Source organism: Mucisphaera sp. (assembly GCF_965279675.1).
Lineage (GTDB): Bacteria > Planctomycetota > Phycisphaerae > Phycisphaerales > Phycisphaeraceae > Mucisphaera.
Map to the genome: position 1 here is coordinate 1,256,820 of NZ_CBDIIJ010000002.1, position 461,373 is coordinate 1,718,192.

Annotated in this window: 370 protein-coding genes, 4 tRNA genes and 2 rRNA genes (2 of these 376 running past the window's edge); 196 read left to right on the forward strand and 180 right to left on the reverse strand. The window is 63.3% G+C overall.

Annotated elements, in window-relative coordinates; translation table 11 throughout:
* The 5 genes from ACQZAB_RS05515 to ACQZAB_RS05535 form a co-directional block, all read left to right on the forward strand.
* On the forward strand, window positions 1–355 hold the final stretch of the coding sequence (locus ACQZAB_RS05515; protein ID WP_428387817.1) for an efflux RND transporter permease subunit. The gene continues 2,834 nt to the left of window position 1, outside the view; 355 of the gene's 3,189 nt are visible here — the last part of the coding sequence; its start codon lies off the left edge, out of view; its stop codon occupies window positions 353–355.
* A gap of 120 nt (window positions 356–475) precedes the next feature.
* Window positions 476–1,294 carry a M55 family metallopeptidase gene (locus ACQZAB_RS05520; protein WP_428387819.1) on the forward strand — a complete coding sequence of 273 codons (819 nt, stop codon included), beginning with the start codon at window positions 476–478 and terminating at the stop codon, window positions 1,292–1,294.
* Between the two features lie 53 nt (window positions 1,295–1,347).
* Window positions 1,348–2,568 carry a C39 family peptidase gene (locus ACQZAB_RS05525; RefSeq protein WP_428387820.1) on the forward strand — a complete coding sequence of 407 codons (1,221 nt, stop codon included), beginning with the start codon at window positions 1,348–1,350 and terminating at the stop codon, window positions 2,566–2,568.
* Window positions 2,569–2,675: 107 nt separating this feature from the next.
* Window positions 2,676–3,725, forward strand: a complete 1,050-nt coding sequence (locus ACQZAB_RS05530) for a 3-deoxy-7-phosphoheptulonate synthase (protein ID WP_428387823.1) — start codon at window positions 2,676–2,678, stop codon at window positions 3,723–3,725.
* A 30-nt stretch (window positions 3,726–3,755) separates the two neighbouring features.
* Entirely contained in the window at window positions 3,756–4,247 is a 492-nt protein-coding gene (locus tag ACQZAB_RS05535) for a DUF1569 domain-containing protein (RefSeq protein ID WP_428387825.1), read from the forward strand.
* Here the strand turns inward: ACQZAB_RS05535 and ACQZAB_RS05540 are convergent, their stop codons facing one another.
* The gene (locus ACQZAB_RS05540) at window positions 4,248–5,189 is read right to left on the reverse strand and encodes a hypothetical protein (protein WP_428387826.1); all 942 of its coding nucleotides are present in this window, start codon (window positions 5,187–5,189) and stop codon (window positions 4,248–4,250) included.
* A gap of 44 nt (window positions 5,190–5,233) precedes the next feature.
* A complete protein-coding gene (locus tag ACQZAB_RS05545) occupies window positions 5,234–5,833 on the reverse strand; it encodes a hypothetical protein (RefSeq protein ID WP_428387828.1) in 600 nt (199 codons plus the stop codon).
* Between the two features lie 107 nt (window positions 5,834–5,940).
* On the opposite strand from ACQZAB_RS05545, the gene ACQZAB_RS05550 reads away from it, so the two are divergent.
* From ACQZAB_RS05550 to neuC, 4 genes are read left to right on the forward strand one after another with little or no spacing between them, the layout of a single operon-like run.
* Window positions 5,941–7,860: a motility associated factor glycosyltransferase family protein gene (locus ACQZAB_RS05550; RefSeq protein WP_428387830.1), complete on the forward strand. Its 1,920-nt coding sequence runs from the start codon at window positions 5,941–5,943 to the stop codon at window positions 7,858–7,860.
* A gap of 21 nt (window positions 7,861–7,881) precedes the next feature.
* Window positions 7,882–9,555 carry a radical SAM/SPASM domain-containing protein gene (locus ACQZAB_RS05555; protein WP_428387832.1) on the forward strand — a complete coding sequence of 558 codons (1,674 nt, stop codon included), beginning with the start codon at window positions 7,882–7,884 and terminating at the stop codon, window positions 9,553–9,555.
* Window positions 9,552–10,295: a cytidylyltransferase domain-containing protein gene (locus ACQZAB_RS05560; protein ID WP_428387834.1), complete on the forward strand. Its 744-nt coding sequence runs from the start codon at window positions 9,552–9,554 to the stop codon at window positions 10,293–10,295. The genes ACQZAB_RS05555 and ACQZAB_RS05560 overlap by 4 nt, the downstream gene beginning before the upstream one ends.
* Window positions 10,295–11,386, forward strand: a complete 1,092-nt coding sequence (neuC, locus tag ACQZAB_RS05565; protein ID WP_428387836.1) for a UDP-N-acetylglucosamine 2-epimerase — start codon at window positions 10,295–10,297, stop codon at window positions 11,384–11,386. The genes ACQZAB_RS05560 and neuC overlap by 1 nt, the downstream gene beginning before the upstream one ends.
* A gap of 8 nt (window positions 11,387–11,394) precedes the next feature.
* Here the strand turns inward: neuC and ACQZAB_RS05570 are convergent, their stop codons facing one another.
* Both ACQZAB_RS05570 and ACQZAB_RS05575 read right to left on the reverse strand, forming a co-directional pair.
* A complete protein-coding gene (locus ACQZAB_RS05570; protein ID WP_428387837.1) occupies window positions 11,395–12,597 on the reverse strand; it encodes an HD-GYP domain-containing protein in 1,203 nt (400 codons plus the stop codon).
* A 149-nt stretch (window positions 12,598–12,746) separates the two neighbouring features.
* Window positions 12,747–13,295, reverse strand: a complete 549-nt coding sequence (locus tag ACQZAB_RS05575; protein WP_428387839.1) for a peptide chain release factor family protein — start codon at window positions 13,293–13,295, stop codon at window positions 12,747–12,749.
* A 106-nt stretch (window positions 13,296–13,401) separates the two neighbouring features.
* Between ACQZAB_RS05575 and ACQZAB_RS05580 the strand changes: the two genes are divergently transcribed.
* The gene (locus tag ACQZAB_RS05580; RefSeq protein ID WP_428387841.1) at window positions 13,402–14,403 is read left to right on the forward strand and encodes a CPBP family glutamic-type intramembrane protease; all 1,002 of its coding nucleotides are present in this window, start codon (window positions 13,402–13,404) and stop codon (window positions 14,401–14,403) included.
* Between the two features lie 21 nt (window positions 14,404–14,424).
* Here the strand turns inward: ACQZAB_RS05580 and clpB are convergent, their stop codons facing one another.
* From clpB to ACQZAB_RS05605, 5 genes are all read right to left on the reverse strand, one after another.
* The gene (clpB, locus tag ACQZAB_RS05585; protein WP_428387843.1) at window positions 14,425–17,061 is read right to left on the reverse strand and encodes an ATP-dependent chaperone ClpB; all 2,637 of its coding nucleotides are present in this window, start codon (window positions 17,059–17,061) and stop codon (window positions 14,425–14,427) included.
* Between the two features lie 225 nt (window positions 17,062–17,286).
* Window positions 17,287–18,204 carry a DnaJ C-terminal domain-containing protein gene (locus ACQZAB_RS05590; protein ID WP_428387845.1) on the reverse strand — a complete coding sequence of 306 codons (918 nt, stop codon included), beginning with the start codon at window positions 18,202–18,204 and terminating at the stop codon, window positions 17,287–17,289.
* Window positions 18,205–18,269: 65 nt separating this feature from the next.
* Window positions 18,270–19,679: a D-alanyl-D-alanine carboxypeptidase/D-alanyl-D-alanine endopeptidase gene (dacB, locus tag ACQZAB_RS05595; RefSeq protein ID WP_428387847.1), complete on the reverse strand. Its 1,410-nt coding sequence runs from the start codon at window positions 19,677–19,679 to the stop codon at window positions 18,270–18,272.
* A 104-nt stretch (window positions 19,680–19,783) separates the two neighbouring features.
* Complete coding sequence (locus tag ACQZAB_RS05600; protein ID WP_428387849.1) at window positions 19,784–20,662, reverse strand: hypothetical protein; 879 nt, start codon at window positions 20,660–20,662, stop codon at window positions 19,784–19,786.
* Window positions 20,663–20,686: 24 nt separating this feature from the next.
* Complete coding sequence (locus ACQZAB_RS05605; protein WP_428387850.1) at window positions 20,687–21,853, reverse strand: glycosyltransferase; 1,167 nt, start codon at window positions 21,851–21,853, stop codon at window positions 20,687–20,689.
* 161 nt (window positions 21,854–22,014) lie between these two features.
* Between ACQZAB_RS05605 and ACQZAB_RS05610 the strand changes: the two genes are divergently transcribed.
* Genes ACQZAB_RS05610 through ACQZAB_RS05620 form a run of 3 tightly spaced genes read left to right on the forward strand, consistent with a single transcriptional unit; the run spans window position 22,015 to window position 29,114 of the window.
* Window positions 22,015–22,941: a LysR family transcriptional regulator gene (locus ACQZAB_RS05610; protein ID WP_428387852.1), complete on the forward strand. Its 927-nt coding sequence runs from the start codon at window positions 22,015–22,017 to the stop codon at window positions 22,939–22,941.
* Window positions 22,938–27,527 carry a glutamate synthase large subunit gene (gene gltB, locus ACQZAB_RS05615; RefSeq protein ID WP_428387853.1) on the forward strand — a complete coding sequence of 1,530 codons (4,590 nt, stop codon included), beginning with the start codon at window positions 22,938–22,940 and terminating at the stop codon, window positions 27,525–27,527. The genes ACQZAB_RS05610 and gltB overlap by 4 nt, the downstream gene beginning before the upstream one ends.
* 42 nt (window positions 27,528–27,569) lie before the next feature.
* On the forward strand, window positions 27,570–29,114 hold the full coding sequence (locus tag ACQZAB_RS05620; protein ID WP_428387854.1) for a glutamate synthase subunit beta: 1,545 nt from the start codon (window positions 27,570–27,572) through the stop codon (window positions 29,112–29,114).
* Window positions 29,115–29,140: 26 nt separating this feature from the next.
* On the opposite strand, the gene ACQZAB_RS05625 is transcribed toward ACQZAB_RS05620, so the two are convergent.
* On the reverse strand, window positions 29,141–29,596 hold the full coding sequence (locus ACQZAB_RS05625) for an NAD-binding protein (RefSeq protein WP_428387855.1): 456 nt from the start codon (window positions 29,594–29,596) through the stop codon (window positions 29,141–29,143).
* A gap of 32 nt (window positions 29,597–29,628) precedes the next feature.
* Here ACQZAB_RS05625 and ACQZAB_RS05630 point away from each other — a divergent pair, with 32 nt between their 5' ends.
* Window positions 29,629–30,498 carry a PhzF family phenazine biosynthesis protein gene (locus ACQZAB_RS05630; protein WP_428387857.1) on the forward strand — a complete coding sequence of 290 codons (870 nt, stop codon included), beginning with the start codon at window positions 29,629–29,631 and terminating at the stop codon, window positions 30,496–30,498.
* A 10-nt stretch (window positions 30,499–30,508) separates the two neighbouring features.
* On the opposite strand, the gene ACQZAB_RS05635 is transcribed toward ACQZAB_RS05630, so the two are convergent.
* Both ACQZAB_RS05635 and ACQZAB_RS05640 read right to left on the reverse strand, forming a co-directional pair.
* Window positions 30,509–31,438 (reverse strand): histone deacetylase family protein, encoded by a 930-nt coding sequence (locus tag ACQZAB_RS05635; RefSeq protein ID WP_428387858.1) that lies wholly within the window; start codon window positions 31,436–31,438, stop codon window positions 30,509–30,511.
* 43 nt (window positions 31,439–31,481) lie between these two features.
* Window positions 31,482–32,252 (reverse strand): glucose 1-dehydrogenase, encoded by a 771-nt coding sequence (locus tag ACQZAB_RS05640; protein WP_428387859.1) that lies wholly within the window; start codon window positions 32,250–32,252, stop codon window positions 31,482–31,484.
* Window positions 32,253–32,889: 637 nt separating this feature from the next.
* On the opposite strand from ACQZAB_RS05640, the gene ACQZAB_RS05645 reads away from it, so the two are divergent.
* Window positions 32,890–33,639 carry a helix-turn-helix transcriptional regulator gene (locus tag ACQZAB_RS05645; RefSeq protein WP_428387860.1) on the forward strand — a complete coding sequence of 250 codons (750 nt, stop codon included), beginning with the start codon at window positions 32,890–32,892 and terminating at the stop codon, window positions 33,637–33,639.
* Window positions 33,640–33,645: 6 nt separating this feature from the next.
* Here the strand turns inward: ACQZAB_RS05645 and thrS are convergent, their stop codons facing one another.
* A complete protein-coding gene (thrS, locus tag ACQZAB_RS05650; RefSeq protein ID WP_428387862.1) occupies window positions 33,646–35,874 on the reverse strand; it encodes a threonine--tRNA ligase in 2,229 nt (742 codons plus the stop codon).
* Window positions 35,875–36,131: 257 nt separating this feature from the next.
* Here thrS and ACQZAB_RS05655 point away from each other — a divergent pair, with 257 nt between their 5' ends.
* Window positions 36,132–38,300 (forward strand): sodium-translocating pyrophosphatase, encoded by a 2,169-nt coding sequence (locus ACQZAB_RS05655; protein ID WP_428387864.1) that lies wholly within the window; start codon window positions 36,132–36,134, stop codon window positions 38,298–38,300.
* Window positions 38,301–38,411: 111 nt separating this feature from the next.
* Complete coding sequence (locus ACQZAB_RS05660; RefSeq protein WP_428387865.1) at window positions 38,412–39,728, forward strand: PLP-dependent aminotransferase family protein; 1,317 nt, start codon at window positions 38,412–38,414, stop codon at window positions 39,726–39,728.
* Between the two features lie 6 nt (window positions 39,729–39,734).
* Here the strand turns inward: ACQZAB_RS05660 and ACQZAB_RS05665 are convergent, their stop codons facing one another.
* Complete coding sequence (locus tag ACQZAB_RS05665) at window positions 39,735–40,730, reverse strand: helix-turn-helix domain-containing protein (protein WP_428387867.1); 996 nt, start codon at window positions 40,728–40,730, stop codon at window positions 39,735–39,737.
* 232 nt (window positions 40,731–40,962) lie between these two features.
* Between ACQZAB_RS05665 and trmB the strand changes: the two genes are divergently transcribed.
* Complete coding sequence (trmB, locus tag ACQZAB_RS05670; protein WP_428387869.1) at window positions 40,963–41,667, forward strand: tRNA (guanine(46)-N(7))-methyltransferase TrmB; 705 nt, start codon at window positions 40,963–40,965, stop codon at window positions 41,665–41,667.
* Between the two features lie 93 nt (window positions 41,668–41,760).
* A complete protein-coding gene (locus tag ACQZAB_RS05675) occupies window positions 41,761–42,267 on the forward strand; it encodes a protease complex subunit PrcB family protein (protein ID WP_428387870.1) in 507 nt (168 codons plus the stop codon).
* A gap of 77 nt (window positions 42,268–42,344) precedes the next feature.
* Here ACQZAB_RS05675 and ACQZAB_RS05680 read toward each other — a convergent pair whose 3' ends face one another.
* The 5 genes from ACQZAB_RS05680 to ACQZAB_RS05700 form a co-directional block, all read right to left on the reverse strand.
* The gene (locus ACQZAB_RS05680) at window positions 42,345–43,541 is read right to left on the reverse strand and encodes a hypothetical protein (RefSeq protein ID WP_428387872.1); all 1,197 of its coding nucleotides are present in this window, start codon (window positions 43,539–43,541) and stop codon (window positions 42,345–42,347) included.
* Window positions 43,531–44,055 (reverse strand): RNA polymerase sigma factor, encoded by a 525-nt coding sequence (locus tag ACQZAB_RS05685; protein ID WP_428387874.1) that lies wholly within the window; start codon window positions 44,053–44,055, stop codon window positions 43,531–43,533. Before ACQZAB_RS05685 ends, ACQZAB_RS05680 begins: the two co-directional genes overlap by 11 nt.
* A 106-nt stretch (window positions 44,056–44,161) precedes the next feature.
* Window positions 44,162–44,389 (reverse strand): helix-turn-helix transcriptional regulator, encoded by a 228-nt coding sequence (locus ACQZAB_RS05690; protein WP_428387876.1) that lies wholly within the window; start codon window positions 44,387–44,389, stop codon window positions 44,162–44,164.
* A gap of 2 nt (window positions 44,390–44,391) precedes the next feature.
* Window positions 44,392–44,811 (reverse strand): hypothetical protein, encoded by a 420-nt coding sequence (locus ACQZAB_RS05695; protein ID WP_428387878.1) that lies wholly within the window; start codon window positions 44,809–44,811, stop codon window positions 44,392–44,394.
* A gap of 163 nt (window positions 44,812–44,974) precedes the next feature.
* Window positions 44,975–45,916, reverse strand: coding sequence for a DUF3473 domain-containing protein (locus ACQZAB_RS05700; RefSeq protein ID WP_428387880.1), 942 nt, complete (start codon window positions 45,914–45,916; stop codon window positions 44,975–44,977).
* A 159-nt stretch (window positions 45,917–46,075) separates the two neighbouring features.
* Here ACQZAB_RS05700 and pyk point away from each other — a divergent pair, with 159 nt between their 5' ends.
* The 3 genes from pyk to ACQZAB_RS05715 are packed head-to-tail and all read left to right on the forward strand — an operon-like array spanning window position 46,076 to window position 49,275.
* Window positions 46,076–47,611 carry a pyruvate kinase gene (pyk, locus tag ACQZAB_RS05705; RefSeq protein WP_428387882.1) on the forward strand — a complete coding sequence of 512 codons (1,536 nt, stop codon included), beginning with the start codon at window positions 46,076–46,078 and terminating at the stop codon, window positions 47,609–47,611.
* A gap of 24 nt (window positions 47,612–47,635) precedes the next feature.
* The gene (gene purE / locus ACQZAB_RS05710) at window positions 47,636–48,139 is read left to right on the forward strand and encodes a 5-(carboxyamino)imidazole ribonucleotide mutase (RefSeq protein ID WP_428387884.1); all 504 of its coding nucleotides are present in this window, start codon (window positions 47,636–47,638) and stop codon (window positions 48,137–48,139) included.
* Window positions 48,136–49,275 (forward strand): 5-(carboxyamino)imidazole ribonucleotide synthase, encoded by a 1,140-nt coding sequence (locus ACQZAB_RS05715; RefSeq protein WP_428387886.1) that lies wholly within the window; start codon window positions 48,136–48,138, stop codon window positions 49,273–49,275. The genes purE and ACQZAB_RS05715 overlap by 4 nt, the downstream gene beginning before the upstream one ends.
* Here the strand turns inward: ACQZAB_RS05715 and ACQZAB_RS05720 are convergent.
* A complete protein-coding gene (locus tag ACQZAB_RS05720; RefSeq protein WP_428387887.1) occupies window positions 49,241–50,188 on the reverse strand; it encodes a LysR family transcriptional regulator in 948 nt (315 codons plus the stop codon). The two genes, ACQZAB_RS05715 and ACQZAB_RS05720, sit on opposite strands and share 35 nt — an antisense overlap.
* 312 nt (window positions 50,189–50,500) lie before the next feature.
* Between ACQZAB_RS05720 and ACQZAB_RS05725 the strand changes: the two genes are divergently transcribed.
* Together ACQZAB_RS05725 and ACQZAB_RS05730 are read left to right on the forward strand one after the other, a co-directional pair.
* Window positions 50,501–51,850 (forward strand): efflux RND transporter periplasmic adaptor subunit, encoded by a 1,350-nt coding sequence (locus tag ACQZAB_RS05725; RefSeq protein ID WP_428387888.1) that lies wholly within the window; start codon window positions 50,501–50,503, stop codon window positions 51,848–51,850.
* Window positions 51,847–55,176 (forward strand): efflux RND transporter permease subunit, encoded by a 3,330-nt coding sequence (locus ACQZAB_RS05730; protein WP_428387889.1) that lies wholly within the window; start codon window positions 51,847–51,849, stop codon window positions 55,174–55,176. Before ACQZAB_RS05725 ends, ACQZAB_RS05730 begins: the two co-directional genes overlap by 4 nt.
* A gap of 116 nt (window positions 55,177–55,292) precedes the next feature.
* Here ACQZAB_RS05730 and ACQZAB_RS05735 read toward each other — a convergent pair whose 3' ends face one another.
* The 7 genes from ACQZAB_RS05735 to ACQZAB_RS05765 form a co-directional block, all read right to left on the reverse strand.
* Window positions 55,293–55,520 (reverse strand): hypothetical protein, encoded by a 228-nt coding sequence (locus ACQZAB_RS05735; protein ID WP_428387891.1) that lies wholly within the window; start codon window positions 55,518–55,520, stop codon window positions 55,293–55,295.
* A gap of 84 nt (window positions 55,521–55,604) precedes the next feature.
* Window positions 55,605–55,943: a hypothetical protein gene (locus tag ACQZAB_RS05740; protein WP_428387892.1), complete on the reverse strand. Its 339-nt coding sequence runs from the start codon at window positions 55,941–55,943 to the stop codon at window positions 55,605–55,607.
* A 187-nt stretch (window positions 55,944–56,130) separates the two neighbouring features.
* Window positions 56,131–56,631, reverse strand: a complete 501-nt coding sequence (locus ACQZAB_RS05745) for a GNAT family N-acetyltransferase (protein WP_428387894.1) — start codon at window positions 56,629–56,631, stop codon at window positions 56,131–56,133.
* A gap of 16 nt (window positions 56,632–56,647) precedes the next feature.
* Window positions 56,648–58,189 carry a D-alanyl-D-alanine carboxypeptidase/D-alanyl-D-alanine endopeptidase gene (gene dacB, locus ACQZAB_RS05750; RefSeq protein WP_428387896.1) on the reverse strand — a complete coding sequence of 514 codons (1,542 nt, stop codon included), beginning with the start codon at window positions 58,187–58,189 and terminating at the stop codon, window positions 56,648–56,650.
* A 5-nt stretch (window positions 58,190–58,194) separates the two neighbouring features.
* A complete protein-coding gene (locus ACQZAB_RS05755; RefSeq protein WP_428387897.1) occupies window positions 58,195–58,548 on the reverse strand; it encodes a DUF3467 domain-containing protein in 354 nt (117 codons plus the stop codon).
* A gap of 40 nt (window positions 58,549–58,588) precedes the next feature.
* Window positions 58,589–60,841, reverse strand: coding sequence for an efflux RND transporter periplasmic adaptor subunit (locus tag ACQZAB_RS05760; RefSeq protein ID WP_428387899.1), 2,253 nt, complete (start codon window positions 60,839–60,841; stop codon window positions 58,589–58,591).
* Window positions 60,842–60,857: 16 nt separating this feature from the next.
* Window positions 60,858–62,786, reverse strand: coding sequence for an efflux RND transporter periplasmic adaptor subunit (locus ACQZAB_RS05765; protein WP_428387901.1), 1,929 nt, complete (start codon window positions 62,784–62,786; stop codon window positions 60,858–60,860).
* 422 nt (window positions 62,787–63,208) lie between these two features.
* Here ACQZAB_RS05765 and ACQZAB_RS05770 point away from each other — a divergent pair, with 422 nt between their 5' ends.
* The 4 genes from ACQZAB_RS05770 to ACQZAB_RS05785 all read left to right on the forward strand — a co-directional run bounded on the left by ACQZAB_RS05770 (window position 63,209) and on the right by ACQZAB_RS05785 (window position 88,557).
* The gene (locus ACQZAB_RS05770; RefSeq protein WP_428387903.1) at window positions 63,209–84,367 is read left to right on the forward strand and encodes a beta strand repeat-containing protein; all 21,159 of its coding nucleotides are present in this window, start codon (window positions 63,209–63,211) and stop codon (window positions 84,365–84,367) included.
* 127 nt (window positions 84,368–84,494) lie between these two features.
* Window positions 84,495–86,399, forward strand: coding sequence for a cytochrome c biogenesis protein CcdA (locus tag ACQZAB_RS05775; RefSeq protein ID WP_428387905.1), 1,905 nt, complete (start codon window positions 84,495–84,497; stop codon window positions 86,397–86,399).
* 117 nt (window positions 86,400–86,516) lie between these two features.
* Window positions 86,517–87,383 (forward strand): carbon-nitrogen hydrolase, encoded by an 867-nt coding sequence (locus ACQZAB_RS05780; RefSeq protein ID WP_428390144.1) that lies wholly within the window; start codon window positions 86,517–86,519, stop codon window positions 87,381–87,383.
* Window positions 87,384–87,465: 82 nt separating this feature from the next.
* On the forward strand, window positions 87,466–88,557 hold the full coding sequence (locus ACQZAB_RS05785; RefSeq protein WP_428387907.1) for an agmatine deiminase family protein: 1,092 nt from the start codon (window positions 87,466–87,468) through the stop codon (window positions 88,555–88,557).
* On the opposite strand, the gene ACQZAB_RS05790 is transcribed toward ACQZAB_RS05785, so the two are convergent.
* Genes ACQZAB_RS05790 through ACQZAB_RS05800 form a run of 3 tightly spaced genes read right to left on the reverse strand, consistent with a single transcriptional unit; the run spans window position 88,558 to window position 91,757 of the window.
* The gene (locus tag ACQZAB_RS05790) at window positions 88,558–89,232 is read right to left on the reverse strand and encodes a GNAT family N-acetyltransferase (RefSeq protein ID WP_428387908.1); all 675 of its coding nucleotides are present in this window, start codon (window positions 89,230–89,232) and stop codon (window positions 88,558–88,560) included.
* A 6-nt stretch (window positions 89,233–89,238) separates the two neighbouring features.
* Window positions 89,239–90,612, reverse strand: coding sequence for a 4-aminobutyrate--2-oxoglutarate transaminase (gene gabT, locus ACQZAB_RS05795; protein WP_428387910.1), 1,374 nt, complete (start codon window positions 90,610–90,612; stop codon window positions 89,239–89,241).
* Window positions 90,609–91,757: a C45 family autoproteolytic acyltransferase/hydolase gene (locus tag ACQZAB_RS05800; protein WP_428387912.1), complete on the reverse strand. Its 1,149-nt coding sequence runs from the start codon at window positions 91,755–91,757 to the stop codon at window positions 90,609–90,611. The genes gabT and ACQZAB_RS05800 overlap by 4 nt, the downstream gene beginning before the upstream one ends.
* Window positions 91,758–91,879: 122 nt before the next feature.
* Here ACQZAB_RS05800 and ACQZAB_RS05805 point away from each other — a divergent pair, with 122 nt between their 5' ends.
* From ACQZAB_RS05805 to ACQZAB_RS05815, 3 genes are all read left to right on the forward strand, one after another.
* A complete protein-coding gene (locus ACQZAB_RS05805) occupies window positions 91,880–92,626 on the forward strand; it encodes a YebC/PmpR family DNA-binding transcriptional regulator (protein ID WP_428387914.1) in 747 nt (248 codons plus the stop codon).
* Window positions 92,627–92,694: 68 nt separating this feature from the next.
* Entirely contained in the window at window positions 92,695–94,032 is a 1,338-nt protein-coding gene (locus ACQZAB_RS05810; protein WP_428387915.1) for a S41 family peptidase, read from the forward strand.
* Between the two features lie 4 nt (window positions 94,033–94,036).
* Window positions 94,037–94,315, forward strand: a complete 279-nt coding sequence (locus ACQZAB_RS05815; protein ID WP_428387916.1) for an acylphosphatase — start codon at window positions 94,037–94,039, stop codon at window positions 94,313–94,315.
* Here the strand turns inward: ACQZAB_RS05815 and ACQZAB_RS05820 are convergent, their stop codons facing one another.
* From ACQZAB_RS05820 to ACQZAB_RS05850, 7 genes are all read right to left on the reverse strand, one after another.
* Window positions 94,316–96,028, reverse strand: coding sequence for a SpoIIE family protein phosphatase (locus tag ACQZAB_RS05820; protein ID WP_428387918.1), 1,713 nt, complete (start codon window positions 96,026–96,028; stop codon window positions 94,316–94,318).
* Between the two features lie 48 nt (window positions 96,029–96,076).
* Window positions 96,077–97,861, reverse strand: a complete 1,785-nt coding sequence (locus tag ACQZAB_RS05825) for a hypothetical protein (RefSeq protein WP_428387919.1) — start codon at window positions 97,859–97,861, stop codon at window positions 96,077–96,079.
* 34 nt (window positions 97,862–97,895) lie between these two features.
* Window positions 97,896–98,360: a transcription elongation factor GreA gene (gene greA / locus ACQZAB_RS05830; RefSeq protein ID WP_428387921.1), complete on the reverse strand. Its 465-nt coding sequence runs from the start codon at window positions 98,358–98,360 to the stop codon at window positions 97,896–97,898.
* 87 nt (window positions 98,361–98,447) lie between these two features.
* Window positions 98,448–99,113 carry a hypothetical protein gene (locus ACQZAB_RS05835; protein WP_428387922.1) on the reverse strand — a complete coding sequence of 222 codons (666 nt, stop codon included), beginning with the start codon at window positions 99,111–99,113 and terminating at the stop codon, window positions 98,448–98,450.
* Window positions 99,114–99,174: 61 nt separating this feature from the next.
* Complete coding sequence (locus tag ACQZAB_RS05840; protein WP_428387923.1) at window positions 99,175–100,077, reverse strand: cell division protein FtsQ/DivIB; 903 nt, start codon at window positions 100,075–100,077, stop codon at window positions 99,175–99,177.
* A 48-nt stretch (window positions 100,078–100,125) separates the two neighbouring features.
* Window positions 100,126–101,124 (reverse strand): D-alanine--D-alanine ligase family protein, encoded by a 999-nt coding sequence (locus tag ACQZAB_RS05845; RefSeq protein ID WP_428387925.1) that lies wholly within the window; start codon window positions 101,122–101,124, stop codon window positions 100,126–100,128.
* A gap of 7 nt (window positions 101,125–101,131) precedes the next feature.
* Window positions 101,132–101,887 carry a hypothetical protein gene (locus tag ACQZAB_RS05850; protein WP_428387926.1) on the reverse strand — a complete coding sequence of 252 codons (756 nt, stop codon included), beginning with the start codon at window positions 101,885–101,887 and terminating at the stop codon, window positions 101,132–101,134.
* 136 nt (window positions 101,888–102,023) lie between these two features.
* On the opposite strand from ACQZAB_RS05850, the gene ACQZAB_RS05855 reads away from it, so the two are divergent.
* The 8 genes from ACQZAB_RS05855 (at window position 102,024) to arsM (ending at window position 108,276) form a co-directional block, all read left to right on the forward strand.
* The gene (locus ACQZAB_RS05855) at window positions 102,024–103,406 is read left to right on the forward strand and encodes a hypothetical protein (RefSeq protein ID WP_428387927.1); all 1,383 of its coding nucleotides are present in this window, start codon (window positions 102,024–102,026) and stop codon (window positions 103,404–103,406) included.
* A 132-nt stretch (window positions 103,407–103,538) separates the two neighbouring features.
* A complete protein-coding gene (locus ACQZAB_RS05860; RefSeq protein ID WP_428387929.1) occupies window positions 103,539–104,234 on the forward strand; it encodes a PEP-CTERM sorting domain-containing protein in 696 nt (231 codons plus the stop codon).
* A gap of 140 nt (window positions 104,235–104,374) precedes the next feature.
* Window positions 104,375–104,737: a DMT family transporter gene (locus tag ACQZAB_RS05865; protein WP_428387931.1), complete on the forward strand. Its 363-nt coding sequence runs from the start codon at window positions 104,375–104,377 to the stop codon at window positions 104,735–104,737.
* 28 nt (window positions 104,738–104,765) lie between these two features.
* Complete coding sequence (locus ACQZAB_RS05870; RefSeq protein ID WP_428387932.1) at window positions 104,766–105,317, forward strand: GNAT family N-acetyltransferase; 552 nt, start codon at window positions 104,766–104,768, stop codon at window positions 105,315–105,317.
* 48 nt (window positions 105,318–105,365) lie between these two features.
* Window positions 105,366–105,764, forward strand: a complete 399-nt coding sequence (locus ACQZAB_RS05875) for an ArsR/SmtB family transcription factor (protein WP_428387934.1) — start codon at window positions 105,366–105,368, stop codon at window positions 105,762–105,764.
* Between the two features lie 35 nt (window positions 105,765–105,799).
* Entirely contained in the window at window positions 105,800–106,252 is a 453-nt protein-coding gene (locus tag ACQZAB_RS05880) for an arsenate reductase ArsC (RefSeq protein ID WP_428387936.1), read from the forward strand.
* Window positions 106,249–107,358 carry an ACR3 family arsenite efflux transporter gene (arsB, locus tag ACQZAB_RS05885; RefSeq protein WP_428387938.1) on the forward strand — a complete coding sequence of 370 codons (1,110 nt, stop codon included), beginning with the start codon at window positions 106,249–106,251 and terminating at the stop codon, window positions 107,356–107,358. The genes ACQZAB_RS05880 and arsB overlap by 4 nt, the downstream gene beginning before the upstream one ends.
* A gap of 15 nt (window positions 107,359–107,373) precedes the next feature.
* Entirely contained in the window at window positions 107,374–108,276 is a 903-nt protein-coding gene (gene arsM, locus ACQZAB_RS05890; protein WP_428387939.1) for an arsenite methyltransferase, read from the forward strand.
* A 42-nt stretch (window positions 108,277–108,318) separates the two neighbouring features.
* On the opposite strand, the gene ACQZAB_RS05895 is transcribed toward arsM, so the two are convergent.
* Window positions 108,319–108,825 carry a DinB family protein gene (locus ACQZAB_RS05895; protein ID WP_428387941.1) on the reverse strand — a complete coding sequence of 169 codons (507 nt, stop codon included), beginning with the start codon at window positions 108,823–108,825 and terminating at the stop codon, window positions 108,319–108,321.
* A gap of 109 nt (window positions 108,826–108,934) precedes the next feature.
* On the reverse strand, window positions 108,935–109,324 hold the full coding sequence (locus ACQZAB_RS05900; protein WP_428387943.1) for a VOC family protein: 390 nt from the start codon (window positions 109,322–109,324) through the stop codon (window positions 108,935–108,937).
* 157 nt (window positions 109,325–109,481) lie between these two features.
* Here ACQZAB_RS05900 and ACQZAB_RS05905 point away from each other — a divergent pair, with 157 nt between their 5' ends.
* Entirely contained in the window at window positions 109,482–110,054 is a 573-nt protein-coding gene (locus tag ACQZAB_RS05905; protein ID WP_428387945.1) for a TetR/AcrR family transcriptional regulator, read from the forward strand.
* On the opposite strand, the gene ACQZAB_RS05910 is transcribed toward ACQZAB_RS05905, so the two are convergent.
* The 8 genes from ACQZAB_RS05910 to ACQZAB_RS05945 all read right to left on the reverse strand — a co-directional run bounded on the left by ACQZAB_RS05910 (window position 110,047) and on the right by ACQZAB_RS05945 (window position 116,127).
* The gene (locus ACQZAB_RS05910; protein ID WP_428387947.1) at window positions 110,047–110,322 is read right to left on the reverse strand and encodes a GIY-YIG nuclease family protein; all 276 of its coding nucleotides are present in this window, start codon (window positions 110,320–110,322) and stop codon (window positions 110,047–110,049) included. The genes ACQZAB_RS05905 and ACQZAB_RS05910 overlap by 8 nt on opposite strands.
* Before the next feature lie 3 nt (window positions 110,323–110,325).
* Window positions 110,326–110,398, reverse strand: a tRNA-Asn gene (locus tag ACQZAB_RS05915).
* A 94-nt stretch (window positions 110,399–110,492) separates the two neighbouring features.
* Window positions 110,493–111,242 carry a TVP38/TMEM64 family protein gene (locus ACQZAB_RS05920; protein ID WP_428387949.1) on the reverse strand — a complete coding sequence of 250 codons (750 nt, stop codon included), beginning with the start codon at window positions 111,240–111,242 and terminating at the stop codon, window positions 110,493–110,495.
* Between the two features lie 26 nt (window positions 111,243–111,268).
* Window positions 111,269–112,987, reverse strand: a complete 1,719-nt coding sequence (locus ACQZAB_RS05925; RefSeq protein ID WP_428387951.1) for an ArnT family glycosyltransferase — start codon at window positions 112,985–112,987, stop codon at window positions 111,269–111,271.
* Window positions 112,988–113,001: 14 nt separating this feature from the next.
* Window positions 113,002–113,778, reverse strand: a complete 777-nt coding sequence (locus ACQZAB_RS05930; protein WP_428387952.1) for a glycosyltransferase family 2 protein — start codon at window positions 113,776–113,778, stop codon at window positions 113,002–113,004.
* Window positions 113,779–113,835: 57 nt separating this feature from the next.
* Entirely contained in the window at window positions 113,836–114,279 is a 444-nt protein-coding gene (locus ACQZAB_RS05935; RefSeq protein ID WP_428387954.1) for a hypothetical protein, read from the reverse strand.
* Window positions 114,280–114,448: 169 nt separating this feature from the next.
* Window positions 114,449–115,348, reverse strand: coding sequence for a DoxX family membrane protein (locus ACQZAB_RS05940; RefSeq protein ID WP_428387956.1), 900 nt, complete (start codon window positions 115,346–115,348; stop codon window positions 114,449–114,451).
* A gap of 392 nt (window positions 115,349–115,740) precedes the next feature.
* Window positions 115,741–116,127: a 6-pyruvoyl trahydropterin synthase family protein gene (locus ACQZAB_RS05945; RefSeq protein WP_428387957.1), complete on the reverse strand. Its 387-nt coding sequence runs from the start codon at window positions 116,125–116,127 to the stop codon at window positions 115,741–115,743.
* Window positions 116,128–116,223: 96 nt separating this feature from the next.
* Here ACQZAB_RS05945 and ACQZAB_RS05950 point away from each other — a divergent pair, with 96 nt between their 5' ends.
* Both ACQZAB_RS05950 and pgeF read left to right on the forward strand, forming a co-directional pair.
* Window positions 116,224–118,221: an Hsp70 family protein gene (locus ACQZAB_RS05950; RefSeq protein WP_428387959.1), complete on the forward strand. Its 1,998-nt coding sequence runs from the start codon at window positions 116,224–116,226 to the stop codon at window positions 118,219–118,221.
* Entirely contained in the window at window positions 118,214–119,023 is an 810-nt protein-coding gene (gene pgeF / locus ACQZAB_RS05955; protein ID WP_428387960.1) for a peptidoglycan editing factor PgeF, read from the forward strand. The genes ACQZAB_RS05950 and pgeF overlap by 8 nt, the downstream gene beginning before the upstream one ends.
* Here pgeF and ACQZAB_RS05960 read toward each other — a convergent pair.
* Genes ACQZAB_RS05960 through bioA form a run of 3 tightly spaced genes read right to left on the reverse strand, consistent with a single transcriptional unit; the run spans window position 119,020 to window position 122,289 of the window.
* Complete coding sequence (locus tag ACQZAB_RS05960) at window positions 119,020–119,892, reverse strand: sulfotransferase family protein (protein WP_428387961.1); 873 nt, start codon at window positions 119,890–119,892, stop codon at window positions 119,020–119,022. The two genes, pgeF and ACQZAB_RS05960, sit on opposite strands and share 4 nt — an antisense overlap.
* The gene (locus ACQZAB_RS05965; protein ID WP_428387963.1) at window positions 119,889–120,938 is read right to left on the reverse strand and encodes a glycosyltransferase family 2 protein; all 1,050 of its coding nucleotides are present in this window, start codon (window positions 120,936–120,938) and stop codon (window positions 119,889–119,891) included. Before ACQZAB_RS05965 ends, ACQZAB_RS05960 begins: the two co-directional genes overlap by 4 nt.
* 46 nt (window positions 120,939–120,984) lie before the next feature.
* Complete coding sequence (gene bioA, locus ACQZAB_RS05970; protein WP_428387965.1) at window positions 120,985–122,289, reverse strand: adenosylmethionine--8-amino-7-oxononanoate transaminase; 1,305 nt, start codon at window positions 122,287–122,289, stop codon at window positions 120,985–120,987.
* 482 nt (window positions 122,290–122,771) lie between these two features.
* Between bioA and ACQZAB_RS05975 the strand changes: the two genes are divergently transcribed.
* From ACQZAB_RS05975 to ACQZAB_RS06090, 24 genes are all read left to right on the forward strand, one after another.
* Window positions 122,772–123,869 (forward strand): TIGR02597 family protein, encoded by a 1,098-nt coding sequence (locus tag ACQZAB_RS05975; protein ID WP_428387967.1) that lies wholly within the window; start codon window positions 122,772–122,774, stop codon window positions 123,867–123,869.
* Window positions 123,870–123,931: 62 nt separating this feature from the next.
* The gene (locus ACQZAB_RS05980) at window positions 123,932–124,885 is read left to right on the forward strand and encodes a PEP-CTERM sorting domain-containing protein (RefSeq protein WP_428387969.1); all 954 of its coding nucleotides are present in this window, start codon (window positions 123,932–123,934) and stop codon (window positions 124,883–124,885) included.
* A gap of 81 nt (window positions 124,886–124,966) precedes the next feature.
* On the forward strand, window positions 124,967–126,958 hold the full coding sequence (locus ACQZAB_RS05985; protein WP_428387970.1) for a hypothetical protein: 1,992 nt from the start codon (window positions 124,967–124,969) through the stop codon (window positions 126,956–126,958).
* Between the two features lie 170 nt (window positions 126,959–127,128).
* Complete coding sequence (locus ACQZAB_RS05990) at window positions 127,129–128,370, forward strand: hypothetical protein (RefSeq protein ID WP_428387971.1); 1,242 nt, start codon at window positions 127,129–127,131, stop codon at window positions 128,368–128,370.
* A complete protein-coding gene (locus ACQZAB_RS05995) occupies window positions 128,367–131,612 on the forward strand; it encodes a TonB-dependent receptor domain-containing protein (RefSeq protein ID WP_428387973.1) in 3,246 nt (1,081 codons plus the stop codon). Before ACQZAB_RS05990 ends, ACQZAB_RS05995 begins: the two co-directional genes overlap by 4 nt.
* 18 nt (window positions 131,613–131,630) lie before the next feature.
* The gene (locus ACQZAB_RS06000) at window positions 131,631–132,419 is read left to right on the forward strand and encodes a DUF3450 family protein (protein WP_428387975.1); all 789 of its coding nucleotides are present in this window, start codon (window positions 131,631–131,633) and stop codon (window positions 132,417–132,419) included.
* Window positions 132,420–132,444: 25 nt separating this feature from the next.
* Window positions 132,445–134,082: a MotA/TolQ/ExbB proton channel family protein gene (locus ACQZAB_RS06005; protein ID WP_428387976.1), complete on the forward strand. Its 1,638-nt coding sequence runs from the start codon at window positions 132,445–132,447 to the stop codon at window positions 134,080–134,082.
* Window positions 134,083–134,097: 15 nt separating this feature from the next.
* A complete protein-coding gene (locus ACQZAB_RS06010) occupies window positions 134,098–134,763 on the forward strand; it encodes a MotA/TolQ/ExbB proton channel family protein (protein ID WP_428387978.1) in 666 nt (221 codons plus the stop codon).
* Between the two features lie 21 nt (window positions 134,764–134,784).
* Window positions 134,785–135,192, forward strand: a complete 408-nt coding sequence (locus tag ACQZAB_RS06015; RefSeq protein ID WP_428387980.1) for an ExbD/TolR family protein — start codon at window positions 134,785–134,787, stop codon at window positions 135,190–135,192.
* Window positions 135,193–135,233: 41 nt separating this feature from the next.
* Window positions 135,234–135,650, forward strand: coding sequence for an ExbD/TolR family protein (locus ACQZAB_RS06020; protein WP_428387982.1), 417 nt, complete (start codon window positions 135,234–135,236; stop codon window positions 135,648–135,650).
* Window positions 135,651–135,655: 5 nt separating this feature from the next.
* On the forward strand, window positions 135,656–136,312 hold the full coding sequence (locus ACQZAB_RS06025; RefSeq protein WP_428387985.1) for an energy transducer TonB: 657 nt from the start codon (window positions 135,656–135,658) through the stop codon (window positions 136,310–136,312).
* Between the two features lie 7 nt (window positions 136,313–136,319).
* Entirely contained in the window at window positions 136,320–137,849 is a 1,530-nt protein-coding gene (locus ACQZAB_RS06030; RefSeq protein WP_428387987.1) for a tetratricopeptide repeat protein, read from the forward strand.
* A gap of 24 nt (window positions 137,850–137,873) precedes the next feature.
* Entirely contained in the window at window positions 137,874–140,126 is a 2,253-nt protein-coding gene (locus tag ACQZAB_RS06035; RefSeq protein ID WP_428387989.1) for a secretin N-terminal domain-containing protein, read from the forward strand.
* A 5-nt stretch (window positions 140,127–140,131) separates the two neighbouring features.
* Entirely contained in the window at window positions 140,132–141,733 is a 1,602-nt protein-coding gene (gene gspE / locus ACQZAB_RS06040) for a type II secretion system ATPase GspE (protein ID WP_428387991.1), read from the forward strand.
* A 1-nt stretch (window position 141,734) separates the two neighbouring features.
* Window positions 141,735–142,955 carry a type II secretion system F family protein gene (locus ACQZAB_RS06045; protein WP_428387993.1) on the forward strand — a complete coding sequence of 407 codons (1,221 nt, stop codon included), beginning with the start codon at window positions 141,735–141,737 and terminating at the stop codon, window positions 142,953–142,955.
* Window positions 142,956–142,982: 27 nt separating this feature from the next.
* Window positions 142,983–143,384 (forward strand): type II secretion system protein GspG, encoded by a 402-nt coding sequence (locus ACQZAB_RS06050; protein WP_428387995.1) that lies wholly within the window; start codon window positions 142,983–142,985, stop codon window positions 143,382–143,384.
* Entirely contained in the window at window positions 143,326–143,913 is a 588-nt protein-coding gene (locus ACQZAB_RS06055; protein ID WP_428387997.1) for a pilus assembly FimT family protein, read from the forward strand. The genes ACQZAB_RS06050 and ACQZAB_RS06055 overlap by 59 nt, the downstream gene beginning before the upstream one ends.
* Window positions 143,864–144,277, forward strand: a complete 414-nt coding sequence (locus ACQZAB_RS06060; RefSeq protein ID WP_428387999.1) for a type II secretion system protein — start codon at window positions 143,864–143,866, stop codon at window positions 144,275–144,277. The genes ACQZAB_RS06055 and ACQZAB_RS06060 overlap by 50 nt, the downstream gene beginning before the upstream one ends.
* Window positions 144,274–144,915 (forward strand): prepilin-type N-terminal cleavage/methylation domain-containing protein, encoded by a 642-nt coding sequence (locus ACQZAB_RS06065; protein ID WP_428388001.1) that lies wholly within the window; start codon window positions 144,274–144,276, stop codon window positions 144,913–144,915. The genes ACQZAB_RS06060 and ACQZAB_RS06065 overlap by 4 nt, the downstream gene beginning before the upstream one ends.
* Window positions 144,882–145,856, forward strand: a complete 975-nt coding sequence (locus tag ACQZAB_RS06070; protein WP_428388003.1) for a hypothetical protein — start codon at window positions 144,882–144,884, stop codon at window positions 145,854–145,856. Before ACQZAB_RS06065 ends, ACQZAB_RS06070 begins: the two co-directional genes overlap by 34 nt.
* Window positions 145,856–146,368 carry a hypothetical protein gene (locus ACQZAB_RS06075; RefSeq protein ID WP_428388005.1) on the forward strand — a complete coding sequence of 171 codons (513 nt, stop codon included), beginning with the start codon at window positions 145,856–145,858 and terminating at the stop codon, window positions 146,366–146,368. Before ACQZAB_RS06070 ends, ACQZAB_RS06075 begins: the two co-directional genes overlap by 1 nt.
* Window positions 146,361–147,668 (forward strand): hypothetical protein, encoded by a 1,308-nt coding sequence (locus ACQZAB_RS06080; protein WP_428388007.1) that lies wholly within the window; start codon window positions 146,361–146,363, stop codon window positions 147,666–147,668. The genes ACQZAB_RS06075 and ACQZAB_RS06080 overlap by 8 nt, the downstream gene beginning before the upstream one ends.
* Complete coding sequence (locus tag ACQZAB_RS06085) at window positions 147,668–148,192, forward strand: hypothetical protein (protein ID WP_428388009.1); 525 nt, start codon at window positions 147,668–147,670, stop codon at window positions 148,190–148,192. The genes ACQZAB_RS06080 and ACQZAB_RS06085 overlap by 1 nt, the downstream gene beginning before the upstream one ends.
* 2 nt (window positions 148,193–148,194) lie before the next feature.
* Complete coding sequence (locus ACQZAB_RS06090; RefSeq protein ID WP_428388011.1) at window positions 148,195–148,818, forward strand: tetratricopeptide repeat protein; 624 nt, start codon at window positions 148,195–148,197, stop codon at window positions 148,816–148,818.
* Here ACQZAB_RS06090 and ACQZAB_RS06095 read toward each other — a convergent pair.
* From ACQZAB_RS06095 to ACQZAB_RS06135, 9 genes are all read right to left on the reverse strand, one after another.
* A complete protein-coding gene (locus ACQZAB_RS06095) occupies window positions 148,801–149,685 on the reverse strand; it encodes an ROK family protein (RefSeq protein ID WP_428388013.1) in 885 nt (294 codons plus the stop codon). The two genes, ACQZAB_RS06090 and ACQZAB_RS06095, sit on opposite strands and share 18 nt — an antisense overlap.
* A gap of 3 nt (window positions 149,686–149,688) precedes the next feature.
* A complete protein-coding gene (locus tag ACQZAB_RS06100) occupies window positions 149,689–150,351 on the reverse strand; it encodes a M15 family metallopeptidase (protein WP_428388015.1) in 663 nt (220 codons plus the stop codon).
* A 2-nt stretch (window positions 150,352–150,353) separates the two neighbouring features.
* Window positions 150,354–152,177 carry a sodium:solute symporter family transporter gene (locus ACQZAB_RS06105; RefSeq protein ID WP_428388017.1) on the reverse strand — a complete coding sequence of 608 codons (1,824 nt, stop codon included), beginning with the start codon at window positions 152,175–152,177 and terminating at the stop codon, window positions 150,354–150,356.
* 119 nt (window positions 152,178–152,296) lie between these two features.
* Window positions 152,297–153,223, reverse strand: a complete 927-nt coding sequence (locus tag ACQZAB_RS06110) for a type II secretion system protein (protein WP_428388018.1) — start codon at window positions 153,221–153,223, stop codon at window positions 152,297–152,299.
* A 113-nt stretch (window positions 153,224–153,336) separates the two neighbouring features.
* Window positions 153,337–154,941, reverse strand: a complete 1,605-nt coding sequence (locus tag ACQZAB_RS06115; protein WP_428388020.1) for a hypothetical protein — start codon at window positions 154,939–154,941, stop codon at window positions 153,337–153,339.
* A 353-nt stretch (window positions 154,942–155,294) separates the two neighbouring features.
* A complete protein-coding gene (locus ACQZAB_RS06120) occupies window positions 155,295–156,383 on the reverse strand; it encodes a substrate-binding domain-containing protein (RefSeq protein WP_428388021.1) in 1,089 nt (362 codons plus the stop codon).
* On the reverse strand, window positions 156,380–157,360 hold the full coding sequence (locus ACQZAB_RS06125; RefSeq protein ID WP_428388023.1) for a phosphodiester glycosidase family protein: 981 nt from the start codon (window positions 157,358–157,360) through the stop codon (window positions 156,380–156,382). The genes ACQZAB_RS06120 and ACQZAB_RS06125 overlap by 4 nt, the downstream gene beginning before the upstream one ends.
* A gap of 98 nt (window positions 157,361–157,458) precedes the next feature.
* A complete protein-coding gene (locus ACQZAB_RS06130) occupies window positions 157,459–158,442 on the reverse strand; it encodes a serine hydrolase (RefSeq protein ID WP_428388025.1) in 984 nt (327 codons plus the stop codon).
* A 5-nt stretch (window positions 158,443–158,447) separates the two neighbouring features.
* Entirely contained in the window at window positions 158,448–159,731 is a 1,284-nt protein-coding gene (locus tag ACQZAB_RS06135; protein WP_428388027.1) for an N-acetylmuramoyl-L-alanine amidase family protein, read from the reverse strand.
* A 106-nt stretch (window positions 159,732–159,837) separates the two neighbouring features.
* Between ACQZAB_RS06135 and ACQZAB_RS06140 the strand changes: the two genes are divergently transcribed.
* A complete protein-coding gene (locus ACQZAB_RS06140) occupies window positions 159,838–161,223 on the forward strand; it encodes a glycoside hydrolase family 10 protein (RefSeq protein ID WP_428388029.1) in 1,386 nt (461 codons plus the stop codon).
* 207 nt (window positions 161,224–161,430) lie between these two features.
* Here ACQZAB_RS06140 and ACQZAB_RS06145 read toward each other — a convergent pair whose 3' ends face one another.
* Complete coding sequence (locus ACQZAB_RS06145) at window positions 161,431–161,925, reverse strand: GNAT family N-acetyltransferase (RefSeq protein WP_428388030.1); 495 nt, start codon at window positions 161,923–161,925, stop codon at window positions 161,431–161,433.
* Window positions 161,926–161,996: 71 nt separating this feature from the next.
* Window positions 161,997–163,562: a glycoside hydrolase family 10 protein gene (locus ACQZAB_RS06150; protein WP_428388032.1), complete on the reverse strand. Its 1,566-nt coding sequence runs from the start codon at window positions 163,560–163,562 to the stop codon at window positions 161,997–161,999.
* 117 nt (window positions 163,563–163,679) lie between these two features.
* On the opposite strand from ACQZAB_RS06150, the gene ACQZAB_RS06155 reads away from it, so the two are divergent.
* Window positions 163,680–165,062: an MFS transporter gene (locus ACQZAB_RS06155; RefSeq protein WP_428388033.1), complete on the forward strand. Its 1,383-nt coding sequence runs from the start codon at window positions 163,680–163,682 to the stop codon at window positions 165,060–165,062.
* Window positions 165,063–165,079: 17 nt separating this feature from the next.
* On the opposite strand, the gene ACQZAB_RS06160 is transcribed toward ACQZAB_RS06155, so the two are convergent.
* Together ACQZAB_RS06160 and ACQZAB_RS06165 are read right to left on the reverse strand one after the other, a co-directional pair.
* Window positions 165,080–166,333 carry a magnesium transporter gene (locus ACQZAB_RS06160; protein WP_428388035.1) on the reverse strand — a complete coding sequence of 418 codons (1,254 nt, stop codon included), beginning with the start codon at window positions 166,331–166,333 and terminating at the stop codon, window positions 165,080–165,082.
* A gap of 85 nt (window positions 166,334–166,418) precedes the next feature.
* Window positions 166,419–167,039, reverse strand: a complete 621-nt coding sequence (locus ACQZAB_RS06165; protein ID WP_428388037.1) for an SAM-dependent methyltransferase — start codon at window positions 167,037–167,039, stop codon at window positions 166,419–166,421.
* 18 nt (window positions 167,040–167,057) lie between these two features.
* Between ACQZAB_RS06165 and ACQZAB_RS06170 the strand changes: the two genes are divergently transcribed.
* Window positions 167,058–167,582, forward strand: coding sequence for a topology modulation protein (locus ACQZAB_RS06170; protein WP_428388039.1), 525 nt, complete (start codon window positions 167,058–167,060; stop codon window positions 167,580–167,582).
* A gap of 567 nt (window positions 167,583–168,149) precedes the next feature.
* Here the strand turns inward: ACQZAB_RS06170 and erpA are convergent.
* The 4 genes from erpA to ACQZAB_RS06190 form a co-directional block, all read right to left on the reverse strand.
* A complete protein-coding gene (gene erpA, locus ACQZAB_RS06175; RefSeq protein ID WP_428388041.1) occupies window positions 168,150–168,482 on the reverse strand; it encodes an iron-sulfur cluster insertion protein ErpA in 333 nt (110 codons plus the stop codon).
* A gap of 144 nt (window positions 168,483–168,626) precedes the next feature.
* The gene (gene iscU, locus ACQZAB_RS06180; RefSeq protein WP_428388043.1) at window positions 168,627–169,064 is read right to left on the reverse strand and encodes a Fe-S cluster assembly scaffold IscU; all 438 of its coding nucleotides are present in this window, start codon (window positions 169,062–169,064) and stop codon (window positions 168,627–168,629) included.
* An 80-nt stretch (window positions 169,065–169,144) separates the two neighbouring features.
* Complete coding sequence (locus ACQZAB_RS06185; protein WP_428388045.1) at window positions 169,145–170,365, reverse strand: IscS subfamily cysteine desulfurase; 1,221 nt, start codon at window positions 170,363–170,365, stop codon at window positions 169,145–169,147.
* Between the two features lie 75 nt (window positions 170,366–170,440).
* On the reverse strand, window positions 170,441–170,941 hold the full coding sequence (locus tag ACQZAB_RS06190; RefSeq protein ID WP_428388047.1) for an RrF2 family transcriptional regulator: 501 nt from the start codon (window positions 170,939–170,941) through the stop codon (window positions 170,441–170,443).
* A gap of 210 nt (window positions 170,942–171,151) precedes the next feature.
* Between ACQZAB_RS06190 and ACQZAB_RS06195 the strand changes: the two genes are divergently transcribed.
* A complete protein-coding gene (locus tag ACQZAB_RS06195) occupies window positions 171,152–171,766 on the forward strand; it encodes an adenylate kinase family protein (protein ID WP_428388049.1) in 615 nt (204 codons plus the stop codon).
* A gap of 6 nt (window positions 171,767–171,772) precedes the next feature.
* Here ACQZAB_RS06195 and ACQZAB_RS06200 read toward each other — a convergent pair whose 3' ends face one another.
* From ACQZAB_RS06200 to ACQZAB_RS06210, 3 genes are all read right to left on the reverse strand, one after another.
* Window positions 171,773–172,594, reverse strand: coding sequence for a Bax inhibitor-1/YccA family protein (locus tag ACQZAB_RS06200; RefSeq protein ID WP_428388051.1), 822 nt, complete (start codon window positions 172,592–172,594; stop codon window positions 171,773–171,775).
* 107 nt (window positions 172,595–172,701) lie between these two features.
* The gene (locus tag ACQZAB_RS06205; RefSeq protein ID WP_428388053.1) at window positions 172,702–173,580 is read right to left on the reverse strand and encodes a response regulator transcription factor; all 879 of its coding nucleotides are present in this window, start codon (window positions 173,578–173,580) and stop codon (window positions 172,702–172,704) included.
* Between the two features lie 232 nt (window positions 173,581–173,812).
* A complete protein-coding gene (locus tag ACQZAB_RS06210; protein WP_428388055.1) occupies window positions 173,813–174,517 on the reverse strand; it encodes a uracil-DNA glycosylase in 705 nt (234 codons plus the stop codon).
* 166 nt (window positions 174,518–174,683) lie between these two features.
* Between ACQZAB_RS06210 and ACQZAB_RS06215 the strand changes: the two genes are divergently transcribed.
* The 3 genes from ACQZAB_RS06215 to ACQZAB_RS06225 all read left to right on the forward strand — a co-directional run bounded on the left by ACQZAB_RS06215 (window position 174,684) and on the right by ACQZAB_RS06225 (window position 177,443).
* Window positions 174,684–175,934 carry a M16 family metallopeptidase gene (locus tag ACQZAB_RS06215; protein ID WP_428388057.1) on the forward strand — a complete coding sequence of 417 codons (1,251 nt, stop codon included), beginning with the start codon at window positions 174,684–174,686 and terminating at the stop codon, window positions 175,932–175,934.
* A 7-nt stretch (window positions 175,935–175,941) separates the two neighbouring features.
* Complete coding sequence (locus ACQZAB_RS06220; RefSeq protein ID WP_428388059.1) at window positions 175,942–176,577, forward strand: phosphopantothenoylcysteine decarboxylase; 636 nt, start codon at window positions 175,942–175,944, stop codon at window positions 176,575–176,577.
* 185 nt (window positions 176,578–176,762) lie between these two features.
* Entirely contained in the window at window positions 176,763–177,443 is a 681-nt protein-coding gene (locus ACQZAB_RS06225) for a hypothetical protein (protein ID WP_428388060.1), read from the forward strand.
* Between the two features lie 18 nt (window positions 177,444–177,461).
* On the opposite strand, the gene der is transcribed toward ACQZAB_RS06225, so the two are convergent.
* The 5 genes from der to ACQZAB_RS06250 all read right to left on the reverse strand — a co-directional run bounded on the left by der (window position 177,462) and on the right by ACQZAB_RS06250 (window position 181,521).
* The gene (gene der, locus ACQZAB_RS06230) at window positions 177,462–178,883 is read right to left on the reverse strand and encodes a ribosome biogenesis GTPase Der (RefSeq protein WP_428388062.1); all 1,422 of its coding nucleotides are present in this window, start codon (window positions 178,881–178,883) and stop codon (window positions 177,462–177,464) included.
* Window positions 178,884–178,997: 114 nt separating this feature from the next.
* The gene (gene tsaB, locus ACQZAB_RS06235; RefSeq protein WP_428388064.1) at window positions 178,998–179,720 is read right to left on the reverse strand and encodes a tRNA (adenosine(37)-N6)-threonylcarbamoyltransferase complex dimerization subunit type 1 TsaB; all 723 of its coding nucleotides are present in this window, start codon (window positions 179,718–179,720) and stop codon (window positions 178,998–179,000) included.
* Window positions 179,720–180,763 carry an anthranilate phosphoribosyltransferase gene (gene trpD / locus ACQZAB_RS06240; RefSeq protein WP_428388066.1) on the reverse strand — a complete coding sequence of 348 codons (1,044 nt, stop codon included), beginning with the start codon at window positions 180,761–180,763 and terminating at the stop codon, window positions 179,720–179,722. Before trpD ends, tsaB begins: the two co-directional genes overlap by 1 nt.
* 19 nt (window positions 180,764–180,782) lie before the next feature.
* Window positions 180,783–181,034: a hypothetical protein gene (locus ACQZAB_RS06245; RefSeq protein WP_428388067.1), complete on the reverse strand. Its 252-nt coding sequence runs from the start codon at window positions 181,032–181,034 to the stop codon at window positions 180,783–180,785.
* A complete protein-coding gene (locus ACQZAB_RS06250) occupies window positions 181,027–181,521 on the reverse strand; it encodes a DUF6677 family protein (protein ID WP_428388069.1) in 495 nt (164 codons plus the stop codon). The genes ACQZAB_RS06245 and ACQZAB_RS06250 overlap by 8 nt, the downstream gene beginning before the upstream one ends.
* Before the next feature lie 178 nt (window positions 181,522–181,699).
* Here ACQZAB_RS06250 and ACQZAB_RS06255 point away from each other — a divergent pair, with 178 nt between their 5' ends.
* The 6 genes from ACQZAB_RS06255 to ACQZAB_RS06280 all read left to right on the forward strand — a co-directional run bounded on the left by ACQZAB_RS06255 (window position 181,700) and on the right by ACQZAB_RS06280 (window position 185,767).
* Window positions 181,700–181,966 (forward strand): hypothetical protein, encoded by a 267-nt coding sequence (locus ACQZAB_RS06255; RefSeq protein ID WP_428388071.1) that lies wholly within the window; start codon window positions 181,700–181,702, stop codon window positions 181,964–181,966.
* A 37-nt stretch (window positions 181,967–182,003) separates the two neighbouring features.
* Window positions 182,004–182,402, forward strand: coding sequence for a hypothetical protein (locus tag ACQZAB_RS06260; protein ID WP_428388073.1), 399 nt, complete (start codon window positions 182,004–182,006; stop codon window positions 182,400–182,402).
* Window positions 182,403–182,449: 47 nt separating this feature from the next.
* Window positions 182,450–182,977, forward strand: a complete 528-nt coding sequence (locus ACQZAB_RS06265) for an NUDIX hydrolase (RefSeq protein WP_428388075.1) — start codon at window positions 182,450–182,452, stop codon at window positions 182,975–182,977.
* Between the two features lie 236 nt (window positions 182,978–183,213).
* Window positions 183,214–184,299, forward strand: coding sequence for a helix-turn-helix transcriptional regulator (locus tag ACQZAB_RS06270; protein ID WP_428388077.1), 1,086 nt, complete (start codon window positions 183,214–183,216; stop codon window positions 184,297–184,299).
* A 199-nt stretch (window positions 184,300–184,498) separates the two neighbouring features.
* On the forward strand, window positions 184,499–185,134 hold the full coding sequence (locus ACQZAB_RS06275) for a hypothetical protein (protein WP_428388079.1): 636 nt from the start codon (window positions 184,499–184,501) through the stop codon (window positions 185,132–185,134).
* Window positions 185,135–185,155: 21 nt separating this feature from the next.
* Window positions 185,156–185,767 (forward strand): hypothetical protein, encoded by a 612-nt coding sequence (locus ACQZAB_RS06280; RefSeq protein WP_428388081.1) that lies wholly within the window; start codon window positions 185,156–185,158, stop codon window positions 185,765–185,767.
* Here ACQZAB_RS06280 and panC read toward each other — a convergent pair whose 3' ends face one another.
* Both panC and ACQZAB_RS06290 read right to left on the reverse strand, forming a co-directional pair.
* Window positions 185,768–186,610, reverse strand: a complete 843-nt coding sequence (panC, locus tag ACQZAB_RS06285; RefSeq protein ID WP_428388082.1) for a pantoate--beta-alanine ligase — start codon at window positions 186,608–186,610, stop codon at window positions 185,768–185,770.
* The gene (locus ACQZAB_RS06290; protein ID WP_428388083.1) at window positions 186,607–187,692 is read right to left on the reverse strand and encodes a glycosyltransferase; all 1,086 of its coding nucleotides are present in this window, start codon (window positions 187,690–187,692) and stop codon (window positions 186,607–186,609) included. The genes panC and ACQZAB_RS06290 overlap by 4 nt, the downstream gene beginning before the upstream one ends.
* A gap of 43 nt (window positions 187,693–187,735) precedes the next feature.
* On the opposite strand from ACQZAB_RS06290, the gene prmC reads away from it, so the two are divergent.
* Window positions 187,736–188,671, forward strand: a complete 936-nt coding sequence (gene prmC / locus ACQZAB_RS06295; RefSeq protein ID WP_428388085.1) for a peptide chain release factor N(5)-glutamine methyltransferase — start codon at window positions 187,736–187,738, stop codon at window positions 188,669–188,671.
* Here prmC and ACQZAB_RS06300 read toward each other — a convergent pair.
* Complete coding sequence (locus ACQZAB_RS06300) at window positions 188,668–189,318, reverse strand: hypothetical protein (protein WP_428388087.1); 651 nt, start codon at window positions 189,316–189,318, stop codon at window positions 188,668–188,670. The genes prmC and ACQZAB_RS06300 overlap by 4 nt on opposite strands.
* 204 nt (window positions 189,319–189,522) lie before the next feature.
* On the opposite strand from ACQZAB_RS06300, the gene ACQZAB_RS06305 reads away from it, so the two are divergent.
* Both ACQZAB_RS06305 and dnaA read left to right on the forward strand, forming a co-directional pair.
* Window positions 189,523–190,395, forward strand: a complete 873-nt coding sequence (locus tag ACQZAB_RS06305) for a GNAT family N-acetyltransferase (RefSeq protein WP_428388089.1) — start codon at window positions 189,523–189,525, stop codon at window positions 190,393–190,395.
* A gap of 439 nt (window positions 190,396–190,834) precedes the next feature.
* A complete protein-coding gene (gene dnaA / locus ACQZAB_RS06310; RefSeq protein WP_428388091.1) occupies window positions 190,835–192,361 on the forward strand; it encodes a chromosomal replication initiator protein DnaA in 1,527 nt (508 codons plus the stop codon).
* Here dnaA and ACQZAB_RS06315 read toward each other — a convergent pair.
* Window positions 192,350–192,432 (reverse strand) — tRNA-Tyr (locus tag ACQZAB_RS06315). The genes dnaA and ACQZAB_RS06315 overlap by 12 nt on opposite strands.
* Before the next feature lie 197 nt (window positions 192,433–192,629).
* On the opposite strand from ACQZAB_RS06315, the gene ACQZAB_RS06320 reads away from it, so the two are divergent.
* Complete coding sequence (locus tag ACQZAB_RS06320; RefSeq protein WP_428388093.1) at window positions 192,630–193,256, forward strand: HNH endonuclease; 627 nt, start codon at window positions 192,630–192,632, stop codon at window positions 193,254–193,256.
* A 3-nt stretch (window positions 193,257–193,259) separates the two neighbouring features.
* On the opposite strand, the gene ACQZAB_RS06325 is transcribed toward ACQZAB_RS06320, so the two are convergent.
* Window positions 193,260–193,964 carry a hypothetical protein gene (locus tag ACQZAB_RS06325; protein ID WP_428388095.1) on the reverse strand — a complete coding sequence of 235 codons (705 nt, stop codon included), beginning with the start codon at window positions 193,962–193,964 and terminating at the stop codon, window positions 193,260–193,262.
* 138 nt (window positions 193,965–194,102) lie between these two features.
* Window positions 194,103–194,249, reverse strand: a complete 147-nt coding sequence (locus ACQZAB_RS06330) for a hypothetical protein (RefSeq protein WP_428388097.1) — start codon at window positions 194,247–194,249, stop codon at window positions 194,103–194,105.
* Window positions 194,250–194,368: 119 nt separating this feature from the next.
* On the opposite strand from ACQZAB_RS06330, the gene ACQZAB_RS06335 reads away from it, so the two are divergent.
* The 7 genes from ACQZAB_RS06335 (at window position 194,369) to ACQZAB_RS06365 (ending at window position 204,788) form a co-directional block, all read left to right on the forward strand.
* Window positions 194,369–194,989: a response regulator gene (locus tag ACQZAB_RS06335; RefSeq protein WP_428388099.1), complete on the forward strand. Its 621-nt coding sequence runs from the start codon at window positions 194,369–194,371 to the stop codon at window positions 194,987–194,989.
* Window positions 194,990–195,018: 29 nt separating this feature from the next.
* Window positions 195,019–197,289 carry an HDOD domain-containing protein gene (locus tag ACQZAB_RS06340; protein WP_428388100.1) on the forward strand — a complete coding sequence of 757 codons (2,271 nt, stop codon included), beginning with the start codon at window positions 195,019–195,021 and terminating at the stop codon, window positions 197,287–197,289.
* Window positions 197,290–197,353: 64 nt separating this feature from the next.
* A complete protein-coding gene (locus ACQZAB_RS06345) occupies window positions 197,354–198,475 on the forward strand; it encodes a response regulator (RefSeq protein WP_428388102.1) in 1,122 nt (373 codons plus the stop codon).
* A 145-nt stretch (window positions 198,476–198,620) separates the two neighbouring features.
* Window positions 198,621–200,090 (forward strand): argininosuccinate lyase, encoded by a 1,470-nt coding sequence (locus ACQZAB_RS06350; RefSeq protein WP_428388103.1) that lies wholly within the window; start codon window positions 198,621–198,623, stop codon window positions 200,088–200,090.
* Between the two features lie 12 nt (window positions 200,091–200,102).
* A complete protein-coding gene (locus ACQZAB_RS06355) occupies window positions 200,103–201,809 on the forward strand; it encodes an ATP-binding protein (RefSeq protein ID WP_428388105.1) in 1,707 nt (568 codons plus the stop codon).
* A gap of 143 nt (window positions 201,810–201,952) precedes the next feature.
* A complete protein-coding gene (locus tag ACQZAB_RS06360) occupies window positions 201,953–203,431 on the forward strand; it encodes a DUF1800 domain-containing protein (RefSeq protein WP_428388107.1) in 1,479 nt (492 codons plus the stop codon).
* 31 nt (window positions 203,432–203,462) lie between these two features.
* Window positions 203,463–204,788 (forward strand): DUF1501 domain-containing protein, encoded by a 1,326-nt coding sequence (locus ACQZAB_RS06365; protein ID WP_428388108.1) that lies wholly within the window; start codon window positions 203,463–203,465, stop codon window positions 204,786–204,788.
* A 6-nt stretch (window positions 204,789–204,794) separates the two neighbouring features.
* Here the strand turns inward: ACQZAB_RS06365 and ACQZAB_RS06370 are convergent, their stop codons facing one another.
* On the reverse strand, window positions 204,795–205,679 hold the full coding sequence (locus ACQZAB_RS06370; protein WP_428388110.1) for a class I SAM-dependent methyltransferase: 885 nt from the start codon (window positions 205,677–205,679) through the stop codon (window positions 204,795–204,797).
* Window positions 205,680–205,753: 74 nt separating this feature from the next.
* Here ACQZAB_RS06370 and ACQZAB_RS06375 point away from each other — a divergent pair, with 74 nt between their 5' ends.
* Window positions 205,754–206,494, forward strand: a complete 741-nt coding sequence (locus ACQZAB_RS06375) for an O-methyltransferase (RefSeq protein WP_428388112.1) — start codon at window positions 205,754–205,756, stop codon at window positions 206,492–206,494.
* Between the two features lie 3 nt (window positions 206,495–206,497).
* Entirely contained in the window at window positions 206,498–207,292 is a 795-nt protein-coding gene (locus tag ACQZAB_RS06380; RefSeq protein WP_428388114.1) for a sulfotransferase domain-containing protein, read from the forward strand.
* Here the strand turns inward: ACQZAB_RS06380 and ACQZAB_RS06385 are convergent.
* The gene (locus tag ACQZAB_RS06385; protein ID WP_428388115.1) at window positions 207,274–208,299 is read right to left on the reverse strand and encodes a hypothetical protein; all 1,026 of its coding nucleotides are present in this window, start codon (window positions 208,297–208,299) and stop codon (window positions 207,274–207,276) included. The two genes, ACQZAB_RS06380 and ACQZAB_RS06385, sit on opposite strands and share 19 nt — an antisense overlap.
* A gap of 42 nt (window positions 208,300–208,341) precedes the next feature.
* On the opposite strand from ACQZAB_RS06385, the gene ACQZAB_RS06390 reads away from it, so the two are divergent.
* The 16 genes from ACQZAB_RS06390 (at window position 208,342) to ACQZAB_RS06465 (ending at window position 223,945) form a co-directional block, all read left to right on the forward strand.
* Window positions 208,342–209,013: a lipopolysaccharide kinase InaA family protein gene (locus ACQZAB_RS06390; RefSeq protein WP_428388117.1), complete on the forward strand. Its 672-nt coding sequence runs from the start codon at window positions 208,342–208,344 to the stop codon at window positions 209,011–209,013.
* Window positions 209,014–209,017: 4 nt separating this feature from the next.
* A complete protein-coding gene (locus ACQZAB_RS06395) occupies window positions 209,018–209,734 on the forward strand; it encodes an FkbM family methyltransferase (protein WP_428388119.1) in 717 nt (238 codons plus the stop codon).
* A 67-nt stretch (window positions 209,735–209,801) separates the two neighbouring features.
* Entirely contained in the window at window positions 209,802–211,592 is a 1,791-nt protein-coding gene (gene lepA / locus ACQZAB_RS06400; RefSeq protein WP_428388121.1) for a translation elongation factor 4, read from the forward strand.
* A gap of 18 nt (window positions 211,593–211,610) precedes the next feature.
* Window positions 211,611–212,072: a bis(5'-nucleosyl)-tetraphosphatase gene (locus ACQZAB_RS06405; protein ID WP_428388123.1), complete on the forward strand. Its 462-nt coding sequence runs from the start codon at window positions 211,611–211,613 to the stop codon at window positions 212,070–212,072.
* A gap of 187 nt (window positions 212,073–212,259) precedes the next feature.
* The gene (locus tag ACQZAB_RS06410) at window positions 212,260–212,748 is read left to right on the forward strand and encodes a type II secretion system protein (protein ID WP_428388125.1); all 489 of its coding nucleotides are present in this window, start codon (window positions 212,260–212,262) and stop codon (window positions 212,746–212,748) included.
* A 119-nt stretch (window positions 212,749–212,867) separates the two neighbouring features.
* Window positions 212,868–213,176, forward strand: coding sequence for a hypothetical protein (locus tag ACQZAB_RS06415; protein ID WP_428388127.1), 309 nt, complete (start codon window positions 212,868–212,870; stop codon window positions 213,174–213,176).
* Window positions 213,160–214,224, forward strand: coding sequence for a hypothetical protein (locus ACQZAB_RS06420; RefSeq protein ID WP_428388128.1), 1,065 nt, complete (start codon window positions 213,160–213,162; stop codon window positions 214,222–214,224). Before ACQZAB_RS06415 ends, ACQZAB_RS06420 begins: the two co-directional genes overlap by 17 nt.
* Window positions 214,221–214,859, forward strand: coding sequence for a hypothetical protein (locus tag ACQZAB_RS06425; RefSeq protein ID WP_428388130.1), 639 nt, complete (start codon window positions 214,221–214,223; stop codon window positions 214,857–214,859). The genes ACQZAB_RS06420 and ACQZAB_RS06425 overlap by 4 nt, the downstream gene beginning before the upstream one ends.
* Window positions 214,856–215,422 carry a type 4a pilus biogenesis protein PilO gene (pilO, locus tag ACQZAB_RS06430; protein ID WP_428388132.1) on the forward strand — a complete coding sequence of 189 codons (567 nt, stop codon included), beginning with the start codon at window positions 214,856–214,858 and terminating at the stop codon, window positions 215,420–215,422. The genes ACQZAB_RS06425 and pilO overlap by 4 nt, the downstream gene beginning before the upstream one ends.
* Window positions 215,419–215,961 (forward strand): hypothetical protein, encoded by a 543-nt coding sequence (locus ACQZAB_RS06435; protein WP_428388134.1) that lies wholly within the window; start codon window positions 215,419–215,421, stop codon window positions 215,959–215,961. Before pilO ends, ACQZAB_RS06435 begins: the two co-directional genes overlap by 4 nt.
* 19 nt (window positions 215,962–215,980) lie before the next feature.
* On the forward strand, window positions 215,981–218,131 hold the full coding sequence (locus ACQZAB_RS06440) for a type II secretion system protein GspD (RefSeq protein ID WP_428388137.1): 2,151 nt from the start codon (window positions 215,981–215,983) through the stop codon (window positions 218,129–218,131).
* Window positions 218,128–219,375: a tetratricopeptide repeat protein gene (locus tag ACQZAB_RS06445; RefSeq protein WP_428388139.1), complete on the forward strand. Its 1,248-nt coding sequence runs from the start codon at window positions 218,128–218,130 to the stop codon at window positions 219,373–219,375. The genes ACQZAB_RS06440 and ACQZAB_RS06445 overlap by 4 nt, the downstream gene beginning before the upstream one ends.
* Window positions 219,376–219,398: 23 nt before the next feature.
* Entirely contained in the window at window positions 219,399–220,589 is a 1,191-nt protein-coding gene (locus ACQZAB_RS06450) for an HD domain-containing phosphohydrolase (RefSeq protein ID WP_428388141.1), read from the forward strand.
* 9 nt (window positions 220,590–220,598) lie between these two features.
* Entirely contained in the window at window positions 220,599–220,946 is a 348-nt protein-coding gene (locus ACQZAB_RS06455) for an STAS domain-containing protein (protein ID WP_428388143.1), read from the forward strand.
* Window positions 220,943–222,682 carry a GspE/PulE family protein gene (locus tag ACQZAB_RS06460; protein ID WP_428388145.1) on the forward strand — a complete coding sequence of 580 codons (1,740 nt, stop codon included), beginning with the start codon at window positions 220,943–220,945 and terminating at the stop codon, window positions 222,680–222,682. Before ACQZAB_RS06455 ends, ACQZAB_RS06460 begins: the two co-directional genes overlap by 4 nt.
* A gap of 24 nt (window positions 222,683–222,706) precedes the next feature.
* Entirely contained in the window at window positions 222,707–223,945 is a 1,239-nt protein-coding gene (locus ACQZAB_RS06465; protein WP_428388147.1) for a type II secretion system F family protein, read from the forward strand.
* Window positions 223,946–224,356: 411 nt separating this feature from the next.
* On the opposite strand, the gene ACQZAB_RS06470 is transcribed toward ACQZAB_RS06465, so the two are convergent.
* The 3 genes from ACQZAB_RS06470 to ACQZAB_RS06480 all read right to left on the reverse strand — a co-directional run bounded on the left by ACQZAB_RS06470 (window position 224,357) and on the right by ACQZAB_RS06480 (window position 229,356).
* The gene (locus ACQZAB_RS06470) at window positions 224,357–226,327 is read right to left on the reverse strand and encodes a DNA gyrase/topoisomerase IV subunit B (RefSeq protein WP_428388148.1); all 1,971 of its coding nucleotides are present in this window, start codon (window positions 226,325–226,327) and stop codon (window positions 224,357–224,359) included.
* A gap of 141 nt (window positions 226,328–226,468) precedes the next feature.
* Window positions 226,469–226,867 carry a hypothetical protein gene (locus ACQZAB_RS06475; RefSeq protein ID WP_428388149.1) on the reverse strand — a complete coding sequence of 133 codons (399 nt, stop codon included), beginning with the start codon at window positions 226,865–226,867 and terminating at the stop codon, window positions 226,469–226,471.
* A gap of 71 nt (window positions 226,868–226,938) precedes the next feature.
* Window positions 226,939–229,356, reverse strand: a complete 2,418-nt coding sequence (locus ACQZAB_RS06480) for a DNA gyrase/topoisomerase IV subunit A (protein WP_428388151.1) — start codon at window positions 229,354–229,356, stop codon at window positions 226,939–226,941.
* An 83-nt stretch (window positions 229,357–229,439) separates the two neighbouring features.
* Here ACQZAB_RS06480 and ruvC point away from each other — a divergent pair, with 83 nt between their 5' ends.
* Window positions 229,440–229,952 carry a crossover junction endodeoxyribonuclease RuvC gene (gene ruvC / locus ACQZAB_RS06485; RefSeq protein ID WP_428388152.1) on the forward strand — a complete coding sequence of 171 codons (513 nt, stop codon included), beginning with the start codon at window positions 229,440–229,442 and terminating at the stop codon, window positions 229,950–229,952.
* A 198-nt stretch (window positions 229,953–230,150) separates the two neighbouring features.
* On the opposite strand, the gene ACQZAB_RS06490 is transcribed toward ruvC, so the two are convergent.
* Window positions 230,151–233,612 carry a valine--tRNA ligase gene (locus ACQZAB_RS06490; RefSeq protein ID WP_428388154.1) on the reverse strand — a complete coding sequence of 1,154 codons (3,462 nt, stop codon included), beginning with the start codon at window positions 233,610–233,612 and terminating at the stop codon, window positions 230,151–230,153.
* Window positions 233,613–233,728: 116 nt separating this feature from the next.
* On the opposite strand from ACQZAB_RS06490, the gene malQ reads away from it, so the two are divergent.
* Window positions 233,729–235,255 carry a 4-alpha-glucanotransferase gene (malQ, locus tag ACQZAB_RS06495; RefSeq protein WP_428388156.1) on the forward strand — a complete coding sequence of 509 codons (1,527 nt, stop codon included), beginning with the start codon at window positions 233,729–233,731 and terminating at the stop codon, window positions 235,253–235,255.
* A gap of 36 nt (window positions 235,256–235,291) precedes the next feature.
* Window positions 235,292–235,525, forward strand: coding sequence for a hypothetical protein (locus ACQZAB_RS06500; RefSeq protein WP_428388158.1), 234 nt, complete (start codon window positions 235,292–235,294; stop codon window positions 235,523–235,525).
* 73 nt (window positions 235,526–235,598) lie between these two features.
* Here the strand turns inward: ACQZAB_RS06500 and ACQZAB_RS06505 are convergent, their stop codons facing one another.
* The 6 genes from ACQZAB_RS06505 to ACQZAB_RS06530 form a co-directional block, all read right to left on the reverse strand.
* Entirely contained in the window at window positions 235,599–236,582 is a 984-nt protein-coding gene (locus tag ACQZAB_RS06505) for an aldo/keto reductase (RefSeq protein WP_428388160.1), read from the reverse strand.
* A gap of 9 nt (window positions 236,583–236,591) precedes the next feature.
* The gene (locus ACQZAB_RS06510) at window positions 236,592–236,879 is read right to left on the reverse strand and encodes a 4a-hydroxytetrahydrobiopterin dehydratase (protein ID WP_428388161.1); all 288 of its coding nucleotides are present in this window, start codon (window positions 236,877–236,879) and stop codon (window positions 236,592–236,594) included.
* A gap of 98 nt (window positions 236,880–236,977) precedes the next feature.
* Window positions 236,978–237,421: a hypothetical protein gene (locus ACQZAB_RS06515; RefSeq protein WP_428388163.1), complete on the reverse strand. Its 444-nt coding sequence runs from the start codon at window positions 237,419–237,421 to the stop codon at window positions 236,978–236,980.
* Between the two features lie 3 nt (window positions 237,422–237,424).
* Window positions 237,425–238,243 carry an SDR family NAD(P)-dependent oxidoreductase gene (locus ACQZAB_RS06520; RefSeq protein ID WP_428388165.1) on the reverse strand — a complete coding sequence of 273 codons (819 nt, stop codon included), beginning with the start codon at window positions 238,241–238,243 and terminating at the stop codon, window positions 237,425–237,427.
* Between the two features lie 78 nt (window positions 238,244–238,321).
* Entirely contained in the window at window positions 238,322–239,314 is a 993-nt protein-coding gene (locus tag ACQZAB_RS06525; RefSeq protein WP_428388167.1) for a UDP-glucuronic acid decarboxylase family protein, read from the reverse strand.
* A complete protein-coding gene (locus tag ACQZAB_RS06530) occupies window positions 239,311–239,745 on the reverse strand; it encodes a hypothetical protein (RefSeq protein WP_428388169.1) in 435 nt (144 codons plus the stop codon). Before ACQZAB_RS06530 ends, ACQZAB_RS06525 begins: the two co-directional genes overlap by 4 nt.
* A gap of 145 nt (window positions 239,746–239,890) precedes the next feature.
* Here ACQZAB_RS06530 and ACQZAB_RS06535 point away from each other — a divergent pair, with 145 nt between their 5' ends.
* Entirely contained in the window at window positions 239,891–240,415 is a 525-nt protein-coding gene (locus ACQZAB_RS06535) for a hypothetical protein (RefSeq protein WP_428388171.1), read from the forward strand.
* Window positions 240,412–240,969: a DUF501 domain-containing protein gene (locus tag ACQZAB_RS06540; RefSeq protein ID WP_428388173.1), complete on the forward strand. Its 558-nt coding sequence runs from the start codon at window positions 240,412–240,414 to the stop codon at window positions 240,967–240,969. The genes ACQZAB_RS06535 and ACQZAB_RS06540 overlap by 4 nt, the downstream gene beginning before the upstream one ends.
* A 3-nt stretch (window positions 240,970–240,972) precedes the next feature.
* On the opposite strand, the gene recO is transcribed toward ACQZAB_RS06540, so the two are convergent.
* Together recO and ACQZAB_RS06550 are read right to left on the reverse strand one after the other, a co-directional pair.
* Entirely contained in the window at window positions 240,973–241,716 is a 744-nt protein-coding gene (gene recO, locus ACQZAB_RS06545) for a DNA repair protein RecO (protein WP_428388175.1), read from the reverse strand.
* A gap of 24 nt (window positions 241,717–241,740) precedes the next feature.
* The gene (locus tag ACQZAB_RS06550; RefSeq protein WP_428388177.1) at window positions 241,741–242,736 is read right to left on the reverse strand and encodes a hypothetical protein; all 996 of its coding nucleotides are present in this window, start codon (window positions 242,734–242,736) and stop codon (window positions 241,741–241,743) included.
* An 82-nt stretch (window positions 242,737–242,818) separates the two neighbouring features.
* On the opposite strand from ACQZAB_RS06550, the gene ffh reads away from it, so the two are divergent.
* The 4 genes from ffh to ACQZAB_RS06570 all read left to right on the forward strand — a co-directional run bounded on the left by ffh (window position 242,819) and on the right by ACQZAB_RS06570 (window position 248,859).
* Window positions 242,819–244,357: a signal recognition particle protein gene (gene ffh / locus ACQZAB_RS06555; protein WP_428388179.1), complete on the forward strand. Its 1,539-nt coding sequence runs from the start codon at window positions 242,819–242,821 to the stop codon at window positions 244,355–244,357.
* 178 nt (window positions 244,358–244,535) lie between these two features.
* A complete protein-coding gene (gene serB, locus ACQZAB_RS06560; protein ID WP_428388181.1) occupies window positions 244,536–245,759 on the forward strand; it encodes a phosphoserine phosphatase SerB in 1,224 nt (407 codons plus the stop codon).
* A 3-nt stretch (window positions 245,760–245,762) separates the two neighbouring features.
* A complete protein-coding gene (locus tag ACQZAB_RS06565; protein WP_428388183.1) occupies window positions 245,763–247,553 on the forward strand; it encodes an ArnT family glycosyltransferase in 1,791 nt (596 codons plus the stop codon).
* 40 nt (window positions 247,554–247,593) lie between these two features.
* Window positions 247,594–248,859 carry a serine/threonine-protein kinase gene (locus ACQZAB_RS06570; protein WP_428388185.1) on the forward strand — a complete coding sequence of 422 codons (1,266 nt, stop codon included), beginning with the start codon at window positions 247,594–247,596 and terminating at the stop codon, window positions 248,857–248,859.
* Window positions 248,860–248,952: 93 nt separating this feature from the next.
* Here the strand turns inward: ACQZAB_RS06570 and ACQZAB_RS06575 are convergent, their stop codons facing one another.
* From ACQZAB_RS06575 to ACQZAB_RS06620, 10 genes are all read right to left on the reverse strand, one after another.
* Window positions 248,953–249,528 carry a hypothetical protein gene (locus tag ACQZAB_RS06575; RefSeq protein WP_428388187.1) on the reverse strand — a complete coding sequence of 192 codons (576 nt, stop codon included), beginning with the start codon at window positions 249,526–249,528 and terminating at the stop codon, window positions 248,953–248,955.
* A gap of 36 nt (window positions 249,529–249,564) precedes the next feature.
* Window positions 249,565–251,805: a pentapeptide repeat-containing protein gene (locus ACQZAB_RS06580; protein WP_428388189.1), complete on the reverse strand. Its 2,241-nt coding sequence runs from the start codon at window positions 251,803–251,805 to the stop codon at window positions 249,565–249,567.
* A 144-nt stretch (window positions 251,806–251,949) separates the two neighbouring features.
* Window positions 251,950–252,984 carry a WD40/YVTN/BNR-like repeat-containing protein gene (locus ACQZAB_RS06585; protein WP_428388191.1) on the reverse strand — a complete coding sequence of 345 codons (1,035 nt, stop codon included), beginning with the start codon at window positions 252,982–252,984 and terminating at the stop codon, window positions 251,950–251,952.
* A gap of 63 nt (window positions 252,985–253,047) precedes the next feature.
* On the reverse strand, window positions 253,048–254,709 hold the full coding sequence (locus ACQZAB_RS06590) for a DUF7453 family protein (protein WP_428388193.1): 1,662 nt from the start codon (window positions 254,707–254,709) through the stop codon (window positions 253,048–253,050).
* A 61-nt stretch (window positions 254,710–254,770) separates the two neighbouring features.
* Complete coding sequence (locus ACQZAB_RS06595) at window positions 254,771–256,756, reverse strand: vanadium-dependent haloperoxidase (protein ID WP_428388194.1); 1,986 nt, start codon at window positions 256,754–256,756, stop codon at window positions 254,771–254,773.
* 439 nt (window positions 256,757–257,195) lie between these two features.
* Complete coding sequence (locus ACQZAB_RS06600; RefSeq protein WP_428388196.1) at window positions 257,196–257,465, reverse strand: phosphopantetheine-binding protein; 270 nt, start codon at window positions 257,463–257,465, stop codon at window positions 257,196–257,198.
* A gap of 45 nt (window positions 257,466–257,510) precedes the next feature.
* Window positions 257,511–258,953: a sigma-54-dependent transcriptional regulator gene (locus tag ACQZAB_RS06605; protein WP_428388198.1), complete on the reverse strand. Its 1,443-nt coding sequence runs from the start codon at window positions 258,951–258,953 to the stop codon at window positions 257,511–257,513.
* Between the two features lie 4 nt (window positions 258,954–258,957).
* Window positions 258,958–259,509, reverse strand: a complete 552-nt coding sequence (locus tag ACQZAB_RS06610) for a hypothetical protein (RefSeq protein ID WP_428388200.1) — start codon at window positions 259,507–259,509, stop codon at window positions 258,958–258,960.
* A 95-nt stretch (window positions 259,510–259,604) separates the two neighbouring features.
* On the reverse strand, window positions 259,605–262,436 hold the full coding sequence (ileS, locus tag ACQZAB_RS06615; RefSeq protein WP_428388202.1) for an isoleucine--tRNA ligase: 2,832 nt from the start codon (window positions 262,434–262,436) through the stop codon (window positions 259,605–259,607).
* Window positions 262,437–262,645: 209 nt separating this feature from the next.
* Window positions 262,646–263,185: an HYExAFE family protein gene (locus tag ACQZAB_RS06620; RefSeq protein ID WP_428388204.1), complete on the reverse strand. Its 540-nt coding sequence runs from the start codon at window positions 263,183–263,185 to the stop codon at window positions 262,646–262,648.
* Between the two features lie 117 nt (window positions 263,186–263,302).
* On the opposite strand from ACQZAB_RS06620, the gene ACQZAB_RS06625 reads away from it, so the two are divergent.
* Window positions 263,303–263,653 (forward strand): hypothetical protein, encoded by a 351-nt coding sequence (locus ACQZAB_RS06625; RefSeq protein ID WP_428388206.1) that lies wholly within the window; start codon window positions 263,303–263,305, stop codon window positions 263,651–263,653.
* Window positions 263,654–263,914: 261 nt separating this feature from the next.
* Here the strand turns inward: ACQZAB_RS06625 and ACQZAB_RS06630 are convergent, their stop codons facing one another.
* Window positions 263,915–265,423 carry a hypothetical protein gene (locus ACQZAB_RS06630; protein WP_428388208.1) on the reverse strand — a complete coding sequence of 503 codons (1,509 nt, stop codon included), beginning with the start codon at window positions 265,421–265,423 and terminating at the stop codon, window positions 263,915–263,917.
* 11 nt (window positions 265,424–265,434) lie between these two features.
* Window positions 265,435–266,730: an AAA family ATPase gene (locus ACQZAB_RS06635; protein WP_428388210.1), complete on the reverse strand. Its 1,296-nt coding sequence runs from the start codon at window positions 266,728–266,730 to the stop codon at window positions 265,435–265,437.
* A 197-nt stretch (window positions 266,731–266,927) separates the two neighbouring features.
* On the opposite strand from ACQZAB_RS06635, the gene ACQZAB_RS06640 reads away from it, so the two are divergent.
* Genes ACQZAB_RS06640 through rfaE2 form a run of 3 tightly spaced genes read left to right on the forward strand, consistent with a single transcriptional unit; the run spans window position 266,928 to window position 270,150 of the window.
* Window positions 266,928–267,566, forward strand: a complete 639-nt coding sequence (locus ACQZAB_RS06640; RefSeq protein WP_428388213.1) for a Maf family protein — start codon at window positions 266,928–266,930, stop codon at window positions 267,564–267,566.
* A complete protein-coding gene (gene lpxK / locus ACQZAB_RS06645; RefSeq protein ID WP_428388216.1) occupies window positions 267,563–268,669 on the forward strand; it encodes a tetraacyldisaccharide 4'-kinase in 1,107 nt (368 codons plus the stop codon). The genes ACQZAB_RS06640 and lpxK overlap by 4 nt, the downstream gene beginning before the upstream one ends.
* Window positions 268,666–270,150 carry a D-glycero-beta-D-manno-heptose 1-phosphate adenylyltransferase gene (gene rfaE2 / locus ACQZAB_RS06650; RefSeq protein WP_428388218.1) on the forward strand — a complete coding sequence of 495 codons (1,485 nt, stop codon included), beginning with the start codon at window positions 268,666–268,668 and terminating at the stop codon, window positions 270,148–270,150. Before lpxK ends, rfaE2 begins: the two co-directional genes overlap by 4 nt.
* On the opposite strand, the gene ACQZAB_RS06655 is transcribed toward rfaE2, so the two are convergent.
* Window positions 270,147–270,965 carry a TrmH family RNA methyltransferase gene (locus tag ACQZAB_RS06655; RefSeq protein ID WP_428388220.1) on the reverse strand — a complete coding sequence of 273 codons (819 nt, stop codon included), beginning with the start codon at window positions 270,963–270,965 and terminating at the stop codon, window positions 270,147–270,149. The two genes, rfaE2 and ACQZAB_RS06655, sit on opposite strands and share 4 nt — an antisense overlap.
* Before the next feature lie 19 nt (window positions 270,966–270,984).
* On the opposite strand from ACQZAB_RS06655, the gene ACQZAB_RS06660 reads away from it, so the two are divergent.
* Window positions 270,985–271,449, forward strand: coding sequence for a hypothetical protein (locus tag ACQZAB_RS06660; RefSeq protein ID WP_428388222.1), 465 nt, complete (start codon window positions 270,985–270,987; stop codon window positions 271,447–271,449).
* 218 nt (window positions 271,450–271,667) lie between these two features.
* On the opposite strand, the gene ACQZAB_RS06665 is transcribed toward ACQZAB_RS06660, so the two are convergent.
* A complete protein-coding gene (locus ACQZAB_RS06665) occupies window positions 271,668–272,168 on the reverse strand; it encodes a hypothetical protein (RefSeq protein ID WP_428388223.1) in 501 nt (166 codons plus the stop codon).
* A gap of 166 nt (window positions 272,169–272,334) precedes the next feature.
* Complete coding sequence (locus ACQZAB_RS06670) at window positions 272,335–273,132, reverse strand: hypothetical protein (RefSeq protein WP_428388224.1); 798 nt, start codon at window positions 273,130–273,132, stop codon at window positions 272,335–272,337.
* Between the two features lie 158 nt (window positions 273,133–273,290).
* Between ACQZAB_RS06670 and ACQZAB_RS06675 the strand changes: the two genes are divergently transcribed.
* Entirely contained in the window at window positions 273,291–275,408 is a 2,118-nt protein-coding gene (locus tag ACQZAB_RS06675) for a hypothetical protein (protein ID WP_428388225.1), read from the forward strand.
* Between the two features lie 6 nt (window positions 275,409–275,414).
* On the opposite strand, the gene ACQZAB_RS06680 is transcribed toward ACQZAB_RS06675, so the two are convergent.
* The 8 genes from ACQZAB_RS06680 to ACQZAB_RS06715 form a co-directional block, all read right to left on the reverse strand.
* A complete protein-coding gene (locus ACQZAB_RS06680; protein ID WP_428388227.1) occupies window positions 275,415–276,674 on the reverse strand; it encodes a C40 family peptidase in 1,260 nt (419 codons plus the stop codon).
* 59 nt (window positions 276,675–276,733) lie between these two features.
* Complete coding sequence (locus ACQZAB_RS06685) at window positions 276,734–277,432, reverse strand: class I SAM-dependent methyltransferase (protein WP_428388229.1); 699 nt, start codon at window positions 277,430–277,432, stop codon at window positions 276,734–276,736.
* Window positions 277,433–277,437: 5 nt separating this feature from the next.
* Window positions 277,438–278,697: a DUF3419 family protein gene (locus ACQZAB_RS06690; RefSeq protein WP_428388230.1), complete on the reverse strand. Its 1,260-nt coding sequence runs from the start codon at window positions 278,695–278,697 to the stop codon at window positions 277,438–277,440.
* 144 nt (window positions 278,698–278,841) lie between these two features.
* The gene (locus tag ACQZAB_RS06695; protein ID WP_428388232.1) at window positions 278,842–279,417 is read right to left on the reverse strand and encodes a DUF2179 domain-containing protein; all 576 of its coding nucleotides are present in this window, start codon (window positions 279,415–279,417) and stop codon (window positions 278,842–278,844) included.
* A gap of 66 nt (window positions 279,418–279,483) precedes the next feature.
* Complete coding sequence (locus ACQZAB_RS06700; RefSeq protein ID WP_428388234.1) at window positions 279,484–280,422, reverse strand: metal ABC transporter permease; 939 nt, start codon at window positions 280,420–280,422, stop codon at window positions 279,484–279,486.
* The gene (locus tag ACQZAB_RS06705) at window positions 280,419–281,846 is read right to left on the reverse strand and encodes an iron chelate uptake ABC transporter family permease subunit (RefSeq protein WP_428388236.1); all 1,428 of its coding nucleotides are present in this window, start codon (window positions 281,844–281,846) and stop codon (window positions 280,419–280,421) included. Before ACQZAB_RS06705 ends, ACQZAB_RS06700 begins: the two co-directional genes overlap by 4 nt.
* Before the next feature lie 9 nt (window positions 281,847–281,855).
* Window positions 281,856–282,671: a metal ABC transporter ATP-binding protein gene (locus ACQZAB_RS06710; protein ID WP_428388238.1), complete on the reverse strand. Its 816-nt coding sequence runs from the start codon at window positions 282,669–282,671 to the stop codon at window positions 281,856–281,858.
* Window positions 282,668–283,654, reverse strand: a complete 987-nt coding sequence (locus ACQZAB_RS06715) for a metal ABC transporter solute-binding protein, Zn/Mn family (protein WP_428388240.1) — start codon at window positions 283,652–283,654, stop codon at window positions 282,668–282,670. Before ACQZAB_RS06715 ends, ACQZAB_RS06710 begins: the two co-directional genes overlap by 4 nt.
* 141 nt (window positions 283,655–283,795) lie before the next feature.
* Here ACQZAB_RS06715 and ACQZAB_RS06720 point away from each other — a divergent pair, with 141 nt between their 5' ends.
* The 3 genes from ACQZAB_RS06720 to ACQZAB_RS06730 are packed head-to-tail and all read left to right on the forward strand — an operon-like array spanning window position 283,796 to window position 285,090.
* Complete coding sequence (locus ACQZAB_RS06720) at window positions 283,796–284,461, forward strand: metal-dependent transcriptional regulator (protein WP_428388242.1); 666 nt, start codon at window positions 283,796–283,798, stop codon at window positions 284,459–284,461.
* A gap of 22 nt (window positions 284,462–284,483) precedes the next feature.
* Window positions 284,484–284,801 carry a hypothetical protein gene (locus tag ACQZAB_RS06725; RefSeq protein ID WP_428388244.1) on the forward strand — a complete coding sequence of 106 codons (318 nt, stop codon included), beginning with the start codon at window positions 284,484–284,486 and terminating at the stop codon, window positions 284,799–284,801.
* Entirely contained in the window at window positions 284,785–285,090 is a 306-nt protein-coding gene (locus tag ACQZAB_RS06730) for a hypothetical protein (RefSeq protein ID WP_428388245.1), read from the forward strand. The genes ACQZAB_RS06725 and ACQZAB_RS06730 overlap by 17 nt, the downstream gene beginning before the upstream one ends.
* 19 nt (window positions 285,091–285,109) lie before the next feature.
* Here ACQZAB_RS06730 and ACQZAB_RS06735 read toward each other — a convergent pair whose 3' ends face one another.
* Complete coding sequence (locus ACQZAB_RS06735) at window positions 285,110–286,639, reverse strand: SDR family oxidoreductase (RefSeq protein WP_428390145.1); 1,530 nt, start codon at window positions 286,637–286,639, stop codon at window positions 285,110–285,112.
* A 216-nt stretch (window positions 286,640–286,855) separates the two neighbouring features.
* The gene (locus tag ACQZAB_RS06740) at window positions 286,856–287,059 is read right to left on the reverse strand and encodes a hypothetical protein (RefSeq protein WP_428388247.1); all 204 of its coding nucleotides are present in this window, start codon (window positions 287,057–287,059) and stop codon (window positions 286,856–286,858) included.
* A gap of 124 nt (window positions 287,060–287,183) precedes the next feature.
* Here ACQZAB_RS06740 and ACQZAB_RS06745 point away from each other — a divergent pair, with 124 nt between their 5' ends.
* Both ACQZAB_RS06745 and ACQZAB_RS06750 read left to right on the forward strand, forming a co-directional pair.
* Complete coding sequence (locus ACQZAB_RS06745) at window positions 287,184–288,752, forward strand: deoxyribodipyrimidine photo-lyase/cryptochrome family protein (RefSeq protein WP_428390146.1); 1,569 nt, start codon at window positions 287,184–287,186, stop codon at window positions 288,750–288,752.
* A complete protein-coding gene (locus ACQZAB_RS06750) occupies window positions 288,749–289,102 on the forward strand; it encodes a hypothetical protein (RefSeq protein ID WP_428388249.1) in 354 nt (117 codons plus the stop codon). The genes ACQZAB_RS06745 and ACQZAB_RS06750 overlap by 4 nt, the downstream gene beginning before the upstream one ends.
* Here the strand turns inward: ACQZAB_RS06750 and ACQZAB_RS06755 are convergent.
* Window positions 289,099–289,524: a hypothetical protein gene (locus tag ACQZAB_RS06755; RefSeq protein WP_428388251.1), complete on the reverse strand. Its 426-nt coding sequence runs from the start codon at window positions 289,522–289,524 to the stop codon at window positions 289,099–289,101. The two genes, ACQZAB_RS06750 and ACQZAB_RS06755, sit on opposite strands and share 4 nt — an antisense overlap.
* On the reverse strand, window positions 289,521–290,318 hold the full coding sequence (locus ACQZAB_RS06760; RefSeq protein WP_428388253.1) for an FAD-binding domain-containing protein: 798 nt from the start codon (window positions 290,316–290,318) through the stop codon (window positions 289,521–289,523). Before ACQZAB_RS06760 ends, ACQZAB_RS06755 begins: the two co-directional genes overlap by 4 nt.
* 219 nt (window positions 290,319–290,537) lie before the next feature.
* Between ACQZAB_RS06760 and ACQZAB_RS06765 the strand changes: the two genes are divergently transcribed.
* Both ACQZAB_RS06765 and ACQZAB_RS06770 read left to right on the forward strand, forming a co-directional pair.
* The gene (locus tag ACQZAB_RS06765; RefSeq protein ID WP_428388255.1) at window positions 290,538–290,936 is read left to right on the forward strand and encodes a response regulator; all 399 of its coding nucleotides are present in this window, start codon (window positions 290,538–290,540) and stop codon (window positions 290,934–290,936) included.
* A 21-nt stretch (window positions 290,937–290,957) separates the two neighbouring features.
* Entirely contained in the window at window positions 290,958–292,499 is a 1,542-nt protein-coding gene (locus ACQZAB_RS06770) for an HD-GYP domain-containing protein (RefSeq protein ID WP_428388257.1), read from the forward strand.
* Between the two features lie 15 nt (window positions 292,500–292,514).
* Here ACQZAB_RS06770 and ACQZAB_RS06775 read toward each other — a convergent pair whose 3' ends face one another.
* The 5 genes from ACQZAB_RS06775 to ACQZAB_RS06795 form a co-directional block, all read right to left on the reverse strand.
* Entirely contained in the window at window positions 292,515–293,762 is a 1,248-nt protein-coding gene (locus tag ACQZAB_RS06775; protein WP_428388259.1) for a hypothetical protein, read from the reverse strand.
* 71 nt (window positions 293,763–293,833) lie between these two features.
* On the reverse strand, window positions 293,834–294,982 hold the full coding sequence (locus ACQZAB_RS06780) for a type II secretion system protein (protein ID WP_428388261.1): 1,149 nt from the start codon (window positions 294,980–294,982) through the stop codon (window positions 293,834–293,836).
* Window positions 294,979–296,043 (reverse strand): PulJ/GspJ family protein, encoded by a 1,065-nt coding sequence (locus tag ACQZAB_RS06785; protein ID WP_428388262.1) that lies wholly within the window; start codon window positions 296,041–296,043, stop codon window positions 294,979–294,981. Before ACQZAB_RS06785 ends, ACQZAB_RS06780 begins: the two co-directional genes overlap by 4 nt.
* Window positions 296,040–296,525 (reverse strand): GspH/FimT family pseudopilin, encoded by a 486-nt coding sequence (locus tag ACQZAB_RS06790; RefSeq protein WP_428388264.1) that lies wholly within the window; start codon window positions 296,523–296,525, stop codon window positions 296,040–296,042. Before ACQZAB_RS06790 ends, ACQZAB_RS06785 begins: the two co-directional genes overlap by 4 nt.
* A gap of 38 nt (window positions 296,526–296,563) precedes the next feature.
* Window positions 296,564–297,007 carry a prepilin-type N-terminal cleavage/methylation domain-containing protein gene (locus tag ACQZAB_RS06795; protein ID WP_428388265.1) on the reverse strand — a complete coding sequence of 148 codons (444 nt, stop codon included), beginning with the start codon at window positions 297,005–297,007 and terminating at the stop codon, window positions 296,564–296,566.
* Between the two features lie 349 nt (window positions 297,008–297,356).
* Here ACQZAB_RS06795 and ACQZAB_RS06800 point away from each other — a divergent pair, with 349 nt between their 5' ends.
* From ACQZAB_RS06800 to ACQZAB_RS06875, 16 genes are all read left to right on the forward strand, one after another.
* A complete protein-coding gene (locus tag ACQZAB_RS06800; RefSeq protein ID WP_428388267.1) occupies window positions 297,357–299,111 on the forward strand; it encodes a sensor histidine kinase in 1,755 nt (584 codons plus the stop codon).
* A gap of 12 nt (window positions 299,112–299,123) precedes the next feature.
* Window positions 299,124–299,459: an STAS domain-containing protein gene (locus ACQZAB_RS06805; protein WP_428388268.1), complete on the forward strand. Its 336-nt coding sequence runs from the start codon at window positions 299,124–299,126 to the stop codon at window positions 299,457–299,459.
* Complete coding sequence (locus ACQZAB_RS06810) at window positions 299,456–301,207, forward strand: GspE/PulE family protein (RefSeq protein ID WP_428388269.1); 1,752 nt, start codon at window positions 299,456–299,458, stop codon at window positions 301,205–301,207. The genes ACQZAB_RS06805 and ACQZAB_RS06810 overlap by 4 nt, the downstream gene beginning before the upstream one ends.
* Window positions 301,204–302,451, forward strand: a complete 1,248-nt coding sequence (locus ACQZAB_RS06815; RefSeq protein ID WP_428388271.1) for a type II secretion system F family protein — start codon at window positions 301,204–301,206, stop codon at window positions 302,449–302,451. The genes ACQZAB_RS06810 and ACQZAB_RS06815 overlap by 4 nt, the downstream gene beginning before the upstream one ends.
* Window positions 302,448–303,488 (forward strand): hypothetical protein, encoded by a 1,041-nt coding sequence (locus ACQZAB_RS06820; protein WP_428388273.1) that lies wholly within the window; start codon window positions 302,448–302,450, stop codon window positions 303,486–303,488. Before ACQZAB_RS06815 ends, ACQZAB_RS06820 begins: the two co-directional genes overlap by 4 nt.
* 29 nt (window positions 303,489–303,517) lie before the next feature.
* Window positions 303,518–304,066 carry a hypothetical protein gene (locus ACQZAB_RS06825; RefSeq protein WP_428388274.1) on the forward strand — a complete coding sequence of 183 codons (549 nt, stop codon included), beginning with the start codon at window positions 303,518–303,520 and terminating at the stop codon, window positions 304,064–304,066.
* Window positions 304,063–304,644 (forward strand): hypothetical protein, encoded by a 582-nt coding sequence (locus ACQZAB_RS06830; protein ID WP_428388276.1) that lies wholly within the window; start codon window positions 304,063–304,065, stop codon window positions 304,642–304,644. Before ACQZAB_RS06825 ends, ACQZAB_RS06830 begins: the two co-directional genes overlap by 4 nt.
* Window positions 304,641–305,165, forward strand: a complete 525-nt coding sequence (locus tag ACQZAB_RS06835; protein WP_428388278.1) for a hypothetical protein — start codon at window positions 304,641–304,643, stop codon at window positions 305,163–305,165. The genes ACQZAB_RS06830 and ACQZAB_RS06835 overlap by 4 nt, the downstream gene beginning before the upstream one ends.
* 160 nt (window positions 305,166–305,325) lie before the next feature.
* Window positions 305,326–306,333, forward strand: coding sequence for a LacI family DNA-binding transcriptional regulator (locus ACQZAB_RS06840; RefSeq protein ID WP_428388279.1), 1,008 nt, complete (start codon window positions 305,326–305,328; stop codon window positions 306,331–306,333).
* Window positions 306,334–306,510: 177 nt separating this feature from the next.
* On the forward strand, window positions 306,511–307,809 hold the full coding sequence (locus ACQZAB_RS06845) for a glucoamylase family protein (RefSeq protein WP_428388281.1): 1,299 nt from the start codon (window positions 306,511–306,513) through the stop codon (window positions 307,807–307,809).
* A gap of 15 nt (window positions 307,810–307,824) precedes the next feature.
* The gene (locus ACQZAB_RS06850; protein WP_428388282.1) at window positions 307,825–311,232 is read left to right on the forward strand and encodes a GH36-type glycosyl hydrolase domain-containing protein; all 3,408 of its coding nucleotides are present in this window, start codon (window positions 307,825–307,827) and stop codon (window positions 311,230–311,232) included.
* A gap of 315 nt (window positions 311,233–311,547) precedes the next feature.
* Window positions 311,548–312,705, forward strand: coding sequence for a PEP-CTERM sorting domain-containing protein (locus ACQZAB_RS06855; RefSeq protein ID WP_428388284.1), 1,158 nt, complete (start codon window positions 311,548–311,550; stop codon window positions 312,703–312,705).
* 146 nt (window positions 312,706–312,851) lie between these two features.
* The gene (locus ACQZAB_RS06860; protein WP_428388286.1) at window positions 312,852–313,637 is read left to right on the forward strand and encodes a PEP-CTERM sorting domain-containing protein; all 786 of its coding nucleotides are present in this window, start codon (window positions 312,852–312,854) and stop codon (window positions 313,635–313,637) included.
* A gap of 119 nt (window positions 313,638–313,756) precedes the next feature.
* Entirely contained in the window at window positions 313,757–314,569 is an 813-nt protein-coding gene (locus tag ACQZAB_RS06865) for a type II secretion system protein (protein WP_428388288.1), read from the forward strand.
* Window positions 314,570–314,611: 42 nt separating this feature from the next.
* Window positions 314,612–316,909, forward strand: coding sequence for a hypothetical protein (locus ACQZAB_RS06870; RefSeq protein ID WP_428388290.1), 2,298 nt, complete (start codon window positions 314,612–314,614; stop codon window positions 316,907–316,909).
* A gap of 49 nt (window positions 316,910–316,958) precedes the next feature.
* Window positions 316,959–320,114 (forward strand): discoidin domain-containing protein, encoded by a 3,156-nt coding sequence (locus ACQZAB_RS06875; protein ID WP_428388292.1) that lies wholly within the window; start codon window positions 316,959–316,961, stop codon window positions 320,112–320,114.
* Between the two features lie 10 nt (window positions 320,115–320,124).
* Here ACQZAB_RS06875 and ACQZAB_RS06880 read toward each other — a convergent pair whose 3' ends face one another.
* On the reverse strand, window positions 320,125–321,123 hold the full coding sequence (locus ACQZAB_RS06880; RefSeq protein ID WP_428388294.1) for a formylglycine-generating enzyme family protein: 999 nt from the start codon (window positions 321,121–321,123) through the stop codon (window positions 320,125–320,127).
* 97 nt (window positions 321,124–321,220) lie between these two features.
* Here ACQZAB_RS06880 and ACQZAB_RS06885 point away from each other — a divergent pair, with 97 nt between their 5' ends.
* Window positions 321,221–322,924, forward strand: a complete 1,704-nt coding sequence (locus ACQZAB_RS06885) for an FAD-dependent oxidoreductase (RefSeq protein WP_428388296.1) — start codon at window positions 321,221–321,223, stop codon at window positions 322,922–322,924.
* An 81-nt stretch (window positions 322,925–323,005) separates the two neighbouring features.
* Here ACQZAB_RS06885 and ACQZAB_RS06890 read toward each other — a convergent pair.
* A tRNA-Pro gene (locus ACQZAB_RS06890) sits at window positions 323,006–323,079 on the reverse strand.
* A 91-nt stretch (window positions 323,080–323,170) separates the two neighbouring features.
* Window positions 323,171–324,184, reverse strand: coding sequence for a phosphoribosylaminoimidazolesuccinocarboxamide synthase (locus tag ACQZAB_RS06895; RefSeq protein WP_428388297.1), 1,014 nt, complete (start codon window positions 324,182–324,184; stop codon window positions 323,171–323,173).
* 98 nt (window positions 324,185–324,282) lie between these two features.
* Here ACQZAB_RS06895 and ACQZAB_RS06900 point away from each other — a divergent pair, with 98 nt between their 5' ends.
* On the forward strand, window positions 324,283–324,753 hold the full coding sequence (locus ACQZAB_RS06900; RefSeq protein ID WP_428388299.1) for a MarR family winged helix-turn-helix transcriptional regulator: 471 nt from the start codon (window positions 324,283–324,285) through the stop codon (window positions 324,751–324,753).
* A 41-nt stretch (window positions 324,754–324,794) separates the two neighbouring features.
* Here the strand turns inward: ACQZAB_RS06900 and mtnA are convergent, their stop codons facing one another.
* Entirely contained in the window at window positions 324,795–325,808 is a 1,014-nt protein-coding gene (gene mtnA / locus ACQZAB_RS06905) for an S-methyl-5-thioribose-1-phosphate isomerase (RefSeq protein WP_428388301.1), read from the reverse strand.
* Between the two features lie 20 nt (window positions 325,809–325,828).
* Complete coding sequence (locus ACQZAB_RS06910; protein WP_428388303.1) at window positions 325,829–326,671, reverse strand: lysostaphin resistance A-like protein; 843 nt, start codon at window positions 326,669–326,671, stop codon at window positions 325,829–325,831.
* A gap of 119 nt (window positions 326,672–326,790) precedes the next feature.
* Here ACQZAB_RS06910 and ACQZAB_RS06915 point away from each other — a divergent pair, with 119 nt between their 5' ends.
* Window positions 326,791–330,351, forward strand: coding sequence for an SNF2-related protein (locus ACQZAB_RS06915; protein ID WP_428388305.1), 3,561 nt, complete (start codon window positions 326,791–326,793; stop codon window positions 330,349–330,351).
* A 156-nt stretch (window positions 330,352–330,507) separates the two neighbouring features.
* Window positions 330,508–330,969: an RNA recognition motif domain-containing protein gene (locus tag ACQZAB_RS06920; RefSeq protein WP_428388308.1), complete on the forward strand. Its 462-nt coding sequence runs from the start codon at window positions 330,508–330,510 to the stop codon at window positions 330,967–330,969.
* On the opposite strand, the gene ribB is transcribed toward ACQZAB_RS06920, so the two are convergent.
* From ribB to trxA, 3 genes are all read right to left on the reverse strand, one after another.
* Window positions 330,966–332,156 (reverse strand): 3,4-dihydroxy-2-butanone-4-phosphate synthase, encoded by a 1,191-nt coding sequence (ribB, locus tag ACQZAB_RS06925; RefSeq protein WP_428388310.1) that lies wholly within the window; start codon window positions 332,154–332,156, stop codon window positions 330,966–330,968. The two genes, ACQZAB_RS06920 and ribB, sit on opposite strands and share 4 nt — an antisense overlap.
* Before the next feature lie 9 nt (window positions 332,157–332,165).
* Window positions 332,166–333,398 carry a M16 family metallopeptidase gene (locus tag ACQZAB_RS06930; protein ID WP_428388312.1) on the reverse strand — a complete coding sequence of 411 codons (1,233 nt, stop codon included), beginning with the start codon at window positions 333,396–333,398 and terminating at the stop codon, window positions 332,166–332,168.
* A 138-nt stretch (window positions 333,399–333,536) separates the two neighbouring features.
* Window positions 333,537–333,869 carry a thioredoxin gene (gene trxA, locus ACQZAB_RS06935; protein WP_428388313.1) on the reverse strand — a complete coding sequence of 111 codons (333 nt, stop codon included), beginning with the start codon at window positions 333,867–333,869 and terminating at the stop codon, window positions 333,537–333,539.
* 192 nt (window positions 333,870–334,061) lie between these two features.
* On the opposite strand from trxA, the gene ACQZAB_RS06940 reads away from it, so the two are divergent.
* From ACQZAB_RS06940 to ACQZAB_RS06960, 5 genes are all read left to right on the forward strand, one after another.
* The gene (locus tag ACQZAB_RS06940) at window positions 334,062–335,375 is read left to right on the forward strand and encodes a nucleotide sugar dehydrogenase (protein WP_428388314.1); all 1,314 of its coding nucleotides are present in this window, start codon (window positions 334,062–334,064) and stop codon (window positions 335,373–335,375) included.
* A gap of 166 nt (window positions 335,376–335,541) precedes the next feature.
* Entirely contained in the window at window positions 335,542–337,356 is a 1,815-nt protein-coding gene (locus ACQZAB_RS06945; protein WP_428388316.1) for a dockerin type I domain-containing protein, read from the forward strand.
* A 311-nt stretch (window positions 337,357–337,667) separates the two neighbouring features.
* Window positions 337,668–339,437 (forward strand): ABC transporter ATP-binding protein, encoded by a 1,770-nt coding sequence (locus ACQZAB_RS06950; protein ID WP_428388318.1) that lies wholly within the window; start codon window positions 337,668–337,670, stop codon window positions 339,435–339,437.
* Window positions 339,430–341,265, forward strand: a complete 1,836-nt coding sequence (locus ACQZAB_RS06955; RefSeq protein ID WP_428388320.1) for an ABC transporter ATP-binding protein — start codon at window positions 339,430–339,432, stop codon at window positions 341,263–341,265. Before ACQZAB_RS06950 ends, ACQZAB_RS06955 begins: the two co-directional genes overlap by 8 nt.
* A 31-nt stretch (window positions 341,266–341,296) precedes the next feature.
* The gene (locus ACQZAB_RS06960) at window positions 341,297–343,921 is read left to right on the forward strand and encodes a hypothetical protein (protein ID WP_428388322.1); all 2,625 of its coding nucleotides are present in this window, start codon (window positions 341,297–341,299) and stop codon (window positions 343,919–343,921) included.
* 7 nt (window positions 343,922–343,928) lie between these two features.
* Here the strand turns inward: ACQZAB_RS06960 and ACQZAB_RS06965 are convergent, their stop codons facing one another.
* The 3 genes from ACQZAB_RS06965 to ACQZAB_RS06975 are packed head-to-tail and all read right to left on the reverse strand — an operon-like array spanning window position 343,929 to window position 347,535.
* Window positions 343,929–345,506 (reverse strand): RuBisCO large subunit C-terminal-like domain-containing protein, encoded by a 1,578-nt coding sequence (locus ACQZAB_RS06965; RefSeq protein WP_428388323.1) that lies wholly within the window; start codon window positions 345,504–345,506, stop codon window positions 343,929–343,931.
* Window positions 345,507–345,538: 32 nt separating this feature from the next.
* The gene (locus ACQZAB_RS06970) at window positions 345,539–346,750 is read right to left on the reverse strand and encodes a ribonuclease D (RefSeq protein WP_428388325.1); all 1,212 of its coding nucleotides are present in this window, start codon (window positions 346,748–346,750) and stop codon (window positions 345,539–345,541) included.
* A gap of 53 nt (window positions 346,751–346,803) precedes the next feature.
* Window positions 346,804–347,535 carry a type 1 glutamine amidotransferase gene (locus ACQZAB_RS06975; protein ID WP_428388326.1) on the reverse strand — a complete coding sequence of 244 codons (732 nt, stop codon included), beginning with the start codon at window positions 347,533–347,535 and terminating at the stop codon, window positions 346,804–346,806.
* A gap of 132 nt (window positions 347,536–347,667) precedes the next feature.
* Between ACQZAB_RS06975 and ACQZAB_RS06980 the strand changes: the two genes are divergently transcribed.
* Window positions 347,668–348,321, forward strand: a complete 654-nt coding sequence (locus tag ACQZAB_RS06980; protein WP_428388328.1) for a 7-cyano-7-deazaguanine synthase — start codon at window positions 347,668–347,670, stop codon at window positions 348,319–348,321.
* Window positions 348,322–348,358: 37 nt separating this feature from the next.
* On the opposite strand, the gene ACQZAB_RS06985 is transcribed toward ACQZAB_RS06980, so the two are convergent.
* Genes ACQZAB_RS06985 through ACQZAB_RS06995 form a run of 3 tightly spaced genes read right to left on the reverse strand, consistent with a single transcriptional unit; the run spans window position 348,359 to window position 350,284 of the window.
* A complete protein-coding gene (locus tag ACQZAB_RS06985) occupies window positions 348,359–349,072 on the reverse strand; it encodes a hypothetical protein (protein ID WP_428388330.1) in 714 nt (237 codons plus the stop codon).
* Window positions 349,073–349,109: 37 nt separating this feature from the next.
* On the reverse strand, window positions 349,110–349,643 hold the full coding sequence (locus ACQZAB_RS06990) for a hypothetical protein (RefSeq protein WP_428388332.1): 534 nt from the start codon (window positions 349,641–349,643) through the stop codon (window positions 349,110–349,112).
* Window positions 349,640–350,284: an RNA polymerase sigma factor gene (locus ACQZAB_RS06995; RefSeq protein WP_428388334.1), complete on the reverse strand. Its 645-nt coding sequence runs from the start codon at window positions 350,282–350,284 to the stop codon at window positions 349,640–349,642. Before ACQZAB_RS06995 ends, ACQZAB_RS06990 begins: the two co-directional genes overlap by 4 nt.
* A gap of 120 nt (window positions 350,285–350,404) precedes the next feature.
* On the opposite strand from ACQZAB_RS06995, the gene ACQZAB_RS07000 reads away from it, so the two are divergent.
* The 3 genes from ACQZAB_RS07000 to ACQZAB_RS07010 all read left to right on the forward strand — a co-directional run bounded on the left by ACQZAB_RS07000 (window position 350,405) and on the right by ACQZAB_RS07010 (window position 352,961).
* Window positions 350,405–351,319 (forward strand): hypothetical protein, encoded by a 915-nt coding sequence (locus ACQZAB_RS07000; protein ID WP_428388336.1) that lies wholly within the window; start codon window positions 350,405–350,407, stop codon window positions 351,317–351,319.
* A 78-nt stretch (window positions 351,320–351,397) separates the two neighbouring features.
* Window positions 351,398–352,159, forward strand: a complete 762-nt coding sequence (locus tag ACQZAB_RS07005) for a superoxide dismutase (protein ID WP_428388338.1) — start codon at window positions 351,398–351,400, stop codon at window positions 352,157–352,159.
* A gap of 40 nt (window positions 352,160–352,199) precedes the next feature.
* The gene (locus ACQZAB_RS07010; RefSeq protein ID WP_428388340.1) at window positions 352,200–352,961 is read left to right on the forward strand and encodes a hypothetical protein; all 762 of its coding nucleotides are present in this window, start codon (window positions 352,200–352,202) and stop codon (window positions 352,959–352,961) included.
* On the opposite strand, the gene ACQZAB_RS07015 is transcribed toward ACQZAB_RS07010, so the two are convergent.
* The 3 genes from ACQZAB_RS07015 to pheS form a co-directional block, all read right to left on the reverse strand.
* A complete protein-coding gene (locus tag ACQZAB_RS07015; RefSeq protein WP_428388342.1) occupies window positions 352,948–354,045 on the reverse strand; it encodes a S1C family serine protease in 1,098 nt (365 codons plus the stop codon). The genes ACQZAB_RS07010 and ACQZAB_RS07015 overlap by 14 nt on opposite strands.
* Window positions 354,046–354,054: 9 nt before the next feature.
* Complete coding sequence (locus tag ACQZAB_RS07020; protein ID WP_428388344.1) at window positions 354,055–355,377, reverse strand: exo-beta-N-acetylmuramidase NamZ family protein; 1,323 nt, start codon at window positions 355,375–355,377, stop codon at window positions 354,055–354,057.
* Window positions 355,378–355,445: 68 nt separating this feature from the next.
* Entirely contained in the window at window positions 355,446–356,465 is a 1,020-nt protein-coding gene (pheS, locus tag ACQZAB_RS07025; protein ID WP_428388346.1) for a phenylalanine--tRNA ligase subunit alpha, read from the reverse strand.
* Window positions 356,466–356,843: 378 nt separating this feature from the next.
* On the opposite strand from pheS, the gene ACQZAB_RS07030 reads away from it, so the two are divergent.
* The 6 genes from ACQZAB_RS07030 (at window position 356,844) to ACQZAB_RS07055 (ending at window position 363,491) form a co-directional block, all read left to right on the forward strand.
* On the forward strand, window positions 356,844–357,581 hold the full coding sequence (locus tag ACQZAB_RS07030) for a TIGR02206 family membrane protein (protein WP_428388348.1): 738 nt from the start codon (window positions 356,844–356,846) through the stop codon (window positions 357,579–357,581).
* The gene (locus ACQZAB_RS07035; RefSeq protein ID WP_428388350.1) at window positions 357,578–358,582 is read left to right on the forward strand and encodes a Gfo/Idh/MocA family protein; all 1,005 of its coding nucleotides are present in this window, start codon (window positions 357,578–357,580) and stop codon (window positions 358,580–358,582) included. The genes ACQZAB_RS07030 and ACQZAB_RS07035 overlap by 4 nt, the downstream gene beginning before the upstream one ends.
* A gap of 267 nt (window positions 358,583–358,849) precedes the next feature.
* A complete protein-coding gene (locus tag ACQZAB_RS07040; protein ID WP_428388352.1) occupies window positions 358,850–359,923 on the forward strand; it encodes a LacI family DNA-binding transcriptional regulator in 1,074 nt (357 codons plus the stop codon).
* 237 nt (window positions 359,924–360,160) lie between these two features.
* Complete coding sequence (locus tag ACQZAB_RS07045; RefSeq protein WP_428388354.1) at window positions 360,161–360,880, forward strand: PEP-CTERM sorting domain-containing protein; 720 nt, start codon at window positions 360,161–360,163, stop codon at window positions 360,878–360,880.
* A 100-nt stretch (window positions 360,881–360,980) separates the two neighbouring features.
* On the forward strand, window positions 360,981–361,874 hold the full coding sequence (locus ACQZAB_RS07050; protein WP_428388356.1) for a hypothetical protein: 894 nt from the start codon (window positions 360,981–360,983) through the stop codon (window positions 361,872–361,874).
* Window positions 361,875–361,973: 99 nt separating this feature from the next.
* A complete protein-coding gene (locus tag ACQZAB_RS07055) occupies window positions 361,974–363,491 on the forward strand; it encodes a sulfatase family protein (protein WP_428388358.1) in 1,518 nt (505 codons plus the stop codon).
* A gap of 24 nt (window positions 363,492–363,515) precedes the next feature.
* Here the strand turns inward: ACQZAB_RS07055 and ACQZAB_RS07060 are convergent, their stop codons facing one another.
* Entirely contained in the window at window positions 363,516–366,020 is a 2,505-nt protein-coding gene (locus tag ACQZAB_RS07060; protein ID WP_428388360.1) for a sulfatase-like hydrolase/transferase, read from the reverse strand.
* Between the two features lie 180 nt (window positions 366,021–366,200).
* Window positions 366,201–366,288 (reverse strand) — tRNA-Ser (locus ACQZAB_RS07065).
* A 519-nt stretch (window positions 366,289–366,807) separates the two neighbouring features.
* Here ACQZAB_RS07065 and ACQZAB_RS07070 point away from each other — a divergent pair.
* The 3 genes from ACQZAB_RS07070 (at window position 366,808) to ACQZAB_RS07080 (ending at window position 370,773) form a co-directional block, all read left to right on the forward strand.
* Window positions 366,808–369,567, forward strand: a 23S ribosomal RNA gene (locus tag ACQZAB_RS07070).
* Window positions 369,568–369,787: 220 nt separating this feature from the next.
* A 5S ribosomal RNA gene (rrf, locus tag ACQZAB_RS07075) occupies window positions 369,788–369,895 on the forward strand.
* Between the two features lie 41 nt (window positions 369,896–369,936).
* The gene (locus ACQZAB_RS07080) at window positions 369,937–370,773 is read left to right on the forward strand and encodes a DUF429 domain-containing protein (protein ID WP_428388362.1); all 837 of its coding nucleotides are present in this window, start codon (window positions 369,937–369,939) and stop codon (window positions 370,771–370,773) included.
* Here ACQZAB_RS07080 and ACQZAB_RS07085 read toward each other — a convergent pair.
* From ACQZAB_RS07085 to guaA, 4 genes are all read right to left on the reverse strand, one after another.
* Window positions 370,743–371,720: an aspartyl protease family protein gene (locus ACQZAB_RS07085; RefSeq protein WP_428388364.1), complete on the reverse strand. Its 978-nt coding sequence runs from the start codon at window positions 371,718–371,720 to the stop codon at window positions 370,743–370,745. The two genes, ACQZAB_RS07080 and ACQZAB_RS07085, sit on opposite strands and share 31 nt — an antisense overlap.
* Before the next feature lie 179 nt (window positions 371,721–371,899).
* Window positions 371,900–373,525: an ATP-binding cassette domain-containing protein gene (locus ACQZAB_RS07090; protein ID WP_428388365.1), complete on the reverse strand. Its 1,626-nt coding sequence runs from the start codon at window positions 373,523–373,525 to the stop codon at window positions 371,900–371,902.
* A complete protein-coding gene (gene phnD / locus ACQZAB_RS07095) occupies window positions 373,522–374,496 on the reverse strand; it encodes a phosphate/phosphite/phosphonate ABC transporter substrate-binding protein (RefSeq protein WP_428388367.1) in 975 nt (324 codons plus the stop codon). Before phnD ends, ACQZAB_RS07090 begins: the two co-directional genes overlap by 4 nt.
* Before the next feature lie 56 nt (window positions 374,497–374,552).
* Window positions 374,553–376,157, reverse strand: a complete 1,605-nt coding sequence (gene guaA / locus ACQZAB_RS07100; RefSeq protein ID WP_428388369.1) for a glutamine-hydrolyzing GMP synthase — start codon at window positions 376,155–376,157, stop codon at window positions 374,553–374,555.
* 111 nt (window positions 376,158–376,268) lie between these two features.
* On the opposite strand from guaA, the gene ACQZAB_RS07105 reads away from it, so the two are divergent.
* From ACQZAB_RS07105 to ACQZAB_RS07120, 4 genes are read left to right on the forward strand one after another with little or no spacing between them, the layout of a single operon-like run.
* Window positions 376,269–376,673 carry a virulence factor gene (locus tag ACQZAB_RS07105; RefSeq protein ID WP_428388371.1) on the forward strand — a complete coding sequence of 135 codons (405 nt, stop codon included), beginning with the start codon at window positions 376,269–376,271 and terminating at the stop codon, window positions 376,671–376,673.
* A 34-nt stretch (window positions 376,674–376,707) separates the two neighbouring features.
* The gene (aroB, locus tag ACQZAB_RS07110) at window positions 376,708–377,814 is read left to right on the forward strand and encodes a 3-dehydroquinate synthase (RefSeq protein ID WP_428388373.1); all 1,107 of its coding nucleotides are present in this window, start codon (window positions 376,708–376,710) and stop codon (window positions 377,812–377,814) included.
* 52 nt (window positions 377,815–377,866) lie between these two features.
* On the forward strand, window positions 377,867–378,301 hold the full coding sequence (locus ACQZAB_RS07115) for an ExbD/TolR family protein (protein ID WP_428388375.1): 435 nt from the start codon (window positions 377,867–377,869) through the stop codon (window positions 378,299–378,301).
* Window positions 378,302–378,312: 11 nt separating this feature from the next.
* Window positions 378,313–379,257 (forward strand): hypothetical protein, encoded by a 945-nt coding sequence (locus ACQZAB_RS07120; RefSeq protein ID WP_428388377.1) that lies wholly within the window; start codon window positions 378,313–378,315, stop codon window positions 379,255–379,257.
* Window positions 379,258–379,275: 18 nt separating this feature from the next.
* Here ACQZAB_RS07120 and ACQZAB_RS07125 read toward each other — a convergent pair whose 3' ends face one another.
* The 4 genes from ACQZAB_RS07125 to ACQZAB_RS07140 form a co-directional block, all read right to left on the reverse strand.
* Window positions 379,276–380,139 (reverse strand): tetratricopeptide repeat protein, encoded by an 864-nt coding sequence (locus ACQZAB_RS07125; protein ID WP_428388378.1) that lies wholly within the window; start codon window positions 380,137–380,139, stop codon window positions 379,276–379,278.
* Window positions 380,139–380,894, reverse strand: a complete 756-nt coding sequence (locus tag ACQZAB_RS07130; protein WP_428388380.1) for a tetratricopeptide repeat protein — start codon at window positions 380,892–380,894, stop codon at window positions 380,139–380,141. Before ACQZAB_RS07130 ends, ACQZAB_RS07125 begins: the two co-directional genes overlap by 1 nt.
* A gap of 150 nt (window positions 380,895–381,044) precedes the next feature.
* On the reverse strand, window positions 381,045–382,187 hold the full coding sequence (proB, locus tag ACQZAB_RS07135) for a glutamate 5-kinase (protein ID WP_428388382.1): 1,143 nt from the start codon (window positions 382,185–382,187) through the stop codon (window positions 381,045–381,047).
* A gap of 8 nt (window positions 382,188–382,195) precedes the next feature.
* Entirely contained in the window at window positions 382,196–383,524 is a 1,329-nt protein-coding gene (locus ACQZAB_RS07140) for a 3-deoxy-D-manno-octulosonic acid transferase (RefSeq protein WP_428388384.1), read from the reverse strand.
* A gap of 56 nt (window positions 383,525–383,580) precedes the next feature.
* Between ACQZAB_RS07140 and metG (ACQZAB_RS07145) the strand changes: the two genes are divergently transcribed.
* The 3 genes from metG (ACQZAB_RS07145) to ACQZAB_RS07155 all read left to right on the forward strand — a co-directional run bounded on the left by metG (ACQZAB_RS07145) (window position 383,581) and on the right by ACQZAB_RS07155 (window position 386,818).
* Window positions 383,581–385,140, forward strand: a complete 1,560-nt coding sequence (gene metG, locus ACQZAB_RS07145; protein ID WP_428388386.1) for a methionine--tRNA ligase — start codon at window positions 383,581–383,583, stop codon at window positions 385,138–385,140.
* A gap of 78 nt (window positions 385,141–385,218) precedes the next feature.
* Window positions 385,219–385,851, forward strand: a complete 633-nt coding sequence (locus ACQZAB_RS07150) for a hypothetical protein (RefSeq protein WP_428388388.1) — start codon at window positions 385,219–385,221, stop codon at window positions 385,849–385,851.
* Window positions 385,852–386,158: 307 nt separating this feature from the next.
* Window positions 386,159–386,818, forward strand: coding sequence for a hypothetical protein (locus ACQZAB_RS07155; protein ID WP_428388389.1), 660 nt, complete (start codon window positions 386,159–386,161; stop codon window positions 386,816–386,818).
* Between the two features lie 174 nt (window positions 386,819–386,992).
* Here the strand turns inward: ACQZAB_RS07155 and topA are convergent, their stop codons facing one another.
* On the reverse strand, window positions 386,993–389,677 hold the full coding sequence (topA, locus tag ACQZAB_RS07160) for a type I DNA topoisomerase (RefSeq protein ID WP_428388391.1): 2,685 nt from the start codon (window positions 389,675–389,677) through the stop codon (window positions 386,993–386,995).
* A 192-nt stretch (window positions 389,678–389,869) separates the two neighbouring features.
* A complete protein-coding gene (gene miaA, locus ACQZAB_RS07165; RefSeq protein WP_428388392.1) occupies window positions 389,870–390,946 on the reverse strand; it encodes a tRNA (adenosine(37)-N6)-dimethylallyltransferase MiaA in 1,077 nt (358 codons plus the stop codon).
* A 355-nt stretch (window positions 390,947–391,301) separates the two neighbouring features.
* Here miaA and ACQZAB_RS07170 point away from each other — a divergent pair, with 355 nt between their 5' ends.
* The 4 genes from ACQZAB_RS07170 to ACQZAB_RS07185 all read left to right on the forward strand — a co-directional run bounded on the left by ACQZAB_RS07170 (window position 391,302) and on the right by ACQZAB_RS07185 (window position 397,915).
* Window positions 391,302–393,479: a methyl-accepting chemotaxis protein gene (locus ACQZAB_RS07170; protein WP_428388394.1), complete on the forward strand. Its 2,178-nt coding sequence runs from the start codon at window positions 391,302–391,304 to the stop codon at window positions 393,477–393,479.
* 106 nt (window positions 393,480–393,585) lie between these two features.
* A complete protein-coding gene (locus tag ACQZAB_RS07175) occupies window positions 393,586–394,518 on the forward strand; it encodes an FkbM family methyltransferase (protein WP_428388396.1) in 933 nt (310 codons plus the stop codon).
* 109 nt (window positions 394,519–394,627) lie between these two features.
* Window positions 394,628–397,414, forward strand: a complete 2,787-nt coding sequence (acnA, locus tag ACQZAB_RS07180; RefSeq protein ID WP_428388398.1) for an aconitate hydratase AcnA — start codon at window positions 394,628–394,630, stop codon at window positions 397,412–397,414.
* A 324-nt stretch (window positions 397,415–397,738) separates the two neighbouring features.
* Window positions 397,739–397,915, forward strand: a complete 177-nt coding sequence (locus ACQZAB_RS07185) for a hypothetical protein (protein WP_428388400.1) — start codon at window positions 397,739–397,741, stop codon at window positions 397,913–397,915.
* Between the two features lie 90 nt (window positions 397,916–398,005).
* Here ACQZAB_RS07185 and ACQZAB_RS07190 read toward each other — a convergent pair whose 3' ends face one another.
* Window positions 398,006–398,320, reverse strand: a complete 315-nt coding sequence (locus ACQZAB_RS07190; RefSeq protein WP_428388402.1) for a hypothetical protein — start codon at window positions 398,318–398,320, stop codon at window positions 398,006–398,008.
* Window positions 398,321–398,430: 110 nt separating this feature from the next.
* Here ACQZAB_RS07190 and ACQZAB_RS07195 point away from each other — a divergent pair, with 110 nt between their 5' ends.
* From ACQZAB_RS07195 to bioD, 5 genes are read left to right on the forward strand one after another with little or no spacing between them, the layout of a single operon-like run.
* The gene (locus ACQZAB_RS07195) at window positions 398,431–398,661 is read left to right on the forward strand and encodes a hypothetical protein (RefSeq protein WP_428388404.1); all 231 of its coding nucleotides are present in this window, start codon (window positions 398,431–398,433) and stop codon (window positions 398,659–398,661) included.
* Between the two features lie 2 nt (window positions 398,662–398,663).
* Entirely contained in the window at window positions 398,664–398,897 is a 234-nt protein-coding gene (locus ACQZAB_RS07200) for a hypothetical protein (RefSeq protein WP_428388406.1), read from the forward strand.
* Between the two features lie 26 nt (window positions 398,898–398,923).
* A complete protein-coding gene (locus ACQZAB_RS07205; protein ID WP_428388408.1) occupies window positions 398,924–399,160 on the forward strand; it encodes a hypothetical protein in 237 nt (78 codons plus the stop codon).
* Window positions 399,161–399,187: 27 nt separating this feature from the next.
* On the forward strand, window positions 399,188–399,418 hold the full coding sequence (locus ACQZAB_RS07210; RefSeq protein WP_428388410.1) for a hypothetical protein: 231 nt from the start codon (window positions 399,188–399,190) through the stop codon (window positions 399,416–399,418).
* A 25-nt stretch (window positions 399,419–399,443) separates the two neighbouring features.
* Window positions 399,444–400,217, forward strand: a complete 774-nt coding sequence (gene bioD / locus ACQZAB_RS07215) for a dethiobiotin synthase (RefSeq protein ID WP_428388412.1) — start codon at window positions 399,444–399,446, stop codon at window positions 400,215–400,217.
* A 20-nt stretch (window positions 400,218–400,237) separates the two neighbouring features.
* Here bioD and ACQZAB_RS07220 read toward each other — a convergent pair whose 3' ends face one another.
* Complete coding sequence (locus ACQZAB_RS07220) at window positions 400,238–404,011, reverse strand: DUF3971 domain-containing protein (RefSeq protein WP_428388414.1); 3,774 nt, start codon at window positions 404,009–404,011, stop codon at window positions 400,238–400,240.
* 110 nt (window positions 404,012–404,121) lie between these two features.
* Between ACQZAB_RS07220 and metG (ACQZAB_RS07225) the strand changes: the two genes are divergently transcribed.
* On the forward strand, window positions 404,122–404,472 hold the full coding sequence (gene metG / locus ACQZAB_RS07225) for a methionine--tRNA ligase subunit beta (protein ID WP_428388416.1): 351 nt from the start codon (window positions 404,122–404,124) through the stop codon (window positions 404,470–404,472).
* Between the two features lie 239 nt (window positions 404,473–404,711).
* Window positions 404,712–405,698 carry an EAL domain-containing protein gene (locus tag ACQZAB_RS07230; protein WP_428388418.1) on the forward strand — a complete coding sequence of 329 codons (987 nt, stop codon included), beginning with the start codon at window positions 404,712–404,714 and terminating at the stop codon, window positions 405,696–405,698.
* Here ACQZAB_RS07230 and ACQZAB_RS07235 read toward each other — a convergent pair.
* From ACQZAB_RS07235 to ACQZAB_RS07280, 10 genes are all read right to left on the reverse strand, one after another.
* On the reverse strand, window positions 405,695–406,045 hold the full coding sequence (locus ACQZAB_RS07235) for a DUF2103 domain-containing protein (RefSeq protein WP_428388420.1): 351 nt from the start codon (window positions 406,043–406,045) through the stop codon (window positions 405,695–405,697). The genes ACQZAB_RS07230 and ACQZAB_RS07235 overlap by 4 nt on opposite strands.
* Window positions 406,046–406,081: 36 nt before the next feature.
* A complete protein-coding gene (locus tag ACQZAB_RS07240; protein ID WP_428388421.1) occupies window positions 406,082–407,374 on the reverse strand; it encodes a lactate racemase domain-containing protein in 1,293 nt (430 codons plus the stop codon).
* Entirely contained in the window at window positions 407,374–407,901 is a 528-nt protein-coding gene (locus ACQZAB_RS07245; RefSeq protein WP_428388423.1) for a gluconokinase, read from the reverse strand. Before ACQZAB_RS07245 ends, ACQZAB_RS07240 begins: the two co-directional genes overlap by 1 nt.
* A 61-nt stretch (window positions 407,902–407,962) precedes the next feature.
* On the reverse strand, window positions 407,963–409,834 hold the full coding sequence (locus ACQZAB_RS07250) for a glycoside hydrolase family 30 beta sandwich domain-containing protein (RefSeq protein WP_428388425.1): 1,872 nt from the start codon (window positions 409,832–409,834) through the stop codon (window positions 407,963–407,965).
* Window positions 409,835–409,849: 15 nt separating this feature from the next.
* The gene (locus tag ACQZAB_RS07255; RefSeq protein ID WP_428388427.1) at window positions 409,850–411,307 is read right to left on the reverse strand and encodes a hypothetical protein; all 1,458 of its coding nucleotides are present in this window, start codon (window positions 411,305–411,307) and stop codon (window positions 409,850–409,852) included.
* A 63-nt stretch (window positions 411,308–411,370) separates the two neighbouring features.
* Entirely contained in the window at window positions 411,371–411,970 is a 600-nt protein-coding gene (locus ACQZAB_RS07260; RefSeq protein WP_428388429.1) for a hypothetical protein, read from the reverse strand.
* Window positions 411,971–412,044: 74 nt separating this feature from the next.
* Window positions 412,045–414,303 (reverse strand): glycoside hydrolase family 5 protein, encoded by a 2,259-nt coding sequence (locus ACQZAB_RS07265; RefSeq protein ID WP_428388431.1) that lies wholly within the window; start codon window positions 414,301–414,303, stop codon window positions 412,045–412,047.
* A 97-nt stretch (window positions 414,304–414,400) separates the two neighbouring features.
* Window positions 414,401–415,144: a type II secretion system protein gene (locus ACQZAB_RS07270; RefSeq protein WP_428388433.1), complete on the reverse strand. Its 744-nt coding sequence runs from the start codon at window positions 415,142–415,144 to the stop codon at window positions 414,401–414,403.
* Window positions 415,145–415,188: 44 nt separating this feature from the next.
* Window positions 415,189–416,253, reverse strand: a complete 1,065-nt coding sequence (locus ACQZAB_RS07275) for a LacI family DNA-binding transcriptional regulator (RefSeq protein WP_428388435.1) — start codon at window positions 416,251–416,253, stop codon at window positions 415,189–415,191.
* Between the two features lie 130 nt (window positions 416,254–416,383).
* Window positions 416,384–417,757: a glycoside hydrolase family 30 protein gene (locus ACQZAB_RS07280; RefSeq protein WP_428388437.1), complete on the reverse strand. Its 1,374-nt coding sequence runs from the start codon at window positions 417,755–417,757 to the stop codon at window positions 416,384–416,386.
* Between the two features lie 120 nt (window positions 417,758–417,877).
* Between ACQZAB_RS07280 and ACQZAB_RS07285 the strand changes: the two genes are divergently transcribed.
* The 5 genes from ACQZAB_RS07285 (at window position 417,878) to ACQZAB_RS07305 (ending at window position 421,944) form a co-directional block, all read left to right on the forward strand.
* Complete coding sequence (locus ACQZAB_RS07285) at window positions 417,878–418,855, forward strand: aldo/keto reductase (RefSeq protein WP_428388439.1); 978 nt, start codon at window positions 417,878–417,880, stop codon at window positions 418,853–418,855.
* Window positions 418,856–419,003: 148 nt separating this feature from the next.
* Entirely contained in the window at window positions 419,004–419,618 is a 615-nt protein-coding gene (locus ACQZAB_RS07290; protein WP_428388440.1) for a mechanosensitive ion channel domain-containing protein, read from the forward strand.
* 30 nt (window positions 419,619–419,648) lie between these two features.
* Window positions 419,649–420,650 (forward strand): NAD(P)/FAD-dependent oxidoreductase, encoded by a 1,002-nt coding sequence (locus ACQZAB_RS07295; RefSeq protein WP_428388442.1) that lies wholly within the window; start codon window positions 419,649–419,651, stop codon window positions 420,648–420,650.
* A complete protein-coding gene (locus ACQZAB_RS07300) occupies window positions 420,647–421,039 on the forward strand; it encodes a DUF6992 family protein (protein ID WP_428388444.1) in 393 nt (130 codons plus the stop codon). Before ACQZAB_RS07295 ends, ACQZAB_RS07300 begins: the two co-directional genes overlap by 4 nt.
* Window positions 421,036–421,944, forward strand: a complete 909-nt coding sequence (locus tag ACQZAB_RS07305; protein WP_428388446.1) for a hypothetical protein — start codon at window positions 421,036–421,038, stop codon at window positions 421,942–421,944. The genes ACQZAB_RS07300 and ACQZAB_RS07305 overlap by 4 nt, the downstream gene beginning before the upstream one ends.
* Here the strand turns inward: ACQZAB_RS07305 and ACQZAB_RS07310 are convergent.
* The 4 genes from ACQZAB_RS07310 to ACQZAB_RS07325 form a co-directional block, all read right to left on the reverse strand.
* Entirely contained in the window at window positions 421,913–422,407 is a 495-nt protein-coding gene (locus ACQZAB_RS07310) for a DUF427 domain-containing protein (protein WP_428388449.1), read from the reverse strand. The genes ACQZAB_RS07305 and ACQZAB_RS07310 overlap by 32 nt on opposite strands.
* Before the next feature lie 30 nt (window positions 422,408–422,437).
* Entirely contained in the window at window positions 422,438–423,928 is a 1,491-nt protein-coding gene (locus tag ACQZAB_RS07315) for an endonuclease/exonuclease/phosphatase family protein (RefSeq protein ID WP_428388451.1), read from the reverse strand.
* Between the two features lie 61 nt (window positions 423,929–423,989).
* Window positions 423,990–424,913, reverse strand: coding sequence for a type II secretion system protein (locus ACQZAB_RS07320; protein WP_428388453.1), 924 nt, complete (start codon window positions 424,911–424,913; stop codon window positions 423,990–423,992).
* Window positions 424,914–425,085: 172 nt separating this feature from the next.
* Complete coding sequence (locus tag ACQZAB_RS07325; RefSeq protein WP_428388455.1) at window positions 425,086–427,983, reverse strand: PEP-CTERM sorting domain-containing protein; 2,898 nt, start codon at window positions 427,981–427,983, stop codon at window positions 425,086–425,088.
* A gap of 379 nt (window positions 427,984–428,362) precedes the next feature.
* Here ACQZAB_RS07325 and ACQZAB_RS07330 point away from each other — a divergent pair, with 379 nt between their 5' ends.
* Window positions 428,363–429,439 carry an alkaline phosphatase D family protein gene (locus ACQZAB_RS07330; RefSeq protein WP_428388456.1) on the forward strand — a complete coding sequence of 359 codons (1,077 nt, stop codon included), beginning with the start codon at window positions 428,363–428,365 and terminating at the stop codon, window positions 429,437–429,439.
* 29 nt (window positions 429,440–429,468) lie between these two features.
* On the opposite strand, the gene xylB is transcribed toward ACQZAB_RS07330, so the two are convergent.
* Together xylB and xylA are read right to left on the reverse strand one after the other, a co-directional pair.
* On the reverse strand, window positions 429,469–430,929 hold the full coding sequence (gene xylB, locus ACQZAB_RS07335; protein WP_428388458.1) for a xylulokinase: 1,461 nt from the start codon (window positions 430,927–430,929) through the stop codon (window positions 429,469–429,471).
* Between the two features lie 26 nt (window positions 430,930–430,955).
* Window positions 430,956–432,266: a xylose isomerase gene (gene xylA / locus ACQZAB_RS07340; protein ID WP_428388460.1), complete on the reverse strand. Its 1,311-nt coding sequence runs from the start codon at window positions 432,264–432,266 to the stop codon at window positions 430,956–430,958.
* Window positions 432,267–432,529: 263 nt separating this feature from the next.
* Between xylA and ACQZAB_RS07345 the strand changes: the two genes are divergently transcribed.
* Window positions 432,530–434,521, forward strand: coding sequence for a hypothetical protein (locus tag ACQZAB_RS07345; protein ID WP_428388462.1), 1,992 nt, complete (start codon window positions 432,530–432,532; stop codon window positions 434,519–434,521).
* Window positions 434,522–434,557: 36 nt separating this feature from the next.
* On the forward strand, window positions 434,558–435,067 hold the full coding sequence (locus tag ACQZAB_RS07350) for a hypothetical protein (RefSeq protein WP_428388464.1): 510 nt from the start codon (window positions 434,558–434,560) through the stop codon (window positions 435,065–435,067).
* 46 nt (window positions 435,068–435,113) lie between these two features.
* On the opposite strand, the gene ACQZAB_RS07355 is transcribed toward ACQZAB_RS07350, so the two are convergent.
* Window positions 435,114–436,715 (reverse strand): hypothetical protein, encoded by a 1,602-nt coding sequence (locus ACQZAB_RS07355; protein ID WP_428388466.1) that lies wholly within the window; start codon window positions 436,713–436,715, stop codon window positions 435,114–435,116.
* A gap of 229 nt (window positions 436,716–436,944) precedes the next feature.
* A complete protein-coding gene (locus ACQZAB_RS07360) occupies window positions 436,945–437,661 on the reverse strand; it encodes a hypothetical protein (protein WP_428388468.1) in 717 nt (238 codons plus the stop codon).
* Between the two features lie 1,281 nt (window positions 437,662–438,942).
* Here ACQZAB_RS07360 and ACQZAB_RS07365 point away from each other — a divergent pair.
* Both ACQZAB_RS07365 and ACQZAB_RS07370 read left to right on the forward strand, forming a co-directional pair.
* A complete protein-coding gene (locus ACQZAB_RS07365; protein ID WP_428388470.1) occupies window positions 438,943–451,764 on the forward strand; it encodes a Calx-beta domain-containing protein in 12,822 nt (4,273 codons plus the stop codon).
* On the forward strand, window positions 451,761–453,029 hold the full coding sequence (locus ACQZAB_RS07370; protein WP_428388471.1) for a hypothetical protein: 1,269 nt from the start codon (window positions 451,761–451,763) through the stop codon (window positions 453,027–453,029). The genes ACQZAB_RS07365 and ACQZAB_RS07370 overlap by 4 nt, the downstream gene beginning before the upstream one ends.
* 190 nt (window positions 453,030–453,219) lie before the next feature.
* Here the strand turns inward: ACQZAB_RS07370 and ACQZAB_RS07375 are convergent, their stop codons facing one another.
* The 4 genes from ACQZAB_RS07375 to ACQZAB_RS07390 form a co-directional block, all read right to left on the reverse strand.
* Entirely contained in the window at window positions 453,220–455,115 is a 1,896-nt protein-coding gene (locus tag ACQZAB_RS07375; RefSeq protein ID WP_428388473.1) for a hypothetical protein, read from the reverse strand.
* A 702-nt stretch (window positions 455,116–455,817) separates the two neighbouring features.
* On the reverse strand, window positions 455,818–458,607 hold the full coding sequence (locus tag ACQZAB_RS07380) for a glycoside hydrolase family 66 protein (RefSeq protein ID WP_428388475.1): 2,790 nt from the start codon (window positions 458,605–458,607) through the stop codon (window positions 455,818–455,820).
* Between the two features lie 169 nt (window positions 458,608–458,776).
* A complete protein-coding gene (locus ACQZAB_RS07385) occupies window positions 458,777–459,556 on the reverse strand; it encodes a hypothetical protein (protein WP_428388477.1) in 780 nt (259 codons plus the stop codon).
* Between the two features lie 79 nt (window positions 459,557–459,635).
* Window positions 459,636–461,373 carry the 3' portion of a hypothetical protein gene (locus ACQZAB_RS07390; RefSeq protein ID WP_428388479.1) on the reverse strand. The gene runs 248 nt beyond the window's last position, so the window shows 1,738 of its 1,986 coding nt (coding positions 249–1,986); its start codon lies beyond the right edge, outside the window — the gene reads right to left on this strand; the stop codon is at window positions 459,636–459,638.

The window sequence follows — 461,373 nt, forward strand, 5'->3', positions numbered from 1 at the left end:
TGTCGCGATCAACGATTCGATCGTGGTGCTCGCGGCTCTCAAAGAAAAAGCCGCCGTTCGTACAGGCGATCCCGATGCCGCCGTCGAAGTGGTCACCGAAGCGACCCGGCACGTGCTCTCGACCACCCTGACCACCGTGGCCGGTTTCATGCCGCTGCTGTTGTCGGGCGGGGGCTTCTGGCCGCCGCTGGCCGTGGCGATTGCCGGCGGGGTGGTCGGGGCGTCGCTCCTAGCACTCACGTTTGTGCCCTGCCTCTACCTTCTGATGCTCAAATTCTCACGCCGGGCTGTCCCCGCAGGCATCGACACAGAAGACCCATCGATCCGACCATCACCCCATCCTTCGCTGGCCTGAGAGCCGGCGCCCATCGTCTGGCTTGTTTGGGATAGCAGAAGGCAGGGCGGGTTTCATCAGTTATTATGAAACTTGCCAGCTGTCGCCATTGACTTCTTAAACCCCGGCCGTGGACCGCCCATGCGTGTTCTCATCATGAGTGATATGGAAGGCGTCGCGGGTATCTGCACCTGGGACATGGTCGACCACGACGGCGCTCGGTACGAAGAAGGCCGTGTGCTCTACACCGAAGAGATCAACGCCGCCGTGCGCGGGGCCGCCGATGCGGGCGCCACGGAGATCGTGGTGGTCGACTGCCACGGAGCCGGGCAGGATTGCTCTTTCAACTCCCTGCTGGCCGAACGGCTGGACCCCCGCTGCGAGTACGTCGCGCACCATCCCTGGGGACGCTACACCGACATGTTCCACACCGGCTGCGATGCAGCGCTCATGGTCGGGATGCATGCCAAGGCAGGCACGCCCGATGGGGTGATGTGTCACACCATCTCGACCACCACCTGGGACGATGTGCGGTTCAATGGCATCTCCGTCGGTGAGTTCGGCATCAACACCGCCCTCTGCGGGCATCACGATGTCCCGGTCGTGCTGATTACCGGCGACGACGCCACCTGCCTCGAAGGCCGCCAATTGCTTGGCGATGGCCTCGAAGCCGTCTCCGTCAAGAAGGGGCTCTCCAGATACTCCGCTCGTCACAAGGCGCCCAGCGTCGCCCGCGATCTGATCGAGATCGGGGCCAAGCGCTCTCTGGAGAACCTTCCTAAGAACCTCGTGCAACCCTGGCTGCCCGATGGGCCCTGCACGATCACCGTCGATCTCTCGACCGTTGACACCGCCCGCCGATTCATGGGCCGTGCCGGCGTTGAACTCGTTGGCCCGCTGCAGGTCGAGAGCAAGGCCACTGACTGGATGACCGCATGGAACCAGATCTGGGATTACTGACCAGCATCCGGTGATGAAAAGACCCGCGTCTGTTCCCCGACACGGAGATGAAGATGACGAAAGCCAACTCCCTTCGCTCAGCCCTTACCCTGTTGCTGGTTTTGGTTCTGACGCCGCTCGGCCAGGCGTCTACCCCGCCCACGGCCGAGGAAGTCGTGCGCCCCAACACAGGCATCGAAGACTGGCCCGCTGAGCGCTGGCTCAGCAATCCTTACCGATACGCCGACCGCCAGGTCACCTACGACACGGCCTCCGACTGGTCATCGGGCACCATGGAAGGCCTCCAGCTCGTCGGCACCGGCAGCCTCAGGCTGGCCCCAGAGGGCGAGCGCTACCCGCGCGTCGGCACCTGGATAAGCCCCGAGATCCAGACCGAGTTTCCGTTTACCGAGGTGCTCCCGTCCTGGAACCTGCACACCCCGGACCGCACCGGGGTTTCCTTCTTTGTCCGAAGCAAGGACGCCGAGACCGGCGAGTGGTCGCCCTGGCTCTACCTCGGGCAGTGGGGCGAGCGCGAGGCGGCGCTGGAGATCGAAACCGAGTTCGAACACGGCAAGGTCCTGGTGGACTACCTCGTCCTCGATCGGCCTGCCGTCGCCTATCAACTCAAGGCCCGATTTGAGAGCGCGAGCCTGGATCCCGACGCCACGCCAACCCTTCGGCGGTTCGTCACGATCTACTCCGGGCGTGTCGGTCAAGGCGTCCAGCCCGAGCAGGTGCAGGCTACGACGGAGCCGGCCAACGGCTGGGCTCGTGATCTCACCGTTCCCTTCCGTGCCCAGGGCATCGAGCACGCCTCCATCCGCAGCCGTATCTGCTCGCCCACCTCGACGAGCATGGTGATGGCCTACTTCGGGGTCGACCTGCCGACGGTCCAGAACGCCCTCGCGATCTACGACCCCGAGTCGCGGCTGTTCGGCAACTGGCACCGCGCCGTCGCCTACGCCAGCCACCACGGCCTCGAAGGCGAGCTGGTCCGAGTCCGTGACTGGAATCAGGTCAAGCGGTACATCGCCGACGGGCAGCCGCTGATCTGCTCGATACGATTCCGTGAGGGCGAGTTCCCCTCGAATGTCATGAAGTTCACCGGCGGCCACCTCATCACCATCCGCGGGCTGACCCCCGAGGGCGACGCCATCGTCAACGACTCGGCCAGCAAAGACCAGGGCTACGGCGTCGTCTACAAGGCCGACGAGCTGGCTCGGGCCTGGATCGGTCGTGGCGGGGTGACCTACGTTATCCGCCGAGGCGATCCCGACGATCACGGAATGTGAACATCGATCCGGCCGATACACTATTCGACCCCGCTCGGGCGCCCGGGCGGGGTTGGTCATCGTTATAGGAATGGAGACGCCCGGCGAACGCACCGGGCCTGACCGGCATGGACCTCACACCCACCCAGAACGTCCACATCTCGGGGATCACCCCGCTCATCGCCCCTCGCGACCTCGAACAGGAATTACCGCTCAGCGACGCCAGCCGCAGGACCGTCATCGAGAGCCGCAACACCATCAAGAACATCCTCAAGGGGGATGACCACCGGCTGCTCGTTGTCATCGGCCCCTGCTCGATCCACGACCCGGCTGCGGCGATGGATTACGCCGAGCGACTGCTGGAACTCAGGGCCGCCTACACCGACCGCATGGTCATCGTTATGCGCACCTATTTCGAGAAGCCCCGAACGACCGTCGGCTGGAAGGGTCTGATCAACGACCCGCACCTCGACGGCAGCTTCAACATGACGCACGGCCTTCGGGTCGCACGCAAGCTGCTGCTCGACATCACCGCGATGGGCCTGCCCACCGCCACCGAGTTTCTCGACCCCTTCACGCCCCAGTACCTCGACGACATGGTCTCCTGGGCCGCCATCGGTGCCCGCACCACCGAGAGCCAGACCCACCGGCAGATGGCGTCCGGCCTCTCCATGCCGGTCGGTTACAAGAACGGCACCGACGGCAACCTCCAGGTCGCGATCGACGCCATGAAGTCGGCCCGAGCCAGCCATCACTTCCTCGGGATCGATGACGACGGCCGCTGCTGTGTGGTCGCCACCACCGGCAACAACTGGGGCCACGTGATTCTACGAGGCGGGGCCGAGCGCCCGAACTACGACCCCGAGAACGTCGCCGAAGCCTCCGAGAAGCTGCGCAGCGCCGGCTTGCCCGCAGGCCTCATGGTCGATTGCTCCCACGCCAACTCCTACAAGAAGCACGAGCAGCAGCAGGCGGTCTGGGACTCGATCCTCGATCAGCGGCAGAAAGACGACTGCCCGATCACCGGCGTTATGATCGAAAGCAACCTCGAACCCGGCCGGCAGAACATCCCCGATGACCTCGCACAGCTCACTTACGGCGTCTCCGTCACCGATGAGTGCATCGGTTGGGACAAAACCGCGGAATTGTTGGAACAAGGCTTCAAGCGATTGGGTTAGTCTGCCATCACTGCCTGATGGAGCCCGTACATGCCCGATCTGCCGAAGCGACGCGACCTGCTGAATAAGTTCAGCGGGCCAGCTGACATCCTCGAAGAGTGTGAACGCCTCGCTGCTTGTGAGCGCGAAGGCCGACTCGTGATGGTTGGCGGCTGGACGCTGGCTCAGAACATCAATCACCTCGCCCAGTTGATGCACCGGACGGTCGATGGCTTCGAGCCGGACCTCCGCGTCAACCCCCTCCTTGCCTGGACGATGCGCACGTTCATGAAGAAACGCCTTCTGACGAAACTGCCCCCCACGGGTCTGAAGCTCAGCCCGGCCTTCCAGCGCGTCTTTATCGCCGAACCATCTCTCGAAACCGAAGCCGCGCTCGACAACATGCGCAAAGGTGTCGAGAAGTCCAAGGCCAGCAACACCCGGCACCCCTCTCCCATCCTCGGCCAACTCACGATCGACGAGTGGAACGCCTTTCAGTCACGCCACGCCGAGCATCATCTGAGTTTCGCTGTCCCGCAGTGATCAGGGCGCTTGACGCTCGACCATCAGCAGTTGGCTCTGCACGCGCTCGGCTCGCTGAACGTTGATTGCGCCATTCGGCGACATCACACGCAGGCTGTAACCCGTCTCCTGTGTGCTGTTACGCGCCGTCAGCAGCCCGGCATCCATATCGAAAAAAAGATCCGAGGTGTATCGCCCGGCTTCCGGCTGGAAGGCTGGCCGTTGCCCGTCCGGTCCGGCGGGCAGGTCTGGCGGGGTGAGCTTTGGCGTCGCGCTGGCCTTCACAATCGCTACCGGAACGCCTTCGATGTCCCTCACCGCTTCGAGCTCGTAGTCCACCGTCGATTCGGTCTCGATGCCCTCGAAGGCATAACCTTCCACCGACTGCCGCCAGCGACCACCCGGAGCCAGCGACATCGGTATCTCGCCGGGCTGCTGCCCACCAGCCAGGCCGTTGTAGCCCTCGCGGTCCACCCGCTCACGCCCGAACGCTTCGATCCGCAGCCGGAGTCGATCGAGTCCTTCAATCTCCTCCACGCTGCCGTCCGCCGCGATCGTGTAGGTGAGCGGGTTCTCAACGAGTTCCTCGATGGCTTCGTACAGCGCTTCGGGTTCGCCACGGCCCCGCCGGGTATCGACCTCCAGCGTCTGGCTCTGACCACCCACACGTGTGGTCATCGTGTAGTCCAGCCAGCGCGTCGTGACCCGGACTTCTGCGGCACCATCACGGCGCACCCGAAGCACTTCCCAGAAGACCTCGAGTTCAACCTCCACCTCTTCCTCCCGAAGATTGTTGCCGCCCGGGTATCGCACATCGGTGGTCGTCACCACATGCACCCACTCCTCGTAAACCCGGGTTTCCCCTTCAACAAAGACCGGCCTGAGACTGACGGATTCGGCCACCGCCTCACCGGCAGACACCACGCAGAGCCACAAGAGACCGACACAGAAACATCTAAGCATGCCCCCAGTCTACACCTCAGCCACGCCTCTCCGGTATCAAAGAACTAAATGGTTCCCGGTGCCGGCACCCCTTCAGCCGAACGCATCCAGCGCATCTCGATCACCTGCCATCCCCGTGCGCCTCTCTGCTCCCAGTGGATCTCCCACCAGGTCCGCGCGGGCACCCCCATCACATCCACATATGTACGTATCTCGGCCTCGGTGACGGCCCTCGAATCGGAAATGAACCTCGTTTGCTGCGACCACACCCGATGCTCTCGCAGCCCGAAGCGATCGATGATCTCCTCCAGCCATTCATCCAGGGCCGGCCGCTGCCGGATCAACCGGCCCTGTCCGCCCTGACCGGCCACTGTCAGCCGCAGATTGTCCGCCGCGATCGCATTCAGCATCTCCACGTCATACGGGCTGGCAGCGCTCATGAGCCCGCGTAGCCGATCCCGAACCTGCTCATGATCCGTTGTCACCACCAGCGAGAGCACCACCCCGAGCAGGGCGGTCGCCACCAGCAGGCCCGACGCCACTAGCCCGAAGGCAGGCTTACCAAGGGCCTTGCAGATCAGCAGAGCCGCCGCCGACAGCGCGACCGCCCCCACCACCAGCGGCCAGGGCTCCTCCAGAAACAGGCTTCGCAGGGCATCCATCATCCGTGCATCCTCTCAGGCTGGCCGAACGCGACAACCATCATCTCTACGGCCCGGATCCGTCCAAGTTCACGCCAGGTCGCCGCCCGTGCCGATGTTCCGATAAACCGATGTCGTCTACCCCGTCCATTCTGAGCAGGAACCTCACGGCACTGAGTCTCCGTAATCCCGATCTGGCCAACCAGATCGCCTCCGCCGAGCCGGCTCGACTGGACTGGGTGGCTTCGAAGAAGGGACTTCTCTCGGCCCAGCTTCTCAACGAGGATGGTTCCGCTGCAGGCTGGCTGGCCAGTCGCTTCGATCCGGCCGCGGAGGCCGGCAAACTCGCCGACAAGCTCGACCGTGAGAGTGCCGCCTGTGCCGTTGTCCTCGGGTTTGGCATCGGCTACCACGTCGAGCAGATCGCCGAACGGATCGGCCCGAAGTCGATCCTCGTCGTCTTTGAGCCCGACCTCGGCTTGCTGCGCGCCGTCTTCGAGAAGATCGATCACGCCCGCTGGATCGCCGCGGGCTGCGTCCTGTTCTTTGACAAAGCCGACGACGGCTCCGACCTGACCGGCCGGATGGAAGGCCTTGGCGGGGTCATCACCCAGGGCACCCAGATCCTGACGCACCCTGGATCGCGCGCACGCCAGGCCGAGGCCTTCAGCACCTTCTCCAAGACCTTCACGCAGGCCCTTGCCTTCTTCCGCACAACGGTCGCGACCGCACTGGTCAACTCGGCCCGCACCTGCCGAAACCTTGTCAACAACCTCGGGCACTATGTTGCCGGCTCGACCATCGCTGAGCTTCACAACGCTGCCGCCGGTTACCCCGCCGTCTGTGTCGCCGCTGGGCCCAGCCTCGTTCGTAATGTTGACCTGCTCCGCGATCCCGATGTCCGCTCGCGCCTGGTTGTGATCGCCGCGCAGACCGCCCTCCGACCCCTGCTCGATCGCGGGATCCGCCCCGATTTTGTCACGGCTCTCGACTACTCGCCGATCTGCACGCGTTTCTACGAAGACCTCCCCGACCTGCCCGATGTCACGCTGGTCGCCGAGCCCAAAGCCCACCCGCGCATCCTCGAGGTCTACCCCGGGCCCATCCGCATCATCGGCTCCGAGTTCAACGACAAGCTCATCGGCGACCTCAAGCGGACGATCCCGCCCATGAGCGCCGCCGGCTCGACAGTCGCCCACCTCTCGTTCTATCTCGCGCAATACCTCGGCTGCGACCCGATCATGCTCATGGGTCAGGACCTCGGCTTCTCCGACGGTCTCTACTACGCACCCGGCACCGCCGTCCACCGCGTCTGGTCTTCCGAGCTCTCCCAGTTCAACACCATCGAGATGATGGAGTGGCAACGCATCGTGCGCATGCGTGGCAACCTCAGCCGCGTCGAAGACATCCACGGTCGTCCGATGTTCTCCGATGAACAGATGATCACCTACCTCCGACAATTTGAACGCGACTTCGCCAAAGCCCCGCAACGCATCATCGATACGACCGAAGGCGGGCAACCCAAGCAGCACACCGAGACCGCGACCCTCGCAGAGGCCATCGCCGAACTCACCTCCGACAGCCTGCCCGACCTGCCGCTGCCCGATCGCCAGCTTGATCCCGACCGCCTGCAGCGTGTCCACGGCCTGCTGACCCACCGACTCGATGAACTCGAAGAACTCCGAAGCGTCTCGAGGAGCACCGTCGCCATTCTGGAGAAGATGCAAAAGAGCCAAAAGGACAAGCAGAAGATGCTCCGTCTGTTCGAGAAGCTGAAGATCAACGACGGGAAGGTCCACGGGCCGCTCAAGGCCACCTTCGACGCCGTCAACTCGCTCAACACCATCGGCGTCTTCCGCAGGCAGGCCGCTGACCGAAAGATCAGCCACATCACCGACGACTTCCAGGCGCGTCAGGCCGGACAGCTCAAGCGCGATATCGAGAACATCGACTGGCTCCTCCAGGCCTGTGACGAGGCCGAATCCATCTTCACCGAAGCCCTCGAGCGCACCCGCAGGCTCATGCCCGAGCCCGCCTCGGTCGCCGCCTGATAGAACCGTTCGGAGATACGCTTGGCCGGCCTCATCGCCCTCATCCCAACCGACCTACATCAGGGCAGACTCGGTCATCGCCGATCGCTGGCCGACCCGCTTGCTGGCCGCTCGGTGCTCGAACACACGGTCCGCCGAGCCTGCTCTATCGAAACACTCAAGGCCGTGGTGCTGGTCCATCCCGCCGATCAGGACCCGCTCGCCCTGCTGCCCGGCAAGCTCCCCAAACCCGTCTACGGCTTCGCCGACGAGCACAACCTCTGCGACCCGCAGACAGCAAGGCTTGTCTCCGCCCGCAAGTGGGCGCTCGATGCCTGGCGAGGCGGCCTCGGCTTCATGACCGGCTTCGACGAACTCCTGCCACCCGGCCCGCTGCTCCGCGCCGCGCAGCAGCACCAGGCCGAGTCGGTCCTGCTCATCCGCGCCGATTGGCCGTTGTTCGACACCGACTACGCCCGCGAACTTATCGAGATGCATCGCGTCAGCCCCGAGCAGATGAAGCTCACCATGACGCAGGCTCCGCCAGGCCTCGGCCCGCTCGTCCTGGCTCGGTCCGTGCTCGCTGACATGACCGAACACAAGGGCAACTTTGGCCAGGTGCTTGGCTACAACCCTGCCGCCCCCGCCATCGACCCGATCGGCCGCGAGATCACCCTCCCGATCCCCGCCGAAGTCCGTGACAGCAAACACCGCTACATCTACGACACGCCCCGCGCCATCCAGCGGCTCAAGCAGATCGCCGAACGCCTGGGCGACCAACTCCACACCGCCAGTGCGCAGCGCATCACCGAAACGCAGCGATCCATCGATGAGGATCACTCGGAATCAGCCCCCGACCTCCTACCTCAACAGATCAATCTGGAACTCACGCCACGTCGAACCGCCACCGGGCCGATCATCCCTCAGGCACACGTCGACTTCACCCGACCCGATCTCGACACTGACCTCGCCAGGCGCATCATCGATCAACTCGCGGACCAGGAAGGCCCCGCGGATATCTCCCTCTTGCTGGGCGGCCTGGGCGACCCGCTGTTTCACCCGGACTGGCAGGCCATCGTCCAGCACGCGCACGATACCGGCGTCTTCGGCGTCGGCATCGAGACCGACCTCCTCGCCGAACAGCAGGACCTCGAAGCCCTGCTCGACCTGCCGATCGACCTCGTCATTGTCCGGATGAACGCCGACACCGCAGAGACCTACGAAACCGTCATGGGTCAGCCCTTCAAGACGGTCGTCAACAACATCCAGTTCCTCATCAACGAGCGTAACCGTCGTCGCTCGCTCGACGGCCGTGGCGACGCCACACCCTGGATCGTCCCCCGTCTCATCAAGACACCCGACACACTGAGAGACATGGAGAGCTTCTTCGAGCGCTGGGTCCGCGCCACCGGCTACGCCATGATCCAGCCGGCCTGCTCAGGCTGCGGGCTCATGCCCGAGCAGTCACCCGTGTCGATGGAACCTCCCAAACGCTCCGCCTGCCGCCAGCTGGGCGAGCGCATGTCGATCCTTTCTGACGGCACCGTCGCCCTTTGCGATCAGGATTGGCTCGGGAGAGACCCGCTCGGTGACGTAAAGATCGACACCCTCCAGAACATCTGGCAACGCGTCGCTGAACGACAGGAGAAACACCGGGCCGGCCGCTACCACGAACTCACCCTCTGCGGGTCCTGTAAGGAATGGCATCGGCCGTGACGAAAGCACCCCCCAAGCATCAGGAAACCCTCGCCCTGATCCTCGCCCGTGCAGGCAGCAAGGGCCTGCCCGGCAAGAATGAGCTGGTCATCGCCGGCCGCCCCATGCTCGCCTGGACCGCCGATCACGCCCGCGCCGCAGGACTGACGCACATCGCCCTGACCACCGATGGCGACCGACTCGCCGCCATGGGCCAGTCGCTCAACCTCGAAGTCATTCACCGCCCCGCAGACCTCGCGTCCGACACCGCCACCGTCGATGCCGCCGCACGTCATGCCGTCGAAGTGCTCGAAGCCCAACGCGGCAAGCCCTTCCAGTCCATCGTGCTGCTCTATGCCAACGTGCCCGTCCGCCCGACTGGCCTGATCAACCGAGCCCTCACGACGTTGCACGAGACCGGATGTGATTCCGTCCAATCCGTCTGCCCTGTTGGCAAGAACCATCCCTGGTGGATGAAAACCATCGACGGCGAGGGACGCATCCAGCCCTATGTCGACAACACCGCCTATCGACGCCAGGACCTTCCCCCCGTCTACATGCTCGATGGCGGGCTCATCGCCCTGAAACGAGAGGCCCTCTTCATCACCGACCCCGGCGAGCCCCACGCCTTCCTTGGCAGCGACCGCAGGTCCGTCATCACCCAGCCTGGCGAGGTCATCGATATCGACACCGCCGCCGACCTCGCCGTCGCAGAAGCCACGCTCATGGCCCAGAGGCACGCCAGCCCTCGAGTCGCCTGATGCCATCAAGCAGACCTAAACGACGAATCGCTATCGTCACCGGCACCCGCGCCGAGTTCGGGTTGTTACGCACCGTCATCGACCACTGTTTGCACAACAGAAAGCTCACGACCCAGCTCTACGTCACCGGCACCCACCTCACGCTCGGCACCGACAAAGATATCTGCGCCGCGCGTTACCCGATCACCGCGCGCATCCCGATGCAGAAGAAGACCGAACTAGGCCGCAGCGCCGATGCTCAGGCCCTCGGCCGCGGCGTCACCGGTTTCACCAAAGCCTTCGCCAAACATAAACCCGATGTGATCATGGTCCTCGGCGATCGCATCGAGGCCTTCGCCGCCGCTTCCGCCGCCAGCATCGCCGGCATCCGCGTGGCCCACATCCATGGCGGCGATCGCGCCGAAGGCGTCGCCGATGAAGCCATCCGACACGCCATCACCAAACTTGCGCACCTCCACTTCCCCGCCACCGCCACCAGCCGACGACGACTCATCCGCCTGGGCGAGCACTCATCCACGATCCACCAGGTCGGCTCACCCGCGATCGACGGCCTCGACCAGATCGTCTCCGACCCCCACGCCCCCAGGGCCATCGTGCTCCATCATCCCATCGGCGACGACCCCGCCACCGAAGCCCGTCGGATGCACCACATCCTCAAGGCCACCGCGCACCTCAAGCCTCTCGTGCTCTCGCCGAACGCCGACCCCGGAGCCGACGGCATCCTTCGCGCCATTCAACAAACCAAACCGAATCACCTCACGCACCTAAAGCGCGAAGACTTCTTGTCGTTGCTCGCTGGAACCGAACTGCTCATCGGCAACAGCTCCACAGGCCTCATCGAAGCCGCCGCACTCGGAACGCCCGCGATCAACATCGGCCCCCGCCAGGCCGGCCGCGAGCGTCCGGCCTCCGTCATCGATTGCGCCGACAGCCAGACAGCCATCCGCCGTGCTATTCGTTACGCCATCAACCAGCCGCCCAAGCGGCGCAAGCATCCCTACGGCAACGGCACCGCGGGACAGCAGATCGCATGCCTGCTCGCCAGCTTCAGCGAGCAAAGCGTGCCCCTCAGAAAACAGAACAGCTACTAACAGTTGGGTCAGACCGAGACCAGCGCACCCTCGCGTGCCGAGGGCAGCAGCTTCGGCGAGAAGTTCAGCTTGCTCACGTCCAGCCCGTCGCTTTCGGCCACGTAGATCGAGTCCGGCAGATCACTCAGCGCCACAATCTCACCCGAACCGTTCTTGGGGTTGTTCAGGTTCTCGGCGTCTTCAAGAATCTGGACCTTCGGACGGCAGGGGTCGTGACGACACGTATCGATCACCACCGCCGAACGATCGTCACTCAGCGTCACGATAGAACCGGGCGGATAGGGCGGCACCACATCCACCAGCGTTTCGAGCACGTTGGGATCGAACTTCTTAGCCAACGCATCACTGAGCATAGCCCGCAAGGCCCAGACCGTTGGTCGCTCTTCACCATTGGGCGGCCTTCTGATTAGATCGAACACGTCCGCCACCGCAGCGATCCGGGCAAACACGTGAATCCGCTTGCCCTGAAGCACCGGGAACTCGCCGCCCGCAAAGCCCGTCCCGTCCCATCGCTGATGATGATTGAGCACCACCGTCGCCGCCGACGGCTCCAGCTTCCCGCGCACCATCTGATACCCCTCGGCCGTGTGCTGCTGATAAGCCGGGTCCCCCTCATTCAAAGTCTGGTAGTAGGCTTCACGAACGCTCTCATCGAGGGTCGTCATCCCGATGTCATGCAGCATCGCACCGATACCGAGATTGATGACTTCCTTCGCCCGCGACGGGTCCACATGCTTACGCTCGTGAACCACGTACCCCTCAAGCCTCAACCCCATCAGCAACGACAGATACATGACCGACGAGGCATGCCGGACCATCTTGTCATCCGCATCGGCCAGATCCCCCAGAAACACCGCCGAACGCGGGTTGCTGATCAACTGGTCAATCAGCTTGCTGATCGAACGCTCGTACTGGTCGTAAGCCAGACGCGCCGCCGACTTGGTCTGCAACTCCTCAAACGCCGACACCACGTCCTCGACCACTTCGGTCCGAACCTGTGCCCCCTCCGCATTCAGGAAACCCTCGATCGACTTCAGCGCCGGGTACTTCACCCACACAAACCGCACCTGCAGGTCACGCAGCTTCGTGATGATCTTCTGCGTCAGCTCAAAACCGATCTTAAGCAGCACCTTCGACGGGCTCTTCGGATTCATCACCGGTAGAGCCAGTGCCATCCCCTCTTTGGCCCGTCGCAAGTCCACTCGAAGCATACGCACACCTCCCTGAACACCATCACGCTTGCCCCCCGGCGATATCCCTGAATATCGGGCCCGGAACCCGGGGCATACCCCTAGTTTTTACGCAGCAGCAGGAAACGCCGGCCGGCCGCCTCCCTACAACCCATCCAAACGTTGCACCCCTACCGAACCGCAGGACGCCCCCGCTGCTGACGCTCTTGATTCAGCCGCCCCAGAGCCGCAGGACTGTGCCGGATCAGCTTGACCAGTTGGGTCCGACTCACCCCCTGCAACACCGCAGCCCGACGCAGGTCGTACCCACAGGCATGGATCACATCGAGGGCCTCGGCCAGCAGCGCCGGATAGTCCGCGTGCCCCGGATTGATCGCCAGCGTCCGGTCCTTCCGCGTCCTTCCTTTCCAAAGCAGGCTCGGAGCTTCCCGCAGGTCTACCTCTACACGATGCTCGATGGCCAGCACCGTTCGAAGCCGACGCATCGCCGCCCGCTGATTATCGGCCGGACTTCGCCGCTCGCCCGAACCGGCCCGGAGCCCCGTCGGCCGATGCAGGAGTTCGACGTGCGTCTCTACCTTGTTCCGCCGCTGACCGCCCGGCCCACCACGCTTCGCTCGCAGGAGATCGCAGTCCCGCATCAGCAGCTCGGTATCAATCGCAGCCGGATGTGTCATCACCCGCGGATCGGGATCGAAGACATCGAAAAAATCAGACAAGACACAGACTCCACAATCCCCTAACTTACCCGCTCCACGATTCAAGCTCACACACTGGAACGCCGAAGCCAATTACACACACGCATATACGCTGGGGCCCCCTCGATTGTCCGACTCCCCGCCCGCAAAACCCGACTCGCTCTGGGCCCGGCTCGATGCCTGGGTTGAATCCAACCCCTGGCATCCCCGCGTCCTGCCCTTCTTCGTCTACATCCTCGCCCTGATGATCATCGGCCTCGGCTCAACGGTCGAGTCCATTCCCGGCCTCCAAGCCGTCGGCCAGGCCTGGCAGTCCGCGCCGGTCCAGGTCGTCCTCTACACCGCCCAGTGCCTGCTCGTCCTCTACCTGCTATGGCGCTACCGCCGGTTGACCCCCGAGCTCAACCTCAAGTTCCACTGGCTCGCCATCCCTACCGGCGTCTTCCTCGTCATCGCCTGGGTCGGCCTCGGCTGGCTCATGGCCGGTGAGTTCCAGCCCCGCTACCAGGCCATGGTCGACGGCCAGCCCATCGGAGCGATCGACTACCTCAACACCGATGCCGAGCCCGGCGTCTTCGCCACCACCGACGACCACCCCATCCGCGAGATGACCCACGACGACGGGGCCGAACAAACCTTCGGCTACCTCCTGCTCTTCCTCCGTCTCCTGGGCATGTCCATCGTCGTCCCGCTCTTCGAAGAACTCTTCATCCGTTCCGCCATGGTCCGCGGCCTCCAGAAACCCGGCCCGACGATCCGAGGCGTCGGCCAGATCCTCTGCGACATGCCGGTCATCGGCGACATGCTGATGAACACCCGCTTCGGCGAACGCGTCTCCCGCGAAGAACCCATCCTCACCCGACAACTCGTCCTCACACCCGTCGGAGCCATGACGCTCTGGGCTGTCTTCGCCTCCACACTGGTTTTCAGCCTCAGCCACGTCCTCCGCGACTGGCCCGGCTGCTTCGCCTGTGGCATCGTCTGGTGCTGGCTCGTCTGGTACACCAACCGACCCAGCCTCCCCGAACACAAACGCCTGGGCATCGGACCCATCGCCTGGTCACACGGCATCACCAACGCCCTGCTCTGGGCCTACACCGTCTACACCGACGACTGGCAGTTCCTTTAAGACAGGCACCAGGGACGGCTGTTAAGCCGCCGCCGCCTTCGCTGTCACCTGCAGTTCCTCATCAACAACATCCACACTCACCCGCGAGCCCTCCGCCACCTCGCCAGCGATCATCTTCCGAGCCACCAGCGTCTCCAGCTCGCGCTGTATTGTGCGCTTCAGGGGACGAGCGCCGTACACCGGATCAAACCCCTTCTCGGCCAGGTGCTTCTTCGCCGCATCACTCAGCGTCAGCGTGATCCGCTTGTCCGACAAACGCTCGTTCACGTCCGCCACCAGCAACTCCACGATCGAACCCAGCTGCCCAAGCGTCAGCGGCGCAAACAGCACCGTCTCATCGATCCGGTTCAACAGCTCCGGCCGGAAGTGCGCTCGCACCTCCTGCATCACGTGCTGCCGTGCCTGTGTCGACACCTCTCCGCCACCCATCACCGCATCGTCGAGCAGATGCGACGACCCAAGATTCGACGTCATGATCACCACGGTGTTCTTGAAGCTCACCGTCCGCCCATGACCATCCGTGATCCGGCCATCGTCCAATAGCTGCAGCAGGATCGATAGCGCTTCCGGATGCGCCTTCTCCACTTCATCGAACAGCACCACCGAGTAAGGCCGCCTGCGCACCGCCTCGGTCAGCTGCCCGCCCTCCTCAAACCCGACATACCCGGGCGGTGCACCAATCATCCGCGACACCGCGTGCTTCTCCATGTACTCCGACATGTCGATGCGCACCATGTTGTCTTCGCTGTCGAACAGCGCCTCCGCCAGCGCACGTGCCAGCTCCGTCTTACCCACACCCGTCGGCCCGAGGAATAGAAACGAACCGATCGGCCGACGCGGGTCCGCAATCCCCGCCCGCGACCGGAGGATCGCATCACTCACCAGCGACACCGCCTCCTCCTGACCAATCACCCGCTCGTGCAGCACCTCATCCAGCCGCAGCAGCTTCTCTCGCTCTCCTTCGAGCAGCCGTGCTACCGGAATCCCCGTCCACCGTGCGACGATGCCCGTGATCTCATCCTCTGTCACACGCTCTCGCAGCAGCCGCTGCCCCTCATCCGCCCGCACCTCAGCGTCTGCCGCCTCCTCGGCACGCTCGCGCTCCGCAAGCTGCTTCTCCAGCGCGGGCAGCCGTCCATACTTCAGCTCCGCCGCCTGCTCCAGGTTGTACGCCCGCTCCGCCTCCTCCATCTCACGCTTCACCTGATCGATCTGCTCGCGCAGCTGCTGCGTCGTCCCGATCGAGGCCTTCTCCGATTCCCACTGCGCCCGCATCGCATCCGCGCGGCTCCGTGCATCGGCCAACTCAGCACGCAAGTCCTCCAGCCGCCGCACACTGGCCCGGTCTTTCTCCGCCTGCAGCGCCTTCTCCTCGATCTCCAGCTGCATCACTCGCCGCACAGCAGCGTCCAGCTCAGCCGGCATCGAGTCCATCTCCGTCCGAATGAGCGCGCACGCCTCGTCCACCAGATCGATCGCCTTGTCGGGCAGGAACCGATCCGCGATGTACCGCTGCGACAACCGTGCCGCCGCCACCAGCGCGCCATCCTGAATCTGCACGCCGTGATGTACCTCGAATCGCTCCCGCAGGCCACGCAGGATCGAGACCGTGTCCTCCACCGTCGGCTGGTCCACCAGCACCGTCTGGAAACGCCGCTCCAGCGCCGCATCCTTCTCGATGTGCTGCCGATACTCGTCCAGCGTCGTTGCCCCGATGCAGTGCAACTCACCCCTTGCCAGCATCGGCTTGAGCATGTTGCCCGCATCCATCGCCCCCTCGGTCTTGCCCGCACCGACAATCGTGTGCAGCTCATCAATAAACAGCAGGATCCGACCCTCCGCCGCCTTCACCTCGCCAAGGACGGCCTTCAGTCGCTCCTCAAACTCACCCCGGAACTTAGCGCCCGCGATCAGCGAGCCCAGGTCCAGCGCGAATACCGACTTGTCCTTCAGGCCCTCCGGCACATCGCCGCGAACAATCCGCTGCGCCAACCCCTCCACAATCGCCGTCTTGCCCACGCCCGGCTCACCGATCAGCACCGGGTTGTTCTTGGTCTTGCGCGAGAGAATCCGAATCGTCCGCCGGATCTCCTCGTCCCGACCGATCACCGGGTCCAGCTTGCCCGCCCTCGCTTCTGCCACCAGCTCACGCCCGTACTTCTCGAGCGCCTCATAGGTCGACTCCGGCCGATCGCTCGTCACCTTCTGATGACCCCGCACCCGTGCCAGCGTCGCACGAAACACATCCTCATCCAGGTTGTGCTCGCCAAGAATCCGCGCCGCCGCCGAAGCCTTCACCGGCTCCTTGAACATCGCCAGCACCAGGTGCTCGACCGACAGGTAGTCATCCCCCATCTCCCGTGCTGCTTCCTGCGCAGCCGCCAGCATCGCCGCCAGCCGCTGCGACCCACCCACCTGCTGCGCCCCGCTACCCGACACCGAGGGACGACGCTCCAGCTCCGCCTCCAGCGCCGCCGCCACCTGCTTGCCCGACGAACCGACACGCTCCAGCAGCCGCGGGATCAGGCCCTCCGGCTGCGTCGCCAACGCCAGCAGCACGTGCTCGGGATCCACCTGCTGGTGTCCCCGCTTGCCCGTATCCACCTGCGCCTGCTGCATCGCCTGCCGGGTCATTTCGGTCGTCTTACTTAAATCCATGGCTCAACCTTTCCGCGTGACCAATCGGACACACCATGCCTCCCGCTGCATACGGCGCGCCAAAAATCACCGGTTTATAAGAACAATAAATACATGTAGATAGGTCTCATGATCGACGCCACAGACTGCCATAAAGGCAGCCCGGCGCTCGCAGGCACCACGAATCCGTAAAAACAGCAGACGCTGAAACCCTTCGCTGCCCACCTCGCCCAGCAACGCGACGAATCAATCCCCCCGAGCCAGCGAACGCAGCCGCTCGTAGGCGTCCCGCTCCTCGTCGCTGAGCTCCTTCGGCACGTCCACCATCACCCGCACGTACAGGTGCCCCGCTTCACCCTTCGCATTCGGCAGCCCCTTGCCCTTCACCCGCAACCGCTGACCCGACGACGTCCCCGCAGGGATCCCGATCTCCAGCGAACCGTCCAGCGTCTTCACGCCCACCTTCGCACCCAACGCAGCCTGCCAGGGCGACACCCGCACCGTCGTCGTCAAGTCGCGCCCCGACAGTTCAAAATCTGGGTGCCTCGCCACCTTCACCTTCAGGATCAGGTTGTCCGCCTTCAGCCGGATCTTGTTCCCATCCGCCGTCCCCGCCGGAATCTTCAACGCCAACGTCTTCTTCCCGCTAGGCCCATCCAGCGTCAGCGACCGCGTTGATCCCGCATACGCCTCATACAAACCGATCTCCAGCTCGTGCTCCTGAGCCCGTGGCGCCTGCCCACGAGACTGGCCAACCCCTCCCTGACCGAACAGGTCCTCGAACCCTCCACCGCCCCGAGCCCCCCGAGATCCGCCCGCTTGCTGCTGAAAAAACGCCTCGAAGAAATCGTGAAACCCCCCCTGAAACTGCCCCGACCCCGCGCGCCGTCCACGACCAAACCCCTCAAACCCGGGCGGCGGCTCAAACGCCTGCCCCTGCTTCCAGTTCTGGCCCAACGCGTCATATTTCTTCCGCTTCGCCGGATCCTTCAGGACCTCGTAAGCCTCCGAGATCTTCGAGAACTTCTCCGACGCACCAGGCTCCTTGTTCACGTCCGGGTGATACTTCCGCGCCAGCGCACGATAGGCCTTCTGGATCTCTTCCCCACTGGCCGTCCGCGACACCCCCAGCTGCTTGTAGTAATCCTCAAACTTCAGCGACATGCGCAACCCTAAACAAAACTCATGCCATCCTCCCCAACCCCACGGCTGACCTTCTAAAGCGAACTTCAATCATAACTCGCCGCCACCGCTGCAAGAATCTGATCCTGCACCCGCTTCAGCCGACTGTTGGTAACCGGCCGCCGAAACTCGTTGAACAGCAGGCTGAACACCACCACCCGCTCACCACCACGAACCTCGGGCAGCAACAGGTAGCCCGACAAGCCCGATACCCCGTTCAGATAGCCGCTCTTGGCCAGCACCCGTGCCCCCTCCAGACTTGCCATCCGATCGTCCAGCGTCCCCGACTCCCCACCCACCGCCAGACTCTCCAGATACAGATCACGCACCGCTTCATCCTCATACACCGACGACAACAGCTCCACCAGCAGCCGCGCCGTCACCCGGTTGTCCCGGCTCAGGCCCGACCCATCGGCAATCTGAAACGCCGCCGCCCGCGGCCCCAATCGCTCGCGCAAAGCCAAACGTACCGCCGCCGCCCCGTTCTCCCACGAGCCCGGCTGCCCTGTCGTCTGCCAGCCCACCGCCTTGAACAATCCTTCGGATGACAGATTGTCCGAATCCCGGTTCGCCTGCTCCATCACAATGCCCAATGCCGTCTCCACCCGATGTAGCGCCGTGTAATCCTCAGGCCGAAACATCCCGTCCGCCCGCTCAACCGGCCCGACAGCCACACCGGTTGCCTCGATCGCCTGCTTCACGTGCTCGCCGAGATAAAGACCCGGATCGCGCACCGCCACGCGGACCCCGCTCGACCGCCGATGCCGCACCGTCCCCCGAAACACCAGTTGATCGTCCGTCATCGACCGACTCACCCAGAATGAATCATTCCGCCCCGTCGTCGCCCGGTTTGTCGTCTCCATGAAACCGGCAGGGGGGAACAGTCGAACCGAAGGCGACGCCCCCGCCATATCCGCCGGCTGAGGGATCACCTCGATGCAGTTGCCATAGAAGTTCAGCCCGCCCACGCCCGCACACCAGTGATTACTCAACTGATCCGCCGGCCAACTCGGATGGGTAAACACCCGATCAAACACCCGATCGTCCACGATCACCCCACGCCAATCCCCGGCATGAGCGCTCCGCACCGCCGACACCCACTTGTCCAGCAGCTGATCCACCTCAATCCCGTGCGCCGCCAGAACATCCGGCGACCCGAACGTCGGATCCCCGTTCCCGATCACCCACAACGCGGGCGGCCCCCCCTCAAGAGGCAACATCCGCAGCTCCGTGAAAAACGAAAACCCCGGGCCCAGCACATCCGCCGCCACCGCCGTGGTCACGAGCTTCATGTTGCTCGCCGGAATCATCAGCTCATCTGCATCCAGCGCCACCAGCGTCTGATGATCACGCAGGTCGTAAATCAGAATCGAAACCTCAGTTCCCCCAAGATTCGCCGCACTCAGCAGCTCCTGGACCCGACCCTCCAGAGAGGCCCGCGCCGGCAAGCTACCCAAGCACAGAATCAAGACAGCCAATACCCGGATCAGCAACCGACACCTACCCTTCATGAACCCAGCGTAACCCCCCAAAGCCAACCCTGCACAAGACCTATAAAAACCTACCAGTAGGATCCACGCTCCAGCCCCTTCAAATCCAGCGACAAACCCCACGGCCCGCGATGTTTCACCAGCACGTGCAGCCCAACCCCGTCCGCCACGTACGTGCCTTCCGCCGCAAACCAGTAGTCATATGTCCGGCTGCCACCCACCGCTTCGGCCAGCGTCACCTCCAGCCGATGCGCAAGCACCTCGCCAACCGGCAGAGCCAGCACCTCCGTCCCCGCCTCCCGAACCACTACTTCCAACGGCTCAGCAGGCGTCAGCCGCGTATCCATCTGGGGCGGAATCGCCTCCAGCCGAATCTCCTCGCCCGATCCAAAAGGAAAACTCCGCAGCACCAGCGTCAGCGAATCGAAAAACACCGTCTCGTCGTCATCGATCCGCTCCGAGTCCTGCCGCAGACCCTCACCCGGAAAATATGACGACTGCAAAAACCTCATCCGACGACCATCCACCACGTACTGCTTGAACGTCGCCCCGCAATCCTCCTGCGACGACATCTCCAGCTTCACCGGCTCCAGCGACCGCGTGTCCACATAGGCCATCGTCGAGAAGTGATACAGGTAGTTAGGCGTCGGTACATCGTCACGCCGGTGATGCTTAAACACCTCGCGTCCCTCCGACCCTCCCGCCTTGGTCGTCGTCGCCGAGCTATACCGCTCCTTGTTCGTGAAGATCCGCGCTGTATACGATCGCGGCTGACCATAGATCGCCCGCGAAGCCTCATACTTCGCGATCTCCGCGAGCCCGTCATACCAGACCGCGTCCACACGCCAGCCCGTCGAAAGCTCGTCCAGGTCCGCCCGCGTCGGCGACCACAGAACCAGCGACAACACAACCGCCACAAACGCCGCCAACGTCAACACACGTGAAGCCATCGGTATCACTCCTGATGCCAGAACTCATCCCGCGAGTCGCAGCCCGCGGGTCCCACCCGACAGTTCATCGTAGAGCCCCAGATAAGCCCGGTGCATCCGCTCCCGATCAAACTTCGCCGCCACCCGCTCACGCCCCGCCGCCCCAAAGCGCGCCCGCATCCCCTCATCACCCAGCAACCGGCTGATCCCTTCCGCCAGCCCCTCCGCATGACCCCGCCCGGACAACCAACCGGTCTCGCCCTGCTCCACCACCTCCGGGTTTCCCCCCACCGCCGTCGCCACCACAGGCAGCCCCGCCGCCATCGCCTCTAGAAGCGTCAGCGAGATCCCCTCCGAAACCGACGTCAGCAGGAACACATCCGCCGCCAACAACAGATCAGCCACATCCGATCGCACCCCAGCCAGGCAGACAGCGCCCTCCAGCCCATGCTCCGCGACCGCCAGCTCAATCGACGCCCGCTCATCGCCATCCCCCACCAGCAGCAGCACCGCATCCGGATGCCGCTGCCTCACCCCCGCCATCGCCCGGATGGCCGTCAGATGATCTTTGACCGGATGAAAACGCGCCACCTGCACAATCAGCGGGGCTTCCCGATCAATCCCCAGCGATGCCTCCAGCGACCGCCGCACATCCGCACGACCCCGCTCCGGCTTTGCGAAACCCGCTACATCAATCCCGTTGTGAACCACCGTCACCCGCGACCCTGCCAGCCCCTCGTTCTTCACCAGCGCCCTACGCACAAACTCGCCCACTGCGGTCACCCGATCGTCCGCCCCAAGCAGCAACCGATTCGCCACCACCCGCTTTAGCTTGCGCCGGTCCGGGTAATGCCGCCCATGCTCGGTAAATAGAATCCGCGGCCCACGCCCCAGCACCCCGACCCTGGCAGCCGAGGCGTAAAAGAAAGGCGTGTACTGATGCGTGTGCACCACCGCAGGCTGCAGCCGCCGATAAACCCGCGCCATCTGCTGAACCACACCGAAGTCCAGCCCCGGCCGCCGATCCAGACAGATCACCTCAAACCCCTCCGCCCGCAGCTCCTCCCCGAGCGGGCCCACCTCATCCAGACAAACCAGCACCACCCGGTACCGCTCCGCCGCCCGATGAGCCAGATCCGCCACCAGCAACTCTGCCCCGGCCCGATAGAGCCGATGCACCACATGAACCAGGATCGGCCGAGTATCCGACACGTGCGCACTCCATCCGCCAACCCGCACCTCCACCACTATCGGCCCAATGGTCAAAACCGCCTTCAGAGCCCCTGAAGCCGTCCCCCAGCGTTATATAATTAGAAAAATTAATAAGAACACCACTCGTCCATAAAGCTCCTTAATGCTAACATGGACCGACTATGCAGAGCCTGCGCCTATTCCACGACGTGGCCCGTTGCCACAGCTTCTCAAGAGCCGCCGAGCTCCACGGACTCACCCAGTCCGCGGTCAGCCAGCGCATCGGCCAGCTCGAAAAACGCCTCGGCACCACCCTCCTCGACCGCTCCGTCCGACCCCTCGGACTCACCGCAGCAGGCGAGATCTATCTCACCGGCGTCGAAGACGTCCTCGCCCGCTACGACGCCCTCGAACGACGCATCGCCCAGCTCCACGACGAAGACAAGGCCTCCTTACGCATCGGAGCCATCTACTCCTCGGGCATCGACTGGCTCGGCCGCCTCCGCGAAAACTACCTCGCCGAGCACCCCAAAGCCGCCGTCCACATCACCTACGACCGCCCCGACGAGATCGCACGCCGAGTCCTCGATCACCAACTCGACTTCGGCATCGTCGCCTACCCCGAAACCTGGAAACGCACCACCGCCATCCCACTCCGCCGCGAGCCCATGGCCGTCGTCGCCTCGCCAGCGCACCCCCTCGCCAACCGCACCAGCCTGACCCCGGCCGATCTCTCCAACGTCCCCCTCCTCGCCTTCGACAACCGGCTCCCCGTCGCCCGCAAGATCCGCGCCCACCTCCGCGAGCACGGCGCCCACGTCGTCATCGAGCAGACCTTCGACAACCTCGACACCCTCCGCTCCGCCGTCACACGATCAACCGACATCGCCATCCTCCCCGCCCCCGCCGTCACCCGCGAGGCCGACGCCGGACTCCTCCGCGTCATCCCCCTCACCCCCGTCCTCACCCGTCCGGTCGGCATCATCCATCGACAATCAACCCGACCCGGCACCGGACTCTCACCCGCCGCCAGAACCTTCGCCGACTACCTGCGTCAGCACGCCGAAAGCCCACAGGCCCAACCCGTGCTCGGAGCCCAGCAACCATGACCGCCTGCCAACCCAACCACAACCTCAGGCCCGGACCCACCGGCCTCTATCACCCCGATTACGAGCACGATGCCTGTGGCGTCGGCTTCATCGCCAACATCAAGGGTCGCAAGTCCCACAGCATCGTCGACGACGCCCTCACCATGCTCACCCGCATGGACCACCGGGGTGCCTGCGGCTGCGAGACCAACACAGGCGACGGCGCCGGCATCATGACCGCGCTGCCCGTTCACCTCTTCCGCGCCGCCTCCGGCCTCGACCTGCCCGACACCCTCTTCGCCGCCGGCAACGTCTTCCTCCCCCAGGACGCCGAGGCCCGCGACGCCTGTAAAAAAGCCTTCGAAGCCATCCTCGATGAACGCCAACTCAAGCTCATCGGCTGGCGCGATCTCCCCACCGACCCCGAAGCCGCCGACATCGGTCCCTCCGCCCGTGCCACCGAACCCGCCTGCGAACAGGTCTTCGTTGCCCCCGCCGACGACCACGACGAGCACCGCTTCGAACAGGAACTCTTCCTCGCCCGCAAAAAAGCCGCCGCCACCATCCGCGGCGCAAGGGCCGTCAAGCAGGCCGAGATGTTCTATGTCTGCTCCCTCTCTAGCCGCATCATCGTCTACAAGGGCCAGCTCACCGCGCCACAGGTCCCGCTCTATTACCCCGACCTCCGCGACCAACGCTACGTCTCCCACCTCGCGATGGTCCACTCACGCTTCTCCACCAACACCTTCCCCTCCTGGGACCGAGCCCAGCCCTGCCGCTGGATGAGCCACAACGGCGAGATCAACACCCTCCGAGGCAACGCCAACTGGCTCCGCGCTCGCGCCGGAGCCATGAGCGCCGACAACGGCTCCGTCGTCCAGGACCTCCTCGATCAGGCCATCCCCCTCATCGACGAAGACCTCTCCGACTCCGGTACCTTCGACACCGCGCTCGAACTCCTCCTCATGGCCGGCCGCTCCCTCCCCGAAGCCATGATGATGATGATCCCCGAGGCATGGGAAAACCACGAGTCCATGCCCATCCAGAAGCGCGCCTTCTACGAGTTCCACGCCAACCTCATGGAACCCTGGGACGGCCCCGCCTCCATCTCCTTCACCGACGGCCGCTACATCGGCGCCGTCCTCGACCGCAACGGCCTCCGACCCTCCCGCTACTACATCACCAACGACGACCGCGTCATCATGGCGTCCGAAGTCGGCGTGGTGGACCTTGGCGAAGACGAAGTCCGCTCCAAGGGCCGACTCGAACCCGGCCGCATGTTCCTCGTCGACTTCGATCGTGGACAGATCATCGACGACGCCGAACTCAAAAGCCAGATCGCCGCCAAACGACCCTACGGCCGCTGGCTTCAGAACCAGCAGATCGACATCTCCGACCTCCCCGTCCCCCCCGAGGACCAACGCCAACGCGTGCCTCACGACCAGCTCATCCCCACGCTTCGCGCCTTCGGCTACACCACCGAACACCTCAGCATGATCCTCGGACCCATGGTCCAGAAAGCCGCCGAACCCATCGGCTCCATGGGCAACGACGCCGCCCTCGCCGTCCTCTCCGACAAGCCCCGACTCATCTACGACTACTTCAAGCAGCTCTTCGCCCAGGTCACCAACCCGCCCATCGACCCGATCCGCGAAGAGATCATCATGTCGCTCGACGGCTTCATCGGCCCCGAAGGCAACCTCCTCGACACCAACGAGCGCCAGGCCCACCGCCTCCACCTCGCCCAGCCCATCCTCCGTAACAGCCAGATGGCCGCCATCAAGGACCTCAACTACCGCGGCTGGTCCTCCCGAATCGTCGACATCACCTACGACGCCAACGCCGGCCGCGACGGCATGGTCGAAGCCCTCGACCGCGTCTGCGCAGAAGCCAGCCAGGCCGTCGCCGACGAGATCCCCCTCCTCGTCCTCTCCGACCGCGCCGCCGGCCCCGGCCGCATCCCCCTCAGCGCCCTGCTCGCCACCGGCGCCGTCCACCAGCACCTGGTCAGGCACAAGGAGCGCACCCGCATCGGCCTCATCGTCGAGTCCGCCGAACCCCGCGAAGTCCACCACTTCTGCGTGCTCATCGGCTACGGCGCCGACGCCATCAACCCCTACCTCGCCATCGCCGCCCTCCGCTGGATGAACCGCCAGGGCCTGCTCGACCTCGACGCCGGTATCGACGACCTCGTCGCCCAGTACATCAAAGCCGCCGGCAAGGGCATCCTCAAAGTCATGTCCAAGATGGGCATCTCCACCCTCGCCAGCTACAAGGGCGCGCAGATCTTCGAGTGCCTCGGCCTCCGCGACGAAGTCATCGACCGCTGCTTCACCGGCACCGCCAGCCGACTCCAGGGAGCCGGTTTCGACATCCTCGCCGAAGAAGCCGCCCGTCGACACAAGCTCGGCTTCCCCAACACAGAAGACCCCTCAACCTCCGAAGAACTCCCCAACCCGGGCGACTACCACTGGCGTCCCCAAGGCGAGCGCCACGCCCTCCCGCCCTCGTCCATTATGGACATCCAGCGGGCAGCCCGCGACAACAGCCGCGAGGCCTACGAGAACTTCGCCCGAACCGCCAACGACGACGCACGCAGCCGCTGCACCCTCCGCGGACTCATCAAGGTCCGTGACTTCCCCGACCGCGCTATCCCCATCGAGGAGATCGAGCCCGCCGCCGAAATCGTCAAACGCTTCCGCACCGGAGCCATGTCCCTCGGCGCGCTCTCCAAAGAAGCCCACGAAACCCTCGCCGTCGCCATGAACCGCATCGGCGGGATGTCCAACTCAGGCGAAGGCGGCGAAGACCCCGCACGCTTCAACATCCTCAACAACGGCGACTCCAAACGATCCGCCATCAAGCAGATCGCCTCCGGCCGCTTCGGCGTCACCAGCTACTACCTCACCAACGCCGACACCCTCCAGATCAAAATCGCCCAGGGCGCTAAGCCAGGCGAAGGCGGGCAACTCCCCGGCTTCAAGGTCAACGACTACATCGCCAAGATCCGATACTCCACCCCAGGCGTCGGACTCATCTCCCCGCCACCCCACCACGATATCTACTCCATCGAAGACCTCGCCCAACTCATCTTCGACCTCAAAAACGCCAACCCCGCCGCTGATGTCTCCGTCAAGCTCGTCGCCGAAGTCGGCGTCGGCACCGTCGCAGCCGGCGTCGCCAAGGCCCACGCCGACCACATCCTCGTCTCCGGAGCAGATGGCGGAACCGGTGCCTCACCCCTCACCTCGATCAAACACGCAGGACTGCCCTGGGAACTTGGCGTCGCCGAAACCCATCAGACCCTCGTCCTCAACGACCTCCGCTCCAGAGTCCGACTCGAAACCGATGGCGGCATGAAAACCGGACGCGACATCATCATCGCCGCCTGCCTCGGCGCCGAAGAGTATGGCTTCAGCACCACGCCCCTCATCGCCGTCGGCTGCATCATGATGCGCAAGTGCCACCTCAACACCTGCCCCGTCGGCGTCTGCACCCAGGACCCGCTCCTACGCAAGAAATTCTCCGGCCAACCCGAACACGTCATCAACTACCTCTTCCTCGTCGCCGAAGAAGCTCGACGCTACATGGCCGCCGCCGGTGTACGCACCTTCGACGAACTCATCGGCCGCACCGACCTCCTCGACGCCCACGACGCCATCGCCCACTGGAAGGCCGATGGCATCAACCTCAAACCCATCCTCCAGCCCGCCACGCCCCCGGCCCACCGCCAGAATGTCGGCGTCCGCAAGCTCATGCAGCAGGACCACGCCCTCGAGCAGGTCCTCGACCAATCTCTCATCAAACAGGCACAGCCCGCCCTCACCAACCGCGAGCCGGTCGAGTTCCACATGCCCATCCGCAACACCGACCGCGCGACCGGCACCATGCTCAGCCACGAAGTCTCCAAAGCCCATGGCGAACCCGGCCTCCCCGAAGACACCATCCGCATCCACTTCCGCGGACACGCCGGACAATCCTTCGGAGCGTTCCTCGCCACAGGCATCACCCTCCGACTCGAAGGCGACGCCAACGACTACGTCGGCAAAGGCCTCTCAGGCGGCAAGGTCATCGTCACCCCACCACCCACCGCACGCTTCGAACCCGAAACCAACATCATCGCCGGCAATGTCTGCCTCTACGGCGCAACAGGCGGCCACGCCTTCCTCCGAGGCATCGTCGCCGAACGCTTCGCCGTCCGTAACTCCGGAGCCCACGCCGTGGTCGAAGGCGTCGGCGATCACGGCTGCGAATACATGACCGACGGCCGCGTCGTCATCCTCGGTCGCACCGGCCGCAACTTCGCCGCCGGCATGTCAGGCGGCATCGCCTACGTCTGGGACCGCGACGGCGACTTCCTCCAGCACTGCAACCTCGGCATGGTCGAACTCGAAAAACTCGAGGAACCCGAAGACATCGCCGAGGTCAAACACCTGGTCAACCAGCACCTCGAGCACACCGGCTCCACCGTCGCCGCCCGTGTCCTCGCCGACTTCGACAAACTCCGTCCCCAGTTCATCAAAGTCATGCCCATCGACTACCGCAAAGTCCTCATCGCCCGCAAGGCCGAGGAACGCGACCGACAAAGAGCCTCAGAACTCGGCTAAACCACAAACGCACACATCAGCAAGAGCTTCAGGAAGAAACCAATGGGTAAGCCCACCGGATTCATGGAATACGACCGCATCGCCATGCCCTCGCGCAACCCCGATGTGCGCCTCGGCGACTTCTACGAAATCTACGAACGCGCCGACGACCACATCCTCAAAGAACAGGGCGCCCGCTGCATGGACTGCGGTGTCCCCTTCTGCCAGGCCGACACCGGCTGCCCGATCGATAACCTCATCCCCGAGTGGAACGACCTCGTCTACCACGGCCGCTGGAAAGATGCCTACGAACGACTCCGCAAGACCAACAACTTCCCCGAGTTCACCGGTCGCATCTGCCCCGCACCCTGCGAGGAGAGCTGCGTCCTCGGCATCAACGAGCCGCCCGTTGCCATCAAGTCCATCGAGTGCGCCATCATCGACCGCGCCTTCGAAGAAGGCTGGGTCGTCCCCCGACCACCCGCCAAGCGCACCGGCAAGAAGGTGGCCATCGTCGGCTCAGGACCCGCGGGCCTCACCGCCGCCGATCAGCTCAACCAGGCCGGACACGAAGTCACCGTCTACGAACGCGACGACCGCATCGGCGGGCTCCTCATGTACGGCGTCCCCAACATGAAGCTCGACAAAGGCATCGTCCAGCGACGCATCGACCTCCTCCAGGCCGAAGGCATCCGCTTCGTCACCAACGCCAACGTCGGCGGCGACCCCGCCCACCACGGCAGCGCCCACCGCGCCATCACCGTCGATCCCAAAAACCTCCTCGATCAGTACGACGCCATCCTCCTCGCCTGCGGCGCACTCCAGGGACGCGATCTCGACAATCTCCCCGGCCGCCAACTCAATGGCGTCCACATGGCCATGGAGTACCTCTGGAAATCCACCCAGTCACTCCTTGACTCCGAACTCAAAGACGGCAACTACATCTCCGCCGCTGGCAAAGACGTCATCGTCATAGGCGGTGGCGACACCGGTACCGACTGCATCGGCACCGCTCTCCGACACGGCTGCCAAAGCCTCACCAACATCACCCGACGAGCCAAAGAGCCCGACGAACGCGACGACCAACACCCCTGGCCCGGACCCTCCGGCACCTTCTACATCGACTACGGACACGCCGAAGCCGCCGCCCGCTACGACAAAGACCCCCGTGCCTACGGCATCCTCCCCAAGGCCTTCCTCGACGACGGCAAGGGCAGCGTCCGCGCCATGCTCGTCAGCGACCTCGACTGGCAAACCGATCCCAGCACCGGAAGACTCAAATCAACCGAAGTCCCCGGCTCCGAACGCGAACTCCCCGCCCAACTCGTCCTCCTCGCCATCGGCTTCACCGGCCACGACACCCCCGGCCTCGTCCAGCAGTTCGGCCTCACCACCGACCGGGGAACCGTCCCCGCCGACTACGGCAAGTTCGCCACCCAGCACGAAAAAGTCTTCGTCGCCGGCGACATGCGCCGCGGGGCCTCCCTCATCGTCTGGGCCATCGCCGAAGGCCGCGGCGCCGCCCACGCCATCGACACCCAACTCATGGGCACCTCCAGCCTCCCCGCCCCCGGCATGGAAACCGGCTTGCTCTCCAGCGCCGGTTAGACAAACAAAGGCAAGCAACCGCCCCTCTAAATCACCACCCCCTCCTCACCCAACCCCCGCACCACCGCGTCACGCATCGCCTCCGCCGTCACCACCTCCTCCACCACCACCTCGTCCGCGCCCGCCTCGTGTGCCAGCAATCCCTGGCTCACAAAGTTCGTCCGCGCCGTGATTCTTATCTTTGGGTTCAGCCCCCGCGCCACCCGACACGCCTCCACCACCTGCGTCTCATCGGGAAGCGTCAACGCCAACGCGTCCGCCTCCCCCACCCCCGCCTTCTGCAACACCTCCGGGTCCGTCGCGCACCCATACACCACCTTCCGATCAAGCCCTAGCTGCCGCTCGACGGTCTGCAGATTCAATTCCACGATCACCACCTCAAAGCCCACCCGCTCCAGCTGCTCCGCCACCAGCCGGCCCACCGGCCCATACCCCGCCACCACCGCACACCGCCTCCGAATACCATCAGCCCTCGTTTCCATCCCCCAATCCTACACCCATAACCATCCCCACCATGAGTACCCCGAAGCATCCCGGCCACGCCCACCTCATCCACGCCTTCACCAACCCCAACAGCCCCGACACTTCCGGCAACCCCGCCGCCGTCCTCCTCCTTGATAGCCACGACTGGCCCGACATCTCCTGGATGCAGCAACTCGCCGCTCACTACAACCTCTCCGAAACCGCCTTCGTCCTCCCCACCGATCAGCCCAACACCTTCGGCATCCGCTGGTTCACCCCCGCCGCCGAAGTCGAACTCTGCGGACACGCCACCCTCGCCGCCGCCCATGCCCTCTGGCACAACAACCACGCCCACGCCGACCAGCCCATCAACTTCCACACCCAGCAACGCGGCCAACTCACCTGCACCCCAACCAACGACCACCTCATCGCCATGGACTTCCCCACCGAGCCCATCGAACCCATCGATCTCCAAACCATCACCCCCGACATCCCCGCCGCCCTCCGCTGCCCCCAACCCATCGCCGCCGTCCGCACGCCCTACGACCTCATCCTCGAACTCCCCACCGCCGCCGACGTCCAAGCCGCCGCGCCCGACTGGCCAACCCTCATCCAGCTCAGCCTCCCCCACTTCGCCGAAAACTGGCGCGGCCTCTGCCTCACCGCCCGCGCCGACCACCCCGACCACGACATCACCTCTCGCTTCTTCGCCCCCAATCTCCGCATCAACGAAGACCCCGTCACCGGCTCCCTCCACTGCGCCCTCAACCCCTACTGGTCCGAGCGCCTCGGCAAAACCACCCTCCGCTGCCACCAGGCCTCCGAACGCTCCGGCCTCCTCATCACCACCCTCCACCCGCCCCGCGTCCAGCTCGCCGGCCACGCCGCCACCATCCAAACCCTTCCTGTCCCCAAGCTCTAATCCCGCCCCTTCACCCCGACACCCGCTCCGCCGCCCACACCTCACTCGCCGCCCGATGCAGCAGGCTGTGCCGCCGCGCCAGCAGCCGATGATCCCGGTCATATCCCCCGCCAATCACGCACGCCGTCGGAATCCCCGCCTCCCGGCACCACGAGATCACCCGCCGATCACGCTCCCGCACCCCCTCATCACTCAGCTCCAGCTTCCCCAGCCGATCGTCCCGATGCACGTCCACCCCCGCGTCATACAACACCAGCTCCGGCCGCACCCGCTCCAACACCTCCGGCACCACCCGATCCACCACCGCCAGATACCCCCCATCTTCCAGCCCCGGCTCCACCTCCACATCCAGATCACTCACCTGCTTCCGAAGCGGGAAGTTCGCCGCGCAATGCACCGACAACGTGAACGCCCGCGGCTCCCCGCACAACGCAAACGCCGTCCCGTCCCCCTGATGCACATCCAGATCCACAATCAGCACACGCTCCACCCAGCCCCGCTCCAGAGCGACCCGCGCCGCCACCGCTAGGTCATTCAGGATGCAAAACCCCGACCCATGACCCGGAAACGCGTGATGCGTCCCACCCGCCGTGTTGCACGCCAGCCCATGCTCCAGCGCCAGCTCCACCGTCCGGATTGTCCCGCCCACCGCCGTGATCGTCCGATGCACCAGCCGCTCCGTCCACGGCAGCCCAATCTTCCGCACCGCCGCCGCACCCAGACGCCCCTCGATAAACGCATCCAGATACCCCGGCTCGTGCACCAGCTCCAGGTCCTCACGAAGCGCCGGCTCCGGCCGCACAAACTGCTCCGCCTTCGCCACCCCCTCCGCCTCCAGCAGCTCCCGCAACAGGAGGAACTTCGACATCGGAAACCGATGCCCCTCAGGCAGTGGCGCGTCGTAATCCTCCGAGTGAACCAGCGGCAAACCCTCAAGCATCCCCAACCATAGGCCGCTCTACAACCGCCGCCTCCACCAACCCTCAGATCGCCGTATACCCCCCATCCACCATCATCGCCTGCCCCAGCATGAAGCTCGCGTCCTTGCTGCACAGCCACGCCACCGCCGCCGCCACTTCCTCCGGCCGCCCCAACCTCCCAATCGGATGCGCCGCCGTCATCGCCTCACGAGCCGCCGCCCGCGCCGCGTCCGAATCCCCCGAAAACCGCTCGAGCATCGGCGTCTCGATCGCCGCCGGGCACACCGCGTTCACACGCACACCCTTGGCTCCCACCTCGATCGCCGCACTCTTCGTCAAACCCAGCACCGCGTGCTTCGACGCCACATACAACCCGTGATCCGGCACCCCCACCACCCCACCCACCGACGCATTGTTGACGATCGACCCGCCCCCATGCGTCAGCATCACCCGCATCTGATGCTTCATGCTCCACCACAATCCCCGCACGTTGATATCGAAAATCTGCTGATAATCCTCATTCGTCGCCTCCGCCAGCGACGCCGTCTCCCCCTCCACCCCCGCGTTGTTAAACGCCGCATGCAGCCCGCCAAACGTCGCCACCGCATGATCCACCAGCGCCGCCACCTCCGCCTCGATCGCGACATCGGTTCTCAGAAACGAACCATCTCCGCCCGCCGCCCGCGCAAGCTCCAGCGTCTCCGCCCCAGCCGCCTCATTCCGATTCCCCAACACCACGTACGCCCCCTCCGCCGCAAACCGCACCGCCGCCGCCCGACCAATCCCACTCCCAGCGCCAGTAATCACAACAACCTTACCCTGAAATCTCGCCACAGAACGGCTCCTGAAGACAAAAAGACCTGTTAATAAAGAAGTTGTGGCCGGAATCGTCCACAATCAACCTGCAATAGGTTAACCGTCAGATTGCTATTTATGGACTAAAAACTCGATATCGCAGTCTGAAAGGACGAAATTGATTCCGAAAGGCTAGCATCCAAAACGTTCACCCTCAGGGACCAGTTCATCCCAAGGGGGCAATAGAATTGCTTGGCGGTCAGGTTTAACTGGCCGCACCCGATCATGATGGCCGTAACGGCGAAATCAATCCGGAACACACAATGATGACAAATCAATTTACATTTAATTTTCACAGAACCACCCCAGCTTCTACCGCTCGATCATGCACACCAAAATCAACGACGAGTAGGTGAAAACCCATATATCTAGTTCCTACACCTTCGATTAAGATCAAATACTGTTACATAAGATCAAAAATTGGCATACATGCTTAAACCAATGCACCCAGGACCCAAAAAAAGACATCAAAAACCCTTAATCAAAAATTCAACAAATAAAATCAAAGTCATGCCGCACAGTAAACCCATAACACATCATCACGCCCGTTAGCAGGATGAGCCTGACAATCGAATAACACGCAACCAATGAGTAAGAGTAGGGACAAGGCGAGGACATGCTGAACCACAAAGCCTGGAACCGGGGCCTGCCACAAGCAGCCTACCTGACACACGCCCTAGAAACCGCGCGACAACGACTCGAAGCCGACATCGCCTTCGCCGCAGTCCGCGAAGAAGGAAAGTGGCTCCCCACACCCCTCACCCAGCACACCGGACTGGCCCCCGACCTCGTCCGCATCATGGACCTCCACCACTGGACCGCCGACCCCGGCTCCGTTCTGGACTACCTCGCTGGTCCCGCACCCACCAACCGGGCCCTCCGCCCCATCGAAGCCGTCGGCGCCTCCGCCGTCGCACGCAGCGCCCTCTTCCGACGCATCGAACGCTACCGAGCCGTTTCCGATGCCCTTGGCGTCGCCCTCACCATCAACAACCGCAAACTCATCTACGTCTTCATCCGCTGGGCCAACCGAGCCCGCTTCACCCCCAGCGACGAGAACAAGCTCAATCTCGCGCTCGAACAACTCAACATCTGGAACACGGAATCCGACAAGGTCAACGGCCACGAACCGCAAACCGCCCCTGCCACAGAAACCTGCGCCCAGATGCTCGAACGCCTCAGCCGAACCGAACGGCTGGTCCTCAACCACCTCACCGAGTCACTCACCGAAAAGCAGATCGCTGAAGAACTCGACCGCTCCCCCCACACCGTCCACGTCCACATCAAGAGCATCTACCTCAAGCTGGGCGTCTCCTCCCGACGTGAACCCCTCAAACGCATCGCACCCCTCGCGCAGGCAAGCTGACGCCCACTAACCCAGCACCCGCGACACCTTCTCCGCCACCGCCTTCTCCACAAACGCCTCCAACGGCATCGCGCCCACATCCCCCTCGGTCCGATGCCGAACCGACACGGTCCCCGCCTCCTCATCGCGACCACCCGCCACCAGCATGTAGGGCACCTTCTCCTCCTGCGCCACCTTGATCTTCGCGTTCAGCCGATCATTGCCCTCATCAACCGTCGCCCGCAAGCCCGCCTCCTTCAGTGCCGCCAATATCTTCCGCCCATAACCCGCGAACTTGTCGCTGATAGGCAGCACCCGAACCTGCTCAGGCGCCAGCCACAACGGGAAAGCCGCCCCGAAGTGCTCGATCAGCACCCCCACAAACCGCTCCATCGATCCGAATGGCGCCCGGTGAATCATCACCGGCCGATGAGGCGCGTTGTCCGCCCCCGTGTACTCAAGCTCAAACCGCACCGGCAGCTGATAATCCACCTGCACCGTCCCGAGCTGCCACTCCCGACCAATCACGTCCCGAACCACGAAGTCGATCTTCGGCCCATAAAACGCCGCCTCCCCCGGCTCCGACGAAAACGACACGCCCAGCGACTCCGCCGCCGCCAGACACGCAGCCTCCGCCCGATCCCACTGCGACGGCTCACCCACATACTTCGACGAGTCCGGATCCCGCAGACCCACCCGCACCCGGAAATCCTCCATCCCCAGCGTCTTGAACACCACCTTCACCAGCTCCAGACAACCCGCCACCTCACCCCCCAGCTGCTCCTCCATCACAAACAGGTGAGCATCGTCCTGCGTGAACCCCCGCACCCGCGTCATCCCTCCAAGCTCACCCGACTGTTCCCAACGATAAACCGTCCCGAACTCAGCCAGCCGAATCGGAAGATCCCGGTACGACCGCTTCTCACTCGCATAAATCCGGATGTGATGCGGGCAGTTCATCGGCTTCAGCAGATAGCCATCCAACTCACCCGACCCCAGCTTCGCCGACAACTCCGCGCAGCTGCACCCCTCATCACTCAGCGCCTTCATCTGCTCGTGATCAATCAGCGCCGGAAACTGCGACTCCCGGTAGTAAGGAAAGTGCCCCGAGGTCTTGTAGAGCCCCAACCGCCCAATATGAGGCGTAAACACCTGGCTGTACCCCTGCCGCTCCAGATGGCTCGCAATAAAGTCCTGCAGCTCCTGCCGAACGATCGCACCCTTCGGCTTCCACAGCACCAGCCCCTGCCCCACCTTCTCATCGATCTCAAACAGCCCGTGCTGACGCCCAAGCACCCGGTGATCCCGCGCCTTCGCCTGCTCCAGCGCCTCCAGATGCGCCGCCAGATCCGCCTCCGTAAAGAAAGCCGTCCCGTACACCCGCTGAAAACGATCCGACGACACATCCCCATGCCAATGCGACGACGCAATCGACATCACCTTCACCGCCCCGATCCGACCCGTCCGATCCACGTGAGGACCCATGCAAAGGTCCTCCCAATCCGCTTCGCCCACCCGATCCTCCGCCGAGGACACCCCCACATCCGTGATGTTCAGCCGCTGCTCGTAATCAATCACCCCCGGCTGCGACTCGTCCACCGGCACGCAGTCCACCTCCCCCATCAGCCAGAACTTCGACCCATCCATCTCCACCACCGGCAAGCCGCCCGTCACGTACCAGCTCAGCGTCGATGACCCCTTCTCCACCGCCCGCTTCGCGTTGTCCACCTTGTACTTGTTGTCCTCCGCCTCCAGTTTCTCAAACCCCTCTGCCGCCGGCATCTCATACCGCCGAAAACGACGATCCTCCGCCACGATCTTCGCCATCTCCGCCTCGATCCGCTCGAAATCATTCGACGAAATGGGCGTCTCTAGCGACAGGTCGTAATAAAACCCGTTGTCCAGAGGCGGGCCATAAGCCAGCAGCGTCTCCGGCCAGATCCGCTGGATCGCCTCCGCCATCACGTGCGCCGCCGAATGACGAAGCAGATACAACGCATCCTTCTCGTGCGCCTCATCCCGCCACTTGCTCCGACCCTTCTTGTCCACACGCGGAGCCGTCACTATCGCCAGCGTCCCGTCACCTGGCAGCGGCCGATCCGCATCCACCAGCACGCTCTCGTCACCCCCGGCCGCCGTAAACCTCGCCCCGATCGCAGCCTCCGCCAGCTTCTCACCAATCCGAGCCGCCACCTGACGCGGGCTCGCCGGCTCCTCAAACGCCTGCGTGCTGCCATCGGGCAAAGTAATGATCATCGCCTGCCTGCCAATCCAAAAGTGATCTCAAAACCCGTCAGCCAGCCTCCGGCCAACAAGTAGCCCCGCATCTTAGCGACACCACACCAGCCATCACCCCAGCCCCGCCAACCACCTTTTGAACCTTCTCAGCCCGATTCTGCCGATCGAGGCTAGACCCCGAGTCTTTTACGGGTTATAGAATCCCCCGCTTCGGGAATTCTGAATCAAAACCAACCGGCCGCCAACGGCCTTCGCTTCTTCGGAGACGCTCCCCCATGTACGACTACCTGCCCCACCTCGTCCCCATCCTTGGCGTCATCGGACTCGCCTGCGCCGGACTCGTCCTTATGCTCGTCCTCAAAGAGGACGGCGGCGAGGGCAAAGTCGCCAAAATCGCCGACACCATCCACCGCGCCGCCATGGTCTTCATGCGACGCGAGATCTCCCTCCTCGCCATCTTCACCCTCGTCCTCGGCGGGCTCGTCGCCTGGGCACTAAACGTCAACACCGCCATCGCCTTCTTTGTCGGAGCCGCCTGTGCCTCCATCGCCGGCTTCATCGGCATGTACACCGCCACCAAGGCCAACGTCCGCACCACCGTCGCCGCACACAACTCCGGCATGCCCAAGGCACTCTCCATCGCTTTCCTCGGCGGGTCCGTCATGGGACTCACCGTCGCCTCCATGGGCCTCATCGGCATCGGCACCCTCTTCTTCTTCTTCGTCCTCGGAGCCGACGCCAAGGAAGGAGCCCTCTCCATCGAAGGCTTCGCTATGGGAGCCTCTCTCGTCGCCCTCTTCTACCGCGTCGGTGGTGGCATCTTCACCAAGGCTGCCGACGTCGGAGCCGACCTCGTCGGCAAGGTCGAAGCCGGCATCCCCGAAGACGACCCACGCAACCCTGGCGTCATCGCAGACAACGTCGGCGACAACGTCGGCGACGTTGCCGGCATGGGCTCCGACATCTTCGAGTCCTACTGCGGAGCCCAGATCGCCACCATCGCCATCGCCGCCGCACTCTCAGCCACCATCGCCATCGGCCTCGTGCCCAGCGCCGAAACCGAAGAGTCCGCCAAAGCCACCCTCATGCTCCTCCCCCTGATCATGACCAGCGTCGGCCTCATCGCCTCCCTACTCGGCATCTTCATGGTCAAGGCCGCCTCCTCCATGAACCCCTCCTCCGCCCTACGCGTCGGAACCCTCGGCTCCGCCGTCCTCTTCATCATCGCCGCCTTCTTCGTCTGCAACCTCCTCGGCATCTCTGTCAACGTCTGGTGGTCACTCGTCGCCGGAGCCGTCGGCGGGGTAATCATCGGAACCGTCACCGAGTACTACACCGCCGCCAAACCCGTCCGCGATATCGCCGATTCATCACAGACAGGCGTCGCCACCGTCATGATCTCCGGCCTCGCCGTCGGACTCGAATCCGTCGTCGTCCCGCTCCTCACCCTCGCCGGCATCATCCTCGCCGCCAACTCACTCGTCGGCCTATACGGCATCGGCATCGCCGCCGTCGGCATGCTCGCCACCGTCGGCATCACCATGGCCATCGACGCCTACGGACCCGTCGCCGACAACGCCGGCGGCATCGCGGAAATGTCCGGCATGGGACCCGAAACCCGAAAAATCACCGACTCCCTCGACGCCGTCGGCAACACCACCGCCGCCATCGGCAAGGGCTTCGCCATCGGCGCAGCCGGCCTCGCCGCCCTCACCATGATCGCCGCCTTCATCGAAACCGTCTCCGGACACCTCACCGGAACCATCGGACTCGAACTCGATATCAACAACCCCATGGTCCTCCTCGGCGTCTTCCTCGGCGGCGTCGGACCCTTCCTCAACGGCTCCATCACCATGAAGGCCGTCGGCGACGCCGCCTACGAAATGATCGAGGAAATCAGAAGACAATTCCACGAAATCCCCGGACTCCTCGAAGGCAAGGCCGAGCCCGATGCCGAACGCTGTGTCGACATCGCCACCGCTGCCGCCCTCCGACGCATGATCCTCCCCGCCTCCCTCGCCGTCCTCATCCCCTGCGGTGTCGGCTTTATCCTCGGCGCCGAAGCCCTCGCCGGCCTCCTCGTCGGCTCACTCCTCACCTGCGTCCTCCTCGCACTCATGATGTCCAATGCCGGCGGCGCCTGGGACAACGCCAAGAAGTACATCGAAGAAGGTCACTTCGGCGGCAAGGGCTCCGAGTCCCACAAGGCCACCGTCGTCGGCGACACCGTCGGCGACCCCCTCAAAGACACCTCCGGCCCCTCGATGAACATCCTCATCAACGTCATGGCCATCGTCTCACTCGTCATCGCACCCCTCCTCATGCCAGGACCCATCTGGACCGACCGGGGCGTCCTCAACCTCAACGACCAGGGAACCCAAACCGAGTTGATCGATAACCTCGAATCAACCGATCCAACGGCCAACCTCATCGACGCCGAGTAACCACCCTCACCCGATCCAAACCACCCCTTTTAACGGGGCCCGCGCACAAGCGGGCCCCGTTTTTTTATGCCCGCACAACCCGCCACCCAAGCAACCGTTACGATCCAACCCATGAACCGCATCCGATCACACGCCCCCGACCAGGCCGGCTTCGGCTTCTCCCAGGCCGCCCGACACACCCGCGACCAGCCCATCGGCCAGCTCATCGAGATGGCCCTCACCAACCCCAACCTCATCTCACTCGCACCCGGACTCGTCGACCACGACTCACTCCCCCACGAAGAATCCCTCAAACTCCTCGAGCCCATCCTCGCCGACCCCAAAACCGGCCGCGCCGCCCTCCAGTACGGACCCACCCGAGGCGACGAACAACTCCGCCATCTCGTCTACAACCACATGGCCCGACTCGACGGCCACAAACCCGAAACCTACCCAGGCGCCGCCGATCAGGTCGTCATCACCACCGGATCCCAACAGGGCCAGCACCTCCTCGCCGAGATCCTCCTCGACCCAGGCGACATCGTCGTCACCGGATGGCCCAGCTACTTCGTCCTCACCGGCGCACTCACCGCTTGGCGATCCGAAATCCGCGCCGTCGAGATGGACGAACACGGCATCCTCCCCGAAAAACTCGACGACCTCCTCGCAGGACTCGCCGCCATCAACCAGCTCCGACGCGTCAAAGTCGTCTACGTCCAGAGCTACCACCAGAACCCCACCGGCCGAACCCTCGCCGACAACCGCCGGGCACAAATCCTCGAAATCGTCCGAAAGCATTCCACCCACCACCGCATCCTCCTCATGGAAGACGCCGCCTACCGAGAACTCACCTACACCGGCGATGCCCCCAAAACCATCCTCACCCGCGACCCCGACATGGACCACACGGTCCTCATGATGACCTTCAGCAAACCCTTCTCGCCCGGACTCCGAACCGGCTACATGCTCCTCCCCAAAGACCTCGTCAACCCCGTCCTCCGCGCCAAGGACGGCCGCGACTTCGGCTCCAACCACCTCGCCCAGAAACTCATCGCCGCCGCCATGCAACAAGGCGTCTACGACAAACACGTCAAAACACTCTGCCAGACCTACGCCCGCAAAGCCGAAGGCATGAACGACGGACTCGCCAGACTCAGCCGCGCCTCCGGACTCGATATCAAAACCACCCCCGTCCGAGGCGGGCTCTACGCCTGGATCGAACTACCCCCGTCCATCCGCGCCGACGCCGACAGCGAACTCTTCGAAACCGCCATCGAACAAGGCGTCCTCTACGTCCCCGGCAGCTACTGCTATCCCATCGATCCCACCCGAACCAAACCCCTCAACACCATCCGCCTCAGCTTCGGCTACGCCAGCCCAGCCGACATCACCGAAGGCATGAACCGACTCACCAACGCCCTCGCCACCATCAGCAACAAAACCAGCTAAGACCGATCAACGCTTGTCGTTGGCCGAATGCCCGTTGACCGAGTGGCCATTCAGCGCGTGACCATTCATCGCGGCTTGCTTCGCAGGCGCCATTGGCTTGGTCTGAACCTCAACCTTCGGCTCACGCTGAGCCAGCAAACCACGGGCAAACGCCGACAGCTCGCTCATCGAGTGATGCATGAAGATGTTCGGCAGCAGCGGCCTGAACGCCTCCTCCGCGCCAAGACCACCCAGCACCAGACACCCACCCGTCTTCACGGCCTGACTGGAAATCCGCTCAAGCTCACTCGTCTTAGGCAGATTCCCCGGATGCGGGCAAGTCAGATAGACCAACAACGGCGAATACTCACCAATCGCCTCGCAAAGAGCATCAACCGGCGTATCGCCGCCCAGGTTCACCGCCTCATACCCCGCCTCCGCCAGCGTCCCCGCCACCATCACCGAGGCCAAAGCCCCGTGATCCCCCATCGGACAGCCACCCACCGCCTTCGGACGCTCAGGCAGATCCATATCCATGCCCGGCTCAAGCAGCATCCGAAGCTGATTCATGATCTGCGTCGCCATCTCGGTCGCACGGTGCTCCGAAAAAACGCCGTCGGGCGCATCCTTCACCCAAAGTTCCCCAATCTCACACATCGCATGCGACAGCGGGCCATCACAAATCCACGCCACGCTATGACCCGACAGGTACAGGTTCAGCACCAACGCCTGCGACCGCGGCAGGTCACCCTCACGCAACAAACGCGCCAGCGTCCCCGCCGCACCCGACACATCACGCGTCAGCTCATCCCCATTGAGATCAGGCAGCCCCAGAATCTCAGGACGCACCAACGGCAGACTCGACTCTCGGATAAACCGAATCGCCTCCTGCACGTTGATTCGACGATGACCCCCAACCGTCCGTGAGGCTTTCACCCGCCCGGAATCCGTCCACCGCTTCAGCGACGACTCGCTAACCCCAATCGCCTGCGCCAACTCCTTGGGGGACAGACTCTGCTTCATGGCTTGGATCCTGACCTTCTGAACCTATTATCGTGCAAACAACATCATAGTGACTCAAATAGGCCAGAGTCCAGCCTGAATGCACTACGGCTTTACCTGAACGGGTTTAATGCCTGCGACAACCGCGGCCGACGAACCACCCCACACCAACTCTGTCGGATATTTCTCCATCCACCGACCGGCTAGCCTCATGACCCCGTTTCTCGGACGCAAGCTCAGCTAAACTCATCTCATGCCCCAATCCGTCCACCAGGTATCCCGCTTAGACCCCGGCTCATGGGGCATCGACGCCGAGCAGCTCCCCGCCATCGACGACGGCCCCATCCACCCCCAAACCTGGTTCCAAACACCCGATCAGCCGGCCCAAACCCCCGATAGCACCCCCATCGAGCTCGAAATCGGCTCCGGCAAAGGCACCTTCCTCGTCCAGCAGGCCCTCGCCGAACCCAGCGTCCGATATGTCGGCCTCGAATACGCCCGAGCCTTCTACCGCTACGCCGCCGACCGCCTCCGCCGACGAAACCTCCCCAACGCCCGCGCCGTCCACGCCGAAGCCGCCGTCTTTATCCAGTTTCTCATGCCCACCGCCGTCTTCCGCCAGGTCCACCTCTACTTCCCCGACCCCTGGCCCAAAAAACGCCACCACAAGCGACGCTTCTTCTGCCTCCAGAACCTCCAGCAGGTCCACCGCATCCTCGTCGACCCCCACCCCGACGACCCCGAATCCGGACAGTTCCGCATCGCCACCGACCACGCCGACTACTTCGCCTGGATGGAAGACCACGCCTCCCAGGCACAGCACCTCTTCGATCGCCTCCCCTACCGACCACCCGCCTCAGCCGGCGAGGCCGAAGTCGTCGGCAGCAATTTCGAAAGAAAATACCGCGACGAAGGCCGATCCTTCCACGGCATGATCCTCCGCAAACGACCCCAATAACCCCCCATCCTGACCCGGCCGACACTCGCCGACGCCACGAGATCACCTTATAGTGATCCGTTCACGATCCGCGGTTTTTCTGGAGCCTCAAAGATGCATCGAGTCACCTCAGGTCTGATCCTCGCGCTGAGCCTCACCGCCGCCACCGGCTGTGCCCTGTTCAACAAAGACCAAACCACGCAAGCCTCAGCCGCCGAAGCCGCCATCGACCTCGCCAAGCCACTCGGTATTCTCGAAACCGTCCGAGGCGACAGCGAGGAATTCCCCGACCCAGGCCTCTTCGTCATCAACGACCCCGCCGACCTCAACGGCTACGACAACTCACCCCTCGCCGACCTCGCCGTCGACTTCAACAGCCAGTCCATCATCGTCCTCGCCCTCGGCCAGCAACCCACAGGCGGCTACTGGGCCTCGATCGACGCCATCCAACGCGAAGGCACCGAAGTCGTCGTCCAGGGCAAAGCCAACCGACCCGCCGCCGACCAGATGGTCTCGCAGGTCATCTCCCACCCCTTCGCCGCCGCCGTCGTCCCAAAAATCCAGAGCGTCACCATCCGCTCCGACATCGAAGGCCTCATGGGCGCCCCCCGACCCGAATAACACAGCCGCCACCAACCAACCCACAAAAAACCCCGGACCACCATCCGGGGTTTTTACTTGGCCCAAAGACAGCACATTCACTCCGCTTCCGGCTCAATAACCTCCTCGACGCCAGCCCCACCCTCCTCCGCCGCCCGCCGAGCCCGCCAGATCGCCTGGCGATTCGCCTCCGTCATCACCACAACCACCGACACAAAATCGCCCCCCTCCACCGACACCATCCCCAGCCGCACCGACGCACCCGGCGCATGCCCCATCTTCGACATCACCTCCACCAGGTCCTCATCAATACGCTTCTGCCACCGATCCCCGAACGTCTCCCGGCTGAACGCCACCAGATCATCGATTGGCACCGCATCGATCGACCCCAGGAAATACCACACCCCATCCACCTTCACCGTTGGAATCACGTCCTCCTCCTCCTCGCCCCAAATAATCGCCTCAAAAGGCGACAGCCGCGGATAACCCTCCCCCTCCGTCCGCAACAACGAATCCATCGTCAGGTCCTCATCCGCGATCGCTGTCCGCACCAGCTCTGTCGCCGCCAAACCCACAGGCAGCACAAGCGCCGAAATCAGGCACGCCGCCAGAACCATGAACAGATACCCGCCAAAACCAAACCGCCGATCTCGCTTCAGCATCACAGCATCCTCGCCATCATCTGTGCCTTCAAGACTTGCTAGCAACGCCAACAACTCCTTACGCCGCGGCTCCAACTCATGACGCACCGCAGACTGATTCACCCGGTAAACAAACACATCCAACCCAACAAGAAAAACCACAAGAATGGCCGTCATCACCACCGATTCCAACACCCCATCCGACGACAAGGCCCAACCCAGGTGCAACGTCCAAACCAGCATCGGAATCAGCAAAGGCAGCAGATACCACCACCACACGTGCCGCAGCAGCCACACCTGATCGTCAATCTGACGCACCGATTCCCTCACGCTTTCGATGAGCGAATCCTCAGGCCCGCTCCGCAACTTCCCATACCGAAACCGGAAAACCAGCATGAACACCACCAGCCAGATAAAACCCGGAACCGCCAGATACCAGGTCCACAAGGGCTCCTCCAGCCAAAGCGTCAACGCAAACCACACCGGGATCAGCAGCAGACCCACCCTCACCTCCCCATAGTCCCGTGCCCGCAGCACCGCATCCAGATAACGCTGATTCCGCCGCAGCTCGCGCAACAACACCTCGGTGTCCGCCGCCACCCGTATCTCCTCCCCATGCACCCGCCACGCCTCCTGCAAAGGATCAGTCACCATCGCGGTTCACCTCCATCAGCTCTCGCAAAGCCTTCTTCGCCCGGTTCAGCTTCACCCCCACATGACTCTCCGAAATCCCCAGCACCTCCGACATCTCCCGGTAACTCAGCTCCTCCAGATACAACAGCACCAACGCCTTATCCCCCTTGGGCAGCCGCTGAATCGCCCCGTACAAACGCTCCACCACCTCCCGCCGCTCCGCCCGCTCCGACGCCTCTTCCCCCTCAGCTTCCACCACCGCCACATCAAATAGCGGCTTCTGCGCCAGCCGCCGCCGCTCATCCTTCCGCTTCCAGTTCATCGCCGTGTTCAGCGCCACCCGGTAAAACCACGTCGACGCCGCCGACCGACCCTCAAACCGCTCCACCGACCGCCACGCCTGCAACAGAATCTCCTGAGCCAGATCCTGCCGCTCCTCCTCCGACACCGCATAAGCCCGCGACACCTTCACCACCGCCGGCCCATACCGACCCAGCCAATCCAGAAACACCGAGCTGGCATCACGCTCAACCAAAACAACCTCGCTTCGGAAGAGATGAGTACCCGCAACGCGCTGGTTCTTACAGGAGTTGAGCGATTCAAGAAGGGCAGTCAGTCAATGAAGCCACCTATCTTGCCAATCAACTGCCCAGATCATCACGCCAGAAAACGTCATCCACAGAACACCCAAACACCGCCGCGATCTGAAACGCCACCTCTAACGACGGCGAATACTTGGCCGCCTCGATCGCGTTGACCGTCTGACGACTCACACCCACGCGGTTCGCCAAGTCCTGTTGCGTCATCTCATCAGCCTGAAAACGCAGCGCCCGAATACGGTTTTTGATCACCAGCTTCGACTTTCCCACGATCAAGCACCCATTCGATAAGCAACAAGACGAAGCCCCATATCCACCACATGGCTAAACCCCAGCGAAACAATCAACACATGTGTCGCAATCACAGGCTCGAGGCCCTGAACCAGACAGAGCACCGCCACCATCGCACCCAGCGACCCCACCCAGGACGACCGGTAGGCAGCCTTCCAGGCGATCATCCGATCACGCTCGTCCCGATCCTCCGCACCACCAATCGCCGCCACCAACGCATGAGCCACCGCCAGCAGCACCACCAGCCCAATCACCGCGCCAATCATCAGCGGCACGTAGGCACCCATGTCATACACCGCGTTGTTGTAAATACGCAGCGCCGCCGTCGCATACAGACCCAGCCCGCCAAGCATCACCACCAACTGAACCCAGACACTCTTCTCGGTAAAAGAACCACTCATCACAGTCATCTCCTGGTTAAGAGCCTTCAATTCGATGTCGCGTCCCATTGACGCAGAGTCAAGTATAATTGACATCAAATGCGTGTCAAGTGATCTTGATACTAAGTCCAAAAATTCAGACAGATACCCGCCAAAAGCCCCCTCAGACACTCGAAAAAGGCCCCTAAGCCACCCGCCTGGACGCCTCCCCATCCCCCAAAACCACCACCCCACCCCTACCCGCCATCCCCGACAACACCCCCAGCCGCTCACGCATCGGCACCCAGCCCTCAAACCGCCGCACCACCTTCTCCAGCCGCCCCAGCGCCGAAGACACCCCCGCATACATCCGCACCCGGCTCAGCCAGCCCAGCCCCAGCCGCGGCTGCGCCCCATCAAACTCCCACGGATGCACATACACCACCGCCGGTCGCCCCTCACGACCCGCCTGCGCAATCCCCTGCTCCATCAGCCACGACGGCAGCAACCGGAAATACCCCCCACCCGCCACCGGCAGCTTCCGTCTCCCCACCCGCCACATCAGAGGCGGGACCTCCAACAGCTCCCGACCCCCAGCCCAGCCCTTCAGCCGAAACGGCCCCAACGGCGCCTCCGGCACCCCGTAGCTCGGATGCACCGTCGGAAAGACCGAAGCGTCATAAACAAACCCAGCCTCCGCCAGCACATCCACCGCCCACGCCGTCCGCCGCGTCACCGACCACGTCGGCGCCCGATACCCCACCACCGCCTCACCCACGAGGTCCTCCAGCGTCTTCCGCGACCGCTCCACATCCGCCCGCATCGACACCGCATCCAGCCGACTCAGATGGTCATGCTGATCCCCATGACAAGCGATCTCATGCCCCCCCCTCGCGATCTCCTTCACCAACCCCGGATGCCGCCTCGCCACACACCCCAGAAAGAAGAACGTCCCCCTCACCCCACAACCCGCCATCATCTCCGCCACCGCCCGCGTCCCGATCTCCACCCGGGCCTCACGCTCATCCCACGACGACCGATCCACCACCGCCCGAGCCACCTCCGTCTGCCACACCTCCTCCACATCCACCGTGAGGAATCGAAGAGGCTCGCCCACACACCCCGGATCGGCCGATAACTTATCCACGCACGCTTGCATACACCGCTAGTCGGCCGTCCGACCGGCCACGCGTGAGTCCCGCCGCCGCAACCCGATGAAAAGGGGGGTGGACGGGCCTTCCCGCAGGTTACCGGCCCGAAAGCCCCAACACACCGGCCAAACACGCCCGTGCTCGGAGACCAAAACGTGATCGACCCCAGCCGGGCCATCCTCACCAAAATCCTCGCCACCATCGGACCCGCCTCCATCGCCGAAGAGACCGTCACCCGGCTCATCGAGGAAGGCGTCCGTGCCTTCCGCATCAACTTCTCCCACGGCGACTTCGAGGCCTTCGACGCCTCACTCTCCGTCATCCGACTCGTCTCCGAACGACTCAACATCCCCATCGGCGTCCTCGGCGACCTCTGCGGACCCAAAATCCGACTCGGCAAACTCGACGCCGGCGGCTTCGACCTACACGTCGGCGACCGCGTCGAATTCACCACCGAATCACAGGTCGGACACCGAGACTCACAGACCGACCTCACCCTCCTCAGCACCAACTACCCCGCCTTCGTCGAAGAAGTCGAAGCCGGCCAACGCGTCCTCATTGACGACGGCGCCGTCCGACTCCTCGCCATCGACCGCATCGAAGCCGAAGAAGGAGCACGACTCCACTGCCGCGTCACCGAAGGCGGACGCATCTCCAACGCCAAAGGCGTCAACCTCCCCGACTCCGACATATCCGCACCCTCCGTCACCGACTACGACAAAAAATGCCTCGACTGGGCCATCCAGCGAGGACTCGACTACATCGCCCTCAGCTTCGTCCGCAAAGCCGCCGACGTCACCGAACTCCTCGACCTCATGCGCGACCGCGGCCGCGACAACGCCACACGATTCAGCACCAGCCGACTCCCCGTCATCGCCAAAATCGAAACGCCCCAGGCCATCGACGCCCTCGGCGACATCGTCGAAGCAGCCGACGGCATCATGGTCGCGCGAGGCGACCTCGGCGTCGAGATGGACCTCGCCCGCGTACCCGTCATCCAGAAGGGCATCATCGAAACCTGCCACCGACTCGGAAAACCCGTCATCGTCGCCACCCAGATGCTCCAGAGCATGATCGAACAGGCCACCCCCACACGAGCCGAAATCTCCGACGTCGCCAACGCCATCTGCGACGGGGCCGACGCCATCATGCTCTCAGGCGAAACCGCCGTCGGACGATTCCCCGTCCAGGCCGTCTACATGATGAAACACACCGCCGAGGTCACCGAACGCTTCGTCGCCGAACAGCCCGATGCCTACGGACTCCGCGACACCAACCTCCGCGGCTCCAAATACCGAACCGCAGCCCTCGCGCGAGCCGTCAAGTCCATCGTCGAAGACATCCACCCCAGAGCCGTCGTCATGTGGTCCGAGCTCGGCGGCGGCGCACGCTACCTCGCCCAGAACCGACTCCCCGTCCCCATCTACGCCATCAGCTCAAGCACCCAGGCACTCCGACAGATGACGCTCCTCCACGGCGTCATCCCCCTCCACATGGACCGACCCCCCGGCACCTCCGAATTCATCGACGCCGTCGATCAGCTCTTCGTCACCAACCACTGGGGCGACCCAGGCGACCCCATCGTCATCGTCAAAGGCCAGCCCATCGGCGTCCCGGGCGTCACCAACCAGGTCCAGGTCCACTACCTCGGCGACCGCTGCCGCCTGCCAGATAGCGCCGGACAGGAATAGGTCGCTTTGGAGTAGGATCCAAACATGACCGATCCCGCCGCCAACCCACCCGTCCACGTCGGCGTCATCATGGGCAGCCAGTCCGACTGGCCCACCATGAGCCTCGCCGCCGAACTCCTCCAACACTTCCAGATCCCCCACGAAACCCGCGTCGTCTCCGCCCACAGAACCCCCGACGACATGGCCGACTACGCCAAAGCCGCACGCGACCGAGGACTCAAAGTCATCATCGCCGGAGCCGGCGGAGCCGCCCACCTCCCCGGCATGGTCGCCGCCCACACCACCCTCCCCGTCCTCGGCGTGCCCGTCCAGTCCAAAGCCCTCTCCGGCATGGACTCCCTCCTCTCAATCGTCCAGATGCCAGCCGGCGTCCCCGTCGCCACCCTCTCCATCGGAACCTCCGGAGCCAAAAACGCAGCCCTCCTCGCCGCACGCATCCTCGCCACCAACAACCCCCAACTCGCCCAAGCCCTCGCCGACTACGCCGACCAGCAGGCCAAAGACAGCCGGAGCCAGAAGCTCCAATGACCCACACCCTCCTCCCAGGTGCCGCACTCGGCGTCCTCGGCGGAGGACAGCTCGGACGCATGCTCGCACAGGCCGCCAAACGCATGGGCTATCGCGTCCTCGTCTACGACCCCGCCGAAAACCCGCCCGCCGCCCAGGTCACCGACGAGCACATCCGCGCCGATTGGAACGACACCCAAGCCCTCACCGACTTCGCCAACCGCTCCGACCGCGTCACCCTCGAATGGGAAAACATCCCCCTCGACACCATCCGCACCGTCGAAGCCCACCAGACCGTCCACCCCTCCTCACACATCCTCGCCATCGCCCAGGACCGCGCCCGCGAAAAAGCCTTCCTCGCCGCCGTCGGCTGCCCCCTCCCCGACATCCGCGTTGTCCAAACCCCCGACGATATCAACGCCGAACCCGACTGGTGGAACCACCGCCGCGTCCTCAAAACCGCCGCCGCCGGCTACGACGGCAAAGGCCAGATCGTCACCACCACCTCCGCCGAAGCCCTCGCCGCCTTCAGCGACCTCGGCAACGTCCCCTGCGTCGGCGAAGCCTGGGTCCCCTACGAACGCGAAGTCTCCGTCATCATCGCCCGCACCCACGACGGACAGACCGCCCTCTACGGACCCATCCACAACCAGCACGCCAACCACATCCTCGACATCAGCACCTACCCCGCAGGACTCAACGAAGTCACCCAGACCCACGCCCTCGAGCTCGCCACCAGCATCGCCAACGAGCTCCAACTCGTAGGCGTCCTCTGCGTCGAACTCTTCGTCCTCGAAGACGGCCAGCTCATGGTCAACGAACTCGCCCCCCGACCCCACAACTCCGGCCACCTCACCATCGAAGCCTGCGCTACCAGCCAGTTCGAACAACAGGTCCGTACCATCTGCGGCCTACCCCTCGGCGACCCCACCTTCCGATCCCCCGCCGCCATGGCCAACCTCCTCGGCGACCTCTGGTCAGACCGGCCACCCAACTGGCCCGCCGCCGCCGCACAACCCGGCATCGCCCTCCACATCTACGGCAAAGCCGCCGCCCGACCCGGACGAAAAATGGGACACCTCACCACCCTCTGCCCAACCCCCGATGCCGCCGCTCAGGCCGTCACCCAAGCCCGTTCGGCGTTGCTTCAAGACTAAGCGACTGCGTCTGCTCAAATAGATCGTCGCGGGCATGCGTTGTCAGCTCGATCACCGCCGGATGCTTCAGCTTCCGCTCCGGACTGATCACGTAAAAACTCTCCTGACAATCCTCGCTCACGCCAATCGATTCAAGATTGAACTGCTTCGCCGTCGCCTCGCTGACCACCTGCGGCACCGCAATGATCCCCGCCCCATCCGCCGCAAAAAACTTACTCAGCGCCGTGTCCTCAAACTCACCCACAATCCGAGGCAAAATCCCCAGCTTGTGGAACCACTGATCCAGCAGACGCCGCAGCGCATTACGCTCCGTCGGAACCAGAAGCGGCGCCTCATTCAGACTCTGCGGAAAAGAGTCCCGATAACGCGCCGCCAACTCACCTACCCCAAGAAACGCAACCCCCGTGTTACCCAGACTGTGGTTGAACACCTTCACCGAACTCGCCGCCGGCGCCGGCTCATCAGAAATCACAAGATCCAGCCGGTAAGAAGCCAGATCCAGCAGCAACTGCTCCAGCGAACCCTCACGACACACAATCCGTGGCGGCTGCTCATGATCCAGAATCGGCTTGATGATCTCCCGCGCAATCAGCTTGTGCATCGACTCCGTGATCCCGATCGCAATCCGCTGACCCTTCCGCGAAATACCCCCGCTCTGAACCGAACGCACCAACTCATTGCCCAGCGAGAAAATCTCATCCGCATACTCAAACACACTCTGACCCGTCTCGGTCAACTCCATCCGCCGCGACCGACGATGAAAAAGCGGCTCCTCCAAAGCCACCTCAAGGGCCTTGATCTGAGTACTGATGGTCGGCGGGGAAACCCCTAGACGCTCAGAAGCGCGAGCAATGCTCCCCTCACTCGCGACCGCCCAGAAGTGATATAGATGATGAAAATTAAGCTGACTCACCGCTAAAACCTATTCATTAGTTTCTATGAAAGAATAGCTCATAGTAGCCCGCCAGCACCAGCAGTCATCACAAAAATAAGGCTAAACTCAACTTAGAGAATGTCTTACACACGATTCCAAGAAACGCGAAAGCGCCTCCGCCCACAAAACAGATAAAGTGCTCGCCTGCTGCCGCGACGGCAGCACCCCCGCACCCACCCAGAGCACCGATAACCCAACCGCTTCAACGCCGTCCGAGAGCCAAACCGCACCACGGTTTTGCGCCATACCAGCGGCTAAACTCCGACCTTAGTTCTCAAGGACGAACGCCCTATGACATCGAGCAAGGAAAAGCTCAAAATCCCAATCTCGACGATCACACGCGTCGTCGTCGCCGCCCTCGTCCTCGCCGCAGGCCTCGGCATCATGAGCCTCCTCATCGCCGCGCGCACCGAAGCCGCACGCGTCGACCCCAACCGCGACCGACTCAACGTCCCCGCCTTCCACCTCCAGCCCGTCACCGTCCGACGACCCTGGCAGGGCTATGGCCGCGCCGTCGCCGTCTCCCGAGCCAACATCCCCGCCCGCGTCGTTAGCGCCGTCGCCGAGATCCCCGAAGGCATCGACGCCGGCACCCCCGTCTCCAGAAACCAGACCATCATCCGACTCGACGCCCGAGACTTCCTGCAGCAGGTCGACGCCGAGCAACGCGAAATCGAACGGCTCAGCGCCGAAATCGACCGACTCGCCGTCGAAGAACGCCGACTCACCGAAAGACTCGAACTCCTCGACGAAGACCTCGCCATCGCCATCCGACAGGAAGACCGACTCCGCGACCTCTCCGAACGCAGAGCCGCCAACGTCGCCGATGTCGAACGCGCCGAAAGAGAAACCCTCCTCCTCCGAAGAGAACACCTCACCGCCGCCGAATCCCTCGAAGGCCTGCCCGCCCGACGAGCCGCCCTCCAGGCCAGCGCCGCCGCCGCCCGGGCACGCCTCGCCCTCCTCAACCTCAGCGTCGAACGCAGCAACGTCGTCAGCCCCATCGATGGCGTCCTCGCCACCTTCGACCTTGACGTCGGCGAAAGCGTCACCGCCGGACAGACCCTGGCCGAGGTCGTCGACCTCACCCGCATCGAAGTCCCCATCCAACTCCCCGCCTCCGCCCGCGGCCGCTTCGCCGTAGGCGACCAGGCACGCATCGTCTCCGCCTCCGATCCCTCGCGCTCATGGATCGGACGCATCGACCGCATCAACCCCACCGACGACCCGCAAACCAGAACCCTCACCGCCTACGCCCTCGTCGAACAACCCGACGCCCAGCCGGGCGACGCCGACACCCTCTCCCCCGGACTCTTCGTCGCCGTCGAAGTCCTCGGCAGCCCAACCCCCAACGTCCTCGCCGTCCCCCGACGAGCCGTCCGCGCCGGCCGTCTCTACGTCATCAACGACGGACAACTAGAAAGCCGAGCCGTCACCGTCCGCTACACCCTCCAGCAACCCCCGATCGACCTCGGCATCCCCGAATGGGTCGTCCTCGACCACGCTTCCAACCTCCAGGCCGATGACCTCATCGTCGCCGAAGCCACCACCCTCCTGCGCGACGGCCTCGCCGTCGAACCCAGAACCCTCCAGACCACAACCGCCGCCGCCATTGATGATGAGGTGGGGGGCACCCCTTGAACCTCATCCGTTTCGGCGTCGAAAAACCCGTCCCCGTCAACCTCCTGATGGCCGCTATCCTCCTCGCCGGCCTCTTCTACGGGCTCTCCCTCCGCAAAGAGTTCTTCCCCGAGCAGGACCCCACCGAAGCCGCCGTCAGCCTCCCCTACCCCGGCGCGACCCCCGAGGAAGTCGAAGAAACCCTCGCCATCAAAGTCGAAGACGCACTCGTCGAACTCGACGAAGTCGACGAGCTCCGAACCACCCTCTCCGAAGGCGGCGGCTCCATCATCGTCGTCTTCCGCGAAGGCATCGACGTCGATGAAGCCGTCGATGAAGTCGAACGAACCATCGACTCCCTCCAGGACCTGCCCGAAGAAGCAGAAGAACTCCGCGTCGATCTCTTCGAGCCCGAACTACCCGTCATCCGTGTCACCATCTTTGGCGACTACGAAGAACCCGTCCTCAAAGAAGCCATCCGAGGCGTGCAGGACGACCTCCGAACCCTCGAAGGTATGGGCGACCCTCGCATCGAAGGCGTCCGCGGCTACGAACTCCGCGTCGACGTCCAGGCCGAAGCCCTCGTCGAACACGGCCTCAGCCTCCCCGCCGTCGCCGACCGTGTCCGCTCATGGATGCTCGAAGTGCCAGGCGGCACCGTCCGAGGCGATTCCGGCAACATCCGCGTGCGCACCATGGGCGTCCTCGAGTCCGCCGACACCATGCGCCGAATCCCCGTCCTCACCCGAGAAGACGGACGCGTCATCCGACTCGAAGACATCGCCACCATCAGCGACGGCTTTGTCGATACCCAGATCCGCGTCCGCTACAACGGCAGACCCTCCGCCAGCCTCACCGTCTACAAGGTCGGACGACAGGACATCGTCCGCATGGCCGAAATGGTCCGCGCCTACGTCGCCGCACGCACCGGAGAAGACTTCGTCTCTGCCTCCATCGCCGACCGACTCGCCGTCGCTGGCATCATCCCCGAAACCGACCGCCTCAAGGCCTGGCGACTCGGCATGGACGCCGCCACCGCGCTGCCCACCCACGCCCAGATCCAGACCAACTCCGACCTCGCACGCTTCGTCGAAGGCCGACTCGACCTCCTGCTCCGCAACGCCTACGCCGGGGCCGCCCTCGTCTTCCTCACCGTCCTTGTCTTCCTCAACTGGCGCGTCGCCCTCTGGGTCGGCGTCGGCCTTCTCACCGCCCTCGCCGGCACCATCGTCCTCATGGCATGGGCCGACATCACCCTCAACCTCCTCACCATGTTCGGCCTAATCGTCGTCCTGGGACTCCTCGTCGACGACGCCATCGTCGTCTCCGAGAACATCCAGGCCCGGCACGACCGCGGCGAACCCGCGCTCCTCGCCGCCGTCCGAGGCGGACGCCAGGTTGCATGGCCCGTCGTCGCCACCGTCCTCACCAGCATCGTCGCCTTCCTCCCACTCACCTTCATCGAAGGCCGCATCGGCGACCTCCTCGGCGCCCTCCCAGCCGTCGTCGCCTGCGCCCTCTTCATGAGCCTTATCGAGTCCCTGCTCATCCTCCCCAGCCACCTCGGCCACAGCCTCAAAAAACGCGATGAACGACTCGCCCGCCTCAAAGACCAAAAACCCTCCCTCTCCGACCGCTTCGAGAAGTGGCGCGACACCCTCATCCACGACCGACTCATCCCCGCCTACGCGCACGTCCTCGAAATCGCCCTCTGCCGACGCTACCTCAGCCTCGCTATCGCCGTCGCCGTGCTCGCCGTCTCCTTCGGCATGGTCCAGGGCAACCACGTCCCCTTCGTATTCCTCCCCAAGAACGACGCCGAAACCATCCTCGTCAATCTCCGCATGCCCATCGGCACCTCCCTCACCGCCACCGAACGCGCCGTTCGCGACATCGAAGCCGCCGTCAACAACCAGGCCGAGGTCAAGTCCACCACCTCCGTCCTCGGCGAAACCGCCAACCTCGACACCGGCGAAACCAGCGACGCCCCCCACATCGCCCAGATGTTCGTCGAACTCGTCGCCGTCGAAGACCGCGACATCCCCTCCACCGAAGTCGTCGCCCGCATCCGCGCCGAACTCGCCGACAAGAACCTCGGCGCCGAACGTCTGACCTTCGAAGAACTCTCAGGCGGGCCAGGCGGACCCTCCATCACCATCCGCGCCTCCGGCAAGGACCAGACACAGATCGAGGCCGCCGTCATCGACGTCAAACAGGCCCTCGCCGGCTTCGATGGCGTCTTCGACATCTTCGACGACCAGAACCTCGGGCAGGTCGAACTCCGCTTCACCGTCACGCCCTCCGGTGCCGCCCTCGGCTTCGACGCCGTCAACGTCGCCCAGCAGGTCCGCGCCGCGCTCTTCGGCATCGACGCCCACGTCTTCTCCGCCCGCCAGGAAGACATCGATGTCCGCGTCCGCCTCGACGAACTCACCCGACGAGACCTCGGCGCCCTCGAACGCATGTGGGTCATCAGCCCCGACGGACGCGCCGTCCCCCTCTCCGAGATCGCCATCGTCGAAGAAGCCCTCACCTACGCCTCCATCACCCGCGTCGATCGCGAACGCGCCGTCACCGTCACCGCCGAAACCATCCCCGGCCTCTCACCCGAACTCGTCACCGGCGACCTCACCACCCCCGACCCCGAAACCGGCCTCTCCGACTGGCAGCACCTCCAGCAGCAGCACCCCGGCGTAGAACTCACCTTCGCAGGACGCCAGGAACAACAGTCCGACGCCTTCGCCTCCCTCCCCTACGGCTTCCTCGCCGCCATGGTGATGATCTACGTCATCCTCGCCTGGCTCTTCTCCAGCTACATCCAGCCCCTGCTCGTCCTCACCGGCGTGCCCTTCGCCATCATCGGCGTCGTCTGGGGACACTGGTTCCTCAACTACGAAATCACCTTCCTCAGCCTCATCGGCTTCATCGCCCTCTCCGGCATCGTCGTCAACGACTCCCTCATCTACGTCAAGTTCGTCAACCAGATGCTCGAACGCGGCGCCGAACTCCGCGAAGCCCTCGTCGAAGCCGGCCGCGCACGCCTCCGACCCATCGCCCTCACCACCATCACCACCGTCCTCGGCCTCACCCCGCTCCTGCTCGAAACCTCCTTCCAGGCCCGCTTCCTCATCCCCATGGCGATCTCCATCGCCGCCGGCCTGCTCTCAGCCACCTTCCTCATCCTCCTCCTGCTGCCCTGTCTCCTGCTGATCTTCGAAGACTTGGCCAACCTTGCCTACTACCTCTGGCACGGCCGCCCTCGACCCCGCCCCGACCATCGGCCCATCGAAATCCCCCAGGTCGAAGAAGAAGGCTATGTCGCCGAAGAAAACCTCGTCCACACCTGAGCTTCAGCCGCCAATCAGCCCCGCTCGTTCGAGCCGCGGTGTGTCACCGCGGCTGTGCTTCACAGATCCAACAGACCCCCCGATGTCCGTAGGTCTCAGGCGGCGGGGGGGGGGGGCTAAATCGGCGTCTGAAACCCCATCGCCCGCACGGCGCACCAGCCGTTGACGCCCTCGAAGATCATGAACGCCCCCGCCGCGAAGATCACCCCCGCCGCAACCCACCACCAGGCCGAAACCAGCACACCCGTCAGCATCAATACCGCGAGCACGATCGCCGCGACGACGTGGAGCGACCCCAGCGTGGTTCTTAGTCTCTGGCCGCGACGATCAATGTTGCACTTCATACAGGATGTTAGAGCGAGCACGCCCCCGTGTCTCGGCCCCGGCTGACCCTGAAGCGGATGCCGCTGTGCCACGCGCTGGAGAACTCAGGCCGCCGGCTCGGAAAGCCGCAGCGAAAGACCCTCGAACGCGCGGGCCAGGTGCTCGTCCTGCTGGGTCCGAGCGTTGTGCTCGAGCCAGATGCTCCGATGTGACAGCTCCTGAAGGCCGTCCTCCAGCAGCGGGGTCTCGCCATCGACCTCGTCGTGACCCCGGTTGGCCGGTGACGGCGCAAAGGCGTCACGCAGCTCGTGGACACGGCCCAGCAGCTGGGCCAGATCGTCCATGTACCGGTGGGCGTGAGAGTCCTCTGCGACGGTGAGAACGGTGTCCTCGATCGCGTGGGTCATGGTTTCGAGTCGGTGGGTGTTGTCTGCCCTGATCATGGTGGGGCTCACAGTTGAACGGTTTAGGCGGTTTGTGGCTTGGGCCGCAAATCTCGTGCCATCGCATCAGGATATGCCCTAGGCCCATCCCAATGCATGGATACTAGGCATGGCGCGAGCATGGGGGGTTAGCAATGCGCAAGAAATGGGCAACTAACCGGGGGGAATCGGGTCGATTTTTGCTTGTTTATGGCTCGTTCCGGCACCATTTGGTCCAGAAATGCTCGTTCGCGTCACCCGGTCCGAAGCCGGCTCGGCGGTAAAGTCGCTGGGCCGGGTTGTCCTCGCGGACCTCCAGCGTCAGCTTGCAGCAGCCCGATTGGCAGGCCCGCTCGTGCAGGTAATCAAGGATGGCGCGGCCCACCCCCCGGCCGCGATGGCCCGAAAGCACGGCCAGGTCGTGGATGTTGAGGACCGAGGCGGCCTTGAACGTCGAGAAGCTCAGCAGCGTGATGGCATAGCCGACGGGCTCGGGTCCGAGCCGGCAGAGGTGGGCTTCGGTCGCCGGGTGCGCACGCAGGCGGTCGATCAGGACGGCCCGGACGCCGCGATCGAGCGCACGGCCCAAGCCGATCGGTTCACGGGCGTAGGCCTCGATCAGTTCGAGCAGCGCCTGGGCCTCCGCGGGGTCGTCGAGGTTGGCGGGGGCGATCCGGAGGTGGCTGTCTGGTTGGGTCACGGCGGCCATCGGGATAGGAAGTGAACTACTCGGCGGCGGGTGCGGGGGCATCGGCTTCGAGCCGGGCGAGGTCGAGCATGAATGCCTTGAAAGCCTCGGTGATCGGTCCGGAGGAGCCGGGGAAGCGGTTGGCCATGATGCAGAAGGCGAGCTTGCGGCCGGAGGCATCGGTGACGTAGCCGGCGTAGGCGCGGGTGTGGCCGATGAAGCCGGACTTGGCCCGGAGGTTGTTGGCGGCGGGGGTGTCCAGGCCGGTGCGGGCGAGCCCGCCGGGGTCGTCAGCGACGCCGGCGATGGGCAACGACGCCTCGAAAGCGGCGAAGGAGGGGTGACCGGTCATGCGTTCGAGGACGTGCACAACCTGCCGGGCGGAGACGGCGTTACGTCTGGCGAGGCCGCTGCCATCGGCGAGGATCATCCCGATGGTATTGACGCCGAGGTTGTTGAGGATCTCGAGGGTCGCGGCGGTGCCTTCGGTGGTCTTGCCCGGGCGGCCGGTTTCGACGGCCATCGTCAGGGTGAGGGCTTCGGCGTAGAGGTTGACGCTCTGCTTGTTGACCCAGTAGGCGATGCGTTCGAGGGAGGGAGACTGATAGCTCCAGATGGTCTGGCGTTCGCCCTCGGCGAGGCGGGGGCTCTGGAAGGTGCCGGTGGCCTGGCCGGTGACCTCGATGCCGGCGCGCTGGAGGGCGGCGAGGAGTTCGCGGGCGGCGAAGAGGGGCGGGTCCTGGATGGCGCCACGGATGGACATCTTGCCGGCGTCGCTGCCGAGGGTGCCACGGACGACGGCGAGGTTGGAGTAGGGGGCGGAATAGATGTAGGAGCGGTCGCCGGTGCCGGCTTCACCGGCGGTGACCTTGTTGTGGAAGGCGACGCCTGTCTGCGGCGGGCGGACGGCCTTGATGCGTGTGGGCAGGCCGACACGTCTGGGGACCTCGAAATCGAGGTGGTAGAGGTTTTCGTGGAGGTTGACGCCCGCGACGCCGGCCGCGTAGTAGTTGCCGATGTCGTCCCAGTTCCAGTCGTCGGGGATGAGCTGGTCGTCGATGAGGCTGGCGTCGGCGAGGACATCGCCCTGGATCTCGGTGATGCCGGCGGCCTTGACGGCGGCGGCGGCTTGATCGGCCCACTCGGTGTAGCCGGGGAAACCTTCGGACTTGAATCGCCAGGAACCGAGCGTGGGGTCGCCAGAGCCTTTGATGATGAGGGTGCCCTGAAGGACGCCTTGCTCGTTGAGGAGGCCGGCGGTCTGGATCTCGGTGGTGTAGGTGTAGTCGGGCCCGAGCTGGGCGAGGGCGGCGGCGGAGGTGATGACCTTCATCACCGAGGCTGGTGCGAAGACGCGGTGGGCCTGTCGTGCGAGGAGGACTTCGCGGGTGGCGATGTCGACGACGCAGACGGAGACCTGTCCGCGTCCCATCTCGGGCATGTGCTCGATCCGGGCGATGCGTTCGCGGAGGTCGTCGGCGGTGACGGCGTTTGCCTGTGGGGTCCCGGCGGCGAGCGCAGCGAAAGCCAGGCAGGTGGTGGCTGCCAGGCCGAGGGGATTTGGCTGTTTAAGTTGCACGGGGTTTAGCCGTTCTTCCCGCCGCCCTGGAGGCGTTTGCGGGGGTCGATTTCGAGCTGGCCGTAGGCCTGCTCGTAGCGGGTGACGGCCTGACCGAGTGCCATGGCGAGGCGCTTGGCGGCCCAGGGGCTGAGGATGACGCGGGCGTCGATTTTCATGGTGGCCTGTCCCTGGCCGGAGCCGGGCTGGAGGCCGCGGGAGAGATCGACGACGATCTCCTCGGCGGTGCCGGAGACGCGCGCGGTGGAGGCGTAGTAGGAGGGTGCCTCGGCGTCGTCGATCTTGAGCTGGAGCTGCTGGCCCTGCTGCTCGGGTGCTGCGACTTCTTCGTTCTTTTCCGGGGTGCTGCTCTTGGCCATGGGGGTTTCCTGGGTTTGGGTTGTTGGTTTCAAAAGGGGCTCAGATCCACCAGTCGAGGGTGAGGGCCTGTCGGATTTTTCGCCACTGCTGGGGTCCGAGCCTGGTCTGTCCGGTCTCGATCCGTCCGCGGCCGATCATACCGTCGGCCCACCACATGCCGAGTTGGGGGTCGTGTGTGTCGAGTTCGATCCAGGCGAGTACGGACGGCCTGGAAGGGGTGTTGTTATACGAGTCGCCCGGTGCGGTGTCTACCTCTCCGCCATGGGCGACGGCGAGGCCGGGGTGGGGCAGTTGGGAGATGCCTGCGCGTTCGACGGCGACGACGGTTCCGGCGATTTCCCGCCAGGGGGCGGCCCAGAGTCGTGCGTAGGCGGTGCGTCCGGGCTGGACGAGGGCTGCGTCGTCCTGGGGGACGACCAGGGCGAGTCGGGGTGTTTCTTCGGCGACGAGGATGCCGAGGGCCTGTCCCTGGGTGACCTGGACGCCAAGGAGGCCCTGGAGGGGTGCTTTGGCGTGGAGTCGGCCGGTGAAGGGGGCGCGGATGGTGAGTTTGTCGATGAGCCGCTGGCCGTGGGTGATCTGCTCGTGGATACGGTCGATCTGGACCTGGTAGCTGGCGACGAGGGCCTGGCGGCCGTCGCGTCGGGCGGTGTCTCGCTGGACTTCGAGGATGCGTGCCTGGACCCGGAGTTCGGCGACGCTGTCGATGAGTCGGCTGTTGGCGAGTCTGGCGATGGGTTGTCCGGCTTCGACGTGCTCGCCGATCTCGACGTAGAGGGTGTCGAGTTCGCCGGCGACCTCGGTGAAGATGGGCTGCCGCTGCTCGGCGAGGATGATGCCGGGATGGCGGACGGTTTCGGTGACGGGGATGGACCAGAGGCCGAGGAAGGCGAGGGCGGCGATGGCGAGGGCGGCGAAGGTCCAGGCGGTGCGTGCGTTGGATTGCCGCTGAACGTGGTAGATGTGCTTGAGACCCTTCCAGATGGGCAGGAGGATCATGGTGGTGAGGGCGAACATGCCGAGCAGGGCGCCGATGGCCTGGAGGCCGAAGCGGTCGAGCAGGTGCCAGGCGATGAGGACGATGCTGAGCAGGACGATGATGCGGTAGAGTCCGGCGAGGGTGGCGTAGCCGACGAAGAAGCGTGGCATGCGCGCGGCTTCGGCGGGCTCGGGTTCTTTGGGGGTGATGCGGAGGACGCGGCGGTCGAAGATCTGGCCGAGGTACTTGAGGGACTTGGCCTGGAGGTTGGGCACCTCGACCCAGTCCATGAGGAAGTAGTAGCCGTCGTAGCGGAGCAGGGGGTTGGCGTTGAAGAGGAGGGAGGTGATGCTGGCGGCGAGCATGATGTTGAAGGCGAGCTGGTTGACCCAGCCGGGGTCGGTGGCGATCCAGATCCAGACGGCGGCGGCGGCGAGGAGCATCTCGATGAAGATGCCGCCTGCGGTGATCCAGAGTCGGTCGCGTTTGTCGGGGAGGGTCCAGGCGTCGGAGGTGTCGACGTAGAAGAGGGGGATGAAGACCATGAACATGGCCCCGGTCTCGTGGACTTCGAGGCCGTGGTGTTTGGCGGCGAGGCCGTGGCCGATTTCGTGGATGACCTTGATGCCCAGGAAGACGGCGCCGAAGAGCAGGGCGTTGGTCCAGCTGAGGACGGGGAAGGCGAGGTTGCCGACGTCCTGGAGGTTGGCCAGGGCGACGATGGCTGAGGCGAGCATGAAGAGCAGGGCGGCGAGCATGAACGGTCGGGTCATGAGCCGGCCGACCCAGCGGTGGAGGTGGGTGAGGAAGCGGTCGGGGTCGTAGAGGGGGACCTTGATAAAGAGGAAGCTCTTGAGCTTGGCCTTGCGCATCTTCGAGCGTCTGGCGTCGCGGATGCCGCGGATGCGTTTGGCGGCGCCGGCGTCGGCGGGCAGGAGCAGGCCGGCCCCCATGAGCTGGTGTACGAAGGCTTTGACTTCCTCGGGGCTGAGGGTGTGGTCGGGGAACTTGTGGGCGGTGAGTTTGGCGACCTCTTCGGCGTTGTTGTGGCCGTTGAGTTGTCGGAGGACGTAGTACTCGGCGGGTCGGAGTCGGTAGTAGGTGAGTCCGACGGGGTCTTTGACGACGTAGACGCTTTCGCCGTGGTAGAGCTGCGGGGAGATGATGAGGTCGGCGCGGGCGGCGGGGAGGGGTGGTTCGGGGCCCTGGGGTTGTCCGCTGGCGAGGGACTGCGCGAGGGAGGCGATCTTCTGGGCGTCGGCCGGCTGGCTGGCTGGGCTGGGCTGGTTGCGTCGGGGCTTGTAGGGATTCATGGTTGTGGATCCCTGACTAGAAAAGGGTCATGCGTGAGAAGTGCCAGGCTTTGCGGAAGAGTCGCCAGCCGAGCGGGGCGTAGCCGAGGTCGAGGCGTGCGCGGCCGGTGGGGTTGGCGAGGGCGAGGTGGGGCTCGAGGCCTTCGAGCTGGATGGTGGTGCGTAGCTGGTAGCGGCTGACCCGGGTCATGGGGTCGGGTTCGCTGGTGGGCGAGAGTTCGAGGAGAGAGTTGAAGGCGGCGGTCTGTTCGAGGTCGGGCCAGGGTCGGCTGAGGAAGGTGGCGGGGATCTCGTGTCCTTCGAGGAGTCGTGTCTGGACGAGTCCGACTTCCTGCTCGGGGATATCGACGACGAGGTTGAATCCGGAGAGGTCGCCGATTTGGAGCAGGACCTGGGCTTCGTCGACGGTGTTGCCGACGAGCTCGTGGGGCCGGGTGGTGAGGAGGACGCCATCGATGGGGCTCTTGATCTGGGCCTTGTCGATGCGTCGGAGCAGGGCGGCCTGCTGGATCTGGAGTTTCTCGATTTCGAGCTCGGCCATGCGGAGTTCGGCGGGCTGGGCGTTCATGCGGGCTTCGCGTCGTGCGAGCTGTTGTTCCTCGATGGACTTGAGGACGAGGGTGAGTTCCTGCTGGAGCTCGGTGTCGTCGAGTCGGAGGATGGTTTGTCCGGCCTGGACGGTGTCACCTGTGTTGACGAGGACTTCGCGGATGGTGCCGACGAAGGGGGTGGTGAGGCTGTGCTGGCGTGTGGGTTCGAGTTTGGCGTCGAGCCTGACGGCCATGGGGAAGGGCATGAGGAGGATGAGCAGCAGAAGCAGGAGGGTGCCTGAGATGGCGAGCGCCTGCCAGGTGCTGCGTTTGGGGTGGGTTTTGGCGTGTGCCAGGGCGACGCCGACTCTGCGGAGCGGTCGGGCGTCGAGCTCGATGGCTCGGGCCAGGAAGGGTGCGGCGCACTGGGCGAGTTCGACCTCGGCGGGCGCGAGCTTGCTGGCGTCGACGGCGGTTTCGTGCTCGACGATGAGGACGGCATCGATGCGGTCTTCATCGACGATGGGTGTGACGCAGACGGCCTGGGCCCCGCCTAGCTCGAAGAGCTGGTCGACGAAGGGTTGGAGCTCGTTGTCCTGGCCTTCGATGGCGTGCCCTTTTTGGAACGCCATGGGCTGTTTGGTTTCGCGTGCGGCGTCGGCGATGGTGCGGACGGCGTGGGCGAGGGTGGCTTTGGGGTTGGGGTCGATGGCGTCGGAGAACCAGGCTTTGGGTTTTCTGGGCCAGAAGCCGACGACGGCGGCTCGCTGGGCCTTGAAGAGCTGGCGGGCGCCCTGGGCGAGTTCGTGGGCGAAGGCGTCGGGCTTCTCGATGCGGCCGAGGTTCTTGAGGAGTTCGAGGAGGGCTTTGTAGTGGGTGGCGGAGCGTTCGACGAGTTCGGATTGTCGGTGTCCGAGGTGTTTGCCGATGGTTTCGGCGGCGGTCTGGCAGAAGCCGACGTAGTCGCGATAGACCTTGGGGTCGAGCTCGTCGGGGTAGATGATCTGGAGGACGCCGAGGCGTTTTTTGCCGGCGGAGATGCCGAGGTAGAACTGAACCGTGTTCCCCAGTCCACAGGCCTGGAACCCGAGTTCGCCTGGGGGGACGATGACGGCCTGTGCGGGGTCGGTCCAGGATTTTCGGAGGGCGGTGGCGACATCGCCGATGGGCTGGTTTTTCTCGTCGAGGATTTTTCGGGCGGGGTCGCCTTGGGCGGCGACGGCGCGGTAATCACGGCCTTTGGGGTCGGCTCCGAGCCAGACGACGCCCGCTGCGGCTTCGGTGGATTCGAGGATGAGTTTGAGGGCGTGTCTGGCGACGTCGGTGGGGGTGGTATCGGTGGCGCGGGACAGCTGCTGGAACTGGTCAAGCGCCTGCTGAACGGCGAGCCTGGCTTGATCGGTCGTTTTCTGCATGGAGGGGGGCTCGCGCCGGAGCATGAATGTTGTTCGCGCTCGGAGTGCTGCGAGGGTTATTGAACCTCAGGGTGCTACGGATGTCAACGACTGTGGTTCATGTTTTTTGTGGGTGGGGGTTTAGGGGTTTGGCGGGGGTGTTTGTGGCGCGTTGGTGGAGAACGGTGTTTCTTGACACTGGTGGTTGGGCATGTTTAGCTTTAGTGAGACCTCAATCGTGTCCGCGAAGGCCGGTCGAGTTTTTTTTAAGGGGCGTGATTTGTTGTGTATCGCCCTCCTGCCTGGCAACTACCGCCCGAGCCATCCTTCTCCGCGCTCAACGTGCCTTCGCGGGTCGAGCCTCAGCCGGTCTTTGGAGACGGATGGATTTCTGAACTGCATCGTTCAATTCGTGGCCTGGTAGCAGACTGAAAGGTGTGCCCGTGTTCTCACGTCAAAAACGTCGTTCGGCGCTGAAGAGACGGTCGGAAAAACGGAAGCAGAAGTCTTTGGCGGCGAAGGGCGGCAACGACGCTCTGGCTGCGCCTGCTGCTGCGCGCCTGCAGCTGGAGGCTCTGGAGCCTCGGGTGTTGCTGACGACGCTGGTGGGCGGGGATGTGTTTGTCTATCAGGACACGAACGACAACACGGTTGAGGTTCAGCTTGATGGCGACATCATCGTCGAGCTGATCGCGGCTCAGTACAACACGGCGACGGGTCAGATCGAGCTTGGCAGCATGCCGGGTGTGATCGAGAGCAACGACCTGATTCCGGGGCGTAACTCGTCGAACATCAGCATTTTTAATGACGACGGGGCGGACGTCAGCGGCAACTTTGGCGTGCTCAATGGTTCGTTGAACGGTGGTATTGGCTCGACGGTTCAGAACTCGACGGCGGTTATCGGGAACGATGCGGGCGTGGCGAACTTTGCGTCGCCGGACCCGGATGAGACGGATCTGCAGGCGCTGGCGACGCTTGACGTGGGGCTTGCGCAGACGCCGGCGACGGCGACAAACACGATCCTTTCGGCGTTGACGGGGACGACGGGTGCGCTGCCTGGGCGGGGCGCGACGTTTGCGTTTATCAGCGGTGAGGTTGAGGTTCCTCCCCTCACTCCGGACGCCGATCCGACCACCGAGAACGCGGTGTTCCTGGTGCAGATTGATACCGCGCAGGGAGCAGCGAACCACCAGGTGGTGGCTCGGATTGATGGGGCGATCAGCGCGGAATACGGGATTGCACCGGAGGAGTTTGGCGAGGTGGTGGTTCGTGCGGCGGACTTCAACCCGCTGGACGGCAAGCTGTACTTCGTGACGGAGGCGACGGACGCTGACGAGGTGGAGCGGGACCATCTGTTTGCTATCAACTTCCAGGCGGATGCGGCGAACGCGGTTGAGAGCGTGTTGAATCTGGAGCTGCCTGGGGGCTCGGACCCGCCGAGTTTGATTGACGGCGTTGGCGGGACGTTTGTGTCGTCGCTGGCGTTTGACCGGACGGCCGACGGCGCGCGGCTGGTGATGTGGGTGACGGATGATGATGGGGATGCGGGTGGTTATCTCACGGAGCTGTTTGTTGATCCTGCGACAGGGGGCGTCGGGCTGGTGGACCCTGCGGGTACGGCGACGGTGCCGCCTATTCTTGCGCGTCTGGTGGACCCTGCGTCGGTGGGGGATGGTGATCCTGAGTTCCTGTCGTCGATCACGGGCATCGAGTTCTTCCGCGACGATGCGTTGGCGGCAGAGCAGTTTATTTATCTGGTGGATGGGGATGCGGGGCTGCTTTATGAATTAGATATTCTGGCAGCCGAGGCTGCGCCTGGTGAGGCTGCGCCCGCTGACACGTTCCGGCTGATGGGTGTGACGACGGATGGCGACCCGGATGAGCCATCGGGTGAGAGCATTGGGGGCATGTCGTTCGATCCGACGACCATCAACCCGTTCACGGGCGATCCTGGTGTGTTCTTCGCGACGGACACGGAGACGGACAACCTGATCATTCTGGATCAGCGGTTCCGTCCGACGACGGATGCGAGCACGGGTGCGCAGCTGTTCATGATCTACATCGCGAAGGGCGATGCGGAGGAGGGGCGGATCCGTTTCGCGGTTCGTGAAGACAACATCATCGACACCACCGACGATCGGACGGTGAATCCGTACAGCGGCGATGGCGGTTACAGCTGGGAGATTGTTGCGAACGAGCCGGGCGTGGAGACGATCGATCAGCAGGGTGCGGGCGGGGTGTTTGTGGGGACGTTGCTGCTGCCTGAGGACGACGATCCGGTCAACATTCTGGCGACGCCTGGGCTGCTGCCGAATCCGTTCGATGGGGAGGTTCCGGACTTTACGCTGCTGCCTGAGTTTTATGGCGGGCCGCGTTATGACATCGATGGTGATGGTTCGCTGACGGCGGCGGATCACGTGCTGATTCCGGGTGCGCAGATCACCGAGAGTCTGTGGGAGTTTATTGATGGGAGCCTGGTGGGCTCTCTGATCGGTAACAACCTGGACATCATCGGCGAGGCGTCGATCAGCAGCGATGGTCGTTTCCTGGCGGTGGTGGACGTGGATGGTTTGGACCAGAACGCCAACGCGGTGGGGGATCAGCTGGCGATCATCGACTTGCAGACCAATACGGTGGTGCAGGGTCCGGTGAATGTGGTGGATGCGGCGTCGGGTCAGACGCTGCGTGGGATTCAGGGTCTGGACTTCGGGGACCGTGATGGCGACGGGGTGGATGAGCTTTACGCGATCTACGACACGTCATCGACGGGTGGTGGTTCGGCGGTGCTGGGCACGTTCAACGTGGACGCCAATGGTGTGTTCACGGGTGTGTTCACGGGCAGCTCGACGATCACGCGTGAGGCAAGCACGCCGCCTTCGACGGCGCAGACGGCGGCGGACGATGTCACTATCACGTTGCGGAACGGTGACACGATCAGCGTGGATCTGGACAGCATCGATCTGGTGTCGGGCAGCGTGCAGTCGCTGTTGGATCTGTTCAATAACGACGCGGAGAATGCGTCCGGCTTCCTTGAGGTTCGGGGCGGGAACGCGAATCTCGGGCAGCTGAGCAACCTGGATTTCTCGCGGCTTGAGTTCATTGATCGGAGCACGCCGCTGACGGTGACGGACACGGGGACGTCGACGCTGGGGCTGGCCTTGGGACTGGTGGACCCGAACCTGACGCCTCTGAGGGGCGAGGACGGGCGTGACCTTGGTAGTCAGGGCGAGTTGCCCGATGGCCAGATTTCGTCGGGTGTTGATTTCGGTGACCTGGCGGTGCGGATGGTTTTGGGGACGCCGCTGGGTGATCTCGACAATGGCAGCGGCGAGGCTTTGTTCACGGCGACGGGTGTGAACGCGGCGTTGACGAATGGTGCGGGGACGGTGGACTTCACCATCAGCACGCGTGACGGCAGTTCGTTCGAGGTGGATCTGGACGGGGCTGCTTTCGCGGCGTTGACGGATGCGAGCACGGTTGACGATCTGATCACGGCGTTGAATGGTCTGGCCGACACGGCGTCTTCGACGACGCTTGGCGCTGAGACGGACATCACGATTGATGCTCAGGGTCGGCTGGTGATCGCGGACACGAGCACGTTTGACGGGACGAGCGAGTTCAGCGTGACGCTGGGCACCAATGCGGGTGGTGTGGCGGACGCGAATGTGGCGGCGAGTGTTCTGGGTCTGACGACGACGACGGCGACTGAGTCGACCGGGACGGTGGCGCGGATCGATGGGGCGGCGATCGACAGCGTGAACGGCAACCTGCAGGTGAGTGATGACACGCCTGTGGCTGCGCTGCTGGTGAATCAGGGTGGGAATCTGGTGCCGGTCACGTTCAACACGGGCGCGGACCTGCAGATCACGGGTCAGGATGGGGTGGCGCGTGACATCACTGTGAACGAGGCGGGGACGCTGAATGATCTGGCGACGCTGGGTGCCATCACGGCGAACTTCACGCTGGATCTGTCTGCAGGCAACGAGGTGGCTCTGACCGACGATACGGCGGCGGGCACGGCGTTCACGATCGATGACCTGGCTGGTTCGGACTTTGTGAACGTGCTGTTCGGCGTGACGGGCGGGACGGTCACGGACAACGGCGCGGGTGACGATGTCACGACGGACGTGGGCGGGATTGTGACGACGATCCCGGTTGACGTGGCGGGTCAGACGTTTACCTCGGCGTCGCCTCTGAGTGCTTTGTTCAGCGGCGGCTCGAATGTTGCGGGGGTGCAGGCCTTTGCGATCGATGCGTCGACGGGCAGCGGTTTTGTGATCGACAACGGTTCGTCGGTGGGGGTGACGCTGGTCGAGTTTGATCTGTCGTCGGGCGAGGTGATTCGTGCGGGCCAGATGCCGACGCTGTTCGGTGGCATCACCCTGCAGAACGCGATCGGCTCGATGGACTTTGGTGGCGACGGCGTTCTGCGGCTGCACGAGACGTTGAACGGTCGGATGCTGGACGTGGATGTCAGCAACTTTCGGAGCGATGACCTGACGGCGTTGGGTGTGACGGTGACGGGCGTGCAGCGGATCGCGATCGATCTGCAGGACGGCACGACCGATCTGATTGTTGATCTGACGGGTGTGACGACGCTTCAGGGCGTGGTTGACCAGATCAACTTTGTGACGGGCGGGGACGTGACGGCGTCGGTGGGTCCGACGAGTTCGCTGACACTGATCGACAACACGGCGGGCGGCGGGACGTTTGCCATCCGTGATGACATTGGCGGTCTGGCGGGGGCGCTGAACTTTGCGATCACGGACGGTGATCTCAACGATGGCAGCGCGACGACCGGTGTGATTCAGGGTGGGGCGAACTTCACGCAGATTCAGGTGGGCACGCGGGTGCAGACCTCGGACGGAAGCCTGGCCCCGAGCATCGGTGCGATCACCTTCAATCCTCAGACGGGTGAGTACCTGGGGCTGGACAACGCGGTCTCGATCCAGCGGCTGAGCGACGGTAATGAGGCGACGTCGAACGAATCGGCGGCGCTGATTCGTCTGCTGGGCGATGAGAATGGTGATGAGCAGGGTCAGAGCCTGCGTGATTTCTGGGTGGGCGGGACGGTGACCGGGGTGGTGGACATTTCGGGGTCGGTGGAGTCGCTTTACATCGGCTGGCTGGTGACGGGTGATGGCGGGGGGCTGCCGAGCCAGGCGGGTGCGAACCTGTTCACGGACAACTTCAACGTGGCGGGTGACATCCGTGAGCTGGTGACGTCGGCTTCGGTGGGTGGTTCGATCGCGCTTGAGTCGCAATTCAACCTGTTGCCGGTGTTTAATCCGGGCACCGAGATCACGGTGGGCGGGAAGCTGGGTCGTGTGGTGGTGGGTCTGCCTGACGCGGGCTTCTACGGGACGCTGGATGTCGTAAATCCTGTGAGCTTTGATAACGGTCTGAACGCGAGCGATCTGCCGTTCTCTGAGATCGAGGGCAACCAGGACACCTCGACCAACCCGGTGACCAATGCCTGGACGCTGGGCGGGGCGTTGACGCCTAACGCGACGTTCTTTGCCGGTGATGGCCGTTTCTCGAATGATTCCTTTGAAGCAGCGGAGCCGTTGGGTGGCCTGCGTTTTGGCGGGGTCGATGGATCGGATTCGATTCAGGTTCTGGGGCAGTTGCTTTCGAGTACGGATAACAACGACTTTGTTGACTACTACAGCCTTGGGCTGCTCGCGGGCCAGACGATTTCGATCCAGCTGACTGGCGGGCTGGCGGTGGGCGTGTTTGACCCCGACAACCGCCTGGTGGCCACGAATTACAACGAGATTGAGTTGGTCAGGAAGTTTGATCAGCTCTTCCAGTACACGCCGACGACGGCAGGCGAGTACCGGATTGCGGTGGCCGATCCGACAGACAACCCGGAAGCTTTGTTCACAGATGATGGCGATCTCGTTGATGCCGAGTATGAGTTGCTGGTCTTCGGTGTGGGTGATCTTGGCTTGGGTGGTGTTGTAGCTGGGAACGTCGTGGGTCAGCAGGGTGGTTCGGTGGTCGGCGCGGCTCCGCCAACGATCCAGACGCTTCGGGGGGACATTGGTGCCATTCGTTCGGACACGAATCAGACTGCGGCGTCGTACTTCTCGGCGGCGGGCAACCTGAGGTCGATTGACTCGGCGGATGACATCGGGCGTCGTGTCGGCACGCTGATCGATGGGGCGGGGATTTCGATTTTTGCTGGTGGTGATCTGGGGCTGGTTCGATCTCTGCTTCCGGGCGGTCACTTGCAGATCGTGGACTCGTTCGTGGGCGGCGATATTCAGGTTGTTGATGCGGCTGGTCTGTTCACGGGACGGCTCGTTGCCAACGGGGGGCTTGGTGTTCTGCGAGCCGATGCGATCAATGGTGCTGGTGCCGATGGCGAGGAACCGGATCGTTTCCCGACCGCGATTCGTGTGAATGCTGACGATTCGCGCGACGGCGATGGTGTCATTGATCTGATTGATGTGGCCGGCAACCTCGGCAACATTGATTCGGGTGGCCCGCAGATCGATACGGGTTTTGGCGGGAACGTCCGCTACATGCGTGTGGGTGGCGAGATTTTCCAGGACGCCTTCTACGCACCGGGTCAGTTTGGCGAGTTCCGGCTGGTTGATGGCCAGGCCGTGACCATTGTGGACGACAGTGGTTCGGAGATCCGTGTGACGCCTGTTGACACGGATGAAGACCTCCCGATCGATGACGAAGAGAACGAGGCGTTTCTGACGTATCGCACTTTTGGTATTCGGTCGGGTGGTGCGGTGCTGGTGGATGTGAAGAGCACGGGCGGGATTTCGATCACCGGTAACAGTGGCGGGACGGGGGCTTCGGCGGAGGTCGGTTCGATCATCGCAAACGGGCTTGGCCGTCCTGTGCTCTTCAATAATGAAGAGGGTGGCGGGAACGCGGTGCTGGTGGAGTCGACGGGCGATCCGGTCAGCGGCGCTGTGTCTTCGGATGACTTGCGTGACCTGCTGGTGACGATTGGTGGTGGCATCAACAACCCGGTGGACGTGTTCTATATCGGCTTTGATGACGATCAGAACGGCAGCGAGGGTGAGCGTGGCCGGTTCACGACCATCAGCAACAACACCGGCGGCGAGATAGTCAACATTGAGGCGACGTCGATTGGTTTGTTGAGCAGCCGTGGGAACATCGGATTTGGCACCAGTCAGGGTTCGGCGGCGGCGGTTGAGGGCTTTGTGCTGGGTGATGAGCTGGTCAGCCCTGAGGTTTTCCAGGTTGTCAACGACCCGCGTAATGGTGTGGTGAGTGGTTCGATCGTGACCGTTCGGTCAGAGCAGGCGCTGGGCAACTTCTTTGTCACGGGCATCGTTAACAGTGTGACGGCGAATGCGGGACGGGTGGACAATCCCGATGTGTTTGAGGGTCTACAGGGCGCGTTCATTGTTGCTGACGATCAGCAAAGTGAGATTTTCAACGGGAACATCTTCCGGATCGATGTGGGCGAGGGCATTCTTGACTCGGGCAGCGGTGACTTCGCCAGGGCGGGCCTGTTTGCCTTGCCGCGTGTTGATGGTGGCACCATCATTATCGGTAGCGGCGCGATCGGTGAGATCGTTGGCCGCGATGCAGCGATCTACGGCGACATCTACGCGACCATTGCGATTGGTAGCATCACCCTGACGGGTGACAGTGTGATCTCGGGGGCGGACATTCTGGCGGGCGTGCCATCGCCGTTTACCACGCTCGAGTTCATCGACAACACCCGCTCGATTAACATTGGTTTCGCGGACGGGGAGTCGGTGTTTCTTGACAGGGATCTCAGCTCGGTTTCGCTTGGTGAGCGGTTGCAGCCCGGGCTGAATCGTCTGACGATCAACGGCACGGGTGGAATCATCGGTTCTTACATTGGCTCCGGCCTGATGGGTCGGATCGATGTGAACAACGGCTTCGGTATTTTCAACAGCATCATTGCTTCGCCGGGGATTGAAGGTTCGATCGAGCGGGTGGAGGTGGATGGTTATGGGTTGCGCGGGACGCTGGTGTCGGCGACCGGTGACATCCGGAACGTGATCGCGACGGGTCGGGGTGAGCAGCTGGCTGTGACGGAATTCAGCACGATCGTGCGTGAGAGCGAGGTCGTGGTGGCCGACTCGGCGACGGGTCTGCAGTTCAACCCGTTCAGTGGTGATCTGGTGGATCGTTACAACGATCTGCACCGTTATCTGGGCACGAGTCCGTTGACGCCAGGCGTGACGGATCTGGATACGGCGGGTGTGATTGACTCGTCGATCATCCAGACGGGTGCGGACGTGACGGGTGAGATCCGTGCGTGGCAGGTTCTTTCGACGCTGGACGGCAGCGATTTCTTCCCGTTCCTGCCTGTGATTGTGCTTGATGAGTTTGAGGGGATTCTGGCTTCTTACAGCTACATCAACGTGGCGGGTCGGCTGAACAGCCTGGACATCACGAGCAATGCGGCGAAGCTGACGTCGGTGCATGACGTATCGCGGGCGGCGGGTCTGGACCTCGGGACGACGCTGAGCGACGTATCGATTGCGGGGTTGTCGGTGACGGCGGGTGAGCTGGGTCGGTTTACGCCTGGCGCGGACGTGGTGGGTCTGAACCTGAGTGTGTCGGGTGAGATCCGTACGCTTCGGTTTGAGAACAACGTGCTGTCGCTGCCGAACGTGTCGCCGGTGCTGGTGTCGTCGATCGAGGCTCGTGGCAACTCGGGTCAGATCGGGACGCTGATTGTGGGTGGGGATCTGCAGGCGGACGTGACGTCGCGGAATGACATCAGGAAGGTCGACATCGGTGGCGACCTGACGGGCACGATCTCGGTGCTGTCGCCTGATATCCGCGGCCGAGGTCTAGGGACGTTCCTGCTGGACGGCTCGCTGATTGACGGTGGTCTGGACATCAATGGTGATGTGGGCCGGATCGTGATCGATGGTGCGGTGGGTCAGGAGCGCACGACGATCAGCCCGGTTCCGGATCAGCTGCTGATCCGCGGCGACCTTGGCTCGTTTACTTCCGGCAAGCGGGTGGATGGTGCGAACATGGCCCTGGACCTGGTGGTTCTGGGTGATCTGCGGACATTTGATGTGTCGGGTCGGTTCACCGGCGATGTGTTTGTGAGCGGCGATCTGTCGCGGTTCACGGTTCGCGGCGACTCGGTGACTTCGGGTGGCACGATCATCGGGACGAGCATCGGCGATGTTGGTGTGACGGTGGGTGGAACCCTTGGCAGCGTGACCGTGACTGGCGGTGATGTGGGTGATGGCCAGTCGGACGGCAACTCGGACACCGAGACGGATCGTGTGCGGTTTGTGGCGGGTGAGGGCGTGGGCCGGTTCACGGTGACGAACGGCAGCGTGCTAGAGGACGTGACGGTTTCGTCGTCGCTAGGCGATATCGCTGCGATCGTGGTTCGGAATGGTGATTACCTCGGTCATGCGATTGCGAACGCTGGAGCGATCCGGTCGTTCACGATCAGCGGGTCTGACTTTGGTGGTCTTTTGACGGCGCGTGAGCTGGGTCGCTTCTCGATCGCCGGGTCGGTGCTGACGGGCGCCGAGATTGACATGGAAGAGGCCGGCTCGGTGACGGTTGGCGGGGATGTGCAGACCGGCTCGCGGGTTGCGTTTGAGCGTGCGAGTTCGCTGCGTGTCGGTGATGATCTGAGTGGTGTGGTGCTGGTCGAGGATGGCGGCGGCCGGTTCTCGCTGGACGTCGGTCGTGACCTGACCGGTCAGGTGTTTATCGGCGGTGATGCGAGCGTATCGGTGCGTGGCGATTTCACGTCGGATGTTTCGCTTCCGCTTAGCACGCCTTTGACGGATCTTGGGATTGAGCCTTCGGTCGGATCGACGATCGAGATTCAGCTGCGTGACGGTTCGCCTGCGGTGCAGGTGAATCTGGCGGGCGTGAACACGCTGGCGCAGTTGATCGAGCGGATCGAGACGACGGTTCCGTTTGTGAGTGTTGCTATTGATTCGGACCAGGAGGGGCTGGTCCTGACGGACGCTTCGCCGAACAACGGTGCGACGTTCTCGGTCAGTGATGTTGGCAGCGGCGAGGTGGCGTTGTCGCTGGGGATCCGTACGGCGGATGGTGGTGCGGGCGACCGTGACAACAGCGCGAACGGCGTGATTGATGGCGGGACGATTGGTTTCGGTCTGGTTGAGAGCACGACGCTTACGAGCCTTGGGGCTCAGGTGGCGACGGCAACGGACGTGCGTGTGACGCTTAGCAACGGCGCTGCGCTGGACATCTCGCTGGCCGGTGCGACGACGCTTGACGAGGTCATCAACCTGCTTGATAGCGCGAGTGCTCAGCTGTCGGCGGCGCTGGATGCGACGGGTACGGCGATCGAGCTGACCGACCTGACGGCGGGTGGCACGACGTTCTCGGTGCAGAACGCGGTGGGCTCGTCGATGGCGACGCGCCTGGGTCTGGTGGCCGCGGATGGCGGTGCAGGCGACCTTGACGGTGCGGATAACAACGTGATTCTCGGGGCTCGTCTGACCGAGGCGCTGGTGTTCGTGGATGGCGATGTGAGCCGGGCGACGTTCGGCGGTGTGCTTAACGGCAATCTGTTTGCTTCGGGTGAGCTGGGTCGTCTGACGGCTGATGCGATTGACGCTGGCGTGGTCACGGCGGGCCAGGACATCGGGACGATCGTTGTGCGGGGCGATGTCGATAATGCGTTGGTCCAGTCCGGCATCCTGCCTTCGGTTGATATTGACCGTGTGGCGATTGAGCTGGGCTCTTTGATTCCAGCGCAGTCGATTGTTCTCTTTGATCCGGCTTCGGGCACGGATGCGTCGCGTGGCGAGTTGTCGAGTTTCTCGGCGGCGAACGTGAGCTCTTCGGTGCTGGCGGCTGGTGGTGAGTTCGGGACGCTGCGTGTCTCGGGTGCGTTCACGGACAGCTCGGCCTCTTCGGGCATCGTGTTTGGTGTTGAGAGTGTTCGGTCGGCTTCGGATGATGCGACGCCTCTGAACTCGGCGGCGGAGCAGAACGCGGCTCGCGGTGCGGGCGGCGATCGTGTGTTGACGCATGGCGATTTCCGTTCGGCGACGATTGGCGGGGCGATCACCAACAGTTCTGTCACGGCGGGTGTGGACCCGGGTGATGATGGCGCGTTCGACGCGACGACGCCTGTGCTGGCGGGTGCTCCTGCTGCGAATGACAGCAACGTGCACACGTCGACCACGGGCGGGCAGAGCGAGCTCGGCTCGCTGCGTGTGGGCAGCTTCGACGGGGCGAGCCTGGCGCTGGCGGATACGTCGATCGGCAATACGAACCTGCCGGGTGGCCAGCAGTCGCTGTTCACCTTCACGGTGGCGGGTATCGATGGCGAGGCAGGCAGCCCGATCGCGGCGCTTCCGGGGACGCTGATTGGTACGGCGACCAGCGGTTCGCCTGTGGTGGTGACGGGTGCGAGCGGGACGGTGATCGTGCGTGCGAGCAACGGCGCGACGGTAGAGGTTTACGACGACAGCGCGGCCGATGATGTGATCGATGCGCTGGTCATCACCGGTGGCGCGTCGAACGCATCGGTGACGGTGGTGGATGGCACCTCGGACGCGGCGATCTGGGACATCGAGCGTATTCTCAGCGACGATGATGTGAGCCTGAACAGCTTCGAGTTCGAGGGCGAGGTGGTTGGTGATGACGCGGCTGCGGGCGTGGATGTCTGGTTCGACAGCGGCCTGCGCACGCTTGAGCTTGGCGGTTATGCGGGCGTGATGGCGGGCACGCTGAACGGGCAGATCGGCGGCGATGTCTCGACGCTGGCTTTCGGCAGTCTGGGCAGCGGCAACCTGACGATTGGCGGGGAGGTCCGGCGGTTCGATCTGGATGCCAGTTCTGACTCGCCGATCTTCGGGACGTCCGAGGTGGCGCCTTCGGGCAACGTGACGGCGCTGAACTTCTCGCCGGGCGGCGTGCTTTACACCTTCGACGGCACGACGGGTCTGCTGCAGACGACGACTGGCGGGACGACGTCGGTGCGTGTTGATGTGACGGACACGCTTGGCGCGGGCATCGACATTGATCCGGGTGAGACCGTGACGGTGTCGCTGCGTGACGGCGATCCCGATATCACGATCAACCTGTCGGGCGTCTACGACGTGCAGGACCTGATCGATGCGTTCAACGAGCAGTCGTTCCGGCTGGTGCTGGATGGCTCCGGCAACCCGGTGCGTGATGCGAGCGGTCAGGTTCAGATCGATACGTCGATCGGCGATAGCGGCCAGCTGGTTCGTGCGTCACTGAATGCCGACGGCAATGCTCTGGTGTTTGAGGACCTGAGCACGAACAACGCGAATCCGTTCCGGATCCGGGTCGATGACCCGACGTCTGATCTAGCGACGGTGCTGGGTCTGGATGTGACGGATGGCGGTGTGGGCGAGGGCGCTGCGGACGGCGATACGATTCTGGGTCGCGAGCTGGTGCCGGGTGGTCTTTCGACCAGCCTGTCGGCGTTGCTGGGACAGACTTTCAGTGGCACGCAGCGTGTGGTGATCGACCTGCAGGATGGCAGCAGCGGCCTGCTGGTTGACCTGACGGGTCAGACCACTGTCGAGGGTGTGGCTCGGGCCATCGAAGATCAGACCGATCAGCGTGTGAAGGTGTTGCTGTCGAGCGGTTCGCGTCTGGTGCTGATCGATCAGACGACCGGTGCCGGTACCTTTGCGGTGGCCGATGCGGTGGGCGGCCTGGCCACGGCGTTGGGTATCGAGGCGGTCGATGGCGGTGGTGCGGACAACGACGCGATAGCCGGTCGGATTACGGGCACGGGTGTGATCAGCACGGCGACGACGCTGGCCGCGTTGGACGTGAATCTGTCGGGCAATGAGATCCTGTCGTTCGATCTGGGCGATGGTCAGACCGGTTTGCAGATCAACCTGACGAACTTCACGGTGAACACGATCGGTGATCTTCAGGACGTGATCGCCAACACGGCCGGCGCGAATGGTCTGGCCCTTGAGGTGCAGACGGGTGCGGATGGCGAGCGGTTCCTGCGGCTGGTCGATAACGGCGGCGGCGCGGGCGTGCTGCGGGCCAGCGATCTGGTGGGCACGCTGCTGACGGATCTGGGTCTGGCTGGCTTTGATGGCGGGCCGACGGATGCGGACGCTGCGGCCGACGACGCGATTTCGGGCAGCCCGCTGCTCGGCAAGAACGCTTCGCTGGTGGACACGGGTCTGCTGTTTACCGGTGATCAGACGCTTGACGTCGATCTGACGGATGGCAGCACGGTGGGCGTGACGCTGACCGGCGTGACCACGCTCAAGGGTGTCATCAACGCCTTTGAGACGGCGGGTGTGGGCGGGATCACGGCTGGCTTCGATGTGGATGGCCGTCTGGTGCTGCTCGACAACTTGGGTGGCGGCAACCCGTTTGCTGTCACGGAGACGGCGGGCGATGCGGGCGTGGCTCTGGGGCTGCTGCCGCCTGGCGGTCCTGGCGCGGCGGATGGCCTGATCACAACGCTTCCGATCACAGAGGTGGTGACTTCGGGCACACGGCTGGCCGATCTGGGTATCGGCACGGCGGACCAGGTATCGATCACGCTGAATCTGCGTAACGGCAACCAGCAGGTGGTTGATCTGGCGGATGCGACCACGGTTGAAGAAGTGATCGTGGCGATTAACAGCCAGACGAACAATCTGGTGTCGGCTCAGCTCGCGGGCGGCGGACGGTTGGCGCTGATCGACAACAGCACGGGCGCGAACGCGTTCACGGTGTCTGACAACGTCGGCATCCTGGCCGTGCAGATGGGCATCAACGCGACCGACGGTATCGCGAACGACACGGATGGTCGGATCGACGGTGTGATCGTCGGGCAGACGATGCTCGAATCGTCAACGCGGCTCTCGACGCTGGGCATCGACCCGGCGGGCGGGGCGGTGGACATCGATTTCCGTGATGGCACGACGCTGACCAACATCGATCTGTCCGGTGCAACGACGCTGGTCGAGGTGCGTGATGCTCTGGCGGCGGCGACGTCGAACCGGGTGAGCTTCACGATCACGGCTGATGGTCGTCTGCTGATGACCGATAGCAGCTCGGGTGGTGGCGGGACGTTCAGCATCAGCGACAACGGTGCGAGCACGATCGCGCGTGACCTGGGTATCGCCAGGACGGCCGACAGTCCCGCGGATGGCGACATCCTGGGCGGGCAGCTGCTGATTGGCGGGGCGCTTCCTGCTGACGTGCTGACGAGCCTGAGCGGTGCGCATGGGTTTGATATCAACGTGCGGTCCGGCGGCACGATCAGCGTGGCCTTTACGGATGCCAACACGTTTGGCGAGGTGATCGACGCGATCAACACGGCGGCGAGTGACTCGGCGGTGCGTGCGGCGGACGGCGGTAACGCGGTGGTTGCCCGTATCACGGCGGATGGCCGGGTTGTGCTGACGGATCGGACCACGGGCCCGAACGCGTTCGGGCTGGTTGACGGGGCCGGTACGCCGGTGGCCGACCTGGGTCTGACGTCTGACAACTCGCTCGCGGCGAATGTGATTCTCGGTGACAGCCTGTTTGAGATCGATGCGGATCAGGTGAACCTGGCCGACTTTGGTATCTCGATCGAGGCCGGCGATTCATTCACGATCACGCAGACGGACGGTGACGATCTGGTGGTGACCTTCGGCGTGGCTCCGGTGACGCTGCAGGACCTGATTGATGAGGTGGACACCGATACGTCGAGCGAGACGGTTGTGTCGCTGGGTGCCGAAGGGCGTCTGGTCTTCACGGATGCGTTGAACGCGGGTGTTGAGTCGTATCGTGTCTTCACGGCGACGACGGATACCGGCAATGTGCTTGAGCAGCTCGGCATCGAGGCCAGCGACGGTGGCTTTGGTGACACCGATGGCGGCAGCGACGATGTGATTCAGGGCACGTCGGTGTTCCTGTCGAGTTCGCGGTTGTCTGAGGTGGGTGTTGCTGGCAGCGGTGCCGAGGAGATAGCGATTGGGCTGGCCGACGGCAGCCGTTACATCGTGGATCTTTCGGACGCGGTGACGGTTGGCGATGTGATTACGGCGATCGAGTCGCAGACGAATGATGATGTGTCGGTGGTGATCTCCGGTAGCGATCGTTTGCTGCTGACTGATGAGACAGCGGGTGCCGAGGCGTTCACGGTGGCCAACCTCAGCGGTTCGCCGGCGAGCGATCTGGGCATTCTTGTGGCGGGCGGGACGACGGGTGCTCTGGTCGAGGTGGCTGACGACCTGGGTCTGGCGATCGCGGATGGCGACCCCGGTGATGGGTCGGCGGCTGGTGACGGTGTGATCCTCGGCCCGGCGGTGTTTGGTGGCGGCTTCACGCTGTCGTCGCTGGGCATCGATCCGTCGGGTGGTGAGGTGCTCGTGACCTTCCAGGACGGTTCGACGGCGACGATCGATCTGTCCTCGGCGACGTCGATCGCTGACGTGGCGACGCTTCTTGATGCCGGTTCGGGCAGCAACCTGACGGTGACGGTCTCGAATGATGGTCGCCTGGTCATCACGGATGGCACGGCTGGCGGGACGACGTTCTCGATCGCCGATACGGCCGGCAGCACGATCGCGGCTGACCTTGGTATTGCGGTGGTGGACGGCAGTGCGGATGACACGCCGGCGGTGGCTGACGGTGTGATCGGCGGCGATGACATTCTGGCATCGGCGTTGACGCTGGCTTCGGTGGGCATTGATCCTGCGGGTGCCAACCTGGATGTGACGCTGCGGGACGGCACGACGCCTTCGATCGATATCTCTGGGGCGCTAACGGTTGAGGCTCTGGCGACGGCGCTGGGTGGCAGCGGTATCACGCTGACGGTGACTGTTAACGGCGAGCTCCAGCTGGTTGATGGTTCGGCCGGTGGTTCGACGTTCGCGATTGCGGACACGGCCGATGCGATCCTGGGTCGGGAGCTGGTGTCCAAGCTCGATCTGACCGATCCGCTGAGCTTCCCGGACGTGGGTGCTCAGATCGATGCGGGCGTGGATCTGCGGATCCAGCTGCGTGACGGTGGTCCGGCGTTGAACATCAGCCTGACCGATCTGCGAGGCGACGCGACGCTGTCTGATCTGGTGGATCAGATCAACAGCCAGGCCGTGCGTTACAGCACCGACATCAATGGCGTGCGTACGGTGGTGGCGTCGGGTCTGGTGACGGCTTCGATCGATGCTTCGGGTCGTCTGGTGCTAACGGATAACACGACCGGCTTCGGCGCCTTTGAGGTGCGGAGGACGTCTGCCACCGGTGGGCTGCTGGTTTCCAACGCGATGGCCGATCTCGGTTTGACCGAGGGCGTGTCGGTGATCGATGGCGGCGTGGATGACAATGACGGCTCGTTCAACGGCGTGATCGTTGGTGATGCGATCCCGGGTGCTTCGTCGGCGGATGTTCTGCTGTCGGCGATCCGCAGCCAGGTGGTGGGGCTGGATAACGATGGCGGCACGCTCTATGCCCTGATGGAGGGGCTGGACACGAACCCGTCTGAGATCATCGGCAGCCTGTTCACGACGACGGGTGCTGGTAGTGGCGGGTTGCCGCAGTCGCTGGATGTGGCTGCGATGGCGGCCAACAGTCAGGGTGAGATCTACGCGGTGGTTCGTGTCAACGGTGGTAGTGACACGCTGGTGCGTGTGAATGCCACGACGGGCCAGGCGGTGACGCTGGGCCTGATCGAGAACAACAACGGGACGCTCTATGAGGGTCACGTGGAGGCGTTGGCCTTTACGCCTGACGGTCAGCTGCTGACGGTGGTCAGCGATGCCGATGGTGTGGGCTCGCTGTTCAACGAACTGCAGGGTCAGGCGATTGGTGTCATGGACCTGTCGGACACCGATGGCGACGGGCGTGTGACGCTGCGTCGTCTGGATGTGGATGTGACGGGTGCGATCGATCCGATTGGTTTGCCGCTTCAGAATGTCGGCGGGATCCTGGCGAACCAGCTGGGTCTGGCGACGACGGACAACAACGCGCTGCGTGACGGCAGTGCGACGATCGGCACGATTCTGGGTCGGGACCTGCGTCAGTCGCTGACGGGTCTGGAAGACATCGAGGCTGATCTGGGCGTGACGCTTGGCGGTGGTGCGGACCTGACGATCACGATCGCGGATTCGACGCTGGGTTCGGGTGGCACGGGCATCTTCAACGTCGATCTGAACGATGCGTTGCTTGATGTGAACAACGACGGCATCCGGACGCTGAATGAGGCTTTGTCGTTCATCACTGAGTTTGTGAATGACGATGCCGGGCAGACGGTCATCGGTGCGTCGCTGAGCAGTGATGGCCGGGGCATCATTATTCAGGACTTCTCTCTTGAGGACGATCTGGCAGCGCCGTCCCCGCTGACGCTGGCGGACGCGGGTGCTTCGGATGTGGCGACGCTTCTGGGCGTGGCGTTCACCGAGGGCACGGGTTCTGACCGCGACGGCGTGGCGAATCAGATTCTTCAGGGTCGTGACATTCGGCTGGCGGCGACGGATGCGTCGTTGTTGACGGACCTTGGCATCACGTCGGACTTCAACCGCCTGATGAGCTACACGCTGCGTTCGGGTGCCTCGGGTGTGATTGACCTGACGGCGGCGACGACGCTGGGCGACGTGCGTCTGGCGATTGATGGTGTGGCGGGTCTGACGGCGACGATTGAGTCGCCCACGCAGACGGTGGCCGGTCTGAACGAGCGGATCACGAGTGCGCTGCAGGTCGTGGACGGTTCGGTGGCGGCTCCGGGCAACACGTTCACGCTGGGTGCCGGTCCGGTGGATGTGGCGGGGATTGCGGTGAACTCGCAGGGCGAGATCTTCGCGGTGCTGTCGGACAACCTGGCGGACACGGATCGTCTGGTGACGATCGATCCTTCGGACCGGAGCGTGCGGGATGCGGGTCTTGGCGACTCGCTGATCAAGGTGGATCCGAGCGGTGCGAACACGGACACGGACATCGCGGGCATCGGTTTTGATGCGAGCGATCAGCTGTTCGCCTTTGACTTTGAGACCAAGCAGGTGCTGCTGCTGGACACGGATGTCACAACGGTCGCTGAGGCCGTGGTGGTGGATGAGAACATCGGTCCGGATCCGGATGGCGACATCGAGGGCTTCTTTGTGGATGCCTCTGGCGGTCGCCACGGGACGCTGTTCTACGCCTTCGACCTGGTTGATGGCGACAACAACCTGGTCAACGAGAACGCCAACCTGCTCGTGTCGGGCGGCTTCGGGCCGATCTTCGGCACGGTGGATCCGACCAATGGCGAGTTTACGCGTGCGGCCTCGGTCGATGGCGGAGCGCGGGCGTTGGCCTTCGATTCGATCGGTGCAACGGCTGAGACCGATGCCTTCATCGTCACGGGTGAGGGCCGGTTGGTGCAGGTCAATGCCGATCCGCTTGACGATGAATATGGCGGCTTGATTGCTGACCTGGGTCGTGTCCGCGATGCGATCACGAACCAGTTGCTGACGATCACGGCGATTGATTTTGATGAGACCTCCAACCTGCTGGTGGGTCTGGATGCGACGCGTGGCCGGCTGGTGAGCATCGAGCTTGTCGACAGCAATGGCGACGGGGCGCTGGATGCTGCGTTGGCGAGCGGTCTGCTTCAGAACGGGGCGCTCAACGCGGCGTCGTTCACGTCGCTGGGCTACAACCCCGACCCGACGGTGCTGGGCATCGAGGCGGCCGGGACCAATGGCGAGATCGTTCCGATCGTGGCGGCGGGTGCGAGCGGGACGGACCGGCTGCTGGCCGATTCGTTCAGCCGGGTGACCATCGACGGCGATTTCAGCGGCCGGGTGCAGTCGACCGGGAACACGGTTGGCAGTGTTCGCGTGGATGGTGACTTTGGCGGTCTGTTCGAGTCGAACACTGAGATCAGGAACTTCACGCAGACCAGCGGCGACTTCTCGGGTGTGCTCTCGGCCGGCGATGAGATCGGCCGGGTGAACCTGCGGAACGCGATGACGTCCGGCTCGATCGTGGCCGACGAGGCGATCAAGAATCTCACGATCGGCGGCGACTTTGCTGGTGAGGTGATCACCGGCGAACTCGGGACGATGCGTGTCAGCGGTGCGGCGGCCAGCGGCTCGGTGATCCTGGCCGACGAGCTGCGGAGTGTGAACTTCCGTGGCGTCTTCGACGGCAGCCTGACGGTGGGTGATGCCCGGTCGCTTCGTTTCGACGGCTTGGGCGCTAATGCCGAGATCCTGGTGGGCATGGATGTCACGAGTTTCAGGACCGGTGATACGGCCGACGGCAGCAGCGTGGTCATCGAAGGTGCCGCATCGACGGTGCGTGTCGATGGCACCCATGCGGGTCAGATCGCGACACAGGGCGAGGTTCGCTCGGCGAGCTTCCGCGGTCTGGATGGCGGTCTGTTCCTGGCGGGCACCGACCTTGGCCGGGTGACGGTCAGCGGTGACGTCTCGGGCAGCCTGATTTCCGCGGGGGTCTGGTTGGGTGCCGACGGCGTCTACAACACGGCTGACGACCAGATTTATGGCGGTGTGATTGATCGGGTCATGATCCGCGGCGATTACATCAACAGTGCGATCGTGGCGGGTGTCCTGCCGAGCGAGCAGTTCGGCCCGGGCATCCCGACCGATCTGCAGGCCTACACCGGCCAGCAGGATCGCTTCCTCCTGCTGGTTGATGACCTGGCGCCGGTCGATTCGGCCGAAGCCGGCGGTCTGCTGGAGAGTGGCATCGGCATGGTCAGCTTCGGGCAGGTGCTCGGCGCGGGTGCCGGATCGCAGCAGGCCTCGGTGGTGGCGGCGGCGGGCACGATCGGCGACCTGCGTGGCACGGGCGTGAACCTGCTGATCACCCGCGAGTACATCGATCGGATGAATGCTCCGACGGTGGTATCCAGCGGCTTCTTCGCACCGACGGACTCGCCGTTGGGTCTGCTCAACACAACGGCCTTCGTGCAGTTCAGCGAGCAGGTGCTTTCGTCGAGCCTGGTGCTGTCGCAGGACACCAACAACGACGGCGACCTGCTGGACGTGGACGATGTCCGCGGCAGCGTGGTGGTCTTCGATCCTGCGGACGGCAACCGGATTCTCGACTCGGATGATGGTCTGCAGCTCGCGCTCGATGTGATCGAGGATACGCGTGGCAACCTGCAGACGGTTCTTTACATCGTCGGCTTTGATGGCTTTAGCGGGACGGTCGAGGTTTCGCTGTCCGGCAGCCAGTCGGATCAGATTGTGCTTGACCGTTCGGGTCTGCGTTCGCTGCAACGCGATGCGGACAACAACGGTATTGCTGAGGTTGGCGAGGATGCCGCGGGCACGATCTTCGATGGCGATAGCGACGGCGTCGAGGGCGGTGGCTCCTCGATCCTGGCTCTGCAGACGATCGATGTGGCGAACGACTTTGGTCCGGGCGTGACCTTTGGCGGGTTCACGCAGGGCGTGGGTCTCAACCAGCCCGCGTCGACGGTGACCAGTGTGCTGGAGACGGCGGACGACATCGACATCTTCAGCTTCGATGCGAATGCCTTTGAGTTTGTGTCGGTTGAGCTGGATGTGCTTTCTACGCCATCTACGAGTGTCGGACTGTTCTACCGGGACACACAGGGCACTGACTCGCAGGCGGATGACACCTACGAGCTGGTGACCGAGTGGACCTTCACGCCGGCGGGCAGTGTCCAATTCGGCGCGGAGTTGACCGAGAGCGGGGAGTACTTTGTGGCGGTGGCCGGCTTCAGCGGCGCGTCCGAGTACAACCTGAGCGTGGCGCGGAGTACGACGGACACGGGTCTGCTGACGGCGATGCCGGGTCTGACGGTTCAGGACATCGCGTACACGAGCAACACGCTGGGCGAGAACGGCAACCAGCTCGGCTTCAACTCGCCGAAGCAGCTGGTTTACCTCAACTTCGATGGTGGCGTGGCTGAGTCGTTCGACGGTCAGGACGTGAGCTTCGCGGCGTTCGATGCCCGGCAGCTTGAGGACGGCCTGGCCGGCTTTACGCAGAGCATCATTGACCAGGCCGTCGATGCGGTTCTAAGCATCTATCAGAATATCCCGACCGGGACGACGCAGTACGACGGCAATGTGACGCCGACGCTGAACGTCGCCAACATCGGTGCCAATCTCTCGACCTTCGGTAGTGCGACGTCGGGTCTGTTTTTCACGACCTTTGATCCTGATCTCGTTGGGTTCTCTGGTGATTACACCGAGCTATTCATCGGTGAGGCTTTCTTTGGCGGCCCAGGTCTCCTCGGCATTGCTGAGAGTATCGATGGTCTGAACATGACCAAAGACGATAGGGCTCTGGTCTTTACTCAGAACTTCGCTGGGTTTGCTTCAGCTGTGGGTGCCAGTGACCGTGCTGAACAGTACGCCCGGGCGATTGGGAATGTGACGGCTCACGAGTTGGGTCACATTCTGGGTTTCAATCACTCCATGCGACAGCTTTTGGGCTTTGATTCCCAAGCCGGTCGACTCGATGACCCAGATAACGATCCATCGACCCTCGATAACTCGAACAGCACGACAGCACATCTGATGTCCGCTGGACCTAATCTCACACTCACGGACTTCACAGGTGGTTTGCTTTCCCTCGGCACGTCCGATCTTGAGCCATCAGAGTTCCCCGTGGGTGACATCGATACGGTGGACATGGTGCTCCGGGCTTTGGCCTGATTTACCATGGATTGGGTTTGAGATGACCTTGAGCAGGCGGGAATCAATTCTGGTTCCCGCCTGTTTTATGGATGCCGCGAAGGAAGTGACCGGCGACCGGTTTGTCTGATTGGAGCTGAGGTAGCTGATGCATTGGACGCGTGCTGGCTGGTGGGTGGGTCTGGTTTTGGTTGCCTGGCTCGGAGTTTTGGGGCCCGGGGCGGGGCAGGCTTATGGTCAGTTTGGGTTTGATGGGGAGATCGTGACGGCTCGGGCGGTGTGGCAGGATGGTCGGGCGCTGCCTGGGGACCAGCGGGCGTTGGCGATTGCGCTGGAGATCGCGGAGGGGTTTCACACGAATCCGAATGCCGAGGCGATGCCTGCGGACACGCCTTACATCCCGACGGTGGTGACGATCGAAGCCGGGGAGGGTTTGCTGGTGGGGGCGGTGGCTTATCCCGAGCCGGAGATGATCGAGGTGCAGTATTCGGCTGAGCCCCTGGCGTCGTTCAAGGGGCAGGTGGTTCTGCACGTGCCGGTGGTGGTGGCAGACGATGCGGCGGCGGGTGTGCGGGAGGTATCGGTTTCGATCTTCTATCAGGCGTGTAACGATCAGGTTTGTTTTGCGCCGGCGACGCTAGTGGTGGAGGCGCCTTTGGAGGTGCTGGAGCGGGGGGCGGATCTGGAGCCGATGCCCGGTGAGGCGGGGCTGTTCGCGGGGTTTGATCCTTCGACGTTTGCGTCGGTCTATGAGGGTGGGGAGGCGGCGGTGGCGCGATCGGGGGAGTCGCTGCTGCGGAATGACCTGTTGGGCTTGGAGTTCACGATCGACACGGGCGGATTGGTGGGTGTGGTGTTGGTGTTGGCGGTGGCGTTCGGGGCGGGGGTGCTTTTGAACGTGACGCCTTGTGTGTTGCCGGTGATTCCGATCAAGGTGATGAGTCTGCACAAGGCGGCGGGTGATCGGAAGCGGGCGTTGTTTCTGGGGCTGGTCTATTCGCTGGGGATCGTGCTGGCGTTCTTCGTGTTGGGCTTGCTGGTGGCGGGGTTGATTTCGGGTTTGGACGCGTTGGAGTGGGGTCAGATTTTCAGTTACCCGCCTGTCTCAGCGGGGCTGGGTGTGATCATCGTCGTGATGGGGTTGGGAATGATGGGGCTGTTTAGTTTCCGGCTGCCGTCGTCGGTGTATGCGTTGAATCCATCTTCGGATACGGCGATGGGGAATCTGTTGCTGGGTGTGTTGACGGCGGTGTTGTCGACGCCTTGCACGGGCCCGATGCTCGGGGCGACGATCGCGTGGGCGGTGAAGCAGCCGGCGGCTTTGTCGCTGGGGACGTTTGTGGCGGTGGGGATGGGGATGGCCGCGCCGTACTTGTTGCTGTCGGCGTTTCCGGGGTTGGTGGATCGGCTGCCGAGGTCGGGTCCGGGGAGTGAGCTGGTGAAGCGGGTGATGGGCGGATTGCTGATCGCGGTGGCGGTGTTCTTCTTTGGCCCGCTGATTCCCGGTCGGTTGGAATGGTGGGTGATCGCGGGGCTCATTGGCGCGACGATGCTTTACATGGTTTGGGTGGGGTGGGGTTTGAGTCGGCGGTGGGTGACGAGGGTTGCGACCGTGGCGGTGGCGGTGGTGGTGACGGGGTCGGGGTATCTGATGGCGAGTGTGCTGGCCGGCAGCAGCCCGGTGCCGTGGCAGACATACACGGTGGCTGCGTTTGAGCAGGCGCGGGCGGATGGCAAGCATGTGCTGCTGAAGTTCACGGCGGACTGGTGCGGGAATTGTCATTACCTGGAGGGCACGCTTTACCGTCGGTCGGAGGTGGTGGGGTACTTCGATGACCCGGACTACGTGGCGTTCAAGGTGGACCTGACGGCGTCGGATGCGGAGGGTTGGCCGCTTCAGCGGGAGCTTGGGGGTGGGGGCGGGATTCCGTTGGCGGCGGTGTATCACCCGGGTCAGGCCGAGCCGGATCGGGTGTTGCAGGGGTTGTATACGCTGGATCAGTTGCTGGCGGAACTCGAGCCTGAGACGTCGGTTACGGCTGCTGGGCCGTGAGTTGTGGGGGGTGTGCGGGGTGCCGGATGATAGGGGATCGAGTAGGATTCAGGCTCTACTACAGGGCGGTTGTCGCCCGGGAGTGTTCTGATCGTGGGCTCGCCAGTGTCGTTCAAATTGGGTCTCGTGCAGCACGCGTGCCCGGTGGATGCGAGCCCGGACCAGAATCTGGCCCACGCGTTTGAGATGATTCGGGAGGCAGCGGGTCGTGGGGCCGATCTGGTGGCGACGCAGGAGTTGTTCACGGGGCACTACTTCCCGCAGGTAGAAGACCCTGAGCACTTTGGGCTGGCGGAGACGATCCCGGGTCCGACGACGGGGGTGCTGTGTGAGTTGGCGAAGGAGCTGCGGATCGAGATCTCGGCGTCCTTGTTCGAGCGGCGGGCGCCGGGGCTGTTTCACAACACGTCGGTGATGATCTCGCCTGGTGGTGAGATCGTCGGCACGTATCGGAAGATGCACATCCCGGACGATCCTCGGTTTTACGAGAAGTACTACTTCACGCCCGGGGATGCGCCGGACGGGTTCCGGGTGCAGTCGACACGTTTTGTGAAGACGGGGATGCTGGTGTGCTGGGATCAGTGGTATCCCGAGGCGGCGCGGCTGACGGCGCTTCGGGGTGCGGAGATTCTTTTCTATCCGACGGCGATTGGCTGGCACAAGGAAGAAGATGACGGTGAAAATCAGCGGCAGCGCGAGAGCTGGCAGATCATGCAGCGGTCGCACGCGATCGCGAACGGGGTGTATGTGGCGGCGATCAACCGGACGGGGGTGGAGGGCGACCTGACGTTCTGGGGCAGCTCGTTCATTGCGGACCCGGGTGGTGCGGTGATCGCGGAGGCGCCGGTTGATCAGGAAGCGGTGCTGGTCGCGGAGTGCGATCTGACGAAGATTCAGGAGTCGCGGATTGGCTGGCCGTTTTTGCGTGATCGTCGGGTGGATGCGTACGGCGATCTGATTCGTCGGATGCTGGACGGGACCTGAGTCAGACCGAGCGTGCCTCGCGGAAGAGGCATCGTTGGGTTTTTTCAGTAGAACCGTTCCTCCATTTTGAAGCGACGAGGTCATGCCTCCCTATTACGAAGTCACGCGCGACGGCGAATCGGCTGTGATGAAGCAGGGTCCGACGCCTGCTGAGCTTGGGTATCGGATGCCGGCGGAGTGGGAGCCGCAGCAGCGGGTGTGGGTGACGACGCCTACCAACCCGGACACGTTTCCCGGGTGTCTGCAGGAGGCTCAGGAGCAGCACGCGGCGTGGTGCGGGGAGATGTCGAAGGTGGTGCCGGTGACGACGACGCAGTCCGTGGGGATTGCGCCGGAGGACGCCTGGGTGCGGGACTACGGCCCGATTTTCCTGGTGGATGACAAGGGCGGGCTGGCGTTCAACAACTACCGGTTCAACGCGTGGGGCGGGAAGTACCCGCCTTGGGACAAGATGGACGCGGTGCCGGACATCATCGCGGCGTTTCTGGAGACGGAGACGGGTCGTGTGATCCCGCACTGGAAGCACGACATGGTGCTGGAGGGCGGAGCGTTCGAGGTGAACGGCAAGGGCTCGTTGTTAACGACGGAGGCTTGTCTGCTTCATCCGAACCGGAACCCGACATTGAGCAAGCAGCAGATCGAGGCGAATCTGGCGGGGACGCTGGGCGTGGACAACATCATCTGGATGCCGAAGGGTTTGAAGGGCGACGACACGGACGGGCATCAGGACGACCTCGCGCGGTGGATCACGGCCGACACGATCGTGGCGGTGCGAGCGCCGGAGGGTCATCCGGATCACGAGGCACTGGAGGCCAACTGGCAGGCGCTGCAGGAGGCTCGGGATCAAGATGGGCAGAAGCTGAATCTGATCGAGCTGCCAGAGGTGGACCCGCCGGTGACGTACGAGATGCCGGACGACTACGAGGCCGAGCGGAATGCGAATGGCGAGACAACGGGTGGTGGGCATCTGCCGGCGTCGTACACGAACTACCTGATCTCGAACGGGCATCTGTTTCTGCCGGTGTTCGGCCGGCGGACGGATGACGCGGCGATCCGGCTGTACGAGCAGGCGGCCCCGCACCTGACGGTGGTGCCGATTCGTTCGGAGTGGCTGATCGTGGGGCGCGGGTCGCTGCATTGTTTGAGTCAGCAGCAGCCGGCGGTTGAAAGCTGATTAAGTAGACGCTGGGTTTCGCCACTCGATCAGCGTGGCCCAGTTGTTGCTGGCTTCGTCGATGAGGTAGTCCTGTAGGATGCCGCGGACTTTGAAGCCGTTGCGGAGTTGGAAGGTGAGGGTGCTGTCGGTGAGTTCGCCGGCGACGACTTTGTTGACGTAGTCGCTGGGTGAGAGTTTGTGTTTGTGGTGGGCGTAGTCGGGGATGAGCCCGCCGGCGACGATGCCTTCTTTGTGGTGGCGGATCACGAGGTCCTTGCGGGCCTGGTAGAGGGCTTTGCCGATGCCTCGGCCGCGGGCGCAGGGGTGCGTGGAGATATCGGCGCCGTAGTAGTAGTCGCCTTGTGGGTTGTGGTTGCGGAAGAAGTTGTTGTCGACGATTTCAAGGAAGGTGTGTCCGGGGTCGTCGAAGTTGAAGTCGATGAAGAAGCCGGAGCCCTGGCCGACGACACGGCCTTGCGGGCAGCACGGGGCCGCTGAGAGTTCGGGGCTGTCGGGGAGGATGGCGACGATCTGGCCTTCGGGGAAGACCTTGTGTTGGCTTTCGAATTGCGGGACGCGCATCAGCTCGCGGGGGTCGAGCGTGGGGTAGCAGTCGATCTGCAGCTGCTCGAGCGCGGCGAAGTGCTCGGGCTCGATGGTCACCAGCTGGAGGTCGTCGGTGTTGGCGGCCATGTCGGCTTAGCGGGGTGTCTTCCACTTCTCGTAGGCGGCGTGGACGGCGGCTTCGAGCGCGGTCATGGCTTCTTCGAGCTGCTCATCGGTGATGACCAGAGGACAGAGGATGCGGAGGCAGCTGGTGTAGAGGCCGGCGCGGATCATGATGAGTCCGCGTTGGAAGGCTTCCTGCACGATGTCGACCGGGGCTTGCTTGTTGGGCTCTTTGGTTTTGGGGTCCATGACGAACTCCATGGCACACATCGCGCCGAGTCCGCGGACGTCGCCGATGAACTCGTACTTGGCCTGCCACTGCCGGAAGCGGTCCATGATGACCTTGCCGACCTCGTTGGCGCGGTCGGCGAGTTTGTGTTTCTCCATGTGGTCGATGGTGGCGAGGGCGGAGGCACAGGCGACGGGATTGCCGCCATAGGTGGAGCCGAGCCCGCCGGGGTGGGGAGCGTCCATGATGTCGGCTTTGCCGGTGACGGCGGAGATGGGCAGGCCGGCGCCGATGCTCTTGGCGGTGATGAGCATGTCGGGTTCGACGCCGGCGTGCTCGATGGCGAACATCTTGCCGGTTCGGCAGAAGCCGGTCTGGACTTCGTCGGAGGCGAGGAGGATGCCGTGGTCGTCGCAGATGCGGCGGAGGGCCTGGAGGTATTCGGGGGGTGCGGGGATGAACCCGCCTTCGCCTAAGACAGGTTCGATGATGACGGCGGCGACGGATTCGGGTGAGACCTGCGCGGTGAAGGCTTTGTGGAGTTCATCGATGCAGGAGCCGACGCAGGTGGACCCACCGCAGTTGGTCCGGCTGCATCGGAAGGGGTAGGGGTAGGGGATGCGGTAGACGTCGGAGCAGAAGGGGCCGAAGCCGCGTTTGAAGAGGTCGTACTTGCTGGTCATTGTCATGCCGAGGAGCGAGCGGCCATGGAAGGCGCCTTCGAAGACGATGATGGCGTGTCGTTTAGTGGCGTAGCGAGCGATCTTGACGGCGTTCTCGCCGGCTTCGACGCCTGAGTTGAGGAGGATGGTTTTCAGCGGGCCGGAGATGGGCGCGAGCTCGTTGAGTTTTTCGCTGAGCGCGACCATGGGTTCGTAGGTGCCGACGATGGAGCAGAGGTGCCAGAGCTTGTCGACCTGTTCGTGGACAGCCTCTTTAATGCCCGGCATGACGTGGCCGACATTCATCGCGCCGATGCCGCCTGCCATATCGATGAAGGTGTTGCCATCGACATCGGTGACCATCGCACCTTCGGCGCGTTCGGCGACTAGCGGTGTGGCGCGGGCGTTGCCGCGGACGACAGCAGCTTCGCGGCGGTCGAGGATGGCCTGGGCCTTGGGGCCGGGCAGGGGGGTGTTGATCTGGATCAGGCTGTCTTTAAGGGCGGTGGTCATCGTGAGGCTTCTTTCTCGGCGGCGGGTGTGAATCCGTGATCGGTGGCCCGGAAGGTTTCCCAGGGTTGGGTATCGGGGCGTCCCCAGCAGGCCCAGAGGGTTCGGGCTTTGGGGTCCATGACGACGGCCCCTGAGGTTTCGACGTTGTAACCGTCGAGAGGGTCGTGGCAGATGCCCATGCCATCGGCACGACGGGTGGCCAGGAAGGCTTTGAGCTTGCCGGGGTCGAGCTGGTGTTGTTGATCGATGAGGTCGGCGGCTTCGGCGAGGCGTGTTCGTGTGCAGGCTTTGGCGGTGGGGTGCTTGTCGCGTTGGACGGCCTCGGTGCTGGGATCGAGGCAGTGGTTGGTGTGGAGGAGCAGATCCTTAAGCGGGGTGACGGCCCGGTGGGATGGGGTGGCCTCGATGTTGTAGCCGGCCCAGCCGCCGGCTTCGGTCGGGCCGAGCAAGAGGTAGTTGTGGGCACCGGCGAGTTTGGCGCGGTCGAGTTCGGCGCGGGCGGCTTCGACGGTTCGCTGGCGGAGCATGGCTCGGACCACAAAAACCCAGGTGACGCCGACCTGCCCGTCGGTCACGAGGATGTTGTTGATGCCGACGCAGACGCCGGCGTCGTTCATGCCGATCATGCCGACACAGCCGGCAAGGGTAAAGGTGATGACGGAGGGCTCGCCCGGACGGTCGATGGAGATCATCCGGACGTGCGGCGTGGCGGTGGGGTGCATGTCCCAGGTCTGGGCGAAGTAGGGACGGTCGGCTCCGGCGCGCTTACCGCTGACGATGGCGGCGGTGCATCCGCCTGCCTCGTCGCCGGCGGGCTCGCTGCCGCGGTGGGCGTAGACGGTGTCGACGAAGTCGGTGAAGCCGTTCATGATGAGTGCTTCGACCGGGTCGATGCCAGCGCCCTCGGCGATGCCGTGGAGTTCTTCGGAGAGGGAGGGGTCGTAATCGTCCTGCTCGGCGAGGCATTGTTCGCCGAGGGCTCGGATGGTGGCGGCGGGGGCGCCGCCCTGGGTCCAGTGGGGGTCGGAGAGGAGTTCCATGCGTTCGGCGGTGATGGCCCGGATCTCAGGGGCCCAGGCCTGGCCGTGCTTGAAGCCGGCGTCGTAGGGGGAGCCTTCGAGTCGGAGCCACTGGATAGATGCCATGGGTTCTCGCTTGGGGCGTGGTTGCGTCGAGCGGAGATTATAGAAGGCTGGGCCGATCGGCTGCAGCGGGTCAGGGGCTGATTACAATTGTGCTTTCGGAAGAACAGGATGGAGACAGCTTTATGGCTGGACACAGCAAGTGGGCCAATATCAAGCACCGGAAGGGCCGTCAGGACGCCCGGCGGTCGAAGATCTGGAGCAAGTGCTCGCGGGCGATCATCGTGGCGGCGCGGAATGGCGGGGGCGATCCGGCGATGAACCTGGCGCTGAGGTATGCCATCGACGATGCCAAATCCGAGAACATGCCCAAGGACACGATCGCGAACGCCATCAAAAAGGGGGCGGGCAACGCGGATGGCGAGAGCTACGAGGCGGTGGTTTACGAGGGGTATGGCCCGAACGGGGTGGCGGTGATGCTGGATTGCCTGACCGACAACAAGAACCGGACGGTGCCCGAGCTGCGGAAGATTTTTGAGAAGTGCGGCGGCAATCTGGGGGCTTCGGGCTGTGTGGCCTACAACTTCCAGAGTAAGGGGCAGGTCTACATCAGCAAGGAGGCGATCTCCGAGGAGGCGCTGATGGAGCTGGTGCTGGAAGCGGGTGCGGAGGACGTGACGGATGAGGGGGAGAGTTTCAGGGTGCTGACCCAGCCCGCGGACCTGATTCCGGTGCGAGAGGCCATCGAGGCAGCCGGCCTGGAGGTGGAATCGGCGCAGCTGGCCATGATCCCGGAGACGACCGTGACCTGCACGGGCAAGGATGCGAAGAAGGTGCTGGACCTGATGGAGACGCTGGAGGATCACGACGACGTCCAGAAGGTGCACGCGAACTTTGATATTCCGGATGAGGAGATGGCGGGTCTGGATTAGGTACTGTCTGGTCTTATGACGTTGTCTGCGGTAGTCTGAGGTGTATCCAACTGATTCCGGAGCGTGCCATGACCCTCTCTTTGCTGCGTTCGATCTCTGTGTTTTTGCTGCTGGGGACTGTGGTCTGGGCGGCTCCGCATGTGGTAAGCACGACGCCGGAGCATATGGCGATGGGCGTCGACCCGAAGCTCCGTCAGGTGGTGGTGACCTTCGATCAGCCGATGAATCGCTCCGGGATGTCGGTGGTGGGGGACGAGCGCACGATGCCGCGGATCGGTCGGACGCGCTGGGCGAATCAGCGGACCTTTGTGTTGCCGGTGCTCCTCGAGCCGGACCGGATGTACCGGATCGGTTTCAACGACGATCGCTATCAGAACTTCAAGAGTGAGCAGGGCGAGTCGGCCGAGCCCTTCGTGCTGGAGTTTCGGACGGGTGCCAAGCGGGAGCGGAACACCCGTGAAGCGGCGGTCTACACGGCTGAGCAGCAGCAGACGGCGGTGGAGTTGATGCGTGAGGCGATGGCCGTGCGTTACTCGCACTACGAGCGCTTCATGATCGACTGGCCCGGGGAGATCGATGCGATGTCCGGGGCGTTGGTGCGGGAGCGCACGCCTCAGCGCTTCGCCATGCTGGCAGCGCAAATCCTCAAGCAGGCTCAGGACAAGCACCTGTTCCTCGAGGTCGAGGGCGAGCGGATCTCGACGCATGTCGCGCCCGTGAATCCGAACATCGACGAGTCCTGGATCCGCGCGGCGGCCAGGGACTGGCAAGAACCGAATCCCTACCTTGCCTTTGCCACACTCCGTGGCGGGGTGCCTTATGCACTGGTCAGGACCTGGGGGGCGCAGACCGAGGATGCTTACGAGCCGTTGTTTGCGTTTGTCGGTCGGCACGTCGATGAGCCGGGTCTGATTATCGACGTGCGGCTGAATGGCGGGGGGTCGGAGAAGATCGCCAGGCAGTTTGCAGGCTGCTTTGTGGATGAGCAGATGCTCTACGCCAAGCACGTCTACCGGGACGAAGGGTTGCCGCTGGGCTTCACCGATCCGATCGAGAGGCGGGTTGAGCCCAACTTCGCGAGGCCGCGGTATCGCGGGCATGTGGCGGTGTTGTCCGGGCCGGCGGTGATGAGTTCCGCCGAGGCGTTCCTGCTGATGATGCGTCAGGCGCCGCGGGCCACGATCTTTGGGGAGACCTCGCAGGGCAGTTCCGGCAACCCGGTGCCCTACGACCTCGGCAACGACGTGATGCTGTACGTTCCGAGCTGGAAGGCGATGACGCCTTTTGGTGATGAGTTCGAGGGCTACGGGATCGACCCGGATGTGGAGGTTCCCTGGGAAGCGCCGGGCTTGCTGACGCCCGACCCGGTCCTGGAAGCAGCGATCAGGCACATCGAGGATTTGTAGAGGTATGGATTCGATTCGCGTTCGGGCCCGGTATGTGGGGCGTGTTCAGGGTGTCGGGTTTCGGATGACAGCCGTTGAGTTGGCCGGACCGTATGCGATCACCGGTTTTGCCCGCAACCTCCCGGACGGCTCGGTTCGCGTGGAGGCCCAGGGGCCGACCGGCGATGTCGAAGCCTTCTTCGATCGGCTGGAGAAGGTGATGGAGCGGCACATCACCGGCGTCGATCGGCAGGTCGTGGCCTGCCTGCCGGCGGAGACCGAGTTCGCGTTCGGGGTGGGTTAGTCAGCGCTTGTCATCGACGCGCACGACGACCAGGGTGGTGTCGTCGTTGGCTCGGCGGATGCCGGTGAACCGGCGCACCTGCCAGAGCAGGTGGTTCATGATCTTCTCGGCGTTGCCCTCGGCTTCGAGCAGGGCGGCGTACAGTCTTTCTCGTCCGAATTGCTCGCCGTCGAAAGACTGCGCTTCGGTGACGCCATCGGTCACGAGGACGAGGAGGTCGCCGGGTTCAAGGTCCCAGAGGCCTTTGTCGTAGGGCACCTCGCGTTCGACGCCGACGACCAGCCCACCGGCTTCGAGCTTGTGGAGTCTGCCATTGCGACGGAGCAGGGGGGGTTCGTGGCCGGCGTTGCAGTAGGTCAGCCGGAGTGTTCTGGGATCGATGACGCCGTAGAACAGCGTCGCGAACTCGCTGTCGAGGGTATCGCGGGTGAGGGCCCGGTTGACGCGTGACATGATCTCGTCGATGTCGTAGAGGTCCTGTGCGTAAGCGCGGAGCGAGGCACGGACGGAGGCCATGAGCAGGCTGGCCGCGACCCCCTTGCCGACGACGTCGCCGATGACGATGCCGAGGTTATCCTCCAGGCGGAGGAAGTCGTAGAAGTCGCCAGCGAGCTCGTAGCTGGGAATGTAGCGGGCGGCGATGTCCAGACCGGGGAAGTCGGGTTTTCTCTGCGGGAGCATTCGCCGCTGCACGCTGCCGGCGAGGTGCAGCTGGTGGACCAGCTTCTCTTTCTCACGACGTTCTTCATCGAGTCTGGCGTTCTCGATAGCGGCCCCGAGGATCTGCGCCAGCGCGACGATCAGATCGCTCTCGAATTCGGTGAACCGCCGTTTCTTGCCGGTAAAGACCTGCACGGTGCCGATGGCCTTGCCCTGGTAGGCGATGCCGACGCAGAGCATCGAGACCAGGCCCTCGGCGCGGGCTTCTTCGGGGTAGAGCACGCGCGGGTCGGTGCCCATGTCGGCGACGTAGACGGGCTCTCCGGCGAGTGCCTTGGTGAAGATGGGGCTGTGTTCGACGTCGAGCGCGCCCTTCTCCAGATAGGCCGGGGAGAGGCGATAGCTGGCGCGGGTGTCTAGTGCCTGCCGTTCCTCATCCAGCAGACGGATGCTGACCGCGCGGGCGTCCATCACTTCCCCCACCGACCGTGCGGCGAGGTCGAGGACGAGCCTGAGGTCGCGTTGTCCCGAGAGGATCGTGCTGATCCGATAGAGCACGGCGAGTTCTTCGACGCGTTGGCGCGACTGGATCTCCTGCTCGCAGAGCCGGGTGAGGCTGTTGGCGATCAGGTGCAGCAGCTCGATGCCGACGGCGAGCTTGCGTGCATCCGGTTTCTCACAGGTAGCCTTCCCATCGATGTCGAAGGCCTGTTCGGCCTGGAGCTCAATGGTTCCCAGCCGGACGTTGCCGGCGCTGATGGTGGCCCGGAAGATCCCATCGTCCTCGCCATCACCGGTCAGCAGCTCGCCGAGCAGCGCATCCGACTGCGCACGCTTGGCTGGATCGGTGGCTTCGGTGAGCGCGCGGCCGGCGGTGTCGGCGAAGCGGGCGTGCAGGCCGATGGCAGCGGTCAGGCTGTCCTGGAGTTGTTGGAGCGTGTTCCGGTCGAAGTAGGCGAGCAGGGTATCGGTGCGCGACACCCGGTCCTGGCGCATCAGTTCCGGGACGGTCTGGGTTGGCGGGATGGATAGGCTGTCGCCGGTCGGGCCCAATCGGGGGCTCCTGTGCGCTGACTCGAAGCGGGGTCGGGTGGGTGGAGCTTACTCGATGCCGATGGTCGGTCCGGATGAGGCGTCCTCTGGCAGCCAGAGCCGCTCGAGCAGCGGGATGAGCGGGTCGGTGCCGGAGGCGGCCCCGGCGACCGCGAGGCCGTATCGGACGAGCTGCCGCGATTCGAGCTGATAGCCGAGATAGGCCAGGAGTAATCCGGGTTGACTCTGGTCGGAGCTCGCGGCGATGGCCCGCTGGAGCTCGGTCTGGATCCAGTTGATCCGGTCGGCGGGCGGGAGCACGGACTCGCCATAGCGGACCGTGAGCACTTCGGGGTGATCGTTGAACAGGCCTCGGAGATTGGCCGAAGCCGAGCGGATCATGCCGGCGGCCATCTGCGCGTGGATCAGGCCGGCCCGGGCCATGGGGTGCCCGGGGCTCTGGATCAGCGCCTGCTGGTAGGTGCGTTCGGCGGCGAAGAAGGCGTTGTCGGCCAGTTGGCCTTCGGCCTGCTTCATGAGTTCGGCGAAGCGGTTCTCGCGCTCGCCGACGAGGGTGTCGAGTCGGTCGGTCGGTAGCGCGATCCGGCGGACGAGCTGTTCGAGGGCATCAACGGCTTCGGGATCGGCCTGAGGCTCATCGGTTTCGATGTCGCTGGGCGTGGACTCGGTATCGGTACCCTCGTCGAGGAAGAGGTCGTCCTGAAACAGTCCGCGCGCCATGTTGCGGGCGTTCTCAGCGGCCTGGACCCGATCTTCAGCGGGTTCATCGATCGACGCACGCAGCTCGTCCGACAGCGACGAGCCGTCCGGGTAGAGCATCTGGTTGCCGGGGAGGGTCTCGGTGGTGCCGTCGCTGCTGGCGAGGTTGCCTTGCACCCGTTCGCGGATGAGGTCGGCGTAGACATCGTCGCCCGGGTCGAACTGCCGGAGGGTTGCCTGGTTGAAGATCGAGGCTTCGAGCACGGCGACGAGCTCATTAAGCGGCTGGGCATCAATACCCACCCGCTGGGAACCGGGCGCAGCGGCCTGAAGCTGGTTGCCGAGGATCAGCGAGGCACCGCCGATCCGGCGATCCCCCAGGGCCTGGGAAGCAGATCTCGGCGCGGCGGCAGCGTCGGTACCGGGGGCCGCGTTGAAGCTGCGGAGCAGGCTGGGCGGTCTGGAAAAGGGTGAAGCGTCCGCGGGTTCCTGCGGGTCGGCCTGCGGGGCCGGTCGCTGCGATTCACCGGTCAGGCTACGGACGCCGGTCAGCGGCGAAACCCGGATCTCCAGAGCACGGCCCTGTTGATCCTGGAAGCGTGCGATCGCCGAACCATCGGTTTCGAAAGCCGCGTCATTGAGTCTGACACCGGCTCCGGGCGCGTTGGTCACGCCATAAACCCGGTAGTCGGCCCCCTCGGGGACGAGTTTGTTGGTGCGGTTGCCGACGCCGGGAATCCCCTGGTTGGGGACCAGCGGAGCGAAGGTCCGCGCGACCGAAGGGGTTTCGCCTGGGATCTGAGGCGGCACCAGAGAGGTGTTCACGTTGCCGACACCCGAGCCGAAGCTGTCGGCCCGGAAGCGGAACAGGTTGTTGCTGCCGAGCGTGTCGGTGAACTCGCCCGCGGCGGAGTAGTTGATGACGCCCCGGAACTGCGAGAAGTCGGTGACGTTGCCTGTGATCCGGTTGTTACGGGCGGCGTAATCGACCTGGCCTTCGAGCCGGTTGACACCCCCCGATCCGACCTGCTGATTGGCATCGAGGGCGCGGCCGCCACTGTCAACGCGCTGCTGGGCCAGAGCGGGGCTGGCGGCGAGGGTCAGGGCTGCTGCAAGCAGGATGGCACGGTTCATGGCTGGGCTCCTGGCCGGTCAAAACCGGGGTCGGTCAGAGGATCTCGAGGATCTCGAAGCGCTTGGTGCCCCTAGGCAGATCGACGCGGACGGTCTCGCCGACGCGGGCTCGAAGCAGCGAATCCCCCATCGGGCTGGAGGCCGTGACCTCGATGGCGTCGCCGTCGAACGAGCCGCTGGACTCACCGACGAGCTTATAGAGATCGTCGGTTTCGTCGTCGAGGTCTTTCAGCCGCACCGTGGCTCCGAGGAAAACCATGTCCTCCGGGATCTCTACGTCCTCAGCGACCTGCGCGGTTCGGAGTCGTTCTTCAAGCCGCTTGATCTCTGCCTCCTCCATACCTTGCTCGTCACGCGCGGCGTGGTACTCGGCGTTCTCCTTGAGGTCGCCTTGGGCACGAGCTTCGGCGATACGCTCAGTGAGGATCACCCGGCGCTCTTTGAGCTCGTGGAGCCGGGCTTCGATCTTGGCTTTGTCTTCGGCGGTGATGAAATCCATCGATGGTCCTTGGTCGTCATGATGCCCCCTCTCCGGGGCGTGACTTGGCAAACACGTGATTTTAGCAGAACCCTGACAGTTTGAAGCCTATTTCTTGGGATTCGGCCCGACTGTGCCTACCGCCCGATCCTGCCTGATCGCTCGTGAACGCGGAATCGTGAGCAACGCGAAGATCACCAGCACCCACGCGGCCGCTGCCGCTCCAAAGGCGACCGAGATGCTGTTGGACGGCACCTGGACGAGCTGGCTCCGCGTCAGCTCCCAGGACAACAACAGCGGTGACGCGCCCAACAGCCCCGGCAGAGGAACCCGGTCAGAGAGAGCCAGGAGTGGGAGCAGAAAGAAGACCAGGCAGAGGCCGGCGGCGATCATCGTGCGCACGAGGCTTCCACGGAGAAGTCCGAGTCGGACCCAGGCCGCGGCGAAGAGCATCCAGCCGAGAAGAATGACCGACAACCAGAGATTGGCTTCGAGTGGCCAGCGGCCAAGAATGCTCAGCGGCCAGAGCACAAACTGGGCCAGGATAAGCACAACCAGGGCTTCGGCAACGGGCCGACAGTGGGCGGTACTCCCCGGCGCGGGCCTGGGGGTGTCGAGCCAGCTGAGTCTTCCGATCGGCCAGAGCAGCAGCAGGGCGGTCGTGACCAGCAAGACCATGACCCGGGCGCCGGTGCCCATCCAGCCGAGCGTCAGGCCGACCACGCCCCAGCAACCGAGCAGCCAGAGTGATGACCAGAAAAGGACCCAACGCATGGCACAGTCTTTCGTCGATGGGTCTCAGAAGGGAAGTGTCGGTTTCAGATCACGAGGCGATTCAGGGCATCCGGCTGACCTGAATCGCCGGGGTGTACACATCGACCACAGCGCCGCCAGCGTCGATGGTGCCGCGCTCGCTGGCGACCTCGCGCAGCCAGCTGAGCTTCACATCGGCGGGGTGTTCGATCGCGCGCTCTTCACCCGGCGGCAGGCCCCAGCGAACCTGGCCTTCCGACGTGTGCATGACCAGGTGAACCCGGCCCTGACGATCGCGTTTGCTGATATCGAAGGCAACGACCTGATCGGCGAAGGGTTCCCGCTCAACCAGCAGGGCGAGCTTGAGCCCGGCGGGGATGGCGTCGTCACGCCAGGTCGAGCCGGCGACCGGGGTCGCGGCCCGGACGCCCGTGATCAGCGGCAGGCCGAGCTGGCTGGCCTGCGCCTGGCTGTAGACGCCGGGCAGCCGGATACCGGCTTCGTCAACAATGAAGTAGCCGTCGCGGCCTTCGAGCACGGCGACGGGCTCGCGGTAGCTGGCGATGACCTCGGCCCCGCCATCCGACAGCCGGCGAACCCGGTGCACCTCTTCAACCCAGGGGTTGGCGGCAAGCGCCTGAGCGGCGATCGACAGGCCTTCCTGATCCAGGCGGTCTTCGGTGAGTCGCTCGGCGACATCGCGCCGGAGTTCCTCAGCGACGACCGGGCTCATCCAGCTTGGCTGATCGACCAATTCGACGGCTTCCTGCGCGGTGGTCAGCGGGACGCGGTCCACGAGGTAATCGCGTAGAGCGTCCTCAGCCGGATGCCAGCCGAAGACGATCCCAAGGCACAAAAGCATCACCGCGGCGATGGCCAGCCCGCGTTGGGTGCGCTCGCTGTCCCAGGCCGACGAAGCGGCTGTCTTCGATCGGCTGCCGGCTTTGGACCGGGTCTTCTTGGTCTTTGAACGAAAGGGCCACATCTGAGGGGCGTTCTCCGCGTCTGGGGCGTCTTGGGTAGGTATGTCTCGCTAACCAGTGCGATCGGCGGGGAGGGCGTCCCGGCCACACTGAATGATATTCAATGGCTCCTGCGGGTTACCCATCGCCATGCCCACCAGCCTTGTCACAAGGTCTACGGCCTCCAGCCCGGCCCGGTTCGCGGCCATGGGCAGCAGAGAGTGGGATGTAAACCCAGGCAGCGTATTGATTTCCAGAATCTGGAGCTCGTTCTCGTCGCTGAGGATGAGATCAACCCGGCTCAGATGACGGGTACCTATGAGCCGGTGGGTCTGCTCCGCGAGGGACTGGATCCGCTGATAGAGGTCATCGGGCAGGCCGAGGTCGAAGAGGTACTGGGTGTCCTCGCTCTCGTACTTGGCCTGGTAGTCGTAGAAGCTCGCCGCCGAGCGGATCTCGATGATCGGCAGGGCGGTGACCGGCTGATCTGGCTCCGGCCCACCCAGGACCGAGACCGTCAGCTCCCGGCCCGGAATGAAGCGCTCAGCGAGCAGCGTGCCGAAGTCCGGGTGCAGCCGATCGCGGGCCGGTTCGAGGTCGTCAAGGCTCCGGCAGATCGCCATGCCCAGGCTCGAGCCCTCAGCGACCGGCTTGAGGACGACCGGTGTCGGCAGATCAAGCGGGTCACCCGGGCCCAGCAACTGGTGCTCGGGCGTCGGCAGACCGGCTTCGAGCAGCCGCTGCTTGGTCGCGTGCTTGTTCATCGCCAGCTTGGCGGCTTTGGAGCCCGAGCCGACGAAACACAGACCCCCTTTCTCCAGTTCCTCCTGAAGCGGCCCGCCTTCGCCCCACGGCCCGTGCAGCGCGGGGAAGACCACACGCCGCTCAGCGGCAGCGACATCCAGCGCCGAGAGGTCATCGGGCAAGACGTCCCGCACCTGCGTGTCGTAGCCGGCTTGCTCCAGGGCCTCGGCGATCAGCGCACCCGACATCAGGCTCACCGGGCGTTCCCGATCGGGGCCGCCGGCGAGCACCATCACCTTCCGTGGCGGGGCGTCGTCCGTGCTCATGAAGAAGTCAGTGTCCTGCGGACCTTGCCGAGATCTGCCTGGCGATCGGCATCAGCATGTCGGGCACGAGGTGATCCGTGGCCAGTTCCTCGCACTTGGTCATCAGCTCGGTCTGGATCCCGGGCAGGTCTTCCAGCCGGTCGATCGGTCCGTACTGCCGAAGCGTCAGGAACAGGCTGATCGGCTCGCCCCGGTACGCCTTGGTCGAGCCCCTCCGGGAACGCGGCCGGCTCTTGGCCTCGAAGTAGGCCTGCAGGTCGCCACGCTCGTTCAGCGACATCCCGAGCACCGGCTGCACGTCCAGCGTCTTGGCACCGGGCAGCTTGAGCAGCCCGCCCAGCCGGGATTCGGCGAACAGCGCCTCGTAGATGATGTCGTCGTGGTTGTCCTTGCACTCGAGATCGAAACCGAACATGAGCTCGATGTAATCGATGTCGATAGGGCTGAGGCTCAGGTGGTAGGGCAGCAACTCCTGGATCATCCCGTGGAAGCTGGCCGCCTCACCGAGCGACCGCGGGTTCACGTGCCCGGTCCGGATCGAGTTCCGCCGCAGCGCCAGCCAGGTGTACTCGCTGTCGCGCTTGGACGACTCGAGCGCAAGCTCGCCCTCGTACCTGCGGAACCGGTTCATCGACGGCTGGGCCTTGCGCACCCGGTCGAAGAAGTGCAGCACCGTGTCGCGCTCACTGGGCAGGTCCATCTTGAGCGCGAGCTTGTGATTAACGTAGAAGTCGGTCGAGAGAGCCCCGAAGCTCGTCACCATGCGTGATCTCCTAGGCTCAGCGGCCCAGAAACAGGCCGCGAATCCCTAAGTATACACGCCAGAAGCCCGAATCGGGTTCGGTGTTAGGGTGGGTAAGATGGGGTAACAACGAGCGGGTCTTTCAGGAGATCTTGTGATGAACCGGTGGATGCTGACGGGTCTGGTGCTTCTTCTTGCGGGTTTCTCTTATGCACCAACCTCCGCCGAGACCGTGCGGCCCGAGACACCGGAGATCCGCGGGGCCGACCGGGTCTACCGCTTGAATCCGGGGAAGACCATCATCGATCGTGCCGCCTTGTCGCCGGATGGCCGCTACGCCGCGGTGATCGATACCGCCTACTTCGTAGACCCCTCTGTGGAACAACATCCGTCCGCGTTGGTGTGGCCAGACCCCCTGCCAGCGGACAACGGCCTGATCGTGACCTCTTTTCGCTGGTTCGATCTCGCCACGGGCAAAACCCTTGGATATCTCCCATTCCCGCCCGAGATCAATCCTCCCCACGGTGGCTCACGTTTAGGGGGTTGGGCTGGCCACGTAGACGTCTACAGCTCTAACGACAACCAATCAGTGATCCTCGAGTACCAGTCATCCAAGTATCAGAGAGCGCTGGCGTCGTACTCGCTGAACACCTGCACCATCACGGGAAAGTGGTTCGCTGACGAGAACGACCGCAACAACATCACAGGGTTCACGAGGGTACGCCGGTACACCCACGGTAAGTACCTCGATGTCATCTATCACGAAGACAAAGCAAGCCGAATCGCTCGCCTGTCATTCGCAGACCTGAGTGAGTTGGCCTCGATCAGGCTTGAACACGTATCGCTCGACGCTGAGTTTCGACAGCGACTTCTCAGGCTTGGGCCGTACGAGCCCGTCTGGAGGCATCTACTGAATCGTCGTTTTGGTGGGTACGCTTATCTATGGGATCACGAGAGCGACCGACTCAAGGTTGCGTCAAATCTGTTCGCCGATGCATATGAACAAGCCACGCCATCCAATCTTCCGCGGCCACAACTTGTCGCCACCTTGAAAGCCAGCAACGCTGAGTTGATCGACGTTGATCTGATCTATCTCAGTGAAGATGGTTACCCATCTCCGATATTGACCGAGGATGGGCTCTATGCCACGTCGAGCAAGAACGCTTCTCTGTCGCCAATGCAGCCCTCTGACCTTGAGTGGGGTCTGATAGTCTTCAGGATGCAGGATGGCCGATTGCATTGGGCGAGCGATCGGTTTGATTCAGATTTCAGCTATACACCCGTGGATGGCGGGGTCATGCTTCTCGAAGCACCCCCTCGCGAATCGTTGAGTCGCCTGAGAAGACTATGCCTGATCGAGTTAGAGATGTCCGAGTACCGCTCGGTGCATCACACACCTCCTGTCTGGTCTGGATGGGGCCCGTTTCCGACGCGTGATCGGGCTTTCCTCCGTTACTCGCGGGATGGCTCACGCGCCGTCAACTTCGTCGACGGCGAGATCCGGGTTTATGATTTCGAAGTGGCCGATGCACCCGAGTGATTAAGGGAGAGTCGAGAGGCGGGGCAATCTGGGGGTCTTGGCAACCAATCGTCCGATGACCCACTGACAGCCGCAGCCGACTTCGCTAATCTATGGGCAGTGAATAGCTTTCATCGGAGAGAGAGGAACACCGTGCGAACACGTCTGGCTGCCGCGCTGACCATCGGGATGACCGCCATGTCTGCTTCCGGGCTTGAGATCTCCTACGACGGGTCCCAGTCGCCCAACTCTCTCACGCCGGACCCGTTCAGCTTCATCGTCTTTGGCGGGACATCCTGGTCGACCGATGGCGAGGCACTGACGCTGACGACCGCCCCAATCCGCGGCATCTGGTTCGGCAACGCCAACCACACCGGTTCCAGCGTGCCCTGGCAGATCGGCTCGCCCGAAGAGGGCAACTACCTCCGCGTCCGCGCCAAGCTGAGCGAGGGCGCTGACGAGTGGAGCATCTACCTCTACGACACCGAGTTCCTCGCCGCCTTCGGCCTGTTCGCCGACGAGTTGAGTTACAGCAATCAGGCTGGGGGTACGGTGCTGGACTGGGACCCGACCGAGTTCAACACCTACGAGTTCCTGCTCCGCGACGGCATGGTGACCTACCGCCTGAACGAGTCTCAAGTTCTTTACCACGGGCCGGCCAACGCCTCGGTCGTCAGCACCGGTTTGATGGTCATCGGCGACGGCAGTGGCTCCACACCCACCGGCACCGGCAGCATGATCATCGACGACGTGCTCTACATCAGCGGCCCCGATTTCGAGATCGTCCCCGAGCCGGGGAGCCTCGTCCTGCTCGGTCTAGCGTCGCTGGCTCTGGTTCGGCGTCGGTAGTGCCTTGGATCATTAGAATCGAGAGTCAATTCTTACACTGTCGAGCCCAGCGTTCAGACAGCGTACTGACGATTCGTTAAAGTTCAGAATTGAAACAAAAACTCGTTGTCGAGAACCCCCTGGGGTTCCTGGGAGTCTGTATGCCCTGGCTCTACCTCACCCTCGCCGCCATCTTCGAAGTGATCTTCGCCCTGGCGATGAAGCAGTCCGAAGGCTTCACACGCCTCTGGCCGACGGTCGTCACCATCATCGGCGTCATCGGCGGGATCTCGCTGCTGACGCTCGCCCTCAAGACCCTCCCGGTCAGCGTCGCCTACCCGATCTGGGTCGCCGTCGGCACCCTCGGTACCGTGGTCTTTGGTGTGGTCCTCTTTGGCGAAAATCTGTCCGCCGTGAAGGTACTCGGCGTCGTGCTCATCATCGGCGGGGTCGCCTGTCTCAAGGCATCCACGCTCGCCGACCCAGAACACGAGCCCGCGCCCCAGGCTGCGCTGGCAGACTAAGGAGTGACGCCGCCAGAAAGGTCCAACCATGCGGACAACGATTCGTGACGCGACCCCCGCCGACGCTCCGGCGTTAGGTGAACTCTCACTCGCCGCCTTCGCCGACGAGGGCCAGGAGATCGCCGGCCTGATCGAGGACCTGCTGGCAGACCCCACCTCTGAGCCAAAACTCTCACTCATCGCAGCGGACGAGGCAGATCGTGTCCTCGGCCACGTCCTGTTCACAAGGGTGGCTCTCGACCCGCCCGCGGAGGTCCAGGCGTCGATCCTCGCCCCACTGGCCGTCCACCCCGACCACCAGCGGCAGGGCATCGGCGGCCGGCTGATCGCAGAAGGCCTCAAGAGACTCGCCAAGGCAGGTATCGACCTGGTCTTCGTCCTCGGCCCCCCCGACTACTACCAGCGGCACGGCTTTCAACCCGCGGGCGCAAGGGGGTTCGACGCCCCCTACCCCATCAAGCCCGAGCATGCCGACGCCTGGATGGTCCAGGCCCTACGGCCCGGCGTGATCGACCAGCACGACGGGGTCGTCCGATGCGCCGACTCTCTGGACCAACAGAAATACTGGGTGGAGGGCTGAGCAGCCGTCCGGGCGTGCAAAGTTCCATCCTGCCCATATACTTGCATCATGGCGTCACTTATTCAACATAAGCAACCCTCACCCAGGCAGGCCGTTCGCCGGCGGTCGCGGTTCGATCGCCTGCTCGACACCGAACTGCTCAAGGCCCTCGCCGAACCGACCCGCGCCCGCCTGCTCTCCTGTCTGCTCAAGTGCGGCCGTCCCTGCTCGGTCACCGAGGTCGCCGAGTGCTGCGAGATCGACTTCTCGATGGTCGCCAGGCACCTCTCGCTGATGGCCCGCGCCGGCCTGCTCACCAGCCAGAAAAAGGGCCGCACGGTCTGGTACACCGCCAACGCCAACACCCTCGAACAGCACTTCCGCGACCTCGCCGATGCCCTGGCCAACAGCCAGCCCGACACGAGTTACTGCAACACCGACGGATGCTGTTCTAACGCAAGCAAGTAAGGGCCCGCTTGAACAACACAAACCGACCGCGTGTGATGTTCCTCTGTACCGGCAACGCCTGCAGGAGTCAGATGGCCGAAGGCTGGGCCAGGCACCTGCACGGCGACCGTATCGACGTGTGCAGCGCCGGTATTAACCCGCACGGCCTGAACCCAACCGCGGTCCGCGCGATGAGCGAGGCCGGCGTGGACATCTCCGCCCACACCAGCAAGACCGTCGAGTCTTGCTCGCCCGAAACGCTCGACCTCGTGGTCACGGTCTGCGGCCACGCGCACGAGAACTGCCCCGTGTTCGTCTCGCAGAACCCGCGGACACGCGTCATCCACCACGGCTTCGACGACCCGCCTGTACTCGCCGCCGATGCTTTGAATGAAGACGATGCCATGCGCCACTACAGACGCGTGCGCGATGAAATCCGCTTGTTTATCGAGACACTGCCAGCCCTGCTCGAGCAGCCAGCCGCGAGCATCGAAGGGGTCAACCGATGAGCCACGCTGCCAGTCCGACTCCCTCAGAAGCCGCCTGCGCAATAACCCGTCCCAAACGACTCAGTTTTCTCGACCGCTTTCTGACGCTTTGGATCTTCCTCGCGATGGTGCTCGGCGTGCTCATCGGGAGCTTCTTCCCAAGCGTCACCGAGGCGATCGACCGCGTTTCCGTTGGCACCACCAATATCCCGATCGCTATCGGCCTTGTCCTGATGATGTACCCGCCCCTCGCGAAGGTACGCTACGAAAAACTGCCCGAGGTCTTCCGCGACTGGAAGGTCCTCGTGCTCTCACTGGTACAAAACTGGCTCGTCGGGCCGATGCTGATGTTTGCACTCGCCGTCCTCTTCCTTCATGACCAGCCCGATTACATGGTCGGACTCATCCTGGTTGGCCTTGCCCGCTGCATCGCTATGGTCCTAGTCTGGAACGACCTCGCTCGTGGCAGCAGCGACTACGCAGCGGGATTGGTCGCATTCAACAGCATCTTTCAGGTTCTCTTCTTCGGGGTCTATGCCTGGGTCTTCATCACCTGGCTCCCGCCGCTACTCGGGCTGGAAGGTGCGGCCGTCGATATCTCGATGGGCGAGGTCTTCCAGAGCGTCATGATCTACCTGGGGCTGCCGTTCTTCACAGGCATGCTTACAGGCTTCATCCTCCGGCCGATCAAAGGCGACGCCTGGTACTCAGAAAAGTTCATCCCCACCATCGCACCGATGACGCTGGTTGCCCTCCTCTTTACCATCCTCGTCATGTTCAGCCTCAAGGGCGACCGCATCATCGCCCTGCCGCTCGACATCGTCCGAATCGCCATCCCGCTGGCGATCTACTTCGTGGTCATGTTCCTCGTCAGCTTTCTCATGGCCAAGCGAGTGGGCGCTGACTACCAGCGAGCTGCCACCCTCGCGTTCACGGCTTCAGGCAATAACTTCGAACTGGCGATCGCTGTGGCCATTGCCGTCTTTGGTATCGGCTCGGGCGTCGCCTTCGCCACCGTGGTCGGCCCTCTGGTCGAAGTGCCAGTGCTGATCGGATTGGTCAGCGTGTCGCTCTGGCTTGGACGGCGTCTGTATGGCAACCACAGCCAGCACATCAGCACGCGTTAACAAAAGGACCCCGCCATGAAACAACCCAACAACCCCGACACCCTTCGCGACACCGTCCGCGAGGGCTACGCCCAGATCGCCCGCTCCGGCCAGTGGTCGGGTGTCCGCCCCGCTTCCGCTTCACTCACCATCGCCGAGCAGACAGAGGAAGACGCATGTTGCTCAGGCGGCGGCTGCTGCGGACCCACCACCCTCACCCCCGAGCAGGTCGCCCTCGCCGTCGGTTACGACGACAGCGCCCTCAACGCACTGCCCGAAGGCGCCAACATGGGCCTGTCCTGCGGCAACCCCACCGCGATCGTCTCCCTCAAGCCCGGCGAGATCGTGCTCGACCTCGGCTCAGGCGGCGGCTTCGACTGCTTCATCGCCGGACCCAAAGTCGGCGCCGAAGGCCGAGTCATCGGCATCGACATGACCCCCGAGATGCTCGCCAAGGCCCGCCAGAATATCGACGGCTACCGACAACAGTCAGGCCTCGACAACGTCGAGTTCCGCCTGGGTGAGATCGAACACCTCCCCGTCGCCGACGGCACCGTCGACGTCGTGATCTCCAACTGCGTGATCAACCTCTCACCCGACAAACCTCAGGTCTGGCGAGAGATCGCCCGCGTCCTCAAGCCCGGCGGCCGCGTCGCCGTCTCCGACCTCGCCCTCCTCAAACCACTCCCCCAACCGGTCCGCGAAGACCTCGAAGCCCTGGTCGGCTGCGTCGCCGGAGCCGAACTCGTCGAGGACATCCGCGCCGCCGTACAAGCCGCGGGCCTTACCGACCTCCAACTGACCCCCAAACCCGAGTACATCGAAGCCATGACCAACTGGCAGGACCCCCTCTACCAGAAAGTCGCCGCGTCCCTACCCGAGGGCGCGAAGGTGAGTGATTATGTGGTGAGCCTGGATGTGACGGGCCGGCGAGAGTAAGGACGACGGGCCGACCACGCTCACGCCAGAGCAGGCCACGTGTCAGAACGCGCCTTCGGGCGGGCCGAACCCCGTAGCCATCCGCCACTGAGTGAGTTGACCCAGATGGTACCCCTCGTGGTGCCCCAGCATGTACGCGATCGCGACCCCGTTGGTCGGGAAGAAGTCTCGCCACTCCGGTACGACGAACTCAGCGGCGAGCTCTTTCTCGGTCATCGTCTCGACCAGGCCAGCCAGCGTCCCATGCACGGCCTCAAGCGTCGTGAGCAAGTCAGCCTTGCTCGGGAAGAGCGAGCGATCGCCGCTCACCGGGCCGCCTGGCTGCCCGAGCTCGGACCACGAGGCGGGCACGCCGGCGAAATCCTTCGGATCGCCAAGCAAGCACCCAGCGAGCATTCCGCTGCCGACCGCGAGATGCGCGAGCACCCAGGCCGGGTGTTTCGCGTTGAGGTAGGGCAGCTCTGCAAAGCGCTCGTCGGGTACGTCAGCGACGAGCTTCTTTGCTTCAGACAGAGTATGGGCGTACAAGCCAAGGATCTGGGTCTTCATAACACAACTCCAGGTGGTGTCGTCGTAAAGTCGATAACTAGGGCAAAAGGAAGGATGCTGGCAAGCTAGTTCTGCGTGACATGCCGGCACGCAGAACCTGAGCGTTCGGTCATGGTCGCACGCCGTGCTCCGGGGACGCACCCTTGGCGTCCGTACCATCGACAAACATCGATCGGAAGGGCTCCATGGGCTCGATTTCCTCGATGACATCTACCAGCACGCCGCCGGGCGCCTGAACGATGAAGTGGCGCTGACCGAACACCTCGTCTCGCAGCGGTTGGACGATCTCGAGGCCGTCGCGCTTGGCTTGCTCGAAGGCCGATGATGCGTCATCGATCTCGAAGTTGACCAGCACGCCACGCGCCTCTGCCCCATAGGACGCTGGAATGGTTTCGTGCTCCGCATGCAAGACCGCCAAACAACACGTGGGTCGCTCGGCGTGCACCAGGTGCACATACCAGTCAGATTTGAATGCCGCCTGGAAAGAGAAGTGTTTCATTAACAGGACGACAGACCAGCGACATCGCGTGTCATCAGGACGGGATAGACCAGACGCATCAACGGGGCTCCGTAACAAGGGGAAAAGAAAAGCCACTACAAGATACATACCATCGGTTGGTATGTCAATTCCAGGGCGACCTGCTAGCATCACATGTATGGTGCCAACTACCAACGCCCAACGATCAGACAGAACACGATCGATCCTCCTCACGCAGGCGACGCTGCTCTTCGCTGACCAGGGATGGGCTGAAACCTCGACACAAGCCGTCATCGACGCATGCAACCTCACCAAGGGGGCCCTCTACCACCACTTCTCCGATAAAACCGATCTTTTTCGCGCGGTCTTCGAGCAGGTCAACAAGGATCTGCTTGAGCACATCATCCGTGAGGCTCATCAACACGCCGACCCCACCGAGGCACTCGTTGCCGGATGCCGTGCCTACCTGGCGGCCGCAGCCGAACCAGCGGTGGCCAGGATCTATCTTCTTGACGGCCCCGCAGTACTCGGCTGGGCTCGCTGGCGTGAGATCGACGCGCGGTTCTGCCTCGGATCACTCCGTGAAGGGGTCGCTGCTGCACTCGGCCACAGCGACGAACCACTCACCCTCGCGCTCTCCGGTGCCATGAATGAACTAGCTCTCGCCTGTGCCGAGGGCCAGGTAAGCACAGCCAACGCGCAACACGCCATTGAGTCGCTGGTACGTGCAAGCATCGCGGCACTCAAATAAAACCCCGGCTTCGTAATCCCTCGATCGCCACCTGCAGCACCAGCTGCGCGGCACGCGGTAGCTCCCGGAGCATCGCCTCCGACCTCGTCGGCAACACCCCCCGATAGACGAGCCGCCAGGGCCCCTTGTTCCTGGAGGTGAACTTCCGCAGGTTGTGTGTCGACGAGTTGTGCTCGGCCAGCCGCCGCTCAAGATCATCGGCCTGCCCGATGTAACACTTCCCGGTGGCCTGACTCTCGTGCACGTAGACGAAGAAACCGTCCGCCATGAACTCCCCCGGCTGGACTCGAACCAGCAACCTAGCGGTTAACAGCCGCTCGCTCTACCAATTGAGCTACAGGGGATCTGAGTCACGTAAGGGTACCCACGGCACCTGCCCCGTCAAGCCTGCAAATCACCGCCATGTGGATACCCAGCGGATTACAACGCCTGTCGCGATCAGGCATGCTGGGGCACATTCGGGTCAGCGGGCAGGCGGCAGGCCCGCCAGGCCAGCCAGCTCAACCCGATCAGCCCGATCAAGGCCGAAGCGACCGCCTGCACCAGCATCTCTGTCGAGGTCGTGCCCGCGTCCCAGGCCGCCAGCTGACTCCCCAGATACACAACCAACGCCACCCGGGGCAGCATCCCGACCGCGGTGCCGATCAGAAAAGGCACCAGCCGAAGGCTCAGCATCGCCGCGAGCACGTTCGCAAACGCAAAGGGCACCTGAGGCGGCAGCCTGGCCAGCGTGAACACCAGGATCGCCCGGCCGGTCTCCGCATCGATCAGGTTCGCAGCCAGCCGCTGACCCGTCGGATGCCGGTCGATCCAGCCCCGAAGCTGCCGATTAGAGAGACGCCCGGCCAGCGCATACCCAAGACCCGAAGCCGCCAGAACCGCCACCATCGCCGCAGGCAGGCCGAGCGCAAGCCCGTAGACATATCCCGCCGCAAGACTCACCGCATGCGTCGGCAAAATCGCTACCCCCGCCAGCAGAGCCGCCGCCAGCACGAACAAGGGCATCGTCCAGCCGGCCTGCTCGTGCAGCACATCCGCAGCACCCCGGATAGGTCCCGCCAGACCCAGAGCTCCCAACGCGGGCAGGAGCACAGCCACCCCCAGCAGGCCGATCGTCGGCAGCCACGCACGCCAGCCACGGGTCGGCGTGTCGAGGGTCTCAACAGTGGTTGTGGGCTGCTGCGTCACTCCGGATGGTAGCGCCCCAGCCGGAGTCAGGGGCCGATCCGCTTGACCAGCATCACCTCGGTGTGATGCGTCCCCGAGGAGTAGTCCAGGATGCGTTTGCCAAAAGTCTTCTCGACGGGCAGATCGCCAAACCGTGCCTCGATCGCCGCCAGCTCGCCGTCACCAATGATCAGCAGCCCGGCCTCGTCCGGGGCCGTCCTCGCAAACGCCCCGCGTCCCAGAGCCCAATCGGCCACATCCGCCCGATGCAGGTGCACGATCGGGTGCCCGCTCGGCCGGTCCATGTAGAAGAACAGGCTGGGCTCGTCGTAATCCCGCATGAAAAGGGGGGTAGTCGGCTCGGCCTGCTCACGAAACGCCGCGGCCAGATCCGCCGAAGGCTTGAGCTCGTCCTCCACGCCCGGCAGCACCAGGAAAACCATCGCGATGACGATCGCAGGGACGAGGCAAACCAGCCCCTTCGCAGCGGTCAGGTAACGACCCGCCAAATGATGATTCGCCACCCACGCCGTCGCCGCCACCAGCACCAGCACCACCGGAATCTCGCCAAGGAAAAGCGACGGCTGCGCAAGCACAAACGGGGCCGCCAGAGCACCAAGAATCCCAACGATCGCCACCGGCAGCGCCAGCCAGACACCGATGGTCATCCAGAATCGATCGCGCCCGTGGGCTTCTCCCCGATGGTGCAGAGCAATCGTCGCCGCCGAGGCGATCGCCAGCGCCGGGATGATCGGCATCAGGTAATGCGGCAGCTTCGTGCTCGCCAGACTCAGAAACACAAACCACGGCAGGATCCAGGCCCACAGCACCGCCCGGTCGCGGCCCGTCCCCAGCCGCCGGCCAAGCATTGCGCTCCACGCCCCCTGCAGATACAGAATCCAGGGAAAGAACACGATCACGATCAGCGGCAGATAGAGCGGCAACTGCACGACATACTCCAGCGTGCTCCCGCTGCCGTGCTCAAGACCCGACGTCACCCGCTGCACCACGTGCTGCTCGAAACCGATCGCCCAGAGCTGACCACCGGTCGCGCGATCCACCGGGATCGCCCAGGCGATCAGCGGCACAAACGAAAACAACGCCAGCAACACAAAACCGATCCACCACCGGGCAGACAGCCGAAGCTCGCGCCGCAGCAGCCAACCCGCCACGAGAATCGTCACCACCGGGATCGGCCAGACCAGCGGGCCCTTCAGCAGCACGGTCGAGCACAACCCGACGGCCATCACCGGCCAGTGCCACCACGCCTGCTTCCGGTAGATCGCATCGATGAAGGCATAAATCGTCAGCGTCGTGAAAAACACCAGCGCCGCATCGATGATCGACGCCGAGCCGACATAGATCGCCAGCATGCTCGTCCCAAAAATCGCCATCGCCCCGATGCCGACCTGCGGCCCGAACATCCGCCGCCCGCACAACCAGGTCATCAGCGCCGCCCCGACCATGCTCAGAACCGACACCATCCGCGCCGCCAGCTCCGTCGGACCCATCAGCCCGACAAACGGCGCCATCATCCAGTAGATCATCGGCGGCTTACGCAGCCGAGGCTCGTCGTTGAGAGACGGCACCAGCCAGTCACCGGTTTCCCACATCTCAACAGCCGCGCGGGCATAACGCGGCTCGTCGCGATCCCATAGGTCCGTCCCCGCTGCCATGGCGACATAAGCCACCAGCAAACCCAACGCGATCAGCACCACGTACCGCCACTCATACCTGGCCCAGCGGTCGGCCTTCGTCGCAGCCATCGGTTCATGTTCGGTCATAGCGATCCGGCCCGTGAGACCGGTTCCTCCTGCGTCCGTATCTGCTGCCAGCGACTCTTCATCCACCGCACCCCAATCAGATCGATCAGACCCGGTAGCGCCCGGTTCCAGACACCGAACTTCGCCTTGCCGGCCACCCGCGGCCGATGGTTCACCGGCACCTGAATCACAGCGTAGCCCATCATCCGAGCCACATACGCCGTGAACCGCTGCATCCCACGCATCTCAAACGGCAGCGCCAACGCCATCTCCCGCCTCATCACCCGAATGGCACAGGCAGAGTCCCGGATGTCGTCGCCCAGGATCGCCCGCCGAAACCCACGCCCGACAGCGCTCGACACCCGCCTGACAAACGTATCCCGACGATTGGCCGACCGATCACCCTGCACCAGATCGATGTCCTGCTCGCGCAAAGCATGGACCATCACCGGCAGGTCGTTCGGGTCGTTCTGACGATCAGCATCAATGATGGCAATCAGCTCGCCACGTGCTTTGAGGATGCCCGCCCGGTACCCCGCCGCCGGCCCGAGCCCCCGGCCAGCCGGCGTCACGAGACGGTGAACCGACAACCAGTCACACCCAGCAGCCATCCGCTGCCGAACGCGTTCGACGGTCGCATCGGTCGACCCGTCATCGATCAGGATCAACTCGAAACGCAGACCCGTCGGCCGCAGCGCCGCCGCCACCTCATCCACCAGACCATCAACGTTGTCCTGCTCGTTGTGAGCCGGAGCCACAATACTCAGGTCGATCGCCGCGTCAGGGTCCTGCATGAACGCAGCGTACCGGACACAAGCCTCCCGCGGCGGCCCGAACCTCAAGCCGGCACATCAATCAAACGTACGCCGGTTCTTCCGCACCACGCCATCCTCCGTGATCTCAACATCACGCAGCTGCCCGTTCACGCGGATTTCGAACCAGTAATAGCCGTCCCCGGCGTCAGACCCGTGCTCAATGACCCGGCCCTCCGGGAAAAGCTCGGCCAACCTCTTGGCCACCACCTCGGGCGTCGACGCCGGCAGCCCCCGAAGACGCGCTGCCGCATCCGCGGTCTCCACATCAGTCCCTGCCGGCTGCTGGGCCACCCCACTCGCGGTCAAGGCCGCCACCTGATGCTCCAGCTGGGACACCCTGGCCTCCAGCCCACGCAAACGGTTCTCCAACGCATCCGAGCCGTGATCCTGAGCGGACAGAGAAGCCAACGGCAAAACAGTGGCCAGCAGAACGAAAGCGACCAGACTCAGCAGCAGCGTAGGGCGATGTATCACATTCATACGAGGGCTCTCAATAATCAGGTCTTGGCAAAGGTGTCTCGGATCAGACTGTGCGCCTGTCAAGGACCCCGAATAGTCGCCTCTCACCAGAATGCTCGCAGCCGCTATTCGCACAGCTGGCACAGAGACGACCTTTATTCCTATTTCCTCACTAAGCCGGAGGCCAGAGCTATTCGCGCTCCACCTGGTCGAGCCGGTACGAGAAAGTGCCAGCGTCGATTTCAAGCCGATAACGGCCGGCCTCGGGGAGATACCCGACGATGTTCTCGCCATTGACCTCGCCCTGACCCCTCAGCGGGAACCCCCGGCCATCCTGGTCGTTATCACCCACATTGCGTTCCCAAGAGCCATTGGCAGCAAACTTGAAAGCGATCGGCGTCGGACCACTCACGACCAGCTCCGCCGACCATGTGTCACCCCCACCCAGACGCTCCATCTCAAGGGCGGTCAGATCCCATTCGTTGAAATCACCCGGTATGGAGATGCTACGAATGCCCTCATCTGCGGCGGGTACAGGCACTTCCACGATCGGCTGAATCGATCGATAGATCCCGAACCCGTTGGCGACCGCAAACAGAAGAACGGTCAGCATCACAACAGGGCCCCAAGGTTTTGTGCGAGTACCCGGCTGTTTCGTCAGCAAGGCATCCATCGAGAGCCTGCCGCCGCCAAGTGCCAGGAAGCAGACAAAGAGCCAGAACAGCAACTGAGCTACGTGGATCCCGCCAAGGATTGGGATCTGGTCCTGATACCCAAACGCCGCCACGGCCATCGTGAACCCCAGCAGCAGGGCCATTGGCCTGGTCAACAACCCAACAGTCAGCAGCAGTCCACCCACGGCTTCGGTGTAACAGGCCACCCAGGCAAAAAAGCCCGGCAGCGGGAAGCCAACCTCACTCACTTGATCCACCATCCAATCAGGTACCGGCAGCTTGTCAAAACCCGCCATACCAATGGTGATGCCTGCGTAGAGACGTGCCCCGAGTAGACACAGGTCTCCGAGAAAACCGGGTTGAGAAGGTGGGGCCCAAAGCAAATGACTGATGAGCGGGGTTGCTGAAGTCGCCATGGTTGTACTCCGGCGTAAAGAAGAAGCCTAATAAGACCAAAAAGATCGATTATTAGATCGGTGAACCGTCGTGAAATCGAGCCACGAATCAGCAGATATTTCTGTCAGAAATATGAGCTTAACTGAAACAAAATCTTCGAGGAAATCTCTGGCCCGAGGCTTGCATGCCCCGATCCATACGTTAATATTCTGTCAGAGCGAGAGTTTTACATCGTCGCTCGTCAATTCTGCCCCCGGAAGGGCTCGGCTTGGCTTCATGCCTTGCCGGGCCTTTTTTTTTAGTTAAACCCGACGGCGTGAACCCATCACAGACAGTACTAGACGGTTCAACTCTTTCTCACTTCGGATGTATCAAACGACGCCCCGGGTCAGACCAGCCCCCCGCCCGGCCTTCACGGGCGATAGATCGCCGTACAGTTCGGTGCCTCTCCCACACACACCGACGCCAGCGACACACCCTCCGGCAGCGAGGCCATCACCTCCCTGGAAATCCACCACGCCACCCGCTCCGCCGTCGGATTGATCTCCCCCGCCGCAAACGGTGCCACGTCGTTGAGATGCCGGTTCTGCCACGGCTGAAGCACGCCAGACAGAATCGCCTCCAGATCGTGAAAGTCCATCACCGCCTGCATCCGATCCAGCTCACCCGCCGACACCGTGACCACCGTCTCCCAGTTGTGCCCGTGGATAGGCTCGGTCTCGCCATTCGCCAGCCGCAACGCATGCGACGCCGCAAACACCGTTCGCACCGAGATCTCGTAGCTGCCGCCTTCGTCCATGCCAGCACTCCAATCTTAATCAGACGCAAAAGCACCGAACGATCGATGCAGGCCCAGCTCCAGCGTCCACATCGTGACGCGCTACACTGTCAGACTATGACCGAATCCGACCAAAAGGAAGCCGCCAGGCCAACCGACCCCATCATCGGCATCGACCTCGGAACCAGTAACTCACTGGTCGCCTGGTGCGATGAAGCCGGCCCCCGCGTCCTCGCCACCGAGGCACGAGGACCCGTCGTCCCTAGCGTCGTCCGCTTCGATGACCAGGGCCAGGTCGCCGCCGTCGGCCAGGAGGCCCGAGCCCACGCCGTCGAGTTCCCCGAGCAGACCGTCGCCTCCATCAAACGGCTCATGGGCCGCGGCTTCGACGACATCCAGCACGAGCAGAACAACCTTAGCTACCCCGTCGCGCCCGCCGAACACGGGATGATCGCCGTCGAGCAGGGACCACGACACCTCAGCCCGCAGGAAATCTCTGCCATCATCCTCCGCGAACTCAAAGCCATCGCCGAGGCCGACCTCGGCCAGCCAGTCCGCCGGGCCGTTGTCACCGTCCCCGCCTACTTCGACGACGCCCAACGCCAGGCCACCAGAGACGCCGGCCGCATCGCCGGACTCGAAGTCGTCCGCATCCTCAACGAACCCACCGCCGCCGCCCTGGCCTACAACATCGGCGTCGGCCAGCAACCCACCGACGACCAACCCGAACTCGCCAGCCGAAACCCGTCCGGCACCGTCTCGCTCAGCACCAAAATCAACCCTGAGGCCTGCAGTTCAGAGCCTTCGGACACACAAACACACACTAACGCCAAACCCGCCTCCGAAACCGTCGTCGTCTACGACTTCGGCGGCGGAACGTTCGACGTCTCCATCCTCCGCATCCAGCAAACCCCCAACGGCATGGTCGATCAGGTCCTAGCCACCGCCGGCGACACCCACCTCGGCGGCGACGACATCGACCACGCCCTCATCGAAACCATCCAGGCAGACATCACCGAACGCTTCGGCGTCAACGGCTTCCCACCCGCCACCCGACAGGCCTTCAAGAAGTTCGCAGAAGCCGCCAAGATACGACTCTCCTCCGAACACCAGGCCTCCTTCGAGATCGACCTCGGTGACAACCGCCAGTACGACAAAACCATCACCCGCGCCGAGTTCGAATCGCTCATCGAACCCCTCATCAAACGCACGCTCGATGCCTGCCACGAAGCGCTCGCCGCCGCCAAACTCACCCGCGATCAGATCGATCGCGTCATCCTCGTCGGCGGGTCCACCCGCATCCCCCTCGTCCGCCAACAGGTCGCCGACGCCTTCGGCAAAGAGCCCTACACCGCCCTCGATCCCGATCGCGTCGTCGCCCTCGGAGCCTCCGTCCAGGCCGCCATCCTCGCCGGTCTCCGCCGAGACGCCCTCCTGCTCGACGTCGTCCCGCTCTCACTCGGCATCGAAACCATGGGCGGCGCCGTCTCCAAACTCATCGTCGCCAACACCACCATCCCCGCCCGTGCCACCGAGTTCTTCTCCACCTACGCCGACAACCAGACCGCCGTCCAGATCAACGTCTACCAGGGCGAACGCGAGCTCGTACAGGACTGTCGGCTCCTCGGCCGCTTCGAACTCCGCGGCATCCCCGCCATGCCCGCCGGCCTGCCCAAGGTCGAGGTCACATTTCTCGTCGACGCCAACGGCATCCTCTCGGTCGAAGCCGTCGAAAAACGCTCCGAACGCCGAGCCTCCATCCAGATCGTCCCCAACCACGGACTCACCCGCGAACAGGTCCTCACGATGGAAGCCGAAGCCCTCGGCCACGCCGTCGAAGACATGACCGCCCACCGACTCATCGACCTCCGCAACCAGGCCCGGCTCGACCTCCGCGCGATCGGCAAACAACTGGAGAAAGCCGGCGACCAGCTCTCCGAAGAAGAGCAGGCCACGATGAAAGCCAACATGGCCGCCGTCCAGCGCTTCGTCGACGACCCCAACCCCGACGCCGACGCCTTCGCCCAGGCACTCGACAAGATGGACAAGGCCTCCATCCCACTCGCCGAAAAAGCCATCGCCGTCACCCTCCGCCAGGACGCCCCGGGTGCTTGAACGCATCACCCACGACAACCAGGTCGTCACCTACCAGTCGCCGCTGCTCCGATCGGCCGGAGCCGTCCACGCCTTCACCACGCGCCTTGGCGGGGTCTCTAAGGGCAGCTACGCCTCCCTCAACCTCGGTCCGCTACGCAAAGGCGAAGGCGACCCCAACATGCACGTCGCCGAGAACTACCGCCGTCTCCGCAAAGCACTCCACATCGAGCGACGCATGCGCCTCGAAGCCCGCCAGGTCCACGGCAGCAACGTCCACCTCGACAACGACGACCGCGTCCCCGTGCCCGATCAGGCCCCGCAGGCCGACGCCCTCATCACCCGCGACCCCCGCAAGATCATCGTCATCCGCACCGCCGACTGTGTCCCCATCCTCATCACCACACCGGACGCCAGCCTCGTCGCCGGCATCCACGCCGGCTGGCGCGGGTTCGTCGCCGAACCCCAGGGCATCATCCGCGCCTGTGTCACTCGATTCCTCGAACAAACCGACACCTCCGCCAGCAGCCTCCTCGCCGCCATCGGCCCCTGCATCAGCCTCCTGCACTTCGAAGTCGGCACCGAAGTCGCCGAAGCCTTCAAGGCCCACGGCTACGACAGATTCATCAGCACAGACCACGGCCCCAAGCCCCACATCGACCTCCCCGCCGCAGCCCACGCCACCCTCCTCGACGCCGGACTCCAACCCGACCACATCGACACCACCGACCGCTGCACCTTCGAACACGAAACCGAGTTCTTCTCCTACCGAAGAGACCGCGGCCTCAACGGACAGATGGCCTCCGTCATCGGCTGCGCTTAATCAGCCCAGTTCGGCGCACGCCCACCGAGCACCACATCCTTGTAGGTCGCGCACGTCAGCTTAAGCCCGAGCCAGTCACCCAACGTCGCCAGGTCCCGGTCGAGGTCCGCCGCCAACTCGGCCTCCGTCTCCGCGCTCAGCTCCGGACGCCGCTTCATCTGCCACAACGACTTGATCCGATCCCGTACACCCTGCGGTACCAGATGCCGCCTCAGCCACGCCAGCACCGGCTGATCCGTCAACGCATCCCGCCACGCCGACACCCGCAGCCGCTCAGCCGAAACATTCTGCTCACCCAGATCCGTCCGCCACCGCACCTCCCCGCCATACCCCAGAAAACGCGCCACCCGCGTCAGCTCCTCCTGCGGATCGCGATGCATCCGCTCCAGAAACACCGGCAGCACCCGATCCGTGCCATACGCCTCAAAGTAAGGCGTCAGCTGCATCGCATAACGGCTGTAATCCACGATCCTCGGCAGCCGCCTCACCGCCACATCGATCGGGTCCGAGGTCGCCCCCTCCGTCCACTCATGGATGTACTGCGACACCAGCCGACTAATCGGATGACGCATCACATACACCAGCCGCACGTCCGGCAGGCGCTCTTTCAGCCGCGCGACCGTCGCCGGGTAGGTCGGCAGCTTCGTGTAATGCGTGCTCGATTCCCCCACCAGCGCGTCCGCCCCCGCGCCCGCAAACAAACCTCGATACCAGTCAAAACCCCGCTCGTAGTTCGTGTCATCGCTGAAGAAGTTCGGTTCCTTCGGGTCCGACATGAAAAAGCCCGGCTGTGCCGCCAGCTGCTCGTGCAGCGAACTCGTCCCGCACTTCATCGCGCCAATAATCACAAAGTCAGGCAGTCGACTCATCCGGCCCTCTTCCTCTTCATCTCAAACGGCCTCATCGGCCGCAGCGCACTCGTCCAGATATCCCGCCACTCGCTCGCGCAGGCCACCCGCTCCCGACGCCCAAGCCGCTCCCGCGTCCAGCTCACGCACCGACCGACATGCCACAACACGTTCGCCAGCCATAGCCCCGCCACGCCGTAGTACTTCGCGTAATAACGACTCCGCGCCGCATAGAAATAAGCCGGCCGCCGACGACCCTGCTGCTGCGCCTCCTTCACCGGCGAACTCTGACCGCGAAGGTGCACCACCCGCGCCTCAGGCCAGTAAAGCACCTCGAACCCCGCTCGCCGAACCCGCCGCGCATAGTCGATGTCCTCGAAGTACATGAAAAAGCCCTCGTCCATCGGCCCCACCGCCCCAAGCGCTCGAGCCGAAACCAGCACCGCCGCAAAACTCACCCAACCCGAAGCCTCCGCCGCCTCCGGCAGCCCCGGCGCAATCACATGTCTCGCAAACAACCGGCTCACGAACCCCGTCGCCGCCGCATGAACCAGTTCCGTCACAGGCGTCGGCACCTGGAAGCTGCTGATCTGAGGCGTCCCGTCCCGCCAGGTCAGCCTCGGACCGATCAGCCCTGCACCCGGATGGGCCTCAGCCCCGCGAAGCAGCGCCCGCACCGCCCCCTCACCCACCAGCGTGTCGCTGTTCAACAGCAGGTAGTACTCCGCCTCCCCCGAAAACAGTCCGCCATTGTTCCCCGCCGAGAACCCCCGGTTGTCACCCATCCGATGCACCCGCGCCCAGGCGCCCCAGCCCCGCTCGTCGATCGTCCGCTCGATCGCCTCCGCCGACCCATCCCCCGAATCGTTATCCACCACCACCACCGACAGACCAGGACAACCCGCCACCTCCGACACCAGCGACCCAAGACAATCAACCACCAGATCAGGCGTGCGATAATTCAGCACCACCGCCAGCACCCGAACCCCGACCGATCCCTCCACCTCAACAGACCCCGCCCCCTCACTGGCCGCAGACACAGACGGATCGGAGGAGGCTTCGGCCATAAATCCTTTATCGGCAGATGACCAGCCGCTCTCCCCACCACCCGAGTCAGGCAAACCAGCCCTCAAACACATCCAGAATCCGCGACAGCGACTCATCGTCCATCACGTAAGCCGGCATCGTGTACGCATACCGCCCAAACGGCCTCAGCCACACCCCCCGCGCCGCCGCATAAGCCTGCAACCCCTCCAGATCCTCAACCCGATGCGTCTCCACCACCCCCGTCGCCCCGATCACCCGCGTATCCCGAACCCGCGAGCCGCCAAGCCCCAGCAGTCGCTCCTGCAGCATCTCTTCCATCCGCGCGATCCGCCCCAGATAGTCATCCCGCTCAAACACCTCCAGCCCCGCCAGCGCAATCGCACACGCCGTCGGGTTGCCCATAAACGTCGGCCCATGCATCAACGCGTGTTCCGGATCATCCGAATAAAAAGCCTCGAACACCCCCGGCCGGGTCACCACCGCCGCATGACCCGTGTAACCCGCCGTCAACGCCTTGCCCAGCACCATGATGTCAGGCGTCACACCTGCGTGATCCGCCGCAAAACGCCGACCCGTCCGCCCCAGACCCGTCGCCACCTCATCAAAGATCAACAACACCCCATACCGATCACAAAGCTCACGCGCCCCCTTCAGATAAGCCGGGCTGTAGATGTTGAAACCACCCGCCGCCTGCAAAATCGGCTCGCAGATCATCCCCGCGATCTCCCGATGATGCTCGGACAGCAACGCCTCCAGACCCCCCAGCGCCTCCGCCACCTCCGACGCATCCGCATCAAACCCGCCCCGCGGCTGCGGCGCGAAGTGATGCTGGATCAGAATCGGCGAAAACAGATGGTGCATCGAATCCTCCGGGTCCGACACCGCCATCGCCCCGGTCGTATCCCCGTGATACCCGCCCCGCACCGCGACCATCTTGTGACGCCCGGGACGCCCAAGGTTCCGCTGATACTGCGTCGCCATCTTCAACGCCACCTCCACCCCGACCGACCCCGAATCCGCAAAAAACACATGCCGCAGATCGCCAGGCGTCACCCCCGCCAGCGCCTCTGCCAGCCGCTGAGCCGGCTCATGAACCAGCCCTCCCAGCATCGCGTGCGGCAGGCGATCCAGCTGCGCCTGCGCCGCTGTCAGAATCTCCGGGTGGTCATACCCATGCACCACCGCCCACCACGAAGACACCGCATCAATCAACTCGCTCCCATCCTTCAACCTCAGCGACACCCCCGACGCACTCACCACCTCATAAGGCGGACGCATCCGCTTCATCTGCGCATACGGAAACCACAGGCAAGCCTCCTGCCGAACCCGATCCATCTCCCCGGACGCACGCCCTGCCACCGAAAAATCCATCCCACCATCATGGCCTCTGACAACTAGTTCATCAATCGCAAGCGACCTCTCAAACAACCCTCTGAATCCAACTCATCCAGTCCCCCGCCACCCCAAAACCGACACTTCGCGCACGCGAACCAATCACTTATTTACGTTAAGAATCCGTCAATGCACCCCCGCCAGCAGCGCCCTTCAGTGACCGTCCCAGCCTCTTCGAGCTTCCAAAGTACGTTCTCCTAAAGACATAAAAACCCAAGCGTCCAGAGTGATGCTTGTTCACTCGCCCGCCCCCAAACGCATTTCCAGCAAGTCACCAAGCGCAAACATCCCGCTAACCGCAATCTCACACACGACATCTACCTTCCCGCCCATCAACACGCCGTGCGTGTGATGTGTCAGGCAGCCAAACGCTCTTACTGACAACCGCAACCCGGCCTGCCTGCCGCTGCCAATCGAAGAACGCTTGTCCTAACTCCACGCCGCTAACAGGAGAAACGAGAATGGGCCTAAAAGAGAAGGTCTTCCCCGCCATCGCCGCCCTGGCAATCGCCGGATCGGCCCACGCCCAGGAGGCGCAGGTCGGCTACGCAGCCGTCACCGTCCCCGCCGGCACCGACACCCGCGTATCCATCCCCTTCCAGGAAAACAGCCTCGGTGAGTTCACCATCGCCGCCATCAACGGCGACACGCTCACCGTCAACGATCCCGAAGGGCTTCTCAACACCACCCTCGGCACCAACGCCCAGGGCCGCCCCCTCTACTACGCCCGCTTCGCCGACGGCCCTCTCGCCGGCCGCTGGTTCAACATCGTCAGCCAGTCCGGCACCCAACTCCAGCTGGTCGTCGAGGGCTCCGATGCCTCCGCCGCCACCCTCCTGCAGTCGGCCGGTCTCAACCAGACCATCGCCGTCCTGCCCCACTGGACCATCGAAGCCATCTTCCCCGATGGCGCCGAAGGACTGACCTTCGCCGCCTCGCCCAACCCCTTCCAGCCCACCTTCCGCATCCTGGTCCCCCAGGAAACCGACGGTGTCGGCGTCAACATCCCCGCCCTCACCGGCATCTTCTATCTCAACGGCGACTGGCGCACCCGCACAGGCGGCTTCGCCAACGACTTCGTCCTTGAGCCCCAGGGAACCCTCATCCTCCGCAACCCCGCCCCCCTCAGCACCGGCGAGGCCGATGACCCCCAGACCCTCATCGACGAGTCCTCCGGCAACCTCAGCTTCTTCGGCGTCGGGCAGAGCCTCGGCTTCAACATCGTCGAGAGCATCGCCATCGAGAACGTCCAGAACGACACCATCCTCGGCACCGGCGTCACCGAGCCCACCACGCTCGCCGCCAGCGGACTCAGCCAGGTCGTCGACAACTCCCCCAGCACCCTGAGCCCGGGCGACCAGGTCCTCATCTTCGATGCCCCTGCCGCCGAGTCCGGCTTCGACCCCGCCGCCGCGACCACCGTCATCAAGGTCAACGACAGCTTCGTCACCCTTGCCGGTGACCCCGCCAACGACCTCGTCATCGACCCCGCACAGGTCATCGTCGTCCGCAAGAACCCCGGTGTCCCCGGCGAGGTCACCTGGGAAGTCAACCCGTAAACCAACCTGCGGGCAGCTTCCCAGCCGCCTCACCCAGGTAAGAGAAAGAACCGGAGTTCACCATGAAGAAAACAGCACTGCTACTGACCGCCTTCGCGGGCCTGGCCGTCTCGGCCCCGGCCGCACAGGCCGCCTTCAGCCTCGATATCTCCGCCGGCGTCCTCAAAAACGCCGACGGCTCACTGGCACTCACCGGCGGCTCGCTCGCCATCATCGCCGACCTCGGCACGCCCGGCATCGCCAACCCCACCAGCGATTCCTGGGGCGGCTCAGGCGACGACGTCGTCCTCGATGTCCTCGAAATCGGCTCAGCCTTCGGGATCGATGGCGTCGTCTCTGGCCTCTTCGGCCCCTACGACGCCCCCGCCAATACCGAGCTCTTCTTCGTCTTCTTCGATAACGATTTCGACACCCTGGTCTCCGGCCTCGCACCGGCAACCAGCCTCATCGACGCCGGCCCCGGCGCCGATGTCGACTTCGGCATCATCGATGGCGATTTCATCATCACCAACCCCAACGCCAACGGCTTCCCCGCTCAGGCACTCACCACCGAGGCCTTCGGGGCGCTCGCGCCCGTCGAGCTCTGGGCCAACGACGGCACCACCGCCGCCACCTCCGGCAACACCGGCGACTTCAACGGCGACACCGTCATCGATCAGGTCGACATCGACCTGCTCGTCAGCAACCTCGGCGACCCCGGCTTCGACCTCACCAACGACGGCGTCAGCGACAGCGACGACCTCGAAGAGCTCATCCTCAATGTCATCGGCACCTCGTTTGGCGACGCCAACCTCGACGGCAACGTCGACCTCATCGACCTCTCGGCACTCGCCACCAACTTCAACGGCACGACCGGCTGGGCTGGCGGCAACTTCAACACCGACAGCGTCGTCGACCTGATCGACCTCTCCGTCCTCGCCACCAACTTCGGTGCCTCCAACCCCATCCCCGAGCCCGTCTCCGCCGCCCTGCTGGGCCTCGGCGGGATCGCCATCCTCGGTCGTCGTTCCAAGTAATCCACTGTTACTCAAACATCCAACCCAAAAAAACCCCGGGACGCACCGCACGTCCCAACCAACCCAAAAGGAAGATGAAAGATGAAGTCAACCATGAAGCTAATGTGTGCCGCTCTCGTCGCCGGTCTTGGCGTCGTCGGCACCGCGCAGGCCGCCATCAACACCACCAACGAAGTGATCTTCGGTGACTCCGGCACCGTCGGTCCCTTCACCGATGCCTCGCCCGCCGGCGACGGCCTCTTCCTCATCGCCCAGTCCGGCACCCTCACCGCCGACCAGTGGTACAACCTCCAGGCACGCGTCGTCGTCCTCCCCGGTGCCACCCTCGTCATCGAGCCCGGCGTCGTCTTCGCCTCCGGCAACGCCCCGGGTGGTGAGGCCGGCACCCTCGTCGTCGCCCGCGGCGCACAGATCATCGCCGAAGGCACCGTCGACAACCCCATCATCTTCACCAGCCGTACCGACCTCGCCAACTGGGCCGATGACGCTTCCCATCCCACCGGCAAGAACCCCCGCGAACGTGGTGTCTGGCGTCAGGGTGCCGCCGAATGGGGCAGCCTCGCCGTCCTCGGCAACGCACGCATCTCTGACACCCGTCAGAACCCCTCCAACGGCACCGCCTTCGACGTCTCCAAGGAAGCACCCATCGAAGGCCTGCCCACCCTCGCCGGCGGCGTGAACCTCTACGGCGGCCTCGCCGATAACGACGACTCCGGCGTCCTCAGCTACATCTCGCTCAGCTACGGCGGCGACGACTTCAACCCCGCCAGCAACTCCGAGCTCAACGGCGCATCCTTCGGCGGCGTCGGCCGCGGAACCGATGTCTCGCACATCGAGATCTTCAACAACATCGACGACGGCCTCGAGATCTTCGGCGGCTCCGTCAACGTCAAGAACCTCGCCGTCTGGAACATCGGCGACGACTCGCTCGACATCGACCAGGGCTACCGCGGCAAGCTCCAGTTCGTCTTCATCGTCCAGGGTGCCGCCGGTTCCCTGAACCAGGGCTCCGGCTACGGCGACAACGCCGTCGAAGCCGACGGCGCCGACGGCGACTCGACCGCTCAGCCCGTCACCGCCATCTCCCTCTGGAACGCCACCGTCATCGGCGCCCCCGAAGTCCCCGCCGCCTTCCCCGGCCAGGACCCGGACTCCTCCGACCACCTCGTCGCACTCCGTGACAACGCCAACGTCCAGTTCTGGAACTCCATCTTCATGACCGGCGGCGGCAACGTCATCAACAACGATGGCGACGACGGCGACGGCTCCACCGGTTACGGGGCCGCAGGCAGCCTCAGCTTCTCCGACCGCTGGTCCACCCCCGCCAGCTACTACCTCGATCCCGCCAACGGCTTCGCCAACGCAGGCAGCGCCATTGCCGCCGACTTCGCCGCCGCATACACCGCTCAGGACCCCGCCGCCAACCTCCTCCAGGTCGCCGGCAGCCTCTTCTTCGGCAACGAGTCCGGAGCCTACGGCACCGCCATCGCCGAAGGCGTTGTCCCCGCTGAAACCGTCGGCAGCGAGAACGTCACCCTCGGCAACAAGGTCGTCGGCGACCTGCCCATCGTCGCCATCACCCGGGCGACCGTTCCAGGCGACTTCCCCTTCTACGTGCCCTCCTCCGACTTCGGCGACGGCACCATCGGCAACGTGATGTCCATCGACCCACGGGCCGCCGAAGAAGCCCTCGCCGTCAACCGCGAGCTCGCCTTCCAGCCCCCGGCCGACGGCTTCTACACCACACCGACCAACTTCGTCGGTGCCGTCAGCCCCTCCTCCGACTGGCTCCAGGGCTGGACCGGCATCTCCGCCATCGACAACAACAGCGCCCAGAAGATCCTCGCTAGCCCCGCACGGCTCGACGATCCCTCAGGCGTCGCCCTGCAACTCGCTCCTTCCGTCACCTTCGACACCATGGCCGGCGTCCTCTACGAAGTCGTCGCCGTCGATGCCGACAACAACGAGCGCGTCGTCAGCGCCATCGTCGGTACCGGAGCCCCCGTCACCGTCGCCGACAACGGCCCGCTCGACGCCTCCGCGAAGTACATCGTCCGGATCGCCACCCACTGATCCAGACGATCACATTTTGTTAAACTGCTGACCCCCGAACGGGCTCAGCGACAACCCGAAAATCCGGCGATGACGGGGTCGAAAGACCCTGTCATCGCTTTCTTCCAGAAGGAAGACAAGGACTCTCTGTGACCCACGCCAGACGACCAAAGAAGGGCTATCTTCTCGCCGTGTCGCTGACGCTATGCGCAATCGCAGGCTGCCAGGCGCCAGCCCACACGCCCGCACCCCAGCCGCAGCAAAGCCCGCACGCCGCTGCCCAACCGCCAGGCACCGGACACCCACCCGACGCCCCCATCGCCGACTGGCAGACCGAACTGCTCGACCTCTCCTTCGAGGCCGCCAGCCGTATGCCCATCGTCATCCACCTCAAGAACCGCTCCCGCGCCCAGTACCGCGTCATCCAGGCCGCCCTCCAACTCGACCAGCCCTCACGGGCACTCACCTACAGCCAGGGCATCGACAACTGGCAACGCGGCGCCGCCGCCGCCGACTACGCCCTCTACGCTGCCACCCAAGGCCACGCAGATCCCATCGACCAGCAACTGCTCATCGCCGAGGCCACCGCCAAACTCGCCACCCAGGACTGGCAACGGCAGTACATCGACATGATCGCCGCCAGAACCCAACTCGTCCTCGGCCAGCAGCAGGCCGCTCGCGAGTTCCGAAACCAGCCCATCGACAACCTCTACGAAGGCGCCCTCGACATCACCGAGGCAAGCCTCAGCACCAACGACGCCTTCGATCAGATCGTCGCCCGGCTCGACACCCTCCTGGCCAGCCAGCGCTACGAAGCCATCATCAACGGCGCCCAGGCCTACGCCGAACTCTTCGGAAAACACTATAAAAACACCGAGCGCAGAGCCCTTATCGAAGACAAACTCCGCGCCGCCTACCAGCACATGCCCGGCCCCGAAACCATCGATCTGCTCCTCTCACTCAGCCGGGTCGCCATCGATCACAACGACCACGACACCGCCTCACGCCTCCTCGACGACGCCCAGCAGATCACCGAGCAGGCAGCCTGGCCCACCGGCACCCAGTACCGCTACCAGTTCGTCTCGCGCATCGCACAGGCCCGACACGACATCCATCAGACCAGCACCGCACACCAGCTGCTCCAGCAGCTCATCGACCAGTACAACCAGGACGAAGAACAGATCGTCAACATCACCCGCGCCGATGCCATAAGAGCCATCGCCGAGGGATACGCCAGGCTCGGGGAGAAAGACCAGGCCCGGAACCTCTACCTCCGGGCCCTCGAACAGGGCTTTGTCAACCCCAACAGCCGACCGCGGGCCGATGACCTCATCGACACCTGCCTCTCGATGGCTGCCGCCAACGTCGAACCCAACGACGAGATCTGGCAGCGAGTCCGAGACCAGCACGCCCGCCTGGGACCCCCATGGTGATCCACCCATCCCGCAGCCTCTACCTCGCCAGCGCCGTCGTGCTCGCGACCGCGAGCGCTGCCTACGCGCAGGAAGTCGGAGCCATTCGAGGCACCGTCTTCGACGCCGACTTCGACGCGCCACTACGTGACGCCACCGTCACCATCACCGAAACAGGACAGCAGACCACCACCGGACTCGACGGCGGCTACACCTTCGGCGAAGTCCCTCCCGGCCAGTACACCCTCGTCTTCGCCAGAGACGGCTTCCTCCAGCAGGTCGAGGCCGGTGTGCTGGTCACAGAAGGCCAACTCACCGACCTCAACGCCACCCTCGCCGGCGACTTCGCCGAGATGGACGAGTTCATCGTCCAGGACATCCAACTCGGCGGCGACACCGACATCGGACTCCTCGAACTACGCATCGAAAGCCCCGCGCTCATCGACGCCGTCGGGGCCGACCTCCTCTCACAGGCCGGCGCAGGCGACGCCGAAGCCGGTCTCAAACTCGTCGCCGGATCCACCACCACCGCCGACGGCTTCGCCGCCGTCCGCGGACTCCCGCCACGCTTCATCAGCACCCAGCTCAACGGCGTCGTCCTCCCCAGCGCCGACCCCGACACCCGCGCCGTCCAGCTCGATCTCTTCCCCTCCGACATCATCGAGTCCATCCAGGTCAGCAAAACCTTCACACCCGACCAGCAGGGACAAGCCTCAGGCGGCGCCGTCAACATCGTCACCAAGTCCATCCCCGACCAGAACTTCCTCAAAATCTCCACCGGCACCGAATACAACACCAACCGACCCGGCAACGGCGAGTTCCTCGTCGACTCCCGAGGAGGGCCCAACTTCTTCGGCATCGATGGCGACCGCGCCCTCCCCGGATCCCTCGCAGGACTCACCGGCAACCCCCCCGAACTGCCCAACAACTTCTTCGGCAACCCCGGACCCAACAACGGCAACCCGCCCATCGAATACGACTGGTCCGTCGCCACGGGCGTCCAGCACGAATTCGACACCGGCGTCCGCGTCGGCGGCCTGTTCACCTACTTCTACGAACAGGACATGACCCACCGCGAAAACGTCGTCAACCACGACAAGGTCATCAGCACCAACAACCCCAACGCCGGACTCATCCCCAACACCAGCGGCAGCAACCAGAACGGATTCCTCCAGACCACCAACCTCGGCGAAGACCAGATCCTCACCAGCCTCTTCAACGAAACCGAGTCCTCACACCAGGTCGTCTGGGGCAGCCTCGCCACCCTCGGCATCGAATCCGACCTCCACGAAATCAGCTTCACCTACATGTTCACCCAGAACACCGCCGCCACCGCCACCGTCGGTGAAGACACCCTCGGCAAAAACCTCAAGTTCCCCGGCCACGACCCGCTCCAGATCGTCACCCCAGGCGGCGCCCAGGACCCCACCAACGGCAACGAAAACACCTCCGACTTCGCACCCTACCGAAGGCTCGAAACCCAGGAATACCTCGAACGCACCGTCGAAACCTTCCAGCTAAGCGGCCAACACACCCTCGCTTCCGAAGAACGCGCCGCCGACACCTGGAACGTCGGACCCTTCGAGTTCATGCCCCCCGTCTTCGACTGGAACGTCGCACGCAGCACCTCACAACGCGAGGAACCCGGCACCCTCATCTTCGACACCAAGTACTTCTCGGCATCACCGGGTAGACCCGACGGCTCGCAGGAGCCCGTCACCTTCGAAGGAGCCAGCGGTGCCCTCGGTGCCTTCAACATCGTCTTCCAGGACATCCAGGAAGACTCCACCCAATACGGCCTCAACCTCCGATTCCCCTTCCGCCAGTGGAACAACGAAGAGGGCTACCTCAAGATCGGCTACTTCAACGATCAGGTCACCCGAGACTTCCGACAAGACACCTTCACCATCCCCGAAATCATCGACGGGCAGATCAACGAAAACGTCCTGCTCCTCAGCCCCTTCGGCGGGGTCACGCTCTCCGAAGCCATCGCCAACCCCGGCCTCTATGGCGACCTCTTCTTCGACCCGCTGCCCGGCGTCCCCATCAACCTCCGACCCCCCATCCCCTTCTTCCAGCCCGCCAACGACCCCGGCGCCATCATCGCAACCCCCATCGACTTCCAGTACACCGGCGAGCAGGACGTCCAGGCCCTCTACTGGATGGTCGACCTCCCCATCACCCCCTACCTCAAGGTCATAGGCGGGCTCCGATTCGAAAGCACCAACATCGGCACCAACATCGTCCCCGATACCCCCACCACCGAAGTCTTCCTCGACGCACCCGTTCTCATCGATAACGGCGGAACCCTCGGAACACCCATCGACGTCAACGCCCTACCCGCCGGAACACTCGACGCCACCATCGACCAGGACGACATCCTCCCCGCCATCGCCTTCATCCTCGAACCCATCGACAACGTCATGATCCGCGCCGGCTACAGCGAAACCATCGCGCGACCCACTTTCCGAGAGCTCACCCCCGTCTCCCAGTCCCTCTTCTTCGGACAGACACCCTTCGTCGGCAACCCCTTCCTCGAAATGAGCTCCATCAAGAACTACGACCTCCGCATCGACTACCGACCCTTCCCCGACACCCTCTTCTCCGCGTCCTACTTCTACAAAGACCTCACCAACCCCATCCAGGTCGTCCGCCAGGCACAGGGCATCAACAGCATCGTCGTCCCCGTCAACTTCCCCTCTGGACAGATCGAAGGCTACGAAGTCGAAGTCCGACAGTCCGTCGGCAGATGGTTCGAGCCCCTCCAGGGCATGACCATCGGCGGCAACGCCACCCTCCTCAACACCGAAGTCGAACTCAGACCCTTCGAACGCGATCAGCTCAACCGCTCCGGCATCCGCGGCAACACCATCGAGATGATCAACGCCCCAGAACACCTCTACAACCTCTACGTCAACTACAACCAGCAGGACCTCGGCACCTCCATCTCCCTCTTCTACACCGTCCGAGGCGACACCCTCGTCACCCCCGCAGGTGTCAAGGACGATGGCGGCGTCGGCTCCGGAGCACCCGCCGCCTTCGTCCTCCCCGCCGTCTACGAAGAAGAGTTCGGCACCCTCAACCTCACCATCGTCCAACGCCTCACCGACTACCTCAGCCTCAAGTTCTCCGCCAAAAACCTCCTCGACCCCGATATACAAACCGTCTACAAGGGAGCCGGCGTCCGCGGAAACAACCTCCGCACCTCCTACAACGCAGGCATCGACCTCTCGCTAGGCATCACCTTCAACTACGAGTTCTAAGCACCAGGGAAAACAACCATGAAACCAAACACCCTGACACTCATCCTCGCAGCCCTCTGGCTCGCCGCACCCGCCGCCGCCCAGCCGCAGGACAACACCAGCGAGCCCGCCATCGACGTCACCCGCGACCGACTCGAACGATGGGTCGAAACCCGTCGCGTCATCTCCCAGGAAAAGCGAGACCTCGAAGTCTCCCGCGAAATCCTGAGCGACCGCATCGACGTCCTCCAGGCCGAGATCGACGACCTCCGCCAACGCATCGCCGAGGCCCAGGACAACCTCAGCAAAACCGACGACCAGTTCAATGAGCTCACCGAACAGAACGACATGCTCAAACAGGCCGCCGACACCCTCCAGGCCAGCGTCATCGCGATGGAAACCCAGGTCGTCGACCTCCTCGACCGCGCCCCCGCACCCATCGTCGACCGCCTCAAGGTCCTCAGCCAGCAGATCCCCCAGGACCCCCAGCAGACCGATCTCCCCCTCGCCAACCGCTACCAGAACGTGATCGGCATCCTCAACGAAATCAACAAGTTCAACGGCGAGATCACCGTCACCAGCGAAAAACGAGACCTCCCCAACGGACAGGCCGCCGAAGTCACCGTCATGTACCTCGGCATCTCCAAGGCCTACTACACCAGCAACAACGCAGCGATCGCCGGCACCGGCACCCCCGCCCCCGAAGGACAGTCCGGCTGGGTCTGGACACCCGACAACAACACCGGCCCCGAAATCCTCCGCGCCATCAACATCTACCGAAACACCGAGGTCGCCGACTTCGTCGATCTCCCCCTCGACATCCAGTGACCAGGTAACGCCAGAAAGAAACACCATGAACACCAAGCACCTCCTGCTCACACTCGCCCTCGCCCTCGCGACCGCCATCCCCGCCTGGGCCCAGGACGCCGACACGACCGAGCCCACCCAGCCGATCCAGGTCGATGCCGCGCAGACCGACACGGCCCAAGCCAGCGACCCGGCCGAAGCCGACACCGTGCCAGCCCCCGATCAGCAGGCCGCCGACGAGCCCGCGCCCCAGCTGGACCAGACACAGGCCCAGCCGGCAGAGCCCCGAACCCCCACCTTCGCCGAGGTCTCGCAAACCGTCGAAGCCCAGCTCAACGCCGCCGTCGAAGAACTCGACACCCTCCGCGAGCAGATCGCCGCCGAGAAGATCCCCCTCAACCGCACCATCAGCCAGCTCGAATCCCAGATCGTCGACCTCCGCCAGGAACTCCAGGCCGCCAGCCGCCAGCTCGACAGCCGCAACCTCGCCCTCGCCAACCTCCGCACCACCATCGCCGCCCGCCAGGACGAAGCCCGCTACCTCGGCAACCTCCTCGCCGAGTACCTCCGCAACCTCGAACCCCGACTCCACATCGCCGAACTCCAGCGATACGCCGACAGCCTCGAACAGGCACGACTCGCCCCCGAAAACAGCAACCTCACCGAACTCCAGCGGTTCCAGACCCAGCTCGCCGCCATCGGCCAGTCCGTCGAAAGACTCTTCGGCCTCCTGGGCGGAATCACCTTCAACGGCACCGCCGCCGACGCCGAAGGCAACATCAAACCCGGCGACTTCCTCGTCGTCGGACCCGAAGTCCTCTTCCTCTCCGAAGACGGCAGCCTCGTCGGCACCGCCGACCAGCGACTCGGATCACTCGAACCCACCATCACACCCTTCGAGAACCCGGAAGCCGCCAACGCCGCCGCCAGCCTCGTCGCCAAGGGCACCGGCACCATGCCCTTCGACCCCACCCTCGGCAACGCCCACGCCATCGCCCAGGCCCAGGACACCTTCCTCGAACACGTCTGGAAGGGCGGGCCCGTGATGATCCCCATCACCCTCCTCGCCGCCGTCGCCCTCCTCATCGCCCTCTACAAATGGCGCGTCCTCGCCATGACCCCCAACCCCTCACGCAAGAAGCTCGACCCCCTCCTCCGCGCCGTCGCCGCCAAAGACAAAACCCTCGCCGCCACCGAGGCCAAAAAGATCAGGGGACCCATCGGCGAGATGCTCCAGGCCGGCGCCGACCACCTCGGCGAGCCCCGCGAACTCATCGAGGAGATCATGTACGAGAAGGTGCTCTCCAACACCGTCCAACTCCAACGGCTGCTCCCCTTCATCTCCATCTGCGCCGCCGCCGCACCCCTCCTCGGGCTCCTCGGCACCGTCACCGGCATCATCAACACCTTCGAGATGATCACCATCTTCGGCACCGGCGACCCAGAAGCCCTCTCAGGCGGCATCTCCGAAGCACTCATCACCACCAAGTTCGGGCTCATCGTCGCCATCCCCGCGCTCCTGCTCTACGCCTACCTCTCACGCATGGCCAGAGGCATCATCGACAGCATGACCCAGGCCGGCGTCGTCTTCATGAACCAGATCGCCAAGTCGCAAACCACCCAGACACCGCCCCCCACCGAGAAAACCAAAACCGAAGACAAACCGCAGAAGGAGGCGGCCTGATCGGCCAAACCCACCGTGCTGACCCTCGCCCAGACACAACCCGACCCCTCCTTCTGGGATGCCACCATCGAGATATGGCTCAGCGGCGGCTGGGCCATGGTCGCTATCGCCATCGTCGCCATGGTCATGTTCGCCGTTGGCATGCACATCTACCTCGGACTCCCCGGCAAGGAACTCCGCGCCGTCCCCGAGTCCACCTGGCGCAAATGGATCGATCACCCCAGACAACGCGAAGGCCTCATCGGCGAGCTGCTCGACTTCGTCTCAGGCATCAACCAGTTCGACGAACTCGGCAAAGCCTTCGAAGAACTCCGAACCACCGAGATCACACCCTTCCGAAGAGACCTACGCGTCATGCGCATCTGCGTCTCCGCCGCACCCCTCCTCGGACTCCTCGGAACCGTCACCGGCATGCTCAACACCTTCGACGCACTCGCCGGCGGCACAGGCGGAGAACCCACCATCGACCTCGTCGCCTCCGGCATCTCCGAAGCACTCATCACCACCGAGACTGGCCTCATCATCGCCATCCCCGGGCTCTTCTTCCAATACCACCTCGCCCATAAAATCGAGCAGTACCACGCCTTCCTCGCCCACATGGAAACCGCCTGCATGCAGCGCCTCTACCGCAAACAGACAAACAACCCCACTCCAACCCCGGAACAACAGAAAGCCGCCTAAACCCAACCCACGGACCAAGCCATGGCCAGATTTCAGGACATCCAGAACACAGACGACAGCGACGCGAAGGTCGACATCTCGCCGCTCATCGACTGCGTCTTCATCCTCCTGATCTTCTTCATCGTCACCACCAGCTTCGTCCAGGAAGTCGGGCTCGGCGTCGACAAACCCGAACCCAGCAACCAGCCCAATCTCAACGAGTCCACCACCATCATCCTCCAACTCGATGACACCGGCAGAGTCTTCTACGAAGGCAGAAGCATCGGCCTCGCCGGCGTCCAGTCCGAAGTCCGACGCGTCCTCCAGGCCGAAGACGCGCCCGTCATCGTCCAGGCCTCCTTCGAAACACCCGTCGCCACCCTCATCCGCGTCATGGACGAAGCCCGAAGCGCCGGCGCCGCACAGGTCAGCCTCGCACAAGCCCAGTAACCAGGAACCCTCCAACCCCAAACCCAGCCACGAAGAAAACCATGAGCCGCTTTAAGAACATGAAATCCGACGAAGGCAACTACGGCGACATCGATATGTCGCCCATGATCGACTGCGTCTTCATCATGCTCATCTTCTTCATTGTCGCCACCACCTTCGTCGAAGTCCCCGACGTCACCATCGACCAGCCCATCGCCACCACCCAGGAAACCCTCGAAAAAGAAAGCATCTACATCGCCCTCACACCCGAAGGCGAGGTCGTCTACGCAGCCCGCCAAATAGGCGTCACCGGCGTCCAGCCGCTCGTCCGACGCATGCTCGAAGATGAACCCGAAAGACCCGTCATCATCCAGACCGACGGCAACGCCGAGTCCGGAACCCTCATCCGCATCATCGACGAAGCCAAACGGGCCGGTGCCCTCAAAGTCAGCCTCGCCACCCAGATCAACCAGAACTAAGAGCCATGGCCAAGAAAGGACGAAAAACCCGAGCCACCCTGACACACCGCCTGACGGTGCTCGTCGCCGCAGCGCTCATGACCCTCGCCTTCTTCATGGTCCTGCCCCTCATGCAGACCATCGGCGCCCCCGACGGACCCGACACCCGCGTCCAGGAAATCGGCTTCGCCGACGTGCCCCCACCCCCGCCGCCCCCCGAAGAAGAACCCCCCGAACCCGAACCCGAGGAAGAGCCACCCCAGCTCACCGAAGCGCCCCCGCTCGACCTCTCCCAACTCGAGATCGCCCTCAACCCCGCCGGCTCCGGACTGGGCCTAAGCGGCAACTTCGCCCCCCAGATCAACACCCGCGACCTCATGGGTGGCGTCGAAGACATGCTCGCCGGCCTCGGCGACCTCGACCAGGAACCCCGCGTCGTCTACCAGCCCGGACCCATGCTCGACGACCGGCTCCGACGCCTCGCGCCCGCCACCGTCTACGTCATCTTCATCGTCAACGAGCAGGGACGCATCGACGAAGCCCGCGTCCAGAACCCCCTCCACCCCGCCCTCAACCGCGCCGCCCTCAACGCCGTCAGGCAGTGGCGCTTCGAGCCCGGCATGAAAGCCGGACAACCCGTCAGCTTCCGCATGAGAGTCCCCATCACCTTCCCCGAAGGTTAAAACGACCATGAACAAAGCCCTCCCCACCGCCATCCTCGCAGCCCTCGTCCTCGCCGGCTGCACCATTACGCCCACCGAGCAAACCGCCGACGAAGCCGCCACCCGCAGCCTCGCCAACCCCAACGACACCCGAGGCCGCGAACTCGAGATCTGGTCCGACCCCCGCTTCACCCAGCAGTTCTCCGAAACCTACATCTCCGCCAGCGAGATCGAGCCACGCATCACCAGCATCGAACGCGAGGTCATGCTCGAAGTCATCGAAACCCTCCGCGAAGCCGCCGACCTCGAAGCCGAAGCCCGCACCGCCAAACAACAGGAAGCCATCGACCGACTCAACGACGAGAACTCGTCCGCCGCCACCGCCGTCTACGACTTCACCATCGGCAACATCTACTTCGAACAGGAACAGACCGAGCTCGCCGAAGCAGCCTATCGCGAAGCCGTCGCCAAACACCGCAAGTTCCGCCGTGCCTGGCAGGCACTCGGCATGCTCTACGTCCGCGAAAGCCAGTGGGACCTCGCCATCAACGCCATGACCCGCGTCATCGAACTGGGCGGCGGCAACGGCATCACCTACGGACTCATGGGCTTCGCCTACGCCTCCACCGACAACCCCCTCGCCGCCGAGTCCGCCTACCGACAGGCCATCCTCCTCGAACCCGACCGCCTCGACTGGAAGATGGGACTCGCCCGCAGCTTCTTCCGCCAGCAACGCTTCGCCGACGCCATCGCCCTCACCGGCGAAATGCTCAAACAAGACCCCTCCAAAACCGACCTCTGGCTCCTCCAGGCCAACGCCTACCTCCAACTCGGCGACAATCTCAACGCCGCCGAAAACTACCTCGTCGTCGACCAGCTAGGCGGCGCCAACGCCGACATCCTCAACAACCTCGGCGACATCTACATCAACGAGAACCTTTACGACCTCGCCGTCGAAAACTACATCCGAGCCCTCGAAACCCAGCCCGACGCCAACCTCGCACGAAGCATCCAGGCCGCCAAAGTGCTCACCGCCCGAGCCGAACTCGACAACACCGCCTCACTCATCGAAGCCATCGAAACCCACCGCGCCCAGGACCTCGACGACCAGCAGCAGATCGACCTACTCCGCATGAAGGCACGCATCGCCGTCGCCAACGGCGCCTCCGATCAGGAAGCCGACATCCTCCGCGAGATCGTCGAACTCGACCCGCTCGACGGCGAAGCACTCATCCTCCTCGGACAGCACGAGTCCTCTAAGGTCGGACCCGCACAGGCCGAGATCGAAGCCGCACGCCTGGCAGACAATTCAGACCAACTCGGTAACGCCCAGGCCCAACTCGCCGAGCACACAGCCCAGGCCACCTTCTACTTCGAACGCGCCGCCGCACTCGAAGACTTCGAGGCCGACGCCTACGTCAGACTCGCCCAGCTCTTCGTCAAACTCGGCAACTACGAACAGGCCCTGCCGCTGCTGAGAAGAGCTCAGCAGATCAAGCCCCGCGAAAACGTCCAGCAGTACCTCCAGCAGGTCGAGCGCATCGCACGCTCCGGCTGACCCCCAAACCCCAGCGAGCCCGCCATGGCCCCCATCTCCTCACAAGCCGCCACCTGCCTCCTCGCACTCACCCTGCTGGCTGCAGGCGCACTCGCTCAAACGCCACCACAGACCACCGCCGCCGAGCCACAGGACGGCATGGTCACCCTCAACTTCCCCGAGAACATCGATCTCAAGGTCCTCATCGACTACGTCGGTCGACGCAACGGCATCAACTTCATCTACGACCAGAACGTCGTCAGCCGACGCGTCACCATCAACGCCCCCGAAGCCATCCCCACCAGCTCGCTTATCACCCTGCTCGAAAGCACCCTCCGAGCCAACAACCTCGTCCTCGTCGAAACCGAAATCCCCAACACCATCCGCATCGAGGCCGCCAATCGACCACTACCCACCATCTCCGTCCTCCCAGGCGAACAAGAGGCACGACTCACCCAGGCCGTGACCCGCGTCTTCACCTTCCAGCACATCGCACCCGCCGAAGCCGGCGCCATCCTCACGCCCTTCCTCTCCTCGCCCCAGGCCAGAATCACTCCCGTTCAGGGAACACGACTCCTCATCATCACCGAGTTCGGCAGCAACATGCAACGGCTCGAAAACCTCAGCCGACTCATCGACCAGCCCGAAGCCGACCTGAAAATCGAATCCGTCACCGTCACCCACACCAAGGCCGCCGACCTCGCCACCCGCGTCACCCAACTCCTCGGCATCGCCGCCCGCCCAACCTCACCCACCGACCTCCGCATCCAGGCCGACACCCGCACCAACCAGATCGACCTCATCGGCGAAGCCCAGGACATCGAACGCGCCGCACAACTCATCGCCAACCTCGACCGACCCGCCAACACCACCACCAGGGTCTACACCTTCAACACCATCAGCCCGGCACGCATCGACACCCTCGTCTCCGAACTCCTCGACGAAGTCGCCGCCCAGAACTACCGCTCCGTCGCCGACCCCGAAGCCAACGCCCTCATCGTCACCGCGCCCTCAGACGTCCACGCGACCATCGCCGAACTCGCCGCCCGACTCGATATCCCCAGACCCGAACAGCGAAGCCCCATCCGCTTCTACACCCTCCAGAACGCCCGCGCCGACGAGATCCTCAAAACCCTCGAAGGCATCGCCAACGACGCCAGCCTCGAAACCATCTCCATCGACGGCGCCAACGCCGCCCCCCAGCCGCCCCTGTTCCCAACCCCACGTGAAGACTTCAGCCGCATCGACGGACCCACCGAATCCGAGGTCAACACCCGCGCCGCCAACCGGCAGATCGAGATCACCCCGCAACGCTCAGGCGTCGCCATCGACGACCCCGAACTCGGCCTCGACAAAGCACGCATCATCGCCCACGAAGCATCCAACACCCTCATCGTCATCGCCCGACCCGCCATGCACGAGGTCTACGAACGCCTCATCAAACGACTCGATGTCCGACAGCCGCAGGTCCTGCTCGAAGCCACCGTCGTCTCGCTCGACACCACCGACGGCTTCCAGCTAGGCGTCGAGATCCTCGTCGATGCCGACATCGACGAAACCACACGCTCACTCACCTTCAGCAACTTCGGCCTCTCCGACGAAGTCGATCCCGGCAACCCCGGGCTCGTGCTCGAGCCAGGCGTCGGATTCAACGGCGCTATCATCAGCTCCAACATCGCCGACCTCGTCGTCCGCGCCCTCCAGTCAGACAACCGCGTCAAGGTCGTCTCACGACCCGAAATCCTCGTCAACAACAACGCCGTCGGCACCCTCGTCAGCGAACGCGAAGAACCCTTCTCCTCCGTCAACGCCTCCTCCACCGTCTCCACCACCTCCTTTGGCGGGTTCGCCGCCGCCGGCACCACCATCGTCGTCACGCCCCAGATCAGCGAAGGCGACTTCATCAAACTCGAATACGAAATCAGCCTCTCCAGCTTCTCCGAAGCCGCCGAGTCCAACGACCCCGACGACGTCCTCCCACCCGCCCGACAGACCAACTCCCTCATCTCCGAAGCCGTCCTCCCCGATGGCTACACCATGATCGTCGGCGGACTCACAAGAGACACCCAAAGCGAGGTCATCAACGCCATCCCCCTCCTCGGCGAAATCCCCTTCATCGAAAACTTCTTCTCCAACCGCGTCATCACCAACCAGCAGACCACCCTCTTCGTCTTCATCAAGGCCGTCATCCTCCGCGACGACAAGTTCGAGTACCTCAGGTTCGTCTCCTCCGAAGCCGCCGCCAGCACCGGCATCTCACTCGGACTCCCAGAAAGCCAACCCCTCCTGATCCACTGACACGCATGGGCACCGACCACCCCACCAGCGCGACCCACGACCCCGCCGCCGGCCTCAGGCTCGTCGACAACCCATCTGCAGACAAACTGACCAACCTCAGCGACCGCCAGCCCTCCGCTCACTTCCTCAAGCACGTCCCCATCGCCTTCGCCAGAAACGCGCACGCCCTGGGACTCGCCACCGAAGACGAAAACGTCATCGACCTCGCGATGACCAACCCCGACGACCAGCAAACCCTCGACATCCTCCGCCGCTGGCTCCGCGCCACGCTCCGCCCGCAGCCCGCCGAAGAACACGCCCTCGCCTCCGCCATCAACCAGGCCTACGGCCAGCAGACCGGCGCCGCCCAAGCCTTCGTCGAAAAACTCGACCGCGACACCGTCATCAGCGAGGTCAACGAACTCTCGCAACGAGAAGACCTTCTCAACGTCTCCGACCGCGCACCTGTCATCAAGCTCGTCAACCTCCTGCTCTTCGAAGCCGTCCAGCAGCAGGCCTCCGACATCCACATCCAGCCCTACGAAGACCGGCTCATCATCCGACTCCGCATCGATGGCGTCCTCTTCGATACCTTCGACCTCCCCGCCGCCATCCAGGACGAAGTCCTCAGCCGCATCAAGGTCATGGCGCGCATGAACATCGCCGAAAAACGACTGCCCCAGGACGGCCGCTCCACCGTCCAGGTCGGCGACCGGATGATCGACCTCCGCGTCTCATCCGTCCCCGCCAGCCACGGCGAACGCATCGTCATCCGACTCCTCGACAAGAGCATCCGACGCTACACCCTCGGCGAACTCGGCATGACCACCGAAGCCCTCGCCACCTTCCGCAAACTCATCGGCGTCGAACACGGACTCATCCTCGTCACCGGACCCACCGGCTCCGGCAAGAGCACCACGCTCTACGCAGCCCTCGGCGAGATCAACTCCACCGCCCGCAACATCATGACCCTCGAAGACCCCATCGAGTACCAGCTCGAAGGCATCAGCCAGATGCAGATCTCCGACAAGAAGGGCATGACCTTCGCCAGCGGGCTCCGCTCCGTCCTCCGCCAGGACCCCGACATCGTCATGATCGGCGAGATCCGCGACCGCGAGACCGCCGTCATGGCCATCCAGGCCTCCCTCACCGGACACCTCGTCTTCAGCACCCTCCACACCAACGACGCCGCCTCCGCCGTCACACGGCTCCTCGACCTCGGCATCGAGCCCTACCTCGTCAGCAGCTCGCTCGTCGGCGTCCTCGCTCAGCGACTCATCCGCCACGTCTGCGAACACTGCGCCCAGCCCGCCGAGCCAAGCCCCGCCGAACTCGACGCCCTCCGTTTCGTGCCCACGCCCGAGCAGCGCCAGCAGATGCGCACCGGCGTCGGCTGCAAACACTGCCGCGGCACCGGCTACCACGGCCGCGCCGGCTGCTTCGAACTGCTCACCATCAACGACGAAATCCGCAACCTCGTCCAGCAGCGCGCCTCCGCCACCGACATCCATCACGCCGCCATCCGCGCCCACATGACCACCCTCACCGACGACGGCCTCCGCAAAGTCGGACTCGGCCAGACCACCCTCAGCGAGGTCATGCGCGTCGCCATGAGAGCCGGGTTCTGACATGGCCGTCTACACCTACACCGCCATCCCCGACGCCCCAGGCCAGCCGCAGACCAACCCCGTCCGCGGCACCATCATCGCCGACTCACCCAGGCAGGCCCGCGACCAACTCCGCGCCAGCGGGCTCAGCATCCGCGACATCAGCGAGCAGAAAACCGCCAGCGGCCAGTCCATCTTTGCCGCCTACCTCGCCCGACGACAGACCACCCGCGTCACCGGCTTCTTCCAGGAACTCGCCACCCTCCTCGGCGCCGGCATCCCGCTCCTCGAAGCCCTCGACACCATCGCCAAACAGCACGACGGATCGTTCCGCCAAGCGATCCTCCTCCTCTCCGATCACGTCGCCGCCGGATCCAGCCTCGCCCAGGCCATGGCCTTCCAGCCCGACCTCTTCGACGAACTGCCCCGCAGCATCGTCGAAGTCGGCGAAAACGCCGGCACCCTCGACCAGTCCCTCCGCCGACTCGCCGACTTCCGCAGGCAGACCGCCAAACTCAAGAACCGCGTCGTCTCCGCGATGATCTACCCCTTCATCGTCGCCACCGTCGGCGTCCTCGTCAGCATCTTCCTGATGACCTTCGTCGTCCCGCAGGTCCTCACCGTCCTTGATGATTCAGGCCAGGACCTGCCCTTCGCCACCGTCGTCGTCAAAGCCACCAGCGACCTGCTCATCGGCTGGTGGTGGCTGCTGATGGCCGCCGGCCTCTCACTCATCCTGATCGCCAGCGCGATCCTCCGGACCGACGCCGGCGAGATGCTCTGGCACCGCAGCCTCCTCCGCGTCCCGATCCTCGGCGAACTCATCCGCAAGCAGGCCATCGCCCGCATGGCCATGGTCATGGCCACCCTGCTCCGCTCAGGCGTCGTCTTCGCCCGCTCCATCCAGATCGCCCGCAAGGTCGTCCGCAACCGCGTCCTCCGCGACGCCCTCGCCGCCGCCGAGCAGGCCGTCCTCTCCGGCCGCGACATCGCCGACGCCCTCGAAAACACCCGCGTCTTCCCGCCCCTGGTCATCCAGCTCTTCGCCGTCGGCCAGGCCTCCGGCCAGCTCGAGGACATGCTCGAAGGCCTCGCCGAAGACTACGATGTCCAGGTCGATATCACCGCCGGCCGGCTCACGGCCCTGCTCGAACCGCTGATGATGATCCTGCTCGCGATCACCGTCGGCTTCATCGCCTTCGCCGTCATCCTGCCCATCCTCCAGGCAGGCGACGTCCTCTAAAACCAGATGCACCCGAGGAGAAAGCTCATGAACCACAGACGCATCGGACCACGCGGCTTCTCGCTCATCGAGGTGATGGTCGTCATCGTCATCATCGGCCTGCTCGCCGGCGCTGTCGCCCTCCAGGTCACCGGCTACATGGACTCGGCCGAGATCAACCTCGCCCGATCCGACATCACCACCATCATGGACGCCGTCGAGCTCTACCGGCTTGAAAACAAACGCTACCCGACCAACGAAGAGGGCCTGTCGGTCCTGCCGATCGACAACCGCAACGATCCCTGGGGCAACCCCTACGAGTACAACAGCCCCGGGCCATCTGGCGAGCCCTACGAGATCGTGACCTACGGCTCGGACGGCCGTGAAGGCGGTGAATCGACCGCCGCGGATATCTACAGCTGGCAGGTCCGCGAAGGCAGCGGAGGCTGAGATGCGGTCCCGTGGCTTCACCCTGATCGAGCTCATCGCCGTCATCACCATCCTCGGACTGATGGCTGGCGCGACCGGGCTGTCCCTCATCGAGACGGCCCGTTCCGCCGCGCTCGACCGCACGATCGGGATGCTCCAGCAGGAGGACGAGCGCGCCAGGCTGGCCGCCCGACGGCTCGGACGGGAAGTCGTCCTCCGGATCGACCTTGATGAGCAGCGGCTGCAGCGCTTCACCCGCAACCCCGCAGGTGAGCTGGAGCCGGCCGCCAGCCGGAGACTCCCGGCCGGCACGCGGCTGACCGACCTGCTTGGCATGGACACGCCGGCCGATCCCGATCCCGTCATCGACCTTGTTTACGCCCGAGGCGGGCAGACCCGCACCTTCGCCTGGCAGATCGAGACCGAGCAGAACCAGCGGCTCTGGCTGCTGACCGCCGGGCTGACCGGACAGACCCGCACCCTGGAGGACCAGGACCTTGTTGAACGCTGGCTCGCCATCCCGGCACCGCCCGGGCCTGACGCTGATTGAAGTCGTCGCGGCCCTGGTGATTCTCGGCACGATCCTCGCGGGGATCGTGGTCGCCCGGGCGCGCCACATCGACCAGCTCGCCGAGGCCCGGACCCTCACGGAGCTGAGTGATGTCGCCGACCGGCTCATCACCGGCTGGTGGCTCGACCCCAACGGCCCGCCCGTTAACGCTCAGGGCAGCCTGTCCGGCGACGCGCAGCCCGGAGCCTCCGACGGCGACGGCATCACCTGGCGCACCTCGCTGGTCCCGAACCGTGGCCTCGAAGACCTGGCCCTCCGTTCCCTGCGGATCGAGGTGGTCCAGGGCGAGACGGTTCTCGCCGTCGAGCTCGCGCTGCCCGCTGAGACGGAGGCCGAGCGATGAACCTCTCCTCGCCCCGCGGCTTCACCCTTCTCGAACTCCTGCTGGCCTCGACGCTCATCACGCTCATCCTGCTCGCGGTCGCGACGATCCTGACCCGCTTCGCCGTCGACCCGACGCTCCCGGCGTCCACCGACCGCCCGGCGCAGCTCGAAGCGGTCTTCGATTTGCTCGAACGGGATCTGGCGATGGCGGACGTGATCCGCTGGGAAAGCGATGGCTCGCTGGTGCTGGAGGGGTTGGTGGGGTTGGATGGGGTGACGCGGGAGCGTCGGGATCTGCCGGCTCGGGTGCGTTATGTGCTTGATGGGCAAGGGGATGAGCGTGCTTTGTTGCGGATGCAGAGGGGGTATGACGGGGTTGGGTTTGTGGATGTGCTGGTTTGGGGGGCTGGTTCGGTTTTGCTCGAACCGGGGCTCAAACGGACGAAAACGATCGGGAACGGGTCGGAAACGGGCGCGCAACTCGTTGATTATCCGGCGATTGATCTGAACCCGAGCGGGTCTGCGCTGCTGATTGTTCGAGATTCTCGCATGTTGGAGGAGCTGTCGACGGCTTACAGTGCGGCTTCGGCGTGGCGGGTACGGCTGGCTGATAAGGGGGGCACGTGGTTGCTGGACCGATGGGCGGTGGTGCGATGAGGTCGGGTGTGGCTGCGTCTGAGCGTGGGTTTGCGTTGCTGCTGGTGGTGGTGCTGGTGATGGTTTGTGGTGTGATGCTTTCGGGGTTTGCGGGGCGGAGTGGGGGCGAGGCGCTGGTCGCGAGGGATCGGGTGGAAGATCTTCAGCGGCGGTGGGCTTCGATCAGTCTGCGGGAAGCGCTGTTGCCGTCGGTAGAGGCTTTGCTGCGTGAAGCTGAGGGTCGAGCGGATGAGGGAGCGGAAGGTGACGTCGCCAACTCTCCCTCCAGATCGGTGCTAGGTGGTACGCGGCTGGCTGGTGGTGCGGTGGGTGAGCTGCGGGTGGTGGTGTCGCTGGGTGGTTTGGCGCACGAGTTGGTGTTGACGGATGAGCAGGCTCGGGTGCGTGTGGATCGGTTGCTGTCGGATCGGGGGAGGTTGGCGGCTGAGGCGGAGGTGGCGCGGCTGCTGGGTGGTCGTCGTTTGGGGATGCGGGTGTCGTTGTCGCCGGTGGTGATGGCGGCTGGCGGGGAGCCTGAGGTGTCGGGTTACGGTCAGGTGTTTGCGGCGGTGCTGCCGGAGCGGCTGGTGGGTTCGGGTGTGGGTGATGGGGTGGCTGGGGGTGGGGTGACGTGCTGGGGTGATGGGCGGTTGAATGTGCAGCGGGCGGATGAGGCGGCGATCCAGCTGGTTTGCGAAGGGTTGTTGGGTGAGGCTGGTGTGCAGGCGTTGCTGGCGGGGCGGGATCGGGATGCTTTTGCGTCTCTGGAAGAGCTGCTTCGTGGGGTGGGCGGGATGCACCCGTTGCTGCGTGGGGAGTTGGAGGGGGTGTTGACGGATCGTTCGGGGTGTCATGGGGTTTGGGTGGTGAGTCGGGGTCGCCAGCGGGATTGGGTTACGCTTAGCGTCGCGCGTCGCGGCGAGGATGGCGGCCTGCTCGGGCGTGTGGATTTTGCGTGGTGATGATGCGACTACAGCGGCAGCGACAGTTGATGTTTCTGGCTTCGGCACTGATGGTGCTGGGTGCTGTGGGTGTGGTGGTGTGGGGGGTGATGTCGCCTGTGTCGATTGCGGAAGAAGTGGGTGTGGATGGTGGGTCCCAACCAGTCGCATCGGGGGATGGGGCGTCCGAGGAGGTTGGGGTGGCGGGGCCCGGGGTGGAGGCGTTGCTGGCGGTGGGTTCGTTCGACTGGCAGCGGCCGCTTTTTGATGTGGCCGGGCCGGCGGCGGCGACGGCGGTGGAGGTTTCGCCAGTGTCGCTGATCGGGACGATCGAGGAGTCGGGTTTTACTTTGGCGGTGCTGCGGACGGCGGATGGCCGGACGGAGATCCGGGGTGTGGGTGAGTCGTTCGAGGCGGGGGGCGGCGCGGTGCGGGTGCGTTCGATTGAGGGGCGTGTGGTGATGGTGGAGGCGGGTGGTCGGGTGTTTTCGTTGTCGCTGCCTGATCGGGAGGGGGGTGGGGTCGATGGCTGAGGGTGTGCTGCTTCTTGGTGAAGATGTCTGGCGGTTGGGGATGACGGGGGAGGGCGGTGTGGCGGGTGTGTCGTGGCGTGAGGCGGCGGTGGATGGGTCTTCGGCGGAGGCGGTGCTTGAGCGGCTGTTTGAGGGGGCTGGGGATGTGGATCGCGTGGTGGTGTCGCTGGCGTCTTCGTGGTGCCTGGTTGCGCGGGTGTCGACGGAGGGCTTGGACCGTTCCCGGCGTTCGGCGGAGTTGCTGTACCGGCTGGAGGAGGTTTTGCCGGTGAGTGCGGAGGAGATTGAGGCTGACTTTGTGCATCACGATGGGTGGTCGCTAGGGGTTTGCTGTGTGGTCAAGCGGGTAAGCGGGGTGTTGTCCTGGCTGGAGGCGCGGGGGATTTCGGCCCCGCATCTGGTGCCTGCGTCGTTGCTGGTGGGTGATGCGCTTCGGTCGCGGGAGGTCGGGTCGGCGGTGCTGGCGGAGCCGGCGGTGGAGGGTTGGGGTGTGGACGTGTTGTCTTGGTCGGGTGAGGGGTCGCTGGCTGGATGGCGCTGGCTGGGCGGGGATTGGGAGGCCGCGCGATCGGCGGTGGCGGCGGTTTCGGATAAGGGCCGGGCTGTGGTGGTGGTGGGGTGTTCGGCGGGGGATGTGGGTCTGGACGAGGCGGGGGTGGTGAAGGGCGGAGGGTCTTATCTGGATCTGTTGCTGGCGGGTGCGCGTTCGTTGCTTTCGGAGCCATCGGTGGCGGCGGTTGAGCTTCGTCGGGGGTCGTTGGCGGCGAAGGACTGGTTTGTGTCGTATCGGGGGCCGGTGGTTTCGGTGGTGGTTGCGGCGGTGCTGCTGATGCTGAGTGTGGCGGGTGTGTCGGTGTGGCGGGGTCAGGCTTATGCGTTGGAGGCCGAGCGGTTGCGCGGTGAGCAGGAGCGGGCGTTTGCGGAGGCGTTTCCGGGTCAGCGTGTGCCGGTGAGCATTGTGTCTCGCTTGGAGAGTGAGTCGCGTCGGCTGGCGGGTGTGAGTGGTCGCGGTGAGGGTGGTGCGGGTGATGAGGCTTTGCGTGAGGCTTCGGCGTTGGATCGGCTTTATGGTGTCTTGTCGTCGCTGCCGATGGACCTGCGGTTCCGGGTGCTGTCGCTGCGTGTGGGTCCGGATCGTGTGACGGTGGGTGGGGAGGCGCGATCGCACGGTGATGCGGAGCAGCTGGTGCGGGCGCTGCGATCGGGAGGTGTGTTTGAGGTGGACCCGCCTCGGACGCAGACGCGGTCAGAGGGTGGGGTGACGTACTCGTTCGAGGCACGTGTTGGGGAGGGCGGCTGATGTCGGGTGTGCGTTTCGTCCAGGTCGGTCTTGGTGTGGGGTTGTTGGTGCTGTTGGTGGCGACGTTGTGGTCGGTGTGGTGGATGGCGGGTCAGCGTGCTGCGGCGCTGCGGGAGTCGTCGTCGCTGGCTCGGAGTCTTGTGCTGGTCGATCGGATTGCGGCGCTGCGGGCGGAGCCGGCGATCGCGTCGGCGGAGGATGTGGGGGTTCAGGCGTTGGGTGTGCAGGTGGAGTCGGCGATGTCGGCGGCGGGGATTGAGGCGCGTCGGTTGGAGGGGATTTTTCCTCAGGCGTCCCGTCGGCTGACGGGTTTGCCTTATGAGATGAAGCCAACGATGTTGTCGCTACGGGGTGTGGAGCTTCGGCGTCTGATGGTGTTTCTGGATCGTCTTCGTCGGCAGCCGGGTCTGAATGTGCGTGAGCTGGATCTGACGGCTGCGCGGGGTGAGGGGGCGTCGGGTCTGTGGGATTTTCAGACGACGCTGACGTATCTTATTTTTGCTCCGGACGGGGAGGGTCGTTAAGGATGCGTGCTGTTTTGAAGAAGCGTCGATTGTGGCTGTCGGGTGTATGGATGGTTTGTCTGGCGCTCTGGCCGGTGGGTTGTGCGACGTCTTCGGAGTCGGGGCCGGAGACGACGACGTACCGCACGGTGCGGACTTCGCCTGACCGGGATACGGAGGCGGCTCGTCGGCATCATGAGAAGGGTTTGGAGGCGTTGGCGGAGGGTGATCTGGAGAAGGCGCGGTCGGCGTTTGAGCGGGCGTTGGAGGCGGATGTTGCGTTCGGGCCGGCGCACAACAATCTGGGGAAGGTGCTTTATCAGCAGAAGGATTTTTATCAGGCGGCGTGGGAGTTTGAGTACGCGCGGGCGTTGATGCCGAATCGGTCGGAGCCGCTGAACAATCTTGGGTTGGTGCTGGAGAAGAGTGGTGAGTTGGACCGTGCGGTGGAGAGTTATCGCGCGGCGTTGTTTATTGACTCGGAGAATCTGCAGACGGTGGGGAATCTGGCGCGGGCGTTGTATCAGCGTGGTGATCGCGGGGAGGAGTTGGTGTTGCTGCTGGAGCGGTTGTTGGCTGAGGATCAGCGGGCGGACTGGAAGGTCTGGGCGCAGGGGGTGTTGTTGTCGTTACGCGGGTCGATGTGAGGTCTGGCTGGCGTGGTGGGCGGCGCCGATGGCGGCGGCGAAGCGTCCGACCTTGGTGAAGCGGTAGTTGACTTGTCCGGGGGCGGCGGGGCTGATGTCGTTGTGGACGGCGGTTTTGATGTGGTCGAGGTGGTGTTCGATGAGGGGAGCGACGCCACCCATGAAGACGATTTCGTCGGGTCGGTAGATGACGAGGAAGGTGCGGATTCCTCGGGCGAGGGCGTCGAGTCCGCGGTGGACGCGGGGGTGGGTGAGGGCGGCCTGGAGTTCTTCGGGTGTTTCGAGGGGGACGCCATCGTCGTTGAGTCCGCGGGCGCCGATGTAGGCTTCGAGGGCGCCGCGGCCGGCTCCTGGGGTTTGGGGCGGGTTGGGGTCGGTGCCGGAGACGTCGATGTGTCCGAGGTGTCCGGGGGTTCCGCGGGTGACGATGAGGGGGATGCCGGCGTCGAGGACGGCGCCGCCCAGGCCGGTGCCGATTGAGAGGTAGAGGGAGCGTTTGGTGGTGGGGTTGTTGTGGTGGTCGGCGATGGCGGCGGCGACGGCGTCGGTGCAGAGGGCGATGGTTTGGGCTTCGGGGAAGAGGGTTTGTGTCCAATCGTTGAGGTTGCGTCCGATGAGGGCAGGCATGTTGGCGGCGGCTTCGAGGACGCCTTGGGCGTTGACGGGTCCGGGGACGCAGAGGCCGACGCGTTGGATTTGTGTGGGGTCGGTGAGGGTGGCAGCGGTTTGCTGGATGGCGTTGGCGAGGTTTTCGGCGGAGGGTTCGCGGTAGGTATCGGTGCGTGCGGTGGCGGGTGGTTGATCGTCCTGGATCAGTGCGAGTTTGGTGGCGGTCCCGCCTATGTCGATGCCGAGTGTGGTCGGCATGGCTCAGGCTTTCTCGATCTGGTCGACGGGGACGTTCATGATTGGGTAGAGCGGATCGGTTCGGAGGGCGAAGTGCCACCACTCGTCGATGAGGGATTCGAAGCCGGCCTCGGTCATGGCGGTTTGGAGGAGGTCTCGTCGTTGTCGTGAGGGTTCGTCGCCCCCTGGGTAATCGACGCGGGCGCGTTCGGAGAGCTCATCGACTTCGGAGGGCATCTGGCAGGGGTTGCCGGTTCTGAGGTCGTAGAGGGCGACATCGACGGCGAGTCCGCGGTTGTGCATGGAGCCGCGGGCGGGGTTGGCGACGAAGTGGTGGAGGTGTTCGGGGACGACGTGCCAGAAGACGTAGCTGAGATACCAGGGGCGGTAGGCGTCGTGGATGATGAGGCCGTAGCCGTGTGGTTCGAGGGTGTTGGCGGCGATGGCGAGGGCTTCGGCGACGGGGCGTTGGGCGGGGGCGTGTTCGATCTGGGAGAGGCCGATGCCGGCAAAGTTCTCGACGCTGCTGTAGTGCATCCCGTATTGGAGGGAGGGGATGTGGTCGCGGAGCTCGACGAGATCGGGTTTTTGGAGGGGGATGTCTTCGATGGGTGGCCTGGCGTGTTTGGCTTCGGCCATCACCTCGGGGATGGGTCGTGCGGGTTTGAACAGGGGCTTAGCGGACATGTTCAGGCGTCTGGCTGGTTGGCGTGGGGTTTATCGCTTGCGGCCTGCTGTTCTTCCCAGTCTTCGGGTTTGGGGTCGGCGAGGAGGTAGCCGAAGATGAAGGCGGTGAAGAAGCCGATGACGGCCCACCAGGGCCAGGCGACGGTGTCGCGTTCGCCATCGATCATGAAGTAGCCGTACTCGGCGAGGTACCATATCAGGAACGCGCCGGCGAAAACGATGGGGGTTTTGAGGAGGCGGACGGTTCGTCGTTCGGGCTGGCCGGCGAGGGCGGCGATGACCCAGGCGGCGACGAGGATGACGCCTGCGGCGATGTTGGTGTTGATGGACCATGGTTCGTGCCAGACGACGGCGAAGATGGTCATGACGGAGAGGGGTGCGGAGAAGACGAGGCCGTAGCCGGTTTTGTTGAGGGGTAGGAAGCCGAGGAGGAAGGCGGCGAGGAGTGAGCCGGTGGAGTAGGAAGCGAGGCCGAGGGCGAGGCTGAGGATGGGTATAGAGAACTCGTCCTGGGCGATCTTGACGACGTAGGCGGCGAGGCAGAGGACGACGCCCCAGAAGATGACGAGGGCTCGGGAGATGAAGACGGCCTGGGCGCCGTGGTCTTCGATGTCGTGTCCCTGTTTTTGTCGCCAGCGGAGGTAGGTGACGGACATGGTGGTTTGTGAGAGGGCGGCGAGGATGGAGTCGAGGGAGGAGATGGCGGCGGCGAAGATGCCGGCGATGATGAGTCCGGTGACGCCTGTGGGGAGTTCGGAGAGGATGAAGATGGGGAAGATGCCGTCGCCTTCTTCTTCGACGCGGCGGAGGGCTTCGCCGGTGAGGGGGAACTGCTGGTAGAAGACGTAGAGGCCGGCGCCGACGGTGAGCATGAGGGCGGTGATGACCTGTCCGACGTAGGCGGCGAGGACGGCGATCTTGGCTTCGCGTTGGTTTTTGCAGCAGAAGATGCGTTGGGCCATCAGTTGGTCGGTGCCGTAGACGCCGACGTTTCCGAAGACGGAGGCGAAGGCGGCGGTGTAGATGGTGAATTCTTTGGTGGCGTCCCACTCGAAGTCCCAGAGTTGCCATTTGCCGGCTTCGTCGGCGACGGTGATGAGTTGTTCCCAGCCGCCATCGAGTCTTCCGACGATAGTGAAGAGGGCGACGAGCCCGCCGACGACGAAGACGATGAAGAGCATCACGTCGGTCCAGATGACGGTGGCGATGCCGCCCATGATGGTCCATCCGATGGCGACAACGCCGATGATGCCGATGGCGGTGATGATGGGGTCGATGCCTGTGATGGCTTCGATCTGGGCGAGTTGTTCGGCCATCACGAGTTCGAGGATGACGGCGGTGAGGTAGACGCGGGCGGATTGTCCGAGGACGCCGCCGAGGGAGAAGAGCATGGTGGTGACCCACTTGGCGGAATCGCCGAGTCGGTGTCCCATGTAGTCGTAGGGGGAGTAGATTTCGCGTTTGTAGTAAGCGGGTACGAGGATGAAGGCGACGATGAGTCTGGCGATGAGGACGCCGACGAGTCCGAGCTGGAGGTAGGTGAAGTTGCCGCCTGCGCCGTAGATGATGGCGGGTGCACCGACGAAGGTGACGGCGGAGATTTCGGTGGCGATGGATGAGCCGGAGACGGCGTACCAGGGCATTTTCTTGCCGCCGAGGAAGAAGTCCTTGACGGATGATTGTTTGCCGGCGAGGTATCCGCCGAGGATGGTGGTGATGACGAGGTAGCCGATGACGACGGCCCAGTCGATCCAGGTGAAGTGTCCGGCGATGGAGCCGGCCTCGGCGGCGGCTTCGGCTTGGGCGAGGAGGAGTGAGGTCATCATGGGGTCAAGGTATCAGCTTTGGGTGGGTGAATCAGAAGAACCATAAGACTTGGGAATGATAACGGGCCGACGCGTTGGCGTCGGCCCGTTGGGGAGGGTGGGGATGTTGGGTTGGGGGTTTAGTTGCCTTCCATCTGCATATCGACTGGTGTCCACATGGCACGTGGGGTGATGGCCGGGAACTGATCGCTGATATTTTCAACGATTTCGCCAGCGTTGAAGTTGGAGGCATGGCCATCGGCGAACGCATTGTTGATCGAAGCGTTGGGGGGTACGGAGGTGGGGTCTTCGTTTCCGCCGTGGCGAGTCCAGTCGAGTTCCGTGGGCGGGCGGATAGCGCCCCAGCCTTCTCTGGCTGAGATCGGTGCGTAGTCTTCGTACTGTCCCGCGCTGTTTTTGATGCCTACCCATCGCGTGCCCATGGCACCGGGGATGCGGTTAGATTCGTTGAGAAGTTGCGTAGGGCTGATGAACGGGATCTCTTCGCCGATGGCTGATCTTGTCGCAGCAACTTGTGCCGTCAATCCGAATCTCTCGGACCATGCTTCCGAGATCAGCATGACGGAGGAAGCGTTGTTCAGGTTGGCATCGAATGCCATACCGAGGTCGATGGCAGCCTGCCCAATGCCGCCAATGTTCCTCGCATTGCTGGCTGCAAAGGCGTTGAGCGTATAGGAGCGTCCAACGGGCAGTCCGAGCTCGGGCGGGCCCTGGTCTGAGGGGCAGGCCATGACGCCACCGAGAATGGTGTTGACGCCGGGTTCGATTTCTGAGGCGGGTAGATAGCCGCCGATGACCTCGACGTCATACCAAGCTGGAGAAGTGGTGTTGGGAGGGAATTTGCTCTGATTGTCGACTGAGTAGGTGACCAGAGAGATGGTGAGTTGGCGCACGTTGCTCAGGCAGCTCATGTTGCGGGCGGTTTCCCTGGCGGCTCCGAGTGCGGGAAGGAGGATGCCGATCAGCAGGGCGATGATCGAGATCACGACGAGCAACTCGATAAGTGTGAATCCGCCGGGATTTTGGCGGGTGTGTGGCTGTGTCATCTACGAATCTCCTGGGGGGAGTGTATGAGGGGATCAGGAATGTCTGTGCCCGTGACGGGCGAAGGCTCCCCGAGGCGTTTCCGCCTCGGGGAAGCTCAGGCCGATTGATTTGATCAGCGGCGGCGGCCGAGTGCCAGGGTTCCGAGGGCGAGCAGGCTGATGGCTGCGGGCTCGGGGATGGCGGCGGTGCTGCCGAAGTTGGTGGCGAGGAGTGAGAGGTCGATGAGGTCGACCGTGGTGTCGGTGTTGAAGTTGCCGCCTGCCCATCCGGCGGTGTTGCCGAAGTTGGTGGCGAGGGCGGAGAGGTCGATGAGGTCGACGGCGGCGTCGAGGTTGGCGTCGCCGAAGAAGGTGCCGGCGAGGACCGTGACCCATTCGGTGAGGTCATCGGCGTCGATTGTTCCTGAGCCGTCGGTGTCGAAGGTGAGGTCCGAGGAGGCGCCGCGGATGGCGGCGGCGAGGAGGTCGATGTCGGCGGCATCGAGGGTGCCGGAGCCGTCGTAGTCGCCTTCGATGCCGTTGTTGCCGGTGTCGAGGTCGAAGATGTGGAGGATGCCGCGGCCGAATTCGAGGATGGCGAGCGACTGGGTGGCGGGGTCGTAGGCGAAGTCGTAGATGGGGTCCTGTACGCCTGGGGTCAGGTCACCGGCTCCGCCATCGACGAGGAAGTTGAAGGTGATATCGACTTCGTTGCCACTGGGGTCGACGGCCTTCACGGCGTCATCGAAGCCCAGCGGCAGGGGAACAAACTCGTTCGCGCCATTGGGGTCGCGGTAGCGAGAGTTGTAGATGATGACGTCATCGGAGATATCGGCTTCGTCACCGAAGACCATGTATTCGAGGTTCTGTCCGACGAAGAAGTCGCCTTGGGGCTCGTTGAGGTCGATTCGGCTAACGGAGGAGACGGTGCCGGCCGAGTCGCGGACGCCACGGTCGAGGAAGTTGTTGTGGCGGATGTAGATGTCGCCGTTGGGTCCGAAGTCCATTTCGCGGTTGGTTTCGAACACGTCGCCGGGATCGGTGATGGGCGGGTCGCCGGGGAACTGGGCGGGGTCCTGGTTGCCTGCCTGAACGACGCCATCGACGAGGGTGTCGATGAGATCGCCGGTCACGGGATCGTGAAGGCCACGGCCAAGGGCGAAGCCGCTACCGAAGGACAGCCACGCAGCACCGGCTCCCTGTCCCTGGAACCCGGGGTCAAAGGCGACGCCACGGCCGGCCTGTTCATCGCTGCCGGAGCCAACTTGTGTCGGTGTGCCGGCAGAGATGTCCCAGATGCTGAAAGAGGGCGTTGAGAGTCCGACCGGTTCGAAGGCGGCGAGGAGACGGTCGCCTTGAATGTCCAGGTCATTGAAGCCGAGGAATGCACTGGCTTGGGCCTTGCCAAAAGGTGCGCTGAAGGTGCCAGCGGTCAGGCCAGTGGCAGAACCGGCGTTGGTCACTTCGGTAAGCCCGAGGTTGGCGGTGGCGGCACTGCGGCCAGCGTTCTCGATACCGGCGATGAAGGCACGGTTCCCGTCCCAAGCCATGGTGATCGGGCGGCCGATGTAGCTGGCTGGGTCGACGGGAACGAGTCCGATGAAGGGGTTGCCTGAGTCAACGAGTGCGCCAGCGGCGCTGACTTCGATGGCGGCTCGCTGGTTGAAGGTGATCTGTCCGAATGCGGGCGCGGCGATCAGGGTCGCGGCGAGCAGGGTTGCTGTCTGGGTTGCTTTCATCTCTTGCCTCCTGGGAACTAAGGGGTTGTTGGGGTTGGTTGGTTTCATGGTGTTCAAAGCGGTCGGGCGTTTGGGGCCCTTGGTCGTTGATCCAATCTTGTGCTGGTGAGTGCCAGCTCTCTCCGAGACTTATATAAGCTACCAGCGCCTTGGGCTTGATGCCAGAGAAATCGCGTGAGATTCGGGCGATTCCGAGGTCTTTCAAGTCTTATGCTGGCGGGGACTTAGCAACCTCTAAGGATAGCCCGGCTGGGCGTGGGGTCGAGGGAAAGGTGTTGCTGGGGGTGTGGGTGATTCCGGTTCATCCGTCTGGGCAAGCTGGGTAAACCGTGTTCGGGTCGGTTTTTAGTTTCTCAGGCTTTGACGGCGACGGCGGAGTCGCGGGCGATGAGGTGGGTTCGGAGGACGGTGTCGGCGACGGTGGGCATGGCCCCGCCATCGAGGAGCCGGACCATGGTGTCGACGGCGACGCGGCCGAGGTCGACGAGGGGCTGGTGGATGGTGGTGAGTCGTGGGGAGAGGTGTTCGGCGGAGGGTGGGTCGTCGACGGCGACGACGGAGAGGTCTTCGGGGAGGTTGAGGCCGAGTCGTGCGGCGACTTCGTAGATATCGAGGGCGAGGTAGTAGCCGGCGGCGAAGATAGCGGAGGGTCGGTCGGCGGTGTTGAGCATGGCCTGTAGGCGTTCTTTCTCTTCGTTGGAGAGTCGCCAGCTGTCGGCTTCGATGGTGTGTGCGTCCTGGACGGGGATGTCGAGTCGCTGGCAGACTTCTTCGAAGCCGCGGCGGCGGTCGCGGGTGTCGGAGAGGTCGTTGAGCCCGCCTATGTAGGCGATTTTCTGGTGACCGAGGTGGTGGAGATATTCGATGGCCTGTCGGCTGACGTCGTGGTTGTCGATGCCGACGGAGGCGATGGTGGAGACGGAGGACTTGGCTCCGATGACGAGTAGGGGGGTTTTGCCGTCGAGTTCTTCGGAGAGTCGTCGGACCTGGTCTTCCTGGGGGTTGATGAGGAGGAAGCCCTTGCAGTTGGGCGGCTGGCGGGTTCCCCAGGGGAGGATGGTGGGTTCGATGAGGCAGTCGTCGGATCGCTGGCGGATGCCTTCGAGGATCTGTGAGTGGTAGAAGTCGGCGATGGAGGCCTGTTCGTTGAAGAGGACGCCCATGCGTCGGAGTTGTCGGGGTCGGTCCTTGCGGTCGATGACGAAGGTGCCGCGGCCCTGGCGTCGGTCGAGGATGCCGATGGAGACGAGGTCCTGGAGGGCTCGGTGGGCGGTGACGAGGGAGACGGAGAGTTGCTGGCTGAGTTCCTTGGTGGAGGGGATGCGTTCGCCGGCGCGGAAGACGCCTGCGTCGATGGCGGCGATGACGGCTTCTTTGACGGTTTCGTAGAGGGGCCGGCCTTGCTGGGGTTTGACGGGCCTGAGCTGGGGTTCATCGGTCATGGTCCGCCCCCTTCTGTTTGGTTGGTTCTGATGCGGATGCCGAGGTGGTTGGCGACGGGCCGCCAGCCTTTGGCGTCGCTGGGGAGGTTGGTGATGGGGGGCTCTTTGGAGCCGGTCCATGCGGCTCGGTCGAAGTAGAAGGAGGAGGAGCCGCCGCCGTCGAGGTTGATGGCGGCGTGGGCGCCGGCTTCTAGCATGATGTCGGCGAGTTCGGGGAGGGTGACGCCTATGGACCAGCCTTCTCTGCGGCCGTCGATGACGGCGAGGATGAGGGTTTTGGCGTTGGCGTCGATGCCGGCGGCGGTGCGTGGGTGTCGTCGGGTAGGTTGGACGCGTGCGGTCAGGCCGGTGTTGAGGCCGTCTTCGACGAGGAGGGTGCCGAGTTGATCGGCGGCGGTTTCGGATCCGCCTACGCCTGCGACGGCGTCTTCGAAGCGGGGCAGGTCATCGGGTCCGATGCGTCCGACTTTGGGGGTGTTGTCTGGTGTGAAGGCGATGGCGGGGTCGGGACCGGCGTGGGTGGTTCGTGGGGGGGAGACGATGTTGCCGTCGGAGAGTGAGAGGCCGATGAGGTTGGTTCCGCCTTCGGGCAGGAAGCCGTAGAAGTTGGCATTGACGGCGAGGATGGCGTTGTGGTCGATGGCCCACTGGTTGGTGGGGATGTTGGTGGCCTCGGCGGCGGGGTTGCCGGGGTGGTTGTCGGGGAGGGGGCTGGTCACGAAGACGTCGAGGGCGGGGTCGGTGAGGTCGATCCAGGCGAGGTAGCCGCGGATGGGGCCGTCGGCGGTTTGTTGGTCGAAGGGCTCGACGCGGATGGAGGCTGTTTGGGGTTCGGGTGGCTGCGGGGCTGGTGCGGGTTGTGCGTGGGCCTGAGTTTTTGGTGGTTGGGGTTGGGTGTTCTGAAGGGTCTGACAGCCCGTGAGAGCGAGCGCGAGGATCGGCAGGGCGCATCTCAGGATTGTCGGGAGCGTCTTCATCGGTCCACAACCTCTAGCTGGCGGCGGGGCTTAGGGATGCCGTTGCCACCGTGCCAGTCTAGCGATTCCCGGCTGTTTATGGTTCGGTTCTGCGGCGGCTAGAGGTCGAGGGTGCGGTTGTGGATGGCCGTGAAGATCGCTGCGAAGGCCTGTGTGGTGTGGCGGTGGGCCTGGGCGAGGGTGCCCTGGTGGTAGATGCCGAAGACGTAGTCGGTTTGGCGGCTGACATCGTGGATGTAACCGGCTTCGAGGACGGAGCCGGAGCCGGGCCACCAGCCGGGTTTGTTGAGGACGACGAAGGGGGGGTGGCTCGGTAGTGAGGCGGTGACCTGGCCGAGGCCTTCGGCGACGTAGCAGTGGTTGGTGAGGGCGAGCCAGTTGGTCAAGTGATGGAAGTGGGTGGTCTTGCGGATGTCGGGTCCGGCGAGGGTGGCGGCGGCCATGCGGGCGAGGTCGTCGGTGGTGTAGCGGTTGGAAGCGGGGGCGACGGGGCCGGGGCGGGTGGGGTCGTCAGACAGTTCTGCGGTGTAGCTGGGACGCTCGGGGAGCGTGGTGACGAGCTGGCCGTTGGTGTGGGCACGGACCTCGCGGCTGTGGGTGTAGACGGGGCGTTTGAAGTGGCGTCGGACGATGCTGTCGTGAAAGCCCCAGCTTTGCATGGCCTCGTGGGTTTCGCGGGTTCCGACGAGTTCGTGGAGGGTGCAGAAGCCGGTGTTGCTGGAGAGGATGATGGTGGAGCTCATCAGTCGGCGGAGGGTGATGCCGGGGTCGTCGCCTAGTTCGATGACGGTGTCGAGGGTCCAGCCGTGCTTGTCGATGAGTTGGAGGGTGAGGGCAACGGTGGCCCACTTGATGGTGGAGGCGGGGTAGAAGCCGAGGCGGCCGGTGTTGCGCCAGCGTGTGGTGATGAGGCGGCCGGTTTCGGGTTCGATGCGGGCGAGGGTGAGGGCGGAGCCTTCGGGGAGGTTGACGACGTCGTCGATGTTGGTGTCGGCGGGTTCGAGTTCGACGGGCAGGGCGACCTGTGGGAGATTGAGCCAGGGAGCGTCGGGCTGGATGTTGTTGCGAGGGGGTGTGGTCATGTTGATCAGTCGATGCGGCCGAGGTCGTTGTTGTAGCGGGGGCGGCCGATGGGGTTGACGGTGGCGGCGGTTTGGGTGTCGTCGGTGTTGAGTTCGATGGCGTAGCGCTGGGGGTAGTTGTGGTGTTTGTGGTAGTTGGCGTGGTGGACGGTGAGGCGTCGGGGTTGGGCGTCGTTTTCGGGGAGGGCGACGCGGGCGGTGAGGAGGTGGGTTTGGGGGTCGAAGGTGTGGGGGATGGTGACGCCATCGAGGGTGAGTTGGATGGTGGAGGAGACGATTCGTTGACGGTCGGAGCCCCACCAGTCGGGCATGCCGTCGTCGAGAGTGGTGGTGATGACCATTTCGGTGTCTTCGATGGTGGCCTCGGGTGTGGTTTGGGTGGGGCGTCCGCCGTAGGCGTAGTCGACGAGTCCGAGGTAGATGCCGTAGGCGGCTTTGAGGTTGTAGTGGGGGTCTCGGAGCCGTTGTTCTTCGACGGGGTGTGAGAAGAAGGAGAGTTCGAGGAGGATGGCGGGGACGCGGGTGTGTTTGAGGACGCCGAAGCCGGCCGAGTACATGAGCTGATCGGAGAGGAGGGGGGAGGTGAGGCCGACCTCGCTGGTGCGCATGGTGCGGAAGGTGTTGAAGGCGATGTGGCGGGCGATGTCGAGTTCGACTTCGGCGCTGTCGGTGTCGCCGTGGTACCAGATGGAGGTGTAGTTCGCGGTCTCTCGGCTGCTGGCGTTGTAATGGATCGAGATGAAGAGGTCGGCGCCGGTGGTGCCGTCGGGTCGTTCGATGTTGTTGGCCATTTCGGCGCGGAGGCGGAGGGTGGAGCCTCGGGGTGTCATGGTGTCGTCGGCGATGTCGGAGGTTTCGGCTTCACGGGTGAGGTGGACGATGACGCCGGCGTCTTCGAGGAGTTTTCGGAGGAGGTGGGCGGTGCGGAGGTTCATTTCGGCTTCGCGGACGCCGGTGGGTCCTCGTTTGTAGCCTTCCCATGCTGCGGCGCCGCCGTGGCCGGGGTCGAGGACGATGACCATGCCCTCGAGGTATTTCTCGCCTGGGTGTTTGGGGAAGTGGAGGTGTTCTCCATCGGGCGTCCAGTCTTCGCGGTTGTCGAGTCGGGCCATGGCGGCTTCGAGGGTGTCGGGTTCCCAGCCGGGCTCGCCGAACCTGGGCGGCTCGGGCGGCAGTTCGGCGGCGGGTGGGGGCTCGGGCTGGGTTCGGCAGGCGGCGAGCGCTAGGCCGAGGGTGACGGTGCAGATCAGGAGGGCTTGCCAGCGGGCCTGAAGGCGTTGGCGGTGCATGGTGTCATCTCCGGGATTGGGTCTGGGTCTTTCATAAGACCTTGGGTACACTCTACCCGCTTCAGCTTAGCGATCCTTTTCACTTGTTCTTTCGTCGGAGACTGATATGCGAACGATCTTGATGCTGGCCGCGACCTGTTTTCTGGCCTTGCCGGCTCTGGGGCAGCAGGCCGAGCCAGAGGTTCGGGGGACGTGGATGACGACGACGGCGAACGATGCGATCGCGAGCCCTGCGAAGACGGCGGAGAGCATGAAGCGGCTGCGGTCGATCGGGCTCAACACGGTGTATGTCGAGACTTGGAAGAACGGTTACACGCAGTTTCCGTCGGAGGTGCTGTACGAGACGATCGGGGTGGATCGTCGGCCGGCGCTGGTGCCGATGGACCCGAGCGACCCGCCTGAGCGGTATCGGGATGAGGGGCGGGATCTGTTGCAGGAGACGCTGATCGAGGCGCATCGGAATCAGCTGATTTACATCGCCTGGTTTGAGTATGGCTTCATGGCGGCCTTCAAGGACACGGACAACCACCTGCGACGGATGAAGCCGGAATGGCTGACGACGACGATCGATGGCGAACTGGTGTCGGATCAGAATCCGTTTGTGTGGATGAACCCGTTGCATCCGGAGGCGCGTGATTTTCTGATGGGGATCATGCTGGAGGCGGTGGACAAGTACGACCTGGATGGCGTGCAGCTGGACGACCGGATCGCCTGGCCGGTGACGATGGGTTACGACCCGTACACGGTGGCGCAGTACAAGCTGGAGCACAAGGGGGCGGAACCGCCTGCCGATCCTCGGGACCCGGACTGGATTCGTTGGCGTGCGGAGAAGGTGGGCGATTTTGCCGAGCGGTTCTACAAGGAACTGAAAGAGAAGCGTCCGCATCTGATCGTGTCGGTGAGCCCGGCGATCTACGACTGGAGCCTGACGAACTACAGCTGCGACTGGAAGACCTGGTCGCGACGTGGGTGGATGGATGAGTACATCCCGCAGGTCTATCGGTTCAACTACGAGACGTATGCCCGTGACTGGCCGGCGCAGATGGACGCGGCGGGGCCGGATCGATTGCGTGACCTGATCTCGGGCATCCGTGTGGTGGGCGAGGGTGCTGACACGACCTGGCCGGAGATGGTTCAGAAGATCAACCTGCCGAGGGAGACGATGACCGGCGGGCATGTGCACTGGTTTAGCCGGGGTGTGCTGGATGTGTACGAGCAAGAGCTCACGGGTTTTTATGATGTGGCGAATCAGGGGCACTCTCCGCATCCGAAGCTCGGGATGAGCTGGCGCCCGGCGCCGGTCGTGGCGGAGGCTCACGCGGATGACCTGAATGTGTGGACGGTGACCGTGACCGATCCGGGTCAGTACCGGGTGATCGCGCACAACGGCGAGACATGGGAGGTCGTTGAGAGCCGGTTCTTCTATGCGGGCGAGCACACGCTGGAGATCACGGACGCGGCGGCGGTGGAGTTGTTGGTGGATCGGCGGTAGGGGCACTGCCAACTTGGGATCAACCTTTGGCCTTTGGCACAGCCGCGTTGACACGACGCGGCTCGATAGGCTGTTTGGTTGATGAGAGAGTTTCACACCTTGCCCTTCGGGACAAGGTGTGGCACCCGGCAGCTCGGGACCGATGCCCCCGGGCTTCCGCCCGGGGCTCGTTTTCGTTGTGTGGCACCCGAGATGTGTACGCTTGGGTTAAGGCGTTGGTGGGTCGAGTTCGCTGCGGATCTTGTTGCCGTAGACGCCTGGGGAGGAGTCTGGGATGACGGTTGCGTTGCAGTGTTTTTCGTAGAAGCCGGTGGGGCCTGCGCCGCCGATGATGGCGTAGGCGTGGCCTTCGTCCCAGAGGGCTTTGAGGGCGGCGAGGAGCAGTGCCTTCCCGATGCCGCGGCCCTGGGCGGTGTCGAGGACGGCGGTGGGGCCGAAGAAGCCTTTGCGGGTCACGTCGTAGCAGGCGAAGCCGATGACCGCTTCGTTCTCGACGGCGATGAAACAGCTGATGGGTTGGTGGCCGAAAGCGACGTCGCATTCATCGGCCCAGCCGGGGTGGAACTCTTCCTTGGCGAAGCGGAGGACGTGGCGCTTCTCGTGGGCGTTGGCTCTGCGGATCACAACGCCATGCGCGCGGAGATCCTGTAGCAGCTGTTCGTTGCTGGGCAGTTCGTAGAGTTTGACGAGCATGTCGGGCATGGGTTGGATCCGTTGCCCCCGGGCTTCCGCCCGGGGCTCGTTTTACATTGGCTCGTTTTACGTTGTGTGGGTTACTCGGGCAGTTCGAGGATGACTTTGTCGCTGGCGATGCCGAGTTCGTCGACGGTGAAGGCGACGATGGCTTCGACGCCGTGGTCGGCGCCCTGCATGGGTTCGCCTGGGAGGGGCATGACAACGGAGCGGTCTTTGGCGGAGTAGATCTCGTAGTCCCAGACGCCGTTTCGTTTGATCTGAACGGCCCAGACGCGCATGTCGCGGAGTGAGTTGCCGGAGGCGAGGAGGCGGGCGCCATGTCGGTTGATGCCGACAACGCGGACGCTGGGAGCTTCGGGCTTCGAGCCGTCGGAGAGCCAGGGGCTGGGCGGGACGAGGGCGGGCTTGGCGTAGACGCCGGTGCGGGCTTTGTCCTGGAACCCGCCGAGGTTGTTGATGACGGACTTGGCGGAGAAGTGGACGTGGCCGTCGGCTCCATCGATGTGCCGGATCCATTGGATCTGGTAGACGATCTCGTTGTCGTCGTACTGGCGTTCGGTTTTGTAGGTGCCGAGGCCGGGCCAGATGTTGCGGCCTTTGGGGTTCTGCTGGGTCCACCAGGTGAGCAGGGCGGGGAAGGACTGCTGGGGCTTGGCGATCTCCCAGTAGAGTTGCGGGGTGTAGTAGTCGACCCAGCCTTCGACGATCCACTTGCGGGCGTCGGCGTAGAGGCCTTCGTACTGGTTGAAGCCCTGGATCTGTTCGGGGTAACCGGGCTTCCAGATGCCGAAGGGGCTGATGCCGAAACGGACCTTGGGGGCCACTTCCTTGAGTTGGGTGTAGAAGCGTTCGATGAAGTCGTCGACGGCGGCGCGGCGGTAGTCGGCGATGGAGAGTGTGCCGCCTGCGGCTTGGTAGGCGGCGTAGCTGTCGGCATCGGGGAAGTCGACGATGTTGCCTTCGTCATCCCGGATTTGATACGGATAGAAGTAGTCATCGATGTGGATGCCGTCGACGTCGTAGCGGGTGGCGACGTCCATGAAGACGTTGAGGGAGCGCTGCTTGACTTCTTCTTCGGCGGGGTTCATCCAGCGGTGGCTGCCGTATTCGGGCGCTAGGTGGGGGTGGGTGGCGACGATGTGGTCGTCGGAGATTTCGCCGCGATGGGCGGGGTGGTCGGCGCGGTAGGGGTTGAACCAGGCGTGGAGTTCGAGCCCGCGTTTGTGGGCTTCTTCGATGGCGAAGGCGAGGGGGTCGTAGAAGGGCTCGGGGGCTTTGCCCTGCTCGCCGGTGAGGTAGTAGGACCAGGGCTCGTAGCGCGAGGCGTAGAGGGCGTCGGCGTGGGGCCGCACCTGGAGGATGATGGCGTTCATGTTGAGGTCGGCGAAGAGGTCGAACTGTTCGAGGAGTTCGGCCTTCTGCTGGGCGACGGGGAGGCCGGGTTCGGAGGGCCAGTCGATGTTGGCGACGGTGGCGATCCAGACGGCGCGGAACTCGCGTGGGACTTCGGGGACTTCGAGCGTGGCGAGGGCGTCGTTCACGGGCTGGGCCTCGGCTTCGGATTCGACGGCGGAAGGGCTGGAGCAGCCCAGCGGGAGGGCGAGACACATGGCGAGGGCGGCGAGGGTCTTTTTGAGATGCACGGCTGAAACCTCCGGTGAAGTCTTCTAGTACAGGTATAAGACTGATTGAGGATACCAGAGAGCGGGGCTGGCGGTTCGACAAGCCGGTTCGGGCTTTCCATGATGGCGGGTTAGCTGATGCGTTCTTACCTCACGGGTTTTGTGCCGACGGCTCAGCCGCTGATGACGCGGCCGAGTTATTCGCGTGAGTTGATGACGTCGATGACGCTGCCGATCGCGGTGTCGATGGTGGAGGGGGGTGTGGTGGGGATTCTGGCGAAGAAGACGTTTGATGCGCCGTCGCTGGTGTTCGCGGCGATTCAGGCGGCGCCGATGTTTGCGAATCTGACGAGCGTGGGGTGGGCGATGCTGGCTCGGGGCAAGCCGAAGGTGCGTTTCATCACGGGGATGATGATCGCGACGCTGTTGTGTATTGCTGCGATTGCGTTTCTGCCGGTCGGTACGGCGGGGGCGTTGGGGTTGACGGTGCTAGTGATCGCGGCGCGGTGTCTGATGGCGGGGGTAGTGACGCTTCGGAGTGTTGTGTGGCGGAACAACTATCCGCGGCATGTTCGGGCGCAGGTGACGGGGAGGCTGTCGGTGCTGGTGAGTCTGGTGATGGCGACGGCGCCGATGGTGGGGTATGCGTTTCTGGATGCGGATGCGGACAACTTTCGTGTGCTGTATCCGGCGGCGGCGGTGCTGGCGGTTGCGGGGGTGGTGGCGTTTTCGAGGGTGAGGCTGAGGGGCGAGCGTGCGCTGCTGGACTATGAGAACCGGGAGGACTCGGAGCCTCAGCCGAAGGGTGAGACGGCGGCGGTTTATGAGTTTACGCCGGAGACGGCGAAGCGGGATGACACGTTCTGGTCGGTGCTGCGGAATGATCCGGCGTTTCGGGTGTATATGTTCTGGCAGTTCATCGCGGGGCTGTCGATGATGTCGTCCGAGGCGGTGATTGTGTATGTGATCGCTGAGATGACGGCGGGGATGTCGTCTGAGTATGTGTTGTCGGTGTTGTTGTCGACGTCGATCCCGATGATTCTGGCCGTGGTGACGATGCCTTACTGGGCGCGGTATCTGGATTCGGTGCACATCGCGCGATATCGGGCGAGGCAGGGGTGGTTCTGGACGGCGGCGCAGTCGTTGAGCCTACTGGGTGCGGTGTTGGGGTCGCTGGGGTTGATCGCGTTAGCGCGGGTGGTGATCGGGTGTGTGCGTGCGGGCGGGATGCTGGCGTGGAATCTGGGGCACAACGATTTTGCGGATCGGCGGCTGGTGTCGATTTACATGGGGATTCACGTGACGCTGACGGGTGTGCGTGGGGCGACCGCGCCGTTTATTGGGATTCTGCTTTACACGGGCTGGTCGACGATCGAGCTGCCGATGGGGTTGGCGTTTCCCGGCTTTGCGGGTTTGGGGGGCTGGTACTTTCTGATCTCGCTGGTATTGGCGGTGGTTGCGTGGATCGGTTTCGCGCGGATGGCGGCGAAGGTTGGCGACCGGCCGACGGCGAATGACTGAGCTCAGCAGGCGTTGTGTCAGACCACGAACATGGCGGCGAGGAAGAGGAGGAGTCCGAGGGCGGCGATGTCGGTGCAGGTAGTTAGGAAGATGGAGGAGGCGGTGGCGGGGTCGACGCCCAGGCGTTTGAGCATGATGGGGATGAGGGCGCCGCTGAGCCCGCTGAGCAGGCAGCTGCCGATCATCGCACCAAGGACGACGAGTGCGAGGACGATGGGGCTCTGTTCGGCGCCGGCGATGATGGCGTAACCGAGCATCACGAGTCCGGCGATGATGCCGACAAGCAGGCCGTTGAACATGCCGAGGATCATCTCTTTGCGGAGGACCTGGAGGGTCATGCCGGGTTTGAGATCGCCTAGCGTGATCGCGCGAACGACGACGGCGAGGGCCTGGGCGCCGGTGTTGCCGGCCTGACCGGCGAGAACCGGGAGGAAGGCGGCGAGGACAACGACCTGTGCGATGGTTTCTTCGAACAAACCGACGACGGCCCCGGCGATGAAGGCGGTGAGGAGGTTGACCTGCAGCCAGGGGTGGCGGAGTCGGAGGCTGGTCATCAGGCTGGTGGTGAGTTTTTCTTCTTTGCCGACGCCGACGGTCGAGCCGAACTGGGCGGAGATGGCGACCTTCTGGTTTTCGAACATGGCCTGGCCGCGGACTTCGCCTAGGAGGACGCCTTCGTCGGAGACGACGGGGTAGACGGGCAGGTGCATCTTGACCAGCTCGTCGAGGAGGTCGGAGAGCTTGTGGCTGGCTTCGACCTTGAAGGGCTTGCGGATCATGATGCTGGTGACGTCGGCGGCGTGGTCGGCGAAGAGGAGCTCGCGCATGGTGACGACGCCCGTGAGTTTGTCGTGTTCGTCGACGACGTAGGCGTAGGTGATGAAGAACTCTTTGACGAGGTCCTGGAGTTTGGCGAGGGCCTCGGCGATGGCGGTGCCTTCTTTGAAGATGGCGATGGCGGGGCGCATCACGCGGCCGACGGTGCCTTCGTCGAAGGTCAGATTCAGCCGCCACTGTTTGGCGACGGGATCGGGAGCGGCGCGGGCAATGGCGTCGAGGTCGTTGGGGCTGAGTGAGGCGAGGATGGGTGTGGCGACGGAGGGGTTGATGGTCTGGAGGGCCTTGGCTGCGTCGGCGGGGGCTTCGAGGACGAGGAGGCCTGCGCCTTCGCTGGCGGTGACGTGAGCGAGGGTATCGATGAGCTGGTGGACGTTCTGGGGGAAGGCTGCGACCCGTGGGTTGCCGGGCTTGATCTTTGATTCGGGGGGCATGGTGATTCCTCGTGTCGCTGACAGGCCGGGTGCATCATAAGTTGGATTGAACGAGGCACGGGGAAGGACTCGGGGGAGCGAGTGTTTAGGCGGGGGTTTTGAGTCGGTAGGCGGCGAGGAACTCGAGATTTTTGCCTTTGCCGCCTCGGATGGGCGAGGGGATGAGGCCGAGCAGGGTGATGTGGGGCTGGGTCAGCGACTCGGCGACCTCGGTTGAGATCTGTTCGGCGTGGTGGTCTTCAAGGTGGTGTTCGCCTGTCTCGTAGTGGGGTTTGATGAGGGTGATGATGGTGCCGTTGGGGTGGTCGTTGTCGTGCTTGAGCCAGCGGATGGCGGCGGGGAAGGCCTTGGCTTGTTTGGTCCAGCCGAGGTCGATGCAGACGAAGTTGACGCCTGGGAACTCGGTGAGCGCTTTTCTCGGGTCGTTGTTGGGGTCGAGGTGGAGGGCGTTGGTTCGTTCGAGAACGGTGACGCGCTCGTCCTGACGGAGTTTCCAGGCGAGCTCGCCGTAGGCGGTGTCGACGGCGTAGACGCGGCTGGCTCCGTGTTGGAGGAGGCAGTCGGTGAACCCGCCGGTGGAGCAGCCGAGGTCGGCGCAGGCGAGGTGGCTGACATCAATCTGGAAGTGATGGAGGGCGGCGTGGAGTTTGGCGCCGGCACGGGAGGCGTACCCCCCCGCGTTGCTTTGGTCTATTGGGTTGGTCACTTCTTTATGATGACCTAGATGAAGCGATTCTGCGTGGTTGGTCCTTGCGGGGCGGGGAAGAGTGTGATGGCGCGTCGGCTGGGGGCGCGGCTGGGGCTGCCGGTGTGTCATATCGACACGTTGTTCTGGAAACCGGGTTGGGTGGAGCGGTCGAACGAGGAGCTGGCTGGGTTGCTGGAGCCGGTGGTGGCGGGGGAGCGGTGGGTGATCGACGGGAACTTTGCGGCGACGCTGGGGATACGGCTGGCGCGGGCGGACACGGTGGTGTGGCTGGATTATCCGGCGCGGGTGTATCGGTGGCGGGTATTGAAGCGTCAGGTGACGGGTCGTTGGCGGGGGCGGCCGGACATGGCGGCGGGGTGTCGGGAGAGTTTTGACCTGGAGTTTCTGAGGTACGCGTGGGATTTCGAGCGGACGGGGCGGCCGGCGTTGGTGGCGGCGTTGGAGGGGCGGTCGGCGGGGGTGGAGTTGGTGCGGTTGCGGACGGTTGGGGAGGGGGAGGGGTGGTTGGAGCGTGCGAGTGAGTATTCAGACAAGCAATGATGGATCAGGGATGGCAGTTGATTGCGTTGAGATAAGGAGTTTGACATGGTAATGCGATGGGCGTTCTGGGGGGGATTGTTGTTACTGATATCGTTCTGGATATCGCTTAGCGGTGATATCGGGATGTATGTTGATCTGCCAACTATCATTTACTTGCTCGTATTCGTCGTGATCTACGCTGCATCACACCATAAGTTTTCTTCGGTCTTTCGCTCTACATATGCCTGTCTTGGGGGTAAGCACCAGATCGAGCATGATGAGCTGGTTTACGCACAGAGGGTTTTCTGCAGCGCACGGAGAGGTGCCTGGATTGGCGGTGTACTGTGGTCGGTCACAGGCATGATTGCTGTCCTAAGCCACCTTACTGAGGCCGGGTCTGTTGCCTTAGCAGTCGCACACAGTCTATTGGGTGTTTTTTATGCGCTCCTGCTGGCGGAGTTGGTGCTTGCGCCCCTAGAAAGAAATTTTGAGGATCGACTTTCGCATGCTGCGTCATCGATTCAGTCATAATCAATTAAAAACCCCGCCGAGGTGGCGGGGTTCGTGGGGCTTGGTTGTTGCTCTGGATCAGGCCGAGAAGCTGGACCCACAACCGCAGGAGCTCGTGGCGTTGGGGTTGTTGAAGACGAAGCCTCGGCCCATGACTTCGTCTTTGAAGTCGATGGAGACGCCGTTGAGGTAGAGGTAGGACTTGGGGTCGCAGACGACCTTGACGCCGTGCTGTTCGAAGACCTCGTCGGTGTCGCGTTGGGACTCGGTGAGGTCGAGGAGGTAGGAGAAGCCGGAGCAGCCACCGCCTTTGACGCCGACGCGGAGCCGGACCTTTTCGGCGTCGAGTTCCTGCTGATCGATGATCGTCTTGATCTCACGGGCTGCGGTTTCGCTGATCGTCACTGCCATCTCTGTCTGTCCTTATCAAGCCGGCGTCGCCGGTCGGTCTTCTGGGTGTGAGCCCCGGTGTACGGATCGGGCTCTGGTTGGATCGGGGGTCTTGAGCCTGATCTTCAGACTCAACTGCCGGATTATACCCTAAACGGGTGAGTGTCAAGCCGAGGCGGGGGCCTTGGCTTCCTCGTGGTCATGGTCGTGATCGTGGGCCAGGCCGTTTTTTTCCTCGTAGTCGTGGATGGCGGCCCGGATGGCGTCCTCGGCGAGGACGGAGCAGTGGATCTTGACCGGCGGGAGGCTGAGCTCTTCGACGATCTGGGTGTTCTTGATCTGCTCGGCCTCGTGGACGGTCTTGCCCTTGAGCCACTCGGTGGCGAGGGAGGAGGAGGCGATGGCGGAACCGCAGCCGAAGGTCTTGAACTTGGCGTCTTCGATGACGCCGGTGTCCGGGTTGACCTCGATCTGGAGGCGCATCACGTCGCCACACTCGGGGGCTCCGACGACGCCGGTGCCGACGGTTTTCTTGTCTTTGTCGAGCGATCCGACGTTGCGGGGGTGCTCGTAGTGGTCGATGACTTTTTCGCTGTAGGCCATGGTTTGGCTCCTTCTTCTTTATCTTTTCCTGGGTTTAACGCTGGTGGTCCCGGTGTTCATTCCAATGGGTCGTTGGTTGGTTAGTGGGCGCCCCACTGGACGGTGGAGAGGTCGATGCCTTCCTTGACCATGTCGTAGAGGGGGCTCATGGCGAGGAGGTGGTCGACGCTCTTGACCATCTTCTCGATGACGTAGTCGACTTCTTCTTCGGTGTTGAAGCGTCCTAGTCCGAAGCGGATGGAGCTGTGGGCGAGTTCGTCGCCGGCTCCGAGGGCCTTGAGGACGTAGCTGGGCTCGAGGGACGCTGAGGTGCAGGCCGAGCCGGAGCTGACGGCGATTTCCTTGACGGCCATCATCAGCGACTCGCCTTCGACGTAGGGGAAGCTGATGTTGGCGGTGTGGGGGAGCCGACGGGTCTTGTGGCCGTTGAGGACGGCGGTATCGAGTCGGCTGGTGATGCCGTCGACCAGGCGGTCGCGGAGGGCGGAGAGCCGTTTGGCTTCGTCTTCCATCTCGTTCTGGCAGATCTCGCAGGCGGCACCGAGTCCGACGATGCCGGTGACGTTGAGGGTGCCGGAGCGCATGCCTCGTTCGTGGCCGCCGCCATCGATGAGCGGGGCGAGGCGGACGCGTGGCTTGCGGCGTCGGACGTAGAGGAAGCCGGCGCCCTTGGGGCCGTACATCTTGTGGGCGGTGGCGGAGAGGAGGTCGATGCCTGCGGCTTCGACGTCGGTGGGCATCTTGCCGACCCACTGGGTGGCGTCGGTGTGGAGGAGGATGCCCTTTTCTTTACAGATCGCGCCCATTTCGGGGATTTCGTTGACGGTGCCGACCTCGTTGTTGGCCCACATGACCGAGACGAGGATGGTGTCTTCGCGGATGGCTTCGCGGACCTGTTCGGCGTAGATGACGCCGTCTTCGTTGGGTTCGAGGAAGGTGACGTCGTAGCCTTCACGCTGGAGGCGTTTGCAGGGGTCGAGGACGGCCTTGTGCTCGTGGACGGCTGAGATGATGTGCTTGCCTTTGGAGGCGTACATCTCGGCGACGCCTTTGATGGCAAGGTTGTTGGACTCGGTGGCGCCGGAGGTCCAGATGATTTCCTTGGGATTGGCGCCGATGAGGCTGGCGACCTGGTGTCGTGCCTTGTCGACGCCGTCTTCGGCGGCCCAGCCGAAGCTGTGGTTTCGGCTGGAGGCGTTGCCGAAGTGCTCGGTGAAGTAGGGCATCATGGCCTCGAGGACGCGGGGGTCCATCGGGGTCGTGGCGTTGTGGTCCATGTAGATGGGGAGTTTGACGCTCATGGTTTTGGGTTGCCTGTCTTTCCTGTTCAAGCGGTGTTTAGGGTTTGGTTTCTCGGTTGATGGATCCTACGCCTGCTAATCGCTGGCGTGGGGTTGTTTGGAAGAACTCGTGGCGCTGAGGGTCACGAGTTCGCTTTCGACGGCTGTCGTGTGCTCGGGTTCGATGAGGTCCTGGAGGGAGACGCTCTGGAAGAAGCCCTGGAGCCGTTTGTCGAGGGTGCGCATGGGGCCCTGGACGGGGCATGCGTTGCTGATGCGGCAGGGGGCGGTTTCGGGGTCTTCCTTGCGGCAGCAATCGACGAGGTGGATGGGGCCTTCGAGGGCGACGAAGACTTCGAGAAGGTTGATGGCGGCGGGCTCGCGGGCGAGCTCGTAGCCGCCTCGGGCTCCTCGGGTGGAGGCGACGATGCCGGCGGAGGCGAGGTCCTTAAAGACGTTCATCAGCAGGGCCAAGGGCAGCTCGAACGCTGAGGCGACCTGGCGGGCGCTGGCGGGGCCGCTCTGGTCGTGCCAGCGCAGGCCGAGGTAGGAGAGGGCAACGAGTGCGTAATCGGACTTTTTGGTCAGGCTAAGCATGGGTGGTTCACGGGCTACCGGTCTGTTGTGTTATCGATGCAATACTAGTACCGATTTAGTGCCCATTCAACCGCCCCAATAAGGGCTGCGGTGACTTTCCGGCGGCTGGGGTCGATCGATTGTGTCAGTCTCGTTAGATTAGGTCTCTCCGATCCGAACACCAGACCCGCGGCTCCTCAGAGTTGCGATTGCAGGAAGGCTCAGCATCACATGTCGCGCTACAAGACCATGCTTCTTTTCGGGGCTCCCGGGGCCGGCAAAGGCACTCAGGGCGCGATTCTGGGTCGGATTCCCGGTTTCTATCACTGCTCGTGTGGCGATGTGTTCCGTTCGATCGATGTCCATTCCGATCTGGGCAAGGTGTTTTATGAGTACTCGTCGCGGGGCTCGCTGGTGCCGGACGAGATCACGGTGAAGATGTGGGCCAAGGTGATCAAGGCGCACACGGTGCTGAGTCAGTTCAAGCCGCACTTCGACTTGCTGGTGCTTGATGGCATTCCCCGGACGCTGGAGCAGGCCAAGCTGATGGACGAGCACATCGAGGTGCTGAAGGTGATCCACCTGGTGTGTGAGGATGAGAAGGAGATGTTCGCGCGGCTGCGGAAGCGGGCGTTGAAGGACAACCGGCACGACGACGCCGACGAGAAGGTGATTCGTCGCCGGTGGAGTGTTTACGAGGCGGAGACCGCGCCGGTGCTGAGTCATTACGACGACGACCAGATTGTGAGGATCGATTCGCTGGGCTCGCCGGCGGGGATCCTGCACGACATTCTCGAAGTTGCTGAGCCGCTGCAGCAGGCGCACTTCGAGGCGTTCGACGGCTGATCGGCTCTAGCGGCTTCGGAGCTTGCCGAGCAGGCGGAGGATCTCGAGGTAGAGCCAGATCAGCGTGACCATGAGGCCGAAGGCGGCGTACCACTCGGCCCACTTGGGCATTCCTTCTGCGGCGCCGCGCTCGATGAAGTCGAAGTCGAGGAGGAGACTGAAGGCGGCGACGCCGACGATCACAACGCTGATGCCGATACCGATGGGGGTGCTTTCGTGAAGGAAGGGCATTTCTCCGCCGAAGAGGCGCATCGCGAAGGCAATCAGGTAGACGACCATGATCGCGCCGACGGCGGTGGTGATAACGGCTCGTAGTGCTGCGGTCACACGGATGATGCGGAAGGCGTAGAGTGCGGCCATGGTTGCGGCCACGGCGACCGTCAGCATCACTGCCTGGAAGACGATGCTCTGCCCCAGATCGTAGTTTTGTGCCTGTTGCGAGAAAGCCACTTCGTAGAAGGCTGAGATACCGCCCAGGAAGAGGCCCTGAAGGATGGCGTAGATGGGCGCTGTCACGGGTGCGAAGCGGGGCATGAAGCAGGTGGTGATGCCGACGATGAGCGCGCCGATGGCGCCGCCGAAGGTCCAGAGGTTGGCGCTGGCCGATCCGGCCATGGCCATGTTCCAGGTCACGCTGGCGGCGATCATGACGAGGCCGAACATCGAGAGTGTCTTGAGGGACGCGCCCATGATGGTCATGGTTTCGGTCGAGCGGGCGGTGGGTGCTTCGGGCGAGGGCTCGGAGGGTGAGCGGAGGACGTCGTCGGCTTGGCTGCGGATCCGGTCCATGGCGGTGTCGCCGAAGGCTGGGTTGCTGCTGCGGATCATGGGTTGCTCCCGAAAGTTGATGGGAAGGTGGGGGGGCTCATGCGTTTGACAGCATAAGCCTTGCTTGCTGGCTGCGAAAACAGGGTGCGTTCCGGGTCAGGCCGGGCTTAGAGACGGCGGCCTGACAGCCAGGCGGGCTGGAAGGCCGGGGTGCTGGCCATGTGGTAGGCGTTGAGTCCCACCAGGCTGGCCGGCTTCTGGATGAAGAGGCTCAGCAGTTCGGCGCGAGAGTTGACCTGGAACTGTTCGTGCAGTCGTTTGACGTGGTTGTGGACGGTGTGGGGGCTGACTTCGATGGCGGCGGCGACTTCTTTTTCGCAGAGGCCGTCGAGGAGCATACCGAGCACTTCCTGTTGCCTGGGTGTGAGGCTCTGGATGCGTTCATCCATGGGGGATTCGAGTTGTTCGACCATGAGCCCGCCGAAGCTGGCGAGGAGCAGCCGGAGGCAGGTGGAGGATCCCTGTCGGAGCGAGGGGCCGTCGGCTGCGCCATACGTTCCGGCAAAGAGGAGCATGCTGCGATCGCGGCTGCGGACCCAACCGACGGCGCAGTCGGCTAGGCCGATGGAGGTGAGCAGGTCACGCCGGTAATCCTGCCGATGCCAGGCGTCGGCGAAGTCGCGATCGGCGTGGAGGGCGACGACGGGTCGGCGGCTGGAGCGCAGACCGGGGAAGAGCGGGTGCCGGGTGAGGGTGCCGAGGTCCTGGGCCATGCGTTTGGCCTGGGCGGGCATGGGGTCTTCGCCGGCGAGGGTGTGCTGGACGACGCGGCTGGGCCCCATCTGTCCGAGCGCGACGAGGCTGAGCGTGGCGAGCACGCCGCCGGTGGCCTCCAGGACCGCGGTGGCGAGTTCGTGGATCAGTTGTTCGGGCTGTTGGGCGTGGGTGGAGCAGCGCTCCATGACCGCGGCCAGATCGAGGGCTTCTTCGGCGGTGAGCACCGGTTCCTGGAAGAGTTGTGAACTGAGGTCTTGTGCCATGCTCATATCGGCCCCCTTTCAGAGGAAGCGCCGTGGACCCAACCTGCGTCGGACACGACGCTGAATCTGAAGATATCAGTCTGCGGGTTGTTCCCAGACACAAACAGGGCTAAATCTCTGAAATACCGCGAGATAAAGCGATTGTTTGAACGATATGAACGAAATTGGTTGTTTTCTGGTGGGTAGCTAGAAGCGGTCTCGTGGCCTTGGCGGCCGGGGGGGGCTGGCCGGCAGCGTGCTAAAGGTTTTCCAGAGCGTGACGTCTGGCGTTTACGAAGACGGCGAGGAGCATGTCGTGGGTCAGCCGGCCGGTGAAGGTGTTCTGCTGGCTCGGGTGATAGCTGGCTAACACAACCGGTCCGTTGTTGTCGAGAGCATGGATCGCGGCGTGTTTGAAGGGGGCGTCGCGTTTGCGTTCAAGCCAGGTGCGATCGATGGCTTCCTGCAGGAAGGCGTCGTGGGCGATCTTGCCGAGGGTGACCACGGCTCTGAGGTTGGGCATGGCGTCGATGGTGTGGCTGAGGAAGGGGCGGCAGTTGGCGAGTTCTTCGCGGGTGGGTTTGTTACCGGGTGGGGCGCAGTGGCCGGCGGCGGTGATGACGCAGTGGTGGAGGATGAGGCCGTCGTTGAGGTCGGTTGACTCTGGCTGGGAGGCGAGCCCCGCCTGGTGCATGGCTCGGAAGAGGAAGTCGCCGGAGCGGTCACCGGTGAACATCCGGCCGGTGCGGTTGGCTCCGTGCGCGCCGGGTGCGAGGCCGACCACGAGCAGGCTGGCGCTGGCGGGATTGGCGGCGATGAGGTTGGGAACGGGTTTCGACCAATAGGCGTCGTCCCGATAGGCGGCTCGTTTCTGGATGCCGACCTGGTCCAGGTAGGTCACGAGGCGGGGGCATTGGCGGCAGGCGGTGATCTGCTGGTTGAGCTGTTCGAGGGTGTGTGCCATCGGGACGGTTGTACCGGATGGATGGGCAGGCTGGGCGTTGCAAGCGTTGTGGTCTTTGTTAATGATCTGGGCAGGGCTTCTGAGCGACACTCGGAGCCGTGCCTCTGATCTCAGGCGATGTGTGTTAACAGACAAATGCTGGCGTCGGGCTGGTTATAGTCCTGTCATGTCGCATATTCAGACGCACAGGCTTGCCAACGGGTTGACCGTGATTTTTGAACCGATGACCGGTGTGGAGTCGGCGGCTTTGACGCTGCTGGTTCCCGCGGGGATCGCCGCAGAACCCGAAGACCGGCAGGGGGTCGCGGGGCTGTTGACGGAGATGATCTGCCGGGGGGCGGGCGGTTTGTCGAGCCGTGAGCACGTGGCCATGCTCGACCGTTTAGGCGTCCAGCGGAGCACGAGTGCCTCGATCCGTCAGATGCGTGTCGGGGCGACGGTGGTCGCGGATCGGCTGTCTGAGGCGATCCCGCCGGTGCTGGACATGGTGCTCCGTCCCAATCTCGATGAGGCTGAGCTGGAACCCAGCCGGCAGCTGGCGATCCAGACGATCGATGGTTTGAAGGATGATCCGCAGCATCGGGTGATGCTTGAGCTGAGGCGTCTGCAGTTCCCGGAGCCGTTGGGTCGTTCGCCGCACGGGCGGCGTGAGGATCTTGAAGCGATCACGCCCGATGATTTGCGGGCCTTTTGGTCGAGCCGTTGTTTGCCGGATGGTGCGGTCCTGGCGGTGGCGGGGAAGATCGAGCCGGAGGCGTTGCTGGCTCAGATCGAGGGATTGACGGCCGATTGGCAGGGCGGCGCGGAGCCGACGCCGATCACCGCTGCACCCGATCCGCAGGCGCATCACAGCCGGGAGGAGACGGCGCAGGTTCATATCGCTATCGGTCTGGAGGCCGTGCCCGAGGGTCATCCGGATAGCTGGTCGCAGCGGCTGGCGGTGGCCACGTTGTCGGGCGGGATGTCGGCCCGGCTGTTTACGGAGGTTCGCGAGAAGCGTGGTCTGTGTTACTCGGTGTATGCCAGTTATGCGGGATCGCGAGATTTCGGTGCGGTGCTTGCCTACGCAGGGACGACTCCCGAGCGTGCCCCCGAGACGATGGAGGTGCTCAGCCAGGAGCTGGTGCGGGTTCATGAGGGGGTCGAGGCCGGGGAGTTCGCGCGGGCCAAGACCGGCATGAAGGCGCGTGTCGTGATGTCGGGTGAATCGACCGGAGCTCGTGCGGCGGCGCTGGCTTCGGATCACGTGGTGCTGGGTGCGGCCCGGTCGTTGGAGGAGATTGGCGAGCAGATCGACGCGGTGACGCTGGACGGGCTGAATCGGTTTCTTGCGGAGAACGCCCCGGGCCCGCAGCGGATCGCGACGATCGGGCCCGAGCCGATCCCGGCGCCCGCGACGGCTGCCCTGAGTTCCTGAGTCATTCATGAGACTGCTGCTGACCGCTGGACCAACTCGCGAACCGATCGATCGGGTGCGTTATATCGGCAACCGTTCTTCGGGGACGTTGGGCGCGGCCATTGCCGGTGCGGCGCGTGCAGCGGGTCATGAGGTGACGACGCTCCTGGGCCCGGTGGGAGCCGAGGTCGTGGCGGCCTGTCGTGAAGCCGGGTCGGTCTATCGGTTTGAGAGTTCGGCGGAGCTGGGTCAGCTGCTGGAAGCGCACTTCCGGGACGCCGACATTTTGGTGATGGCTGCGGCGGTGGCGGATTTTCGCCCGGTGGCACCGACCGAAGGCAAGACGGCCCGTCCGAGTGATCCGCATGCCCGGGTATCAATCACGCTGATGCCGACTCCCGACCTGGTGGCGCGGGCGGCGTCGTCGAAGCGTCCGGGGCAGCGTGTGATTGCTTTTGCGCTCGAGGAGCAGTCGGTGCTGGAAGAACGAGCCCTGGCGAAGATGCGGCGGAAGGGGGTCGATGCGATCATCGCCAACCCGCTGGGCACGATGGAGGACAGCGGGATCCGTGCAACGTGGATGGCCTGCAATGGCGAGGTTGTCCGGCTGGATCGGATGAGTAAGCAGGCTTTTGCGGCCTGGCTGCTGGCAAAACTGGGATAAACCACCCCTGCTTTGGTGAAAAAAACCTTGTTCCCTCATATGACCGGTGGTACTGTGACGATACCTGTCTAGGGCGTTATCCGAGCGCCTGCGTTTCATTGCGTTGCAGGGCCTGTGTCGATGAACAGGCCCGGGAATCGAGGGTGACCATGATTGAGATCCGCTGCAGCCGGTGTGGTGCGACCATGCGGTTCGGTGAAGGGGCCTGTGGCCGCAGGGCCAAGTGCCTCAAGTGTGAGTATGTCTTCCGGCTGCCGACGCGTGAAGCCCTGATGGAGGACACGGTGTCCGGCTGGATCCTCAACGATGTCGATGAGGTGCTCACCCATCGTGACGAGGTCTATGAGGAACGAAACCGTCCGGAGATCGACGACCTGCATTACGAGAAGGCCCGCCGGGTGCGCTCGGGTGATTCGACGATCACGCCGGCGATCCAGACGCGTCCGGAAGCGCGAGAGCGCAAGGAGAAGCAGAAGGCCGCGGCCAAGTCGCCGGTGACCCCCGAGTGCAAGGCACGTCTCGAAACCTGGACCGAGCTTCAGCCGGGCGAGCGCCTGCGGAAGTACTACCCCGATGCCGATTTCGGGCCTGAGGATGATGGGCTCAATGGGGTTTTGATTACCAACAAACGGCTGCTGTACCGCAAGGCGCACATCTTTGGCGAGGTCTCACTCGACGAGCCGGACGCGGTGATACTTGCCCGGGTGCGTGGCCACACGGCGTCGCTGAATCTGATGGTCGGTCAGACCCGGGCCAGGATGGCGAGGGTGACGCTTCATCACCTCCAGCGGCTGACCCGAGAGATTCATTCGATGAATCGTGGGCTGCAGTTGCTGATCGGGGAAGCGCAGACGAACGAGGCGTAGGCCGAACCGGGGTTCGAACTAGTCCTTCTTGCTTTCCAGTCGTTCGGCGAGCGTCTGCTTGGGCTTGCCGCGGACCTGGAGGTCGATGGGGACTTCCGAGTAGGGCAGTTCGTCGCGGAAGCGGTTGAGCAGGAACCGGCGGTAGTTGGGGTTGAACAAGTCTGGGTCGTTGACGAACAGGGCGACGGTGGGTGGGCGCACGGCGGTCTGGGTGGCGTAGTAGACCTTGGCCATCTTCCCGCCTTTTGAGCTCGGCCCGCGTTCGGACATGATCGTTTCGAGGACCGAGTTCAACTCGCCGGTACCGACGCGGTGCCCGGCCTGCTCGTAGAGGTTGTTGACCACAACCAGGACCTCACGTAGGCCCTCGGTGTTCTTTGCGCTGATGAAGACGATGGGTGCGAAGGAGAAGCCCTTGAGTTCGCGGTCGATGTACTCGGCGTACTCCTCTTCGGTGTGGTTCTTCTCGGCGAGGTCCCACTTGTTGATGACGATTACCGTCGGCCGGTGGTGTTCGAGCATCTCGTTGCCGAGCTGTTTATCGACCTGGCTGATCGGCAGCGAGGCATCGATGAGCAGCAGGCAGACATCGGCCCGCCGGATGCTGCGCAGCGCTCGGTGGTGCGCGTAGTACTCGATGTCCTGCTTCATCGACTTGCGTTTGCGCACGCCGGCGGTGTCGATCGCGGTGAAGACCTTGACGCCTTTGCCGGAGTCGAGCGGGACCTCGAAGCGGACATCGACGGAGTCTCGTGTGGTGCCTTCCTGCTCGGAGACGATCACGCGTTCGTCGCCGGCCAGGGCGTTGACCAGCGTCGATTTGCCGGCGTTGCGTTTGCCGACCACGGCGATGCGGATCCCGGGTTCCAGCGGGTCGCTGGCTTCGGTTTCGTCTTCCGGCAGGTCGAGGTCGTCCACCACCTTCAGGAGGGCTTCGCAGAAGAGTCGCTTGTTGTGATTGGTCTTGGCTGAGATGAACAGCGGGTCGCCGAGTCCGAGTGCCATGGCCTCGTAGGCGTCGGCCTCGAACTTCTCGGCGTCGACCTTGTTGACCACCAGGAGGCAGGGCTTGCGGTGCTGGCCCCGGCCCATGCTCTCGCGGATGACATCGGCCACGGTGCGGTCGAGGGGTGTCAGGCCGGATTGGGCATCGACGACGAAGAGAACGACGTGGGCCTCGGCGAGCCCCGCGGCGATCTGCTGTTCGACCTGCCGGGTGAGGTTCTGGGTGTCGTCGATGCCGTAGCCGCCGGTGTCGATGACCTCGACCGGGCGTGGTTCTTCCCCGGGCTCGGTGGGGATGTGACAGGCCGTGGCGACCCGATCACGGGTGACCCCGGCCATGTCGTCGACAATGCTGATCTTCCGGCCTGCCAGCATGTTCAGCAGCGACGACTTGCCCACGTTCGGGCGACCGACAATCACGATCTTTGGCAGCACGGCGGGCATCCATCCATAGGAAGAGCGAGGGTGGTGGGGCGGGCGGAGCGAATCTCACAAGATAACCGTCATCGACGGTGGTGGTATGGATGGGGCATCGCGAGGCGGGGTCGGCTATCGACCCGGGGTCTGCTCGGCTTGGCGTTTACGCCAGAGTGTGACAGCTTCGGGTTCGCGACCATACTCGGGCACCAACGTGCCTGGGTCGCTGAAGTGTCCCCTGTCGGCGGCGGCGCGACCGAGCCGGTAGACGGCTTCGGCGGAGCAGACCGCCTCGTCGCCAAGGAGCCATCTGACGCCACGGGTTCTGCCGAGATCGATCACGGCCTCGGGCAGCTTCTGGGCCAGCCAGTGGCTGCCATCGGGTTCCGATGCGAGTACGTCGCTGGCATCTCGCGTGCCCGGCGGCTGTATCTCGTGGAGGTCGTCGCCGGCACGCTCGTAAATCGCGATGTAGCCGGATGAGCCCTTGGTGTTCAGGACGACACCGATGCGTCTGGCCTCGGGTGGAGCGGTGGATGCCAGCACTTGTGTGGTCGGCACCACCACGGCTTTGGCGCCGGTGGCGAGCACCAGCGCCTGCGCCGTCGCGAAACCGATGCGCAGCCCGGTGAAAGAGCCGGGTCCCGATGAGATGGCGAGGGTCGTGATCTCCTGCGGCGAACGGCCGAGCCGGTCGAAGACCCGAGCCAACTGCGGGATCAGATCGACGGCGTTGCGCCTGGAGGGCTCGAAGGACTCGACGAGATCGGGTGAGTCGGTTTGTCCGACGGCGATGAACGATCGGCGGCCGGTTGTTTCCAGAGCCACCCAGAGGCCTCGTGCATCGGCGGGCATCAGCCCGTCGACCGCGAGAGTTCGGCGAGCTTGGCGAGGGTCAGCCGGGCGGCGCCTGAGTCGATGGCTTCCTGAGCCATCACCAGCCCCTGTTCGAGGCTTTCGGCGGCCTCACCGATGACCAGCGCGGCGCCGGCATTCAGGACGACGGTGTTTCTGGCTGAGCCCTTCTCGCCATCGAAGACCTGCTTGATGCGTGCGGCACTCTCATCGGGGTTGTTGACCTTGACGGTGTCGAGGTTGTCTCCGGCGAGGCCGTGGTCCCTGGGGTCGATCACAAGCTCGGTGACCTCACCATCGGCGAGTTGCGAGACCTTGATCGGGGCGAAGGCCGTGAGTTCGCCGAGCCGGCTGCCATCCGGCAGTTCGGTGGTGATGACCCAGGCCTTCTCGCTGCCCAGTTTGCGGAGGGCTTCGACCATGAGTAACTGGGTGGCTTCATCGCCGACGCCTAGCAGTTGGTGTCGGGCGCCTGCGGGGTTGGTGAGTGGCCCGAGGAGGTTGAAGATGGTGCGGATCCCGAGCGCTGCCCGAACGGGACCGGCGTGCTTCATCCCCGGGTGATGAGCCGGCGCGAAGCAGAAGCAGATACCGGCTTCGTCGAGGGCCTTGGGCAGGGCGTCGGCGGGCATCGGCAGTTCGAGGCCGAGTGCCTGGAGCACATCCGACGAACCCGAGGCGCTTGTGACTGCGCGGTTGCCGTGTTTGGCGACCGCCAACCCGTGTCGCCGGCCGGCTGCGGCGGCGACGATGGCCGCTGAGGTTGAGACGTTGAAGAGCCGGGAGCCTGTGCCGCCGGTCCCGCAGGTATCCATCACACGCAGGCCGACCGGTGCCTCGACGGGCACGAGGTGTCGGCGCATGGCCCGGGCTCCGGCGACCAGTTCGTCGACCGTGACGCCACGGGCCTGCATGAGGGCGAGCATGGCTCCGACCGCGGCGGGCTCTGCCTGGCCGGTCATGATCGCTTCGAAGAGGGGCTCGGCGGCTTCGGTGGTCAGCGATCGCAGCTTCACCAGATCGCCAAGGGCTGCACGTATCACGTCGGGTTCTCCTGGGGCCTCAGGCGATTTCGGTCAGGATCCAGAGGGCTGCTGCGACAGCTACCATGCCCAGCAGGATCTGAAAGCCGAGGAACAGCGATTCGGGGACGAGTCGATCCAGCGTTGGCATCTTGATGGCCTTGTAGACCAGTGCCACGGCGAGCGACAGGGGAATCAGCAGCCAGAGCCAGACCGACTCCATCGAGAGCGGGTCCAGGAATGGCCGCCAGGCGAGGTTCAGCAGCAGGGGGCTCATGGCGAGCTCAGGCATGGGCGGCCTCGCCTTCCATGACCTCAAGGGCTTTCTCTCTGGCGCGAGGGTCGCGGTAGGCCACATCGATCAGTGCCAGCAGATTCAGGAGTCCGGCCATGGCGGCAAAGATGGTGCCCTGCTCGTGCGTGTGGTTGTAGCTGGGGACGAAGGCAGGGGGCCCTGCGGGCTGGCCGTTCACGAGGGTGCCTTCGGGGGGTGGCGGTTTGCCCTGCGGGGTTTTCATGCTGGCGTGCAGCCATTCGACCGGGATAGTGGGAGCGACGAGCACCTGACAGGCGTACCAGGCCGGGTGTTGCTGGCGATCGAGCACGCTGATGCCGCCGATCAGCAGACCCGACAGCCAGAGCCCACCGATGGCGAAGAACAGGACGAGTGCTCGCTTGGTCTCGCCGAGCACGGCGTGGCCGGCACCCGGGATGAGCCAGCCCGCGAGGGCCGCCAGCGGGTGCCAGCGGGGTTGGTCTGCGGAGTTGGTTTGGCTCACTGGGAAACTGGCTCCGAAGGGGGTCTGACAAACGGTGAAGGATTCGCTAAAAAGCGTTGACAACCCTACGTGGCTGGTTAGTGTAACCGCCGCACGCCGGTCGAGAACCCTGTCATCCCAGGGGGTGCGTGCCCCCTCAGTTTCCCGCCGGCTCGCACGGAACGCATCGGAGTAGCACATGGCCGCTCAACACGAAGCCTTTACCGCTCGACTGACCGACGACAGCGATCTTCAGAAGCTGCCCTGGCTGGCTCCCTGGCCCCAGACCGACCCGCTGCTTTCCATCGATGACGAAGATGAGGATGATGACGACATCTTCGAAGATGACGACGATGACGATTTTCTTGACGACGATGATGACGACTTCGACGACGACGAGGAGGATGACCTTCTCGACGACGACGATGATGACGATACCGATGACGACTTCCTAGACGACGAGTGATCCGGTGTTCGGGCGCTCGCGACGAAAGGCAGCGTCCATGACAGCGGATTCCAAGCCGGACCATCAGCAACAAGCTCCCCGAGAACGCGGACCCGACCGACGCAAGTCGGTTGTCGATCTGCGTCCACCCGGCACCGGCCTCGAACGCCGGCGCGGCCCCGGCCGCAGGCTCTCTGATTTTGCGCGTGCCGCGGAGGAGGGTGAACTGACCGCAGAGCAGTTCCTGTTCGTCAAAGCCATCGATGCATTCAAGCGCGGGAATGACCGTCCTTTCCCGAGCTGGACCGAGGTTCTGGAAGTGATCCGCAAGCTGGGGTACCGCAAGACGGCGAGGTCGCAGATCGATCTGCCTGCTGCGGAGGACTGGCTCGAACCGGCGGACGCTCCGGCGTTCCCGGAGCCGCGGTCCGACGACGCCGATCAGCAGGCCGCCTGAGGCCATTGGCCATCGATCGGCTATCGTCCCCGGACGAAAGGCCCTCGATGGAACCCAGCCAACCTTCTAAGACGCCGCACAGGATCGATTATCGCATCGCGACGCTTTGTTACGTCTTCGATGCGAACGATCGGGTCCTGCTGATTCATCGCCGCAAGCCTCCCAACCAGCACCTCTACTCACCGGTCGGTGGCAAGCTCGATACGGTCGCGGGGGAGAGTCCGGCTCAGTGTGCGCAGCGCGAGCTGCGCGAGGAAACCGGGCTCGAGCTCCCGCTGGAACGGTTACACCTGACGGGGCTGGTTTCCGAAACGGCGTATCAGGGTCAGACGCACTGGCTGATGTTTCTGTTCGAGGTCACGGTGCCGCAGGTGCTCGAAGAGGCCGAGCACGAGGAGGGCCGGCTGGCCTGGGTGCGGGTGGATGATCTCGATGCGCTGCCGATGCCCGATACCGACCGCGAGATCATCTGGCCGCTTTTCTGGCAGCACCGGGGCGGTTTTTTCAGTGCTCACATCGACTGCAGGGGGTCTGAGATGGCCTGGACACTCGACCGCTCGATGCCGGCCGATTAGCCATGTAACACCCGTGAAACTGGGTGGTGTTGAAATCTTGCGGACGGCCTTTCTGCGACTTGTCCGAACAAGCGATCGCACGTTATTATGTCGCGTCCGGGACGAGAGATACGGGGGGAAACGCCATAGGATTCATCAGCTTCTTATAAGCCGTGGCAAGCCTACTCGGTTCTGTTCCCCCCTCATGACAACATACCCCAGTCACCCCTACTGAGATCGTGAGATAGGACAGCACTTTGGCGTCAGCAAAAAACCAAGAGATCGAAACCGCCTCCTTCGCTTCGTGGGACCACGGCTCGTCCCACCTGCTTCGGAACCTCAATGACCAGGTCAAGGTCGATGGCTTCAGCCTCGCTGTCCTTGAACCCGGCAAGCCGGACGCCGACGCCTTCATTGCCGGAGCCGGTCTCAAGGGCGACCAGATCGGTCCCTGGTGTGCCTCGGGTTCGTCGAGCGATCCGCTGTTCCAGGAAGCCGTCAAGAAGGGTTCTGCGACCGGGCGTGGGCTGAAGACCAAGCCCTCCCCGCCGGCACCCGGCAAGCAGATCGTGATCGCGACCGAGCAGGCCACCCCCGGCGAGAAGGCCGTCTGGGTACTCATTGGCGGCCGTGAGAAGCCCTTTTCCGAAGACGAGGTCAAAGCCTGGTCCCTGGCCCTGCACAGCATCCGCACGGCTTTCGACTTCATGCCCGAGCCCGGGATGTCGCGGCTGGTGCTTGCTGCAGATGACCGCGTGATCCACGCCGACCCGGTGCTGCGTGCCCGAGCCCTGAGCCGTCCGCAACTCCTGACCGAACTCTCAACCAGCCTCCGCCCGATCATCGAGCAGCGCTGGCCGGAGACGGAGTATTTCCAGCGACACGACCTGTCCTTCGAACTCGATGGTGAGCCTGTCTGGGTTCGGTTCCACTTCGGTCATGCCCCCGGCGACAGCGAGGGTGAGCACCTGTATCTGGAGCTCCGGCCGCTGACCGCCGACGACGTGCCTCCTGCCGGTCTGGTGCCCGACGATCGCATCGCTCAGGCAGCCGCCTATATCTCCGACCGGTTTGCCTCGGCCCCGAATCTGGCCGAGATCGCGGCATCGGTGGAGACAAGTCCCTTCCACTTCCACCGGCTCTTCTCCAAGCAGATGAAGATCAGCCCGAAGCACTTCCAACTCCGGCTGCAGATGCAGATCGCCAAATGGATGCTCCGGGCAGGGCGCAAGCCCATCGGCACGATCGCCACGGAGACGGGCTTCTCCAGCCACGGTCACTTCACGGCGACGTTCCACCGGATTGTCGGGGTCAGCCCGACCCAGTACCGGGAGCAGTCCTGATCGCCGCAAGGCTGCATCCGATAAGCCGGCGCGAACCTATGCGGCTTCTGGTCACGTAAGAGTCCCGACGACGCCGATGATGGTGGCAGATGGGCTCGCCGGCTGGCTGCGGCTCTGTCTATCCGCCCGCTTGGACCTTCAGGACGCACCGTCTATCCTGTAGCCAGGCGTCGACGCCTCCCGAAAGGACCTCGCTCTCATGGCATGGACTTCTCTCAAGCCTCGTCAGACCGCATCGGCCGTGGTTGCCCTGGCTGGTGTGACCCTCGCCGTCGGCTGCACCGCCGACCGAACCACCTACGTCAGCACGGCGATGAGCCTTAAAACCGTAGAGGTGGTCGATACTCTCCGCGACGAGACGCTCTGGACGATGGACATCCCTGCCGAGCAGAAGCTGATTATCGACTTCGATTCGCCCCGTGAAGACGCGATCTTCAAGTACGACGGTTCCCCGCCCACGATCTTCAGCTGGGAACTCCGCGAAGCCGGCAGCAAGACACTTTTTGGCCAGTACTACCTTTCGGACGCCATCGACAAGGGCAAGGTCGAGTTGCCGGGTGACCGGCAGGTGATTGCCCGGATGACGATCCGGCCGTCCGAGTCCGGTTTCGAGGAGCCATTGCCGCAGTTGTTCCAGGAGGAGCCGAGTGACGTCGAGATCGCTCCGACACCGGCAGAGCCCGAGATCGTCGAGCCCGCCGCGACCATGGAGCCGGCTCCCGAGCCCGAGCCGGCGGCTGATCTGGAATCCCTCATCCTGCCCGAGCCCGAACCGGCTCCCGCTGAGGCACCCGCGCCCGCGATTATTCTCGAGGGTGCTCCGACACGGCGTTAGACCCCAGGGACGCCAGCCAGCATGTTGCGTCTGCCCACGAATCTGGCCACCGCCTGCGTGACCCTGGTCACGCTAGGCTCTGCCGCCCCCGTTTGTGCCCAGCCCCAGCGGGAGCCGTTGCTGGTGGATCGTGGCGTCGCTGACATCGATCCACACGCCGCCAGCCAGCGCTTCATCGATCCCGGCATCGATGCGATCACCAATCGCGAGCAGATGTTCGACCTGTCCACCGATAAGCGGGCCAGCCTCGATCCTCATTTCGACGGCGAGCCACGCTACCTGCTGGAGGGAGCCGGCTTCCGAGCATTTCTGCATCAGACCGACTACTGGACGATCACCGAAGAGGGCAACGCCTTCAATCGTGGCTTCACCGACGACGCCGATCGCGTGGCCCTGGTCTCGCCCAGCAGTTTCTTCAGTCTGGTCCCGCCGGAGCCGCCGCCGTTCGTCGAACCCGAGCTGCTGCCCGCGCAGGTCGATCTCCGGCTGGACGGCACCGTGGAGGGCCACGCAGACGAAGAAGACCTGGCCCTGCCCGAATCTGAAGAGACGAGCTTCACCGGCTTTGAGCAACTGCTCATCGATGCCAACCGGCCCTACACCCTGGAAGACCCGCCTCCCGGCGCCTGGTAATCAACCCAGCAACGTGTTGTCGATGAGGCGCACCGATCCGATGCGAGCGGCCACCAAAGCCACACAGTCTCGATCCAGTTTCTCGACTTGTGCGAGTGTTACCGCGTCCCGCAGCACGGCGTAATCCACCGTCAACCCCGCTTCCTCGATGATGGCCCGCATGCGGGTCTCGATAACTTCGACAGCAACCTGACCCTGATCCACCATGGCCCGAGCCGTTTCCAGCGACCGCCAGAGCGCGACCGCCCGATGCCGCTCGTCCTTACTGAGGAAGCGATTCCTGCTCGACATCGCCAGTCCGTCGGCTTCCCGGACCGTTGGCACTGCCTCGATCCCGACCGGCATCGCCAGGTCTGTCACCATCGCCCTGACCACGGCGAGTTGCTGATAGTCCTTCTGCCCGAAGCAGGCCACGTCGGGCTGGACCTGATTCAGCAGCTTGGCGACCACCCGGCAGACCCCCGCGAAGTGCGTCGGCCGGCTTGCCCCTTCGAGCACGCCTGTGAGATCGGGCACGTCGATCGCCACGGCGGGCGAGGCGGGGGGGTACATCTGCTCCACACCCGGCGCGAAGACGACCGTCACCCCTGCATCGGCGCAGCGCTCGAGGTCGGCGTCGAGGTCTCGGGGGTATCGTTCCAGGTCCTCGCCAGGCCCGAACTGTGTCGGGTTCACGAACACGCTGACCCAGACTTCAGCGCCCAGTTCCGCGGCTCGCTTCATGAGGCTGACATGGCCGTCGTGGAGCGCCCCCATCGTCGGGACAAAAGCCAGCCTGCCCTTAAGCTCCTGCCGTCTGTGCCTGAGTGCCGAGACGGTGTCGATCACCTCCGGTCGGCTCATTCCACCGCTCCCGTGGCGATCGGGATCCCTTCACCGGTCAGCGACCGGTAGGCGTGGAGCGTCTGCCTGATCTGTGAGGACGCAATCCGGTTCTCACGCACCCACTCCCGTGCTCGCTCGCCGAGATCGGCCGCAGCTTTCATGTCCTCCAGGCATCGCTGGACCGGCGCGAGAAACCCTTCGGAGGTCGGCTCGGTGACGGTCCAGCAGGTGGTTCCATCGATGAGGTGATCCAGCCAGGGATCGGCCATCGCCACTACCGGCAGGCCCCGCGCCATCGCCTGCAGCGTGATCCCTCGGGCTCGGCCCTGCGGCTGAGGATGCAGGAGCACATCGGTCCGCAGGAGCATCTCGCGATGCCCGAGTCGTCGCGGAACCATCGAAAGATTGGCCGCGAGCCCCCGCCGCTGAGCTTCACGCCAGATCAGCGACTGATCAGCCCCCTGTCCGTCGAAGAAGAACTGCACCTGTGGGTGGCTGTGCACCACCCGCTGGAGTGCGTGCAGCAAGGCGTCGTAGTACCGATCCATCAGGCCGTTCCCGCTAACGACCACGGCCCGGGCCTCGGCGATCTTGCAGCTGGTCTCCATCGCCGGCACGTGCACGCCCTGCGGCAACACCTGCACCTCAACTTTGTCGCCGATGGCTTCGCGCAGGCCCTCGGCGAGCGGGGTGGTGGTTGGTGTGAGCAGGGTCCTGGCCGGGTCGAGCTTGGTTCCCAGCTGTGCCGCCAGCGGCACGTCGAGACGCGAGTTCGCCGAAAGCACCGCTGGAACCTGCAGCCGTTCCGAGAGGGCCAGCGCCCCCCGCCACATCCTGCCATCGAGCGCGTGGATGACGGTCACCCCGAGGTCTTCGAGCGTCCCGTGCAGCTGAGACATCCGACGGTGGTTCAGCCAGCGCCAGCGGGTTTCGCCCCAGGGCACGCGCTCGCCAAAGACGCTGCATTCCGAAGGGGCCAGCGATTCGGGCACCACCTGCGCGACGCGCACAAGCTCATCGATCAGACCCACCACGAGGTGCTGAAACACCGGCAGCTCTTCGTCCAGCCAGGCCGTATTGGCAAGCAGGGCCACATGCACGCTTCGATCTTACCACGACGCTTTGGCCCGCTAGACTCGGCGTATGCCCGATACCGCGACCGACCCCTGGACCACCCGACGCCTGCTCACCTGGACCACCCAGCATTTCGAGCGTCATCAGATCGACAGCCCGCGCCTCGCGGCGGAGATGCTCCTGGCCCACGTGCTCCAGACCGAGCGGCTCAAGCTCTATCTCGATCCCGAGAGGCCCGCTTCGCAAGACGAACGCAGCCGTCTTCGCGTCCTCATCGAAAAAGCCACCGCCCACGAACCCGTGGACTACCTTGTCGGCTGGGCCCCCTTCTACAACCTCCAGCTGGCGGTCGATCCGCGTGTGCTCGTGCCCCGGCCCAGCACCGAAACCCTCGTCGAAGCCGTCATCGACGAGGTCCGCCGATTGGCTGCGACTGGTTCTTCGGGCGTTGAAGGTGAGGACCGGAAGCCCGATCCCGATCCCGAGATCGCGATCGCTGACATCGGCACCGGCTCAGGGGCCATCGCGCTCGCTCTGGTCAGCTCACTACCGCAAGCCCGCGTGGTCGCCACCGACCGGCATCTATCGGCGCTCGAAGCCGCCCAAGAGAACGCCGACCGACTCCGGCTCGTCGACCGTCTGGCGTTTCTCGAAGGCCATCTGCTGCAAGCCCTCGATCCCGACCAGCGCTTCCACGTGATTGTCTCAAACCCGCCCTACATCCCGAGCGGCGACATCGCTCATCTCGACGCCAACGTCCGTGACCATGAGCCCCATCACGCACTCGACGGCGGGGTCGACGGGCTCGATCTGATCCGTGAACTCATTCAGGAAGCGCCCGACCACCTTCGTCCCGGTGGCCTGCTCGCCATCGAATACAACGGGCCGACACAAACCGAGTTGCTGCTGAAGCTGGTTTACAGCGATAGCCGCTGGCAAACCCCCAGCCTTTTCAAAGATCACGAAGGCATCGAACGCGTGCTGCTCGTGAGGCTCGGGCCTTAGCGCATCACATCCTGTTCGACATCGATCTCGATGGGCTGGTACTGCACGCTCTCGTAGAAACCGGGTGCGGAGAAGGTCAGCATCCGCGTCCGCCGAAGCTGGATCGTCTCATCGATGTCGGGGTCGGGGTGCTCGATCGTCGCCGTTTCCCCGCTGAGCCCGCCCACGAAGACGTTCATCTGGTCGATGTCTTCGTAGGCCGCTTCCCAGATGGCCACGCTCTCGAGTGCAAAATCGTCGCCCTGCAGCAGACGGCCAACGGCCTGGGTCGGGCTCTTGAGCAGCGGGTTGCCGACCACGCGCTCGACCTCGGCGTAGACCGTGGGTGGGATCCCGCGATTCGCCGCGAGGATCCGACCGGTGTCGTCCGAGACCTCGAATTCGGGCACAAACAATCGCTCCTGCCCGGTGTGATTGGTCACCTTGTAGGTCATGAACCAGTACCAGGTCAGCTTGCCAGCCGGGTCGGCCACGGCGATCGCCTTGGGCGTGTCCCACTCAAAGTCGAGGACCCAGGAGGAGCTGATGATGTCCGGCTCGGGGTGCCCGACTTCGGCCTCTTGGGCGATGGCAGCCGTGGAACAGACCATCGCACCCGCGAGCAGGCAGGCCGAGAGACGCATGACGGTGGATCGCTGAATGAACATGGGTACAGAATACCGGTTCAGCCCCCGGCCGTGAAGGTGCCCGGCAGATCGCCATAGCGTGGACCATGAGCGGCCGGGGGGGGGAACGCAGGTTCCGGGGTAAACTATCGACCAGTGTCTCCTCCACCCGACGCCCATCGACAACCCGATCCGCAGACTGCTGCCGGGTCCCGGGTCCGTCTGGTCACCGAAGCCGATCAGCTCATGGCGATCAGCCTCCTGCTGACAGGCGCCTGGTCCGATCCGGGGGCTGCTGTCGACGGTTTCAGGGCCTATCTGGCCCAGCAGAACCTGAAGATGGATCGATTCTGGGTGGCCCTGCACCGCGAGACCCCCATCTCGGCAGTCCTGGTGGTTCCCGGGCAGGGCAATGCCGCCATGGTCTTCGTCTCTCCGACACGCTCCCGGAAGCAGGTCGAAGCACTGAGTCACCTGCTCGAGCACGCACGCAAGGGCTGCCGGGATCTCGATGGCTATCTCCTGCAGGTCCTTCTCGAACCGAGCCAGAAACTCGAACGCCAGGCCGTCAGGCAGGCCGGGTTCGAACATCTCGCCGACCTCGGTTACCTCCAGCGATCGATCCGGCAGGCCGCCGAGCCTTCGCGCACGAGCATCCCCGGCTACCGGATTCTGAACCCGGAGACGGCTCCCCCGGGCTGGCTCGAGCAGGCCATTCTCGACAGCTACGAACAGACGCTCGACTGCCCGAAGCTCGTCGGCCGCAGGCACATCGATGACATCGTTGCCGGCCATCGGGCCACCGGGGTCTACGACCCGACCCTGTGGTTCATCCTCGCCGCTGACGACGAAGACCAGCCCGCGGCGGTCGCGCTCATCAACCCGCTCATCCAGCCCGGCGGCCACGAACTCGTTTACCTCGGCGTCTCCGTGGCACACCGCCGTAAAGGCCTCGCGGCCAAGCTGCTCCAGCTCGCGATTGCACACATTGCTCAGCGGCAACCCAGCGCGACGCTCTTCCTCGCGGTCGACCTCAGGAACGCCCCCGCGCTCAGGCTCTACCACGGCCTGGGCTTCCGGCAGACCGCTGAACGCGCCGCGTATCTCGATACGGTCTGATCTGCAAGATGTGCGTTTCACCCTGTAATTCACTGGGTATTCCACACGCTTATCCACCACTTGTGCATCCTTCCACAAGGTTCGGTGGATAAAAAGAAATCAAGTCAATAACTCAAGCATTCACAAGCGCCTGTCTCACACAGCGACCTTGCGGACCCTCGCTGCCCGCTTGAAGCAAACGCCTCCGATCCGTAACTTGCACATCGCTTCGACGGACGGAAGCAGTCAGGTCTCAAATGGAGAGGCCCGAACCGGCAAGCGGTGGTGACCACGCTCGACCGAGCACGTTTCACCCACCACCGACAGGCTGAAAGATCGCCGGAAGGACCCGGCTTCAGGTATCGCCCCCAAAGTTGTATCGAGGGGCACGGCGGTTCGTCTATTGACGGACCAGAACCGGCGAGCTGTCGTACGCCCGCCCTGAGCTGAGGAAAAAGCCTTGACCGCGACCACCACCGCTAGCGATATCCCTGCGCGCATCACCTCCCGACTGGCCGAAGTCATCGGCGAACGCAAGTACACCATGTGGTTCGATGGGACCGCGCAGTTCTCCTGCGAGGCCGGCTCCGCTGCGGTCCGCCTGACCGTCCCCAACAACTTCGTCGCCAACTGGATCAGCAACAACTTCCGCGCCCAGATCGGTGCCGTCGCCGAGGAAGTCCTCGGTCGACAGACTGAACTCGAAGTCGAGGTGAACCCCGCGCCTTTCCGCTCCGAGCAGCCTCTTACGCAGCCCGCCACCCCCAGCAGCCAGTCGGCCACCGCCATTGCCGCGCCGGCCGCGCCCCAGCCCGCTCGCAGCCAGGAGCGACCCGGCCTCTCCCTGCGGCACCGGCTCGAGCAGTTCGTCGTCGGCCCCTCCAACGAACTCGCCTATGCCGCTGCGCTCCGGCTCGCCGCAGGCGATGCGCAGGAATACGGCCCGTTGTTCATCCATGGCGGCTGCGGGCTCGGCAAAACCCACCTGCTCCAGGGCATCTGCCGACGCATGATCGAACTCGATCCCACCGCCTCCATCGTCTACACCACCGGCGAGCAGTTCACCAACGATTTCATCACCGCCGTCCGCTCCAACCGCATCGACGCCTTCCGCAAGCGCATCCGCCGGCTCTCGCTGCTGGCCGTCGATGACGTCCACTTCCTCGCCGACAAGCGTGCCACCCAGGAAGAGTTCCTCCACAGCTTCGAGCAGATCCATATGGCCGGCGCACGCGTCATCATGGCGTCCGACAGCCACCCGCGCAGCATCGCACGCTTTGGCGAAGGGCTCCGCAGCCGCTGCCAGCATGGCCTGGTCGTCGAAGTCCAGCCGCCGGACACCCAGACGCGCGAGCGCCTGCTCGCCGAACTGTCCCAGCGGATGAACCTCCAGCTCACCGATGACGCCGCCTCCCTCCTGCTGTCTCGTTGGAAGGGTTCGGTCCGCGAGCTCGAAGGTCTGCTGCGAAAGATCCACGCCAACGTGATGCTCGAGAGCATCCGTGCGTCCAGCCAGAGCCCCACGGCTTCGGTCACCAGCCACGGGCCCGTTCAGCGGCAGACCGTCAAGGCCGCCCTGGCCGACCAGCAACAGTCCCTTCGGAAAAGGCCCCTGCAGTACGACGAGATCCTCTCCGAGGTCGAGAATCAGACCGGCATCTCCCGCACACAGATCGCCGGCGGCAGCCGCAAACCCCTCGTCGTCATCGCCCGCTCCGCGACCATCCACCTCGTCCGCAAGCTGACCACGATGAGCTTCCCCGAGATCGCCGCCGCGATGGGCAAGAAGAACCACTCCACCGTCGTTACCGCCGGCAAACGCATCCCCAAACTCCTCGAAGAAGCCCGTGTGGCCCACTACCCCGGCCAGGCCGGCGACGCGACCCCCCGACAACTCCTCGACCGCATCCAGGCTGCCTTGGCCCAGCGAAGCGACACTCCCGAGACCCCGGGAACCACTCATAAAATCAGAAAATGGGCGAAGTAGGATTCGAACCTACGTAGGCTAACGCCAACGGGTTTACAGCCCGTCCCAATTGGCCGCTCTGGCATTCGCCCGCTAAGCGGAACGCTACGTTGTACCCCGACCCATCACTCATCGTCAAATGACAGGCCAGACAGTGAACCCGGGTCAAACGCCTCGCCCCGAAACCGGCCAGCAAACCGAAAATTTACATTGATTCAGGCCTCATAGGGGGTTACGCTTCATTGGCCACATTCGGGTATACCTGAATCAGGCAGGAGGCGATCACCCCGTGACCACAGCCCTCAACAGCCACGTCCTCGTGCTCAACCGCCTCTGGATGGCGGTCAGGGTCGTCGACGCCCGCCGGGCCTTCTCCCTGCTCGTCCGCAACCTCGCCGAGGTCATCCGCGTCGACGACGGCTCCTACACCGGTCACGACTTCGACAGCTGGGCCGACCTCTCCCACTTCAAAGACGATCTCGACCAGCACCCCGACGCCTACGAATACATCCGCACCGTCCGGATGCAGCTCGCCGTTCCCAAGGTGATCCGCCTGCTTGGCTACGACCGACTTCCCAACCAGGACGTCAAGCTCAACCGACGCAATATCTTTGCCCGCGACCGCAACCTCTGCCAGTACTGCGGCAGCCACTTTCCCACGTCCGAACTCAGCCTCGACCACGTCGTGCCACGGACCCAGGGCGGCGGGTCCTCCTGGGAAAACCTCGTCTGCTGCTGCGTCGCCTGCAACAGCCGCAAAGGCGGACGAACCCCCAAACAGGCCCGGATGGACCTCATCCGCAAACCCACAAAGCCCGCCCGCAACCCAGTCATCACCGTGCGCCTCGGCCACGACAAGTACGCCAGCTGGCGCGCCTTCCTCGACCATGCCTACTGGTCCGTCGAACTACGCTAAGACTCACAGCCGATCCACAATCGACGCCCCTGCCGGGTCCGATGATCCGAGAGCGTTGTTCGTTCTCAGGTAAGCCACCACCCTGTCCGCCGCCCTCGCGATGTCGTTATCAGATACATCCAACACCATGACCGGGAGCAACGAGGTCTCGGCCAACGCACGCATCGCTCGTTGTTCTTCCACAAATGGCGTCAGGTCGTCGTACTGAGACGGGTTGCCCGACACCTTTAACCGTTCTTCCCGAGCACCCACGAACGAATCCTCTCGACGCGTGCACAGGATCAGGTGAAAACCGAGGTCTTTCAGCCGCTTCTCCGTCGGACCCACATCGAACGCCTCACCCGTCACCGGTTCCACCGAACGGCGGTGATGCAGCTGCGCCGAGAGTTGAAACCGATCGATGATCCACGAGTAGTACCGATGCAGCTCGATCACCGTCAGCCAGGCATCCAGCGTCTGCTTGGCTAACTCGGTCTCCTCAGGCAGGAAGCTCGTCAGCCCCCGGCCCCAGGGCGTATTCGTGTACCCGCTCCACTCGCCCGAGATGATTGGCGAGTGATACCGGTACTTGCGTGGCCCCACAAAACCCGGGTGCTCGTTCAGCGCGAACGCCAGTTCGGTCTTGTTCGTCAGCCGTGTGCCCTCGAGAATCACCTTCGGGCACAGCGTCGCCGGCTTCGAGGCCTTCTCGGATGCCAGGTCATTCATCACGCCACCCTAATACACACCCCGCCAACCGGCCAGAGCCCCCCAACCGCCAAAAAAATGACTCAGGGATAACCCGGTTTTCCACTGAACTTACGTCACTTACATAATTCTCAAACCCATATTCAAAATAGACTTAGCTCAAATATCGACCATGATTCCAGCATGACTCAGGATCGCCTGTCTCGCCAGACTCCCAGCCAGCCGTTCTGTCTGTGCCGACTGCAACGCATCCACCACCTGGCGCGACCAGTTCCCCCGGGGAAGCCCGCCCGTCTGGGCGAACACATCAAGTCTCTGGCAAGCCAGCCCGATCCCATGCTCTGGTGAATCTGGGTCACAGGACCCGGCCACGAACGAGACACACGCACGGGCCAACGCCCAGCACAGCGACGAAGGACCTGACGATGCTAGGAACCTCAGCCATGGGCGACAGCAACGGATCAGAACTGGTCACCAAACAGGTGTTCACCACCGGCGAAGCCGCCACCGTCTGCAAAGTCTCGCAGCAGACCATCATCCGCTGCTTCGACTCCGGACGGCTCAACGGCTTCCGCGTCCCCGGCTCGCGTTTCCGACGCATCCCCCGCGAAGAGTTGATCCGCTTCATGCGTGAGAACGACATCCCCACGGATGACTTCGAACGCGCCCGCAAGACCGTCCTCGTCGTCGATGACGACCCGCAGATTCTCGAAGTCTTCCGCGAGGTCCTTTCCGTCGACGACCGCATTGACCTCAAGACCGCTTCCACCGGCTACGACGCCGGCATCCTCACCGAGCAGGTCCGTCCCGATCTCATGATCCTCGACTACATGCTCCCGGATGTGAACGGCAACGTCGTCTGCGAAACCGTCCGCGCCAACGAAGACCTCAACGACATGAAGATCGTCATCATCTCAGGCGTCGTGAATCAGGACGAAATCAACGGTCTCCTCGGAGCCGGCGCTACCGAGTTCATCAAGAAGCCCTTCAACGCCGAGCAGCTGCTTCAGCGTATCGAGGAGCTCCTGGGCCTCGAAGCCAACTGAGCTGACGCCCCGATCAACTGGAGGGAACCATGACACAGGCCGCCTCGCGACCCGGTGCCCTCGACGAAGCACGTCGCGTCGAGCTCATTCTCCGTCGCGTCGAAACCCTGCCCACACTGCCCGAGGTCGCCACGCGCCTCCTCGACCTGACCGCCCGCGACGATGCCGAAGCCTCGGACATCATCAATCTCGTCCGCGCCGACCCCGCCCTCACCTCACGCATCCTCGCCATGTGCCGCACCGCCGACAAAGGCGTCCGTGGCGAGGTCCTCAACATCGACAAAGCCGTCATGCTCCTCGGCTTCAAGACCGTCCGAAACGCCGTGCTCTCCCTCCAGATCGGCACCTACTTCGAGAAGCCCACCGAAACCGCCGACAAGCCCGTCAACACGAACGAGCCCGCACTCGATCGACAGGGGCTCTGGATCCACAGCCTCGCCGTAGCGATCACCGCCGAACTCATCGCCGAGACCTATCCCGAACGCAAAGGCCTCCGACCCGACCAGGCCTTCGTCTGCGGGCTGCTCCACGACATCGGCAAGCTCGCACTCGACTACGTCCTCCCTCGCTCCTACGGCAAAGTCCTGCTGGTCGCTCAGGAACACCAGGCCGGCCTCGCCGAGATCGAAAACCGCGTCCTCGGCATGGACCACCACACCGCCGGCAAACGCCTCGCCGACTGCTGGAAGCTCCCCGACCTGCTCACCGACACCATCTGGCAGCACGGCCTGCCCCCAGAAGCCTTCAACGAGCACGCCAACGGCCCGATGCTCAAGCTCATCGCCCTGGCCAACGAGATCGTCCGCAGCCTGCGCCTCGGCGACTCCGGCAACCACCACCGAAAAAGCAGGCTCAACGACTACGCCCAGGCCGTGGGCATCCCGGCCTCGACCATCGACAACCTGGCCCCACGCATCGTCCGAAGGCTCGAAGAACTCAGCCTCAACCTCGGTGTCGGCGAGAGCAAGCCCTCCGTCGAACTCCTCCTCGACGCCGTACGACAAGCCAACGATGCGCTGGCCCGGGCCAACCGCAAACAGCAGGCCAAGCCAACCGTCAACCCGGTTGCCGAACGAACCCTCAAGCAGCTCCAGGCTTTCCAGAACGACCTTAATGCTCGCAACGGCCTTACCGAAACCCTCGGCGCCGTCGCCCGCTCGGTCAGCCAGTGGGCTCAGGGAAATGTCCACGCAGCATGGTTCGCCGGCGAAGAAGACCGCCAAGGCCTCTGGGACGGCGCATGGTTCCGCTTCGACGAGAACCACCAGCCCATCACCTCCGGACGCACCGACAGCCCCGACGACTTCGACCCCGAAGCCGTCGAGGAGATGTGGGGCGTCCCCGCCTGCGAAGCCGTGCCCTGGCTGGCCAAGGCCGCGCTCCCCGAAGCCTCGCCCGCAGAACGCCTGCTCGTCATCGGCCAGCCCCACGAGCCCTGCGCCCTGTTCCTGATCGAAGCCCCGCGCTGGCCCCGGCAGGAACACGCCTCGCCACTCCTCACCGCCTGGGGACAGGCCATCGCCGCCTCTGCCGCCTACGAACGCAGCCGCCAGCTCAACGAAGAAGTCGTCCGGGTCTCGACCCAACTATCCGACGCCCAGGACGAACTGGTCAAGCAACGCTCGATGGCCCGCCTCGGCGAAGTCACCGCCGGGGCCGCCCACGAAATGAACAACCCTCTCACCGTCATCTCGGGACGCGCCCAACTCCTCGCCATGCGCACCGAACCGGGCTCCGACCTCCAGAAGTCCGCCCAGCTCATGGTCGTCGAAGCTCAAAAACTGACCGACCTCATCACGAGCCTCCACCTCCTCGCCAAACCGCCCGCGCCCACGCACAAGAAAACCGATCTCGGCCACCTTATCCAGCAAGCCGCAGGACGGGCCCGGGAGGCCGTCGGCAAGAAGGCGCAGGATATCGAACTGTCCCTGCAGATCCCCGACGAACTGCCAGACGCCAACGTCGATGCCGACCAGGTCCGCCAGGCACTCATCGAGATCATCCGCAACGCCTTCGAGGCACCCGCCGCCACCGAAGTCCGCGTCACGCTCGAGCTCGCGCCAGGCGGCCGACGCGCCCTGATCCGCATCCGCGACGACGGCCCCGGCATGGACCTCCATACCCTCGAACACGCCTTCGATCCCTTCTTCTCAGCCAAGCCCTCGGGAAGGCGGGTAGGCATGGGACTCTCTAAGGCCCGTACCTTTATTAACGGTCACGACGGTCGTCTCGACCTTGACAGCGCTCCCGGGCAGGGAACCACCGCTCTCATCGCACTTCCGCTTGACCGCCGCAGCTAACGCGTCGATCGCACGCCTACAGCCTTAGGCAGACCTCCCTGGCCTGCCGTAGTTGAGGGTAGACGTGACCTTGCCACATAAGCTCACCGAGAACAGCCGACCGACCGCGCGAGCTCCCCACCAGCCGCTCCGTGTGCTCGTCGTCGATCATCCCGGCATCGCCGCCAAACTCATCGCCAGCCCCGAACTCGACGGTCGGTCTGTGCGGGTTGAGCAGGCTGAAACGATCGGCCAGGCCAGGCAGTTCGTCGACGAACGCCGATTCGATGTCGCCCTGATCCACAACCCGACAACGGGCAAAACCGGCCTCCAATTCGCCGCCGAGCTGGTCGATGCCAAAAGCCCTGTCCGCTCCGTCATCATCAGCAACCAGCCCACCGTCGACGACGCCGTGACCGCCCTCCGCGTCGGAGCCGTGGACCTCATCGAAGACAACGCCACGGCCAACACCATCAGCAACAGCCTCCGCCGCGCCGTCGAACGTATCGACGCCGACAACGCAGGCCGCAAACGCATCAACCGGCTCCGCAAGCTCTGCAAGAAGCTCAACGAGGCCCGCATCGAAGTCAGCCAGCAGGTCGACGTCCTCTGCAACGACCTCGTGACCGCCTACCAGGAACTCGCCAACCAGATGCAGCACATGGTCCAGAGCACCGAGTACGGCACCCTCATCAAGGAGGAACTCGATCTCGAGAACCTCATCCGACGAACCCTCGAACACCTCGTCGAGAAAACCGGTCCGACCAACGCAGCCATCTACCTGCCCTCTTCCGTGGATGAGTTCTCCCTCGGCGGCTACGTCAACGCCGATGCCGATGCCGGGGCCAGCGACATCCTGCTCGACCATCTGGGCGACCGCATCCCCCAGGCCCTCGACGGCCGGGAAGACCTTCTGCACCTAACCGACGACCAGGCCCTCGCCGCCTGGATGGGCCAGGAACAGACCTTCCTCGAAGGCTCCGACCTCGTCGCCATGCCCTGCCGGGCAGAAGACGAAACCCTCGCCGTCCTCATCCTCTTCCGCGACCGGCTCGAGCCCTACGACGACCGCATCCTCGAAACCATCGAGGCCATCGGCCCGCTCCTGGGCGAATCCCTCGCCAAGGTCATCCGGGTCCACCACCGCCACATGGGCGATGAACTCTTCGAACCCGAAGACGATGAAGGCGACAACTACGCCTTTTAGTGCTCTTGATAACAGCATCACCCCCAACAGCCGTCCTCAGCAGGGCGGCTGTTGTCTTAGCTCCGGTTCTCGGGCACCACGTTCTCAGGAGCCTGCCACCCCGCTTCTCTCAAACCCTCCCCGCCCACCCCGATAAACTCTCCCCATGACCACGCCTACCTCCAAACCCTGGGAGCATGCCAAGTCCTCCGGCTCCGAGACCGACCCCCTCGCCGCCCGCTTCGTCTCCTCCATCGACTACGACTGGCGCCTCTACAAGCAGGACATCCGCGGCTCCATCGCGCACGCCACCATGCTCGAAAAAGTCGGTCTCATCACAGCCGACGACCTCGCCGCCATCACCAAAGGCCTCAAGGAAATCGAAGCTGAGATCGACCAGCAGGGCCGCGCCTGGCCCGGCTTCACCTACGAACTCGAAGACATCCATATGTGCGTCGAGGCCGCCCTCATCGAGCGCACTGGCGAACCCGGCCGAAAACTCCACACCGGCCGCTCCCGCAACGACCAGGTCGCACTCGACCTGATGATGTGGATTAAACAAGCAGTTGTGACCTTGCAATCTAAATTCGATGAGCTTGAGTCATCGATTGATGAGTTGAGGGCTGAATACGGCTCTATTGTGATGCCCAGTTACACGCACCTGCAAAGAGCACAGCCAATCTGCGTGGAAGGGGAGTTGGCGGCATGGCGAGAAGCATTCGTTGGTTGCAGCGACCGCTTCACCGCATTGATCGAAGTGTCTAACCAGATTCCACTGGGTTCTGGGGCAATCGCTGGCAGCTCACTCCCTCTCGACAGACACGCACTGGAGTGGTTACTGGCCAATCAGTTCGGAGCAGGTAAGGGAAGCTCACCAACCGAATTCGATCGCCAAAGACCAGTCGTAACATTTAATCAGATACCCGTGACCTGGAACAGCATCCACGCGACGGCATCACGGGACATGGCTTGTGACTTCGTATACGCCTGCTCGATGACATCACAGTGGCTGTCACGCTGGGCCGAGCAATGGATCATCTATGCATCGACAGAGTTCAGCTTCATCAAGCTGGATGATGCCTACACCACCGGCTCTTCAATGATGCCGCAGAAACAGAATCCAGACATGCTCGAGCTTGTCCGCGGCAAGTGCGGTTCGGTCTACGGCAGCCTTGTCGCTCTCTTGACCACACTCAAGGGACTCACCGTTGGCTACAACCGTGATCTTCAGGAAGACAAGAAGCACGTATTCCGTGCTTTTGATGATCTCTGTGATTGCCTCGATATGGCAGCCAAAATGATGAGAGGTACAACATTCCTCGGAGACAAGATCAACAGCTCGCTCGGCCGCGGATATCTGGATGCCACCTCACTGGCAGACTACTTGGTAACCAAAGGGGTGCCATTTCGAACATCCCACCAGATCGTTGGTCGGCTCGTTCACGAATGTGAAGATACCGGTGTTGGTGAATTAAAGAAGCTGCCGCTCGAACGTATGCAGACCGAGTCTGATTTGATCGAAGATGACGTCTACGACTGGCTAGGTGCTGATAACGTCGTAAAGCGCTACCAAACTCTCGGACATGCAGGCTTGGGTGGATACCCCGGATGGCCTGAAGAGAAAAAGGCCGACTAACCCATGCTCGTCATGACCGTCCTACAAGGCCCCGACAAAGGCCGCCGCTTCGAGCTCCCCGATGAGGAGCCGCAGATGATCGGCCGCTCCTCCGAGTCGCTGCCGCTCTCCGATCAGACCATCTCCCGACGACACGCCTCCCTCACCCCCGACAACGGCAAGTGGATCATCCACGACCTCCAGTCCGCCAACGGCACCTTTGTCAATGGCGTCCGCGTCACCACCCAGCGAACCCTCCGCCCGGGCGACCAGATCCGCACCGGCTCCACCCTCATGGTCTACGGCGAAGAATCCGCCTCCGGCTTCCAGCACCAGATCCGGCTCTCACGCAAAGGCGAGATGGACATCTCCGTCGAGCACACCATCGACGCCAACGACGAGTCCATGATCATGGCCGTCCCCGAGCCCACCCAGGCCGCCGAGTTCCAGCTCCGCGTCGTCTACGAGCTCGTCGCCCTCATCGGCTCCGTCACCGAGCAACGCGAACTGCTCGAGAAGGTGATGGACGTCATCTTCGCCTACTTCAACGCCGATCGCGGCTTCATCCTCCTCAAGGAAGGCGAAACCGAACTTCTCGAACCCGTCGTCATCCGCAAGAAAGACCCTGGCTCCTCTCGCGGAAAAGAAGTCGACCCCGCCGAGAAACCCTCCACCTTCACCGTCAGCCGAACCATCGTCCAGTATGTCATGCGCAAAGGCGTCGGCGTCCTCTCCGCCAACGCCATGACCGACAAACGATTCGCCTCAGGCGATTCCGTCCAGTCCTACAACATCCGCTCCACCATGTGCGTGCCCATCAAATACAAGGGCAAGCTCTACGGCGTCATCCAGCTCGACTCCCAGGTCGCCAACTACACCTACACCGAAGACCAGCTCACCCTCCTCACCGCCATTGGCGTCCAGACCGGCCTCGCCCTCGCCAACCTCAACCTCGTCGAGGCCCGACTCCGCTCCGAACGACTCGCCGCCGTCGGCCAGACCGTCGCCTCCCTCTCCCATTCCATCAAGAACATCCTCCAGGGCATGCGAGGCGGCGCCGACGTTGTCGAACTCGGCATCCGCAAGCAGAACCTCAAGGTCATCGGCTCTGGCTGGGAGATCGTCGCACGCAACCAGGAGCGCATCTACGAACTCGCGATGAACATGCTCGCCTACTCCAAGCAGCGCAAGCCCGAACTCGACATGGGCAACATCGAACCGCTGCTCCGCGAACTCGTGGCCCTCATGCAGCAGCAGTACGACGCCAAGAAAGTCGCCCTCATCACCGACTTCGGCGAAGCCATCCCGCCCGTCCCCATCGACGCCTCAGGCCTCCACCAGGCCGTCCTCAACCTCCTCAGCAACGCTCTCGACGCCGTCGAACCCGAAACCGGGGCCGTCTCCCTCCGCTGCACCTACGACCCTGAAGAACCCGCCGTCCGAATCACCGTCGTCGACAACGGCGAAGGCATGAGCAAAGCCACTCAGGCCCGCCTCTTCGAGCCCTTCCACTCGACCAAGGGCCTCAAAGGCACCGGCCTCGGGCTCGTCGTCACCAAGAAAATCATCGACGAGCATGGCGGCCGCATCCTCGTCGAATCCTCCCGCGAGGAAGGCACCGCCTTCACCCTCGTTGTCCCCGTCCGGGAAGTGCCCATCGAGTCCTCAAGCGACACCATGGGCCCGCCCACCTCTCTCGTCGAAGACAACCCCCTCGATGATCCCCTCCTGGACACCTGAATTCAGCCCAAACCCCCATATGCGCCTCCAAATGACCGATTTTTTCTTGTAGCCACCCCCACCTCCATGCAATCATGAAGCCAGCAGGGCGTTAGCCCGACAACCAACCGGGACGACCACGCTCCGAATCAGGCAAGCTCAGCATGGATACCTCACTCGCACCCCTCGACGCCCAGCTCTTCGGCCCGCCCCAGGCCCGCCACCTCCTCGCCCGCGCCGGCCTCGGCCCCGACCGCCAGAGAGCCCGGGAACTCGTCAGCCTCGGCCCCGTCACCGCCGCCCAGGCCCTCCTCGACAGCCCCGACACCTCCAGCCTCCCCGACGCCCCGGTCGATCCCGATGTCCGCCGACCCTTCACCGAAGAAGAACGCCAGGCCTACCGCCGAGCCATCGCCTCCGACGACCCCGCCATCCAGCGACAAGCCCGCGAAGCCCGCCAGAGCCTCGACCGCATGGACCGACAGATGGTCCCCAAGCTCCAGGACTGGTGGATCGAACGCATGCTCGCCACCCCCGACCCTACCCGCGAGCACATGACGCTCTTCTGGCACGGCCACTTCGCCACCGCCCACCAACCGGTCCGCGACACCTTCCTCATGTATCGCCAGAACGATTTCTTCCGCAGAAACGCCCTGGGCAGCTTCGCCACCCTCGCCCGATACATCGTCCGCGACCCCGCGATGATCAAGTACCTCAACAACCACCAGAACCGCAAAGGCGAGCCCAACGAAAACCTCGCCCGCGAACTGATGGAACTCTTCACCCTCGGCGAAGGCGCCTACCGAGAACAGGACATCAAGGAAGGTGCCCGCGCCCTGACCGGCTTCACCTACCAGGACAACGACTTCAATCTCAACCAACGCCAGCACGACGACGGCAACAAGACCATCCTCGGACGCAAAGGCCGATTCGATGGCGACGACTTCGTCAACATCCTCCTCGCCCAGCAGGCCTGCGCCCGCTACATCGCCCTCAAGCTCTACCGCCACCTCGTCGCCGATGTCTCTGACCGCTTCGACGATCTCACCCCACCCATCAAGTCCGTCGTCGATCAACTCGCCAGACGTCTCCGCCGCGACAACTACGACCTCAAGCCCACCCTCCAAACCCTCCTCGCCAGCCGCCACTTCCACGACCCTGCCATCGTCGGCCAGAAGATCAAGAGCCCTATCCAACTCGTGACCGGCACCGCACGCGCACTCCAGACGCCCAACCGATCAACCACCCAACTTCGCAACGGTTTCCGAGCCATGGGCCAGAGCGTCTTCGACCCGCCCTCTGTCGCCGGCTGGCCCGTCGGCCGAGCCTGGATCAACACCTCAACCCTCTTCGCCCGCCAGAACACTTGCGTCTACCTCCTCACCGGCAAAGTCCCCGGCCGCAACTGGAACCGACGCAACACCAACTACGAGCCCATGAAGCTCATCGCCGGCATGGACCCCGCCGACACCCGGACCATCGCCAACACCCTCATCGACGACCTCCTCGGCCATCACCTTTCCGATGAACGCCGAAAGCCTCTCGTCGACTTCCTGACCGCCGAGAACAAGCCCGCCAACAACGACCGCCTCATCGGCTTCCTAACCCTCGTCACCGCCATGCCCGAATACCAGCTCTGCTAGTCACTAACCAGGAAAACCCAAGAGCCCATCCATGAGCGAAAAACTCCCCTTCACCCGACGCGAGTTCCTCCAGTCCAGCCTGGCACTCATGTCCACGCTCGGCACCATGCCCGGCTTCCTCGCCCACGCCTCCGCAGCCGCCAACGACCCCGCCGCACTGCTCAACCCCGCCTCCGTCACCGAAGGCCGCGTCCTCGTCGTTATCCAGCTCTCCGGTGGCAACGACGGCCTCAACACCGTGATCCCGGCCGCCATGCCCGAGTACTACAAACTCCGCTCCGGCCTCGCCGTCCAACAACGCGACGTCCTCCAACTCGACGACCGCTCCGGCATCGGCCTCCACCCCAACATGCGCGCCACCCAGGAGATGTTCCAGGACGGACAGGCCACCATCATCCAGGGCGTCGGCTACCCCAACCCCAATCGCTCACACTTCGCCTCTATGGACGTCTGGCACGCCGGCGACACCCGAGCCGCCGACGGCCACCGCGGCATCGGCTGGATCGGTAAGGCCTTCGACGCCCAACAGGCCAGATCCCGCAACGACGACCAAAGCCTCCACTGCATCACCGTCGGCGAAGAAACGCCCATGGCCACCGTCGGCGAACAGGCCAAGCCCGTCGCCTTCTCAAGAGCCGAACTCTTCGAATGGTCCGGCAAAGGGCTCCACCCCAAACTCCGCAACACCTACGACCGACTCCACAACACACCCATCCCCAACCCCGCCGACACCATGGCCGCCATGACCACGCCCGCACGAGCCACCGGCATCGGCGGCGCCGCCGACTTCGTCTTCCGCACCGCGCTCGATGCCCGCGCCGCCCCCACGCAGGTCCGAAAAGCCGTCTCCCGCGACAGCGAAACCCAGTTCCCAAACTCCGGCCTCAGCCGCCAACTCCGCGCCGTCGCCTCCATGATCGCCGCCGAACTCCCCACCCGCATCTACTACGTCGCCCTCGGCGGCTTCGACACCCACGCCAACCAGGCCAACACCCACGCCCGACTCCTCGAACAATTCTCCCAAGCCGTCCAGGCCTTCTACCGCGAACTCGCCGCCATCGGCCAGGACCAACGCGTCCTTACCATGGCCTTCTCCGAGTTCGGCCGACGGGTCGACACCAACGGCTCCAACGGCACCGACCACGGCGCCGCCGGCCCCCTCTTCCTCTTCGGCCCGCCCGCCCGCGCCGGGCTCGTCGGCCCACACCCCTCCCTCCAGGACCTCGACCGAGGCGACCTCAAGTTCAACATCGACTTCCGCTCCGTCTACGCCACCCTCCTCGACGACTGGCTCGGCCTCGACAGCCGCGCCGCCCTCGGCAAACGCTTCCGCACCCTACCCGTCCTCGATACCTGATCGCACTCAGCCCGGCTTGCGCAATACAAGATCCATCCGGTGCCCAAGCCCCAAACGCCCGGCGACCGCAGCCATCACCTTGTCACCCAGCCTCTCCCACCGCGATCCCTTGCCCCGGTGTCCCGCCACACTCGATCGATACCCGTGTGTTCGCAGCGACGCGATCTCCAGGCCCGCCGCCTCGCAATAAGCACGCATGCTCACCAGCGTCGGCACATAGAGATGAGCCTGATTGAAGTAGGGCCACCGGCTCGTCGTCCGCTTCAAACACAGGCTCTCGCCATTGATCGTGTGCACGTAGATCGAACCGCCTGCACGGAGCGACGCTGACAGAGCACCCAGCACCGCCGCCGGCTGCTCCAGATGCTCAAATACGTTGTCCAGCAGAATCACGTCGTACGCATCCGCTTCTAAAGCCACATTCTCAATCAGCCCCAGATCCATAGCCAGACCAAACCGCTCTGCCGCCCGCTCCACCGCAAACCGCGAAAGCTCGTTCCCACGCACCTCAAACCCCAGATCCCTCGCCGCCAGCATCCGATACCCCAGCCCCGCGCCCACCTCGTACAACCGCTTGCCTCCGCAATCACCAACCAGCGACGACAGATGCGCACGGTTCTTCGCCACCATCCGATCCAGCGCCGCACCATCCAACTCGTGGCCGCGCCACCAGTTGTCATATCGCTCGGTCGAAGCCTCGCTGTCCGGAAACACCTCCCGCTGCAACTGACCGCTCTCACCACACATCCAGTAAGCCCCGCCGTCGGTCGCCATCCGCCGATGCATCGTCACACGCCCCAACGCATCACAACGTCGCTCCTCCGAGGAGGAACCATCCAGACCCCGCCAGACAGGCTTCAGGATTGCAGGCAACTCGGCAGTCACATCCATCAACGCATCATAAACCGACCAGCCACCGGAAGGCTCACCGCTATACTGAGCCCGCACCCATCCACGGCGAAAACATGAAATCACTCTTCTACAACCTGCTCGCCGCCAGCCATCACCAGCTGGCGACCTCTGAAAGAAAGCGACTCGAAGCACTCATCCCCCCAGGCCCGGCACGCGTCGCACTGCCCTTTGTGTTCAAGGCCAAAGGCCACTTCAAAGCCATCGCCCCCCGGCAGAATCCCTCCGAGATCGAAGCCCTCTACCTCCTCGTCCGCGAACAGCAACCCAGGACAGTCGTCGAGATCGGAACCTCACGAGGCGGGTCGCTCTACCTCTGGTGTCAGGCCGCGCACCCGCAGGCCCACATCGTCAGCATCGATATGCCAGGCGGCTCCTTTGGCGGGTCCTACCCCGACTGCCGTGAACCCTTCTACAAAGCCTTCGCCACCGGTCAGCAAACCGTCGACCTCATCCGCGCCGACTCACACCTCGCCGACACCAGAAACCAGACCGCGCAGGCACTCAACCACCAACCCGTCGACTTCCTCTTCATCGACGGCGATCACCGGTACGAAGGCGTCAAGCAGGACTTCCAGCTCTACGCGCCCCTCGTCCGCCCAGGCGGGCTCATCGCCTTCCACGACATACTCCCAAGACCCGACATGCCCGATATCCAGGTCCACAAACTCTGGAACGACATCCGCGACCGCTACGACACCCGCGAAATCGTCGGACCCGAAGGCTCAGGACGAACCATCGGCATCGGATGCCTCACCGTTCCCGAGAACGGCATCCCCCAAGCCGACCCCGCTTAACCCATGCGCCGACACGTCTCACAAGCCCTCCGAAACGCCTGGTACCTCGGCCTCAACCAGCCACGACTCACCGTCCGACCCACCGACGGCTTCCTCGTCTCCTGGCCGCGATCGGGCAACACCTGGATGCGCTACATGCTCGCCGAGGTTCTCGTCCCCAACAACGACCTCGACATGACGCAGATCGAAGACCTCATCCCCATCGTCGACAGACCCGATTTCACCGCCGCACTCAGACAACTCGACAACCGCCAGCCACCCAGACTCTTCAAAAGCCACGAACTCGTCGACACCCGCTGCCTCACCGGCCGTGTCATCTACATCGTCCGCGACCCCCGCGACGCCATCCCCTCCTTCTACAAATACCGAACCCAGCGGTCACGATGGAAAATGACCTGGGATCGCTTCTTCACGCAATCCATCGCCAACAAGCACCGCTACGGCAGCTGGCACCGCCACGTCGCCGGCTGGCTCAAACACAGCGACCACCCCAACTTCCTCCTTGTCCGCTACGAGGACATGCTCGCCGACGCCGCCCGCGAACTCGCAAGAGTCGTCCAGCACCTCGGACTCACCGCCGATCAGAGACTCATCCAACAAGCCGTCGAACGCTCCTCCGTCGATCGCGTCTCTCACGGCTTCGCCAAAGTCGCCAGCACACGGGGTCTCGCCTTCCAAGGCGGGTCCGGCGGCGGCACCGGCAAAGCCCGAGACAACTTCTCACCCCAGCAAACCCAACAACTCATCAACCAGAACCGGGACATCCTCCGCCAACTCGATTACCCCCTCGACGACTGACCCCCGCCACGACCAGATAACGCCCCTGCGATCGCTCCCACCAGCCGCTCCCTGGCATGCACGGCCTCGATGTACGACCGGCCCGCCTCGCCCGTCCTGACCCTCTGCTCACCAGCAGTCATCGCGTCGATCGCGTCAACCCAGTCATCCTGACCCGCCGCACACCACCCGCGATCACCCGGTCCGGCCCTACCAACCCCCGCCACCACCAGATTCTCACCCACCGCCGAGCCCACCCAGGGCATCCCATAGGCCATGTACTGAAGCACCTTGTAGGGGCACTTTCCCCGCGTCCACGCCGTGTCAGGCATCGGACACAAGCCCACATGGCACTCACGCAGCGCCGCCGTCTGCTCCACCTCCGACCACCGACGAAAATCAACATCAAGCCCGCCAAAACGCATCGGCTCGTGCGCTATCAGCCGTAGCACCACACGCCCCGCCAGCCGCTCAAGCGCCGGACGGATCAGCGACAGATAAGGCTGCGTCGCCCGCGAACCCAGCCACAGCAACGTCGGCGGGCCCGGTCGCTCCGACACCGGCAGCACCCCCTCGTCAGGCAGATCAATCGCCATCGGAACCACACGCACGTCCCCGCAGTAAGCCCGCGCCAGACCAGCCAGATGCTCACTCGCCGTCGTCACCACGTCACAAGCACCCAGCATCCACGCAAACCGACGACGACGCGACCAACTCGCCTTGCCCCCTCCAGCCGCACTCACCGTCAAGGGATCATCAAAATCAAACACCAGCCGCTTCGCATGCCGACGAATCACACGCAGATGCCAGGGCTGGGCCAGATGCCGCTGCCACCAGACCACATCAAAATCACCAAGCCCGCAATAGAAACGCCGCTGCCGCCACGTCCCATCCGGAATCACCCGCTCCTCGACATCAATCCCGCTCGCCGCCAACGGCTCCAGGTAGTGCTTGACCCGCTGCTCATAGCTCGCGGCATCGGGCTTCCGCGTCACCGCCACCACACGTAACCGTCGCTCTTGATCCATAATCCATCACAACCTACCGCGCTTCACCACAGCCACCCACCCATGACCAGCCCACCACCCCAACCCGACACCCTCGCCGCCACCTTCGACGACGCCCTCGAAGTCTTCAAGCACGACCACCGCAGCCGTGTCTGGCTCGCCCAGGCACCCGACCACACCCGCTGGGTCATCAAACAGTTCCTCCACAACCCCAGCCAGCAGCGTCGCGCCTGGAGACTCGGCCTCCACCCCGCCCAACGCGAGCGCCGCTCCCAGCGTCGCCTCACCAGGCAGCACATCCCCGTCGTCCCCGTCGCCGCCATCGGCATCGACCACCAGCACCTCGGCTACCTCATCACCCCCTACGCCGGTCCCTCTCTCCAGAGCCTCGCCAAAGACCCCGGCCAACTCACCCCCGCCTCCCGCCACCAACTCGCCCATAACCTCGGCCAACTCACCGGCCAACTCATGAACGCCGGCTGGTACAACCGTGACCACAAGGCCTCTAACATCGTCATCAGCACGGACAACCAGCCCCTGCTCATCGACACTCCTGGCATTCGTCCCCGACTTGGACGTACTCGCAAGCCAATACGCTTGATGATCGATCGGTTGACTCAAACCCTACAATTCGACGCCGTTCATCTCGTTGTACCTTGCCTACGCAGGGCCTACATGGCAGGCCTGCGCAGGCAAGCCCCACGTCTGATCCAGTATCTAACACCCGGAACCTGATCTCATGCCAAAGCTCCTCCGCACACTCCTTCGCAAAACAGCTCATCGCAAAGATGGCAATCTCATCAGTTTGGATGACCCATACCAGATCATCCCGCAGTTACTAAGCCAGACCTCTGTGACGGGTATCCTTGACATTGGTGCGAGTGATGGTCGAATCAGCCGTCGCTTGCTGAAGCTTTTTCCCCAGGCCCATAGCTGGGGCTTCGAGCCGAACGTCAAGTTCAATGATCAACTTGACTTGCTTCAGACTGAGCCCAATAGCCGTTTTACACCCGTGCAGGCAGCGCTATCTGATACGGCCGGTAACGCCACACTCCACCTCGCTCAGAACCCAGGACAGACCTCGTTATTCAGACCCACAGAGGAACGACTCAGCGAAAGCCCCATGGTGGGCGAGCTTCCAGTCAAGGCCTTTCGTCTTGACGATTGGTGGGAAGAGAAGAACAAGCCCGAAATCCAACTCCTGAAACTCGATATCCAAGGAGGAGAAGCCGCCGCACTTCGGGGCGGTCAGAAATTACTGAGATCCACGGCTAGGTTGGTTTACACAGAAGTTTTCTTTAATCCATTGTACCGAGACGCTGCTGTCTTCAGTGATATCGATCAGGCCCTACGCCAGGCCGGTTTCCTGCTCTACAACATCTATAAAATAGGCACCCTCTCTCCCGATCGACTACGACACGCTAACGTCATCTACACCCGCGATCTGCCCCTATGATCGTTATCGGTGTCCCTGGAAGGGGATTTCTCGCTACAACTCGTAGGCCATTTATTCACTTAAGCACATGAACATCCGTAACTTCTGCATCATCGCCCACATCGACCACGGCAAGTCCACCCTTGCCGACCGACTCCTCATGGGCACCGGCGCCATGGACGACCGCACCCGCCAGGACCAGGCCCTCGACTCCATGGACCTCGAACGCGAACGCGGCATCACCATCAAATCCTCCGCCGTCTCCGTCGAACACCCCTACAACGGCCAGACCTTCGAACTCAACTTCATCGACACCCCCGGCCACGTCGACTTCCACTACGAAGTCTCAAGAGCCCTCGCCGCCTGCGAAGGTGCCATCCTCGTCGTCGATGCCACCCAAGGCGTCGAAGCACAGACCGTCGCCAACCTATACAAGGCCGTTGACGCCGAACTCGAAATCATCCCCGTCATCAACAAGATCGACCTCCCCTCCGCCCAGCCCGAAGAACGAGCCCTCCAGGTCGAGCAGGTCCTCGGCATCCCCGCCGAAGACTGCATCTTCACCTCCGCGAAGACCGGCCAGGGCGTCAAAGAACTCCTCGACGCCATCTGCGACCGCTTCCCCGCCCCACGTGGCAAGATCGACGAGCCCCTCCAGGCCCTCATCTTCGACGCCAAGTACGACGACTACCGAGGCGTCGTCGTCTACTTCCGAGTCATGAATGGCTCGATGAAAAAAGGCGACCGCATCCGCATGATGAAGGCCGGCCGAACCTTCCACGTCACCGAACTCGGCAAGTTCCGACCCCACATGATCCCCACGACCGACCCCTTCGAAGCCGGCGACGTCGGCTACATGGTCGCCTCCATCAAAACCCTCGAAGACGTCCACATCGGCGACACCATCACCCTCGACGTCCGACCCGCAGACTCGGCACTCCCCGGCTACCAGGAGCCGATGCCGATGGTCTACTGCGATTTCTACGCCTCAGGCGACACCCAGTTCGACGAACTCCGCGAAGCCATCGCCAAGCTCCACGTCAACGACGCCTCCTTCACCTTCGAACCCACCTCCTCCGAAGCCCTCGGCTCCGGATTCCGCTGCGGCTTCCTCGGTATGCTCCACATGGACATCATCCAGGAACGCCTCGAACGCGAAGGCGACGTCTCGCTCGTCCAGACCGCACCCACCGTCACCTACGAAGTCGCCCTACGCGACGGCACCGTCCTCGCCATCACCAACCCCGCCGACCTCCCCGATCCCTCACAGATCCGCGAAATCTGCGAGCCCATCGTCAAAGCCGAGATCATTCTCCCCACCACGTCCATCGGCGACATCATGAAACTCTGCGAGCAACGCCGGGGCGTCTACAAAGGCCAGAAGTTCCTCGCCGACGACCGACAGATCCTCGACTACGAACTACCCCTCGCCGAAATCATCTACGACTTCTTCGACAAACTGAAGTCCATCACCTCCGGCTACGGCACCATGGACTACCAGGTCGACCACTTCAACCCCGACCAACTCGTCAAGATGGACATCATGGTCAACGGCACCCAGGTCGATGCCCTCTCCGTCATCGTCCACCGATCCAAAGCCGAGCAACGCGGCCGACTCCTCCTCAAAAAACTCAAGGACGAGATCGACCGACACATGTTCGAGATCCCCCTGCAGGCCGTCCTCGGCGGCAAGGTTATCGCCCGCGAAAACATCAAGGCCATGCGCAAGAACGTCACCGCCAAGTGCTACGGCGGCGACGTCTCCCGAAAACGAAAACTCCTCGAAAAACAGAAAAAGGGCAAGGACCGCATGAAGCGCATCGGCACCGTCGACATCCCCCAGAAAGCCTTCATGGCCGTCCTCGACACCGGCGAGTAGCACGGTACCCTGCAACCCATGGACAACGACCACTCCTGCGGTGTCATCCCCGTCTACCAGACGCCCAACAACCACGCCCGCCAGTACCTCCTCGTCCAGCACAAAGCCGGACACTGGGGCTTTCCCAAAGGCCATCCCGAAAAAAACGAGTCCGAACTGCAAACCGCCACCCGCGAACTCCACGAAGAAACCGGACTCACCGCCCACCACCTCCTCGAAGACCGACTCTTCACCGAACGCTACATCTTCCGCAAACGCTCCGGCAAGGTCGTCGACAAAACCGTCACCTACTTCATCGGCTTTGTCCCCGAACCCACCTTCGCCATCCAGGAAGAAGAACTCCAGAACGCCGCCTGGGGCGACCTCCAGACCACCCTCGACCTTATGAGCTTCGACGAGGGCCGAAAACTCCTTCTCGAAGTCGATGCCTTCCTCGATCGCGAAACAGCCAACTCCCCCAACTCCCCCAACTCCGCCTGAATCGCCCCATCTCTTACAACCCTCCCGGGCCCGCCAAACCCAACCACAGCTGGCCAACACCGCCACTTTTGTTTGTCGCGCCTCATGGCTCCCGGCACCCGCTCCGATCTCATATCCGGACCGAGACAGTCTCGGCAAACAGCAAACACCGCGACGCCAACATCGCAGTCAGCCACGGGAGATCCTCATGCACACAGCACGCCATCACCTCAGCCGGGGCTTCACCCTTGTTGAGATCCTCATCGTTGTTGTCATCCTCGGCATCCTCGCCGCCGTCGTCATCCCTCAGTTCTCCGACGCCGCCGAAACCGCCAAGGCCTCAAGCATGGTCTCCCAGCTACAGACCGTCCGCTCGCAACTCGAGCTCTACATGATCCAGCACAACGGCAGCTACCCGGACCTCGGCAGCAACTGGAACCAGATGACACAGACCACCGATATCAACGGTGCCGCCGCCGGCTCCGACTTCGGTCCCTACCTCCAGAAGTCACCCATCAACCCCTTCGAAAACAGCTCCACCGTCAACCAGGGCGACGGCACCCTCGGCACCGCCGCACAGGGCGTTGGCTGGGTCTACAACGACGACACCGGCCAGATCAAGGCCGTCGTCTCCTCCAGCAAGGCAGCCTCGCTCTCGCTAAGCGACGAAGACGTCGCCACCTACACCTCCGACTGATAACCAACCCGATAACCCATCCCCGCCAGGCGGCCGGCTTCCCATAAGCCGGCCGCTTCCTTTTTATCCCCCAGCCCCACCCAAGACCCCACCCCAACCAGCCGATACCACCGGAGCAGATGCGACAGATCCCACAGGAGAAATCCGCCTTGAACCCCGAAAGCTCCGTCCATCCTGCCTGGTGGCTCAGCCTCGGAGCCGTCGCCATCACCGCATGGGTCATCTGGTCCGGCTCCGGCCACCGCCCCATGCCCGCCACCGCCCAGGCCGTGACCAACCCCGCCGAACAACGACTCGAACTCATCGAGGAAGTCCGCGCACTACGCGAAGCCGTCCTCCGACTCGAACAGCGACTCGACAAGGGTATCACCGTCAGACACGCCGAAGAACGATCCAACGCGAGGAGGAACCATGCCCCTCCTCAGTAAGCACAGCCCCATCGGCATCGACCTTGCCGACGACCGCGTCCAGCTCACCCAACTGAAGACAACCTCCAAAGGCCTCTCCCTCCTCGCCTTCGGCGGCTGGTCCTGGAGCCAGGCGCCCCACGGCCCCGTCGATCACGACGACGTGCCCCAGCAGGCTCGCCTCATCGCCGAGGTCATCAGCGAAGGTAAATTCAAAGGCCGCGACATCGTCGTCCGCGTCCCCGACAGCCTCCTCCGCCTGAAGAACGTCCGCATCCCACCCATCCCCGATGAAGACCTCCCCGCAGCCTGTAGATGGGAAGCCTCCGAACGATTCCAGCTCGACCCCGAGCAGTCCACCATCCGCTTCTACGACACCGGACAGGTCCAGCAGGCAGGTGAAGCCAAGCGCGAAGTCATCCTACTCGCAGCGCCCACCCCACCCCTCCTCCAGCTCGCCGAAGAGCTCGACAGGAACGGACTCAGAATCCGATCCTTCGACCCCACACCCGAGCTCCTCTCACGCTTCCAGCATGTCATCGAAGCCAACGGCATCACCACACCCGACGAGATCGAAAGACCAAGACTCATCGTCCACGTCGGCCCCAGCCACACCTGGGTCCTCATCTCCGAAAAACAGCAGGTCGTCTTCCTCAGGCAGATGCCCTTCGGCGTCAACGACTTCGACAAACCCGTCACACCCGACGCCAGTCCAGAGACCGATCACGGCACCTACGGCCTCCGCGTCCCCATCGACCGCGAAGAGGCCGAAGCCAAATCCCCCCTCAAGCAGATCGACCTCCCCAACGAGATCGCACTCTGCCTCCGCTACCACGGCGTCACCTTCCCCGGAAAACGCCCGGACACCGCATGGCTCATCGCACCAGAATCACTCGCTAAACAACTCGCACCACAGATCGCCAGCCGAGCCTCCGTCAAGGTCATGCTCCCGAGCGAGTTCGATCTCCGTCTCCCGGAACTCTACGACGCCATCGGAAGGCCACTCGCCTCCATGGCCTCATCCATCGGCCTCGCCATGAACTGGCCAGGAGGGAAGCTCGCCGCATGAGCACCCAATCTCCCTCCATGAATTTCCTGCCCGACGCGTACCGCGCCTCGCGACGCCGACGCACCATGCGCCGCATCGAGATCATCAGCATCATCATCCTCACCGGATGCTTCGGACTCGCATGGGGAGAACTCTGGCAGCAACGCGAACAACTCGCTAACCGCGTCACCCAGGCCGAAACCCAGGCAGCCAGAGCCTTCCAGCTGCGCAACGAACTCGCCGAGCTCGAAGCCCAGCGAGCCCAGCTCTACAACCAGTCAGCCCTCTACCGAACCCTCGAACCGCCCCTGCGCGCCGCCCAGACACTCCGCATCCTCGCCCACACCCTGCCCGAAGCCGTCGGACTCGTCGACCTCTCGCTCACCCACACCTCCGGGGCCGACCAGAAACTCACCATCGACCTCCGCGCCCTCTGCACCGACGACCGACAGGTCGCCGCCGCCGTCGCCGCGCTCGCCACACACCCACTCTTCACCGAGATCGAAGTCCAGTCCGTCGGACCCGTCGAAACCGACGACGCCTCGCTCCGGGAACTCAGCCTCCTGGCCCACATCGACCTCAACCGAAAACTCGCCTTCGTCACACCCGACCACGACGACAACCCGCAAACCGCCGCCGTGGAGACCGGACCATGAACCCGCAAACCCTCAAGGAAGCCTGGCGTCTCCTGCTCGCAGCACCCGTGCTCGCGCTGCTCTTCGTCGTCGCCGCCTACCTCCCGCACCGAGCCGAGTCCCACCAACTCAACCAACGCCTCGACGACGCCACCGCCGCCGAGGCCTCCGTGACTAGCCTCGAACAGCAAGTCCAGCGCGCCACCCGCGCCGTCGATGACCTCACCGCCAACTACTACGAACGCAGCCACGGACTCGTCCCGGACAAAGACCCCATGCCCGAGGTCCTCGGCTGGATAGGCGAGATCACGCGCATCCACAACGCCCTGCAACCCGAACTCAACACGCTCGGTGAAAACCGCGGAGACGGCTACCGCACCAAACGCTTCCGGCTCCGCTTCAGCGCCACGTTCCATCAGGCCTTCGAGGTCCTCAGCGACATCGAAAAACTCCCGTATCTCGTCACCGCCGAGGACATCCGCTTCACCCACAACGGCCCCGACGAACCACTCGACATCGAACTCACCTTCAAAACCTACGCCACCCACAAACCCGCCCCCGCCACGCAGGAGGGCTCACCATGAAGCCCTGGCTCGACGAAATCCTCAAGCGCTACCGCGCCGAGCCCACCAAGGTCACCATCCTCGCCGGCATGACCGTCTTCGGCATGCTCCTCTGGGGACGACTCCTGCTCAAAGACCCGCCCCGCGTCGTCACCGCAGAACCGGAGACGCAGGCCGTTGCCGTCGAATCCGCCAGCCCACAGCCAACACCACCAGCACGCGCCCTGCCCGAAGGACCCACCGTCACAGTCACCGTCCCAGAATATCGACCCCGAAACATCTTCCAGGAACCCCAGCTCACGCCAGCCCCCGAATCCGACCAGCCCGTACCACAGGTACAACCCCAAACCTCCGATACATCGCTCAGAAACACCGTCCGTAACCAGGCCATGGAACTCAACCTCCAGGCCATCATCCTCGGACGTGAACCAAAGGCCGTCATCAACGGCCAGTACGTAGGACCCGGCGACGCGATCGACGGCTTCACCCTTCGAACACTCGAACGCCGTCACGCCGAACTCGAAATGCAAGGCGTCATCGTCAGGCTCGGACTGCCCTGACCCGACGAGGAAAGCTGCCATGAAGCACAAGAAACACGACGCAAACCCCACCGCACCCACGACCACTGCCGCACTCATCCTCTCACTCTGGATGCCGGCATGGGCCCAGCCCGTCGCCGAAGCACCCGACGCCGATGAGCCCATCGTCGAACTCATCGACCTCACCGATCAACAGGGCGACAACAGCCGCAACGCCGAAATCCTCGAAGTCGGAGCCTTTGGCGAAATCGACCTATCTGTCCAGGACCTCGAAGTCTCCTCCGTCCTCAACCTCCTCTCCGAACAGTCGCGACGCAACATCGTCGCCAGCCCCAACGTCCGCGGAACCATCTCCGCCAACCTCTTCGGCGTCACCTTCGACGAAGCCCTCGAAGGCGTCCTCGTCGGCAACGGCTTCCGCTACACCGAACGCGGTAACTTCATCTACGTCTACACCGCCGAGGAAATGGCCGAGATCCAGAGCGCCGCCGCCGCACCCGTCACACGCATCATCCGACTCAACTTCCTCAGCGCCACCGACGCCCAGGCCTTCGCCGAACCACTCCTCTCAGAGTCAGGCGTCATCGCCATCTCCTCCGAAGTCCCCGAAGGCTTCGAAGCCTCTATCTCCGATGGCGGCGCCAACACCTTCTCACACTCAGACACCCTCATCGTCCGCGACCTCCCCGACCGCGCCGATGAAATCGTCGCCCTCCTCCAGGAACTCGACCGCAAACCCGAACAGGTCATGATCGAGGTCACCATCCTCCAGGCAAGACTCGGAGAGAACAACGCTTTCGGCGTCGACTTCGCCATCCTCACCGACCTCTCCCTCGCCGACGCCGCCACACCCCTCGGAGCCGTCAACGAACTCATCTCCGGAACCCTCACCGGCGACTCCGGCACCGCCATCGCCAGCACCGCCGGCAACACAAGACTCGGCGAGTCCAGCCTCAAGCTAGGCGTCATCGGTGGCGACGCCGCCGTCTTCGTCCGTGCCCTCGAAACCATCACCGACACCACCGTCGTCGCCACACCCAAAGTCGTCGTCCTCAACCGCCAACGCGCCACCATCGACGCCACCGAACAACTCCCCTTCATCTCAACCACCGAGACCGAAGTCTCCAGCACCCAGACCATCGAGACCATCGACGTCGGCACCCAACTCTACGTCCGACCCTTCGTCTCCTCCGACGGCTACGTCCGACTCGAACTCAACCCCGTCCTCTCCGAAGGCAACACCGAGGTCAGCCCCCTCGGCGTCATCCTACCCAACACCTCACGCCAGGAACTACAGACCAACGTCATGGTCCGCTCCGGACAGACCGTCGTCCTCGGTGGCCTCTTCACCGAAGACACCACCTCCTCCACCAATCAGGTCCCGTTCCTCGGCCGCATCCCCATCCTCGGCAACGCCTTCCGAGGCACCGACGACTCCTCCGACCGACTCGAGATCATCTTCCTTATCAAGCCCACCATCGTCCGCGACCAGGCCCTCGCCAAAGCCGGCGAAGCCGCACGCGAAGGCATCGAACGCATCCGCCTCGGTGCCCGCTCCGGCCTCCTGCCCAACTCACGCATCCGCATGCTCCGCTCACACCTCGCCGACGCCCAACGCTTCGCCCGCGCCGGCAACACCAGCAAGGCACTCTGGCACACCAACATCGCCTTGTCACTCGAACCCACCTCCGCCGAAGCCCTCAGCCTCAAGAGCCAGCTCGTCGGTAGCGAACTCCACGCCACCGAACGCGGGCTCCTCCAGGGACCCATCGAACGCGTCCTCCAGCAGGCCATCAAAGACTTCAACGAGTCCAACCCCGCCCCGGCACCTCCACCCGCCGTCACCGAACCTCTCGTCGCACCCAAGCCCGAGACCGAGGCCGACACCATCGCCGACCTCCCCATCCCCACCCCGACACCAACCCCCGGCAACCAGGCCGCTGCCAACCAGTCCATCAACCTCTCCGCCGACGACATCCTCGAACAGGCCAGCAGCCTCGCAACCGAGATCCTCAGCGACCAGCCCCACGTCCCGGCACCACCCACCGAAGCCACCAACGCCGACTGGGTCAACGTCATGATCAACCAGCTCCTCGAAGTCCGTGGCACCGCCCAAAGCGGGCTCTGGACCCTCCAGCAGCCAGACGCCCAGAACCAGCAGGCACAGGCCGACACCGAGGAAACACCATGAACAACCACACACCAGCCCTCAACACACGGGGCGGAGTGGGAAGAAAGAGACGGGCCGCCCAGAGGCTGACGCTGTTCCTTAGCGTCAGCCTCCTGGTCGGACTCGCCGCCGGCTGCCAATCCAACGCAGCGATGGAAGCCCACAAGTCCCAGGCCGACGACCGCTGGTGGTCCCTCCGAGGCAACATGATCCTCGAACAGGCCAACCAGCACTTCGAGAACGAAGACCTCGCACAGGCCGAAGCCGCCCTCAACGAAGCCGCCCGCATCGATCCCGATAACCCAGGCGTCATGACCCTCGCCGGCCGCATCGCCATCGAACGCGGCGAACTCGAACGCGCCGCCCTCACCCTCAGAACCGCCGCCGATATCGACCCCGAAGCCGCCGAGCCTCACTACCTACTCGCCATCATCGAACAGCGCTGGCAACGACGCCAGGCCGCCCGCGACCGCTACGAGCAGGCCGCCAAACTCGACCCCGACAACCCCGAGTACCTCCTCGCCCTCGCCGAAGCCGAAGTCGCCCTCGGCCAGCACAAGGCCGCCATCAACCGCCTCGCCGCTAACCTCGACTACTTCGCCCAGCACGCCGAGCTTCACCACTCGCTTGGCCAGATCATGCTCCTGACCAACCAGACCGACGAGGCCATCGAACACCTCCGCCACGCCGCATCCCTCGAACCCGATCGCATCACATACCAGACCGAGCTCGCCATCCAGCTCTCAAAAACCGGCGAGCACGACGAGGCCATCACGCACCTCGCCACCCTCATCGCTCGTCCCGAACTCGCCGATCGACTCGACCTTCAGCGAGCCCTCGCCCACGCCTACGAACAGGCCGGCCGCTACGCCGAAGCCCGCCGCACCTACCGGCAGCTCGCCCGTGTCCCCAATCCCGACATCAAAGACCTCCTGAGCCTCGCAAACACCAGCTACCACCTCCGCGACCTCGACAGCGCCGAAGCCGCCGCGGCCCGAGCCCACGAGATCCAGCCCAACAACCCGCAGGCACTCATCGCGCTCGGCCTCGCCGCCGTCCACCGCAACAACCACGCTCGCGCCCTCGCATGGTTCGAGGCCGCCACACGCGCCAGACAGGCACCGGCCGAAGCCTGGGCCCTCTACGGCATCCAGCTCGACCGACTCGGACGAACCACCGAAGCCCGCAGCGCCTACGAGCAGGCCTACATCCTCAATCCCAACGACCCCCAGATCCGCCAGCTCCACAACGCAAGACGCTCCTGAGCCCAGCCAACCAGCCACTCCCGATGAGCACCGCACCCCCGCCCATCCCCGATCAGCCCTCGAACCCGGAGACACAGAGCCTCCGGGCCGAGATCATCGCCACCCGACGCGAACTCGCCGGCACCTACGAAGAGCTCAGCCTCATCGACCGCATCGCCAGCCACGTCGAACACGCCGAGTCCGCCGAACCCGTCCTCGATGAAGCCATCGGCGACCTCGCCGAAGTCGCCAGACTCCGACTCGTCGCCCTCGCCCTCGCCGACGACCAGCCCCGGCTCACGTCCCTCCGTGGCAAAATCTACTTCCCCCCAGACGCCGTCAACAAGATCAAGGCCATCAGAGCCGCCGCCAAACCACTGCTCCGACAGGCCGTCCACCACAAGCACGCCTGGCTCATGAACCTCTGCGAAAACCCGGAAACACACGAGCTCGCCTCGCTCGGCACCCACGCCGTCGCCATCCCCATCCGACACCGAGGCACCACCATCGGCGTGCTCTTTGGCGTCGAACGATTCGACCACCAGCCACTCGACACCACCGACCTCGCTCGCTTCGAATCCCTCGCCGCCAGCCTCTCCATCGTCATCCACAACACCATCCTCTTCGCCGAGATGAGCGCCATGTTCCTCGGAACCCTCCGCGCTCTCTCCGCGTCGATCGACGCCAAGGACAACTACACCCACGGACACTCCAACCGCGTCGCCCTCCTCACTCGGCAACTCGCCGACCACCTCAGAACCGAACCACGCCAGGCCGAACGCCTCTACCTCTCAGCACTCGTCCACGACCTCGGCAAAATCGGCGTCCCCGAAAGCATCCTCACCAAGCAAGGAAGACTCACCGACACCGAGTACGAGGCCATCAAGAAACACCCGCAGATCGGTGCCCGTATCCTCGCTGACATCGAATCGATGACCGACCTTCTCCCAGGCGTCCTCTCGCACCACGAACGATGGGCCGGAGGCGGATACCCCCAGGGCCTCAGCGGCAACGCCATCCCCTTCCAGGGACGAGTCATCGCACTCGCCGACAGCTTCGACGCCATGCGCTCCAAACGAAGCTACCGAAACGCCATGACCCACCAGCAGGCACTCAATCAAATCTCAGAGAACGCCGGGACCCAGTTCGATCCTCAACTCGCCGACGCCTTCCTCAAACTCGATTTCACCAACTACAACAACCAACTAGAGCAAACCCACAGACAAGCCGCCTGACCCCGAGCCATGAAGATCAAACGCCAACAACAACAACAAGACCTCGGCATCATCGCACTCATAGGCGATCCCGACCCCAACGACGCCGACAGACTCCGAAGAGAGGCCAAAGACCACCTCGGCCACCACGGCCGCGACATCATCATCGACCTCAACCAGGCCCGCGGCCTCAACTCCCGAACACTCGAAACCCTCCTGGCTATCCAGGAGGAAGTCAGCGAACACCTTGGCCGCCTCATCCTCGCCAACACACCCGCCGTCGTCGAACAGATCCTCCACGTCACACGACTCAACCAGCGCTTCGAGCAGGTCCCCACCCTCGACGACGCCGTCGCCAGACTCAGGGAGGCGGCATGAGCCAGATACCACCCCACACAGAAAACGCCGCACCCAAACGCGTCCGCATCGGCGACATCCTCCTGGCCAAGCAGCTCGTCACCCAGGACCAGATCAACGCCGCACTCGAACACCAACGCTCCGAAGGCCGCGGCAAACTCCTCGGCCAGGTGCTCATCGAGCTCGGCATGGTCACCGAGCAGCAGACCCTCGAAGCCGTCGCCGACGCCCTCGATATCCCCTTCGCCAGGCTCGGCCCAGGCATTGTCGACACCGCCCTAAGCGACCTGCTCCCCGCCAAGTTCCTCGCCGAGCAGATCGCCGCGCCCCTCTTCCAGATCAACGGCCTCCTCACCCTCGCCGTCAACGAACCTACCGACGTCTTCCTCATCGAGGAGGTCGAACGCATCACCCAGTCCGCCGTCCAGATCGTCGTCGCCACCAGCGAAGACATCCGCGACGCCCAACGACTCCTCACCGTCGGGACCATGACCACCTCCGTCGACGACATCGTCCGGGGAAGCGAGTTCACCGACGACATCGCCGACGCCGACATCGCCGACATCACCGAAGACGACATCACCGCCGGCAGCTCGCCCGTCATCAAGCTCGTCAACCACGTCCTCTACCAGGCCATCCGCGAACGAGCCTCCGACATCCACATCGAGCCAGGCGACAAATCGCTCCGCGTCCGCTTCCGGGTTGATGGACGACTCGACCAACGCATGACCCCACCCGCCGGCATGCTCGCGCCCATCGCCAGCCGCATCAAAATCATGGCCGGCATGGACATCTCCGAGAAACGCATCCCCCAGGATGGCGGCATCTCCATCCACTGCGACGGCCGCGCCGTCGACCTCCGCGTCTCCACCATGCCCGGACGCTATGGCGAGAAAATCGTCATCCGAATCATCGACGCCTCCAACGCCCTCGTCGAACTCGAGTCCCTCGGCCTCAGCCCGAACATGCTCAGACGCTACCTCGATGTCGTCCAGCAGCCCAACGGCATCGTCCTCGTCACAGGACCCACCGGCTCCGGCAAATCCACCACCCTCTACGCCACCCTCCGACAGGTCGTCGACCCTACACGCAACGTCTCCACCGTCGAAGACCCGGTCGAGTACGGCGTCGAAGGCGTCAACCAGTTCCAGGTCAACGACAAAACCGGCTTCACCTTCTCATCCGCTCTCCGGGCCCTCCTCCGACAGGACCCCGATGTCATCATGGTCGGCGAGATCCGCGACGCAGAAACCGCACGCATCGCCACCCAGGCCGCACTCACCGGACACCTCGTCCTCTCAACCCTCCACACCAACGACGCACCCGCCGCCATCACACGCCTCGTCAACATAGGCGTCGAACCCTACCTCATCGCCGCCTCCGTCCGCGCCGTCATGGCTCAGCGACTCGTCCGCAGACTCTGCATCAACTGCCGCGAACCCGGACCACCCACCGACGACGAAAAACGCTTCTTCGACCGCATCGGCGGACCCGTCGCCAACCTCACCGAAGTCCAGCACGCCGTCGGATGCTCCCAGTGCTTCGACACCGGCTACCGAGGACGACTCGGCATCTACGAGCTCTACACCCCCTCCGACGAAGCACTCGACGCCGTCTGCCGCGGAGCCTCCCTCCAGGAACTCCGCCAAATTGCGTCCGCCAGCAACGACTACATCAGCCTCAGAGACGACGGCATCGACAAAGTCGTCGAGGGACACACCACCATCCAGGAACTGCTCACCGCCACCGCGCTCTAAGCAAGCGCCAGCGAGACAAACGCCATGCCCGCGTTCAGCTTCAAAGCAAGAACCGCCAACGGACAGCTCGACCTCGGCGTCCTCGAGGCCGCCAGCCTCACCGACGCCGGCGCCAGACTCCGCCAGCGTGGCCTCTTCCCCATCAACATCCAGCCCTCAAAGACCAAACCCACCGAGCAAAGCTCCTCAAGCGCCGCAGCAGCCCCCACCGACCGGACCACCGTCAAGCGATCCGACGTCATCCTCTTCGCGCACGAACTCGCCATCCTCCTCGACGCTGGCGTCTCCATCCGCGACGCCCTCGACGCCGTCGCCGACCAGGCCACCGGCGCTAACATGCGCGCCATCCTCGCCGACATCGGCCAGCGCGTGCAGGCCGGAGCCACGCTCTCCGAAAGCCTCCAGCGATACCCCGCCGCCTTCCCCAAACTCATGATCTCCCTCATCCAGGCCTCCGAAGCCTCCGGCACGCTCTCGGAGATGCTCGAACGTGTCAGCCTCTACCTCGAACAGGAACAGAAGATCCAGCGAACCGTCCGCTCCGCCATGACCTACCCCGTCGTCATGTTCGTCGCCACGTTCGCCATCACCAGCTTCCTGATCGGCTTCGTCCTCCCACGCTTCGCCTCCATCTACGCCAGCCGCGGAGCTGACTTGCCCCTGCCCACACAACTCCTCCTCAACATCAGCTACGCCGTCACCAACTTCTGGCCGCACATGCTCGCCGCAGCCATCGCCACCACTGTCGCCAGCTTCATCTTCTTCTTCAGAACACAGCCCGGCAAACGCGCGATCGATACCGCCAAGCTGCGCCTCCCCCTCATCGGCCCCCTCTTCAACAAGCTCTACCTCACCCGCTCCTTCCGAACCATGAGCGTCATGATCGACGCCGGCGTCCCGCTCCTCGACCTCATCGCCATCACCCGAGAAGTCACCACCAACCACCACATGGCCAAACTCTGGGACGACGTCGCCGACAAAGTCCAGCAAGGCGGCGCCATCTCCACCGTCCTCAACGAATCACCCCTCATCCCCAAACCCGTCTCCCAGATGATCGCCTCAGGAGAACGCGCCGGCCGCGTCTCCGATGTCATGAAACGAGCCGCCTCACGAGCCGAAGACGAGTTCGAACAAGGCGTCAAAGCCATGACCCAGTTCGTCGAACCCGCCATGATCGCCGTCCTCGGCATCGTCATCGGCTTCGTCGCCATCGCCCTCCTCCTTCCCATCTTCTCTGTAGGCAAAGTCGTCTCCGGCGGCTAAACCCAAGCCTCCAACAACCCTCCCACTCCTTTCACGAGCCCAAGGCGCAAGCCTTTGGACAATCGCTCCCATCGCCTTCACGAGCCCAAGGCGGAAGCCTTGGGGCAATCACCACACGAACACCAACAAACACGGGTGGCTGTGGGCACGTCGCGTGCCCACAGAACCAAAAAGCCATAACCCGGTCGCGACGCGGCCGGGCTCTCAACCAACAACACCCAAAGACTCTCCGGAAAACCCAACCACTACGAACGCATCTCTCCCACAAGCCTTCTTCTCGATCCAAGTCAAGAGAAACAAGACCAAGAACCTTCAGCCGTGTACCGACGACCAACACACATGAGTGGCCGTGGCCAGCTCTGCTGGCCACAGAACCAAACAGCTCAAGCGCTTAGACCCACCCCTTCCCGCTCAAACATCCAACGCCTCCGCCGTCTCCGCACGCTCCATGATGAAACGAAAACGCGCCGAAGCATCCTTCCCCATCAACTCATTCACCACCCGATCCGCCTCGATCGCATCCGGAATCTCCACCCGCAAGAGTCGCCGCGTCCCCGGATTCAACGTCGTCTGCCACAACACCTTCGGCATCATCTCGCCCAACCCCTTGAACCGCGTGATCTCCACCTTCGACCGGCCATTCAACTCGCCAAGAATACGATCCCGATCCGCATCATCCGCCGCCCAGAACGTCTCCTGACCCACGTCCACCCGATACAGAGGCGGCAAGGCGATGAACACCCGCTCGTCCTGAATCAGACCCGGCAAAAACCGATAGATAAAAGTCAGCAGCAACGTCGTGATGTGATGCCCGTCCGAATCCGCATCCGCCAGCAGAATCAACCGCTGGTAACGCATCTTAGACAGATCAAAGTCCTTCCCGATCCCACACCCCAGCGCCGTCACCAGGTCCGCCAACTCCTTGTTGTCCAGCACCTTCTTCAGCGTCGCCGACTCCACATTCAGCACCTTCCCCCGAAGCGGCAACACCGCCTGACGCTGACGATCCCGCCCCTGCTTCGCCGACCCACCCGCCGAATCCCCCTCCACCACAAACAACTCAGTCTCCGTCCGATCCTTCGCTAGACAGTCCGCCAATTTTCCGGGAAGCATCAGCCGAGCCGTAGGCGTTTTCCGCGACACCGCCGCCGAAGCCGCCCGCGAAGCCTCACGCGCCCGCGCCGCCGCAATGATCCGCGCCACAATCGCCTGTGCCGCCGTCCCGTTCGCATTCAACCACTGCTCAAGACTGCTCCGCACCGCATTGTCCACCAGCGCCGTCGCCTCAGCATTGTTCAGCCGATCCTTCGTCTGCCCCTGGAACTGCGGCTCCCCAATAAACACCGACACAATCGCAATTAATCCCTCCCGCAAGTCCTCCGCCGTCAGCGTCACACCCCGAGGCGACAACCCATGCGTCTCAATGTAATTCCGAACCGCCTTCCCCAGCCCCGCCCGAAACCCATTCTCATGCGTCCCCCCATCCCCCGTCGGGATCCCGTTCACATAACTCCGCACATGCTCATCCGTCGACTCCGTCCACCGAAGCGTCACCTCCACCCGCCCACCATTCTCCTTTTCCGTCCAGAAACTACTCTCGTGAATCGGCCGGGCACCCCGCTGCGCCATCAGGTGATCCAGGTACTGCCGAATCCCCTCCTCATGCCGAAACACAACCTTCTTCTCATCACCCGACGCCCCCTCGTCCTCAAACACCACCCGCAAACCACGATGCAGATAGCTGATCACCTCCAGCCGCTCTCGAATCACCTTCGCATCAAAACGCGTTTTCGGAAAAATCGTCGCATCAGGCGTGAACCGAATCGTCGTCCCCGTTCCGCGAGCGCCCGGCTTCGCCTTCAGCTTCCCAGTCGGCTTGCCCGCCACAAACGACAGCGAATACCGCTTCCCATCCCGACGCACCTCCGCATCCAGCCGCTTCGACAACGCATTCACCACCGACGCCCCAACCCCATGCAACCCGCCCGACGTCTTGTAGTTCTGACCCTCAAACTTCCCGCCCGCATGGAGCGTCGTCAGGATGATCTCTAGCGCCGACTTCTTGTGCTTCGGATGCACGTCCACCGGAATCCCACGCCCATTGTCCGAAACCGTCACAGTCTCCCCGTCCGCGCCAAGGGTCACCACCACCTCGCTCGCATGACCGTTCATCGCCTCGTCAACAGAGTTGTCCACCACCTCCCACACCAGATGATGCAACCCAGCCGAACCCACACCCCCGATGTACATCCCCGGACGCTTCCGAACCGGATCCAACCCCTCCAGAACCGTGATGTCCTTCGCGCTGTACGCAGCAGCAGCAGCCGGTGGAACCGCGGCAGGGGGGGGAGGGGGGGGTGGAGCGGGGGGAGGGGGGGTCATGGTTCGTCCTCCTTGACGAAGCGATCAATCATACAAGCCACATATCACCAAACGAAAAAGGGGGGTAGGCCCCTCAGCCTACCCCCCGGGAGACACAGCTGATCATACATGACCAGCCCGCACGTCAGTTGTTCAGACCGCTTAGCGATCCAGCTCCACACTCACCGTCCGGTCACGATGGATCACAAACCGGATCGGACCCGTATACCCATCCTTGTACCACCGACCCATCTTCAGCGGACGCCAGAACCGGCCCTTGCCCGGCTCCGTCCAGTGAACCTCCGCATGCCGAGGAGCCGTCAGCGACGGATGCTTCAGGTCCTCATCCTGGTCCGGCCGGATCGTACCGAAGCTCATCGGCATCTCCGCACCCGTCACCACCACCTCACTGATCTCAAAAGGTGTGTCGTTCTCCACCCAGAAAATCAGCTTACGCTCGGCCTGAGCCGAATCCGCTTCCGCTTCCTTCGGACCACAACCCGTCAGCAAAGCTGCGGCCATGGCACCCACGGCGAATACAATCACAAAAGGCTTGAACATCGGACAACTCCCCTGTCTCTGGGCCCCGCCGGGACATCCGGCCGCTGGGCGTGCAGAAGAGTTATCGGCCCCTAACCCTCCGACTTGAGCTCCGGTGCTTCGATTTCCTCAGGAATCACCCCCTTCACGCTACCGGTCTTAACGATCTCGCGGCCTTTGCCGCCTCGGGAAGATAGCTCGTACTTCGCCGTGTTGATCCGCTGCTCCGCGCCACGACCCGTCACCACCGTCAGCGTATCCCGCTCCGTCTCCGCCACCCGCATCCCGATCAGCCGATCGCCCGAACCCAGCTTCAGCACGATCACACCCCGCCCCGGACCCGACAACGCATTCACCTCGTCCACCCGACAAAGCAGCGCCCGCCGCTGCTCCGAGGCCACCATCAACGTCTCATCATCACCCGCATAAGCCACCCCCAACACCCGCGCCCCCTTCGCCAGCCGCGCGAACCGCCGCCCCGAACGCGTGCTCGGCTCCGCATACCCCGACAGCGAGAACCGAAGCCCATACCCGTCATCGCTCACCGCCAACGCATGCGGCACATCCGGCTCGTTCGCCACATCGGTCATGAACCGCTCATCAAGCGAAATCACCGCCACCACCCGCTCGCCATCCGCCAGCTTGAACAGCTTCTGGATCGGCTCGCCATACCCCGTCGTCGCCGGCAGATCGATGATCCGCGCCGTGTACGCCACCCCGTGACTCGAAAAGAACACCACCGTCGACCGCGTCGACCCACCCACACAAGCCAGCACCCGGTCCCCATCCCGAACACGAGACTTGCCCGGATCCTTGATCTCCTTCTGCCGCTTCACCCAACCATCCGCCGTCACCAGCACATGGTTGTCCTCCTCAACAATAAAATCCTCCGCCGCAAACTCAGGATCCGCCGCCCCCTCATCCATCACCGTCCGCCGCGGCTCGCTCTTGCCAAGCTCCTTGCCCAGCGACTCGATCTCCCCCCGAACAATCTGCCAGATCCCCGAACCCGTGTCCGCCGCATCCGACTTCAGCAGCTGCCGGATCTCACGAGCCCGCTTATTCTTCTCCTTCAACTCCTCCCGGATCAGGTTGATCTCCAGCCGCGCCAGCCGATACAGCTTCAGCTCCAGAATCGCATCCGTCTGCTCCTCATCCAGCCCACCCTTGCCCCCAAACCGCTTCATGAGCTTAGCCGCCGCGTCCGCCTTCCCCTCCGACGCCCGGATGATCTTGATGATCTCATCCAACGCATCAAACGCGATCGCAAACCCCTCCAGCAGGTGAATCCGCCGTTCCAGCTGAGCCAATTCAAACTCAAGCCGCCGCGTCACCACACCCAAGCGGAAATGCAGGAAGTGCCACAACACCTCCTTCAAGCCCAACCGCTGCGGCGCCGCCACCTCCGGATTCTCCGTCGGCACCAGACACGTCAGATTCACCCCCACATTCACCTGCAAAGGCGTGTGCTTGAACAGATAAGCCATCACCATCTGCTCATCCGCATCCTTCTTGAGCTCAAGCACAATCCGCACGTCATCCGTCGACAGATCCCGCACATCCAATAGCAACGGCAGCTTCCGACCGACAATCACCTCCGCGATCCGCTCCACCACCACCGACTTATTCACCCCATACGGCACCGACGTCACCAGAAGCTCCTTCGAGCCCCGACCCGCCTTGCCCGCCTGCCACGTCGCCCGCAGCTTCACACTCCCCGAACCCGTCTGGTACAGCTCACGCAGCGCCGCCTTCTCCGCAATCAACTGCCCGCCCGTCGGAAAGTCCGGCCCCTGAATCGCATCCCTGCCCACAAGCTGATACGGCTTGATCTCCGGGTTATCCAACAGCTTCAGCAACGCCTTACACACCTCACCCGGCGCATGAGGCGGCACGCTCGTCGCCATCCCCACCGCGATTCCCGACGAGCCGTTGATCAACAGATTCGGCAGCCGCGATGGCAACACCACCGGCTCGCTCTTCGTCCCGTCGTAGTTCGGCCGGAAATCAACCGTCTGCTGGCCGATCTCCTGCAGGATCTCCGCCGACACCCCCGCCAATCGACACTCCGTGTAACGCATCGCCGCCGCCGGATCACCATCCAGCGACCCGAAGTTGCCCGACCCGTCAATCAATGGCACACGAAGCGAAAACGGCTGCGCCATCCGCACCAACGCGTCATAAATCGCCGAATCCCCGTGCGGGTGATAGTTACCCATCACATCCCCCACCACCTTCGCACACTTCCTATGTTTCGCCTCCGCTGTCAGCCGCTGCTGCCACATCGTGTACAGAATCCGACGCTGCACCGGCTTCAAGCCATCCCGCACATCAGGCAGCGCCCGACTCGTAATCACCGACAACGCATAATTCAGATAACGCTCGCTCGCCGCATCGTGCAGCGAAACAGCGTCAATCACACCACCGCCACCCGATCCGCCAGCCCCCGCACTCGCAAACAGATCCGATTCGTCCGTCTTCGTCTTGGTTCGTCCGCGTCGCTTGGCCAAAATGCCCTCCGTGGCGCTATCCGTGGCGTCTGCCCCGGCTTAGTTGAACGCGAGTATACGCCCCAAACCGATACCCTTAAAAGATGACCCCCAACCCCGACCCACCAATCATCCTCGGCATCGACCCCGGATCAAGAATCACCGGCTACGCCATCCTCGCCCCCACCCAACGGCTCAACGACCCCCGCGTCCTCGAAGCCGGCATCATCAAACTCCCCGCCACCCAGAACATCGAAGCAAGACTCACCCAACTCCACGCCGACACCCAGGACCTCATCCAACGCTTCAACCCCGCCACCATGGCCATCGAAAAACTCTACGCCCACTACGCCCACCCCCAAACCGCCATCGTCATGGCCCACGCCCGAGGCGTCATCCTCCTCGCCGCCCAACAGGCCGGCCTCACCATCGACCACCTCCCCTCCACAGAAGTCAAAAAATCCATCACCGGACACGGACACGCCTCCAAAGAACAGGTCCAGGCCGCCATCACCACCCAACTCGGCCTCCCCGAACCCCCCAAACCCGTCGACGTCTCCGACGCCCTCGCCATCGCCCTCACCGCCTTCCGCCGAAAAACCCTCCAAACCCTCTAACCCCCTCGCGACCCAACCAGACTCCCCTAACCCGCCGCGTGCCCACAGAACCAAGAGTCCCAATGCCATCCTCCGACCACCCACCCATAACCGGGCCGTGACACGGCCGGGCTCTCAAACACCCGCTCCCCCCACCCCGACACCAATACCCCCACCGTCTTCTTCCAGTTGCCGACCGGCGCCAGCAACTCAACCGCCCTAAAGCGCCTCCAACTGCCCCCGAACCGTCTCCTCCTCCGCCTCCGCCGACGCCAACTGGTTCCGCGTCTCCTCCACCAGATGCGCCGGCGCCCCATTCACGTACTTCTCATTCCCAAGCCGACCCTTCAGATTCTTGATCTGACCCGCCAACTCACCCAGACGCTTCGTCAGCCGCGCATGCTCCGTCTCCACATCCAGCACCCCGTGCACATAGACCTCCACCCCCGACACCACCGCCGACGCCGCATCCCCAGGCCGCTCAACGTCCGCACCAATCGACCCACAATCCGCACTCGCCAACCCCAGAATCAAACCTTCGTGCGCCTCCAGCGACGCCAGCACCTCACCCCCCGCCTTCAACGACACCGTCACCCGATCCCGAGGCGGGACCTTGTTCGCCGTCCGAATCTCCCGAATCCCACCCACCACCGCACGCACCAACTCAAACGCTTCCTCCGCCCCCTCATCCACCAACCCGCCATCAAACACCGGCCACGCCGCCGTCGCGAGTAACTCAGAAGGTGCCAACGACACCCCATCCACCGACCGATCCGGCGACACCTCACCCAGCGCCTCGAACAACCGCTCGGTGATAAACGGCATCGAGGGATGCAACAACCGCAGCGCAGCATCAAAACACGCCGCCAACACCCGCTGCTGCGTCACACTCTCCGCCACCGTCGGCTTCACCGCCTCGATGTACCAGTCACAAAGATCACGCCACACCAGGTCGTAAAGCGTCGTCGCATACGGCGCAAACTCATAACCCGACAACTGCTCCGTCGCCGCCGCCGTCGCCCGCGCAAACCGCGACAAGATCCACCGATCCGCCAGGCCCAACGCACCCAGTTCCCCACCCGAATCCAGGTCCTTCAGATACCCCAGCGAAAATCGGCTCGCATTCCAAAGCTTGTTCGCAAAACGCTGCCCGTACTCAAACTTCTCCGACGTATTCCGCGCCAGCGGCGCTTCATCGCTCGGCACAGACTTCCCCGAAGCCACCCCATACGAACTCACCATCTTCTTCGTCTTGTCCGCCGGACTCACCTGCTCCGGCGCCGCCACCTTCACACCCCCCGACCCCGTCACGAACTTAGGCGTAAACACCTCCCCCGAATGCGGATCAATCATGTCCACCGGCATCCGCACGTCCTGCGTCTGCGTCGTCATCGACGTCAACGTAAACCGCATCGCATCCGCCCCATGCGAATGGATGATGTCCATCGGATCCACCCCGTTCCCCAGCGACTTGCTCATCTTCTGCCCGTGACCATCCTGAATCATCGCGTGGATAAACACATCCCGAAACGGCAGCCGCCCCAGGAAATACAGGTTGAACATCACCATCCGCGAAACCCACAACGTGATGATCTCCCGCGCCGTACACAACACCGACGTCGGATTAAACCGCTCCAGCAACCCCGCCATCTCCCCCTCCGCCGCAGGCCACCCCATCGTGCTCATCGGCCACAACGCCGAAGAAAACCAGGTGTCCAGCACGTCCGGGTCTCGCACAAAGCCAGCGGCTTCTAGCTTCTTTGATGGCTCCGGATCATCAGTATTAAGACAAACGCTAAGCATGTTCTCCATAACCGACAGATCTGATAGAGGATCGCTATATGCAAATCCTCTTTTCCAGGTCACTTCTGGATATGACTCACATATTTCACTTGCGATTTCTCCAGCTTTTATTTCTTCTGCACTGAATATCTCTTCAGCAGAGACTTGTCGCTTCTCAACGGAATCTTTGGTAGCTAAAAAGTCCTGAAACCGCTGCTGTGTTTCTTTACTCGTTTTGAATGTCCACACCGGAATCCGATGCCCCCACCAAAGCTGACGCGAAATACACCAGTCCCGGATGTTCTCATGCCACACCTGGAACGTCTTCGCATAACGCGCCGGATAAAACGTCAGACCCGTCGCCTCATCCGATCGCTCGAAACCAAGCTGTTCCAGGAGCTCATTCAGCTCGTTGATCTCCAGCTTGTCCTCCCAGCCCTGCTCCACCCGCACGACCAGGTCATCCCCCTCCGTCTCGATCGAATAGGCCTCATGCGGATAAGCCTGCAACCCTGCCTCCAACGCATCCGCGTCCCCCGTCGTCTTGCGCCACACCCCAGCGACAGGCACTTCGAACGGATTCTCCTCAGTCCAAACCGGTCCCGCAGATTCGGATCTTTGCGACGGGGCCATCGCACGCAGCGCCGCCCCCGCCAGCCGATCATCCGTCACCTTGACATACCACTGGTCCGACAGATAAGGCTCCACCGGCACGTGGCTCCGGTAGCTGTGCCCCACCGCATGGCGGTAAGGCCGCGCCTCCGCCATCAGATCCCGCTCCCTAAACCAGCGCACCACCGCCTTCCGAGCCTCCTCCCGCGACAACCCCCAAAACGCTTGTAATTCAGTGTTTTTCTCGGGTTCTTCTTCCGGGGGCCAGCCGTGATCCTTCGAGATCGACCCGTCCGGCGCCATCACATTGATCGCCGCCAGATCATGCCGCTGACCGATCTCCCAGTCGTTCGGGTCATGCGCAGGCGTCACCTTCAGGAAACCCGAAGCCATCCGCGCCTTCGCATCCTCCGAGTCCTCATCCGGGATCACCACATAGTCATCCCCGATGATCGGAATCACCCGCCCCACAATCGGCAGCCGCACCGACTTCCCGATCAGCGCAGCCCGCGGGCCATCCTTCGGGTTCACCGCCACCGCCGTATCCCCGAGCATCGTCTCCGGCCGCGTCGTCGCCACCGTCGCAAACGCCCCCGTCTCGTTACCCGCCCCATCCACCACCGGATACTTCATGTACCAGAAGTGCCCGTCCACCTCCTGCATCTCAACTTCGTCATCCGCCAGCGCCGTCTGCGACACCGGGTCCCAGTTCACCAATCGCTTCCCCCGATAAATCAGCCCGTCCTTAAACAGCCGGAAGAACGCCTCACGCACCGCCTTCGCGCACACCGGGTCCATCGTGAACCGCTGCCGATCCCAGTCACACGAACACCCCATCTCCCGCAACTGCTCCGTGATCCGCGCCTCGTACTCATCCTTCCATGCCTGAACCTTCTCAATAAAAGCCTCACGCCCCCCCTCACCCGCCGCCTCTTTCAGCTTGTAATCCTTCAGCGACGGCTCGCCCGCCTGCTGCAGACGCTTATCCACCACCGTCTGCGTCGCAATCCCCGCATGGTCCGTCCCCGGCATCCACATCGTGTCGAACCCACGCATCCGATGAAACCGAACCAGTACATCCTGCAACGTGTTGTTCAGCGCATGACCCAGATGCAACGCAGCCGTCACATTAGGCGGAGGAATCACCACCGAATAAGCCGGACGACCCCCCGCACCATCCACCGCCGCATGACCCGCCTTCGCCGCCAGCCAGCGCTCCGTGATCGCCTTCTCCACCTCCACCGGCCGATACGCAGGCGGCAACACACCCGTCATGCTCTGACTCATCTGCAACTGTCCTCTTCTGCTTGCCGCTTGGCCCAACACGCCAGGCGAGTCCCACATCATAAACGCCCCACAAATCCCCGCCTCTCAACGGCCCACCCGCTATCCTGTCCCCACCCATGTCTCGAAAACCCTCAAAACCCGCCATCCCCACCCTCAACGACCGCGCCGCCGGCCTCCTGCTCCACCTCACCTCCCTAGCCGGGGCCTACGGCACCGGCGACCTCGGCCACCCCGCACTCGGACTCGTCAACTGGCTCAAAAAAGCCGGCTTCCGCTGGTGGCAGATGCTCCCCATCACCCCCGCCAGCCCCGAAAACTCGCCCTACGAATCCATCTCCGCCTTCGCCGGCTGGCACGCCCTCATTAGCCTCGAAGCCCTCGTCGATGACGGCCTCCTCACTCGTGAAGAACTCGCCGCCGCCGAGCAGCTCCCCACACACGCCGCCTCCTTCACCCAGGCCCAGCAGCTCCGCTACGACCTCCTGCAGACCGCCTTCCAACGCTTCGAAAAAGACGAGTGCTACGCCGCCTTCCTCGACCGCGAGTCCGCCTGGCTAGGCGACTGGTGCCTCCACGAGGCCATCCGCACCACCCAGCACGGCAAGCCCTGGCACCAGTGGCCGGAACCCCTCCGACTCCGACGACCCAAAGCCATCGACGAAGCCCGCGTCGAACTCGCCCAGCCCATCGCCTTCCACGCCTTCGTCCAGTTCACCTTCGAACGGCAGTGGCACCGACTCCGACAGGCCGCCCACGACGCCGGCATCGGACTCATAGGCGACGTCCCCATCTTTGTCGGCATGGACGCCGCCGACGTCTGGGCCCACCGCGAACTCTTCGACCTCGAACCCGATGGCTCGCCCAAAGCCATCTCAGGCGTCCCCCCGGACATGTTCAGCGACACCGGGCAGGTCTGGGACCACCCCCTCTATCGATGGGCCGAACACGAACACACCAACTACGCCTGGTGGGCTCAGCGCATGCGCCGAACCCTTAACCAGTTCGACGCCGTCCGCATCGACCACTTCCTCGGCTTCTGCCGAAACTGGGCCATCCCCGCCAAAACACGAGACGCCCGCGACGGCAAGTACCGACCCGGACCCGGCTCCGCCTTCTTCGCCTCCCTTGTCGAACAGCTCGGACCCATGCCCGTCATCGCCGAAGACCTTGGCGTCGTCACCGACGAAGCCCGAGCCCTCCGCGACGCCATGAAGTTCCCCGGCATGTCCGTCACACAGTTCGGCTTCGACGAACCCGACGCCGAACACGCCCCCCACAACCACCCCAGACACGCCGTCGCCTACACCGGCACCCACGACAACGACACCCTCCACGGCTACTACCAAACCACCTCAGCCAAAACCCAGCAACGCATCCTCGCCTACACAGGCGGGACCCCCGACAACGTCGCCCACGACCTCACCCGCATCACCCTCGCCTCACCCGCCACCACCGCCATCATCCCGCCCCAGGACCTGCTCAACCTCGACACCAGCCACCGCATGAACGTCCCCGGCAAGAAACGCGGCAACTGGACCTGGCGACTCGATCAGAACCTCCTAACCCCCGAACTCGCCCACAAGCTCCACACCCTCAACGAAGCCACCGGACGCCTGCCCAAACCCAAGCCCGCAAAAAAATAATCTTGATTCTTAATTATTGCGGATTATACTGGTGGCATGACCGTTCAGCAGCTTCAGACCGTCTACCGAGCCCAGCCCTTCAAGCCTTTTACCATCCGCATGGCCGACGGCCGCTCCTTCCTCATCCCCCACAGCGAATATCTCTCCTTCTCCAAACGTGGTCGCACCGTCGTTATTCACCATCTCACCGATGACGAGTTCTCCATCATCGACCTGATGCTCATGACCGAAATCCAGGTGCACGACGGCAACAACGAAAAAGCCGCTTGAAACAGACTTCTTGAGTCCCGGTGAGCCGGGCCGTGTCGGCCCGGGCCGATCGATATGAAGAGCCCCACACCCCTCACCCCCCCAACACCTCATCCACCCGCTGCTTCACCTCCTCGGTGATCTTCTCCACATCGCCCACCGCCTTCAGCGTCTCCTCCAACTGCTCCGGTCGGGACGCCCCAAGAATCGCCGTCGACACATTCCGGTTGCTCAGCACCCAAGCGACCGCAAACCGCGTCATCGATAGCCCCACCTCATCCGCCACCCGCCCCAGCGCTTTCACCTGCTTCAGCCGCCGGCCATCGTCCGACAGCAGCATCTCCTTCAGCCACTCGTACCCCGGCAGGTCCAGCCGCGACCCGTCTGGAATCCCGTCGTTGTATTTCCCGGTCAGCAGCCCCGAGGCCAGAGGCGAATAGATCGTCGTCCCCAGCCCCACGTGCCCCGGGTCATACAACCCCGAAAACGACCGCTCCACCGGCTCCCGATTCAGCAGGTTGTACTGAGCCTGCTCCATCGTTGGCGGGATCAACCCATTCCGCACCGCCACGTCATAAGCCTCAAAAATCTGAGCCGCCGACCAGTTCGACGTGCCCCAGTACAACACCTTCCCCTGCCGGATCAGGTTGTCCATCGCCAGCACCGTCTCGCCAACAGGCGTCTCAGGGTCGTACCGATGGCAGAAATATAGGTCCAGATACTCACACCCCATCCGCCGGATCGCGCCGTCACAACACTCCACCACGTGCTTCCGCGACAACCCCCGCTGACACGGCCGCGGCTCCCCGTCACGCACCGTCCCCCACCACACCTTCGACGACACACAATAAGAATCCCGCCGCCAGCCCAGCCGCCCCAGCGCCTCGCCCATCAACTCCTCAGACCGACCCCGCTCATACCCCTCCGCGTTGTCGAAGAAGTTCACCCCCGCGTCATAAGCCATCCCCATCAGCCGATCCGCCGCATCCGACTCCACCTGCTTCCCAAACGTCACCCACGACCCGAACGACAACGCCGACACCTGCAAACCCGATTTGCCCAGACGACGATACTCCATCACAACCTCCTAAACCCCGATGCTCTCGATCGCCTTCGCCAACCCCACATCCAGCTCCGTCACCGCATCCCCCGCGTCATGCGTGCTCAGCGCAATCCGCACCGTCGAATACACATTGAACAACTCCGGATGATGACCCTGCTGCTCCGCATGCAACGCGATCTGACTGATAAACCCAAACGCCGCCTTGAAGTCTGCGAGCTTCCAGGTCTTCGTCAGCTTGTTGTTATCAAGTGCCCAGCCAGGCAATTCTCTAAGTGCGTTTTCAATCTCGCTGGAAGCTAAAGGACTAGGCATCATGCTCACTTTCAAACCTTAAACGTTGGACGACTCACTTATGACTCATCGTAGCCCTACGGAGTCCACAGGTTCCTCTAAAGTCTCAATGATGTGATCTATAGATCCGCCTCATCTCTCGGAACCAGTTCTGGCTCGTCTACTTTCAGAGTCATCGCCTGTGTGAAATTAAACAAACTCTCTTGATCCACAGCCTTACCCACTAAGGCAAAATCGATCTCTACAAGCTCACGCAGGTAATCATGCCGCTCCCGCCAGTACGCGTGAAGGTCGGTGTCCTCAACGGAGGACGTTTGTGCAAGGAGATCACTCCATGACTGCGGCATTGTGTCGGTTGTTTCGATGTGATGGATGGCAAGTGCGCAAACGTAAGCATGTGCGGAAGTCGCATGCATCAACTCATCTGACTTATCTGCAACCTGCTTAGCCTGAAGAAATGGGATAAACAGCATCAAAGCCAAACCACCTAGAACGGTCCATGTAAACCATCCAGGCAAGCTTGAATCCCAAATCGAGGCCCTGGTTTGCTGTAGATCGGCCACAGTTCACTCCCACTCCGCCACCGAATCCCCAACCCCGTTCGCCAGAAAACCACCATCCACCACAAGCGTATGCCCGTTCACAAACCGCCCCGCCGGCGACGCCAGATAAACCGCCGCTCCCGCAATCTCCACAGCCGTCCCAAACCGCGCCATAGGCGTGTTCTCAAGAATCCGACGCCCACGATCCGTCCCCTCAATAGCCTTCCGGTTGATGTCCGTTGGAATGAAACCCGGCGCGATTGCGTTCGTCCGTATCCCGTGACGTGCCCACTCGGTCGCCAGATTCCGCGTCAGCCCCAACACCCCCGACTTCGCCGCCGCATAAGCCGTCACCTCTGTCAGCCCGACAAAGCTGCTGATCGACGCCAGATGAATCACACACCCCTCGTGCTGCTCCTGAAAGATCGGCCTCGCCGCCTGCGCCAAACGCAGCGCTCCCGTCACATGGATGTCATACAAATCATTCATCACCGCCGGGTCGAGCTCCGCCGTCGGCACCTTCGCCAACACCCCCGCCGCATGCACCGTGATATGCAAACCACCCAACACATCCACCGCCTTGCGCACCGCCCGCTGCACCGACTCCCCCTTGGTCACGTCCAGCGACACCCCGGCCACCGTCGGCTCGTCCGTGTCGTTGATGACAATCCCGTCCAGTTCCTGAACCGTCTCCTCGATCACCTCCAGCCGCCGCCCGCCAATCAGCACCCGAGCCCCATGCTCCAGCAGCGCCGCCGCAATCGCCTGACCGATCCCGGTCCCACCACCCGTCACCAGCGCCACCTTGCCCGATAGATCAAACATCCGCGTCGAAACACCCATGATGCACTCCTAGCGCCACCCAGCATAGCAGCCAGCCCTATCGAGCCGTATTCAAGACCCCCGATCCGCCAACAGTTGTTACCCCACCCCGCCGGTCGGCCGCCGAAACGCCGTCAGATCCAATCCCTTGAAATACGCAATCGTCTTCGCCAACCCCTCACGCAACGCCGTCGCCGGCTCCCACGCCAGCTCACGGCGAGCCAGCGTGATGTCCGGCTGCCGCTGCGTCGGATCATCCGCCGGCAAAGGCTTGTGCACGATCTTCGACGACGAGCCCGTGAGCTCCAGCGTCAGCTCCGCCAACTCCCGAATCGTGAACTCGTTCGGATTCCCCAGATTAATCGGCCCGATCAGCGAATCATCCGCCGCCATCATCGCCAGAAACCCATCAATCAGATCATCCACATAACAGAACGACCGCGTCTGCGACCCATCCCCATAAAGCGTCAGATCCTCCCCACGCAGCGCCTGGATAATAAAGTTCGACACCACCCGCCCGTCATACGGATGCATCCGCGGCCCATACGTATTAAACACCCGCACCACCCGGATGTTCACCCCGTTCGCCCGCTGATAATCAAAGAACAGCGTCTCCGCCGCACGCTTACCCTCGTCGTAACACGCCCGCGGCCCAATCGGATTCACGTTCCCCCGATACGACTCCGGCTGCGGGTGCACATCCGGATCCCCATACACCTCCGAGGTCGACGCCTGAAACACCTTCGCCCGACAACGCTTCGCCATCCCAAGCACGTTGATCGCCCCCATCACCGACACCTTCATCGTCTTGATCGGGTTGTACTGATAATGAATAGGCGACGCCGGACAAGCCAGGTTGTAGATCTCATCCACCTCCAGCCAGCACGGATGCGTGATGTCGTGACGAATCAACTCGAAGTTCGAAGCCCCCAGCAGATGCGCAACGTTCGACTTCTGGCTTGTAAAAAAATTATCCAGACAGATGACATCGTGCCCGCTCGCCACCAGCCGCTCGCACAGATGCGACCCCAGAAACCCCGCGCCCCCCGTCACCAGAATCCGCTTCAGCGGGCCACGTCCCTCAGCGTTCATGCCGACACCGCAGAAGACACCGGCTCAAACGTCGCACCCGGCTCCACATCGAAACTCACCAGCTGACCCACCGAAAAATCCGCCGTCTTCTGAAGATCCATCAGCGACACCACCACCGCCGTGGCCGCCTTCACCGTCAGCGTGTTCTTCCCGGTGTCACCAGCCACGACCCGGCCCTGCACCCGCCGCGGACGACCCGCCACCGGCTCGATGTACCGCCCGCCCGCCGGCACCACATCCACCCGCTTCGCCTTCGCCGCGATCACCCCCGTCACCTTCGAGCCCTCCGCCGGCAACGCCCCCCGACACTGAAGCAACAGCTGGTAGTCCGTCCCCGCCAGCTTCAACACCACCGCCGACCCCTCCACCGACACCACCCGGCCCGTCGTCAACGAAGAAACATCAGGCGTTATAGAAGACGTTTCGCTCAAAGCCAGGCTCCACATGTTGAAAGTCCAACCAGCCAAACCAACACACCACCACCCCGCGACCCCATACCCCCATCCGTTACGATAGCCGTCTGGCCAGACGCCGCCACTCGACATCCATCCCACCCGACCCAACCAAGACCCCATCGTGGCTAGCGACAAGCAAATCAACACCGCTTACTGCACCGACCGCATCAGGGTCGACTACGCCCACGTCGGGCTCTACGACGCCAAGGCCCGCCAGACCTGGATCGCCAGGAAACGCTGGGGCGTCGTCCCCGTCCGCGTCTCTCATGCCCGGCTCCTCAAAGGCGGAACCCAGGACACCTCCACCGCCGAAAAAGACCGCTTCATCTGCTACTGGTTCCACACGCCCGACACAGGCGACGGCTTCGTTCACGGCTATCCCATCGAGTGGGACGAAGGACACCTCCTGATCCGACTCGACCCCAACTGGAACTTCCTCACCCAGACCTTCATCCCCACCACCGACACCGCCAAAATCGAACGCAACATCAAACAGCAACACAAATGGGGACAAAGCATCTTCGAGGCCTACGCAGCCCGCAAACCCAAATTTCCCCTCTCCTGGCACCTCGTCGGACCCCGCGCCGCCGACTCCCTCTTCTACGTCGAACGCATCGAGCCCGGCCAGACGAGTCCGAGCCGGTGACCGCCCCCGCCACCACCTGGTCTCTCACCGACACTGACCGCCAGACCCTTACCAACCAGCTCGGCCGCCCGCCCCGCGGCCAACTCCGCGTCGTTGTTCGCCACCCCGACACGACCCCCGCCGTCATCCAGACCTACCCCGCCTTCCGCACCGCCGACGGCCGACTCGAACCCTTCCCCAACCTCTACTACCTCACCCACCCCACCCTCTGCGCCGTGATCGGCCAGCTCGAAAGCGCCGGCTGGATCACCCGCCTCGAACAGATCATCGCCGCCGACCCCAACCTCATCACCCAACTCACCCAAGACCACAACCAATACCGCCAAACCCGCTGGAACCTCCTCACCCCCGAAGACCAGCAGGAACTCACCGCCGCCGGCCGAGCCCCGGCCCTCCAGCAAACCGGCATAGGCGGAATCGCCTACCAGACCCAAGCCGGCCCCGCCCTCAAATGCCTCCACCTCCACACCGCCCACCACCTCGCAGCTCAGGCCGAGAACCAAACCACGACCGTGGGTCAGCTCATGATTCAGCACCAATTGATAGCCATCTGATCTTCACCCCAGGACAGCCCGCATCGTCTCCGTCTCCACGCCCAACAGCTCCCGCGTATAGGCCACCAGCAGCCGATTGGCCCGCTTCACCGTCTCCAACTCCGCGCCCTCGATCGACTCGCTCGCCGCCACGCGCTGAATCAGCCCGACGGTCTTCGCCCGGACTCGCCACCGGTCGGGATCCACCATCCCCTCCGAAACCATCGTGAACCCGCCCGAGGGCGCATCGAACCAGCTCGCCCGCCCGCCGGGCAGCGCCTCGCCCGTCCGCACGTCCTCACTCACCCTCGGCTCGTACCCCGCCTCCTTGAGAAGCCGCCACTGATACCCCAGCAGCACCTCACCCGCATCGCCGCTGCGCAAGCCCGTCACAAAATCGACCAACGCCTCAAACAATCCCTCGTGCGGGTCCTCATCCTCAAAAAACCGCACCGTCACATCCGCCACGTACAGCCCCACCCGCTGGGCTTCCAGATTCCGGCGCAGATGCAGACAGTCATCCTGCAAATCCCACTCCGTGATCGTCGCCAGCTCGCTCCCCGCTCGCGTCACCCCGCAGGCCTGCCCCAGTGTCAGCAGCTCCAGACCGCCCGAAAACCGCTCGATCGCACTCGGCGACCACCGCTTCGAACCCTTCGCCAAACCCCGGATCCGACCCCGACCCCGCGTCCATAGCGTCACCAACTGGCTGGTCTCCGACCAGTCCGCGCTCCGCAAAACCACTGCCTGTTCCTGAAACCTCGGCACACCGAGAGTCTACCCACCCCCGACTCAACCGCCCGACGCCGACCCGCCCAAACCCAGCATCCCCAGCGGCCAGGCGATGTACTTCAGGTGCATCGCGTGATCCGAGCCATCCGTCCGCGGACTCCCGAACACCTCGAACCGACCCGCGCCCGCTCGCGAGTGATGCCGCAGCTTCTCGCCCACCGGATAGTCCACCGCATAACGTTCCAACCCCAGATGCTCGATCAGCACATCCGCCGTCTCCTCCGTCGACGCATACCCAGGCGGGTCGTAACTGTTGTGCGTCACGATCATCGCCTTCCGGCCCGCCGCCGCCTCGGCCGCAAACCGCTTGAAGTCCGCCATGTGATCCGCACGCACCACCTTATCCGCCACCTCACCTTCGTAACCCGCGTAGATCGTGTCCGCCATCACCAGATGATCGATCCGCGCAAACGCCTCCGGGTCCTTCAGCACCTCCCGCACCGCGCCAAACCCCGCTGAGAACGACGTGACCGTCAGCGTCCGAATCTCCGCCTCATCCGACACCCCATCCACCGCCCGTGCCGCCGCCAACCCCTCCTCAACCAACCGATCAAACAAACCCGGGTCCGACGCAAACGGCACCCGATACTTCGAGCTCAAACCCCCAGGCGAAAAATAAACCAGCACCGCCGCCATCTCGTGCTCGTCCAGCGCCTCCACCACCCAGTCCAGCCCCAGATGGAAATGCACCACCACATCCACCTCAGCCGTCCGGTCATCCCCAAGCAGCACCAGTGAGTCAGGCACGTACACCACCGCCGAAGGATGCGACAGCGACAGCACCCGACCCAGCCGCTCCGACGCCGGCAGATCACGCACGTCCACCACCGCCGCCACCGCTTCCGAGGCCGCCTCCTCCGCCTTCGCGGGCTCCGACTCAACCACCGCCGGCGCAGGCTTCACCGGCTCGGGCTCAACCACCTCCGGCTCAGGCGACACCGCACAACCAGCCGCCAACATCACACACAGCCACGCCGTCAGAATCAGCCTCTTCATCCCCTCAGCCTACCCCGACACACACCCCGCCTCACCCCCTTACAATGACAAATCGCTCAAAAAAACTGGAAAGGCCCCCACGATGTTCGGCCAGCTGTCCGACCGCTTCGAATCCGCCCTCAAACGCCTCTCCGGCCAGGGCAAGATCTCCGCCTCCAACGTCAACGAGGCCATGGAAGACGTCCGCACCGCGCTGCTCGAGGCCGACGTCCACTACGACGTCGTCGCCAGCTTCTGCGACCGCGTCCAGAACGCCGCGCTCGGCAGCGAGGTCCTCAACGCCGTTAAGCCCGGCGAGCAGATGATCAAGATCGTCCACGACGAACTCGTCCGACTCCTCGGCGGCGACGAAGCCCTCGCCGAAGCAGATAACCCCGAAGCCCTCACCAACCCCACGGCCAACCTCGGCCTCATGGAAGTCTCGCCCGGACCCACCGTCGTCATGATGTCCGGCCTCCAGGGCTCCGGCAAAACCACCACCTGCGGGAAGATGGCCGCCTACCTCAAGAAACGCGGCAAGTCCGTCCTCCTCGCCGCCGCCGACCTCCAAAGACCCGCCGCCGTCAAACAGCTCGAAGTCCTCGCCCAACAGGTCAACGACGAAGCCGAAGGCGACGGCAACGTCCAGTTCTACGCCGAACCCGACAAAGTCGCCGAGTACGGCAAAGCCGTCGGAGCCGCCGTCACCGTCTGCCGCAATGCCGTCAACCAAGCCCGCGAACAGGCCGTCGACTTCGTCATCCTCGACACCGCCGGACGACTCCACGTCAACGACGAACTCATGGGCGAACTCCGCCAGGTCCAGACCGCCGTCCAACCCCACCAGATCCTCCTCGTCATCGACGCCATGACCGGACAGGACGCCGTCAACTCCGCCAAAGCCTTCGACCAGCAACTCGAAGTCGATGGCGTTGTCCTCACCAAGTACGACTCCGATACCCGAGGCGGCGCAGCCCTCTCCGTCCGACAGGTCACCGGCCGACCCATCAAGTTCGTCGGCGTCGGCGAAAAACTCGACGCCCTCGAAGCCTTCCACCCCACCCGCGTCGCCGGGCGCATCCTCGGCATGGGCGACGTCGTCTCTCTCGTCGAACGAGCCCAGGAACAGGTCTCCGAAGAAGAAGCCGAAGCCCTCCAGGAAAAAATGGCCAAGGGCCAGATGACCATGGACGACTTCCTCAAGCAGCTCCGCACCATCCGACGCATGGGGTCCTTCAAATCCCTGCTCGGCATGCTGCCAGGCGTCGGCAAAGCCATCAAAGACCTCCCCATCGAAGAAAAACAGATCGACCGCACCGAGGCCATCATCCAGTCGATGACCAAAGACGAACGCAAGGGCTCCGAGGCCCTCAACAACTCCCGCCGACGACGCATCGCCGCCGGCTCCGGCACAAGATCCGAAGACGTCTCCCAACTCGTCAAGGGCTTCGAGATGGTCTCGCAGATGGGCAAGGCCATGTCCGGCATGGGCATGCTCGGCAAAGCCCAGGCCATGGCGAAGATGGACCCCCAACAAGCCATGGCTTCGATGGGTGGGATGCCCGGCATGCCAGGCCGCAAAGGCTCCACCAAAACCGTCAGCGTCAAAGACAAATTCAAAAAACGCAAAAAACGCAAGTAGCCCCCACGACTCACCCCGGGTGCCACGGTTTCTTGACGACAACGTCGTCACAAGCCGTGCCGATCCCCGAATAGCCTGACTGGCTGTGGTCCTGCCACAGCGGCGGGGGTGGGGGGGGCATAGAACCAGAAGATCAGCCTCCCCCCACCGCCACCCAAAACAAACCATAATTCCCCCCATGCCCCTGCTCCTCCACATCACCGGCCCCGATCACCCGGGCATCACCCAGGCCATCACCACCGCGCTCGGGCCGGCTCGCATCCTCGATCTCAACCAGGCCGTCATCCACCAGTCCGTCCTGCTCGCCATGGTCATCGAAGACACCGAGCAGCCCCTCGATCCGCTCCATCAGGCCGTTACCCACCTGGGCATGACGCTCAGCACGACCCAGCTCTCAGACGAAGACTACGAGACCTGGCGCGCCGCCGAAGGCAAACCCCGCTACATCCTCACCCTCCTCGCCCGAGCCCTCACCGCCGACCGGATCCAACGCGTCGCCGCCGCCCTCGCCGAACGCCAACTCAACATCGAAGTCATCACCCGCCTCTCGGGACGACCGGCATTGCAACAAACCGAAACCGTCAACCCAGAGGCATCTGTGGTAGCAGACCGAAATGCGGGGGGGGTTGCCTGTGTCGAGATGCTCATCCGAGGCGACCTCGACGACCCCGACAGCCTCAAGGCCGACTTCCTCGACCTCGCCCGCGACCACCAGATCGATATCGCCTGGCAGGTCGACAACGCCTTCCGCCGCGTTCGCCGACTCGTCGCCTTCGATATGGACTCCACCCTCATCCAGCACGAAGTCATCGACGAACTCGCCGTCGAAGCCGGCGTCGGCCAGCAGGTCGCCCAGGTCACCGAAGCCGCCATGCGTGGCGAACTCGACTTCGAGGCCTCCCTCCGCACCAGAGTCGCCCTGCTCAAAGGCCTCGACGAACAGGCCCTCCAACGCGTCGGCCAACGACTCCAGCTCACCGAAGGCGCCGAAACCCTTCTCACGAACCTCCGCCACCTCGGCTACAAGACCGCCATCCTCTCAGGCGGGTTCACCTACTTCGGACGGATGCTCCAGCAGCAACTCGGCATCGATCACGTCGCTGCCAACGAACTCGAGATCGTCGACGGCCAGCTCACCGGCCAGCTCACCGGCCGCGTCGTCGATGCCGCCCGCAAGGCCGAACGCCTGGGCGAGATCGCGCTCGAAGAAGGCATCCGTCTCGAACAGACCATCGCCGTCGGCGACGGAGCCAACGACCTGCCCATGCTCTCCCAGGCCGGCCTCGGTATCGCCTTCCACGCCAAGCCCCTGGTCCAGGCTTCCGCCGATCAGAAGATCTCCACCCTGGGCCTCGACGCCATCCTCTACCTCATCGGCATGCGCGATTCGGATCGGGTCTGACCCATGACGCACCGCCGAGCCATCGCGCTCATGCTCCTCGTCACCCTGCCCGGGCTCTTGGTCGGCGTGCTGATGTCCACGCAGACCAGCCACCACATGGAACGCCGGGTGCTCATCTCCAGCGACGAGACCTGGCGGCGAGCCGTCGGCAACAACCCCGACTTCGCCGAACCTGTCGGCCTCTACGCCTACGTCGTCCCCACGCTTGGTGGCGAGCCCCGCATCGCCAAGCCGCCGCTCACCGTCATCCTCTCCCGGCTGGCTTTCATCGGGCTCGACCCGCACACCGTCTCCGCGGATGTGTTGATGCAACGCATCCGAGCCGTCGCCGTCGGCATGTCTGCCATCCTGCTGATCGCCACTTACCTCATCGCCACCAACCTCCACCCCGGACCGATGGCCAGCACCGCCGGGATACTCGCCGGCATGACGCTCGGCACCTCGATGATCATCCAGCGCTGGGGACGCGTCGGTGGGTACGACATCCACCTCGCCGCGTGGACCACCCTCACCATCGCCCTCGTCCTCATCGCTACCCGCTCGCGAGCAACAACGACAACGCTTCTCGCGGCCAGCGATTCATCCGCGGCACCTATCAATGAGCCGCGGATGCGATGGGGGTGGATCTTCCTGGCCGGGCTCACGGCGACGCTGGCGATCTACAGCAAGGGCCCGGTTGGCTTTCTCTTCATCTCGGTCCCGCTGCTGATCGTCGCCGGGTTCGATGGCCTCAGGCGCTGGCGGTTGCTGATGGCGTTGCCGGTGGTCCTGCTGATGCCCGTGATCCTTGCCGGTCCCTGGTTCGTCTACGTCTTCATGACGGTCGATCAGGTCGGCGAGGGACTGGCGTTCGAGTACGAGTCCATCCGCGACCGCTTCGCTCCCGTCTGGGCTTACGTTGTCGTCTTCGCACTGATGCTGCCCTGGACCGTGCTGCTGATCGCCGGGCTGATTCACCCCTGGGTCCTGCGCTTCGCGACGCCACACTCGCAAGAGGATCGTGAGGAACAAACCTCCCGTCGGCCGCTCTGGATCGCCGGGAGTTGGCTGCTGCTGATGCTCGTGATCCTGTCGCTGCCCTCGGCCAAGCAGGAGCGTTACGTCCTGCCGATCCTCCCGGCCGCCGGGCTGGTGATCGCCTTCCTGGCCCTGAGCTACGACCGACTTCTATTGAAAGTTTCTGACCAGACACCAGCCATCCTTGTGCGCGGCGTGTCGTTCGTGATGCGGCTGCACGGCGTCGTCGTCGTGGTGGTGTCGCTGCTGATCTACGGCTGGCTCCTGATCGGCACCCGTCACGAAGCGATGAATCTCGGTGTGGCGGTTTTGTTTTTCTACTGGGCCGCGGGGGCCTCGCTGGTGGTTTTCGCGGGTTGGGTTGCGCTGCGGGTTGGTCGCGTGGGGGTGGTTTCGACGGTTCTGGCGACGGCGGTCTGGGTGGGGGTGTCGATGCCGGTTTACTGGTCGGTTTATCTGCCGGTGGCGGGTGGGGTTGATCCGGTGCGGGAGACGGCTTTGGAAGTGCGGCGTCTGGCAGGAGATAGGGCGATTGAGTGGGTGATGCTTCCGGGTGTTTCGGGTGGGCCGGACGAGAAGCTGATGGTTTTTTCGCGTCGGGTGGTGCGGGTGGTGGCTCTGGAGGAGGTGTCGGAGGGGTCGCTGGTACTGGCGAAAAGTGACCCGATTTCGACGGAAACACTGGATAATGCGGGATTTTCGGCGGTTTCCTTGCCGATTAAAAACCGATCGTCGATGCTGGAGGCGTGGGTTCGGGAGGAGGCTTCGCCTCAGTAAGGTATTGTTTGGGCGACGGTTAGTGCCTAGGGAGTCGCGATTGGCTGAGGTATCGGGCACATCTGGTGCGGGGGGGCGTGGCGGCGGTCGGCCCGGCGGCGATGAGGCGTCGGAGCTGACGGCGGCGGTGTATGCGTACCTGCTGGAGCGGCGGCTGGCGGGTGAGCCGGTGACGCGAGAGGCGGCGGTGGCTCACGTGGCGGAGACGCGAGAGCTGGTGTTGGCGGAGGTGCTTCGTCGCGCGGAGGGGTTGCTCGCTCGCGCGCGCACGGCGGATGAGGTGGTTGGGTCGTCGGCGGGTTCTGGTTTGCCTGCGGTTTCTGAGGTGATGGGGGATCGTGCGGGTGAGGGGGGTGGGTTGCCGGATGTGTCTCGGCAGGAAGGGGTGTCGGATCAGGAGACGGCGACGCAGGTGCCGGCGCCGACGCTGGTTGGGGGTGTTGGCGGGCGGGGTGTGCGTGAGGGTGCGGGTGATGATGTGCTGGCGATCGATCGGGTGGTGGATGGTCGGTATCGGTTGATGCAGCCGATGGCGTCGGGGGGGTTTAGTCGGGTGTTCATGGCGGAGCGGGTGAGCACGCATGAGCCGGTGGTACTGAAGTTTTTCGCGCCGCCTGACGCGGCGGATCGTCGGGCATGTGATGAGCATTTTCGGGCGGAGGTTCGGGCGCTGGGGCGGCTGGATCACCCGGGGATCGCGCACCTGCTCGATTCGGGGATTTATCACGATCTGTATTTTCTGGTGATGGAGTGTGTGCTGGGCGAGACGCTTCGGGCGCGGATGCGTCGCGAGCCGGCGGTGAGTCTGGGGTGCGGGTTGCACATTCTGTTGCAGGCGTGTGATGCGTTGGGGCGGGCGCATGAGAGGGGGGTGATTCACCGGGATATCAAGCCGGAGAACCTGATGGTGGAGGTGGAGGGTGATGAGCACTACCGGGTGCGGCTGGTGGATTTCGGGTTGGCGATGATCGAGTTGATGGAGGGCGAAGGGGTGCTGCCTGCGGCGTTTGCGGGGACGCCGAGGTACATGTCGCCTGAGCAGATCCGTCGCGAGCCGTTGACGGATGCATCGGACCTGTTCAGTCTGGGGTTGGTGGCATACGAGTTGTTGACGGGTGAGCATCCGTTTGCTCGGGAGACGGTGGAGGCGACGCGGGACGCGATTCTGGTTGATGATGTTTATGACCCGAGGGAACTGGTGCCGGCGATACCGGCGGGTGCGGCGGAGATGGTGCTTCGGATGCTGGCGAAGCTGCCTGGGGATCGTCCGGATTCGGCGGATGAGGTGGGGGTGGCGTTCGGGTAGAGGGTGGGGGCTGCCTGTGGCAACGCTGTCGGTCTATAAAAACCCCGGGCACTTGCCCGGGGCAGTCGTTGGTTGTTTTGATGGATGGTGGAGCTATCGGCGTCTCTTGATGAGGGCTGGTGCGATGAGTGCGAGGAGGGCGCCGGTGGCGGGTGTGGGTATCCCTAGTGAGGCGATGATGGTGTTGGCGTCGTCTCCTACGCCGCCTCGGATGAGGATGTTGGCGAACTGGGGATCGACCGGGAAGAGCGCGACACCGGGCGCGCTATCGGGGATGACCAGCTGAGCCAGAGGGATAGGTGCCGACTGGTTGTCAGGAAAAGCGGAGATGACGTTCATGCCGGTGTCCGATTCGCCGGCTTCTACGAGGAGGCTTGGGCGATCGAAGAGGAAGTAGGAATCGGTGTCTGCTGTCGTCGGGACGAAGGCGAAGAGCCCGTCGTCAGCGAAGAGGCCGATCTGGCCGAAGGCAGTTTCCTGATTGAGTGTAAGGTTGCGGAACTCGATCTGGATGGCGTTGAGTTCGCCGTCGCCCAGGAGTGTGAGTGTGTAGGTGGTGTGGGTAGCCAGGCCGACGGTGGGTTTGGAGGTGACGGCTAGCTCCAGCGCTGAGGCGGGAGCGGTGCATGTGGCGAGGGCTAGTGATGCGAGCAGGGTTTGGGGTTTCATTTCTCGGCTCCAAGTAGAAAGTGGTTCGCGGACGATTCAGCGTCGTTTTAACAGTGCGGACGCGAGAAGGACAAGGGGTGCGGCGGCGGGTTCGGGGATGGTTGTTGAGGGGGGAGCGGGGTTGAAGTTGGTGGCGAGGAGGGAGAGGTCGATGAGGTCGACGACGTTGTCGCCATTGAAGTTGCCGCCTGCCCATCCGGCGGGTTGGCCGAAGTTGGCGGCGAGTTTGGAGAGGTCGTTGAGGTCGATGACTAGGTCGAGGTTGGTGTCGCCTGGGGTGAGTTCGTCGATTCTGAAAACGACGGTGCCGTCGATGGCGAGGTTTGTGGTGTCGAAGTCTCCGATGGGTGTGTGGGTGGTGATCTGATCGAACCAGCCGGACCTACTTGCATGGGTCCAGTCGAACAGATGGAGGGTGGCGTCGTTGAGCGCAACGAGTTCATCAACCGTTAGGTGGCTGGCGATCTCCAGGTGGAGTGTTCCGCCGAGTGTGACCGGCGTCGCCGGCTCCAGGAACCCGATGGTCGAGCCCCACTCTCCGTCTTCGAAGACCATTCTGAGGCTGGCGTTCTGATGCATGGTCAATTGCTGGGCAACACTGATAGGGATCGGTTGTTCGTCAGCAACAGGTTGGAAGTCCCAGATCCGAAGCGTTGCATTGGCTCCAATGTTCAGCCCATTGATTTCGCCATCGGGGAAGATGAGGTTACCGCTGTCAGCGGGGTAGATAGATGAGTGGTTCCACAGGTTTTCGGGACGAACCAGTTGCTCGCGGGTGATGTTGCGGGCGCCGCGCAGGTCGGTTCCGTGCATGATCGTGTCGCGCAGGTTGATGTCGTCGAGGTCGGCGTTTGTGAGGTTGGCGTTGGTCAGCGAGGCGATCTGAAAGTTGGCTCGGGACAGGTTCTGTCGGGCGAGGTTAGCGTCGGACAGGTCTGCTGCGATGAACGAGACGTCCTGGAGGTCGTGGGCCTTGTAGCTGCCGGTGCTCTCAAGCATCTGGACCGTGAAGCCGATCGCGTGGTCGAGACGTGCACCCCGGATGGTGGTGTCCGTGAAGTCTGCATTTGTCAGGTCGTTGCGGAGGAGGTTGGCGTCGGTGAGGTTCGCGTTGCGGAAGGAGGCGTTGTTGCGTGGGGCGTGCTCATACCGCCAGGACCCGCTGAGGTCGGCTCTTGTGAGGTTTGCGTGGCTGAAGTCGGTGTCTGTCAGGACTGATTGGAAAGACGATATGCTGCCGGCCCTGAGGCTAGCGTCGGTGAGGTTCTGGCCGCTGAAGTCCCATCCTGTGAGGTCGTTGCCGTCAAGGTTGAGGCTTGACAGGCTGCCGTTCTGAAAGCTCTGCGTGCTCTGGAGCATGGCCTGGGTGAGGCTGTTTTGTTGCATGTTGGAGAAGCGTGCGCCTGTGATGATGGACCCTGACATGCTTGCGCCGGTGATTTTTGCGTTGTTGAAGTTTGTGTTGGATAGGTCGGCGTCGTTAAAGTTAGCACCCGTTGTATCTGAGTTTGAGAGATTGGCATTGGTTAAGTTCTGGCTAGATAAGTCCCAGCCGGGCATATCCAGCAGGTGCAAAATTATGCCTGTGAGATTCTGGTTCTGGTAGCTGGCTGTGCTTTGCAGTGTTGAGAACTGGAAGTTGCTGACGCGTTGGAAGTCGGCGCCTTCGATGTTAGCTCCTGCGAAACTCGAGCCGAGTAGGTCGGATGCACCAAAGTGAGTATCTGTCAGATTGAGATTGTTGAAGTTCCAGTAGTGAAGCTTGATTGATCCGAGGGTGGTGCCGGTGAGGTTGCCGTCCTGGAAGCTTCGGGTGCTCTGGAGCATCTGGTACGTGAGGCCGGTTACTTGCGAGAAGTTGGTGTGTGTGATGCTCGTGTCGGTGAGGTTTGCGCCGGTCAGATTCGCGCGATCTAGACGTGCATCGGTCAGGTCTGATCCGGAGAAATCGGTGTTGGTCAGGTTGGCTTGGGCTAAGTATGCCCCGAGCAACTGGGCGTTGCGGATGGTGGCGTTCTCGAGTTTGGTTCTGTAGAAGAACGCATCGGTCAGATCGGCCTGATCGAGCCATGCTTTCGTGAGGTCGATGTCATCGAGGAGGGCTTCGGGTTCGGCAACCTTACCTGCTCCGTCAGGGGCGAGTGTTGTGGACTGCAGCTTGCCTAAAGATTGATTCAGTGGGTCGACGTACTGCCATTCATAAATGTCTGCGTTCGAGAATGTCGAAGTCAACGTCAACAGGAGGCCTGCTGCTGCGGCTTTGCGGGAATTCGACATGGGTGACCCTCCGGGTAAGACACGAGCTGACGAGATAGATGCACATCAAGTTTATCAGTTGGTTTTTGGTAACCAAGAGAATCTTGCTGTTTGTGGTGACTTCGGTGTGCTCTATGGCTCTGGGGCCTGCTTGCGGGGCGGTCGTTACCAGCGGATGGTGTAGGCGTAGCCCTGGGTGGCGTGGTTGCCGGTGCCGGTGATGAGGGTGTTGGGGCTGAGGGTTTCGATGTTACTGGCGCCGCCTGTGTTGTCGGTGGCGAGTTGGATCCATTCTTGCCAGGTGTGGGCGTTGTCGGTGGAGATGAGCAGGAGGTGGCGGAAGGGTTTTTGGCTTTGGTCGGTGGCGGTCATGACGATGGCGGGTTGGTTGTTGAGGGTGATGGTGGTGGTGTCGCCTAGGAAGCCTTTGTCGAAGGCCTGGTGGTGTTTGTGCCAGGTTTCGCCCTGGTCTTCGGAGCGGTAGAGGGTGGCGATGCCTGAGGCGGTGACGTAGATGGCTTCGTCGGTTTTGAAGAAGTGCATCAGGTCGCGGGCGTCGGGGAAGTCGGCGGTTTGCCGCCAGGTCTTGCCGGCATCGGTGGACTTGAAGATTTTGCCGGAGGCTTCGAAGCCGACGCCTGTGAGGACGACGGCTTGGCCGAGATCGATGAGGCAGGTGGTGTTCTGTCTTGGGAGGGTGTTGGAGACGGGGATGTGTTCGAAGGTTTGGAAGTGGTCTTCGGTGCGGATGATGCTGATGCGGTTGTTTTCGGAGCGTCGGAGTCCGGCGATGATGACGCCGTTGTCGAGCTGGGTGAGGGCCACGGTGCGTGAGGCTTTGGGGCGGGCGACGACGGACCAGGACTCGCCTTCGTCGGTGGACTTGAGGATGAGTGCGGGTTCGGAGGTGGTGGCGTAGAGGCTGCCGTCGTGGGCGCGGATGAAGTTGCGGATGTCGGCGGCGTCGTAGAGGTCGCCGGCGTCGGTGGTTTTTCGCCACGTCTGGCCGTTGTCGGTGGTTTTGTAGATGTCGGCGGTTTCTTCGGTGCCGATGAGGGCGGTGCCTGGGGCGAGGGTGATGGAGGAGCGGACGTTGGACTCGCCTAGGGGAGCGAAGGTGTGGGCGATGCGGGGTGTGGGTGGAGTGGTGCAGGCGGTGAGGATGAGTGAGAGGATGGTGATGGTGATGAGGGCGCGCATTCGGGGCTCCTGAGACTTGGTGTGCTCAGGGTAGTGCGGGGCGCATGTGAATTTAACTGTGCATTAAGGGGTGGGTTGGTGGCTGCGTCGACGCAAAACTGTTGGGATCAGGAGGGTGATGAGGAGGGCGGATCTGGGTTCGGGGATGGGGGAGATTTGATTGGTGATGATAGCGGCTTCACCGTCGGTGAAGTTGAGTCGGTAGGCGACGATGTTCTTGTTGTTGAGTCCTGAGGTGGGGTCGAAGTCGATGGTGGCGATGGTGCGGAGGTCGGTGATATCGGGGTGGGGGTTGATGTCGAAGGTGACGCCTGACTGGGCGAGGGAGAAGGTTTCGTTTTGTTCGATGTCGTATCCGATGAGTGCCGTATGGCTGCCGTCGCCGAGGGTTGCGAGGACGACGATGATGTCGTTGTCGTTGAGTGCGGATTGGTTGAAGTTTTTGATGAATAGGAAGTCGTTTGCGTCGTTACGGTTGTTGAGTCCGAGTTCGGTGGAGAGTGGGATGGTGATGAAGTAGTCATCGGGGCCAAGATTCTGGGCGAGGATGATGGCTTCGCCGGGCTCACTGAGGATGCTGTCGCCGTTGGCTTGTGTTCGGTAGCTGACGGGGGCTCTGAAGGCGATGTTGCCGTTGTTGTTGGTGATGGGTTTTGTGTTGCCGAGGTCGCCTAGGAATGTGCCGGTTTCGCCGCCGAGTACGCTGATGAGGTTTTCGCCTTCCTGTGCGATGAGGGTGGTTGGGGTGTACAGGGCGGTGTCGGAGGCGTCATCGATGCCCTGTCCTGTTGAGATGTCAAGGCTGGCGGTGAAGGCGGTCGGTGCGAAGGAGGCTTTGTTGTGGTGGTGGAAGGTTGTGAAGGTGAAGTCGTCGTCGGGCGTGGGGCCGTCGATGGCGACGATGCTGGGGTTGGGCTTGATGATGCTGGGGTTGTTTGTGGTGGCCTGCAGGATCGTGTCTTTGCGTAGTCCGCGAACGGATGTGCCGATGCCTGCCCGGAACTGGACCTGGTTGTCGATGATGAGAATGTCTTCTTCGAATGATGTGATGATGTTTCCGTCTGAGACAGGGGATCCTTCTCGCGCGGTGAGGATGAGGGTGGCGTCATCAAAAACGGAGGGCTCGTGGGTCTGGTAGATGCCTTCATTGAAGAAGGTGCTGAGGTTGGGGTTCTTGAAGCGTGCGGTGAAGGCGATGTGGCCGGACTGCCGGTCGATGGTTGGGTTATTGAGTGAGGTGAAGACCCCGCCATCGGGTGTGGGCTGGTCGGTGGTTGCAAACATTTCGAGGTCGCCGTTGATGTTGGAGAGGATCGATGAACTGAAGCTGAAGTTTGAGTTGTCGTTGATCTCTGCGCTGAAGGCGAGGACGCCATCGTTGGCGAGCACGGGTCTGGCGAGCCGGTTGTAGGTTTGTGATGGGTTGTCGGGCAGGGGCTGATTGGTTTGCGCAACGATGGTGGTGTCGTTGTCTTCTCGGAGGATGATTGCGGTGTCTGTGCTGTTGGTGTCTGCGACTTCGGCCAGGAAGAGGACCTGGTTGTTGTCGTTGATGGAGGGCGTCAGGAAGTTGGGCGTGTATCTGAGTTGGGGCTTGCTGGGTTCAAGGGCGTTGCCTGAGAGGGCGATGATGCGGAAGTCCTGGACGTTGATTTGTGCCTGGAGTGATGAAGTCGTTGATACCAGGCCGATGCAAGCGACCATCAGTCGTGCGGGAAAGCGCATGGATACTCCTCTCCGATTCTCCTGCGGATTTCCAGATCATCACCTTTAACGGGCTAGCGGGTCAAGCCTTTTTTGGATGATGGCGGCGGAGGATGGTTGGGAGCGTCAAGAGAAGGAGGGCTGAGGTGGGTTCGGGGATGGGGGTGCCATTGAAGTAGAGGGCTGCGAGGTTCCAGGCGTCCTGGCCGACCTGTGCGCCGATGATTCGTCCGGGGAGGTCGTCGGCGCGGACGTGGATGCCGCCGTAGAGGCGTGAGAGTCCGGCTTCGTCGGCGGCGTCGTAGTAGGTGGCCCATTGGAGTTGGATGAACTCGGAGGGTCCGTATTCGAAGAAGAGGGAGTCGCCGATGGGGAAGTCGTAGGTGCCGAGCCCGCCGGGGAAGTATTCGGTGCCGGTGATGGCGGTGAGGACTTCGGCGGCGGCGCGTGAGAAGGTGGAGTGTCCGGAGACGTAGGCGGCGAAGGGGGGTGTGACGAAGGTGTCGCGCTGATAGGGGAGCCATTCGGTGGCGAGGATCCAGTCGACGCCGCCTATGTCGGTGGGGTCGTCGAAGGGGGGCTCGGGCGGGCCGGTCCAGGAGAGGATGGCGATTTCGCCTTCGCGGCCGGCGAGGTGTTCGTGGCGGCCGCCTGGGGCGGTGGTTTCTGGGGTGATGACTTCGACGAGTCCGGGTTCGAGGGTGAGGCCTTCGGGGTGGTAGGTGGCGACGAGGTCGCCATCGACTTCGACGAAGAGGTTGGGGTCGGAGGCTTGTCCGCGTTGTCCCATGTAGCGGATCATGGAGACGGGGCGTGAGTAGTCGTAATAGCCCTTGTGGTTCCATGCGGCGATGCCGGCGTCGTGGACGGCTGCGTTGAGGGCGAAGTAGGTTTTGATGTCCCAGGTGAGGTCGTCGACGACGGGTCCGGTTCCGCCTATGCGTTTTTCGATGCCGAGTTCGTTCATGCGGTCGGCGGCGTCGTTGGCGATGGTGTTCCAGTGTCCGGGGGGTGCTTCGGAGTCGGGTCCGTCGGCCCAGAACTCGGCGACGATGCGTCCCCAGTCGGCGTGGAGGACCATCTCGGGTTCGTAGGGCTGGTTGGTGTAGGGGTTGATGGCGTGTCCGCGGTCTTCGTAGGTGCCTAGGACGCGGTTGCCCATGGAGGCGGGAGAGACATCGATGCGCTGCGACTGGTTGGGATCGAGGAGGGCCGCGTAGCGGAGGACCTCGTTCACGGACTCGCGGAACTCGGCGTCGCCAGCGCCGTTGAGGTAGGGGGGGGCTCCCTGGTCGTGGTGGACGCCGTTGACGGGGTTGCGGTCGGCATCGGAGAGAGCGAAGCCTTTGACGTTGCCCCAGTTGGGTGTCTGGAAGGCCTGGACGGCTTCGGTGAGGGTTTGTCCATTCTGGTCGATGCGGAGGCCGGTGAACTCGAGGGGTTGCCAGCGGTTGGGATCGATCATTGGGGTGCCGGGGTCGTCGAAGCGCATCGGCGGGTTGACGGGGGTGTAGGCGTCGGGAGAGGGGTCGATGTAGTTGTCGTTTTCTTCGGCGCCGTCGGTGAGGCCGAAGTTGATGACGGCCTGGGCGATGCGGTTGCCGATGGCGGCGGGTGAGTTGCCGGTGGTGGTGGTGTTATTGAAGTCGTAGCCGAGCTGGACCATCTGGGATTTGGTCTGGAAGTCGGTGAAGCCGCGGCCGGGGCCGATGCCGCCTGGGCCGGTGACGAAGCGGTGCTGGATGATCTGGTAGGCGGCGTGGGAGATGGCTTCGTTTCTAGCAGCTTCGTTGTTGGCAAAGTCGGGGGCGTCGATGTCGAGGAGGTAGGAGTTGGCGGTGTCGTCGAAGGCGGCCCAGGTGTCGTACATGGCGAGGGAGAGGTGCCAGAGGTTGCGGGCGTGGACGGTGGGTCTGGCGGTGTCGGCACGGATGGCGTCGAGGAGCTGTTCGTTCCAGATGCGGGCGACGCTGGCATCGGGGCCGGGCGCGGTATCGGCGTGGAGGGGAAGCATGGTGGCGAGCGCGGCGGCGGCGGCGATCAGGGTGGAGCGGAGGCGGAACGGCATGGGGGATCTCTCCTCGGCGACAGCGGGTGGCGGACCGGTTCTATAACCATGGCCGATGGGCTGGCGAGGTCAAGTTTATGCGTGTGTTGAGGGGGTTAATTTGGGGGGAGTTGATTGGTCATTCCCACGACTTATTAGCCATCGGCGGGCAAAGTCTTGGCACCCAGAAAATGTTGTCTTGGGTAGGTGACGTTTTGGTTCTGTGGGCACGCGGCGTGCCCACAGCCACCCGTGACTATTGGTGGTCTGGTGGTTGTCCCAAGGCTTGCGCCTTGGGCTCGTGAAGGGGGTGGTGGGTTTGTTGTGTGGGTGGGTTGCGAATTGGTGATTGGAAGCACAACCGCGGTGGCACAGCGCGGCTCAAACATCCATTGCTTGTTTGGTAGTTATCACCTGCGACTTCTACAGGGCTCGTTCTGAGACATGCAACACCCGGCTATCAGTCCATCTTCAGATCTTCAGCGAAGCTCGAATCGGGTTTGATCTTGTTGAGTGGATAACCGGTGTGATCTGCGGCGATGTGGCGGATGCTTTCGATGATCTCTGGCAGCTCGTCTTGTGGCTTTGATTCAGATGCATCCATGAAGGTGCGATGCACGAGCATGGCGAGGTCTGCGATCGTGCGCGCGTGGCTCAACTCGCGCTCGGGTAGTGAAACATCAAAGTGTTCTTCTACCTTCATAACTAGTTCAACTGCATCCAGTCCCATGCTTTGGATATTAGTTGGCAAAACATGGTTTGTGACTGGCTGGGGTTAGACGGGTAGGCCGAGTTTGTGCATTTTTTTGTAGAGGGTGGTTCGGTTGATGCCGAGTTGGTCGGCGGCTCTTTGTTTGTTGCCGCCGTTGGCTCGGATGGCGGCGAGGATGATGTTTCGTTCGGGGCCTTCGAGAGCTTCGCTGAGGGGCATGGGGATCCAGTTGTCGATGTTGTTGGGGTCGGGGGTGTTGTTGGTGCCGGGTCCGGTGGTGATGGTGGGTGTGGCGCGGGGTTCGCCGGCTGCGGCGACGATGTGTTCGGGGAGGTCGTCGGGTTGGATGGTGGCTTCGCGGCTGAGGAGGACGGCGCGTTCGATGGCGTTTTCGAGTTCACGGACGTTGCCGGGCCAGGCGTAGTCGTGGAGGACCTGGATGGTTTCGTTGCTTAGGCGTCGTCGTTTGCCCATTTCCTGGCAGTGTTCTTCGAGGAAGTGGTTGGTGAGGAGGTCGATGTCGGCGGTGCGTTCGCGAAGGGGCGGGATTTCGAGGTTGACGACGTTGATGCGGTAGTAGAGGTCTTCGCGGAAGAGACCCTGTTCGACGAGGGGTTGGAGGGGTTTGTTGGTGGCGAGGATGAAGCGGGTGTCGACCTCGCGGGTTTTTGTGGAGCCGACGGGTTCGAAGGCGCGTTCCTGGAGGACGCGGAGGAGTTTGAGTTGGAGGGCGGGTGTGGCGGAGTTGATTTCGTCGATGAAGAGGGTCCCGCCATCGGCGGCGAGGACGCGGCCGGCCTTGTCGGCGTCGGCACCGGTGAAGGCGCCTTTGACGTGTCCGAAGAGTTCGGATTCGAGGAGGGTTTCGGGGATGGACCCGCAGGAGAAGGTGATGAAGGGGTGGTCGGCGCGGGGGGAGTGGGTGTGGATAGCGCGGGCGACCATGGTTTTGCCGGTACCGGACTCGCCTGAGATGAGGGCGGTGGTTTTGGCGTCGGCGACGGCGCCGATCATGTCGTAGATCTTCTGCATGCGCGGGTCGGAGCCGATGAGGTTGCCCTGGCCGAAGCGCTGGGTGAGCTGGTCGCGGAGTCTTTGGTTCTCGTCGATGAGTGCGTGGTGGTGGGCGGCGCGTTCGACGGCGCGGAGGAGTTCTTCGTCGACGATGGGTTTGGTGAGGTAGTCGGTAGCGCCGAGTTTCATGGCCTGGACGGCGGACTCGATGCGCGCGAAGCCGGTGATGACGACGGGGACGATCGACGGGTGGTTGTCGCGGATTTTCCGGAGGAGTTCTTCGCCTGAGACACCTGGCAGGCCGAGGTCGACGATGGCGATGCCGACCGGGGCGGTGCGGTCGGATGTGTGTGCCTGGTCGATGGTTTGGAGCGCCTGGTCGGCGTTGGCGGCGGTGCTGGTGTGGTAGCCCTCGGGCTTGAGGAGGGTGGCGATGCCTTCGGCGACGAAGGGGTCGTCGTCGATGATCAGCACGTGGGGGGTTGTGGACATGGGGTCAGCCCTCGGCCTGGACGGTTTGTGGTTGGTCGACGGGGTTGGTTTCGGTGGGGTTGTCGGTGTCGGCAGTGGTGTCGGTTGGGGCGACGGTTTCTGCGGGGTCGTCGGTGCTTATTTCTTCGGCGGGTGTTTGGCGGGGTTGCGGTTTGTTTTTTCCGAGCCAACTGGCGTGTTGCCAGAAGCGGCCGGGGTTGGTTTTGCCGGCGACGCGGATGGCGAAGCGGCCGCAGCGGGCGGCGTGGAGTTTGAGGAGGGCTTTGTCGACGAGGAGGTTGGCGAGTTGTTCGGGGCGTTCGTCGTCGGTGTCGTTGGGTTCGAGTTTGACGGCGACTTCGAGTGAGGGGCGGCCCGTGGCGGCGTCGAAGAAGAGGGCTGCGCCGACGATCTTGCCTTCGTGGCGGGCGAGGATGCTGAGGTTGTGTTTGAGGGACCATGTGCCGCGGCCTTCGGTCTGGCCGAGGAAGGCGACGGCGGTGTCGGCCTCGTTGAGGCGGACCTCGCTGATCTCGAAGGTATCGAGGAGGTGCTGTTCGGCGGTGTGCGCATCCATCTGTGGACGGCATCGACGGCTGTCTGGGTCGGGATAACTGTTTCGGACTCAGGTGTGAAGGTGGGCGGTGGGTTTGTGCGGGTTGGAGGGGTGGATCAGGTCAGGCCGAGGGCTTGGGCGTCGCGGTCGGAGAGGAGCCCGCCATCGGATCGGGGTTTGACGGTGGTGTCTCGTTTCCAGGAGCGTTCGCAGCGGGGCTCGTTGGAGAGGTCGATGACTTCGATGTCGTCGGCGTTGGTGGTTTCGAAGCGGCTGATCCCGCAGAGGTCGGCGAGGTCGGTGGGGTCGAAGGGGGCGAGCTGGTTGTCGGGGTCGGGGACTCGGAGTCCGAGGTCGAGGGGGTTGTCGAGGTCGCGCTGCTGGCGTGCGGTTTCGATGGCTTTGAGCCAGGTTTCGCGTTGGGCCATGACGTGTTGCCAGTTAGCGTGGGCGGGGGGTGCGGGTGACTGGTCGGGATCGGGGAACTGGTCGAGGTGGATGGAGGGTGCGTCCTTGCCTTCGAGGGCGAGGTGGGCTTCGTCGGCGGTGTGGGGGAGGATGGGCGCGAGGAGTCGGATGAGGTTGCGGGCGATGGTTCGGAGGGTGGCGACGGTTCGCTGGCGACGGGGGGTGTCGGGGGCGTCGCAGTAGAGGCGGTCCTTGACGGCGGCGAGGTAGATGGCGGAGAGGGTTTCGTTGCAGTGGTTGAAGAGCAGGCGGGTGAGGGGTCGGTAGGCGAAGTCTTCGTAGTGTTTGAGGGCCTGGCTGACGACCTTGTGGTGTTCGGCGAGGACCCAGGCGTCGATGGAGGGGGCGTCCTCTTCGGTGAAGGTGTGGGGGGTGTTGGTGTCGGTGGGGATGGAGCCGAGGAGGAATCGGAGGGTGTTGCGTAGCTTGCGGTACTCGTCGCCTGCCGATTCGAAGAAAGTCCAGTCGATCTTGATGTCGTTGTCGGTGTTGAGAGATGCGACCCACCATCGGGCGACGTCGGCGCCGAGTTTCTTGAGCAGGTCGTCGACGTCGACGGTGTTGCCGAGGGACTTGGACATCTTCCTGCCGTCCTTGTCGACCATGAAGCCGTGGGTGAGGACGGTTCTGAAGGGGGCTTTGCCGGTGACGGCGATGGCGGGTAGGAGGGAGTGCTGGAACCAGCCGCGGTGCTGGTCGGAGCCTTCGAGGTAGAGTTCGGCCTGCTCGACATCGGGGACGGCTTGTTTGTTTTTCCAGCCGTGTCGGAGGACGGCGTGCCAGGAGGAGCCTGACTCGAACCAGACGTCGAAGGTGTCTCCGCCCCGGACGGCGTTTGCGAGTAGCGCGGGGTCTTTGGCCCAGTCGGGGGCGTGGGGATCGTTGTTGGGGTCGTAGGCGGCGAGGAGGTCGGCGGGGGGTGCCTTGAACCAGCTGTCGGAGCCGTGCTTGCCGAAGGTTTCGGCGACGGCGTGGACGGAGGCGGCGGTGAGGAGGGGTTCGCCTGGGGTGCCTTCGGGCGGGAAGAAGGCGGGGATGGGGAGTCCCCAGGCGCGTTGGCGGGAGACGCACCAGCCGGGCCGTGATTCGAGCATGCCGCGCATACGGTTTTGTCCCCATGCGGGGAGGAAGCGGACGTCGTTGGTCGTGGCGTTCATCGCGCGGTCGCGGAGGCCGGAGCCGTCGTCGAAGTCTTTGTCGACGCTGATGAACCATTGCTCGGTCGCGCGGAAGATGACGGGTTGTTTGCCGCGCCAGTCGTGGGGGTAGCTATGGATGAAGGTGTGGTGGTGGAAGAGGTGGCCGGAGGCTTTGAGTTTGTCGAGGACGCGTTGGTTGGCGTCCCAGATGTGGGTGCCCTGGAGCCAGTCGGGGGCGGTGTCGTCGAAGGTGCCGTCGGGTAGGACGGGGCAGTAGACCTCGAGCTTCTCGCGGAGGCCGGTCTGATAGTCCTCGGCTCCGTGTCCGGGTGCGGTGTGGACGAGGCCGGTGCCGTCTTCGAGGGTGACGTAGTCGGCGGTGACAACGGGTCGGGGTTTGTTGTCGTTGAGGAAGGGGTGGGTGTAGGTGAAGCCGCGGAGGTCTTCGCCTGTTTTGGTTTCCAACGGTTCGGCGGGTTCGAGGCCGGCGGCGGCGAGGACTTTGGGGGCGAGTTCGCGGGCGAGCCAGACGGAGCGTTGGTTGTCGAGGGGGTAGCGGGCGTACTCGGCTCGGGGTGAGGCGGCGACGGCGAGGTTGGCGGGGAGTGTCCAGGGGGTGGTGGTCCAGATCATGACATGCTCGCCTGGGCGGGCGTCGGGATCGGAGCGTTGGAAGAGGACGTAGATGGAGTGGTCTTCGCGGTCGTAGTACTCGAGTTCGGCTTCGGCGAGGGCGGTCTGGTTGGAGACGGACCAGTGGACGGGTTTGAGTTGTCGGTAGACGAGGCCTTTGCTGACGAGTTCGGCGAAGACCTGGAGGACGCCGGCTTCGTACTGGGGGAGCATGGTGAGATAGGGGTCGTCGTAGTCGGCGAGGGTGAAGAGTCGGAGCATCTGCTCGCGTTGGGTTTTGACGTGCTTGTCGGCGTACTTTTTGCACTGGCGGCGGATGTCGAGGGGTGACATGTCGCGGGCCTTGTCGCCTAGGTCCTGCATGACCTTGTGTTCGATGGGGAGTCCGTGGCAGTCCCAGCCTGGGGTGTAGGGGCAGTCGAAGCCCATCATGGAGCGTGAGCGGACGACGAAGTCTTTGAGGACCTTGTTGATGAGGTGTCCGAGGTGGATGGCGCCGTTGGCGTAGGGCGGGCCGTCGTGGAAGACGAAGGGTTTGGCGTTTTTTCGGGTTTCGCGAAGGGTCTGGTATATGTTGGCCTTCTGCCAGCGTTTGAGTGACTGGGGCTCGTTCTGGACGAGGCTGGCGCGCATGGGGAAGGGGGTTTGGGGGAGGTTGAGGGTTTTTTTGTAGTTGCGTTTTTCGGATTGGGTGTTTTCGGGTGCCATGGGGCGCTGCCTGTTGGTGGGGGTGTTTCGAGCGGGGCAGTATATGGGGATTGGGTGGGGGTTAGGGGATGGTGGTGTTTAGGGGAAGATCACGGCTATTCAGTCTGCGGTCCTCCTTCGGCGGATTGATTCCGAAACCGTGACACCCGTCACAGGAACCCGGGCCGATACGGCCCGGCTCACCAGTTATGTTTTGATATGAGGTGGGTTTAGTCGGTGTTGAGCATGCGGGCGAGGGGTTGGCTGAAGCGGTCGAAGGCGGCTTTGGGGAGGGAGACGGTGCGCCAGCGGGGGCTTCGGGGTTTCATGGCGGTGGTGTAGTCGTCGAGGAGGATGACGGAGGGGGCGTACCAGCGGCCCTGGTGTTCGAAGATTTCGCGGAAGAGGCCGTCGGCGGGTGGGTCGGTCCACCAGTGGAGGAAGACGAAGGCGGATCGGAAGCCGGGGCCGAAGAGGGCTTGCCAGCGGGTGAGGCTGGTGATGTCGTCTTCGGAGACCCAGGTTTCGAAGGTGGTTCGTCGGCAGGCGCGGCCTTTGACGTCGATGAGGAGGCCGGCGGATGGGGTACCGGAGCGGGTGGGTGGGTAGACGACGAAGTCGAAGTTTTTGAGGCCTGCTTCGAGGGTGTGAGGGGTGTCGGGCTGGGTGTGGAGGGCGCGTTTGGCTTCGTCGACGGCGACGTAGGGGAGTTGGTGCTCGCGGAGATAGTGTTCGAAGGCGCGGTCGTCGGGGAAGTGGCGGAGGACCATGGGTTGAGGGTAAGGAGGGAGGGGCGTGGTGGTCAAGCAAGAAAATGTTGGTGGCTTTGCGAATTGGGTGGGTTTAGGATTTGGCTGTTTTGTTTTTGATCTTGAAGGAGTCTGCAGATGCAGCGTCAGGAAGATGGGATGATTGTGATTGCCTGTGATTTCACGGGTGTGGACTGGGATGAGCGGATTCCGATGATCGAGGGGCATCGCGGGTCGGTGTTGTCGCTTGGCGCGCTGGAGTTGGCGATCGCGGGGGCGACGAAGATGTCGGAGGGTTTTGCCTGCACGATGTGCCTGCGTGAGTTTGAGGCGGGAGAGAAGGGGTGGCGTCATCCGGACCCGCCTGCGGCGGCGAATGGGGACGCGGTGATCTGCTGGGACTGCGTGCAGCAGGCGGACCGGTCGTTCGGGAAGGACCCGGATACGGATTGGGAGCGGAAGCTGGCGCCGACGAAGCGGTGGCGGTAGGGCCGAGCCGTTGAGGTGATCCTGTGGTGATTGTCCTGAGGCTTGCGCCTCAGGCTCGTGTACGGGGGTGGGGTGCGTGAGGGATTTGGACTTGTTTTGGGGTGATCGGCGTGGCTCTTTCGTCTTTGGTTTGTCTTCGCGTGGTTGTCACGGCTGGTCTCGCGTTCATTGAAAGCAAAGCCATGGCACTCGGGCCCTGGTTTCTGGGATCTGTGCGCGCGCAATATGGCCACAGCTTCCCGTGATCCAGGCTGATGGACTTTAGATGAGGGGGGTGAGGTTCCAGCCGGTGAGGTTGGCGATGCGGACGTGCTGGAGGAGGTGGATGCGGAGGTTGGGGTCGAGGCGGCGCGATTGCTTAAGGGCGGCCTGGGGTTGTTCGGTGGCGAGGTGGAGGATGGGTTCGGCGGTGGTGTCGAAGTGGCACTGCCGCTGGGTGAGCTGGAGGAGCTGGAGGTGTTCGGTCGCCCAGGCGGCTGTCTGTTTCAGTTGGAGCAGGGCGTGGTCGAGTGAGGACTCGGCGTCTTTCTGCAGCTGGTAGATCAGGTGGAGGCGGCCTTTAGCGTCGAGTAGGAGGGTGATGTCTGGGTTCTGGGGGTCGCGGGCGTCGAGCTGGAGGGCGTCGCGGAGGCCGAGGTCGGGGTGGTCCTTGATGAGGGCGGCGGCATCTGCCTCCGTGGTTTTGACCGAGGTCGACTCGGGGGCCTCCTGGCTATGAACGGTTTCCGGGCTCGCGTTGGGTTGGGCGTGTAGGCCGACGCGGGAGTGATGGGTTTCTTTGGCGGGGTTGAGGATGGCTGCGTCGGGAAGGGGGTCGATGGTGGGTGGGAGCGGTTCGGCCAGGGGCTGGGTCATGGCTTGCTCTTCGGTCGGTGATTGGGCTTCGGTATCGTGCAGGCTTTGGGTGTTTTCGGCGGGCGGGACGAAGAGGGGGGCTTCGCCATGGGCGAGGTCGTCCATCCATCCGCGGAAGTGGAGCCAGGCGCGGTCGGCGGGGGTGAAGCGGCCGGCTGGGCGTGTGCTGATGGGTCGCATGCGGGCGAGTGAGCCGGCGAGGTCGATGGGTCGGCCGAGGTGGTTCTGGGCGGCGGTCTGGACTTTCCGGGCGGCTTCGAGGCCGTCGATTTCGGAGCTGCCCATGACCATGAGGCTGATGCGCCTTGGGGCGTTTTGCGGGTTGGCTTCGACGAGGTGCTTGAGCATGCGGTAGCAGGCGACGATGGCTGCGTCGTCGGCGCCGCAGAGGATGGTCCAGCGGTCGAAGCCGGCGAGTTTGGAGAGGGCGGCGGGCTGGATGGTGCCGTTGCGGTAGGGTTCGATGTGGACGAGGACGCGGCCGAGGGGGGCGTTGGCGTTGGTGGCGAGCTGGTCGATGGTTTCGACCAGGTTGTCGCGGTCGCGGGCGTTGGGGGGGATGCGTCCCGGGGCGGGTTGCTGGTCGCGGCGCTCGCCAATGATTTCGAGGTCGAGGGCGTCGTCGTCGGCGTGGAGGAGGGCGACGGTGCCGTGTTCATCGGCGGTGTGCTGGGCGTACTGGGTGAGCCATGCGCCGCCGAGGCCGGGGAGGTTGCCGAGGATGACGGCTTCGAGTCCGAGGCTGGGGCGTTCGGTTGGCTGGTCGTCTTCTTCAGTGTGGCTGAGACGGAGGTGGTCGTTGTTGGTGCTTTGTTGGTTGTCGGGGGTGGGTGCGGGCGCGTGGCCGTTGTTGGTTCCTGTGAGGAACACGTCGGCGAGGTCATCGAGCGCCTGGTGGGTGTTGTGGTCGTTCATGGTGGGTGGCGTCAGGCCTTGACCACGACGTTGTTGAGGTCGCCGAAGGGGTTCGTTTCGACCTTGGGGTTGTAGGGGTCGTTGTACCAGCGTCCGTCGGCGACGAGTCGATACTTGTAGGATCCGGGTTGTGCGGGGATCTGGGCCTGCCAGACGCCCAGGTTGTCGTCTCGCTGCATGGGTGTGAGCGAGGGGTTCCAGTTGTTGAAGTCGCCTGCGATTTCGAGTTTGACGGCTCCGTTGGCGGGCTGGACGAAGAGGAGGCCCTGGTTGGTGGAGCGGGCGCCGTAGATCTTGGCGAGTTTTTCCTGGAGGGTGGGGTCCGGGGCGGGTGGTTGTTCGAGGGCGAGGACGCTGCCGTTGGTTTCGGGGGCGTTCTCTGGGAGGGCGTGGGCTGGTTCGGGCTGCTGGAGGCCGGGTGCCAGCTCGGCGGCGCGGGTGGTGAGGGCTCGTGCACGTTCGACGAGTTCGGCGGCGCGGCTGAGTGCGGGGTTGGTGGTGGGTTCGGGTTGCTCGGCGGGGGTGTCGAGGATCTGGCGGGCGGGGGCGTTTTCGAGGAGCCAGTCGGCGAGGCGGTCGAAGTCGGACATGCCTCGGGAGGAGGCGTCGTATTCGGTGATGGGCTGGCCGAAGGAGGCGGCTTCTTTGAGTTTGGCGTTGAAGTTGACGACGACGGGGAGTAGTTTTTCGCCGAAGTACTTTTTGAGTTCGGAGAGGATTTCGCGGGCGAGTTTGGTTCGGACGTCGTACATGGTCGGGAGGACCTTGAAGCGTGCGACGTGTCCGACTCGGCGGGCGAGCATCTCGATGGTTTGCTGTTGTTTGACGGCGCCTCGCATGGCGAAGTAGCCGGTTTCGACGGGGATGATGACTTCGCGGGAGGCGCGGAGGGCGTTGAAGGTGAGCAGGCCGATGGAGGGTGGGCAGTCGATGATGCAGAAGTCGTATTTGCTATCGACGGCGGCGAGGATGTGGGCGAGTCGTCGGTCTTTGTCGGGGGCTTGGGCGAGTTTCTGCTCGATGCCGGCGAGGGCCATGGTGGAGGGAGCGAGATCGAAGTGTCTTGCGACCTGCCAGACGACGTCGGCGATGCCGATGGAGCCGTTCATACCTGCGGCGAGGACGTCGGAGATGGATCGTTCTATCTGGGTTTCGGGGACGGCGAGTCCGAGTGCGCAGTGGGCCTGTGGGTCGACATCGACGAGGAGGGTGCGGTGTCCTTTGGCGGCGAGGACGGCGGCGAGGTTGATGGAGACGGTGGTTTTGCCGCATCCGCCTTTTTGGTTGATGACCGAGATGGTCCGCACGGTTGAGTCCTCTATGCCGGTTGTTTCCGCGTTCTGCAGGGGTGCGGTTTTGGGCGGCGTGAGTCTGTCGGCGATCTGGTATGCCGACCGTTGTTCATGGTTATCGGGGTGTGGTTTTGCTGCGCTTGAAAAAGTGGGCGGTTTTCATTTGTTTGAGTTGCGTTATTCGCGGACGTTGCTCGGTTTAGACTGTGGGGGTGTGTGCATCAGGTTCGGCAGCGCGTTTGATTCTGGCGAGCCGTTCGCCTCGGCGGGCGGGATTGCTGCGCGAGGCGGGCGTGAATTTTGTTCAGCATGTTCCTGCTTTCGCTGATCCGGCGGAACCGGTGGTGGAGGCGGGTCGATCGGCGGCGTCGGTGGTTGCTGATCTGGCGGAGGCGAAGGGGCGGAGCGTGCTGGATGAGGTGGGGGCGGGGCGGTGGGTGCTGGCTTCGGACACGGTGTGCGTGGATGAGGGTGGTGGGTTGGTGGGGACGCCTGAGTCGCCGGAACGGGCGTTGGCGATGCTTCGGGGGTTTGTGAACAGCGATCATGCGGTGGTGACGGGGGTGGCATTGTTTGATGAGGCGGGTGCGTTGCGGTCGTCCTGGGCGGATCGTGCGGTGGTTCGCTGGGGGGCGATTGAGGAGGGGGTGTTGGCGGCTTATGTGGCGGGTGGCGGCTGGGCGGGCAAGGCGGGCGGGTACAACCTGTTCGAGCGGCAGGCGGCGGGGTGGCCTATCGAGGTCGATGGTGATCCGACGACGGTGGTGGGTCTGCCGATGGAGCGTTTGGTGGTGGAGCTGCGTGGTTATGGATTGGTTGGGGATGCGGGGGGCGGGGGGGGTGGCGGATGAGCCGTTGGATCGAGGGTGTGATGTCGGGCGATCGGGTGGGAGGTGTGGCGGCGGCGGCGCGGCTGGGGTTGGGGCTGGCGGAGCCGTTTTACCGGTGGGGGGTGACGCGGCGGAACCGGGCGTATGACCGGGGAGCGCGGGAGGTGGTGGATCTTGGGCGGCCGGTGGTGTCGGTGGGGAATCTGACGACGGGCGGGACGGGCAAGACGCCGATGGTGGTGGAGGTGGTGCGAAGACTGCAACGAATGGGGAAGCGGCCGGCGGTGCTGCTGCGGGGTTATGGCTCGGAGCTGCGTAGTGATGGTGAGGGGAGCATCGGATCGCCGCGGGCGATGGGGTCGGACGAGGCGCGGGTGTATGCGGCGGAGCTGCCTGGGGTGATGGTGGCTGCGGACCCTGATCGGGTGCGGTCGGCGCGGTGGGTGTTGGCGGAGGATGCGGGGGTGGAGGTTTTTGTTCTGGATGATGGGTTCCAGCATCGGCGGGTGAGGCGGGAATTGGATCTGGTGCTGGTGGATGCGATGAATCCGTGGGGTTTTGGGCACTTGCTGCCTAGGGGGTTGTTGCGGGAGCCGGTGGAAGGGCTTGCGCGGGCGGATGGGGTGGTGGTGACGCGAGCGGATCGGGTGGATGAGGCGAAGGTCGCAGAGGTTGAGGCGGAGGTGAAGCGGTTGGCGGGGGAGGTGGTGGTGTCGCGGAGCGCATCGGCGTGGCGGGGGTATCGGGGGGTGGGGGATGAGGTGATGGGTGAGCAGGCGTTGCGGGGCAAGCGGGTGTATGTGGCGACGGGGCTGGGGAATCCGGGTGCGATGGTGTCGATGGCTCGGGAGGCGGTGGGTGAGGCGGGGGCGGTGGTGGGTGAGCACTTGTTTGGGGATCACCACGATTTTTCTGAGGGGGATGTGCGGGAGGTGGCGACGTCGGCGGAGCGGGCGGGTGCGGATGTGGTGCTGACGACCGAGAAGGATTGGGTGAAGCTGCGGTCGTTGGTGACAGGTGAGGGGTTGGCGTGGTGGCGGCCGGTGCTGGAGACGGGCTGGGTTCGGGGGGAGGCGGGTATCGATAGACTCTTGCGGGGGCTTTTTGAGGGACGGCGAGTATGAATGGTCGGGCGCTACTGGATCGGTTGGATGGGTGGCGGGTGTGTCGGGTGCTGGTGGTGGGGGATTACATGCTGGACCGGTACACGTATGGGAATGCGGATCGGTTGTCGCCTGATGCGCCGGTGCCGGTGCTGGCGGTGGATCGGATGGAGGATCGACCGGGGGGGGCATCGAATGTTTGTCGTCAGCTGGCGGCGCTTCGTTGTGAGGTAACGGCGCTGGGTGTGGTGGGTGAGGATGATGCTGGCAAGGCTTTGAAGCTGGCGCTTCGTGAGTGTGGGGTCAATGATCGTGGGTTGGTGGCGTGTGAGGGTCGGCCGACGACGGTGAAGCACAGTTTGATTGGGCTGGCGCAGCATCGTCACCCGCAGAAGATGTTTCGGCTGGATACGGAGGAGAAGTCGGCGATCGATGCGGGGACGGAGGAGGCTGTGCTCTTGGCGGTGGAGGGGTTGCTCGGTGAGGCGGATGTGGTTTGTCTGGAGGATTACGACAAGGGGGTGATGACGGAGCGGGTTTGCCGGGGGGTGATTGAGCGGGCGAAGGCGAAGGGGCTGGAGGTGCTGGTGGACCCGGCGGCGATCGGGGATTACGGGAAGTATCGGGGGGCGACGGTGGTGACGCCTAACCGGACGGAGGCGGAGCGGGCGACGGGGTTGTCGACGTTGGGTGAGGGTCGGGTGGAGGCGGTGGCGGATCGGTTGTTTGAGGATCTGGGGTTGGAGGCGGTGGTGTTGACGTTGGATAAGCAGGGGGCGCTGCTGCGGACGGAGACGGGTGGGCATGAGTGGGTGGCGACGGTGGCGCGGTCGGTCTACGACGTGACGGGTGCGGGGGATGTGGTGTTGGCGATGCTGGCGGCGGCGCGCGGGAACGGTTGTGGCTGGCGGGAGGCGGTGGAGCTGGCGAATCTGGCGGCGGGTCTGGAGGTGGAGCGGTTTGGGGTGGTGCCGATTGAATTGGATGAGGTGTTGCTGCAGGTGCTGAGTCAGCAGAAGGAGTCTCTAGGGAAAGTCAGGTCGATGGAGGCGTTGCTGCCTGAGTTGGCGGCACATCGTCGGGCGGGGAAGCGGGTGGCGATGACAAACGGGTGTTTCGACATTCTGCACGCGGGGCATGTGGCGTATCTGCGGGAGGCGCGGCAGGCGGGGGACCTGCTGGTGGTGGCGGTGAATGATGATGGTTCGATTCATCGGCTCAAGGGGGAGGGGCGGCCGGTGAATGCGGAGGCGGATCGGGTGCTGGTGTTGAGTGAGCTAGAGAGTGTGGACTATGTGGTGGTGTTTGATCGGGACACGCCAACGCATCTGATTGAGGCGATCCGGCCTGAGGTGTTGGTGAAGGGGGCGGATTATTCGCGGGATCAGGTGGTGGGTCATGAGGTGGTGGATGGGTATGGCGGGGAGATCGTGCTGGTGGGTCTGCGGGAGGGATTGAGCACGACGAATCTGATTCGGAAGATGTCGGGGGATCAGGGTTAGGCGTTGTTGGCAGGGGAGCGGGTGGCTTCGGCCATGAGAAGGGCGGCGGCGGTGGAGGCGTTCAGAGAATCCGCCCCCCCCACTCCTGTTTGATCGGATGTGGTCTTCATGGGGATGGTGACTCTGGTGCCGTTGGCCTGGTCGATGGCGGCGAGGGTTTGGGGGGTGAGGCCGGTGTCTTCGGGTCCGATGAGGATGGCGAGGGGCGGGGTGTAGGTGAGGGTGCGGTAGTCGGTGGACGCCTGGACTTCGGCGGCGAGGAGTTGGTGGTGGGTCTGGGTGAGCCAGAGGTGGAGTTCGTCCATGGTGTGGTGGAGGATGGGGAGGGAGAAGACGGCGCCGGTGGAGGTGCGGATGGCGTTGGGGTTGAAGGGGTCGACGGTGTCGCCGGCTGAGAGGATGAGGTCGAAGCCGAAGGCGGCGGCGGTGCGGGCCATGGCGCCGAGGTTGCCGGGTTTGGCGGTGCCGACGGCGACGAGGATGCGGTTGGCGGTGGTGAGGAGGGAGGCATCCCAAGCGGGGCGTTCGACGATGGCGAGGAGACCTTCGGGCTGGTCGTGGTAGGTGAGTTTTTTGAGGAGGGGTGTGGGGAGGAGCGCAATGTCGAGATCGGCGGGGAGGGTCGGGAGTTGGGCGAGGTGGGATTCTTTGTCGATGAGGAGGGTTTCGAGTTTGAGGCCGGCGGCGAGGGCGCGGGAGATTTCGCGATGGCCTTCGGCGAGGAAGACGTTTTCTTTGCGTTGGCGCGCGGGTTTGCGGAGGAGGGCGGTGCGTTTAAGGAGGGGGTTGGTGGGGGAGGTGATGGGGCGGGGCATGGGGGTAGGATAAGAGTTAATGAAGCGAAGTAGATGGCATGTCATTGGTCTCGCGGGCAGTTTGCTTTTACTGGTCGTTTCTGTGGTCTTCCTGATATCGAAGCTGCCGTTGTCTGGGAGCCCTCATAGCATTCAAGCCCACTTTGATAGCTTCTATCTTTTTGGCGATCTCTCAGACGATGTTGAGGTCATTGAGGATTCGTCTGCTTACTTGATCGCCAGAGATAACTGTTATTCGTTTTTGCTCGAGATGCAACAGAACGAGCTTGCTACGCTGCTCACGCCCCGTCATGACGCGGTTGAAGTAGCGCTGTTCGCAGGCGGTTATCCCGAAGATTGGCCTGTGCTTTCTAGAGGTATGGCACGTATTTTTCGGCAGGCGGACGAGATCTATGAACTGAGAGGAGGTTCAGCCTTCTCTCTCGTCGCATATGTGCCTGTCGAGTCTGGGTATCGCGTAGCTATTGTTGTCTGTGAACTCTGACGTCACTTTCGAAAATGTGTCATGTCACGATCATCGGTTCTGTGGGCACGCGGCGTGCCCACAGCCACCCGCGGTTGTTGTTGATCGGTAGATTATGAAGGGTCCACGACGTGTCAAAGGGTTCCACACTTCGGGACGAGGTGTGGAACCCGAGCACACTTGGACTGACTTTCGGTCTGCGAAAGTGTGGTAGCTCATTCGTAGAGAAGGAGCGAAACTTAGATTTTTGCGGTTGCCTGCTTGAGGGTGTCTTTGAGGATGGGGTTGAGCCAGGGTTGGGAGGCGGACCAGTTGAGGCCTTGTTTGAGTTGGTTGTCGGGGAGGGTGGTGATGCGGGTTTGGTTTTTGTCGAGGGCGGCGGCGATGGTGAGGTAGTAGAGGGTGACGGCGAGTTCGCGGGGGAGGGCGGCGTCGCGTCGGTTCATGAGGGATTTGGCGAAGGCTTTGACGAGGTCGAGGAGTTCTTTGGGGGGCTTGGGGTGGGTGAGGAGGTCGCTGAAGGTTTCGATGGGGGGAGTAGCTTTGAGGGCGATGCCTTTGGCGTGGGCGGCGGAGCCGGGGTCGAAGTCGGAGAGGTCGAGGAGGAGGGGGCTGTTGAGCTGGTGCTTGAAGATTTTGCCGAGGTCGTCGGCGGTCCAAGTGTGGCCTTCGAGGGGGTCGAGGGCGATCATGTCGGCGAGCTTGGTGGGGTTGGTGGTGTAGTCGGTGTCTTCGAGCATGCCTCGTCCCTTTTCCGGCCGGGTTGTCGTTCGCTGGCGGAGGGTATGGATGGCCAGCGGGTGTTGAAAGCGGAGCCGCGTGACGGTTTGGGCGCTTTGCGTGGTACTGGTTGTCGGTCGGCCGGGTGGAATCGCTTGCGTTTGCGGCCTTGGTATAGAGGTTACGCTATTGGTCGACGGGTTCTGCGCCGGCCAGGAGTTCTCGGAGTTCTTCGATTTCGCGGTCGATGTCGTCGTCGGATTCGACGTAGGCTCGGACGACCTCGCGGAGCTGGCGGACGAAGAGTCTTTTGGCGGTGATGAGGGCGTTGGAGGCCTGCATGGGGGTTCGGAAGTTGAATTTCTGGACGAGGGTGTCGTAGTCGACGGGCTCGACGCCCTGGAGCGTGGGTTTGAGGACACGGAGTTCGAGGATTCCCCAGAGGTCGGGTCGTTTGGTGGCGACGCATTGGTCGCGGACGCGTTCGACGGCCTGATCGAGGACGAGCCGGGCCCATTCGATCTCGAAGGATCGGACGTGGTCGTCGGGGACGGCTCCGAGGTGTTCGGCGCCCTCGTCGTCGATGGACCGGATGCCTCCCCCGCCTCCGCCTGGGCCGCCGGTGCCGTTTTGTCCGGCGGGTCCGGGAGAGCGTTTGGCGGCTTTTTCGGCTCGTTTGACGGAGATGACGTAGTTGTTGAGGGCGGTGAGGAGGAGGGTTCGGAACTTGCCGCGGGCCTGGTCGGCTTTGGCGAGGAGGTTGCGTTCGATGACTTTGTCGGTGATGAAGCCCTGGAGGAGTTCATCGGCTTCGTCGGAGCGGTAGCGTTTGCGGTAGATCAGGTGGGATCGGAGGGCGGGGAGGTAGATGGAGAGGAGGTGGTTGAGGGCTTCGCGGGCGCGGTCGCCAGCGCCGGAGGCCTCGCCGATGAGTGACCATTGGGTGGCGGGGAAGTCGGCTCGGGTTGTGGTGGTTCGGCGCATGCCTGTCCCTCAGGGTCCTCTGCCTATCGTTCAATCGTAGCAGACCGGGGAGGCTCATAGAAGACCTATAAGACATGAGGGTTGTGTTTGGGGCGAACAGGGGGTCGCTTGGGAGACGTAGGGAGGGGATGATGGTTTTTTCCTGATAGGAGTTTTCGATGGCTGATTCTGCAGTGGATGTGGCGGAGGGGTCGGTTTCGGGGTCAGCAGGGGCGAAGCGGCCTCAGCGCCGGGTCTGGCGGTGGCTGGTGGGTGGATTGGGAGGGGTGGTTGTGTTGTTGATCGTGCTGGTGGCTTTGCTGCCTGCGATTGCGAGTTCGGGGTGGGTGCGGGGGCTGGTGCTGGGACAGGTGAACGGGACGATTCCGGGTCAGGTGCATGTCGACTCTTGGTCGGTGGGGTGGTTTTCGGAGGCGGTGGTGGAGGGGGTGTCGCTGGTGGATGCGGATGGCGTGATGGTGTTTGAAATGGAGCGGGTGGATGCGGGGGAGGTGACGGTGTGGGGGCTGCTTCGGGACTGGGAGCGGTTTGGGAAGGTGGCGGTGGTGCGGCCTCGGCTGGAGGTGGTGCGGGGTGCGGATGGGGTGACGAATGTGGAGCGGGCGTTGGGGTTGGTGGGTGGTTCTTCGGGCGGTGGGGGATCAGGGACTGGCGCTGGGGCTGGATCGACGGGAGGCGGGGGAGTGCCGATGGTGGGAGTGCCGTTTGGGGTTCGGGGTGAGGTGGAGGTGGTGGAGGGTGAGGTGCGGGTGGTGGATGAGGGGTTGGGGGTAGAGCACGTGGTTGGCTTTGAGGCTGGTTTTGCGCTTGAGACGCTTGACGATGTTCATCTCTGGCTGGCTTCGCCGGTGGGTTACGGGGAGGTTGAGGATGAGACGGCGTCGGGTTTGTTCGCTTCGTTGCAGGGCAGCCAGTGGGTGGCTCCTGATGGGCGGTTGACGTTGGGGACGGGTCAGTTGACGGGTCAGGCAAAGCTGAAGCGGTTTCCGAGTGAAGTGGTTGATGCCATCCTGGGGCGGCGGGATGTGTCGGAGCTTTTGGGTGAAGTGATCACGCTTGGATTTGGTGGGCATTGGCGTGATGAAGCGGGGCAGGTGATGGCTTTTGTTGAGAGTGAGCGGGTGCAGGCGGATCTGGATCTGGCTTATGCGGGGGGTGTGGTGGCGATTGAGGCGGGGGAGGTGCTGCGTTGGGTGGTGGCTCCAGAGACGCTGGCGCGGTTGCAGGAAGGGGTTGCGGAGCCGTTGGTGGTTGGGCAGTCGGTGGAGGTGGTGGTGGTTTCTGATGGTGGGGAGGTGGGTGTGGATCAGAGCGGACGGGTTGGTTTGCAGTTGCGCGTGGCGGGTCTGGATGGTGCGGGCAGTGTTGTGCCGGTGGTGCTTCGGCATGCGTCGCTGCGTGCTCCTTTGGCGGTTGGTGGGTTGACGGCTGATCTGGGTCTGACGGGGACTTCTCTTGAGGATGCACTCCTGCGGGTGGATCTGGCTGAGGCTTCGATTCGTTATGGCGAGGAGGTGGTGCCGTTGGGTGCGGCGCGGGCGGGGGTTCGGTTGAGTGGGCGGTCGGTTGTGTTGGAGGATGTGGGGTTGGGGTTCACGACGGGTGGCGAGATCGGGTTGGCGGGGCATGTGGGGTTGGATGATCCGATGGCGGGTTCGTTGGTGGTGACGGCGGAGGGGGTGGATTTGCAGCCGTTAGCGTTGGCGGCGGTGGGGCGTGAGAGTTTCGTGTCGCGGACGGCGGGGGTGATGGACGCGGAGGTTCGGTTGGAGGGGCCGTTGGCGCGGGTGATGACGGAGGCTGGAGGCTGGGGGACGGTGACGGTTCGGGATGGGAATCTGGCGCCGTTGCCGGTGTTGTCGGAGGTGTTGGGGGTGGCGCTGGATTCGCCTTTGGATCTGGAGGAGCTGCTGGGGAGTGATGAGCTGGTGGATACGGCGGATGTGGCGTTTACGCTTGTTGGGGATCGGGTGCGGCTGGACGAGGTACGGATTGAGACGGAGCAGGCGTCGGTGGAGGCGCGGGGTGAGGTGACGTTTTTGCAGGAGCTGGATGCGTTGGTGTCGGTTCGGCTGACGAAGGCGGATGAGGCGATCTCGGGGGCGATCGATGATGAGATCGATCGGGCTGCGCGTCGGGTGGGGGGTGATCTGGGGGCGCTGCTGGGGGTGTTGGGGCGTGAGGTTCGTCGGGATGTGCAGGAGCGGGTGGCGGAGGAGTTGGCGGACTTTCGGGTGACGGGGACGGTGGAGGCGCCGGTGGTGAGAAGGCGGTAGGGGTGGTTAGCGGAAGAGTCTTTTGGCGAAGCAGAAGGTGTTGGCTCTGCGTTCGTTGTAGTTGTCGTCGTTGGGGTCGATGGAGGTGATCTGGACGCCGCCTGAGGCGGACTCGATGTATTGGCCGGAGCCGAGGTAGATGCCGACGTGGTTGATGCGGCCACGGGATCCGAGGAAGAGCATGAGGTCGCCTCGGCGCATGGTTTCGCGGTGCCATCGGGTGGCGGAGAGCGAGCCGACGGTGCCCTGCATGTCGGCGTCTCTGGGGAGGAGGACGCCTTGGGCGCGGTGGACGGTCTGGACGAAGCCGGAGCAGTCGAGACCGTCGGAGGCGATGCCGCCCCAGACGTAGGGGACGCCAAGGAGTTCCATGCCGGCGGCGATGGCGGCCTCGGAGCGTGGGTCGGGTTCGTTGGGGTGGATGTCGATGGCGTCGAGGGGGAGTTCTGCGTGTGAGCCGTCGGGTAGTTCGACGGTGACCTTGTCGGCTGACTGGTGGGCGATGGGGAGTGAGGCGCCGAGTCGGATCTTGAGGTCGTGGTGCTGGTGGTCACGGGTGAGGACGGCCTGGTCGCGGCCGCGCCAGGCGTTGAAGCGGTCGGCCTTGACGGGTGTGACGTCGGCGGCGGCGACGTAGCCGAGGTAGCCGTCGGGTCCGTGGACGAGGAGATGGTCGTTGTCGGCGGGGGCTAGGACGAAGATGGGGTCGGCGAAGACGGTCTGGGTGACGGTTTCGCGGGGGCCCTCGGGCTTGGAGTAGATGAAGGTGTGTTCGGCGTGGACGATGGCGAACTTGTGGTCGCCAAGGGCGGGGTCGGGGACGAGTTGGATTTCGTTGTCGATCTGGTCGAAGCCCATGTAGCCAAGCATTTTGTGGACTGCCGTTCTGTGTTCGTGGTATTCGACGTGTCCTTCGAGGAGGACGATGCCGGTGGGTTCGTCGTAGGTGGCCTGGACGTCGAAGTGGAAGAGCCTGGGGTCGCCGACGAACCGGGTTTTGAAGTGGTGGATATAGACGTCGAGCCGGGCGGGGTCGCCTTGCATAGAGGGTTCGACGTGGGAGATGGCGTCTTCGAAGACGCGTTGTTCGCGGGATTTGCCGTCGGTGGATCCGACGACGAGTCCGCGTCGGATTTCGCCGGCCTGGACGTTGACTTCATCGACGTCTGGTTCGGGTGTCGGCGGGTTGGAGGCGTGCAGCGGGGTGGTCATCGTGAGGGTCCAGAGGCAGAGAAAAAAGGCTGTGCGGTATCTGTATCGGCTCATGGCATCGGGCTCTCGTCTTGATTTGGCGTGGGCGGCCGGTGCTTGGATCGTATGCGTGCTTATGTCGGCTCGTCGGTGGCGGGTGTGAGTCGAGCGATGTAAGCGCATCGGCCCATGATGGAGGTGAGGTCGAGTTGGTAGGGCTGGCCCTCGGCGAGATGCTGGAGGTATTGGAGCATCTCGGGTCGGTGGACGACGTGGAAGAGGCGGAGCCATCGGGTGAGTGTCCAGCGGAAGGCGGCGGGGAGGTCCTGCTGGTCCCAGAAGTCGACGGCGTAGAGGCTGCGGCCGGGGGCGAGGTGGTTGAGGGCTGCGTCGATGGACTCTTTCCATGGCGGGATCATGGAGAGGGAGTAGGAGAAGAAGGGGACGTCGAAGGGTTTGTCGAGGCCGAACATGTCGGCGGAGAGTTCCTGGGCGAGTCCCTGTTTGACGGTGATGCGGTCCTGGAGTCCGGCGGCGCGGATGTTGGATCGCGCGGTGATGAGCATCTGCTCGGAGGCATCGACGCCATAGAGCTTGATGTCGGGCCGGAGTTTGGCGAGCTTGATGAGGTTGCGTGCGGTGCCGCAGCCGATTTCGAGAGCGGTGTCGCCTGGGTGGGTTTCGAGCTGGTAGAGGAGCTGGTCGCGGCCGAAGAGGTAGAACTTTCGGCTGGCGTCGTAGACGTGTCGGGTGTAGCGGTACATGCGGTCCATCGCGCGAGCGGGGTCGTGGTCGTGCGAGGGCTGCGTGGGTTGGGTCGCTGCGTTGGTCACGGTCTCTAGCTGGTTTTCTCGTAGATGTGGAACCCGCCGTATATGGCGGAGCGGTCCTGCTTGAAGAGCTCGGCGGCCTGGTCGCGGTGGGCGGTGAATCGCGCGAGGAGTTCTTCGGGGAGGCCTTTTTCGAGGGGCGAGAGGGTGGAGGCGGTCCTGAAGACGATGTGTGCGCCGACGGGGGCGACGCGGGCGATTTCGGTCCAGAGTTCGGTGAGGACGGCGGGGGGCATCCAGTCCTGGGAGTCGAGGAAGACGAAGCGATCGATGCCGCCGGGCTCTTCCTGGTTGAGCTGGTGGGTGAGGGAGGTGACGTGGGTTTCGACGCGGGGTGCCATCTCGCGGATGGTGTCGAAGTTCTCGGCCTTGAGGTAGTCGGGGATGCCTGCGCGTTCTTCGCGGTCGTAGCGCCTGGAGACGGCCTGCCAGGCGAAGTAGTTGTCCTTAATGGGAAAGTCGCAGAGGAGTTTGCGGGCGCGTTCTCGGTAGAGGTCGATGACCTGGCCGTCGCATTCTTCCATCATGGCGTCGTGCTGGTGGGGCGGGATCCCCAGAGAGAAGCCGACGAGGGGGACCTTGCCGATGAAGCGGACGAGTTTTCGGTTGAAGAAGGGGTCGATGTGTTTGTCGAAGTACTCGCGTTGTTCTTCGACGGAGTTGAGTTCGAGGAGCTTGGCGGGGTCCATCTTGGTGAAGTGGCTGAGCGCGTGGGTGACGCGGAGCAGCAGGCCGAGCTTGGACTGGTTGTAGAAGTTCTTGCCGAAGTACTCGATGCGTGGCTTGCGGAAGGGGCCTGTGAGCTTGGGTCGTCTTTCCCAGTAGGCGCGGGTGCCGGCGTCGAGGTGTTCTTTGATGTGGGTGTGGTAGGCCTGGACGTTGGACTTGGTGTCGCCACAGCCGAAGAACTGGAAGAAGGATTCGTGATCGGGGAGGTGCTGGACGGCGGTGAGTTTCAGCCGTGTGAGGTACATGTGGTGGCGGTTGAGGTCGACGGCGACGATGCGTTGGGGCTTGGCGACGAGGTAGTTGAGGACGTTGCAGCCGCCAGAGGAGATCTGGAGGATTTTGGAGTCGTCGGGCTGGACCTGAAGGGCTTCGAGGTCGACGCGGGGGTCTTCCCAGATCTGGTTGTAGACAAAGCCGCCGAACCAGGCGGTGAAGAGTCGTTCGTTTAAGCCTTTTCGTGACAGCAGTTTGTTCTGATGGACCGCTGGCTTGAGGAAGGTCTTGGGTGCGGGTTCGACGTAGGTGGCGGCTCGGCTCATCCACGGCTCCAGGGGGACGTTGTGTCCCGGGGTGGGCGCAGGGGTTGCGCTTTTCGGATCGCGGATTCTAGTCGAAGGGCCTGATTAGGCCAAGCTGCGGATGTGGCGGCTTAGGGAAGCTGCTGATGCGGGTTTGCCGGGGGTTTATTTTCTTATGGCTCCGAGTCCGAAGAGTTTTCGTCGGCGTTTGTTGGCGTCGGAGGTGATGGCGGTGGCGGATGCCTGTTCGGCGCGTTCGACGGCAATCCAGGCTTTGGGGGCGATGCTGTGGACGGCATCCTGGTAGGCGGGGAGGTCGGTTCGGCGGACGATGGAGAAGCCGATTTCGACGGGGCCGTCCTGGCCGGTGCCTTCGACGCGGGTGACGCGGAAGCCTTTTTCGCGGAGGGCCCGGCAGAGGTTGATGGAGGTATCGCGGTTGATGACGCGGACGAGTCGGATGCCGAGGGCGATCCATTCTTCGATGTAGATGCCAAGGATGGTGCCTGCGGCGAAGCCACCGGCGTAGAAGACGAGAATGATGGGGTTGGAGAGGTTGGTGACAAGCCCGCCGACAGCGAGGGCCCAGATGGCGACTTCGATGAAGCCGATGAAGGCGGAGATCCAGCGGCGTCCGGCGATGACGAGGATCATCCGGATGGTGCCGAGGGAGACGTCGGCGACGCGGGCTAAGAAGATGAGCAGTGGCAGGTACCAGGCGAAGTCTGCGGCGGTTTCCATGTGTGTGTTCTACACCTGCGGCGATGGCAAGGTGGGTGAGATGTGTAAGGATTTTTGAGGGGGTGGTCAGGCGGTGGTGAAGGGGTCTGGTTCGGAGAGGTGGTGGTGACTACGGAGGCGGGCGACGAGGCCCTGAGTGGGTGCGAAGACCCAGACTAGCGTGAAGATAAGTCCGGCGGCGAGGGCCATCATGCCTGCGGTAGAGGTGCCGGTGAAGCCAAACCATGTCGGGACCGTGATGGCGAGCGTGTGGCCGAGGACGGCAGAGGCTGCGGCGATCACAAGGCTGATGAGGAGCATGATGGGGAGTCGGCGGGTGAGCAGGAAGGCGGCGGCGGGCGGGACGATGAGCATGGCGATGACGATGATGCTGCCGACGGCTTCGAAGGAGGCGACGGTGGTGATGGCGGTGAGTGTCATCAGTAGGTAGTGCATGGCCGTGGCCGGGACGCCTAGCGTGGTGGCGAGCTCTGGGTCGAAGGAGCTGAGGCGGAGTTCCTTGAAGAAGAGGACGATGACGGCGAGGTTGAGGAGCAGAACCGTGCCGAGGGTGACGGCGGCGCGGGGGATGTCGAGGGTGGTGTTGGCGAGGGTCAGGGTGTAGGTGTCGAGGGGGGTGAACTCGATGGCTCCGTAGAGGACGCAGCCGGGGTCGAGGTCGACGGTGTCGGCGGCCTGGACAAGGAGGAGGAGTCCGAGGGCGAAGAGGGTGGTGAAGACGACGCCCATGGCGGCCCCGCGATCGACCTGTCCGAACCTGCTGATCCACTGGGTGAAGACGGCGGTGAGGATGCCGACGATGGCGGCGCCGAGGAACATGCCGAAGCTGGCGCGGCTGCCGGTGACGATGAAGGCGATGGCGAGGCCGGGGAGGACGGCGTGGCTGATGGCGTCGCCCATCATGCTCATCTGCCGGAGGACGAGGAAGCAGCCGGGCAGGGCGCAGGCCATGGCGCAGAGGGCTCCGACGATGACGATCCAGGTGTCGATCGGGAGCCAACTCATGGTTTGCCTTCGGTTGGTTGAGGTGGCGAGAGTTCGTGCGGGCTGGGGGGGATGTTGAGTGGGCTGGCGAGTGACTGGAGGTTGGTTTCGAGCTTGCGGACGAGGTCGGGTCCGAGGACGTGCTCGACCATGTCGGCGTCGCGGTCGACGTGGGAGGGGGCGATGTCGGCGTGGTGGATGAGGAAGAGTTCCCAGAGTCGGTGGTTGCGGGTGATGCGTGCGGCTTCGCCGAAGCCGGATTCGGAGAGTCGTAGGGATCGGCGGTCGAGGGTTTCGATGTGGTCTTCGCGCCGGGCGGTGCGGATGAGCTTGCGGAGTTCGCCGGGTGCCCAGGCGCGTTGGGTGCGGAGATCATCGAGGGCGATGGGGAGGTTGGGGACGCGATCGGTTTCGGGGTGTCTGCGGGATTCGAGGAGTTCGAAGGCTGCACGGAGGAGGTGCTGGCGGCCGATCTTCCTGCGTAGGTGGATGTGCCGGGCGACACGAACGAGCACGCCACGGGCGGGTCCGAAGGTCATGCTGATGGCGAAGAAGGCGGCGGCGACGAGGACGATGATGGCTCCGGCGGGGAGTTTGGGAACGAGTGCGCTGAGGGAGGCGCCGACCCAGCCGGAGGCGGCCCCGAGCGCCCCGGCGATGAGGAGCATGTGCCTGAGGTTGTGGGTCCAGAAGCGTGCGGCGGCGGCGGGGGTGATGAGCAATGCGATGATGAGGATGAGGCCGACGGCCTGGAGTCCGATGACGGTGACGGCGGCGACGAGCCCGAGCATGAGCAGGTCGAGGGCGCGGACGGGCCAGCCCTGGCTGGCGGCGTAGGGTTCATCGAAGGCGAGGAGGGTGAACTCTTTGAGGAGGAGGAGGCTGGCGATGACCACGGCGGCGGCGACGGCGGCGATGAGGATGAAGTCGGTGAGTACCATCGAGGCGGTCTTGCCGTAGATGAAGGATTCGAGGCCTGCGGCGGAGCCCTGGGGCATGGCCTGGGCCATGCCGAGGATGGCGACGCCTATGCCGAAGAAGACGGAGAGGACGATGCCCATGGCGGCGTCGTCTTTGAGTCGGGTGGTGTCTCGGATGGCGAGGACGACGGCGACGCCAAGGATGCCGGTGAGTGCGGCTCCGAGGAGGAGGATGGGTAGGTTTTTCCCGGACCCGCCAAGCAGGACCATGAGCATGAAGCAGAGCCCGATGCCTGGGAGGGTGGCGTGGGAGAGGGCGTCACCCATGAGTGATCGTTCGCGGAGGAGGAGGAATGAGCCGATGCAGCCGGAGGCGAGTCCGAGCAGGGCGGTGCTGAGGACGACGAGTCGGGTGTTGTAGTCTTCGAGCAGGAGGACGCGGAGGATGCCTGACAGGGATAATGCGTCGCTGGTTGCTGCCACGGCGGCGGCCCCGGAGGTTTCGGCGAGGATGGCGAGGATCATGGGGCGGGCTTAGTTCGCTGAGACGCGGACGGCTTCGGTGGCCTGGTCGAGGAGGGTGAGTTGCCCGCCGTAGGTCTTGCGGAGGTTGTCGGTGGTAAAGACTTCGCGGGTGGGTCCGACGGCGACGACACGCATGTTGAGCAGGACGGTGTGGTCGAAGTACTGGGTGACGGTGGCGAGGTCGTGGTGGACGACGAGGCAGGTGCCGCCTCGTTGCCGGAGTTCGCGGAGGAGTTCGACGATGGCGAGTTCGGTGGCGGCGTCGACGGCGGCGAAGGGTTCGTCCATGAAATAGAGGTCGGCCTGCTGGACGAGGGCTCGGGCGAGGAAGACGCGTTGTTGTTGTCCGCCTGAGAGCTGGCTGATCTGGCGGTTGGCGAGGTGGTGGACGCCGACGCGTTCCATGGCTTCGAGGGCCTGGGTTTTTTGTTGTTTGCCGACGCGGCGGAACCAGCCGAGTTGGCCGTAGGTGCCCATGGCGACGACATCGAGGGCGGAGACGGGGAAGTCCCAGTCGACGGATTCTCTTTGGGGGACGTAGCCGACGCGGGCGCGTTGTTGCTGATAGGGCTTGCCGTAGACCGAGACGGCGCCGGAGGCTTTGGGGACGAGGTCGAGGCAGGCTTTGATAAGGGTGGATTTGCCGGCACCGTTGGGCCCGATGACGCCGACGAGGGCGGCTTCGGGGATATCGAGGTCGACGTCCCAGAGGACGGGCTTGCGGTGGTAGGCGACGGTGAGGTCGTGGATAGCGAGCGGGAGTTCGGGCGGGTGCTCGTGTCCGGCGGCGGCTTTTTCGGGTTGGTGGAGGTGGATGGGTGTCATGGGGTAGCTGTTATGGTCTGGTTGAGCTTGCCCTGGAAGCCGGTTTCGGGGGCGGACCCGCCTAGGGCTCTTGTGATGGTGGTGACGTTGTGGTCGATCATGCCGATGTAGGTGCCTTCGTAGGTGCCGGGTTGGCCCATGGCGTCGGAGAAGAGTGAGCCGCCGATGACGAGTTGGTGGCCGGCGGCGTGGGCACCTTCGACGAGGGCGCGGACGTTCTTGTCGGCGACGGAGGTTTCGACGAAGACGGCGGGGATGTTGTCGTTGACGATGCGTTGGATGAGTCGTTCGAGGTCGAGGAGTCCGGCTTCGGATTCGGTGGAGATGCCCTGGATGCCGAGGACTTCGAGGTTGTAGGCGCGGCCGAGGTAGCCGAAGGCATCGTGCGCGGTGACGAGGACGCGTTGGTTTTCGGGGATGGTGGCCATGGTGTCGCGGGCGTAGGTGTCGAGGGCTCGGAGCTGTTCGAGATAGGTTTCGAGGTTGGCCTGGTAGGTCTCGGCGCCCTGGGGATCGTGTTCGGTGAGGGCGGTGGCAATGACTTCGGCAGCGCGCATCCAGCCGGCGACGTCCATCCAGACGTGGGGGTCGTGGTGCTGCTCTGCGTCGATGATGAGGTAGTCGGACTGTTCGAAGAGGGTTTCGGTCACGGGGTAGACGGTTTTGCCGGAGCGGGCGAGGCGGACGAGAACGTCGCCCATCTTGCCTTCGAGCATGAGGCCGTTGTAGAGGATGACATCGGCTTCCTGGAAGCGGGCGACGTCGGCTCGGGTGGGTTTGTAAAGGTGGGGGTCGACGCCTTCACCGATGATGTTTGTGACGGTGGCGCGGTCGCCGGCGATGTTGCGGGCGACGTCGGCGACCATGGCGATGGTGGTGACGATGCGGTAGGAGCCCGTGTCGGCGGCGGGCTCTTCGGCGGGTCGGCAGCCGGTGAGCAGGAGGCCTGCGAAGAGGGCCAGGGCCAGGATTAATTTTGACACATCAAAATGCTGCATTTGATTTATCCTAGGTTTTTTGGTCTGTTTAATCAACGCGTGGGCGGAGTCCTGTGCGGACACGGATCATACGGGCAGCGATGACCTTCGTCTTGATTTTGATTCATCAAAATGTATGCTGGGCTGATGGCGACCAGCACGGCAGAGAACTATCTCAAAGCGATTCATGGCCTGTCGCAGGGGGCCGCGGGTGGGCGTGTCTCGACAGGGGACTTGGCGGATCGGCTGGGGGTGACGCCTGGCACGGCGACGACGATGATGAAGCATCTGGCGGAGCAGGGGCTGGTGGGGTATCGGCCGCGAGCGGGGGTGAAGCTGTCTCGGGCGGGTCAGGCGGTGGCGCTGGATGTCTTGCGGCGACATCGGCTGGTGGAGTTGTTTCTGGTGGAGGTGATGAATCTGGACTGGGCCGATGTGCATGCTGAGGCGGAGGCGTTGGAGCACGTGGTATCGGAGCGGATGCTGGAGCGGATGGATGAGATGCTGGGGCGGCCGACGCACGACCCTCATGGCGATCCGATTCCGACGTCGGAGGGGGAGATGCCGGTGCGTTCGATGACGGCGTTGGCGGAGGTATCGGAGGGGAGGTATCGATTGGAGCGGATCGTGGGTGACGACCCGGCGTTTTTGACCTGGCTGACGGATCGGGGGTTGCTGCCGGGTGTGTTGGTGACGGTGCGGGGTCGGGACGGGTTTGCGGGGACGCTAACGGTGGGGGTGGAGGGGGGCGACGCACTTTCGCTGGGTCTGACGGCGGCGGCGCGCCTGATGGTGGGGGATGAGGTTTTGTGATGCGACCTGAAAGGGCTTGGGTATGAACTATTACGTGACGCGGATTGGTGTTGTGCGTGCGGGTGTGGTTTGCGCGGGGCTGTATTTCTTGTTGGCTTTGATCTTCCTACCGTTTGCGATTCTGGGCGGTGCCTTCCAGGCGGTTCAGGGGCAGCCGGGCCCAGCATTGGGCGCGGTGGTCGTGGCGATTGTGGCGGCTGTTTTCTATCCGCTACTTGGTTTTATTTCGGGTGTGATTGCGGCGTTTGTCTACAACGTCGTGGCCCGGTTCACGGGTGGTTTGTCGATGGTGATTGAAGCGGAGGAAGATTACACACAGGGGTTTGAAGGCTGCGGCTGAGTCTATGGTTAATTATAAGTTGCGATACCTTTCGATCGTAGATACAGGGCTATTTATGGCCTTTTTGTATCTGGCTAGTGGGTTGTACGGGCTTGTGTACTCATTGATTTATTTAGGTTCATTTTTTGAAGTTGAGTACGCGTACCTGCTTCTGGTCACTCCATTTAAAGGCTTTGTTGTTGGGGCGCTTTCTGCGGTATTCTTTAACGTGTGCGGGTTTGTCACAGGCGGACTGCGCTGTGGCATAGATGCGTATCAACCCTCTGAGCCTGAGCCAGACAAGGGTTGAGCGATCTGCTTCCTTGTGGCTAAGCGGGTGTACTTTGAGAGGGTTCGGCTTTGCCCTGACTGAGGTCTTCGGCGGCGCGTTTCATGCCATGGAGCATGCCGGAGAAGACGATGTGGTGGAGGGGGAGGACGGCGTACCAGTAGGCGAGGCCTGTGAGGCCGCGGGGTCGGAAGCGGGCGGTCATCGTGAGTTGGGTGGGGGCGTTGTCGGTGGCGGGTGGTTGGATGCGGAATTCGAGGCCGGCTTCGCCCGGGAGTTTCATTTCGGCGAGGAGGGAGAGGCGTCGGTCGCGTTGGACGTCGATGACGCGCCAGAAGTCGAGGGTTTCACCGTACTCGACGGTTTCGGGGTGTCGTCGTCCGCGTCGGAGTCCGGGGCCTCCGACGAGTTGATCCATCCAGCCGCGGATCTTCCAGAGGATGTCGGCGGCGTAGTAGCCGTGTCCGCCGCCGACGCGGCAGACGGCGGTGAAGACGTGCTCGGGTGAGGCGTAGATATCGATGATGCGTCGGTCGACGAGGGTGGAGCCTCCGGCCCAGTCGGGGTCGCCGGCGATGACACCTGCTGCGGACCATCGGGTTTCGATCTGGGCGAGCCTGGTTTTCTGGACGGCACGGTGGATGGCCTGCTGGGCGGTGAGCGCATCGTGGGGCATGAGTTGCTGGGTCAGGTCGTTGGTCACGACGACGCGGTTGCGGAGGCCTTCGGCGAGGGGGCGTGCGAGTCGGGATGAGACGGGGGTGACGAGCCCGATCCAGAGCGAACTGAGTTTGGGCGTGAGGACGGGTACGGGGATGATGATGCGTTTTCGGAGGCCGATCTCCTTGGCCATGATCTGCATGAGGTCGATGTAGCGATGCTTGTCGGGCCCGCCTATTTCGAGGGTCTGGCCGATGGTCTCGGGGGTTTGGAGGCTGCGGACGAGCCAGTGGAGGACGTCGGCGACGCCCACGGGCTGGCACTCGGTGCGGACCCACTTGGGGGTGATCATGAGGGGGAGGCGGTCGACAAGGTAGCGGAGGATCTCGAATGAGGCGGAGCCAGAGCCGATGATCATAGCGGCGCGGAAGCAGGTCACGGGGACGTCGCCTGAGGTGAGGATGTCTTCGACTTCCCGGCGTGAGCGGAGGTGCTGGCTCAGGCCGGGGCCGAGTTCGCCGAGCCCGCCGAGGTAGATGATGCGTTTGAGTTGAGCGGTCTGGGCGGCCTGGCGGAAGCGTTCGGCGAGTTGGCGATCGCGTTCGGCGTAGGTTCCGCCTGAGGCGACCATGGAGTGGATGAGGTAGTAGGCGGCGTCGTGGTCGGCCATCTGTTTGGCGAGCCAGTCGGCGTGGGTAACGTCGCCTTGGACGATGGTGACGTTGGCGTGGTGGGACCAGGGGCGGTCGGCGAGTTTGCGGGGGTCGCGGACGAGGCAGGTGACGGAGTGGCCGGCGTCGAGCAGGCGTGGGGCGAGACGACCGCCGATGTAGCCGGTGGCGCCGGTGAGGAAGACGCGTTGGAGTTGCGGGGTGTTCAGCGCGGGCTCCGGCGTGTCTGGTTTAGAGATGGATCGTCCTTGCGGGCAGCCAACCGGGTTTGACCGTTACGGTCAAGCCCAGTTTAGGTTTGCTGGTGTCGAGCCACAGAGAGGCTGCACGCTGGGTGCGCCGTAGTGAGCCGAGCGAGCCCAGTGTGTGGCGTGTCTTGAGGGTGATGTGCTGGCCGGCGGCGGTGATGGTGACGGGGCGTCCGTCGAGGGTGCCCGAGAGGCTGCCGGCCAGGATCAGTTTGGGGAGACACCGTCCCTCGTGCGGATCTTGACGGTACCGGAGAGGACCCAGTTGGCGTGGACGGCGTCGTCGCCTGTGCCGGAGGGAACCTTGATGCTCATGTTGTCGAATTCGTAGGTGATTTCGGCCTGGCGTCCGGTGAGTCGGTCGTAGAGGCCGATGGCGAGGTCGGGCCAGTTGGTGGTGTGCTCTGACATGGGGTCTCCTTGTATGGAGGAATGATTAGGCGCTGGTCTAGCGGTATTCCTGTGGCGGCATGACCTGAAGTGGGTGGGGCGACCTACGATCGGCTGTTCTGGGGTGTAAGGAGGCTGTCTTTTGCTGTCGGTGGTCTGGTTCAAGCGGGATCTGCGGGTGGTGGATCACGAGCCGTTGGTGCGTGCGGCGGAGGCCGGGCCGGTCATCGGGTTGTACGTGTACGAGCCGGAGGTGATCGACGCTGCGGAGCACGATGGGTGTCATCTGCGTTTTGTGAATCAGAGTCTGGCTGAGCTTCGAGAGGCGCTGCGGGGTTTGGGCGGTGAGTTGATCCTGGCAAGGGGAGAGGTGACGGGGGTGCTGGATCGGCTGCGGGAAGCGGTGGCGTTTGATGGTTTGTGGAGTCACGAGGAAACGGGGCTTGGGGCGACGTATGAGCGGGACAAGCGGGTCAAGGCTTGGGCGAAGCGTCGGGGTGTGCGCTGGGTCGAACTCCCGCAGCACGGGGTGGTTAGGGTGCTAAAGACCCGGGATGGCTGGGCGAAGAAGTGGCTGAAGCGGATGGCGGTGGCGCCTTTCGCCAAGCCGACGCGGATCGAGCCGTGGCCGGCAGAGGCGATGGGCGGGATCGCGGTGGGCGAGATTCTGGATGAGGCGTCGCTTGGCGTCGAAGCGTCAACGAAGACGGAGGCGCAGCCGGGTGGTCGTGAGGTGGGGCTGGATTTGCTCGGCAGTTTTCTGACCGAGCGTGGGCGGGATTATCAGCGGGCGATGTCTTCGCCGGTTGAGGGGGAGTGGGCTTGCAGCCAGATGAGTCCTCATCTGGCGTACGGGACGGTGTCGCTCCGGGAAGCGCATCACGCGGCGCAGGGGCGGCTGCTGGAGTTGAAGGGCAAGCGTGGTGAGGCGACCGAGTGGCGGCGGTCGGTCAACAGTTTTGCGAAGCGGCTGAGGTGGCAGAGTCATTTCATCCAGAAGCTGGAGGATGAGCCGGCGATCGAGTTTCGGAACATGCACCGGGCGTATGACGGGTTGCGGGAGGAAGACCTTCGACAGTGGACCGACCGGGATCATCAGCGTTTCGAGGCGTGGTGTGCGGGGCGGACCGGGTATCCGATGGTGGATGCGTGCATGCGTTGTCTGCATCGGACGGGGTGGATCAACTTCCGGGTGCGGGCGATGCTGATGAGCTTTGCGAGTTATCACCTGTGGCTGCACTGGCGGCATACAGCGCCGTTTCTGGCTAGGCAGTTCCTCGATTTTGAGCCCGGGATTCATTACAGCCAGTGCCAGATGCAGTCGGGGACGACGGGGATCAACACGGTGCGGATCTATTCGCCGATCAAGCAGGCGCTGGATCAGGATCCGGAGGGTGTTTTTATTCGGCGGTGGGTGCCGGAGCTGGAGCGGATGCCGGTGGAGTATCTGTCTCAGCCGGAGCGGTGTCCGGAGATGACGCAGGCGATGGCGGGTTGTGTGGTGGGTGAGGACTATCCGGGGCCTGTTGTCGATCACAAGGAGGCTTATCGGGAGGCGCAGCGGCGGATGTTTGCGGTGCGGGGTTCGGCGGCGGCGCGTCGGGAGTCGAAGCGGGTCTACCTGAAGCACGGGTCGCGGAAGCGGCCTGGCGATCGGCGGATGCCGAGTGGTGATGATCGGGGGGGTGCGACTGAACAGGTGGATGTGGCGTGAAGCACGTGCTGTTTGGTGGTGATGGCGGCGATCCGGATTCGACAGGGGATCGGTATGCGCTGCAGGCGCGTTACCTGGCGCTCACCCGCGTGGAGTTGCCGTCATTGGCCGCGTTGGAGAACTGGGCGGTGCGGGAGGATCACTGCTTCATGCGGATTATTCTGGATCATCTGTTTCAAGGGTGCTGGTATGAGCATTTGGATCGGCGGCTGCGGGCGTATAAGCAACTGGATGATGCGCAGCTGAGGCGGGCGGTCGCGATGGGTGAGCGGATGCTGGAAGAGGGTGAGGGGCTGGTTCTGCGGATGAATACGAAGAGTCTGGCGTGGCGGGGGAAGGCTTGGGATTAGCGGATGAGTTGGCGTTCGGCCTTGCGCCAGTAGCGGGAGAAGCGTTTGAGATCGGGTTCGGCGGGCAGATCGACGAAAGTGGGTTCGGGGATGATCTGGACCTGGTGGGTGGTTGAGAGTTGCTCGATCTGCTGGCGGAGGCGTGGGAGGGGGCTGGAACGGGTCACGATGGTTGCGGTGTGGTGTTCCTCGGCGAAGGCGCGGACCTGTTCGAGGAGGTTGCCTTTGCGGATGGTGAGGTTGGGGAGTTCGAGCAGGCATTCGTACATGAAGACGATGCGCTTGAGGGAGAGTTGCTCGGTCTGCAGCCAGTCTTCATCGAAGACGAAGATGGCGGGCTGGTTGGGCGCGAGGGCTTCGGGGGTGAGCATCTCGTCGTGGACCCAGGTGATGGCGTTGGGGGCGGTGGGGGGGTGGTTCATGGGAAGAGTCTGTCGTTGAGCTGGTCGTAGGTGAGGTCGAAGGGGTTGTCGCCTTGGGGTGTTCGGCCGTTGAGGTGGGGGCCGAACCATTTCTGGACGTTCTCGAGGTTGAAGATGTAGGGCTTGTGACTGAAGGTCCCGGCGACCCATTGCCAGGAGAGGTTGTTGGAGGCGAGGTCGGCGTCGAGGAGGTGGGTGAGGAACCAGGCGGCCCCGGTCTGCCAGCTGACGCGTCGCCAGTGGACGAGGTAGGCGGCGAGCTTCATGCGCGACTGGTTGTGGATATAGCCGGTTTCGTAGAGTTCGGTGATCCAGAGGTCGATGAAGTCGATGCCGGTTTGGGCGTTGGCGATGTCTTCGGGGAGGTCGTCGGTGTAGGCGGAGGCGTCGAGGCCGGTTTTGTGGTCTTCGAGGTCGGTCCAGATGTCGTTGCCGATGTTGCCTAGCACGCGCCGCCAGTAGTCTCGCCAGGCGAGTTCGTTGATGAGCTTGTAGGCACCCCTGGCCGAGCCTGCGGTTTCGATGGCTTTGTCTCTGACCTGCGCGAGGGAGAGGACGCCGTGGCGGAGGTAGGGCGAGAGTCGGGTGACGGAGCCGTCGGGGAAGTTTCTGGTTTTGGCGTACTCGCGCGGGTTGATGGCTGCGAGGCGATCGTTGGCGGCGGCGAGACCACCCGATGTATCGGAGGCGCGGTTGTCGATCGTGGCGGCCTGGGGGAACTGCTCGTTGCAGTATTGGATGAGTTCGTCGCGCGTGTTGAACTCGGAGTGGAGGTTGTTGGCGGTTGTGGGCATGGGCGATGGTAGGTAGGCGGGGCGGCAGAATCGTTCCAGGCGGTGTGATCGTTACAGGTGTTGCAGAGCGCCTGTGGGCTTGTGATCTGGGTGGGTCTTGCGGGTTTTGGTTTGACAAAGGATGCGTCCGGTTGGGCCTGGGGCTCAGGTGGTGTTGGGTCCGGGTCGATGTTGCGAGCGTGTGACTCGCTTTTGAGGTCTGTCGCAGGAGAGGTCGAGATGTCTGGACGTCGGGTGATCGTGGCGGATGACGAGCGGCATATCACGCGGATTCTGGCCTTCCGGCTGAAGCAGAGCGGGCTGGAGGTAGAGACGGCGTGCCATGGACGGGAGGCTTTGGAGAAGGCGCTGGCGAACCCGCCTGATCTGGTGGTGTCTGATTACCAGATGCCGGAGATGAACGGGCTGGAACTGGCGATCGCGCTGGCTGAGGCCGAAGCGACCGCGGAGGTGCCGGTGATCGTGCTGACGGCGCGGAGCCATCGGCTGACCAAGAGTGAACTGGTTCAGACGAACGTGCAGGCACTGTTGGACAAGCCGTTGAGCGGGGCCGAACTGGATGAGACGGTTCGGGAGATTCTTGGACTGGATAAAGAGGTTGCTGCGGAAGCGGCCTGACGGTGAGACAGCGAGGCAGTTATGCATGACTTGGTGTGGGAGACACTTGGTGAGCGTTGCGCGGCGCTGAAGCTGCCTGTCTGGGCGGTTGAGGATGGGGCGCTTCGTCGGCTGTGGCCTGAGGATCAGGCGGGGCTGCCGGAGTTGATTGAGCAGAAGGCGGCTGAGGCCCTTGAGCGTTGGCAAGAGGATGGGTCGGCGACGACCTGGGAGCCGTTCCCGGGTTGTGTGCTCTTTGGGCTGGGGCCGGCGACGGGTGGTGGGGCGGTGGTGGCGGCGTTGGATCGTCGCTGTGCGCAGCTGGCGATGGAGGAGGGGACGGAGCGCCTGCTGTCGGAGACGCCTGTGGATGCGGAGCGTTTGTCGCGGCTGCTCGCCTGGGTGTTTGAGGATCAGGAAGCGGCGGCGGGGGACATGGAAGCGCTCGATGAGTTCAGCGGGAAGCTGCTGCAGTCGTATGAGGAGACGCGGCTGCTCTATCGGGTGTCGCGGATCCTGAATCATTCGAGTGATCCGGCTCAGGGCCTGGAGGCGTTGACGCGTCAGATCCAGGCGATTCAGCCGTTCAAGTGGGTGGCGCTGACGTTCCTGGATTCGTCGCCGGTTCCCGAGCTGTCGGGTAAGTGCGTGTTCTCCGGAGAGGTGGCGTGTTCGGACGAGGCTCTGGATGTGATGCTGAAGGAGGTCGCTGGGGGGATCCGTGGCGACGGCTGGAGCCGTGTGCTGGATCCGGATCAGCACGCGCTGGCGGCGATGGCGGGCTCGGTGGTTCTCGTGGAGCCGATCCATCACGACCACGTGGTGGTCGGCCTGATCGCGGCGGGCGGGCGTGTGGGGGATGAGGAAGATGTGAGCAGCGTCGAGATGCAGTTCTTCGATGCGACGGCGGAGTTTCTCGGGACGTATCACGAGAACCTGGCGCGTTTCGCTGAGCAGGAGCGGATGTTTCTGGGAACGCTTCGGGCGCTCACGGCGTCGATCGATGCGAAGGACCCGTATACGCGGGGTCACTCGCAGCGGGTGGCGCTGCTGGCGCAGCAGACGGCGCAGGCGGTGGGTCTGAGTGAGGAAGAGATCGAGCGCGTGCGGATCGCGGGGCTGGTGCACGACGTGGGCAAGATCGGCGTTCCCGAGCGAGTCCTACTGAAGGCCGGCAGGCTGACGGATGAGGAGTTCGGGGAGATCAAGAAACACCCGGAGATCGGGTATCGGATTCTCAAGGACGTACCGTCACTGGAGGATGTTCTGGGCGGGGTGGTGTCGCACCACGAGCGGTGGGACGGGCGCGGGTATCCGCAGGGTCTGAAGGGTGAGGACATCCCGTATCACGGTCGGATCATCGCGTTGGCGGATACGTTCGATGCGATGAGCTCGACGCGTTCTTACCGGGCGGCGATGCCCCGGGAGAAGGTGCTGGCGGAGATCGAGAAGTGTGCCGGGAGTCAGTTTGACCCGGAATTGGCGCAGGCGTTTCTCCAGATCGACCTGAGGGATTACGACCTGATGCTTGAGAGCCATCGGGGGTTGAGTGGGTTTGAGGTGCCGCCGGGGATCGCGGCCTGAGCCGCTGATTCGCTGTTAATCGATGAGGCGTCGGAAGGTGCCGGGGACGATTCGGGGGACGCCTGTCATGCGGCGGAAGCCAGGGGGTGGGTTTTCTTCCCAGAGGGGGAGGTCGATGTGGTGGAGGCGTTTGTAGGTGATCAGGTCACCGCCGACGATGATCTTGCCCTCGGTGTAGCTGTCATCAACATTGATATCGAGGTTTCCTGAGACATAGATCAGGCCTTTGATGGCGTTGGGGAAGCTGTCGAGGAAATCGATGTCTGACCAGCCCCGGTAGGGTGTGCCCGGGGGGTTGTATTGCGTGAGCAATCCTTCATAAAGGCTGTTGCTCGAAGACATCCGGATGGCGAAATCGCCTTGGACCATCAGGGTCGGCAGGTTGCTGACCGCGGGTTCCATGTTGATGCGTCCGCCAATGTGGGAGCCGGCGGGGACATTCAACAGGATCAGGGTGCCGACAATTCGGAGGTTCTCGATAGCGATCGGATCTTGATTCTCTAGGTCGATGATGTAGATGCCGTTGGGATCGGTAGCGAGGTCGTATGGATTGCTGTTCGGGCTGAGGAGAAAATCAGCAAGTTCGCGCCTCCCGCTTCTGACGGGCAGTCTAGTGCGGTCGATGGAGGTGCCGAGTGTGGCGTAGAAGGCGAAGAGCTCGTCGGGGTTGGGGAAGTCGAGGGGAGGAACGCCCTCGGCGGTGATGCCGTGGTAATTGGTCCCTGTTATCGAGCCAGTTGCTTCCATGTGCGCGTGAACCTCGTTGCCGTAGTTGTTGACACTACTGTTGGTTGCCAGTGTGAAGTTGGCTGGAGCCGGGATCCTGTCATAGAGGGTGACATCTCCGGTGACGGCGACGCCAGGGAGGAGGCTGGTGATGGGGTCGTCGCCTTCGGTCGGGGTGAGGGTGACGGCCAGGCGGTGGGCATTGATGCCGATCTGCGCAGCGACTTCGAGGGTCATGGGGTCGGTCGGGTCGTCGGCGAGGTCGCCATCTTCGTCGACAAGTCGCCAGTTGATGGTGCCGTTGTCGAGGCTCTGGGTCGGTCGCCAGGCGCCGGAGGTGAAGCGTTGACGCCAGGGGGTGCCGCCGAGGCTTTCGACCCGGGCGGCATCGGCAATGCGCTGCCGGGCCAGGGCGACGGCGGAGAGGGCGAGGTGTTTGGCGTCGCCAGCCTTGGCCGTGGCTTCAGCGTTGTAGAGGTTGAGCCGGGCGGCGGAGACGCCGGCGACGCCGAGGATGGCCACCAAAGCGGCGACCATCAGGATGATGACATAGACGGCCCCGGGGCGGGCGGCGTGTCGGTGGCATGGTCCTCGGTGGGGTGAGGGTCTCATTGCAGCAGGGCCTCATCAACGTAGAAGTCATCGAGGTCGTTCTTGCTTTCGATGCGCCAGACGGCGTAACGGAGGTCTCCATCGAGGACGGGCACAACGAGTGATCCGCCAACCCTGCCCCAACCGTCGTTGCGCCTGACCTGTGTCCAGCCCGTGGCGATCACGAGATCCCGACTTCGGTCGCCCAGCAGTAGCACGATTCTGAAGCGGTCATTCACGGTGGCATCGATGTAGGCCTCGGTCGTGTAGCTGGTGTCGGAGGTAATCGAACCGGTCACGATTTGAGCCGGGCCGGATTCGTAGTGTGTTCTGTTACTGACGACGAGGTAGCCGGTGCCTGCATAGACCCCGGCATCTCTTACGCTTGAGAGGTCGGCACGTGTCCCCGGGTCGTCGTACAACCCGCCAGCGACGAGGATCCCGTTGGCCGCGAAGTAGGCGGTTAAGGATTGTGGGTCGTACCAGTCGCTGAGGTTGTCTTCCCAGCCGGGGTTGGTCAGCAGGTTGGCGGAGGCTCTGGGCTCGTTGGTGAGGGGCTGGCTGGAGGCGAGGGTGCGGGCGGCTTCGGACGTGAGCTGGAGCTCGACACTGAGGCTGTTGGGGAGGATGCGTTCGGTTTTTTCCGGGTCGTAGAGCGGGCCGTCGGCGGTCATCAGGGCGTGGTGCTCGGTGGTTTTGCCGGCGGGTGAGGTGACGGTGACGAGGATCCGGCGGATGCCGGTGTCGGTGGCGATGCCGGCGTTGGTGAGGTCGAGGGGGTTGGCGTAACGGACCTGGACGTTGCGCTTCCAGCCTGTGGCGGCGGGGATAGCGGTGCCATCACGGTAGGTGGGTGGGCTGTCGGAGAGGGCGTCGTAGTCGTCGGTGTCGTCCCAGGTGCTGCGGTTGCTGTTGGACTCGCCGGCTTCCCGGCCCCAGTTGGCGGTGCCGGTGGTGGGGTCGGCGTAGGCTCGGCTCAGGACCTCGGTCATCAGTTCCTGGCCGAGGAGGTGAGATCGCTGGAGGTCGGTGCGGGCGCGTTCGATCCGGGCGACCGAGGCCACGGCGGTGAGCGCGGCGACGAGGGTGAGGCTGACAATGGCGATGGCGAGGATCGACTCGACCAGCGTGAAGGCCCGGCGGACTCGGCAGGGGCCGGGCGTCATTCGCCGGTCGCCCATTCGATGGCCCGTCGGGTGAGGAGTCGGCCGGTGTCGGTGAGTTCGTCGTGCTCGAAGAATTCGCTGCCCCAGCCGATGAAGACTCGTCGGCCGGCGGCGGGGTCGCCGTCCTGCAGGAGGTCGCCGGCTTCGAGGACGACGGTGACCGGGTGGGCGAGGGCGAGGAGGGTCTGGCCCTCGCCCATGGCTCCGATGTACTGGCTGAGGTACTGGTCCTCAGCGAGTTCGACGCTTCCCGTCAGCGACCGGGTGATGTAGTGGTTGCTGTCGACGACATTGGCGGTGTCCGAGGCGATGAGACCGATATTGCTCTGACCGACGCCCATCTCGGCCGACATATAGGTCGGTTCGACGACCACGCCAACGGGGGCGTTGCGGAGCTTGGTGCCCAGGGACAGCTCATCGACGCCGGCGACGATGTAGGCGGCGTCAATGAGGTCGTGCTGTGCGTCGTAGGTGGCCTGGCTGGCGCCGTCGGCGATGATGCGCACGCTGTAGCCCCAGTCGAGCATGCTGTCGATGACATCGCTTTCGTGTGAAGTCAGTGATGAGGTACGCTGAACGACGACGAGGATGGTGCCGGCGTAGCCGGAGGTGCGGGAGAGGAAGTAGCCCCAGGTGGAATCGTCGATGGAGAAGGTGGGCGGGGGTGAGGCGGGGATGGTGCTGTCTGTTTGGGTGAGATGGAAGTGGTGGACGTCCTCGACCAGGGTGACGGCGGTGCCGTTCGTGGTCTGGATGAGCGGGTCGCCGGGCGTGCCGGACCAGCTGTAGCGGATGGTCTCGGGGGTACCGTCGGCCGGGCTGGAGCGGTCGGGGACGCTGAGCGTGAGGGTGTTGCCGGCGAGGGCGAAGGCGTTGGCGTTCTGGGCGTCGCTCAGGATCTGCTCGACGGCCTCGGCCGAGCGGTTCTGGCTGGCGGCGGGGGCGTAGCCGAGTTCGACGGCGCTGGCGGAGATGCGCAGGGCGGCGGCGGTGCCGGCGATCAGCAGGCTGGTGACGGCCAGTGCCAGGACGAGTTCGATGAGGGTCAGGGCGCGTTTCATGGGAGGGTGATCCTCCCGGTGTTGGCGTCGAGCGTGAGGGTCACGACCCGGCCGCCATGGCTGAGCTTGATCGTGCCCGGGCTGTCCGGCAGGCCGTGGCCGTTGAAGGTGACCGAGGGTTGCCCGCTAAAGTCGCTGCCGGTGAGATCGACAGCGAAGGGTTCCTCCGAGAGGTCGAGCTGGTAGCGGAGGTTGCGGCCATCCGGGACGGGCAGGGTCGGTGCGGCGAGTCGGTCGGTGTTGATATCGAAGTTGACCTTGATGCTCTGGCTGGCGTGACGTGCGTAGGTGCGGGCGTAGTCGAGGTCGGTCGCGATGCGCTGGGCGGCCAGTTCGAGCCGGTAGCGGTCGAGCGAGTTGTTGAAGCGTGGCAGCGCGATGGCGCTGAGCACGGCGGCGATCGCCACAACGAGGACGACCTCGATCAGCGTGAAGGCCCTTGGGAGGCCGACACGCGGGATCGAGGTCGCTCGTGGATGCATGGTTGGCGATCTCAGGGGCTCACTCCTGGAGCCCGGGCTTACTTATCGAAGTGGTTCGTGTCGTTGGCCCAGATCGACCCGGAGGCGGCGTCGTAGAGCCATCCGGCATCGGCGACCTCGGCCACTGGCGGAATTGCGGCAGGCGCGGCGAAGTCGGTTTCGCCGGCCTTGGCACCGGTCTTGAGCGGAGGGATCACGGCGATGTAGGGGCCGAAGGCGCCCGAGGTGTTCAGGGTGCCGTCCTTGTCACTCTTACCTGTGAGCTGGTCGGCGATGTCGGCAAGCGTCGGATAGCCGGTGTGCTCGACGCGGTAGAGCTCGATGGCTCCACGGAGAACGGCGAGGTCGGCCTGGAGGGCGGTGATGTCGGCGTTGTTCGCCCCACGGCTCATGCGCGGGATTGCGATGGCGGCGATCACGGCGAGGATCACAAGGACGACAATCAACTCAATCAGACTGAATCCGGTGCGGCGGCTGAACATGCCATGCTCCTAATGCTTGTCGGTGCGTCACGATGGGTGACGCCTGCGTCTCTGCGGTCATTCAGGCCAACTAACCTGAGCCAACTTTCTGTTCGGTGATTCCGGGATGAGCCTTAAGTTGGTTTGGCTTTGTGGTTGAGAAAATTAGATTTAGCGATTGCTGCCGGGTCGAAGTGAGTAACTCGATTAAGGTTCGTGAGGCGGGGGTCGATAGCGCCAGTGAGTGAAACTAAGGGAGGAATGCCTCGTGGCGCAACGAGGGTGGATAGCGAATCTTTATCGGGCCTGGCCGCAGGGTCTTTCGTTCGGCGAACGAACGGGATCGATGCTGGCTTTGGGCTTGGTCTGTGTGCTGACAGCGGTCGGGCTGGGGGCCGGCTATCTGGCGGCGGTGTCTCATGCACGGACGGCAGAAGCAGCCAGGCTTGCGCAGCTGGAAGCCAAGACGGCCTGGTTGGTGGGAGAAGCTGAGTCGCTGATTGCAGAGGAGGCTTACACAGAGCTTCGCCAGCAGGTCGTGACCGAGGCGCACCAGATGGGGGCGGAGCGTTTACGGCTGGTCTGGATCGATGGTGCGGTGCTGGCGGATCGTGACCCGACGCAGGTGGTCCGCGATGCCCCGCCCGCGGTCGACGCCCCGGCGGCGACGCTGGGTCAGGATGTCGCGGAAGCCGAGGGCGTGTGGTCGCAGTCGTTGCCGGTGCGGATGGATGATCGCGTGGTTGCCTGGCTGGAGGTGACGGCCGAGGTGCGGTCGGCAGGTTTCTGGTCGGCCTGGCTGCTTGATGCGGGGTTGCTGGTTGGCGGGTTGGGGCTGATCGGTGTGGTCGGGATCGATCGGTGGACGCGTCGGCAGTACCGGACGGCAACGCTGATTCGCGATGGCCTCCGTGACCTCGAAGCCAGCGAGCGTGAGCAGGAGGTCCTGCGTCTGAGTGAAGCCTTCGGCGCCGAAGCCGAGACATGGAACCGTCTGCTGGATGAGCTCGGGACGCTACGGCAGGAGCGGCTTCTGAAGAAGGCGGATCAGGACGAGAGACGGCGTGGGTCGGGTGGGTCGTTGAAGTCTGCCTGCGAAGCGATTGAGAGCGGAATGATCCTGATCGACGATGAGATGCGCGTGACCTACAGCAATGGCGCGGCGGCCGCCTTCCTGCAGCGTGATGCCCAGGGCTGCATCGGCACGCCCTTGCACGAGCTGATCGATCACGAGGGTGTGGTGGATGCGGCCAGGCGTGCGACCGTCAGCAGGGGCTACAGCCGGGGCATTGTGGAGGTCGATCGCAGAGAATCGGGCGGGGATGGCGTGCTTCGGTTCGTGACCCGTCCGTCGCGACGCAGCGATCAGGAAGCGGCGATCGTCATCATCGAGGACATCACCCAGCAGCGGGTGGCCCAGGAGGCCCACAGCGCCTTCCTCGCGCAGGCGGCTCACGAACTGCGGACGCCGCTGACGAATATCCGTCTTCATATCGATACGGCGATCGAGCATGGGGAGAAGGATCCTGCGACGCGGGACGAGTGCCTGAACACGATCAACAGCGAGTCGTTCCGGCTCGAGCGTGTGGTTCAGGACATGCTGTCGGTGTCTGAGATCGAAGCCGGTGCCATGAGTCTGCATCAGGACGATGTTCAGCTTGAACGGATCATGAAGCAGGTCGAGAAGGATCACGGCCCGCAGGCAGCAGCCAAGAAGCAGAAGCTGGTGTTTGACCTTTCGCCCAAGCTGCCGGTGCTGCGTGGCGATCAGGACAAGCTTTTGATGGCGATCCACAACCTGGTCGGCAACGCGATCAAGTACACGCCCGAGGATGGACGGGTTACGGTCGAGGCCGAGGTGGATGGCGAGCGCGTGGTCATCCGCGTGGTCGATACCGGCATCGGTATCAAGGAAGAGAATCTTGGCAGCATCTTTGATCGGTTCTTCCGAACCGATGAGGCGCGGACTGCGGGCATCACCGGGACCGGCCTCGGTCTTGGACTGGCCCGGGATATCGCTCGACTGCACGGGGGTGATATCGAGGTGACCTCGATCATTGATGAGGGGAGCACCTTCGTGCTGTCACTGCCGCTGACCAAGTCGATGGCCGTGGTTGCGGGTTGATGGAGGCATTGGATGGAGATCACTCAGAGCCAGGTTGGTGCGGTTGGGGTGCTGACGCTCAAGGGAGCGCTGGTGGGTGATGCTGCGGGCACGCTTCGCGAAGCCGCCGAACCGATGCAGCGAAAGACCATGGGCCGGATGGTGCTCGATCTGGCGGCTGTGCCTTTTATCGACAGCCAGAGCCTCGAAGCACTGCTGGACCTGACCGAGGCGATGTCGGCGAGTGGTCGTGTGCTGAAGCTCGCGGCGGCGAATGCCTTGATCCGGGAAGTCCTGTCGCTGACAGACCTCGACGGGCATTTCGAGCACTATCTGGATGTGAATGCTGCGGCGAGGAGTTTCTTGTGAGTGACCTGGCTCCACGCAAGCGAATCGGGGAGATACTGCTTGAGGACGGTTCGCTGTCCGAGCAGCAGCTCTCCGATGCGCTGCGTAGCCAGGAACGGAGCGGCCAACGCCTGGGCGAACTGCTTATCGAGCAGGGGATCATTCAGGCCAACACGCTGGTCAATGCGCTCGCTCGGTGTCAGGGGATGCAGGGCTGCCAGCTGCGTCACGGGCTGATGGACCCTGAGGTCTTCGATCTGCTAGGCCCGGAAGAGGCCGAGCTGCTGGTCGCGATCCCGATGTTTAAGGTTCGGGACACGCTGACGGTCGCGATGGCGGATCCCGAGTCGCTGCCGGCGATCGATCGGATCCGGAGGCTTACAGGCTGCAAGGTCCGGCCGGTCCTGGCTCTCGAGGCCAACATCCGCGAGTTCGTAGACAAGTACAGCAGCGGCGATGTTAATGTGGATCAGTTCCTGACCGCATTGGCCGAGTCGGACGTGACGCTGGTTGAACAGGAAGCCGTGGACGAGGGTCCGGTGACGGACCTCGACCGGATGGCCAGCGGCAGCCCGATCATCAACCTGGTGAACCTGGCGTTGCTGACCGCTGTGCGTGATGGCGCCAGCGATATCCACGTCGAGCCTGAAAAGAAGGGCACGCGCATCAGGTACCGGATTGATGGTGTGCTTCGTGAATTGATGGCACCGCCTTCGGGTATGCACGCGGCCATCAGCTCGCGCATCAAGGTGATGGCCTCGATGGATATTGCGGAGAAGCGTCTGCCTCAGGAGGGGCGTATCCGCATCATGGCCGAGCGTCGTGAGATAGATATCCGTGTCTCCAGCATGCCGACGCTACTCGGTGAAAAGCTGGTGATGCGTATCCTGGACAAGGACAACCTTCGGATTCGTCTGGAGCAGCTGGGCTTCCAGCAGCAGCAGTTGGATGCCTTTAAACGGATGCTCCATCAGCCCCACGGGCTGGTGCTGGTCACGGGTCCGACGGGTAGTGGGAAAACGACCACGCTCTACTCAGCCTTGGAACTGCTGCGCAGTCCCGAGCACAACCTGGTGACCGTCGAAGACCCGGTGGAGTACCAGCTGGACCTGGTCAATCAGATCCAGGTGCACCCGCAGATCGGCATGAGCTTTGCACGTGCGCTGCGGAGTATTCTCCGTCAGGACCCGGACGTCATCATGGTGGGTGAGATCCGCGACGATGAGACCTCGCGCGTGGCGGTGCAGGCGGCCCTGACCGGCCACCTGGTACTGGCGACGCTTCATACCAACGATGCTCCGGGTGCCGTGTCACGACTCTTCGATATGGGGATCGAGCCGTACCTGCTGTCGGGTGCCATCAACGGTGCGGTCGCACAGCGTCTGGCTCGGCGTATCTGCCCAGACTGCAAAACACGCTACTACCCGGAGCCGCACGTGCTGCGTGATGCCGGACTCAACCCCGAGAAGAGCCGGGCCTTCCACATGGGTGCCGGCTGTGAGAGCTGCCATCAGAGTGGCTTCAAGGGGCGGCTGGGGGTGTACGAGGTCATGGAGGTTGTGCCCGAGCTTCGCCGGATGGTTCACCGTGCCGAACCCTCACACGTGCTGAGAGAGGCGTGGCGAAAGATGGGTGGGAAGACGCTGCGTGATGAAGCGGTGCGCTTGGCGCTGGAAGGCGAAACCAGTCTCGAAGAGGCGCTCCGGGTGACGCAGGACGATCTTGAGGGTGTCGATGCCCCGGCTGCGGATGAGCGGAGGGCGGCATGAAGCTGGTCTACCAGGCGCTCGACAGCCAGGGCCGGATGGTCAGTGATGTCATCGAAGCGGACAGCACGATCCACGCTTCCGATCTGCTGCATCGCAAGGGCTTGTTTGCCACGGGCTTCTCGCCGGCCAACGGACAGTCTTCAGCCGGTCTCAAGAAGCCGGCCAAGAAAGCGCGGTCGGGCGGTGCCCGGATTTCGACCAACAAGCGGCTCAAGCACATCTCGGGCTTTGCCCGGCATCTTCATGTGCTCCTGAAATCGGGTGCTTCGCTTGTCAATGCGATCGGTGCCGTAGAGAGACAGACACACGACGGGGCGTGGTCGTCGGTTCTTGGTCAGCTGAGGGCCCGTTTGGAAGAGGGCATCCCGCTGTCGGAAGCGATGGCCGATCACCCGCACTACTTCGATGCAATCACGCGCAGTCTCGTCGCAGCCGGCGAGAGCTCGGGCAAGCTCGACGAGATGCTGAGCCGGCTTTCGGCCCTGTCGCACGCGCAGCTGCACCTCCGCAGACAGGTGCAGGGTGCATTGACCTACCCAATCCTTGTGCTGGTGGTGGGGCTGAGTATGGTCGCCATGCTCGTCACGATTGTACTCCCGCGATTCTCGACGCTGTTCGAGACCATGCAGGTCCCGCTCCCGCCGATCACCGAGGCGCTGATTTTCAGCAGCGAGTTTGCCGGTAGGTACTGGTGGGGTCTTCTGATAGGTCTTGCCGCGATTGGCTACGGGGTGTTTGCCTATCTCACGAGTCAGACAGGCAGGCGTCACGTTCAGACGGCCATGATCCGAACGCCGGGACTGGGCCAGGTCATGCGTGGTTTCCTCACGGCTCGGATCGCTCGCCTGCTGGGCGTGCTCCTGGCCAGCCATGTGGACCTGTTGGATGCCCTCAGGCTGACAGGCGCCTCTGCGGGCAACTACCACTACGAAGCGCTCATGAAGGAAGCCGAAGAACGGACGGCCCAGGGCACATCGCTGAGCACGGTCTTTACCAACAGCGATCTGATTCCCGTGTCACTCTACGAGGCGATCAAGAACGGCGAGGAAACGGGCACGACGGATGATCTGCTGATGACCGTCGCCGACTTCATGGATGAGGACAACGAGATTGTTCTGAAGTCGGTGCTGAGCCTGCTGGGTCCGGCGGTGCTGGTGGCGATTGGTTTGCTGGTGGGTTTTGTGGCCGTCAGCCTGTTCCTGCCGCTGTTCGACCTGACCGCGGCAACAGGGGGTGGTGGATGAATCTGCTGATGGCATCGCGGTCTTCGATCGGTCTCGATCTGGGTTCTCGCCGGATCAAGGCGGCCCAGTTTGCGCGCACGCGCAGCGGTTTATCGCTCGCGGCCTGGTTGGATATCGCAAGACCCGAGACGTCCATCGATCAGGCCTGGGCCGTGCGTCTGCATGGCTTGCTGGCCAGAGCCGGATTTAGCGGCAAGCAACTGTGTCTCGCAGCGCCTTCCCGGGAGGTGCAGGCTTCGGTGATCTCGCTGCCGCCTGCGGAGGATGCGGACTCGCTTGAGCAGGTCGCCCGGATGTCACTCGCACGGATGCACCGGCTTGAGCCCGACGCCTTCGAGTTCTCGGCCTGGCCGCTGGCATCGGAAGGCGGCGGGCGTGGCAAGCAGCAGGTGATGTCGTACGCCTACGAGCACGCCTCGGCCATTTCACTGATGGACACCTTTGAGGGCGCGGGCTTCGATGTCGAGCGGATTGACCTTCCATCATTAGCGATCCTTGCTGCCTTTGGCGATCAGATCGACGACACGGATCGACTCGGATTGACGGTCGACATGGGGTGGTCAGGCTGCCGGATCATCGCACACCGGCATGGCACGATCGTCTATGAGCGAGCCATTGAGACTGCGGGCCTGAGCGCTTTGTACGAGGCGGTTGCAGGTGTAACTGAGTTCGACAGCGACCTGGTGCACGCTCAGATTGTCCGCTGCGATCAGCCTTCCCGAAAAGCACAGGCCGATCACACGGTGGTCAAGGCCATCCGTCAGCATGCGGGCCTGCTCACGGAAGAAATCGGGGTTTGCAAGAACTATCTCGATCGTCAGTACCGAGGTGATCGCGACGCCGTGGTCAACCTGGTCGGCGGTGGCGCCTCATTGATACTACTCCTGGAAACACTCGGTCAGCAGCTCGGACTTGAAGTTCAGGCCCCGGTCCTGCCCGGACTTCCTGCGGGGCGCACACGCGAGATGCTCGACGCCATCACGCTGGCGCGCGGCCTGGCCCTTCGGGGCTGGCAGGCGCAGGGGGTGGCCGTATGACACCGGTCAATCTCATCCCAAAACAACGGTTGAACAAGGCAACGATCAAGCGTCGTCTGAGAAAATGGGTCACGATCCTGAGTCTGACGGCGGTGCTCTGCCTTCTCTTAGCGCTGGTCGTCATCCCTGCATCCAGAACCGGTTCCCAGGTCGATTCGGGGCCTTCGGTAGCGGATCGCCTGACACAGGTGCGCTCGCAGGTCGAGGCGGTCAGGCGAGATCGGGATCGGCTGCAGAGTCAGACCGCTGGAGCCGTTATCGTGCGTGAGCGGCCGGACTGGTCGGTCCTCTTCGAAGCCTTGGCGTTGGTGCAGGACGCCGATGTGGTGTTGAGCGATCTGGAGGTCACCACGGTTGGCGATGGGACAAGAACAGGTCCTGTGACCTCGGCCTCGGTCGTGATCGCCGGCGAGGCGGCCGAGCAGAGCAGGGTCTCAGACTTCGCCGTCCGGCTGGAGGCGTGCGGGCTGTTCGAGCGGGTGTTGATTGCAGAGGCTCGCCGATTGAGCGGTGGCGATCCACGCGTAACGTTCCGGGTTGTTGGGACGATGGCCGCCGCAACGGGGGGACAGCCATGAGCCAGAGCAAGGTGAAGATGGATCCGAGGACCCTCGATCTCGTCGGTTTTTCACTCGTCGCGGTGGTCATCGGCGTCACGGTTTATGTTGTCTGGCCCTGGCGGGAGGACGAGGCACTCCGGGCTAAGCAGCAACAGGCCCAGGCGACCGCTGAACTGCTGGAGAAGCAGGAGACCGAACTGCGTAGTCTGGAACGAGAGACCGTTCAGCTCCGGGCCCTGGCCGGCGATACCCGGCTCGTGCTTTCGTCGGCCGACGCACTTAACTCAAGGCTCCACGCTTTGTCGCTGTTGCTCGGCGAGTTGGGGCATCACGCAGAAGAGGTTGAGCCCGGTGCCGCGGAGATCGAGGGCGGATTCGTGGTGACACCGCTTCGGCTGGTGACCCGTTCTTCCTACGGGGAAGCTCGTGCTCTGATCGCATCGCTACACGAGCGTTTCCCGGACCTGCGTATCATCGGGCTGGCGGTCTCATCCGGCGGATCGCGCTCCCAGACACTGACGACCACGCTGCAGATGCACTGGTACGCGACGCCCGCACAACGCCGTGTGGTTTCAGCCGAAGGGGGCGCGCCATGAAACGACAGCGATTGATCCTGATGGGGGTGCTCGGGGTTGGCCTGGCCGCATTGGTGGTCGATCGACTGCTGCTTCAATCGGGGGCCACAGGCCCCGCGGAAGCCGATGCCGTCGTGGCGGGTCAGGCTGCAGCTCAGTCGTCGTCTGCTAATGGGTCGCCTGGCGTCGTCGAGTCGGTCGGCTCTCTGGCCGAGATGATGCGGCTGGTTGGCAAGCTCAATCAATCGGCGGCCGCTGAGGAGGCCGAACAGACAGCCCGCAATCCGTTCGCCATACTGGGCGGGACCGTTCAGCAGGGGGGTGGCCGGTCCGTGGCCTTAACACCCGAGCAGCGAGCGCGTGATTTTGGTCGGAGGCATCGGCTGCGCGCCGTGCTGAGAGATCGGACGGGCGGTCGGATCATGATGGGTGAACTGACGCTGCGGCTGGGCGACCAGTTAGAAGGCTTCGAGCTAGTGGCGATCGAATCGCATGCCGCGACCTTTGAAGGATTCGGCTACCGGGTCAGAATAGGCTACTAGTGGCCTCTGATTCGCCATCATGTCTGAGCCCGGGAAACGTGGCTGCGAAAAAGCTTGCAACCCGGCGAGGTAGGATCTAGACTCTGGTGTAAACGCTTACGTGCCTTGTATGGCTGAGCGTTGGCTTGGGTCAGGTATCCACGTTTCGAGTCATCCAGCCATGAGTCTTGAACGCGTCGGAAAACGTGCGGGCGTATCGATTGCCACGGTATCGAGGGTGCTCAACGGCACAGCTCCGGTCTCCGAGGCGACCCGGCAGCGCGTTCTCGAAGCCATCGAGGAGCTCAATTACGCGCCGAGCTACGCCGCCCGCGCGCTCGCCAGCCACGCCACGCGGACGCTAGGCGTGATCTTCCCGGACATCGACAGCGGGTTCTTCACCGAAGTGCTCAAGGGCATCAACGCCGAAGCCGCACGCGAGCAGTACGAGGCCGTCTTTGCTTTTGGCCGCAGCACCACCGATGGCGTCAGGCTTGTCCGCCAGTACGTGATGGAGCGGCGCGTGGATGCGTTGATCGTCATGAATCTGCAGCTGCCCGGCGAACTCCTCGATAACCTCGACACGACCCGGGTTCCTGTCGTGCTGATGGATCGGCCCGCGGACCACAGCGGGGTCTACGTGGTCTCGATCGATAACACGGCCGGGGCTTATCAGGCGATGCGACACCTGCTGGTCAACCATGGCTGCCAGAGTGTGGCCGTGATCACAGGGCCGTCGGATTCCACCGACTCCCGTCAGCGTCTGTCGGGTTGTCGGAAGGCTGCTCGCGAAGCGGGTGTCAAATTGCCTCCCAACTCGATCTGGCGGGGAACCTTCAGGGAAGACAGCGGCTTCACTGCGGTCTGTTCGGTGCTCGAATCGGGCGGCCGTTTGCCCGAAGCGATCTTTGCCCTCAACGATCGGATGGCCATTGGGGCGCTGGATGCCATCAAGCAGGCAGGTTTGCGCGTGCCAGATGATGTCAAACTGGTCGGTTTTGATGATGAGCCGATGGCTCGGCATCTCGGGTTGACCACCGTGCACGTGCCGCTGGTCGACTTCGGAGCCCTGGCGGTTCGGGCCGCGGTCATGCAGATCCGCAAAGAGGTTCCCGGCGACGACTGGAACCCGCTGGTGTCCACAAGACTGGTGGTGAGAGAAACCTGCGGCGGGGGAAGTGTGGCGTAAGCAGGGGGGTATTGGTTGGGGCTGTTGACTCTGGACGGATGTAAGCGATTACGGCGACTCAGAACGAGAGAAAAGAGGCCTGCTTTGAAGACTGTCTGCCTGATGCTTCCGCTGATGTTGAGTTGTTTTTTGTTGACAAGCGCAGCTATGTCGGACACTCACCCGTCACAAGCATGGATGCCATCCGAGCAATCGGATGATGGCTTCCTGGAAGAGCTGAGTCGACGCAGTTTTGACTTCTTTTGGCGCGAAGGCGACCCGGACACAGGGCTGGTGCCCGACCGCGCGCTTGCTGACGGAACCCGAGGCGGCGACGTGGCCAGCATCGCGTCGATGGGTTTCGGCCTGACGGCCTACACCATCGGGGTTGAACGCGGATGGATCTCCTACGAACAGGGGTACGACCGCACGTTGAACACGCTGCTCTACCTACGCGACGAGTTGGAGAACGTCAGAGGGTTCTTCTACCACTTCGTCGACATGGAAACCGGCGAGCGCGTCTGGGAGTGCGAGCTGTCGAGTATCGACACGGCGCTGCTGATCGCTGGCGTGCTCAGCTCCAAGGCCTACTTCGAGGGCACCGAAGTCGCAGAGGTGGCGCAGCAGATCTACGACCGGGTTGAGTGGCCCTGGATGCACGACGGCAAGGCGACCCTCAGCATGGGCTGGAAGCCCGAAAGCGGCTTCCTCCCCTATCACTGGCACGACTACAACGAGCTGAAGATTCTGTACCTGCTCGGCCTTGGCTCCGAGACACATCCGCTGGCCGAGTCATCCTGGCATGCCTGGCGTCGCGTGCCGCTGCTGACCTATGGCGGCAGAACCTTTTTGGCCTGTGCGCCTCTCTTCACGCATCAGTATTCGCAGGCCTGGTACGACTTCCGCAACAAGCGCGATGACTACGCCGACTACTGGCGCAACTCCGTGCTCGCGACCCTGGCGCAGCAGCAGGCGGTGGTCGATAAATCCGATCGCTTCCCGCTCTACAGCCCGACCATGTGGGGCCTGACCGCTGCGGATGGTCCCGACGGTTATCGCGTGCTCGGCTCGCCGATGCCCACCAGCGGCCGACATGAGGTGGATGGCGCCGTGGTTCCCTGTGCACCCGGCGGTTCGATCCCGATGGCACCCGAAGCCACCATCCCCGCTCTGCGTGAGATGAAAGAGAAGTATCCCGAAGCCTGGACGACCTACGGCTTTGTGGACGCCTTCAACCCGCACACGGGCTGGTACAACGCGGATGTGATCGGCATCGATGTCGGCATCACCCTGCTGATGGCCGAGAACCACCGATCCGGCTTTGTCTGGGACCTCTTTGCACGCAACCCCGAGGTGCAGCGCGGTATGGCGCGTGCCGGCTTCCGGCCATTGACACTCGAGGAGAAGCAGCAGTCGGTCAATGTATCTGTCTTTACCGATGAACCACTGCCACCCGATGTGCGTGATCAGGTTCGAGACAGCTTCTCGAACCAGTGATCCGGAGTTGGATGTATGAGCCTGATCACACGACCCAGTTCAGTCAGCCAGCAGGCGCCGTCCGTCCGGCAGGTCGGGGCGAAGCATGAGCCGGCACCCTTCTTATGCATCGAGAATGGTGCGGGCCTCTCAGTGCATCTGTATCGATCAGGCGTGGTCTCTTCGATCCAGCACGAAGGCATCATGATCAATCATTCGCTGGGCGATGCGCTGCGTGGCAGTATCGCCGGGGTCTACCTACGCCAGCACACCGATGCGGGGATCGAATGGGTCGGCCTCACGGGGCCGTCGTCGCCGAGCAGTTTTGCCGCTGACGGCGCTCTGGCCGTCTGGTCGGGTCGCTGGCGAGATATCGCCTACCGCTGCTCGCTGGTCCTGCATCCGACCTTGCCCGCGTGGTGTTGGGATGTTGACCTGACAAGCTCTGAATCATCAGCGGATGAAAGCTACGACGTCCTTCTTGTTCAGGATCTCGGGCTTGTGCCAATGGATGCCGCCCTGATCAACGAAGCCTATGTCGCGCAGTATCTCGATCATCAGATCCATGCCCACCATGACTACGGGTCAGTCCTGATGACCCGGCAGAACCGCCCGCAGGCAGGTGGCCGCTATCCCTGGCTGGCTCAGACCTCCGTCTCGGGCGTGCGTGGCTGCCTGACCGATGGCTACCAGTTCTTCGGCAACGGCTACCGGGCATCGGCGACACCGGCCGCAATAGAAATAGCCGATATCCCGCGTGAGGTTAGGCAGTACGAGTTCGCCTGTTCAACCCTCCAGGGCTGTCCTTCTCGACTCGATGAGTCAGCAAGGGCCCGCTGGCGGTTCATCTCACGCTACGAGCCAGATCACCCGGCGGTCTCCAGGGCCGACGATGCCAACCGGCTCGATCCGGTCCGTGACTGGGCCATCTCACTGGAAAACCATACGGAAGTACAGGTCGCCCGGGTCGATCGTCATCGGCTGGATCGGCTCGGCATGATCAGCGGGCGTGAACTCACCGAGGACGAACTCGCCCTGCACTTTCCCGGCCGCTGGCGACACGAGGAGAGAGACAGTGAAGGCAGGCTACTGTCTGCCTTCAGAGAGAACGACGCCCATCTGGTGACACCACGAAAAGAGCGTGCCACCGAACGTCCCCACGGACACATGCTGCGGACCGGTGCTTCATTGCTGCCCGACGATCAATCACTCTCCGCGACCGCGTGGATGCATGGCGTGTTTCTTTCCCACGTCGCTCTGGGCAACACCGTCCTGCATAAGTTCCTGCCGGTCGCACGCAATCCTCTTGACGTGGCCGGCTCGGGTGGACTCCGGCTCGCTGTTGAGATCCATGGCGGCTGGAAGCAGTTGGCCGTGCCCTCGGCGTTTGAGATCCGGCGTTCGTCGGTGCTCTGGTGCTATGAGCTCGAAGATCACACAATCTGGATCACCATCGAAGCCTCATCGGCCGCGCCTCATCTCGATCTCTCGGTCCATGTGGATGGTGAACCGATTCGCCTGATGCTGATGGGACGTGTGCTCATCGGCGATGCCGAGCCGAGGTCATCGGGCGCGATCGCCTTCGACCCAGCCAATGGCACCGTGACCCTCCGGCCGGCAGAAGACAGCGCGTGGATCAATCATCAGCCCAACGCCCAACTGACTATGACGGCAGAAGGTCCTGAGTCGTTGGAGGCCATAGGCGGAGACGAGTTGCTCTTCGCGGACGGGCGCAGCCGCGGTTATCCCTGGATGGTGATGCGCAGCCAGGCTGTCAACACCTTTGGCCTAAGGGTGGCCACAGCTGCGGGCAGTGATATCGAGCCCGAAGCCGGACACGACTGGTCATCGATCGATAAAGACCGACAGCTGGAGCACAAAGAACCCGGCGTCGAACGCATCGACGATGCCCTCCGCTGGTTCACGCACAACGCCATCATCCATCTCGCCGCACCACACGGGCTGGAGCAGTTCACGGGTGGAGCCTGGGGCACCCGTGATGTCTGCCAGGGACCGCTGGAGTTCCTGCTGGCTGCCAAGCGGCACAAAGAAGCACGCCGAATCCTGACGATGCTCTTTTCTGATCAGCGATCCGATGGCGGCTGGCCACAATGGTTTATGATCGATGCCTATCGCTCGATCAGGCAGGCCGAGAGCCATGGCGACATCATCGTCTGGCCCCTAAAGGCTCTGGCCAGCTACCTCGAAGCCACCGGCGACGCTTCGATTCTTAGAGAGTCGCTGCCTTATTTCGATCAGGCCCCGACCGGCTCCGCAACCCTCGCAGAGCATCTGGTCTGCGCACTCGAACGCATCGAAAGTGAGTTGGTGCCCGGGACCTCCCTGATCCGCTACGGCCATGGCGACTGGAACGACGCCCTCCAGCCGGCGAAGCCCGAACTACGCGAGCGGATGGTCAGCACCTGGACCGTCGAACTCCTCTATCAGGCCGCCAGCGAGTTAAGCCAGGTCCTGCGACGCCTGAACACCGCCGTGGACCTGGCGGATCGTCTGCAGCAACTGGCGACCGGTATTCGGTGTGACTTTGACAATCACCTGGTGCCCGATGACGTGGTCTGCGGCATGGGCTACATCCACGAAGCTCCCCTGCGGGTCGAGCCCCTGCTCCACCCCGCCGACAAGAGGACGGGCATCCGCTATCGCCTGCTCCCCATGACGAGGGGCATCCTGAGCGGGCTGCTGAATCCGGAATCGGCCAGGCAGCACCTGTCGCTGATCCGTGAGCACCTGCTCGGCGTCGATGGTGCACGTTTGATGGATCGGCCCCCGGTCTACCGTGGCGGGACTGAGGATGTCTTCCAGCGAGCCGAATCGGCATCGGCCTTCAGCCGCGAGATAGGCCTGATGTACGTCCACGCCCACCTGCGTTTCATCGAAGCGCTGGCCCGGTTGGGCGAAGCAGAAATGCTTTACGACGCCTTGCTCCGTGTGACGCCGATGGGCCTGAATCAAACACTTGAACAGGCCCTTCCGAGGCAAGCCAACGCCTACTTCAGCAGCTCGGATGCCGATGTGATGAACCGAGCCGAGGCATCCGACCGCTACGCAGACATCATGGACGGCAGGGTGGGCTTCAAAGGCGGCTGGCGCATCTACTCAAGCGGTCCCGGCATCTATATCTCCGCGGTGGTCCGCTCGATGCTCGGCTGGCGAGAAACCGCATGGGGGGTCGAAATCGACCCGGTGCTGCCCAGACGTCTCGACGGGCTGGTCTACCGTTTCAACCGCAACGGCCGGGAGTTAATAGTGCGCTATCGCATTCAGGGGCCCGGCTTCGGCCCGCAGGGAGTGCTTGTCAACGGTCAGCGTCTGCCCGGGCTCAGCCGTCTGGAGCACCCCTACCGGCGTGGCGGGCTGCGCCTGCCGGAGAGCGATCTCATGGCCCCGCCGGACACCCCCATCGAGGTCGAAGTGCTGCTGTGATCGGTCTCCCAACGATGAGAAACCCTCACGGAAAATGCTTGACAGATTCCCCGCTTGTCGTAGGATGTAAGCGTTTCCAGTCTCGTCAGGAAGTTGATTCGAAGATGCCGCTTTTTCTTTGAGATAACCACACGCGATTTGCTGGCTTACAGGCCAGTGTAAGCGCTTACGTTCGCCCGCCCGATCGCCGGGCTGCCTTTGTTTGAGGATCTTTGCCACGCAAGGATCGGTTGATTCAAGAGCAGTAGCAGTGAGTTTTGCCGTTTCAATGTCCACGGATCACAAGCCAACGACCCGCATGAGGAGCCAGGAGTTATGAGCAAGCGTCACACCACCGCCACCCTGATCGCTGCAGGATTTGTCGCCGCCAGCAGCGGCCACGCCTTCGCCGCTATCGGTGATATCAACAGTGTCGTTCTCGTTGATCGCATCTTCAACGACTTTCCCAGTTCCAACCTAACGGTCACCGACAACGACCTCACCTCCTTCATCATCGAAGAGACCGACTTCATCCCGGATGGCGGAGCCGACTTCGCCAACCGACACGCCGCCTACCTCTCGACCAACGACATCGATCCCTTCGCCTTCCAGACCAACGACGGCTTCGACTTCTCCGTCGACATCACGCTGGAAGTCGGAGAGACCACGCCTACCAAAGAGGCCGGCATCTACATGGAGACCTTCGTCGGCGGTCAGGGCCAGTTCATCATCAAGCCCAACGGCGAGATCGCCGCGTTCGGTCAGTTCCCGTTCGTGAGTTCAACCGTTGCCGATGAAGATGGCCCCGAGTTCGGCGGCCGTACCTACGTCGCCGGCGAGACCATCAACCTCCGCATCCTCTACACGCCCGGCAACGGCCCCGGCGGCGACGAGGCCTCCACCATCGAGTACTTCGTCGATGGCGTTTCCAGCGGTCCCCGTGAATTCGGCAACCTTGAGAACGGCATCATCCCGAACTCGAACATCGGCACCTACGTCCAGTACCCGCCGAACGTCTTCGCCTTCCCTGCCGACTTCGGCCGCACGACCTTCGAAAACTGGAGCATCCTCGATACCGGCAGCGGCAACCAGGTCATCGGCGACTTCAACAACGACACCGTCGTCGACGATCAGGACATCGATATCCTCGCCGCCGCCATCCGTGCCGGCTCCAGCGACAACCTGTTCGATCTCGACAACAGCACCACGGTCGACTCGGGCGATCTGGATGAACTCATCGGTGTTGTGATCGGCACGTTCTTCGGCGACGCCAACCTCGACAACACCGTCGACCTGATCGATCTCTCCGCACTCGCCACCAATTTCGGCAGCAGCGCCGGCTGGGCGGGCGGCAACTTCAACACCGACACCGCCGTCGATCTCATCGACCTGTCCCTGCTCGCCACCAACTTCGGCAGCACGGCCGCCATCCCCGAACCCGCTTCTCTGGCACTGCTCGGCCTGGCAGGCCTCGGCCTGGCGCGTCGCCGCTGAGCCTTCGCACACGGAGTCATCCGCAGTGACACATGTTTCAGTATCAACGCAAACCCACGCAGCGACGCACGTGACGCCCGCTGCAAGTCTGCTCGGGCAGGTGCCCGGACGGACGCCCTGTGTCTCACCTTGAGAGGAGGATTGTGATGGAGAAACGCTTCTTGAATGCCCTGGGTGCTTCCCTGGTGGTTGGCTTCCTGGCCACCACTGCCATGGCCGCACCAAACCTGACCAACGGCATCGCCGTGAATGAGCGTGTGTTCAACGACTTCACGACCACGACGCTGAACACCACCGACAACTTTCCCGCGATCGTCCAGTTCGACGAATCGGGTTACGTTGACGATGGTATTGGCGGCAACTTCGCTAACCGCCACGACGCCCTCGCATCGACCGATGGCGGCGCGACACCCGCTCAGTTCGATATCACCGACGGCTTTGTCATCAGCGCGAACGTGACGCTCGACACCGGCTCTGCCGCACCCCGCAAGGAAGCCGGTATCCGCGTCAATAGCGGGATCTCTGGCGACGCCCTGTTCCTCGTGAACTCAGACGCCGGCGAAATCGTCGCCTTCGGTGGCGGAGCCCCGTTCTACATCTTTCCGGGTTCCTACACGCCCGGCGACACCATCTTCATGCAGATGAGCTACACGCCCAGCGGCGTCTTCGCCGTACCCGGCAAGGTCGAGTACGTCATCGATCGTGGCAACGGCCTTGAGTCCAGCGGCCTGCTCGACTGGGCCAACCTCGAAGGCGGTCCCCTCCAGTACAACCTCGGCTTCTACGGCCAGTTCACCCCCGACCTCAACAACTCCGCCGAGTTCGCCACCGCTACGTTTGCCGATATCCGCATCGTTCCCGAGCCCGCAGCCGCATCGCTGCTGGCCCTGAGCCTGGCAGGGCTCGCCGGCCGCCGGCGCTGTCTCGCTTGATCGTCTGTCTCGCCATCGACCGCACGGCTTCGTAACCGGGGCCCTGCGGCTTACTCAGGACACGCTCCCTCTCCGCCGAGCCACCGGCTCGGCCCAGCGTGTCCCAACGGAGACGCATGATGTGTAACCCCAAGGCTCGAACCCGCCGCGGCTTTACCCTGATCGAACTCCTCGTGGTGATCTCCATCATCGCCCTGCTGATCGGCATCCTCCTGCCAGCACTGGGTGCTGCGAGAAAAGCCGCTCAGGACATGACCTGTCTTACGAACGTGCGCCAGATCGCGTTTGCCGCCCAGCTCTACGCCTTTGATAACGATGACTTCCTGCCTCTGAGTCATGACTGGCAACTTGGAGCCGGTACCGCTACCACCTTCATCAGCTTCAACACGCAGGGCTTCCAGATTCCCATGCTTTATCAGTACGTGGGTAATCTCGAGGTCTTCAGATGTCCGTTATCCGAACAGACAGATAGCAACGCCGAACTCTTCAACGATGCGCCGAACCGAAACCCCATCTTCCTCGGAATGGGTAACTACGAAATCTATATTGAGGAAAGCGGCAAGTTCGATCGTGCTAATGGTACACCTGCCTATACCGACTACAAATTCAATGATAATTGGGCACTACCCACCATCGATGGCGAAGCGAAAGGTGTCTTGACATTCCGGTCAAGCACGCTGCCTTTACCTACATGGACAGTCATTGCCATGGACCTTGATACGCCGACACCTCAGGACCCAACGAAGGAAATCCTCCGACATGGTGGGGGAAGTGGCCTCAACATGAGCTTCCTCGACGGTCACTCGGAATATAAAGCCGTTGAGGAATTCAAACGCCCCACTGGAACCAATCTGCCCGTCCCACTCGATCCCAAAGGCAACGGCCCCTGGTTCCTCTGGGGGCATCCATTTGGCGATCAGGTCGCCAATTAATCCTCGCTTTTCCCCGCCTGTGGTTCATGCTGTGAGGACCCCATGGCTACCTCCCCAAACCGCTTAGCTCTGACTCTGGCCACCTGCCTCAGCCTTCCGCTGACGGCCGCCGCATCCAATGACCTCTCGGTGGTCCCCTTCTGGGACGCCGAGACCCGAGAGACCTTCACGAACCGCTTCGGCGGCAGCCCTCTGACCTTCAACACCAGCCTCGCTCGAACCACCGCCGTCCGCCAGGACGGCAACGCCGGCTACCGCATCGCCGCATCGGTTCCCCAGAACGGCTTCGGCTTCGTCCAGAACGCCCTCGCCGCCTACGGCTCCACGGGTGAGTTCGCCGCTAGCCGCGACATCTCCGGCTTCGAGTCCATCGACTTCTACCTCCGCAACGACTCCGGCGAAGCCTTTACCCTCGACTTCGAAATCAAGGACTACCGCGACGGCGGCGGCCACCTCGCCTCACGCCCCATCACCGTCCCCGCAGGCGGAGGCTGGCAGCCCTACAGCATCCCACTCGACCTCACCACGCCCGGCTGGAACCTCACCGGCATCCCCTCCGGCAGCGAGTCGGCGTTCCTCGACCGCGCCAAGTCCGTCGGCCTGGTGATCCGAGCCGATCAGGGCCGGGCCGTCACAGGCAGCATCTACGTCGACAGCATGAACTTCGTCGAGCCCGGCGGCTTTGTCGATGTCAACACCCTGCCCACCCGCGACCTCGCCGAGAGAGTCGCTAAACGACAATGGGACGGCCTCTGGGGCTCCCGCAACCGTGTCAACGGGCTCATCCCCACGCACTCAACCACCTCCGGCCACGGTGCCATCAACGCCACGGCCGGCGTCGTCACCATGCTCCCACGCGCTGTTGAGAACGGCTGGGTGGATCCCGCCGAGGCAGACGCCTACATCACCACCATCGTCCAGACCTTCAACACCATCATGGACAGCGCCGACCACGCGCCCGGCCGCTACTTCAACTGGACCACCCTCGCCAACGACCTCGTCGCCGAGGAAACCAACATCGATACGGCTTTTCTCTCCCTCGGCCTCCACCGCTACAAGCACCGTTCATCGACCCCGCAGCCGCTCCGTGATTCGATCGACACCCTCCAGAACCGTTTCGACTGGGACGCCTTCAGCGACACCGAAGGCAGCACCCGTGGCTGGAGCCTCGCCTACAACACCAGCACCAACCAGATGATCGAGGGCACCTACAACACCTACTCCGGCGAACCTTGGTTGATCTCGCTGGCCGCCCACCTCTCCGACGACAACCACGTCCCCATCACCGAGCAGTACCACTCGGCCATCTTCCGCACCAAAGCACACCTCGTCGATCCCGACCGAGAACACCTCGTCAGCACCTTCAGCCAGTTCCGCCCGCCCTTCACGCAGTGGTTGATGTCCCTCTTCGTCGATACCGGCGACCGGGGCAACGACACCTTCCCCGCACAGACGTTTGCCGGTAATCCTCAACGAAACGCCGAGCTCTACCAGCAGGAAGTGGCCGCCTACTTCGCCTCGATCGGCCGAGCCGAATTCCTTCAGCCCGATGCCGGGGCCGACACCACCGGCGCACCCTACGAACAGTTCAGCGCCTACAACAACTTCGGCATCCCGGACCTCTTCATGCCCTGGGCCGTCGGCTTCGCCTTCCTCGGCGACGAGTCCGCAGCCGATGCCGCCCTCCGCCACCACCTCATCAACGACCTCGAAGGCCCGCTTGGCCTCTCGGATTCGGCCCGCTGGACCACCGGTGCCAGCCAGCCCTCTCAAGTCCGAGCCTTTCACGACTTCTGGAACACCGCGCTCTCGACCATGGCGTTGTTCGAGTACCTCTACGACGACGCCTCAGACTTCGCCGACATCCCCGACATCGCCGAAGCCCTCGACAAGGTGTTCTACCCCCTGATACCCGGCGATTTCACCCGCGACCAACTCGTCAATGAAGATGACATCGATCGTCTCGCCGCCCAACTCGGCCTGACCATCGCCGAGTCCGCGTTGATGTACGACCTCGATGAGAACGGCTCCATCGATACAGCTGACCTCGACCTGCTCATCAGCACGCTGATCGATACCAGCCTCGGCGAAGGCACCGGCACGCTGCTTGGCGATATCGATCTCTCCGGCACGGTGGACCTCATCGACCTCTCCCTGCTCGCCACCTCCTTCGGCGACGCTGGCGGCTGGGCGCAGGGAGATACCAACGCCGATGGCCTAATCGATCTTATCGATCTCTCCAATCTCGCCATCAACTTCGGTCAGCAGATCACAGTGCCAGAACCTGCCGCTGCAACGCTGCTCGGACTAGCGCTGTTCGCACAGCGTCGCCGATCCTGAACCGACGCGTGCAGCCCGCTTCGCCTCATCCCTCCGGAGCCTCTTCGACATGACGCCATCTCGCTTGCTGATGCCCCTCCTGGCACTCTGCCTGTTCAGCATCGCCCCCGCCAGCGCCAAGCTGCTCTTCGACGGCAGCGATCGGCAGGCGTTCCAGCCCTTCCCCGCCGATGGCGTCCAGCAGACACTCGCGATCGAGACCGATGCCAACGGCAACCGGGAACTCCGCATCGACTTCAACTTTGCCGCAGGCGCCGGCTACGCCATCTCCCGGATGACCTTCGACCAGCCTCTCGAACTCCCCGAACACTTTGTCCTCAGCTTCGATATCCGGGGCGACAGCCCGCTCAACACCCTAGAAGTCAAGCTCATCGATCCATCCATGGAAAACGTCTGGTGGGTCAACCGCCGCGACTTCTCCTTTCCCCAGCAAACCGAAACCCTACGACTCAAACGTCGCCACTTCGTCTTCGCCTGGGGACCGGCCGGCGGCGAGAAGATCCACGAAGCCCTCGGCGCCCTCGAGATCGTCGTCACCGCTTCGCAAGGCGGGGCCGGCAGCGTATGGATCGACAACGTCCGCCTCGAACCCACCGCCCCCCCGGCCACCGGCCCCATCGAAGTCGCCCTCCGCAGCACCTCCGCCTCAGGCAGCGCCTTCCGGATGATGACGGCCATCGCCGACACGCAAGCCATCGGCCTGAGCACCACACCCGGCGACGTGCACACCATCGATATCGACCTCGGCGAACCACGGGAATTCTCCGGCCTGTTGATCGGCTGGAATGACCGCTTCCCCACCGCCTACCGCCTGGATAGCTCGCGCGACGGTCAGCACTGGCACACACTCACGCAACCCAAGGCCGGAAACGGCGGCATCGACGCCATGCTCGCCCCGGAGCACGAAGCCCGCTACCTCCGCCTGACCACCACCCAGACCGCCAACGCCAAAGGCCTCGATCTCCGCAGCCTGAGCTTCATACCGATCGAGAGCATCGATCCCGCCAACGACCTGCTGATGGCCTACGCCCAGCAGCAGCCCCGCGGCCACTGGCCCATGGTCTTCGAGCAACGCCAGGTCTTCTGGAACGTCATCGGCAACCCCGCCAGCTCCTACGAATCACTCATCAGCGAGCACGGCGTCCTCGAACTCAGCAAAGGCGGCTTCACCGTCGAGCCCTTCCTCCGCGTCAATGACGACCTGCTCACCTGGGCCGAAGCCCGGCACGAGCAGTTTCTCGAGCGTGGCGACCTGCCCATCAGCCGTGTGCTCCGCCAACACGACAACATCGACCTCGAAGTCCTCCCGCTCGCCGAAACCCTCGCCTCCGGTGCCGAGGTCGTCATCACCCGCTACATGCTCCGCAACACTTCGGACACACCGATCGACGCCGAACTGGCCCTCGCCGTCCGCCCCATCCAGGTCCTCCCGCCCTGGCAGCGACTGAATCTCGTTGGCGGCTACACGCCCATCCACGCCATCGCCGTGGTCGACAACCACACAGCCCTCCGCGTCAACGACGAGACCATCGTGCGCATGATCGAGACGCCAGACGAGACAGCCGCCGGTGATTTCTCGATGGGTGAAGTCGCCGAATGGATCGCCGCTGGCCAACTCCCCGGCACCAAAGTCGCTCACGACGAACAAGGGCTCGCCTCCGGCGTCTTCACCATCACCTGCACCCTGCAGCCGGGCGAAGCAGCCTCGGTCCACCTCGTTACACCACTCGGCGCGCCCGAAACCATGCCCGAGGCAGCGGCTGTCCAGCAAGCCCTCAACGAACGCAACTTCGAGCAACGCCTCACCGACCGCGCCGACGCCTGGGACCGCCAACTCGGCAAAGACTTCTTCCATGTCGATCACGCCTCGGCCCGCAACATGCTCCGCAGCCTCCGCGCCCAGGTCGGTTACATCCTCATCAACATGGATGGCGTCCGCATCCAACCCGGCTCACGAACCTACGAACGCTCCTGGATCCGCGACGGCGCCCTCACCGGCAAAGCCCTGGTCAATCTAGGGCAGGCCGAGGCCGTCCAACGCTACTTCGACTGGTACGCGCCCTACCAGTACGACAACGGCAAGGTGCCCTGCGTCGTCGATCACCGCGGACCCGATCCCGTCGACGAGCACGACTCCACCGGGCAGCTCATCTACCTCGCCCGCCTCCTGCTCGACCACACCCACAACGAAGCCAAAGCCCGCGAGCACTACGAGACCATCCGCAAGGGTGTGGTCTACATGGAAGACCTCCGCAACCAACGCCTTACCGATGAATACGTCGGCACCGCCTACGAGGGCCTGGTCCCCGAGTCGATCAGCCACGAGGGCTACTCCGAGAAACCGATGCACGCCTACTGGGACAACACCTTCGTCGTCCGCGGATTCATGGACGCCGCCGCCATCGCCGCACGGCTCGGCCACGAGGAAGACGCCGCCCACTTCGCCTGGCTGACCGCCGAACACCGAGACGCCATGATGCGCTCCATCGAGATGGCCGCCGCCGAGCAGAACGTCAACTTCATCCCGGGTTGCGTCGAGCTGGGCGACTTCGATCCACCCTCCACCGCCGTCGCCGTCTCCATTGGCGGGCTCGTCCATCACCTGTCCAAAGAGCTCATGGACGCCACTTTTGAACGCTACTGGCAGGACTTCGCGCTCCGCACCTCCGACGACCGCAACTGGTTCGACTACACCCCCTACGAACTCCGCGTCATGGCCACCATGATTCGACTGGGACACCGCCAGCGAGCTCACGCCATGTACGACTGGCTCGCGCAGGACCAGCACCCCTCCGGCTGGCTCCACTGGGCCGAGATCGCCTACCGCGACGACCGAACCCCACGTTTCATAGGCGACATGCCCCACACCTGGGTCGGCGCCGGCTTCGTCAACGCCGTCCGCGGCATGTTCGTCTGGGAAGACGAAGAACGAGGCGAACTCCTACTCGGCCTGGGCATCAAGACCGAATGGCTCGACGGCCGCGGCGTCCGCGTCGTCGACGCACCCACCCGCTACGGACCGATGAGCTACCAGCTATACCGACGTGGCGAGCACCTCTACCTCTCCGCCTCAGGCGAAGCCTTCCCCCCCAACGGCTTCCGCCTCATCCTGCCCGACTTCAACGGTACCGGCGAAGAAATGGAAATCACCTTCGATCAGGTCCCCTACGAAGCATTGATCCCGATCGGTAACACCGTCCCCTGACAGACGTCAGCTACTCAGCCAGATCCGCCACACATCGAAACCCCGCATTGGTCGATGCCGAATCGGGCGTGTTGCCCATCCGCGCCGCCAGCCGGTAACGGTTGCAGTAACTCACATGGCAGAGATACGACCCACCCTTCTGTAGCCGACGATCACCCTCCGCGGGGCCCTTCGGATTCACCCTCGTCTCCTCCCGCTCCTCGGCATGCCACGTCGCGCTGAAATAGTCGTGACACCATTCCCACACATTCCCCGAGCAGTTGTAAAGCCCCCAGCCATTCGACTCGAAAGCATCCGCCGGACAAGTGCCCCGATAACCATCCGCACCCGCATCCCGATCCGGGAACGCCCCTTGCCAGACATTGCAGACGTGCCGATTCTGCGGTTCCAACTCATCACCCCAGGGAAACACACGCCCCTCATGCCCGCCCCGCGCCGCATACTCCCACTCCGCCTCCGTCGGCAGACGCTTCCCCGCCCAGCGTGCATAAGCCATCGCGTCGTTCCAACTCACGTGTACCACCGGATGATCCAACAGCCCCTTCAGATCGCTCCGCTCACCCAGCGGCCGCCGCCAACTCGCGCCCGGCACCGCCAGCCACCAGTCCAACCCCACCACGGCCCGCGTTGCCGCCAGCTTCTCCGCATACTTCTTCGCCAGATGCCCCCTGAACACAAACGACCACCCGATCCGCTCAGAATCAGTCTGATACCCGGTCGCTTCAACAAACGCCCGAAACGCCTCATTGGTCACCGTCGTCGCATCGATCCAGAAACTATCCACCCGCACACGCCGGACCGGCCCCTCGCCATCGTTCGGGAACATCCTGTCCCGCTCATTGCCCATCAGGAAGTCCCCCGCAGGAATCCGAACCATCCCCGCGAGACTCGCCGGCTCATCACGACCCTTGCTCGCCCGGTCGATACCCAGCGACACCCGCTCGCCACCACCGGTTGTGGACGGGCTGCAGCAGGGAGACGGAGCACCTGAATCGGATGGATCACGCATGGTCAAGCTTCCTGCATACAGCCTAGCGATTCCCGGCCGGAGATCGTCAGAATCGGTCTATCATGCACAGATCACCCGTACGACCCGGAGCTGTTCGATGTCGATTTCAAACTGGACAGCCGCCGATGACATGGCCGACCTGTCAGACCCGGCCATCTTCCCCGTGGTGCCCCGTCATCTCATCGACCTTATCGCCGAGCGCGCCACCTGCCAGACCTTCCAGCCCGGGGATGTCCTTTTCGAGCAGGGCCTCAAACACGCACCCTTCTTCGTGATCGAAACCGGCAGGGTGGTCTTCTTCGACCGGAATCGACCCGAAACCAACACCTACTTCTCCACCGTCAACGATGGCATGTTCATCGGCGACATCTCGATGTTCACCGGTGCCCCCACCATCGCCGAATGCCGGGCTTACGAGCCCACTCGCGTGCTCAAACTGACGAGCGGTCAACTCCGCGACCTTGTCCGTGAGAACAGCGAAGCCGGTGACCTGATCCTCCGCACCTTCATGGCCCGCCGTTCATGGCTCGAAGGCCACGGGTACGGACAGATCCAACTCCTCGGGCCCGCATCCTGCCCCAGCACCTACGGCTTCCGCGATTTCCTCGGCCGCAACCAGATCCCCTTCGTCTGGCGTGATCCCGAAAGCCAGCCCGAAGCCAAGGCCGTCGTCGACAACCTCTCGGTCGCCAAAACCGACTTCCCGGTACTCATCAACAAGGGCCAGGTGCACCGCAGCCCCGGACTGAAAGACGTGGCCCGCTGCATCGGCCTTCTGCCAGAACTCGACGACTGCATCTACGACCTCGTCATCGTCGGAGCCGGACCCGGCGGCCTCGCCGCAGCCGTCTACGGCGCCAGCGAAGGCCTCAAGACACTCGTCCTCGAAGCCTCCGCGCCGGGCGGGCAGGCCGGCACATCCAGCAAGATCGAAAACTACCTCGGCTTCACCACAGGCATCAGCGGACAGGAACTCGCCAGACAGGCCGTCCTCCAGGCCCGCAAATTCGGAGCCACGCTATGCAGCCCCGTCAGCGTCGCATCGATCGTCTGCGAAGGCGATTACAAAACCCTGACCCTCGACGATGGCCAGCAGGTCAAGGCCCACGCCGTGGTGCTGGCCATGGGTGCCCGCTACCGCAGACTCACCGCAGAGAACTGTGATCGACTGGAAGGTGTCGGCCTCTACTACGCCGCCGGCCACCTCGAAGCCGTCCACTGCGCCGAGCGTCCCGTAACCGTCGTCGGTGGCGGCAACTCGGCCGGCCAGGCCGCCGTCTTCCTCAGCAAGCACGCCAGCAAGGTCTCCCTCGTCATCCGCAGGGCTGACCTCAGAGCCACCATGTCCGAGTATCTCATCCGAAGAATCGAACGCGAAAGCAACATCGAACTCGTCACCGAAACCGAAGTCACAGCCCTGCAAGGCGACGCTCACCTCGAATCACTCGAACTCACCTCTCACGACCAGACGACCACCATCGATTGCGCGGCCCTCTTCGTCATGATCGGCGCAGAACCCAAGACCGACTGGCTCACCGATTGCTGCGGGCTCGACGACCACGGCTTCATCCTCACAGGCCTCGAAGCCACCCACCACAAGGATTTCAACCATCACTGGAAACGCCACGGACAAGCGCCCGACCGATCACCCTTCTACCTCGAAACCACACGACCCGGCATCTTCGCCATAGGCGACGCCCGCAGCGGCTCTATCAAACGCGTTGCCACCTCCGTCGGCGAAGGCTCGATGTCCATCCCCTTCGTCCACCAGACCCTCGCCGAAGTCGGAGCCACAGCCTGAGCCAACCACTCCCACAGAAATGAATCAATGAAACTGTCCAGTGAATCAGCAAGGCCAGATGTCAGCTGCATTCATCACAAATCGGGGTGACAGGATTTGAACCTACGACCTCTTCGTCCCGAACGAAGCGCTCTACCAAGCTGAGCTACACCCCGTAGCCGATCTTCCGATCGCTCGAACGCGACAGCATACCCGCTCCAGCACCCCGCCACAAAACCCAATCCCGCCACCCCGCAACACCTCGACTCAGCCCGTAAGCCGCTGATAGACCTCACGATACCGCTCCGCCGTCCGCGTCAGCACCTCCGCCGGCAGCCGAGGGCCGGGATGGCTTTTGTCCCACGACCCATCGTCCACCATCGCCTGCAAAGCGTTTCTCACGATCTGCTTGTCAAAGCTCGCCGGCTCCACGCCAGGCGTATGACCCTCCGCCGGCCAGTACCGCGAGCTGTCAGGCGTCGCCACCTCATCAATCAGAATCGGCTCCGCCTCCCGGTCCACCACGCCCGCCTCATTCACCGGCAGCCCGAACTCCAGCTTCGTATCCGCCAGCAGCAACCCGCGCTCCGCCGCGTGATCGCGCACAAACGCATAGATCGCCAGCGTCTTCTCACGCATCCACGTCGCCAACCGCTCACCCACCCGCTCCACCGCCTCCTCAAAACCGATGTTCTCGTCGTGTCCCGTCTCCGCTTTCGTTGCAGGCGTGAAGATCGGCTCCGGCAACCGATCGCCCAGCCGCAGACCCTCCGGAAGCTTCACCCCGCAAATCGTGCCATCCACTCGGTAACTCTGCCACCCCGAGCCCGCGAGATACCCCCGCGCCACGCACTCGATCGGGATCGTCTCGCAGGGCCGACCCAGCATCACACGCCCCCGCAGCTTCTGGATAACCGTTGGGCTCAACCCCTCAACCTCCGCCGGATCGGTCGACCAGAGATGATGCTCAGGCGCATCCTTCAACTCAGTCGACAGCCTCTCCAGCCAGAACTTCGTCAGACCCGTCAAAATCGCCCCGCGCCCCGGCACCGGGTCAGGCAGCACCACATCAAACGCCGACAGCCGATCCGTCGCCACCAGCATCACCGCCGGCCGACCATCCTTGAGCCGCACCCGATAGATATCCCGCACCTTTCCCCGCCGCTCAGGCGTCAGACCAATCTCAGGGTCAAGCGGGGGCAGGGGGGGGGCAGAAGCCTCCGCATAACCGGACCCGGAACCGCCCGCGCGACCGTCTTCCTGCGATGCTTGCTTCACCATACCCACAGCATAAACCCAACCAGCCCGCCGAAATAAAGCTGTTGCAACAATGGTTGTGACGATAGCCTGAAAGCAGAACCCGCAAGGACCCCGCCGCCATGCCGCGCCTCCAGAAAGAACTCGGCAAAAAGAAGGCCTTCACCTGCCCCACGCAGGAAGCCTATCTCAACATCGTCCGCACCCACCACGAACTCTCCGAGGCCTTCACCAAGCTGTTCAAGTCCTACGGCCTCTCCGAGTCCGCCTACAACGTCCTCCGCATCCTCCGCGGGCACCATCCCCAGCCCGTCCCCAGCCAGGAGATCTGTGGGCAACTCGTGGTCCGCGTCCCCGACGTCACACGCCTGGTCGATCGCCTCGTCACCCAGGGCCTCGCCGACCGCCAACGCACCGAGGAAGACCGCCGCCTCGTCCTCGTCTCCATCACCCGACAGGGCCTCGACCTGCTCAAACGACTCGACGCCCCCCTCACAGACCTCCATAACAAACAGCTCGGCCGCCTCTCCGAAACCGAACTCAACCGCCTCAGCCGACTCCTCGAAAAAGCCCGCGCTGGCTGCAACGATTAACGATCACACTCGCATCGAAACCGATCCGAGCCAGTGGCTAATCAAGCCAGGTGCGCCCGCACGTTCGCCTCAGTCACCGGGCTGATGACCCCACGGTCCGTCACAATCGCCGTGATCAACTCAGCCGGCGTGATGTCAAAAGCCGGGTTGAACACCGCCACACCCTCCGGCGCCGTCCGCCTGCCCATCCCCTCCGTCACCTCCTCCGCCGCCCGTTGCTCGATCGGGATGTCCGCGCCCGACGCCGTCGCCAGATCAAAAGTTGTGACCGGTGCCGCCACAATAAAAGACAACCCGTGATGCTTCGCCAACGCCGCCAGCGCACAAGTCCCCACCTTGTTCGCCGTATCCCCATTCGCCGCGATCCGATCCGCCCCCACAATCGCCGCATCCACAGCGCCGCTACGCAGCACCTCACCCGCCGCCCCATCACAAGCCAGCCGCACATCGATCCCCGCCTGCCCCAACTCAAACGCCGTCAGACGCGCCCCCTGAAGCAACGGCCGCGTCTCATCCGCAAACACCGTCACCTTCCGCCCAAGCTCCTGCCCAACATAAGCCGGTGCCACCGCCGTCCCGATCCCACCCGTCGCCAGCTTCCCCGTGTTGCAATGCGTGATCAGCCGCACCTCCCCACCCTCACCCCGCCCCGCCAGCCGATCGATCAGCGCCAGCCCGTGCTCCCCAATCCGGCGACACATCGCCTGATCCTCCTCGTCGATCCGCTTCGCCTCCGCCAGCACCCGCTCCACATCCACCTCCCCCAGCCCAGCGATCCGATCCAACGCCCAGAACAGATTCACCGCCGTCGGACGCGAGGTCCGCAGATGAGCAATCGCCTCAGCCAACCGCCCGCTCTGCGCCCCAAGCACACAGCCGTAAGCCGCCGAGATCCCGATCGCCGGAGCCCCACGCACCGACAACCGCTTAATCGCATCCCAAACCGACTGCACATCCCGGCAGTCCAGATAGCTCGTCTCACTCGGCAGCTTCGTCTGATCCAGCAACCGCAGATGCCCACCCGATGCATCACCAACCCATTCAATCGTCTTCATCATTCAACTCCTGCTTCAGACTACGCAGCACCCGCCACCCGACCACCCCCATAAAGCACAAAGGCCATCGCCACATTCAAGGCATTGAAAAACACATGCGCAACAACCGCCACCCACAACCGACCGGTCCGAGCATACAGCCAGCCGAAGATCACACCGAGCACCACCAGCCCCGGCAGTCCATACCACGACACCGCCCCGATATGAATCACCCCAAACAACACCGAAGTCAGAACGATCGATCCCCACACACGCCACACACGATGCCCAAGAAGATCTTGGATCGACCGCTGAATCACCCCCCGAAACACCACCTCCTCCAACACCGGTGCCAACACCAGCGCCGACACCAACCGAAGCACCAGCGCCGCCGGCTCTTCGAAATCAACCATCCGCTGCAACGCCTCATGCGCGATCGCCGGCGGCGGATAGCCCGCCAGCGTCCCCAACCCCGCCACCACCGCAGACGTCCCCATCCCGAGCGTCACCGTGAGCACACAACCCGACCCAAGGATCCAACCGATCCGAGATTCCGGCGCCAGTTCCACTTTCTCGCCACGCACCATCAACAGCCACGCGTATACAGACGCCACACCCAGACCCGCCAGCTGACCCCCAAGCGTCGCCGCCGCCAGCGTCACCTCCCCCGATGAACGATCGATCGCCAGACGCCCCAGCACCACGCCGTACACCGTCGAGCCGCCCAGCACCAGAAAAATCGACGCCAGCCCGTCGATCGCCACAATCGGCGACCTCCGACTCGGCAACTGCCCGCTCGGCCCGATCACGCCCGATCGATACAACCAGACCAGTGAAACCAGCCAGCACGCCAGCAGCAGCATGTTCAGAACCTGCTCAATCACCCCGTCAGCATACGTCCAGCAGACTTTCTCTGATCCCGAGATTGCCCGACTTAACGCTAGCGGATACGCTTGTTCCTCTTATATCTGGCCCGACGCGTTGTTCGATGGGGTGAATAAATATGTCTTTGGTGACGTCGTGGTCGCCCTTCTTTCAGAGTGATGAACGCGTCCGTGGACGCTCGTTGCAACAGGCCGGAGCCGTCAAGCGCCTCCCACCGGAGGCCGAAGGCGAACTCGTGCGCTTCTCCGTCGAAGATGGCGAGACCCACATCGTCATCATCCGCCAGGAAGGGCGCGCCGCCTACGCCGAGTGCGACTGCGAAATCTTCGACAACGGCCTCTTCTGCCGGCACATCTGGGCAGGACTCGTCGATCTCCAGGCCAACCCCTCGATCCCCGGCACCGCCGAACTCTCACGCCAGCTCTTCAAGCTGAGCGTCCGCCCCCCCCGCGCCCGCAAACGCCCCGAGCAGGCACGCCCCCAGACCCGCTCCGAGCCCGAATGGTCCGGACGCCTCACGCTCCTCCGTCCCGGCTCTATGGAACGCATCGAGCCCGACGTCGAAGACCTCCTCGCCCCGCGACGCATCCAGTATGTTGTCCGCGTCGACCTCTGCCACCGACACCACCAGCTCGTCATCGAACTCCGCCAGCAAACCCCCATCGCCCGCGGCTGGAGCCGACCCCGCGCACTACGCCTCGGTGCCTCCACCCTCGCAGGCCTCACCGAAACCACCGACCGCGAAATCGCCACACTCCTAGTCGGTGCATCCGTGATGACCGACGCCGAAGAGACCTCCATCGGCCGCTCCGATCGCTCCGGCTCCCTGTTCGCTCTCCCCCGCGTCGCCGCCGAACGACTCCTCCGCCAGATCACTCTCACCGGCAGGGCGGTGCTCCTCACCGACCCCGACACCGGCAGCGAAGAACCCCTCGCCTGGGACGACAACGGCCCCTGGCACCTCAGCGCCGTCGGCCGCTGGGACGACACCCGGGAAAACCTCCGCTTCGGCACCGAGCTCCGCCGCGGCACCTCCCGCGTCCCCATCCACAAACCGAGCCTCCTCCTCACAGGACCCGGTGGCGTCGTCGTTGTCAACGGTAAAGCCGCCCCCTTCGACGACGCCGGTGCCGGACGCTGGGCCGGACAGTTCCGCGACCACGATCCCATCGACGATGGCGACCGCTCCCTCACCATCCCCAAAACCGATATCGATCGCTTCCTCGACCGCCTCTACCGACTCCCACAGATCCCAGATCTCGACCTCCCCGAAGGCGTCGGCCGATCCGTAGCCCGCATCAGCCCCAAACCACGACTCGAGATTCTCTCCGCAGCCGATAGCTCCGCAGGCAACGGCTCATCCACACGCCAGCAGCTACTGGCCCGCCTCTCGTTCGACTACGGGAGCGCCCGCATCGACTGGGGTACACCCGGCACCTATGTCACCCCGCCCGATCCCGAGCACCAGGAAGACGCCCCGCCCACTCCAGAAGACGGTCAGTCTCAGCCCGAAGCGCTTGCCGCCGAAACCACCACCGAAACGGCCGTCAAGGAACCCCAGCAGGACCTCATCCTCCGAGACCGCTCCGCCGAACGCGCCGCCGCCGAACACCTAGGACGCCTCGGACTCCGCTCCTCGGGCAACGCCGAGTCAGGGCAGCCCGTCCTCGTCATCCGCCAGCGGGATGTCCTCGGCGTCGTCTCAGACCTTATCGCCCGCGGATGGGAAGTCCTCGCCGAAGACGGCGCCGTCCGCCGACCCGCCGACCCCCGCCTCTCCGTACGTTCCGGCATCGACTGGTTCGAGCTCCGAGGCGACGTCACCTACACCACCGACGAAGGCGAGACCGTCACCGTCGAACTCCCCAAAATCATCGAAGCCGTCCGCGCCGGTCGCAACCTCATCCGACTCGACGACGGCTCCACCGGCCTCCTGCCCGAAGAATGGCTCGCCGACCGCGGGCTCCTCACCGCCCTCGGCAAAGCCCATGGCGACCACCTCCGCTTCGGCGCCTCCCAGGCCGCACTCCTCGACACCATGCTCTCCACCAAAGAAGGCATCGAGACCGACGAAGCCTTCGACACCTTCAGCAAAGCCCTCGCTCAGAGCGCCAACGTCGAACCCCTCGACCCCGACCCCACCTTCCAGGGCAAGCTCCGCACCTACCAGAAAACCGGACTCGGCTGGCTCCGCTTCCTCCGTCAACTCCGCCTTGGCGGGATTCTCGCCGACGACATGGGCCTCGGTAAGACCATCCAGGTCCTCGCCATGCTCCAGGCACGCATCCACCACGGCACCGATGAGCCCTCCCTCGATCCCAACACACCCGAAGGCACCAAACTCGGCCAACCCGCACTCATCGTTGCGCCACGATCCGTCGTCTACAACTGGCTCGACGAGGCCGAGCACTTCACCCCCGAGCTCCGCGTCCTCGGCTACACCGGCCCCGACCGCGCCAACGACCTCAGGCAACTCGACCAGTACGACCTCGTCGTCACCTCCTACGGCCTGCTCCGCCGCGACATCGAAGAGCTCTCGCAGGTCGAGTTCGACTACGCCATCCTCGACGAAGCCCAGGCCATCAAAAACCCCATGTCCCAGGTCGCCCGCGCCAGTCGGCTGATCCAGGCCCGCCACCGACTCGCCCTCACCGGCACGCCCATCGAGAACCACCTCGGCGACCTCTGGTCCATCTTCGAATACCTCAACCCCGGCATGCTTGGCGTTTCCAGCAAATTCAGCGACCTGGTCAAGGCCTCCAGCAACCGCTCTGCCATGACCACCAACGCCAGCGAGGCACCGCCGCCCAACGAAGTCATCGAGGCCGAAGCCGACGACGAGGACGACAGCGTCCCCGCACTCCAGCAGCTCGCCAAAGCCCTCCGGCCCATGATCCTCCGCCGCACCAAGGACCAGGTCCTCAAAGACCTCCCACCCAAAACCGAACAGACCATCCTTTGCGAGATGGACCCCGACCAGCGCAAGGTCTACGACCAGATGCGCGATCACTACCGCGGCCAGCTCCTCACCCAGCTCGACGCCGCCGGCGCCGCCTCCACCGACCGCGTCATGCGCCACTCGTCGGTCATGGTCCTCGAAGCCCTGCTCCGGCTCAGGCAGGCCGCCTGCCACCCCGCCCTTATCTCACCCGAACACCAGACCGTTTCCTCGGCCAAACTCGATGCCCTCATGGAGATGATGGAAGACCTCATCGAAGAAGGACACAAGGTCCTCATCTTCAGCCAGTTCACGTCCATGCTCGCCCTGGTCCGCCAACGCTTCGAGAAGCTCAACATCCCCCTCTGCTACCTCGACGGCCAGACCCGCAACCGCAAGGAAGAAGTCGAACGCTTCCAGAACTCGCCTAAAATCCCCGCCTTCCTCATCAGCCTCAAGGCCGGTGGCGTCGGCCTCAACCTCACCGCCGCCGGCTATGTCTTCATCCTCGACCCCTGGTGGAACCCCGCCGCCGAGGCCCAGGCCATCGACCGAACCCACCGAATCGGCCAGACCAAGCCCGTCTTTGCCTACCGGATGATTTGCGAAGGCACCGTCGAGCAACGCATCCAGCAGCTCCAGAAACGCAAAAAACGCCTCGCAGAGGCCGTGGTCGACACCCAGGGCGACGAAGGCCTCTCCGAACTCTCCCGCGAAGACCTCGAAATGCTCCTCAGTTAACCCCTTCTGGAACGAATCCCCTTGAATTCAGGCCAATCTGGGGCTACCGTTCCAAGTTGGGAAGACGGGTTTCCGGATCAGTGAATCTTCACACATCCGCCCCCCGACACGCCTCGCCGGCCTGCCACCTGAACCACTCAGAAAGAAGTGATTGACGTGAACATCTACGTCGGAAATCTGCCTTACGACACCACCGAGCAGCAGCTCGTCGATGCCTTCAAAATCTATGGCGTCGTCGATCGAGCCACCCTCGTCTTCGACCGTGAAACCGGCCGACCCCGCGGGTTCGGCTTCGTCGAGATGCCCAACGATTCCGAGGGACGTGAAGCCATCGAGAAGATGGCCGGCAACGACTTCCACGGCCGCCCTCTCACCGTCAACGAGGCTCGACCCCGCGCCGCAGGCGCCAATACCAGCCGACAGGACGACCTCCGCGAAGACCGCCCAGCCGCCTCCGAGACCGAACCCGCCGTCACCAGCCGGGGCTACACCAACACCGTGCTGTCACGGAAACAGGAAGCCGAGGTCGAGGAAGACGAGGAACAGGTCGAAGTCGCCGACGAAGCCGCCCCCAAAGACGCACCCTCCGGCTACACCAACATCCGACGCGACGACTAATCCGCCGCCTCACCCAGAAGCGGCACAAACCCCTCGATCGTCAAGCCAAAACCGCTTAGCGCCGTCGGCGTAAACGGATGGTCCGTTAGCAGCCGCAGCCGCCGCACACCCAGATTCCGCAGAATCTGCGAGCCGATCCCGTAGTCCTGCTTCCTCGCAGGCGGCTTCATCCCGGGATCCGACTGACTGCTCATCAACCGCACCCGCTCATCACCCGGCCCGCCCGTCTCACGCAGCGTCTGCAGCCGCTTGAGAAGCCCCGAACCCATCCCCTCGTGCCGCAGGTAGACCACCGCGCCGCAGTCCTCCGCCTGGATCTGCCGCATCGCCAGCCGCAGCGCATCTCCCGAAGGCCGGGCCAGATCGCCAAACACATCACCCAGCAGGTTCTGGCTGTGCATCCGCACCAGCACCGGACGATCGATATCAATCGGCAACCCATCCGCATCCAGCCGCCCCACATCCCCCTTCACCAAAGCCACATGAGGCATCGGGTCCACCTGTGATTCAAAAGCAATCAGCCGAAACGGCCCCTCACTCGTCTCAATCTCCGCCTCATCCACCCGCTCCACCAGCAGCTCACGCGACAGCCGATGCTCGATCACATCCGCCACCGTGCACATCTTCAGCCCCTGCTCCTCGCACAACGCCTCAAGGTCCGGCCGCCGGGCCATCGTCCCGTCTTCCTTCATCACCTCGATGATCACCGCCGCCTCCTCCAGACCCGCCAGGCGACAAAGATCCACCGACCCCTCCGTCTGACCAGCCCGCACCAGCGTCCCGCCCACACGAGCCCGAAGCGGCTGAACATGACCCGGCCGCGCAAGGTCGTCCGGCCGCGTCCCGGGATCAGCCAGCAGCTTGATCGTCGTCGCCCGATCCTGAGCGCTCACCCCCGTCGTCACCCCGAACCGCTCATGCGCATCCACCGACACCGTGTAAGCCGTGCTCCGCGAAGCCGTGCTGTGCGCCGTCTGCGGATCCAGCCGCAACCGCTCGCACAGCCCGTCGCTCATCGCCACGCACATCATCCCCGCCGCCCGCCGAAGCATGAAACTCACCACCTCAGGCGTGATGAACTGCGCTGCGATCACCAGATCCCCCTCGTTCTCCCGATGCTCATCATCGGCAAGAACAATCATCCGACCCGCCCGCAACTCATCCAGAATCTCTGCAATCGTGTGCATCTGCTTCTTCTATTTCTGACCAGGAGTCAACCGCACCCACGCCCGTGGCTCAATACTGAATGCCTCCAGCAGCGACAGCACATCCGCCTTCGTCACCGCCATCAGACGCTCCAGTTCATCCCGCGCCGCACTGTAACTGCCCATCGTCAGCCAACGAGAACCGATCGCGTGCATCCGCCCACTCGGCCGCTCTGCCTGCAACGTCGCCGAGGTCGCCAGCTTGTTCTTCGCCCGCGTCAGCTCATCCTCATCCAGCCCCTCTGCCGCTCGCCGAAGCGTATCAAGAAGAATCGACTCAACCCGATCCGAATCACCAGGCGGGCAACTCGCATAAGCCATGAACACCCCGCCATCCGTATGCGGGTCATAAGACAGATCCGCATCCTCCGCCAAACCCGGATCAACCAACGCCCAGAACAGCCGCGACCCCTCTCCATCACCCACGATGTCCGCCAGAATCTTCGCCGCATACCGACGCTCGTCCTGAAGGCTCGGCGCCGGACACACAAACGCCGTGTAATGCCTCGCCGCCTTCTCGTCCGCCAGCGTCTCCGGCTCACCCACCGCCGCATCCGGCCTCGCCGCCACCCGCCCGTTCGCACCCCGAGCTTCCCAGTGCGCCGTCAGCGCAGCCACACGCTCCACCACGTGCTGATGGTCCACTTTCCCCGCCGCCGCCACCACCACCTGATCACTCGCATACCGCGTCTCGAAATATCCCCGCATCGCCTCAGCCGTCAATCCCGAAACCGTCTCACCCGTCCCCAGCACCCGATACCCCATCGGATGATTCCCGTAATAACGCTCCAGCAACGCGTGATGCAGCCGCCAGTCCGGACGATCGTCATACATCCCGATCTCTTCAAGGATGACCTTCTTCTCCATCTCAAAATCATCCTCACGAAGCGCCGGCCGCAGCATGTCCGCAAACAAAGCCGTCACCTCATCCAGATGCTCAGGCAGCACATGCGCGTAATACACCGTCTGTTCGTGAGACGTATAAGCGTTGTAGTTCGCCCCCAACTCATCAAACCCACGGTTCACATCCTCCGCCGTGCGTGTCGCCGTCCCCTTGAACATCATGTGCTCAAGGAAATGCGAAACCCCCATCTGCTCCGCCGTCTCATCCCGCGCCCCGGCACGCACAAAAAAACCAATCGCCGAGGTATACGCCGAAGGCCACCGCTCTGTCACCACCTGCAGCCCGTGATCCAACCGCGTCTGCTCAAATCGAATCGACATCAAAACCTCCTGAAGAACCCATGAGCTTACCGCCACTCACCCCCACGATCCGCCCGCCAACGACCATCCAGGAAAAAAACACCCGCTTCAGGCCTGAGCCTCAAGCGGGTGCTCGTTGTCTCGATTCAGCCAACAGCCTCAGCCAGCCACCTTATCCAGCTCTTCAGCGAACACTGGCTTCTGCTGCAGACCCACGAACTTCTTCACCACCTCACCCTTGTGGAACAGCATCACCGTCGGGATCGACTGAATGTTGTACTTCACCGCCGTATCGCGGTTGCTGTCCGTATCCACCTTGCCAACCTTTACCTTGCCCTGATAGTCAGCCGCCAATTCATCGATGGTCGGCGCGAGCATCCGGCAGGGCTGGCACCACTCCGCCCAAAAATCCACGAGCACAGGTGTCTCGCTGTTGATCACTTCACTGTCAAAGTTCGAATCAGTCAGTTCCAGCACGGCATCACTGGCCATAGTTCCATTCCTTCTTCTGGTAGCACTCCGGGAAACATCCACAGGGCGACAAAATCCAAGCAATGCCACGATCCTAGGCCATGGCTTCCGCTTCTGCCATCCCGGCGACACGCCGAGGGGCATCCCGTAGTACCTCCAAACCCTCAGAACTATTCCAGCACCCCCGCAGCACCGGGGTATCATCGCTCCACCATGGCTGAACCCGATTCCAATCCGCCCACGCAGCATGCCACCGTAGGCGTCATCGCCCTCGGCTACGTCGGCCTCCCCCTCGCCCAACTCCTGGCCCAGGCCGGCCATCGCGTTGTCGGATACGACACCGACCCCGAGAAGATCCACACCATCGCCGCTGGCCGCAGCCCCCTCCGCCACATCCCCGGCCAACCCATCGCCGACTGTCTCGCCTCCGGCCGCTTCCTACCAACCTCCAACCTCGACGACCTCCGCAACGCCGACACCATCATCATCTGCGTCCCCACACCCCTGGGTGCCCACCAGGAACCCGATCTCACCTACGTCCGCGACGCCTCCCACATCGCCGCCAGGCAACTCAAGCCCGGTGGGCTCCTTATCCTCGAATCCACCACCTACCCCGGCACAACCCGCGACCTGATCGGCAAGATCCTCAGCGAACACGGCAGAACACCCGGCCACGACACCTACCTCGCCTACTCGCCCGAAAGAGAAGACCCCGGCCGCACCGACCACGCCCTCCGATCCGTACCCAAACTCGTCGGCGGCATCGATGACGCATCCACCAACAAAGCCGCAGACCTCTACCGCACCGCCTTCGACAACGTGATTCCCGTCGCCTCCGCCGAAGTCGCCGAGGCCGCCAAACTCCTCGAAAACATCTACCGTGCCGTCAACATCGCCCTCGTCAACGAGATGAAGATCGTCCTCTCAGAGATAGGCGTCGATATCTGGCAGGTCATCGAAGCCGCCTCCACCAAACCCTTCGGCTTCCAACCCTTCTACCCCGGACCCGGCCTCGGGGGCCACTGCATCCCCGTCGATCCCTTCTACCTCGCCTGGCGCGCCAAAGAAGCCAACCTCACCACACGCTTCATCGAACTCGCCGGCGAAATCAACCGTGACATGCCCCGCTACGTCGTCGAACGCACCGTTCTCGCCCTCAACGACGCCGGCATCGCCACCCGAAACGCCAACATCCTCATCCTTGGCCTCGCCTACAAACCCAACGTCGATGACGTCCGCGAAAGCCCCAGCTACGAACTTATCCGCCGCTACCGAGCCCTCGCCGCCAACGTCACCTACAACGACCCCCACCTCCCCGTCGCACCCAACGCCAACGGCTTCGACCCCAAACTCACCTCAACAGACCTCACCGATGAGGCCCTCACTCAGGCCGATGCCGTCGTCATCGCCTGCCACCACGACGCTTACGACTGGCACCAGATCGCCCAGAAAGCCTCACTCGTTGTCGATACCCGGGGCGTCATGAGAAAACAGGTAAACCCTGCTGCCAAAATCGTCGAGGCCTGATCCGCATCCTGCAACGCCTGACACGCCAGAAATCCGGTTTATGACGCCTCAGCCCCGATTCCAGCCCCTTTTCTCAGGTTTCTAACCCACCCGTCGTGCATAATGTCAGCAGGACCTGCGTTGTCATCAGTGCAGGAGAGACCCGCCCCCTCAAGATGGGATGGCTATGCAGCACCCGCTCCGAATCCGAGACATCCGTACCCGCCTCGGAATCGCACTGGGCCTGACCCTCGCGACAGCCCTCCCATCCCACGCCCTCGAAGAACACAACGTCCTGGTTGTCTACAACTCCGCCGACCCCGACAGCCAAGCCGTCTACAACCACTACCTCACCGCCCGTCCCAGTGTCATCGGCTTCGACCTCAACGACCCCACCGTCACCGGAAGCCTCTTCACCTACACCGACTACACCTCCAAACTCCGCGACCCCATCCGCAGCTTTCTCACCACCAACAACCTCGAAGAGCAGATAGGCGTCATCACCCTCACCAAGGGCATCCCACACCGCATCGACGACCGCAACAACCCCGGAGCCGGCAACAACGGCGGCACCGCCTTCACCCTCCTCGACACCGGCAACGCCACTTACGCCTCGGTCGATGCCGAACTGACCCTCCTCTGGCAGGACACCGAAACCGGCGAAGCCAACGGCTCTTTCGACTCGCCCGCCGACAACATCGTCGCCAACCCATTCTGGCGATCCACCATCAACCTCATGGACTTCGATCGCTCCGGCATCACCAACGCCAACAGCTTCGACCTCACCCCAGGCGTCGGCTACACCATGCAGGAACCAGGATCCAACAACGACTCCGACGCCGGCGACATCCTCCTCACCGCACGCCTCGACGGCTACACCGTCAACGACGTCAAAGCCATGATCGACCGCGCCCAGAACCCCGTCTATAACACCAACCACTACACCATCATCCTCGACGAAGACGCAGCCGGCGATTTCGATAAAGCCTCCTTCACCAACATCAATCAGAACGCCGAAGACTACGACAGCCTCAACACCCTGCTGAACTTCTTCTACCCCGCACACGACTTCGACCAGAACAACGCCGACTTCCTCATCGGTGAGAACACCACCGCCTACCAGGGATCCGCACCCACCCGTGTCGTCGAAGGACAGGTCGCCGCACTGCTCACCTACGGCGGCAACCACGACCTCGGTGACCCCGCCGACAACGAGAACTTCATCCCAACCTTTGAAGGCCAACTCATCGACGGAGCCATCTACAACGGACTCGAGAGCTTCAGCGCCCGAGACTTTGGCGGCATCACCGCCGGCTTCCGCGACCAGGGCCAGCTCGCCGAATGGATCGCCATCGGCGGCACCTTCGGAACCGGAACCGTCTACGAGCCCTTCACCTTTGGCGTCGCTGACAACGAACTCATGATCCCCAGATTCCTGCTCGATGGCGTCGGAGCCTTCCCAGGCATGACCTGGGTCGAGGCCGCCTGGGCCGGCATCCCCTACCTCTCCTGGCAGAACGTCGTCCTTGGCGACCCACTCGCCACCGCCACACTCGTCGATGTCAACCTCGGCGACGTGCCCGGCGATCTCGACCTCAACGCCTTCCTCGATATCCGCGACCTCGAGCTGCTCGCCACCCTCATCTCCGAAACCTCGCTCGACCCCGCCTTCGACCTCGACACCGACGGCGACACCGACGCCGACGACATCGCCTATTGGGTCGAAGTCCTCTTCGGCTCAAGCCTTGGCGACGCCAACCTCGACTTCACCGTCGACCTCATCGACCTCTCCATGCTCGCCGCCAACTTCGGCGCGACCGATGCCACCTGGTCTCAAGGCGACTTCAACGCCGACGGCAACGTCGACCTCATCGACCTCTCACTCCTCGCCTCCAGCTTCGGCACAACCGCCGCCGCGCCCGCCACCATCCCAGAGCCCGCCGCCGGCTTGGCACTCCTGCTGCCAGCCCTCGCCAGCCGAAGCGCACGTCGCCGGAACTAAAAAAGATTCACACTTTTCGCACGACGACCCTTGGCATCAGCCTGCCACGTGGGTAAGGTGCGGCTTCACGTCCATCCCCCGGACAGGAGGCCAGCATGACAATCCTCCATACCCAGATTTGCCGCCGACGCTCTCGCTCCGCCTGAACGCCTGCCGCAAACCCTCACACATCCCGACCCCTGTCCCAGGCACCGTGCGGCTACGCTGCCGGTTCTTAACCACCCAACCCGGAATCATCCGTGCCCGCTCGCTCCTCCAAATCTTCCCTAAGCCGTCTCATCCGAGCCCAGACGCCACTCTACACCGCCGCCATGCTCGCGATCATCGGCTCCGCCCTCTTCGCCGTCATCGGCACGCCGGTCATCGTGCGCACCACCATCGACGTCATCCTCGATGACCAGCCACTCCCCGCAGCCCAATGGATCGCCAATATCTGGCAGACCTTCCGTCAGGACCTCTCCACCACCGCACTCCTCGCCTGCGCCGCTTGCCTCATACTCGTGATGAGCCTTGCCTCAGGCTGCACCGAATATCTCGGCGCACGCTGGACAGCCCTCGCCGCCGAACGAAGCGCCCGCACCCTCCGCAACCGGCTCTACGACCACCTCCAACGACTACCCGTCGCCTACTTCGCCAAAGCCGAAACCGGCGACCTCGTCCAGCGATGCACCTCCGACATCGACACCGTCCGCCTCTTCGTCGGCTCACAGATCGTCGAATTGGTCCGCCTCCTGCTCTACGCCCTCCTGATTGTCCCCATCCTCTTCTGGATCGATCTGCGCATGGGTATCGCCTCCACCGCGCTCATGCCCATCCTCGCAGCCATCTCGCTCTACTTCTTCTTCAGCATACGAAACGCCTTCAAAACCATGGACGAGGCCGAAGGGGCTCTCACCGCCACCATCCAGGAAAACATCACCGGCATCCGCGTCGTCAGAGCCTTCGCACGCCAGAACCACGAACGACAGAAGCTCGCCAAACGAAACGCCGCCTTCCGAGACGGCGAACGCAGACTCTTTGTCCTCTTCGCACGCTTCTGGTCGCTGACCGACCTCATGATCTTCAGCCAACTCGGGCTCGCCCTCTTCTACGGCGCCTACCTCGCCGTACTTGGTCCCGAACAAGGCGGCATCACCGTTGGAGCCCTCTACCAGTGCTGGTACTACATCGGCATGGTCGCCTGGCCGCTGCGCCAACTCGGCCGCATCCTCGGCGAGTGGGGAAAAGCCACCGTCGCATCCGGCCGCATCAACGAAGTCCTCACCCAACCCGAGGAAGAAGACCCCGACAACCCGACCCTGCCGGACGGATCCACCATCACCGGCGACCTCGTCTTCGACCGCGTCACCGTCCGCTACGACGACAACGCCCCCGTGCTCGAAGACATCAGCTTCACCGCCCGACCCGGCCAGACCGTCGCCCTCCTCGGCCCCTCCGGCGCTGGCAAGAGCACCCTCATCAGCCTCCTCCTCCGCTTCATCGATCCCGAGTCCGGATCGATCACCTTCGGTGGGCACAAACTCACCGACCTGCCCCGCGCGCTCGTCCGCTCTCAGATTTCCTCCGTCCTCCAGGAACCCTTCCTCTACTCCAGATCCGTCAGAGAAAACCTCCTCCTCGCCGAAACCTCCGCCGCCGACAACCAACTCGCCCACGCCGCCGAAACCGCCGCCATCCACAGCTCCATCGAGTCCTTCGAACGAGGCTACGACACCCTCGTCGGCGAACGAGGGATCACCCTCTCAGGTGGACAACGACAGCGACTCGCCATCGCACGCGCCCTGCTCAGAGACGCACCCATCCTCCTCCTCGACGACGCACTCTCCGCCGTCGACACCCGCACCGAACGACGCATCCTCGAAGGCCTCAAAAAACGCCACGAAAACCAGATCACCCTCCTCATCGCACACCGACTGACCACCGTCATGCACGCCGACCTCATCATCGTCCTCGACCACGGACGCATCACCCAGCAGGGCACCCACGAACAACTCGTCGCCCAGCCCGGCGCCTACCAGCGCCTCTGGCACGTCCAGTCAGGCGACCTAAACAACGACCGGCAGGGAGCCACCCATGTCTGACGGCTTCTTCGAAGACGACGGCCCCGTCCAGGGCTCGAAATTCAGCCTCAGCAGCTACCGCAAAGTCATGCAGTTCGCACGACCCTACGGCTGGCACTTTGTCGGCATCGTCATCACCGCGCTCCTCGCCGCCACCTTCGACGTCCTCCTCCCGTTCTTCCTCGGTTGGGTCATCGACCTCGCCTACACAGGCGAGTACGCCGCCATCCAAAAACTCATCCCCGGCTACGCCCTGCTGATCCTCATCCTCGGCATCGTCGTCGTCGCCTTCATCAACATCGTCGGATCCCTCACCGCCCACGTCGCCCACGACATCCGACGCGACTGCTTCGACCGACTCCAGGACCTCGAGTTCGGCTACTTCGACAAACGACCCACCGGCTGGCTCATGTCCCGACTCACCTCCGACTGCAACAAGATCGGAAGAATCATGGGATGGGCCACCCTCGACGTCGTCTGGGGCACCTCCGCCATCACCGCCGTCACCGTCACCATGCTCATCATCAACCCCGGCCTGGCTCTCGCCGTCATCGCCATTGTCCCGTTCCTCGCCATCGCCGTCCGATTCTTCCAGGTCCGACTCATCGATACCTCCCGCGCCGTCCGCAGAACCAACTCCCGCGTCACCGCCATGTACAACGAGTCCATCCTCGGCGTACGCACCACCAAAACCCTCGTCCGCGAAGACTGCAACGCCGCCGAGTTCAACGACATCTCCGACCGCATGTGCAACGAGTCCATGGACAACGCCCTCTGGGGTGCCATCTTCATGCCCGTCGTCGCCGCCATCTGCGCAGCCGGCATCGGCCTCGCCCTCTTCACAGGCGGCATCCTCGTCGTCTCCGAAGACATCACCCCCGGCACCCTCATCCAGTTCATGAGCTACGCCATCTTCCTCCAGGAACCTGTCCGAGAAATGGCCCGCCAACTCACGATGGTCCAGAGCGCACAGCCCTCCGCCGAACGCATCGCCGACCTCCTCGAAACCGATCCCAAAATCGCCGACAGCCCCGAAGTCATCGCCAAGATCGAAGCAGCCGCCTCCAACCGACAACCCGGCACCGCCATCGACGGCCTCCCCGATCGCATCCACCGCGTCCGCTTCGACAACGTCACCTTCGGCTACAACCCCGACCGACCCGTCCTCCACGACTTCAGCCTCACCGTCGAACCCGGTCAGACCATCGCCCTCGTAGGACCCACCGGTGGCGGCAAGTCCACCATCGTGTCCCTCCTCTGCCGCTTCTACGAACCCACCACCGGCCGCATCCTCCTCGACGAAACCGACTACCGCGACCGCTCACTCGACTGGTACCAGTCACGCCTCGGCATCGTCCTCCAGCAGCCCCACCTCTTCACCGGCACCGTCGCCGAGAACATCCGCTACGGACGCCTCGACGCCACCGACGAAGAAATCGCCCAGGCCGCCGAACTCGTCCGCGCCGACCGCTTCATCAACGAACTCAAAGACCGCTACAACACTCAGGTCGGCTCAGGCGGCGTCCTTCTCTCCACCGGCCAGAAACAACTCATCGCCCTCGCCCGCGCCGTCATCGCCGACCCCGAAATCTTCGTCATGGACGAAGCCACCTCCTCCGTCGACACCGAAACCGAACGCCTCATCCAGGACGCCGTCGAACGCGTCCTCGCCGACCGCATCGCCTTCGTCATCGCCCACCGACTCTCCACCATACGATCAGCCGACCAGATCCTAGTCATCCAGAACGGCCAACTGACCGAAAGCGGCAACCATGACCAGCTCCTCCAAACCAACGGCCACTACGCCCAGCTCTACCGCCACCACCTCGTCAGCTGGAACGACGCCTGACCACCCACCCCACCTGATCGCTCTCTGTTGCTTGTTCCTCCTCTGTCTGCCGTCCTGTCTCCGCGCCCAGAACTCGACCGTCCTCTGGTGGGAAGCCGAACGCCCCATCCGCCACACCTTCCCGCCCAGCGACGCCTTCATCCCCTACAACGCCGAACAACGCGAAGCCCTCTCCGATGGCGACTGGCTCCAGACCGACCGCGCCGCTAACGCCCGCATCTCCTACCGCGTCAATGTCCCCGAAAACGCCACCTTCCAGTTCTGGACCCGCAAGTTCTGGAAGCACGGCCCCTTCCGCTGGCGCTTCAACGACCAGCCCTGGCAGACCGTCACCACCGACATCGACCTCGTCGATCGCGTCGTCCTCCGCACCCACGTCGAAGCCAACTGGGTCTACCTCGGCGAAGTCACACTCCCAGCCGGCGACGCCATCCTGTGGATCGAAATGCTCCCCGATGCCGGACCCGCCGCCTTCGACTGCTGGGTCCTCTCCGAAGGTCCCTTCGTCCCCAACGGCCGACTTAAACCCGGACAAACCCTCAACCGCGCCGACCCCGGCCATCAAGCCTTCGAGCCCCCCGCTGACAACTTCCAACCCACCCCACTCGACCTCACTCGCCTCAACCACAACACCGCCGGTGAACACGGCTTCGTCATCCCACAGGGCTCTGACTTCATCTACGAACAATCAGGCGAAACCGTACGCTTCTGGGGCGTCAACCTCGGCGTCCAACTCAACGACGACGCCTCACGCACCTACCTCGCCCGACGACTCGCCAAGCTGGGCGTCAACCTCGCACGCTACCACGGACCTATCTGGGACCAGCGCGCCGACCGCATCGACATCGACAAAATCCACAACATCATCCTCACCACCGAAGCACTCGCCGAAGAAGGCATCTACACCACCCTCTCCTTCTACTTCCCCCTCTGGCTCCGGCTCCACGAAGACCCCCGCTTCCCCGGCTACCGACAGGACCAGCCGCCCTTCGCCCTGCTCTTCGGCAACCGGACCTTTCAACAACAACACCGCGACTGGATGCGCGCCCTCCTCACCACAACAAGCCCCCGCACCGGCCGAACCCTCGCCGAAAACCCCGCCGTTGCCGCCATCGAAATCCTCAACGAAGACAGCCTCTTCTTCTGGACCTTCGCCCCCTACGACAACATCCCTGAAGCCACCACCATCGGCCTGGAAAGAGCCTTCGCGCGATGGCTCACTCGCAAATACAACAACCTCCCCGCCGCCTTCGACGCCTGGAGCCAGCGCCCAGGCGAAGTCCGAGGCGATAACCTCAATCAATCACGTGTCGGCCTCTACGCCGCCGGCTTCCTCACCAACGCCGGCTGGGCTCGAAACAGCCGCAACCACCTCCGAGCCTCCGACCAACTCGCCTTCTTCCTCGACCTCCAAACCGCCTTCTACACCGAAACCACCCGCTACCTCCGCGAACAGCTAGGCGTCCGCTCCGCCATCATCGGCACCAACTGGGGAACCGCCGACGACCCCACCCTCCTCCCCATCGAGAAACTCTCCAACACCGTCACCGGCACGATGGACCGACACGCCTACATAGGCGGTCGCCACGAAGGCAACGGCGCCTCCTACGACCTCCGCGTCGATCACATCTACGAAAACCGCTCTGCCATCGGCACCGAGATCCCCGCCGTCGCCCGCCCGGAGTTCGCCAGCCTCCCGCACATCATCTCCGAGTACGGCTACCCCATGCCCAACGCCTACCGCGCCGAGAGCATCTTCTTTGCCGCCACCTACGGCCGCGCATCCGGCCTCGACGCCGTCATCTTCTTCTCCATCACCGGCCTCGACTGGGCCAAGCAACTCGACAAGTTCACCGCCTTCACCCCTGCCATCGCCGGCCAGTTCCCCGCCGCCTCACTCATCTTCCGAAACGGTTACGTCAGCGAGGCACCCATCGTCATCACCGAATCAATCACCCGAAACGACCTCCTCAACTTCCACACCTCGCAACTCGTCCGTCCCGCCGACCTCGACGACCTCCGCGCCGTCGGACCAAGACCGATCAACCAACTCAACCGCGACACCCTCACCTCCATCGCCCCACTCCTAGGACGTACACGCATCCTGCCCGCCACCGAAGAAACCCGACTCACCGTCGCCGACGACCTCAAAACCCAGACCTCCGAACCCGGCACCATCACCTCCGCCAACCGCGAACTCACCACCGACCTCAACCGACGACTCGCCATCGTCAACACGCCCCTCGCCCAAGGCGTCTGCGGCTTCCTCGCCAACGCAGGCCCCGTCGAAACCGATCACGCCACCTTCCAGGCCAACAACCACTACGCCTCGATCATGCTCGTCCCGCTCGACGATCAGCCCATCGCCACCAGCAGCCAACTCCTCCTGCAGGTCGCCACCGAGGAATCCACCTTCGGCTGGCAGACCCAGCCCACCGACGACGGAGCCCAACGCATCACCTCTCTCGGCACCGCACCCATCCAGTTCAAGAGCATCGACGCCACCCTCACCCTCAAACACATCAGCCAACGCTTCCGCGTCACCACCCTCGACCCCAACGGCCAACCCCGCGCCAGCCGCATCACCGACACCCCCACCATCCAGCTCGACCCCGCCGCCCTCTACACGCTCATCGAACCACTCGAAGACGAGTAAACCCCACTCAAGGCGTCCGTGGCCGATCCCTTTCACGATCTACAATGCAGTAGAAACCAAACCGCTCCGTCGCCGACACATTCCGAAGCTGGTGCACACGCTCAGGCGGGATATACGCCAGATCCTGAGGCCCCAACCCCGTCACCTCCCCACCAATCTCAACCTCACCCTCACCCTCCGCCGCGATGATCGCGTGCACATGCCGATGCCGCTCCAGACTCGTATACCCACCCGGCTCCAACTCAAAGTACCGCACATCAAACCCCATCGGCTCGCCCGCCTTGCCCATCAGCTCAAACCGCTTCACCCCCGCAAACGGAAGCGCATCATCCGCCTTATACGCCACCGCCCCGCGCCCCTCCCAACCCGCTGCCAGACGCTTGAGCACCGTCCGCGCCTCCGCCGCACCCGCAAGCTCACCCGCCAACTCACACGCACTCACCCGCTCCGCAACCTCACTGCGCCGATCACCAAACCGCTCCACCAACGCAGCCCGCAACTCCGCCGCACCCGCCTCGATCCCATCCGCATGACTCAGCATCGCCCCGCCCACCAGCCAGCACGTATCCGACCCATACAGATCCGCCTGCTCGTCCAGCCGCTCCACCGACATCCCGCCCGCAGGCGTCGGCCACGAACCCGCCACCTCACGCGATCCCGTGAGTTCACCCCGCAATGCATCCGCCAACCCCAGACACGTCGCCTGCGACAACGCAAACCGACCACCCGCATTAGGAAAGATCGAGGCATCCGCACCCACCAAACGCGTCATCGTCCCCAGCAACACACCCGGATCAATCCCATGATCCGGACCCAGCAACGGACCACCCGCCAGCGTCGGATGCGCCATCAACAACAACCCCGACGTCTTCCGCAGATGCCAGATCGCATCGAACCCCACCAACATAGGCGACACCAACACCCCACGAATCCCCGCACGACGAATCGCCGCCAGATACGGCGCCCACTCCGCCGGACCCACCGACAGATAAGGCAGATACCAGCACGCCCGACCCGTCCGCTCCGAGGCCTCAACGACCGCCCGCTGAATCACACCAATCCGACGCGCAAACGACTCCGCATCCGCATCCACCAGGTTGTGATCGTCCTTGATCAGATCACACCCGCCCCGCGCCATCGCCGCCGCCACCGCCGCCAAGCCCTCATCATCCAAACCCCTCGGCTTGATCGCCGAACACAAAAGCGGCCGCTCCGGCACACCCAGCGCCTCCCGCAACCCTCGAATCCCAAACACCGGACCACCAAACCGATCAATCAGCTCGTCAGGCAGCGACACATCCACCAACCGCACACCCGGAAGCATCGAACAATTACCACCCAACAGATTCAACACCTGCGAAGGCCGACCACTCGCCAGCCAATCCGCATAGCCCACCCGCGCGCGAAACACACCATCCACCTCTTCCACCCCGAGCACTTCGCCGATCGTCCCCTCAGGAATCCCCGCCCCCTCCGCCACCGACCGGGGCACCTCCACCGACTGCTCCAGCGCCACCTTCTCCGCCAGCGCCTCCGCTTCCGACCGATCACCCGCCAACGCATACACCGCTTCAATCACTGACATGGCTCCATCACAGGCTCCGAACAATCCGCGTCCTACCGTTCGCGATCCGCCGGCCAACAACCGGCCAGCATCTCACCCCGCCAGCCACTCGGCTCCACCGCCCGACGCTCTTTCCGATCAGCCACAGGCAGCAGCAACGTCGACAACTCCCGCTTGCTGATCACCAGCGCCGGATCAATCGAGACCTCCTCGCACAACGCCTCCAGCTTCGACCACACCCCATCCACCCGACGCTTGTGACGATCCGGATTCACCTTCGGACGCCCCGGCCGATGCGTGATCTTCGCCGCCATCCCCTCCTTCAGCGCCTCCAGAATCGCCTCGCCGTGATCCCGCGCCACCGGCCGCGGCATCCCCTTGATCCGACCAAGCGCTTCCACCGTACCGGGCTGCTCATCCGCAATCCGAACCAGCACGTCATCCGCCATCAGGCTCCGAGGCGGCAAGTCCGTCTGCTCCGCCAGCGAAAACCGACGCACCAACAGCGCCTCCAGCACCGTCCGACCCCGACGATTTAGCTTGCCCGCACCCGCCCCACGCAAACGACCCGACAAAGGATCCAGCCGATACTTCGCCGGATCCTCAAGATCCTTCATCTCCGCCGCCACCTTCTCCGTGTGCCCCAGCGACGCGATCCGCTCCCGTAGCCGCTCGTAAACCATGGGCAGATACCGCACATCGTTCGCCGCATAGCTCTGCTGCGCCGCCGTCAGCGGCCGCCGGTCCCACTGACTGAACTTCACGCTCTTACCCACATCCGCACCACCCACCGCCAGCACCAGCTTGCCTAGCGACAGCGGATACCCATGACCACAAAAACCCGCCGCGATCTGCACGTCATAAACCGACAACGCCGGACGACCCAAGAGACGCAACACCGGCTCCAGATCCTGCCGACCCGCATGCACGATCTTCACCACGCCCGCATCCGCCAGTAGCTCCCAGAAAGGCGTCAGATCGATCTCCGCCAACCCGTCAATCAGATAAATCCGATCCGCCGTCCCCAGCTGAATCACACAGATCCGCGGATAAAACGTCGTCTCCCCGATGAACTCGGTGTCATACCCCACCACGCCGGCCTCGCGGACATGCGCCAGCGCCGCCGCCAGCCCCTCCTCCGTAGCCACCAGCTCCGGCTCACCCTGCGGAACCAGATCATGCTCCAGCACCGGCGTCGGCTCGTGAGCCTCCTCGTGGGCCGCCGCGTCTTCCACTTCCCGATGACGACTCCGATACACACGCATGGCCACAAGAGTACCCTCTGCGCACACAAACGGCCGACTCGGCCATCCCTTCCTTAAGCCGTCTTGCGCTTGTCCACCGGATACACCAGCGTCGCCAGCGTCTCGCAGAGCCGATCCCCCAGATGACGGTACAGATCGTAGTGAGCCGACGCCTCCGACCGAATCCGATCCGGATCCCCCCCATTTTCACGCACCCACCCTTCAAAATGCCCTAGAAAAACGTCAATTTGCGATCGGTTCCACTCGAAATGGAACTGAAAACCGTACGTTGTCATCCCAACCTTGAACGCCTGCGCTTTGCACAAACCCGACGAAACCAGCGGTATCGGGGTCCCACCGGCCGGACACCGCGTAATCTGATCCCCATGAGCATGAAACTGCGTCGTCTTCCAAGGGATTCCCGAGAAAATCGGGTCCACCGTCCCGAAGAACGACAGCTCCGTTTTCCCCCAGCCGATCTCCGCCTGGTCCATAGGAGCGACCTCACCCCCCAAAGCCGCGGCGATGAGCTGGGCGCCAAGGCAGATGCCTGTGACCGGCAGACCGGCCTCGTGCGCACGCTTCAGGAAGGCCATCTCTGGTTCGATCCAGGCGTGGTCGGCCTTGTCGGCGACGCCCATCGGCCCGCCCATCGAGACGACGCCGTCGACATCGTCGAGGTCTTCGGGGATCGGCTGGCCGGCGTGCAGCTGGACAACCCGCAGCCGGTGGCCGTGGTCGCGCAGGATTTCGCCGAGTCGGCAGGCTGTTTCCAACTCGTGATGCTCAAAAACCACAATCGCCATGCTTCGTCTCCGGGGCGGAATCAGCCCGCCAGACCTGATTCTAAGCCATCCCGGAGGATCGGGTGCCTGCCTTGAACCGGTGAGCGGGATTCAGATTGCGGTTTTTGCCGGGTGACGCCCGATAATCGACCTATGTCGCGACCACACGCCGTTGTCCTCGCCGCGGGGGGCATTGCCTCGCTCGTCGCCGCTACGCTGGCTCAGAAGAACGCCGAGCCGGCGTCGCTCCGGCTGACGCTGCTGTATGCCGGCGACGGCTCAGAGACCGACGGCCTTCGGTTCCGGCACGTCAAGGCGCAGGCCGAAACCCTGACCGCGGCTCGGGTCCAGCGGATCGAGATGGCTCACCTGCTGTCGCGCACGGCTGGTCTGAACCCCGGGCACCGACCGACCGGGACGCTGGTCGCCCCGCAGCTGCTGCTGGCGGCTATGAGCCACGCCATGGACTACGAGGCGTCCCGGGTCATCTGGCCGATCGGCAACGCGCTATCAACCGAAGCGACCACCCGGCTGGCGAACACGGTGCTGCTGGTCGATGGTCTGGCTCGGGCCGAGAGAAAGACCCCACCAACGATCGAGACCCCGCTGAGCGAACTCGAGCCGGCTCAGATCATCCGGCTCGGCGAGGAGCTGCGGGTCGACTGGTCGCTGGCATGGTCCTGCCTTCGCAAGGGCCGGGTACCCTGCGGTAACTGCGACGGCTGCCGTGAGCGGGCCTCGGCCTTCCAGGCGGCGGGTCTGCGTGACCCGCTCGAAGCCGCCGATCGGGTGCTCGCGCGCACCTGAGGCCGCTGTGTATCAAAGCTATGAGACGGGGCGATCTTCAGAACGAGACGCGATCGCGTTCGAGCAGTTCGTCGACGCGCTGATCGATGATCTCGGTCTGGTCCTGAGCGCGCTCGTCGATCTCGACCCGGAGCGCGTCCAGCTCCTCGTTGAGCCGCTGGATCTCGGCCTCGAGCGCGGCGAGTTCGCGTTCGCGGATCAGCTGACGGACCTCGAAGTGTTCGATCACATGGTCGCGAAGGTCGGCTTCGAGCCCGTCGATGACGTCCTGACCCTGCTCGGTCTGTTCGGCCTGGCGGATCCGGAAGGCGATCCGGCGGGTGGTGACGTTGAGCCGGTGATCGCGGATGCGGAGGGAGAACATCTCGGGGTCCTGCTCGCGGAGTTCGAGCATCGGCCGGAGTCTCGGGAAGCGTTCGCTCATGAGGCGCATGGCACGCATGGGGTCGCGTTCGGCGAAGAGTTCGAGGCGGGGGACAAGCTCGGGATCGATCTCGCGGACCATATCGATGGCGGCGTCGAGATTCTCCCGGGCTTCTTCTTCGGACATCCCGCCTCGGTCGCCGAAGCGTCCGAACCGGGGTCGCTCTTCGCGTTCGCCGGCCATTCCGCGGCCCTGGCCGTCGCGGTGCTCGCGGGGTGGCGGGCCTTCGCCGGGCTGGGCCAGCGCCGGTGTCGCGGGGAGGGCGATGAGGCTCAGGCAGAGGGTGGCGAGTCCGAGCCGTCGGGTGAGGTGGGAGGTGCTGTTCATGGCTGGATCCTATCGGGCCGCGGGGCCCGCGCTGGTTTTAGAACCAATGCTCGGTGGCTTCGTAGAGTTCTTCCCACTCGGCCTGAAGCAGGGCCGATGCGGTGTCCTGTCCGGCGATGACGCCGTCACGCTGGGAACGCGCCGCGGAGATATCGGCGCGGAGGCTGTCGAAGCGGTCGTCGAGGCCGTCGTCGAAATCGCTGACAAGGCTGACGTCGGCGAGTGCCATGGCGAGAGCTTCGGCCTCTTCATCGAGGGATCGCTCGGCGATCTGTTGCTCGGGGTTGGTGGCGGGGCTCTGGGTCTGGCTGAGGACGGCCCAGCCGACGCCGGCGACGAGGGCGAGCAGGGCGGCGATCCGTACGCCACGCCAGACCCAGCGGCCGGGTGTGACTTTGGCGAGCACGGCAGGGGGCTGCTCGATCATCGGCGTGGTCTGCGCGAGGATCTTCTGTTCGAGGCCCGCGGGTGCTTCGCCGGGGCTGAGCACTTCATCGAGCAAGCCGTCGATCAGCGGGTCGCTGGGTGCGGTGTGCTGGCTGGCGGGTTGGTCGGGGGGTCGGGGGGTCATGCTGCGTCCACTTCATCGTTGGGGTCGGTCATCATCTTGCGGAGTTTGCCGATGGCTCGGTGGGCTCTGGCGAGCACGGTGCCGAGGGGCTGTTCGAGGGTCTCGGCGATCTGGGCGAAGCTCAGGCCGGCGGTGTGCCGGAGGTGCAGGACCTCGCGGTCGGGCTCGCTGAGCTGGGTGAGGGCCTGTCTGAGTCCGGCGACCTGTTCTTCGTGGGTCATCTGTTCGAGGGGGTCGGCGACGGATCGATCGGCGAGCGAGCTCATGGTGTCGGTGGTGTTCTCGGCGGTGTCCTGGGGCCCGCCCCGGCCGACGGCCTGTCGTTTGCGGCGGCGCATCTCGTCGCGGAGGCCGTTCATGGCGATGCGGAACAGCCAGGGCTCGAAGCGGCCTTGTTCCTGGTAGCGGTTGTCGGTCTGTAGGGCCTTGACCATCTTGGCGAACGCTTCCTGGGTGAGTTCCTCTGCGAGTTCGGGGTTGGCACACTGCCTGAGCAGGAGGCCGTAGACCCGGCGGGTGTAGGTTTCGACGAGGGCCCGCCAGGCCTGCGCATCACCCTCGGCCGCTCGGTGGAGCAGGCCATCGACGGGCCTGCCGTTGAGGTTGGCGGCCGCTTGGAGGGGTTGCGCGTCGATTCTCATAAGTAACCCTGACCGCTCAACGCTCCAGAAGCGGTCTTATTGCCGGGCGTGGGGACCATTCGGGCAGGAATCCTGAGGGTGATGTTTGCCCAGTCGATAGGAAACCCCCATTCTAACCCCATGCCCGAGACACCCCAGGACCCGAGTCAGATCCTTGCCCATCACCTGGGCGACTTCGATGCCCGCGATGCCGACGCCGTGATCGCGGCGTTTCAGGAAGCGGCTGAGGCGCTGCTGTCGAACCCGGCGCGGCGGGGGAGTTGCGTGACACTTCCCAGACAGGGCCGGCTGGTGATGACGGGTGATCTGCACGATCACGGCCTGAACCTGGCGCGGATCCTGAGGTATGCGTCGCTAGACGAGCGTGCGGAGGATCACCTGATTCTGCACGAGGTGATTCACAGCCCGAATCTGGTGAACCAGCGCGACCTGTCGATCCGGATGCTGGCGCAGGTGGCGCGGCTGGTGGTGCGGTATCCCGGGCGGGTGCACGTGCTGCAATCGAATCACGAGCTGGCTCAGTATCTGGGCGATGGGGTGACCAAGTCTGGCGTGAATCTGACGGAGGCTTTCGAGCTGGGTGCGGAGATGATCTACCCGGGACGGGCGGAGGCGGTGCTCGACGCCGCGAAGGTCTATATCCGCTCGCTTCTGCTGGCGGTGAAGGCGCCGAACGGTCTGCTCGCTGCGCACAGCCTGCCGGCACCGCGGAAGCTCAAGGACTTCGACCCGACGATTCTCGATCGGCTGCCCGAGGAGGATGAGTTGTCATCGGGCGGTCATGCGCACCTGATGGTGTGGGGCAGACGTCACGATGATGCACTGGCCGATGCGCTCGCGGAGGCGTGGGGGGTAACGACGTTTCTGCTGGGTCATCAGAAAGCGGAGATGGGCTACTTCACCGAGGGCAAGCGGATTCTGGTGCTGGCATCGGACCATACACATGGGTATTGCCTGCCGGTGGACCTGGAGCAACCCGCCTCTCTTGATACGTACACCATGAACCTGCACCCGTTGAACGCGGTGTTGCTGTAGCGGTTTGGTCTGTGTTTTTCGTGGTGAGGGCCTACAATCGCGTCGAGGGAATCTTGAGTCTCAACCAGGAGTGACACCATGGATCGACGGGAAATGCTTGGCACGATGACGCTGGCGGCGGGTGCGGCGATGGCCGGCGCGGCGGGTGTGGCAAAGGGCGCGCATCACGAGGGAGGGCACGATCACGCGCTGCCCGGCTACGACCCGAACGCGGGTGAGTTTGTGCTGCCGGCGCTGCCTTATGCCTACGACGCGCTGGATGTGGCGATCGACGAGCAGACGATGCGGCTGCACCACGATCTGCACCATGCCGGGTATGTCCGGGGTTTGAATGGTGCGCTGGCGGCGCTGGCCAAGGCGCGTGATGAAGGCGATTACGCGATGGTGCAGCACTGGTCGCGGAAGGTTTCGTTTAACGGCGGCGGTCATACGCTGCACACGATTTTCTGGTCGAACATGGCCCCGCCTCGTCAGGGTCAGCGGGCGGCGAATGCGGGCGGCGGTGGCGGCGAGCCGGTGGGGCCGCTGCGTGACAAGCTGGAAGCCGATTTCGGATCGTTCGCGAAGTTCAAGGCGCACTTTTCGGCGGCGGCGGCCTCGGTGGAGGGATCGGGCTGGGGGATCCTCGGTCACGATGCGGTGTCGAAGAAGCTGATGATCGTTCAGGGCGAGAATCAGCAGAAGCTGACGACCTGGGGCATCACGCCGATTCTGGTGCTGGATGTCTGGGAGCACGCGTACTACCTGCGTTATCAGAATCGTCGGCGTGACTACGTCAACAACTGGTGGAATGTGGTGAACTGGTCGGACGTGGCCAAGCGTCTGAGCTGGCACGGCTGATTCGCGAACGGTTCGATGGGCCTTGTGGTTTGAGGCAGTGATGGCCAAGCAGATCATCGCGACGCTGAGTATTGTCTTTGTGCTTTTTCTGGCGGGGCTTGGCGTGCGCCCGGAACCGCCGACCACGGGGTACGAGCTGGGTCGTTGGGCGATCGATCGGCTGCGGATCAATCTGGCGCACGTGCCGAATCTGGTGTTGTACGTGGGGTATCCGCTGGCTGAGCCGGAGGTTTGGCTTCAGGCGACGCCATTGCCGGACGACCGGGCGCAGCTGCCCAGTGGGCGCGTGATCGAGTTGGATGACATCAACGCGTACGTGCTGGCGTATACGAACGGTGATTTTCTGGATGGTGTCGCCAGAGAGATGCCGATGCCTGCGGGCGTTTACGCCGTGGATCAGTCGGTGGACGCCGAACCGATCGAACTGGATACGGACCTGCTGCTGGAGGGGCAGCGGTTTCTGGTGATCGAACACACGGAGTGCCCGTCGAGGCCTTACGACCACCGGTTTTTCACGACGACGCTGACGAACACTTCCGATCGCCCGGTTCGAGTGCTCGGGATCACGCAGTACGAGCGTCTGGGCGACCGCTGGCTGAGTCGGCACCGCTTTACTGCTGAGCAGTTTCGGGTGTGGTATGGCGTGTCCGACTCGGGATGGATCTACCCGGGCGAGTCGGTAGCGGACCCACACAACTACGGCGGTCTGCCGGGCAAGGCGTTGTGGGCTTATACGTTTGAGACGCGTGCCGGGGCGACGTTCACGGCGGGGGCGGCGCGGCCTCGTCCTAGCGGAGAGTGACCTCGACGCGTCGGCGTTCGCCATCGTTCCAGACGGTCAGGGCGACCGTGTCGCCTGGGGCTCGCTGTTCGAGGACGAGTTGGAGGTCGTTGCTGTCGGTGACGACGTTGCCGTCGACGGCGAGGATGACGTCGCCCAGCTCGACCCTGCCGAGCAGTCGTCGTGAGGAGCCTTCGAGGCCGGCTGCTTCGGCGGGGGAGCCGGGTTCGACTTCGAGGATGAGGACGCCGCGGAGACCGAGCCGGCCGAGGTAGTTGGCGCTGGTGGGGTCGTGGTAGCGGATGCCGATCTGTGGCGGGATGTACCGGCCGTTCTGGATCAGCTGGGGGACCACGCGTTTGAGGGTGTCGATGGGCACGGCGAAGGCGATGCCGATCGAGGCCCCGGCGGGTGAGAGGATGGCGGTGTTGACCCCGACGACCCGGCCTGATGAATCGAGCAGGGGCCCGCCGGAGTTGCCCGGGTTGACGGCGGCATCGGTCTGGATGACGCCTCCGATCGTCCGTCCGTTGAGCGCCTGGATCTCTCGGTTGAGCGCGGAGACAACGCCCCGGGTGAGGGTGTGGTCGAGGCCGAAGGGGTTGCCGATGGCCAGCACGGTCTGGCCGACCCGGACGCGCGCGGAATCGCCGTGAGGCAGGGCGTCGATGCGGGAGGTTGTTTCGACTTTCAGGACGGCGAGGTCGTGGCTGGGAGAGACGCCGATGAGTTGGGCGGCGACGGGCTCGGGCTGATCGGCGAGGAGGACCTCGATGCCTTCGGCGCGTCGGATGACGTGGAAGTTGGTGACGATGTGGCCCTGCGCGTCCCAGAAGAAGCCGGAGCCAGAGCCTTCGCGGACCTCGAAGACACGTCGGCGGAGCAGATCGACGCGTCGGCCGAGGGTGTTGATGTTGACGACGGACCCGCGCGAGCGATCGAAGAGCTCGATGGTTCGGGTCTCTTCGGAGCTTTGGATACCGTCGTGAATGGCGGTGTTCTGAGCGATCGCGGCGTCGTTGTAGAGGCTGCTCAGCCAGAGCCCTGCGGCGAGGCCGATGGCGAGGGCCAGGGCTGCGGTGGTCGACAGAAGGGTTCGCTTCATCGTGAATCCTTACTGGTAGAGCAGGTAGGCGAGTCGTGAGATGTGGAAGGCCTGGGAATCTCTTTCCCATTGGGCAAAGAGTTCGTCGAGGGGCTTGCCCTGTTCGATCCAGGTGCGGACTGCGGTGGTACCGTTGGCCTTGTCGAACATGCCGTGTCGTTTTTCGCCCTCGGCCAGTTGGGTTTGGGCATCGAGTTCGTTGAGGATCAGGAAGTTGATCTGGTAGAGGGATTCGGCGTGGCGCGGGTCGATGTAGATCTGCACCCCGCCGAGGACTTCGCCCTGATGCGTGGCGTAGAAGGGCCGGAAGCGAGCGGGGCGGTAGGTGACGCCTTTGATGGCGAGGGGTGAGTTGTTGAGGGCTGCTGCGAGGGCATCGGGGTCGACGCCGGTGTCGCCGACGATCTCGAACGGGAGGGTGTAGCCGACACCGTTGGACATGACGAGGAGTTCGCCGAGGACGCCGGTGGCGGCGTAGGCGTAGGTGCTGCTGGCGAAGGGGATGTGGGGCGAGGTTGGGACCCATTCAAGGCCGGTGTCTTCCCAGACCATGTCGCGGGTCCAGTATTTCATCTGGATGACTTCGAGGCCGTCGTAGGTGGGGGCGATGCGGTCGCGTTCGAGTTGGGCGAGTTCGCCCATGGTCATGCCGTGGATGTAGGGGACGTCGAGGTAGCCGATGAAGGAGCGGAGTTCGGGATCGAGCATGGGGCCTTCGACGCGGGTGCCGCCGAGGGGGTTGGGTCGGTCGAGGACGATGAAGCGTTTGTTCTGTTCAGCGGAGGCTTCGAGGCAGACGCTCATGGTGGAGATGTAGGTGTAGGAGCGGGAGCCGATGTCCTGCATATCGAAGATGAGGACGTCGAGGTTTTCGAGCATCTCGGGGGTGGGTTTGCGGGTGTCGCCGTAGAGGGAGAAGACCGGCAGGCCGGTGCGTGGGTCTTTCTGGTCGTCGATTTTGTCGCCGGCGTAGACGTCGCCCCAGACGCCGTGCTCGGGTCCGAAGAGGGCGACGAGCTGGTAGCCGCCTTGGGCCTGACCGTCGATGAGGACGTCAACGGTGCTCTTGAGGTTGCCGTCGACGGAGGCGGGGTTGACGACGAGGCCGACGCGTTGGCCGCGCAGGGTTTCGAAGCCTTTGGCGGCGAGGACGTCGATGCCGAGCATCACGCGTTGGGTGATGGCTTTGGGCTGGTCTCTGGGGACGCGGTAGTCGGCCTTCGATGTGGTGTTGGCGTCGGTGGTTGACTGGCAGCCGGTGCTGAGTGTGAGCGTCAGCACGAGCAGCAGGAACGAGGTGAGTCTGGCGGGGAGGGAGGCGATCTGATTCATGGCACCACCGGTGGGTTCAGGGGTTGTGGTTGATCGATGGCGGCGGGGTCGCACGCCGCGCGTTGATACTAGAACTGACGGAGGAAGCGGACGTCGTTTTCGAACAGCAGGCGGATGTCGGGGATCTGGTGCTTGCGCATGGCCAGGCGTTCGATGCCGAGGCCGAAGGCGAAGCCGGTCCATTCTTCGGGGTCGTAGCCGACCTGCTCGAAGACGGCGGGGTCGACCATGCCGCAGCCGCCGACTTCCATCCACTCGACGCCTTTGCCGAGGTCGATCTTGACGTAGAGCTCGGCGGAGGGCTCGGTGAAGGGGAAGTAGGAGGGGACGAGTTTGATCTCGGCGTCCTCGCCCCAGAAGGCGTGGGCAAACTGGACGAGTGTTGTTTTGAGATCGACCATCGTGACGTTGCGGTCGACGTAGAGGCCCTCGATCTGGTGGAACATCGAGTAGTGGGTGGCGTCGTGCTCGTCGGGTCGGTAGACGCGGCCCGGCGAGATGATGCGGACCGGGGGTTTGGTCTGCTCCATCACCCGGATCTGTACGGTCGAGGTCTGAGATCGGAGCAGGGCGGGTCGGCCTTCATCGGAGTCGCCCGGCGCGTCGAGGTAGAAGTTGTCGGCGGGGTCGCGGGCGGGGTGCTCCTCGGGGATGTTGAGGGCGACGAAGTTGTGGTGGTCGTCCTCGACTTCGGGTCCGGTGGCGACGTCGAAGCCCATGCGGCCGAAGAGCTCGACGAGTTCGGCGACGGTCTGGGGGATGATGTGCTGGCGGCCCCGCCGGGGGTCGGCGGGGGGTTCGGTGATGTCGATGAGGGGTCCGGAGCCGGTTTTGCCGGAGGCGGCGGTGCCCAGGCCGTCCTTGCGGGCCTCGAAGGCCTGGGTGATCTGCTGTTTGAGGGCGTTGGCCCCCTGGCCGAAGGCCTTCTTCTGATCGGCGGGGACCTCTTTCATGAGGCCCATAAGTGCTTTAAGTTCCCCTTTGGAACCGAGATATTTGATTCTGAAGGCTTCGAGCATGGCGGGGTCCGCCACGGCATCGAGGTCTTTCAGGGCCCGTGTTTCGAGTTCGCCAATCCGCTCCAGCATGGGCAGAGCATACCCCAACCGGGCGGGTTCTGACCGGTGGTGCCGGCGGTCTTTGCGGGGATTGTGCGGGTTGCTCACAAAGTGCTAACAGCGCGCTACTAGTGTTTTACAGGCCCTTCCGGAAGGGGGCTTGCTTTGAGGCGTTGCCTCAAGACGATTGGTGGTTGCCTGGCGGTCACGGAGGAGGACCGCTGGGGAGAACGCGGTCTCGCGGCGCTGTTGGGAGAAGCGGAGCCACGGATCGCGAGGGGAGACCTGGGGAGAGAGCGTGGGGTATCGGGATTGACGGCCCAGTGATGGGTCGCTTTCCCGATTTTTTTATGCGCGACGTGCTGGGGTGATTCGGGATAGGCTCGCGGCTCCGCCAGGAGGGCCGTCATGCCTGCGATGCTGATTCAACTGCTGCTTGTTGCCCTGATGTTCCTGTCGGGCTGGTGGCTGGCGCGCGTGGGGCTGAAGGCGAAGCTGGGCAACGGGGACGAGTGGTTGCTGCGGAAGCGGGTGCTGGTGGTCGGGTGGCTGGTGTTTGTGCTGCTGCAGGGGTATCGGTTGACGGTGGACTTTGTGCCGGGTTTCGACATCCCACTGCACTATTGCGATGTGGCGTTGCCGGTCGGGTTGCTGGCAATCGCGACGGGGGTACGGTGGCTGCGGGCGACGTTGCTGTTCTGGACGTTTGGTTTGAGCTGGAATGCCTGGATCACGCCGGCGGTGGCGTTTGATCTGACGACGGTTGATTTCTGGGTGTTCTGGGTGCTGCATGGTGCCGTGGTGGTGCTGGCGTTGTATGACCTGGTGGTGCTGGGCTACCGGCCGCGGTGGCTGGACCTTTGGATGGGGGTGGGGGCGACGATCGCGTGGGGTGTGTTGACGCTGGGCATCAATCTCGTGAGTGGCTGGAATTACGGTTACGTCGGGCCCGATACGGAGCTGGACCTGGCGGCGACCAACGCGTTGGATGTGTTCGGCGACTGGCCGTTACGGCTGGTGTGGATGTCGCTGACGATGGTGGTGGTTTATGCGCTGGTGCTCGGGGGGGTGACGCTGTGGGCGCGTTGTATGACTGACAACAAAGAGAGCAGATTGAAAGCCATTTCGAAGGACAAACCGGCATGACGACTCGCATTGCTTTTCTGTCGACGGCACACATTCACACGGATGCCTTCATCCAGCGCATTCTCTCGGATGAACTCGATGCGAGAGTGGAGGCGATCTGGGACGACGATGTGGAGCGGGGTCAGCGTTACGCGGAGAAGTCCGGGGCGCGTTTCGCTGCCGACATCGATGCGGTACTTGCGGATGAATCTGTGGATGCGGTGGCGATCTGCGATGCGAACACCCGGCACCTGCCTTTGCTGGAGGAAGCGGTGCCCGCGGGCAAGCCGATCTTCTGCGAGAAGCCGCTGGCGACGACGGTGGCGGAAGCGCTTCGTGTGAAGGCGTTGCTGGACGAGCACGGGACGCCTTTCTGCTGCGGTTACTTCACGCCTTTTTCGTCCAAGCATCAGACGGTCAAGGCGGCGGTGGCGTCGGGTGTGTTTGGCAAGATCACGCACGGGTTCTGCAGGAACAGCCATCACGCGGCTTACGGGCGATGGTTCGATAGCGAGGACCTGCGGTGGTTCACCGATCCGTCGTTGTCGGGGGGTGGGGCGCTGATGGACATGGGGTCGCACGCGGTGCATTTGCTGCTTCATCTGCTGGGGCCGGTGTCGGACGTGACGGCGACGATCAGCAACAGCTCGGGCGTCTACCCGGAGGTGGATGATTACGGCTCGATCCAGATGCGTTTTGCGAGCGGGGCGCTTGGACGGGCGGAGGCGTCGTGGATCCAGCATTCGAGCAACAGCGAGCTGGAGCTCTGGGGCACGGAGGCGGCATTGGTCTTCATCGAGAACCGCGCCCACGTCGTGAAGCAGGGGGGCGAGCCGGTGGCGTTGGCGGAGGCGCCGGCGCGTCCCGATCGGATGGATCGGCTGGTGGCGCTGGCTCGGGGCGATTTGTCGGCGGAGGAGTTGGCGGACGATCTGTCGGCGAGCCTGAACGAGGTGGCGGTGATGGAGGCGGCCTACCGGGCCCACGGGAGCGGCGAACGGATGCTGGTGGTACCGGTGTAGAGCGTGTTAGCGGTGGGGTGTTGCATCAATTACGGGACACTAAGATCGACACAACTGTCATTGACGGCAGTGCGCCACTAATTTTATCTTCATAAATACATATTAATAAATAATTTAAAAGATTACCTGTGATAATCTCGCAAACAGGGGGTTGACGGCCGTGCGGTGTTGTGTAGTTTCTGATTGTTGTTGCGATACAAACCGCAACAATGCGATTCACCGTGATTCTGACTCACGTTCGATGGTTGCTGGTGCAGGAAACGTGTCATGGCTTCTGTCCGCGAAATCGCAAAGCAGGTTGGCGTGTCGGCCGCCACGGTCTCGCGAGCGTTGCGAGGGCACCCGGACATCAGCACGGGCACACGGCAGCGGATCGTGATGGCGGCCAACAAGGCGGGCTACGCCAGCCCTCGGATGGGAGCCATGGATAGCGAGCCGGGCGTGGCGATTGGGTATGTCTCGACCACGCCTTCGCCGGTGCTGTCGCTTTATGACTGCATGCTGCTCAACGGCACGCGTCGGGGTTTGCGTGGGGTCCAGGGATTGACCGGGACCGGGCTGGACGTGCAGTTCGTCGATCTGCATCGCGATAAGCCGGTCTCGGAGTCGTACACGGCGTTCTTCACGCGTCGTCGTCTGCAGGGCGTGGTGGTGCAGGTGGATGCGGATCACCGGGGCATCTGCCGTGCGATCACCGATGAGGGCTACCCGTGCGTCGCGCTGGCGGAGGAGTTTCCCGAGCCGGATGTGAGTTATGTCTGCTGTGATGCGTCGCGAGAGATCGGGATGATGATGGATCACCTGATCCAGCTTGGGCACGAGCGGATCGGTCTGGCGGTTCAGCGGCCGGACGACCACGACCACCACAATCGGATCTCGGGTTACGAGCAGGCGCTGCGTGAGCATGGCATCGAGCCGGACCCATCGCTGATCGTGCGCATCGCGCCGTCGCGTGAGGGGGGCGGTCATGCGATCAACGAGTTGATGAGTCGTCGTGAGCCGCCGACGGCGGTGTTCGTGGCCGATCCGTTCCCGGCGATTGGCGCGCTCTGTCGGGCGCACGAGATCGGTTTAGAGGTGCCCGGGCAGCTGTCTATCGTGGGATTCGATGACGGTCAGATGCGTCGTCAGGTGTATCCATTGCTGACGGCGGTGTGTCAGCCGACGGAGGAGATCGGTTCGCTGGCGGCGCAGTGGCTGAGCAAACGGATTCTGGGCGAGGTGCAGGAACCGCTTCGGCGGGTGCTGCCCGCGAGTTTTGAGGTGAATCAGACCACGGCGTCCCCGCCGGCGAAACCGGTGCGGATCGAGCCGAGTGGTCAGCGGATGCGGACCGGCTAACGCTGGTTGCGCAGGTTTTGGATCGTTTCGTGAATCGAAGCCCGGCACGCATGCTTCCCGCCGGCATGACCATCAGACCTTCACACCCGTGAGGGAGAAAGGACCCCGAGATTGTGAGACCCACCCGGCTTGATCGCTTTGTTTAGGTGTGTCTGCGGTTTTCGATTCAGTGTCTTTGTTTTCTTTGTGCTTCTGTTTCTGTTTTCACTTTTTTGTTTCTTCTAGAGGAGTTGGATGATGACCCGCACGAACCTGACCACGACCTTAGCACTGGCTGCTTTCACCGCTGGCTCCGTGACCGGCAGCGCTCTGGCCGCCGATACAACGCTGCTATTTGACTTCGGTAGGACGAATCTGCAGACCTCACCGGGCTGGAACAACGTGGTGCCGGCGACCACGGTGCTGTTCGCGACGTTCGACAGCAACAACAACCTGACACCGGTTGGTTTTGAGATCACCGATACGTTCTTCCAGATCGGTGAGCCTTCGAGTCTGGGAACGACGACGCCTGGCGGTGCAGCGGCGAGCTATCCCGGCACGGCGACGGACGATTACTTCTTCGGGCATGTGGCTGCCTTTGCCGGTGCCGAACCGAATCCCCTGGGCCAGTTCAAGCTTTTCAATCTCGATGCCGGTAACACCTACGACTTCACGTTCTTTGCTTCGCGGACGGGTGTGGGTGATATTCGTGATGCAAAGTACACAGTGAAGGGTGCTGCGTCCGCATCAGTCGTTCTTGATGCGGCCAACAACACCGATCAAGTAGCGGTGATCAGCGGTATTTCTCCCGATGGGAATGGCGAGATCTTCATCGACGTGGAGCCGGGACCCAACAACAGCAACACGGTTGGTTTTTACTACCTGGGCACGCTGGAGGTCGGCATCAATGCGATTCCGGAGCCGGCGTCAATCGGTCTGCTCGGTCTGGGTGCCTTGGCGCTGCTTCGCCGCCGTTGAATACGTCACATGTCCGGCAGCGTGCGGGCCCGTGGTGGTGCGGGCCTGCACGCCGGACCGGTTCCTGATTCCATCATTCTGTCATCTCTAAGGACGACCCATGTCACGTTTACGCACCTTGTTCACGGCGTCGATCGCTGCGTTGCTCGCAGCCGGTACGGCCTACGCCGAGCCGAAGACCGTGATGTTCTACGGCAACAGCTTCACGCTGGGCTTTGGCAGCACGCGATCGGTGAATGCTCTGTTTGAAGATATCGCCGTCGCTGCGGGCCACGAGGCTCCGACCGTCCGGTCTGCGGCGGCGAGCGGACAGGCGCTCGGTTGGCACGTCGCCAACAACACGGCCCCGCTTTTTGTCACGATCCCGTTATCCGAGGATTGGGATTTCATTGTGATGCAGGAGCACTCTTCCAAACTCACGCGGGCCTTCCCCGGCACGCCCGGGTACCCGGAGAGTGTGGAGAACTCGAAGGCTGATGCACTCGCACTCTACAACATCGCGAGTTCGCGGAGTTCGGGTGTGGTGCCGGTTTTCTACGAGACGTTTGCACGCAACTACGGTCATCCGTTCTATACGGGCAGCAATCCTGAGTTCCCGGGCGGGCCGCAGGAGATGCAGGCCGAGGTGCGGGCCGGTTATGAGATCCTGAAGAATCACCTCAACGACAACATCGGCAGCGACATCGCCAGGGTGGCTCCGGTGGGCACGGCCTGGGAGATCGGCGATTACGACCGGCTGCACTCGGCGGACAACTGGCACGCGCAGAACCGGGGCACGCTGCTCGCGGCGCTGGTGATCTACGGGACGGTCTACGAGGACCTGACGACATCGGATATCGATCTGACCTCGGTGCTGGCATCGGTGAATCTCACGGCGGAGGACGGTACGCAACTGACGTCCTGGGCCGACAGCGCGCTGGCGATTCCTGAGCCGGCTACCGCGGGTTTGTTGCTCGCTCTAGGTGCGCCGGTGCTACTTTGCCGACGACACTGATTGTTGTCCGGCCTTGACCAGGGATGCTCCTCTCACCGCTTCCGGCCTAAGGGCCGGGGCGGTTTTTTTGGATGTCTGTGGAGTGATTAGACTCTCGGCATGCGAATCCTATATCTCGATCTTGATGCACTGAATCCCTCTCATCTGGGTTGTTACGGGTACCACCGGAACACGTCGCCGACGATCGATGAGATTGCGTCTCAGGGGGTTCGTTTTGACAATATGTACTGCTCGGACGCGCCGTGTCTGCCGTCGCGGACGGCGTTCTACCAGGGTCGATTCGGGATTCATACGGGCGTGGTGGGTCACGGCGGGACGACGGCCGATCCGAAACCGCAGGGGGCGATTCGGGATTTTCGCTCGACCTATGAGGAGGACAGTTTTCCGCGACAGTTGCAGAAGCTGGGGTTTCATACGGCGATGATCTCGCCTTTCGGGCAGCGGCATGCGGCGCATCATTTCTACGCTGGCTTTCACGAGATGCATAACACCGGTCAGGGCGGGGCGGAGCCGGCGGAGGTGGTGCAGCCGGTGGTTGAGAAGTGGCTCAGGCAGAATGCCGCGCGTGACAACTGGTATCTGCACATCAATTTCTGGGACATCCACACGAATTACCGGGTGCCCGCGGGTTACGGGGAACCGTTTGCGGATGAACCCATCGCCGAGTGGTTCACGGACGAACTGATCGAGGAGCAGTTGCTTCGTGCGGGTCCTCATTCGGCGCTGGACCTTGGGATGTACGAGGACGCGGACCCGAATGAGTTTCCGCGTGTGCCGAAGCGGATCACGGATCGGGCTTCTCTGACGCACTGGATCAACGGTTACGACACGGCGATTCGCTACGTGGATGATCACATCGCGCGGATACTCGCGTTGCTGCGGGAAGCGGGGGTGGAGGACGAGGTGGCGATCATCATCTCTGCGGATCACGGGGAGAATCAGGGCGACCTGGGGATTTACGGGGAGCATGGCACGGCGGACCAGGCGACGTGTCGTATCCCGTTTGTGGTTCGTTGGCCGGGCGTCCAAGGGGGGGCAGCTAGTGAGGCGCTTTGCTATCACCTGGACTGGGCGCCGACCTGTCTGGCGTTGCTCGGCGATGAGGCCAGGGCGTTGACGCCTGAGGTTTGGGACGGCGCGAGTTTTGCGGATTGCCTGAGGGGGCGCTCGGCGGAGCATCGGCAGGAGCTGGTGCTGTCGCAGTGTGCGCACGTTGCGCAGCGGAGTGTGCGTTTCGATCAGGACGGCCATCGCTGGCTATACATCCGGACCTATCACGATGGTTTCCACCTGTTCCCCGAGCACATGCTGTTTGATCTTGCGACCGATCCGCACGAGTTAAACGATCTGGCGGACGCTTATCCGGAGGTGCTGCGCGAGGCGACCTGGCGGATGATGGCCTGGCACGACCGGGCGATGGCTAAGGTGGTTCGTGAACACCCGAGCGATGTCACGGACCCTCTTTACAAGACGCTGGCAGAGGGAGGCCCGCTGCACGCGCGTGCCGATCATCCGGTCGGTCGGCCGGGTGATCTGCGGGTTTATCTGAGACGGCTGGAGCAGACGGGGCGCGGCGACGCCGCGGCCTTGTTGCGTCAGAAGTACCTGGCGGATTAGATCGCGGTGGCTCAGGCCCCGACGTCATCCCTGCGGACGATGGCGGGCTCTGGTGTCGCGTTTCAGGGCGGCGAGCAGGCCGAGGCCGACGATGGCCGAGGTGGCGGGGGATGGGACGGCGGCGGCGTCGAAGCCGAAGTGCGTGGCGAGGATCGAGAGGTCGATGAGGTTGACGGCGCGGTCGCCGTTGAAATCGCCCTGCTGGTACTGGTCGGCAAAGGTTCCGAAGTGGGTGGCCAGGTTGGAGAGGTCGATGAGGTTGACCTTGCCGTCGAGGTTGCTGTCGCCCGGGCGGGAGCCGAGGCCGCGGGGGCCGATCCAGAGGTCGAGGTCGCCGGTGGTGATCTGGCCGTCGCCGGTGAGGTCGAAGGCGGGATCGTTGAGGGTGAGGGCCAGGTAGAGATCGGCCAGGTCGTCGGCGTCGAGGACGCCGTTGTCGTCGAAGTCACCTAGCAGATCGACCGCGCGGTACAGGCGGATGTTGTCGTAGCTGACCTTGCCGCCATCGGTATCTCTGAGCAGTTGCAGGGTCAGCGGCAGGCCGAAGAGTTCATCGTCGAGGGTGTGGGTGTTGACGACCAGTTGATACTCACGCAGCAGGCCGTTCGGGTCGTGCGGGGTTTCGTAGCTGGCGATGGCGGTGTCTCCGGCCAGTAGCCGTACCAGCCCGTCCACGAACACGGCCTGGTCGCTGCGCGCACCGGCGGCGAATCGGAGGGTGTAGGCCGAATTGGGTTCGAGGGTGACGTTGAGCGTCTGCTCGAAGCCGACGAGCTGGCCGGTCACGTCCTGGTTGGATGCGTCGACAAAGGAGCCGAGGTAGGCGAGCTGCGGGCCGTCCATCGCGCCGTTCTGAGCGTCTCCGTTGGTGTTGGGGAAGTCGGGTCCGAAGAGCTGGTTGTCGTCGGGGTTGGCGACGCCTGCGTTTCGGAGTTCGAGGCCGCTGAACCAGCTCCAGCCGGTGGGTGTTCGGAGGGCGGCCCGGCTCGGATCGCCAGAGGTGTTGTCGGGCACGGCGTCGATCTCGAAGCTGGGATTCAGGACGAGCAGGGGCTGGCCGGCGTCCCGGGTGTCGAGGACGAAGCCCGAGGGCAGGGGGGCGCTGGTGCGTTCGAGGTCGCGGTGCAGCCGAACGCGCAGTGCTTCGGTTCTTCGGAGGTGCTGGGCTTCGAGATCGGTGGTCTCGCTGAGGTCCTGCGCGAGGTTGAACAGCTCGATGCCGCCATGCTCGTAACTCTGGATGAGTTTCCAGTCGTCATCGATGATCGCGCCGCCGGGTCGGCCGCCCTGATTGGAAAAGTGGGGGTAGTGGATGACGAGCTCGCGCTCGCCGCGGTCGGGTGCCGGTCCGCCGGCCAGTGATTGGCTGAAGTCGACGCCATCGAGCGGCTGGTCGGGCAGGGGGACGCCGGCCCTGGCGAGCAGGGTGGGGAAGAGGTCGTGGCTGACAACGGCGGTGGTATCGACGCCCTGAGCGACGGTCGGCCCGGTCAGCAGCATGGGCACGCGTATGCCGCCTTCGTAGAGCGTGCCTTTGCCGTTGCGGAGTGGGGCGTTCATGTCGTCATCGGCGAAGTTGCCGAAGTCGGGGATGGCGAGCCCACCGTTGTCGGAGGTAAAGACGACGTAGGTGTTGTCGGCGACGCCCTGATCGACCAGCGCCTGCCGGATGGCTCCGAGGGAGATGTCGACGGCTTCGGTCATGGCCGCGTAGGTCGCGAGCTCGTCTTTCTGGAAGCTGGTCAGCTCGCCGAACTGTGCGTAGGTGTTGGCGTCGAGCTTGGTGTGGTACTTATTGAAGAGCGCAGCGGTCGGCGCTTCGAAGGGCACGTGAACGCCGTAGTGCGAGAGGTCGAGGAAGAAGGGCTGGTCTGCGGTGACGGAGCGCTCAATGAAGCCGACGGCCTCGCGCGTCAACCGATCGGTGAGGTACTCGCCGGCGAACGCAACGCCTGCATCCGGCAGCCCGGTGGCCCAGTCGAACCCGCCCTGGCTGTCGGCGAACCAGGTGTTGGGAAGTCCCTGTCCGGCCCCGCCGTAGTTCTCGTCGAAGCCGTGCTGGGTCGGCCTCGAGCCGAGATGCCATTTGCCGGCGTAGCCCGTGGCGTAGCCGGCCGAACGTAGCGCCTCGGCGATGGTCGTCGGCGAGCTGGGCAGCGATGATCGGTACGAGAAACCGGGTGTCTGCGGGCCGCCGATGAACTGCGTGACCCGGTGCGTGCCGGTCGACTGCCCGAGCATCAGGCTGGCCCGGGTGGGCGAGCAGACCGGCGAGGAGGCGTAGGCCTGGGTGTAGGTACGGCCGTCCGCGGCCATGTCTCGGAGGTGGGGTGTTTCGAAGAAGGCGTCGGTGTCGCCCCGGATCCCCGCGAACTGGTTGGCGTAGTCGAGGTCGTTGTCGATCCAGCCGAGGTCGTCGACGAAGAAGACCACCAGGTTGGGAGGTGGAGTCGGATCAGCTGTGACCGAGCCGGCGGCGAGGCCGGCGGCAGCTGAGGCAGCCAGGAACGTCGAACGCAGGTGAGGCATGAACAACAGACTCCGCGACGGTGCCGCATCGGGGTTCGGAGGTGGGACAGCGGGGCCCTGTGTGACCGAAGTACCCTCTCCTTTGAACGTACCACCGGATGGGCGCAAAACCAGCCCAATACGGGGGATAGCGTTATCCCGGTTCTGGCGGAGTTGGGCTAGATGTGATTCAGAGACAAGCGGTGGGGGTGGGATTCGAACCCACGGAACGGGAAACCCGTTCGCCGGTTTTCAAAACCGGTCCATTCGACCACTCTGGCACCCCACCGGGGGTTGACGGGCCCGCTTGGCCGCCGGGGAGGCGGGTTCGCCGGAGGCTGGGGGCTCGTCTGGGTCGGGTGTAGTTTACTCATCCGGCCCTGGTTCGCGGGGTGGTGGCCGGGGATTCCGGGCGTCTCGCGCCAGCTCTCCACGGGCTTTCCACCCGTTGGGGAAAAAGATGGGCTCGGACGGGCCGGTTGACTTGACAGCCAAGCTGTAGCGGATAATGTACGCGGCTCGCCAAAAGGGGCGGCCAGCCGGTTTCGACCGGCCGCACCAAGCCTTAAAGCGGGCAGCCCGGACGCCGGGTGAGCTCTTTGACAAGTGGATTTGCTGGGTATTGCAATTGTTTGTGATACCGAGTTGCGATGCGTTCTGAGGATTGAAGAATGCTTGTCCCCGACGTTGTGCGGTTACAGTTTGGCCGTGTCGGGGATCACTGTGTGTCAATCGTGCACAGCGGATCTCGTCGATCTAAATGAGAGTGAAGGCCTCCCCGGCCGTAAGCTCGACTGGCGATCGGAGTGATTAAGCTACTAAGAGCGTGTGGTGGATGTCTTGGCGTTGAGAGGCGATGAAAGACGTGGGAGCCTGCGATATGCCCAGGGAAGGTGGCAACCAACCTGTGATCCTGGGATTTCTGAATGGGGAAACCCGGCCGTAAGGTCATCTGCACCCGAATGCATACGGTGTAGAAGCGAACCTGGTGAACTGAAACATCTAAGTAGCCAGAGGAAAAGAAAGAAACCTCGATTCCGTCAGTAGCGGCGAGCGAAAGCGGACAAACCCATAGCATAGTGAACGGTCTGGAAAGGCCGGCCATAGCAGGTGACAGCCCTGTAGCTAGGTAGTGGGGTAGCCCTTGAGTAGCATCGGGCCCGTGAAACCCGGTGTGAATATGGGGGGTCCACCCCCCAAGGCTGAATACTACTCAACGACCGATAGTTGACCAGTAGAGTGATTGAATGATGAAAAGTTCCCCGAAAGGGAAGTGAAAAGTACCTGAAACCACACGCTTACAAGCGGTCGGAGCCCTTCGGGGTGACGGCGTGCCTCTTGCATAATGAGCCCACGAGTTAGCCTCTACGGCAAGGTTAAGGTGTACACCACCGGAGCCGAAGCGAAAGCGAGTCTTAACCGGCGTCGAGTCGTAGGGGTTAGACGCGAAACCTTGTGATCTACCCATGGCCAGGTTGAAGGGAAGGTAACACTTCCTGGAGGACCGAACCCGTTAACGTTGAAAAGTTATGGGATGAGCTGTGGGGAGGAGTCAAAGTCTAATCAAACTGGGAGATATCTCGTTCTCCTCGAAATAGTTTTTGGGCTAGCCTTGCGTGACAGCGAACGGGGGTAGAGCTACTGATAGGGGCTGGGGGGCTACCCGCCTACCCACCCCTCCCAAACTCCGAATACCGTTCGCTTTTGTCGCAGGAGTCAGACTGCGGGTGATAATATCCGTGGTCAAAAGGGAAACAACCCAGACCGCCAGCTAAGGTCCCTAATAGAATCTCAGTTCTTAAGGAAGTCAGGGTGCCGTGACAGCCAGGATGTTGGCTTAGAAGCAGCCACCATTTAAAGAGTGCGTAATAGCTCACTGGTCGAGGACTCTGGCGCCGATAATGATCGGGAATAAGATTCTAACCGAAGCTGCGGGCTACTTATGTAGCGGTAGAGGAGCGTTCCAGGCAGCATTGAAGCGAAACGGGCAACGTTTCGTGGAGCGCCCGGAAGTGATTATGTGGGTTTGAGTAACGATAATGCTGGTGAAAATCCAGCACGCCGAAAGTCTAAGGTTTCCTGGGGAAGGTAAATCCGCCCAGGGTTAGTCGGCACCTAAGGCGAGGCCGAAAGGCGTAGTCGATGGACAGCAGGTTAATATTCCTGCACCGCGTTGTAGGTTGAAGCACCGTGACGGATTCTGAAGGTCATGCGCCCCACTAGATGGGCGTTGCCGCAAGGCTAAGGGCTAGATCCCGATGATGGCTGAACGAGTCCCAAGAAAAGCCGGTGTGGACGAAAACGTGGCCGTACTAAAACTGACACAGGTAGACGTGGCGAATAGCCTCAGGCGCTCGAGAGAACGGTTGTTAAGGAATTAGGCAAATTCACCCCGTAAGTTCGCGATAAGGGGGCCCTAACCTTCGGGAAGGGCGCAGAGAAAAGGCTCTGAGAACTGTTTATCAAAAACACAGGACTGTGCTAACTCGCAAGAGGATGTATACAGTCTGACGCCTGCTCGATGCCGGAATGTCACGGAAGTAGGTTAGCTTCGGCGAAGCTTACGACCCAAGCACCGGTCAATGGCGGCCGTAACTATGACGGTCCTAAGGTAGCGAAATTCCTTGTCGGGTAAGTTCCGACGCGCATGAATGGCGTAATCATTGGAGCACTGTCTCAACAACCGACTCGGTGAAATAGAAGAAGCGGTGAAGATACCGCGTACCCGCAGCAAGACGGAAAGACCCCGTGAACCTTTACTGTACGCTGATACTGGCCAGAAATTTGTTCTGCGTAGGATAGGTGGGAGGCTTTGAACCCGAGATTCCGGTCTCGGTGGAGCCATCCTTGAAATACCACCCTGATCACATTTCTGACCTAACCACGACCCGTGAATCCGGGCGAGGGACCCTGTCAGCCGGGCAGTTTGACTGGGGCGGTCTCCTCCTAAAAAGTAACGGAGGAGCGCAAAGGTCAGCTCAGCACGGTTGGAAACCGTGTGTCGAGTGTAAGAGCACAAGCTGGCTTTACTGCGAGACATACTCGTCGAGCAGTTACGAAAGTAGGCTCTAGTGATCCGGTAGTCCCGTGTGGAAGGGCTATCGCTCAACGGATAAAAGGTACTCCGGGGATAACAGGCTGATCGCTCCCGAGCGTCCATAGCGGCGGAGCGGTTTGGCACCTCGATGTCGGCTCGTCGCATCCTGGGGCTGAAGGCGGTCCCAAGGGTTGGGCTGTTCGCCCATTAAAGCGGCACGCGAGCTGGGTTCAGACCGGCGTGAGCCAGGTCGGTCCCTATCTGCTGTGGGCGTAGCAATTTTGAGAGGATTCTACTTTAGTACGAGAGGATTAGGTAGGACGCACCCCTGGTGTGCCGGTTGGCTTGCTAAGGCCATCGCCGGGTAGCTAAGTGCGGCAGGGATAACCGCTGAAGGCATCTAAGTGGGAAGCCCCCCTCAAGATAAGAATTGCACTGAGACCCCCGGGAGACCACCGGGTTGATAGGCCGCAGCTGTAAGGGCAGAGATGTCCTCAGGTGAGCGGTACTAACGGTCGATTGCTTAGTCATTCCGATCACCAGCCGAGCAACACGCTCGACTCTGATCGGAATTCCGAAGCATTTTTCACACTCACAACGCACCCAACTGGGTACAAATCGCTGGTCATCCAGACTCGATCCCAACCCCGAGTCGATCAGCACCTCAAGCAAACACAAGCACCGGACCCCGTGTTCGGCACACAGCAAATCCACCCACCGTGGCGGCAGGTTAAGTCCTGTCGCCACGCTTGTCGGTGACCATAGTGACAGGGTCACACCCGATCCCATCCCGAACTCGGAAGTTAAGCCTGTCACGCCGATGATACTGCCACCGCGGGAAAGTAGGTCATCGCCGACTTTAAGGACCCTGTTAGCCTAAAGCTGACAGGGTCCTTTTTTATGCGCACCGCTAAGACGAACTCACTTCAACCCGTCATCGGCATCGATCTCTCCGCCGCCCGCGACGCCGGCCGCAAGACCTGGATCACACAGGCCACCTGGGACAGCTCATCCTCTGAGTTAAGCGTTCGCGAGGTGTCTGCCGCCTCCGACCTGCTGAAGGTCCCGGCCGATCCCGACCGCCTCTTCCCGGCGATCGTTGATTTCTTGCGCGAGCAGTCATCCTCGCTGGTCGCGATCGACGCCCCGCTCTCGTTGCCGTTTGCTGCCATGCCCGATGGCTGGCACTCAGCCATGATCGAGGCTCCGGTCAAGTACCCGACCCCGGAGGACCTCCGCTCCCAGCTCCGCGAAACCAAGCGCGAGACCGACCGCGAATCGAAAACACCCATGGCCCCGGGCAACCTCCGGCTCTACCGACAGACTCACGCCGCCGTCACCCGCCTGGTCCACCCGCTCATCACCCAACAGGCCGTCAGGGTGTTCCCGCTCGAAAAAGCCAGCTCCGCTCTTCCCACCCTCGTCGAAGGCTGTCCCGCCTCACTGCTCAAGGCCTACAAAGACACCCTCCCGCTCAAGCCCTACAAGGGCAACAGGCCCGAGCACCGCGAACAACGTCAGGCCATCCTCGCCTGGCTCAACCAGCAGGTCCTAATCGACATCCACAAGCCGTTGGCACAGCGTGTCCTCGACAACTCGGGCGGGGACGCCCTCGACAGCCTCCTCTGCGCCAGCATCGCCGCCGGAACGCTGTTGATGCTGACCCAGCCGGTCGCTCCCATCCACCGCCAGGAAGGCCGGGTTTTCTACCGGCTGCCCGAGGCCCCCACCGGCTGAGTCCGGCCACGATCACCGGTCGATTGCACCATCTCCCGATCGAGCTCGGCCCACATCCGCCCGGCTTGGTTGTCGAAGGTCAGCCGGAATCGCTTGAGAAACGCATTCCCGATCCGCCCGACCGGTACCGGCGCACTCCGAAACGACTCGGGCGGCGCCGCGAAGGTCGCCTGCACGTCCACAAACCGCTTGCCGAACACCGCCAATGACGTCACCCAGGCCTTCCGGCCGATGACGACCCCGCCGACGCCGCGGTTCATCGACGGCGCCGTGACCGAGGTTGACAGGATGTCCGGCCATCGGCTCGCCAGTTCGATCGGCAGCGACAGCATCTCATCGGCCCCGGTGTCGAGCACCAGCCAGATCCGCCGGCCATCACCCAATTCGGCCTCGACCGTCGGCAGGTGCCTGAAACGGATCAGCCGGATCGGCTGCAGCCCTTCGGGCACCGAGAACGACTCCCTCCGATGGAAGACCAGCTCCCGTGCCGGCCCATCGATGGTGAAAGGCACCTCGGCCAGCGTCGTGTAACCCAGAATCCCATCGAGCCGGCTCCGCCGATGCCGATGCAGGCTCCTCATGTTCAGCCCCGCCACCCGCCGCTTCGACAGCGTCATCTCCCCGACCGCCAGCGAATCCATGTCGTAGTACGCAAACCGCTCGCGTCCCGCGATGCCGATCGCCGTGCCCCCGCCATTGGCTTCGAGTTCGAGCCGACGCACCACGCCGAGGTCGGCCGCCATCAAGGCCGCGCCCGTATCCACGAGGAACGTCCCGACATCGACCCCGTTGATCTCCACCGGTGCCCGGAAGTAACGTCGGTCGCGCAGCAGCGGCACCGTCACCTCCTCCGGCATCTCCGCGTTCGCCGCGAGCACATGTGGATCGCGATCCACGCCGCCAACAGGCCGGCATCCGGCCATGAGGGCCAGACAGCCGACGATCACGACTACCCGGAGACACCAGGCGGATCGGAGCAGAGATACGCTAGAAAAAACCACGTCCCGATGGTACGCCAGCCGTGTCCTGACTGTTCAGACAGGCCGTCGTCTGATCGCCTGAAGCAACATGGAGAATGGTTACCGCGGGGGGTGGAGGGAAGCGAGGAGCGGGGAAAAGGGGGGGGTCAGGCGAGTTTGCGTCGTAGCCAGTCGGCCGCCGCATCGAACAGGCAGACGCTGATCGCCAGGGCGACGATGATCACCAGCACGACGTGCCAGTTGCCCCACTCGACCGCGAGCCGGAGGTCGTAACCCACCCCGCCGGCGCCGACGACGCCGAGCACGCTCGCAGCCCGAAAGTTGTATTCGAGCATGAACACACAGCTCGACGCGATCGCCAATCGGCTCGCCGGCCAGGTCGACGACCAGAAGGCCTCCCAGCCCGACATCCCCAGCGACCGCAGCGCCGTCGAGACCCGGTCGTCCGCCGACTCGAAGGCCTCGTAAAAGAATTTGGTCAGGTACCCGGTCGAGTAGGCCGCCACGGCGATGATGCCCGGCAGCGCTCCGAGCCCGAAGGCCGCCACGCAGAGCAGCGCCCAGAGGATCGACGGCACCGACCGGATCACGTTCAGCATCAGCCGCACCGGCGTCCGGATCCAGCCCGTCGTGACGCCCCGCGCCGCCAGGCTCGCCAGGGGCAGCGACCAGGTCACCGCCGCCACCGTCCCGAGGATCGCCATCGCCAGGGTCTCCAGCAGCGCCTGCCCGAGCCGGCCCCAGGAGATCGCCGCCAGTTCACCGGCCGTCGGCACGGCCCGCTCGATGAACGCCAGCAGATTCGTGACCGATCGCCCCGCATCCACCTGCTGCAGGTCGGTCATCCAGCCGGCCCAGCCGAGCACCAGCAGCCCGCCACCCGCGATCGCCGTCCACATTGCCACCCGCCGCCAGGCCGCCGGCTCCTCCATCGCCGAGGCGACGGCCAGGCCCCGGCCCATGCCTTCCGGGCAGGTCCCGCAGTCCTGCCGATCCTCCGCCGAGCGCATCACCGGCAGTCGCGTCGGGTCATCCTCCACGCAGGCCTCGGCCTCGATCGCATCCCCCGAACACAACTCGCCCCGACGCAGCGCGACGACCCGGTCCGCGTACGCCGTTGCCAGCTCGCGGTCGTGCTGCACGCTCACCAGCGCGATCTGTTCCTCCCGGCAGACCTCGCGGAGCAGCTGCATGACCGCCTCGGCCGACCCGCTGTCGAGGGCCGACACCGGCTCATCGGCGAGCACGATCTTCGGCTCGGCCATCAGTGCCCGCGCGATCGCAACCCGCTGCTGCTCCCCGCCAGAAAGCCGATCGACACGCACCCCGGCCCGCTGTTCGAGCCCGACGCGCCTGAGCCAGAGCGTCGCCCGCCCGACCAGCGAACGCCGCTGCCAGACACGCGCCCAGCCGCCACATGTCGCCGCCGCGCCGTGCAGCACGTTCGCCAGAGCCGTTGCCCGCTCAACCAGCCGGTAATCCTGATAGACCCTCGCGACCCGACCCTCCCGCTGCACCCGTCCGGCGTCGGTCGCCACGTCCCCGCCCAGGCAGCCAAGCAGTGTCGACTTCCCGCTCCCCGATGGCCCGACCACGGCGACGTGCTCTCCGGCGTGCACCGCCAGATCGACATCCGCCAACGCAATCACGCCCCCCTCGAACACCCGCCGAACCCCGCTGCAGCGCAGCACCACCCCGCCCACCGAAGCCGGCTGGCGCTCCCGGTCCACCCGGTTGCGAACCATGATGGGAGCAGTGACCGACGCCGTCATCGATTCAGGTCCGTCAGCGGCAACCCGGTCGCCTCGACGGCCGCCACCGCCGCCGACACGTGCGCATCCTCATCCGTCTCGACCATCCGCGCCGTGCCGTAGACATCACTCAGCAACTCAGGCGACTCGGCCCCCAGCTTCAGCAGCGCCTGCTTGATCCGCTCGGCCCATTCCTCCGACAAGCCCGAGCGCACACACACGACGTGCGTCGGCACGCCAGGCGTCCGGGCCAGCACCCGCAGCTGCGTTCGCTCGGCCTCGGTCAGATACACATCCGCCCGCGGCCCCTCCACCGTGTAGAAACTCACCGCCGCCACATCGGCCCGGCCATCCAGCACCTCGCGCAGAGCCTGTGCGTACCCGCCGCCATACGACACCTGCCCGAACACCTCCGATGGCTCCTGACCCGCGGCCAGAATCTCTTCCTGCACCAGACGCAGCCGGGGGAACACGTACCCGCTGGTGCTCGTCGGGCTCGTGAAACAGAAGCGCACCTCACCGGCCTGCGCCTTGAGGTCATCCAGATCCTGCAGATCGCTATCGACCGGCACAACCATCAACGAGTCGTACTCGGTCCGGGTCACGCCCTGCAGGTCGGTCCGCTCCTCGGCCAGCAGCAGCCGGGCCCCGCCATCCCGCCGAGCGAGCAGAAAAGGCAGGCTGCTGACATACGCCACATCCGCGGTCTGACTCACCAATGCCTGCACCGAGGCCGAGTAGTCACCCGGCACCACAACCCGCACCGGCACGCCCAACTCGGCTTCCAGCGCCGTCCCGACCTGCGCCGCGGCCTCCCGCAGCGCATCCGGCTCTTTCTGCTTCTGGAAGATGAACGTCAGCTCGCCGATGGCCTCGGTCTCAGCGGATATCTCCCCCACCTCGCGCTCACCGCAGCCAAAGCCCGAAACAGCCCCGATCAGCAGGCCGCAAACCGCCGCCGATCGCCAAAAGTTATTGAGACGCAGTTTCATTAACAGAATATAGCACACCCAGAGCCCCCATTGCCACCCGCCCCCTCATTCTTCGATCACTCCCACTCGATCGTCGCCGGCGGCTTGCTCGAAATGTCGTAAACCACGCGGTTCACACCCCTTACCTCGTTGATAACCCTGTTCGAGATCGTCGCCAGCACGTCGTAAGGAATCCGGGCCCAGTCCGCCGTCATGAAATCCTGGCTCTCGACGGCCCGCAGCGCGATCACCTGCTCGTGCGTCCGCCCATCCCCCATCACCCCGACGGCCCGCACCGGCAGCAGCACCGCGAACACCTGCGCCGTCGATCGATAGAGATGGTTCGCCACGATCTCCTCCAACAGGATCTCATCCGCCTCCCGCAGGATCGCGAGCTGATCCTCCCGCACCTCGCCCAGGCAACGCACGGCCAGCCCCGGCCCAGGGAAGGGATGCCGCCAGACCATCGCGTCCGGCAGCCCCAGCAGCGCCCCGAGCTGCCGGACCTCATCCTTAAAGAGCTGCCTAAACGGCTCCACGAGCTCAAACCCAAGCTGCTCGGGAAGCCCGCCTACGTTGTGATGCAGCTTGATGTTCGCCGCCTGCCCCGAGTGCCCGTGCCCCGACTCGATCACGTCGGGATAGAGGGTTCCCTGAGCCAGAAACCCGACGCCCTCGATCCCATCCGCCGCCTCCTTGAACACCTCAATGAACCGATGCCCGATCCGCCGCCGCTTCTCCTGCGGATCCACAACCCCCGCCAGATCACCCAGGAACTGCGCTCCCGCATCGATCACCCTCAGGTCCACATCGAAGTGCCCCCGGAACGTCGCCTCCACGAAATCCCTCTCGCCCTTCCGTAGCAGCCCGTTATCGACAAACACGCACGTCAGCCGATCACCCAGCGCTCTGGACAGCAGCGCCGCCGCCACCGACGAATCCACCCCACCCGACAACCCGCAGATGACCCGTCCGTCCTCGCCCACCTGCTGCCGGATCTGATCGATCGCAATATCAACGAAGTTGCTCATCCGCCAGTTGCCAGCGCAACCGCACGCCCCAAACAGAAAGTTGCTGAGAATCTCCGCGCCGTGAGGCGTGTGTGTGACCTCCGGATGAAACTGCAACCCGTAAAACGCCCGGTCCCGATGCCGCACCGCCGCATACGGACAGGTGTCCGTCGTCGCCAGCGGGACAAACTCATCCGGCAGCTCCGCCACCTGATCGCCATGGCTCATCCAGACACTCGTGTCCTGCGGGATCCCCTTCAGCAGCCCGTTCGCATGCTCGCACGCCACATGCAGTTTCGCCCGCCCGTACTCTCGGGATTGTGCTGGGGCCACCTTCGCCCCCAAGAGTTCGCAGCCGATCTGCATCCCGTAGCAGATCCCCAGCACCGGCACCCCCAGCTCAAACAAAGCCGGATCGCATCGCGGAGCCCCCTCCTCATACACACTCGACGGCCCGCCCGAGAGAATCACGCCCTTCGGCCTGACCCGTCGAAGCCCTTCAACAGGGGTATCCGGGCTTACGAGCACCGAGTACACCCCCGCCTCACGTACCCGCCTCGCGATCAACTGCACGTACTGCGACCCGAAATCGACGATCGGCACCACCTCGCCATAAAGCGACTCAGGAATCTCCGCCAAAGCCGCCGATACCGCCTGCGCCGTCGTGCTCATGCTCAGCCTCATCTCAAAACGGGGAATCGGACATGTTAGTCACTCGCCACCGATCGTCGAGCCGATTTATGATGAAGGCAGGGAAACGCACGTCTAGCAAGGAATCTTGATATGCTTTCAGCTATAGAGTCGCTCCAGACCCAGGTCGCACAGGAACAAGCCTCTAAGCGGCCCCTGCCAGAAGGGTGTGTCACCGTGTACGCCATCGCCTTCGACATGGACACCCTGGCGCTCGAAGAAACCTACGGCCAACAGGACTGGCGTCGAGCCTACCGAGACATCGCCGATGTGCTTGAGGGCTATGGCTTTAGCTGGACACAGCACTCGGTCTACTTTGGCGGGGAATCCGTCAACGCCGTCACCTGCGTCATGGTCGCCATCGAACTCGCCAGACGATTTTCCTGGTTTGAGGCTTCGGTCAGAGACATCCGGATGCTCCGGATCGAGGAACTCAACGATCTCGGGCCAGCGGTCCGCAACGCAGGACGTGCCCCAGACCTTTTCGATGGCCGATGACGCCTGGGCCCGTAAAAACCACTATCTTCCACCCGTGAACACCGTCGATCTCCAACTCCCGCCCGTCCAGCACAGCTATCAGATCCACATCGCACCGGGTCTGCTCCAGTCCCTTGGCGACCACGTCAGAGCCGTGGCCCCGCACCGCCAGGCCGCCCTCATCGTTGACGAAGCCATCGAAACCGACATCGGTCGGCCCGCTGCACAGTCGCTCCAGGCCGCCGGCTTCGAGACCACCGTCGCCGTGATGACGCCCACCGAGAAGAAGAAAACCCTCGGCACCGTCCGCTCGCTCTACGAGGTCCTGCTCCAGAACCGGCTCGAACGCCGATCGCCCGTCATCGCCCTGGGCGGCGGGATCACAGGCGACACCGCCGGCTTCGTCGCAGCCTCCTACCTCCGGGGCGTGCCCTTCATCCAGTGCCCGACCACCCTCCTCGCCATGGTCGATGCCTCCGTTGGTGGGAAGACTGGCGTCAACACCACCCACGGCAAAAATCTCATCGGGGCTTTCCACCAGCCGCAGCTCGTCCTCTGCGACACCGACACCCTCAGCTCGCTCCCGCCACGCGAACTCCGCGCCGGACTCGCCGAATGCGTCAAGCACGCCGTCATCCGCGACCCCCAGCTCTTCACCTGGATCAGCGAGAACGCCGACCGCATCCTCAACCTCGATCCCGATGCCCTCGTCGAACTCATCACCCGCAACGTCCGGATCAAGGCCGCTGTCGTCGAGGAAGACGAAAAAGAGTCAGGCGTCCGCGCCCACCTCAACTTCGGCCACACCTTCGCCCACGCCATCGAAGCCGCATCGGCCTATGGCAGGATCAAACACGGCGAGGCCGTCAGCCTCGGCATGGTCGCCGCCACGCGCATGGCCATCGCCATCAAGCTCTGCCACCCCTCTCTCGAATCACAACTCGTCGCGCTGCTCGACAAACTCGAACTGCCCACCTGGAACGACGACCTCCCCGTCACCGCGATGCTCATGAAGGTCATGGCGATGGACAAGAAAGTCGCCGACCGCCAGATCCGCTTCATCCTCCCGACCCAAATCGGGCAGGTCGTCATCAACGCCGACCCCACCCCCGAGCAGGTCGCCGCCGCCTGGGAAACCCTCCGCGAAGCCCCCGGGCCCTGATCACCAGCCGTTAGTCGTTCAGATATCCGCCATCCCGGGCTAGGATGAAGCCATGGAGTTTGAATCCTCGGTAGACCTCCGCCCGCGCACCGACCTCGTTCCCCTGATCGATGTCGTCTTTCTGCTGCTTACCTTCTTCATCTACGCCATGACCACGATGGTCCGGGCCGACCTCCTGCCTGTCGAACTCACGCCCGTCCAGCAGGGCCAGGCGGCCAACACCCCGCCCATGATCGCCATCACCATCGATCACGAGGGCAACCTCTTCCTCGACCGTCAACCCGTCGCACTCGATGACCTGCGCACGACCCTTGAAGCGATCATCCCCGAAGACCAGCGAGCCAACGTCTTTGTCGCGCTCGAAGAAGCACCCAACCAATCGACAGCCGACACCATCGACCGCGCACCGATCCTCCTGCGCACCATCGAACAACTCCGGGCCGCAGGCATGGACGAGGTCGCTGTGGTCGGCGCACCCGGCAACTGAAACACACCGCCATGCAGGCCGTCAGCCCCACCAGCCCTGTTTTGGATGACCACGGCTCCCGCCTGCTGCTGGCGTTGCTGATCTCCGTCTGCCTGCACGGCCCGATCTTCCTGCTCGTCCAGGCCAGCGAATCGCCGACCGAAGCCGCCGCCACAGAACCCGAGCCCACCGAATCAGAACCCGAGACGATCAAACCCGGCGACGCCGAACCCTCGCCCACCCGCATCGCATGGATCTCCTACGACACCTATCAGCAACTGCTGGCTCGCGAGAGCTCCACCCGTCAGCCTGCCGTTCAGGCCACCGCGACACCAGTCCCGGGCGCGCCCATGAACGTCACGCCCACCGCCGAGGCACCGACGCCATCAGCGTCCACGCCTCCCTCGCCTCAGATGCCGACCACATCCGAAGCCACCGTGGATCCGGTACCGGCCGACCCTCTGCCAAACGGACAGACCGATGAGCTGACGCAGCCCCCTTTGCTGCCCGAGCCCGCCCCGGCCTCACAGCCGCCATCACCACAAGCCATCCCACCCGCCCCACCCGGACCCGACCGGCCCACCTCGCTCCCGCGCACAACCAGAGAGGCCCCGCCTACGAACTTGACACCGGCGCTAGCTATCCAGCCCGGTCGCGTCCTCGCCCGAGAGGGCTTGAGGATCGACACGGTTGCCCCCCGCTTCACCATCGCCGCACGGTCGATCATTCCCTCACGCAATCCCGTCGCCCTCATCACTTTCGACACCCAAGGCGTCGCCACCCACGTCACCTTCCTCCGCTCCACCGGCCTCGCGATCCACGACGGACCTATCGAGCGTTCGCTTTACCGCTACCGCGCCAGCGGGTCCCTCATCGACAACGCCACCACACCCATCAGCTTCGAGATCACCCTCCTGCTGCTGAGACCATCACAAGCTCAGGAACAGGACAGCCCGGATGCAGAAAACAACGACTGAACCCAAAGCTAGATCGGTTCACGCGGCCTGACGCCGTGTGCCGATCTTCCTCAGCGACGACAGCGCCGCCCGATACCCCGGATTCACCACCAGCGCCCGGCTCAGCGCATCGATCGCCCCGGCGCGATCACCCACGGCCAGGTCGGCCTGCGCCAGGTGATACCAGGCATCCGCGTGCCCCGGTTTCCGCCGGGCTTCACTCAGCAGCGCCCGTGAGCTGTGAACCATCAGCCGCTCCCAGGCCGTCGCCGATGAGCCATCCAGTTTCATCCGTTCGATGCTCCGCCAACGATCGCCGCGAGTCGCAGCGTCCTCGGGTGTCCCGCCCGCGTTCAGCTTCTCCTGCATCATCCCGGGCACCACACGCGCCAGGCAGGCACCGACCCGATTCGACCCGCCTTCGGGATCCAGTTGACGCAGCCGCGCGATCGCTTCGCCCGCCACCCCGCGACGGCCAGTCACCCAGCCCACCGCCGCCAGCACGGCCCAGGCCTGTGTATACGTCTCGTCCTCACGCGTTACCCGCCAGGCCGTCCAGCCCGCCGAGACCCAGTCGCCCCGCGCCAGCTGCACCTCAGCCAATCGCGTGCGCAGGCTCACCGACGCCTCGATCTCCAGCGTCGCTCGCAGCCCCGTCTCCGCACCATCCAGATCGCCGACGCGCTCCGCGCAGTACGCCGCCTCTTCGATCATCCCGACCGTCGCACGACGGTCACTCGCGACATCCTTGTACTGCTCATACGCCTCGCCCAAGCGACCGGCACGCATCAGCAGCCGTGCCAGCAGATGCCGCGATGCCAGCGCACCACCCTCCGCCAGTTGAGCTTGGAGTCTTTCGATCGCCCGATCCAACCCCGCCCGATCACGTTCCGCAGGATTCATCATGACACCAGATCCTTCGCTAAGCGACGCGCCAAGACCGAGTCCGGCTCACGCTCCAGCCAACGCTGGAGCATCCGCCGAGCCGATCCCCGCCGTCCATCATCGGCACGCCGACGGATCAGAGCCGCCCGCACGTCCCGATAACCCGGCTGCGCACGCACCGCCCGGGTCAGCACAATCCGCGTCGGCTCTTCGCTGGCAGCCGAATCCTCCAACTCCGAAAGCACCAGCGCCAGCGGGATCGAAGCCCGGTCCAGCTTCAGACCGCGTTCGGCCCACGCTCTCGCCGACGCCCGGTCGCCAGCCAGCAGCGCCAACCTAGCCAGCCCCTGACAGAGCTGCAGCCGGTTCTCCCGGTCTTCGGTCTGGTCATAGGCCGACGAGCCCGCTCGACGCACCAGCGCCAGCAGCCGCTTGTCCATCCCGGCATCCAGCGCTTTCACCAGCGTCAGGATGACGCCCGGACGAGCCGTCAGCTCTTCCGCGACCGATCTCTCCGCCTCCGCCCCGTGGTCCAGATCTTCCCAGAGGCCCGCCACGGCCGACTCAGGCGGGCGCCCCTCCAGAGCTCGCCTGAGCACGGCCGTCTCCGATGCCATCTCTCCACACCGCCCCGAAGCCTGCTCCATCATCAGGTCCGATAACGCCAGCTCCGCCCCCAGCCGATCCCCACAGAAGCACTGATCCAGCACCCGCGTCAGCTCGCGCTCCGCCCAGCTACCGGTTGTCTCGGACTTGGCCTTCATGTTCTGCATCCATCGATCCTCAATCGTGGCCGGCCCTGTCGAAAACGCTGCCGCATCGACCAGACCACCGACGCCTCACAATCCCCCAAGGCGTATCGACCGTTACAACCCCCCACTCAACCCAGTTCGAACCACGAAATCACCGACGCAAGCAGAACGCTACCCCCGCAGCTCGCTCACCAGCACGAAGTTGTCCCGATGAACCACCTCGGTAAACCCCGGATGGCCCAATAACTCGGCGAACGACGAGGAATCCTTCCCCATGATCTTCCGCGACTCCTCCGAGCTGTAGTTAATCAGCCCCCGACCCAGCTCCCGCCCGTGCGGGTCGCGCACCACCACCACCGCGCCGCGCTCGAACCGGCCCGTCACCGCCGTGATTCCCTTCGCCAGCAGGCTCTTACCCCGCTCGGTCATCGCCGTCGTGGCCCCAGCGTCGACACTTAGCGTCCCGTCCGGCCGCTTGGTCAGACCGATCCACCGCCGCCGGCTCTCCATCCGCCGCTCACTCGGCTGGAAAAACGTCCCGATCCGCTCGCCCGCCACCAGCCGCAGCAGCACATCCTCCCCGCCCTCCGCTGGCCGGCCCGGCGCAATCACCGCCACCTCCCCGGCGTCCGTCACCAGCCGGGCCGCCTCCAGCTTCGTCGCCATCCCGCCACTGCCCCACTCGCTGCCGCCCTGACGCACGAGCCCGATCCGCTCGGTCACATCCTCCACCAGGTCCACCACCTCCCCGCGATCATCCAGCAGCCCGTCGACCGTCGTCAGAATAATCAGCGCCTCCGCCGCCAACGCATTGGTCGTCAGCGCCGCCAGCAGATCGTTATCCCCAAACCGGATTTCATCCACCGCCACCGAGTCGTTCTCGTTCAGCACCGGGATGCAGCCCAGCTCGTGCAGCTTGGTCACACAGTTCCGGATATTCAAGAACCGCTCGCGGTCATCAAAGTCCTGCCGTGTCAGCAGCAACTGACCCACCCGAAGCCCATGCTTCGCCAGCGCATCGTGCAGGTACGTCATCAGCCGCCGCTGGCCCACAGCCGCCGCCGCCTGCAACCCCGCCACATCGCCCGGCCGCTCGGTCAGGCCCAGCTCCGCACACCCCGCACCGACCGCGCCACTCGAGACCAGCGTGATCACATACCCCCGCTTGCTCAGCGTCCCGATCTGATCGGCCAACCCCTTGATAAAAGCCTCATCCAGACCCGGATCACCCCCGCCGCTACGCGTCAGCAGCGCCGTCCCCACCTTCACCACCAGCCGCCGCGCCGGTACCAACCGCTCCTGTCGCAAACTCATCGACGGCATCAAAAAGACTCCACGCCCTCAGCCAGCAATCGCTCGATCACGAGCGCATGACGCTCCGTCGCGCCCTGACGCGACAGAATAACCCCACGACCCGCCGCCGCCATCGCCGCCCGCGCCGCCTGGTCCCCCAGCAATCCCGCCACCTCCCGGCCCGCCGCCTCCACATCGTCCGCCAGCTTCAACCCACCCGCATCCACCAGCGCCTCCACCACCTCTAGGAAGTTCCGATGATCCGGCCCCATCACCACCGGCCTGCCCAACGCCACCGGCTCGATCGGGTCCGACCCACCCCACCCGTTGAAACTCCGGCCCACCACCACCACGTCCGCCAACGCATACGCCTTCCGCAGTTCCCCCAGCGTATCCAGCAGATAGATCGTCCCCATCGCGTGCGCCTCCCCCTCGATCCCAAACGCCTCCGCCGACCGCTTCACCCCCCGATCATCTGTGCGACCCCCATCCACCCGGCTCCGCTGCACCACCTCCCAGCCCGCATCCGCCAGCGCCCAGGCCACCTCCTCAAACCGCTCCGGCTTCCTCGGAACCACCACGATCTGCACCTCCCCACAAGCCCGCCGGATGGCCTCCGCCAGCGCCACTTCTTCATCCACCCCCGTCGATCCCAGCACCACCACCGGCCGCGACCGATCCAGCCCCATCGCTGCCCGCAGCTCCTTCGCCCCCTCCACCTTCTCCGCCACCTCCGCCGTGTCCCACTTCATCGTGTCCAGCACCACCACTCTCTCCGCCGGCACCCCCATCTCAATAAACCGATCCGCATACGCCCGCGTCTGCGCCCCCACCCCCGCCAGCTTCCCGAACGTTCCCTTCAGCAGCCACCGCAGCCGACGATACCCCCGGATGCTCTTATCACTCAGCCGCCCATTCACCACCGCCACCGGAATCCCCCGCTTCCGACACCCCTGCACCAGGTTCGGCCACACCTCCAGCTCCGCCGTCACCACCACGTCCGGCCGCACCCGATCCAGCACCCGAGCCACCGCCCAGGTGAAATCAAAGGGATACCGCACCACCCGCTCCGCCCCGAACAGCGACACCGCCCGATCCAAACCCGTGTTCGTCGTCGCCGCCACCACCACGTCGTGATCCCGTGAGAGCCGCTCGACCAGCAGCCGGATCAGATTCACCTCGCCCAGACTCACCGCATGGATCAGCACCCGCTGCCGACCCTCAGCCTTCGGAATCGACACGCCCCTCCCGAACCGTCCATCCCAATCCATCGGCCCCTTCCCCCGCCGCCCAAGCAGCAGCCAGGGCGACGCCGCCACCAACCCCAACCCGTAAGCCAGATCCAGCATCCGTCCCATAGCCGTTCATGATCCCCGATCCCGACACATCCTGCATCGCCACTACAATCCGCCCCATGACCACCCCCAATTTCTACATCACCACCCCGATCTACTACGTCAACGCCAGCCCCCACATCGGCCACATCTACACCACGACCATTGCCGATGTCCTCGCCCGCTACCACCGGCTGCTAGGCGACAACGTCCACTTCCTCACCGGCACCGATGAGCACGGCAAAAAAGTCGCCGACGCCGCCCGCGAAAAAAACATCACCCCCCAGGCCTTCGTCGACGCCGTCTCCGCCGAGTTTCAGGCCGCCTTCGCCGAGATGAAGTTCACCCATAACGACTTCATCCGCACCACCCAGCCACGCCACGAAACCCTCGTCCAGACCTACATCAAACAGCTCATCGACTCAGGCGACGTCTACCTCGGCGAATATGAAGGCTGGTACGACGAAGGCCAGGAGGAATACGTCACCGAAACCAACGCCCGCACCCAGGACTACAAGTCCGCGATCTCCGGCCGCCCCCTCACCAAAGTCAAAGAGAAGAACTACTTCTTCCGCCTCAGCAAATACGAAGACCGGCTCAAAACCCACATCGAAAACAACCCCCAGTTCATCCAGCCCGATGCCCGCCGCAACGAAGTCCTCGGCCGCATCCGCGACGGCCTCAACGACATCGCCATCAGCCGCTCCACCGAGCCCTGGGGCGTCCCGATGCCAGGCGATGCCGAGCACTCCATCTACGTCTGGATCGACGCCCTCTTTAACTACCTCACCGCCGTCGAAGCCGAGAACCGCTCGGAGTTCTGGCCCGCCAACCTCCACGTCGTCGGCAAGGAAATCCTCTGGTTCCACGCCGTCATCTGGCCCGCCATGCTCATGGCCCTCGATAAGCCCATCTACCACCAGCTCTACGCCCACTCCTTCTGGATCGCCGAAGGCCGCAAGATGTCCAAGTCCCTCGGCAACTTCATCGACTTCCCCAAACTCCAAACCTACGCCAACGACTTCGGCCTCGACGCCGTCCGCTGGTTCCTCACCCGCTATGGGCCCATGGCCGCAACCGACGCCGACTTCTCCCACGACGCCTTCATCGAGGCCTACAACCAGGACCTCGCCAACACCATCGGCAACTCCACCTCCCGCGTCACCAACATGCTCAACCGCTACCTGAACGGCACCATCCCCGGGGACCAGGGCGAGCCCGACGACACCCTCCAGAAGGCAGCCGTACAAGCAGTGGACCAGTTCCGGGGGGGGATGCAGACCCTCAAGCTCGCCGACGCCCTCGCCAACGGCCCCATCGCCCTCGTCCAGGAAGTCGACGGCTACATCGAGCGCACCGCCCCCTTCAAGCTCGCCAAAGACCCCGCCAACCTCCCGCAGGTCGGCGGCATATTGGCCAACTGCGCCGAAGCCCTCCGCATCGCCTCGGTCATGCTCCACCCCGTCATCCCCCACCAGATGACCGAACTCTGGAACCGCTTCAACCTCCCCTACGCCAGCCAGCTCGAAGCAGGTGAGACCGCGTTTAATGCCTGGACCGAATGGGGGGGGCTCAAGCCGGGCGACACCCTCTCCCAGGGCGACCCCCTCTACCCCCGCTATAACCCGCCCAAGGCCTGACCGCCCAGCGGCCCCGGTACCCCACCCCAAATCCCATTAAACTACGCCTCTCACATTCACCGACTCAGGAGCCAAGCCGTGCGCACGCTCTCAGCCATCTTTCTCGCCGCTCTCCTCGCCGCCCTCCCCGCCTGCGAGTCCGGCCCGAACCTCGACAGCGACAACTACGGCTGGGTCCCCCGCTTCGACTTCTCCCTGGGCGACAACGTCTCCGACGAGCCCCGCTTCCGCGTCGGCTACGTCCCGGGCGAAACCTACGTCACCCAGCAAACCCTCGTCATGACCAAGCCCGAGGGCTGGAACGGCCCCATCCACCTCATCGGCTACGGCACACTCCCAGGCGAAGCCACCGTCGCCGAGGTCTACGCCGACAACCCCGAAGCCTTCGACCACTTCCGCGGCCTCCTCGAAGAAGGCACCACCCTCGAAATCAAAAAACTCGTCCGCTTCCCCGCCGAAACCGAAGAGATCAAAGTCGAAGACGACGACGATGACACCGACACCAACGAAGCCCAGGACGACGAGGACAACGACGACGACAAAAAGATCGTCATCACCCGCAGAGCCTTCGTCCAGGTCCGAGCCGAAATCACCTCCGGCCCCCTTGCCGGCAAAACCGTCATCCTCGACCAGGCCTCCCGCGAAGACGACTTCCCCAAAGACTCCACCGGCTACCTCCCCGACGACCGCGTGATGGTGAGAGCCGACTAAGCAACAGCGATGATCAGGTGCCTCTTCGTTTCATCAGCAACTGACCTCTTGCGGTACGGCCATCATCACCGGCGTTAGAACTGACTCAGAATGAGATCTGCTTCTACATCTGTTTACCTGTATCACCCAATTTCACACGAGCTCAATCAACGCGATTGATTCAGCCCTGTTCCTGTTGCTTGTACGCGACATAGATTTGACTTTGATAGAGCAGCAGGCCTAATTATGCGGTACAGCGAAGCACGCTTCGTCTGCCTCAACAAACACTTCTTGATGGAAGAAGAGATCAATGTCACACCGCTTTTTCATGGCGCTCGCGTTCGTTCTTGTCACGAGCATCAACGCCGCCGATGCCGATCCAATCCTGCTGAACTTTACTGGAACCATCAGCAATCTCGAGAGAAACATCTCGAACACCAATTCCTTCGGCGAGCCCATACGTTCGTACATCAACAGCATGGGCGACGGTTCAACCTTCGATATCACCTTCGCCATCGATGAAGACGCAACGCCTGACAGCACCTCCAGCAATAGCTTCACGCTGACGAGTGTCTACTCCTCAAGCATCTCGCTTGTCGAAGGGCGTGCGGGCTCTTTCACAGGCTTTGACGACTGGACCATACGCTTCTTCCTATATTCCCAGAACGCCATCCGCGGAACGAACGATAGCCTGGTGATTGAGATGTTCGGAAACGACGGCCGCTCCGCCTACTTCTATCTGAATTACAACACCCCTGAAGACGGTTGGGATACGCCCTTCGAACTCCCCACGGCCGAAGAGTTCAACAATCCCTTCTCCAACGCCTCCGTGCTCTTCGATGGACGCCAGTTCAGTCGCGGCCTTGGCCGTCAGATCTTCTACGAATGGAGCGGCGGCGCCGGCTTCGGAGCCATCATTCCTGAACCCACATCATTCGCACTCCTGACCCTCGCATCGGCTCCGTTGCTGCGACGGCCACGCTGCTAGCACTACGGAGAGAGGGGCTGTTACCAACCTTCCGACCGTGACGAGCCCTGATAAAGAAGCCTGGCATAACGCAGCATGCCTGATGCATTCTCGTGCACGAACACGCGCCATGAGCTAAACGACCCGACTCCATTAACTGATTAAGAGTCGAACAACTGTCCTATGCAATAGAGCTCACGCCGCATCCCCCCGCGCCTCAACCTTCCCCGCCGTCTCATCCCCACCCGCCACCTCCGGCACGTAGTCATCCCCCTCCTTCAGCACCCGGCCCGACGCCGTCTTGATCTCCGGCACCGGGTTCTCCTTCTGGTGCTCGGCCCACTTCTTCTCGAGCTCGGCCTGCTTGTCTTCTTCGAGCGCACTCCACGCCATCCGACCCCGGCACTTTGGGAAGCCCGAGCAACTCAGCCACGGCCCGCGCTTGCTCTCCCGCAGATACAACTCCCGCTCCTCGCACTTCGGACAGGTCACGCCCGTCAACATAGGCGGGGTCTTAGGCAGCACCACATGACCCTTCTTCGGGTCAAGCTTCACGATGAACTTCACCTCCGGATAATTCGACGACGCCAGGAACGGACCGAACCGACCCGTCCGCCGAATCATCGGCTTGTCATCCTCCGGACACAGAATGTCCGTCATCTCCGGCTCCTGCGGGTTCCCCTCCCGATCGATCGGCGCCGCGTATTTGCAGTCCGGGTAACGGCTGCATGACAGGAACCGCCCGTTCTTCCCGAACCGATACACCGTGTCCGCCCCGCACGTCTCACACTTGTGAGGCGCCGGCTCCGTCACCGCCTTCGCGTGCGTCAACTCCTCATGCGCCCGCTCCAGCTTCTCGACAAACGGATCGTAGAAAGAACCGACCATCGATCGCCAGTCCTTCTTCTCATCCTCAATGTGATCGAGCTCGCTCTCCATCTCCCGCGTATAGGCCACATCCAGAATCTCGGGGAAGGCCTCCACCAGCATGTCCGTCACCACCATCCCCAGGTCCGTCGCGCAAAGCCGACGATCCCGCGGGTACAACGGCTCCACATACTTACGGTCCTGTATCGTCTGGATGATCGCCGCATACGTTGACGGCCGACCGATCCCCTCCTCCTCCAGCTTCTTCTGCAGCGACGCTTCCGTGTACCGTGGCGGAGGGCTTGTAAAATGCTGCGTCGGCTTGATATCCACCGGCGCGACAGCCTGACCCTCACTCAGCTCCGGCAGGATCACATCGTCGCTCTGGGGAATCCCCGTCACCCGATAAAAACCATCAAACACCAGCTTCCGGCCGCTCGCCTTGAGCTTCGCCTCACCCCCGCCGTTGAGCTTCGCCACCACGTTCACCGTCGTCGCGTCCCACTGCGCCGGCATCATCTGACACGAGACAAAACGCTTCCAGATCAGGTCGTACAGCTTGAACTGATCCTCGTTGAGCTTGCCCCGGATATCGCTCGGCCGGATCGTCACATCCGTCGGACGGATCGCCTCGTGTGCCTCCTGCGCACTCTTGTTCGACGACGAGTAGTGGTTCGGCTTCTCGGGCAGATAATCCTGGCCGTAGGCACCCGAGATGTGGTCACGCACCGCCCCGATCGCCTCGGGCGCGAGATGCGTCGAATCGGTACGCATGTAAGTAATCAGACCCGTCTGCCCCCGCGCCCCGCCCAGGTCCACACCCTCATAAAGCGACTGCGCCACCCGCATCGTCCGCTGCAGCGCAAAGCCCAGCCGGTTCGCCGCCGCCTGCTGCATCGACGACGTGATAAACGGCGACCCCGGCTTGCTAGTGGTCCGCTTGGTCCCGATCGAATCGATGACGTAGTCGGGAGCCGAACCGATCCCGCCCACCGCCGTCACGAGTTCCTTCGCCGGCCCCTTGCCCTTCGGGTCCTCCTCCACATCCAGCTTCTCGAGCTCGTATCCCAGCCCCTCGGCCACTTTCAGAATCGTCTCCCGATCCGCGTCCTTGACGGCCTTCCCGCCGATCTCCACCAGTTCCGCCCGCATCACCTCGTGGGCCGACAGCCAGCCGTTCTGATCCTTAATCGTCCGCGGCCCCTCATCCCCCGCCACCTCGTGGAACGCCCGCCACTGCGCACCCAGCTTCTCCGCCTTGGAAGGATCGGTCGCCAGCAGTGCCGCCAGCCGCCACGACTCTTCCGGGATAAACGCATCGATCTCCCGCTCCCGCTCCACCACCAGCCGCACCGCCACCGACTGCACCCGGCCAGCACTTAGACCACCCGCCACCTTCTTCCAGAGCAGAGGCGACACCTGGTACCCCACGATCCGGTCCACGATCCGCCGCGCCTGCTGCGCATTAACCCGGTTCTCATCGATCGCACGCGGGTGATCAAACGCCTTCGCGATCTCTGTCTTCGTGATCGCGTTGAACACCACCCGCTTCGCCTCGCCCAGATCCACGTCCAACGCGTGCGCCAGGTGCCACGCAATCGCCTCCCCCTCCCGGTCGAGGTCGGTCGCGAACCAGATATCTTCCGCGTACTTCGCCGCCTTCTTCAGTTCGGTGACCGTCTTCTTCTTATCCGGCAGAATCTCGTACGTCGGCTCGAACCGCTGCTCCAGATCCACCCCCGGCACCGGCGCCTTCACACCCTTCGGATTCCGCGACGGCAGATCCCGGACGTGGCCGACGCTGGCCATCACCAGGTAGTCGCTGCCGAGGTACTTATTAATGGTCTTGGCTTTGGTCGGTGATTCCACGATCACCAGATGCTTGCCCTTGGCGTCCTCGACCTTGATCGACTGGCTCCGCCGGCCACCACCCGCCGATTTTTTACGGCTGCTGCTGGCGGCCGCCTTCTTCTTCACGGGGCTCTTCTTCTTGGTCGAGGTCTTCTTGGCCATGGGACTTTCTTCGGTCAGTTGGACAGTCGGAAAGGGAGGATCATCGGGCGAACCACAGGCACAACGCCCTCCCTTCCGTATCTATTCATACGCCAGAATCCGGCGGGCTACTTGAGCACCCCGCGGGCCGGTTGTCAATCTGTTGCTCTAAGAACAGTGAAAACAGGGGCTTACGAGGTCGATGAGATTTTCCTATTTCTCGGAGAGGGCCCGGCGGTAGGCCTGGAGGGCCAGATCGGCGGTCTGTTCGGGGGTGCTATCGGGCGTCACGGGGAGCCAGTGGACGCCATGGAACCGACGCATCCAGGTCCGCTGCTGCTTGGCGAGCCGGCGGGTCTGGATCTTGGTTTTCTCGTAAGCCTCTTCCAGCGATAGCTTTGCGGGATCGGCCAGGTGCTGGAGGACCTGCTTGGTGCCGATGGCTTCCCGGGCCTGCGGGCCGAGCAGGCCCCTGTTTTCGAGGTCGATGGTCTCGTCGACGAGCGAGCGCCCGCCCAGGCAGACCTCGCGGGCAAGCTGCTGATCGACCTTCTCGGGGTAGAACATGGCCTTGACTCGGAGGTTGATCCGGGGGTTGAGGTGCTCGGGCTGCCAGGCCAGGCCGATGAGGATGGGGTGGTGGCGGTAGGGCTGGTTCGGGTCGTCGGACCACTGCTGCTGGAGCTCGGTGATCGTCGTTCCGGTGAGGTGGTGGACCTCGAGGGCGCGGAGGATGCGCTTGCGATCGGCGGGGGCGATCCGCTCGGCGGCGGGGGGGTCGATGGCTCTGAGTCGTTCGTGAAGCTCGAAGGATTCGATTGAATCCATCGAAGATCTGAAGGCCTGATCGGTGCCCGGTCCCTGGAACATGCCGTGTAATAAGGACTTAAGGTAAAGGTTCGTTCCGCCACTTAATACTGGGGAAAGCGCGCTGTTTTGGAGCGTTTTCAGCGCGTTTTCGGCCATTTCGAGCCAGTTTGAGACGGTGAACGCGACACTTGGGTGCGCACAATCGATGAGGTGATGCCGGGCCCGGGCCCGCTGATCGGGCGTGGGCTTGGCGGTCCCGGCGTCGAGATGCTGGTAGATCTGCATCGAGTCGGCGTTGATGACCTCGCCCCCCAGCGCCTCGGCGAGCCGAACGGCGAGCTCGGATTTCCCGCCTGCGGTGGGCCCGAGGATCACGATGGGTCGTGGGAGATCGGTGTCGGCTTTGTGCGCGGCGCGGCCGGGTGTGGCGGCCGGTTGAGAGGGGGGGTTGGGCGGCGGGGGCGTGGATGGTGCGCACATGGGTGGATCGTAACCTGCGCACAGGCAGTCACCGGTGCAGTCGCTTCTACATAACCTGTGCAGTCAGTCGCTGATTCTGTGCCGATGATTGATTGGTAGCAACGAGATGTGCATGCCACCAGGCTAGCAGGAAGCTCTGGTTAATCCTGTCGCCAAAAAGGGTGAGGTGTCCTGGTTTCTGGGGAATCACTCCCAGTAATCGCATGTCTTGTGCATCAGGTTTCAAACCTTTGACTGTATTTGTTTGGATGATTTTATCTTTATAAAAGATTACGTTTAGCTCCCCTCGTGCTCTGTCAAGTTCAGTTGGCTGCGTGTCGACACATCAGAAATACTGCATGAAGGGAATAACAAGGTGGCACTGAATCAGAAACTGACCTCTCTGTTCACTTCGTTCCTGGTGGTTGCGTTCGTCATTCATTTTGGTCAAGGAACCGCACTGGCGGGTGAGGTATTCACTGAGCCGAGTCGGACACTGCCAGAAAGGCCCTCGGGTGCGCTTGCATCGGCAGACCCTGCGATTCTCGCTGGTGTTGAGCAAACAGCTGCCGTTGGTTCATGGTTTACACCCGTTGCTATTTCGGCCCTTGTTATCACGGTTCTGTTCACGTTGTATGCAACATGGCGGGCGGGGACATTCGACAGGCCCAGCAGGCCCTCAGTACGGTTCCGCTGGACGCTGGGTGCCAAGATGGTGGTCTGCTTTGGACTGTTAGGCGTCATTGGAGTCGGGTCGTTAGTAGCCTGGCGTCTGACCGAGGATATGCGTAACGAAGTTGAGATAGCCGCTTTGCCTTTAAGGCACCAAGCGGACATTCTCCAGGCGTTTGACCGCGAGGGTCTGAGGGCTCGTATTCATGCTCGAGGATTTCTCGTATTCGAGACGGATAAGCATGTTCAGCTGTTCCTGGATGCGGTGGGCGTTGCCAGTGAGTATGTAGCTGAGATCAAGAGGCTGTCCGATGGTGATGTCGAGACTTCAGAGCGGATAAGAAGTCTCGAAGCAGCACTCGGTGATTATGTCAACGTTATTGTTAACGCTGTGCGTCTCACGGATACCCGGCGTGCAATACTGGAACAGCAGATTGGTCCGACTTCTGACTGGCTGATCGAGCAGCTGAGTGGTTCTGAATACGAACAGAAGTTGATCGCGGATGCACGCAAGCTGAGCTACGCTGGAGCTTTGGAGCTAGAGCCTGTACTGGCGATAGAAGCCAGGGGTCTGCTAGAGCAGACGATGAACAGGCTCTCCGGCGATGTATCTCCGGGAACCATGTCAGCGCTGTCATTTCTCATCGAGCGTGTTGGTGAAATCGAGCAGGTCGCAAAGGACCTGCGTTACTGGACGATCGATCAGTGTCCGCCAACCGGTATGCGTTTGGGGGAGTTATCTACTCAGCTGGCCTCTGATCTGCGTTATCAGGCCCGAGAGATGGAACTGGCCGACGTCGCTGCGGCAGGTGTGAGGAGCAAGTGGACATCTGTGATAGCCCTCGCCTTGTTATCCGTCGGTGGCCTGGCTGTTGCCTCGATTGTTCGTGGCGTTACGCGTCGAACCATTCTTGTTGCCAATGCTCTAGGTATTGCCAGTGATGGTGATCTATCGGGTATGAATGAAGTCTATAAGGGTAACGATGAACTGGCGATGATTACAGGTGCTGCCAATCGTCTCCGCGAGTCGTTTGTTGAGTTGATCCATGACGCACGACAGACGAGTGAATCCATTCTGCAGTTGAGTCAGGAACTAGATACCAATGCAACGCATCTGCGGCATTCTGTCGATCAGCAGTCTCAGAACGCTGACACGGTTGCAGCAGCAATTGAGCAGATGTCTGTTTCGATCGAGCAGGTCAAATCAAAATCCAGTACGAGTGAAGGTGCAGCGACAGATAGCGAGCAGCGTGCTGCACAAGGCGTAGACATTGTCGAGCAGACGGTTACCCAGATTGAGGAGATCTCTCAGCAGTTTGAGGACTCTTCCAGGACGATCTCCGAGCTTGGTTCGAGGAGTGATGAGATCGGTGCCATCATTACTGCTATCGATGAGATCGCAGATCAGACCAACCTGCTGGCGCTGAATGCCGCCATTGAAGCGGCGCGGGCTGGCGAACATGGTCGAGGCTTCGCTGTGGTAGCCGACGAGGTTCGCAAACTGGCAGAGCGCACGACACAAGCTACTGAGCAGGTCACGCGTTCGATCGGTGAAACACAGTCAGAGACACAAGCGGCTGTTAGCTCTATGACTGCTGGTCGCAGGCATGTCGTCAGGGGTGTGGAGCTGGCTAGTGAGGCTCGCAGCTCGCTGTCATCGATCAGAGATGCCAGCGACACTGTGCGTGACATGGTTAAGGACATCTCAGCAATGAGCAGCGAGCAGGCCCAGGCGAGTTCTGATATTGCGCAGTCCATAAGTACGATCGTTGATGCGACGAAAGAGGTTGCAGAGAATGCAGGACATGTCAGTAAGAGCAGTGAAAGCCTTGTTTCTCAGGCAGAGGCACTTACCAGCAGCATCAACAAGTACAAGGTTTGATGCATCTCTTCAGGCTCACCGCTGCATTTGGTGATTCACTAACACTGTTGGCTTTAGGTCGTGTTCCTCCGCGGAGTTTCCTCTGAGCCTCTGTTAGACTTGGCGTGTGATCCATACAGCGTTCGAATTACTGCTTAGCACGTACGCGCGGGTGGCCTGGGATGAGCGGGGTGGGTATCGGCTGGTTCGAGGGGTTCGGAGGTTGCGCCCCCGGAAGGCGTGGGCGGATCGGTTTCGGGTGCCGGGATTTGGTGGGGGTGGTCGCGAGGCTGGGAGTGGGGGGGTGGTGTTGGATCTGGATCTGGGGACGTATCCGGATTGCTGCATGGCGTTTGGGTTGTATGAGCTGGCGACGGCGCGGCTGCTTCGGCGGCTGGTGCGGGAGGGGGATGTGGTGGTGGATGGCGGGGCGAACCTGGGGTACTTCACGCTGCTGATGGCGTCGTGTGTGGGGCCGGTGTCGAAGGGTGGGCGGGTTCATGCGTTTGAGCCGGACCCGGTGAATCGGGAGCGGCTGGTTCATCATCTGGGGATCAACGGGATGGCGGATCGGGTGGTGGTGCATCCGGTGGCGTTGTCGGATTCTGGGGGGCGGGCGACGCTGCATCGATTTGTGGCGACGGACTCGGAGCACAATCACGGGATGTCGTCGCTTTATGGCGCGGAGGATGGGGCGACGGAGGCGTATGAGGTGGAGACGGTGCGGATGGACGAGGTGCTGGCGGGGGAGGGGGTGTCGTCGGTGCGGGTGGTGAAGCTGGATCTGGAGGGGGCTGAGCCGCTGGCGATTGGGGGGATGAGCGGGTTGTTGTGTGGGGATGAACCGCCTCGGGTGCTGGGGGAGTATGGGTTTGGGGAGGCGAGCCGTGCGGGTCACCCGCCTGCGGCGTGGATGGAGCGGTTGCTTGAAGTCTCGAAGGGGGGCGGGGCTGATTGGCGGTTTGAGGTGGTGGGTCGTCGTCTGCGTGAAGTGTCGCTGGAGAATGGGGTGTTGGCGGGGGTGTCTCGTCAGGTGAATGTGTTGGCGTCGCGGGGGTGATGTGCGGTTTTTGATGGGGTGATCGGGGGTGTGCTAGGATTGCAGGTCTGCGGCGGTTTCGGGCTGTCGGCAGTTGTTTTGTGGGTTGTTTGTTATCAGGAGCTTATTGATGTCCAGCCAGGATCCTTTTGGTGCTCGCGAGACGATCTCGACCGCATTGGGCGAGCGGACCGTCTATCGGCTGGACAGCCTGCGTGGGGTGGGTGCGGTGGAGACGCTGCCTTACAGCATCAAGGTGCTGCTGGAGTCGGCGCTGCGGAGTGTGGATGGGTTTGTGGTGACGGAGGATCACGTCAAGGCGATCGCGACGTACAACGCGAAGTCGGTGGGTGAGGTGGAGATTCCATTCAAGCCGGGGCGTGTGGTGCTGCAGGACTTCACGGGGGTGCCGGCGGTGGTGGATCTGGCGGCGATGCGTGATGCGATGGTGGAGATGACGGGCGATCCGGCGTCGGCGGACAAGGTCAATCCATTGGTGCCTTGCGACCTGGTGATCGATCACTCGGTGCAGGTGGATGCGTTCGCGAGTGAGGTGGCGCTGACGATCAACGCGAATCACGAGTTTGAGCGGAACAACGAGCGGTATCAGTTTTTGAAGTGGGGCCAGCAGGCGTTTGCTAATTTCCGGGTGGTCCCGCCTGCGACGGGGATTGTGCACCAGGTGAATCTCGAGTACCTGGCGAAAGTGGTTTGGGAAGTTGAGGATGCGGCGGGCGGCGCGCCGGTGCTGTTCCCGGATTCTTTGGTGGGGACGGATTCGCACACAACGATGATTAATGGGTTGGGGGTTGTGGGTTGGGGTGTGGGGGGGATCGAGGCGGAGGCAGTGATGCTGGGGCAGCCTATCTATATGTTGCTGCCTGAGGTGGTGGGTGTGAAGCTGACCGGCAAACTGGCGGAGGGTGCGACGGCGACGGACCTGGTGTTGCGGGTGACTGAGATGCTTCGTGAGCATGGGGTGGTGGGCAAGTTTGTGGAGTTCCACGGGCCAGGGCTGGCGGATATGCCGCTGGCGAACCGGGCGACGATTGCGAACATGGCGCCTGAGTATGGGGCGACGATGGGGTTCTTTCCGATCGACGAGCAGACGACGGAGTATCTGCGATTGTCGGGTCGGGATGAGGCGTTGATCTCGACGGTGGAGCAGTACGCGAAGGCTCAGGGGCTTTGGCGGGATGACTCGCTGCCGATCGTGTACTCGGATGATCTGGAGTTGGATCTGGGTTCGGTGGAGCCGGCTTTGGCGGGTCCGAAGCGTCCTCAGGATCGGGTGGCGTTGTCGGCGATGCAGAGCCAGTGGCGTCAGGATTTGTCGGCGACGTTTGGTCGTTCGGGTGGGGCGGCGGCGAGTGACTCGACGCCTGAGGGCATGGCGGCTGAGGGCGGGGTGGCGGTGGCGGAGGCGGCGGCCCCGCCTGCGGTGGAGGTGAGTTTTGGCGGGGAGACGTTTGAACTGAAGGATGGGGCGGTGGTGATCGCGGCGATCACGTCATGCACGAACACCTCGAATCCGGAGGTGATGCTGGCGGCGGGTCTGCTGGCGAAGAAGGCGGTCGCGCGGGGGCTGAAGCGGAAGCCGTGGGTGAAGACGTCGCTGGCTCCGGGTTCGAAGGTGGTGACGGATTACTACGAGCGTGCGGGGCTGGATAAGGATCTGGAGGCGCTGGGGTTCCATACGGTGGGGTATGGGTGCACGACGTGTATTGGTAACTCGGGCCCGCTGCCGGAGGAGATCTCGGCGGGGATCAACCGGGGTGATCTGGTGGCGTGTTCGGTGTTGTCGGGGAACCGGAACTTTGAGGGTCGTGTGAATCCGGATGTGCGGGCGAACTATCTGGCGAGCCCGCCTCTGGTGGTGGCTTACGCGATCGCGGGGACGGTGGACATTGATCTGACGAACGAGCCGTTGGCGGTGGATGGTCAGGGTGAGCCTGTTTATCTGAAGGACATCTGGCCGACGCAGGCGGAGATTGCGGAGTCGGTGTCGAAAAACGTGACGCGGGAGCAGTTCACGGAGCAGTATTCGGATGTGTTTGCGGGTTCGGAGCAGTGGCAGGCGGTGGCTTCGTCGGAGGGGAGTCGGTATGGGTGGGATGCGTCGTCGACGTATGTTCAGCAGCCGCCTTTTTTCGCGGGTCTGGGTGCGGAGCCGGGTTCTATCACGCCGATCGAGGGTGCTCGTTGTCTGGCGAAGCTGGCGGATTCGGTGACGACGGACCACATCAGCCCTGCGGGTGCGATCAAGCCGGGGACGCCTGCGGCGGACTATCTGGATGCGAACAAGGTGCCGCGGTCGATGTACAACTCGTATGGCTCGCGGCGCGGTAATGACCAGGTGATGACGCGTGGGACGTTTGCGAACATTCGTGTGCGGAACCAGTTGGCTCCGGGGACCGAGGGCGGTTTCACGACGGACTTCACGAAGTCGGAGGGTCTGATCCGGAAGCCGGAGGAGGCGAGCTATATCTACGACGCGGCGATGAACTACAAGGCGGCGGGCACGCCTCTGGTGGTGCTGGCGGGCAAGGATTACGGGATGGGTTCGTCGCGGGACTGGGCGGCGAAGGGGACGTTCCTGCTGGGGGTGAAGGCGGTGATCGCGAGCAGTTTTGAGCGGATTCACCGGTCGAACCTGGTGGGGATGGGTGTGTTGCCTTTGGTGTTTGAGGATGGGGTGACGCACGAGTCGCTTGGACTGGACGGGACGGAGACGTTCTCGATTCCGGTGGGTGAGGGGCTGGAGCCTCGTCAGAAGGTGACGGTGACGGCGGTGCATCGGGGTGGGAAGACGACGGTGTTCGACACGGTCTGCCGGATCGATACGCCTGTGGAGATCGAGTACTACCGGAACGGCGGGATTCTCCAGACGGTGCTTCGGAAGATGGCGGCGGGCTGATGCGGGTCTGGGTTGGGTGTGGAAAGGGGGTGGGGTTTTGGGGGCGGAACATCGTTCGATATTTTCTAGTGTTATGTCCTGTCGATAGACGTAAACGGTTATTTGGACGTGATCTAGGTGTTCGCGGGGGCCTGTTCCGGGGTCTTACAGATAGTTCTGAAAGAGCATAAGTCTCTTTTATGGCTGGACTTCTGCCAGATAAAGCGTGACATTCGGGGTTGTGGTCGTTAAACTGGGCACGTTGCAGGGTGTCTTCCCTCTCCGCCCTGCTTCCTGTCGTGTCTGAACGAATTTGGTCATTTCTGAACCGGAAAGGAGGCTTCGATGAACAGGCCCGTTTTGGACCGAGAAACCCCCAGCCTTCTGCGTGCCAGGTGGCGTGAGCTCTGCCAGGAGCTTGCCGTGGCGCGTGACCCCGAGCGTGGTGTGATGCTGCGTGAGCTGGATGACATTGAGAAGACGTTGCAGAAGATTCTGTTGAGTAAGCGTCAGCCTTCGTAGGGCTGGGTTTGTGCGAGATCGGAATGGGTAGCAAATGCCCCGGGCTTCGGCTCGGGGCGTTTCTTTTTGTCGGGAGGGGATGGGTCTGGGTCAGCGCGGAGGCCGGTCTTCGCCGACCATCTGGCGGAAGGCGCGGGCCATGTCTTCGATAGTGATTTTGGGTCGGGCGGAAGCCTTGGGTTGCTGGAGGTAGCGGAGGAGGCTTTCGAGGCGGACCCAGCGGTGGGTGACGGCGGCGGCCCGGAAGGTGTGGACGGGGAGCTGGCCGGCTTTGACGGCGGCGGCGATGGTCTGGGGGGATCGGCCGGTCATTTTGGGGATGCGTTCGATGGGGACGGCGGGTCCGAGACGACGCTTCCAGTCGCCAAAGGTCATTCGGGTGGTGCCGGCGGGTGCATCTGGCATAGTGATGGTGTCGGGTGGCGGGTCGGGGTGGCTGCAGATTTGGGGAGGGTTGCAAGGATTTGGATCGCAGATCGACGTTATGGGTAGTAGGCTCTGTTTAGGAGTTGGCCGTGTTGTGTTTAACGCAGATGTTTGGGTTTACGGCAAGCGACTGGGCAGTGGTGGCGAGTATCGGGCTGCTCTTTCTGCTGGCTATCTGTGCGGGCGCTCTGTTGTCGTGGGTGCAGGTCGTGCGGATCCGGGAAGAGGTGGCGTTGAAGGCTCGGATGCTGGAGCGGGGTGCTTCGGTGGAAGAGATCGAGCGTGTGTTGAAGGCGACTTCTGAGAGGAAAGGCAAATAATGATGACTGGTGTGCTGGCTCAGGGTGTTGACCTGGGTTTTATGAACAACCCGGCGACGCTTAGCATTCTGATGGTGGGTCTGGTGGGGATGGTGTTCTTCGTGGTGTGGGGTCTGGTGCAGTGTGCTCGGATCAAGGAGGAGGCGGCGCTAAAGGCTCGGCTGATCGAGCGCGGTGTTCCATCGGAGGAGATCGAGCGGATCCTGCGGGCGACGAGCAAGCCGAACGAGCCGTGACCGGTGCTTGATGAAGGAGACAGGTTGTGTGGATTCTGACGCAGGGCTTTGACTGGGGGATATTCAACGACACCGGCAATCTGGCGGTGGTGCTTGGGATCGGTGCGGGGGTGGTTTACATCGTCGCCTCGGCGATGTTGCGTGCGGTGCGGATTCGGGAGGAGGCGGCGCTCAAGGCGAGGCTGATTGAGCGTGGGGCGTCGGCGGAGGAGATCGAGCGGATTTTGAATGCTGGGGGTTCGGCGAAGGACGAGGCGTGTTGATCGCTTATCGAGAAATGGAGGTTGGTCATGTGGATGCTGGCGCAGGGATTTGACTGGGGTTTTCTGAACAACACGGCGAATCTGGCGATTGTTTTGGCGATCGGGCTGGCGGGTTTGTCGGTGGTGTGTACGGCGGTGGTGAAGGTGGTGCGGGCGCGAGAGAACGCGGCGCTCAAGGCTCGTCTGATCGAGCGGGGGGCGAGCGCGGCGGAGATCAGAGAGATCCTCGAAGCCGGGGCCGACAAGGGGTCCTGCTGAGGCTGGAGGCGTTATGTTGGGGGGCATGAGCGAGCTGTGGCAGGAAGCGTTTTCGAAGCGGTTGGTGGATCGGGGGTTGTTTGTGACGGCGACGGACACGGCGGTGGGCAAGACGGCGGTGTCTTGCGGGATCGTGCAGGTGCTGCGGGGCGCGGGGCGGTCGGTGCTGCCGTTCAAGCCGATGGCGAGCGGGGCGGAGCGTCGGGGTGATGGGTGGCTGGCGGAGGACGCGGAGGCGTTGGCTGGTGTGACGGGTGGGGGGGCTACCGCTGGTGAGGTTTGTCCGGTGGTTTTCGAGCGGGCGGTGGCTCCGGGGATTGCGGCGGCGGAGCTTGGGGAGCGGGTTGACTGGGGTGTGATTGGTCAGGCGTGGGCGGGGTTGCAGGATCGGTTGGGCGCGGATGGCGGGATTGTGATTGAAGGTGCGGGCGGGGTGCATGTTCCGCTGGATGCGGAGGGTACGCCGACGGTGCTTGAGCTGATGGCGGGGTTGGGTTGGCCGGCGCTGGTGGTGGTGCGGAGTGCGTTGGGGACGCTGAATCATTCGACACTGACGGTGCGGGCGCTTCGGGATGCGGGCGTGCCGGTGGTGGGGCTGGTGATGAATGACGGGCCGGGTCTGGATGCGGATGATGCTTCGATCGCGACGAATCGTCTGTGGCTGGAGCGGATGACGGGCGCTTCGGTGCTGTGCCGGTTGCCGGGGGTGGCTGATGGGCCGCCGTGGGAGGATGGGCGATGGCGGGAGGCGCTGGGTGGGATTGAGTGGTGGTCGCTGATGCGGCTGGGGGATGGATGAGGGGGGATGGGGGAGTGCGGTCAGGGGAGGGGGTCGTTGAAGACGTTGTCGAGGAAGGCGGGTCGTTCTACGGAGCCGAAGCTGGTGTCGAGGGCGTCGCGGAGGCCGGGCAGGAGGAAGACGGAGGTGGCGGGCTGGTCGATGGTGCCCTGGACACGGATGGCGGCGACCTGGTCGCGGATGCCGTCGAAGAATCGGAGGATGCCGAAGCCGGGATCGGCCTGAGAGCGGCTGTAGAGGATGAGGTCGAGTTCCTGGGTTTCGTAGTTCATGTTTCCGGCGCCGACGATGGCGAAGTCGTCGGCGGCGAAGCGGACGCCATCGAACCTGACCCAGTCGCCATCGAGCAGGAAGCGCATAGAGGCTTCGTCGAGGGACTGGCCGGTGGGGGTGGTGAGGTTGAAGGCTCTGAGGATGGCGAGGGAGAGGGGTTGGTTGAGGAGGCCGACCTGTCGGGCGTAGATGGCGCCTCGGCCCATGCGGGTGTCGGGCTGGCCGTACTGGCCTTCGAGTTGGAGGGATGCGGAGAGGAGGCCGTCGACCTGTGGTCGGCGTGCGGGGGGCAGGGCTCGCTGGAGGGGTTGGTCGGTGGGCCAGTCGGCGAAGAGGTTGTCGATCCAGGCGCGTTGCTCGGGTGTGGGTGGTTCGAGGTCGGGGGGTTGTCTGAACCCGGTGAGGTCGGCCTCGACGATATCGACGCCGAATCGGTACCAGCCCTGGGCTCCGAGTTCGGCGGAGCCCTGGCCGGAGAGCGCGCCGCCGTAGATGTCGGCGAGGAGGTTGGTGATGAGCAGGTGGCTTGGGTCTTCTGCGTTGGAGAGTTCGATGGTGGCTTCTTTGAGGAGGTATTTGCTGGCTTGGAGTTGTGCGAAGGCGGCATCGGCTTCGATGCGTGGCCAGGTTTGGTCGGTCTGGTGCTGGATGTCGAGGCGGATGCTGCCGGAGGCGTTGGTGATGGGGAGTCCGGGGGTGAAGGCGGCATCGTCGAGGTTGAGCTGGCCGGTGACGCGTGTGAGGGGTTCCTGGTCGCTGGTGCGTGTCAGGCGGCCGTCGAAGGCGTAGGCGGCTTCGAGCTGGAAGTCGTCGATGAGGTCGTTGACGGCGGCGGGGAGGAGGGCCCGGGTGGTGGGGTTGACGCGGTCGGCGGAGGCGTTGATGGTGAGGTCGATGCTGGTGTCGGCGAGGCTGGCGGAGCCTTGGGCGCTGAAGCGGCCTGAGGATGAGCGGCCGGCGAGGTTGTCGAGAGTGAGGGCGTCGTTGGTGAGGATGAGTTGGCCGGACAGATCGAAGACTTCGAAGCGGTGGCCGTTGGCGTCGAAGGCGGCGCTTTGTGGCTGGACGGCGAGTCGGGCCCGGGGGGTGGGGGTGGTCTGGTCGGCGGCCTTGGTGACCCGGAGGTTGGCATTGACCTGTCCGGTGGGGTTTCGTTGGGCGATGAGTCGGTCGGCCTGGTCGCGGAGGGGGCTGCCGGGGGTGATGATGTCGGCGAGGCTGGCTTCGAGGATGAGGTTGGTGGCTTCGACGGAGGCCTGGTAGGTGTTGGCGTTGGGGCCGTCCCAGTGGGCGGACCCGGTGGCGGCGAAGGTGGCGGGGCCTTTGGTGCCGGTGAGTTGTGGGCTGGTGATGCCTTGTTCGGTGAGGGTGAAACTGCCGTTGACGTCGAGGAATCGGTAGTCGCCGTCGTAGGGGGTGAGTGAGCCGCTAAGGACGTTGGCGTTGACGGTGAAGTCGGCGTTGCGGTCCATGAAGAGGTCGATGGTGATGTCGCCTTGGAGCGTGCCGGTGGGTCGGAGTTCGGCGATCATGTCGCGTTGCCCGGCTGGGATGGTGGCGAGGAGGTAGGGGTCGATGGGGACGGTGGTCTGGGTGACGTGGATGGGCCCTTCGAGTCGGCCGGTGCCTTCGTCGCGGTGGACGGAGGCGTTGATGCGGCCGGTGGCTCCCGTGGGGCCGGAGACGGCGACGTTGTCGATGACGAGGCGGTCGTTGGTGAGGGTGAAGCTGCCATCGGTGACGCGGACGGGGTAGGGCCAGAAGCGGAGGAGGGCTTCGATGCCTTCGAGCTCGACTCTTGTGGCGGTGAGACCGGGTTGGTTGGGGCCGGCTTCGCGGCGGAGTGAGAAGGTGGCGTTGACGGACCCGCCTATGCCGGGCGGAATGGGCGAGAGATCGGTGAGGTTGTCGGGCGGGACGTCGAGGAGGCCTTCCTGCCGGAGTCGTTCGTAGGCGGGGGCGTCGAAGAACATCTGGACGACATTGTCGGATCCGTCGCTGAGTGCTGCGAAGAGGTGCTCGTCGATGGGGAGGTTTTCGATGTCGAGGTCGATGGTGACGGAGGGGTCGGGTCCGGTTGGTGCGATGCGTCCTTCGAGGGCGAGGGTGGCGCCGGTGGGCCCGTGTCCGCGGAGGTTGGCGAGCGTGACGGCCTCGCGGTCGAAGCGGACCTGGCCGGTGGCTTGCTGGATCGGGTATGCGAAGCGGAAGTACTCGACGCTGGCATCGATGAGGTTGACGACGCCGGCGTAGTCGATGGGGTTGTCGGGGTGTTCTCGGCTGAGGGTGGTGGCGAGTGAGAGGGTGCCTGCGGGCTTGAGGTTGTTGTAGAGGTCGCGGGCGACGGGTGGGAGGGCGAAGATCAGCTCGGGGCGATCGGGTATTTCGAAGGGCCGGGTGGTGGCGGTCATCCGAAAGGGGGCGCGGGGGGTGAGGGCCAGGGCTTCGGCGTTGATGGTGTAGAAGATGCCTTCGATGAGGCCTTCGAGTTGGATGGTTGGTCGGCTGCTGTCGATGGCGAGGCGGCCGGAGACGTTGGTCATGCGAGGCGGGTTGTCGGGGATGAAGGGGAGGGTGATTTCGACGTTCTGGAGGCTGAGGTCGGCGTCGATATCGATTTCGCCCTGGGTTTCCTGGATGGTCAGTGAGAAGTCGGGGATGGCTCCTGCGGGATTGAGTGAATCCCACCAGCGGCGGAGTTGTGGTGGGAGGGCGTAGCGGATGGGCTGGTCGACATCGAAGCGTTCGACCTGGACGTGCAGGCGTCTGGGGTCTGGTTCGAGCAGGCCGGTGAGGATGAGTCCGCGTGGGAGTTGGGCATCGGGTGAGGTGGTTTGTTTGAGGATGAACTGGTAGCCGTTGTCGGCGGCGCGGGCGGTCATGTGGCCCGTGAGTTCGAGGGTTTCGTGCGTGGTGAGTTTGTTGTCGGGTTGTTGGGTGGCGAAGCGGACTTCGCCTGAGCGGAGGTAGATCTGGGGGATGCTTGGGGCTTGCGTGGCTGTGCCGGGGAGGATGGGTTGTGAAGCGTCCTGGGGTCTGCGGCTCTGGATGCGGGTGGCGAGTCGCTGGAGGTTCATTTCTCCGTTTTGCTGGTCGGTGTCGGCGGCGTATTCGGTGATGTGGAGGGTTGGTCGGACGATGAGGATCGAATCGATGGGTAGTTGGCCGCGGAGGAGTGCGATGGGGTTGGGGCTGATGAGGATGTGGTCGGCGGTGATGACGGGGTCGAGCTGGTTCTGGGGATTGGTGACGAGGAGTTGGAAGCCTTCGAGTTGGAGGGTGAGTCGGCTGAGGTTGATGCTGGCGCGACTGAGTCGGACCTCGGCGTGGAGGGATTGCTGGAGCTGGTTCTGCAGCCAGGGGGTGAGTCGGTCGGGGTGTAGGAGGTAGCTGAGGAGGCCGGTGGTGAGCAGAACAAGGATGACGAGCAGGCTGGCGAGAAGTCTGCGCCAGCGGCTGGAGCGTCTGGGGCGGCCGGTTTCCCGGCTGCGTCGCCAGGCATGTCTGAGGCGTTGGAGCATGCGTGAGGGCCGATTTCCTGGGGTTGACGGTGCCGAATGGGGGTTCGGTGTCCGTGCCTTGGCTCGGGTTCGTTATTCTACGTTGCCCCCGATATGAGGAGTTCGCTGCGATGGATTTGAAGCCTGAGATTACGTTTGATGATTTTGCGAAGCTGGACCTTCGTGTAGCGACGGTGGTGGAGGCGGAGGCGCACCCGAACGCCGATCGGCTGCTGAAGCTGCAGTTGGATGTGGGGGGCGAGCGGCGGCAGATCTGTGCGGGTGTTCGGGCGTTTTATGAGCCCGAGTCGCTGGTTGGGAAGCAGATCGTGATTGTGGCGAATCTGGCTCCGCGGAAGATCCGGGGTGAGGCGTCGAATGGGATGCTGCTGGCGGCATCGGCGATGGACGGGGAGACGCTGACGGACGTGGTGCTGCTGGCTCCGGGCAAAGAGGTGCCCTCGGGTTCGACGGTGGGTTAGGGCGCTGATCTTCCGATAAGAACGGCGTTTACGGGCTTTTGGTTTGGCGATGACGTGTCTTGGCCTGTGTGCCGCGTTCGCGCTGTCTCGGCGTGCGTGGCACTGTCGTTGGTGGGTTAATGGTTGACAGGGTCTCGACGATAAAAGTCCTACCTCATCGGATGGAGAGCCTTGTGAGTGATTCGTGCGGACATCGATATGATTGTCAGTCTGCCAGGCCGGCGGATTGTGCCTCGGGGTTGGCTGTTCACACGATGTCGCTAGATGCGTTGGAGCGTTTACGCGAGTTGTTTGCGGATTGCGAGCGTGATGAGACGGTTTTTCTGATTCCGAAGCATCGCTTGGCGGCGTTGCGGGACCTGGTGGATCGGCTGCCGTTCATGGAAGTGGCGGAGATCCGAGCAAGTCTGATCGATGAGGCGGGTGGATTTCATGCCTGGAAGTCGGGTCCGGTGGTTCAGCTGCTTCAGCGGATCGAGACGCCCTGGTTGACGGAGGTTCTCTCTCAGCAGTCGATTCGTTTTGACTATCAGCCGATTGTGCATGCGATCACGGGTGAGGTGTATGCCAACGAGTGTCTGATGCGATCGAGTTTGAGTGGTCGGTCGGTGACGCCTGATGAGCTGGTGGAGGCGGCGAAGGCTCACGATTCGTTGCTCGTGCTGGATCAGCTTTGCCGGAAGATCGCGATTGAGAGTTCGGGTGATTACCTATCGCAGGGTCATCGGCTGTTCATCAATTTCTTCCCGATCACGATTTACGACCCGAAGGTTTGTCTGCGGACGACGTTTGGGGCGGCGGAGCGTGCGGGTGCGGACATCAGTCAACTGACGTTCGAGGTGGTGGAGAGCGAGGCGTTTCCGGACCTGGATCACCTGAAGGGGATTCTTGAGGCGTATCGGGAGAAGGGGGCTTCGGTGGCGTTGGATGATCTGGGGAGCGGGCACACGGCGATTCTTTACATCGATCAGCTTGAGCCGGACGTGGTGAAGATTGACAAGGACGTGTTGACGCGGGCGGTGGCGACGAACGAGACGTCGATGTTCATCGGGATGGTGCGCTATGCGCAGGAGCGTGGGATCACGACGATTGCGGAGGGGATTGAGTCGGAGAAGGAGCTCGATTTCTGTCGTGAGTTGGGGGTGGATTACGTGCAAGGTTATTTCCTGGCGCGGCCGAGTGAGCGTCCGATGATCGGTCGGCTGGAACAGCGTCGGGCTGCTTAGCCGGGTCCGTGTTTTTCGGTGGGTTCTGCGATGGAGAGACCGACGAGCCAGGCCTCGGCGGCCCAGACGTCTTCGCAGACGAGGAAGACTTCCTGCCAGCTTCCGGCGTGGGTGTAGAGGCATTTGAGTCCGGTGGCTTTGTCGCGGTCGCCTGAGCCGTCGGGTGTGGTGGGGTATTGGATTTTGAAGGTGGGTTTGGTTTTCCCGCGTTTGCGGCCGAAGCGGCCGGGGACGATGCGGGTGACGTAGGGACACTCGTTGATGATGCGATCGAGCAGGGCGTCGAGTCCCTGGACGCGGCCGTGCTGGCGTTTGATGGGGCCGAATTTACCGCCGGGCTTGGCCATGGCTGGATGGTAGGTGATGGGTTGGCGGAGGGCGCCTCAGGCGGACCAGAGGCCGAGGGCGGGTTTGTCGATGACGTAGGCGGGGTGGCCGTCGGCGAGGATTCGGTGGCCGGGGGTGAGGTCTTGGAGGCCGAGTTCGGCGGTGACTTTCTTCAGGTCGGCGTGTTCGAAGCCGACGGATTCGACGTCTTCTTTGGAGAGGTGGTCGGCGGTGGCGTAGATGATGCGGAAGCGTCCTTCGGAGCTGGCGTGGATGAGGTGCGCGGCGGCGGAGAGGTTGTCGGCGAGTTCGGGGTGCTCGCAGATGGCTTTGAGGGTGGCGGGGGTTCCGCGGTAGCCGAAGCGGCGGATGAGTTGATCGATGGCGGGGTCTTCGCCGAAGGTCTCGACGCCAGGCGCGAGGACGAGGAGGGTTCCGCCATCGGCCATGGCGCAGCGGGTGCGGTAGACGGCTTTGTTGCCGAGCCAGGTGGAGGTGAACTCGGCGGGGTCGAGGTGGACGACGCAGCGGTCGATGGGTTGATCGAGGTGGTGGATGTTGATCTGTCGGCTGAGTTCGGCGGCGGCGGTGAAGGACTCGCGTTCGCTGCCGTAGTAGAGCCCGCGGAGTTTGAGGTCGTGGTCGGTGGCTTCGACGGCGGTGAAGACGAAGCGGATATCGACCTTGGGTTTGACGAAGTCGTTGAAGCCGCGATCGAGGGCGGTTCGGACGGGGGTGTCGACACGGCCCATGATGGATTCCATCCCGCAGACGGCGCCGAGGAAGTGGGAGAGGTGGATGGTGCCGGGCCCGCCGACGCCGATGAGGATGTTCTTGGTGTAGTTGGCGATGCCGATGACCTCGTGGGGCACGACCTGGCCGAGGCTGACGACGATGTCGTGGTCGGCTTCGATGAGTTCGCGGTTGACGGCGACTTTCATGGGCCAGTGGATGCCGGCCTGGCTGAGTTTGCCATCGGAGAGCTGGTCGATCCAGTCGGCGTCGAGTTCACCCAGGTCGATGAGGTCTTGCCTCCAGCGGTGGGCGAGGATGTGTTCGTGGGGGAGGTCGGGGCCGAAGAGTTCGGTGAGCTGGTCGGTGGTCATGGGCCGGTGGGTGCCGAGGGCGGGGAGGACTTTTGTGCGCACGCCGGCGTTGGTGAGTGTGTGGTAGAGGCGGGTGGTCAGCGGACCGGTCTGGGAATCGAGGCGGCTGATGTCGGGCGGGATGAGGAGGATCGATTTGGGCTTGGAGACGAGTAGGTCTTCGGCGACGCGGTCGATGAAGGCGTGCCGTTCGGTCTGGCCGAGGTCGAGGTTGGGTCCGGCTTGTTGGAAGGCTTCGGGCATCAGGTGCCTTCCTTGGCGAGTTGTTGGTGGAGGTTGGCCATGATGGTGTCGGTGTCGGGGGTGATGTCGAGGTGGATGGCGGGGTCTTCGGTGTCGGTGCTGTCGGCTGGTGGTTCGAGGGTGGCGAGTTGGCTGTCGAGCAGGGTGGGGGGCATGTAGTGGTCGGCGCGTTGGGTCATGCGTTGGTGGATGAGGTCGCGGTCGCCGGTGAGGAAGATGAAGATGGTCTTGTTGCTGTGCTGTCGGAGGGTTTGGCGGTAGGCGCGTTTGAGGGATGAGCAGGCGAGGACGGCGCCGGACCGGGAGGCACAGTCGGCGATGTGTTGGGCGAGGGTTTCGAGCCAGGGCTGGCGGTCCTGGTCGGTGAGGGGCTGGCCGGCGGCCATCTTGTCGCGGTTGGTTTGGGGGTGGAAGTCGTCGGCGTCGTGGAAGGGCAGGGCGAGGTCTTTGGCGAGTCGCGCGCCGATGGTGGATTTTCCGCAGCCGGAGACCCCCATCACGATGTAGACGGTTGCCGGAGTGGTCATACGCATCGCCTTTCGCCTACATGGTAAAGCAAGCGGCTGGTGCGTCGGTGGTGGTGTGTGGTCAAGCTGCGGTGCGGATCGTGTCGCTGCGGCGAAGGAGCGTGGTTCCGAGGCCGGTCAGCAGGAACAGGGAGGTGGGTTCGGGGATGGCGTTGGCATCGAAGCCGAAGTTGGTGGCGAGGAGTGAGAGGTCGATGAGGTTGACGATGGTGTCGCCCGAGAAATCGCCGCCGGCCCAGTTGGAGAAGGTCTCGAAGTTGGTGGCGAGGTTGGAGAGGTCGATGAGGTTGACACGGCCGTCGAGGTTGGTGTCGCCTCGGATGGTGCCGAGGATGTTTTCGATGAGGTAGGTGGCGTCGTCGAGGTCGATGAGTCCGGCGTCGCCGTCGAGGTCGAAGAGCGGGTTGGCCTGGCCGATGGTGGCGAAGAGGAGGTCGATGTCGGCGCTGTCGACGACGCCGCTGAGATCGACGTCTCCGGGCAGGGCGGCGACGGGTGACCAGGTGAGTGTGGCGACGGCGCGTCTTGGGAGGGTGTAGGTGAAGGTATCGCCGTCGCGGTCGAGGGTGAAGGTCTGGTTGGACTGGGTGGGGTTGAGGGCGATGAGGACTTCGGAGCCGTCGGGATTGAGGAAGGCAACGGTTTCGAGGGTGCCGTCGAAGGTGGAGGACTCGATACGAACGGCGCCGGGCTGGACGAACTTGCTGGCGTGGGCGAGGGCGTAGTACTCGACTTCGCGGGTGATTTCGCCGGTGTTGGTGTCGATGGTGACGACGCCTCGGCAGTTGGTGCAGCCGCCGAGTCTGGGTCCGTCGTTCTGGTCGAGGGCGAGGTTCCAGTAGAGAACGGTCTTGGACCAGTTGCGGGTGCTGCCGATGATGAGGTTATCGAAGTTCCACATCAGGTTGTCTTCGAAGTTGGGCGCGAAGTCGCCGCCCGAGATCTCGGTGAAGTAGATGTCCTTGTCGGGTCGGAACTGCTGGAGGAGGGACTGGTTTTCGACGACGCCTGCGTAGCCGTGGAAGGCGGCTCCGGCGATGTACTGATCGGCTTCGGGGTCGTTCATGACGATGAGGGGGTAGTTCCACTCGTCCCAGTTGTGGTCGTAGGCGAGGATCTGTGTGTCGATGTGGTTGGCTTCGAGCAGGGGGCCGAGGTGGTCGCCGATGAAGGTGCTCTGCTGGAAGGTGCTCATGGTCATCGTTGGGTAGGTTGATGAGGCGTTGAGCGGTTCGTTCTGGACGGTGAGGGTATCGATGGGCAGGCCGTGGGCGGAGTAGGCTTGGATGAAGCGTTTGAAGTAGTTGGCGTAGGCGTCGTGGTACTGGGTTTGGAGCGACCCGCCGTAGAGCGACTGGTTGTTCTTCATCCAGGCGGGTGCTGACCAGGGCGAGGCCATGAGCTGGAGGTTGGGGTTGAGCGCGGCGGCCTGCTGGAGGGCGGGGATCTTGTCGGCCTCGTCCATGGCGATGGAGAAGGAAGCGAGGGTGGGATCGGCCTGGCCGGCGGGCAGGTCGTGGTAGGTGTAGTGGGAGGTGGAGAAGTCCGAGGCACCCATCGGGATGCGCATGTAGCTGAGGCCGATGCCGGTTTCGGGTGAGAAGAGGTCTTCCATCAATGCGTCGCGGGCAGTGGGCGTGAGTTCGTTGCGGATGAGCAGCGCGGAGCTGTCGGTCATAGCGGCACCGAAGCCTTCCATGACCTGGTAGGTCGTGGAGGGATCGACGGTGATGGTTAGCGGTGTGCCTGGGCCGGGCTGGTTGAAGAGGACGGGCGCCTGCTGGTTGAGGAGCTGGGTTTGGTCGCCGGTGGTGATCCAGCTCTGGACGGGGCTGAGTGCGTGCGCGGGCGCTTGAAGCAGGCACGCTCCGAGCGCGATGGCTCGGAGCGTGCGGAAGGAGGAAGGAGATCGGTGGGCGGCGTACACACGCATGGCGGTTGCTTTCGCTTAGCCCTTCGGCTGTGAACGGCGGGCGAGACCGAGGAGGCCGAGGCCCAGCAGCGTGGCGGCGGCGGGTTCTGGGATTGCGGCGGTGGAGCCGAAGTTGGTGGCGAGGAGCGAGAGGTCGATGAGGTTGACGAGGCCGTCGCCAGAGAAATCGCCGCCTGCCCAGCCGGCTGCTTGGCTGAAGTTGGTGGCGAGGGCGGAGAGGTCGATCAGGTCGACGGTTTGATCGAGGTTGGCGTCGCCGAAGAAGGTGGCGAGGATGTTGAGGACGAGGGCGTCGACGTCGGTGCTGTCGGCGGTGCCGCCGTTCTGTGCGACGTCGAAGGCGGCATCGGTGGAACCGAGGTTGGCGTAGAGGAAATCGATGTCGTCGGCGTTGATGGTGCCGTCGCCGTTGGTATCGCCAAGCTGCTGGGCAAGGACTTCGACGAGGCTCGTGTCGAAGATGAAGGCGCTGGCCTGATCTTGCCCGGCGAAGCCGAAGTTGACGTTGTTGAAGGAGACGACCGGGCGGACAAAGGCTGTGCCGGCGACGGCGGTACCCGTGACCTCGAAGCTGAGGCCATCGCCCGTGGTGGAGGTATCGATCTGGACGACGGTTTCGCCGAGTTTGGTGCTGTCATCGGCGGCGTAGTACTCAAGGCCGAAGAAGAGGTCGGCGTCCCAGTTTGCTTCGATGCGTACGTCTTCGAGGGTGAACTTGTAGTCGGTGCCCTCGGTGCCGGCGATCTTCTGTTGCCAGGCGAAGCCTTCGTTGCCGACGAAGTCGGCGAAGAGGCTGAGGTGGGCGTTGTCGGGGCCGAAGATCTCGTCGAAGCTGACGTTGCCGAACTGGCTCCAGGTGTGGCCGATGGGACCGCCGTCGCCCCCGAAGCCGGGGTTGCGGATGAGGTCGCCGCCGGGAGCGGGGGTTTCGGATAGGAAGCTGTCGAAGACGAAAAGGTTGGCCTGCGACTGTCCGGCGTAGGTGAAGTTGACGTTGTCGAAGCGGGCGATGGGTCGGACGAAGGCGGTGCCTGGGACGGCGGTGCCTGAGGCGGTGAAGAAGTTGCCATCGACGGCGGGGACGCCTGCGGTGTCGACGAGGGTCAGGGATTCGCCGAGCTTGGTGACGGCGTCTGCGGCGTAGTACTCGAGGCCGACGAAGAGGTCGGCGTCCCAGCTGCTTTCGACGCGGGTGTCGAGCAGTTCGAAGGTGTAGCTGGCACCGGGGGTGCCGACGACGCCTTCCTGGAAGACCCCGCCGATGTTGCCGACAAAGTCGGCGAAGAGGCTGGCGTGGCCGTTGGCTCCGAAGAACTCGTTGAAGCCGGCTGCGCCGAAGGCACCCCAGCCGTCGCCGGTGGGCGGGCCGTCGAAGGTGGGGTTGACGAGCAGGTTGGTGCGTGCCATGGCGGGGCTGGCGAAGCCGATGGCGAGCAGGGCGGTGACGAGCAGGCCTGAGGTAGAGCGATACATGGTGTTTCTCCTGGGTGAAAACGCCCCGCGACGCGTTAGCGCCGCAGAGCGGGTGAGGCTGGTTTAGCCGATGGCACGGCGACGGAGGATCATCCCGCCGAGCAGGGCCATCGCGCCGAACGCCGAGGGCGTCGGGACGACGGTGAGTGAGCTATCGAAGATGAAGGCATTCTCCTGGCCGTTCGCCGTGCTGACGACGTTGTCGAACAGGATGATGGGCCGGATGAACACGGTGCCGGGAACGGCGGTGCCGGTCATCGAGAAGCTGAGGCCGTCGCCGGTGACGGAGAGATCGATCGGGACGATGTTCTCGCCGATCTTTGTGGCGTCATCGGCCTGGTAGTACTCGAGGCCGAAGCGGTAGTTGGCGTCGATGTTCTCTTCGAGTCGGACATCCAACAGGTCGAACTGGTACTCGACGCCTGGCGTTCCGGCGATGCCGGTCTGGAAGACGCCACCGAAGTTGCCGGGGTTGTCGGAGAAGAGGCTGGCGTGGCCGTTGGGGCCGAAGAAGCTGTGGAAGCCTGCGGCGCCGAAGGAGCCCCAGCCGTCGCCGACGGGCGGGCCGTCGAAGTTGGCGTTGGTGAGCAGTTCGGCGGCCGGCGCGGAAGCGGCGGTCAGCGTCACTGCGAGCAGGGCGGTGGTGGTGAGAGCGGTTTTCATGATTCCTCCTTTAGATACGAGCGTGGTGATACGCGGTGATGACATGATTCTCCTCCTCATGTCGAAACAGTGCCTTATCGCTGGCCCGTTGCCAGTCGATGTAAGGCGGAAACGTTGGTTAGGGTCAGTCGCTGGCCGGCTTCGACCGTCGCGATGAACAGGACGCGGGCGCCGTCGGTCGGGATGGGGCCTTCGATGTGCAGACGCTGGGGACCGTTGAGGGCGGCGAGTTCTTCGAGGTCGTAGGTGACCGAGGCGCTGGTGAGCGGATGGCCGGCGGGGTGGTTGAGGGCTTCGACACGGAGCTCGAGGGTGCCGCGGAGGCCGGCGGGGACATCGGCGGTGGCGGCGAGGCGCACGCGTCCGCCGGGCGTCAGGTTCTGGGCGTCGCGGAAGAGGCCGACGCTGTCGGTCGAGCGGGTGTGGTCGAAGTGGAGGGCTTTGGCGGTCTCATCGGCGGATGCGCCGGAGCCCCAGGTGCCCCATTCGGAGGCGGGGGTGAGTGGGCCGTTGGGGAAGAGGTTTTGTTGTGAGGGATCACTGGTGGTTTGGTCTGAGGTGTGGTTGGCGAAGGTGGCGGTGGCTCGGCCGGCTTCGGCGTTGGAGGAGACGGCGAGGCCGATGTGAGGCTGCTGAGTGAGGTTAGCGGTTGGTGCGGGGAGCCATGGGCCATCGTTATCGATACGGACTTCGACGCGGCCATTCGTCTTTCGCATGGCCAGTTCGATCGGGAACTCGCGGATGGCGAGCAGGCGTTCACGGGTGGGGCCGTTGGCTTGTGGTCGGTGGGCGAGGATGATGCGGCCGTTGGGGAAGGCGTGGAGCAGGACGTGGGCGGAGCCGGGTGTGTTGTCGCTACGGAGCATGATGCCGGCTTTGGCGTAGCGGCCGGGCGCGTCGAAGCCGGTCAGTGTGACGGCGTGGACGAAGTCGGCATCGACGGGGTTGTCGCGTTGCAGGAAGTAGAACTCGTCGGCGTTGCCCCAGATGTCCTGACCGGTGGCGAGGAGGGTGGTCTGTTCGCTGTCTCTGCGGACCGTGCCTTTGCCGGTGAGGCCGATGTCGTGGCCGGACCAGCCTTGAATCTCAGTTGAGATTTGCCAAACGGGTTCTGCGACTGGCTCGTTGTCTGCGGAAATCGTGGCGAGGGCGAGTGGGTTATTGGTGAGGTGGCGATCGACGTCGATCTGCTGGGTACCGAGTTGCTTGAAGGCTTGTTCGATCTGGGCGGCGGAGGCGGTTTTGAGGTCGGGGATGCGGTAGGGCTCGGCGTTGGCGATGAGGCACCAGTCGCTTTCGTTGATCATGCCTTCGGGGTTGATCTTGCGGAGCGACCAGACGGTGGCGTGCCAGCCGTAGCTGGCGAAGGTGTCGAAGTGGTGGCGGAGCATGTTGGGCCGGTCGACTTCGCGGAAGACCGGGTTGAACTCGCCGATGAGCATGGGGACGCGCCAGCGGTCGAGGGTCGGGCGGAGCGGTTCCATGTAATGGGTGAAGAAGCGTTCGTGGGTGTCGAGGGTGGGGTCGCCGTTGCCGAAGAGGCCCGGGTAGGTGTGGATGGTGAAGCCGGTGTTCATCCATCCGCGGGAGCGCGGGTCGCCGTAGAAGAGGAAGCCGTTGAGCAGGCCGGGGGCGTAGATCACGGTGTCTTTGTCGACTTCGCGGACGGCTGCGTAGAGCAGGTCGACGAGTTGGACGATGTCTTCGCGGAGGTCCTGCTGGAAGTCGCCCCAGGGTTCGTTGACGAGGTCGTATCCGACGACGGCGGGGTGATCGGCGTAGCGCTTGGCGACGGCTCGCCAGAGATCGGCGGTGCGCTGCTGGGCGATCTCATCGGTCCAGAGGTTGTTCTCGCCGACGCGGCCGGAGGGCATGTCGTGGCTCTGTCCGCCGGGCGCGCCGTGGAGGTCGAGGATGACGTAGAGGCCGGCCTGCTGGCAGAGGTCGATAGCGTGATCGAGCCAGCGGAAGGGGTCTTCACGCATCTCGTAGGGGCGTTCGTACTCGAGCAGGAGTTGGTAATGGAATGGCAGGCGGACGACGTTGAAGCCGAAGGCCTTGGCGTGCTTGAGCTCGCGGGCGGTGATCCAGTTGGCCCGGTAGACATCCATGAGCCGGCGGGCCTCGGTGTCGCCGAATCGCTGGCGGAGGGTCATCAGGATGTCGTGCTGATCGCGGTAGTCGTTGCTGTCGAGGGCGAGCATCCAGGGCTCGAGGAGGAACCAGTTGCCGAGGTTGACGCCTCGTAGGATGACGGCGTCGCCGGCTTTGTTGTGGAAGTGGCCGGTGGTGTCGTTGTAGGTGAGGGGGGGGAGGCTGGCGTTGGTTTGCATAGCAAAGCCTGCTACCACGACTAACATCGTAAGTAGTAGCATCATTCGAGATGGGCAGTAGTTTTTGTTCATACTATGGTGCGGTTACATCACAGACTTAATTCTCGGGAGGGTACGGCCAACCATTTATGAGGAAGGGGTTGACTTGCTCAGCGAAGTTCTTGCCCAGCGAACTCTGCTCAAGGTAGACCTCTCCAGACACTGTTGTGACGTGGCCGTCCATATATCCCACATTGATTGAAGAGGCGTGCGGGTAGTTTTCGAGCTGCCAGTCATTAGCAGGATTATCCTGCTCTGCGTACCACATCACGTCGTACTGAATCACTGCATCTGTCGCTGAGGTAGGCGTTGATAAATTCGAGGCTGTCAGTTCTCGGTTGGTTAGCGATGGCCACCAATACGCTGCATACGTGTTATAGCGGTAGTGGGTGACAGGAGGGTCAGTTGCTCTGAGCCAGTCTGGCCCTGCCCCACCCTCTGTGCTTGGGCAGACGAACACGGGTGAGAAGTTGCCATTTCCCTCACTACCACCGATGTATGGTGTCAGCAGATCTTGTTGAAAATCATCAACAGTGTCACTAACTCCAGAAATGCTGGTTTCATTGGGGAAATCGTAGTTCTTAGCGAGTGGTAGGCTCTCTCGGTTGTCTGTGGCGAAAGTCACGATCGCTAGAACCTGCTGACGAACATTTGATGCACACTGCGCAGTTCGAGCCACGTTACGTGCCGCCCCCAGCGCTGGCAGCAGGATGCCGATCAGCAGTGCGATGATGCTGATGACGACGAGCAGTTCGATCAGCGTGAAGGCGCGGTGTGTGTTGGTGAGGCGGGCGGGTTTCATCGGGGCACTCCAATACGGAGGAGGGGAATCGCTGTGTTCGAGTCTCAGGATGCGGCGTCGATGCGGTGACCGTTGGGGCTCATGCGCAGGGCGCGTGAGGGTGGGGCGGCGGTGGTCTTGTTGATTTCGAGAAACGCTTCGAGTTCGAGGTTGAGACGGGCGTCGGGTTCGGTGGCGCTGGCGGTGCCGGCGAGGGAGCGGCAGAGCCAGCGGGCGGCCTGGTAGCCGATCTCGGCGGCGTCCTGGCAGACGGCGGTGTAGACGGGGTGGGTCATTCGGCGGAGGTCTTCATCGTCGACGCCGATGATCGAGAGGTCTTCGGGGACGCGGAGGCCGAGCTCAACGGCGCGGCGGAGCGCACCGACGGTGGCAGGGGGGTCTGTGAAGAAGATGGCGGTGGGTGGATCGGGGAGGGAGAGGAAGCGGCTGAGCGCGGCGCTGCCGCCTTCGACATCGGCGCGGATGCCGATCTGCAGTTGCGGGTCGGGCTGGATGCCGGCGTCGCGGAGGGCGTCGTGGTAGGCATCGATGCGGTCGCGGTGGTCGGTGTCGATCAGGACGTGGTGGCAGAGGGCGATGCGCTCGTGGCCGAGGTGGAGCAGGTGCTCGATCGCCTGGCGGCTGGGTGCGGCTGAGTTGCAGCAGACGTAGTTGGCGTGGCCGTGGTCGAAGCGGTCGGCGACGACGACGGTGGGGAGGTCGGTATCGGCGATTTCCTGGGCGAGTTCGCGGGTCTGCCAATCGTTGCGGATGAGCAGGCCGTCGAGGTGGAGCCGGGCGGCGAGCGCCTCGAAGCCTTCGCCTTCTCGCCGCTGGCGGGGGTCGAAGACGGAAACGGCGTAGCCGGAGGCGGCGGCGGCCCGGGCAACGCCTGACCAGATGGTGGCGTCGTAGCCGCTGAACATCGGCCCGGATGTTTCATTAACAAACATCATCCCGATGGTGCCGGTGCGTGGTCGGCGTCGGCTGGCGACGTAGCCCATCCGTTTGGCCTCGTCGATGACCTTGCGTCGGAGGTGCTCGCTGACCTCCGGAGCGTTGTTCAGCGAGCGTGAGACGGTCGCTGGGGAGACGCCTAGGGAGCTGGCAATGTCGCGGACCGTGGCCATGGGTGGGTCTCGATATATGAAACAAGCTGAAACAAAAGCCGAAACAAATCTAAACGCAGAGAAATAGTAACCCGTCTCGGAGGGGTGTCAAGCCTTTCTTTTCGGATTTCTGAAACGGGTCGGGGGTGTTTCAGGCCGTCTGCGAGATCAGGGTCTGGATGCTGTGGGCCGGGGCGTTGAGGGTGGCCTGGTGGCTCGTGTGGCTGAGGCGGACGGGGAAGTCGAAGTCGCCTGCGTTCATGATGACGATGGCGAGGGTGCCGTCGGGGTTTTCGTAGGCGGTCGCGAGGATGTCGGCGTGGCTGACCCGGCAGCCGATGCGGGTCGCGCCGGGTTGGATAAAGCGGGCGAAGTGGCCGAGGTAGGCGTAGGAGCTCTGGTGCATGAGCCTGCCTGAAGGACGGTCGAGGAGGATGGGAGCCGAGCAGAGGTTGTTGACGTGATTGGGCCCGCCTGTTTCGTCGAGGAGGAGGTTCCAGTCGAGCCAGCCGGTGGTCCAGCGGTTGAAGTCGTTGATGAGGGAGCGGCCGTAGCGTTCGCCTGTGGCCCAGGAGCCGATGTGAGGCCCGCCTTCCTGGCAGCCCTCGGTGAAGATGAGGTGCTTGTCGGGGTAGGCGTCGTGGGTTCGCTGGACGTTCTCGAAGAAGTCGCCGCAGTACCAGTGGAAGCCGGCGCCCCAGACGTACTTGCTGGCTTCGGGGTCGTCGTAGACGGTGCTGGCGCGGTCGAAGAGCAGGTCGCGGTTGTGGTCCCAGACGATGATCTTGACGTCGCCGAGGCCTGCGTTTTCGAGGGTGGGTCCAAGGTGATCGCGGACGAAGTCGCGTTCTTCTTCGGCTGAGTAGAGGCAGGATTCCCAGGTCTGGACGGCCTCGGGCTCGTTCTGGACGGTGACGCCCCAGATGTCGATGCCCTCGTCCTGCATGGCCTGGATGTAGCGGACGTAGTAGTTGGCCCAGGTCTGGCGGTGCTCGGGGAGCAGGCGGCCGCCTTGCTTCATGGAGGGCGCATCTTTCATCCAGGCGGGCGGGCTCCAGGGTGAGGCGAGGAGGGAGACCGGGCGGTCGGCGACCTGGAGGGCGTCCTTGATGAAGGGGAGCAGGGCGGGGCGGTCGGCGTCGAGCGAGAAGCTCTTGAGGCTGGCGTCACCGTCTTCGACGTAGGTGTAGCCGCCTCGGGAGAAGTCGCAGGCGTGGATGTGGGTTCGCCAGAAGGTGTAACCGTGTCCGACGGTCGAACTGAAGTAGTCGTTGAGGAGTTGTTCGCGGCCGGCGTCGTCGAGTTGCTGGTAGTTGATCGCAGAGGATTCGGTGAGTGCGCCGCCTATGCCGAGGTGGGTCTGGAAGCGCTGGGTCGGGTCGATGCTGAGGTCGATCAGGGCGTCGGTCGGCTCGGTGGATAGCGAGATGACGCCGGCGGGAGCGAGTCGGTGGTCGCTTTGTTTGGCGGTGAGGTGGACATCGAAAGTCGTGGTTGCGATGCTCGGTGAGGGCGTGGTGGTCATGGCGGGGATGATAGGGGTTCCTGCGGTGGTTTCAGGGATGGGCGGCGGTTTTGTCTGTGAGTGTGGGGGTGGGCCTGTTAGGCTGGGGCTTGTAAACAAGGTGATTCAGGAGCATTCACGATGGCGGAGTCGACGCGAAGGGCCTTTCTCAAGACGGCGGCGGTGACCGGGATGCTGGCTTCGGGGGTGGGGGCTTCCTCGGCGGCGGCTCGGGCTGACGAGGGTGGGAGGCTGGTGGTTCCCCGTCGGCGGCTGGGGAAGATTGGTGCGGAGGTGTCGATGCTGGGGCTGGGGCTGGGTTCTGCGTTTACGTCGCCTTTTGAGCGGGATCGGGAGGCGGGGCAGGCGCTGCTGGTCAAGGCGCTCGATCATGGGATCAACTATTTCGATACGGCGCGTGGGTATGGGCCGTCGGAGGAGATGATCGCACCGGTGGTGCGGGCGCATCGGGAGCGGATCTATCTGGTCAGCAAGAGTGGTGCTCGGGATTACGACGGGTTTATGCGAGAGTTCGACCGGAGTGTGCGTAACCTGGGCGTTGACCGGATTGATCTGTTTCACCTGCACAATCTGAAGCCGGGGCAGGATGATCTGGACCGGATGGAGCGGGGTTGTCTGCGGGCCGTTCGGCAGTTGAAGGAGCAGGGGGTGATTGATGCGTTCGGCGTGACGGGTCACAGCGGGGCGCAGATCCTGACGGATGCGGTGGCGCGTTTTGATCCCGATGCGATTCTGACGATTTTTCCGGTGACGCGCCCGGATGCCGGCAGGTACGAGAGCGAGACGTTGAAGCTGGCGCGGGAGAAGCGGATGGGGGTGATCGCGATGAAGATTTTTAGAAGGGCGCGTGAGGCTGATCTCAAGCCGGCGGACATGATCGGTTATGCGTGGAGTCTGCCGGGCGTGCATTGTGCGATCATCGGTCTGGATCAGCTGGTGCATCTCGAGCAGAACGCTGAGATCGCGGCGAACTTCGAGCCGTTGGACGAGGCGAGGCGAGATGAACTGCACCGCGTGGCCAGTGCACGGCTGGGTGATTACCCGGCACCTTATGAGTTGCCGGGCTATGAGGATGCGCATCGGTCGGTGACGGTTTAGCGGTCAGCAGGGGGTGGGGGCTGTTTGTCGGAGTTCCGGGTTGGTACGGGTGGGGTGTGCTGTCTCAAGAAAGTTTCAGAGCGGGCGTCTATAAACTTAGCTTCAGCGGTGCCTGTATAGACAAACCCTTGAGAGTTAGAGCCAAGAGATGGAAGAAACCGCGACGTATGTAGAGCCGGCCAACAGCTTGTTAGTGGACGGTTTGTTGGTGGTGGTGGTTTATGCCACGCCGGTGGTGATCGTTCTGGTGATTGTCGGGGTGCTGCACGCGATCGCGCGGCGGGGGATCGCGGCGGTCTGCAAGCGGCAGCAGGTGTCCGCGGGGGTGGCGGCGATTTTTCAGAAGCTGGTGTTCTGGGTGGCGGTGCTCGCGGCGATCTTCTTCAGCCTGCAGGCCCTGGGGATTCTGGCGGGTGCCTGGGCGTCGCTGACAGCGATCCTGGCGATGATCGCGATCGGGTTTGTGGCGGTCTGGTCGGTGCTGAGTAATATTCTGTGCTCCTTCATCCTGATGATCGCGCGGCCGTTCATGATCGGCGACACGATCGAGGTGATGGGCGATGGCTGGAAGGGGCGGGTTGTGGATTTTTCGCTGCTGTACACGACGCTGGAGCCGCAGCAGGGCGGGCTGGTGCAGGTCCCGAACAATCTGCTTTTTCAGCGAGCGATCCATCGGCTGCCCGGAGAGGTGCGGGTCGAACTCGATCAGCATCTCGAGAGTCAGTCGGGGCCGGGTGGGGAGGGTGCGTCGTCGAAGGGTTAGTTGGTCGGGTTGGGTCGCCTAGGATCCTCCATGGTTAAGGACGTGTTGATCATCGGTGCGGGCGTGGCGGGAAGTGCGGCTGGGCGTTTGCTGAAGCAAGCGGGGTTGTCGTGCACGGTTTATGACAAGGGGCGCGGGCCGGGTGGCCGGGCATCGACCCGGCAGCGGGATTTGCTGGCTTTTGACCATGGTGTGCAGTACCTCAGCGCGAAGAGCGCGGCGTTCGCGGAGGCCTTGCGGGCCTGGGAGGAGGCGGGGGTGATCGGTCTTTGGGACGCGCGGTTTGCACGGGTAGAGAGCGGGGCGTTGGAGGTGGAGGAGACGGGTGGTCGTTATGTCGGTTTACCGGCGATGAATCGTGTCGTCGGGTATCTGCAGGATGATGTCGATGTGGCCTTCGGGCAGGCGGTGACTTCGCTGGCTCGACATGACGACGGCTGGTGCGCGCGGCTGGAGGATGAGACGGTTTCGGAGGCACATCGCGCGGTGCTGCTGGCGCTGCCGGCTCCACAGGCGGCACAGCTGCTTGGGCCTGTACATTCGGGCTTTGCGGAGGCTGCCGGTCGCTGTGAGATGAAGCCCAACTGGACGCTGATGGTGGCGTTTGAGGAGCAAACGGGTTGGGGCTTCGATGCGGTGCGGTGGGAAGATCATGCATCGGCGGGGTGGCTGGCCTGCAACAGCAGCAAGCCCGGGCGGCCGACGAGTGGGCCGGAGTGCTGGGTGTTTCAGGCGGCGGAGCCCTGGACGCGGGAGTATCTCGAACTCGATCGAGAAGCGGCGGTTGAGCCGTTGATGGGAGTGCTTCGCGAGACGCTGGGTGAACTGGGTTTGTCAGTCCCTGAAACGGTCCATGCTCGGGCGCATCGGTGGCGGTATGCGTTCAGCGGTGATCCGGTCGGGCAGGCCTGTCTTGATGATGCGGCGGCGTCGCTGACGGTGTGCGGGGACTGGCTGCTGGGTGATCGCGTGGAGTCGGCGTATCTGTCGGGTCTGGCGGGGGCCGAGGCGATTCTTGGGCGGCTGGTATGAACGAGCTGACGACGCCTGGGCTTGGCATCCTGATGGGCTGGTCGCTGATCTGGGTGGGTGCGGCGACGATCGCGCTCTGGCGATCGGAGGGTAGCGGGCGGTGGCGAGCCTTCTGGTTCATGAGCGGTTTGTGGGCGGTGGTCAATCTGGCGATTGTGCTTTATGCGCTGTTCAACCCGCCCACGGATGTTCAGGCGTTGCGTCGGATCCTGCTGATCAATGCCGGGTTGGATGTGGGGTATCTCGCGGCGGCGGTCTGGCTGATGACGCGGGCTTCGCCGATGCTGCGTGGGTTTGGGTTGGCGGTGTTCGTGCAGGGTTTGTTCCTGTTGGTGTTTGATCTGGTCTGGTGGTGGTGGCTGGGTGCAAGCGGTAGCCTGCCGGCATGATCCGAGCGGCCATCGTGACAGCCGGGGAGCTCTGGCGGCAAGGGGGCCTTGGCGAGCGAGCGCTTTACCTGAGCGGGGCGTTCATGATCGTCTCGGGTCTGCTACACGTGCCGGTTTATCTTTTTGATGATCTGCCCTGGGAGGGTGCGGTGAGTTGGCGTAAGCCGATTCTCTTCGGGCTGTCGACCGGGGTGACGTTTCTCTCGCTCGGCTGGGTGTTGTCCTGTCTGCTGCATCGCCGGCGGCGTTGGGTTGCGTATGCCGGTGTGGTGGTTGCGCTGGCGGGTTTGGTGGAAGTGGGTCTGATCACGATGCAGGCCTGGCGTGGGGTGCCGTCGCACTTCAATACCGAGACGGCTTTCGATACGGCGGTGCACATCGGTATTGATGTGCTGATCGGTGTGATCACGCTGGGGATCGTTGCGCTGACGATCCGGAGCCTGATGCCCATCCGGGCTGGGGCGAGCGATACCCGCTTTGCGATTCGGGCGGGGATGATCTGGTTGCTGCTGAGTTGTCTGTTTGGATTCTGGATGCTGGTCTATGGCACCCCTCGTGCGATGGAGGGGCTCGACCCCGGCGTCTACGGCGAAGCGGGCTTGATCAAATTCGTGCACGGCATGCCGATCCACGCGCTGCAGTTCCTGCCGGTGTCGGCCTGGGTGATGCTGCGGTGGGGCGTGCCAGAGCGATCGCGGCTGCTGTCGCTGCATGCGATGAACGTGGCGATTCTGATGTTGACCGTCTACGCGAGCATCCAGACGTTTGCGGGGCGTGATCGGTTTGATGTGACGATGGTGAGCTTGGGCTTCCTTGTTGTAGCGGGCGTGTGTCTGCTGATCGTGACGGTGATCGCGGTTGTCGGTCGTTCGGCTACCACCCCCACGTCCCGGGCGAGCCCTTGAAGGGGCCGACGATGGTGGGGGTGACCCAGCCGCCGTAGAAGTTGCCGGGCTGGGGCTCGACGAGGTGGTCGCCGACGTAGCAGGCGTCCATGGGTTCGGCGTAGAAAGAGACGAAGTCCTGGAGCGCGGCGAAGGGTCGCGTCGGGTTGCTATAGCCCCACGCGGCTTGTTTGGCGAAGCGGTCACCGACGACGATATCGAAGTAGTGGGCGCGTCCCTTCCATTCGCAGCCGGACTGGTGGGTGGTTCGCTGGAGCACCTCCGGCTCGATGTCGGCTGGCGGGAGGTAGTACGTTGGCGGGTGGCTGGTTTCGAGAACGCGATAGCCGGCTTGGGTATCTGCGATCACCCGGTCGGCGAAGACGACGCGCAGGCGATCGGGGACGGGTTCGAGTCGGGGTGGGCGTGGGTAGTCCCAGACGGATTCCTGTCCGGGGCCGGGCTGGATGGGTTGGGGTCGCATGGCGGATCGTAGACCCGTGACTGGCGGCGATCAGGGTGACGTGCGTCTGGGTCTGAGATCGGCGACGACGGGCAGGTGGTCACTGGCTTCGATGTCATCGCGTTCGAGGCCGGCTGCCCGTAGGCTGGCGGTGTCGAGACGGGTCGTATCGAGCACAAACTTTGCGGTGGTGGTGAAGTGGGCGTCGGCGGGGCTGATGTAGTCGAGTCGGTTCTGCCGGGTGCCGCGAGCGGGTGTGCCGTGGGTATAGACCTCGTTGGTGCCGAGCACGCGTGGGAACAGGAGTTCCAGCGGTGATCCGTCGGCATCGAGGCCGTCGAGGAGGGTTTCGACGACGTCGGGGTGGCCATTGTGGTTGTAGTCGCCGCCGAGCACGACGGGGTATCGGCCGCCATCGATGGCGCTGAGCCCGCTGAGGACCGAGTTGATGGCGGCGGCTTCTTCTCTGCGGCGGATATCTTCGGGGCTGTTGAGGGTCCCGCAGCACTTGAGGTGGGTGCTGCCAAAGACCACCGGTCCGTCGGGTGTGTCCAGCACGGCTGAGGCGATGCGGACCGGGAAGCTCCAGCGGGTTTCGCTTTCGAAGCGGACTTCCTCGGGTCCGCGATGGAGGACGGGGAATCGGCTGACGATGTAGACGCCGTTGCCGACCGAGCCGACGACCGACCAGTTGTTGTCGGGCAGGTGCGTGTTGAACCAGTCGGCGATGCGGGCTTCGCGCTGGGCGACGGTGAGATCGCTTTCGACGTTGCGGTCGTACCATTCCTGGATCAGGAGCACGTCGGGGTTCATGGCCTGGAACATGCGCACGAAGGGTTCGGCGCCCGGGCCGTCCGGGGCCGCTTTCATCGGGTTGGCCCAGAGGACGTTGTAGGCGAGGACGCGCAGGTCGCCGGGTGTTCTGGGTGGGAGTTGGGCGGGCACTGGTTGATCGAGCCGGGCGAGGGCCGGGAAGGTGACCGTGGTGCGCTGGGGCATGCCGAGGGCGGCGCCGGATTCCCTGGCCAGTCGCTGGACGGTGATCTGGCCCTGCCCGGCCGAGAGCAGGCCCCGGCGGGTGAGCATGTGGGGCAGGTCCGGGCTGCGGGCGATGGATATCTCGAAGGATTCGGCGGCGTGTGTCGGGAGGTAGTTGACCCGGGTGGTTCCGATCTCGACGGTGACCTCGCGGCCGTCGGCGTCGAAACCGATGGCGGCGTTGCCGGTTCGGGGCTGGCCCCGCCACTCGTAGGGCTCGTTGAGGGTGATGACCAGATCGGCGCCGGGCTCACGATGACCGGGGGAGCCGGTGGTGTCATCGGCGTCCATGTCGATAGCGATCTCGACCCGTTCCCCGCCACGGCCGAGGGCGGCGAGCTGGTCGAAATCGAGTCGGAGCTTGAGGTGGGTCGGGTTGGCGAGGGCCCATGTGCCTTCGGGCCAGTCGGCGATCTCGCCATCGAAGGCGATGGGTTGAGCCATCGCCGAGGACCCGCTGAGCGAGCCCATCCAGATACATGCACCGAGCAGCCATGAACGCATCGACAGCGCCTCCTGAGGATCAGGTTATTCCCGGGTAGAACGATACCAGCCCGGAGGCCGCTTAGTTCAGGATGCGTCGGGCGTCATCGAAGTCGATGCCTCTGATCTTCCAGGTCCATTCCTGACGCCCAAGGCTCTCGCCTGTCTGGCGGTTGAAGTTCTGCAGGCTGTCTTCGCGGAGCCAGGTGTCCACAAGGATGCTGCCCGAGGCGATGCCGGTCCGCATCGGTTGCTCGACGGTTTCCTGGACGCTGTGGGTGGCGGAGCCGTCGGCGAGGGCGACGTTGGCCCCGCCTGAGTGCCGAACGGCGACAAGGTCAGCGCGGCCGTTGTAGAGCTTGCGGACATCGGTCTCACCGTCGTTGCTTCCCGCGGCGCCGTGGCCGGGCACGCTGTAATCGAAGGGGTGATCGACCGAGTCGATCAGGTCTTCGGCCATGCCGTCGAAGTAGACGACGGTGTTGGAGGGGTTCTCGATCAGATCGTGGCGGACCCAGCGGAGCACGCCCCGTCTGCCGAAGATCAGTTCGCCGTTGAGGTCGCCGGGCCGCCCGAAGTAGCTGTTCATCTTGATGGTGCGGTTGTACTCGAGGTTCTGGAAGTCGAAGCTCTCCCAGACCGGGTCCTGCTTGTAGTTGCGGTCTTCGCGGGCGTCACCACGCTCGTCGTCGGTGATCTCGCCCTTGTCGGCGAGTCCGAGGTAGGGGTCGAGGATGTTGTACCAGCAGGAGTTCGAGTCGCCGAACTCTTCGAGCATGCTCTCGGACCCGGCGGGCTGCGGGTAGAAGAGGTTGTAGTCGACGTGGTAGGTCGCTGTGGCCTGGAGCAGTGACCGCTGGTTGGCCAGGCAGATCATCTGTCTGGCTGTGCTCCGGACCGAGCCCAGCACCGGGAGCAGGATGCCGATCAGGAGCGCGATGATCGAGATGACAACGAGCAGCTCGATGAGGGTGAAGCCTTCACGGGCCTGGTAGCGGTTGGTCATGGGTGGTCTCCGTTTGGTGCAGGGTGTGGAAGCCTGCTGCGTGGATCGATGTCGTGGCCGCAAGGCGGCGGCCGTTGTGTCCGCCAATGCTTGGCGCCCCTCCCCTTGTCGATCTCTTCCCCAAAGCACTCGGACGCCGTTTCCGGCATCCGAGTGTGTGCGTTTAGGTCATTCAGGCCGAGCGACGACGGAGCATCACGCTGCCACCGAGGCCGAGCAGGGCCAGTGAGGCTGGCTCGGGGATGGCGGCTCCGCTGAAGCCGAAGTTGGTGGCCAGGGTCGACAGGTCGATGAGGTCGATCACGCCGTCACCATTGGCATCACCCTCGGCGTAGCCGCCGGTGCCGTTGAAGTTGGTGGCGAGCACCGAGAGGTCGATGAGGTCGACCGCGCTGTCGAGGTTGAAGTCGCCTAGCACGGTGTTGAACTGCTCGTCGAGCAGGGCGATGACATCGTTGATGTCGAGGACGCCATCGGCTTCCAGATCGAGGTGGGCGAAGATGGCGGCGTTGAACGCCTCGGTCTCGCCGTCGAAGAGGAAGGCTTCGGCGATGTCGTCGCTGTCGACCACGCCGTCGAAGTTCAGGTCACCTGCGACGACGGTCGTGCCGTACATGAAGGCGAAGAAGCCTGGGTTCTCGGTGAAGGGCGAGTTGGCCTGACCGACGAAGGCCGAGAAGTCCCACTCGATGTCGAAGGCGCCATCACCATCAGCGACGATCTCGAAGGCGAGGTCGAAGCCGTCATAGAAGGGGTTGTCGGTGACGCCCGGGATGGGTGCGAGTTCGGGATCGGCCAGGTCGATGAACGCGATGCCCGAGTTGTTGAGGGTGGTGAGCAGCGTCGCGCGATCGGGGCCGCCTGCGGGCAACTCGGTTGCGAAGGCGAAGATGACCGTATCGGTGCCAATGAGGCCGCTGACTTCGACCTGCCCGGTGGCGACGGCGTCCCACTCGCCAAAGGCCAGTGAGTAGTCGCCACGGACGCCGACGACCACCTCGGGGAGGTTGGCGGTGTCGATGGCCGAGCCGTCGAACGTGCCGATCGGGAAGGGCTGGCCGGTCTTGGGATTGCCGTTCTCATCGACAATGAAGGCGGGGTTGGTGATGGAGGGATCAATGTCGAGGTTGCGCTCGATCGCGATCGGGTCCTGGCCCGGGAACTGCAGGAAGGTGTCGAAGGCCTCGGGTGCAACCGTGAAGTCGGCCGAGTCGTAGCCGAGGATCTGAGCACGTTGGGTCTCGGTCAGAGCGGCCTGCGCATCGGCCGTGTTGAAGGCCTCGTTGAGGTTCGGACCGACGTTGTCGTTGCGGTAGGCCCAGCCGTCCTCGTAGAGGAACTGCTCAGACGCCGTGAGGCTCGGGTCAATGGACGGGTCGCGGCCGATCGTACCGAAGCCGTCAGCGAGGACGCCGTTGATGGTGAGGGCTACGACGTCGTTGCCGTCGATGAAGACGCCGCCTTCGGCGACGATGTTGTCGTTGGGCAGGGGATCGAAGTTGAGCCCGCCGTCGTCGGTCGTCGCGAAAACGAACTGGAACTCGGTATCGCTCTGGGTGACGTAGAGCTTGGTGCCAGCGGGAATGAAGTCCTCTCCGCCATCGTTCTGTAGGATCGAGGGATCGACCTCGAACGGATCGGTGTCAGTGCCCAGCCCCGAGGTACCGTTGAAGAGCACGTTGATGCCGTAGTTGGCGAACTCGCTGACGGGGATGTCATCGACGGCGGTGATCTCGATCACGCGGCCGTTGTTGCCAGAGGCGATCACGTCGGCGACACCCGAGATGACGGCCTTCACGGCCAGCGTCTGCTGTGAGAGGTTCGCGACCCGGGTGACGGCCTGGTCGTTGCCGGCTTCGGTGCCGGTGTCGATGACCAGCGACACCTGCAGGACGGGGTCGGGTGCGACGAAGGTCGGCTGGTCGACCGGGCCGAGCACGTCCGGGCCGTTGACGTAGCCGGGGTCGCCGGGCTGCAGGTCACGGTCAGGGTCGCTGAGCAGGTCGGTATAGGGACCGGTCAGCGGGGTGGCGAAGCTGTCCTGGATGGCGTCGCCGTTGCCGTTGATGGAGGGGTAGCGGACCGGGTTGCCCTCGGTGTCGGTGGGGATGGTGGGATCGAAGATCTGCTGGACCAGACCGTTGGTGTCGAGCACCTCGACGCCGGCCGAATCGACGATGATTGCTTCGTTCTGGACGTAGCGGACGCCGACAGTGCCGCCGGTGCTGGTTCGGTCGAGGCTGTCACGGTCAACGCCGGTGAAGTCGAGGCCGCCGAAGTCGGTGACGGTGAAGTTGTTGGTCGCGAGGAAGGTCGATTCGCCGGAGGACTCGTCGTTCTGGTAGGCGAGGGACCAGGCGGTCTGGTTGCCGGTGGCGGCGCTGGTGCGGAGGACCAGGGCGTCCGAGCCGTTGGCGATGGCCTGCTGCGAGAAGACCGAGCCTGGGTGCGGCGCCTGCTCGCCGTCGTCCTGATCGCCATCTTCTGTGAAGCGGCCGAGCAGACCGACGTTGGGCTGAGACACGCCCTCGAAGTAGGAATCGAAGAAGGTGTCGAAGATCGAGACGGCCTGCGTGCCGCCGAGGAAGTCACGGGTCCGATCGCTGCGGCTGCTGTTAAAGGACTGGGTGCCGATCATCACCATGTACTCGCCGGGATCGAGGATGAAGTCGGTGCCCGGGGAGAAGAGGGTGTTGGTTCGCTGGGTGATGCCGTCGTCCTCGAGCAGGGGGTTGCCCGTGGTGGGATCGGTGGCGGGGATAGAGGTGGTGAGGAAGTTGGGATCGAAGAAGTAGCCGGTGATGGCTTCGGTAGCGCCGCCAGCGGTGCCGAGGAGGCGCCAGCCGGTGATATCGACGGGAGTGCTGCCGTAGTTGAAGAGCTCGATGAACTCGACGCCAGCATCTCCTGCGAAAGAGGCGTCAGGTCGGATGATCCCGCCGGACGGGTTGTTGTAGAACTCGGTGATAGCGATGGTGGTCGCAGCGGCCGAACCGGCGAAGGCCGATCCTGCGAGTGTGGCGGCCAGCAGGCTGCCGGTCGATACGTGCGTACGATAGGCGCGGCTCATTCTTGGATCCTCCAGAGCTGTTCCCCAAACGAAGAAAGTGCTCCCCGACACCGGGTTGCACGGCGTGTCTATGACGTCGCCTCGTGAACCCTACCCGTCACGTCAAGCTCTGAAAGTCGCCCGCTGGTGTTTAGTCGATTTCTAATCCTGATTGCGCTTGCTGTCGCATGTGGCCTTCGTATCTCATCGATCGCTCATCTTTGTTGGTACTTATCCACAAACGGAAATATGGTTGCTTTATACTTCAATGTTGTAATTTGTAGACACCTTTCATACTCATCGAAAACACATCGATCAGCAGCGTCACCTGTGCTGCGATGGAGGGATGAGCCTGCTAGGATTGGGGCTTCTATCGCTATCAATCAGCAGGAGGTTTGAGATGCTGCGTGCGTCGATCCTTGGGTTTGTTTGTCTGGCACTGACGCCTGTCTGTCTTTTGGCTCAATCGAATGATGTGTTCGATACGATCGTTTTTGGGTCGTGTGCTCGGGAGCGGGAGCCACAGCCGATCTGGTCGGAGATCATCGCTCAGCAGCCGGATGTGTTTCTCTTTATTGGTGACAACCAGTACGCCGACCTCTGGATGAAGGACGGGCGGATGGTCATGGAGCCGATTCCGAATATCGAGCGGCTCCGCGAGGCCTACGCCATGCTCGCTGCCCAGCCGGGCTACCGACGGATGCAGCGCACCGCGCCGATCATGGCGACGTGGGACGACCACGACTATGGCGAGAACGACGCGGGCCGGGAGTTTTACCTGCGGCGTGAGTCGCAGAAGGAGTTCATCGACTTTTATAACTTCCGCAGGAACCATCCCATTCATCAGCAGGAAGGTATCTATCACAGCCGCATCTTCGGCGAGCCGCGCCGGCGGGTGCAGATCATCATGCTCGACACGCGCTATCACCGTGATGCGATCGACCGGAAGCCCGAGCGCGTTCCGGGTCTCGGGCCCTATACGCCGACCGCGGATACCGGCAAGACGATCCTCGGCGAGACCCAGTGGGCCTGGCTCGAAGAGCAGCTTCAGCAGCCGGCGGATCTGAGGATCATCGCATCGAGTATTCAGGTTGTTTCTTACGAGCACGGCTTTGAGACGTGGGGCAATTTCCCGCACGAGCGTCAGCGGCTGTATGACCTGATCGACGAGACCGATGCCAGCGGCGTGCTTATTGTCTCGGGCGATCGACACCTGATGGAGATCTCCCGAGATACCGAGACCACGCCCTATCCCATCTGGGACTTCACCTCATCCGGTATGACTCAGCGACCCTCGGTGGTCAACGACCCGAATCGCTTCCGTGTTGGCCCGGTCACGCGGGAGACCAACTTCGGGGTGATCAGGATCGACTGGCATGATGATCCCGAGCAGACGCAGGTTCACCTGGTCGCTCTTGGTGATCAGAGCCAGGTCCTTACCCGGCAAACGCTGTTCCTGTCTGATCTGCAGGAATGAAGTCTTCTTGTTTGCTGACCGGTGGTTGCTCAGATCTGGTGGATCTGTTCGAGGCATTGGCACCAGTCTGCCATGATCGTCTCGTAGGCTCGGGCCCAATCGGGGATGGGGGCGAGGGTGGTCCCGGTTCGGATGAAGGGTTTGGCGAGTGCGGTCAGGCTGGTCGTGGGATCGGCCTGTGCCCGGCTTGTCCAGAGGGCCTGAAGTGCCCCGCCCAGTGCGGCGGATTCGGGTTCTTCGAGGGTGGTGACGGGGACGCTGAAGATGTCGGCGGTAATCTGTTGCCAGAGCGGGTTCTTAGATCCCCCGCCGACGAGTCGGATGGACCCGATGCTGACGCCTAGCGAGGCCATGCGGCGAGCGCCCCATGCGAGGTTGAGCGTGGTGCCTTCGATAGCGCTGCGGAACAGGACGCCCGGGTCCAGCCAGCCGTGGCGGAGGCCGAGCAGCGAGCCAGTTGCGCGGGGCAGGTCGGGGACGCGCTCGCCGACCAGGTAGGGCAGCCAGACCAGGCCGTTCGCGCCCGGCGAGACTTTGCTGGCCCGGCGGGTGAGTTCCTCGTGGTCGAGTCCGAAAGCCTGTCGGACTTCCTCGGTCACGCCGGTCACGTTCATGGTGCAGAGCAGTGGGAGGTAGTGGCCAGTCGATGAGCAGAAGGGGGCGATGAGCCCTTCGGTGTCGATCACTGGTTCTTTCGTGCAGGCGAAGACGGTGCCGGATGTGCCGAGGCTCAGCACGACCGGTCCCGGTTCGACAGCGCCCGACCCGATAGCGGACATCATGTTGTCGCCGCCGCCCGCCGCGACAAGGGTATTTTCTGACAGACCCGACCAGGAGGCTCCTTCGGCCGAGACGGTGCCCACCGGCGCGGGGGCTTCGATGAGCTCGGGTAGCTTACCGGCGAGATCGGGGCTGATGAGATCGACCTCGGTCTGGTTGAAGGTGCGGGCTGCGGGATCGAAGAAGCCGGAGCCTGAGGCGTCGCCGACCTCCATCGTGAGGCGGCCGGTGAGCAGGTGGTTGATGTAGTCGTGCGGGAGCATGACGTGCGCGGTCTTTGCCCAGTGCTCCGGCTCGTGCTCGATGACCCAGAGGATCTTGGAGGCGGTGAAACCTGTTGGGACCGGTCGGCCGAAGCGCCGGCCGAGTTCCTCGGCTTCGCTCGCTGTTGAGGTATCACACCAGAGCTTTGCTGGCCTGACGACGGACCCCTGCTGATCGAGGAGGACCAGGCCGTGCTGCTGGCCGGAGACGCCGACGCCCTGAATCTGATGAAGGGCGATGCCTTGCTCTGCGAGCTGGCTGAGGGCCCTCACCACGGCGTCGGCCCAGGTCTGAGGGTGCTGTTCAGCGGCCCCTTCCGGCAATCCTTCGATCAGGTCGTAAGGCACGGAAGCGCGTGCAACGATCACATGAGTCTGGGCATCCAGAACCAGGGCCTTGGTTGACTGGGTGCCGACATCCAGACCTAACCAGAGAGAGGAACTCATGGCGGTGCTCCGTGAGATGGTTGGTCTTAGAGGTACTCGTTGATGATATTTTCGAGCAGTTCCTGACGGCCAGCCGGGGCCGTCGCCACGTTGGTCCTGAGCGCGTGCTTCTCGAGGTCCGCCAGTGTCGCTTGACCCGACTCGATCGACTTGCCGATCGGTGAATCCCAGCCTGTGTAGCGTTCGGCGACGAGTTGATCGATGCGGCCGTCCTCGATGATCTTCGCGGCGATCTTGAGGCCACGGGCGAAGGCGTCCATCCCGCCGATGTGGGCATAGACCAGATCGATCGGTTCGGTGGACTGCCTGCGGAGCTTGGCGTCGAAGTTGAGCCCGCCCGTGGTCAGCCCGCCGGCGCGGAGCACGGTGAGCATCGCGAAGGTGGTGTCGTAGAGGTTGGTCGGGAACTGGTCGGTGTCCCAGCCGATGAGCATGTCGCCTCGATTGGCATCGATCGAGCCGAGGAGGCTGTTGGCCGCTGCGTAAGCCAGTTCGTGGTGGAAAGAATGCCCGGCCAGCGTGGCGTGGTTGGCCTCGATGTTGAGTTTGAAGTCTTTCTCCAGGCCGTACTTGAGCAGGAAGGCGTGGCAGGACTGGGCGTCGTAGTCGTACTGGTGGGTTGTCGGTTCCTTGGGTTTGGGCTCGATGTAGAACTGGCCCTCGAAGCCGATCTCTTTCTTGAAATCGAGTGCCATCTGCAGGAGGCTGGCCATGTGATCGAGCTCGCGCCCGAGATCGGTGTTGAGCAGGGTGTCGTAACCCTCGCGGCCGCCCCAGAAGACGTACCCGTGCCCGCCGAGCCGCTGGGTGCACTCGATGGCTTTCTTGATCTGAGCGCCGGCGTGCGCGAACACATCGGCCGAGGGGCTGGTTCCGGCGCCAGCCATGAAGCGGGGATGGATGAACAGGCAGGCGGTGCCCCAGAGTAGCTCGATCCCGGTCTGCTTCTGCAGGGTCTCGGCCTGATCGACGAGTTTGTCGAGGGCTTTGTTGGACTCAGCGAGATCGTCCAGTTCGGGAGCGATGTCCCGGTCGTGGAAGCACCAGAAGGGGATGGTGAGCTTGGCGGTGAACTCGAACATCGCGTCCATGGTCTGATGAGCGGCGGACATCGGATCGGAAGCCTCCAGCCAGGGCATGGACCGGCAGCCAACGCCGAATGGATCGGCACCCGAGCCCTTCATACAGTGCCAGTAGGACGCGGCAAACCGCAGATGATCTTTCATGGGTTTGCCAGCGACAAGCTCCTCGGCGTTGTAGTGCTTGAAGGCCAACGGGTTGTCGGAGGCGGGGCCCTCGAAAGAAACCTGTGAGACGTTGGGGAAGTAATCAGGCATGGCTCGTCAGACTCGTAAGAAGGAAGCAGAAAGACCCCGGGCTCGCTGTCCGAAGATGCAGTGATCGTATCAAAGACGTGTGGATCTGGACGGCCGATTGAAGCGAGGTGACCAGGATCGCAACCGTAATTATGTAAGGGAATCTCCGGGTTTTTTGGGATCGCAATCTGTTGATAATGCAGAGGGGCGGCGTGCATGTCTCTGCGTTTCTCGTTTCTCAGCTGCCGTCAGCCCGCCTCGACATCTCACCTAGGAGTTGGGTCATGCGTCGTCACCTCTCGCTTGCTCTCGCCTTTCCGATGATCTGTCTGTTGGCGCTATCTGCTCCGGCCGCGCCGCTGGATGACATCGCCGAGGAGACCGTATCCGGCCGGCAGACCTCCCCGCCCAACTACGGCTGGAATTACGGCTACGACATCGCGTTCGAGGATTCGTCGCTGAAGATCAGCATGGATATCAAGCTCGAGTTTGATGACGGCATCTCGGCCGCTAAGCAGAACGCGCTCAAGGATGCCTGGGAAGCCGGCATCGAGAACACCTGGAATGACAAGTTCGACATCATCAAGGATGGCACCTGGCGTTTCCCGATCAAGGTTGAGGTGAACTGGGTCGATCCGCACCACACGGTTCGGGTTCGGACGGGACCGGCTCGCAGCACCTCCAACACCTGGGATACCGAAGACAACGGCAACGTCGCCGCGCATGAATTCGGGCACCTGCTCGGTCTATTTGATGAGTACACCGGCGGCGCGCTCGACCCCAGCAGCACCATCGACGGCACCTCCATCATGGGCGTCTCGCCGACGGCCACCGGTGCCCCGCCAAAATCCCGGCACTACGAGGGCTTCCGGTCCTGGCTGGCTGGCAAGAGCCCGACGCAGACCTTCACCATCGAGCCCCACGTCGCCGGGAGTGTCGAGGTGATCGGCGCGCTCAGTAACTTCGATGTCCGCAACAACTCCGGCATGAACGCCAATGATTTCGAGCTCGAGCTCGGCAGCGTCGAACCCGAGGACATCAAGGGCACCTTCCCGGGCTTTGGCGACACCGATCCGGAGATCACCGACACCGGTGACGGCGTGAAGATCCGCTGGGCCGGGAACGACATCGGTCCCGATTCGCTGGAGCACTTCGGCGTGCGGTTCAAGGACGGGACGCAGGCCGAATCGGCCAAGGCGACCTGGACCAAGGACGGCAGCGTGATCGCCCTTAATGCCGGTACCGGGATCGATCAGTACTACACGGCCGCCGCAGGGCTTCCCGATGGCTTGGCCTCGACCATCCGCAACACATCCGATCAGCCGCTGCTGGTTGCCTTCCGGCACTCGGAGATTCTGGATACCCCGCTGTTGCTGCCGGATTTGAACGCCGGGCTGGCGTTGCCCTGGCTGGGTGGCGGGCTGTTCACCGACCCCATCCTGCTGGAGCCCGGTCAGTTCATCGTCGATATTTTTGATCTCACCGTACCGGGTTCAACCGATCCAGGATCGGGCGTCGGCCGTTCGGTCGTTACGCAGATCGAGGTGATCGACCCGCTGAGCCAGGACCTTCTGACATTCTTTACCAACCAGGGGACGGCTTCGGTGTTGCCGCCCGACTTCGATCTGGTGCTTGGCGACTTCGACCTCAATGGGCTTTACGAGCCGATCGATATCGAACTGATTCCGCTGGCGCTCTCCAACCCGCAGCTCTACCTCCAGCAGAACAACCTCCTTCCCGAGGACCTGCTGCTGCTAGGCGACTTCAATGGCGATGGCGTGTTCGACGAACTCGATGTGACGCCTCTGCCGCCTTTCCCGCCTCTCGATGACACCCTGGGTTTCCCGCAGGTCTGGGGCGATCTCGACGCCAACGACCTGCTGGACCTAAACGACCTGGCAAACCTCGCACTCGCCATCGAGCAGGGTCTCATCGGCGGGCCGTGGGACTACGATCTCGATGGTGTTACCACCGCAGGCGACACGCAGTTCTGGGTCGAGCAGATCCTGGGTTCTGCCCTTGGTGATGCCAATCTGGATTTCAACGTCGATCTCATCGATCTATCGATCCTCGCCACCCACTTCGCGCAAGCCGGCTTCTACGGTCAGGGCGATTTCAACGGCGATGGCGTCATCGATCTGATCGACCTCTCCATCCTCGCCACCAACTTCGGTTTCGCAGGCGGAACCATCCTGCCCGAGCCCGGCGTAGCGATACTTTTATCGATGGGGCTGTTCGCGATTGGACGTGGTAGCCGTTCATCCCTCTCTCGCTGATGAACGGCTTCTGCCGATAGTTGATAGGAAATCGCCGTGCGACACCTTCTGCTGACCTTCACCGCGATGCTGGCGCTGGCTGGCTGCGAACGGGCTGAGCCTCCACCTGCAGAGGGGCCGGCAAGGATCAGACCCGTACCGATGATCCAACACTTCACCTTCGACTCTGGCGGCTCCTCGCACGCCGAGGGCTTCGCCGCCTGGCACATCGTGTTGGAACGCCCGGGAAGACTTGCGCTGGAGCACACACGCAACAATCAGACGGTCAGCCACGGCTCGCACCACCTCACCGAGCAGCGGGCTCAGACGCTCTGGGTGGTGGTCGAGAGGCTTCCCTACCAGCAGCTTGCCGAACAGGCTGAAGCCTCACTTCCGCGTGAGCCGGACGAACCCGAATACACGTTCACCTGGATGATCGACAGCCAGGTGCGATCGGCCCGTCTGCCATCGACCGAGGCTCAGCAAGTGCCGGGCGTGGACGAGCTGCTCACGCTGTTCGAACCAGTCATCACTGAACTAACCGGGATCGAGGCCAGCCTTCGCTGAACTGTATTTTGCGTGGCCACCCTGAGTGGAGAAGATGAGCGAGTGACTACTTCAGGCGACGGTTGGCGGCAAGTACGCCGGCTAGAGCCAGCGTGACCAGCCACACCGGTTCGGGCACCGATGCATCGACACCGAACTGGGTCGCCAGGACCGAAAGGTCAATCAGGTCGATCACGCCGTCGCCGTTGAAGCTGCCCTGATACCAATCGCCCGCTCCGTTGAAGTGGGTCGCCAGGATGGACAAGTCGATCAGATCGACCGCCCCATCGAGGTTCGCATCGCCAGCTAGGCCATGCGGGATGTATGTCTCGCTGAAGACCACATCATCGAGGTAGATCGTCGTGTTTCGATCACCGTGGAGGAAGATCCCGTCCACGGTCGTCAGCGGGCCGGTGATGCTCCCGTCCCCATCCGCCCAGGCGTCCCACTGCTCGCGATCATCGAGTCGCCACTGATACAGCCGCCACGCGCCGTCAGCCAGCACGGGCTTCAGCGTCGAGAGATCGGCGCTGTCGGGATCATCCAGACCGATCTGAACCGAGACCCCCTCTGTCTCGGTCTTGAGCCATAAGCCGATCCAGCCCTCCGCCGGCAGGGGGGTGTTGTTCGATGGGAAGGCCCCACCCGACGTATGCCTGAGCATCCAGGCGGGCGCTCGCCCCTGCTTCGTGATGCCGATCCGCTGCGATGCCTGCCCGGTGTGAGCTTCATCGAACACACGTTCGGCGGTAGCACTCTGGATCCCGAAGTTGCTGCCCGAGTACAAGGGCGAATAGTCGAACGGAGCCTCTGTTAACTCGAAATCGGCCAGCGTGATCCCGCCATCGCCTGGGTCTGTGCTCAACCGATCGACCGGCAGATCATCCAGCCACTCGCCCATGTACCGGAGGTGCTCAAGATGGGCATCGCCGTCGGCACCTTGTGCCCCCCAGACCGAGAAGTTGCCCGCCTCGGCTTTCCGGTAGAAGGACAGGGACCCAAGCCCCGTCTCCGAGGTCGGCGTGGGAACCGCTCCGACATACGCCATGAGGTCGTCCGCCGTCTCGGCCGTATTGGAGTAGGTAAACGTCTGGACCTGCGAGTGCGACACGATCATGGTCTTGTCGCCATTCGCCGCGGCCTGGGCGAACGCCCTGAAGTCGACCATCTGCGAATCGCGTGGCGTCTGATCCGATGAACTCGTGAAGGATGCGTACAGCGAGTCGGCCAGCAGCAGCCCGTCGATCCGCTGAAAGTAAGCCGGTTGCTTCAGGATCTCCCGCACGGCTCCGTACCCCGCACTGAACGACGACACCGACACCGCATCCCACGCCAGCTCCGTTGAGAACCCCGGCCGGGATGCCAGCGTCGTCCGCGCACTCTCCAGCAGATCGCCAAACAGTGCCGGATCGCTGAACGGTCCCGAGTACGCCGAAGAGAACCCGCTATAGGAAACGTTGACGATCACCGCATTCAACCCCGAGTGACCCGCGTTGCGGTTCACGGTGTCCGAAGCCCCATGAAAATGCACCAGCAGGTCCACCTCATCCCCGAGCACGTCCAGATCATCCGGAATGAAGAGCTGGTGGTTGGGCGAGGTGCCCAGCGTCAGCGTCGTCCCGGACACAGGCGGCAAGACCTGCCCCGACGCCGGCAGCACCCACAGCATCCAGCCAGCACAAAGAGCCCTCAATGTTCTGGAGCAAACATCACGCATGATCCCCAAAGCATGAACCATCCCCCGAGAACCGCAAGCCGAAAGTGAGCAGCTAAGGCCATTCATGCTTGATTGGTTCCGCCTGCGGGATAGGCCGGGGGGTAGGCGGCTGGGGGAGTGGAAGGGGCAGGTCTCAGAGACAAGTGCTGGCCGGAGCTACCAAAGCCGGCCAACGCGCTGATCATCCCGCTTCATCCGCCGCCACGCCTTCATCCAGCCGCGCGAAGTAGCACCGCTGCGGATCAACATGCCCGCCATGTGCCTTGAACCGTTCGACGTGATCGCCGATGCCGTCCGTTGCCCTTTGCGTCGAGCGGTACCGGATCCCGACCCGTTTGCCGTCTTCCTCGACCCATCCCAGAAAGATCACCGCATGCCCCGATCGTGTCCGCCAGAACTGGAGGAAGTCCCCGGCGACCGCCTCATCGGCACCGATCCGCTGGCCAACCCCCAGCTTCTCCATCGCGATCCCGGCCTGCACCTCACGCGTCTGCTCGTCTTCCACGGCGCCGTACCAGCGTCGCTGAAGCATCCGCAGGTCACGAACCGTCTTCCCCTCGAACAGGCCTCGCGCCTTCGCCACCTCAAACATCACGGCAAACGTGAAGCCCGAGCAGTACGTCCCCTCCGGCTGCTTCCGCAGCACCACCTCGCTCTCCCAGACCAGCTCACGCGGCGAACCTGTCGAGTTCTCCCACACATACCCGCCACCATCTTCGTAGCCATACGCCTCTGCAAGGACCGCAGCGTGAATGCCACCTTCACGGATGCTTGCTGCTTCTCCCGAATCAGCCTCCCCTGCGTCCGCCAGACCCGTGCCCGCCAATATCAGCAACAACACACCCACCAGGCAACCGTAGAGGCCCACGCGTATCGTGCGAGTATCTTCAATCAACATCCTTAATCTCCATGCAGAACACTTCGAAGACGCCTGTCATACCAACAGCTTAACGACACACACCAGGCAAGATTCACGGCGGAAGCCAGCACCATTAGTACACGTAAGGATTGTCCGACCGGGCTGCATGGTCAAACAAATCGCTTTCCGACTCGCTTGATAGGCAGGCTCACATCCATACATCCGTCGCCACCCAGCCGATGGCACGTCGCTAACAACCCCGTCGTCGTGATCGCTAAGCTCAACGCTCAGCCAACTTCAGGCACGACAACATAGCAGCGCAAAATCCGACGCAGAAGATGTCCGCAACGAGCAGAAACGACAAGAAAGCTGATCCTTCTCAGATTCCGCAGATCCCCGGAACTTCAGTTGATGGCATGAGTTATCAGCTAGATTCGGCTGATATCGAGATATGCCAAATCATCAGGAATGGGCCCGACAGGACTTGAACCTGTGCCTGCAAGTATCTGCTCAGACAAAGACTTAGAGCTGGATGATCATGGCTTTGCTGCAGAATCCAATGCAGAACAGCCCTGCAGGGAACTGCAGGCGGATCTCAGGCGGGTAGTGGACGCTTGGCGGGAGCTGCCTGAGGGTGTGCGGAAGGCGGTCCTAGCGATGGTTGAGGCGGGGCTGGAGAGGGAGGGTTAGAGGCGATGTTCTAACGTGCTGCTCAAGAGGCACCACACGTTCAATGAAGGATTCACCCAGAGCCCCCCATACCGGGGAGGGGGGGCAGGTATTGACTGGATGTATGGCCCAGCCTTTGAGTTCCGGGGTTAAGAACTTCTGTGACTGCACAGAACGACCAATGCTCACAGCGGACAGGAGATCATTCCTAGTGCTCTTCCAATTCTGATAGTGAGCTTTAAGTTGATCAGATTGAGGGCGGCAGGTCACTCCGGCCTGCGGGAGGACACTGGCTGCTGTATTCCAAGGAACACGGGGTGACCTGAGTGGTCGTGGATCTGCTCAGCATACGCTTCATTTATCCAGGGCTGTCAGCTACAATTTACCCACTGATTGGGGCTGTATTGGGCTTCTGATCTCTTGGTATTGGGAGACAGGGTGAAGGGCAAGCAAAGGCGATACGCTGGCATTGAAGCCATGAAGGCGTGGTTCGTGCGCGCTTTCGGGGCACTTGGCCCTTTGGCCTTTTCTGGGCCTCTTCCGGCTCGCCGAGCCCTTGAGTTGCTTGAGCAGCGGATTCTGCTGAGCGGCTCCCCTTGGGAGTTGGGGGTAAATGGACAGAGTGGGGAACAGGACAGCACCGCGGCTGTCGTGCATCGCTCAGTCTTCTACAACAACTCGTTTCATGATGAGTACGACGGTCAGGCCGGGGTGTCGGATGAAGCGGCGATAGCGGTAGACAAGCAGGCTCTCCTGCCCGGTAGCCGTGGCGATTACAGCCATATCAGCAGTTCGGTGGCAGGCCTCAATGGAGTCATGGTTGATGTCCAGGGGCTTGCTGATCCATCGGGGCTCAATGTCAGTGATTTCATCTTTCGTCATGGCAACAGCGACGACACCACGGACTGGTTGGCGGCCCCAGAGCCTTTCCAGATTCTGGTCCGGCCGGGAGCGGGATTGGACGGATCGGACCGCGTGCATCTTGTCTGGCAGGACAACAACCAGGATGCAGCGGTTGATCCGAACGAAGCCGTCTCAGGAGCATGGCTGGAAGTGCGTGTTGCGGCCAACGCGACGACCGGCCTGGCCGCAGAAGATGTCTTCTATTTTGGTCATGCTCCGGGTGAGACTGGCGACAGTCCATTGACGTTCACGGTCGATGCGAGCGATGAGCTCGCGGCGCGGCATGCGCCGACGGCTTCGGCGAGTGTCAACAACCCATACGACTTCAACCGTGATGGTGCGGTCGACGCGACTGATGAGTTGATTGCGCGTGAGTCGCAGACCACTTTCCTGAACAGGCTCGAAGCCATTACACCCGAGACGGTGATAGCGCAACCTGTCACGATTGATGTCGGTAGTTGGTTGACGCTCACGGGGACGCAGTTTGTCGCTGCGGGAGCAGGCGAGGGTGAGGGTGTCCTGACGATCAGCGATGCGACGGCGAGCTTCAAGGATCTCCCTGACGGTTTCGGTATTCCGGGCCTTGGTTCGCTCGAGTTGAGCCTGAGTAACGCGACAGGGTACGACGACAACGGTGACGGCCAGGTAGACGGTTTCGAGTTTTCGGGTTCGTTCAGCCTGGGTGATGTGAGTCTGGGGCTTGGCGGCGCGCCGCTGTTGACGTTGGAAGGTCTGACGCTGGGGGTCGAGGGGTTTGTGTTCCGGCCGGAGGCGGAGAGTGACCCGATCCAGACCGGTTCCATGACCTTTGACACGGCGGGTCTGAGCCTGCTCCCGGGCGGGCTCTCCGGCGTGCTGCCGGGTCTCGATACGGCTTCCGAGGCGGACAGCATCCCGATCCCGAATGTGGGGTCGATCGATGTATCGACCGGTGCGTTTGAGCTGGATGTGACGGTGCCTGCGGGGGTCAGTTCCTTCCTGATGCTTGGGGGCTACGTTCCGTTCGAGCTGACGCGTATCGAGGGCCAGTACACGCCGGGAGATGACGGGGTCATCGGCTTCACGCTGACAGGTGTTCCCCGTCCGCAGTTGCTGGTGGATCGGCTCTCTTCGCTATTGGGTGTGTCGACAGGGCTGACGATTGATCTTGAGGTCTATGATGCGGGCACGACGGGCTTCGTTCCGGTCGCCGCGGAGATACCGCTTCGTTTTGGTCTGTCTTATGCCGGAGAGACGCTCGGTTTGGCCGAGACCCCGCCGGTGCGGCTGCTGCTGGGGAATATCCAGGTTCCGTTGCCTGCGGGTGCTGGGACGCTCACGCTGCAGGGGTCGTTGACGCTGGGTGGTTTCGATGCTGCAGGTATCCCACAGGCCATGCCGGTGGAGCTTGGTGAACCACTGGCGGGCGAGCAGGTCTATCTCGAGTTGTCTGCGGTTTCATCCAGTGAGTTGGGCACTGTGACCGGTGCCCTGGGGGTGGGCGGGACCTTGACGATCGATAACGGGACGTTCTCCGTCGACCTTTCCGGGCAGGCATCGCTGGAGGCCTCGGATCTCTCGCTGCTTGGTGTCAGCGGGTCGGGCACGGTTCGGGTGAGCTTTGACTGGCCGCTTACGGTGGATGCCGATGCGCTGGCGTATTCCGGAGCGTTCGAGATCACAGCGATTCAGGCCGAGCGCTTTACGGTGGTGATCCCTGAGATTGCGACCCTGACGGTGGAGTCGGTGCTGTACCTGCCAACACCAGACCCTGAGGGCCTGATTGCGCGGGCGGCGGGTTTCACGCTTGAGTTCGAGGGTTTACTCGACGGGTTGGATGTGACGGCGGCTGTTAGCAGCGTCAATCTCTATGACGAGGATGGAGACGGGCTGACGATCGAGTCATTCGAGTTGTTCGGTGCCTCGTTAGCGCTCGGGGCATGGGATGTCTCGCTGGGTGGGACGACGATCGTTGATGCTGGTGCGGCCACGCTGGTCCTCGATCGGCTGAGCAATCGTCAGGGTCTGGTTGGTGGTGAGATCACGGTTGTTTCCGATGAGGTGACCCTCTTGCCCGACGGGCCTTTGTCAGTCTCAGTCAGTGATGACAACGCGAGCGACGATCTCTCTGCATTCCTGGCCACTCTCGACATGACGACCGGTGCGCTTGATCTTGAGGCTCGTGTCATCGCGGCCGAGATCGCTGGGGCTGTTGTACTGACGGCGACGTCGTCGGGGGTGACGCCTGCGGTGGCTTTTCGTCTTGACCGACAGGGTCAGCCTGACGACACGCTCATCGGTTTGGGGACGCTGACGGGCACACTTCCTGCGCTTGAGGTCACCGGTGCGATCCCAACGGCCGTGGCTAACGGTCTGGCGATTCGCTACGACGGGGGCGTCGAGTTGGCGTCGTTGGCTCTGTCGCTGCCAAGCGGCTGGGAGCGAGAACTCGGATTAACTCTGGTGCCGGTTACGCTGACGGATTTGGCGGCCACATTCGACGGCCTAGCCGATGGCACTGTGGACCTGGACACCTTCAAGCTTGATGCTACGTTTGAGATCGACACAACGGCTTTGGAGCAGGAACTTGGCGCGTTACTCGGCACGCCACCAACGATCAGTGTCCAGAGTTACGACGGATCAGGCGTTCTGACGGACCTCTCCAGTGGAGGGAAACTGAGTGGTACGCTCCTGGTGGATGGCGTCGATCTGAGACTGGCCGATGTTTCGGGTCTTCTGCTTGGTCTTCAGGACTTCAACCTTGATCTCCCGGCAGGACGATCGCTCTCGCTCGATGGGTCGTTGTTGCTGCCAGGTCTCGATGATCAGGGCGACCTGCTGGCGTTGCCGTCTGGACTGATTCCGGCGGGGTTACTCAGTCTCTCTCCTGTTCCCGAAGCGGTTCTCTCGGTGTCGGCGGTGGCTGATACGAGCAGCGGCCTCCTGGGTGGCGAGATCGTCGTGGGTGCGACCTTCACACCGGCTTCGGGAGAGGATCTGCTGCTGAGCTTCCGTGGCGAGGCCATGGTCGATGGCGATCTCACGTTTGTTGGTGGTGCGGCTTCCGGCAGTGTGACTGCGGGTTTCGAATGGGATCTCCTAATCGAGCATGTGCCTTCGGGAGTGCTGGCTCTTTCGGGCGCGCCTCAGCTGAACGGGCTTCTCTTCGACCAGCTTGTCTTTGAGATTGAGGGTCTGGCTCGACTGCGTATCCCAGATGCGGCGATCGACTTCTCGGGCGCAACGCTGCCGGTGGTCGCGACGGCCGACGGCGCGACGCTCGAGTTGCTGCTTGATGGGCTCGAGGGTGTCAGCGGGTCCGTCGACAACATCAGCCTCTATGACGAACTTGGGTCTGATGGGGTGATCGATGGTTTTTCTTTCGCCAATCTGACGCTCTCGAGTGTCGGCGATCTTGATCTAGGCCCAGAGTTCGATGGCACGAGTCTGTTCCGGCTCACGGATGCGACGATCCAGGTGCCCGAGTTCACGTACCGATCGGGGAGCTTGACCTCGGGTCTACCGGATGTGCTGTTCATGGCGGGGGGTACGGCGTTGAATCTGCCGGGTGTGGTGGTTCAGGCATCGGGTTTGTCGATCGCGCTGCGTCTGGATGACCGAAGCTTCGAGGCGACTGCGACCAGTGTCTCACTGGGTGTGGGGCCGGCCTTTGACTCGGGGTCGGCTGTTTTCGACCTGCGGCTCAACAACCCGACGTTCACGGTTGATGACGATCCGTTGACGGATCTCCTGACGCTGGTTTCGGCTTCGCTCGCGTTTGGTCCGGATGCCGGTCCATTGAGTGGCCTGCTGTTTGGTATCGAGGCCACGGCTGAGAACCAGAATCAGGCGGTTCGACTCAATCTCGTGAATGCCGATACGAATCCTGAGCTTCGGATTGGACTGGGTGAACTGGTGCTGACGAGTCAGGGGGATAGCCAGGGCATCCTGACGACCCTCGGACTCGGTGGTGTGCTGCCGTTGGATATCGACAGTCTCAGCCTGTCCTTCACTCGGTTGACGGAGGACGGGTATACCGATCTGGCCGGGTTCGATGTTGGCGTGGAGGGGGCGTTCGACTTCTCGGTGTTTGGTGACCTTCGGTTTATGCCTGCTGTGTCTGTTGGTCAGACTGCACTGGCTGGAGCGGCGACGGCAGAGAATGCCACTGACCTTGGCCAGAATCGATTCGGCTTCGATGTGGCCTTCGACTTCACGGGTGTGAACCCGTTCCCGGTGATCCCGATCGTTCAGGATTTGGTGGTTGGTCTCAGCGGGCTCGAGTTCGGTGGGTTCGGCTTTGAGGGTGAGTTGAGAGTTGCGGGGTACCGTCTGGACGAGAACGCGGATCTGATTCTGCTCGGCTATGGCGTCGATGCCAGCGGTCAGACCGTGCTCTACGATCTCGGGGAGGATGCCGACCCGAATGAGGAAGGTATTCAGCCGGCGGATCAGATTCTTGCTTCACTCGAGGTGTCGACGGACAATCCGAGCGGGTCGGGGGCGGGTGTCGACTTCACGTTCAACGGTCTCTCGGCGGAGCTGAAGGGTTCGTTGATTCTCGATGGTGGGTCGTACGACCTGAATCTTACTGGTGGGGTGCAACTCGACGGTACGGTTGGTTTCGGCAACTTCATTGTCCTTGACAGCCTGGGGCTTAACGGTTTCCTCAACCTCAGTCTGGCCGAGGATTTCTCCGGGGGCTCGTTCGAGGTCGGTCTGCTGTCGATTTCGACCGAAGGACTCACGATCGGGCTTGGCACGTATTTCGAGGCGACGGCTGGTGGCGCTGGTGAAGACCCGCTGCTGCTGAATCTCTCGAATGATGAGTCGATCCCGCTGATCGAGAATCTGTCGGTTCGTCTCGCTTCACCAGCGATCGGTCTGTACGGGACAGTCGACGATCTGGATCTATTTGCGGGGGCTCTGCCGGACTTCAGTCTGCTGTCGTCGGTGACGATCGGTGTCGAGGAAGGCTCGATGCTCGATACGTTGCAGGACTGGTTCCTGCCGATGCAGACCAACGAGATCAGCCTCGATTTTCTAACTGGTTTCTTTGCGACGGCGGAAGCGGACAGCGCGGGTGATCCGCCGATCATCGGTATTGCCGATCCGACGGCTGTCAAGCTTCTTACGGATGGCTCGATCGGCTTACCAGGTTTTCTTGGTGATGCGCTGGGTGACGTCGGGCTTGAGGCGAATGTGGCCTACGCCGGTGTCGGGTTCGACGTGGCAAAGCTCACCGAACTGGCTGAGACGTTCCTGGCCTGGGCGGGTGAGCTGGGTGGTCAGCCGTTCGATGCGTTCATCTCCGGGGCCACGCCGGAAGAGATTCAGGCTGCTTTTGCCGCCGCGCTGTTGCAGGCGCAAACGCAGGGTCTGCCCTTCGGTATTCTCGAGCTCGGTGAGGTCGTCAATCTCGATGACCTCAACGCACTTGGGCTGTCGATCGGGCTTGAGTTGGGTGATGGCTTTGCGGCCAGCGGGGCCTTCACGGTCGGTCGAGCGGATGCCAACGAGCAGACTGATTCCGATGTTGATGACATCTATTACCTGGCGATCTCCGGCGCGTTGCGTATTGCGAGTTATGGCGGAGGTGGGACCGTCATCCTGACGACGGCCGGTCCCATCGCGGCGACGGTGGATTTCGGTGTGCCGATTCCGTTGGGTCCATCGACGCTGACCCTCGGTGGTGGTGGGACGATCGTGTTCGGTCAGGATCTTCTCCAGGGTGTTGAAACGTCTCAGCCCACGATCAACCCTGCTGATATTCCGTCGCCTGCTGATTGGGATCTGACGGAGATCGCGACGATCGAGGGGATCCTTGGTCAGTTGTGGAATGGCAGTGGGCTGGATCCGATCTGGAGTCTGCCGGCGACTCTCGCGTTGCGAGGAGAGCTGACGAGTCTGGCTGTGCTCGGGCTGGTATCTGTCACAGGTGAATTCGCGGCGACGTTTCCTTCGCTTGATCAACTTCAGGGCGGTCAGGGGCTGTCGCTGCTGGGTACCGGTGACCTGCGCGCTCTTGGGCTGCCGTTTGCGACGGCGGGTGTTCTTGTCGATGCCCGTGATGTCCTGAACCCGACCTTCAGTTTCGGCCTGTCGGTCCCGCCGGCGGACAACCCGTTGGCCTTCCTCTTTCCGGGTCGTGCCGAGCTTGCCGGCACGCTTCGTACGGACGGGATGATTGAGGCCTGGTTCATCGGTCTTCGTACCGTGCTCGATGGTGCGCTTGCGGGGACGAACAGCGAACTGGCAGGGCTGCTGGACGAGATCGCAAGGGGTCTTGAAGCCGATCGGTTGGCCGGCCGAGAGAACGACCTGATCACTCTGCTCGATCTCTCGGTGGCAGCTCCGATTACCGGCTCGGGTCTGGGTACTGCACTGGTCGGCGTTCTGTCGTCGCTGACGGATTCGGCTCCGGTGTTCATCGATCCTCAGGCGATGACCGACCCATGGACGGTGGCCGGCCTGGCGGTTACCGCGTTCTGGCGGGAAGCGCAGCAGGTTCTGTCCACACCCGAAGTGTTTGCCCGAGCATTGGGCGATGCATTCGGTGCGGCCTTTGCTGGCGCATTGGCCAGTGGTGATCAGGCTTTGATCGATGCTTACCAGGCTTTCAACCCGGCGTTCGCCTTGTCGGGTGCGATCCAGCCTTCGCTGCTCGGTTTCCCGATCGGTGACCCGACCAATGAGGTCGATCTGATCCTGAACAAGAACCAGATCACGCTGGATCTCGAGACGACGAACGTCATCCAGAAACTCAATGCGATCTTCGCAACCAGTGGCATCACCGATCAACTGCAGATCGGGTTTACGGCTCAGCTACCGGGGACGTTGATCGACGTGCTGGTTGATCCATCCTCGACCGAGTCGCAGATTGCTGCAGCCTTCGGTGATGCCCTCAATCCTTTCACCGGGTGGGAGGCACGATTGGCGGGGACGCTGGGCTTCCAAGGCTTCGATCTCGCGCGGATCAGTGGGATCGTATTCGGCCCACAAGACACGGACCCTAACGGTCAGGCGATTGGTGGGACGCTCTTCGCCGAAGGGGTCTACAACTTCGGGTATGCCGATGGATTCGACTTCGCGGGGAGCAATACCGAACTGCCGACCGGGCAGGATGACAAGATCCCGGTCTACCTGCAGAGTCGGTACGACGATATGACGGCCTACGGCGGGCTGCTGTTGACCGGTGAGTTGATGATCCCTGATCTGTTGCGTGACCCTGCGACCGTGATCAGTGCGCTGGGCAGTCTGACTGCGGATGTCGGCGATGATCTCAGCGGGCCGTGGTCGCAGATTGCTGGGCTTACCGGGATCGATCTCTCTGATTTTGATGCGCTCATCGCCACGGGCGCAAGCGGTATCGAGGTTGTGACCATCCTCGCCGACTACCTGACGGGCGTGGTCGAGTTACTCACCGATAATGCGCCGCTGGGTACTTTGCAACTCTACGCGCCGAGTCCGGCGACCTTGGTCGATAGTTACACGAGTTACCTGATCCCGGCGCTGGTGGGTCCGCTTGACGGTTCGGGTGAGGTGATCCTTGCTGACCGCATACCGGGGACTGACGGCCAGGGTCATCCGGCTTTCCAACCCGCGCAACCTGTGAACGGTCAGTTCGGCCTGCGGTTTGCCGACCTGAATGGCAATCGTTTCTACGACCCGCGTATCGATGTGCTGATCGATGACTCGCAAGCGTGGTCTGATCATATCCCGCAGGGCTCGAGTGTTGGCAACCTAGCATTTGGTGTCGAAGATGCGTTGGTCTCGTCGTCGCTGCTGGTTGGTGCGGATGTCTACCTGCTCGCTGACGTGGCGGAGGATCTGGGTAACGGCCTCCTCGACCCGGCGAGGCTCTCGGGTTTCGATCCTGGAGTTTCGGCCGGCTTCATCGATACGAATCGTGATGGTCGGCTCGATTGGTCGGCTGATCCTGCGACGGGCGTGATCAATTTCCTCGAGCCACTGATCGATGCGGCCACGGGTGCTGATTTGGTCGGTCTGGCGGCCTTGCCGGGATTGGTTGTGTTCCGCGACGAGCAGGCTCTGGTGCCTGGGCGGTCAGCCGATGGTTACACGGCTCCTTCGCCCTCTGCCGCCGGTGATCCGCTGCTCGGCCTCAACGAGGGTTTCGCTGACACGAACGGCAATGGTCGGTTCGATCTGGGCGTGGATGTTCTCTACGACCTCAACGGCAACGGGCTGCCGGATGGTGAGCTCTTCCTGGATGTCGATCTCAATGGACGTCAGACCCGACCCGATCCATTTCAGGATGTCAACGGCAACGGTGTTCGGGATGTCTCTGAGAGCCTGACTGAGAGTTTCACCGACCTCGATGGCAATGGGGCCTATGACACGGGCGATCCTGTGCTCGATCTAGGCAATGGTCTGTACGATCCGCCGGCCAGTCCGGTGTTCAGCTTTGATGACGCGACGACCCAGACGCAAGAGCTTCTGGCCGCGGCCTATCTGGATGGTTTTGTTGATCTGACCCTTCTGGGGCTTGACCTGGGCAAGGCTCGGCTGAGAGCTGGTGCTTCTGGCTTGGTCGCCGAGGCGTCGTCCGGACCTTATGGCGTGGATCTGACGGCAACCTTCGGCTTCAATCAGGTCAACGCCGGTGAGTTGATCGGTGGGCTTGTGGGTAACCCGCTGACCGAGTTGTCTGGGGGTAAGACGCTGCTCGAGGCGCTGCTGCCGGCGTCGGTCGAGAACCAGGCCGATGCGTTCCTACTCGGTCTGATCGACGAGGCTAGTGCTTTCAGCTTCCCGGTTCCGGTGTTTGCGATTGACACCGGCTTTGATTTGTCGGCGGTCCAGGCGTGGCTGGCGCGTACTGTGGGCCCAGTGGCCAATGATCTGTTCATCTTTACGGATAGTGCCGGGAATCCGGAACCTATCGGAGCAACGACTCGGGTTGAGTTGTTCAGCCCACTCTTCAATGACAGCCCACCGGCTCACCCAACGGATGTGCTTGCCGACCCGCGTTATGTTCAGCCGCCACTGCGGCAGCTCGACGATATCCAGCATTCGGGTGGCGGTCGGCTCTCGGCTACGCTGAATCTGCCCGGTTTTGCAGAGGGCGTGGTGGGGGTGTTCGAATCGCAGTTCCCAGATTCTCCAGACGATCTGTTCCAGCCCGACTTCGCCTTCTTGGCCAGCGCCGATCGTTTAGCGATCCCGCAGCTTGGGGAAGATGTGATCCGAGCCGAGGATCTGCGGCTGAGCCTGGTCAAGGACTCCAGCCTCGGCGGGCTGAACAGCGAACTGATTGTCTCTGGTTCAGTCGGCGTGCTTGAGGGTCTCGGCGGCGGGCTTTCGGCAGGTCTCTCGGGCCAACTGGCGATTGACGCGAATGCCGGGCTCTACGGTGCCCTTCTGCTGGAGCTCGACACGGGCTCGCTCTCGTTCGGTAGTGCTGGCATCGTGACGCTTGGGGCCAATGCCGACGCTAGGCTGCTAGTGAACACGACCGGCAGCGATCGAACCATCATGCTGAGCACGCCGGGTGGCGTGGTGAATGTAGACGTCGAGGCTAACTCCGGCGCACTTTGGGTCGACGGTGTGCTCAACCTCGGGACGCTGACGCTGGACGGGACCTTCCTGGTCCGAGACAACGCTGAGGGCCTCGTGCTCTATGGCGATGGGAATCTGCGTGACAACGCATTGGCTTACCTGCTCGGGCCTGATTTCCAGAGCGGTATCGACGTGACCTTTGCCGGTGGGATTCAGCGAGCAACGATTACCGAGCTGGTGGATTTTGGAGGCTTCCAACTCCCGTTGGTTCGTAGTGACGGTGTCTACGGCGGCTTTGTCTTCGATACCAATACTTCGCTGGCGATCGCTTCCGGCGGGACCACGCTGTCGGTTGGTTTCAACTCCAGTTCCAGCTCCAAGGTTCTCGACTTCACGCCGACCGGCTTGCCTTCTGGTGAGGTCATTCCGCCGGTGTTCATCCCCTCGAGCCTCCAGAGTCTGCTAACGATCGATGCCAACAGCCTTCGCCTCTTTGCTCGTGGGGACCTGGCACTCGACGGGCTGGTCTACGACCTTGGACTCAACGGGCTCTTCGCGACGCAGATCGCACTGACCGGTGACGGTTTCGAACTTGATCTATTCGCGGACGCCACCGCTGATCTCGGCTTCTTTGGCTCGGCCGCAGTCTCGGCCTGGCTCGAACTCGGCGGGTCGGTCTTCAATCCGACGGCTGCCGGTCACTTCGCGGTCAAGGCATCACGACTGGGGATCAACAATCTTGTCGAGATCAGAGGCGAGGCCTTCTTTACTTTCAACAGTGGTCGTTTCGTGGACGTGCCGAGCTTTGTCAGTGGCCTGGTACCGGATATCGAGGTGTCTTCGGGGACCTACGTTGAGCTCGGTCTGCGGAACGCACGAGTCGATCTGTTCAACGATTCGATTGCTGTGGGCGGGACGGGCGCGATCGGGCTGTCTGACAGCAGCGGTCTCACTGTCTCGGGCGCCCTGGCTATCGAGGTTATGTTGCCGAGCGAGGTGACTGATCCGTTCGACGGCCTGGTGCCCGACACGATCAGCTATGGCGGTTCGTTACCTTCTGCGACGACGGGTTCGCTGGCGGGTCAGTCGGGCACGCAGTCCATGACCCTCGATCTCGGCACGAACGGTGTCATCACACTGAGCCGGCAGACCAACGGGGTGCTCGATATCTACGGCTATCTGGCATACGCGGCCTCCGCCAATCTCTTCAGTGGGCTGTTCTCGGCCAGCGGGACCGCTGATCTCAGGATCAACACGACCGCATCGGGCCGGATCGTTGATGGCAACTTTGTGTCAGGCAACAGCTTCGAGCTTGATCTCGACGGATCGATGCTCATCGATCCGGGTCTTGGCGGTGACACCAATGTCAATCTGGCTGGCTCGATCAATTTCCGTGCTGTCGGTACCAACCTCGATCTTACCGGTAGCGCCGATCTCACCGCTACGGTCCTAGGTAATGCGCTCTTCGGTGGGGCGGCAACCCTCGATATCAATGTGGTCAATGGCAGCCTGCTGGAGGCGCGTTTCACCACGACCTTCGAGCTCGCGGGCTTCGCTCCGGTCTTTGGCGTGGCCGAACTGACGCCCTCTGGTTGCCTCGACCTGCCGGGCTTGCTGCCCGACGGATGCGCGACGCTTGAGATCGTGTTCCCTGATTCGAGCTTTGGTGAGGCGGCGGGCGTTGTCGAGGTCGATGTATTCCTGACGGATCCGGTTCCCCTCGACTCCCGAGTTATCCTGAATCTGTCAGAGTCCGACCCGGACGTCACCCTTCTCGAACCTGTCGTCATCATCAACGCAGGTGAATCCAGTGCCAAGGTGTCCGTCCGTATCGAGGAGGACACTCTGATCGAGCCGAACGATGGGGCCTTTATCACGATCACCTCGGCGACTCTGGATTATCTCTTCTCGATCTTTGATGAGACGCTCACGGGTGATCTGACGAGTTTTCTTGAAGTCATCGATAACGACACCCCGCATCTGGTGTTTGTCGAGGGCTTTGCGGCTGGTGTTGATCCTGATGGTTCGGGTGGTAATGGGACATCTGCTCGGTTTGAGTTCAAGATCACCAACGAATTCGGCGTCGATTCATCGGTGACCGAAGCGGTTACCGTGGACTACATCGTCAAGACGAGCCAGTCCACGGCTACGCTTGGATCCGACTTCACGGCTCCGTCCGGTCGGGTGACTATCCCGGCGAACACGCATAACGTCATCGTTTCCGTTCCTGTGCTCAACGACAACCTGATCGAGGGCAATGAGACCATCACCCTTGAGATCACCGGTCTGTCGGGTGCCAACAACGTTGATGTAGACCTCGACCGGACCGGAACGGCGACCATCATTGATCAGGATACGGCTGAGGTCTCCATCGCTGTCATCGACGACAGCGCAACGGAAGGGCTCGTCAACCAGAGTGGACTTCCACGGCCCGATCCGGCCTCCTTCCTTATATCACTTTCGCGTGTTTCTTCAAGCAGCACGACGATCAGCCTGAGCAACAGCCCCCCGATACTCTTCAATATCTACGACCAGGCAATCCCCGGATCGGATTTCACGCATAGCGCGACCGTGACAATCCCTGCAGGTTCGACGACGGCGACGGTTGTGGTGGGGATAGTTGATGACCGTGTCACGGAAGAAGTTGAGATCGGTTACCTCCAGATTGATGGCATCACCTCGGGCAACAGCAAGATCTCCATCGCTCAGACGCCCTACGCCTTCATCGGCACCACGGCACTGCTGACCAATGATTTCGGTTCGTTCCTGATCAACGATAACGACACGCTGATCTTCCCCTTCCCACCTCCGCCAGATGGCGATACCGAGGCTGAGCAAGTCGCATGGACAGCGGCGGAAAGCGAAGTCGTGGCTCATTTCTGGTCAGAGTCTCGTACTGCAGACCGTGAGGCTCAGGTCGCCGAAGTACTCCGGCCTGGCTTTGGGCTGTCACCAGCCTTCGGTCTGTTTGATGACGACATCATGGGCCCGCTCGATCGCTGGCGCGAAGCGAATGTGAGGCTCTTTGAGCGGTTCGAGCAGCTTCTTGTCCAGGAGGTGGCACCATGATCAGGCGCCATGTTCTCGCCTTTTTCCTGCTGGGCACTTTGACGGCTGTTGCTGCCGAAGCCGCGATTGTTTTGAGAGGCAGCAGTGAGGTCGATCGTCTCGGGACCTTTACGTTGCTGGAGGATACGCCGGAGCAGATCATCGAAATCTATGCCAGCAGCGATGCCGAGCCGGTTCAGGGCTTGAACCTGAATGTCCAGATCGGTGACGGAGGTCCTGAGGCAGGAGGCATCGATGGGCCCTCCATCACGACGGTCGATCTTTTCACCGGCACCATCTTTGAATGGAACAATACTGGCTTGGGTTCGGCCAGCGGTGTCCTTATCCCTCAGATTGCGTTCTATTCGACAACGACGGCTTCGGGTACGGTCCCGGCTGATGGTCTGCTGGCCAGGATCACGATCGATACGACCGGTTTTTTCAGCGACGATGGCCCGTTCGATCTGGTTCTTTCGCAGACTCTGAATAATCCAACCAACTTTGGTCCTGTCACGCCGACGATCATTGATGGTTTCATCGAACTAACCGGCTCACTGATCACGGGTGACTTCAACAGCAGCGGAGCGCTGGATGCTGGTGACCTGGCCAGTCTCTACGACAACTTGGGTAATCCGGACTTCGATCTCACGGGTGACCAGCAGACAGACAGCGAGGATGTGCAGGCCTGGGTTGAAAGACTCTTCGGCACGCGACTGGGTGACAGCAACCTCGATGGACGCGTTGACCTCATCGATCTTTCGGCGGTAGCCTCGGGCTTTGGCGAATCCGTCAATGGCTATGAGCTTGGCGACTTCAACGCTGACAGGATGATCGACCTGATCGATCTCTCCCTGCTTGCGGAGTCATTCGGTTTCGATGCTGCAGAAGTTATGCCCGGTGATCTCGACCGTGATGGTCGGCTGGATGCATTTGACATCGAGATCCTCTACGAGAACCTTGGCGACCCGGCCTTCGACCTGGACGGTGATGGCGCGAGCACTGCTTCTGATCTGGCCTTCTGGACCGTCGATCTGTTCGGCTCGCGCCTGGGCGACAGCAATCTGGACTCCGTCGTGGACCTGATTGATCTGTCGACCCTGGCCTCGAACTTCGGTCTGACGGCTGATGCCTATGCGGATGCCGACTTTAATGGCGATCGCCTGGTTGATCTCATCGATCTGAGTTTGTTGGCTTCGAGCTTTGGTGCTCCTGCTGCCCCCGTTCCAGAGCCATCCGCTCTAAATCTCTTGTTTCTGTGCTTCCTTCGTTCTGGGCTCCGCCGGTGATCACAATCCCCGTAGAGCATGGCAGTAAAACAGGTTAGCGCCAGTAGGGCTATGCTGGGATGCCGCATACGGATACCGATGTAGCTGCCATAACTGTTCCCTGGAACAAGGCCTCTTATGATGCCCGACAATTTCCCCACCGTCTCCTTACAACCACCAACCGGATAAGCCATGCAACTGAGTCGGGTCTCTAATCGACCTTAAGTCTGTTCATTGACCTTTGCCTTACCAACAGCAATGCCAACAAGCTTGCCGCTAATGCCGGTTCGGGGACACTACGTGTGAAGCCAAAGTTACTTGCCAGCAAGGATAGATCGATGAGGTCGATGCTGCCGTCGCTGTTGGCGTCGCCTTGTTGATAGGTCGCTGAGTGGTTCAACCCAAAGTTCAAGGCAAGCAGGCTGAGATCCTGCATGTTGACGGTCCCTGAGAGATCGAAGTCGCCGAGTTTGCTGCTGAAGAGTTCCTCGACCCAGAAAGCGAGGTCTTCTTCCCTGGTGACCCAGGCATCGCCATCGGCGTCGAAGAAGAGGTTTCGGTCGTTCTCGTTCGTGAGCAAGAGCGTCAGGTCTTCATCATCGAGCTGGCCGTTATTGTTGTAGTCACCCGTGATTTGAGGCATGAGGATGAGGCGGATGCTCGACCTGGGATCGACGTAGTCCTGGCCATCGAGCCGCTCGCTATACAGATCGAGGATGAAGGGGGTGTCATCTGCCAGCAGGGCGGTGAGCTGCTGATTCCGCTGCTGGACGTCATGGGGTTCTCCGACGACGAGACCGGGTATGGGTTGGTCATCGAGCTTGAACTCACTGCCGTAGAGGGTGAGGTCGGGCGTTCGCCCGGTAGCGGCGTAGCGTCGGGCGTAGGTCTCTGCATCGAAGATCATGTTCACATCAAAGCCGCCACCGGAAATGTGGGTCTCGAGGCCGAAAGCGAGGTCGTCAGAGCTTGAGGAAAGCGGCGCTAGGCGGCCACCTGAGATCTGGGTGATCACGCTATCGAGTGCGTGGTCTGAACTGGATCGTAGGGTGCCCCCTGATACTGCGATTCTGACTTCATCCTCGTGGTAGAACGGAACCGCTGTATGGCTTAATCCAAGCGTTCCCCCGGCAAGCGTGATGTTGGTTGGCATGAATAAGTCCACCCTCCCAACACTGCCACCATCGATGATGATGCTGGATGGCTCTTGGGAGTGAATTCTGTTTAGATCGAATCTCTGCGTGTCAAAGCCAAAGCCTGCGAAAAACTCCTGCCGTAGCCTGTGAACGACTCCAGATTTGACATGAATGGTGCCGCCGGGCGTCTGTTCGAGAAGGTCCACCTGGCCCCCATCGACGGTCACTTTCCCCCCGATCGATGCACGAATCCCGTCCCATGCTTGTCCGCCTCTGAGTTCGAGGTGACTGCCGTGCGTGACATCGACCGAACGCCTGAGTACACCTGAGTTCATGACCAAATGACTATTCGCGTACAGATCCAGAAACTCCCAGATCTCTCCTCCGTTCAGTTCTGCGTAGGCGTCGATCAGCTGGAGGCCTTGAGCGGCCTGGGAGCCTTCGTTGAGGTAGAGCTCTCCGCCATAGACCACATGATTCCGGGGCAGGATGCCCCCTGCGTTGAGCGTGATCTTTTGCCCGGGGAGCGTGGTTTGCTGCGAGACAAGGCCGCTGGCCTGAGTCGCCGTAGGCTGCCAACTATCCACCTCTACCACACACAACTCAAGTGTTCTGATGCTCAGATTCGTGAAAAAGACGTGCTCCCACACAAGTGTTGCACTGTATTCTCGCTCTCTGCTATCGAAGGCAAAGGCGGTCTGATTCTGCAGAAGCCCGGTAAAGACTCTGCGTGGGATAGGGTGCGAGTCGCTCTCAACGGCTCCAGCGAAATGACGCGTCCCAATTTTTATAGGTTCGAAGATCTGGCTATCACCTGGCTGATCCAAGCCCGGAATGGGCGCTCCATTGATACGGAAGTCAGTGCCATAAATGATGGCATGCGGAGTGGCAATATCATCTCCAAACGTGCCACCTCTAATGAAAAGCGGATTGCCCCCATAGACGCTATCAAAGTAGCCATCTTCGATCACAAAGGGCTCTTGATTACTGACTTCCAGATATCGGATTGGACCGCCGGGTCCATGTGGACGGCCTTCTATCACCGTGGCGTACGAGGATGAGACGAGGGCGCTGGTTACAAGAAGACCTAGAAAAATATGTAGACGCATGAGGACCCCTTCTCTTGGTTTATCGTGCAAGAGGCCGTCTAAGCGGAAAAGAAAATAGCAGGGCAGGCTTGGGCTGAGGTGTTCCGAGGGCGATAGGTGGGCTGGCTAGGTTCGACTTGATCGATGACACATGCATGAATCTGAGGAGTTGTATGTAACTTACGCATCAGACAAGTCGAGTTTATTGATGTCCCAGAAGGCAGGGGGGGGTAGCCCGCTTGGAAGGTGGTCGCTCAGTCGTACAAGTGCCATATTTGCACGGGACTTATGGCAGCTCCATATCCACCCCTACCAGATTCCCCACCAATCGATCGCAGGATGGAGAAATCCAGCGGTTGATCGACGCCTAGGCTGATCTGCCTCAAGGTGTGCGTGAGGCAGTGCTAGTGATGGTAGAAGCAAGGTTGAAGTAGGCGGCTTCGTTCACTCTCTAGGGCGAGGCTTGCAGGCCACCGGATACCCCCCCCACCGTGGGGCACCCCACCCTGTTGATTAGTTCATGCCCCAGCCTTCGAGCCTTAGGTTGTGAGAGACTCAGGGTTAAAGCTACGTACGAACTCTAAATCAAGCTGTCCGGCGTCTACAACCCATAACAGGCAGCCCAGTAAGCATCGCAATGATTAGTGCTGAAGGCTCAGGGACGGTGCCATCGAAGCCAAAGTTGGAGGCGAGTATCGATAGATCGATTAAGTCAACAGATCTATCAGCATTAAAGTCGCCATGGCTGTTACTAATCACGGACTGTCCAAAATTCGAAGCGAGTACAGAGAGGTCGATGAGGTCGACGATCCGATCGAGGTTGGCATCGCCGGGCTTGGATCCGAAGAGATTGGACACCCATTCGATTGCATCATCGCTGTCGATCAAGCCGTCATTGGTTAGGTCGAGATCTGCATTACCATCCTCAATAGCGGCAAAGAGCAGGTCTAGATCAGCGACATCCAGTGCGCCCGATCCGTCGAGGTCACCGCTCAATGAAGGCCCAAGGCGGATGCTGAAGTGATTCCAGTAAACATCATCCTGAATCGGTCCACTAGGGGCATCGAACTGATAGAGAGCAAAAGACTCGATCGCGCCCGAGCTGGCAAGCAATCGCTCAGTAAAGGTGAAAGAGCTAGGGGAGTAGTCTCGTTGCTCTTGGTAGCTCCACAGTGTGAGGTTGTACGAGTCGGCATCAAGGAGTTCGATCTCGGCCGAGAGGCCGAATGGGGTAATAGGCACGCCTGTGTCGAAGAGACCGTCACCGTCGATGATCTGATACGTCGATGAGAGACCATCGATGAAGAGCCGGAATCTGGTACTGTTGCTGAAGTCGTCAGGGCTCTGTGCTTGGGTTGTGCTGCGGAGGGTCAGCCCGACCTCACCGGTCACGAGCCCGTGCTCGAGGGTAAGGCGGAAGCTATCCCCGTACCCGTCTAGAGGCTGGTCGAAGTTCCTGAAAGCGGTGGCCTTTTCGACCCCCGAGCCCTTGTTAGCGAAGCTGGCAAGGGTCCTTCCTGTCGAGGCATCACCCGACCCGGTGTTGTCGAGCCCGGAGGGGTCTTCAGGACTGAAGAAGCCAGCGAAACCTCCACTGGTGGCCGAGGCGCGGAGTGTCCATGGGCCGAATCCCAGGCCACCATCTGTGCCGTTGTCCCAGTTAGAGCCGTAGGCAGTCTCACCCGCGTGGTCGTACCCGGCGGTGGCGTCTCCTTCGGCCACGAGCATCGTCCAGATCTTGAGGCTGGGGACGTCGGCTTGAACGAAGCCGTTAGGTGCTTGTGTGAAGGCAAGGTCCTCAGGCAAGCCAACCATCGAATCGGGAGAGGCTGTCCAGAAGTGGTTGAGAGTCCGTTGAGTGTGGAACTCGATGCGGACGTTGGTCTGTTCGGAGGGTTCGGTCTGGGTGGCGTTGGTATCACGCCAGTTCATGTGAGTGGCATCGACGAAGTTGATGAGGTGGAAGATCTCCCTATCGCCGACAGTCTTGCTGACCGTAGCGATACTTCCTTGCTGGGCCGGCCAGTTATTGAGGGGGTGTGTTGGTGAGGAGACTGTGTGGGTACCGAAGGAGCCTCCGTCGCGCAGAAGGTTCTGATAGCCAACTAGGAAGTCATAGTAGTGGACGAGGCGATCTTGAAGCTCGCTGGTCTGAGCGAGGGTATTGTTGGGGAAGTACTCCTTGCTGAGCATGTGTTCGCCCAGCTCGATATGCGCGCCGCCAAAAGCAAAGATAACGGCGTCGGTCATCAGCACAGCGGGGGTGTTGAAGGTGCCGGGGTTGTCGGCATGGTTGTAGTTCATGTAAGCGGCGAGTACGGAGTTGAGCTGGCCGTTGGAGGCTGCATGATTCTGCATAAGGATGGCAGCTAGGTCGTTGTATTGTTCGTTGGGCTGCCAGACCTCGGTATAAAGAAAGTCAACTGGAGCATTGGCAATATCAGTCTGACCGTACTGGTTGACGGCATTAGCTACGTAGCGCAGATCGGAGAGGGCAGGTGTCGACTTCATGGACGAGACGAAGTTGCCGGTGGCCGGCGCCAGGTCGATGGGGCGTCCATTGGCGGCATAGACCTGACCGCGGTCACCGAGCTGGTCCACGTGCCAGCCGTCAAAGCCGAAGGCCTGGATGGCATCTGCAGTGGTCGTTGCGATGTACTCGCGCCAGGCGGCGTTGTAGGGATCTACGAGTGTGACATCGCTCTTCCATCCTGACGGCAGGGGGTGAATGTCCTGAGTCGTCTGACTCGGGTCGCGGTACAAGAACCAATCAGGCGAGACGCCATCGGCGACGGCATCTGCGTCTTCGTTCGCTCCGTAGAGCAGGTTGTAGGACATCGCCATCATGTTGCGTTCTTGTGCGCGCGTGACGTATCCCTCGACGGTGTTGGCGTAGTGGCGTCGGTTGGCGATGTCGCGCCATGAGAAGTCGGGGTTCTCGGGGGTGCCCTCAAGCGGTTTGTGATGGGTGCTCTTCCAGTCGTAGAACTGCAGGCCGTTGATGTGGTGGCGGGTCAGTTGATCGATCACCTCATCCATGCGGGAGGCCGACAGGAAGCCGAAGTCGGAGATGAAACCATAGCGTGGGAACTTAGCCCAGTCGGATGAGACATCGACGGCGATGGCCTCGCGATCGAGGACGGTCGAGCCGTCTAGCAGCCTGATATCGACGGTGTAACCTCGGTAGTCGGTCTCTGGCGGCTGCCAGAGCCAGCTGGTGGCGGTGCCTTGGCCGACAATGATCTGCTCGGTCGCGATCACCTCGGAGAGCGAGCGGTAGGTCACCTCCAGGGTCATTCCTGCTGAGGGGTTGGCGACCTCGAGGCTCAGGTCGACCGGTTGGCCGGGATTATGGCGACCATGACCGGCGCGCACGTTCTCGAGCGTCTGCGCTGCTGCGGGCTCGATAACACCGAGCAGTAGACAGCCCAAGAGAGTGCACGCTCGGGAGTACAAACAGACAACCTTTCGCAAGCGTGACCACCTCTCAGGACTAAGTCGTGGCGGGCGTTCTCACGCCAGCCGCGATGTCAGGACATACGATTCAGCGATTTCGCCTGCCGAGCAGACACCCAAGTCCAAGAGCGCCGATACCAAGAGCACTAGGAGTGGGGACGAGAGTGACAGAGAAGTTATTGTAGTAGATTGCATCCTCACCAAAGGATCCTTGGCTGCCGCTGTAGAGTTTGATACTTCTAGCGCGACCGGTATAGGTGCCAGAATCAACGTCATTGATGCCACCGGAACGCGTAACCGTCCAAGTGCCACCGGCTAGGGAAGTCTGGACGAACTCGAGTGAGAAAACGGTGTCGTTGCTGTAGGCATTGCCGAGGCTGCCGTTACCCGATGTGGCCTGGCTAACGGTGTAGTCGTCACCACCAATGTTGAGGTTGAAGACGGTGGCGTCGCTGCTGTCACGCAGATCCATGCCCTTAAAACCACCACGGAAATTGACGGCCATGTCCATCGAGAAGACCTGGCCAGCATCGAGACCGTCAGGATCTAGGAAGCGGAAGATATCGACAAAGTTGCCTGAAGTATCGTGGATCTTGAAGGCTTTGCCATCGGAATCAATGGCACCGGTCCCGCCACCGACGCCGAGAGAACTGGAGATATCGACGTTGACGCCAGTCACCGCTCCTCCTCCAAAGACCCAGGCTCCCATACCTGGTCCCCCACCGGTGTTGCCATCGTCGAAGTTATCCCAGCCGTCGATGTAAGCAGCTGCGCTCGCATCATCAAAGCCGATATCTGCTGCGTTGGCTTGGCCCGCCATGATGGCCAGTCCACTTATTAGTCCGAGTGTCAGAATCTTGTCGTTCATGTTCTTCTCCTCCAGTATGAATCGAGTGTTTGGGGTGAAATTGATCATCACTTGTTTCAAGTGAACTAGACGGTAGTCATCAGGCAAACCGTTTTCGCCTGCGGAGTAATCCGGTCAAACCCACCGTGGCGAGTGTGGCAGTTACGGGTTCGGGGACGCTCGCTGTGCTGCCGAAGTTGGAGGCCAACAGAGAGAGGTCGATCAGGTCGACGAGTTCATCGGTGTTGAAGTTGCCCCCAGCCCAGCCAGCGTTCTCGCCGAAGTTACTAGCCAGTGCGGATAGGTCGATCAGATCGACCGTGAAGTCAATGTTGCTATCACCCGTGAAGGTGCCAATGAGTGTTGCCACGAGGAAATCGAGGTCTGCCGAATCGACGTCACCTGAACTATCTAGATCGAAGCCTGGATCAGAACTACCTGCTCGGATAGCGGCCGTCAGCAAGTCGATGTCACTTGCATCGACACTGCCGCTCCCGTCAAGGTCACCAGGAATACCACTGACTTGGTCGGTAGCATATGCGAGGCTGTTCCAGAATACGTCGCTCTGATTCGGAGCATCGATGTTGACTAGAGCCAGCGACTCAACAGTACCGTCACCAGAGGTGTTGGCGAAACTCAGGCCGTTAAATGAGGTGATCTCCGGGTTGCTGTCATTGGGCTCCCCGTAACGGGTAATGGTTATGTCGAAAGTTGTCGCCGAGGTGAGGGTGAGGTCGAGGTCGACACCCCAGAACGAGAAGTTAACACCCGTATCAACCTCACCTGTCGCGTCGATGAGCGTGTAGGTACTCTCACCACCGAGAAAGTAGAATTGGAAGAGCGCGTCGCTGTCGAAGTCGTCAGGTGTCTCGGTCCCGAATTGGACAGAGCCATCTCGGAGCGAGACGCCGACGCGCCCACCTGGGTCGACAAACCCGTTCTCGAACGAGACGGAGAAGGTGTCGCCCTGCGAACCAAGCGGGTTGTCGAAATCGCGGAACTGGACGGCTTTGTCAGCAAAGTTACCCTGGTTGGCGAAGCTCGCCCAGACCTCACCATCCGGGGCGGGTGATCCGATGTTGTCGACGCCCGCGGATGCTCCGGACTGGGTGAAGGTGCCGGCGAATCCGCCGTCGGTCTCGCTGGTGAACTCCCACGGACCGAAGCCTGAGCCAAGGTTGTCGCCATCGAACCAGAAGCCGAAGTAGTTGGCGGCATTGTCGCTGCCTGAGCCTCCAGATGCCGTGTAGGCCAGATTGTTGAAGAAGCCGTCACTCTGTTTCTCGACGTCCAGCTGATAGAGAGCAACCGAATCAATGGTGCCTGCGCCTGCGAGTGTTCGTCCGCCGAGGACCCCATGGGTTGATTTGTTGAAGACATCGGGCGCAGCGCCGCCTGAGCCGGCCGCTGCGTTGTACTTGGTGATCTCGATGTCGTAGGTGTCTGGTCCTGTCAGTGTGTATGTGACATCGACACCGAAGAGCGTGAACGGGATGAATGGCAGACTGCCAGAGCCATCGAGTGGGATCTCCCCGGCATCATCAATCAGCGAGTAGACGCCTTCGCCACCCGAGAACTGGAACTGAGCCCGGGCACCAGCCTCGAAATCCTCAGGTAGATCAGAAATATTTGCAGTTCGCAGTGCGATGCCCGCAGCGCCGTTGACAAAGCCGTGTTCGTAGCTGACCGAGAAACTGTCGCCTAGCCCATCGAGCGAGGTGGTCAGCTCACGGAAGGCGGTGGCTTGGTCGATACCATCACCCTTGTTAGCGAAGCTTGCCCAGACGCGGCCCTCCGAGCCTGGGTTGGTGTAGGGCAGCGCGGGCGACTGCTCGACG

Excerpts from the sequence above, each read along its gene's own strand:
- ACQZAB_RS05520 (WP_428387819.1), top strand. The coding sequence starts at position 476 with ATGCGTGTTCTCATCATGAGTGATATGGAAGGCGTCGCGGGTATCTGC.
- ACQZAB_RS05525 (WP_428387820.1), top strand. The coding sequence starts at position 1,348 with ATGACGAAAGCCAACTCCCTTCGCTCAGCCCTTACCCTGTTGCTGGTT.
- ACQZAB_RS05530 (WP_428387823.1), top strand. The coding sequence starts at position 2,676 with ATGGACCTCACACCCACCCAGAACGTCCACATCTCGGGGATCACCCCG.
- ACQZAB_RS05535 (WP_428387825.1), top strand. The coding sequence starts at position 3,756 with ATGCCCGATCTGCCGAAGCGACGCGACCTGCTGAATAAGTTCAGCGGG.
- ACQZAB_RS05540 (WP_428387826.1), bottom strand. The coding sequence starts at position 5,189 with ATGCTTAGATGTTTCTGTGTCGGTCTCTTGTGGCTCTGCGTGGTGTCT.
- ACQZAB_RS05545 (WP_428387828.1), bottom strand. The coding sequence starts at position 5,833 with ATGATGGATGCCCTGCGAAGCCTGTTTCTGGAGGAGCCCTGGCCGCTG.
- ACQZAB_RS05550 (WP_428387830.1), top strand. The coding sequence starts at position 5,941 with ATGTCGTCTACCCCGTCCATTCTGAGCAGGAACCTCACGGCACTGAGT.
- neuC (WP_428387836.1), top strand. The coding sequence starts at position 10,295 with ATGCCATCAAGCAGACCTAAACGACGAATCGCTATCGTCACCGGCACC.
- ACQZAB_RS05570 (WP_428387837.1), bottom strand. The coding sequence starts at position 12,597 with ATGCTTCGAGTGGACTTGCGACGGGCCAAAGAGGGGATGGCACTGGCT.
- clpB (WP_428387843.1), bottom strand. The coding sequence starts at position 17,061 with ATGGATTTAAGTAAGACGACCGAAATGACCCGGCAGGCGATGCAGCAG.
- ACQZAB_RS05590 (WP_428387845.1), bottom strand. The coding sequence starts at position 18,204 with ATGTCGCTGAAGTTTGAGGATTACTACAAGCAGCTGGGGGTGTCGCGG.
- ACQZAB_RS05600 (WP_428387849.1), bottom strand. The coding sequence starts at position 20,662 with ATGGCTTCACGTGTGTTGACGTTGGCGGCGTTTGTGGCGGTTGTGTTG.
- ACQZAB_RS05610 (WP_428387852.1), top strand. The coding sequence starts at position 22,015 with ATGCAGAGCCTGCGCCTATTCCACGACGTGGCCCGTTGCCACAGCTTC.
- gltB (WP_428387853.1), top strand. The coding sequence starts at position 22,938 with ATGACCGCCTGCCAACCCAACCACAACCTCAGGCCCGGACCCACCGGC.
- ACQZAB_RS05620 (WP_428387854.1), top strand. The coding sequence starts at position 27,570 with ATGGGTAAGCCCACCGGATTCATGGAATACGACCGCATCGCCATGCCC.
- ACQZAB_RS05625 (WP_428387855.1), bottom strand. The coding sequence starts at position 29,596 with ATGGAAACGAGGGCTGATGGTATTCGGAGGCGGTGTGCGGTGGTGGCG.
- ACQZAB_RS05630 (WP_428387857.1), top strand. The coding sequence starts at position 29,629 with ATGAGTACCCCGAAGCATCCCGGCCACGCCCACCTCATCCACGCCTTC.
- ACQZAB_RS05635 (WP_428387858.1), bottom strand. The coding sequence starts at position 31,438 with ATGCTTGAGGGTTTGCCGCTGGTTCACTCGGAGGATTACGACGCGCCA.
- ACQZAB_RS05645 (WP_428387860.1), top strand. The coding sequence starts at position 32,890 with ATGCTGAACCACAAAGCCTGGAACCGGGGCCTGCCACAAGCAGCCTAC.
- thrS (WP_428387862.1), bottom strand. The coding sequence starts at position 35,874 with ATGATCATTACTTTGCCCGATGGCAGCACGCAGGCGTTTGAGGAGCCG.
- ACQZAB_RS05655 (WP_428387864.1), top strand. The coding sequence starts at position 36,132 with ATGTACGACTACCTGCCCCACCTCGTCCCCATCCTTGGCGTCATCGGA.
- ACQZAB_RS05660 (WP_428387865.1), top strand. The coding sequence starts at position 38,412 with ATGAACCGCATCCGATCACACGCCCCCGACCAGGCCGGCTTCGGCTTC.
- ACQZAB_RS05665 (WP_428387867.1), bottom strand. The coding sequence starts at position 40,730 with ATGAAGCAGAGTCTGTCCCCCAAGGAGTTGGCGCAGGCGATTGGGGTT.
- trmB (WP_428387869.1), top strand. The coding sequence starts at position 40,963 with ATGCCCCAATCCGTCCACCAGGTATCCCGCTTAGACCCCGGCTCATGG.
- ACQZAB_RS05675 (WP_428387870.1), top strand. The coding sequence starts at position 41,761 with ATGCATCGAGTCACCTCAGGTCTGATCCTCGCGCTGAGCCTCACCGCC.
- ACQZAB_RS05680 (WP_428387872.1), bottom strand. The coding sequence starts at position 43,541 with ATGGTGACTGATCCTTTGCAGGAGGCGTGGCGGGTGCATGGGGAGGAG.
- ACQZAB_RS05695 (WP_428387878.1), bottom strand. The coding sequence starts at position 44,811 with ATGAGTGGTTCTTTTACCGAGAAGAGTGTCTGGGTTCAGTTGGTGGTG.
- purE (WP_428387884.1), top strand. The coding sequence starts at position 47,636 with ATGACCGATCCCGCCGCCAACCCACCCGTCCACGTCGGCGTCATCATG.
- ACQZAB_RS05715 (WP_428387886.1), top strand. The coding sequence starts at position 48,136 with ATGACCCACACCCTCCTCCCAGGTGCCGCACTCGGCGTCCTCGGCGGA.
- ACQZAB_RS05725 (WP_428387888.1), top strand. The coding sequence starts at position 50,501 with ATGACATCGAGCAAGGAAAAGCTCAAAATCCCAATCTCGACGATCACA.
- ACQZAB_RS05735 (WP_428387891.1), bottom strand. The coding sequence starts at position 55,520 with ATGAAGTGCAACATTGATCGTCGCGGCCAGAGACTAAGAACCACGCTG.
- ACQZAB_RS05740 (WP_428387892.1), bottom strand. The coding sequence starts at position 55,943 with ATGATCAGGGCAGACAACACCCACCGACTCGAAACCATGACCCACGCG.
- ACQZAB_RS05745 (WP_428387894.1), bottom strand. The coding sequence starts at position 56,631 with ATGGCCGCCGTGACCCAACCAGACAGCCACCTCCGGATCGCCCCCGCC.
- ACQZAB_RS05755 (WP_428387897.1), bottom strand. The coding sequence starts at position 58,548 with ATGGCCAAGAGCAGCACCCCGGAAAAGAACGAAGAAGTCGCAGCACCC.
- ACQZAB_RS05760 (WP_428387899.1), bottom strand. The coding sequence starts at position 60,841 with ATGAATCCCTACAAGCCCCGACGCAACCAGCCCAGCCCAGCCAGCCAG.
- ACQZAB_RS05765 (WP_428387901.1), bottom strand. The coding sequence starts at position 62,786 with ATGCAGAAAACGACCGATCAAGCCAGGCTCGCCGTTCAGCAGGCGCTT.
- ACQZAB_RS05775 (WP_428387905.1), top strand. The coding sequence starts at position 84,495 with ATGCATTGGACGCGTGCTGGCTGGTGGGTGGGTCTGGTTTTGGTTGCC.
- ACQZAB_RS05785 (WP_428387907.1), top strand. The coding sequence starts at position 87,466 with ATGCCTCCCTATTACGAAGTCACGCGCGACGGCGAATCGGCTGTGATG.
- ACQZAB_RS05790 (WP_428387908.1), bottom strand. The coding sequence starts at position 89,232 with ATGGCCGCCAACACCGACGACCTCCAGCTGGTGACCATCGAGCCCGAG.
- gabT (WP_428387910.1), bottom strand. The coding sequence starts at position 90,612 with ATGACCACCGCCCTTAAAGACAGCCTGATCCAGATCAACACCCCCCTG.
- ACQZAB_RS05800 (WP_428387912.1), bottom strand. The coding sequence starts at position 91,757 with ATGGCATCTATCCAGTGGCTCCGACTCGAAGGCTCCCCCTACGACGCC.
- ACQZAB_RS05805 (WP_428387914.1), top strand. The coding sequence starts at position 91,880 with ATGGCTGGACACAGCAAGTGGGCCAATATCAAGCACCGGAAGGGCCGT.
- ACQZAB_RS05810 (WP_428387915.1), top strand. The coding sequence starts at position 92,695 with ATGACCCTCTCTTTGCTGCGTTCGATCTCTGTGTTTTTGCTGCTGGGG.
- ACQZAB_RS05815 (WP_428387916.1), top strand. The coding sequence starts at position 94,037 with ATGGATTCGATTCGCGTTCGGGCCCGGTATGTGGGGCGTGTTCAGGGT.
- ACQZAB_RS05825 (WP_428387919.1), bottom strand. The coding sequence starts at position 97,861 with ATGAACCGTGCCATCCTGCTTGCAGCAGCCCTGACCCTCGCCGCCAGC.
- greA (WP_428387921.1), bottom strand. The coding sequence starts at position 98,360 with ATGGATTTCATCACCGCCGAAGACAAAGCCAAGATCGAAGCCCGGCTC.
- ACQZAB_RS05835 (WP_428387922.1), bottom strand. The coding sequence starts at position 99,113 with ATGCGTTGGGTCCTTTTCTGGTCATCACTCTGGCTGCTCGGTTGCTGG.
- ACQZAB_RS05840 (WP_428387923.1), bottom strand. The coding sequence starts at position 100,077 with ATGTGGCCCTTTCGTTCAAAGACCAAGAAGACCCGGTCCAAAGCCGGC.
- ACQZAB_RS05845 (WP_428387925.1), bottom strand. The coding sequence starts at position 101,124 with ATGAGCACGGACGACGCCCCGCCACGGAAGGTGATGGTGCTCGCCGGC.
- ACQZAB_RS05850 (WP_428387926.1), bottom strand. The coding sequence starts at position 101,887 with ATGGTGACGAGCTTCGGGGCTCTCTCGACCGACTTCTACGTTAATCAC.
- ACQZAB_RS05855 (WP_428387927.1), top strand. The coding sequence starts at position 102,024 with ATGAACCGGTGGATGCTGACGGGTCTGGTGCTTCTTCTTGCGGGTTTC.
- ACQZAB_RS05865 (WP_428387931.1), top strand. The coding sequence starts at position 104,375 with ATGCCCTGGCTCTACCTCACCCTCGCCGCCATCTTCGAAGTGATCTTC.
- ACQZAB_RS05870 (WP_428387932.1), top strand. The coding sequence starts at position 104,766 with ATGCGGACAACGATTCGTGACGCGACCCCCGCCGACGCTCCGGCGTTA.
- ACQZAB_RS05875 (WP_428387934.1), top strand. The coding sequence starts at position 105,366 with ATGGCGTCACTTATTCAACATAAGCAACCCTCACCCAGGCAGGCCGTT.
- ACQZAB_RS05880 (WP_428387936.1), top strand. The coding sequence starts at position 105,800 with ATGTTCCTCTGTACCGGCAACGCCTGCAGGAGTCAGATGGCCGAAGGC.
- arsB (WP_428387938.1), top strand. The coding sequence starts at position 106,249 with ATGAGCCACGCTGCCAGTCCGACTCCCTCAGAAGCCGCCTGCGCAATA.
- arsM (WP_428387939.1), top strand. The coding sequence starts at position 107,374 with ATGAAACAACCCAACAACCCCGACACCCTTCGCGACACCGTCCGCGAG.
- ACQZAB_RS05895 (WP_428387941.1), bottom strand. The coding sequence starts at position 108,825 with ATGAAGACCCAGATCCTTGGCTTGTACGCCCATACTCTGTCTGAAGCA.
- ACQZAB_RS05900 (WP_428387943.1), bottom strand. The coding sequence starts at position 109,324 with ATGAAACACTTCTCTTTCCAGGCGGCATTCAAATCTGACTGGTATGTG.
- ACQZAB_RS05905 (WP_428387945.1), top strand. The coding sequence starts at position 109,482 with ATGGTGCCAACTACCAACGCCCAACGATCAGACAGAACACGATCGATC.
- ACQZAB_RS05910 (WP_428387947.1), bottom strand. The coding sequence starts at position 110,322 with ATGGCGGACGGTTTCTTCGTCTACGTGCACGAGAGTCAGGCCACCGGG.
- ACQZAB_RS05925 (WP_428387951.1), bottom strand. The coding sequence starts at position 112,987 with ATGGCTGCGACGAAGGCCGACCGCTGGGCCAGGTATGAGTGGCGGTAC.
- ACQZAB_RS05930 (WP_428387952.1), bottom strand. The coding sequence starts at position 113,778 with ATGCAGGACCCTGACGCGGCGATCGACCTGAGTATTGTGGCTCCGGCT.
- ACQZAB_RS05935 (WP_428387954.1), bottom strand. The coding sequence starts at position 114,279 with ATGAATGTGATACATCGCCCTACGCTGCTGCTGAGTCTGGTCGCTTTC.
- ACQZAB_RS05940 (WP_428387956.1), bottom strand. The coding sequence starts at position 115,348 with ATGGCGACTTCAGCAACCCCGCTCATCAGTCATTTGCTTTGGGCCCCA.
- ACQZAB_RS05945 (WP_428387957.1), bottom strand. The coding sequence starts at position 116,127 with ATGGACGAAGGCGGCAGCTACGAGATCTCGGTGCGAACGGTGTTTGCG.
- ACQZAB_RS05950 (WP_428387959.1), top strand. The coding sequence starts at position 116,224 with ATGACCGAATCCGACCAAAAGGAAGCCGCCAGGCCAACCGACCCCATC.
- ACQZAB_RS05960 (WP_428387961.1), bottom strand. The coding sequence starts at position 119,892 with ATGAGTCGACTGCCTGACTTTGTGATTATTGGCGCGATGAAGTGCGGG.
- ACQZAB_RS05965 (WP_428387963.1), bottom strand. The coding sequence starts at position 120,938 with ATGGCCGAAGCCTCCTCCGATCCGTCTGTGTCTGCGGCCAGTGAGGGG.
- bioA (WP_428387965.1), bottom strand. The coding sequence starts at position 122,289 with ATGGATTTTTCGGTGGCAGGGCGTGCGTCCGGGGAGATGGATCGGGTT.
- ACQZAB_RS05975 (WP_428387967.1), top strand. The coding sequence starts at position 122,772 with ATGGGCCTAAAAGAGAAGGTCTTCCCCGCCATCGCCGCCCTGGCAATC.
- ACQZAB_RS05980 (WP_428387969.1), top strand. The coding sequence starts at position 123,932 with ATGAAGAAAACAGCACTGCTACTGACCGCCTTCGCGGGCCTGGCCGTC.
- ACQZAB_RS05985 (WP_428387970.1), top strand. The coding sequence starts at position 124,967 with ATGAAGTCAACCATGAAGCTAATGTGTGCCGCTCTCGTCGCCGGTCTT.
- ACQZAB_RS06000 (WP_428387975.1), top strand. The coding sequence starts at position 131,631 with ATGAAACCAAACACCCTGACACTCATCCTCGCAGCCCTCTGGCTCGCC.
- ACQZAB_RS06005 (WP_428387976.1), top strand. The coding sequence starts at position 132,445 with ATGAACACCAAGCACCTCCTGCTCACACTCGCCCTCGCCCTCGCGACC.
- ACQZAB_RS06015 (WP_428387980.1), top strand. The coding sequence starts at position 134,785 with ATGGCCAGATTTCAGGACATCCAGAACACAGACGACAGCGACGCGAAG.
- ACQZAB_RS06020 (WP_428387982.1), top strand. The coding sequence starts at position 135,234 with ATGAGCCGCTTTAAGAACATGAAATCCGACGAAGGCAACTACGGCGAC.
- ACQZAB_RS06025 (WP_428387985.1), top strand. The coding sequence starts at position 135,656 with ATGGCCAAGAAAGGACGAAAAACCCGAGCCACCCTGACACACCGCCTG.
- ACQZAB_RS06030 (WP_428387987.1), top strand. The coding sequence starts at position 136,320 with ATGAACAAAGCCCTCCCCACCGCCATCCTCGCAGCCCTCGTCCTCGCC.
- ACQZAB_RS06035 (WP_428387989.1), top strand. The coding sequence starts at position 137,874 with ATGGCCCCCATCTCCTCACAAGCCGCCACCTGCCTCCTCGCACTCACC.
- gspE (WP_428387991.1), top strand. The coding sequence starts at position 140,132 with ATGGGCACCGACCACCCCACCAGCGCGACCCACGACCCCGCCGCCGGC.
- ACQZAB_RS06045 (WP_428387993.1), top strand. The coding sequence starts at position 141,735 with ATGGCCGTCTACACCTACACCGCCATCCCCGACGCCCCAGGCCAGCCG.
- ACQZAB_RS06050 (WP_428387995.1), top strand. The coding sequence starts at position 142,983 with ATGAACCACAGACGCATCGGACCACGCGGCTTCTCGCTCATCGAGGTG.
- ACQZAB_RS06065 (WP_428388001.1), top strand. The coding sequence starts at position 144,274 with ATGAACCTCTCCTCGCCCCGCGGCTTCACCCTTCTCGAACTCCTGCTG.
- ACQZAB_RS06075 (WP_428388005.1), top strand. The coding sequence starts at position 145,856 with ATGATGCGACTACAGCGGCAGCGACAGTTGATGTTTCTGGCTTCGGCA.
- ACQZAB_RS06080 (WP_428388007.1), top strand. The coding sequence starts at position 146,361 with ATGGCTGAGGGTGTGCTGCTTCTTGGTGAAGATGTCTGGCGGTTGGGG.
- ACQZAB_RS06085 (WP_428388009.1), top strand. The coding sequence starts at position 147,668 with ATGTCGGGTGTGCGTTTCGTCCAGGTCGGTCTTGGTGTGGGGTTGTTG.
- ACQZAB_RS06090 (WP_428388011.1), top strand. The coding sequence starts at position 148,195 with ATGCGTGCTGTTTTGAAGAAGCGTCGATTGTGGCTGTCGGGTGTATGG.
- ACQZAB_RS06095 (WP_428388013.1), bottom strand. The coding sequence starts at position 149,685 with ATGCCGACCACACTCGGCATCGACATAGGCGGGACCGCCACCAAACTC.
- ACQZAB_RS06100 (WP_428388015.1), bottom strand. The coding sequence starts at position 150,351 with ATGTCCGCTAAGCCCCTGTTCAAACCCGCACGACCCATCCCCGAGGTG.
- ACQZAB_RS06105 (WP_428388017.1), bottom strand. The coding sequence starts at position 152,177 with ATGATGACCTCACTCCTCCTCGCCCAAGCCGAAGCCGCCGCCGAGGCC.
- ACQZAB_RS06110 (WP_428388018.1), bottom strand. The coding sequence starts at position 153,223 with ATGACACAGCCACACACCCGCCAAAATCCCGGCGGATTCACACTTATC.
- ACQZAB_RS06115 (WP_428388020.1), bottom strand. The coding sequence starts at position 154,941 with ATGAAAGCAACCCAGACAGCAACCCTGCTCGCCGCGACCCTGATCGCC.
- ACQZAB_RS06120 (WP_428388021.1), bottom strand. The coding sequence starts at position 156,383 with ATGACCGATGAACCCCAGCTCAGGCCCGTCAAACCCCAGCAAGGCCGG.
- ACQZAB_RS06125 (WP_428388023.1), bottom strand. The coding sequence starts at position 157,360 with ATGAAGACGCTCCCGACAATCCTGAGATGCGCCCTGCCGATCCTCGCG.
- ACQZAB_RS06130 (WP_428388025.1), bottom strand. The coding sequence starts at position 158,442 with ATGACCACACCCCCTCGCAACAACATCCAGCCCGACGCTCCCTGGCTC.
- ACQZAB_RS06135 (WP_428388027.1), bottom strand. The coding sequence starts at position 159,731 with ATGCACCGCCAACGCCTTCAGGCCCGCTGGCAAGCCCTCCTGATCTGC.
- ACQZAB_RS06140 (WP_428388029.1), top strand. The coding sequence starts at position 159,838 with ATGCGAACGATCTTGATGCTGGCCGCGACCTGTTTTCTGGCCTTGCCG.
- ACQZAB_RS06145 (WP_428388030.1), bottom strand. The coding sequence starts at position 161,925 with ATGCCCGACATGCTCGTCAAACTCTACGAACTGCCCAGCAACGAACAG.
- ACQZAB_RS06155 (WP_428388033.1), top strand. The coding sequence starts at position 163,680 with ATGCGTTCTTACCTCACGGGTTTTGTGCCGACGGCTCAGCCGCTGATG.
- ACQZAB_RS06160 (WP_428388035.1), bottom strand. The coding sequence starts at position 166,333 with ATGCCCCCCGAATCAAAGATCAAGCCCGGCAACCCACGGGTCGCAGCC.
- ACQZAB_RS06170 (WP_428388039.1), top strand. The coding sequence starts at position 167,058 with ATGAAGCGATTCTGCGTGGTTGGTCCTTGCGGGGCGGGGAAGAGTGTG.
- erpA (WP_428388041.1), bottom strand. The coding sequence starts at position 168,482 with ATGGCAGTGACGATCAGCGAAACCGCAGCCCGTGAGATCAAGACGATC.
- iscU (WP_428388043.1), bottom strand. The coding sequence starts at position 169,064 with ATGGCCTACAGCGAAAAAGTCATCGACCACTACGAGCACCCCCGCAAC.
- ACQZAB_RS06185 (WP_428388045.1), bottom strand. The coding sequence starts at position 170,365 with ATGAGCGTCAAACTCCCCATCTACATGGACCACAACGCCACGACCCCG.
- ACQZAB_RS06190 (WP_428388047.1), bottom strand. The coding sequence starts at position 170,941 with ATGCTTAGCCTGACCAAAAAGTCCGATTACGCACTCGTTGCCCTCTCC.
- ACQZAB_RS06195 (WP_428388049.1), top strand. The coding sequence starts at position 171,152 with ATGTCGCGCTACAAGACCATGCTTCTTTTCGGGGCTCCCGGGGCCGGC.
- ACQZAB_RS06200 (WP_428388051.1), bottom strand. The coding sequence starts at position 172,594 with ATGATCCGCAGCAGCAACCCAGCCTTCGGCGACACCGCCATGGACCGG.
- ACQZAB_RS06205 (WP_428388053.1), bottom strand. The coding sequence starts at position 173,580 with ATGAGCATGGCACAAGACCTCAGTTCACAACTCTTCCAGGAACCGGTG.
- ACQZAB_RS06210 (WP_428388055.1), bottom strand. The coding sequence starts at position 174,517 with ATGGCACACACCCTCGAACAGCTCAACCAGCAGATCACCGCCTGCCGC.
- ACQZAB_RS06215 (WP_428388057.1), top strand. The coding sequence starts at position 174,684 with ATGTCGCATATTCAGACGCACAGGCTTGCCAACGGGTTGACCGTGATT.
- ACQZAB_RS06220 (WP_428388059.1), top strand. The coding sequence starts at position 175,942 with ATGAGACTGCTGCTGACCGCTGGACCAACTCGCGAACCGATCGATCGG.
- ACQZAB_RS06225 (WP_428388060.1), top strand. The coding sequence starts at position 176,763 with ATGCGGTTCGGTGAAGGGGCCTGTGGCCGCAGGGCCAAGTGCCTCAAG.
- tsaB (WP_428388064.1), bottom strand. The coding sequence starts at position 179,720 with ATGCCCGCCGATGCACGAGGCCTCTGGGTGGCTCTGGAAACAACCGGC.
- ACQZAB_RS06245 (WP_428388067.1), bottom strand. The coding sequence starts at position 181,034 with ATGCCTGAGCTCGCCATGAGCCCCCTGCTGCTGAACCTCGCCTGGCGG.
- ACQZAB_RS06255 (WP_428388071.1), top strand. The coding sequence starts at position 181,700 with ATGGCCGCTCAACACGAAGCCTTTACCGCTCGACTGACCGACGACAGC.
- ACQZAB_RS06260 (WP_428388073.1), top strand. The coding sequence starts at position 182,004 with ATGACAGCGGATTCCAAGCCGGACCATCAGCAACAAGCTCCCCGAGAA.
- ACQZAB_RS06265 (WP_428388075.1), top strand. The coding sequence starts at position 182,450 with ATGGAACCCAGCCAACCTTCTAAGACGCCGCACAGGATCGATTATCGC.
- ACQZAB_RS06275 (WP_428388079.1), top strand. The coding sequence starts at position 184,499 with ATGGCATGGACTTCTCTCAAGCCTCGTCAGACCGCATCGGCCGTGGTT.
- ACQZAB_RS06280 (WP_428388081.1), top strand. The coding sequence starts at position 185,156 with ATGTTGCGTCTGCCCACGAATCTGGCCACCGCCTGCGTGACCCTGGTC.
- panC (WP_428388082.1), bottom strand. The coding sequence starts at position 186,610 with ATGAGCCGACCGGAGGTGATCGACACCGTCTCGGCACTCAGGCACAGA.
- prmC (WP_428388085.1), top strand. The coding sequence starts at position 187,736 with ATGCCCGATACCGCGACCGACCCCTGGACCACCCGACGCCTGCTCACC.
- ACQZAB_RS06300 (WP_428388087.1), bottom strand. The coding sequence starts at position 189,318 with ATGTTCATTCAGCGATCCACCGTCATGCGTCTCTCGGCCTGCCTGCTC.
- ACQZAB_RS06305 (WP_428388089.1), top strand. The coding sequence starts at position 189,523 with ATGGCGATCAGCCTCCTGCTGACAGGCGCCTGGTCCGATCCGGGGGCT.
- ACQZAB_RS06325 (WP_428388095.1), bottom strand. The coding sequence starts at position 193,964 with ATGAATGACCTGGCATCCGAGAAGGCCTCGAAGCCGGCGACGCTGTGC.
- ACQZAB_RS06335 (WP_428388099.1), top strand. The coding sequence starts at position 194,369 with ATGCTAGGAACCTCAGCCATGGGCGACAGCAACGGATCAGAACTGGTC.
- ACQZAB_RS06340 (WP_428388100.1), top strand. The coding sequence starts at position 195,019 with ATGACACAGGCCGCCTCGCGACCCGGTGCCCTCGACGAAGCACGTCGC.
- ACQZAB_RS06350 (WP_428388103.1), top strand. The coding sequence starts at position 198,621 with ATGACCACGCCTACCTCCAAACCCTGGGAGCATGCCAAGTCCTCCGGC.
- ACQZAB_RS06355 (WP_428388105.1), top strand. The coding sequence starts at position 200,103 with ATGACCGTCCTACAAGGCCCCGACAAAGGCCGCCGCTTCGAGCTCCCC.
- ACQZAB_RS06360 (WP_428388107.1), top strand. The coding sequence starts at position 201,953 with ATGGATACCTCACTCGCACCCCTCGACGCCCAGCTCTTCGGCCCGCCC.
- ACQZAB_RS06365 (WP_428388108.1), top strand. The coding sequence starts at position 203,463 with ATGAGCGAAAAACTCCCCTTCACCCGACGCGAGTTCCTCCAGTCCAGC.
- ACQZAB_RS06370 (WP_428388110.1), bottom strand. The coding sequence starts at position 205,679 with ATGGATGTGACTGCCGAGTTGCCTGCAATCCTGAAGCCTGTCTGGCGG.
- ACQZAB_RS06375 (WP_428388112.1), top strand. The coding sequence starts at position 205,754 with ATGAAATCACTCTTCTACAACCTGCTCGCCGCCAGCCATCACCAGCTG.
- ACQZAB_RS06380 (WP_428388114.1), top strand. The coding sequence starts at position 206,498 with ATGCGCCGACACGTCTCACAAGCCCTCCGAAACGCCTGGTACCTCGGC.
- ACQZAB_RS06385 (WP_428388115.1), bottom strand. The coding sequence starts at position 208,299 with ATGGATCAAGAGCGACGGTTACGTGTGGTGGCGGTGACGCGGAAGCCC.
- ACQZAB_RS06390 (WP_428388117.1), top strand. The coding sequence starts at position 208,342 with ATGACCAGCCCACCACCCCAACCCGACACCCTCGCCGCCACCTTCGAC.
- ACQZAB_RS06395 (WP_428388119.1), top strand. The coding sequence starts at position 209,018 with ATGCCAAAGCTCCTCCGCACACTCCTTCGCAAAACAGCTCATCGCAAA.
- lepA (WP_428388121.1), top strand. The coding sequence starts at position 209,802 with ATGAACATCCGTAACTTCTGCATCATCGCCCACATCGACCACGGCAAG.
- ACQZAB_RS06405 (WP_428388123.1), top strand. The coding sequence starts at position 211,611 with ATGGACAACGACCACTCCTGCGGTGTCATCCCCGTCTACCAGACGCCC.
- ACQZAB_RS06410 (WP_428388125.1), top strand. The coding sequence starts at position 212,260 with ATGCACACAGCACGCCATCACCTCAGCCGGGGCTTCACCCTTGTTGAG.
- ACQZAB_RS06415 (WP_428388127.1), top strand. The coding sequence starts at position 212,868 with ATGCGACAGATCCCACAGGAGAAATCCGCCTTGAACCCCGAAAGCTCC.
- ACQZAB_RS06420 (WP_428388128.1), top strand. The coding sequence starts at position 213,160 with ATGCCCCTCCTCAGTAAGCACAGCCCCATCGGCATCGACCTTGCCGAC.
- ACQZAB_RS06425 (WP_428388130.1), top strand. The coding sequence starts at position 214,221 with ATGAGCACCCAATCTCCCTCCATGAATTTCCTGCCCGACGCGTACCGC.
- pilO (WP_428388132.1), top strand. The coding sequence starts at position 214,856 with ATGAACCCGCAAACCCTCAAGGAAGCCTGGCGTCTCCTGCTCGCAGCA.
- ACQZAB_RS06435 (WP_428388134.1), top strand. The coding sequence starts at position 215,419 with ATGAAGCCCTGGCTCGACGAAATCCTCAAGCGCTACCGCGCCGAGCCC.
- ACQZAB_RS06440 (WP_428388137.1), top strand. The coding sequence starts at position 215,981 with ATGAAGCACAAGAAACACGACGCAAACCCCACCGCACCCACGACCACT.
- ACQZAB_RS06445 (WP_428388139.1), top strand. The coding sequence starts at position 218,128 with ATGAACAACCACACACCAGCCCTCAACACACGGGGCGGAGTGGGAAGA.
- ACQZAB_RS06450 (WP_428388141.1), top strand. The coding sequence starts at position 219,399 with ATGAGCACCGCACCCCCGCCCATCCCCGATCAGCCCTCGAACCCGGAG.
- ACQZAB_RS06455 (WP_428388143.1), top strand. The coding sequence starts at position 220,599 with ATGAAGATCAAACGCCAACAACAACAACAAGACCTCGGCATCATCGCA.
- ACQZAB_RS06460 (WP_428388145.1), top strand. The coding sequence starts at position 220,943 with ATGAGCCAGATACCACCCCACACAGAAAACGCCGCACCCAAACGCGTC.
- ACQZAB_RS06465 (WP_428388147.1), top strand. The coding sequence starts at position 222,707 with ATGCCCGCGTTCAGCTTCAAAGCAAGAACCGCCAACGGACAGCTCGAC.
- ACQZAB_RS06470 (WP_428388148.1), bottom strand. The coding sequence starts at position 226,327 with ATGACCCCCCCTCCCCCCGCTCCACCCCCCCCTCCCCCCCCTGCCGCG.
- ACQZAB_RS06475 (WP_428388149.1), bottom strand. The coding sequence starts at position 226,867 with ATGTTCAAGCCTTTTGTGATTGTATTCGCCGTGGGTGCCATGGCCGCA.
- ruvC (WP_428388152.1), top strand. The coding sequence starts at position 229,440 with ATGACCCCCAACCCCGACCCACCAATCATCCTCGGCATCGACCCCGGA.
- ACQZAB_RS06490 (WP_428388154.1), bottom strand. The coding sequence starts at position 233,612 with ATGAGTCAGAGCATGACGGGTGTGTTGCCGCCTGCGTATCGGCCGGTG.
- malQ (WP_428388156.1), top strand. The coding sequence starts at position 233,729 with ATGTCTCGAAAACCCTCAAAACCCGCCATCCCCACCCTCAACGACCGC.
- ACQZAB_RS06500 (WP_428388158.1), top strand. The coding sequence starts at position 235,292 with ATGACCGTTCAGCAGCTTCAGACCGTCTACCGAGCCCAGCCCTTCAAG.
- ACQZAB_RS06505 (WP_428388160.1), bottom strand. The coding sequence starts at position 236,582 with ATGGAGTATCGTCGTCTGGGCAAATCGGGTTTGCAGGTGTCGGCGTTG.
- ACQZAB_RS06510 (WP_428388161.1), bottom strand. The coding sequence starts at position 236,879 with ATGCCTAGTCCTTTAGCTTCCAGCGAGATTGAAAACGCACTTAGAGAA.
- ACQZAB_RS06520 (WP_428388165.1), bottom strand. The coding sequence starts at position 238,243 with ATGGGTGTTTCGACGCGGATGTTTGATCTATCGGGCAAGGTGGCGCTG.
- ACQZAB_RS06525 (WP_428388167.1), bottom strand. The coding sequence starts at position 239,314 with ATGAACGCTGAGGGACGTGGCCCGCTGAAGCGGATTCTGGTGACGGGG.
- ACQZAB_RS06550 (WP_428388177.1), bottom strand. The coding sequence starts at position 242,736 with ATGAAGAGGCTGATTCTGACGGCGTGGCTGTGTGTGATGTTGGCGGCT.
- ffh (WP_428388179.1), top strand. The coding sequence starts at position 242,819 with ATGTTCGGCCAGCTGTCCGACCGCTTCGAATCCGCCCTCAAACGCCTC.
- serB (WP_428388181.1), top strand. The coding sequence starts at position 244,536 with ATGCCCCTGCTCCTCCACATCACCGGCCCCGATCACCCGGGCATCACC.
- ACQZAB_RS06565 (WP_428388183.1), top strand. The coding sequence starts at position 245,763 with ATGACGCACCGCCGAGCCATCGCGCTCATGCTCCTCGTCACCCTGCCC.
- ACQZAB_RS06575 (WP_428388187.1), bottom strand. The coding sequence starts at position 249,528 with ATGAAACCCCAAACCCTGCTCGCATCACTAGCCCTCGCCACATGCACC.
- ACQZAB_RS06580 (WP_428388189.1), bottom strand. The coding sequence starts at position 251,805 with ATGTCGAATTCCCGCAAAGCCGCAGCAGCAGGCCTCCTGTTGACGTTG.
- ACQZAB_RS06585 (WP_428388191.1), bottom strand. The coding sequence starts at position 252,984 with ATGCGCGCCCTCATCACCATCACCATCCTCTCACTCATCCTCACCGCC.
- ACQZAB_RS06590 (WP_428388193.1), bottom strand. The coding sequence starts at position 254,709 with ATGCGCTTTCCCGCACGACTGATGGTCGCTTGCATCGGCCTGGTATCA.
- ACQZAB_RS06595 (WP_428388194.1), bottom strand. The coding sequence starts at position 256,756 with ATGCCGTTCCGCCTCCGCTCCACCCTGATCGCCGCCGCCGCCGCGCTC.
- ACQZAB_RS06600 (WP_428388196.1), bottom strand. The coding sequence starts at position 257,465 with ATGGGACTGGATGCAGTTGAACTAGTTATGAAGGTAGAAGAACACTTT.
- ACQZAB_RS06605 (WP_428388198.1), bottom strand. The coding sequence starts at position 258,953 with ATGTCCACAACCCCCCACGTGCTGATCATCGACGACGACCCCTTCGTC.
- ACQZAB_RS06610 (WP_428388200.1), bottom strand. The coding sequence starts at position 259,509 with ATGGATGCGCACACCGCCGAACAGCACCTCCTCGATACCTTCGAGATC.
- ileS (WP_428388202.1), bottom strand. The coding sequence starts at position 262,436 with ATGGCACCCGAAAACACCCAATCCGAAAAACGCAACTACAAAAAAACC.
- ACQZAB_RS06620 (WP_428388204.1), bottom strand. The coding sequence starts at position 263,185 with ATGGTCCTCCGCCACTTCCCCGACGACCGCGCCTTCGAACACTATCTC.
- ACQZAB_RS06625 (WP_428388206.1), top strand. The coding sequence starts at position 263,303 with ATGCAGCGTCAGGAAGATGGGATGATTGTGATTGCCTGTGATTTCACG.
- ACQZAB_RS06630 (WP_428388208.1), bottom strand. The coding sequence starts at position 265,423 with ATGAACGACCACAACACCCACCAGGCGCTCGATGACCTCGCCGACGTG.
- lpxK (WP_428388216.1), top strand. The coding sequence starts at position 267,563 with ATGAGCCGTTGGATCGAGGGTGTGATGTCGGGCGATCGGGTGGGAGGT.
- rfaE2 (WP_428388218.1), top strand. The coding sequence starts at position 268,666 with ATGAATGGTCGGGCGCTACTGGATCGGTTGGATGGGTGGCGGGTGTGT.
- ACQZAB_RS06655 (WP_428388220.1), bottom strand. The coding sequence starts at position 270,965 with ATGCCCCGCCCCATCACCTCCCCCACCAACCCCCTCCTTAAACGCACC.
- ACQZAB_RS06660 (WP_428388222.1), top strand. The coding sequence starts at position 270,985 with ATGAAGCGAAGTAGATGGCATGTCATTGGTCTCGCGGGCAGTTTGCTT.
- ACQZAB_RS06665 (WP_428388223.1), bottom strand. The coding sequence starts at position 272,168 with ATGCTCGAAGACACCGACTACACCACCAACCCCACCAAGCTCGCCGAC.
- ACQZAB_RS06670 (WP_428388224.1), bottom strand. The coding sequence starts at position 273,132 with ATGCGCCGAACCACCACAACCCGAGCCGACTTCCCCGCCACCCAATGG.
- ACQZAB_RS06675 (WP_428388225.1), top strand. The coding sequence starts at position 273,291 with ATGGCTGATTCTGCAGTGGATGTGGCGGAGGGGTCGGTTTCGGGGTCA.
- ACQZAB_RS06680 (WP_428388227.1), bottom strand. The coding sequence starts at position 276,674 with ATGAGCCGATACAGATACCGCACAGCCTTTTTTCTCTGCCTCTGGACC.
- ACQZAB_RS06690 (WP_428388230.1), bottom strand. The coding sequence starts at position 278,697 with ATGAGCCGAGCCGCCACCTACGTCGAACCCGCACCCAAGACCTTCCTC.
- ACQZAB_RS06695 (WP_428388232.1), bottom strand. The coding sequence starts at position 279,417 with ATGGAAACCGCCGCAGACTTCGCCTGGTACCTGCCACTGCTCATCTTC.
- ACQZAB_RS06700 (WP_428388234.1), bottom strand. The coding sequence starts at position 280,422 with ATGAGTTGGCTCCCGATCGACACCTGGATCGTCATCGTCGGAGCCCTC.
- ACQZAB_RS06705 (WP_428388236.1), bottom strand. The coding sequence starts at position 281,846 with ATGATCCTCGCCATCCTCGCCGAAACCTCCGGGGCCGCCGCCGTGGCA.
- ACQZAB_RS06710 (WP_428388238.1), bottom strand. The coding sequence starts at position 282,671 with ATGACACCCATCCACCTCCACCAACCCGAAAAAGCCGCCGCCGGACAC.
- ACQZAB_RS06720 (WP_428388242.1), top strand. The coding sequence starts at position 283,796 with ATGGCGACCAGCACGGCAGAGAACTATCTCAAAGCGATTCATGGCCTG.
- ACQZAB_RS06725 (WP_428388244.1), top strand. The coding sequence starts at position 284,484 with ATGAACTATTACGTGACGCGGATTGGTGTTGTGCGTGCGGGTGTGGTT.
- ACQZAB_RS06740 (WP_428388247.1), bottom strand. The coding sequence starts at position 287,059 with ATGTCAGAGCACACCACCAACTGGCCCGACCTCGCCATCGGCCTCTAC.
- ACQZAB_RS06755 (WP_428388251.1), bottom strand. The coding sequence starts at position 289,524 with ATGAACCACCCCCCCACCGCCCCCAACGCCATCACCTGGGTCCACGAC.
- ACQZAB_RS06760 (WP_428388253.1), bottom strand. The coding sequence starts at position 290,318 with ATGCCCACAACCGCCAACAACCTCCACTCCGAGTTCAACACGCGCGAC.
- ACQZAB_RS06765 (WP_428388255.1), top strand. The coding sequence starts at position 290,538 with ATGTCTGGACGTCGGGTGATCGTGGCGGATGACGAGCGGCATATCACG.
- ACQZAB_RS06770 (WP_428388257.1), top strand. The coding sequence starts at position 290,958 with ATGCATGACTTGGTGTGGGAGACACTTGGTGAGCGTTGCGCGGCGCTG.
- ACQZAB_RS06775 (WP_428388259.1), bottom strand. The coding sequence starts at position 293,762 with ATGGTCGCCGCTTTGGTGGCCATCCTCGGCGTCGCCGGCGTCTCCGCC.
- ACQZAB_RS06780 (WP_428388261.1), bottom strand. The coding sequence starts at position 294,982 with ATGACGCCCGGCCCCTGCCGAGTCCGCCGGGCCTTCACGCTGGTCGAG.
- ACQZAB_RS06785 (WP_428388262.1), bottom strand. The coding sequence starts at position 296,043 with ATGAAACGCGCCCTGACCCTCATCGAACTCGTCCTGGCACTGGCCGTC.
- ACQZAB_RS06790 (WP_428388264.1), bottom strand. The coding sequence starts at position 296,525 with ATGCATCCACGAGCGACCTCGATCCCGCGTGTCGGCCTCCCAAGGGCC.
- ACQZAB_RS06795 (WP_428388265.1), bottom strand. The coding sequence starts at position 297,007 with ATGTTCAGCCGCCGCACCGGATTCAGTCTGATTGAGTTGATTGTCGTC.
- ACQZAB_RS06805 (WP_428388268.1), top strand. The coding sequence starts at position 299,124 with ATGGAGATCACTCAGAGCCAGGTTGGTGCGGTTGGGGTGCTGACGCTC.
- ACQZAB_RS06815 (WP_428388271.1), top strand. The coding sequence starts at position 301,204 with ATGAAGCTGGTCTACCAGGCGCTCGACAGCCAGGGCCGGATGGTCAGT.
- ACQZAB_RS06820 (WP_428388273.1), top strand. The coding sequence starts at position 302,448 with ATGAATCTGCTGATGGCATCGCGGTCTTCGATCGGTCTCGATCTGGGT.
- ACQZAB_RS06830 (WP_428388276.1), top strand. The coding sequence starts at position 304,063 with ATGAGCCAGAGCAAGGTGAAGATGGATCCGAGGACCCTCGATCTCGTC.
- ACQZAB_RS06835 (WP_428388278.1), top strand. The coding sequence starts at position 304,641 with ATGAAACGACAGCGATTGATCCTGATGGGGGTGCTCGGGGTTGGCCTG.
- ACQZAB_RS06840 (WP_428388279.1), top strand. The coding sequence starts at position 305,326 with ATGAGTCTTGAACGCGTCGGAAAACGTGCGGGCGTATCGATTGCCACG.
- ACQZAB_RS06845 (WP_428388281.1), top strand. The coding sequence starts at position 306,511 with ATGCCATCCGAGCAATCGGATGATGGCTTCCTGGAAGAGCTGAGTCGA.
- ACQZAB_RS06850 (WP_428388282.1), top strand. The coding sequence starts at position 307,825 with ATGAGCCTGATCACACGACCCAGTTCAGTCAGCCAGCAGGCGCCGTCC.
- ACQZAB_RS06855 (WP_428388284.1), top strand. The coding sequence starts at position 311,548 with ATGAGCAAGCGTCACACCACCGCCACCCTGATCGCTGCAGGATTTGTC.
- ACQZAB_RS06860 (WP_428388286.1), top strand. The coding sequence starts at position 312,852 with ATGGAGAAACGCTTCTTGAATGCCCTGGGTGCTTCCCTGGTGGTTGGC.
- ACQZAB_RS06865 (WP_428388288.1), top strand. The coding sequence starts at position 313,757 with ATGTGTAACCCCAAGGCTCGAACCCGCCGCGGCTTTACCCTGATCGAA.
- ACQZAB_RS06870 (WP_428388290.1), top strand. The coding sequence starts at position 314,612 with ATGGCTACCTCCCCAAACCGCTTAGCTCTGACTCTGGCCACCTGCCTC.
- ACQZAB_RS06875 (WP_428388292.1), top strand. The coding sequence starts at position 316,959 with ATGACGCCATCTCGCTTGCTGATGCCCCTCCTGGCACTCTGCCTGTTC.
- ACQZAB_RS06880 (WP_428388294.1), bottom strand. The coding sequence starts at position 321,123 with ATGCGTGATCCATCCGATTCAGGTGCTCCGTCTCCCTGCTGCAGCCCG.
- ACQZAB_RS06885 (WP_428388296.1), top strand. The coding sequence starts at position 321,221 with ATGTCGATTTCAAACTGGACAGCCGCCGATGACATGGCCGACCTGTCA.
- ACQZAB_RS06895 (WP_428388297.1), bottom strand. The coding sequence starts at position 324,184 with ATGGTGAAGCAAGCATCGCAGGAAGACGGTCGCGCGGGCGGTTCCGGG.
- ACQZAB_RS06900 (WP_428388299.1), top strand. The coding sequence starts at position 324,283 with ATGCCGCGCCTCCAGAAAGAACTCGGCAAAAAGAAGGCCTTCACCTGC.
- mtnA (WP_428388301.1), bottom strand. The coding sequence starts at position 325,808 with ATGAAGACGATTGAATGGGTTGGTGATGCATCGGGTGGGCATCTGCGG.
- ACQZAB_RS06915 (WP_428388305.1), top strand. The coding sequence starts at position 326,791 with ATGTCTTTGGTGACGTCGTGGTCGCCCTTCTTTCAGAGTGATGAACGC.
- ribB (WP_428388310.1), bottom strand. The coding sequence starts at position 332,156 with ATGCACACGATTGCAGAGATTCTGGATGAGTTGCGGGCGGGTCGGATG.
- ACQZAB_RS06930 (WP_428388312.1), bottom strand. The coding sequence starts at position 333,398 with ATGTCGATTCGATTTGAGCAGACGCGGTTGGATCACGGGCTGCAGGTG.
- trxA (WP_428388313.1), bottom strand. The coding sequence starts at position 333,869 with ATGGCCAGTGATGCCGTGCTGGAACTGACTGATTCGAACTTTGACAGT.
- ACQZAB_RS06940 (WP_428388314.1), top strand. The coding sequence starts at position 334,062 with ATGGCTGAACCCGATTCCAATCCGCCCACGCAGCATGCCACCGTAGGC.
- ACQZAB_RS06945 (WP_428388316.1), top strand. The coding sequence starts at position 335,542 with ATGCAGCACCCGCTCCGAATCCGAGACATCCGTACCCGCCTCGGAATC.
- ACQZAB_RS06950 (WP_428388318.1), top strand. The coding sequence starts at position 337,668 with ATGCTCGCGATCATCGGCTCCGCCCTCTTCGCCGTCATCGGCACGCCG.
- ACQZAB_RS06955 (WP_428388320.1), top strand. The coding sequence starts at position 339,430 with ATGTCTGACGGCTTCTTCGAAGACGACGGCCCCGTCCAGGGCTCGAAA.
- ACQZAB_RS06965 (WP_428388323.1), bottom strand. The coding sequence starts at position 345,506 with ATGTCAGTGATTGAAGCGGTGTATGCGTTGGCGGGTGATCGGTCGGAA.
- ACQZAB_RS06970 (WP_428388325.1), bottom strand. The coding sequence starts at position 346,750 with ATGCGTGTGTATCGGAGTCGTCATCGGGAAGTGGAAGACGCGGCGGCC.
- ACQZAB_RS06975 (WP_428388326.1), bottom strand. The coding sequence starts at position 347,535 with ATGGCGATTGTGGTTTTTGAGCATCACGAGTTGGAAACAGCCTGCCGA.
- ACQZAB_RS06980 (WP_428388328.1), top strand. The coding sequence starts at position 347,668 with ATGTCGCGACCACACGCCGTTGTCCTCGCCGCGGGGGGCATTGCCTCG.
- ACQZAB_RS06985 (WP_428388330.1), bottom strand. The coding sequence starts at position 349,072 with ATGAACAGCACCTCCCACCTCACCCGACGGCTCGGACTCGCCACCCTC.
- ACQZAB_RS06990 (WP_428388332.1), bottom strand. The coding sequence starts at position 349,643 with ATGACCCCCCGACCCCCCGACCAACCCGCCAGCCAGCACACCGCACCC.
- ACQZAB_RS06995 (WP_428388334.1), bottom strand. The coding sequence starts at position 350,284 with ATGAGAATCGACGCGCAACCCCTCCAAGCGGCCGCCAACCTCAACGGC.
- ACQZAB_RS07000 (WP_428388336.1), top strand. The coding sequence starts at position 350,405 with ATGCCCGAGACACCCCAGGACCCGAGTCAGATCCTTGCCCATCACCTG.
- ACQZAB_RS07005 (WP_428388338.1), top strand. The coding sequence starts at position 351,398 with ATGGATCGACGGGAAATGCTTGGCACGATGACGCTGGCGGCGGGTGCG.
- ACQZAB_RS07010 (WP_428388340.1), top strand. The coding sequence starts at position 352,200 with ATGGCCAAGCAGATCATCGCGACGCTGAGTATTGTCTTTGTGCTTTTT.
- ACQZAB_RS07015 (WP_428388342.1), bottom strand. The coding sequence starts at position 354,045 with ATGAAGCGAACCCTTCTGTCGACCACCGCAGCCCTGGCCCTCGCCATC.
- ACQZAB_RS07020 (WP_428388344.1), bottom strand. The coding sequence starts at position 355,377 with ATGAATCAGATCGCCTCCCTCCCCGCCAGACTCACCTCGTTCCTGCTG.
- pheS (WP_428388346.1), bottom strand. The coding sequence starts at position 356,465 with ATGCTGGAGCGGATTGGCGAACTCGAAACACGGGCCCTGAAAGACCTC.
- ACQZAB_RS07030 (WP_428388348.1), top strand. The coding sequence starts at position 356,844 with ATGCCTGCGATGCTGATTCAACTGCTGCTTGTTGCCCTGATGTTCCTG.
- ACQZAB_RS07035 (WP_428388350.1), top strand. The coding sequence starts at position 357,578 with ATGACGACTCGCATTGCTTTTCTGTCGACGGCACACATTCACACGGAT.
- ACQZAB_RS07040 (WP_428388352.1), top strand. The coding sequence starts at position 358,850 with ATGGCTTCTGTCCGCGAAATCGCAAAGCAGGTTGGCGTGTCGGCCGCC.
- ACQZAB_RS07045 (WP_428388354.1), top strand. The coding sequence starts at position 360,161 with ATGACCCGCACGAACCTGACCACGACCTTAGCACTGGCTGCTTTCACC.
- ACQZAB_RS07050 (WP_428388356.1), top strand. The coding sequence starts at position 360,981 with ATGTCACGTTTACGCACCTTGTTCACGGCGTCGATCGCTGCGTTGCTC.
- ACQZAB_RS07055 (WP_428388358.1), top strand. The coding sequence starts at position 361,974 with ATGCGAATCCTATATCTCGATCTTGATGCACTGAATCCCTCTCATCTG.
- ACQZAB_RS07060 (WP_428388360.1), bottom strand. The coding sequence starts at position 366,020 with ATGCCTCACCTGCGTTCGACGTTCCTGGCTGCCTCAGCTGCCGCCGGC.
- ACQZAB_RS07080 (WP_428388362.1), top strand. The coding sequence starts at position 369,937 with ATGCGCACCGCTAAGACGAACTCACTTCAACCCGTCATCGGCATCGAT.
- ACQZAB_RS07090 (WP_428388365.1), bottom strand. The coding sequence starts at position 373,525 with ATGACGGCGTCGGTCACTGCTCCCATCATGGTTCGCAACCGGGTGGAC.
- phnD (WP_428388367.1), bottom strand. The coding sequence starts at position 374,496 with ATGAAACTGCGTCTCAATAACTTTTGGCGATCGGCGGCGGTTTGCGGC.
- guaA (WP_428388369.1), bottom strand. The coding sequence starts at position 376,157 with ATGAGCACGACGGCGCAGGCGGTATCGGCGGCTTTGGCGGAGATTCCT.
- ACQZAB_RS07105 (WP_428388371.1), top strand. The coding sequence starts at position 376,269 with ATGCTTTCAGCTATAGAGTCGCTCCAGACCCAGGTCGCACAGGAACAA.
- ACQZAB_RS07115 (WP_428388375.1), top strand. The coding sequence starts at position 377,867 with ATGGAGTTTGAATCCTCGGTAGACCTCCGCCCGCGCACCGACCTCGTT.
- ACQZAB_RS07120 (WP_428388377.1), top strand. The coding sequence starts at position 378,313 with ATGCAGGCCGTCAGCCCCACCAGCCCTGTTTTGGATGACCACGGCTCC.
- ACQZAB_RS07125 (WP_428388378.1), bottom strand. The coding sequence starts at position 380,139 with ATGAATCCTGCGGAACGTGATCGGGCGGGGTTGGATCGGGCGATCGAA.
- ACQZAB_RS07130 (WP_428388380.1), bottom strand. The coding sequence starts at position 380,894 with ATGCAGAACATGAAGGCCAAGTCCGAGACAACCGGTAGCTGGGCGGAG.
- proB (WP_428388382.1), bottom strand. The coding sequence starts at position 382,187 with ATGAGTTTGCGACAGGAGCGGTTGGTACCGGCGCGGCGGCTGGTGGTG.
- ACQZAB_RS07140 (WP_428388384.1), bottom strand. The coding sequence starts at position 383,524 with ATGGGACGGATGCTGGATCTGGCTTACGGGTTGGGGTTGGTGGCGGCG.
- metG (WP_428388386.1), top strand. The coding sequence starts at position 383,581 with ATGACCACCCCCAATTTCTACATCACCACCCCGATCTACTACGTCAAC.
- ACQZAB_RS07155 (WP_428388389.1), top strand. The coding sequence starts at position 386,159 with ATGGCGCTCGCGTTCGTTCTTGTCACGAGCATCAACGCCGCCGATGCC.
- topA (WP_428388391.1), bottom strand. The coding sequence starts at position 389,677 with ATGGCCAAGAAGACCTCGACCAAGAAGAAGAGCCCCGTGAAGAAGAAG.
- miaA (WP_428388392.1), bottom strand. The coding sequence starts at position 390,946 with ATGTGCGCACCATCCACGCCCCCGCCGCCCAACCCCCCCTCTCAACCG.
- acnA (WP_428388398.1), top strand. The coding sequence starts at position 394,628 with ATGTCCAGCCAGGATCCTTTTGGTGCTCGCGAGACGATCTCGACCGCA.
- ACQZAB_RS07185 (WP_428388400.1), top strand. The coding sequence starts at position 397,739 with ATGAACAGGCCCGTTTTGGACCGAGAAACCCCCAGCCTTCTGCGTGCC.
- ACQZAB_RS07190 (WP_428388402.1), bottom strand. The coding sequence starts at position 398,320 with ATGCCAGATGCACCCGCCGGCACCACCCGAATGACCTTTGGCGACTGG.
- ACQZAB_RS07200 (WP_428388406.1), top strand. The coding sequence starts at position 398,664 with ATGACTGGTGTGCTGGCTCAGGGTGTTGACCTGGGTTTTATGAACAAC.
- ACQZAB_RS07210 (WP_428388410.1), top strand. The coding sequence starts at position 399,188 with ATGTGGATGCTGGCGCAGGGATTTGACTGGGGTTTTCTGAACAACACG.
- bioD (WP_428388412.1), top strand. The coding sequence starts at position 399,444 with ATGAGCGAGCTGTGGCAGGAAGCGTTTTCGAAGCGGTTGGTGGATCGG.
- ACQZAB_RS07220 (WP_428388414.1), bottom strand. The coding sequence starts at position 404,011 with ATGCTCCAACGCCTCAGACATGCCTGGCGACGCAGCCGGGAAACCGGC.
- metG (WP_428388416.1), top strand. The coding sequence starts at position 404,122 with ATGGATTTGAAGCCTGAGATTACGTTTGATGATTTTGCGAAGCTGGAC.
- ACQZAB_RS07235 (WP_428388420.1), bottom strand. The coding sequence starts at position 406,045 with ATGGCCAAGCCCGGCGGTAAATTCGGCCCCATCAAACGCCAGCACGGC.
- ACQZAB_RS07240 (WP_428388421.1), bottom strand. The coding sequence starts at position 407,374 with ATGCCCGAAGCCTTCCAACAAGCCGGACCCAACCTCGACCTCGGCCAG.
- ACQZAB_RS07245 (WP_428388423.1), bottom strand. The coding sequence starts at position 407,901 with ATGACCACTCCGGCAACCGTCTACATCGTGATGGGGGTCTCCGGCTGC.
- ACQZAB_RS07250 (WP_428388425.1), bottom strand. The coding sequence starts at position 409,834 with ATGCGTGTGTACGCCGCCCACCGATCTCCTTCCTCCTTCCGCACGCTC.
- ACQZAB_RS07255 (WP_428388427.1), bottom strand. The coding sequence starts at position 411,307 with ATGTATCGCTCTACCTCAGGCCTGCTCGTCACCGCCCTGCTCGCCATC.
- ACQZAB_RS07260 (WP_428388429.1), bottom strand. The coding sequence starts at position 411,970 with ATGAAAACCGCTCTCACCACCACCGCCCTGCTCGCAGTGACGCTGACC.
- ACQZAB_RS07265 (WP_428388431.1), bottom strand. The coding sequence starts at position 414,303 with ATGCAAACCAACGCCAGCCTCCCCCCCCTCACCTACAACGACACCACC.
- ACQZAB_RS07270 (WP_428388433.1), bottom strand. The coding sequence starts at position 415,144 with ATGAAACCCGCCCGCCTCACCAACACACACCGCGCCTTCACGCTGATC.
- ACQZAB_RS07275 (WP_428388435.1), bottom strand. The coding sequence starts at position 416,253 with ATGGCCACGGTCCGCGACATTGCCAGCTCCCTAGGCGTCTCCCCAGCG.
- ACQZAB_RS07280 (WP_428388437.1), bottom strand. The coding sequence starts at position 417,757 with ATGACCACCACGCCCTCACCGAGCATCGCAACCACGACTTTCGATGTC.
- ACQZAB_RS07285 (WP_428388439.1), top strand. The coding sequence starts at position 417,878 with ATGGCGGAGTCGACGCGAAGGGCCTTTCTCAAGACGGCGGCGGTGACC.
- ACQZAB_RS07290 (WP_428388440.1), top strand. The coding sequence starts at position 419,004 with ATGGAAGAAACCGCGACGTATGTAGAGCCGGCCAACAGCTTGTTAGTG.
- ACQZAB_RS07295 (WP_428388442.1), top strand. The coding sequence starts at position 419,649 with ATGGTTAAGGACGTGTTGATCATCGGTGCGGGCGTGGCGGGAAGTGCG.
- ACQZAB_RS07300 (WP_428388444.1), top strand. The coding sequence starts at position 420,647 with ATGAACGAGCTGACGACGCCTGGGCTTGGCATCCTGATGGGCTGGTCG.
- ACQZAB_RS07305 (WP_428388446.1), top strand. The coding sequence starts at position 421,036 with ATGATCCGAGCGGCCATCGTGACAGCCGGGGAGCTCTGGCGGCAAGGG.
- ACQZAB_RS07310 (WP_428388449.1), bottom strand. The coding sequence starts at position 422,407 with ATGCGACCCCAACCCATCCAGCCCGGCCCCGGACAGGAATCCGTCTGG.
- ACQZAB_RS07315 (WP_428388451.1), bottom strand. The coding sequence starts at position 423,928 with ATGCGTTCATGGCTGCTCGGTGCATGTATCTGGATGGGCTCGCTCAGC.
- ACQZAB_RS07320 (WP_428388453.1), bottom strand. The coding sequence starts at position 424,913 with ATGACCAACCGCTACCAGGCCCGTGAAGGCTTCACCCTCATCGAGCTG.
- ACQZAB_RS07325 (WP_428388455.1), bottom strand. The coding sequence starts at position 427,983 with ATGAGCCGCGCCTATCGTACGCACGTATCGACCGGCAGCCTGCTGGCC.
- ACQZAB_RS07330 (WP_428388456.1), top strand. The coding sequence starts at position 428,363 with ATGCTGCGTGCGTCGATCCTTGGGTTTGTTTGTCTGGCACTGACGCCT.
- xylB (WP_428388458.1), bottom strand. The coding sequence starts at position 430,929 with ATGAGTTCCTCTCTCTGGTTAGGTCTGGATGTCGGCACCCAGTCAACC.
- xylA (WP_428388460.1), bottom strand. The coding sequence starts at position 432,266 with ATGCCTGATTACTTCCCCAACGTCTCACAGGTTTCTTTCGAGGGCCCC.
- ACQZAB_RS07345 (WP_428388462.1), top strand. The coding sequence starts at position 432,530 with ATGCGTCGTCACCTCTCGCTTGCTCTCGCCTTTCCGATGATCTGTCTG.
- ACQZAB_RS07355 (WP_428388466.1), bottom strand. The coding sequence starts at position 436,715 with ATGCTGTGGGTGCTGCCGGCGTCGGGGCAGGTCTTGCCGCCTGTGTCC.
- ACQZAB_RS07360 (WP_428388468.1), bottom strand. The coding sequence starts at position 437,661 with ATGTTGATTGAAGATACTCGCACGATACGCGTGGGCCTCTACGGTTGC.
- ACQZAB_RS07370 (WP_428388471.1), top strand. The coding sequence starts at position 451,761 with ATGATCAGGCGCCATGTTCTCGCCTTTTTCCTGCTGGGCACTTTGACG.
- ACQZAB_RS07385 (WP_428388477.1), bottom strand. The coding sequence starts at position 459,556 with ATGAACGACAAGATTCTGACACTCGGACTAATAAGTGGACTGGCCATC.